We start from the raw sequence: 461,373 nt of genomic DNA, 5'->3' as shown, positions 1-461,373 counted from the left end.
GTACAAAGCTGCGCTCAGAATCCCAAAGGCGAAGATGCCAGCTTTCCCACCATTCAGGTCAGTATCGGCTATGCCTACAAAGGCACCCCCGGACATAAATCTCTGACTGCGGGACGGGCTAACAGCACCATCCGGCTTGACTACAGCTTAAATGAGCCAGTAGCAGAAACTGAATGCTTTGAACTGGAAGCGGGCCAGATTATTCGCACTTATAGTTTAGTGGAAATGGTCGCGGAAAAATTTCGCGCTTTACTGCAACAGGAAGTACGCAATCGAATTAGACGGCAGGATATTTATGATTTGTATTATGTGTTGAACGATTATCCCTTGCGCGATGACCTTAATATTCAGGCGCAGATTTTAAAACGGCTACATGAAAAATCCCGTATACGGGATTTAGCAGTGCATCCTGACGCCATGTCTAATCCAGAAATCCGCCGCCGCTCGGAAACAGAATACCTTAAGCTGGCCCCGGAAATTGAAGGCGATTTGCCGCCATTTGATCGAGTTTACCAAATGGTGGAAGGTTTTTATCGCGGCTTGCCTTGGTGAATAGTGGGTTACAGCCGGCCAAACATCCAGTGCCGCCGAGAAAATATGGGATGGTTTACGCTTAAAGATTGAAAAATAACGGTATAGCCTTTTGGCAGAGGCAAGAATCAAGACCTGACCCTATTGCCATAATGATTGACACAAAAATAAAAAATGATATATTTAATATATCATTTTCCGTTTTATGGAGTGCGCCATGACGACTGGAGCAAAACAAGACCAATTACTATTTCGTTTTCGTCAGACAGACACATTAACCGGTGTTAGTCGATCAACAACAAAAAAAATAGCTGAATCCCTTGGTTTTACTGGGGAGACACAGGTTATTCATTATGCGTTGCAAAAGCTGGCAAAAGAAGTGTTACCCAGTTATGAAGCAGATGATGGTGAATTAACTGAAGCTCAATTAACAGCAATTCGTAAAGCAGTGCCGCAAGACCAAACAAAAATGGTTAAGGCTAGCTTGTTCTGAAGAATGGGTAAGCACTGGTGGCCAGCTCCAGAAGTTGGCGAAATAGTATGGTGCCATTTTCCAGAAAACAAAGGAATTGAGCCTGGCCCAAAACCAAGACCGGCATTGGTTATTACCGTCTATGATGATAAAGACCATCATTTTTCAGTCAGAGTCATTTACGGAACTAGCCAAAAAACCGATCAATTACGTTCAGGCGAATTTCTCATTTCTAAAAGCGATGTCTCTGCTTACAAGGCGGCTGGCTTAAGTTATTCGACAAAGTTTAATTTTAATAGCGCTGTTAATTTGCCGTATTGCAGTGATTGGTTTGGCGTGCCACCAGGTGCGCCAAATGGCCAAACACCAAAACTAGGTGTACTTCACTCAAATCTAATGCGCCGAGTGACAGCGGCCTATGATGCCACGCAAGAACCTGGTGAATAATCAAAATATTTTATCATTTGATAAAATACTCAATAACTCATTAAATAACCTATCTTTGGCGTAGCACCAGTGCTTTTTGCTGCTTCCATTTCGGAACTGATTTTATCCTATCTTTGCCGTCGCAGCCATTTTGCCACCCAAACCAACCAGGTCTACAATCCCCTTCTTTTCCCCTGCCGCCCATTTTGTTTACTTTTTAAAGTAAAAGAAATCTATTGGGTGTCTGAAGGCAAAGCCGAAGACTCATATCATACTGAAAAGCTTTAAATTTTAGATTGGTTTTTTTCTTCAAGCCCCCTTGAAGGGTTCATGAAAGGTACTTGAAGATAAGGTTAAACCAGTTCCTTGTTCGCTACAAAAAAGATAGCTTATAGTCGCTTACAAGGCATTGTCGGTCAAAAATCAAGCCCGACAGTCACAGTAGCTTGCTACATCCAGGATAGGATAAAATAAGTAAGATCAAAGCTTGTGGCCAGATCTTTAATTTTGCCAAATTACCTCACTTATCGCTTCACATTTACTATGCGACTAACCCGTGAATAGTGCAAACCAAAATAATCTCCAATTTCCTTCAGGGTATATGTCCCGCTGGCATAGGCCTGAACAATTGCCGAATCCCGTCCATTGGCTTTACTGATTTCTGCAAGCTGTTTGGCTGGCGGGCGGCGCTGGGCATAAGGAATGTCTGTTAAGGATTGGTGATTGGATTTGCTGAGCAAATCAGCTACAAATTCCTCAGAACCCAAAAATACCTGATTGCGTAAGCTATCCCACAGCTTAGGCTGGTTTTTACCTTCTGCAACAAAACCGGCATATCGCGGTAATGCCGAACTGCGCTGGGGGGAAAATGCAGAAAGCAGCCAATCTGTGTTCAGCCAGTCCGGGACATTACAAAGTCCTGCACTGGCCCGATAACTGCTCCAGGGCCATTCGACAGCGTTGTTGACCATGTGCGCCCTAACCGGATTAAGCACTATATAGCGCGCCACTTCCAATAGGTGAGCATCTTTCTGAATGATGATGGCTTTATAGCGGCCCTGAAAAACATGACCAACCCGTTGGTGAATACGATTGAAGCGTTGAGTATAAACGCCATTTAATTGCCGCATGCCCTTGGCCAGATTAGCATCCGGAGTTTCTATTAATAAATGGTAGTGATTATCCATCAAACAATAAGCATGGACAGCCCAGTTGTGCTTTGCTACCACATTAGCCAATAATTCCAGGAATATTAATCTATCAGATTCGTTCAGATAAATGGTTTCCTGACCATCTCCCCGAGAAGTCACATGATATAAGCCGCCGGCAAATTCTATTCTTAATGGTCTGGACATGGTTTAATGCTATCAGGATTTTAGCAAAAGACAAGACCTGACCCCGCCGGTTCAGACCCCGCCGGTTCAGGGTTTGCCAACGACGTGTTGGTGATTGATACAACATAAGCCAAGATACCGGATCTTTTCTCAAAGGCAAAAGTCAAGACCACTAAGTGCTGTTTACGCTACCAAATCATTTTTTAGAAGTAGAATGATCATTAAAGCGGAACTTACCTCTTGACGACGTACATACAAATGCACATACTAAACCAATGAAAGCATACAATGTCGATGGCTTTGACTTGGATGAAGGCAATTTTCAGAAATGCCAAAAGTATGGTTTGTCTATTGCTGATATAGAATCAGTTTTTCAGGGGCATGTATCGGTTTTCCCTGACCCGGCTCATTCTTATACGGAACAGCGATTTATTGGCATAGGTAAAACCCATCAAAACCGTTTAGCTTTTATCGCATTTACGGTGCGTCACCAAAATAACTCTTCCGTCATACGCCCCATCAGCGCACGATATATGCACCAGAAGGAAATTGACCACTATGAACAAGCCCTTACCAAAATTTGACACCGATGAAGCAGCTGAAGCCTTCATTGAACACGCCGATTTAACAGAGTACGATTTAACTGGCTTGAGCCAAATGCAATTTGAATTCCAGCCTAAAAGCCGTAGCGTCACCATGCGTTTACCCGAACAGCTTTATACTGCAATTAAAGACAAAGCAACTAAATCCGGAATACCTTATCAGCGATTAATCAGGAAAATTTTGGAGGATGCTGTAGTTTCGCACAAATAGACACTGCTATAAAGATGATTACTGATGGGCGGCAAACAATACTGTAATTTCATGAATTTTCAGGCAGAACATAAAACCCAAAATAATAAAGCAACAACATTGTCTGGCTTTGGCCCAAAAAGTACCCAGGCTTTGGTGTCAATCGGCATTTATTCGCTTGATGAACTGAAAACTCATGATGTGTACGATGTTTATCGGCAACTTAAAGAACAAGTACCTGGGACAAGTTTGAATTTCATGTATGCTCTAGTTGCCGCAATCGAAGGGCTTGATTGGCGGGAGATTCAAAAGTTACGCCGAACAGATATATTACTTCGACTTGATGAGTTGGGGCTTGCGCCGAAATGAAGCCATCAGTTTTAATTTTAAAAACTGAAAAATAATGATCTAATCTTTTGGCAAAGGCAAAAATCAAGACCTGACCCTGGAAATTGACCCTGGAAATTCGACCCCGAATTCTGTTAGGGTAATTCGCGGCAAAACAGGCCGTAAAAAAGGCTTGAAAAATAGTTGGCAATTTCCGTAACCGGGTTAATACCCGTTCGGCTTCGACACCGCTGGCCTAGGCACTGGAAAAGGTTAAAGACTCCCAATAGTTGGAGACTAAGCGCCGCTGACTTTTCCGGCATCGGTAGCGATTGTTTTTGTGCCGGCCACCGGCAGTTATGGTTCGGCTATTCCCGGCACCAGTCTGGCACTGGCGACGGCTCAGCTTAAACGGCAATTGCTCAGCAATAGCCAGTATATTAAATCGATTATCGTGGTACCTGAAGAAGACTTGCGCGGTAAGATTTCGCTGGAGCGTATCCGCAGTTTATATAATGGGGATATTGCCTTTCTGCTGAGTTATATGCTGGATCAAAGAACTGCGCGGTGGGTTTCCGAACTTGGCGGCACTGGGTTTAAAAACTGCAGTGAACATGACTTTGGCCTAGTTTTTCAGCTATGCATTTAATAAGCCCACGCCGCTGGCAGAAGTGTTGGCAACCAGCAATTCTTCTCCAGCTCCGGCTAGCAATGACTATTGGCAAAAGGTGGATGCTTATAAAAAAACCGATGGCGGTGCCTGGGGGTTAGGTGGGTCGAAGTCCGCATTGCCAAGCAGGTTACCAACGCTTTGGTTAACAAGGAAAGTGCAAACAGATTTAAGAAGCTGTAATCTTTAAAACTATGCACACCCTATTCTGATCAGGTAAGGCAGCAATTAAGTTTTGGTGGCTTGCCTGGCGGCGAAGCCACCCTACATGGTTGTTGGGGGACATTGACTGGTTTTGTTTGAGGTGAGGGGATTGTTGAATTGGGCTAGCCTTGATTTGATTAAGGCTGTGCTGCGAATTCCTCGATTCCACTACGTTGCATCGAGGCTACGGGTCGCGATGAGGTAGGCTGTGGTTAACCTGTTGCGTAGGGTGTTTTTGCGATGGCTAGACACTTAAACACCCGCGAAGTTTTGGTGGCTTGCCTGGCGGCGAAGCCACCCTACTGTTTTTTGCTATTTTAGCTGGATATTGACGATGGAAATGCAACAAATTCGCTATTTTCTGGCGGTGTGTGATAAGGGTTCGTTTACGCGGGCGGCGCAATCGGCTTATGTGGCGCAACCTTCGTTGACTCAGGCCATCAAGAAGCTGGAAGAGGAGCTGGGCGGGGAGTTGTTTAGCCGCGAACGCAGTGGTTGCCGGCTGACGGCGTTGGGACGGTTGATTGAACCGACGCTGCGGGAAATTTTTCGTGAGGCGCAGTCCATTAAGGCTGAGGCGATACGCTTTAATCGGTTGAATACGGTGCCGTTGCGGATTGGGGTGATGACCACGATAGCTGCTCAGCATTTGAGCCCGTTTTTTGCCGATTTTCAGCAATCACGCCCGCATGTGGAACTGGAAGTGATTGTGGACAGCGAAGTTAATTTGTTAAAACTGCTGGATGACAATCAGTTGGATGTGGTGATCAGTGCGCCGCTCTCTCTGCCTTCCGGCCATTACCAGTCCTTGAAACTATATGAAGAGCGTTATGTGGTGGTGTTTAATGACAAGCATCGCTTTAATCAGTTGGCGGAAGTTGATCTGGCCACCATTCAGGCCGAGCCGTATCTGGATCGTTTGAATTGTGAATTGCGCGAAACGTTGCGCGGCGTTTGCCTGGGCAGACAGATCAATTTGTATGCTGCTTATCGGAGTAATAGCGAGGAATGGATATTAAGCATGGTGCAGGCCGGTATTGGGGTGGCTTTGATTCCGGAGTTTACTGTTCCCAAGCAGGCCGACCGGCTGATGTTTCGTTATTTGTCCGATCCGGACATTCGGCGTACGGTTTATGCCATTTACCCTGCCAGCACGGATAATCCGGAAGTGCTTAAGGTGCTGGAAAGTTTGCGCCTGGGTTTTTAGGCCATGGCTAAATATTTTTTCCGGGACAAGTCTTTCAACACGTTTTTGTAACTTCTGTATAATCGCCGCCTGAGTTGGCCGAACAGCCGCCGTTTTATTTTTTAATAAAAGGGAGGAAAGTCCGGGCTCCATAGGGCAGGGTGCCAGGTAATGCCTGGGAGGCGTGAGCCTACGGAAAGTGCCGCAGAAAATATACCGCCTGGTTTTTCGAAACCCGGTAAGGGTGAAATGGTGCGGTAAGAGCGCACCGCGCGACTGGTAACAGGCGTGGCAGGGAAAACCCCACCCGGAGCAAGATCAAATAGAGGAGCATACGCGTGGCCCGCGCGGCTCCTGGGTAGATTGCTTGAGCGGCAAGGTGACTTGCCGCCTAGATGAATGGCTGTTCTCGACAGAACCCGGCTTACAGGCCAACTCACTTCTTTTTGCCATCCTTAATGCGGCCAGATGATGACAGCAAAGTCCGACGAATTTTACGCTATAGCCGACCAGCTGATTGCAGCCGGACGCTTTATCGACAGTAAAGGCTGGGTGCCGGCCACCAGCGGCAATTTTTCGGCTCGGCTTAGCGATGGCACGATTGCTATAACCGTTTCCGGCCGTCACAAGGGCTGTTTGCAGCGTGAGGACATCATGCTGATCGACAGCAGCGGTCAGTCCCTGGACGGCAAAAAACCTTCAGCAGAAACCTTGCTGCATACAGCACTTTACCAGCGTTTTCCAGACGTGCAGGCGGTATTGCATCCACACTCCATTAATGCCACACTAGCCGCCCGGCTGTTCCCAGACCAGTTAGTGCTGGAAAATTACGAATTGCTGAAAGCGTTGCAGGGTATCACTACCCACGAAACCCGGATTGTGGTGCCCGTTTTTGCTAATGATCAGGATATTGCCCGCTTAAGCCGTCAGGTTGAAGCCTATCTGGATCAGCATAGTGGTGTTTATGCCTATATTATTGCCAGCCACGGTTTTTATACCTGGGGGGCATCGGTGACGGATACCCTGAGACATCTGGAAGCGCTGGAATTTTTATTTGATTGCGAAATACGATTACACGGGAAGGTATAGATATGAGCGCATTAAGCATTTATCCGGCTGATCAGCCACAAGCAGGCATTACGACACGCGAGTTTGCCGACATCAGCGCCCAATTGGCCGAGATAGGCGTGCAGTTTGAACGCTGGCAGGCGGCTTATGAATTTGGCGCTGATGCCGATGGCCAAACTGTGCTGGATGCTTATCAGGATTCGGTTAACCATCTTAAACAAAGTTACGGCTTTCAGTCGGTAGACGTGATTAGCCTGACTGCCGATCACCCCAATAAGGATCAGTTGCGCCAAAAGTTTTTGGCTGAACACACTCACGATGATTTTGAGGTGCGGTTTTTTGTGGACGGCAAAGGCCTGTTTTTTCTGCATGTAGCCGATAAGGTGTATGCGGTGCTGTGTGAACAGGGCGATTTGATCAGCGTGCCGGCCAATACCACCCACTGGTTTGATATGGGCGCAGAACCCAATTTTAAATGTATTCGCCTGTTCACCACCGAAGACGGCTGGGTGGCCAATTTTACCGGCAGCACTATTGCCGCTAGCTTCCCTACCCTGGATGCTTATTTAGCCGATTTATGATTAAAGCGATAGTGACGGATATTGAAGGAACGACTTCTTCATTGTCTTTTGTTAAGGATGTACTGTTTCCTTATGCCCGCCGGCATTTGCCGGATTTTATCCGCCAGTATGGTGCTGAGCCAGCCGTGGCTGAATTACTGGCTGATGCCCGCGGCCTGATTGGCTCTGCGGTGAATGATGAACAATTGATTGATCAGTTTATCGCCTGGATAGACAGCGATCAGAAGATTACCCCGCTTAAATCGCTGCAAGGCCTGATCTGGGCGCACGGTTATAGCCAGGGCGATTTTAAAGGTCATATTTATGCCGATGCGGCTGGGCAATTGCAGGCTTTTCACGCCCAGGGCTACCGGCTTTATGTGTATTCTTCCGGTTCGGTGTATGCCCAAAAATTATTGTTTGGTCATACTGAGTACGGTGATTTAACACCGCTGTTTTCCGGTTATTTTGATACCCACATTGGCGCCAAACAGGAAATCGGCTCTTATCAACGCATTGCCGAGCAGCTGCAATTGGCCCCTGACGAAATTCTGTTTTTATCGGATATCCTGGCCGAGCTGGATGCCGCTGCCCAGGCCGGCTTTCAAACTTATTGGCTGGTGCGTGAGCAAAACGCTAAATTGGCCGGCCCTCACCGCCAAATCGGCAGTTTTGACCAAATTCAGTTGTAAGCACTTGCCGGCATGAAAATCGCCATTCTTTCCCGCGACAGTACGCTGTATTCCAGCATTCGTTTGGTCGAGGCTGCCCAGGCCCGTGGTCATGAAGCCAGAGTGCTGGATCCCACCCATTGTTATATGAATATCACATCCAGAAACCCGTCTATCCATTATCAGGGTGAAAATCTGCTGGGATATGATGCGGTGATTCCCCGGATTGGTGCTTCCATCACTTTTTATGGTACGGCAGTGTTGCGTCAGTTTGAGATGATGAATATTTTTGCGCTGAATAATTCTGCCGCTATCAGCCGTTCACGCGACAAACTGGCTTCCAGTCAGTTGCTGGCCCGCAAGGGTATCGATTTACCGATTACGGCTTTTGCCCACAATCCCGACAATATTGAAGACTTGATCGAGGAAGTGGGCGGCGCACCGCTGGTGATCAAGCTGGTGGAGGGTTCGCAAGGCATAGGCGTCGTGCTGGCTGAGACGCATAATGCTGCACATAGTGTGATTCAGGCGTTTATGGGTTTAAATGCCAATATTATGGTGCAGGAATTTATTCAGGAAGCTGCCGGCAGTGATATCCGCTGTTTTGTGGTGGGTGACAAGGTGGTGGCGGCAATGAAGCGCCAGGGCCGCGAGGGTGAGTTTCGTTCCAATCTGCATCGCGGCGGTACGGCGACCCAGGTGCGGTTAAGCCCGCAAGAACGCGCCACTGCGGTGAGTGCGGCTAAAGTGATGGGCTTGAATGTGTGCGGGGTGGATTTGCTGCGTTCCAAACGCGGGCCGCTGGTGATGGAAGTCAATTCTTCACCTGGCCTGGAAGGCATAGAAAAAGCCTGTGACAAGGATATTGCCGGGCTGATGATTGAATATATCGAAAAAAATCTGAATAAGCAGAAAGGTTCCGGCTAAGCCGTAACCCCAGGATCGCTATTTTTTCTCTACAGTGACAAACGCCAGCTTGGTGATGCCGACATGCTGGACTGTGGCCATGACTTCTGCCACTTTGCCGTAACTGACGGCGTTATCGGCATAGACATGGATGGCGATTTCCGGATTTTGGCTAAATTCGTTTTTTAAGGTGGTTTCCAACTGGGTTAAATCCGGCACCGGATTTTTATTCAGGGTAATTACGCCTTGGGCATCAATGCCAATCTGAAACGGCTGCTTCTGGTTATCCGGGTTGGTCGAGGTGGTTTTGGGTAACGCCACATTGACCGACTGGGTTAATAGCGGAGCGGTTACCAGTAAGATAATCACCAGTACCAGCATTACGTCGACTAGCGGCGTGACATTAATCTCGCTTACCGCCTCATCGTCTTCTGAATTTGTTTTAAATCCCATCCACTTTCTCCTTGTCGTTGCCAAAGGCAATATGTAAAAAGCCGTCTACAAAATTTTCCAGCGCGGCACGCTGTTGTTTGGCGCGGCGCAGGAAAAAGTTATAGGCCAGAACCGCTGGAACCGCTACTGCAATACCGATGGCGGTGGCTATCAGGGCGTCACCTATCGGCCCGGCCACTACGTCCAGACTGGCTGAACCGGTTTCGCTGATATGGTGCATGGCGTGCATGATGCCCACTACGGTGCCGAATAAGCCGACAAACGGTGCGGTGCTGCCGATGCTGGCCAGCATGGTCAAGCCACTTTCCATGCTGCGTTGTTCATCCTGAGTTTGCTTGCGCAGGGTCTGTTCCAGTAAATCTTGCGGTGTGCCTTTAAATTTGAGGCTGCCGGCAGTGTTGGGGTCGCGTAATTCGGTCAGCCAGCGAAATCCGCAGGAGGCAATGCGGGCTTTGGGGCCGCGTACGGTTTCTACCGGTAAGTGGGCGGCAGCGGTTAAATCTTTGGCTTCCCAGAAGGCGGTGCTGTATTGTTTGTTATATATCTTATTTTTTGTAAACTGCCAAATTTTAAAAAATATCAAAGTCCACGTTATCAGCGAAAACGCCAGTAAGGTGTATAAAGTTGCATCTATGACAAGATCATGGGCGGCAAAGGATGGCATTCATCTCTCCTGGTTTTAATCACTCAAGCTAAAAACGATGGGTATCAGTGCCCAGTCATCCACGGCGGTATCACCGTGTTTGGCAGGCACAAATTTCCAAGTTTTAACAGTTTCAACGGCAGCATCATCCAGTATTTCATGACCGCTGCTGCGTTCAATTTCAACCTTGGCGCTGATGCCGGCGGCTGATATTAATACCCGTAACATTACCTTGCCTTGCCAGCCACGGCTTTTGGCCACCATAGGATAAACAGGCTTGGGATTATTAAGATAATCCGCCCGGTAATTTGCTTCGGTATATTGTTCGGTTTTGACGCTGGGAGCGGCACTGGCTTCCGCAGCGGGACTGGTTTGCGCCTGACTCGGCGCAGCTTCTGCGGCTGCCGGTTGCGGCTCTGCCACGTTCTGGGCAGGTGCCGGTGTTGGTTCCGGTGTTTTTTTGACGACAGGGTTTACTTTCTTGACGACAGGTTTAACTTCGGGTTTTTTGGGTTCGGGCTTTTTTTCCGGCGGCGTTACAGCGGCTGGGGCGGAACTGGGCTGGGGTGCGGACACTGATACCATTGATACCTGCATCACTGTCTGAGCTGGGGTTAGTTTTTGGCTTGCCGGTGTCAGCAACCAGCTAATAAAGCCAATATGCAATACCAGTACCAGCACGAATATCAACACCAGCATATTGCCGGGACGCGCTTCGGCAGAGAGTGCCGGCCAGGACAAATTCAAAAACATGGTAAACGTTTTCCGACCTTGGCAGAAACGGCTATTGCGCAGGCTGACAAAAAACGCCTCCATTATCCGCAAGGCCATATTTAACCGATAACATAAACAAGAAATTTTCAAATAATCTGGATGGACTATTGTAATAGATATGTCAGTTCAAGTCAGCTTTGTGATGAAAATTTCTGAATTCTTCATATTTTCGCTTAAGCAATCGGCTTTGTGGCGAACAGGTGACGATAAAATTTTAACAGCTTTTATATATGGCATAATTTGGCTTCTGTCAGCTCTATTGGATCACTATTTACATGTCCCAAAAGCAAAACGGTTACTCCAGAGAACAATTAATGGCTTTGTCATTAGGCGCTATTGGCGTGGTATTCGGCGATATCGGCACCAGTCCGCTCTATGCTGTAAAAGAGGTTTTTCACGATGGCTTGGCTATCAATGCCGAACATGTAATTGGCGTGTTATCACTGATTTTCTGGTCTTTGACCTTGGTGGTGACAACTAAATACGCCATTTTCATCATGCGGGCCGACAATAAGGGTGAAGGCGGCATTATGGCTTTGATGGCTTTGGCCTTACATGGTTCCCACCATGATCCTAAAAAAAAGTTTTTTATTGTCACGCTGGGTTTATTAGGCGCCTCGCTGTTTTACGGTGACAGTATCATTACTCCGGCCATTTCAGTATTAAGTGCCGTGGAAGGTCTGCAAATCATGGCTCCCAGTCTGGATCGCTATATTTTGCCGATCACGATATCGGTATTGAGCATCCTGTTTATTATGCAAGCCAAAGGTACCGGTAAGGTTGGCCGCATTTTTTCGCCGGTCATGCTGTTCTGGTTTGCCACGCTGGCGGTTTTGGGGGTAATTAATATTGTTAAAGCTCCGCAGGTATTGCTGGCGGTGAATCCGCTGTATGGCGTGCAAATGCTCTTCGAGCTGGGCTGGAAAGGCTTTGTGATTATGGGGGCTGTGGTGCTGGCAATTACCGGTGCTGAAGCTTTGTATGCGGATATGGGCCATTTTGGCCTGAAACCAATCCGTTATGCCTGGTTTGGCTTTGTTTTTCCGGCCTTATTATTAAATTATTTTGGGCAGGGCGCTTTATTGATCACTAATCCGGCGGCGATTGAAAATCCTTTTTATCTGTTGGCGCCGGACTGGGCTTTATATCCTTTGCTGATTTTGTCTACTCTGGCTACGGTAATCGCTTCGCAGGCGGTAATTTCCGGGGCGTTTTCCATTACCCGTCAGGCCATTTTGCTGGGTTATTGTCCACGCATGAATATTCGCCACACTTCCGGTGATGAAATGGGCCAAATCTATATCCCGGCAGTAAATTGGCTGCTGATGGTGGTGGTTTTTATTCTGGTATTAAGTTTTAAATCGTCATCGGCACTGGCTTCGGCCTACGGTATAGCGGTAACCGGTACTATGATGACCACCACGATACTGGCGTTTATTGTGATTCAGGAATTATGGCAATGGAACAAGATCACCAGTATCAGCTTTTTATCATTTTTCTTGTTGATTGATTTGTCGTTTCTGGCCCCTAATTGCCTGAAAATCACCAGTGGCGGCTGGCTGCCGCTGGTGGTGGGTGCGGTGCTGTTTACCACCATGAAAATCTGGATCAAGGGCCGGGAGTTGTTAAGCAAATATCTGGATGAAAAACGTGTACTGTTTGAAGAACTTGAGGAAAAGCTGCAAGGCGTGCCGCTGGCTTCGGTTAAAGGTACGGCCATTTATCTGGCCAGAAGCATACACGGGGTACCGCTGGTGTTATTGCAAAATCTGGAACATAACCATGTGCTGCATGAAAAAATCATCGTGCTGACCATCGTCACCAAGGAAGAACCTTATGTGGATGAGGCGCACCGCGTTAAGGTACGATCTTTCGGCAAGAACCGCAATTTCTATCGGGTGAAATTGTATTTCGGCTTTCAGGAAGAACAGGATGTGCGCCGCGCTCTGCAATTGTGCAGCAACGAAGGTTTGATTATTGATCAGAAAACCGTGTCTTTCTTTGTGGGCAGCGAAAGGCTGTCGTTCCGGCGGCTGAGTCCGATGCCGAAATGGGGCCGGCCACTGTTTAAGTTTTTAATTCATAATTCGGCCAGCGCCATTGAATATTTCAAGATTCCGGTGGAACGGGTTTTGGAGCTGGGGATACGTATCGAACTGTAAAACAGCGCTTTTACTCAGCTCCCAGCGGCCGCCGGGAGCTGAGCTCAGGCCGTTTGCCGGGCTTAAGCCCCTAACACAAAATCTGCGGGTTCGGCGATCACCGGATTGCTTAAGCTACCGATGCCGGCGATATCGATACGTACTGTCTGACCGGGTTTTAAATAGCCGCGCGGTTTCATTTTTACCCCTACCCCGCTTGGGGTACCGGTGGTGATCACATCACCCGGCTCTAGGGTCATGGCCTGACTTAGATAGGCGACCATTTCATAGCAATTGAACAACATTTCCCCGGTATTGGCATTCTGACGCAATTCTTCGTCTACCCAGGTTTGCAGTTGCAAATTATGCGGATCGGTAATTTCATCTGCTGTCACCAGCCAGGGGCCTAATGGGCCGTGGCTGTCAAAGGATTTACCTAGCGTCCAGGTCGGCGAACGATGCTGCCAATCACGCACGGTAACGTCATTACAGATGGTATAGCCGGCAATCACCTGATGAGCATTTTCCAGCGCTACATTCCGGCAGCGTTTGCCAATCACAAAGGCCAGTTCGCCTTCATAATCCACTTTATCCGAAACGGCTGGGCAATGGATAGGCGCACCAATACCAATAACACAGCTGCTTTGTTTGGTAAAAAACGTCGGGTATTCGGGTCTATCCCGACCGGTTTCTTCGATATGATCGGCATAATTTAAACCGATGCCCAAAAACTTGCCGGGGCGCAGTATCGGTGCCAGCAAGCTTACTTCGGCCAGGGGAATACGCTGTTCACCAGTATCAATCAGGGCCTGTAAAGCCGTCAAACCGGCCTGTCCACTGCTCAAAAAACTGATCATATCGGTACCGGCCTCGATATTTCCGGTCGCAACGACTACGCTTTCTCCGCTGACAGCGCCTATTTGGGTAATCCGGTTATGAGTAAAGGTAATCAGCTTCATCTTTGGTGGTTTTGGGTGGCAAAAACCGGCTATTTTAGCTTAAGGCTGTACTGCTGCTCAGTTAATTTGCTGGTAAATTTTGCCAAAAAATGGCTTTTTTTAGCGGTTTTCAGGCCTAAAAAACCAGGCAAAAATTAGAAGTTTGTTTGTAATCAGCCCCTTAGCCAAAAAAATTTTTTCGGCGCTTCAAAGCCGACAAACCCCCGAATTCTCTGGCCTGCGGCGGAATTTTTAAGCCTGTTGACTTTATTACAAATCCGTGCTAGCCGGCATTTTTTGCTTGCCATCATAGATTTTGTGGGTTAACCTGAAAACTCATCAGCCATAACATTGACGAAATGAAGGGGGTAAATGATGAGAATTAACAGATGGTTAGCTAAAACAATGCTTTCGGTTACGCTGGCATTGTTTTGCACTACCGGTCTGACAAAAGCCGCTGAATTTAATGCTTTTGATGATCAAATTGGTATTGCTTCTTATTTTAACGATAAATTTCATGGACACCGAACCGCAAGCGGTGAACGCTATGACAAACACGACCTGACAGCAGCACATGCGACCTTACCGTTTGGTACAGTTATACATGTTGTAAACTTGAAAAACAATCAAAGTGTCGATGTCCGTATTAATTCCCGGGCACACCGTTCAAACAGACGCTTACTGGATTTATCCAAACAGGCAGCCAAAGAACTGGGCTTCCTGCAAGCCGGTATTGCCAAGGTCAAAATCACTGTTGTAAGTTTAGGCGAAGCCTAAAATCTCTTGATTTTCAGCATCAAATGGTTTGCTATCCCTGCTTGGGCCGGGAAGTTGGTTATGCTTTGCCGGACAAACCAGTTTATGCCGAAAATCAGGCCAGCTTGGCAGCTTTTGCCAGGCGTTGGCTTTTTGGCAACCGCGTTAACATAGATTAAAGCCACCAACCAGAGTTTATAGCCTGTGATAGACTGGAACACCACTTATGCAGCCATCTGGCGTCAACGCCAGCAGTATTTGCGCCCGGTTAAACAACTGGATGAGCTGAGTCTTGCCCAGCTAATCGGCATAGATCAGCAAAAGCAGCAGTTGATTGACAATACCGAACGCTTTATCAGCGGATTACCGGCCAATAATGCTTTGTTGTGGGGTGCGCGTGGCACCGGCAAGTCATCGTTGATCAAAGGCCTGTTAAACGCCTACAAACATTTGGGCTTACGGGTGGTGCAACTGGACAAGGAGGATTTGATCTTTCTGCCGGAAATTGTTGATGAACTGCGCGAACTGCCGCAACGCTTTATCATCTATTGCGATGATCTGTCATTTGAAACCGGTGAGGTGTTATACAAGCCGCTGAAAAGCATACTGGAGGGTTCTATTGAGCCGCCGCCGCAAAATGTGCTGTTTTATGCCACATCGAATCGCCGCCACTTGCAACCTGAGCATATGCGCGACAATCTGGACACTAAGCTGATTGATGGTGAAGTACATTATGCTGATACCATAGAAGAAAAAATCTCGCTTTCCGACCGGTTTGGCTTACGCCTGGCATTTTATCCGCCCCACAGCGATACTTACCTGAACATTGTTGACCATTATTTCAGTGACTATCAGGGGGACCGGGAGCAACTGCACCGTGCTGCTTTGGCATTTGCCCATCAAAATGCGGCAAAAAATGGTCGTAGCGCTAAACAGTTTTATAATAGCTATACCGAGACACGGCAGTCGGTTTGATTCGGCAAAGCAGCAGTTGAAATGTTGAAGTTACAAAGCTATCAGTAAATCATTTAGTATCAGGCTGCCGACCGACTGACTGTTTGCATTTACCCTGAGTAATAATTTCCCTATGGACACCTCCGAAAAACAAGCATTAACCGAAATTTACGCGCAGCTACTGGGGACCGGTGGCTCAACTGCCACCGATTTTGAAGATGCCACCATAACCGAACTGAAAACCGCCATCCTTGAACACTTTCAACCCAGACACATGGAAGAGCTGTTTAAAGAGGCGTTTAGCCGCGGCATCAATTACGCCCTGTATCAGCAAAAACAGAGTGACAAAGCTCTGGCCGCCGAAGATTTTTTTGGTGAGCACGGTTTTATCACTGAGCAGATAGACTGGGATGAAGTCATGTTGGACTGGTAAGCATAATGCTGCCTATCACTGATTTAGCAGCCTGAGATTGATAATGTCTGATCCGGATTTTTTATTGAGTGCCGCCGGGGTGCAGATGCCTCGCCTGATCTACGGCACTGCCTGGAAAAAACAGCAGACGGCGGCGCTGGTAACACAGGCGCTGAATCTGGGCTTTTGGGGTATAGACACGGCTTGCCAGCCTAAACATTACCATGAAGCCGGTGTGGGAGCCGGTCTGGCTGCGTGTTTAAAGCAAGGCCTGAGCCGCAGCCAGATTTATCTGCAAAGCAAATTTACTCCGCTGGATGGTCAAGACCCTTTACAAGTGCCCTACTCGCCTCAGGCCAGCCTGAGCGAACAGGTATTACAGTCTTTTCAAACCTCGTTGGAAAATCTGGGCACCGATTATCTGGATGGCTTGCTGTTACATTCTCCGCTGGCAGACCCACACCAATTAATGGAAGTCTGGCAGGCCATGGAACAAATTTACGCCAGTGGCGCGGTGAAACAGCTAGGCATCAGTAATTGTTATGCTGTAACCCAATTTAAAACGCTGTATGCAAAAGCCAGGGTTAAACCGGCACTAATTCAGAACCGTTTTTATGCCCGCACCGGTTATGACTGGGAATTGCGCGAATTTTGCCGGGACCGGCAGATTGTTTATCAGAGTTTCTGGACTTTGACCGCCAATCCGCAAGTGCTGGCCCATGCCAGCCTGCAAGCCCTGGCCCTGAATTATCAGCGCAGTCCGGCCCAGCTGTTTTTCCGTTATTTAAGTCAAATTGGCATTCAGCCCTTAACCGGCACCAGCTCGGCAGAGCATATGCGCGCTGATCTGGCTATTTTTGATTTTAGCTTAAGCCGCGCTGAATGTGCGGCAATCAGCAGTGTGCTGCAGGCTATGCCGACGGGGGCTTAACCCATTTGAGCAAGATTTTATACAATTTGTCCGGTAAGATGGGTTTGCTAATAAAATCATTCATACCTGCCGCCAGACAGGACTCACGGTCAGCCGGCATGGCGCTGGCCGTCATGGCAATTACCGGCAATTCTCGGCTACCCGGCATGTTTCTTAATAACCGGGTAGTTTGATAGCCATCCATTACCGGCATTTGTACATCCATTAATACACAGGCATAATTTTGGTGCAGGAGTTTTTCCAGGGCGCGGGCGCCATTTTCTGCCACATCTACTTGTAAACCGGCCTGAGTCAACAGTTCGGTAGCCACCAGGCGATTGATTTCATTATCCTCCACCAATAGTACCCTGGCGTTGCGTATCTTCATTAAACGATCTGAACTTGACTCTACAAGCTGAGCAGGATCGGCTGGGCTCAAAACCAGACTATCGGCCAGATCCAATTTTACGGTAAAGGTAAATACCGAGCCGATGTGCTCCTGACTACTGACACAAATGTTTCCCGCCATCTGTTCAATCAATTGCTTGGAAATTACCAGACCCAGACCGGTACCGCCGTAATTACGGGTAACACTGCTGTCTCCCTGGCTAAAGGGCTGGAATAGTTTAGTTTGCTGGTCCTGAGTCATACCGATTCCGGTATCGAGGATGCTGAACTCCAAGCAGACTTGCGCCAGCTGACGGCTAGACTCACGACAGCAGACTTTTACTTCACCTTGTTCGGTAAATTTGATGGCATTACCGATTAAATTAAGCAGAACTTGCCGTAAACGATACGGATCGCCGATCACGGTATAATTGAAGTTTTGGCATTCCAGAAGCAATTGGATACCTTTACTGACGGCAGATTCGCGCATGGTTGCATACACTGCTTCCATCATCTCCATGATGTCGAAAGGTATGGCCTCCAAAAGCATTTTCCCTGCTTCTATTTTGGAGAAATCCAGGATATCGTCGATGATGGACATCAATGCCCGCGAAGCCGTTTCTACCCGCTGTAAATAGGCGCGCGGCTTATTATCCAGCGGCTGATTCAGGCATAATTCCACCAAGCCGAAAATCGCATTCATGGGCGTGCGTATCTCATGACTCATATTGGCCAAAAACTGGCTTTTGGCCTGATTGGCAGCCTCGGCATTACGCATTGCCAATTCCAGGGCCTGCGTGCGTTGCTGCACCTGATCTTCCAGATAGCTTTCCTTACGCTGTATTTCTGCCAGCATATTATTAAAGGCTTCGGCCAAAACCCTGATTTCATCATTACCCTCATACACTGCGCGCTTGCGGTAATCATGATCTTTTTCAATTTGGCGAGCAGTATCGGCCAACTGCAGAATTGGTTTTAAAAAGCCATACTGTAAACGCAAGACGAATAATCCGGCGAGACAGAGCGCTATCCAAACTATTCCACCATTAATCAAGGCATTATGGAATAAGCTATTATAGGTTTGACTGAGATCGGCTGTCATGCTGATGCGACCAACCAATTGATCACCATTATGGTAAATCATCCGGCTGACTTGTCGGGTTCGAGGCAGATTATCCGGCCAAAACGACTGCCATTGCTGAGCCGGCTTTGAGTAGACGGCAAAGGTCTGTCCGCTTACTGATTCAATAATACCTTCAGTGATCTCGGCATCATGGCCCAGAGCGGCTAACACTTCCTGAGTGGTTTTTTGGTCATCGAACAGCAGCGCCACAGAACTGTTCTGACCTATCATGTCGGCAGTCAAAACCAGTTTATTATCCAGTTTGGCCTGTAAATCCCGGTATTCGCGGACAGCCAATGTGACGGTGGCAACCAATAAAGTCAACACTATCATCAGGCTGAGGATACCGGCCAATTTACCGACAATAGAGGCGCGCGTTTTCAACACTGATTTCATTCCAAAATCTCCGCCATCCGCAATAGTTTGGAGCTGAGTTTTAAACCGGCTTTTTTAACCACTTCCAATGATATGACCAGTTTTAATTTGTTATCACGCAATGCTATTTCTACCATACCGCCAAGCGCGGCAAAACCTTCCATATCACTCACCAGCAAAATATGCTGATTGATGGCTCGTGCACTGAGCTCTGGGGTCAAACCAGCATTATTAGCCAGAAAGATGATATTACATTCTGCGCCTTCCATACCTTGATTAATGCTGATCTGTACCGCACCACCATTAACGGCTTGACCGGCCAAAGCCGGCAGGTATTCGCGGATTGGGCTGTCACCCAGTAAACAGATTTTGATATTGGCCGGTGCCGGCCATTCGGTCAATTCCGCCAAATGAAATAAATAGGCCACTTTTAGCGGATATTCGCGGTTCAGCGTAGCGGCTTGACCTGACGGAACCAGCAGCAACATTAGCATGAACAATCTGTAACATGCTTTGTTTAGGCCGTATTTAACCACCACATCAGGCATTTTACGCCTGAGGCCATGTCTAAATTTATTAATCAAACCAGACAACATACGGTCAAAACTGCCAGCTGATTTGACAAAAATAACTGCGCTGGATTTGGCTGGCTACCGTATAGTACAAAATATCGCTAAATTCCGGATGCTGGTTATATAGCAGATTTTGACCACTTAGCGATAATTCCAGATTTTTAAGCGGATGCCAGCCCAATCTGACATCCAGACCAAAATAACTGGGGATGTTGACGCGATCTTTATGGATTTGATCAACATATCGCCCCCAAACATCAAACTCCACGTCATTGCTGACATCGAATTGCGAACGTATCGACATTAGCTGCTGAGGATCGTAATTTTTTTCCGCCAAGGGATCGCGCAACCAGATCAGACTGTTGTTATAACTGGTATCAAAACCGATAGCGCTATACGATGTCTGCAAGCGCCAGCGATGGTTAATGCGATGATTCAGAGCCAATTCCACGCCATAGCTTTTCACCTGGCGGTAATTGCCGACCTGGGCATACAAAATCTCACCATATATGGGCGAATAGCTGGTGCTGGTAATCACCGTACCTTGCATGCGGTCATAGATGTTGTAAAACAACGCCGTATCGACATCGATATTTTTGGCTGCCTGCCAACGCCAGCCCAATTCAAATGCCAGCAGATTCTCGGTTTTCATCTGCGGATTAGCAATTGCCAGCAGAAATGGGGTTTGCATGCCCGGCACCGGCGTAAACAAGTTGATGCTGTGCTGGGCTCGATTCGGCACTACCACGCTTCTGGAAATGGCTCCCCACAAGCTGTGTATTTTGTTGGCTTTCCAGAGTAAGCGGATATTCGGCTCGGTTTCCCAGCCGGTGTAGGTGAAATGCTCAACCCGGTTTGCCAAAGTCAATTTTAAATCTTTACTCAGATCTATCTGGTCCTGAACAAATATCCCGGAATTGTTCTGGGTAAAATTATCCGGTTTAAATGCCAAAGTCAGGCTATTTTGAAATTGATCCGAGGTGGTTTGAAAATTAGCCCCCCACAGCAGATTATGCCGGCCTATCACTGGTAAACTATCCTGGAAATCCAACACATAGCTGGTACGGCTCATCTGATCCACAATCTGCCGCCAATCGGTATAAGTAAAAGCCATGTTTAGCTTCCAGTCATGACCGGTTTCGGTTTGATGGGTCCAATAACCTTGCAGGCTGCTGTTTATGCCGGTTTTGCCGAAGTCATTTGGTGTCCACAAGGGCGGTGTCGCGGAGCTGACCCCAACAAAATAGCCGTTTTGCTTATAATTGGAAAAATCGCCTTCCAGCATCAGCTTGTCCTGACTATTCAGCTGGCTGTCCAAACGAAAATTCACGGTTTCGGCATTACCAAAATCATTGGTGCTCTTGCCGGTGGCATCGACATTGGCATCGCGGTAAACGGCATTGGTTGAGCCGCGCAGATAGGTGTTATCCGCCAATTTGCTGCCGTAACGTACCCCGCCGGACTGCTCCTTGTTTCCGGCGCCGGCGCTGACTAACCCCCCCTGAGTATCGGCAGCAGAGCGGGTAATTATATTAATGGTGCCATTGACGGCATTTGCCCCCCATAGTGTGCCGCTGGGGCCGCGTATGACTTCTATACGCTGGATGTCTTTCAGAAAGGGATTTTGTTGCCCCCAGGATACGCCACTGGTCAATGGATCGTAGATAGTCCGGCCATCCACCATGACCTGAAGTTTATTGGCATATAAGTCATTGAAGCCTCGGGCGCTAACCCCGGCATTCCAGGCATTGATTTTGCCGACATCCATGCCGGGTACCATACGCAATATATCGGGTAGGTTTGTCGCTCCAGAACGGCGGATATCTTCGCTGGTAATCACAAAAGCAGCAGAAGGGGTCTCTTTGACAGTCTGCTCTTTACGGGCCAAGCTGGTGACATCCTGATCCATCAATTCTTCCAGACTCAACGGCAAAAACTCACTGGTGGTTTCAATGGCATCACCTTCAGTATCTGCGGCCTGTACTGCTAAGCCGGTCAAGACCATTAAGCAGACAAGAATGCGGTATATACTTGGTAAAAAAGTCGAAAACATGTCGAGTTACGTTTAGTTAGCGCTTGGATGATGGTTTGATGCCCAGAAAGACCTTACCCGCTCCGCTTAGATTGATGTTACACGGGCACGATTATCGGCAAATACCCAGATGGTTGCCGATCGTCAGGTTTTAAGACTTTTTACTGTGCATAAACAGATAGCTGATTGTATCCCGAAGCCGGAATACCCGTCATCTGTGCGGAATGATGGTGGCGGGTAAATCCAGGCTGTTATGGCTGGTTTTACCCGCAAATTTAAGGCTGGGTACGTATTGGTTTTGGCAACTGATTAGTGCCTTCGCTCGCTAGTGGTTGACCAACATTACTTAGACGGCAGCGCCAGAGGATGTGCCGACTTCTGCAGGTGCATGGTTCACGATTGATGCGCATCACTGCGTTCAGCGCATCCTACGCCGTATCCGTCAAAATAAGATTGCTACTCTACTAGTTAGTTGGTAAGGCCCCGGCATCAATCTATCTAGGAAGGCAGTTTTTTGATTTCAGCGACTTTCTCAAAATCTGCACCGACACTGATAATAAAGCTGGTAACCTGCTCTATGCTCATTTCCGATTTAATGATTTTACTCTCATGAATAATCACGGCAAAACCGGAAGTTGGATTAGGTGAGGTGGGCACAAACAATACATAACGATCATCAATCTTATTGGTGACATATGCCGGCACCCAAATACCCTCTTTGGGATATTCTACATAAACCACTTCGCGCGGTTCATGCAATTGATGCCCGGCTATCATATTCACCAATTTCTTGGTGACCCGATATATCGTACTTAATAATGGAATACGCTCAATTAAGGCTTCGAAACCGGCAATAATGGAAAATCGCCCTTGACTGACTCTATGCCCCACATAAGTGATCAAGGCAAAACTGGATGCAAATAATAAAAAGGTGACCAGATAATTATCCGAGTATCCATAAACAAACTGAAATAAATCGGCCAACCTATCTTTTACAAATAGCACTATCTGCACTATCACCATAATCGGAATAAAAGCCAGAACCCCGATCAACGTATAGTTAAAAAATTTTTTCATACTGTCCTCCCCCAAGTCTGTTTATTATCTTTTATTGTTTTTGTTGAGAGCCTATAGTGTAGTTGATCTGTTGGATTTGCCGCCAGATATTTAATCGTTTCCCTGAGCAAATGCGATTGATGGAGATGGAATTTTAGTATTCCGCGTGAGCACAAAAACGATGCTCACGCGGGCAGTCGGTCTGTTAAATCCCGGCGGTTGCGGAAACCTTGGCGGGCTGATCAACTTTGAGCACCAGCTTACTCAAAGCAGGTAAAACAATAAAAGTACAGGTCATGATCCAGAATATGCCGATGGTGATCACCAAACCCATACTGGAAATGCCTTGATGTGGAGAAAATGCCAGGCCGATAAAACTGGATATGGTGGTTAACGCGCCGTAAAACATACCTCTGGCGGTACTCGACTGGTAAATATTTTGATCTTCTGCTAATGAATGATGCAGTTTTTCCACCATGTGTATGCCATTATCTACACCTAAACCCATCAGTAAAGGCAAGGCAATAATATTGGCAAAATTAATCGGTGTGCCGGTAAATACCGTGCTCGCCATGGTAAACAGACCGGCCAGCACCAGTGGGGTCATCACCAATACCGTATCCACGATACTGCGACGGGTAATCAGCAATAACAGGGCAATAGTGACCAGCGCAATGATAATGGCCTCCTGAAATGAGTCTATCACTGCTTTCATGGATTCCCAATACATCACCGGCAAATCAGTGGCATCCGGGGCGATAGCCTGCACATCCAGAATAAAGGTCTGCAAATTACTCAGATTATTTAAATCCTGTTTCGGGAAAATCTGGATGCGATACCAGCCGTCTTTGCTTAACCAGCGCTCTTTAATTTCTGCCGGTAAGGTGTCGATCTGTACTTCCTCTGCTTTAAAACTGGTCAGCAATTCATTCATGACACTGGGCAGCGTACCCAACAGTGAAGTCTGAATTTTATCGATAAACATACCGCGATCCGGCGGCAAACGCGCATCCAGCTCTAATAAAACATCCTGCAACTCTTTTTTGAAACTCAATAACGCCTTAATTTCAGCCTGATTGGTTTTTTTAGGCACATTATTATCGATAGCCGTAATCATGCGATTAATGGCTGGAATAGGATCGGTACCGCTTTTCAGAATGGGGAAAGTAGTGCTTTTAAAACCTAAAGTAAGCGCCATTTCATCAATGATGGCCAGTTTATCTTCCTGTTGTTGCGGCACAAAATCAAACAGGCTGACCGTATTGTTAACACTGGGCAACTGATTTAGCTTTTTCTGCATTTCCCGCGCTTCATCAGCATTTTTCGCCAGCACCGTCAGGGTCATCGGCGAAGTTTCCCTGGTTTTCATCAACTCCTTAAAAGCTATTACCGATTCAGTATTCGGGTCGCGCAGGTTGATAGGATTAAAATCAGTCTTAACCTGAAACACAAAATAAACCGCCACCAGCGCCGCGATTGCGGTAATAAAGGTAATGGGCTTGGCATAATGCAGGGTAAGCCGGGCAAAACCATCTGAAATTATTGAGGCACCTGGCTGTTTGCCGTGCAAATCGTGAATAGGCGGCGCCGGTAAAATTTTTAACAGTACCGGTAACACTGTCAAGGTAACGAATAAACAAATAAATAAACTGGTACCGGCCAATAGTCCCAATTCGGATATGCCCTGATACTCGGTAGGAATAAAGGCATACAAACCAATTGAGGTGGTCACTGCACATAACATCAGAGATGGACTGGTGGTCAACAGGGCTTCGCGTATCGCCTTAACCTTGTCACTGCCGTGAGTATCTAAATTGTCCCGATAACGTAAACAAAAATGAATAGCATATTCCACCCCCAAACCAATATTGGATACGGCAAATGCCACTGAAATAAGATTGAGCTGTTTAACCGCTACCGCCGCAAACAGGCCGCAGAAAATCATGCCCAGACCCAGTGTTATCAAAGTAGCAAAGGTCAGCAGCCAGGAGCGGTAAGCCAGTAATAGAATCAGCAATACCAAAACAATGGAAAAGATACTGGCGGTAAAAGTACCCTGACTCATCCCGGCCATTTCGTCGTGTTCCAAACCCACTTCACCGGTAATCCAAACTTTAACTTCCGGCAAATTAGGATCCTGAATTTTAGTAATCGCCTGTCGGATCACCTTGATCGCCGGTTCCACCGGCAGAATCTGGCTATAATCAAATTTTGGCGTGACCATTATAAAGGCCTTATCGGACTGTTCCTTGCTGATATTGTTTTCGGCGATCAGCTTTTGCCAGGACAATAAATCCGTTTCACCATTCAGGGTATGGTGCAAAGAGGTGCTGACTTTATCGATTAAGGAAAATAAATCTATCGGTACTTCCTGGGTTTTGGTTTCCGCATTTAAGGCATCTTCAAAAATTGAGAAAAATCCGTTGAGACTGGGATCTTGGGAAATACGGCCAATAAAAGGCTGAGCCTGGGCCAGGGTGATTGAAAAATCCTGTAATTTATCAGTTCCCAGATACAACAATCCATTGCGATGATAAAACGGATTTTCATCAGGCCGGTAGGTTTTGGTGAAATGCTCAGTATCTGAACGTAACTCACGGGCCAGACGTTGCGCTGCGGCTTTGGTCAACTCCGGACTGGAAGACTCCACCACCAGCAATAAGGTATGCATTTCCTGATTGAAGGATTTTTCAAAATTACGCCGGTTTTTTTGAAACGGGGCATTAGGCGCAATGAGTTCGGCTGTATCGGTATTGACGGTTAAATGATTGCCGGTATAAATAGCTGCCGCGTAGGCCAGACCGAAAATTGCCAACAATAGCAGGCCCGGCGAATACAACAGCCAGTTTGCCCAATGAAAAGCCAGTTTGCTGAAACGATTGACTGCAGACATATCAGCCCCCCACTACTGAATTAATCAGATAAAGGGTATAAGCGCTGTAGACCGCCACCAACGCGCCGCCTTCCAGCCGATTGATCCGGCCATTGGCGCCACGGCCAAACAAAAACAGCGATGCTGTCAGCACTGCCATCAACGGCCAGTCGCGATAAACAATTTCATGAGGAATATTCATGGGATGAATTACCCCGGCCAGACCGACCACCGCCAGAGTGTTAAAAAAATTGGAACCAATGATATTACCCAAAGCCAGATCATCTTCGCCCTTACCGGCGGCAATAAGAGAGGATGCCAGTTCCGGTAAAGAAGTGCCTACCGCCACTATGGTTAAACCAATAACCAAATCACTGACCCCCAGACTTTGTGCAATAGTCACCGCACCCCATACCAGCAGCCGGGAACTCAGCACCAGCAACACCAGACCACTGCCCAGCCAGAACCAGGCCTGCCCGCTTGATATCGGATGTTCATCCAATTCTTCAGTTACCTCCAGGCCTAGCGTATCGGTATTTTGCTTTAATCCCTGGCGTATCATCCAGAACATCAGCCCGGCAAACACCAGCAAAAATGCCACCGCATCCAGACGCGTCAATTCGCCGTCTACAATCAGCAGTAGCACAAATACTGTGACCAGAAACAGCAGCGGCAATTCTTTTTTCAACACTTGGGAATGCACAACAATCGGCTTAATCAATGCTGCCGAACCCAAAATTAAAGCAATATTGGTGATATTGGAACCATAGGCATTACCCAAAGCAAGCCCCGGATTGCCTTGCCAGGCAGAAATAGCCGAAACCGCCAATTCCGGGGCTGAGGTACCAAAACCAATCACCACCATGCCTATCAGCAGCGGTGGAATTCCCAGATAGCGGGAAATGATCGCCGCCCCATCCACAAATAAATCGGCACTCCAGACCAATATGATTAACCCAATAACTATCATCAATAGCGGCAATGCCATAAACTACCCTTAACTCACAAATTATAATTATTTTAACCGACAGCCTTAATCAGGCCAGAGATGTCGGCTAATCAACGCCACTCAACTGTGCCCAACCTGCACAGCGGTAACCGGATAAGCCCTTAATCGACAGTCCAGTGCACCAGACCGCTATAGGCCGTAGCAATCACAGCCAAACCAAACACAATCCGATACCAGGCAAAAATTATAAAATTATGATGGCTTATATAGCGCAGCAAGCCTTTGACCGCCAGCAGAGCGCTGATAAACGCTGCGACCAGACCCACGAGGAAATGCAGAGCATCATTTTCCAGATTCAGCAAATCCCGGTGCTTGTATAAATCGTAGGCACTCGCCATTATCAGGGTCGGAATTGCCAGAAAAAATGAAAATTCGGTAGCAGCCTTGCGCGACAAACCAAATAATAAACCACCGATAATGGTAGCGCCTGAACGCGAAGTGCCCGGAATCAGCGCAAAAGCCTGAGCAAGACCCAGTTTTAACGCATCCAGTGGACTTAAATCATCCACTTCCAGTACCCGAACCTTATGCTCGCGCTTCTCAGCCCAGATAATCACAAAAGCACCAACAATAAAAGCCAGCGCCACCGGCAAGGGTTTAAACAGCAAAGCTTTTATATGCTTGCCAAACAACAGACCCAATATAGCCAACGGCAAAAAAGCAATAAGCAAGTTCAACACAAATTTTTGGGACTGACGTTCAGAAAACAGGCCGGACAATACGCTGCCGATCTTGCGCCGGTATTCCCAACAAATCGCCAATATGGCGCCCACCTGAATCACGATAGTGAACAGCTTGGCTTTTTCATCATTAAATTCCAGTAAATCCCCGGCCAATATCAAATGTCCGGTGCTGGATATGGGCAAAAACTCGGTAAGTCCTTCAACAATACCAAGAATCAAAGCTTTAACAATCAGTGTAATATCCATACTCAATAGGCGTGGTTGTGAAAGAAAGATTTTACAAACAGCCGTCGGCTGCTTGCTGAAAATAAGACGACAGGACAAAAGCAACTAGCCGACCATCATGATCGGCAAAATTCGCACCCCAACCCTGAACAGCCAAAATGCCAATAAAACCCGACCGGCCGGTGTATAAACACCCCAAAACTTGCGGGATTATAGTCCAAATATCAATCACAAGGTGAACTCAACCCCAAGTTTACCGGCTTCAAGCCGATAAAAATGCTTGTCAGCTACACCTCAAGACATAACTAAAATCTAAGCCGCCTATCAGGACAGAAAAAACCAGTCCTTAAAACAAGCCGCTTGACCATAATAATTTTGCTGAGCATCAAAAACATTCCAGACCACAGCCTGCTGAATTTTAAAACGGCGGCCAGACTTACTGATACGAACCCCTGAATAATTATCGATAAAACCCTTTGCTGTCACTTCAGCCAGCAAACGCTCGCGTTCTGCCTGCAACACCGGTTCAGCAGAACATCGGGAAGGCATGCCGATAAACTCGTTCCAGCTAAATTCAAATAAGCTCAGTGCAGTCAAATTGGCATAATTAAACAAGGGATCGGCATCAGAGTTATGTGAAACCAGCACAAAGTCAGCCGCAAATACCTGCTGAGCCAAAGCATCACAGCCAACTGCAGACAATAATGAAGCGTTTAGCGAGCGCTGATAACTATCCAGCAATAAATCTATATGTGCCGAGTAATAATGGTTTGCAGGACAAGGTATAGCGGAAAATTGAGCTGGCAAAGTAGACATAGTTGTTGGTTTAGCTATCCGGATGGGTACAAACAGTGCGCCCATTCCATCAGGTTAATATTAAAAACCATATTCATTTGAAAAATCAAGTAATTGCCAAAAATTTGTTTCGCGGCCAACATAGCAAAACTGACGCAATGCCATGCACCGCTGTCATTAATTTGACGTATTAGGGAACTCTCATTATTTAAAGTTGTCTGCGCTTTTAACCTTGAATTGGCAATGGCTGGTTTTTGGGTTTAAATATCTTAGGGAAACTTTCCTAAGCCCTTTTTTTTAAAGGGGGAACGTCCTTGCTTGGCGCATAGCTCAAGGATATTCTCAACTTAAACATCATAGCCACTTTTAAGCCTAAAACCAGCTGATTAAGTTTTGCTTGAAATTGAACAATGGGCTCAAATTTATTAGTTAAAGTATTTGCACAAATAAAATTCCGTTACTATAATCTCAAATACCCCATTTTTTATCTAAAATTTAAATATAAATATTACAATTTTGTTAAGTGCCTAGCGCGAAATCAACAAGGATTTCTTGAGTCCAGCCATTGTTGGCAACCCATCGAATGTATCGGTGATATGCCCGTCGAACCTAAAATGGAGTGACTCATCTGATCACATTTAACGGAATAACAATGCCTGCGAACTTATTGCAATACACTTAACTATCTATTTTTCATGAAAATTGTTATTTTGCAACCGATGTTAAAGGTATACCGGGTCAGCCTGTATACTTTATTATATCAACAGCTTACTGAGCAAGGACATGAATTAAGAATTGTTTTCGGCACTCCATCGCGCCAAGAGCAATTACGCGGCGACAACATTATCCTCGACAATAATTTTTGCTTTTTTGAAAAAAGCTACTGGTTATTTACCAATAAGCTGCACATACTGCCCAAAGCCGTCGAACATATCTTGTGGGCAGATTTAGTGATTACCGAACAAGCCAATAAACATCTGCATAATTATCTACTACTGGTGTTGCGCTGGATTCTACATAAGCCGTATGCCTTTTGGGGGCATGGCCTTAACCGTCAAGCCACTCCCCACTCCATTAACGAATTTTTTAAAAAGAAATTGGCCAAACAAACCGATTGGTGGTTTGCTTACACTCAAAGCGTTGCTGATTATTTACAGGCTCTTGATTTTAATAAAAATCATATCACTGTATTAAATAACAGCATTGATACCTTAGAGTTTAAACAAGCATTACAAAACACCAGTACTGCTGAAATCCAGGCATTCAAACAACAATATAATATAGCCGAGGATGCCCAAATCGCCTTGTTCTGCGGTAGCTTACATCAATATAAAAAAATCGATTTTTTACTTAACTCTGCCGAATCTATCAAAGAAAAATTGCCAAAATTTGTGTTACTGGTGGGCGGAACCGGTGAAGAAAGCACCACTTTAGCAAACTACGCCAGCCACGATGATTTCATCATTCCTATCGGCTGGCTGAATAATAAAACCAAGAGTCTGGCTTTTAAATGCGCCGAAATGTTATTAAATCCCGGCATGGTAGGCTTAGTCATCCTCGATGCCTTTTGTGCAGGTCTGCCGCTATTGACCACCAAGCAAAACCAGCATAGTCCCGAAATCGATTATTTGCAGCATGACTTTAACGGCTTGATATGTGAGTTTGACCAACAAGCCTATGTCGAATTAGTAGTAAGCACATTTAGCACACCGGAAAAACTGACTTTACTACAGCACAATGCCTTGCTCAGCAGCGAAGCATACAGCATTGAAAAAATGGCCGAAAATTTCGCCAACGGCATAGCCAACTTTAGCGCCCGCCGTCATTCCAAGCAAAATAACATCCATAATACGCCGACTTGACGGCGATTCCAGTAAGGCAATCTACACATTTTCTTCATTACCTGATATTCTTAGCCGTCCAAATTTTGGCATTTCCACCCCCTGACAACATGTAATAAATTAATGTTTACTGTGCTGCGGTGATAGCAGTGTTCTGATTCAAGCGTGGGATTTACAACGAATATCTAGACGTTTTGGGCTGCGGATTGTGATCTATATTGCCCTATTCTTAAGGCAAGCAGGTACGTCTCCTCTGAAATTGAACCCATCAGACATACTAGTGGTTGACCAATATTACTTTGACGGATGCGCCAAAACGGGATGTGCCGACTCTGGAGGCGCATCACTGCGTTCAGCGCATCCTAGGCCCTATTCATCAAAATAAGATTGGTACATACCAGGATTGGCTTTCTGATCGAAGTCACGCCAAGCGCAGCCAAACCCGAATTCGCAATAATATAGTCATTCAAAAGGTTAGCAAACTTGATACTCCTAAAAAATGCTTTTTATCTGGCCTGGACAGACACCCGCGCAAGATATAAAAAGAGCATCCTTGGCCCTTTATGGCTAACTCTTGGCAATCTGGTAGGGGTGCTCGGCCTAAGTATCGTCTGGGCTACTTTACTTAAAGAAGAAATGCGCAGCTTCGTGCCTTCGTTGACCATAGGCATGATCATCTGGCAATTGGTGGCCGGCGCCATAGGCGATGGGCCGACGATCTTCATCCGTCAGGCCGGCATGATACGCAATGTTGCCATACCCGCCTGGTTTTTTGTGATACGAGCATTAGCCAGACAAATTATCAATCTGCTGCACAATCTGGTGATTGTGCTGGGTGTGGTCTGGTATTTCGATTTTCCCGTGCAATCCATTACCTGGTTGGCATTGCCTGGTCTGCTGCTGGTTATCTTTAACCTGTTTTGGATAATGTATTTCCTGGGTATGCTGGGCGCTCGTTTTCGTGATGTGGAATACCTGATCAACGCCCTGCTACCACTACTTTTTTTTATCAGCCCGGTTATTTTCAGACCCGATCGTTTACCGGTTAATATGGAAATTATCTGGCTCAATCCCTTCAGCTATTTTATTGAAGTGGTGCGTTCGCCATTTCTTGGCCATATTCCCGATACCAAAAACTATGTGGTTATGCTCGGCATCTTGCTTGCAGGTACGATTATGACTTTAATCTTCCAGCGTTTGTGCGGCAAGCGCATTGCTTTCTGGGTGTGAATGATGGCAGAAATAAATTTTCAGAATGTAACGCTGCGCTATCCCGTCTACAACAGCCACGGCATGTCCTTGCGCAGACAATTGGTGCGGATTGCCACAGGCGGCACCATTGAAAGTGACGCCGGAAAAACTACGGTCGTCACTGCCTTGAAAAACGTCAGTTTCAACTTAAAAAATGGTGATGCCGTGGGTTTGATCGGTCATAACGGGGCAGGAAAAAGCACCTTGCTGCGCACCATGGCCAATATTTATCAACCGGAAACCGGAAAAGTTACTCGCAACGGCAGTATTGCGACTGTCTTTGAAATTGGTGCCGGTCTGGAACCGGAGCTTTCCGGCTATGACAACATCATCAATTTGGGCATGATGATGGGACTGGACTATGCGCAAGCCAAAGCGCTGACTCCCGATATTGAGGAATTCACTGAATTGGGCGATTTTCTGCAACTTCCGGTACGGACTTACTCATCTGGCATGACCATGCGGCTGATGTTTGCCGTAGCAACATCCATTACGCCCGATATTCTGCTGATTGATGAAATGTTCTCAACCGGTGATGCCGGCTTTCAGGAAAAAAGCCTGGTCAGAATCAAAAAACTGATTTCATCCGCACAAATTTTTGTTTTTGCTTCACATAATCCGCAATTAATAAAAACCTATTGCAATCGTATATTTCGCTTAGCCCACGGTGAACTGGAAGAAATCCCTTATGAAACATTTGCCGAAACTTAGCTAACAGGCAGGCACTCATGTTGAACTCACATTACCAGAAGACTTGATTGGAACCGAAAAATGGTAACCCCCACATCGCATATTTACGTCTGCCATCACCAGCCAGCAGAATCATTTTCCGACACAGTGTTTCGTCCTATTCATGTTGGCAAACAAATATCATCCCACGCTCTTAATTTGCCAGGCGATGATAGCGGGGATAATATTTCCAATCGCAATAAACAGTATTGTGAATTAACCGCACTGTATTGGATATGGAAAAACGACCAGCAGGCTGATTGGCTGGGTTTGATGCACTATCGGCGGTTTCTAAATTTTGGCAAACACCACTACCCTATTGATGCTACCGGCTGTATAAACTTTGATTTGCTGAATAATAGCGCATTGCAGAAACTTGGTCTTAATGCAGAGACAATAAATGATCTATTAAATAAAAACCCCAATTTACAAGCCATTCTACCTAAAAAATGGTCTGTCAAAAATGCCGGATTTCGCTCAATTAAAGACCATTATCTGCGTGCTGATCATCATTACGCTAAAGATCTTGATCTTACCATTCAGGTCGTTAGCGAGTTATATCCCGACGATGTTGATTATTTAAATGATGTTTTGAATGATCATGAAGGATACTTCACCAATATATTTATCCTGAAAAGAGACTTATTCTCAGAGTACTGCGAATGGCTCTTTAATATTCTGTTTGAAGTTGAACGCCGACTGGATATGACCAATTACTCCATACCGGCAAAACGAGTATTGGGTTATTTGTCTGAGCGATTATTCAATGTATTTATTAAAAAAGTTTCGTTACGACCTGAATTCAATTTTCTGGAATTAGACCGTATTTTTATTAAAAATACCGTTACTGAAGAAAACTATATTACTTCCCCAAGCGCTCCACCTGAAAACTCTATTTCCGTCGTTATTGCCAGTGATAATAATTTTGTCCCTCATCTTGCCGCCTTAATAGAATCAATTAAATCATCAATTGACAACACACGTTTTTTAGACTTGAATGTGCTCGATGGCGGTATTACCCCGCTTAATAAATCCTTATTAACACACCAATTTGAGTTAAACCGGCAAACGCCGGGCAAGTTGAATTTTATAGACTGCCGTAACTTGCATAAAGATATAGCCGTCCATATGCATTTTTCAAATGCCACCTTTTACCGCTTAAGTCTAGGCCGGTTATTAAATAACCATAAAAAAGTTATCTATATAGACTGCGATACTATTGTACTTGGCAAACTTGACGAATTATGGGATTATTCCTTGGATGGAAAAATAATTGCCGCCGCTCCCGATTTAATAATGAAGAGTTTTGTTTCATACGGCACCGTAGCCTTAAAAGAAGCTGGCGGACAACCGGCAGGTCTCTATCTTAAACACTATCTAGATCTAGACACTGAGTTTGATAATTATTTCCAGGCAGGTGTTATCGTGTTTGATCTTGATAAGTTAAGATCTTTGGATATTGAAGAAATAGCCTGTCGCAACTTAAGTGAACGCACCTACTGGTTTCTTGATCAGGATATTTTGAATATCCATTTGCAGGGTCAAGTCAAATTTATTGATACAGCCTGGAATTGCGTCAATGTTTCGGCGAGCATCATAGGTGGACTTAATAAGGAATGGGCCTGTAAAGTAAAAGAGGATTTGGCCGAACCTAAAATTATTCATTTTGCCGGCTTTGAAGCCAAGCCCTGGAACAACAGCAATGCCCCATTAGGATTTGCCTACTGGTATTTTTTAAGAAAAACGTTCTGGTATGAAGAAGTTACTAAAAAATTCCAGATCACCAATTCGGTTGATCACGGCTTAAAACGTTCTAGGTTCTACCGGTTATTACGCCATTTATGGCGAAAATGCCCTACGTTTATTCGCCAATTTCTCAATGGCTTAGCTCACAAATATGTTGCGCTATCCTGATAGCATCCCATTTTAAGCATGATATTGACAACTAAACCTATCCGCCGGCAACAATTGGCCATCAAGCAGAATAGCCGCCCCCTGGCAACCGTTTTAATGGCCGATTTATGTTAAAAAATATAGGGGTAGTCGGGGCTGGTTTTTCCGGTGCCGTCATTGCCCACGAATTGGCTAAGGCCGGTTATAAAGTGACCGTGTTAGACAGCCGTAGCCACTTGGCCGGCAATTGCCATTCCCAACGTGATTCGGCATCAAATATCATGACTCATGTTTATGGGCCACACATCTTTCATACCAGTAATGAACGAGTCTGGAATTATATCCAGCAATTCGATGAATTCATGCCGTTTATCAATCGGGTAAAGGCTATTTACAACGGACGGATATACTCCCTGCCGATAAATTTAATGACCATCAACTCGTTCTTCGGTAAAACATTTTCGCCAAAACAGGCTGTTGACTTTATGGAAATGCTGGGCGATAAAAGTATTGATGAACCACAAAGCTTTGAACAACAGGCCTTGCGTTTTATCGGCAAAGATTTGTATGAAGCTTTTTTCAAAGGGTATACCCTGAAGCAATGGGGAATTCACCCAGCCGAATTGCCGGCCAGTATTCTCAAACGTTTACCAGTGCGCTTCAACTACGATGATAACTATTACACCAGCACTTACCAGGGTATACCCAAACATGGTTATACTCATATAGTGGAGAAAATGCTCGATCATCCCAACATTACTGTACATCTTAATACTAAATTCGAGCGCAATATGGCAAAGGAATATCACCATGTGTTTTATAGCGGCTCAATTGACGCCTGGTTTGGTTTTAGTGAAGGACGATTATGCTACCGAACCCTGGATTTTTTAAAGGAATATCATAGCGGAGATTATCAGGGTAATGCCGTTATCAATTATTGTGATCAGGATGTGCCCTGGACACGCATTTCCGAACACAAACATTTCGCTCCCTGGGAATCCCACCCGGATACTTTGATTTACAAAGAATTCAGTCGCGTTTGTGGTGAAACCGATATTCCTTACTATCCAGTGCGTCTGGTGAACGATAAGGCTAAACTGACACATTATGTTGAATTGGCCAAGGCAGAAAAAAATATCACCTTCGTAGGCCGATTAGGCACCTATCGTTATCTGGACATGCACGTGACTATTGCTGAAGCACTGGATGCAGTAGCTCGTTATTTTGAAGTGGGTGCCAGCGGAGCCATAATGCCCAATTTTGTCGTTGATCCACTATCGTGAAACAATCGCCTGCCAATATTACAGCGGTTGTCGTTACGCATAATCGGCCCGAAGAATTACGGCTGGTGGTGCAGGCTTTGCAAAAACAAACCCACAGTCTTACCAACATTCTAATTTTAGACAACGCCAGCACTATCCCGGCTCAGCAAACTTTAGCTGATTTGCCCTTTGTGGAAGTTATCCGTAGTGCTGTAAACTGCGGTGGTGCCGGCGGTTTTGCACTTGGTATTGAAACCGCCTTAAACCATACCCCGGAGTGGCTGTGGTTAATGGATGACGATGCAGTCCCGGAGCCGGATGCTCTGGAAAAGCTGCTTGAAGAACTGCCGGCGTTAACCGAAAAATCAACTCAACTCGGTTCCTTGTGCTGTGCCGTTTATGAATTTAATACGCTGGCACCTATGCATAGGCGTAAATTCTTCATGAGTTTTGCCTGGGAACGAGTGGTCAGTCTAAACCAGTATTCAGCCGGCCCGGTGCAAATTGACACAGGCTCATTTGTCGGCTGTTTACTCAACGCCCAGGCGGTTAAAAACATAGGCTTACCCAATGCTGATTTTTTCCTGGCTTACGACGATACCGAATATTTTTTACGCTTGGGAAATGCCGGATATTCAAGCTGGTTAATACCTAGCAGCAAGATAGATCATCTACGCTCGGCTACTGCCCGGCTGCGCAGCAATCATTTTGGCTGTAAACATTTTTATAATATCCGCAATCGACTAGTCGTTTGCCGGCAATACGCCCGCTGGAAAACCCCGGCAGCCTGTATCGGCTTGGTATCCGGATTCATGATATGGTTGAGTTGCGGCGGTGCAAAACACCCGAAAACTATCTTTTTATTATTCCGCGCTTTTCACGATGGCTTAACAGGTAAATTGAGTTATGTATGGAAAAACTAACCACCATCAATGGGTACGGATTACAAATATCAATATAATGCGGTACTACCAGCCATGATGATCAAACACCAAAAGAGCTATGCTGCCGCAACCATATAAACGCCATTTACTCAGAATAATCATGCCTATTCTGTACATCAGGCATACCAGACTGGCAATATTTATTCGCCACACCCGGCACAGCCTGCCACATCTGCTGCGCACCGCCATGCCGGTAAAACCCAAACTGGGCCGATTGTTTCACCATCCCCCCCGACCGCTGCAAACCCCACCGACTTATCGTCTAAGTAAAGACTGCACCGCCCCCAAAATATCACTAGTCACCCCATCCTATAATCAGGCACATTTTCTAGCCCACACCCTCAACAGCGTTCTTGATCAGGCCTATCCCAATCTGGAATATTTCGTTCAGGATGGCGCTTCCAGCGATGGCAGCATAGAACTATTAAAACAGTATACCCCACGCCTGAGCGGCTGGACCTCCGTTGCCGACTCCGGCCAGACCCAAGCCATTAACCAGGGATTCAGTCGTACCGACGGCGAAATTATGGCCTGGCTTAATTCTGACGATATACTGATGCCAGGTGCATTGGCCCGGGTAGGTGAATATTTTGCCAACCATCCCGAAGTCGATGTCATCTACGGCCACCGGATTCTGATTGATGAACAAGGCCGGGAACTAGGCCGTTGGATATTGCCGGAACACAACAATAAAGTACTGTCCTGGGCAGACTATGTACCACAGGAAACCCTATTCTGGCGGCGGCGCATCTGGGAACGCTGCGGCGGCCAGCTTGATGAAAGTTTTAGTTTTGCTATGGACTGGGACTTGCTGCTGCGCCTACGTAACGCCGGCGCAAACATTGTCCGCCTGCCGTATTTTTTGGGCGGGTTTCGCATCCACCATCAACAAAAAACCAATCTGGCCATCAACACTTGCGGCCTTGAGGAAATGACCCGGTTGCGACAGCGCGAACTTGGCCGCCCGGTAAGCAGCGAAGAAATCTACCGGGCTTTAATACCCTATCTGCTCCAGCACATAGGTGTTGATTTGCTCTGGCAACTCAGCCAATTCAAGCTCCTCCGCTTGGCAAAATCGTAAACATGTACGGTGCAGCCCCTTTAATCACCATTGCTATCCCTTCGCTGAATCAAGGCTGCTACCTGGAACAGGCACTGAGCTCAGTTTTTGCTCAAAATTTAAACGTCGAAGTTTTTGTTCTGGACGGCGGCTCAACCGACAACTCCCTAGCCGTCATTCAACGCTGGCAACACCGGTTGGCCGGCTGGCGCAGCCATACCGATCAAGGCCAGGCCGCGGCCATCAACGAAGGCATCGCACTGGGCAGCGCCCCGTATGTGTGCTGGCTGAACAGCGATGATTGGTTACTGCCTAATAGTCTAAATAAACTGCTCACAGCACTGCAAAACCATCCGCAAGCACCCGCTGCCTATGGCCGGGCCTGGCATGTAAATCAAAATACCGGCACCCGCAAACCTGTTTGGGTGGAACCGTTTAACAGCCGCCGCCTGGCTTGGCGCTGTATTATCTGCCAACCGGCCAGCTTAATCCGACGTAGCGCGTGGCAAAGTCTGCACGGCCTTGATCCAAGCTTAAATTTGGCAATGGACTATGATTTATGGTGGCGGCTGTATAAACAATTTGGTCAATTGCTATTTATCGATCAGTATATTGCGGTAAATCGGGTACACGACCAAACCAAAACTCATAACCAGCGCTTTCGTCACTATCAGGAGGCTATTGCAGTCGTACGAAAACATTATGGCCGGGTACCCTGGAAATGGTGGTTGGCCCAACCATATGCTGTATGGTGGAAATCTTTAAACAAATAAGTGTCAGCGCCAATATGCGGGTATTACATTTTTATAAAACTTCTTTCCCCGACACCATGGGTGGGGTTGAGCAAGTTATTAATCAAATTGCCATGGGCAGCAGCCGTCAAGGCATCGCCACCGATGTACTGGCTTTAAGCGCTGCTGCAATTGACGGTGTCCTGCCGCTCAACGGCTATCATCTGCACCGTACCCGGCTAAACTTTCAACTGGCTTCCACCGGATTTTCATTTACTGCCTTCAGCCGGTTTGCAGAGCTGGCACAACAGGCGGATATTATCCATTATCACTTTCCCTGGCCATTTATGGATCTGGTACATTTTGCCATGCGTCCCAACAAACCCTGCCTGGTGACCTATCACTCCGATATTATCCGTCAGCAACATCTGCTCAAATTATATCGACCTCTGCAATGGCAATTTTTAAAAAGCATGGATCGCATTGTGGCCACCTCGCCCAATTATTTGGCAACCAGTCCGGTATTAGACAAATTCAAAGATAAAGTCTGTGTGATACCCATCGGTATGGACAAAACCGCATATCCGGCCGTCAACCCGGAACGGCTGAGTTATTGGCAGCAACGCTTGGGTACTAAGTTTTTTTTATTCGTCGGTGCCCTGCGTTATTACAAAGGTCTTAACATACTATTGGAAGCTGCCCAGGGTACAGAATTTCCCATTGTCATCGTCGGTGCCGGGCCGATAGAACAGGAACTCAAACAACAGGCCTCGCGCCTTAACTTAAACAATATCCATTTTCTTGGCTATTTGCCGGATGCCGACAAAGTCGCCTTACTTAGCTTGTGTTATGCCGTGGTATTTCCTTCCCATCTGCGTTCGGAGGCTTTTGGCGTAAGTCTGGTGGAAAGCTCGATGTTCGCCAAACCCATGATTTCCAGCGAAATCGGCACCGGCACCACTTATGTCAATATCGCCAACCAAACCGGTCTGGTTATCCCCCCCAGTGACCCGGTAGCGTTAAACCAGGCCATGCATTATCTATGGGAACATCCGCAACTTGCCGCGCAATTAGGACAACAGGCCGAACAACGTTATTGGCAATACTTTAGTGGGGAGCGCATGATAACCGCCTATTTAGCCTTATATCGTAATTTATTTGCCAATGCCGGAACAGCAGATTTATAACAGCCGCGGCGGAAATCGCACTGCCATGGCCTGAAATTAGGTGGCTATTGTTTGTGCGGCAAGCTCAGGCATAGCTAATTTTTAAAAAAATATCCCTGTAATTACTTTGCATCTGCATAGCCGATTTACAAAAACTAGGCCGCATAAAGTAAAAAAAATCAATCATACCCAACAACTCATGTCGCTAAAACCATACAAAATTTATCTGAATAGTCATATTATTTTGGCTTTATTATGGCATTAAGCCAACCAAAAATTAGTTAACAGATAAGCTATGGTTAAACTTAGTTGATTTGCTAAATATAGTTTTCTTAATTAATATCTATATTTTTGATTTAAATATTAATATTATTAAGTTAGCGAGGTTATTGGCTAGCATTAAAATTATGTTGGCGCCGAATATTCCACAAACCAAACCAAGCTCCTGCCAGCTAAACCAAGCCGACATACCAGCGATTAACTTTCCATCACAAATGCTATGCAATCTCTAACCCATTCAGAAAACTGAACAAATGTTCTTTTTTTACCTAACCACTTTATCCCGAAACTCACTTTAAAAAAACTTGACGATATTTTTAAAACATGCTTCAATTAGCCGAAATGGATTTAGCAAGCTAATCTTGAAAATGAAATCTGAGTCGGTAATGTGCGGGTTGATACTCTAAACTAATCACGATTTCAAAAGCTGAACAAGTTAGCTGCTGGTAATTCCGGCCTGATATCGCCGGTATCAATTAACCTGATTTTAAATTAGGTACCTCGAAAAGTTGTTTCAAAAAACTCAGTAAGCAAAACTAATGACTTAACTCATTTTTCAAGCGGCTGAGGTTAATATCAGACAGCCCACTTAGGCTGCATTAATCGTGGTTTTACCCTGTCTAGTATTTATCCTGGTTTATAAAACTTGACAGTCGCTAACCCCGTTGCTGGTTTTGGTAAAATTTAAGACCAATAATTTGCTATTTTCAAGGCTTATTTGTGCACAATAAACCTTGTTCTGATAATACCTACGGGATAACAACCGCCCGCGCCCCACATGTATTTTTTAATAACTATCTGGGCCGGAGGACATCAGCAGACAGCACAGGCTGTTCTGCAATTAAACAAGTATGGATACTATTGTTATAGGAACTAACACTACCAATCAAAATAAAAACTCAAACAAAGAAATCAAATTTTACGCCTTAGCGTATCAAAGTGTTTATCAAAATAAACACATCAGTTTAATTTAAAAAAGACGAGCTGCGCTTGTCAAACATTCAGACTGCTTACCATTGCAGACTATAGGACAACTGTGCCCAAAAATCAGGGATTAGGCAATTTTCAGCACTGTCAGGTATTAATTCAACACATCGTTTTATAAGCAACAAATTATTTTTTCATTCATTTTAAGGGAAATCAAAATGCGCGCCTCACCTATTAAAAATACTGCTTGTAAACTTTTTTCGCTAATTTTAGGCTTATCCGCCAATACAAGCTATGCTGATATCGCCGATTATCTACCGGCTGTACCTGACAATTTCTGGTCTACCCCCATTCCTGCAAATACTCAGCTAGATCCCAATTCCAGCAATTACGTCAACGAATTTATTCGTCAATTTAATACTTATTACGGTACGGTTGCCATAATGACCGAGGCCTTTAGTGCTCCCGTGTTTATTGCCGACTCCAGTACGCCCGTGGTGCCTGTAACGCAATTGGGCTGTCAAAACACTACACCAAATCCAGGCTTAAAAGCGCAATTAGCCAATGTTCCGGTGCCGGCGGGAACAGTCAGTCCAGCAGATAGTGATGGGGAAGTAGTTATCTACGATCCCACCAGTGACACCCTGTGGGAATTTTGGAAAATGCAGAATGTCAATGGCAATTGGCAAGCCTGTTGGGGCGGGCAAATCCCCAATTTTTCCACCTCTAACAGTATTTTTCCCTGGCCTTACGGCGCGACGGCCACTGGCTTACCATTGGCCAGCGGTCAAATTACTGCAGAAGAAATACAAAGCGGTCAAATCAATCATGTCATTGGTATAGCCCTGGTTGATCTGGCTGATAAAAGCATCTTTTCCTGGCCGGCAAATCGTTCGGACGGTAGTAATCCCAATAATATACCCAACCGTATTCCAGCCGGTACCCACTTTAGATTGGACCCCACCATTAATGTCGATGCCTTGAAACTGACCCCGGCGGGCAAAGTTATTGCCAAAGCGGCGCAAACTTACGGCTTTGTGGTTTGGGATAAAAGTGGAGCGCTGACCTTGCGAGCCCAAAACGTGCTGACTTATACCTCACAAGGCTTGGCAAATCCTTATCCAGCCGTGTTTGGCGGCAAAGCTAACTGGGCAGTTTTGCAAAATTTTCCGTGGAACAGACTTCAGTTCCTGCCACAGAATTACGGCCAACAATAAGATTCAATCCATTGAAGTGATTCCAGGTGGGCACAAAAAGTGCCCATTTTTTATTCGATGGCTAAATCCTGTTTTTGGTAAAAAATTTATTGCCGATATTTGTCTATATGGTGGATGAGTGTTTTTCGAATTTACCCGGAATAGCTAATTCCCCAACAATCTGCGTATCCTGTCTACCGTCCATAATCAGCACGATATACACAGACCGCTGTTTAATCGGATAAATCGGGCGATAAGGTTTGAAAAAAATCTGCCAATATTCATAAATTCCCAAGTCTCAATTCTTTTTGTCCAGTACCTATCTCGCATTGACGACACTATCAAATTCGGCAATATAATCGTAAATAGCCTCTAAACCCTGTTCTGAGCCTTGCGTGAGTAAGATTTCGTAGCTGGTTTCCGATAATTATTTGGCGGTGTGTTTGACCTTAAGCGGGCCACAACTTCGGCAACCGGCTTAACCCTGGACTGTTCGATGTCCTGATTACCCAAAGCCAGAATTTCTAACAGTAGTAAAGTTTCCTGAGTTTCTTCATAAGACACCACATCCTGAATAACCGGCTTGGCTTCACCATTTTGAGTGATAATTAAGGGCTGCCGCTGCTCTGGCCAGTTACAACAATACCGCTTGCGGGCTTCATCAACGGTGTGGCCTTCGGCAAAACTTCTGGAATATCAGGGCAACCAACAAAAAGGCCGGTTAGTGTAGGCTCAAGAACAGCCGGGTAACGCATCATAAAAACACATCTGCCCTAACGTGAAAACGCTGTGCAAAGCGTTTAGCCAAGTCTTTGCTTATCGAGCGTTTACCAGTAAGGATGTCGGAAATGCGGCCCTGGGGTGCGCAATCCTGCAAATCATCCTGCCTTAAATCAAGCTGTTCCATTAGGAACCGCAACACTTCTTGAGGCTCGGCTTCAGGTATAACGACATGTTCCTCTTCATACGCTTTAGCTTGGTCTGACAGAAAATCAAGCACGTCGGCCAAGGGGTGTTCTTCGTCATCCCCGATTTCATCGAGTAACACTTCGATGGTCGCCATTGCTTGCACATAATCGTCTTCGCTATGGACACTGGTCACGCCAACCAACTCTTTGAACGGCATCCACGCCATCAAGATAGCTTTAGGTTCAGGAACAGTTCTCATAATCAATTCTTCCAGTTGTTACGGTCATATTCCGCGTGAGTTAAGATATTGCGGATATAAACTTTGCGGCGGTTATAGTGAATTGAAGCAATCAGCCGTAAAACCGAAAATATGCGACATCCTATAGGTTGTACCGAGCCATGCCAGGCGCAACGATCACGAACGGTGCGCCTTACCGCAGCACCCTATAAGTCTGGCGTACCTTATGGCCTTGAAGATCCTGTCTACCGTCTATAACCAGCATAATATACATAGGGCCGTGGCTGGGTAGAACAACGCGAAACCCAGCTTTCTTTACATTCAAACTGTCCTTCAGAATACAAAACTTATCCGCTTCTAAGCCGGGTTTCGCTATCGCGCTTTAGTAAGTCATTATCATTCAACCCAGCCTACAACTGCAAACCCAACATCAGCTAGTTTATCATTAGCGGACATTTGCAAAACTTGAGTAGCTGCGCTTTTGGCTCATCACCGGTCAATCAGCCATGAGTGGCTCCAATCAACCGGCACACCATTTCATAAATTTTGAGATTTTTTCATGAATTATGAAATCTGATAACAAGCCTAGCTATATATCCAAATTAGCCACATCCAGTGCATTCTTCACAATAAAGTCCCGACGCGGTTCCACCACATCGCCCATCAGGGTGGTGAACACTTCGTCTGCAGAAACGGCATCGTTAATAGTTACCTGTAACAAGCGGCGGCTATTGGCATCCAAAGTGGTTTCCCACAGCTGACTGGGGTTCATTTCGCCCAAGCCTTTGTAGCGCTGGATATGCTGACCTTTTTTAACTTCCTTCATCATCCATTCAAAGGCTTGTTTAAAGCTGCTGACCTGCTGCTCACGCTCGCCCATACGCATCACTGAGGTTGGGCCAAACATGCTTAAGGTTTTTTCCACGTAGCGGGCGATTTTTTGATAATCATTACCGCTGAAGAACGGAGCATGGAATATAAAAGTCTTACTGATACCGTGTAAGCGTTTGCTGACACTGATATCAAAATCATCTGCTGCCCGGTAGTTTAAATCGGTACTGAATACGGCTTTATGGCCGCCTTGATTCAGATTTTCCTGCATGGTTAACAACCAGGCTGATAATTTTTCCTGATCAGCTTTCAGTTCGTCACTGAGCACTGGCATATACGTCATTTGCTCTAGATACAAGTCGTCATAGCGTCTGGCCAGACGCCGAATCACGGCGGTGACATCGGCAAACTCGGTCGCCAGTTTTTCCAGGCCCTGGCCCTGAATCACCGGGGTAAGTTCATCAGTTTGCAGTTGGGCTTTATCTAATGCCAATTGAATCAGGTATTGGTTTAAGGCGTTATCGTCTTTGACGTAATGTTCCTGTTTACCTTTTTTAACTTTGTATAAAGGTGGCTGGGCGATATAGATATAGCCGTGTTCGATCAGTTCCGGCAATTGCCGGTAAAAAAAGGTCAACAGCAGGGTGCGGATATGCGAACCGTCCACGTCCGCGTCAGTCATGATGATGATGCGGTGATAACGCAGTTTTTCAATATTGTATTCGTCTTTGCCGATGCCGCAGCCCAACGCGGTGATCAGGGTACCAACCTCTTCGGAAGATATCATCTTATCGAAGCGGGCTTTTTCCACATTAAGAATTTTACCTTTCAAGGGCAGGATAGCCTGAGTACGGCGATCACGGCCCTGTTTGGCGGAGCCGCCCGCTGAGTCCCCTTCCACTATAAACAGTTCAGACAAAGCCGGGTCTTTTTCCTGACAGTCAGCCAGTTTGCCGGGTAATCCGGCGATATCCAGAGTGGTTTTGCGCCGGGTCATTTCTCTGGCCTTACGGGCGGCTTCGCGGGCTCTGGCGGCATCTATGATTTTGTTGACGATGGCTTTGGCAATTTGCGGGTGTTCCAGCAAATATTCCTGAAGTTTTTCGTTCATGGTGGATTCCACCAATGGTTTCACTTCAGAAGACACCAGTTTATCTTTGGTTTGTGAGGAAAACTTGGGATCGGGTACTTTTACCGATAATACTGCTGTCAAACCTTCGCGGGCATCATCGCCAGTAGTAGACACTTTTTCTTTTTTGGCCAAACCACTACTTTCAATGTATTGATTGATGGTGCGGGTTAATGCGCCTCTAAAACCGGCTAAATGGGTGCCGCCGTCACGCTGGGGAATGTTGTTAGTGTAGCAGAATACGTTTTCCTGATAGGAGTCGTTCCACTGCATAGCCACTTCTACGGTTACGCCTTCTTTTTCGGCAATAAAATGAAATACTTTTTCAAACAGCGGTGTTTTGTTTTTGTTCAGATGCTGCACAAAAGCGCTGATGCCGCCTTCAAATTCAAACACGTCTTCTTTACCGCTGCGTTCGTCTCTTAAAGAGATGCGTACCCCGGAATTAAGAAACGACAGTTCGCGTAAGCGCTTGGCCAGAATTTCGTAATGAAACTCGATATTGGTAAAAATGGTCGGGCTGGGGATAAAGTTGATATAGGTGCCGCTGCCTTGACAGTCGCCAATAACCGCCAGCGGCGCTACCGGTTCACCCAGCTTGTACTTCTGCATATGCAGTTTGCCGTTTTTGCGAATTTTCAGCGTCAGCTCTTCGGACAAAGCATTGACCACTGATACCCCAACCCCATGCAAACCACCGGAAACTTTGTAGGCGTTATCATCAAATTTACCACCGGCATGTAGCACGGTCATAATTACTTCGGCAGCTGAGCGGCCTTCTTCTTTGTGGATATCCACTGGTATACCACGACCATCATCGTATACCGAGATTGAGCCGTTTTCATGGATCACCACATCCACACCCTTACAATAACCGGCCAAGGCTTCATCTATGGAGTTATCCACGACTTCGAAAACCATGTGATGCAGGCCAGAACCATCATCGGTGTCGCCGATATACATGCCGGGACGTTTTCTGACAGCATCCAGGCCTTTCAAGACTGTGATATTCGAACTATCGTATTGGTCACTCATAGTTTTATTATTTATTTTAGTGTTGTACTGCAAACCCGATTTAAGCCTGTTTATTCAGTATCAAAATCGGAGCTAGGATGTTTAAGCTCAGTGCAAGGTTATGCATCCGTAAACCAAGCACCTATCCTGGATAACATGGCTATTATTCACCGTATAAAAAACACCAGCGTAGCTTACTGTCTCGATTCCGTATTATCTGATGAGACTACGGAATAGCTACATAGCATGGTTAAACCTTGATTCGCTCACTTCAAGGTTGCCAACTGGCCGGACTTACTCAGCCCCGGGGCATTATGTTCCACGTGAAACATTGATAATCTAGACCTGATTCTGCATTATAGGCTTAACCAGTCAAGCTTGTAGCTTTGTCACTTTGTTAAAACGATTACTAGTGGTTGACCAATATTACTTTGAGGTAAGCGTAGAGGATGCACCGACTGGAAGCCCATCGTTCGTGATTGATGCGCATCACTGCATTCAGCGCATCCTCCACCCCGTCAAAATAAGATTGGTCGACTACTGCAATCCACAGCTGCAACAATTTCTCATAATATTGCATACACTTATAACTCGCTGACCCGACCATGTTCCACGTGGAACACTTTGTATTGCGGCAAACTGCTTAAATCACCAAAACCGTTTAGCTCAGTTGCTGTCAGTAAAACCTGACAGTCAAGTAAAGATAGGTATTTTAACAATTTTAGCCGGTTTAAAGTATCCAATTCGGCACTTAAATCATCAATTAAGATGCAGCAGGCATTTTGGGTGGTAAGATTCAGTAATTTCACCTGAGCCAACAACAAAGCCAATACCAACAGCTTTTGCTGACCGCGTGACAAGTAATCTTTAGCCGGTTTATTGTTTAACAGCAATTGCAAATCAGCTCGGTGCGGGCCACTGTGGGTAAAACCAAACCTTAGGTCTTTGTCCAGTTCAGTTTGCAGAATTTGGCTGTAATCTTTACTGTCATCCCAACCACTGTTAAACCTCAACTGAATATCTGTTTCATCTAGAAAATATGCAGCTATTTCCACAAACACAGCCTGGAGTAATTCCAGATAACAAATTCTGCTTTGATTCAGCAAAGGCCCGTATTCCAGCAGTTCTTTATCCCAGGCTGGAATCTGGCTGGTTTGCCGGGTTTTTAATAAGGCATTACGCTGTTGCAAGGCTTTATTGAATTTGCGCCAATCTGTTAAAAAACGTGGGGACTGGTTAAAAATCCCCCAATCCAGAAATTCTCGGCGCAATTGTGGTGCGCCATCGATTAAGCGATAACTTTTAGGGTGGATCAATTGAATGGGTAAAGCGTAAGCTAAATCAGCTTTGTGTTTGCTTTCCTGATCGATACGAATTTCACAGTTCTTATTATCTATCTGAATGCCGATATGGCTAATGCTGCCGTTGTTGAAACGGTTTTGGGCGGAGACAATCAACTGCGGCTGATCAAAGGCAATTACCTGTTTGATGTGGGTGGTGCGAAAGGATCGAGCTCTGCCCAGGATAAATATCGCCTCCAGCAAAGAACTTTTGCCGCTGGCATTAGCGCCGGTGATTAAATTGATCTGTGGTGAAAGTGTTATGCTTGCAGATTGGATGTTTCTGACCCCAAAAACATCCAATTTTACCAGGGCCATGAATCTGGATTACATGCGCATAGGCATGACGATAAATTTAAACGGGGATTGCTCCGGTTCTTCAATAAAGGCACTGCTGGCATTGCCGGCTATGCTTAACACCAATAATTCAGAATCCAGATTACTGACAGCTTCCAATAGGTATTGAGAATTAAAGGCAATGCTTAAAGGCTCACCGGCATATTGCATAATTAAGGCCTCTTCGGCTTCGTCATGCTCGGGATTATGGGTACTCAATTTTAAAGAGTCGCCGTTAATATCCAGAGTAATGCCTTTGTATTTTTCATTGGACAAAATGGCCACTCGGGTCAGCGCATCTTTTAGCAGTTGTTTCTGGATTAGTAATGGGCTTAAAAAGCTTTGGTTAAACACTTTACTAAAATCCGGAAATTTGGCATCGATCAGTTTTGAAGAAAACACCACATCTTTGTAATAAATTTTGATGTGATTATTGGAAAACTGCACATTCAATTCCGCATCTTCATCATCCAGCAAACGGCTTAATTCCTGTACAGCCTTTCTGGGCAGTATGATGCGCGATTCATAACCGGTGGCCTGACCCAAATCATCTTCATAAATCGATAAACGATGTCCGTCCGAAGCGACCAATTTAAGTTTGGAATTGCTGATGTGCAGCAACAAACCGTTCAGATAAAACCGAATATCCTGACTAGCCATGCAAAACATGGTCTTATCCAAAGCTTTTTTGAATTTGCCGGCGTTGATCAGAAATTGGTAATCGTATTCTGTTTCATTAAATTCCGGAAAATGTGCCGCAGGCAAGGTGCTTAAGGAAAAACGGCTGTTGCCTGATATCAGTTTGATTTTATCTTCATGCGACTCAAAACGAATATCGGCATGATTGGGTAATAAACGACAGATATCCAGAAATTTTTTGGCCGGTACCGTGACACTGCCCGGTGTATCGACAGATTCCATGGCTAATTTACTGATAATTTGAATTTCGGTGTCCGTACCGGTCATCACTAATTGGTGAGCATCAACCTGTATTAACACATTAGACAGGATAGCGATGGTCTGTTTGCGCTCAATAACGCTCACAATTTGCTGTAAGGGTGCCAGAAGCTGGTCGCGATTAATAATAAATTTCATTAAAAATATCTTTTATTTATTGTTACTACTAAGTAGGCTAATAGCTGTGGAAAAGCTATTTTTTATATTTAAAATCAAATAATTAGCTTTATAAAAAACTTGTATATATCCATCATTTAAGCCTGTTGACAGTCAGTTGATAACTATATAGGGCTAATTTTATTGATAGTTATCCACAGTTTTTACAACAGGATACCGGCAAGTTTTTCAACACATTCTGCCGGCTATTATGGTGCAAATTGCTTCGTAAAGATACTTTGGCTACGAATTAATCCATAGCCAAAATTCTTATCAGCCAAGCAGTGTTGGATTACTTGTAAATCAGCATAGTCAAGCTTGGCATGGGAATAGGCCGGTTCTGGATGTTTGCTGTTTGCAAGTTGATCAGGTACCTAAACTCAAACAGCTAATAATAGTAAGTTGTATTTAAGATCTTTAACCTATTATTACTATTAGCATTGCCTAAGCTTGTGGATAAGCCATAAAAATATTGTTTTAACATTAGCTTAACTTAAAATTAAAACTGTCTGTACCACTAGCCTTATGTTGTTGGCAGTTTGTGGATAACTAAGGGGGCTTAACTTAACCACATTTTACCCACAGTTTTTGCCATAGGCTACCGGCAGGCTTTTCAACAGGGTAAAACCATAGAATTGGGGATTAATCAGCCAAAGGTTGCACCATTCCAGGCCCATAATTCAGCTGGGGCATTGCTGAACTCGATATAAATTCTGGCCGGATTCAGCTTTAAGCTGGTGCTTAGATAATGACTTAAAGTCTTAGTCAAAGCTTGAACCTGATTTTTGCTTAAACCAATACTTTTGCATTCCAGATAGGCTAGTGGGTCCTGACTGCCGGCAAATAGCATGGTCTGCTCATCATGCAAATGCACCATGACATAAGATTCGGGTTTACCGGTGTGTTGGGCTATCAATGTGGATACTTCTTTAAGTAGTTGCGGTTTTTCTGCGGCTGAAATTTTTATATTGGTATTTACGTTTAAAAATGGCATGAGATTGCTCCGAAAGGAATGAGTTTTTTAGTTAGTTAAGAATGTGTTATGAGTTTGGTACGGTGGTCAGCTCCCAGCGTTGAATGACTTTGTAGACCACACCATCATTGCCGGAACAGGATTCCACTAGGCAAAAGCCATGATCTATCCAGCTTATGGGGCTAAATTCAATCGCAAGTGCGGCGTGTGCTTTGCGAGCCAGGGTAATATGTGGTCGAAATGGCTGCTGATCGAGTTGAATGCCGTTATCTTGAGCAATAGCGGCTAATTGAGCTGCCAGTATACTGACCTGATTGTCATAGTTGTGGCTGCTTAAACACAGAATACCGGGTTTACGCCAATAATTGAGCTGATCAAACAGCAAAGACATGGGGCTGATGCAGAGGGTTTCGGCAGCGGCCAGTAAGGCCTGTTCCTGATCAGGATTAACCTGACCTAGAAATTGCAGGGTGACATGCAGATTGGCCGGGGTTACCGGCCGCGCCAAGCTGATGGGAATATTTTGCATAATTTGCAAACATTGCTGACGCAAGTCGGCATCCGGCCATAAGGCAAAAAACTGGCGTTTCATGGTGATGGTCCCCCATAGCCTTAATTAAAAACTGGCCGGATTTACATAGGTAAATCTTAATCGCGAAAATTATTAAATTGCAGTGGTTGTTCCAATTCCTCGGTTCTCAGCATCTGGATCACTTCCTGTAAGTCATCACGTTTTTTACCAGTGACCCTAACTTTATCGCCATTGATAGCCGCCTGCACTTTCATTTTTTTGTCTTTAATTAATTTGACAATTTTTTTCGCCAGTTCGCTGCTTATACCTTGTTTTAAGGTTATCGTCTGTTGTGCGGTTTTACCGGTATCCTGGATTTTACCGCTTTCCAGACTGTTGATGTCGATACCACGCTTGCCCATTTTGGCAAATAAAATCGGCAGCATTTGTTGCAGCTGAAAGGTGGATTCAGCTTTTAAAATGACGCTGTCCTCTTGTTGTTCAAACTGGGCATTGGAGCCTTTAAAATCAAAACGGGTGGAAACTTCCTTATTTGCCTGGTCAATGGCGTTGGTAATTTCGTGACCATCAATTTCGGAAACAATATCAAAAGAAGGCATAGCTAAACTCATTGGTGGAAAACAGACTACTCACTATAAAAGTGTTACCGATAATATTCAACTATCCAAGCAGTTGATACTGGGTGGATATAAGCTTTATATAGGACGCTGTGTGATCTAGTCGGTCTGATTCCAGAGCATAATTCAGTTATAATCCAGAGGTTTTTATTAATCGAAGTGGCTCCCAACGTGTCAACTAGCAAAAATGATGTCTCTACTTTTCAGGGCCTGATTTTGGCCCTACAGGAATACTGGTCAAATCAGGGTTGTGTGTTGTTGCAACCACTGGATCAGGAAGTCGGTGCCGGCACTTTTCATCCGGCCACTTTCTTGCGTTCCATAGGCCCGGAACCCTGGAATTCAGCTTATGTACAGCCTTCGCGGCGGCCTACTGATGGCCGGTTTGGCGAAAACCCGATGCGCTTGCAACATTATTATCAGTTTCAGGTAGTGATGAAACCTTCGCCGGAAAACCTGCAGGAACTGTATCTGGGTTCTTTGCAATATCTGGGACTGGATTTGCTGGAACACGATGTACGCTTTGTAGAAGATAACTGGGAGTCACCCACCCTGGGTGCTTGGGGTTTGGGTTGGGAAATCTGGCTGAATGGCATGGAAGTCACCCAGTTTACTTATTTCCAGCAGGTTGGTGGTCTGGAATGTAAACCGGTCACCGGGGAAATTACCTATGGTCTGGAACGGATCGCCATGTATCTGCAAGGTGTGGAAAGTGTGTTCGATCTGGTCTGGACCAGAGGTCCGCAAGGCATCGTCACCTATGGTGATGTATTCCATCAGAATGAAGTGGAAATGTCGGAATTCAATTTTGATCTGGCCAATGTCGACTTTTTGTTTCAATGCTTTGATACTTACGAAGGTGAATGCCTTAGTCTGTTAGAAAAAAACCTGCCTTTGCCGGCTTATGAAATGGTTTTGAAAGCTTCGCATTCTTTTAATCTATTGGATGCCAGAAATGCCATTTCGGTAACCGAACGCCAACGTTATATTCTCAGAGTCAGAAATATGGCCAAGTCCGTTGCCGAAGCCTATTATCAACGCCGGGAAGCTTTGGGGTTCCCGATTCTGAGCAGACAGGGAGTTTAACCATGCCGACTAATCAACATTTGTTATTTGAACTGGGTTGTGAAGAACTGCCGCCAAAATCCCTGAAAAAACTCAGTCAGGCATTATTGGCTAATATTAGCCAGGGTTTGCAGGAGGCCGGTTTAAGTTTTGGTACTGCCCATGCTTATGCCACCCCTCGGCGTCTGGCTGTGCAGATAGATGATTTGAGCAGTTTTCAAGCGGATAAAACCGTGGAAAAGCGCGGTCCGGCTTTACTGGCCGCTTTTGATAAAGATGGAAATCCCAGCAAAGCGGCTGTCGGTTTTGCCGCCAGTTGCGGTACTACCTTTGCCCAGCTGGAACGCTTGAGTACCGATAAGGGTGAGTGGCTGATATTTAAACAGGCGATTGCCGGGCAGGCTACTTCCGCGTTATTGCCGGATATTATTCGCAAGAGTCTGCAAAATCTACCGATAGCCAAACGTATGCGCTGGGGTAATTTCGACACAGAATTTGCCCGGCCTGTGCATTGGGCCGTATTGCTGTATGGTGAGCAGGTTATCGAAACTGAAATTCTGGGTTTGCAAACCGGCCGCTCAAGTCGGGGTCATCGCTTTCATGCGCCACAGACAGTGCTGATCAATTCGCCTCAGGAATATCCACAAGTTTTAAGAAGTTCCGGCCATGTCATTGTTGATTTCGCCGAACGTATGGCGGTCATTCGCGAGCGGGCTCAACAAGCCGCCGCCGAACTGGGCGGTATTGCCCATATAGAGGAAGATTTGCTGGAGGAAGTGGCGGCCTTGAATGAATGGCCAACTCCGGTAGTCGGTAATTTTGATGCCCGTTTTCTGGAATTGCCGATAGAGGTCTTGATTACCACTATGCAATCCAACCAGAAATATTTTCCGGTGAAAAATAGTGCAGGTGGTTTGTTATCGCATTTTATTACCTTTAGTAATATTGAAAGCAGTCGGCCCAGTTCTATTCAGCATGGTAATGAACGAGTGGTATTGCCGCGTCTGGCCGATGCCGAATTTTTCTGGAAGCAGGATAGAAAAAAATCCCTGGCTGATCGGGTGGAAAGTCTGGCTAGTATTGTGTTCCAGAAAGATCTGGGCACCCTGGCCGACAAAACCCAACGCGTCAGTGATCTGGCCCGCTATATAGCCGGTTTGCTGTATCCGGCGGATCAGGCTTTGGCAGATCGGGCAGCTCGTGCTGCCTTATTGGCTAAAACCGATTTGCTGACCAATATGGTGGGTGAGTTTGCCAATTTGCAAGGCATCATGGGCCGTTATTATGCGCTGGCCGATCATGAGCCGGAAGATGTGGCTCTGGCTTTGGAAGAGCATTATTTTCCCAAGCAATCTGGTGGCCCTACCCCAAGCGGCGTTATCGGCCAGATTCTGGCGCTGGCGGAAAAAATCGATACCTTGACCGGTATATTCAGCGCCGGCTTAATTCCGACCGGTGACAAAGATCCTTATGCGCTGCGCCGGGCTACTTTAGGTATTTTGCGGATTCTGATTGAGAATGCCGTCGATCTGGATATAGTCCAACTGGTCGATCAGGCCCTGAGCCAATTTACGCATAGTTTTAATAAAACTGAAACCCGCACTCGGTTGCTGGATTTTATTTTTGATCGACTGAAAGGGTATGTTCTGGATCAGGGTTACAGTGCCGATGAGTTTGAAGCAGTGCTGGCGGTTAATCCCAGCCGGCCGCTGGATTTTATGCTGCGTATCCGCGCGGTACAGACTTTCCGGCAATTGCCGGAAGCGGAAAGTCTGGCGGCTGCCAATAAGCGGATTATCAATCTGCTGAAAAAATCGACACAACCGGTAACCGGCAGCATAGGTACGCTGGTGGAAGTGGCGGAAAAAAATCTGTTGGCGGCAGCCGAACTGGCCGATGCTGATATTGTGCCGCTGCTGGCCGAGCAAAACTATCAGCTGGCCTTGAATCGGCTGGCACAATTGCGTGATGTGGTCGATGCCTTTTTTGATCAAGTTATGGTCAATACTGAGGATGAAGGTTTGCGTAATAGTCGGCTGGCTTTACTGGCCTTGTTGTCCAATCAGTTTTTGAAAATTGCCGATATCTCCAAACTGCAAGCGTGACCGGTTTATAAGCTGTTTTAAACCGTGATGGTGTGATCAAACAAGATTCCGCTGATTTGAAAATCAGCGGATCAATGGCCACTGTTGCGGGAATCAAGCTGTTACTGGTAACGCTCTGCAAATCCTGAAAAATAATTCACAGCTAAATCTCCCCATTTTTGAGAATCTTTATGACGCAGCATGCCACATTATCTAGACCGGCTGATTTCCGGGTCTATTTGGGCTCAACCCTGTTTTTTATCTATATCCTGCTCTCGACACCTGTAGTCGGAATTCTGGTACTGGCCGGTGTGATACTGCCGTTTACAGTACGTTATAAAATTGCCGGTATCTGGATAGATTGGCTAATGAGGGTGCTTAAGCTGTGTTGTGGTTTGAGTCATGAAGTGGAAGGTCTGGAAAATATTCCAGCCGCTGGTGGCGCCATTATTCTCAGCAAACATCAATCAGCTTGGGAAACTATCGCACTACGCCAATTTATTTCGCCACAGACCGCCGTGCTGAAAAAATCGCTATTACAAATACCGTTTGGCGGCTGGGCGCTGGCCACTCTAAAACCGATAGCCATAGACCGGCAAAATCAGAAAGAAGCTTTGCGTATGTTAATCGACCAGGGTACCGCACGATTACAGGAAGGCATGTTTGTATTGGTATTTCCAGAAGGGACGCGAGTTGCGCCGGGGTCAAGCGGAAAATTCAATGCCGGTGGCGCTATGCTGGCGCAAAAATCCGGCTTTCCGGTGATACCGTTGGCGCATAATGCCGGGGAGTTTTGGCCTAGAAACAGCTTTCTAAAATATCCAGGCGTGATAAAAGTTAAAATCGGCGCACCGATAGATACCCACGGTAAAAAATCCAAAGAGATAAATGCTGAAGCGGAGTTATGGATTTTGCAAGCGATGCAGAGAATTGCCGAAGAAAATGCTCGAACAGGGATAACTGAGAGGGGAACTTCATGAAGGCCCGCTCGATGTGGCGGGCCTTCCTGTAAACTTTACAGTCTAATTGAAGTTGAGGATGAACCTGCAACTTTTTGTTTAGAACCATCTGGGTTATCCATGCATCCGCTTAAACCCGCGATCATGAGCGCCATTGCCAACAGGGACAATAATTTTTTCATAACATCCTCCAAATAAAAGTTTTTATATTTATTGTGGGTTCTTTCAAACACACCCGGCTTTTATATCACGCCAAGTGAGGGGAGGCAATGAAATACTTTTTAATCAAAACTAGATTAGGCTATCCACAAAAGCATAAGGCTCGCATTTGCGAGCCTTACACTAGTTGTAATACGGTCAGCCGCAAAGGCGGCCACTACCGAATTAGCCTTTTTGTTGTGCAGCGCCGCTACCGTAGTTAGCTGGCTTTTTGTTGCCGAGATCTGGATCATCCATGCAGGCAGTCAGAGTAACCATCATCATAACCATAGCCAATACAGAAAATACTTTTTTCATTACATCCTCCAGGTAAATTGTTTTTTTAGTTTTAAGTGTACTTAAAAAAAAGCACGCAAAATTTATATCATGACAAAACCCTTGATGCAATACCCTCAGGCATCTTAATTAACTGTTCAGTTAAAATTTTCAATATCGACGGGCAGCTCGATGTTAATTTCCTTACCCCGCCATTGCGCGTAACCTATGGTCTGCCAAGCGCCGGACAAGTTTTGGGCCCGTAGATCCGGCTCCCAAACGAATGGGGCGCGGATTTTTTTACGTTTGAGCAAAAATTTGGTTTTATCCAGTTCCAGACCGGATTTTATCCCCCAAAACGCAGTTACTTTCATGATAAATTTTTTCAATCTGGGTTCCTGAATATTCGGAGTAACGGCGATATTGGCCCACATCGAATGTACCCGGCCCCAGTTGGGAGCCAGCAGGCGACCCTGTTCATTGACGAACGGCAACCAGTGCTCAACACCCTGGCTATCCAGATAGGTGATGGCTAATAAATCTTCGTAGCCGGCAAAATGATCATGCAGATATAATGCATGGGGCGTGATGCCAAGAAAGGTATTGGACAACATCAGTACGGCATTACTCATATCGGTGATCACTGTGCCTATGGGATTTTGCCGGGTGCCGACATGACAGCGGTACAATAAGCCGTAATGAATGCTGCTGTTCAATTGCAGCACGATAATCAGGCACAATAGTTTGTAGATACCGTACACACTTTTTTTCGTCGCAGCGGGCGTTTCTGCGACAAATATGCGCTCATACAGAGTCTTTTCAAACTGGGGAGCGATCGGATTAATACAGCTGATGTCACAATTCAGCCTCAACCGAGAGTCGGCAATTTGCCGGTAACGGCTGCTGGCCAGTTGGTAAATGCCGGGCAGGTTCAGCAACCAGCCTATGGGGGCGGTATAACGCATGGCAATCAGAATTTGGGCGTAGCTGGCTACGCCGGCATATAGCCGGCCCCGGCTGTCCAGTGCATAAATGTCGGTGAGTAACTGCTGTTGATCCAGGCTTTGCAGGGCCGGATATTGCTGAGCATATTGCTGGGCCGATTTGAAGTCCACACCATGCAATACATCAAAATGGTTCAGAATCAGAATGGTGCGGCAGCATAAGGGGCATTGCTGATCGTAAAACACCGTCAATCCAGGCTGTTTGGCCTGTAATAGCTTGCCGATTTGGCGATACCAGGCAAACGGTATTACCAGACTGTAGAAAATCAACATGCCGATGCCGAATGGGTAAATGTTGAACGACAGGGTAATGCCCAAGTGTAAACCAGCACCCACCAAAAAATACCAGGGTCTGAAGCGGGGTCGGTAATACAGCGCCAAAAAGCTGAACTGAAAGACGATAATGGTGTAACCAATAACTTTCTGCAGAATTTCCTGATTCAGTAGCCAGGACATATCCAGGGCCGACATATAGTAGGGTATGGAAGAAGGCAGCCAGGCTCCCAGGCCATTGCGCCAATGTTCGGCAAACATTTTGTGAATGGCGGAATCAAAATACAAAAAGCCCAGACAAATGCTGACCGGCAGATAATAAGTCAAAACTGAAACTTGGACGGCAGGATATTCCCGGTAGTGGACAAAAGGTGTCGCCAGTTTTTTTCGCAGGCTGTCGAGGCTGAAAGCCCGGTCTGTGGGCATAAAAATCAGGAAAAAATTGGCCCCTATCATGAATAGGTCAAAACCGCCGTCAAAATCGCGTTGCATGGGGGTAAAGTTGACGAATATCTGCCAGAACAGATAATTGGCGATGCTGGCTTGCTGACAGCGATAACCCAGGGTTAAGGCCAGTGCTACTAACGCCCATATCCAGAGAAAAAACACAATCATCGGAAATTCCACATCCAGAAACGGGATAGGATCGAATATCAGATGGTTGAAAAAAATCAGGAACAGTATTTCCTGTAAGGTTACCAGTCCGAACAGAATACGGAACAGACCAATACCGGTAGCCGGCACTTGCTTTTGATAAAGTGCAGAGATTTTGGAAATGAGAAATCGGTACATTTTTGAGTTCGGCGGGGTAAAAAATGTACGAATTATAAGGTATTTATGCCGGGCTTCGATTTTTTAGGCAATAAAAAAGGCGGCTAAGGGTAAACCCGAGCCGCCTTCTGAACTGCTATATAAATAGCAATCAGCTTATTCTTCGTCCGTAGGCTCTTTGAACACCCATTTTACGAAAAAATATCCAGCGGCGATAATCACAACCGCACCAATCATACCTGACGGTTCTTTCAGCAATTCTGTTAAATCTAAGATCGCTCCCATGGGTGCCTCCTACCTTTAGTCTAGTTGTTATAAAAAAATTTGCCAATGTGTTGGCGGTCGAAGGCCATATCTTACTTCAGATGCCTCTAAAGTCAAGTAATTGATAGCTAATAAACAAAGATGGCGGCATAAATTGCCATCCGGGTATAATATGAGTAGTATGCTGCATCTGACAATTCTGATAACAATAAAAACAAGTTGAGAGGAAAAACAATATGATTGGTGGTGTAATTATGATTTTAACAGCGATTTGGGTCTACCAAACGCTGATTCAGGTAAAAAACCGCAATCTGCTCTGGTGGGTTGCCGGCACAGCAGTGCTGTTTTTTACCACGGAATTTCTGGTCGAACTGTTCTGTATTGAGATTATCGATGCGTTGAACGGCAAAGATATCGGCGGTGAATATGATCCAAGCCTGACCGATGTAGGTGACCGCAAAACTCAGGAAGGTGCCGGTGGTTTCTTCATGCCGGTGGTTTGTGAGTTGTTTCCATCTGTTGCCAGTGTTTTGGTGGTTGCGCTGGTGCGTACCCAATTCATTACCAAACAATCCCTGACTCCGGTTAATCTGTTTAGCGGTATCAAGGAAGTGTTTGTCAGCATTAAAAACAGTTTTAAAACCAACGACTAAAATTTTGCGGCAAACCCTGATAAATCCTCCGGGTTTGCCGCACTAAATTGTATCGGGCGCAAGATCAACATATCGTCAGGTCTGGGTAGCCGCCTTGTTGAACTGGAGAGATTTTGGGCTCCAGAGAATAAGGGGCTTCAACCAGTCGCCAGCCGCTTTCATGACGGCATTGGCAAACTTCCACCATCCCCGGTTGCCAGCATGAGCTTGAATTCATTGCCCGGTAGCGAGTGATGCAAGTTTCGCGATGGCTAAAATAAACACCAAGGTCGCGATCAAGCCCACGATAATAAACGCAGGTAAAGAGCCGTTCTTGAAATCGTGTTCCCTGTTGCTATTACTTTGTACACCTATGAATGCGGAAATCACGCTTTTTACAACTTGCAGCAGATTGGTTTTAGTCATTTTTTTTCTTGAGTAAACAATACAAAATCATTTTCGCGTCATTTTCATTCCGCTTTTTTATCTTAATGTCAGGCCAGTGAACACTAATCAACCATTAATTCAGCATTTGTCCCAGCGTATTTTACTTCTGGATGGGGCGATGGGCACCATGATACAGCGCTATAAGCTGGCTGAAAAGGATTATCGCGGCAGCCGATTTGCCGATTGGCCAACCGATCTGAAAGGCAATAATGACTTATTGGTACTCACCAGGCCGGATATTATTAGTGCCATTCATCGTGCTTATTTGCATGCCGGTGCCGATATTGTCGAAACCAATACGTTTAACGCCACTCAGGTGGCTATGGCCGACTACCAGATGGAAGCCTTGGCCTATGAAATCAATGTGGCGGCGGCGCGGTTGGCCAAACAGGCAGCCGAGGAATTCACCGCACTGACACCGGATAAACCCCGGTTTGTGGCCGGGGTATTAGGCCCGACCAATCGCACCTCATCCATGTCGCCGGATGTCAACGATCCAGGCTTTCGTAACATCACATTTGATGATTTGGTGGCAACCTACACCGAAGCCACCCTGGGTCTGATCGAAGGCGGCGCAGACATTATTCTGATTGAGACGGTATTTGATACCTTAAATGCCAAAGCTGCCATTTTTGCCGTAGCTGAAACCTTTGACAAATTGGGCTATAAATTGCCGGTGATGATTTCCGGCACTATTACCGATGCTTCAGGTCGCACCCTGTCCGGTCAGACCGTGGCTGCATTTTGGGCCTCATTAAAACACATACAACCGATTTCGATCGGCTTTAACTGTGCGCTGGGCGCCAAAGAGCTGCGCCAGTATATTGAAGAATTGTCGGGGATTTGTGATACCTATATTTCGGCGCATCCCAACGCCGGTTTACCCAACGAATTTGGCGAATACGACGAAACACCGGAAGAAATGGCCGCGGAACTGGCCGACTGGGCAGCCAGCGGTTATCTGAATATTATCGGCGGCTGCTGCGGCACTTCTCCGGATACCATACGTGCGATTGCCGAAGCCGTTAGTGCCTATCCGCCACGCCAGATTCCGGAATTGCCCAAGCGTTGTCTGTTATCGGGCCTGGAGCCTATGACCATAGGCCCGGACAGCTTGTTTGTCAATGTTGGTGAGCGCACCAATGTTACCGGTTCTGCAGCTTTCAAGAAATTGATTATTGAGGAAAATTACGAAGCGGCTTTGGATGTTGCCAAGCAACAGGTGGAAAACGGCGCGCAAATCATCGATATCAATATGGATGAGGGTATGTTGGATTCCAAAGCGGCAATGGTGCGTTTTCTGCATTTGATCGCTGCCGAACCGGATATCGCCAAAGTACCGGTAATGCTGGACTCGTCTAAATGGGACATCCTGGAAGCCGGTCTGAAGTGCATCCAGGGTAAAGGCATCGTCAATTCCATTTCCCTGAAAGAAGGCGAAGCCAGTTTTATCAAACAAGCCCAGCTGGTGCGCCGTTATGGCGCGGCTGTCATTGTCATGGCCTTTGATGAACAAGGTCAGGCTGATACCCAGACCCGGAAAATTGAAATTTGCCAACGTGCTTATCAAATTCTTACTCAGCAAATCGGTTTTCCGGCGGAAGACATTATTTTTGATCCCAATATCTTTGCGGTAGGCACCGGTATTGATGAACATAATAATTATGGTGTGGATTTTATCGAAGCCACCCGGGTCATCAAACAAACCCTGCCGCATGCCCTGATTTCCGGTGGTGTGTCCAATGTCTCGTTTTCGTTCCGGGGTAATAATCCGGTACGGGAAGCCATACACGCCGTGTTTTTGTATCACGCCATCAATGCCGGTATGGATATGGGTATCGTCAATGCCGGTCAGTTGGCCATATACGCCGATATCCCGCTGGAGTTGCGCGATATCGTCGAAAATGTAATTCTGAACCGGCGCAATGATGCTACCGAAAAACTGCTGGAAATTGCTGATAAATATCGCGGCAGCGGTCAGGCCGTGCGCCAGGAAACACTGGAGTGGCGTGACTGGCCGGTGGATAAACGGCTGGAATATGCACTGGTAAAAGGCATTACCGATTTTATCGACGCGGATACCGAAGAAGCTCGCCTAGCGGCGGAAAAACCCCTGCATGTTATCGAAGGCCCGTTGATGGCCGGCATGAATGTGGTGGGCGATTTATTCGGCGAAGGCAAAATGTTCCTGCCGCAAGTGGTCAAATCAGCGCGGGTCATGAAAAAAGCAGTGGCTTATTTGTTGCCGTATATGGATAGTGCTACTGATGGTGAGCGTCAAACCAACGGCAAAATGCTGATTGCCACAGTTAAAGGCGATGTGCATGATATAGGCAAAAATATCGTCGCGGTAGTATTGCAGTGCAATAATTATGAAGTGATAGATTTGGGGGTAATGACACCTGCTGAAACTATCTTGCGCACTGCCAAAGAATTAAATGTGGATATCATCGGCCTGAGCGGTCTGATCACGCCTTCACTGGATGAAATGGTACATGTCGCCAAGGAAATGCAGCGCCAGGGATTTACCATACCCTTGCTGATCGGTGGCGCCACCACCTCCCGTGCCCACACTGCAGTGAAAATTGCCCCCAATTATAGCGGTGCCAGCGTTTATGTTTCCGATGCCTCGCGCTGTGTTGGCGTGGTGGGGGCCTTGCTCAGCCCTGAGATGCAGGCCGATTATATTGAAAAAACCCGCGCTGAATATGCGGTGGTGCGCGAACGTCATCAGGGCCGTCATGCCAAAAATCAGCAGCATGATCTGGTCAAGGCGCGCCAGAACAAATTTGATCACGCCGGTCATCAGCCGCAAAAACCTGAGTTTTTAGGCCATCAGGGTATCGACCAGTTACCGCTGGAAGTCTTGGCCCCCTATATAGACTGGACACCGTTTTTCCAGACCTGGGAATTGTCCGGCCATTATCCGGAAATTCTCACCGACAAAGTGGTGGGCAGCGAAGCGGTAAAACTGTTTGCCGATGCCCAGGCCATGCTCAAACAAATCATCAGCGAAAAATGGCTGACCGCCAAAGCCGTAATCGGCTTTTTCCCGGCTAACAGCTTTGATGATGACATTATTGTCTATACTGACGACAGCCGTACCCAACAGCGCGAGGTGCTGCATCATTTGCGCCAGCAAAACGTCAAGACACCTGGTCGTCCCAATTATTGCCTGGCCGATTTTATCGCCCCGGTGGACAGCGGTATCGCTGATTATATCGGCGGTTTTGCCGTCACTACCGGTATCGGCATTGAAACCAAACTGGCTGAATTTGCCGCCCAGCATGACGATTACAGTGCCATTATGCTCAAAGCCTTGGCCGACAGACTGGCTGAGGCTTTTGCCGAATATCTACATTTACAGGTCAGAAAACAGCACTGGGGTTATGCCGCCGAGGAAAGCCACGACCATACTGCCCTGATTGCCGAAGCTTATCAAGGTATCCGCCCGGCACCGGGTTATCCGGCCTGTCCGGATCACACTGAAAAAGCCAAACTTTTTGACTTGCTGGATGTCAGCCGGCAAACCACCATTGAATTGACCGAAAGCTTTGCCATGAGCCCGGCTTCTTCAGTCAGCGGCTGGTATTTTGCCCACCCTGGTGCCCAGTATTTCAATGTCGGCAAAATTGAACAAGATCAGTTACACGATTACGCCCGACGCAAAGGCCTCAATGTAGAAGTTGCCGAGCGCTGGTTGTCGGCCCATTTACATCATTAGGTACCGTTTATGTCGATATCACAGGGTATAGAACATTTTGTGGAACGCGCCATGTATGCCAGCCGCTGGATCATGGCCCCCTTGTACCTGGGCATGAGTGCGATATTGCTGGCGCTGGGCATCAAATTTTTCCAGGAATTGTGGCATTTTATCCCGCATATTCTGGATATGCCGGATGGCGAAGTCATACTGAAACTGCTGACTTTTATCGATCTGACTCTGGTAGGCAGTTTGACCCTGATTGTCATGTTCAGCGGTTACGAAAACTTTGTATCCCGGATTGATATCGAAACCAGCACGGAAAAACTGGCCTGGCTGGGCACCCATGATTATGGCTCGTTGAAAACCAAAGTGACCTCCTCTATCGTCGCTATTTCTTCGATACATCTGCTTAAAGTATTTATGAATATCGAAGCCATTGCCAGCGACCGATTGCAGTGGTATGTCATCATCCATCTGGCTCTGGTTATCTCCGCTTTTTTTATGGGCTATCTGGATAAAATTACCAAACATTAATGATGGAGTTTATTCTGATCGGCACGCTGGGCTGTCATTTATGCGAAACCGCCGAGCAGATTCTGCAAGAGCTTGGCATAGCCTTTGAGCATGCCGAAATTATGGAGCATCCGCAATGGCAAACAGAATTTGCCTGGCTGATTCCGGTACTTTGGCATCAGCCCAGTGGACTATGGTTGGGCTGGCCGTTTACCGCGGCCAGTGCCGCCGACTTTTATGCAGAGCATAAAACGGCCTGAGTGCTTAACGGCAAACCCCATTAAATTTTTTACTAATATTGTTTAATCAAGAGAACATCGGCATGAACCAGACTAACATCGACACCCCTGATATTTTAAAAACCATATTGGCAAAAAAATCAGAAGAAGTGGCTAGTCGCAAACTCAATCTGCCTGTCGATGCCTTAAAAGATTATGCGCAAACAGTCGGCAGCCCGCGCGGATTTTATCAGTCCTTGCGCAGTAAAGCCGATGCCGGTAAACCGGCTATTATTGCCGAAATTAAAAAAGCTTCGCCCAGCCAAGGCGTGATCCGGGAGAATTTCAAACCTCTGGAAATTGCCCTGGACTATGCCTTTAATGGTGCCAGCTGTCTGTCAGTACTCACCGACAAGCAGTTTTTTCAGGGAGCAGAAGCCCATCTGCAAATGGTCAGAGAAAGGTGTCCGTTACCGGTGATTCGTAAAGACTTCATGATAGACAGCTATCAGATTTATGAATCCCGCGCTCTGGGTGCAGACTGCATATTACTGATAGTCGCGGCCCTGTCCGACGACCAGTTGCAGGAACTGGCGGAAACCGCCAAACTGCTGGGCATGGATGTCCTGGCGGAAGTACATGATGCCGCCGAATTGGAACGGGCATTAAAACTGGATACCAAACTGATAGGCATCAACAACCGCAATCTGCGTACCTTTGAAGTATCATTGCAAACCACCCTGGAATTGAAAAACAGCGTACCGGCGGATCGGCTGGTGGTAACGGAAAGCGGCATCCACACCCAGGCAGATGTCAAGCTGATGACCGAGCATGGTATTTACACCTTCCTGGTTGGCGAAGCCTTTATGCGTGCCGAACATCCTGGCCAAAAAATGCGTGAGTTGTTTGCATAGTCTTAATGGCTGATGGAGTTGTCAGGAAAATGTTTTTCATCAATTTATAGAGGTTTATAACTGATCTCGTCATTTGAGGATTGAATTTTAGGGAAAATTATTCTTGAATGAACAAAGCTGAAGCGTTTGCGGGCAGCGCATGTCCGGTTTGAATCCAGGAATGCCTGTCCAGCTTGTAGCAAATCGCTGTTTTCATCAACTATTGGTCAACGGTGGCCAGTGCAGTATCAAAAAGACGGTGAAACCCGTAGCCTCGATGCAACGTAGTGGAATCGAGGGGTTCGCAGTGTAGTCTTTATCAAAGCTGGGTCAGGGGGATTCCTGTACCGCTTGAACCAAAATCAACTATTAACACAAACATAGCCTTTGTTAATGTATTGGCGTTGGTGTTACTGGAGTTAAAAAACCAGCCGATGAAAACACGGGTATTTGGAAGGCGTTTGACCAGATTCAGATTTACAAACAGTAAATCCGGAATGAGTTCCAGTCGTGGCTACTCGCTAGGTTTTAACGCAGCCGAAATCCGCTTTTACGATGCCTCGGCTGTTCGCGAATTATCGGATGAAATCTTGAAAAATATCGCCCATGAACTGGCTGAAAATCTGCGCCAGAATCTCAGCGTGGATTGGTCGCAACGGGAAAGTGTTCGCTCCAAACTTATGGCTAATGGTTAAACGCATCCTGCGCAACTACAAATACCCGCCGGATCAGCAGGAAGCAGCCATTGAGCTGGTATTGCAGCAGGTGATGGGGGAAAGTATTAATTTCTGATAGGTACTTATAGCAAAGTTTGGTTGTGTGCTGGATCAACTAGGATAATTTAACCCAAATCAACCGCAATTTCCCCACTACTAATCCGCCCGCCTTTCTCGGCATCTATCACATAAACCTTGCCATCGCCATGATGGCCGCTGTGTGCCACTTTCATCAGCGTGTCAAAAATAATATCGACCAGATTATCCGGGGCGAATATTTCGATACGCTTTTTGGATATATAAGGTTTGTAATCCTGATTGTGTTCGGTGCGTTCCCGGCCAAATCCTTCGCAATCGCTGACCGTCATACCGGGAAAGCCGGGAATTTTAATCAGCGCCAGCGTAGTCTGGCTGAGTTTATGGGGCTGAATATAGGCGCGAATTTCTTTCATAACCATCCTTTACAGTTCTTCGGCTTCTGCAAAATAACGATAGAGTGCCGGCAGCAGGGTCAATGTTAATAATGTGGAGGTCATTAAACCGCCGATAATGACCACCGCAAAAGGTTTTGCGGTTTCTGAACCGATGCCGGTCGATAAAGCCGCCGGTAATAAACCCAGCATGGCCATGGAGGCGGTCATTACCACCGGGCGCAAGCGACCGACTGCGCCATTGACTATCGCGTCATGCAAAGATAATCCCTCTCTGCGCAGTTTATTCAATTGTGACACTAAAATCACGCCATTTTGAACAGCAACCCCAAATAAGGCAATAAACCCCACTGCCGCCGATACACTTAAATTAATCCCGGTAACCAACAGGATCAGTAAGCCGCCTATCATGGCAAACGGTACGTTCATAACAATTAGCAAGGCGTTTTTGATGGACATAAATGCCCAGAACAGCAGAATAAAAATCAGGCCCAGACTGATGGGTACAATGACCGACAGGCGTTTCATAGCGCGTTGCTGGTTTTCAAACTGGCCGCTCCAGACAATATGATAACCTTGCGGGATATCCACTTGTTCCGCCACCTTTTGTTGAGCTTCGGCGACAAAGCTGCCCTGATCGCGATCAATCAGATTACATTTGATGGCAATTCTGCGCATATTGTCTTCGCGGCTGATGCGGGATGCTCCCTGATTGACCTTGATAGTGGCCAGTTCCGCCAAAGGGATACGTTGACCACTGGGGGTCAATACCGTTAATGCTTCCAGTCCGGATACCGAATTACGGGCGTTTTCCTGAAAACGCAGGGTAATATCAAAGCGCCGCTCACCTTCCAGAAACTGGGAGGCAGCTTTACCGCCCATGCCGATTTCAATGACTTTTTCCACATCGTCGACATTGATACCGTAACGGGAAACCTTGCTGCGATCAATATCAATAATCACCTGGGCCAAACCGGCCTGCTGTTCGGCAGCAACATCGGTGGCTCCCTGAATGGATTCCAGAATCCGGGTGATCTGATTGGCGCGGTTTTGCAAAATGTCCAGATCGCTGCCGAAAATTTTGATGGCTATTTCGCCTTTTACCCCGGAGATGGCTTCTTCAACATTATCCTGGATTACCTGGGAAAAGTTGGAGCGGATGCCGGGAAATATCGACAACTCCTGGTCAATGGCCTGGATTAACTGATCCTTTTTCTTATAACGCCAGGTTGGTTTAGGATACAGATCCAGCAATATTTCCAGGTTATTAAAGCCCTTGGGATCGGTGCCGTCTTCGGGGCGGCCCAATTGTGTCACCACCATTTTGACCTCGGAGAAACTCTCCAGTTTTTCCCGAACCTGCTGTTCAAACTCTTTGGCGGTAGTTAATGAAACCGGGGTCGGCAGGGTGATGGTCAACCAGATATTACCCTCGTCTAGCTTGGGCATAAATTCGGTGCCGATCACTCGCAAGGATAATAAACTCAATAACAAAGCTACCACCACAGTAATAAAAACAGTGCGTACGTGTTCCAGCACCCATTCCAGCAGGCGACGGTAATGGAACTGCATGGCATGTACCAACTGGTTATGGCGTTCCGCCAGTTTAGGGCCCAATAAATAAGTCAGCATTGCCGGCACAAAGGTCAGGCTGTAGACCATGGAGGCCATAAAGGCAAAGCTGAGCGTGAAAGCCATAGGCGAAAATATTTTTTCTTCCACGCGCTGAAAAGTAAAAATGGGTAAAAAAGCCGTGATGATAATGGCCTGAGAAAATAAGATGGGCCGGCCCATCTCGGTAGCGGTGACCAATAGCGACTGACGCATGTGGCGTAAATCGGCATTACGCTGTAAATCCAGGGTTACCTGCACCATCACCGCCTCCACCATCACCACGGCAGCATCAACAATGATGCCGAAGTCGATAGCGCCCAGTGAAATCAGATTGGCGGAAATTGCACTGAAATCCAGCAAAATAAAGGCTGATAACAAAGATACCGGGATACTCAGGGTCACCAGCAGAGCCGGCAGGAAGCGGCGCAGAAATACCATCAGTATCACCAGCACCAGAGTAGCCCCTTCCAGCATATTATGCTCAACGGTATGCACAGTGTGTTTGACTAGTTCGGTACGATCATAGATCGGCTTAATTTTTACTCCCGGCGGCAGGCCGTAATCATTCAGTTCGGCAATTTTTTGTTTAACACCTTCCAGTACCGTGACCGCATCGCGGCCTTTAATCATCAACACGATGCCTTCGATGACATCATTATGCTGATTCATACCGACGATGCCGGTACGCGGTTGTGGGCCAACGCTGATTTCTGCCACATCCTTGATGCGCACCGGCACGCCGTCATGACTGTCCACCACAATTTCGCCAATATCGTCGGCTGTTTTTAACAGACCCACGCCTCTGACCACCAGGGCTTCGTCGCCGTGTTCAATATAACCGCCTCCGGTATTGGCATTATTGGCGGCAATCGCATCAAAAACCTGAGTCAGACTGATGCGATAATTTTTCAGGCGGTCTGGTTTGGCGTAAACTTTATATTCCTTAATGCCGCCGCCAAAACCAACCACATCAGCCACGCCCTGCACGGAACGAATCTTGGGTTCAATTACCCAGTCTTCCAGCGCTCTTTGTTCGGTCAGCGGCAAATGTTTGGCTTCTACCACATAGCGCAATATTTCGCCGATGCCGGTGGATAGCGGTCCCAACTGAGGCTGCACGGTGCCGGGAATATCTGCACCACGTAAGCGTTCCAACACCTGTTGACGGGAAAAATAATCCTCGGCACTATCGTCAAAGGTCAGGGTAACCACGGACAAACCAAAAATGGATATCGAACGCATATTCATCAAATGCGGTAAACCATTCATCACCCGCTCTATCGGCAGAGAAATCAGTTTTTCAACTTCCTCGGGAGCTTGGCCGGGAAATTCGGTAACCACTTGCACAAACACGTTTTGCACATCAGGAAAAGCCTGAACCGGCAGCTTTTCAAAAGCAATAATCCCGGAAACCACAATGGCCAGCATGGCGCCGATAACCATCAGGCGTTGTTGCAGACAAAAGGCAATAATATGTTCTATCATTTGGTGACTCTGGATACAAAATTATTGAGCAGTTTTGACATCGGTTTCCACTTCTTCTTCGGTACGTAACATCAAAGCCCCTTCAGTTACCAGGCGTTCATTGGGCTGTAAACCTGAGCTGATCACAGCCTTGTCCTTTAAGCGCAAACCGATTTCCACGGCCCGCTGTTTATAATGATTTTCAGCGATTTCCACAAATACATAATCGGCATCGTCCTCAGTAAAAATGGCGGTCAGCGGGATCAGAATCGCCTGATCATCAGGGGCGCTTTTTATAGTAATCGTGGCGTACATGCCCGGCAACAAACGCCCATCCGAATTCGGCAAATCGCAGCGCACCTGTACAGTTCGGGTGTTTTCATCCAGAACTTGGCCTATGTAGCGTACAGTGGCGGCAAATTCTTGGTCAGGATAGGCCGGAACCGTGACCGATAATTTTTGGCCGGGTTTGATTTTTCCTATATTAACTTCGTAAACTTCCATGAGTACCGTGAGTTTTTTAATGTCGGAAATCACGAATAAGGGCGTATCAAGGTCGGGGCGTACTTCCATGCCGGGGTTTACACTACGCTCAACCACGATGCCGGGCAGATTGGCGCGCAGCGCAAACCGGCCATCACTTTGATGCGGATTGATATGCAGGTTTTTTAGCCGGTTTAGAGCGCGTTGCAACTCGCTTTGGGCAGTGTGATAACCGTCCTGAGCAAGTTCCAGGTCTTTTAAGGCGATGGCTTTGCCCTCATAAAGCTGTTGCTGGCGTTGCAGTATATTATTGGCCAGCACCAAATCGGCATCGGCTTTAATATAAGCCGCTTCAGCATCGGCTACATCCGGACTGCTGAGTTCCAGCAAGGTGGTTCCGGGCTGAACCGGGCTACCCAGTGCCAGTGGGGTATTGATAACCCGACCGGCTACTGGGGAGCTGATGCGTGAGGTTAAACTTTCATCATAAACAATCTTACCGGCCAATGGTTGCAGCAGAGGGTGTTGCTCCAATGCCAGCGCAGCAACTTTTACATAAGCCTTTTTGGGGGAATTGGCATCCAGAATCACTTCCCCGGATGTCGGAGCCCTAGGTGGTTTGGCTGGCTGGGCATCAGGTGCCGATGAACAGGCATTGAGCAGGACGACCAGCGCTAAGCCCAGCAGGTATGGTTTTTTAGGTAAGTGCAGGTATTTATTCATATAGCATGTGAATTTTAGCCAAAGATTTAGACTATTAAGCTAGTTGTCCTTATTCAGATTCCGGCCGAGAAAAGGTTTTAGTGCTTGCCGTTTCTGGTTGTGATTCCAACCCCAGGGCTTTAGCAAAGTCATAATAGGCATTGGTACGATTAACCATGGCTTCAAAATAATCGCGCATCACATTTTTATAACTGCGTTGGGCCTCAATAAAATCCAGCACCCCGGTTGCACCTTTACTATACGCCAGTTCCGAACTGTTACGTACAGACAGCGCATCATCCAGTAAACCAGACTGAAAACGCTGTACGATTTTATCCGCGCTTTGCCATGCGGCCAGAGTACTTAATACATCGTTGCGGATGCCAAGCTGGGTTTGCTCTACCGCCAGACGATTCTGGTTCAAATTTACGGCGGCTTTATCAGACTCACCCTGATATTGGTAAAACAGTGGTACCGGCAGATTTAGCCCGACGAAGAAAGAGTTAAGATTATTATTGCTGGGATCATGGGCATAACCGGCATTAACGGTGACATCCGGATATTTCAAACGACGCGCCAATTCCAGTTCCTTTTCAGCCTGGGCAAGCCGGTGTTTGTCGGCTTGTAAATCCGGTCGTAAGTTCATGGCTTTGTCTATCAAATCGTTTTTGGTCAGACTTTGGCCGATGTCCAGCATTAATGGCCAATCTTCCTTGGCTTCAAACAGCAAACTATTATCTGGCCAGCGCAGAATCACAGCCAAACCAGCCTGAGCCTGTTCCACAGCTGTTTGGGCGTTATCCAAATCAGATTGTGCGCGCATGGCTTCCATTTTTACTCGTAAAAAATCAGATTCGGCAATATCGCCTTTCTTGAACCGTAAACTATTGGCAGCAATGATTTGCTGATAATGGTTGACGATTTCCTGGGCCAGCCAACGATTTTTCTGGCTGAGTAATAATTGAAAATAGCTGTCTCTGACCATATTGGAAAAAACCCGCACCGCGTCCTGAAAGTCGCTTTCAGCGGCCTGGGTGGCAAAGCCGCTGCTCTGGATGCGCAAGCCGCGTTTACCGGCCATTTCTATCAATTGGCTGAACGAATAATATTGAGCAATACCGCATGAGGATGTCGGGCTGGGATTACAACCCTGAGCAGAGCTGCCCATATTTGGTCGGCCGGCCAGTTCCAGAAATTGCAAGCCTATGCTGGGATTTGGAATTGCACCAGCAATTAATTGATCGGCGCGAGATTGCTCTATATTATATTGGGCGGCAATCAAATCCAGGTTTTGCTGATAAAAAATCGCCAGTGTCTCATCAATCCCGATTTCTACACTTTTGCCATAAACATCAAAAGCCAAGCTTAAGCCTAACAAGATAACTGCTGTTGTAGACTTTAAAAAATGTTTTAACATGACAGATAACACTTAGGGATAGATTTATTTTTGGTCATGAGCGTAAGGACTGGGTTCATGATGCCTGAAACTTTGGCCAGTCAGCTTATAGTAACCACTCTACACTATTTTTGCTAAACATTATCTGCCGGACTTGGCATTTTTTGTCTGAGTCGTCTTGTTTAGACACTATTAGTGCATTTTCTACAGCAATGGCGATGTCAGGCGCAAAACGCGGAGATGCGCCCTTGGTATCAGCAGCATTTAAGCTGCTTAGCCGGGAAATTTGATTTGACTGAAGTACTTTTGCAGATCGATTCTGATCGGCATGAAATAAATATTTAAACCAGCCGTCGCCGCAGTCTGAAGCACCTGGTTGGCAAAATCGATATTCCAGGCATAATCAGGTCGAAAGCTGCGCGGAAACAGGACTTTGTTTTTGACTTCCCAGTAATTCATTGATGCCGGACTGGTGATGGGACTGATACCAATATAGACATCCTGACCTTGCAGATAATCGGCATAAATTTCAATCAGACGCGGGTCATAAAATGGCTGCGAGAAAAAACCACCGGCGCCGACATCTATTTTACGCTGAATATATTGGCATTCGTCCTGTAAACCCTGGCGATGCGGATCAAAACCGGCGTAAATCTTCAGCTCAGGAAAACGCCGCTTCAGCACCCGAATCAAATCCACCACATTGGTATTATAAAATTCGCGTTTCAGACCCTCCGGCGGATCACCGGACACCAGCAATAATTCACTAAGCTGGTGTTCTTCAACAATTCGGAATAAAGCGCTGCCTTCCAGCTTGAAATCAATGGCGCGCAGATGCGGAATATATTGATATTGCCGGGTATTGATCTGGCTGCCCACTTCCCAGCTACGAATCGAAAAACGTTGAATATCCGGAACATTAATAATATTAATAGCGGAGCCCAGCGACTCTACAAAGCGGTACTGTTCGCTAAATGCCGACCAGCTTCTCGGGACAATTTCAAAAGAAACTTTCATATGCAGCCAGCTTATTCCACTGTTACCGATTTAGCCAGATTGCGCGGCTGATCCACGTCAGTGCCTTTCAGCACCGCCACATGATAGGCCAGTAATTGCAGCGGTATGGTGTATATAATCGGAGAAATGATATGGCTGACACTGGGCATCTTGATGATTTGAATATTTTCTTCATCACTTTCGCCCAGGGCCTCGTCCATAAATACGATTAATTGACCACCGCGGGCGCTGACTTCCTGAATATTGGATTTAAGCTTTTCCAGCAGGTAATCATTGGGTGCTACTGTCACCACCGGCATTTCCGCATCAATTAATGCCAAGGGCCCATGTTTTAGTTCACCGGCCGGATAGGCTTCGGCGTGAATATAAGAAATTTCTTTCAGCTTTAATGCACCTTCCAGGGCAATGGGGTAATGGGTACCACGGCCTAAAAACAGCGCATTGTGTTTATCGGCAAAACGTTGTGACAATAATTCAATACTGGCATCCAGTTTTAAGACTTTTTCAATATTGCCGGGTACGGTAAACAATTCGCTTACCACCTCCTGCTCCAGGGCCGGGCTCATGCCGAAGCGTCTGCCTACCGCCACCACCAGCATTAATAGCGCCACCAGTTGTGAAGTAAATGCTTTGGTGGATGCCACACCTATTTCCGGCCCGGCCCGGGTCAGCAGTACCAGATCGGAAGCTCTGACCAAAGAGCTTTCCGGGACATTACAAATTGCCAGCGCGTGCTTGACACCCAGGCGTTTGGCTTCCAGCAGAGCGGCCAGGGTATCTGCAGTTTCGCCGGATTGGGAGATAGTTACCACCAGAGTGTCCGGAGTAATCACCGGATTCCGATAACGGAATTCACTGGCAACCTCAATATTGCAAGGCACTCTGCCCAGGGTTTCAAACCAGTAACGAGCCACCAGACCCGCATGATAACTGGTGCCGCAGGCCAGGATTTGTACTGATTTTATCTGATCGAATACCAAACCGGCATTGTGTCCGAATGCGCTGTCCAGCAATTGCTTATCAAGAAACCGGCCTTCCAGCGTTTCGGAAATAGCCCAGGACTGTTCATATATTTCCTTGAGCATATAGTGGCGGTATTGGCCCTTTTCCACGGCATCGGCTTTTAATTGGCTCTCGACGATAGGGCGGCTGACAATGGCATCGTTTTTATCATAAATCACCACTGCGTCGATCTTTAATACCGCCAGATCACCTTCTTCCAGAAAGATAAACCGCCGAGTAACCGGTAATAGCGCGGCAATATCGGAAGCAATGAAAAACTCGCCGATACCAACGCCAATCACCAGTGGGCTACCGCGCCGACAGGCTATCAGGCTATCAGGGTCCAAGCTATAAATAACGCCCAGCGCATAAGCGCCGTTAAGTATGGCGACGGTATTTTTAACGGCTTGTACAAAACTCAGGCCGTTTTGCAGAAATTCGGCAATTTTATGCACGATGACTTCGGTATCGGTTTCCGAGGTAAATCGAAAGCCGTACTGCTTCAGTTCGGTGCGCAATTGTTCGTGATTCTCAATGATACCGTTATGCACGACCGCGACATTGTCCTGACTGATGTGCGGATGGGCGTTTTCAGTGCTGGGCTTGCCGTGAGTAGCCCAACGGGTATGGGCAATACCCAGGTGACCTTTGATTGGATCCTGGCTAAGCAGAGTTTCCAGACCTTTTACTTTACCAAGTTCGCGTTTACGAAAAATCTGCTTGTCGTTTACCACCGCCAAACCGGCGGAATCATAGCCCCGGTATTCCAAGCGTTTTAAGCCTTCCAGTAAAATCGGTACTACATTGCGCTGTGCAATTCCCGCTACTATGCCACACATGGTGTTTACCCCTTTTTCGGACGTTGCCAGGTACTGATACTCAGCTGTTGAGCCCGGCTTAAAGTCAGCTGATCATCCGGCGTATCTTTGGTGATGGTCGATCCGGCACCGATAGTCGCGTTTTTGCCTATGGTGACCGGTGCCACCAGTTGACTGTCAGAACCGATAAAAGCACCGTCGCCTATCACGGTTTTGAATTTATTCACACCATCGTAATTGCAGGTAATAGTACCTGCACCTATATTGACCTGGCTACCAACTTCACTGTCGCCGATATAGCTTAAATGATTAACTTTACTGCCGGTAGCAATACTGGATTTTTTGATTTCGACAAAATTACCGATATGTACATGCTCGGCCAATTCAGATTCCGGACGCAGCCGGGCGTAGGGGCCTATCCGGCTATGGCTGCCGACGCTGGCGCCGTCTATGCTGCTAAAAGCCAACACTTCAACATGATCGGCCAGCGTGGCATTATGAATGATGCAGTTTGCGCCTATTTTGACTCCCGATCCGATCCGATTGACACCGCTAAAAATGACATTCACGTCTACGCTGATATCCTGACCAAGTTCGGCAAATTCACCTCTGACATCAATGCGTTGTGGGTCACGTAAACTAACCCCGGCCAGCATCAGACGTTCGGCCTGTGCTGTTTGATAAACCCGTTCCAGATGAGCCAGCTGACTGCGGTTGTTTACGCCTAGCACTTCATCCTGATCGGCTGCGCGGCTAGTTTTTACCTGAATGCCATCAGCAACCGCCATTTCAATAATATCAGTCAGATAATACTCCTGCTGTTGATTATCATTGCTCAAGCGAGCCAACCATTGTTTTAAGGCCAAACCATAGCAAGCCAGAATCCCGGTATTGCCTTCCCTAATAGTCAGTTCGGCGGCATTGGCATCTTTTTGCTCGACAATCTTTTGTACAGCACCTCGTTCATCACGGATGATGCGGCCATAACCGGTAGGGTCGTCCAGCTCAACTGTCAGCAGTGCCAGACTACGTTCATTAACCTGCTCTAAAAGCGCGGCCAGGGTACTGTGTTTCAGCAAGGGTACATCGCCATACAATATCAATACCTTATCAGCATCAGCAATATATTCTATGGCCTGCTGGACAGCGTGGCCAGTACCCAATTGCTGGCGCTGCTCCACCCATTGCACATCAATATCGGCCAACACTTGTTTAACCTGTTCCCCGCCATGGCCGTAGATTACGAAAATCTTGTTGTCGGCAAAGCCGGCTGCGGTGTCATAGACATGCCGCAATAAGGCCTTATCGGCAATTTCATGTAAAACTTTAGCTTGACAGGAACGCATTCTAGTGCCTTGACCAGCTGCGAGAATAATGGTTTTTATAGACATAAATTAAATTAGACTGTTCCAAAACAAAAAAGCCCGAGCACGCGTACGTGATCGGGCTTATGGGCATATTCAGAAAAGCTTCACGAGCCGCGTTTTCTTAATCTATCCAGTGTCTTAAGTTGGATCAATGCCTTGGCCAATTCGGATTTGGCTACAGCGTAGTCATATTTACCGGATTTGTCATTCAGCATTTCTTCAGCGCGCGCTTTAGCCTCCAGAGCGGCAGCTTCATCAAGGTCATGAGCACGAATGGCCGTGTCGGCCAGTACAGTGACCAGATGAGGCTGTACTTCCAGTAAACCGCCAGAGACATAAAATTCCTGACTTTCCTTACCGCTGATTTTGACTCTGACTTCACCTGGCTTCAAAGTGGTAATCAATGGGGCGTGGCGTGGCGCAATACCAACTTCGCCGAGTTCGGCGGGGGCAAATACCATTTCCACTAAACCAGAAAACACTTCTGCTTCAGCGCTGACGATGTCTACATGGATAGTCATAGCCATATTAAAACTCTCCGTAATAAAGTAGGCTTAAACACCTTTGGCTTTTTCGATAGCTTCGTCTATGGTGCCGACCATGTAGAAAGCCTGTTCGGGCAGACTATCGTAATCACCGTTGATGATGCCTTTGAAACCGGCAATGGTATCTTTCAAGGATACATATTTACCAGGTGAGCCGGTGAATACTTCCGCAACGAAGAAAGGCTGCGACAGGAATCTTTGAATTTTCCGGGCTCTGGATACGATTAATTTATCGTTTTCAGACAGCTCGTCCATACCCAAAATAGCGATAATATCGCGCAATTCTTTATAACGTTGCAGCAAGCCCTGTACGGCACGAGCTACATCATAATGTTCTTGGCCGATTACCAGTGGATCCAACTGACGGCTGCTGGAATCCAGCGGATCGATAGCCGGATAAATACCCAGCTCAGCAATCTGCCGTGACAATACCACAGTCGCATCCAAATGGGCAAAAGTGGTGGCCGGCGATGGATCGGTCAAGTCGTCAGCCGGTACATAAACCGCTTGAATCGAGGTAATGGAACCGGTCTTAGTGGAAGTAATCCGCTCTTGCAGTACGCCCATTTCTTCAGCCAAAGTTGGCTGATAACCTACCGCAGATGGCATCCGCCCCAGCAGCGCCGAAACTTCGGTACCAGCCAGAGTGTAACGGTAGATGTTGTCCACAAAGAACAGTACGTCACGGCCTTCGTCACGGAAATATTCAGCCATGGTCAAACCGGTCAGCGCCACGCGCAAACGGTTGCCGGGTGGCTCATTCATCTGACCGTACACCAGAGATACTTTATCGATAACATTAGAATCAGTCATCTCGTGATAGAAATCGTTACCTTCCCGGGTACGTTCACCAACCCCGGCGAATACCGAAAAACCACTATGTTCGATAGCGATGTTACGGATCAATTCCATCATGTTAACAGTTTTGCCTACACCGGCACCGCCGAACAGACCAACTTTACCACCTTTGGCAAACGGGCAGACCAAGTCAATAACCTTGATGCCGGTTTCCAGCAGTTCGTTGGCAAGCGCTTGATCGGCATAAGAGGGAGCGTCACGGTGGATTACCCATTTTTCCTGTTCACCAATCGGGCCTTTTTCGTCTATGGCTTCGCCCAGTACGTTCATGATACGGCCAAGAGTAGCCTGACCTACCGGTACTTTAATAGCTGCACCGGTATTGCTGACGCCTATACCCCGGCTTAAGCCGTCGGTGGTGCCCATCGCAATGGTACGGACTACGCCGTCGCCCAACTGCTGCTGTACTTCCAATACCAGACCGTTATCAACATTCAACGCATCATATACTTTAGGCAGGCTGTCGCGTGGAAATTCCACGTCAACAACTGCACCAATTATCTGAACGATTTTACCCAAACTCATTGTGTCGTCCTCATTAAAATTCTAGCTAAGCCTGTGAAATTGTTATACAGCAGCTGCACCGGCAACAATCTCCGAGATTTCCTGGGTGATAGCTGCCTGTCTGGCTTTGTTGTATATCAGTTGCAATTCTTTAATAATATTACCGGCGTTATCGGAGGCGCTTTTCATGGCAACCATGCGCGCAGCCTGTTCACAGGCGTTGTTTTCAACCAGACCCTGATAAACCATAGACTCTATATAGCGTTTCAGCAATTGATCCAATACCTCTTTTGCCCCCGGCTCGTACAGATAATCCCATTGACCGTTACGGGCAGTCGGATCATTTTCGGCAACAACCGGCAGCAGCTGCTGAATCAGCGGCTTTTGAGTCATGGTATTAACAAACTCATTGTTGATCACATACAAACGATCAATTTCGCCGTTGCTGAAAGCATCCAGCATGATTTTGATAACACCCAGGATGTCCTGCTGATGTGGAGTGTCGCCCAATTTAGAGACTTGCCCCAGCAAATTTGCCCGGATCATGCTGAAAAAAACCGCGGCCTTGCTACCTATGGTACAGACATCAACTTCAATGCCGCTGTTTTTCCATTGCTGAATTTCAATCAAAACCTTTCTGAACAAATTGGCATTCAAGCCGCCACACAAACCCCGGTCGGAGCTGATGACTATAATGCCTATCCGTTTGGTTTCGCGTTCTATCATCAGCGGATGTTTATACTCAGGGTTGGCATGAGCCAGATGATTAATAATCTGGCAAATCCGTTTTGAGTAAGGCCGGGAAGCCTGCATACGGTCTTTGGTTTTACGCATCTTGCTGGCGGCAACCATTTCCATGGCCCGCGTGATTTTCTGAGTATTTTTAATACTCGCTATCTTGGTACGTATCTCTTTGCCAACAGCCATCTGCCGTTCCTTACCAGGTACTGGTTTTAATGAAACGTTCTATGGCATTATGAATGCCATTTTTAATTTCATCGCTGAAGTCACCGGTTGCGTTGATTTTAGCCAACAAAGCGGATTCTTCGGCTTTAAAAAACGCCAGCAACGCCGCTTCAAAATCACGGACTTTGTTGACTTCCAGGTTATCCAGGAAGCCGGTATTGGCGGCATACAAGGAAACAGCCATTTCCGCGACCGATAATGGCGCGTACTGGTTTTGTTTCATCAGTTCAGTAACGCGTTGACCTCTTTCGATCTGTTTACGAGTGCTTTCATCCAAATCGGAAGCAAACTGGGCAAATGCCGCCAATTCGCGGTACTGAGCCAAGTCCAGACGCACGCCGCCGCCGAGTTTTTTAATGATTTTGGTTTGCGCTGCACCACCTACCCGCGATACCGACAGACCGGCGTTTACCGCAGGACGGATACCGGAGTTGAACAGACCGGTTTCCAGAAAGATCTGGCCGTCAGTGATCGAAATAACGTTGGTTGGTACGAAAGCCGATACGTCGCCGCCTTGGGTTTCGATAATAGGCAGAGCGGTCAATGAACCGGTTTTGCCTTTAACCGCACCGTTAGTCAGTTTTTCAACTTCTTCGGCATTGATACGAGCGGCACGTTCCAGCAGACGCGAGTGGATGTAAAACACATCCCCAGGATAAGCTTCACGACCTGGCGGACGGCGCAATAACAGCGAAATTTGCCGATAGGCCCAAGCCTGTTTGGTCAAATCGTCATAAATGATTAAGGCATCTTCGCCGATGTCGCGAAAGTATTCACCCATAGAACAACCGGTATAAGGCGCAATAAATTGCAGCGCAGCTGATTCCGAAGCGGAAGCAACCACCACGATGGTGTGTTCCAGTGCGCCATGCTCTTCAAGCTTGCGCACCACGTTGGCGATGGAGGATCTTTTTTGACCGATAGCGACATAAATACATTTAATGCCGGTGCCTTTTTGATTGATGATGGCATCAACGGCAATAGCGGTTTTACCGGTCTGTCTGTCGCCGATAATCAACTCGCGTTGACCGCGACCTACTGGAATCATCGAATCTATGGCTTTCAAACCGATTTGTACCGGTTGATCTACCGATTGTCTGGCGATAACGCCGGGAGCAATTTTTTCGATTGGAGATTTCAGATTGCTGTCTATCGCGCCTTTACCGTCAATAGGGTTACCCAGAGCATCGACTACCCTGCCCAATAAGGACGGGCCGACCGGAACTTCCAAAATTCTGCCGGTACATTTGACAGTGTCGCCTTCAGTGATGTGCTGATAAGCACCCAGCATGACCACACCGACAGAGTCTCTTTCCAGGTTCAAGGCAATCCCGTAAGAGCCGCCGGGAAATTCCAGCATTTCGCCCTGCATTGCTTCCGACAGACCGTGAACCCGAACAATACCGTCGGTAACGCTGACCACAGTACCTTCGGTGTGCGACTCAAGATTGACGTCGAAATTCTCGATCTTCTTTTTGATTAGATCACTTATTTCTGATGGATTTAATTGCATTGTATATTTCCCGATCTAGCTCTTAGAGCCTTTTGGCTAATTGATGAATCTGGCCTTTGATAGAACCGTCTATCACTTTGTCCCCGGCTTTGGCCAAAATACCGCCAATCAGCGATTTATCGACCGTCACCACCGCATTGACCTTTTTATGCAATTGCTTTTCCAGCATTGCACTATATTTACTCAGTTCGGCTTTGGTTAAAGCATAAGCGCTGAACAGCTCAACATTGACATAACCTTCGTCTTCAGCCAATTTGTCCGCATACATGGACGAAATGGTCGGCAGCAGTTGCAAACGGCCATTCTCGACTAATAGTTTTACCAGATTGCCGGCTTCGGCCTGGATTTGATCCTGGCTGATATCTAACAATAACTCGCTAACTTTTGCCCGGTCTATCCGGGGATTGCCGAAGATTGCCGCAACATCGGCATCTTGCGCCACGGTTGCCAAAAACTGTAATTGTTCAGACCAGGCTTGGGTGGTATTAGTCTGTTTGGCCAGTTTAAAAGCGGCTTCTGCGTAAGGTCTGGCTAATGTGCTTAATTCCGCCATAGCTTAACCTAACTCATCCACAGCTCTGTTCAGAATATTCTGATGCTTGGCTTTATCAATTTCTTCTTTCAAAATTTGTTCAGCTGCACGCAGAGCCAAGGAAGACACTTCTTTACGCAGGTTTTCTCTGGCTTGCAGGATTTCCTGGGCAATTTGGGCATGTGCTGCTTCCAACTGACGCTCACCTTCCAGTCTGGCCTGGTTTTTGGCTTCTTCCACCAGTTCATTGGCGCGTTTTTGCGCGGCACTGATAATTTCGGCAGAGGTCTGTTTGGCTTCGCGCAGCAGGCCTGTGGCTTTCTTTTCAGCCAGTTTGATTTCTTCCTGACCTTTTTGAGCCGCTGCCAGTCCTTCGGCAATTTTTGCCTTACGCTCATCCATAGCGGCGATGATAGGCGGCCAAATATACTTCATGGTCAACCAGACCAGAAGCGAGAAGGTAATCATCTGCCCGATCAGAGTAATATTGATACTCATTGATGCTTTCCTCGGTTTGCTGTTGTCATTATTGTTTGTTCGCTACGAGTGTAAGCCGCGCGGCTTAGTCTGGTAGCGATAAACTTGGATCATTACCTGAACGAATCGTTACAGTTAATTAACCCGCTGCAGATTGAACAGCTGACAGGAATGGGTTGGCAAAGGTAAAGAACAGCGCCATACCAACACCGATCATGGTGGCAGCGTCAAGCAGACCGGCAACGATAAACATTTTTACCTGCAACAAAGGAACCAGTTCAGGTTGGCGCGCTGCACCTTCCAGAAATTTACCGCCCAGCAAGCCGAAACCAATCGCGGTGCCGATAGCGCCGAGACCTAAAATAATACCAACTGCGATGACGGTGAAGCCTTGAACGTTGGCTATTAATGTTGCGAGTTCCATAATGTCTCCTAAATGTGTATCAAAAAATAAATGTAAAACTACCTAAGATTTTAATGATCTTCATGCGCCAAACTTAAATAAACAATGGTTAACACCATGAAAATAAAGGCTTGTAACGTAATCACCAAAATATGAAATATTGCCCATGGGAAACCCAGTAAAGGCTGCAAAGCCGGGGGTAACAGGGCGATCAGAATAAATACCAGCTCACCGGCATACAGGTTGCCGAATAAACGTAAGGCCAGTGAGATGGGTTTAGCCAGCTCTTCGACCAGTTTCAACATTAAGTTAAAAGGCATAAACCAGGGGCCAAAAGGCGTGCAAGTCATTTCCTTGGCAAAGCCCAGCAGGCCTTTAACTTTAATACTATAAAAGAAAATCAGAAAAAACACACTCAGCGACAGGGCAAAAGTGGAGTTTAAATCGGTACTTGGTACTACGCGCAAATACTCTATGCCGATCAGATGGCCTATAAACGGCAACAGATCAACCGGCAGCATATCCATGGCGTTCCACAGGAATACCCAGCAAAAAATAGTTAAAGCCAGTGGTGCGATCAGGTCGCTGTGACCATGAAAGGTATCTTTAACCTGAGTATCGACAAACTCTACCAAGGTTTCCGCTAAATTTTGCGCAAGACCAGGTACTCCAGAAGTAACCCGATCTGCTACCGACTTGAAGAACAAAATAAACAATGCGCCAAGTCCGGCAGAAAAAAACAGGGTATCCAGATGTAATGTCCAGAAGCCCTCACCCACTGACAAAGGTGTCAAGTGGTGGACGATATAAGCTGTAGCTCCACCTTCACTAGCCATTTTTCCTCACAATATACTAATCACGCCAAAAAAATAACGCGAACCAAAAAACCGAAAGTACTGCGACATATGCTGTCAGCAGAGCTAAAAAATCTACAGCAGGAAAGCGCACCACCACAACTGCAAACAGCGCGGCAGTTAGCACTAATTTGATGGTTTCACCTGCATAAAATGCATTGAGGATACCTTGTGCAGGTAAATCTCTGGCAAGATAAATCTTGTAGGCAAAGTATACATTGGGGAGCAGGGCAATGCCGCCGCCCAGCAATGGCGATATAGTCGATTGCCAGCCACCCAGCCAAAAAAAACCCAAAGCGATGACCAGAGTCATCAGGATTTGCCCATACAAGATTTTTCCGACAGTAGAAAACTTATTTTCAACTGCCATAATCATCCCCTAAGCTGTAAAGCCAAGCGATTATATCCAGCCCATCCAGTTAAAGCAAGGCTGAGCGGCTTGATCTTGCTTGGTATTTCGACTTTAACCCGAATCCAGACAAGTTTTGCCAAATTAAGGCATATAGCCGCTGCCGGCGCCGGCAGTCGCCAACAAATAACCACAATTTTTTTACCTTTTCGCAGATAGAGCAGTAATTGTGCCAATAGCTAAGGTCTTGATTTTTAATTCACTACAAATTTTATGGTTTGTGATAAAAGTGACAAACATCAATCAAGCAAGGACGCAAAGCTGACAAAGCTGGGGACGAACGACATGGCGTACACCCCCACAAATGCTTGCCGTGCATATTTCCGCTTGACTCTTCAGTGTTATCGGAAATAATGGTCAGCGCACAGATTAACTCATGCAAATAAATGACTACAGGTAAACTTTACATCATATCTGCACCTTCCGGTGCGGGTAAAACCAGTCTGGTGAAACAGCTGATTGCCGATACCGATAAACTGGTGGTTTCGATTTCACATACCACTCGTGCCAGCCGCAATGCCGAACAGAATGGCGTGGATTATTTTTTTGTAACAGTTGAGGTGTTTCAGGACATGATAGCGCATCAGGCGTTTCTGGAACATGCGCAGGTGTATGATAATTTTTACGGTACTGCCCGGCAGACAGTTGAGGATTATCTGGTTCAGGGCTTGGATGTGATTCTGGAAATTGATTGGCAAGGCGCACGGCAGGTGCGGCAAATGTGGCCGGAATGCGTATCGATTTTTATTCTGCCGCCGTCTATCGCCGTGTTACGCCAGCGTCTGCAAAATCGCGGCCAGGATAATGTAGAGATTATCGACAGGCGGATGCAGGCTGCGGTTGCGGAAATGAGCCATTACCCGGAGTTTGATTATCTTTTGGTAAATGACGATTTCAACACAGCACTTCAGCAATTAAAATGCATTATCAGCGCCAATCGTTTGTTGCAAACTCGGCAACAGCAGGAATTATTGGCTTTGTTGCAGGATTTAGTTAACTAAAATATACAAGTAAAATAACCACAATGAAAACCACTTATCCGCAAAAACTTTTCGGCTTTTTCATCGCTTGCAGTCTGGCTATCATGCTGACTGCTTGTTCCGACAACAGTACCGATGAAAGTGCAAAATCCAAACCGACCAAACCTAATCATGTTGATTACGGCGAAGCCAGCGATTCGGTAAAATCCAAATTTATCAAGGCATTTGCAAAAAACTGTGTGACACGTGAATTGAAAAATTCGGTGAATAAAGATATTGATGAAAAACGTTTTACCGAATCTTGCGGCTGTATCGCTACTCATATCGCAGAAGATTTATCGGATATTGATGCCGAAAAATATTTGCAGGAACATGAAGATACCCAAACCCTGGAGATAAAATTCGATTCAGCCGCCTATTTTTGTCTGCAAGCCAAGCCGGTACCCAAAGGTCCACATTTGTTCGGCAAGCCTTAAGCTTTTGGCTGGGCGGCTGATGTAAGTCTGCTTCAAGCCGTCGAAAATCCCCACCCCCTTTTTTTCAAAGGGGGCTCAGCTTGTTCGGTTGGGGCCGACAAGCCGGCAATTTTTACCATGAACAGGGTTTGTTTAGGCATGCCTGCAGTTCCCAAACCAATTTTGAACAACATGAGCCTATCCAGCGTGTTATTTTCCGAAGCCAAAAAATTTATTCCCGGCGGGGTCAATTCGCCGGTACGCTCTTTTAGTGGCGTCGGGGGCACCCCGGTGTATTTTGACCATGCCCAAGGCGCTTATGTATTTGATAGCGAAAATAAGCGCTATATCGATTATGTGGGGTCCTGGGGGCCGATGATTTTAGGCCATGCCCACCCGGAAGTGATTGCCGCAGTCATCCAGAGTGCGGAAAAAGGCTTGAGTTTTGGTGCGCCCACGGCTATAGAGACGCAAATGGCCGCTAAAATCTGTGCCTTATTGCCGTCTATTGAGCTGGTGCGGATGGTCAATTCCGGTACGGAAGCGACCATGAGTGCGTTACGTCTGGCGCGGGGTTATACAGGTCGCGATAAGATAGTGAAATTTGAAGGCTGTTATCACGGTCATTCCGATTCACTGCTGGTCAAAGCCGGCTCTGGGGCTTTGACGTTAGGTGTGCCCAGTTCACCAGGAGTGCCGGCAGCTTTGGCGGCGGAAACCATTACCCTGAGCTATAACGACATCGATGCCGTGCGCCAGACTTTTGCCGAATTGGGCGAACAAATCGCCTGCATCATCGTGGAGCCGGTGGCCGGCAATATGAATTGCATTCCTCCGGAACCGGGGTTTCTGGTCAGTTTACGTGAGGTTTGCGATCAGTATGGCAGCGTACTGATTTTTGATGAAGTGATGACCGGATTTCGGGTGGATTTGCACGGTGCCCAGGGCCTGTATGGAATTACCCCGGATTTGACCACCTTGGGCAAAGTAATAGGTGGTGGTATGCCGGTCGGTGCTTTTGGCGGCAAACGCGCCATTATGGAATATCTGGCACCATTAGGGCCAGTGTATCAGGCCGGTACCTTGTCCGGTAATCCGGTAGCGATGGCGGCTGGTTTGGCGACCCTGGAGTTAATCAGCGTCCCCGGTTTTTATGTCGAATTAACTGCAAAAACCAGTCGATTACTACACGGCCTGCAACTGGCCGCGGATGCCGCAGGTATTGGTTTTACCAGCAATCAGGTTGGTGGCATGTTTGGCCTGTTTTTTACTGATCAAACGCCTGTCAGCCGGTTTTCCCAGGTACTGGCCTGTGATCAGGAACGCTTCAAACGCTTTTTTCACGCCATGCTGGGGCAAGGCATCTATTTGGCCCCTTCGGCGTTTGAAGCCGGGTTTGTTTCCCAGGCGCATAGTGATGCGGACATTGCCGCCACAATTAGCGCAGCAGCAACCGTTTTTCAGCAAATATGATGGAACCCTTGCTGATTTTATGGTTAGCCTTAGCGGCATTGGCCGGTTTTGGCCTGGGCAGTTTTTTATACCGGCAACGGCTCAACGCTGTGGTTCAGCAATTACAGCAAGCCAGTATCAGTATGGCGGTAACCGAAGAAAAGCTGACTAAATTAACGGCCTATGAACTGGAATGTCACGCCCTGCAACAGCAGGTGATGCATTTGCAGACTTTTAATGTGGAATTGAACACACGTTTGCAGGAGCAGCAAAACAGTGTGGCGGATAAAATCAGGCTGTTGCAGGACAATGAAAACCAGTTGCAACGCCAGTTTGATACCAAACAGGTGGAATTTGGCCAATTACAGCAGCAGTTACAGGTTTTACAGACTGAATACGCCGAATTGAATACCCGTTGGCAAGAGCAGCAAAAAAATCATGCGGAAAAAATCAGTTTATTGCAGGATGCGGAAAATCAGTTAAAGACCCAGTTTGAAAATCTGGCTCACAAGATTTTTGAAGAACGTGGCAAACAGTTTACCGAGCATAATAAAGTCAGTATGGCCGGTTTGATTGCCCCGTTACAACAGCAGTTGGGCGAATTTAAAAGCCGGGTGGAAACTGTTTACGACAATGAAACCAAAGACCGAATTTCTCTGCGCGAAGAAATTGTTTCGCTACGTCGCGACACCGCCAAAATGAACCAGGAAGCCTTAAATCTGACTAAAGCCTTGAAAGGCGATAACAAGATGCAGGGTAACTGGGGCGAGATGATCCTGGAAAAAGTACTGGAACAATCCGGATTACGCAAAGGTATCGAATACGAAACCCAGAGCAGCTTTCGCGATGAGGATAATCGTTTGTTCAAGCCGGATGTGATAGTCCGGCTGCCGGAAAACAAGGATGTAATTATTGATTCCAAGGTTTCGCTGCTGGCCTATGAGCGTTATTGTGCAGCAGAAGACGAATCCTTGCGTGCCGAAGCGCTGAAACAGCATACCGAAGCGGTACGCAATCATATCAAGAGCCTGAGTAATAAGGATTATGCCAGTTTAAAAGGTTTGCGCTCGTTGGATTTTGTGCTGATGTTCATGCCTATTGAAGCCGCGTTTATGGCGGCTTTTCAGGCCGATGAAAAATTATTTAACGATGCCTTCGAGCACAAGATTGTGGTGGTAACGCCCACTACCTTGCTGGCAACTTTACGCACAATTCAAAACATCTGGCGCTACGAACAGCAAAATGAAAATGCCAGACTGATAGCCGAAAAAGCCGGCAGTCTGTATGACAAGATTCGCGGTTTTGCCGAAGACATCGAAAAACTCGGCAACCAGTTGCATACTGTACATCGCACCTATGACGGCATTGTTAACAAGCTTAGTTCCGGCAATGGCAATTTGTTGCGTCAGGCCAGCAGCTTTGAGGAACTAGGTGTCAAGATCAAGAAAAAATTGCCCAAGAGTCTCACCGAACAAAGTGGGGATGACAGCGAGGATAGTAAGTCTCTGGCGGATTGATGGTCAGCAACACGGCGTTGAGGGTCGAGTTTTCAGCCTTAAAAGTAGTTTAACCGGCTGCTGTTAAGTTTTTAAGTTAATTTCAGGTGATTTATGGAAGCTTTTTTTGCATCGTTTGGCATTGTCGGCGTGTTATTTTTTTTCCTGTTGGTGCTGTTATGGACCTTATTGCCGTTTGCAGTGTTTGGCATCAAAGATCGGCTGGATCAACAGATTGCTTTGTTAGAGAAAATTGAACAAAGCTTGGCGCAACAAAATCAGTTACGCCATTCTCCCAGACATCTTGATGGCGAGTAGTGTGGCACTTGGATAAGTCACACTGTTACGCGAAGTAGTCGTTGAGCAATCTTGTTTTGACGGATCGCTTGATTGGGTGTGGGGGTGTTCCGGCAGAGGTTTCTGCAGCAGGGAGGCTTTAGAAAGCGCCTACAAGGATGTATTCACGGCGTCCCGCTGACAGGATACCCCGGCAGCAAATTGGTAAAGTTCATCCGATCATAAACATATCGACCAGTCGGCTTGGATAGCCCAAACGCACAGCGTAGCGATCTTGATGTAGCAGAAGATCGGTAGCTGCTATCTTGTCTTAAGTTTATTAAGCACGAACATTATTTGCGGTCTAATTAGCACAAAGCTCAAAAGTATATAGAGCAGAACCCCGGATATTATTAAAATAATAAACTCCGATAATGGGTTGCCATAGTAACCTTTGAATTCAAAATAACAGTATCTAATAACAAGGCAAACTATCAGTGATACAAAAACCGATCGCCAAATTGCCGAGAATAAACTGAATATACTATAGCCTACTAATTTTGTCGAAATTACCAAGCTTGGCAAGATAGTTATAATGGTTGCTAATAAATAATAAGCAGCGACATCTTTAATATTGCCGCTATTAACAGCCAAGCGAAACTGATCGCTGGCAAACACTAAGAATTCCGTGATTCTCTCACGTCCAGTACCAAGCTCCGCTTGCTTTAGATGTTCATGTAAATACAAATAATCCGTTACTATCCAACCCATACCCCACTTTGACCCTACTATAAATGCAATTACGCAAATTAAGCCACTAATAAAGGTTAACCACATATAAAACCTTATTTTTCCTTGTGCCATAAAAACAACGCCGGCAGTACTTGAAATGGACTGTAAGTATCCTACTGGTGCCAGCCACATCAGCACATCAGCAGCCTCTGCCCATTTATTACCAAAAGCAAAGTTAACAAAAGGCTCTCGAAGTGCAAAAATACCTGCCATCAATGGCGCAGATAAAAATGAAATAAACGCAACGGTCTGTAAATATAGCGTCCCCATTTCCTTTAGTGAATCTTGTTGTCGGCTCATGATCGGGTACAATGATCTTGATACCGCCCAGGTGATATTTTGTACCGGCAGCAGCATTACCTTAAAAGCCATTGAGTAAATCCCTAATGACGATGCACCTAATATTTTGCCTATAATTGCACTATCCGAATTGCGAACGAAATAGGAAATGATCTGCGAACCAGCCATATAACTAGTAAAAGGCAAAATCGATTTCAGGGCTTTCATACTTGGCCTTCCACTTGGTCGCCAAGCGGAAGTTTTCCATATTTGTATGGCAGAGAGCAGAGACATCATAACGGCTTGTATTACCAGGCTGTATACACCAAAACCATAACAGGCCGCTATGATGGATAATATCATAGCAATTAATGACGAAATTATTTCAATGATCGCAAGTTCTTTAAATTGTGAATTTCGCTCTAATAAAGCTTGATGTGAAGAAGCGGAGCTTCCCAAAGGAAACACAATGGCAAGACTACATAAAACAGCTATAAGTTCTGGTTGATTGAAATAAATAGAAATAGCCGGAGACAGTACCATAATTGCAAGTGCTATTGCCAGTCCAGTACTAATGTTAAACCAAAAAACGGTTGTGATTATTTGGTCTGTTAAATTTTCCTTTTGAATTAGAGCGGCAGAAGTTCCTTGGTCTCTAAGTAGAAGGGCTAAATTTGTAACCACTGAAGCCATTGCCATCGTGCCATAATCAGACGGCGCCAAAATTCTTGCCAGAATAAATATATTCGCTAATTGCGATATAATCCGGGCAGCTTGAGCTACTAATGTCCACTTAATATTAGAGATAATAAGCATTTTTATTGTAAATATGTTTTAAACATCAGCCAAGCTATGATTGATGTTTTTTAGGATCATAATTTGAAATCACAGCTGATAAAATAGTTGAAACTTTTTTAGCTGCTACTTCAGTTGTCAGCTTTGTGCAATAATCGTTATATGCATTTTCCACTAAGCTTTGCCTAAGATCTGAATTAACCAGTAACTCATAAATACTTTCCACCCATTCCTCACTCCGATCTGCCAGCATGCCATTTTTTTTATGCTCAAAAAAGCCGCGATGGTCGACTGCGTCCGAGGCGACAATCGCCACATTGGCAACCAAATACGCGAGTACTTTTCCAAACGATTTACCTTGACTATATGCGCTTTGTTCCGGCAGTAAAGGGTTTAAACCGACAGAAACAGCCCCAAGAGAATTAATAAAATTTTGGTAAGGCATAAAATTAAAGTAGCGTAAGGCTATCCCTTTTTCCCGAAGCCTGCCAAATAACAAATCTGCTTGTGGTTCAGAGTCAACCCCATACAGCCAGAACTCAAAATTGATACGCTCTGCAAGTAAAACCAGCGTATTAACCACAAACTCTGCTTCAACTGGGTAACCTAATGACATTGAACAAGCCCATGCCACAATAGGCGCTCTTTTAGCAGACGGAATTGCTTCATTTGCGGCAATTGCAACCGGGGTACCTGTCCAGACCACATCTACAGATGAATTGAATGCTTTGCACCAATTCGCCACAATAGATGAGCCGGCAATTACTGCTTTACTGGCGCTTAAACAATCCACTATTCCGTCAAATTGGAGTGGATCCAAGTAATCAGCGTCATCAATATCAAAAACAATAGGTATATTTTGATACAAACCAGGCCGGTTAAGTGAATGGCGGGCTTTTTGTAAAAAAATTACTTTTGGTTTTTGAAGCTGTAAAATTCGTAGGCGCTGAGAATATTCTAATTGCATAGGTACAACAGATACTCGCCAGCCGAGTTTTGTTAAAGCTTTGCCTATTTCGATAGCTCTTAGGTTTGATGAGCCTTGAGACTTATCACCACTTGGAAAGATAGCTACAGTCAAATCAGACTTTGGCTGAAAAAACCAGGTTAAATGAACAAATATTTCTCTAACACGATGTCCTATCCAAGGCTTTAATTTCATAATATATAATTTCACGCGGTTCGTCTAAAAATATTAATGCCAAGTTAATCTATTTAAAATAAATATAATGAAGGCGGCAAAAAAAGGTTGAATTACGGTTAGTTGCCCGGCCAGTCGCAGCCTTTGAAAAATTAGGCTTTGGATGATGAGGATGGCTGAAATTACAATTCGATCAGCGCTGCCTTAATGTGAGTATCAGGTAAAACATTCAGCTGTTGCCAGGGTTTTCCCTAACTGATCTTTCCCTGATAAGGTGGGTAAATCCGATAATAACCAATCTATTCCTAATTCGGCATCATTCCAGATTATACAGCGCTCATGTTCAGGAGAATAATAGTCTGTGGTCTTGTATAGAAATTCAGCTGTATCGGATAAGGTCACAAAACCGTGGGCAAAGCCCTCTGGTATCCAAAGTTGTTGATTGGTTTGTGCCGATAATTGACATCCAACCCAGCGCCCAAAGGTAGGTGAGCTTTTACGGATATCAACCGCAACATCAAAAACTTCGCCTTGTATGACCCGCACCAGTTTTCCCTGGGCTTTAGGCGGCACCTGATAATGCAAGCCGCGTAACACACCTTTTTGCGATTTGGAATGGTTGTCTTGCACAAAGCTTTTATTCAAACCGGTCAGTTCAGCAAATTTTTGTTGGTTAAAACTCTCATAAAAAAAACCACGCTCATCACCAAAAATTTTGGGTGTAAACAATATGACATCGGGGATAGATAATCGAGTTGCCTGCATAGCGTTCCTGTGGTTTTAGTTTTATTAAGGTTGGTATTTTTAATAACAAATTAAAACACTTGTTTATTGAGTAAGCGCAGCAAGTATTGGCCATAGCCGTTTTTGGCCAATGGTTTTGCCAGGCTGGCAATATTTTCGTCGCTGATCCAGCGGTTACGCCAAGCAATTTCTTCTGGGCAAGCTATTTTCAGGCCTTGGCGATTTTCTATAGTTTCGATAAAGTTGCTGGCTTCGATCAGGCTTTGATGAGTGCCGGTGTCCAGCCATGCGTAGCCACGCCCCAAAATTTCGACATTGAGTTGTCCGAGTTCAAGATAAGCTTTGTTTACATCGGTAATTTCCAGCTCGCCACGTGGCGAAGGCTTAAGCTCGGCTGCAATATCGATGACTTGTTGGTCGTAAAAATATAAGCCGGTGACGGCGTAATTACTCTTGGGTTGATCAGGCTTTTCTTCCAGGGAGATGGCTTTGCCATGTGTATCGAAACTCACCACCCCGTAGCGTTCCGGATCATTTACATGGTAGGCAAATACGGTGGCGCCGTCATTTCTGCTGTGGGCGTTTTTGAGCTGTACATGCAAATCATGACCATAGAATATATTGTCGCCCAGAACTAATGCGCTGGGGTGATTGCCGACAAATTCGCGCCCGATAATAAAAGCTTGGGCAAGTCCGTCTGGACTGGGCTGGATTGCGTATTGCAGGTTTATGCCCCAGTCGCTGCCGTCGCCGAGGAGTTGTTGAAATAAGCTAATATCGTGCGGTGTGGAAATGACCAGAATATCGCGTATGCCGGCCAACATCAGCGTGCTGAGTGGGTAGTAAATCATGGGCTTGTCGTATATAGGCAGCAATTGCTTTGAAATCGCTTTTGTGACCGGATACAGCCTTGTGCCTGAGCCACCAGCTAAGATGATGCCTTTACGTTGTGTCATGGTTACTTCTCCAGATATTCGGTGAGCATACGGATTACGCCAGTTTGCCAATGGGGTAACTTTAAATTGAAGCTGTCCTGCAGTTTTGTAGAATTCAGCCGCGAATTATGGGGACGTTTGGCCGTTGTGGGAAATTGATCGGTCGATACCGGCTTTATATTTTCGGCAGCGACTTTGATATTCACACCGGCCTGGTTAGCAAAGTCAATGACAAATTTGGCATAATCGTACCAAGAGGTGTTGCCTTGTGCCGTTAGGTGATATAGCCCGCTGATTTCCGGGCGTTGCGTTGCAGTGGTAATGGCATGGGCGGTGACATCCGCCAATAGTTCTGCGCCGGTAGGCGCGCCGATTTGGTCGTCTATGACGCTCAGGGCGTCACGTTCTTGCGCCAGACGCAGCATGGTTTTAGCGAAATTGCTGCCGCGTGCAGCGTACACCCAGCTGGTTCGAAAAATTAAATGTTTGCAATATGTCGCGCGAATTGCATCTTCGCCGGCAAGTTTGCTTGCACCATAGACACTTAAAGGCTTGGTGAGATCAGTTTCCTGCCATGCCTGTTCGCCACTACCGTCAAAAACGTAGTCGGTAGAGTAATGAATTAGCCAAGCATCAAGGTTCTTGGCTTCATGTGCCAATATGCCAGGGGTCTGGCTATTGATGATCCGGGCCAGCGCCGGTTCAGTCTCGGCTTTATCAACTGCGGTATAGGCTGCGGCATTGACGATAACATCCGGGGCTATGCTGCGTATGGTTTGAGCAATACCTTCCGGATTAGTAAAATCAGCGCACCATTCCTGGCTGCTGGAGCTTAGCGAGATAAGTTCTCCCAGGGCAGCAAGGCTGCGTTGCAATTCCCAACCGACTTGACCATCTTTACCAAATAACAGGATTTTCATAGGCTACGCTCAGCGTAATTCTTTTCTACCCAATCACGGTAGCCGCCTGATTGTACGTTTTCCACCCAGGCTTGATTGTCCAGATACCATTGTACGGTTTTGCGTATACCGGTTTCGAAGGTTTCATCCGGTTTCCAGTTTAGCTCTTTCTCAATTTTGCCGGCATCTATTGCGTAACGCCTATCATGTCCTGGCCTATCAGTTACATAGCTAATTTGTTCGCGATAGCTTTTGTGATCAGCACGTCCACTGAGTTCATCAAGAAGTGTGCAAACAGTATTGACGATTTCTATATTGGGTTTTTCATTCCAGCCGCCGATATTATAGGTTTCGCCGACTCTGCCAAGCTCCAATACCCGGCGGATGGCGCTACAGTGGTCTTTGACATATAACCAATCCCGGATCTGCATCCCATCGCCATACACCGGCAAAGGTTTGCCGGCCAGAGCGTTAACAATCATCAAAGGTATCAGCTTTTCCGGGAAGTGAAAAGGGCCATAGTTGTTGGAGCAATTAGTGGTCAGTACCGGTAGACCGTAGGTATGATGATAGGCGCGCACCAAGTGGTCACTGGCCGCTTTGCTGGCTGAATAAGGGCTGTTGGGTTCATAGCGGGTGTTTTCGGTAAAAGCCGGGTCGTCTTTGCTCAAAGAACCGTATACTTCATCGGTCGATACGTGCAGGAAACGAAATTTTGCCCGGGTTTCTTCGTCTGGCAGCGTGTTCCAGTAGCCGCGTACCGCTTCCAGTAAGCGGAAAGTGCCTACGATATTAGTCTGGATAAAATCTTCCGGACCATAGATGGAGCGATCGACATGGCTTTCTGCAGCGAAATTGACTATCGCCCGCGGTTGGTGGCGGGCTAGCAAGCTGCTAACAAGTTCTGAATCGCCAATATCTCCTTTAATGAAAATATGCTTTTCATTGCCATTGAGTGCTGCTAGATTTTGAACATTACCTGCATAAGTAAGTGCGTCCAGGTTAATAACGGGCTCATCATTCAGCGCTAACCAGTCCAGTACAAAATTTGAGCCGATAAACCCAGCGCCGCCAGTGACTAAAATACTCATTTTTTGATTCCAAATGACATAATTTGAGTATTTTAATCTAATGATCATGAAGGCACAGCATCTTTCATGTCTTAGTGCGATACTGGGTCTTCATGACCGTTAGCTTGAACGGTTGCGGGGTGGTACTGAGGGAAGGGCGGCTTAAACTTTTTTTACAAACTCGGATTTCAGTTTCATCGGCCCGATGCCATCTATTTTGCAATCGATATTATGATCGCCTTCCACCAAACGGATGTTCTTAACTTTGGTACCTACTTTCACTACTAAAGATGAACCTTTAACTTTAAGGTCTTTAATCACGCTGATGGTATCACCGTCTATCAATTGATTGCCATTGGCATCCACCACGCTGAGTGCGCCATCATGGCTTTCGGCGGCGGCTGTTTGCGGCCATTCATGGCTGCATTCCGGGCAAATATATAATTCACCATCGGCATAGCTGAATTCGGAACCGCACTGCGGACAATTGGGTAAATCACTCATAGCAATATCCTGCTGAAGAAATATTTTTTAACTTAAAAAGGCTGGGCCGCTTAGCGCGGAAAATAGCCGCACCCGTTTCAAATAACGGTTCAAAACGGGTGCGGTTTTTTAGTCGGCCGATCTGGAGGCGCGTTTCCGATCGTTTTCGGACAACAGTTTTTTGCGCAGGCGAATAGATTCCGGAGTGACTTCCACCAGTTCATCTTCATCGATAAATTCCAGCGCCTGTTCCAGAGTCATTTTCTGGATGCGGGTCAACACCAGGTTTTCGTCGGTGCCGGCAGCACGAATATTGGTCAACTGCTTGGCTTTGGTAGGGTTGACCACCAAATCATTAGCGCGTGAATGGATACCCACCAGCATGCCTTCATAGACTTCATCGGCATGAACCAGAAACAGTTCACCACGTTCCTGCAAAGCAAACAAGGCGTAAGCCAACGCTTTGCCTTGTACCATGGAGACCAGTACGCCACGTTTCCGCACGCCGATAGTGCCGGGTTTGATCGGGCCATAATGGTCAAACACATGGTAGAACAGGCCGGAACCAGAGGTCGAGGTCATGAATTCAGTTTGGAAGCCGATCAGGCCGCGTGAAGGCACCATGTATTCCAAACGCACCCGGCCTTTGCCGTCCGGCACCATATTCAACAGATCCCCTTTGCGTTCACCCATTTTTTCCATGATGGCACCCTGATGGATCTCTTCCACTTCTATGGTAACCATTTCGAACGGTTCACTAAGCACGCCGTCAATTTCGCGGATAATGACTTCCGGTCTTGATACGCCCAGCTCGAAGCCTTCACGGCGCATGTTTTCGATCAGGATGGACAAATGCAGTTCGCCACGGCCGGAAACTTTGAATTTGTCCGGATCGGCGGTGTCTTCCACACGCAAGGCCACGTTGTGCTGCAATTCTTTGTGCAAACGTTCGCGAATCTGCCGGGAGGTGACAAATTTACCCTCTTTGCCGGCGAAAGGTGAGTTGTTAACCTGAAAAGTCATGCTCACGGTAGGTTCATCCACTTTCAGCGGCGGCAGGGCTTCTACCGCGTCTTGCTGGCAAAGGGTGTCAGAAATTTCCAGTTTGTCGATACCGGTAAACGCAATGATGTCACCGGCTCGGGCTTGTGGTACTTCCACACGCTCCAGGCCGTGGAAACCAAAGATTTGCAGCATCCGGCCATTACGGGTTGCGCCTTCCCGATTGATCAGGGTCAGCGGCATATTGGATTTGACCGTACCGCGTTGAATCCGGCCTATGCCGATAACGCCGACATAGGAGTTGTAATCCAGGCTGATGACCTGCATCTGGAATGGGCCGTCCAGATCGACAGCCGGTGGCCGGACCTTATCGACGATAGTTTGAAACAGCGGAGTCATGTCGCCTTCGCTGACGCTGCTGTCCAGTCCGGCGTAGCCTTTCAGGGCCGAGGCGTAGACGATGGGGAAATCCAACTGTTCATCGGTTGCACCCAGGCGGTCGAACAAATCGAAGGTTTGGTCAATAACCCAGTCCGGACGAGCGCCGGGGCGGTCAACTTTATTGATGACCACGATGGGTTTCAGGCCCAGGGCAAAAGCTTTCTGGGTGACGAAACGGGTTTGCGGCATGGGGCCGTCTACCGCATCCACCAGCAGTAATACGCAATCCACCATGGACAGTACCCGCTCGACTTCGCCGCCAAAATCGGCATGGCCTGGGGTGTCGACAATATTAATGTGATAGCCGTTCCAGTCAATTGCAGTATTTTTAGCCAGAATGGTAATGCCGCGTTCTTTTTCCAGGGCGTTGGAGTCCATGACCCGCTCATCCATTTTGGCATGAGCTTCAAAGGTGCCGGATTGTTGGAGTAACTGATCGACCAAGGTGGTTTTACCATGATCGACGTGAGCGATAATTGCAATATTTCTGAGTTTTTCTATCACAGGATTTACTAGTTTGATTTAAAAATAAGGAATGCCGGCAGTCAGCATATCAATTACCCGACAGCGGGTAGTGGGTATAAAGCTGCTCGGCTAAAATGAAGACATTAACTTTGCTGCCAGGGCAAATCATGAAAGCGCCAGCCATCAATATTGCCGCGATGTTTATCGGCATCCAATGCGCCTTCAAAGCCTTGCAGGATATTGATCAAATGTTGATAGCCGTTGGCTTCCAAAGCTTTGGCCGCATCCAGGGAGCGCACGCCGCTCCGGCATAACAACAGGATAGGCGCGTTTTTATCGGGTACCCGTTTTTGTACCTGATCGACAAAACCGCTATTTAATTGCATGCCGGGGAATTCTTTCCAGGCTATGTGCACGGCATTAGGTGGATGGCCGATAAAGCTGTGTTCAATAAAAGTTCTGACATCGATCAAAACCGCAGCCGGGTTTTGTTGTAATAAAGACCAGGATTGTTTGGGGTCGAGATTTTCTATCATATCGTTATTTGCTCCGCAGAGGGTTTTTGTCCTATAAAACATGCTTCGTTTCTATCGCCGTACTGCAAGTTGCCGATTCGGGCATGTTCTTGATAAAAAACCAAGCTTAAAGGGGCAAACAAACGTAATAATTCGTTACTTGCCAGTAAATAATCAGGTCGGCTTGGTCCTTGCGGGTCAAGCTTATTACAGGTAAATGTCTGGTAAAACAATAAACCGGCAGCTTTTAAAGCCACCATTATCGCATTACACAGTGTCCGGTCAAGAAAACGGCTGATGACAATGACGTCGTAACAGTCTACCGGCAGTATAGCCGCGCTGATATTGGCCTGATGAACATGAATATCAAGCTCACGAATAGCCGCCTGTTGTTGCAGGAATTGCAGCGCCACAGCGGAAATATCCCAGGCATCCACCTTCAATCCAGCTTCAGCCAGCAGTAGAGCATTAGCCCCTGCTCCGCAGGCCAGATCCAGCGCTCTGCCTTGCTTGGGCAGCAGAAATAAATGCTCGCGGAGCACTTGCGCGGCTATGGGCACGGCAGTTTGGTGACGGTAAATCTCATCCCATTTAGCCTGCAAGTTTACGCTCATGGTGGATCCATGCCTATCCGGTGCGGCAGCCAGTTCTGGATAAAATCCAAAAATGAGCGAACCTTGGCCGACAAATATTTACGATGCGGATAAACAGCATACACTTCCAGTGGCGCTATACCATATTGCTCCATGACAACTTGCAAACGTCCCAGCTCAATGTCGCGCCCCACGATGTAACGCGGCAGCATCACCAGGCCCAGGCCGTTGACGGCAGCATTACGGATAGGGTCGGCCATATTGGCCTGCATTCGCCCGGTAACAGTAACCGTGCGTTCGCCCAGGATACCCTTGAAGCGCCATTTATTACGCGGTGGAATTGCCCAGTTGATCAAACAGCTGTGATCTTCCAAATCTTCCGGGTCCTGAGGTATGCCGTGGGTTTTCAGATATTCCGGTGCCGCACAAACCACCAGTGAGGAATTGGCCAGTTTGCGTGCCACCAGGCTGGTGTCATTCAGCTGACCAAGATAAATGGCGATATCAATCCCTTCATCGACCAAATCCACCTGGCCGCCCTTCAACATCATTTCCACGGACAGATCGGGATAGGATTTTAGATATTCAGTCAGCGCCGGCGAAATATGTGTAGCACCAATGACTGGTGGTGCACATATTTTTAGTATACCCCTGGGTTCGGTTTGCAGTTTGGTCACCGCGGATTCCATTTCCGCGACATCCAGTAATACCTGCTGACAGCGTTCCAGATATTCCTCACCGGCTTCGGTCAGGCTTAAGCTGCGGGTGGTGCGGTTGAATAACCGGGTATTCAACTCACTTTCCAATTGCATTATGTGTTTGGTAGCCATTGCTCTGGAAATATCCAGATCTTTGGCGGCCTTGGCAAAACTGCCGGCTTTGGCAACACGAACAAACACATTCATGCTGGTTAGTTTGTCCACTGGGCCTCCTGAACTTTTTAAAATAAAGCGACTATTTTAATTGTTTCTTATTTGTTTACAAATTATTTAACATTCATCCAATTGTAAACTTTTTTTTCTCCTGTATAGTACAACCCAACTGGCAAACAATATTATCGCTGTCTTGTCAATCGTTTTATTAAATCTTGCCTGCTCTATTTCATGCGTCAAGTATGACATAGCTCGCCGAATTTGCGGCTCAAGTAAGCATGATTTTCCGAATATGTAACTACCTCCTGGTGTTGTAATATCGAGCGGTACCTCCTCTTAAAGTTTCCGCTTGTTTTTGACCTCCCTCTGCGTAAGCATTGGGAGGTTTTTTTTTGTAATCTCGGCAATGTGATATGATTTTTTCCATTATTATCACGAGCAGTCAGTAATGAGTGACGTTTTACAGCAGTTAGCCGAAGTTCTGGAACAGCGTAAACTTCAAAGTCCCGATCAGTCCTATGTCGCCGGTCTGTATGCCAAAGGCCTGGATCATATCTTGAAGAAAATTGGTGAAGAAGCCACCGAAACCGTGATTGCCGCCAAAGACGGTGATAAAGACAAGATCGTCTACGAGACTGCCGATCTATGGTTTCATTGTATGGTGATGCTGGCCGATCAAGGCTTGGGTCCTGAACACGTTATCAATGAATTACAGCGCCGTTTTGGCTTGTCGGGCATTGCAGAAAAAGCCCAGCGTCAGTCAACATAACGGTATTTAGTTTTGGAGTAGACACATGGGTTTTAGTATTCCCCATCTTTTGGTTGTACTGGTCATCGTCATTCTGGTTTTCGGCACCAAACGCCTGAAAAATGTCGGAGCTGATCTTGGTGAAGCTATCAAAGGTTTTCGCAATGCCGTCAAAGACGGTGAAGCTGCCAAAAATCTGCAGGCCAAGGACGACGATGTCCTGGAAGGTGAGGCGGTTGCCAAAGATAAAGATCAAACCTGAGCGCATGAGTATTTGCCATGTTTGATGTCGGATTTTCTGAGTTACTGATGGTCGGCCTGGTGGCTTTGTTGGTATTGGGTCCGGAAAAGCTGCCGAAAGCAGCCAGACTGGCCGGCTTTTGGTTAGGCAAAGCCCGCAGCACGGTGGCCGCCGTGCAAATCGAACTGCAGCAGGAACTTCATGCCGAAGAAATTCGCCAAATGATGAACCGGCAGTTACTGGTCGATGAAATACAGCAAACCATCGCAGACACGGAAACCGAGATCAACAACGCCGTAGAGGCCTGGTCCGACCCTAAAACCGATAAGCCCGATGACCATCCCGCCTGAATCCAGCTCTGAATCTACTTTTTTCAGCCATCTAGTTGAATTACGCAACCGACTGCTACGAGTGGTGTTTTGTGTGCTTCTGGTGTTTATCGGCACAGCCAGCTATGCCAATGAAATCTACACCTATCTGGCTGAACCCTTATTGCAGCACATGCCCAAAAACAGCAGCATGATAGCCATAGACGTGGCCTCGCCGTTTTTCGCACCATTCAAACTGGCTTTTGTGGTGGCTGTGTTTATTTCCGCACCGTTTATTCTTTACCAGTTCTGGGGCTTCGTGGCTCCCGGCCTGTATCGCCATGAAAAGCGTTTATTCCTACCCTTATTACTAGCCAGCATTATTTTGTTTTATTGCGGGGCGGCATTTGCCTATTTTCTGGTGTTTCCGCTGGTATTTGGCTATTTGACCGCCAGCGCCCCACTTGGGGTGACGGTGATGACCGATATTACCACCTATCTGGATTTTGTACTGGCCATGTTCATTGCCTTTGGCGTATCGTTTGAGATTCCTATTATTACCATCGTTCTGGTGTTGCTGGGTATAGTCTCACCGGAAAGTCTGGCCGAAAAAAGACCTTATGTGATCATAGGCGTATTTGTCGTAGCGATGTTTTTAACCCCGCCGGACGCCTTATCCCAAACCCTGCTGGCCATTCCGATGTGGCTGCTGTTTGAATCCGGACTGTTATGTTCGCGTTTATTATCCCGTCAAGATCCGACTCAACCATGATGGACACTATCAGTGAACGTTATCAGCACGTTTTAAGCCAAATTCGCCATGCTACCGGCATAGCCGGGCGACCTAAAAATAGTGTGCAGTTATTGGCCGTCAGTAAAACCAAGCCGGCTGGGGATATTGCCGTGCTATATCGACTGGGGCAGCGCCATTTTGCCGAAAATTACCAACAGGAAGCTTTGCTCAAACAGCAGGCACTGGCCGGATTTAATATCACCTGGCATTTTATCGGGCCGATTCAATCCAATAAAACCAAAGCTATTGCCGGCCAATTCAGTTGGGTGCATAGTGTCGACAGGCTAAAAATTGCCCAACGTCTCAGCGAGCAGCGTCCGGCGCATTTACCGCCGCTGAATATTTGTCTGCAAGTCAATATCAGTGAGGAAAGCAGCAAAGCCGGCGTCAGTCTGGCGGAACTGCCGGAACTGGCGGCAGCTATCACTGTTCTGCCAAATCTGCGCCTGCGTGGCGTAATGGCCATCCCCGAACCCAATAGCCAATATGCCCAGCAACGCCTGCCTTACCGGCACTTGTATCAGGCCGTGCAGGACTTGCATCTGGCCGGGCTGGACAGCTATTCCTTTGGCATGAGCGGCGATTTGAAAGCCGCGATTATGGAGGGTGCCACCATGGTCAGAATCGGCACGGCACTGTTTGGTGAGCGTGATTACAGGGTCTAGGATATATCCGCAAGATCAGCACCATTGCATCGAATTTTGCCTTAAGTCATGCCTGCCTTAGCGCGGGGTAAGTAGCTATTAGGGGCTTTTTGATGGATAATAAAGCCTAATTTCTTACTTAACTTGTCGTTATTGCAACAATGAAACACGAGCTCGAACACCTATTGCAACATGCTGTTGAAGCCTTAAAAACGCAAGGTGTTCTCGACCAGCCCTTATCCGTGCAAATTAGCCTGGAACGCTGCCGCGACCCTCAGCACGGAGATTTTGCCAGCAATCTGGCCTTATTACTGGCCAAACCGGCCAAACTCAACCCCAGACAGTTGGCAGAAAAAATTGTTGCTGAAATTCCGTTTGCCGGTTTGGTCAGCAAAATCGAGATTGCCGGCCCCGGCTTCATCAACTTTTTTATTAATCCCGACAGCCAGTTCGAGATCATTAAACAAATCCACGCCCAGGGCAAAAAATTTGGTTTGAGCAATGTTGGCGCCGGTCAAAAAGTTCAGGTTGAATTTGTTTCCGCCAATCCCACCGGGCCTTTGCATGTCGGTCATGGCCGTGGTGCGGCTTATGGTTCGGCAGTGGCTGATCTGCTGGCCGCCGTCGGCTTTGAAGTAGAACGGGAATATTATGTCAATGATGCCGGTCGGCAGATGGATATTCTGGCCACCAGCGTCTGGTTGCGTTATCTGGAACAGTGCGGAGAGGTGTTTACTTTTCCCAGCAATGGCTATCGCGGCGAATATGTCCGCAAAATAAGCGCAGATTTACATCAGCGCCAGGGCAAGGCCTTGCATAAAAGTGCTGCAGCAGTGCTGGAAGACATACCGGCAGATGAAGCCGCTGGCGGTGATAAGGAAAAACATATTGATGCCCTGATCGATCGTGCTAAAACCCTATTGGGTGCAGCCGGATACCAGCAGGTATTTCAGGCCGGCCTGGATAATATTCTGAGTGATATCAAGGATGATCTGGAAGAATTCGGCGTAAGTTATCAGCACTGGTTTTCCGAACGGCAACTGATGGATGACGGTTCAGTACAACAGGCGCTAGATCGCTTGGATGCTGCCGGTTATCTGTATAAACTGGATGGTGCAACCTGGTTTGCCTCCAGCCGTCTCGGCGATGAAAAAGATCGGGTGGTGGTGCGCGATAACGGCCAGACCACTTATTTTGCTTCCGATATTGCCTATCACATGCATAAGCTCGATCGCGGTTTTGACCGGATAGTCAATATCTGGGGTGCCGATCATCACGGTTATATTCCACGGGTCAAGGCAGCCATGCAGGCGCTGGGTGCAGATGACACCAAATTACAAGTGTTGCTGGTGCAATTTGCCGTACTGTATCGCGGTGAAGAAAAAGTACAAATGTCTACCCGTTCCGGAGAGTTTGTAACTTTAAGACAATTACGCAATGAAGTAGGTACCGATGCCTGCCGGTTTTTTTATGTCATGCGTAAATCCGAACAGCATATGGATTTTGACTTGAAACTGGCGGCGTCAAGAAGTAATGAAAATCCGGTATATTATGTCCAGTACGCTTACGCACGGATTTGCAGTGTTTTGCGCCAGCTTGATGAAAAAAACATCGGATTGGATACCGCGTTAGGCTTGGTTAATCTTAATTTACTGACAGCCGAGCATGAAACCGCGATATTGACTACACTATCCAAATATCCGGAAATTTTGGAACGTGCCGCCCTAAGTTATGAGCCGCATCAATTGATAAGTTATTTACGGGAATTGGCTAATCAGTTTCACAGCTATTACAACGCCCATCAATTTCTGGTTGAAGACAACAAGCTGTGTAATGCCCGTCTCAGTCTGATCGGCGCGGTAAAACAAGTATTGGAAAATACCTTAACGCTGTTAAATATTACCACCCCCGAATCGATGTAATGGCTAAAGATTACAAACACCGAGTTCAAAGTGCCAGTTACCTGAAATATCGCCGTCGCCGTAACAGATCGTCGGTGATGTTTTGGCGCTGGTTGTTGGTACTTGGCTTAATTGGCGCTTTTGGATTTTTTCTAAATCTGATTCGTACCAAAGTGCCGGAATTGTTGGCCGGTAAATCGCAAATTGGTCAAACGGAACCGGCTAATCAAGCCAAACCGGAATTGCCGGTTAAACAATTGCCCCCCGCGCCGGTGGAAGCCACCCAGAAACCCGAAACGGCTCCTGCCGAAGCAGTACAGAAAGCCGAAGCAGAGCCTAAGCCTGAAGTTCCGCCACCACCGCCGGCACCGGAACCCACCCGCTTTGACTTTTACACACTGCTGCCGGAAGCGGAGACCGTGGTACCGGATTATGAAATTAAAACCCGGGTGCGTGAAGAATTGGTCGGCAAAACCAAAACCACAAAATATGTCATGCAAGCTGGTTCATTTCGGGAAGCCGATGAGGCAGATCGGCACAAGGCCAAGTTGGCGCAACTGGGCATAGAAGCACGGGTAGAAAAAGCCAAAGTCGGTACCGTTATTTGGCATAGGGTCAAGATCGGCCCTTATGACAACCCTACCAGCGTTTCCACGCTTAAAGACTTGCTGCAAAAAAACGGTATCGGTGTGGTAGTGACCGAAGTCGGTCAATAAAGCCTTTGGTTTTAGCGGGTGCCGAATACCACTATGGTTTTACCATGGGCGGTAATCAGACCTTTGTCTTCCATCTCTTTGAGTACCCGGCCCACCATTTCCCGGGAACACCCGACTATCCGGCCAATTTCCTGACGGGTGATGTGCAATTGCATGCCGTCCGGGTGGGTAATTGCATCCGGCTGGCGGCTTAAATCCAGCAAAGTATGGGCTATTCGGCCTTCCACATCGACAAAGGCCAGATCCTGATATTTGCGATTGGTCAGCAGCAGCCTTAGCGACAGCTGTTCGCCCAGCACCGATAAAAGTTCTACCGCGTAATCATGTAATTCGCCGCTTAACAAATCCCTGAACCGCTCATAACTGATCTCTGCCATCTGGCAGCGATCACGGGTTCTAACTAAGGCGCTACGTTTCTCAGTACTTCTGAATACACCGATTTCACCAATAAAATCATGTTTATTCAGATACGCTAAAATCAATTCATGGCCATCTTCGTCTTCTACACTGATGGCCACAGAGCCATCCAACACCAGTAGTAACTTATCGCCGATATCGCCGGGGCGGATCAGCGTGACTTTGGCGGGATAGGTGCGGACATGGCAAAAATGCAACAAAGCAGCCAGCGCCTCAGATGAAATTTTATGGTGTTTAGCGACGCGCATAAGTTTAAAATTAATTATCAGATAGTCTTACCCTAGCTAATGTAACAGGAATTTGCAAAAAAAAATCAATGCATTTGATGTTACCGTTGTAAAATCCGCAAAATTTTAATGATTGTGGATTTAAATATGCAAGCAACGATTAAATGGCTTGACGGCAGAAGTTTTGTCGGCGAATCAGGCAGCGGTCACGCTGTGGTGATGGACGGACCTCCCGATCATGGTGGCCGCAATATCGGCGTGCGCCCGATGGAAATGATTCTGTTAGGGCTGGGTGGCTGCTCTTCGTTTGATGTCATCGATATTCTGGAAAAAGGCCGGCATCCAGTAACGGGTTGTACCACTGAACTCAGTGCTGAACGGGTAGATACCGTGCCCAGTGTGTTCAGCAAAATTCATTTACATTTTAAAATTACCGGCAAAAATTTGTCAGTGGGTGCCGTAGAACGCGCAGTTAAACTGTCTGCGGAAAAATACTGCTCTGCCTCCATCATGCTGGGCAAAGCAGGTGTTGAAATAAGTCATGATTTCGAAGTGATCGAGGGTTAACCGATTGAGCAAATTACAATTACACGGGTTTAACAACCTGACTAAATCGCTGAGTTTTAATATTTACGATGTTTGCTATGCTCCCAAAGAGCAGGAAAAAGCCTACATCGAATATATTGATGAAGCCTATAACGCCAAACGCTTAACTCAAATTTTGAAAGATGTGGCCAATATCATCGGTGCCCAAATTCTGAATATTGCCCATCAGGATTACGATCCGCAGGGTGCTAGTGTGACTATGCTGATTTCAGAAGGTGCGGTGATACCGGCGGGAATGAATTCGGAATCGCCAGGTCCGTTGCCGGACACGATACTGGCCCATCTGGATAAAAGTCATATCACCGTGCACACTTATCCCGAAAGCCATCCAGATACCGATATCTGTACCTTTAGAGCCGATATTGACGTTTCCACCTGCGGTCAGATTTCACCGTTAAAAGCCTTGAATTATCTGATACACAGCTTTGAGTCGGATATCGTCATTATGGATTACCGGGTACGTGGCTTCACCCGCGATGTCACTGGGCAAAAAATTTATATCGATCACAAAATCAACTCAATACAGAACTATATTGCGGAAAGCACCAAAGAGCTTTATCAGATGATAGATGTGAACGTCTATCAGGAAAATATTTTCCACACCAAGATGCGGCTGAAAGAAACCGAGCTGGAAAACTACTTATTTGAAAAAGAAAGCAATTTTACTGAAGATGAAAAAGATGAAATTCAGGAACAATTGCACGATGAAATGGCCGAGATTTTTTATGGTCGAAATTTTAGCTAAATTGTTGCTTGGGCAGGTTTTGTTGGTTTGAGCCCGATGCGGGTGAAATAGCATAAATTTACAGAAACCGGCCAATTATTACGCTAAATAACATAGTTTTTTTATTTCCCATCCTGGTTTGGCCGATCAGGCTTAATTTTGCTGGTTTTCATGAGTTGGCATCGCTTTTGCTTTACTAATAGCGGTGTCATGGATGTTGAGTTCCTTCCCCCGTGAACATGGATAACAAAGATGCCAGGGATAATCCGGATAAACAGCTGAGGACAAGGCTTTTATCCGGACAAGGATGAGCCCCAGTCAGTTCAAAAACCGGCTTAGCGGTCAGCCGGCTAGCCCCCTCGTGGCGGACAAATCAAAAATCATCATACCCTCTGCGCCTGCACGCGATAAAATTCACGCTTATCGCGGCTCATGCCGTAGTTCCTGACCGACATCATTTTTAGGCAACATGCTGAATTTTAAAAACATTGCTATCCGTCGCGGCAACCGCTTGCTGTTTAGCAAAGCTTCCTTCATTATCCACAAAGGCCAAAAAATAGGTTTAACCGGCGCAAACGGCGTAGGTAAATCCAGTTTCTTCGCGTTATTACGCGGAGAACTGCATAGTGACGAGGGTGAATTTTCCATGCCGCCCAATCTGGAGATAGCCCATGTTGCTCAGGAAACCCCGGCCCTGGACTGCACAGCCATCGATTATGTGCTGGATGGTGACCGCGAATTAAGACAGTTGCAGCAACAGTTAGCCGCTGCAGAACAGGCTCAGGATGGCTTGAAACAGGCTGAACTACATGGCAACCTGGATCATATCGGCGGCTACACCGCACAAGCACGTGCTTCGCGATTGTTAAATGGACTGGGATTTAGCACTGCACAGGAAATTCATCCGGTCAGTTCATTTTCCGGTGGTTGGCGGATGCGCTTAAATCTGGCTCAAGCCCTGATGTGCCGTTCTGATGTACTATTGCTGGATGAGCCCACCAACCACTTGGATTTGGATGCGGTCATCTGGTTACAGGACTGGCTGGGCAGGTATCCGGGCACATTGCTGCTGATTTCCCATGACCGGGATTTTCTGGACGCTATTACCGATCATATCGTCCATATCGAGCAAAACAATGCCGAAATTTATACCGGCAACTATTCCGATTTTGAACGCATGCGTGCCGAAAAACTGTCCCAGCAGCAATCTGCATTTGAGAAGCAACAGCGGGAAATTGCCCATATTCAAAGTTTTGTCGACCGCTTTAAAGCCAAAGCCTCCAAGGCCAAACAGGCACAAAGCCGTATCAAATCGCTGGAGCGTATGGAAATTATTGCTCAAGCCCATGTCGATTCACCATTTAACTTTCGCTTCCCTGCACCTAAAAAACTGCCTAATCCACTGCTAAAAATTGAGGATGCCGATATTGGTTATGGCGACAAGGTAGTGATTAAAAATGCCTCATTGTCTATTACACCGGGAGACCGAATCGGTTTGCTCGGCCCGAATGGGGCCGGAAAATCCAGTCTGATTAAAGTATTATCCGGACAAATGCGCCAGCTCAACGGCGAATTGCATAGTGCAGAGAGCTTAAATATCGGTTATTTTGCCCAGCATCAGCTGGAACAGCTGCGTCTGGATGAAAGCCCACTCTGGCATTTACAAAAACTGGATAAACAGGCCAGCGAAAAAGATTTGCGTAACTTTCTGGGCGGCTTTGATTTTCGCGGAGATAAAGTCAATGATCCCATCGGACCGTTTTCCGGCGGTGAAAAAGCCCGTCTGGTGCTGGCCTTACTGGTTTATCAAAATCCCAATCTGCTGCTGCTGGATGAGCCGACCAACCATCTTGATCTGGAAATGCGTCATGCCCTAAGTGTCGCGTTGCAGGAGTATGAAGGCGCGCTGGTGGTGGTTTCCCATGATCGGCATTTATTGCGATCGGTTACTGATCAATTGTTATTGGTGGCGAACGGTAAATTGCAGGTTTTTGACGGCGATCTGGATGACTATCGCTTATGGCTGGCAGAAAACAAAAAAACTGGAGACGAACCCGCACCAGCGGCAATTGCCAGTCCCGCAGTACGCAAGGATGAACGCAAACTGGAAGCCAAACGGCGTAATACGCTTAAACCCTTTATGGATGCGGTGAAAAAATCCGAAGCCTTAGTGGATAAACTGCAGCAGCAACAAATTGAACTGGAGAGCAAACTGGCCGATCCCTCGCTATACCAGGAAGAAAACAAAGAATCATTAAAAACCTTGCTGGCTGAAAAAAGCCGGATCGATAATGCCTTGCACCAAGCCGAAGATAACTGGATGGTGGCCGAGGAAAACCTGCAACAAGCGGAGAAGTCATGTATCAATTGATCGTGTTGTTCTTTCAAATAGCCATATTACGTAAAGGCCCCCAACAAGTACCTGCTTCCAAGTGGCTGCTGCGCTTACTATTGCCGGCCTATGTGGTAATTAATGCCCTGTTGTTGTGGCTGAATGATTATGGCTATGAAGCATTCCTGCAAATCGCCATCGATTTTGCATTAATGGCCGGTTTTACCTGGCCCTTACTCTATTTTGCCGGTAAGTTGCCGCGGTTTCAGCAAACCCTGGGTGCTTTACTAGGCACCGATATTATCATCAGCTTTTTTTCGCTGCCGGTTGCGGGCAGCCTTAACGGTCAGGTCACAGAATTTGCCTTTATCGGCATGCTGTTGCTTATGCTTTGGCACTGGCTGGTTTGTGGGCATATTTTTCGACATGCCTTAGACAGGCCACTATTTTTTGGTTTAGCCTTGGCTTTTTTATATATACTTATTTCTTCTCAGGTAATGTCTTTAATATTCCCTGTTGTTTCTACCCCATCTTAACGAGGGCTTTATGGCTTTATACAAACATATTTTACTGGCTGTTGATTTTTCCGATCATAGCCATGCGGTTGCCAATACCGCCAAACAAATAGCCGCCCAAAATCAGGCTAAGTTTAGTATTGTTTATGTAGTAGACAATCTGCCGTTAAATTCCGATCCTTTCGGGCCGATTCAATTTGATGTGGATTTAACCCAAGAACTGCTGGATAACGCCAAAACCCGGTTAAAACAGGTTGCAGCAACGCTGGAAATTCCTGAAAATCAGCAATGGCTGGAGATGGGCAATCCCAAGCTGGAAATTGTGCGGATTGCTGAAGAGCAGCAGGCGGATTTGATCGTCATCGGCTCACATGGCAGACACGGCTTGGCCTTACTGCTGGGTTCCACAGCCAATGGCGTATTACATCACGCCAAAGTTGATGTTCTGGCGGTGCGTCTGAAAGACAGTTAAGCGCTCTGTGCCTAATACCATAATAGCCTAACATCGCTTACTCTTGACTCCAGCCAGCAAACAAGTGATCATGCAGCGCGTTGCTGATTGCTCTGCTTAAGCACAGCACAACCAGGGCTAGTGCTGATAGCAGGCGGCCAAAAATAACAAGATATACCGAGCTATTGCCTCCGCATATGCTCATCTTACTGCCAGCAAAATAATAACAGGAAAATAAATATGCTTGGTCATATAGAAAGTTACGATGAAGCCTACCAGACCGGTATTGTTAAATCCGAGAATGATTACTACGAATTCCATCTCAACCAATGGACTTCAGAAGCACCGCCCAGCGAGGGTGACGATGTCGAATTTACTCATGAAGAAGGCATAATCACCGAAATCAATCTGGTGGGTGCCTATCTGGCCGAAAACCAGCCGGTAAAAAGTCGGGCTTTGGCGGCATTTTTAGGCATCGCCTTTGGTGCAATCGGCTTGCAACGCTTTTATCTGGGCTATTATGTAATCGGGGTGTTACAGATTGTAGTGACCCTGCTGACCGGAGGTTTTGGCGTCATGTGGGGCTTTGTTGAAGGAGTATTGATATATGCCGGACACATGGATAGAGATGCCAAAGGCCGGCATTTAAAATAAGCCTGGTATTCGTGCTGCCTGACTTAACATAGAGTTCAGCCAATCAAACATCAGCCCAACATCACCGCACTCATGGTGCAAGGCACCACTTCGGATGCCGGTAAAAGTACGCTGGTGACGGCCTTATGCCGGTATTATCAGCGCCGGGGAGTGCGGGTCGCACCGTTTAAACCCCAGAACATGGCGCTGAACAGTGCCGTCAGCAGCGACGGTGGCGAAATAGGCCGCGCACAGGCAGTACAAGCTGCCGCCTGCGGTCTGCCGCCGCATAGTGACATGAATCCAGTGTTGCTGAAACCCAGCAGCGACCAAATGGCTCAAGTGATTATCCACGGCAAAGTCCTGGAAAACCAGTCAGCCCAGCAATACCACGATTATAAAAACGTTGCCAAAACCGCCGTACTGACTTCTTGGCAACGGCTGACTGCAGCCTATGAAACCGTAATTGTCGAAGGCGCGGGCAGTCCGGCAGAAATCAATTTGCGTCAGGGCGATATTGCCAATATGGGTTTTGCCGAAGCCGTGGATTGCCCGGTGATCCTGATCGCCGACATAGATAGAGGTGGAGTGTTTGCCCACATCGTCGGTACCCTGGACTTGCTGTCAGCATCAGAACAGCAAAGAATCGTTGGTTTTGTCATCAACCGCTTTCGCGGCGATATCAGCCTGCTACAACCCGGCCTGGACTGGCTGGAAGTCAGAACCGGCAAACCGGTATTGGCAGTGCTGCCGTATTTACGCGAATTGTATCTGGAAGCGGAAGATGCTCTCAGCACCCGTCACGCCAAACAGCATGATGACCCAGTCTTTCAGGTAGTCGTGCCGCACCTGCCCAGCTTCAGCAATCATACCGATTTTGATCCGCTATTATTGCATCCCGAAGTAAATGTCATTTTTGCCGATAGCCCGGCGCAAATCAGCGGTGCAGATTTGCTGATCCTGCCCGGCAGCAAAACCGTGCATCGCGATCTGGCCCGGTTGCGGGAACAGGGTTGGCCGGATTTTATCCAGCGCCATTTGCGCTACGGCGGCAAACTGCTGGGAATCTGTGGCGGCTTTCAGATGCTGGGTCGGGCCATCCACGACCCGCATGGTATGGAAGGCCAACCGGGCAGTGTCCAAGGTCTGGGTCTGTTGGATATGGAAACCACCCTGCAAACCGGCAAAAGTTTACGCCAGATCACTGGCCGCTTTTACCGGCAGCATATCCCGGTAGCCGGTTACGAAATTCACATGGGCCTCAGCACCGGCCAGGCCTTGCAGCAACCAATGTTTATACTGGGTACGGAAACGGATGGCGCAATTTCCACCGACAACCAGATTGCGGGTACCTATCTGCATGGTCTGTTCGACCTGCCGCAAGCCTGCAACGCCTTGCTGGACTGGGCTGGTTATCAGTCCCGGCAAGCCGTCGATCTCAACGCCCAGCGCGAAGTCGGCTTCAATCAACTGGCCGACATGCTGGAACAACATTTTGATTTTGCCTTGCTGGATAAAGTGGTCGCAGAGTTTTTGAGTTTGTGCAAGCAATAAGCCCATCGGCACGGCATGAATATACTGGATTAGTCTTGCTCAGAATCCTGATAAATATGCCCGTTTCGTCTTGCTGGGATTAAAAAACTATTCATCGTGAAATTATTCATTTAAAAACAATTGGTTGTGTAATGTGCTAAACGCAGTGCAGCGCATCACTAGAAGCTAACTATCTATTTAAAAAAGAATCAGAAACGTTACGCTGAATAAGCACTAAATAAATTGTAACTATTCATCCCATTGAAAAGTAGACACCGTAGCCTCGATGAAACGGAGTGAAATCGAGGATTATCGCAGTAGATTGACCCCAAAATGAGATAGGATGCATCGAAGATATTTTGTCAGGTCACTAAATGTTGACACCTAGGTTCCTCTATGCCGCTTTGAGGCTACGCTGAATAATTAAAATTGATTTAACTAATAAATTAGGTAAGAATCAGTCATAGTTGGTCGTTATAAACGATTTGTTTGAAGGTGTTCAAATGTCCACAATTGAAAAAATCAGCATTGCTTTGACGCCAGATTTGGCTTTATTAGTACGAAATACCGTGGAAAGTGGATTTTATACCTCAAATAGCGAAGTTATTTGCGAAGCTTTGCGTGATTGGGGGGGCCAAACAGGTCGAGAACCAACAAAAAATCCAGGCAATTAAAGCCGTATGGCAAGAAGGAGTTGATAGTGGTTCTGCCGGAGTTCTCAATATGGAAGAAATTAAGCGGGAAGCTCGGCAACATTTCGTAAAAGAATATTGAAACCTGGGGCATGACAATAGTCATAAATCCTCAAAAGGTACCATTTGATGTACTAGAAATAATGTAACTATTCGTCACCAAAATATCCCTTTAAAAACAGTCTGTTGTAGGGTTCGCTAAACGTAGTGCAGCGCATTATTCGAAGCTAACTATCTATTTAAAAAAGGATTGGCAACGTTAGGGAACCTCTGATTAATGCAGTTTTTCAAGAAAAACCAATCCGCAAGGCATTGATTTTATTGGTACCGAAATTCGAGATAACGAATTAATCAGAGGTTCCTTAGGCTGAGTAATTACGAAATAATGCATTATTTTCCGGTGAAAAATTATATAACCCTATTTTTACAGTTTGCTCACCCTGGATCAAAATCATGCCAAATTTTCAAGAACTTTACCAACAAGCCAATCAGTTGCCGCCTTTAGAAAAGCTACATCTGGCAGAATTACTGCTGTCTGACCTGGACACGCCCAATCCAGAAATAGATGCCATTTGGCGCGATACAGCCCAACAAAGATGGCAGGCTTATCAGGAAGGGAAGTTAAAAACAGTTAGCTATGCTGAAGTAATGCAAAAATATAAATGAACATCGAATTTATTGATGAGGCGCAGTCTGAGTTGCATGAAGCGTTTTGCTGGTATGAAGCGCAACAAAAACAGTTGGGTGTACAATTTCTCAATGAATTTGACGCTGCAATTCGCCGCCTTGCGGCTTTTCCTGAATCATACCCACTAATCGGCAATAATATTAGGCGCTGTTTGATCAATCGCTTTCCCTACGGGATACTGTATGGCATTGATGCCAATAAAATTATCATCATCGCTGTTGCTCATCTTCACCGGAAACCCAGCTATTGGTTGACTCGGTTATAAGCATACAAAGTTTTCTAATCATGAAACTTGAAAATTAATATAGATTAACTAAAAGACATGATAATAAACACTGCCGATCATATTAACTTAACAATGTTTGAAGTTGAGAGAAAACTAAAGTCATTTACATACCCGGTATTCATCAAAGCAAGTAATGAACGCCCTGATTTAACAGGCTGTCGATTTTATCTACCCCTGCAAGCCGCATAAATTCATTGAGCCAAAGAGTTTATAATATCGCAAGCAATTGTTATATATGATAAAATAGTTCCATTATTATATATTCCAACGGAATGATTTTATGCGCGGCGCTGACATCACCCAAGATGTACTCTTTAGCTATCGGACATTGGAAGAACGGATTCCCAAAGACCATCCCTTACGGAAATTCCGTGCCATCGTCGATATCCTTTTGAAAACCATGGATACTGAATTTAACGCGCTTTATGCCCGCCGGGGCCGGGATTCAATCCCACCAGAGCGCCTATTGCGCGCCAGCTTGCTGCAAGTGATTTTCACCATTCGTTCCGAAAGACAGTTGGTGGAGCAGATTGATTTCAATCTGCTGTATCGCTGGTTTGTGGGGCTGACGCTGGATGATGAGGTCTGGCATCACTCCACCTTCAGCGCCAATCGTGACCGCTTGCTGAATGAACGTATTTGCCGCTTGTTTTTTGATCGCATCTTGTTGCTTGCCGAATGGCAAGAATTGGTCTCCAGCGAGCATTTTTCCGTGGATGGCACCCTGATTAAAGGCTGGGCTTCCATGAAAAGCTTTGTCAAGAAAGACGGTTCAAGCTCACCTCCGGAAGATGATACGCGTAACCCGACTGTCAACTTCAAAGGCGAAAAGCGCAGCAATGATACACACGCCTCGACCACCGACCCGGATGTCCGGCTATACAAAAAAAGTGAAGGCGACAAATCACAGCTCTGTTACCTGGGCCATGCCCTGATGGAGAACCGGAACGGTCTGGTGGTTGATGTTGAAGTCACTCACGCCACCGGCACAGCAGAGCGGGAAGCGGCGAAGACCATGATCAAACGGACTGTGAAGAAACCGGGTACAACAGTGGGCGCAGACAAAGGCTACGATGTTGAAAGCTTCGTGACCGACATTCGCGTTCTCAAAGTCACCCCGCATGTGGCACAGAAGAACAAAGGCTCTGCCATTGACCACCGCACCACCCGCCATCCCGGATACAAGACCAGCCTCAAAATCCGTAAACGGGTTGAAGAAGTGTTTGGCTGGAGCAAGACCATAGGTGGTCTGCATCAAACCAAATTCCGTCGCTTAAAAAAAGTAGCGGCACAAACTGTCTTCACCTTCGCCGCCTATAATCTGACCCGAATGGGCAATATTTTTGGCTGGCGGTGTTCGACCGCCTAGGCAGACGTGCGCCTAACCACCGCCAAAAGGCGGAAATGAAGCCCCGAAAAGGGCCATTTAGAACAGCCAGACCTGAAGTTTTGGGCTAGAAACGGAAATTCAGGTCTGATAAGGCTTCCAGCCGAAAAATTAACCCTGAATCCGTGTTCGTTTTTTTTATAAATAGTCATAAGTCAATGATAAAAAAGGTATAATATAGTTTTTCTATAGTCACCCGTTTTGATTATGGCACGTTTTAAGCTTAAAGAATCCAAAAAGGAACTTACCTCCTATGCCGGACTATCCTTGATCGGCCAGTGCCTGGAAGCGGTCAATGTCGAAGTGATGGTGGACGGTAGAATACCTGTTTCACAGGGTATCAAAACCTCGGATTTAGTCAAAACCACTGTTGGCCTTTTAAGTATAGGCAAAAGCGACTTCGAGGCTGTTGAGCCGTTTCGTGAAGATCGTTTTTTCAAGAAGGCATTGGATGTACGTAAGGTTCCCGGCAGCGTGTGGCTGCGGCAACGTCTTGATCGTGTCAGCGGCAGCCTGCTGGAGCCGGTGGATGATCTATCGATACGACTCATCGAACGAACAGAAGCCCCAATTACGCCGCATAAAGGCTACGTCTGTCTGGACATGGACACCTTCGTCATGGATCAGAGCGGTACCAAGAAGGAAGAGGTGAGTCGAACCTATCAGGGAGTGGATGGCTATACGCCTGTCGCGGCTTATTTGGGCAATGAAGGCTGGTGTATAGGATTGGAACTGCGTCCAGGCCGCTGGCATTCATCGCTGGAGATTGATTATTTTCTAGAAAGGCTGTTTCCTCGAGTTGAGCGCTTGGTTGCACCGGGTTTGCCGTTGTTATTACGCAAAGACTCAGGGTTTGATAGCGCCAAACTGTTATTTACGGTTGCGGCTGAGAAAGAACGCTGGGCAGCCATGAACAGGCGCTTTGAATACTTGATCAAGTGGAATCCAAGACGGCAAGATAAGACATCCTGGTTAGAAAAAGCGGAAGCGGCCGGCGCCTTTGTTGAAAAACGCCCCGGTAAACGGGAAGCGTTAATGACACTGACGGTGGAACGTGCTTGGAAAAAACAGACTCGCCCCTTCAGACTGGTCGTGCGGATCATTGAACGCACGAGCAATAAGCACGGCCAGATGCTATTACTGCCGGACATTCAACTGGAAGGCTGGTGGACGAGTCTGGAGGAACCCGAAGAAACCGTCATTGAACGCTACCGCGACCACGGCACCCATGAACAATTTCATTCGGAATTCAAAACTGACCTGGATATGGAACGCTTACCATCTGGAAAGTTTGAGACCAACGACTGTCTATTGAGAATGGGTATGTTTGCCTATAATTGCTTGCGACTGATTGGTCAACTGGGCTTGACTGGCGACTTGGCGCCAATACGTCATCCGGCAAAACGACGGCGGTTACGAACGGTGCTGCAAGAAGTCATGTATCGAGCAGCCCAGGTGATCCACAAAGCCCGGCAATGGTGGCTGGACTTAGGGTGCGCCTCACCCGTGGCAAAAGTATTCGCTTATTTACAAGAGCGATTGGTGGTGCAGCCTGGCTTTGCATCAGGATAAGCGGCGCGAAAGCTGAGATGCTGGTTACGAGCTGATTCTCCGGGTAGAGAAGAAGATTGCTTGTCTTGGCGTCAGGTTTTTCATCTGGCGATGCCGGCAATACCATGGAAACGATTGATTTTTGCGACTGAGGGCTTGATGAACGGCAGTTAAATTTCGATTGGTGGTAGATTTTTTTAAAAAACGCGTCTGAAACGCGACTGCCCTCACTTAAACCGAAAGGAACACGGATTCAGGATTAACTAAAAGACATGATAATAAACACTGCCGATCATATTAACTTAACAATGTTTGAAGTTGAGAGAAAACTAAAGTCATTTACATACCCGGTATTCATCAAAGCAAGTAATGAACGCCCTGATTTAACAGGCTGTCGATTTTATCTACCCCTGCAAGCCGCATAAATTCATTGAGCCAAAGAGTTTATAATATCGCAAGCAATTGTTATATATGATAAAATAGTTCCATTATTATATATTCCAACGGAATGATTTTATGCGCGGCGCTGACATCACCCAAGATGTACTCTTTAGCTATCGGACATTGGAAGAACGGATTCCCAAAGACCATCCCTTACGGAAATTCCGTGCCATCGTCGATATCCTTTTGAAAACCATGGATACTGAATTTAACGCGCTTTATGCCCGCCGGGGCCGGGATTCAATCCCACCAGAGCGCCTATTGCGCGCCAGCTTGCTGCAAGTGATTTTCACCATTCGTTCCGAAAGACAGTTGGTGGAGCAGATTGATTTCAATCTGCTGTATCGCTGGTTTGTGGGGCTGACGCTGGATGATGAGGTCTGGCATCACTCCACCTTCAGCGCCAATCGTGACCGCTTGCTGAATGAACGTATTTGCCGCTTGTTTTTTGATCGCATCTTGTTGCTTGCCGAATGGCAAGAATTGGTCTCCAGCGAGCATTTTTCCGTGGATGGCACCCTGATTAAAGGCTGGGCTTCCATGAAAAGCTTTGTCAAGAAAGACGGTTCAAGCTCACCTCCGGAAGATGATACGCGTAACCCGACTGTCAACTTCAAAGGCGAAAAGCGCAGCAATGATACACACGCCTCGACCACCGACCCGGATGTCCGGCTATACAAAAAAAGTGAAGGCGACAAATCACAGCTCTGTTACCTGGGCCATGCCCTGATGGAGAACCGGAACGGTCTGGTGGTTGATGTTGAAGTCACTCACGCCACCGGCACAGCAGAGCGGGAAGCGGCGAAGACCATGATCAAACGGACTGTGAAGAAACCGGGTACAACAGTGGGCGCAGACAAAGGCTACGATGTTGAAAGCTTCGTGACCGACATTCGCGTTCTCAAAGTCACCCCGCATGTGGCACAGAAGAACAAAGGCTCTGCCATTGACCACCGCACCACCCGCCATCCCGGATACAAGACCAGCCTCAAAATCCGTAAACGGGTTGAAGAAGTGTTTGGCTGGAGCAAGACCATAGGTGGTCTGCATCAAACCAAATTCCGTCGCTTAAAAAAAGTAGCGGCACAAACTGTCTTCACCTTCGCCGCCTATAATCTGACCCGAATGGGCAATATTTTTGGCTGGCGGTGTTCGACCGCCTAGGCAGACGTGCGCCTAACCACCGCCAAAAGGCGGAAATGAAGCCCCGAAAAGGGCCATTTAGAACAGCCAGACCTGAAGTTTTGGGCTAGAAACGGAAATTCAGGTCTGATAAGGCTTCCAGCCGAAAAATTAACCCTATATTAAGGGTTTAAGCCGAAGGCATGGGAGTAAATTTCAACATCCTGTTAATTGCCTCTTCAGTTGTCATTCAGGTGTTTTCTAGGACATTCCTTATCACAGCCTCTCATGTTATTAATCAAATTAAGATTGCTGTTAGCCCTTTTTATATGGCAATAGATGGTTCATTTGTTAACTTAGTAGGTAACTTTTTTCACTCAATCAGTCAGGGCAAAAAAGATCATTTCGATATAGCATTTATTGAATTAAGCAATGAGTTTGTAGCTAAAAATAATATTAATATATTATGCGAAGATAGATTGATGATAAACAGATATTTTAACTCAGTGCATTTATCACTTATACATGGCTATCCTTGTTCTAAGAATAAACAAGGAAAAGCATTGAAGGGCGGCACGACGTTTAATTTATTTTATTTCACATATGGAGGTAAAGTCGATAAAAACTTCACTAACTGGGATAAATATAAGAAAAATAATGACGTTCATATTTGTATGAATTATGGTCAAGCGATAGATATAAATGGAGAAATTAATAATCCACCGAGTCCAAGGGGAATTAGTGGTGGAGGATTATGGTATGTGCCAAATTCATTTTTTCCTGACAATCTATATCTTGCCGGTATATTTATTGAATATTATCAGAATGACCGTATTTCTTTTTCAACAAAGATTGATAAGGTTGTAGAATTTATTAAAACTAATATTTAGTTTTGGCAGTTTCATTGGATCGAAATGCTCCAATAAACATCTTCCAAATTTCATCTTTTTCTCAAAGAAACAACGGCGCCATCACCAAAGTCACAGTCGCCAATAATTTAATCAACACATGCAAACTCGGTCCGGCGGTGTCCTTGAACGGATCGCCGACAGTATCACCAACCACAGCGGCGCTGTGAGTAGGGTTTTTGATGGTTTTACCATCGGCGGTAGTGATGTATTTGCCGCCGTGGGCGCCGGTTTCCACATATTTTTTGGCATTATCCCAGGCACCGCCGGCATTGTTTAAATACAATGCCATCAGAATACCGACCAAAGTGGCCACCATCAACAGCGCGGCCACACTTTCGGCAGCAATCAGTTTGCCTTCTACATCAATGAATATTTTAAAGCTCAGGCCAACTGCAATTGGCGTCAACACCACCAGTAAACCCGGTGCGATCATATTACGCAAGGCGGCACGGGTAACAATATCCACGCAGGCTCCATAATCAGGCTGAAAATCGGCAGGGAACTGGATGATGTCATTCAGGCGCGGCAGATCGGCGTATTGGCGGCGCACTTCTTCGATAATGCTTTTGGCCGCAGTGCCGACCGCCCGAATGGTCAGGGAACAGAACACAAACACCAGCATCGCGCCCAGCAGTGCGCCGACAAACACCACCGGTTTGCCTAAATTCACGCTGAATTCGGCAGCAGCATCCAGACCGGCATAATTTTTAATTTCATCCATATAGGCCTGAAATAGCAGAAAAGCGGCAAGACCAGCGCTGCCCACTGCATAACCCTTAGTCAGGGCTTTGGTGGTGTTGCCTATGGCATCCAGTTTATCGGTACGGCTGCGGATTTCGGCAGGCTGTTCGCTCATTTCGATAATGCCGCCGGCGTTGTCGGTAATCGGACCAAAGCTGTCCATCGCCAGAATATAAGCCGCAGTGGCCAGCATCCCCATCGTCGCCACTGCTGTGCCAAACAGTCCGGCATGAGGCAAGCCGCTGGATGCGCCCAGATAGTAAGAACTTAACAAGGCAATAGACATTGCCAGAGTCGGCATCCAGGTACATTCAAAACCCACCGCCGTACCCTCGATGATATTGGTCGCGGCACCGGTAGTGCTGGCGGCGGCGATAGCCTGTACCGGCCTGTAGCGATATTCGGTGTAATACTGGGTGATGAACACAAACGCCACCGACGTTAACACCCCAATGACTCCGCACAGCGAAAAATGCCACCAGGCATCCGGTGCCGCCGGATTATCCAGCAACCAGTGGGCGGCAAGTGCGAACAGCGGCATCGCCAGTAATACGCTGATAAAATAGCCGCGATTCAGGGCCTGCATGGGTTCCTGATCTTCGCTGTGCAGGCGCACGCTTAAAATGCCGACCATGCTGGCGATAATGCCAAAAGCCCGCGCCACCAGCGGAAACAGCATCACGCCCAAAATGCCGGCACTGAACGCCAGTCCGGCTTTTTCCGCGCCCAGTGCCAGACTGCCGGCCAGTATCATCGCGCCGATATTCTCAGCCGCAGTCGATTCGAACAAATCCGCACCACGGCCGGCGCAATCGCCGACATTATCGCCCACCAGATCGGCAATCACCGCCGGGTTGCGCGGATCATCCTCCGGGATACCGGCTTCCACCTTACCGACCAGATCGGCCCCCACATCAGCAGCTTTGGTATAAATACCGCCACCCACCTGGGCAAACAGCGCCACAAAAGATGCTCCAAAGCCATAACCAACGATTAATAGTGGAATTTTCACTAGATCAATGTTCGGGCTCAGCAATTTGACCAGTACAAACAAACCGGCCACGCCCAACAAACTCATAGCCACCACCACCATACCGGAGACACCTCCTGCACGCAAAGATACCTGCAAAGCCTCATTAAGACTAAGGCAGGCCGCAGCTGCGGTGCGGATATTGGCGCGAATGCTCACCCACATGCCCACATAACCGGCACACACCGAACACAAAGCCCCCAGCACAAAGGAAAGCGTAGTCCAGCCGGCCAATTCCAGGGAACTGGATACCGGATCAAATTCGCGATGGCTACGCAACAAACCGTAACCGACAAACAGCAGTGCGGCAAAAATGGCGCTGAGCAGTAGGATGGTACGGTTTTGCCGGCGCAAAAAAGCTTCTGCACCCTGTTTAATGGCATCCGATATTTTGCGCATGGCTGGTGTACCGGTATCTTTAGCCAGCACCCAGCGCGCCAGCCAGGCCGCAAAACCCAGACCGGCGAGAGAACTGGCAAATACCAGCGTAATCAAGTTGGCAAAATCTGGATTGGGCATTTTGATCTCCGGCTATCCGCTGGCTAATTATTATGGTTTTTGGGGCGAGATTAACTAAGTCTAAGTTTAGCAGTAATTTTTGACAAGAGTGGCAAGTGCGGGTGGCAGGAAAGATGCTGCGGCCTAATTTTTTCAGCTTAAGCCGAGCAACCGATTGCCTATCTTTGTGACAAAGGGGTAGGTGGGCAAATGACTTTACGGCAAAACCATAGCCCTAATATCCGGCAGACTTAGCCGCCGAACAATTGCTGATCTATCAGATCACACAGGCAGTGGGAAATCAGCAGATGCACTTCCTGGATGCGCGCCGTAGAATTGGAAGGCACCCGGATTTCAATATCGGCTTCGTTCAGCACTTCAGCCAAAGCCCCGCCATCCTTGCCGCTTAGCGCGATAACCGTCATGTCACGGTCGTGGGCCACTTTTATGGCCTGAATAATATTGGCCGAATTACCGCTGGTAGTGTAAACCAGCAGAATATCGCCGGTTTGGCCCAGCGCTCTCAGCTGTTTGGCAAAAATCTGGTCAAAATGGTAATCATTAGCGATGGAAGTAATCGTAGAAGTATCGGTGCTCAAAGCAATTGCCGGCAAAGCCGGGCGTTCCCTTTCAAAACGGTTCAGCATTTCCGAAGAAAAATGTTGGGCATCCCCCGCCGAACCGCCATTACCGCAGGTCAGCACTTTTTTATCGTTGACCAGCGCTTCAACTATCTTTTGCGAGGCGAACTCAATCAGCTCACACAACGAAGCCATAGCATCCTGTTTTGTCTGGATGCTGTCGGAAAATTGGTTAATAATACGGTCTTGTAAACTCATAGTCCTCAGGTTTGAAATGCGTTTTTAATCCAGTTGAGCCGATTGTCGCCGGATATGGCCACCACATCGAAACGTATCACCGCATTGCTCAGTTTGTTGATTATGACATAGTGTTGGGTAGCGGCGATGATCCGCGCCTGTTTTTTCCAGGTAATACTGGCTTCAGCGCCGCCAAACTGAGCCGATTGCCGGTAGCGAACCTCCACAACCACCAGCACCGGACCATCCAGCATCACCAGATCCAGCTCCCCGCTTTTACAGCGGTAATTGCTGCAGCACCACTGTAAACCTTGCTGTTGCAAAAACTTTAAAGCCTGTTGCTCGGCCTGGCTGCCTTTCTGTAAATGCGGCGGTTTTTTACCAAACAACATGGCAATTACTCGACAAAACCGCTGGCTACCGGCAGACCGGCTTTGAATTGAGCGCAGACCAGTTTGCGGGTCAGGCGATTCTCGGCGTTTAAACTCAAATGCCCGGTAGCGCCGTTATACGGCGTGGTTGCCAACTGATTTAACTGCCCCAGCACATTATAAGCATCCATGCCCAGTGCCAATAGCCTGAGCTGGGTATCGGGCAAAGATTGCCAGACCCCTTGTTGGCTTAGCTGACTGAGGGGGCCGCTATACAGATCGCCAAAAAACCAGGGGATATCACAAAAATTGATCTTGCCCAACTCCATATCCTGTACCGGATTGGGCCGGCCACTATAAATACCCGGCATCGCATAAACCGTCAGTTCCGGATGATTTTTCAGTGCCGGCGCCAGCTCTCTGGCCAGTTCCGGACTGGCACTCAAAAACAGAGTTTGTACCGGTTTGGCGGTGTTTTCCGCAGGAGTTGAATTAGCAAAGCCATTCAAGATATTGGCTATATCGTGCTGTTTGGGATCATATGATTGTACGCCCAGGACAATACCGCCCTGACTTTGCCAGGCACTGGTTAAATAATGGCCAATTCGCTGGCCCTGCCCGCTATTGGGCACCAAAATCATAGCAGTTTGCCCACCGTCCTGATGGGCTTTCAAGCTTAATTGCCCCGCCTCATCAATAGGGCTTAAGCCAAACTGGTAGAGATTATTCCGGTTTAAATTTTCCACATGATTTAAAGCCAGTACCGGCACACTTAACTCGATCTGTTCAGCCAGATTTTGAATTTGTTCCTTAACCAGTGGCCCAATAATTTGACTGGCACCGTCGGCCACAGCCTGCCGATAAATTGTGCCGATATCACCTTGTTCACTATCGTAAAAACGCAGCGGGAGCTGAGGCGAATTAACAGCAGCCTGACGCTGAGCCGCCAGAATACCGTCTTTAATCGCTTTACCCGCAGCAGCATAATTACCGCTGGCTGGTAGTAATACCGCTATCATCGCCGCAGCCGGCGTTGGATTGGCGACCAGATTGGTGGATTTATGCAAATAATTACCGATAAACTCAGCATTATTGGCTGCATGTTGCCGGTAGGCTTGCTGCCAATCCAGCAACTGCTGATTAAAATCAAAGCCGGATTGACCACGCTGCTTAACGATTTTAGCCAGCGCCATCCAACCGCCCAGCTCCTCAGCATCTGCCGGCGGCATACTCAGCGTATCCAGGCTTAAGCCAGTGAGTATATCCAGAATCGTGGCGCGATTATCTTGCTGTTGCTGAAGGTTGCTCAACAAATAACCCAGCCGAATTCGGGCATTGATGCTAGGTAAAATATTACCTGCCAGAGCATGGGCAAAAGCCAGAGACTGAAAATAATTAATCTGTTCGGCATTATTCAGCAATTTGGGCCGAATCATCTCCAACTGACTTAAAGCCCGGCTAAAGTCGGCCATACTTAAAGACACTTCAGCGGCCAGCAGATTGAATTTACTGCGCTGCTCAGCAGACAGACTGGCGTAATGCACCAGATCCAGCTGCGTATGAGCGGCACTGTAATCACCGGCCTGCACTTTGGTTTCAGCGGCCAGTAAATGCTGATTATCCTGATTGTCGGTCAAACCGCTGCTTTTCAGAGGCTCAGCCGCCGGCAGCGGGTTTATCAGCGGGCGCGTGGTTTTGGCTGGTGGCGGCAGCGGTTTTTTCACTGGTTCACTACTGCAGCCGGCCAGCAGCAACAGGCCGAAAATCCAGCAGAGTGACCGGTAACGGGGCATAATGAAAAACTGATTTAATCTAAACATAGCGCGGAGGGCATGAGAACAGATGTACGGGAAATTATACGTGGTTGCCACACCAATAGGTAATCTGGCCGATTTCAGCTTTCGGGCTGTGGAAACCCTGAAACAGGTTGGTTTAATTGCCGCCGAAGATACCCGCCACATCAAAATGCTATTACAGCACTATGGCATCAACACACCGGCGCAATCCTTGCACCAGCACAATGAAGCCCACGCCTCCCAACATCTAATCGAAAAAATTCAGCAAGGTCAGTCCATAGCCCTGGTTTCCGATGCCGGCACCCCTTTAATCAGTGATCCCGGCATGCCGCTGGTACGGTTGGCGCAACAGCAGGGAATTGAGGTAGTGCCTATCCCCGGAGCCTGTGCTTTAATCGCCGCCTTATCGGCTTGCGGCTTACCGGTCAGCCGCTTTACCTTTGAAGGTTTTCTGCCGCGCACCTCCAGTGCCAGAAAAAGTTTTTTTCAGAACAAGCTGACCGATGCCTCAACCTGGGTGTTTTATGAATCCAGCCACCGCATTCAGGCCGCCTTGACCGATATGCAGGAAATTTATCCAGCCGATCACCCCATTGCCATTGCCAGAGAAATCACCAAACTGCACGAAACCATCATCCAGGCCGAACTGGCGGAAATCAGCAGCAAAGTCGCTACCGATGAAAATATGCGCAAGGGTGAATTTGTAGTGGTAGTCGGTGGTGTCGAGCCGGACACCGAAGCTAAGCTGTTAAGCGCTGAAGAAAACCGGATACTGCGCGCCTTACTGCAGGAGTGCTCAATCAAAACCGCCGTCGCACTGGCGGTGGAAATTACCGGACAAAGAAAAAAATTACTCTATCAGGCCGCTCTGGAGATACAGGGTAGTGCAAATGATTAAAGTTTGTGAGTCACCGGTGTGATGCCTAACTGCCGATAATAGCGAAAACGCTCCCGCCCCGCCTGTTTACAGATTTCGCTATTGTCCAGCACTTCCAGAATCCGGCCAGTGAGCGGGCCGTGTTCAGGCAACTGACTGGACAGATTGACGATCAGATTCTGGCGGCTTTCCGGAATATCCGCCAGACCAATTAAAATGGTTTGCGGCAGTTCCGGCAAAATGCCGCGATAAATTTGATGCGGAATAAAACTCCCGGCTCTAAACGTCCAGAGCTGCAGGTCTATGCTGGCAGCCTGTTCCAGACTGTCGGTCAGCACATAACAATTTTGGCCGCTGCGATAGATTTTTTCGATTAACTTACAGGCAAAATCCTGACGCTGCTGTTGCAAATGGGTAGCCAGCACATAAAAATCGACAACCGGTAAATTGGAATGGTTTTCTGACATCTACAGCGCCTGTGTGGTCTGGCGTGTGCCGCATTAAGCCAGCTTAATGCGGCAACAAGCGCCGACACCGGTTCAGCCGGCGGCTCTATCCAGCAAGTATTGACTGATAACCGGCACTGGCCGGCCGGTAGCACCTTTGTTTGCCCCACTGCGCCAGGCCGTGCCGGCGATGTCCAGATGCGCCCAGCGGAAATCCTCGGCAAACTTGGACAAAAAGCAGGCCGCCGTAATACTGCCGCCGTCCGGGCCGCCAATATTGGCCAGATCGGCAAAATTGGATTTCAGCTGTTCCAGATATTCTTCCCAGATCGGCATGCGCCACAAACTGTCACAAGCCGTATCGCCGGCGCTCAGCAAATCCGAGCACAGCTTGTCGTCGTTGCCAAACAAACCGCTAGGCACCCGGCCCAAGGCCACAATGCAGGCACCGGTCAGGGTTGCCATGTCGATAACCACATCAGGATTAAATTTTTTGGCATAAGTCATGGTGTCGCACAATATCAAACGGCCTTCGGCATCCGTGTTCAATACTTCAATCGTTTTACCGGCCATACTGTACAAAATATCGCCGGGTTTATTGGCATCACCATCCGGCAGGTTTTCTGAAGAGGGCACCAGGCCGACAATATTCAGTTTCAGATTAAGCAGCGTGGCCATGCGCAGCAGGCCTAGCACACTGGCGCCGCCGCACATATCGTATTTCATTTCATCCATGCCCAGACCGGGCTTTAAAGAAATACCACCGGCGTCAAAGGTTAAACCTTTACCGATCAGCACAATAGGCTTTACACTGGCTTCATCACCCTGATAAAACAGGCTGATCAACTTGGCAGGTTGGCGGCTGCCGCGCGAAACCGACAGAAAAGCCCCCATGCCCAGTGCCTGCATATCGCTCTCTTCCAGAATTTCACAACTGAGTTTGTCGTGTTGGGCGGCCAATTGCAGTGCTTGATCGGCCAGATAAGTAGGTGTGCAGATATTACCCGGCAAATCGGCCAATTGTTTGGCTAGCTCAACACCACTGGCAATGGCAATACCCTGCTGCAGACCGGTTTGGGCCAGAGATGTCTGACTGGCATCGGCATAGATACTCAATTGCTGCAAAGCAACTTTATCGTCAATTTTTTTAGTAGTGGCGTACAAATAAACGCCATCCTGAAAAACTTCCACAATTTGCCGGGCCTGCCACTGCGAGTCGGCATTTTCCACAGTAATATCCAGCAGTGCCGCAGTGGCAGCTTTGACTTTACTGTCTTTAACCGTTTTAATTGCCGCAGCAAGCGCTTTGCGGTACAGCTTGCGGGTCACTTTACCGGCACTGCCGAAACCAACCAGCACAATGCGCTGAATGTTATCCAGACCCACATTATTAATTAACAGCGTTTCCGCGTTTTTACCCTTAATGTCCCCACGGCTGATCAAACGGCTCAGCAAGCCTAAACTCAACTTGTCCAGTTCGGTAGCCAATGGACTTAATTGCTGGTTTTCGTAGAGACCAACCAACAGACAATCGCTTTGTAGTTTGTCTAAGGATAAGCTTTCTATAGAATAGTCCATAATGACAGAGGCCTTTAAAATGTCGCAAAGTTTGATGACGCCGGTTAACAGGCGCTTGAGGCCAATTATACCTTAGAAAATCAGGAGTGAGTTGTTGAGCATAGAACGAAACATACCTGGCCCAGGCCGTCCTTTTCGCTTTATAACAGTACTGGACCGTATGATAATTGTAGATCTGCTCAAGACAGCAAGTGCTGTTTTGGCGGTACTGGTTTTTATCATCGTCAGCCAAAAATTTATCCGGGTACTGGCACAAGCCGTGGATGGCAGCATTTCCAATCAAACCGTCATGCATTTGATCGGCCTGAAAACTATACTGGTCACCACCGCCTTTCTACCCACCGCCTTATTCATGGCCATCCTGATGGTATTGGGACGCATGTACCGTGAACAGGAAATTGCCGCCATAGCTTCAGCAGGCGGCGGCATGCTCACCATTTATCGCGGCGTGTTTTGGGTATTGGTGCCGCTCAGCCTGTTTTCCGGCTGGCTTTCATTATATGCCGGGCCCTGGGCAGAATTACAAGGCCAAAAATTGATGCACTTTGATAACGAAACAGCCGATATTCGCAGTATTTCCGCCGGCCGGTTTAGTGAATACAGTGGTGGTGAACTAATCTTTTATACAGAAAGTGTTGATGACGACGGCAAAATGCATCATGTTTTCTTGCAAAATAAACAGTCCGGCAAAACGGGGGTGGTTAATGCTGAATATGGCCGGCTGGATAACCTGGAAGGTGGTTTATATCTAATTCTGGAACACGGAGAACGCATACTGGGCGCACCCGGCGACAAAGAATTTACCATAGAAACCTTTGCCGAATATGCCGTATTGATAGAAAAAAAATCCAGCGCCCTGGTGGTTGGCAGTCATGCGGTTAAAAGTCAGCAAATCTGGTCATCCTCCAACTTACAGGATATGGCAGAAATGCAGGATAGACTCAGCGGACCGTTCAGCACCATCTTTCTGGGATTCTTGGCCGTACCCTTAGCCAAACTTTCACCGCGCGGCGGTGTTTACGGCAACTTGCTGGTAGCCTTTGCCATATATTTTGCTTATTCAAATCTGCAAAGAGTCAATCACAGCTGGGTAGTTGCCGACAAGATACCCGGCTGGCTGGGCTACTTCTGGGCTGACTTGCTGCTGCTGAGTCTGGGCCTGATACTGCTGTTCCGCACATACGGCTGGCAGTGGCTGCTGCAACATTGGCAAAAAGGATATTAACATGGGAGTATTAACCCGCTACATAATGCTCGAAGTCATCAAAGGGGCCGCCATAGCCTTATTGATACTGCTCACCCTGTTTCATTTATTTACCTTTAGCGACCAACTGGTGTTTTTGGGTAAAGGCACATACGGCCTGAAAGAGCTGTTTTTATATCTGGCCTTAACCACCCCGCGCATGATTTACGAGCTAATGCCGTCTGCCGCTTTATTGGGCAGCCTATTCGTTGTGGGGGCAATGGCCAATCATCGCGAAATAGTGGCCATGCGGGCCACCGGATTATCCACCCTATGGGTCATCCGCACCATCATGCTGGCCGGATTGGTGCTGGTAGTAATATCAGTGTTGATAGGCGAATACATAGCCCCGGACAGTGAACGCGCTGCCCAGGTATTGCGCAATACCACCCAGAACGAAACCGATGGCGTCATCATGCATACCCAATACGGCATGTGGCTGCGCGAGGGCAACCGTTTTATCAACGTACGGAAAATACTGGATGACGGCACCCTGGCCAATGTGCGCATATATGATATTAGTGCCCAGCATAAGCTGCAGAAAATGACTCATGCCGAACATGCCACCTTTTTGGGCAACAATCAATGGCGCCTGGATGGGGTTAAGCACTCAGAGCTGGATGAAGGCTACCAACAAGTTTCCGCGGCGGTGCAGGACAGCCAAATTTGGGAATCCTCTATCGATGCGGATTTGTTGAAAGTCACCGTGGTGGATTCCGATAACCTGTCCCTGTACGATTTATATATGTACATCGACTTTCTAAAAAGCAATAGCCAAAAATCTCAAATCTATGAACTGGCTTTTTGGAGCCGCCTGATTAATCCGCTGGTGACATTTGTAATGCTGATGATTTCAGCGCCGTTTGTGATCGGCATAGGCCGGGGCACCAATACCGGTGGCCGGATCATGCTGGGCGTGGTGATCGGTATGCTGTTTAACATTTTCGACAAAATTGCCGGACACATGGGGCTTGTCTACGGCCTTAATCCCATGCTGGTGGCCATTGCCCCTAGTCTGCTGATGTTTTTAGGCGCCGTAATCGCAATTTTAAAGGTAAGTTGATCGGGCTGTTATAAAGCCATGTTTGCGTTAAAAGTTGATACCCGTTGTAACTATTAAGCGTCCAAATATCTCTTTAAAGCACAAGTGTTAGTAGGATGTGCTGAACGATAGTGAAGCGCATCATTCGAAGCCAAGTACTGGTTTAAAAGACCAGCAACCTTACCCAGACTAACTATCCAGTTCCCCCCCTTTGAAAAAGGGGGGTTAGGTGGTACAAAGTCACAACAACTTGCTGCACCTTGGCAAACAGCATTATTTGCGGGTCAGGAAAAAATAAAGATTAGTACATTTCAAAATCAGGTCAGTATGGCTAAGTTCCACCGCAGTACAAGTTTCATATTTTTCCCGGCCTGGGCTGGTTTGTTTGCGCACCACACCGTTTTCCACAAAATATTTAACGGCGATATCCATTTCACTGGTACGACCCAGCGTATCTTCGCCCTTGGTCATCAGCGTGCCGTCTTTTTGAAAATCCCAGCTCACATTGAGCAGTTTTTTATTCTTTTCCAGTCCCAGCGATTCGGCAGTGACTTTCCATTTGCCCAAAATCTTGCTGTTATCTTCAAGTTTAACATCGGCGTGAGCGGCAAACGCCGACAGGAGTGCAAGCAGGGATATAAGTGTTGTTATTGTTTTCATTGAGTTCTCCCGAACGAGCGAGTAGATTGAGGTGAGCCGCAAATATATCATATCCCCCGGCCTGATCAGGCCTTTTCTCGTTCTACCTTGTGCAGCCGGGTTTTGGACAAATGATCATGCCAGCATAAGCCTTGCGGATCGATAACACACCACATCAGACCCAGACCCAGACAGGCCCAGGACAGGATGGCGGCGCCAAACCGGATCAAAGCCTGCCGCCAGCTCACCGATTCACCGTCAAAGCTCAGCAACTGCATTTTCCAGGCCCGTAAGCCCAGAGTTTGGCCACCGTGAGTCCAGAACCAGCCGTAAAACAAAAAGCCGACCAGCAGCAAATAAACCGGATAAATAAACTGGTCTGGAGCAAACGCCTCACCGCCATTAAAAGGCAAGGCCAAACTGGTGGACAGAAACAACACAGCCAGCAACAACAGCGCGTCGTAACCAATAGCCCCCAGTCGGCGTAAAAAACCCGGCGTACCAACTAGCAGTACGCCGGGTTTTTTGGCATGATTTCGTGCTTTCTGCCGCAATTACTTATTAAATAATTCGAGCTTTTGGCCCAAATACATACTCATGCCCACCAAAGCGCCTTCCATCAGAATAGAAAACAGAAACGGTGGTCTGTGGAATACCAAAACCAAAAAGTCGGCGGCAAACAGACTGGTAAACAAAGGTTGGTCGATTAAAGCATTCAAAACTTTATTAAACATAAATCCCCCCCAAGCATCTTTAATTGATCGCCATTTGCCATGCCTGAGACAATGACGGTTTTGTTCTTATGTACAATGACACACCTTTAGCAATTTATGCTACCGCATAATTTTACTATATCAGCCTAGATTGTGAAAGGTGGGCTTGATTGAGCTGAAAACCGGCTAGATGGTATGATAAGTAAAGTATAGTTGTGTCTGAGCAGTTTGCCTGGTATGGCTTAAAATTCGCAAAATTTGCGCATTCCGTCTAAACTTGGCGGTATTATTAGGCGTATGCCGCCTCAACTCCCTGTAATCCTGGCCTTTACAGATGCAAGCAAACTAAAAACAACCAAAGGAATATCGTCATTTTAAGTTTTTTTAAAAAAATCTTTACCCCTGCCGAGCAGGTAAAACCGGCCGCCCCGCTAGTAAAGATTTATCCGCGCCCCGAACACTGCATTTCCCGTTCGCAAATCAGCGAAAATGCGTTGAAGGTACTGTTGCGACTAAAAAAAGCTAATTTTGAAGCCTATCTGGTTGGCGGTTGCGTCCGCGACTTACTGTTGGGCCGCGAGCCTAAAGATTTTGATGTGGCAACCAATGCCAGCCCGGAGCAGGTTAAACAGATTTTTCGCAATTGCCGGATTATCGGCAGACGCTTCCGCTTGGCTCATGTATTTTTTGGCCGGGAAATTATCGAAGTCGCCACCTTTCGCGGTTCCGAACCGGATGAAGCCGATCAGCACGTCGTGCATGAAGATGGCCGGCTGCTGCGCGACAATGTGTTCGGCACCCTGGAACAGGATGTCTGGCGGCGCGACTTTACCGTCAATGCCCTGTACTACAATATCCGCGACTTTTCCGTGGTGGATTACACCGGCGGCATGCTGGATCATCAGGCCGGCATTTTACGCCTGATCGGCGATCCGGCCATTCGTTACCGGGAAGATCCGGTACGCATGTTACGCGCCATTCGCTTTGCCGTTAAATTGGGTTTTACCCTGCATCCCGATACCGAACAACCCATACATGAATATGCCGAGCTATTAAAAAGTATACCCTCGGCCCGGCTTTACGACGAAGCCCTCAAGCTGTTTCTGGCCGGCTACGGCTTGCAAACCTTCGAAATGCTCAGACATTACGGCCTGTTTGCCATCCTGTTTCCCGCTTCGGATAAATGCCTGGAAACCCTGGAACATGACTTTCCCCGCCTGTTCTTAATCAAAGCCCTGGAAAACTCCGACCGGCGCTTTGCCGATGGCAAAAGCCTCACGCCTTATTTTTTATTGGCCGCCATGCTCTGGGAGCCATTACAGATCGCCGTAAAAAAACAGCTTGATCGCGGCGAAAATGAAACCATAGCCTATCAGAATGCCGCGAATGAGATTTTAAACAACCAGATTAAAATCACCGCCATGCCCCGCCACATTACCCAGGCCATGCGCGATGTCTGGTTTTTGCAAAACAAATTCAGCAAAACCACCGGTTCCAGACCCTACCGGCTACTGGAACAGCCCAAATTCCGGGCGGCTTATGACTTTCTGGCGCTGCGCGCCGAAACCGGCGGTGCCGATCCGCAACTGGTAACGTGGTGGACACGTTTTCAGGACGGTGACGATGAACAACGCCAAAAAATGACCGCCCCGCCCAAAAATGCCTCGGGCAAAACCAGACGTAAATCCAGCCGCTACCGCAGCAAAGCCAAACAGGCCGATGTGGAATGAGCTTGCCGACTTCATACCTGCCTGCGTTTATCGGGCTGGGCAGTAATCTGGAAAACCCCTTGCAGCAAGTCAATCAGGCCCGGCTTGATATCGCCCAACTGCCGGATGTGGTCGAAATCGCCTTCTCACCGCTTTATCAAAGCCAACCGGTAGGCCCGCAAGATCAGCCGGACTATATTAATGCCGTGATGCATATCGGCACCCGCTTGCCGGCCCTGGATTTACTCCGCCAGCTGCAACAGATAGAAAACGCCCACGGCCGCCTGCGTAGTGTGCGCTGGGGAGCCAGAACCCTGGATCTGGATATTTTGCTCTATGCCGACCAGATTATCGATCTGCCCGATTTGCAGGTGCCGCATCCGGAACTGGTGAACCGGGCTTTTGTACTTTACCCGCTGGCCGATATTGCCGGCACGGAATTGCTGGTTCCCGGCAAAGGCAGTCTGCAGCAGTTATTGGCAAGCGGCCCGTCTGCCGAGGGCATGCAGAGGCTGGCAGCATGAATTTGTATGCCGAAAGCGCCAAAACCCTGACCATCCCTGATTTAAAAGCCATGAAACAGCGGGGTGAAAAAATCAGCTGCCTCACCGCTTATGATGCCAGCTTCAGCACAGTGCTGGATCAGGCCGGAATTGATATGATACTGGTCGGCGATTCGCTGGGCATGGTCGTGCAAGGCCATCACAGCACCTTACCGGTAACCGTGGATGATATGGTCTATCACAGCCGTATCGTGGCCGCAGCCAGAAAACGCGCATTTGTGGTCACAGACCTGCCTTTTGCCAGCTATGCCACCCCAGAACAGGCATTACATAACGCGGCGCGCTTAACCCAGGCCGGTGCCGCGCAAATGGTCAAGCTGGAAGGGCCTAAACTGGAAATCATCAGTTTTTTGGTCGCGCAAGGTATTCCGGTCTGCGGTCATCTGGGGTTGTTGCCGCAATCCGTCAACCGGGCCGGAGGTTACAAAGTACAGGGTCGGGATGCCGGGCAAGCCCAACAGCTGCTTGCAGATGCGCTGGCTATACAACAGGCGGGTGCCGATTGTCTGGTTCTGGAATGTATTCCGGCGGCCCTGGCAGCGCAAATCACCCAACAGCTCAGTATTCCAGTAATCGGAATAGGTGCGGGAGCGGCTTGTGATGGTCAAGTGTTGGTGTTATACGATATGCTGAATATCAGCATCGGCAACCGGCCCAGATTTTCCAAAAATTTTATTGAAACCGCTGCTGGCATAGACGCAGCGGTGCGCAGTTATCATCAAGCGGTTAAATCACAACAATTTCCCGGTCCGGAACACTGTTACTGAGCTTATGCAAACCATTTCCACCATTAAAGCCTTGCGAGCCTGTATCCGCCAATGGCGACAAGCCGGACACAGCATCGCGTTTGTACCCACTATGGGTAATCTGCATGCCGGGCATATACAGCTGGTAACCACCGCCAAGCAAAAAGCTGATAAAGTGGTAGTTAGTATTTTTGTTAATCCCACCCAGTTCGGCCCAACTGAAGATTTTAACTGTTATCCGCGTACCGAACAGCAGGATCAGGCCGCCTTGCTGGAAAACGGAGCCGATCTGCTGTTTTTACCGGCAGAAACCGAAATGTATCCGCAACCGGCACAAACCCGGATTAGCGTACAAAATTTGTCAGACATGCATTGTGGCGCCAGCCGCCCCGGTCATTTTGATGGAGTGGCACTGGTGGTGTGCAAACTGCTGAATATGGTACAGCCGGATTTGCTGTTACTGGGAGAAAAGGATTTTCAACAGTTAACCATAATCCGCCGCATGATAGCCGACCTGAACATACCCGTGGAAATACAGGGTGTAGCAACAGTCAGAGAGGCCGATGGTCTGGCCATGAGCTCACGCAACGGCTATCTGGATCAGGCGCAAAGGCAATTGGCACCCAAGCTGTATCAGGCATTATTGGCAGCACGTAGCGAAATTTTGGCCGGCAACCTTGATTTTCAAACTATCGTCGCCATTCAATGGCAAATACTGCAACAAACCGGGTTTAAGGTAGAATATTTCAACGTTTGCCGCAGCAGCGACTTGCTGGCGGCCGGCGCTGAGGACAATAATCTGGTGATATTGTTGGCAGCCAAACTAGGTAACACTCGTTTGATCGATAATATCTGCTTTTCCAGACCATTAGCCTGATAATCAGGCCAATTAGCTGTGTTTTGTCATAAAACCGTAGTTTTTTGGCATTTTGACATGCTTAAATTTGATAGCAACCGCGATTTAAGGCATAATCCCCAACCCTAGTATAGAACGTTGTTTACCATGCACATAAACATGCTTAAAGCCAAGTTGCACCGGGCGCGTGTGACTCATTCCGAACTGGATTACGAAGGTTCCTGTGCGATTGACAGCAAAATTTTAGATTTTTCAGGGATACGGGAATACGAGCAAATCCATATTTACAACATTAACAACGGTCAACGCTTTACCACGTACGCGATTAGAGCCGAAGAAAACTCAGGGATATTTTCCATCAATGGCGCAGCCGCACGTTTAGCTTGCCCTGGCGATCTGATTATTGTTTGCGCATTCGCCAGTCTGGATGAGAAGGAACTAAAAAACTACAAACCGACACTGGTTTATTTTGATGGCAACAACAACATAACCCATTCTCGTCACGCCATCCCTATTCAGGCCGCGTAACCGGCATTTCAACCACCACCCCAAGAGTGGTGGTTGCATTTTCTTTGCTACAAAAACCTACGATGTGCTAAACACAGCCCCGCACCTATAAGTCACACATCAATTAGGCTATGAATCGAGTACATAGGCTTTTCCGCAACAAACAACTTTACCAGCACCAACTACCATAGAAATAGTTAAACAAAGTCCACCGCATCAATCGCGACCACAACCCAGCCCTATAACTCACACATCCATTGGGCTATGAATCGTAGCCTCGATGCAGCAAAGCGGAATCGAGGACGTAGGCTTTTCCGCAACAAACAACTTTACCAGTACCAACTATCATAGAAATAGTTAAACAAAGTCCATCGCATCAATCGCGACCACAACCCAGCCTTATAAGTCACACATCCATTGGGCTATGAATCGTAGCCTCGATGCAGCAAAGCGGAATCGAGGATGTAGGCTTTTCCGCAACAGATATCTTTAAAAGCATCAATCGCAACCCGACCACAACCACAACACCTCTCATCACCCAATTGATTTTAATTGGCTATCTGCATAAGCCTTCGCATAATCCGTCAAAGCTCGCAACTTTTGTTTAGCCAAGCCATTTTCCAATACTTCCAACGCTTTTAACACCCCGGCCTGCAAGCTGTCGGTCAAATCTGCCGCGTATATGGCCGCACCGGCATTCAGCGCCACAATATCTCGAGCCGGGCCGGGCTGATTGTCCAACACCCCATGAATAATCGCCAAACTGGCCTGAGCATTAGCAATCGCCAAACTGGCCAGACTGCTGCGGGTAAAACCAAACTGCTCCGGCGTCAGCGTATAACAGCTGATTTCCCCATTCTTCAATTCGGCAACCTGCGTGGGCGCAGCGATGCTGATTTCATCCAGGCCATCATCGGCATGCACCACCAGCACATGCTGACTGCCCAATTGTTTCAACACCTCAGCCACCGGTCGCAGCCATTGACTGTCAAAAACCCCAATCAGCTGATGTTTGGCTTGAGCTGGATTAGACAGCGGCCCAATCAGATTAAACAGGGTTCTAACCCCCATTTCCTTACGCGGTCCCACCGTATGCCGCACCGCACTGTGATGATTGGCGGCAAACAAAAAACCCACGCCTATGCTGTTAATACAACGCTCCACCTGATCAACCGACATACTCAAGTCCACACCAGCCGCCTCCAGCACATCAGCACTGCCGCAACTGCTGGATACCGAACGGTTACCATGCTTGGCCACCTTACCGCCCGCTGCAGCCACCACAAAGGCCGCTGCAGTGGAAATATTAAAAGTATTGGCACCATCACCGCCAGTGCCGCAGGTATCAATCACATGCTCACCCAGAATATCCACCCGCTGAGCCAGCTCCCGCATCACACTCACCGCAGCTGCAATTTCCGCTACACTTTCACCTTTACAACGCAGCGCAATCAACAGACCGGCAATCTGAGCAGCCGTTAATTCACCGCTCATCATGGCTTGCATAATACCGCGCATTTCCGCAGTATCGAGATCTTGTTTATTAAGCAGTTTTTGCAGCGTAGCCTGAATTTGCATAGTCATCCGGTGTGTATATCACTTAGTACCAACAGGGTGGCGATTATAGCGGAATAGGCCGGGCAGGGGATTAACAAAAAACCAACGTAAAACCAACCTAGCCTCGATGCAGCAAAGCGGAATCGAGGTTGTAGGCCGCCAATACCAGCAACAACACCGTAACACCGCCGTTAACAATCACAGCCATATTTGCTTAAAAAAGCCACCCTGTTAACCCCCTCCATCCCACTACGTTACATCAAGGCCACAATCTGCAAAAAAAGCTACCGTAGCCTCGATGCAGCAACGCGGAATCGAGGTTGTAGGCCGCCAATACCTCAATTACACAAATACCATAATTAATACCAAACAACCATCACCACCGCTTAAACCAAAAACTCACCCAATTGCACCAGCTTAAAACCCGCAGCAACAGCCTCAGCCTGCTCGGCAGCGCCGTTATAACCCCAGGCAGCAAACAATAACTCCACGTTCGCCAATTCCGCCTGCTGCGCCACTTTTAACAAAGTCGGTAACCGGTCTTCGTAAAAATGCAAAGCCTGCTCAGGATGGCGATCTTGTAATATCTTCAACACCTCAATTTTGCTCAAATTGCGGTCAAGGCCAAAAATACGCTCATCAGCCAATTCAATACCGGCACCACTAAGGATCATCCTCACAAACCGCTCCTGCTTGGTCGTCACCACATACCAGTCACTATGCTGATTAAGCCGGGCCAGTTTCTCCACCACCCCCGCATACAGCGGATTCTGCCCAATCCAGCCGGCTTTGTCAGCGGCAATCCACAAATCTCGGGTGTCACCAAATAATTTTTTCAACTGGGCACTGTCAACCTGCGCCTCCTGCATCAACGCTTGAAATTGCTCAGCACAACCCTGATAAAGACTGTCCACCGTAGCACCCAAATAAAGGCTGCGCATGGCAAGAATCGCTTCATAGCCGGTTTCGATAATAGGTCTGGCCTGACGAAACAGCTCGACCATTTCCGTAGGTGCGTCCACCGGCATATCCGGCCAAATTTGGGTAGCGGCTTTCCAGCCGGAAATGCCGGTTTCGATGGCGCTGTCGCAGATCACGCCGTCGAAGTCTAGGGCGTAAATGATTGGGTTTTTCATGATTGGTAATGGGGGGTGCAAACCTACAAACCTATGGAGTCAAGTCTTGTCTTTTGCCAAAGGCAAAAGACAAGACTTGACAGTTTTTTCGCAATAAATTGATCTGTATAACGCATATTCATTCTCTTTGAGCAAACATTGCTATCCAGCAAATGCATAAACCTCTAAATTACGCATTTCCCGTTGAATAAGCAAAGGATAGGCCTTCTGATTAGGGGAGGATTAAGCGCCCAGCAAATTCCAGCCAGTCCGTCATCGAAGTGTAGTTCGTTTAATTTTTTAACTATCCGTCAAGAGCATTGTTATGGCAGAATAATAACAAACCGGATAGCCTTTTTATTGAATCTCCATATACCTGTACCTGACAGCTATTCATCATGAAACGCTGCCGGAATTGCAGCCCAATTCACCACTTGCACAAAAGTAGGCAAATTTCTTTCCGTAAAGGCTTCATAATAGTCGCCATTCCCATGTCTGCCATTAGATGTAGTTCGGCTGATTCCTTTTTCGGTATGTGTGCTCTGGCTCTAATTATTGCAAATCGGCTAAGCTTATGGAAGAATCACTATAAAAACAAGGAGTAATCCATGAACTTAGCGGAAACCATCTATCAGCACAGTTTAAATCTCCCAGATAACGCCGCACGGGAAGTTCTGGATTTCATAGAATTTCTGGAGCAGCGTTATTCGCTGATTAGACCGGTAACAAAAATTGAAAACGATACAGAGGCTTTTCTCACGGCTTTAGCTGGTGGTTTAAGTAAAGATTTTCCGGATGATATCTTTGACGCTGATTTGGGCATAGATACAAGCCGTAACTCGTTAGACTAATGGCTTATTTACTGGATACCAATGCTGCGATAGCTTTATTGAAGGAAAACCCTCAATTGTTACATCATGTTCGTAGGGTAGGTAGAGCTTCATTAAAACGCTGTGCACCTGTCGAAGCAGAATTGTGGTTCGGAGTGGCTATCTGTCATGATCACATAATAGCAAACCGGATAGTTACTATATTGAATTATTTTATCTGTGCAAAATCAGTCAGATAAAGTCAGAGTTTTTACAAATCGTTAGTTGGCTAAGGATCAAGGCAAACCTTGTTTTTACGCAGCCAAATGCAAAATGTCTTTAATCAGTATCAATGCCAATTTTTTACTCCCATAACCATACTCGATCAAGGCTTATGTAGCCGACGACCAACTTGCCCCCTATAGATAGCATGCAATATCCCCTGTGAAAGTCGTTTTTGACTATCGCAGATGTCTGGTATAGTTCAAGTTACTAAACTTTATCAAAAATTGCTTACTGGCATCTTGATTTATAGCAAAAGCATATTCGAGTAAAAAATGATAAGAAGATACAATCAATTCAATCACAAGCGTAAAATCAAAGAATTGACTGATATCGAATTGCAACAATGTGCAAAATTGGCAGATCAGGTACGCTATGGTGGGAATCCGGAGCACAAAAAGAATCCAGGCGATTTTGGACTTATATCACCCAGCGGTGCTAGACCAGGAAAATCACTGTGTGATGCGGTTAATATCTTTTCCAGAAAAATCGCCCTCCAATACCTCCAGTCCGGCTTACGCCGCGGACTGATCAGTGAACGATTTAACGGCGCTTGGCCCCAAAATATTTGGTCTGTTACCAATAACGGAGATGCTTTGGAAGCATAGCTTGAGAACCCGGAAACCGGCACTTATCACGGCTACCCGATGACGGAATCAGACCCTCTGGCTAAGGAAATAATTCGGCTATGGAACACCTAAATGACTATATTTAAGTTTAGCCACGAATGGGCATCTGCCGGGCAGGACATTCCAGAAGTTTTCCACACGATGGCCAATCTGGCGTTGCATGTTGGCGATGTCAACCTGATGCAGAATGAAGACATTTGGGCCAAGACAATTCGTGACTCGGCACTGGTATCGGCTTACCCGCTTGCCATGTGGTTGGCAGTTTCCTGGTGGAGGCTCAATTTTGAGCCTTTACCGGCTCATGGGGTAAACCCTGCTCTAGACTGGCGCATGGCCCATGAAATCGGCGCTGCCAATTATGGTTTTGTCTGGCCCAAGGCTTTATTCGCATCAGATTGCCAATTCATGCAAATTTGGGCGATTCCTTCCAATGCCAATGCCCAGCAATCTCTCCGTTATCTAAATGGATTGGATAGACCCGCGTCCATAAAATTAGCTGATTTTCAACATGGCGTGGAAAATTTTATTATCTCTGTTCTGGATCGCCTTGATGCCGTTGGCAGCCGAAATACCGATTTGTGGAATCTTTGGCAGTTGATAAAGGCAGAGCGCGCCGATCCGCAAAGTTTTAATTACCGTCGACTTGAAGCTGAACTAGGTTACGATCCGGATGAGTGTTCCGAAGAATTGATGATCAAGGCACAAGCGCTGGAACGACAAATTGGCACAGCAGCGCTTTCCGAGTTAGCGCCGGTATATGGCAGAACCAGCACTAATTCATCACTTAATGTCATTGCGGAAATTATTGGTAGCCCCGGCCTGACTGGTACACCGAACACACCGGTGCTAAAAAATGCCAAATCCACAACAGGTGTCCCTTGGCAACGTGCAGTTGAAGTTGCGCGTGAATTACGCCAATCGCTAAGTAATAAGCATGGCGTGATAGACAACCAGCAGCTTTACGGCTTATTGGGGCTATCCTCCGCGCAAGTAGATGCCTGGACGCCTGTTGCACGTAACAACGCTGCTATTGGCATTCCAGGTAGCAATAACCAATTTAAATTCGTACCCCGCAAAGCACACCCGCTAGCCAAGCGTTTTGAATTGGCACGTCTGCTCGGCGACTATATCTTGACCGAAAATAAACGCCAGCAATGGTTAACAAGTACCGATTTATCTACTTCCCGGCAAAAATATCAACGTGCGTTTGCCGCTGAATTTCTTTGCCCTATCGAAGCCCTGCAGGATTTTTTAGGGCATGACTATTCGGAATCAGCAATTGACGACGCGACAGAACATTTTCAGGTAAGCCAGACCATGGTAAACAGCTTATTAAGAAACAATGGACTGATTTTTTCGCCGTTTATAGGCGATTACCCCGAAGCCAGATTACCTTATCAATTGGGCATCTGAAAATAATTCTTGATCGCCGTAATCTTAGCCAATAAATTCGGCCCGGGCTCTGTTTGAATATCGTTTTAGCTTGGCTTATTACCCAACTAACTAATCAGTTGCGGATTGAATCCCACATACCCGACAGCAATTTCATCATTAATAAGTCTTGGATATGCTTTTGATCAATCTTAACATTGGCATAGGGCATCGAGCGTGCAGCATAATAACCAACCGCCCGTTGATTTCACCTGATTATCGGTTCATGGCCTTGTAACCACCCCAACACCTGATTCATGAGTTGCTGAGCGCAATTTGGCACTAAAACTCGACGTGAATTCTGGCGCCAAAAATATCCACCGGGCCGCGGGCGGCGTTATAGGCAGGGTTGGCAATGTGTTGGTAGTCTGCGGTTAGCCAGATGGTATTCCAAACGTTGTAGCTGTAGAAGATATCAACCACTTGCTCAGGACTGTAAGTAATTTTACCGTCGCCGATAAAACCATCAATACCGCCCATACTCAGGTATTGAATATGAGATTTGGACAGCCAGCCCTGGGCGTAGCCTATGCCGACCGTGTCTTTGCGGCGGCCCCAGCGGGTGCCTTTAATCAAAGAACCCAAGGAAATGGATTGATCGGTGGAGGTGTAGGAATAAACCTCGGTTTTGCCGTCCGAATACATGCCTCTGAAGAACAAGCCGACATCGTCAAACAGTTGCTGTTCCAGATTCAAGCCGATACCCATTTTGACATTCATTTTCCGCGCCCAGCATAAATCCGGCGCACTGGCATTGTTGGAGCCGTAATTAAAACCGGTACAAGCGGTGGCGTTATCGGCAGGGTTGGTGTTAAAGGCGGCAATGGCATCGCTGAAGCTGCCCATATTTTCCTGATTACGATAACCCAGTATCCTGATAGCGCCGGGCTGGTCGTCCAGCAGCACATGGCGGTGTTCCACTTCGATTTGCTGGCCAAAGTATTTGAACGGTTCGATATCCAAAGCCAGCTGATTGGGGTTTCTGGGTGCCAGCATGTGGCCAAATTTGTACGACCAGTTGTCATAATCAAATTCAGCTACCACGCCCCAGCTATAGCCTCTGGCATCGGCAGCAAAGTCGTAAGCTGCATAGCTTAAAAATGCCATGTTGTTAAATTGTCTGCGCAAATCGCCGGAATAGCTGTTTTTGTCAAAAAAATCCAGAATACTAAAGTTACCGGCTCTTAACACAAAGCGGCGGCTGTCCTCAGTCGTGCCCAATTGCATGGGGTCCGACACCACGGTTTGCTCGCTGCCGCCAAAGCCCCAGGTATGTTTAAAAAACATTCTGGAGACATAATAAGACGGTTCCTGGGTGCCGGATTTTTGCAGTTCAAAGTTTTGGATCACGCTACCCAAACCTTTGAGTCCAGATAAGGCGCGTTCGGATATAACTTCCGGGGCAAAATAAAACTCGCCGCCATTCCACAGCTTGGCGCCAAAGTATAAGGTGGCGGTGCCGGTAAAGCTGCGTTCCTGGCCCGGTAATAATGAGTTGCCGCTGTCGTTGAAATTGGTGTATTGGGCCGGAAAGGCGCTTTTCCAGCTGTTGATAAAAGTCATTTGCCCATACAGATTCCAGCGTTCGTGATGAATATCATGCAAGCCTTTGTCGGCCAGATATTGCATTAAGTCGTAACCATCGTCCCGTGCGGATGGCTCGGCCGATTCGGCCTGGGCGTTGCCATGACATAACCACAGAAAGATCAGGGTGCAACTCAGGATTAGACCTTTTAATGATGGCGTGATGTCAGGCCGCCATTTGAACAGACTGGATTCAAAAGGCAGGATGCGATAGCTTGAATGGCAGGCAGAAAAAAGCACGGTGACCCAATACAGTTTGAAGATTTATGACAAGAGACAGACAGCTCCGCAATTGATATTCAGGGTAACCATTCTAGATGCCGTTAGCTGGAATCTGGTTTCGAAACCCTCGCACACTGCGTTTCTTGAGGCTACGTTCAGATTTGGCTTAACTTTGCGGCCAGATTTGTAACTACTCAGCGTCCAATTATCTCTTTTAAAATTTAAAAGGTGCTCGTAGGATGTGCTAAACGCAGTACAGCGCATCATTCCATTCCACGCTAAGCACTTGTCTAAAAAGATCAGCGACCTTACAAAGAATAATTACCCGGTTTTTTGCTTAAAAACTGTCCTCATCTTAAGCCAACTATCCAGCTCCAACTTTGAAAAGGCTACTGTTGCTGTTTTGCGTTGTTTATAGCAAGAAAATCGGCTAGTTGGCGGCCCGTAGCCTCGATGCAACGCAGTGGAATCGAGGGATACACCGCGTAGCCTTAAGCAAACAAGGGTTAGGGCTGATTTTACAATGGTCGCAACGGCTTAAGCCCAAATCAACCATTAACACAAACATAGCTTAAGTTTAACCCGTTTACAGAGCTGAACGACAGTTTGACCGATATTATCAAACTATACATAAAAATTTTGTCAAAATTACGACAAGAATTACTTGGTTGTGGCTAAGAGTATGACCACGCCATTATCCCTGATAATGGCGTGGTCAGTGCTGAGTAGTTTCAGGCCAATACTTTTTCAATTTTGGCCAAAATACCGGCGACATCCAGGCCGCTTAAGGCCAATAATTCTTCCCTGCTGCCCTGTTCAATAAAGGCATCCGGCAAACCGATATTCAGCACCGGCATCAAAATTGACTGGGCTTGCAAAAATTCATTGACGGCACTGCCTGCGCCTCCGGCAATCACGTTTTCTTCCACGGTGACAAACGCGTCGTGGCTTTTGGCCAACTCCAGGATCAGGTCTGCATCCAGGGGTTTGACAAAGCGCATATTGACTACAGTTGCTCCCAGTTTTTTACCTACTTCAACTGATGGTGCCACCATGGAACCCCAGGCCAGGATGGCCAGACGACCGCCCTGATGTCTGATTTCCGCCTTGCCGATCGGCAGGGTTGTTAAAGCTTTATCGATGACGGCGCCTGGGCCTTTGCCGCGTGGATAACGCACGGAAGCCGGGCCGGGATGATAAAAGCCGGTGCTTAACATTTGCCGGCATTCGTTTTCATCGGCCGGAGCCATGATCAGCATATTGGGTATGCAACGCAAGTAGCTGTAATCAAAGCTGCCGGCATGAGTTGGGCCATCGGGACCAACCAGACCACCGCGATCCAGGGCAAACAGCACATCCAGATTTTGCAAAGCCACATCGTGAATCAACTGGTCATAGCCGCGTTGTAAAAAAGTGGAATAAATCGCTACGACCGGTTTACCGCCTTGGCAGGCTTGACCAGCCGCTAAGGTAACGGCGTGTTGTTCGGCGATTGCCACGTCAAAATAGCGTTTGGGGTAGCGGCGGGAAAACTCCACCAGGCCGGAACCTTCACGCATGGCCGGGGTAATACCTAACAGGCGTTCATCCTGTTCTGCCATATCGCACAACCAATGGCTGAATACTTCGGTATAGGTTGGATGTGTTGAGCTGCCGGATTTGGGCAGGCTATCCTGGGTGGGGTCAAAAGCCGGTACGCCGTGATAGGCCAATGGGTCTTTTTCTGCCGGGGCATAACCTTTACCTTTTTTGGTGACTACATGCAGAAACACCGGTCCGGTTAAATCTTTAAGGTTTTCCAGGGTGGAGACCAGCACATCGACATCATGGCCGTCTATCGGGCCAAAGTAGTTAAAGCCCAATTCTTCAAACAAAGTACCGGGCACGATCATGCCTTTGACGTGTTCTTCGGTTTTACGCGCCAGTTCCCAGACGCTGGGCATTCTGCTCAGGGCTTTCTTACTTTCTTCGCGTACGGAAGAGTACAGTTTGCTGGACAGCACCTTAGTCAAATAATTATTCATCGCGCCAACCGGCGGTGAAATTGACATGTCGTTATCGTTCAAGATCACCAGCAGATTAGCGTTCACATCACCGGCATGGTTCATGGCTTCAAATGCCATACCGCCGGTAATACTGCCGTCACCGATGATGGCAACCATTTTTTTATCTTCGCCGCGCAACTGGCTGGCGATGGCCATGCCCAACGCCGCACTGATGGATGTGCTGGAATGACCTACGCCAAAGGCATCGTATTCGCTCTCGGCGCGGCTGGGGAATGCCGATACCCCGCCCAGGGTACGAATAGTCGGCATACGATCTTTGCGTCCGGTTAAAATCTTATGCGGATAAGCCTGATGCCCTACATCCCATACCAATTGGTCGGTTGGCGTATCAAATACATAATGCAAAGCCACAGTCAGCTCCACTGTACCTAAACCGGCGGAGAAATGCCCACCGGAAATACTGACTGTATGAGTCAGGTAAGCGCGCACTTCATCGGATAAAGCCTTCAGGCTTTCTTTCGGTAAGCTGCGGACGTCGGCAGGGCTATGAATGTCTTTTAATAAAGGGTAATCGTTAGTCAGGTTCATAATCAGTAGAGGGGTTCACGATAGAACATCAGAATGACGCCTATTTGGAACAAGGCGAACACCGAAATAAAACCGGCAATATTTTTGCCGGGTGAATCAAGCTTGAGTTCCAGCCAGCGGCCACAGGCTAAAATCAGAGAAAACACGCCCATCAAGGTGTGACCCACCTGAATCAGAAACGCGCTTTTAGCCTCAAAGCCGACATGAGAATGGGCCAGCAGCATCATGCCGCCAAATGCCGCCAACAACGGAAAAACATAAGGCAAAACGCCTTTATTGCCGTTAAGCCGGGCCCGAATTTCCATTAGACCCAACACAAATACCAGCAGCGTAGCGATGCGGTGTTGCAGAATTTCGCCGTTGTTAAAAGTGCTTTCCCAAAAACCCAGCGGTCCCAGCGGCCAACTTTCTGCATCGCTGCGGAAGAACAGAAAAATACCCAGCAACATAAAGCCCACCGGCCAAAACCGCGCCCAACGAAACCGGTTGGAGAATGACAGCATGGCAAAAAAACTCATTACCGTTAAGAATATGCCGGCAATATTATGGTTGTAATCAGACCAGGCGGTTGCGGCTTCTGACGGTATCTGGCCCACTATCGCCACCCGGCCTGCCTCACCGGCCAGCAGTGCCTCATGGGTGGGCGATTCCCAGCGCGGCACTCTGGGCGCAAACATGTTCAGCACTTCCTGCCAGGTTGCGGTCAGATGCGGAATATCAACGGCCGGCGGCTGGGAAGCCAGGCTGGCGGCGGTAAATAATATGGTCAGCAAAATCAGGATTTCTACTTCCAGATAATAAGGCACCCGGGTGGTTAGGGCATACATGCTGTGGCTGACGAAATATTGTTTAACCGTGCGATGATTTAACCAGGCAAAAAACAGCGCCAGGCCCATCATTAAGATTTTCACGGTTAACAAATTGCCGTAGCCGGCACCGATAAAGCCCTGGAAAGTCCGAATGTAATACCATGCCAGCGGTGTGCCGGACGCCAGTAAAATGGCTACTGCGGCTATGCCTAAGAAAGTAAAGCGGTTAAGCAGCATGGGCCATAATTCTATGGCTATGGCATTTTGTTTTTTCAAACGCCACAAGGCCAGAATTTGCATGACCCCACCCACCCAAACGGCGGCTGCCGCCTGATGGATGACAGTCAGACTCATCAGAAATTCGCGGTCTTCCAGACGGCTGGCACCATGCACCAGCCAGGCAGCGCATATCATCAAAGGGATGATAATGGCGATAGCCAGTAACCAATGCAATTTGGAGCGGGTATTATGTTTCAGGCTGTGTTTGATGAATAACACCAGACCAAATGCAAAACCGGCGCGCAGGATTCCGGCCTGGAACTGCAAGGTATTAAAAATAGCCGGGAATGGCGATTTACCCAAAGTAGCAACCATCAGCCATATTTTCAGGCCGATTTTAACCAGCTGGGTTAATACCAGGGCCTTGCTGCCGAAATAAATCAAATCCACAGTTTTATCAATCAGCGCATTATTGTAATGAACCTCTGCTTTGCGCCAAGGACGCAGCACAAACAGGCTCCAAAACAACCCGCCGATAGCCATGGAAAAAAAGGCCAGATCAATACCGCCGATCAGGGAATCTAAATAGTTGGCAATACCTTCCATAAAATTCACTTCGTACTGGTACGAACAAAAAAGCGCAGCAGATCCTCACTCAGATGACCGTCCGCGGCAAATATTTTAAGTTTAATCGCGTATTCTCCAGGTGGCAAAGCGGGCAGATCCAATATCACTTTACCGGGATTTGCCCCCGGCTTGGCATTGATTACTTGCATTTTATCGCCCAGACTAACCAGAAAAACTTCGGATAAATCCAGCTCGACTTTGGAGTTGAATGACAATTCAACTTGGCTGGCCTGATTAACGGGTACCGGTTTCAGTTTTAAGGAATTATGGGTCACCACCGCATGACTGTAAGCGGTATTAGCGGCCAGCAATAAGCCGATCAAAGTAAAATATTTTAAAAATTGCATAGGATTAACTTACTTCCTATTTTTGAGAGCATGTCCGGCAAGATTTTTGCCGAGCGTCCAAATGGAACCGGTTACCTGGTGGGTATCGGCGATAGTTTTATCCAAGGCACCAATAACCCAATCGCGGTCTTTTGGTGTTAGATTCAAAGGCGGCAGCAGTTTGACGACATTCATACCGTGCCCGGCCACTTGACTGAGCACCCGGTGTTCTTTGAACAGCGGTATGGTAATCATTTGGCAGAACAGACCTTTATTGGCGGCTTCCAGCATGGCCCAGGCCGCTTTCAGGGACAGGCTTTTCGGTGACTGGAATTCGATGGCTATCATCAAGCCTTTACCACGCGCTTCTTTAAGAAACTCATACTGGCCGGCACTGGCATTAATCGTGCCGATAATGTCTTCACCGACTTTTGCGGCGTTTTGGATCAGGTTTTCGGTGCGCAATACTTCCAGCGTTGCCAAACCAGCCGCCATAGCCATATTGTTTTTGGAAAAAGTGGAGCCATGCACAACAGCCCTATCCATGCGGTTGAAAACGGTGTCCATTATTTTGCTGGTCATCGCCACGCCACCCACCGGCACAAAACCGCCGGATAGGGCTTTGGCCATCAAGATCATGTCGGGCTTGACCTGCCAGTGTTCAACAGCCCAGAATTTACCGGTACGACCGATACCGGTTTGAACTTCGTCAGCCACAAACAGGGTGCCGTATTTTTTACACAGGCGTTCAACTTCCGGAAAATAATTATCGTCTGGCACGTTAACGCCTTTACCCTGGATAGGCTCGACAATAAACGCGGCCACATCTTTACTGCTCAGGGCTTGTTCCAGCGCCACCAGATCGTTAAACGGTATTGCCGCGCAATCCGGTAACATCGGGCCAAAACCTTCACGGAAAATTTCCTCGCCATTCAACGCCAGCGAACCCATGGTCAGGCCATGATAGCCATGTTCGCAATACAAAATTTTGGTGCGTTTGGTGGTGTAACGGGCAAATTTGATCGCCGCTTCCACCGCTTCAGTACCGGAATTACAGAAAAACATTTTATCCAGATTATCCGGAGTGGTCGCCAGGATTTCTTTAGCCAGCAAGCCGCTGAGCAGGGACACATCCATCTGCACCAGATTAGGCAGTTCCAGGGTCAGCGTTTCCTGTAAGGCGCTGATAACGGTGGGATGATTACGCCCAACTGCAAATACGCCAAAACCGCTTAATAAATCCAGATATTCGTTACCTTCCTGATCATAAAGATATTGACCCAAGGCTCGTTTATAATTTCTGTCATAACCGATAGTTCTCAATACCCGCACCATCTGGTTATTGAGATATTGCTCATGCAAATCGAATTTACTATCGAAATGCTGAGAAAAAAGATCGGAAATACTAAAAGACATGAAATACCTCGTATGTGATTTCGAATTGACGAGATGCCACTAAATCAACACTGCAAGTGAGCCGCAGAGGCTATTCACAAGCAGGCAGGGTGAAAACCGTATTAAAAAATTTATGGCCGATAACATCTGATGAGTCCGTTTATGCCTATATATAAGCCTGATGGGCAAAACTGAACAGATTATCCAGTTGTTTAGCGACCGATTTAAGTGTTTTACCGGCAGCGTTAAAATTTAAACCCAGTTTTATCAAAGCCGGAATTTCCCAGGGATGGCTTAACAGGAAATACAACAATTTGCCCAATTCAATCTTACCATCGGCATTTAAGGCCACTACTACTGCTTTGGGTAAATCCAGCGTCACTGGATCAGCAATGGCCCGTATCGCCAGACAGGGAATGCCGGCGCTATGCCCCACTGCAAATACAGCAGCGCTTTCCATATCCAAGGCCACTGCACCGGTTTGTTTATACAGAGTTTGTTTGTCGGTACTGGCCGCCACTATGCGGGTGCTTTCCAGCAAAGTACCTGAAACTACCGGTAAATCTGTGGCCAGCACGCTGTGCAGATGCGCCAGCCAATCGGCATTTACCGGATAAGCCGACGCCTGGGCAGACTGTACCTGAGTGGCTAACAGTAAATCGCCGGGTTTTAAGTTAGGCGCCAAGCCGGCAGCACAACCCCAGCTGATTAATGCCGTTGCGCCTTTACTAAGCAGTGACTGAGCGGTTTGTTGTGCATTAAGCCCTCCGGCACCGGCAAAGCCGAGCAGGATGTTTTCGGCAATCGCCACGCATTCACCTTTGACCAATTTACGTTTGGTCAAAGTTGCCACTTCTTCCGGCAAAGCCACTACGATGCCCAGCAATGGGCGCGTTGCAGCAGCCTGCGCTGCATCAAAACGATTAGGCACCTTTATTTAGCTCATTGCGATATCTAGCTAATGCCCATAACGGGAAAAACTTGTCATAACCATGATATTTTAAATAAAACACCCGCGGAAAACCCGGTGCGGTAAAGCATTTGTCTTCCCAGACGCCATCCACTTGTTGGGTACGCAGTAGAAAATTAATCCCGGCTTTTACTTCAGTACTGTTAACTTCGCCGGCGGCGATCAGGCCCAAAACTGCCCAGGCGGTCTGAAAAGCGGTACTGAAATGATAGCGACCCCGGTAAGCTTGGTCGTCGTGGTAGCTCAAATTATCTTCGCCCCAGCCGCCGTCTTCGCGCTGAACGCTTTTTAACCATTTTGCAGCTTTAGCGTACATCGGATCTGTTTTCGGCACATTGGTTTGCTCCAGTCCCAATAGGGCAGACCAGGTACCATAGATGTAATTGGTACCCCAGCGGCCAAACCAGGAACCATCAGCTTCCTGTTCACTGCGAATATAATCGATGGTGCGTTGTAAGGCCGGCAGATATTCCTGATGATTTTCGGCAACACGCGCCATCAGCATCGCACAACGGGCGCTGACATCAACCGTAGGCGGGTCCAGCAAAGCGCCGTGATCGGCAAACGGGATTTCGTTCAGATAATAATAGGTATTATCGACATCAAATGCGCCATATCCACCGTTTTTGGACTGCATGCCGGCTATCCAGCGGGTTGCTCTATGGATAGACTCGTCAAGATTGCTTAATTCCGAGTCGGCCATGGCAAAACCCACCACGGCGGTATCATCCACATCGGGATAATGCGGGTTGGCAAATTGAAACGCCCAGCCGCCACCAGCCAGCTCAGGCTGGCGTATCCGCCAGTCGCCGGGTTCGTCGGACAGCTGTACACTTTTCAACCAATCATAAGCCAAATTCAAACTGGCCTGATTGGCGGTTTTATCCACTTCCTGGATCGCCAAGGCCGCCAGAGCGGTATCCCATACCGGCGACAGACAAGGTTGGCAATAAGCCTCATCTTCTTTAATAACCAGCAGCTTATCGATGGCCTTACGGGCAGTCACCACCTGCGGGTGATCCGCCGGATAGCCTACCAGCAGCAAAGCTTCATAGGCATTGACCATAGCCGGGAAAATACCTCCCAGGCCATCTTCGCCGTTTAAACGTTCTGAAAACCAGTCCACGGCTTTTTGCACCGCGAGCTTATGCATTTTGTGCGGAATCAGGGGGCGAGTGACGCGACCCAATTTATCCAGACCTAAAAAGACTTTATTCAATAAGGTGCGTTCTGGAAAATAATGCTGCTCCTGATCCGGGTGCACGACAAATAATTCCAGGATACTGACTTTATGCGGATTCTTGGCTTTGGCCTGTAAGGTACACAGAATAAACAAAGGTACCATCACGGTACGAGACCAGTAGGATACTTTATCCAGATGAAACGGAAACCAACTGGGGAACAGCATGATTTCCACAGGGATGTAAGGTACACCACGCCAAGGCAATTGCTCAAAAATTGCCAGGGCAATTCTGGTGAAAACATTAGCGCGTGCCGCACCGCCCTGGCCGAGTATCCAGTTGCGCAGATTAACCATGTGCGGGGCATCAACCGAGTCGCCGGCCATTTTCAGGGCGTAATAAACTTTGACACTACAGCTGATTTCACCGGGGCCGCCGGTAAACAGCGGGTAGCTGCCATCGGCAGACTGGCGTTTGCGCAAATACACGGCAATTTTGGCCTGCAGCTCGACATTAATATCATCCAGATAATGCATCATCATGATGTATTCGGCTGGAATGGTGCAATCGGCTTCCAATTCAAACACCCAATAACCATTAGGGTTCTGCAGGCTGATTAATTTTTCCTGAGCGCGGGCAATTGCCGCGTTGAGCGAAGCCAGAGTGTCTTTTTTCGCGCTGACAGTGTTAGTTGTATTGTGACTAGGGGTCTCTACATGAGCTTCTGTAAACATGGTGATTCCTTAGTGTCCGCTAGGCGATAGAGGTAAATACTGCCAGTCCGGTGTTTTAAGATTTCGGCTAAACAGATTAAAAATAAGTGTCAGCAACCAGTTGTTGCGCACAGTAAATTTGCTGATCAGAATAGTGGTTTTTACACTGCGCCGGCTGATTTTTACCTGACTGGATTCATTGAAGTTCAGGTTTTCCTTGATTTTTTTCAGAGTCAGCACTGCCATACCCAAAGCCCACAGGCAAAAATTACGGATACCGGTTTCATGGCTGGGCAGCAATTGGGTATACAGCAAGGCATTTTCCAAATGGCCGCGGGCGATATTAATCAATCGGCTCAAGCCGCGTCTAAAATTCTGGTCATTGGTTTCAGGCGTCAGGGTGCCAAGATCAAAACCGGCTTCGTTAAAAATGTCTTGCGGCAGCCAGCAAACCCCACGTTGGGCATCGTCCCAGATATCTTTAAGGATATTGGTCATTTGCAAGCCTTGGCCAAAAGACACAGACAATTTAAGCAACTGGTCACGATGCTGGTTAATCTCCTGCGAATAATGGCAAAACAGTTTTGCCAGCATTTCACCGACACAGCCGGCTACGTAATAGCAGTAGTCGTCCATATCTTTCATGGTTTTTAAGCCGGCGTGTAAATCCAGAGCCTGATAAACCGGCATACCGTTGGCCATGGTTTCCACGCAAGCAGCCAAAGCATCAATTTGCACTGGATCCAGGGTATGAGTAATAGCAATAACTCTGGGTGTAAGTTGGATCAGGCTGTGTTCGGCAGGTATGGTCTGTGCAGACAACAAGGCGGCCAGTTCGCGGCTGAAATCTTCTGCAGCGGCACCGGTTTTGACAATTTCAATAAAACGGCTGCAAAACAGCTTTTTTTGTTCAACCGTAAGTGATACTTCATCTTCAATAGTATCAACTATCCTGCAAAGCAAGTAAGCATTGGCGACTGCTTTATACAAGGCAGCGGGCAATTGGGGGATAGTCAGCGCAAACGTACGCGACACACCCTCAAGCAATATGGCCTGAAGTTCATCGTCAGCTAGCCCGGCAAGTGCCGTCGGGTCTTCGATCAATGGTTTCTGTGCGGTCATTGGTGATAAGTCAAAATACTGTTACGGAATTATTGACAATAATAGACTGTTTGTTGGTATTTTGCAAAGCGGTGTTGCGTTATTGCAAAATTCAGCAGGACGGCAGCGATGCATCAGCAACAGCTTTAGATAGGCTTTATAAAAAATAAATTAAAATCAATATATTAAATGCTAAAAATCACTAAGGCCGATTAGGCAAAAGCCTTGTGGTGAACATGTAACACTGGGCGTCAAGCGCTGGAATCCGTTGTTTTTTCATTTAAATGCTGGAGTGTTGCAAAAAAAAGTAGTATTCTTGCCACAAATTATAGCGAGATTAACCGGTAATTTTTCGAATCTATTGAAGATTATAGGGTTTTTCTAAATTAAGACGGTTTTTACGGGCTAGGATTTGTTGTGATAGCACAACAACACCGTAAACTTTGTAGTGTGGATCTTGGAGAATGAATCAGTGAGTGTACCTTTACGTCAACAAATTGCGGTCGGTAGTTATTTAATCAAGCAAAAAATCAAAGGAGTGAAAAAATATCCCCTGGTATTAATGCTGGAACCGTTGTTTAGATGTAATCTTGCCTGTGCAGGTTGCGGCAAAATCGATTATCCGGATGACATCCTGGATAAACGCTTATCCGTTAAGGAATGCCTGGATGCCGTGGATGAATGCGACGCCCCGATGGTGTCTATCCCAGGCGGGGAGCCTTTGATCCACAAAGAAATGCCGCAAATCGTTGAAGGCATTATTGCCAGAAAAAAATTCGTTTACCTGTGCACCAATGCTTTGCTGCTTAGAAAAAGAATCAACGATTACAAACCGTCTCCCTATCTGACTTTTTCCATTCATTTGGATGGCAACCGTGATCGCCACGATACTTCAGTATGTCAGGAAGGTGTGTTTGATATCGCTGTCGAAGCCATCAAACTGGCGCTGGGCAAAGGTTTTCGCGTTACCGTTAACTGCACACTGTTCCAGGGCGAAACCCCTGAAGAGGTTGCCGAGTTTCTTGACTACGCCATGGAACTGGGCGTAGAAGGCGTTACCATTGCCCCTGGCTTCAGCTATGAACACGCACCAAGACAAGATGTATTTATTAAAGGGGCGGATGTAAAAAATCTGTTCCGCAATATTTTCAAAATCGGCAAAACCCGCAAATGGAAATTAAATCACTCCTCACTTTACCTGGATTTTCTGGCCGGCAATCAAAATTACGACTGCACACCTTGGGGTAATCCAACCCGTAATGTGTTCGGCTGGCAAAAACCTTGCTACTTGCTGGCAGACGAAGGCAATGCCGGTTCTTTTAAAGAACTGCTGGAAACCACACCGTGGGAAAAGTACGGTACTGTGAAAAATCCCAAATGCGCAAACTGCATGGCGCATTGTGGTTACGAAGCGACAGCGGTTGAAGATACTATGGCACACCCCATCAAAGCCTTGCTGGCCGTACTGCGTGGCCCGAAAACTGAAGGCGATATGGTTGCTGAAAAGAAACCCCAGTTTGCTATAAACCCTAAAAAAACTACTATTAGCGATATTCCTGTCAAAATAGAGTCTTGATTCATTTCTGGTCGGGATCGACGCTTTGCAAAAGAGGTTTTGATGACAAATATGCTAAAAAAAATATACTTGGGTTTTATCGTTTTGATTATGCTGGCTTTCTCCGGAATAGCCGCCGCTGATGAAATTTCAGCAAAACAGGTTGTGGAGGAATTTCAGAACGATCTGATAGCCGTAATGAAACAGGGTAAAGAGCTGGGCTTTAAAGGTCGTTACGACAAGCTGGATGTTGCGGTTAAAAAAAGCCACGATCTGCCCAAAATAGCCCGGATTATCGTTGGTAAACACTGGGAAGAATTATCCCAGGAGCAACAGGCCAAACTGGAAAAAGCCATCAGCCAGCTGAGCATCTCGGCTTATGCGCATAACTTTAAAGATTTTTCCGGAGAATCCTTTAGCTTTATTTCCGAAGAGGAAACCGGTCGTGGTGGTGTCGTCGTGCATACCAATTTACATATACCGGGCGAGAAAGACGTTAAATTCGATTATATGATGAAGAAAAAAGACGAGGGCTGGCAAATTATTAATATAATAGCCGACGGTGTCAGTGATTTGGCCTTAAAGCGTTCCGAATACACCAGTGTCCTGAGTAAAGACGGCTTTGATGCATTAATCGCTAAAATCACTGAAAAAATTGACAACTACGCAACACAGTAATTTTTTAGGTTTTTTGATGGTTAACCTCAACCAGTTTTTGACTGGCAAGTCGGCTTTTTCTCGTAGTTTATTAGTTTCCAGCTTATTACTGGCCGGCGGATGTGCCTCAACCGGCTCTAATCCGGATCAAGCCAATAAAGCCGCTGAGACAGAAAAAAGCAGTGTTGATCCGTATGAGAGCTTTAATCGTTCAATGTTCAAATTTAATGATCATTTGGATGATTATGTCGCCAAGCCGATATCCGATGCCTATATCTGGGCCACCCCGGTTTTTCTAAAATCCGGGGTTTCCAACTTCTTCAGCAATCTCAAAGATATTAATGTGGTGTTAAACGATCACATGCAGGGTAAATTTGAGCAGGGTGCTGAAGATACCGGACGTTTCCTGACTAATTCCACCGTGGGCTTGCTGGGCTTTTTTGATGTTGCCACTGATCTGGGACTGAAAAAACATGAGGAAGATTTTGGTCAGACTCTAGCCGTTTGGGGGGTACCGCAAGGCGCTTATCTGGTGCTGCCGGTTCTGGGACCCACCACAACCCGTGGCCTGCCGGGCAGTATTGTGGACACTGCCGCCAATCCAAGCACTTATGTGGGCATGCCGGTGCAATTGGTTTCCATGTTAAACGCCAGGGCCAATGCTGAAGGGGCGTTAAAGTTTATTGATGAGGCGTCAATAGATCCTTATGTGTTCACCCGCGAAGCTTATCTGCAAAACCAGCATCATTTAATTACCGATGGTCAAGGCGGTTCCAGTGTCGATATTTTACCGATGGAAGACGATTTTACTCGCGAACTTGAAGCGGATGATACCCCCAAAAAAGCTGGAGGCACTGCTGTAAAAGAGTCTCAAACCGGCGTGGCGCTGGATAATGCGGTTGCGGCTTTGGATAAGGCTTCCACTTCCTTTGAAGAAAGTTCGGAAAAGTTGGATAAGCTGAGTAAGAAGCGTAAGCACCACAGACACCCGGCCAAAAAAGTATTGCCGCCTGCACCAGCGGCTGAATCTAATCCGCAATAACTTATCAGTCTACAGCCTCGATCCGTCCAATTATTACTAATAATGCAGCAAGGAATGGACTTCATAGCCCTGGAGTTTCTCCCGGCCTTGCAGGAAATCCAGCTCAATCACAAATCCGCAAGCCACTACGCTGGCACCCAGCAGTTCGATCAACTCGCAACTGGCTTTTGCCGTGCCGCCGGTCGCTAACAGATCATCTATCAACAATACCCGGTCTGTACTATCCAGGGCATCTATGTGAATTTCCAATTGTGCCGAGCCGTATTCCAGATCATAGCAAATACTCTGCACATCATAAGGCAGTTTACCCGGCTTTCGGAGCGGTATAAATGGAATACCCAGTTCCCAGGCCGCCAGCGCTCCAAAAATAAAACCGCGCGCCTCCATGCCGGCCACGGCGGTTATATCTTTATCCAGAAACGGCTGTATCAATAACTGGATCGCCCGTCGGCAAGCCACCGGGTCTTTAACCAGCGGGGTAATATCCTTAAACACAATCCCCGGTTTGGGGAAGTCAGGTATGTCACGGATTTTTTGTTTTATGCTCTGCATGGCAGCCCCGGTGGCTTGGTTTAATGGCTACGCTGAATAATATAAAGCGACAGATCGCGCAATAAATCGGCCTCGCTGCCGAAATCACTGAGGCTGGCTACGGCTTGCTCATGCAATTCCCGGGCTTTTTGTTTGGCTCCTGCCATACCCAGCAAGGCCGGATAAGTGGGTTTGTCGTTATCGATATCTTTACCCTGAGTTTTGCCCAGCGTGGCGGTATCGCTTTCCACATCCAAAATATCGTCTTGCACCTGAAATGACAAGCCTATGCATTTAGCATAATGATCCAGATGTTTAGCCACATCCGCTTGCAGGCCGGTTTTAGACAGCACAGCCAAATTCACACTGGCCCGAATCAGCGCACCGGTTTTATGGATATGCATATTTTCCAGTTCCGGCAGACTGAGTTTGATCCCCACTGCCGCCAAATCAATAGCCTGACCACCCACCATGCCTTGTGAGCCGCTGGCTTTGCCAAGGGTGCTAATCATTTGCAAACGGGCTTCGGCACCCACTGTAATGCTGGGGTCGTGACTTAACACTTCAAATGCCAGCGCTTGCAGAGCATCGCCGGCCAAAATGGCGGTCGCCTCGTCAAACGCCTTATGGCAGGTAGGTTTACCGCGGCGTAAATCATCATTATCCATGGCGGGTAAATCATCATGAATCAAGGAATAGACATGGATAAATTCCACGGCACAGGCCTGAGCATCCAGCTGATCTTCACTCAAGCCCAGCGCTTGTCCGGTAGCGTAAGTCAATAAGGGCCGGGTGCGTTTGCCGCCGTCCAAAACCGAATAACGCATGGCTTGATGCAGGGTTTGCGGCAAAATATGGGCAGCAGGCAAGCGTGCGTCCAGTGCCAGTTCCACCCGTTGTTGACAGGCGCTAAGATAGGTTTTTAAGTTACTCATCGTGAAATGGCTCCAGTGTTTGTTGACCGTTTTTTTCTAACAGAATCTGAACTTTTTGTTCAGCATCTTGCAAGGCTTGCTGGCAAGTGCGGGTTAATTTAATACCGCGTTCAAAAGCCTTAAGCGATTCTTCCAGCGGAATATCGCCTTGCTCCATTTGCTCGACAAGCTTTTCAAGTTCTTCCATAGCGTCTTCAAACAGGGATGGACTTTTTTTTCTGGACATAGACTGTGGCTTGGGCAGGAATCAACCGCTAATTATAGTATGAAATCAACGACAATCCTAAGTGCTAATATGCGGATTGTCCTGAGCGGGCCTGTCGGCAAGCGGGGGCTTTACCCCCACCCGTTTGCCGGCTTATAGCGTTATCAGCTAAAGATAGGCGAAATACCCACTGCTTCGCGCAGGGTTTTAATAAACGGCACGGTGATGGCGCGGGCTTTCTCTGCGCCGTCTTTTAATTCCTGCTCGATATGACCCGGCGATGCCAGCAAGGCTTCGTAACGATCACGGGCCGGGGCAATTTCGGCATTAATTTTTTCAAACAGAATTTGTTTCATTTCGCCCCAGGCTATGCCTTCGGCATAACGGTTACGGATTTCTTCAATCTCATGGGGATGGGCAAAAGCCTGATAGATGCCAAACAGCGTACAATTCTCGGTTTCTTTGGGTACACCGGGTTCCAGAGAATTGGTTTTGATTTTATTGATCAGTTTGCGCAGTTTTTTTTCTTCTTCGAAAATGGGGATGGTGTTGTTATAACTTTTGCTCATTTTGCGGCCATCCAGCCCCAATAAAGTGGCGGCATTGTCGGCCAATACCGCTTCCGGCAGCACAAAATGCTCACCGTAAATATGATTAAAGCGGCTGGCAATATCTCTGGCCATTTCTATATGTTGAATCTGATCCTTGCCTACCGGCACTTGCTGGGCATTAAACAGCAGGATATCAGCGGCCATCAGAATTGGATAACTGAATAAGCCCATGGTGATGCCGGTATCCGGATCATGACCTTCGGTCTCCTCATTTTCCGCCACCGCCGCCTTATAGGCATGAGCACGGTTCATCAGACCCTTGGCGGTAACACAGGTGAGCATCCAGGTCAGTTCCAAAATCTCAGGTACATCGGACTGCCGGTAAAATACCGCATTTGCAGTATCCAAACCCAGCGCCAGCCAACTGGCAGCAATTTCCAGGCTGGATTGCTTTACCCGTGCCGGTTCCTGACATTTAATCAGCGCATGATAATCGGCCAGAAAGTAAAATGGCCGCACATTGGCATTCTTGCTGGCCTGAATTGCCGGACGGATAGCCCCGGCATAATTTCCCAAATGTGGCGTACCGGTGGTGGTGATACCGGTAAGTACAATAGATTTGCTCATACAAATTCCTGATAAGCAGTACACGACTGCGGAAAAAACCCAGCTATTTTAACGCAGACCAGCGCGCTTATAACAATCTTGTGCGGAAAGTTCCCGCCGGGCGGCTTTATGGGGTATGCTTTTAAGCTATAGATACAAAAAATCTGTATGATTCAAATGCATAGGCTAGTCCTAGCAGCACCCGGCTTAGCGCAGGACTGCCTCTAGTAGTGTACCAATCTTATTTTGACGGAAACGGCGTAAAATACACTGAACGCATTGATGAGCATCAATTGCGAACCATGCGCGTCCAGGGTCGGCACATCAGTCAAAGTAATGTTGGTCAACCACTAGCTGGAAGTTGCCCAGTCATTTAAAAATTGAACCGAGTAAAATTTTATTTAGTCAAGCTTAAATGGCATAATCTCAACCAAGTAGTTTATTTTAATTAGGCTGAAAGCAATGAGTGACGACAATAAAGAGTGCGATCTTTGTGGCTTGGCTGTTGAAGTTGAAGGATTTGAACTAAAGACCACCGAAGGGGATAAATACTTTTGCTGCGAAGGCTGCAAAGGGATTTATCTGATGCTGCATGAAGAGCAAATTATTGCTGATCCGTTTGAACAAGCAAAAGAGTAAGGCGGTTTTTCCGGTTCTACTTTAAGCTAAAACTCTGGTTCCAGCCATCCCATCCCAGTTTGCATGCTGTTTTTTACCCCAATTCCTGTATCGCCTCCTGCCGTTTGTCATCTCCGAAATTATCAAAAGCTTGATAGTATAGTTGGCTAATCGTTATGGTTAAGTCATGCCGTATTAGCCAAAACAAAGACTTTAACAGCAATCCTCTCCACCGCTAAACAGAAAAACCACCTTGAAAAACACTAGCCAATACTCGCTGGGCATTGATTTAGGCACTACCCATACTGCCGTTGCCTATACCGCAGTCAACGATCCTGACCAACAAATTCGCCTGTTCGAAATTCCGCAAATGGTGGCACTGGGAAAAGTGGCGGCCAAAGCCCTGTTGCCCTCAGTGCGTTATCATCCTGCCGCAGAAGAATTGAGTGCCGCCAGCCATTTTCTGCTCAGCAGCGACGGCGCGGTATTGGGTGAAGCCGCCCGTCTATTGGGCGCCAAGACTCAGGGCCGCCTGGTGACCAGCGCCAAAAGCTGGCTGAGTCATAGCGCTGTTGATCCCAGCGCCGCCATCTTGCCTTGGGGTAGCGGCGACCATGTGTTTAAGGTTTCGCCTTTGGCGGCCAGTGCCAGCTATCTGGCCCATGTGCGTACAGTATGGGATCAGCAATTTCCCGATGCCCCCCTGGTTGAGCAGGATGTGGTGGTCACGGTGCCGGCTTCATTTGACGAATCGGCCAGATCCTTAACCCTGGCCGCTGCCAAAATGGCCGGCCTGGGCGCTATTCGGCTGCTGGAAGAGCCGCAGGCGGTCTGCTATGACTGGCTGCAACGTCACGCCGGCAGTCTTAGTCAAAGTCTGGCCAACAGCCGTTTGCTGCTGGTGTGTGATGTCGGTGGCGGCACCACTGATTTAACCCTGATTAAAATCGAACATAGTTATAATCCGCCGCGCTTGACCCGTATCGGTGTCGGCGACCATTTAATGTTGGGTGGCGACAATATCGATCTGGCCCTGGCTCATCTGGCGGAAAGCCGTTTGCGTAGCGACGATAAAAAACTGTCCACGGCGGAACTGGCCCAATTGCTGGAACAATGCCGGCAGGCCAAAGAGCGTTTACTGGCTGCCGATGCTCCGGAACAGGTGGCGGTAACGCTGCTGGGTGGCGGCTCCAAACTGATTGCCGCCAGCAAAACCACTCATTTAAGCCGTGCCGAAGTTAACAGCATCGCCCTGGACGGCTTTCTACCCCTATCCTCATTAAGCCAATTGCCGGATAAAAAACGCAGTGGCGTGGTTGAATTTGGCCTGCCTTATGCTGCGGAACCGGCTATCAGCAAGCATATTGCTGCTTTCCTGAACTTACACGCCCAGGCTGCCCGCGCCGCTCTGGGCGGCGATACCGATATTGTGCCGGATACCCTGCTGCTAAACGGCGGCGTGTTTAAAAGCGCTGCGCTGGTACAGCGCACTACCGATTTACTTGCCAGTTGGCGTGGTTCAGCACCTGTAGTGCTGGATAATTGTCATCCCGAACTGGCGGTCGCTTATGGTGCGGTGAGTTATGCGCTGACCCGCCGCCATAACACCGCTAAAATCGGCGGTGGCGCAGCCCGCAGCTATTTCTTGCTGATCGAAGCCGATCAGACCGCTGCAATTCAGCAGGGTGTGTGTTTATTACCCAAAGGCACTGAGGAAGAAATAGAAATTTTATTGGGCGATCGTCAATTTGCCTTGCGGGTAGGCCAGCCGGTGCGCTTTCACCTATTGTCCACCAGCGGCGACAATGTGTATCAGTCCGGCGATATTGTCGAACTGGACGATCAATATTTTCACAGTCTGCCACCGCTGGCACTGGCACTGGAAGGCGAACAAAACAGCCAGATTCCGGTACAATTGCTGGCCAAATACACTGAGCTGGGTACCCTGCAACTGCAATGCGTGGCGGTCACTGATCCGCAGCAACGTTGGGATGTGGAATTTCCGATTCGGAAAAGAATTTCAACCAGTATTAACAGTCAATTGCCGGCGCAATTACCTCAGGCGCTGGAAAAAATTCAGGCCGTATTCGGCGCCAAGTCCAAACAGGTCAACCCCCAGGCCGTGAAAACCTTACGCGCCGATCTGGAAAAAACCCTGATCTTACCGCGTCAGGACTGGCCGATACCGGTATTGCGCGAACTGTTTCAAGTGTTATGGGAAGGCGGTAAATACCGGCGGCGCAGCGAAGCGCACGAGCGTTTATGGCTGAGCCAGATCGGTTTTGCCATGCGTCCAGGCTTTGGTTGTGCACTGGATGACTGGCGCATCCAGCAACTCTGGAAAATTTACCCGGAAGGCCTGCAGTTTGTTAACGAAAAACAAAACTGGACGGAATGGTGGACACTGTGGCGGCGGGTGGCCGGCGGCCTGGATGCTGCCGCCCAGTTGCGCATTTATCAGGACATTGCCAAATACATCAACCCCGCTGCCGCACGTCAGGCTGGTATCGCCAAACAACTGACTATTCGCGGTTATGAAGACATGGTGAGACTGGCCGCCACGCTGGAACGCTTGCCAGCCACCGAAAAACAGCAACTGGGCGAATGGCTGTTAAAACGCCTGGAAAAACCCGGCGAACCAGAGCAAAGTTATTGGGCGCTGGGCCGGATTGCCGCCCGGATCCCGTTTTACGCCAAAAACCACGAAGTGCTGGCTCCGGCTGTGGTCGAGCCCTGGTTACAGCAGTTACTGAAACTGGACTGGAAAAAAAACCAGCAAGCCGGCTTTGCCGCCACTCTGCTGGCACGCTGCTGCGATGACCGGGTGCGTAATATTGACGAAAATCTGCGTCTGCAGGTGCTGGAAAAACTCAAACAAACCAAAGTCCCGGCCTCCTGGCTGGACATGGTTGCCGAATACAAACAACTGGACGAACAGCAGGAAAAACAGATCTTTGGTGAAGCTTTACCGCCGGGATTGGTGTTGGTGAATTAAAAACTATATCAGTGTCTGACCAGATAGGTGAAAAAGCTTAAGTGCAAGCACTTAATTACAGTAGACTATTCACCTAATCAGGAGGCAGCATGTCAATAATTACATTTGATACACTGAAATACGCCAATACCCTTAAGGCTGCCGGGGTGCCTGCTGCGCAGGCCGAGGCTGTAAGTTCTTGAGATTAATCTCAAAGAGTTTGCCAGCAAACAAGATTTAAAGCACGAAGTCGATCTTTTACGGAGAGACATGAAGGAAATCGAGCAGCGCCTGATTATTCAGCTGGGTTCCCTTATGGCTATTTCTATTGGCATTGTTGCTGCATTGGTCAAGCTGCTTTGAAATTAGCCTAAATTTTTACATAGCAAGCCGCTCCCGGAGCAGATAGGATAGCAGTTCCCCCCAGCCAATAACACCTCAGCCATGTCCAGCCAAACCCGGAAATATACAATCTTGCGGCAAATCCCCAAAAGTATCTGGGCATTGGGCTTTGTCAGTTTATTGATGGATGTGTCATCAGAAATGATCCACAGCCTGCTGCCCTTATTTATGGTCAATGTGTTGGGGGTTAGTACGCTTGGTATTGGCTTGATCGAAGGCGCGGCAGAAGCCACCGCCTTGATCGTCAAAGTATTTTCCGGTGTCGCCAGTGATTATTTCGGTAAGCGCAAAAGTCTGGCCTTATTCGGTTATGCACTGGGTGCCTTTACCAAGCCATTGTTTGCCATTGCCGGTAGCAGCGGCCTGATTTTAAGCGCCCGGCTGTTGGATAGGGTAGGCAAAGGCATCCGCGGTGCACCCCGCGATGCCTTGGTGGCCGATATCGCGCCGCCGGAAATTCGCGGCGCTGCCTTTGGTCTGCGCCAGTCGCTGGACACCATCGGCGCTTTTTTGGGGCCGTTATTGGCGGTGGGCTTGATGCTGCTCTGGCAGGATGATTTTCGCGCGGTGTTCTGGGTCGCGGTGATTCCCGGTATGCTGGCGGTACTGGTATTACTGTTTGGGGTTAAGGAGCCACCTGCCGCGCATACCGGCAAACGCCATAATCCCATTTCCCGCGCCAATCTGAAACGGCTGACTGCCGGCTATTGGCAGGTAGTGCTGATCGGTGCCGTCTTTACCCTGGCCCGGTTCAGCGAGGCGTTCCTGGTGTTGCGCGCCCAGCAGAGCGGCGTACCTATGGCGCTGGTACCCTTGGTGATGGTGGCGATGAATATCGTTTATGCTGCCAGCGCCTATCCGTTCGGCAGTATTTCTGACCGCATCAGTCACCGCGTATTACTGGCCTGGGGTCTGCTGGCGCTGATTTTGGCCGATTTGATTCTGGCCGGCCATGACGACTGGCGCTGGCTGTGCGCCGGGGTCATGCTGTGGGGTGTGCATATGGGTATGACCCAGGGCCTGTTGGCAAAGCTGGTAGCCGACACCACACCCCAGGATTTGCGTGGTACAGCGTACGGCTTTTTTAATCTGGTTAGCGGTATTGCCATGCTGATTGCCAGCGTGGTGGCCGGGGCCTTATGGGAATATCAGGGGGCCGCTGCCACTTTTTATGCCGGTGCCGGATTCTGTGTGCTTACCTTGCTGTTTCTACTGGTGTTTGGCCGCCAAACCAGCCCGACCAAAGCTTAACTTTTGGGGTTAACGCGCTGGCAACCAATAAATAATCACTATATTGGCCGATAAGCATTTGCTACCGCTATAATTTAGGCGTTTCTGGGTTACAATTCCGCGCTTTGCACGATTGAATCCAGACTTTGCCCAGAGAATAAGAATGACACCCGAGCAATTCAATCAATACGCCCAGCAGGGCTATAACCGCATCCCGATTTGCCGCGAAGTGCTGGCCGATCTGGACACGCCACTCAGCGCCTACCTCAAGCTGGCAGACGCGCCTTACTCTTATTTGCTGGAGTCAGTTCATGGCGGCGAACAATGGGGACGTTATTCGATTATCGGTTTGCCCTGCAAAACCCGGATTAAAATTAATGGCCATACCATCATTATCGAAACCGACGGCGCAACCACCGAAACCCTGCAGCACCAGCAGCCGCTGGCCTGGATAGAAGCCTTTCGCGAAAATTTCCGGGTACCGGATGTAGCCGGTCTCCCCCGGTTCAACGGCGGGCTGGTGGGTTATTTTGGTTATGAAACCATCGCCTACATCGAACCGCGCCTGCTTGCCGCCGACAAACCCGATCCCATCGGCGCACCGGATATCTTATTGATGGTGTCTGAAGAACTGCTGATATTTGACAATCTTAACGGCAAATTATTACTAATTACCCACGCCGACCCGGCGCAAACCGATGCCTACCATCTGGCCAAAGCCAGACTGGATGCCCTGGTGGTAAGACTGCGCGAATTTACCGGCAACCCTCGCCCCGCCCCGCCCAGCAAACAGGTGGTAGAAGCCGACTTTGTCTCCGGTTTTACCCAGCAGGGTTTTGAAGACGCGGTATTAAAAGCCAAAGAATATATCTCTGCCGGCGACATCATGCAGGTGGTGTTATCACAGCGCATGTCCATCCCCTTTAGCGCGGCACCACTGGATTTGTACCGGGCCTTGCGCTGCCTGAATCCTTCGCCGTATATGTTTTATCTGAATCTGGATGATTTGCACATCGTCGGTTCCTCGCCGGAAATTCTGGTACGCCTGGAAGATGGCGATGTCACAGTACGCCCAATCGCCGGTACCCGCCCGCGCGGCGCTACCCCGGAACAGGACAAGGCCCTGGAAGAGGACTTGCTGGCCGATCCCAAGGAAATTGCCGAGCATCTGATGCTGATCGACCTGGGCCGTAATGATACAGGCCGGGTAGCCAAAATCGGCAGCGTCAAACTCACCGATAAAATGGTCATCGAACGTTATTCACATGTCATGCATATAGTGTCCAATGTCACCGGCGAATTGCAGGAGCATAAAAACGCTTTTGATGTGTTAGCCGCCACCTTTCCGGCCGGCACCGTCAGCGGTGCGCCGAAAATTCGGGCTATGGAAATCATCAACGAACTGGAACCGGTGAAACGCGGCGTTTATGCCGGTGCCGTGGGTTATATATCTTGGTCCGGTAATCTGGATACCGCCATTGCCATTCGCACCGCAGTTATCAAAGATCAAACCCTGCACATTCAGGCCGGAGCCGGTATTGTTTACGACTCGATACCGCGCAGCGAATGGGAGGAAACCATGAACAAAGGCCGGGCAGTGTTCCGCGCCGTCAGCATGGCCGAAGCCGGCCTGGGAGGCAAGGCATGAGTGCGGTAAAACTGGTCATGATCGACAACTACGACTCGTTTACCTACAACCTAGTGCAGTATTTCGGCGAACTGGGCGCGGCAGTAAACGTGGTGCGCAACGACGAAATCACCGTGGAGCAGATTGCCGAGTTAAAGCCCGACAAACTGGTCATATCCCCTGGTCCCTGCACCCCCAAAGAAGCCGGTATTTCCGTGGATACCATCCTGGAATATGCCGGCAAACTGCCCATCCTGGGCGTGTGTTTGGGTCATCAAAGCATAGGTTATGCCTTTGGCGGCAATATCATCCGTGCCAAAAGCATCATGCACGGCAAAACCTCGCTGGTATATCACCACAACCAGGGCGTGTTTAAAGGCCTTAACAATCCGTTTATCGCCACCCGCTATCACTCATTGGTGATTGAGCAGGACAGCCTGCCGGAGTGCCTGGAAATCACGGCCTGGACTCAGGATGCCGGCGGCAATATCGACGAAATCATGGGCGTGCGGCATAGAAACCTGGATATTGAAGGCGTGCAATTCCACCCGGAATCCATCCTTACCGAGCATGGCCACGATATGTTGCGGAATTTTCTGGAGCGTTAAGCCCAGAATCAACCCGCATTAGCAGCGCCATGCCCAAACCGCCATCCGTCAGCATCATCGGTGCCGGGCCCGCCGGGCTAATGGCTGCCGAAGTGCTGAGTCTGGCCGGCATCCAGGTGGATGTCTACGATGCCATGCCTTCTGCCGGCCGGAAGTTTTTGATGGCCGGCAAGGGCGGTTTGAACATTACTCATTCCGAAGCTTTTCCGCAGTTTTTAAGCCGCTACGGCAAGCGCAGCGCGATACTGACCCCCATGCTGAACCAGTTTTCACCTGAACGCCTGCGCGAGTGGGTACTGGGCTTGGGTGTTACCACCTTTATCGGCAGTTCCGGGCGGGTATTTCCAGCAGAAATGAAAGCCGCGCCCTTATTACGGGCCTGGTTACACCGTCTGCGCAGCCACGGTGTACATTTCCACATGCGCCATGTCTGGCAAGGCTGGACAGTCGATAAGCAATTGCGTTTTAGCGTAAACGGTACCCAACAGCTGGTACAGAGTAGTGCTGTGGTGCTGGCCTTGGGCGGCGGCAGTTGGCCGCAGCTGGGTTCCAATGCCGCCTGGCTACCGGTGCTTGAGCAATATGGCATCAGCATAGCCCCGCTGCAACCAGCCAATTGCGGATTTAGTGTCAGCTGGAGCGAATATCTGCGCCAACACCACGCCGGTCAGCCGCTAAAACCAGTACGCCTGAGTTTTACCAGCCTATCCGGTGCGGCTATCCAGCAACAGGGTGAGCTGATCGTAACAGAATATGGTCTGGAAGGCGGGTTGATTTATGCAGTGTCAGCGGTATTACGTGAAGAAATTACCACCCACGGCACAGCGGCAATCACCCTGGACTTATTACCCGATCTGACTGCCGCTGAGATCAGTACCCGCCTCAATACCAACAGAGGCAAAGCCTCCTGGACCAATCATTTACGTAAACGTTTAGGGGTGGATGCCATAAAATTTGCCCTGCTGCGCGAAACATTAACCGCCGCCGACCTGAACAATATCCCCCTGCTTGCCGCCACCCTAAAAGCCTTGCCGGTAAAACTCCTGGCCTGCCGGCCACTCGCCGAAGCCATCAGCACAGCCGGTGGCGTGTGTTTCAGCAGCCTGAATGACAATTTAATGCTGAAAACCATGCCAGGTGTATTTTGTGCCGGAGAAATGCTGGACTGGGAAGCGCCCACCGGAGGGTATTTACTAACAGCCTGTTTGGCTACTGGGCAGGCGGCGGGGGTAGGGGTTTTAGATTGGTTGCGGGGTCAGGAACCGATAGTTATTCAAAATCAATAGGCTTTGTTAATATGTCGCACTGTAGATAAGTTTTGTCGAAACTATTCAGCGTTCAATGATCACTTTAAAAAACAAGCACTGAATTTAGTTCATCATATAATTACCTGTTTTTAAGGAACGCTTACGTTGAGCAGTTACTCAATATTTTATAGTGCGGAGAAACTGAAAAATGTTATACCTGAATGTTGAGCATTTACGGCGCTGTATGCAAACCCTTGATTCTTCCTTGACGTTCTATCGAAAGGCCGAGCCGGATAGTATTGATCAGGAAGTATTCCGCAACGCTATCATTAAAAGCTATGAATTAACCCAAGAAACAGCATTTAAACTGCTTAAGAAAGCCTTAAAAGCCTATGGTCACGGCGGCAAAAAGTTGGAATCGATACCAATAAAGACATTTTGCGCCTGGCTGCTGATCATGACTTGATGTCATTATCGGAAGTTGAGCGGTGGTTTGGATATCGTGACAACCGCAACAATACCGCACATGATTATGGCGAAAAATTTGCCGAAGAAACGCTGACATTAATTCCCGGTTTTTTAGCAGATATTGCTACCTTGGCCGCTGTTTTAGAACTTAAACTAGGGTTAGAAAGTAAACATGTCGACAATTGAAGCAGTGGAGCTACATCTACCAATAGTTTACTTGCAAATGGTAAAGGATATTTTGCACCGCTATTTGCCGGATGCGGAAGTTTGGGCGTATGGCAGCCGGGTAAATGGCGACTATTATGAGGCTAGCGATCTTGATTTAGTGGTGCGCCAGCCCGATGATTTACTGCGCAGACAAAAAAATCTGGCTGAAGTGCGAGAAGCGTTTACGGAAAGCAATTTGCCGATTTTTGTGCAATTGGTCGATTGGGCGGCAATTCCGGCAGCGTTTCATGATGAAATTGCGGTCAGGTATGTGGTTATTCAATAGGGTACCTCTAACAACTGCCAACGTCTAAAGGCCAAAGGTTTAGTGGCTGATTTTAGAGCCGCTTGAATAACTTCAAATGTTTTGATGTTGCCCTAAACAAGAAGGGTATAAAGCAACTCAATAAGACTCAATCCATAGGGCGCAATAGGCGTATTGCTCCCTATGTCTTATGGTTGCAGCTTATTGCCTTAACAAGCCACTGATTGATATGTACCAAAAATTCCCTCCAGATAATTCCGCACGGGGGCAATACATCCCGGCGGCCATAAGCTGTTAACCTTATAAGTACATAGATAAATTCGTTTAATGCTTTTTGCCAGCCGAACAGCTACAATAACCAAACCTGATATTGATCATATGGCCTCCACTATGTGAAAAGGACTAGCCCGTTATGACTACCGTGACATTCGATACCTTAGACCTAGTCAAGAAGCTGGAGTCTTCTGGAATACCCCACGCGCAGGCTGAGGCTATAGTCAGAACAATAGCTGATGCTCAAGACAAACTAGTCACCCGCGAATATCTGGATTTAAAGTTTCACACCGAACTTGCACCCCTTAAAACCGATCTCGCCGTATTAAAGTGGATGATAGGGCTATTACTCGCCAGCACAATATCGCTGGTTTTAAAGGCATTTTTTTAAAACCAACACCGTAAGCCGCGATCCATAGGGAAATGGAATGGCTTGTACGCCGCTCTACCCCCCAAAATTCAAGCTTCCCCCACCGACCAAAGCTTCTCCAACTGATAATATTCCCGGGCCTTGCCGGTCATGATATGCACGATCACATCACCCAAATCCAGCAACACCCAGTCCGAACCATTCTGGCCTTCCAGGCCTAAAGGCATGACCCCGTTTTCTTTAACTTTTTCGGAAACATAATCGGCCAGGGATTTGGCGTGGCGCGCAGAAGTAGCGCTAACGATCACCATATAATCGGTAATATTGGTTTTATTGTGTACATCCAGCGTGGAAATGTGCAGACCTTTACGCTGGTCGAGTTCGGTTTCCACTAATTTGACTAATTCGTTGCTTTGCATTCAATGTCCTGCGGTTAAGCGGTTTGGTAGAGCTGATGTTGTTTTATAAAAGCCAGTACGGCATCCGGTAATAAAAATTGCGGATTGCCGCCGGCGGCGATAATTTGTCTGATATAGGTCGCGGAAATTTCCAACTGGCTCACCGTTTCAAACATCAGATAGCCGGCCGCTTGTGTTGCCAATTGCGCCTTGTCGGTACAGTGCCGCGCTTGCCAAAATTCTGATAGCGCCGGGTGGCTAAAGCCGGGCCGGGTCATCACCACAATATGGGCCAGCTCAGGCAACTGCTGCCAGCAATGCCAGTTACTCAAACCGGCAAAAGCATCTGCGCCCATAATCAATAATAAACCGGTTTCCGGAAACTCCGCACGTAAGGATTGCAGCGTATCCACCATATAAGACGGCCCCGCTCTGTCCAGTTCGCGCCGGTCAAGCTGTAAACCGGGGGTATCGGCCACAGCCAGCCTTAACATTTGTAATCGGGTTTCTGCCGATACATCCGGCACTTGCCGATGCGGCGGCAAATGGCAAGGTATCATTCGCAGTTGCTCCAGCTGAAAAGCCTGTGTTATTTCCAGAGCCGTGCGCAGATGACCATAATGCACCGGATTAAAGGTGCCGCCGTAGATGCCTATCATTATTGCCTGATCTGGCCATCCCCCAGCACCACAAATTTTTCCGAAGTCAGACCGTGCAAACCCACCGGGCCACGGGCATGCAGCTTATCGGTACTAATGCCGATTTCCGCACCCAGACCATATTCAAAGCCATCGGCAAACCGGGTAGAAGCATTCACCATCACCGAACTGGAATCCACTTCCCGTAAAAACCGCCGGGCCAGCGTATAATCCTCGGTGACGATGCTGTCAGTATGTGCAGAACCGTAATGATTGATATGCTCTATAGCTTCATCCAGACCGGTGACAATTTTGATGGCCAGGATCGGCGCCAGATATTCAGTGTGCCAATCGGCTTCTGTGGCACGTACAGCAGTTTCAATCAGACTACAGGTTTTCAGGCAGCCACGCAGTTCCACCTGTTTTTCTGCATATTTTTGCGCCAGTATCGGCAACACTTGCGGGGCAATACTTTCGGCAACCAGCAAGGTCTCCATGGCATTGCACACCCCGTAGCGGTGGGTTTTGGCATTCAGCGCAATAGCCACGGCTTTGTCCAGATCGGCTTTCGCATCAATGTAAACATGGCAAATGCCGTCCAGATGCTTGATCACCGGTATGCTGGCTTCGTTGCTGATGCGCTCGATCAGGCTTTTGCCGCCGCGCGGCACAATCACATCCACAAATTCTTTCATGGTAATTAACTCACCAACCGCAGCGCGATCGGCGGTTTCCACCACTTGCACAGCCTGCTCGGGCAAACCGGCAGCTTGCAGACCACGGCTGATGCAGGCGGCGATGGCCCGGTTGGAATGGATGGATTCGGAACCGCCGCGCAAAATACAGGCATTACCCGCTTTCAGGCACAGGGCGGCGGCATCAACGGTAACATTGGGTCTGGATTCATAAATAATGCCGATTACGCCCAGCGGGACGCGCATTTTTCCCACCTGAATGCCGCTGGGCCGGTAGCGCAGCTCGGTAATTTCCCCCACCGGGTCAGGCAAAGCCGCCACCTGAGTCAAACCGGCTATCATGGCTTCTACCCGGCTGGGTGTCAGTTCCAGCCTGTCCAGAGAAGCCGCATCCATACCTTTATCCCGGCCGGCTTGTAAATCTTTGTGGTTTTCCAGCGCCAGACTGGCGCTGTCGGCAGCAATGGCTTCGGCAATTTTTAACAAAGCCAGATTCTTCTGGCCGGTATCGGCCTTACTGATAGCCCGGCCTGCCTGTCTGGCCTGCCTGCCCAATTGCTGCATATACTGTTTAATGTCCACTACCCAACCCAATGATGGTTAAAGGCTGACATTATATCAACCACTGTCGTTTCGCCAATATCTAAAGCAGAATAGGGACTTGGCACCGGCCTTTAAGTGGCGGCAGTCAACATTTCCCAGGCCAGATTAGCCATATTTTTGGAGCCGCCGCCGACACCCAGCTTGATTTTTACCTGTTGCAAGTTTGTCTGGCTGCGCATCCGGTAAGCTTGGTCAAACAGCAAATTTTCCATTTCCGCCGCCAGGCTGTCGGCGCTAAGGTCATGTTGGATCAATTCCTTCACAATCAACTGCCCTGCAATGATATTGGGCAAGCCAATAAACGGAATTTTAACTAATTGCCGGCCCAGAACATAACTCAGTGCCGCCAGCCGATAAGCTATCACCATGGGTATGCCCAGCAGCGCGATTTCCAGGGTTGCGGTTCCAGAGGTAGTCATGATGGCATCACAACACTGGATCACATCATAAACCTGCTGTTTAACGATACGTATCGGCACCGTGCTGTTTTGGATATGGCTGAGCAATTCACCATCAGTCACCGAATCCGCCTGTGGTAACACAAATTGCAGATCAGGGTGGCGCTGCTTAAGGGTCTCGGCTGCCTGTATCATTACCGGTAACAGGCGTTTGATTTCATTACTGCGGCTGCCGGGCAAGATGCCGACCACCGGTTGGGCAGGATTTAAACCAAAATCCCGCATATCATCAGCTTTGCTGTGCAGGGGCTGAACCTTGTCCACAGACGGGTGGCCCACATAGCGCACCGGCACGTTTTTCGCCTGATAATAAGCGGTTTCAAACGGAAATATTACCGCCATCATATCAATGGCCTTACCGTAAGTGAGCACCCGGCCCGGTCGCCAGGCCCAGACTTGCGGACTGACATAAAACAGCACCTTAATGCCCTGGCGCTTGGCAAACTGGGCCAGCTTTAAATTAAATTCCTTGTAATCCACACAAACCAGCAAATCCGGTTTTTCCTGGACTATCACCTGTTTCATCAGTTGTAAGGCACTGCGGATTTGCCGGTAATGTTTCAGCACTTCAATCAGGCCTATCACCCCAATACCGGAAGAATCAAAACGGATATCAATACCGGCCTGACGCATTTTATGGGCACCCATACCTATCCCGCAAATGCCGGGACACAGCTTCTGCAGTTCCAAAAACATATTGGCGGCATGTTGGTCGCCGGACGCTTCGCCGGCGCTGAACATCACTTGATAGTGTTGAGCGGGTAGGGACATGAGGCTGGGGTTTATAAGCTCATGCCCCATACCGCCATCAGACTAAGCCGATAACACATTGCGGATCACAGTCGCAATCCGGGTAACGGTTTCGTCACTGATGGATGAGCAGATCGGCAGGGAAAAGCACTGAGCAGCAACCGCTTCAGTTACCGGTAAGGACAGGTTCGCGCAATCGTCCTGAAATACTTTTTGCTGATGTAGTGGTACTGGGTAATAAACCGCACTGGCAATTTGTTGCGCCTGCAAAGCGGCCATGATTTCCTCGCGGCGGTCACTGAGCAATGTGTATTGATGATAAACATGTACACCGGCATCATCCTCATACGGAGTCGTCAGCGGCAGGCCGGCTAGTAATTCCGAATACAGATGAGCGGCATGACGGCGGGCGGCATTATATTGATCGATGCGTTTCAGTTTGGCACGCAACACCACAGCCTGTAATTCGTCCAGCCGGCTGTTGTAACCAATCACATCATGATAATAACGCTCTTTCGAGCCATGATTGCGGTACTGCTTGATTTTGGCAGCCGACTCATCGCTGCTGGTGGTTACCAGACCACCGTCACCATAACAGCCCAGATTTTTACTGGGGAAAAAACTGAATCCCGCCGCATCGCCAAAGCTGCCGGTTTGCTTGCCATTGATGGTCGCGCCGAATGATTGGGCGCAATCCTCTATCAGTTTCAGGCCATGTTGGGCGCAGATGGCGCTCAAGCCCGGTATATCAGCAGGTTGGCCAAACAAATGCACCGGCATGATGGCCTTGGTTTTACTGGTCAGTACTTTTGCCACCGATTCCGGTGTGATATTAAAGCTTTTGGCATCAATATCGGCAAACACCGGGGTCGCACCCACGTATTTTATCGCTTCGGCAGTGGCGATAAAAGTAAAGGCGCTGGTAATTACTTCATCGCCGGGGCCTATGCCTTCAGCCAGCAGGGCCAGATGCAAAGCATCAGTGCCGGAGGCGCAGGCAATGGCGTGATTGACTCCCAGGTAAGCTGCCGCTTCTTTTTCAAAGGCCTGTACATTGGGGCCCAGAATAAAAAAACAGTTATCCAGCGTTTCCGCAAAACCAGCCTCGATTTCTGCTTTAATTTCTGCGTACTGCGCCTTCAGGTTAACCATTGGAATCATACTGCGGGCCTCTTATTGATTTATTAAGAATTTGGAAATTTCAATTGCAGTGGCCAGCGCCTTACGCCCGGCCTCACCGGAAACCAGCGGCTTCTCCCCGGTTTTGATGCAATTAACAAAATGTTTGATTTCTTCCAGCAGGGCATCACCATTTTCAAACACCGATTCTTCGGTGACGATTTCCGGAATGCCGGGAAACATTTCCTTATCGCCGGTTTTATGTTTCACCACAATCCGATTTTGGAAATCGACCGAAATATAAGAGCAGGGTCTAAACATCCGCATCTTACGTTCCATTTTCATACTGATGCGGCTGGCCGTAACATTGGCCACACAACCATTTTCAAAAGTAATCCGAGCGTTGGCAATATCAGTGCCCTTGGTCAATACCGCTGTGCCGCTGGCATCGATACGCGCCACTTCAGAATCCACCAAGGCCAGAATAATGTCTATATCATGTATCATCAAATCCAGCACCACACTCACATCATTGGCGCGTGGATTAAACGGCGACAAACGGTGCGATTCGATAAATAGTGGTTTTTCCTCAAGATTTTCAATGCCGCGCACCGCAGGATTAAAGCGTTCCAGATGGCCTACCTGCAAAATGACATTTTGCTCTCTGGCCACGGCGATCAGCTCATCGGCTTCCTCAACAGTTACCGTAATCGGTTTTTCAACCAGCACATGGCTGCCGGCACGTAAAAAATCCAGAGAAACTTTGTGGTGAAGCGTGGTGGGTACCACAATACTAACCGCATCAACCTGGCCCAGCAGGGATTGATAATCCGTTAAAGCAAGTGCTCCATGTTTTGCCGCTACGGTTTGGGCGGCTTCTGCATTGACATCGACTACTGCAACCAATTCACAATCTTTTAATGAAGCATATTTTTCCGCATGAAATTTTCCTAAATAACCGGCACCGATCACAGCACATTTAAGTTTACTCATAGTCGACCTAATATTGACAGACAAGCTCCCGACCACTGCCGCCGGTCGGGGGTAAAACCCATCATTGTAACACCAGACTTAAGTTTGAACACCAGATTACCTATTGCAAGTATGTTAATTTGCAGGCAGACAAATTAAAAATCAGCCACGAGCGAAACCCGGCTGAAAAATTCAGCAATTACGGCGATTTATAAGTTTTCTGTCCAACTATTTATGGCGATGCTGTGCTGGGCACAGACTTGAATAGTACTTAAGTACCAGTACCTAAGTACAGCTATCGAACCTGATTAATCCATTGTATAACACGTAATAACTTAACTTCCTGAAGCATTAAAGCAGACCGGGTTATTTCTGCCCAAACACCCTGTTTACCAAGGATATCGGCAAACAGCATTGCAAAACCTGACTCTGCTGAAAACAGTTTAGCAGGTTTAAAACCAAAATCCGGAAAAGCGGATATATGACTGGTAGTAGACCAATCTTATTGTGACAGATGCGCTGAACGCAATGATGCGCATCAATTGCGAAGCATGTGCCTGCAGAATCGGCACATGCTCTGGCGCTTCCGTCAAAGTAATGTTGGCAAACCATCAGTAATAACATACCTCAAAATAATAATACAACAAGCCAGCGAGGACCACATGCCAACTTTCCCTAACCTGACTAACATCAAGCCTGACAATCGACCGCAGCCGGTAAACCAGCCGCTCGTCTGCAAAGCAACCCCCAGATAGGTATCACAGGCTATCAATTGTTCAGGAGTAGCTAATATGAATATCCATACTTATGTTCTACCCAAGCCCTTAATACTGTTTACCTTATTGGCTGGCTTGATTCGTGCGATTACGGCATCCGCCACCCCGCAAGTTATCTATCTCGACCAGGGCAAGGCCTGGAACGACAGCAACCGTCACGCATTCTACAGCCAGGATCAAGGCTCTCAAGTGATCCCCTTGAAATGGATACAGGCATTAAAGCAAACCAACGGAGCGGCATTTTTAGCAGATGATCTGAACCGGTACGGCTATCTAAGCAATCCCGCCAGCCCAACTCCGGGTCTACCGGTGGGATTTACCGTAAACGGCGACCACCTTGGCATTACTTGCGCGGCCTGTCATGTCCGCCAAATTCAGGTAGACGGCAAAATTTACCGGGTTGACGGGGGGCCGGCCATTACCGATTTTCAAAGCTTTGCCCGTGATTTGGGTTTAGCGGTTCAAAACATTCTGGGCGATGCCAAACAATTTGCCGCTTTTGCCGACCAGATACTGGGCAAAACCGCGACTGCGCCGCAAACAGCCGAACTGCATAAACAAGTTGAGGACTGGAACCTGCCCTATGCCACCATCATGTCCAGAAGCCTGCCGGTTGACCAGCCCTGGGGGCCTGCCCGGCTTGATGCAGTAGGCATGATTTTTAATCGCTTGACCGGGCTGGATATCGGCACCTCACCAGATCATATCATTGCCGAGAATATTCTAAAAGCCGATGTGCCGGTGCGTTATCCGTTTCTGTGGAATGCCCCTATTCAGGATAAAACCCAATGGTCGGCATTTGCTGATAACGGCAACGCTTTATTAGGCCTCTCCCGAAATCTGGGCGAAGTGATTGGGGTTTTTAATCATTTTTATCCAGAAAAAGATCCGGGCCAATTGGTATTGGGCGTTAACTATTTAAAAACCAATACCGCAAATTTTCACGGCTTGTCCACCTTGGAGGATTTGATTAAAAAAATAGGGCCACCACGCTGGCCGTGGCTCACCGGACCTTATGCGGTAGATCAGAAATTGGCGGCTCAAGGCCAGGCGATTTATCAGAGTGCCACTAAAACAGAAGCAGGCGGCTGCGCCGGCTGCCACGGTATTCGCCAAGGCGCGATGCGTTCTTTCCAGAAAACCTGGGCCACCCCGATCTGCGATGTGCAAACCGACATCCGGCAATTTGAGTTGCTGAACCGTACCGCCAAAACCGGGGTATTGGCCGGTGCCAAAATTCCGTTTTTGGATAAGCCGGCGTTAAAAGCCGAAGACGAACCGGCCATCAATATATTAGGTTTGGCGGTTATCGGCTCAATTTTGCAGCACGATACTAAATTAGGGATGGATCTGGAAGCCTTTACCGAGCATGAACTGGAAAAAATACCAGCGCTAACCGGTATTAAAACCACTCAGGTTCTGCAAAGCCACGCCGAAAAACTGAAATTATTGCAAACCAGATTCATCAAACAGGGTTTTACGGATTTACAAGGTGCATTTAAACAACACACCCGTCATGAGGCAGACAATAACAGTATCTGTAAGGACGACTTTCACACAATTTCACCCAAACTAGGCTATGAATCGCGGGTACTTCAAGGTATATGGGCCACTGCGCCGTATTTACATAACGGTACCATACCGACGCTGGCTGACTTGCTGGAGCCGGTAGCCAAGCGCACGCCCAGCTTTAAAGTTGGAAATGAATATGATCCGGGCAAAATCGGCCTGGCCAAACAACAGCATCAGTTTGACTTTACCTTGCAAACCACCGCTTGCGACCAGCAGGACTCAGGTAACAGTCGCTGTGGTCATGAGTTTGGCACCAAGCTTGATCCTGCCGAAAAACAAGCCTTATTGGAATATTTAAAAACCCTATAAAAACCATTTTGGCGCGTTTGGTTGGTGGCACAGATAGCTGCCAACCATGCGCAACGGAGACCTGATAATGACTACCAATTATTTAGAGATATATGACGCTACCGCCGAAGATGAAAAGTTTGCTTTAGTCTATAAATGGATGTGGCAAGAGCCGCTGAGCTTTTTTAAAGAATTGCGTGAAAAGCGCCCCATACTGGTAACACCTAAGGCAACCATTATTACCCGCTTTGCAGATGTCACCGATGTGCTTAATTTGCCGAAGATATTTACGGTAGCCTTATATTTACCCAAAATGGGTAACGGCATTTACTTGATGGCTCATGATGACGATGCCTTGCATACCCGCGAGAAATCCATGATGCAAAGCCTGTTGAACCGTGACGACTTGCCGGCGGTACGCAGCATGATCGCCAATATCGCTCAGAATATACTGGCCCAGGCAAACGGCAAGCTGGAAATTGTCAATCAATATTGCCGGATGGTGCCGGCCGGTTTGGTTCAGGATTACTTTGGTCTGACTGGCGTGGATAAAGCAGAATTAATCGACTGGTCGTACTGGAATCAATACAACACCTTTCATAACCAGCCCTTTGATTTGATTCCGGCCGAAAAAAAGCAATTTATTGAACAGCAGCAAAACCGGGTCAGCAAATCATTGGGTATATATATTGCCGAATTGATGGCGCGGCGCAAATTGGCCATAGCCCTTGAGCGCGCCGATCTGTGGCAGGCCCTTGTGTGCAAACTGCAAATATTGCTTCGCCAGTTACAGGGCAAAAAACATGAGCCCTTGCGCGACGACATCGTCACCCGCATGTTACGCAATCATTTCGCGGAAGCCATGGATCTGGATTTAAAACGCTTGGGGGTTAATGCCGGCGGTTTGTTGATCGGGGCCATAGAAACCACTTCTCAGGCGGTAGCCCAGGCTATTCAGTTCCTATTGCAACACCCTGATTATTTAGCTCAGGCCCGGACCAAGGCCGCTCTGGCCGATCCCGCTGAATTTGACGGTTTGATCTGGGAAGTATTGCGCTTTGTGCCAATTGCACCCTATTTGTTTCGCCAAACAGCAGAAACTTATGTAGTCGGACAGGGGCAGGATTACGCAACCACGATCCCAGCCCAGAGCTATGTATTAATTGCCACCCAGTCGGCGATGTTCGATCCGGCGGCTTTTGATCATCCCGACGAAATCCGCGCCCAGCGCAATTGGTACCATTATTTTCATTTTGGTTTCGGCAGCCATGAATGTCTGGGCCGCTATATAGGCATGGTGATGATTCCGGAAATGGTCAGACACGTGGTACTGCAAAACAATTTGGCTGCAGTCGCGCCCATCGACTACAAGTCTGGGCCGTTCCCGGAAGAATATCAATTACATTGGCAATAACTAATGCTAACTATTCAGCCAAGTAGGGTGGCTTCGCCGTCAGGCAAGCCACCAAAACTTCGGGGATTACTATAGCCTACATCATTGCGACCAGTAGCCTCGATGCAACGCAGTGGAATCGAGGAGTTCGCAGCGCAGCCTTAAGCAAAGCAGGTTCAGCGGGATTCAATAATGCCCAGTACCGCTTGAACCAAAATCAATAATTTACCCTGAATAATTTCAAATAATGCTAAGCAAATTAACGGCCTGCCTCAACCAGCGAGTTTTCCGTAGGCCGTCCCATACACAGCCGTAAAAATACTCGGGCGGCGGCTATACCGTTGACCACAAAAGCAATGGTAATCGGCAAGGCAAACCAGGGATGGTGCATGCTGGCATGAGAAAGCAACAAATCTTCGCCGATAAAAGCTGGAGTGATAGGAAAGCCTATCAAGCCCAGAAAGCTCAAAAACAGCACTAAGGACAGTTTGGGGCGAGTCTCCGCCATGGCCCGGAACACAAAAGGATTGGCAGCATAGTTTTGGTGTTTCAGCATTTTGGTCAATGCCCATAAGCCTAATAACCAGGCCGGCACAATCCCGCTCAAAAACAACAGGATATTCATGAGGGCCGCTGAATTTAACAGATATACCGAAGCGGCAGCCAATAAACTGCTTAATGCCACAGCATTCCAGACCTTGATGGGGCTGTGTTTGCGACTGAAAGCGCCAAAGGAAACCAGTAACATGACTATGGATACCAGACCGGCATCAATCTGATTAAACTCCGGCATGGTTGAGGTTGACACCACCAAAGCCGTTAAACTCAGAGCCAAGATAATTTGTAAGCGGTAATCAATGCCATTGATTTTAGCACCGATTTTTTTCAAGGGTTCCCAGAGAATTGTGCGTACCAGGCGTTCCAGATTACCTTCCTGTAAGGCAAACACATACAAGGTATTCTGAATAACTTCCGGCAGCGTTGAGCGGATACTCACCGGTAAAAACTGCATTTTTTTGGAGATATCCAAGCCGGTATCAACAGCGCCTTCCTCCCGTAACCTGTGGGCAATAATGGAGGGTGAAACCAATAATTGATAACAGCGTAAGAAAGCATTGCTGACAAAATGCAATAACACCAGAAACTCCAGACCTAAGGCCAGTTCCATGAACATGAAGCCTACCTGAGCAATCGATGAATAAGCAATCTGGCCTTTGATATTGGATTGTGCTCTTACCGAAATACTGGCAATCACCACTGTCAGCAAACCGATGATAAACACGATGATGCGCGGCAATACCCTATAGCTCCAGATCGGCATGGTGCGCAACAACAGAAATACGCCAAGATGGATAGATAGCGCGCCGTAAAATATGGCGCTGGAAGGGGTAGGGCCTTCCATCGCCCGCGGTAACCAGAAACAGAATGGAAATTGGGCGGATTTTCCGGATGCCGCCAGAATGATCAGACCGGACAGTATGGATAACCAAAAATAATCGACATGCGGTAAGGTGCCGGATTGATACATCAAGGCCAGGGCGCTGAAATGCGGACTCTGATGATAAAGAATATGGCTCATCAGTGAACCCAGTAACAAGCCCACATCACACAATCGATAAATGGTATAGGCTCTGAAAGCATTGCGCACCGGTTGTGGCCGATGCCGATAGTAGGCGATCAATAAAAATGAGGAGATACCCACAATCTCCCAGCCGGCAAACAGCATATCGATACTGCCCGACAACACAATCAAATTCAAACCAAATACAAAACCGAAGATAGTCTGAAAAAACCGCTTATAGCCCTGCTCGCGATGCAAATACACCCGGCAATACTTGACTATGATGGCAAATATAGTCCAGATACAAAATAAATAAGCGGCGCCCACTTTATCCAGATAAAACATCACCGGAAAGCTATAACCGGATTGCTCGAACAGGGTAAACCAAGTAAATTCGTACGCAGGAAAACCGGTATAGGCCCATAGTCCCAACAAGGCGAAAATACATATGCCCATGGCATGGCTGAAACCAAAACTGAGGATGGCAATTTTTCTTTCATTGCCATCGCTTAAGAAAATAAACAGTAGAGCCAATAATGGAATAATTTGGCATATCACTAAAAGTTCATTCATGAAACTCTCCCTGACAATACATGGACTGGAATCGCTTTATGGTGACCGAGGATAATTTCTTCGGAGCGGTTGGCGACCTGCGGGATATAATCAGCAGGCAATTCCACATCTTCCCAGCCATTTTTACGGTATAAAAACATATGGCCGGTATCGGGTTCACAGGCCACAAATCTGACCCAGTCATTATCCAGCCACTCTTTCAATCCCCCCAATCTGGCGACAGTCTTGTCGATAACCGCCGTATTTTGGATAACCACTATCAGTAAGCGGGCTGGCTCATGAACTTCAATCGCCTGCTGCGGTAAACCGGTACGCAAATCACCTTCCACCCCATTAGCCACGCCCAACAGACCGATTACGTTATGCGGCAGTTTGCTGCCGGCACCATAGACAGAGTTGTCTATCCGTGAAAACAGGTATTCCAGATTAATACCGCCGCACACCGGAATCACCGCAGACAGGATTCTCAGCAATATATCGCCCTGTACATCAGTTTCCGGCGCATAAGAATGCATAAAAGCCCGGCGATCAATAAACAAATGCCGGGTCACGGCCCTGGGCCCGACTATGGCATAAAGATTATTGGAATGATCCATCTCGGGCCGAGGCTCGAAAATTGAGGAAGCCCGGGAAATAACGTGTTCGTGGGCATCCTTATTGGAGTTGGATTTGGGCGCCAATTCAAACCAGCGGCAGCGTTCACGGGCATTCCGTAATAGCGCATGCTGCATATCCTGTTTAAATTTATGCAAACCGGGAGCGGGGTGCTGGGCAAGTTCGTGTTGGTCAAAATAAGTGATTTCGTCGCGGCTGGTATTGTGCAGAGCCGAAATAAAGCGGGTCGTGTCGGGAATATCAATACTCTGATTTCGCAACAGCACCCGCACTTCTTCGCGGTTAGCCATCCAGGCAAAAGCCCGGGCGTTGGGCGACCCCGGTTTACTGGCGCAAGCCCCGCAATCATAGGCCGCAAATAAAGGATTGTTAACACTGCTGGAGCCATGCGCGATGACGACGACCAAAGGTGCAAAATTTTGGGTCAGGCCGATATTGCGTAATAAACCACCAACCCGGTCAGCCATTTCCTGAAAGGAAAAGCCTAATAAGTGACCATCTTCATTAGTCTCTTCATTTTCCCGCAACAAATGCAGATGGCTATGAGCTTCCACTTCGCCCAGACTTTTAATGCGCGGCAGTTTTGAACTGGGCCGGAATACATTCCAGGCCATTTTTAACGCATAACCAATGCCGATCAACTGAGAATATAACCAGTCCCGCAACATGGTATGCTTGGAAAAATGGATGTTATCAAAACCGGCTTTCTGGGTTTTTTTCTCAGTCGCAGGTTTTGCGCTGGCTTCACGGATCAAATGTTTGGGGGTTATCACAATCGGACACTGGGCAACCGGATAAGCATCATCCATACCCTGATAATAAAAATCGATGCCAAAAAAACCAGCCATACCAAAGGTTTCAATGGCAGGATTAATTTCTTCCAGATAACGACGAATAGAACATTCCCGTTCATCAATACAAAAAAATGCCTGCGCTTCGGGTATGGGTTTGGCTGCTGTTTCCGGCGGCTTTGCGGCGGGTAATTGGGTCTTGATGGCCGCCAGCAATTCAACATACATAGACCATTCCCAAGCCTCATGCCAGACCCTCAAGCGTAACGGAATATTGGGTTGCAACACGTCACCGTGCAGCAGCGGAATGCCGTGGAGATTCGGCAGTTCAGAAACAGTCAAGAAGCCCTCGCCCTTTCTTTTTTGGACGATAGCCAGTTCACAAAGCAGCTCGACAGCCAAGGTTTCTTTCAAAGTCACTTTGCGCCTAAACAGCAAACTCTTTGGATTTCGTTCCACTATTCTGACCATGCCAGACCAGCCGGGATGAGCCAGCATCATTTCCAGCAGATACTGTTCATATAGCGCTTCGCTACCGGTAATTTTTGCCAAGCAAGTCAGAATAATTTCATCCAGGCTTTTATCCAGCAATTCGGTAACAACCGGCTCATTAAACGGATACAAGGGTACCAGGCTGTTTTGAGTCAGGCGTTTGAAAACCTCCCAAAAGCTTTCACCTTCTTTGGGTAATAGCCAATGGCTGATGCCTTGATCCAGAAAACCAGCCAGTAATCGAAATAAAATAGGGTGCGCCAAGGAATTGAGATCCACTTCCACGCGGGTAAGCCAAGTATTACGAATACCATGACTGGCCAAAGCCACCGGCGGATAATGACCAGCCTTATTGACTTCAAACAGCGTTGCCCGGATTTCATGTTGTTGCTCGTGGCTACAGCCGGTTTGGGCCAGAGCCCAATCGATGCCGTGATTTCTGATCCGGCCGTCAGCATACATTTGCTGGTAGTCTTCCAGCGGTAAATAACTAAGTGCCCCGTAAAGCTTGCCGGCTACCGATACAGCTTCATGATAAGAAAGATGCTGAAAAGCCTCTAAGGTATTGTGATAAACAAAATCCTTGATCGGCGCCTGAGTAGGCAGCCAGGGAGCCAAATAGTTTATGCAGGCATCCAGATCGAAAGCATTCGCTTCGGGTTGGTGATTTTGATTCAGTCTCTGACTCGTCATGTGAGTTGTTTTAAACCTCGGTAGTAAAGAAGGCTTTTTCTATAGAAAAACAAGATTTTTACTATATATTGATCAAATTAAGCATAACTCATGCCTAACTATAAAGCATTGATTTTAATGAGAAGGCAAAATAATAGAAGTTGTAATTGGTGGAATTGCTGAACTGCACCGGTTTATTTGCACCAATGTAAGGCTGAGGACGATCAATCCGGTTGTTGTTTTCAGGCTGGTCTATGCTAATTAGCCATATTGTGGATGCCGTTGCGGTCTATAAACCTTGTGTATGGCGTTATAACAGGCCTGGTATTTTGTGTTTGCTAACAAATCAGCGCCCATTAAACACAGCTGGTTTTAGGGTATGCCAAACGCAGTGCAGCGCATCATTCGCAGCTAAACACCTGTTAAAAAAGGGTCATACCAGCTTATCCAGAGCAATACTATATTTTGGCGACAATGAAATTGGTGGTCAATCAATTCGCTGCCTGTTTGATACGCTTGAGTAAAACCGGGTCCGGTTTATATAAACCATTTTGGCGGTGCTTATAAACCAAAATACCTTGTTTTATCTGACTGACATCGGTTCAACCAATACTAGAAAGCAGTCAGAATCCTATATACGTCAGAATTTTAAGAAATGGCACATTTTTCGCAGTGATATAGCTTTCAACAGCGTAACGAGAGAGAATACATGTCCACTATATCTCAAACTGAATTGCCGAAAACCGGCATACCTGGACTCATCGAAAACTGGCGAAGCGATTTACTTTCCGGTTTTCTGGTGTTCCTGATTGCATTGCCGCTTTGTTTGGGTATTTCGATAGCTTCAGGTTTCCCTCCCATATCCGGTATTATTACCGCCATTATCGGTGGCTTGCTGGTATCCAGACTTAGCGGATCTTATGTAACCATTAACGGCCCGGCGGCCGGTTTGATAGTGGTGATACTGGATGCTGTGCAATCTTTGGGTCATGGCGATAATGTTGCCGGTTATCATTTGACATTGGCCGCCATAGTCATTGCCAGTGTCCTGCAAATCCTGCTGGGCGTTTTCAAGGCCGGTAAACTGAGTGCCTTTTTTCCATCATCCGTGGTGCACGGCATGCTGGCGGCTATCGGTATCATCATCATGGCCAAACAGGTGCATGTGTTACTGGGTGTTAAACCCCAGGCCAAAAGCTTATTGGGCGTGATTGGCGAAATTCCGCATTCTTTCTCGGTTTTGAATCCAGAAATAGCCCTGATCGGTTTCAGCGGCTTGTTATTGCTGATCGGCTGGACCTACATCAAAAACACTAAAATCAAAATGATTCCGGCGCCATTGCTGGTGGTGTCATTGGGTTTGATATTGGGTGGATATTTTGATATCGATAATGCCCATGAATACTTGGTGTTTGATAAAAACTTCACTATGGGGCCCAATTTTTTGGTATCAGTTCCTGATAATTTTTTTGCCGGCTTTACCTTTCCGGATTTCTCCAAAATTGCCGAACTGGAATTCTGGATTGCAGTGATTACCATCTGGCTGGTGGGCAGCCTGGAAACTTTGTTAAGCGCCACTGCCGTTGACAAGCTGGACGTTTACAAACGTAATGCTAATTTGAACAAAGACTTGACTGCGGTGGGCATTGGTAATCTGATTGCAGGTTCAATTGGCGGCTTGCCGATGATTGCCGAAATTGTGCGGAGTTCAGCCAACGTTAACAACGGTGCCAAAACCGGTTGGGCCAATTTCTTTCATGGCTTGTTTTTATTGATCTTTGTCGCCTTATTCCCAAAATTGATCCATGAAATCCCATTAACCGCGCTGGCTGCCTTACTGGTATTTACCGGATTCCGACTGGCTTCACCAAAAGAATTTGCCAAAACCCTGTCGATCGGTATTGATAACTTCGCTGTGTTTGTCATTACCATCGTCGGCGTACTGGCCACCGATTTGCTGGTTGGTGTCATCATCGGCATTATTGCCGAATTGCTGATTCATCTGGCGCGTGGTCTGAAGTTTAGTAATGTTTTCAAACTGGCTTATCACGTCAACCAAACTGATGAAAATACCTATCATATCGAAGTCAGTGGCGCGGCAGTATTCTCAAACTACATTGCTATCAAAAGCCTGTTAGCCGAGTTTCCTGAGCATAAAACCGTCTACTTTGATTTGACTGAAGTGGAATTGATAGACCATACCGTAATGGAGTTTATCTACCATTTCGCCGAAGATTACAAACAAAACGGTGGCAAATGTGAAATTCTCGGTCTGAATAATCACGAAGGTTATTCCGCTCACCATCTGGCGGCGCGGCGTAAAATAGCCTGATGCCATACGGCCCAGACTGGTATTAAACAGCTCCGGGCCGTAAGCTGACCAGGTAGAGTGGATTCGCCGCCAGGCAATCCACCAAAACTGCTATCGCGAACAATCGCCAATTAATCGAAGACTTATAGGATGCTGCCGACGCAACGAGGCGCATCAGTCGGGTTTCAAGTCCCAGGCAGCAGTTATTAGCCCTATCCCGTCTCCAACAAACTAAATTTGCCGGTATCCCTTTTTTATTGCCTGTGCCAATTCATGCACCGCCATCACATAATGTGTGCTGTGGTTATAACGGCTAATCACGTAAAAATTGGGATGTCCCAGCAGATATTGATCGTGGCTGCTATGGCGTAGCCACAATAAGTGCAGCGGATAAACACAATCGCACTGATCCACTGGGGCCACACCCGCCTGATTCAGCGTGAGCAAGGGATAACTATGATCTATACCCGGTTCCAGATTATCGATACCGGCATAACTGCCCTGGGTAGGGCTAACCACCGGCTTATCGGTTTGCCAGCCGTGTTGGGCAAAATAATTGGCAATACTGCCGATAGCATCCTCAGGATTCCATAAGTCGCGGTGGCCATCACCGTTAAAATCAACCGCCCATTGCCGGAAACTACTGGGCATAAACTGGCCCAGTCCCATGGCACCGGCAAACGAACCAACGGGTTTGGCAGGATCTATGCCTTCGTTGGCGCTCATCAGCAAAAAGTTTTCCAATTCACTGCGAAAATACTCGCCCCGGCGCTGATAATCAAAAGCCAGCGTGGTCAAAGCATCGATAATCCGGTGATTGCCAACATTGGCGCCATATGATGTTTCTACACCCATAATGCCGAGAATATATTCAGCAGGTACACCATATTGCTGACTGGCGCGTTGCAAAGCGGATTGATGCTTTTGCCAAAAGGCGATGCCGCTGTTGATATGCCGCTCATCCAGAAATTGCGCTCGATACTTGGTCCAGCCGCCTGGTGCCGGCTTGCCCTTCAGAGCATGATCGGATTTACTCAAATAATCCAGCGTCCATTGTTTACGCTTGGCTTGCGAAAACAGGCCTTGCAGATATTCCCGCTTAAGCCCATGTTTTTGGTGCATCTCGTCAATAAACTGGTTCAAGGCGGGATAACCGGCATAATCGCCCGTCAAAGTCGGCGCATAATAGTTGCCCGGCAGCGATTTTTGATTTTGCCCGGCAATTGCACTGGTTTGTTGGGCTGGTTTTAAAGGTACAGGCTGTTGTTCCCGGCTCAGTTTTTGCGGCTGGCCGGCACAGCCTGCCAGCAACTGCCAGAGCAGGCAACAAGCTATTTTGTGCTGGGTCTTGCTAAATAATTTGGCCTGGTCTGGCCGTGCAGACTGCCTGAAAATCATCACACTCAATCTCAAGGTTTAGCAGGTACTTCCGCTGGTTTACTTGCCGGTGCCGGCACTTCTGTGGTTGATTGCAGACTCTGCAAACGGCTTGCCCTGGCTTTTTCCTGTTTTAATTCCTTGTTACCTTCACCAAACATGACCATGCCGACCATAAATATCAGCGCGGCTATCATCGCCACCGGCAAGCGACCAGGCTTATCCATCCACAACAAAATCCATTTCGGTTTGATCATGCCGATAATCAGCACAATACCTGACAAAATCAATACGTTAAAGCTATAGTAAATAAGGGTGTTCATTTGGTTGCGTCTATTAAGCCGAGAGTAAAAAATACAGAGCCGCTATTATTAACATGTGATCGTTGTGAGTAAACAAAAATTACACTCTTTTTTTGTCGAGCCGTTGGGCGGCGGTTGATTTTGCGCTATAGTCGCCCACTTTTAATCATCCGCTGGTTTGCTGAATTATGTCAGAGATATTTGATAACACCGTGCCATCACCGTGTATAGCTTATTGCTGTGTCGACGACCAGCAAATTTGCCAGGGTTGTTTCAGAAGTCTGGCAGAGATAGCCGCGTGGTCGGCTGCAGACCGTCAGACACGCTTAACGATTGTCGAAAATGCAAAGCGCCGGGCAGACGATGCTCAGGCGCTATGACGGCGTTTGAGCAAAGGCCGGATGTCCAGCACCAGAACCACCAGTAAATACAGGGTCAAACCCAGGCTGGCGCACAGCCACACATTCCAGGCCTGCTGCTGTTGCAGGTATTGCTTGCCAAAATACAGCCCTAAAGCCAGCAGCAGATAAAAACTGATTTTGCCTAGCGGGTAGTCGATTGGGTAATAGTGGCGGCCCAGCAGCCAGGATACACACATCATAAAGCCGTAACAGGCCAGCGTGGCCCAGGCCGAACCCAGATAACCCCAGCGCGGGATCAGGATAATGTTCAGGCCTATGGTCAGGCCCGCCCCGGCCAAAGCTACCCAGGCGCCCAAACCGGTTCGATAGCTGAGTTTATACCAGACCGATAAATTGATATAGATGCCCAGGCACAAATTAGCCAACAGCAATATCGGCACCACACCCAGACCGGCGCGAAATTCGGCGCCGATAAAATACTGAAAAAAATCCAGGCATAAACTGACTAATAAGAAAATGAAAATTCCGGCGATCACAAAATACTGCATCACCAGAGCATAAGCATGTTTGGCATCGGCACGCCCGGCATAGCTGAAAAAAAACGGCTCACCGGCATAACGGAAAGCCTGAACAAATAGGCTCATTAAAATAGACAGCTTGTAACAGGCCCCATAAATACCCAGCATTTTCAAATTTGTCGCCAGATCGTAAGGCAGTAATAGTTTAAGGATGGCGCGATCCAACATTTCGTTAACCATACCGGCAAAGCCGATAATCACCATCGGCAGCGAGTATCCCAGCATAGGCCGCAGAATGCCGGGGGCAGGGCGCAAACGAATGCCGCGAAACTCAGGTAGTAACAGCAAAAACTTGATGATGCTGGCCAGCAGATTGGCCAGAAAGATATAGGCTACGCCTTGCTGGGGATGGTAATAGGCAGCAAGCGGAGACTCTGGCCAGGCAGCCAATAATTTTGGGCAAAGCACCAAAAAAAACAGATTCAGAGCAATTGTAATAAAAATTTCCGCCAGTTTAATGCCGGCAAAACGCCAGGCCCGGTGTTCGGCGCGTAGTTTGGCAAACGGCAGGGCGGTACTGGCATCTATAGCCAGGATACCGGCAAAACAGAGCAAATATTCCGGATGTTGCGGATAGTGCAGCCAGTCGGCCAATGCTTGCCGCCAGATCAGCACCGCACAGAAAAATATCACATTGAACAGGCTTAAAAAACCCAGGGCGCTGCCGTAAATGGCCTGAGTGTCAAATTCGGCGTTCTGCCGGAAACGGAAATAGCCGGTTTCCAATCCCAGCACCAGCACTACTGCCAGGAATCCGGCATAGGCATAAAACTCGGATACCACGCCGTATTCACCGGTAGAAAAAGTGTAGGTATACAGCGGTACCAGCAGATAATTAAGAAAGCGGCCGACAATACTGCTCAGGCCGTAAATAGCGGTTTGGGAAACAAGTTTGCGGAGCTGGTTCACGCCTGGGGTTCCTGCCGTGGGTTGCCGGGGATCAGGGGGCCGGTTGCGGAGTACCCTGAGCGAATAATAGCAGCTGTTAAATCTTCCGGAAAATCAAATCCCATACCCCATGGCCCAATTTCAGGCCCCGGTTTTCAAACTTGGTAAGTGGCCGATAATCAGGGCGGGGGCAATAGTCCCGGCTGGGGCTGCTGTTTTGTAAACCCTGGCCGGCAGAGAGTATGCCCAGCATATCTTTGGCATAATGCGCCCAGTCAGTTGCCGCGTGAAAATAACCGCCGACTCGCAGTTTTTGATTGAGCAATTCCACAAAACTGGGCCGGACAATGCGGCGTTTGTGATGGCGGCGTTTTTGCCAGGGGTCGGGGAAAAACAGGTGCACGCCGCTGATGCTGTGATCAGGAATTTTTTGTTCCAGAATTTCAATGGCATCATGATGGTAAATCCTGACATTGCTGATATTGCGCTCCGCCAGTAACATCAGCAGGTGGCCCACCCCAGGTCGGTGCACTTCTATGCCCAGATAATTCAGCTCAGGATTGGCCGCCGCCATATCGGCCAGACTGCTGCCGTTGCCAAAGCCGATTTCTACAATCAGCGGCGCACTGCGACCAAACACCTGTTCGGCATCAAAATCGGCTGAGATCGGCAGGCAATAGCTTTGCCAATGCGTTTCCAGGGCCTGCTTTTGTCCGGCGGTGGCCCGGCCTTGACGACGGATAAAGCTGCGGATTTTGGCCGGGTCGATTTTTAAGGAGTCTGGCATTGCTGGAACTAGGGCTGTTGTCCGGTTAAGACTATAAAAATAAACCGTCTATCGGTGATGAAGCCGAGGCAAAGCGTTTGCGCGGCATCCGGCCGGCCAGATAAGCTTCGCGGCCTGCTTCTATGCCTTTGCGCATGGCTGAAGCCATCAACACCGGGTTTCTGGCGGCAGCAATCGCGGTATTCATCAGAACCCCGTCGCAGCCCAATTCCATGGCAATGGCGGCATCAGAAGCCGTGCCGACGCCGGCATCCACCAGAATCGGCACTTTAGCGTTTTCGACGATAGTCAAAATATTGTACGGGTTACGGATACCCAGCCCGGAACCGATAGGCGCGGCCAGCGGCATCACCGCTACGCAGCCGATATCTTCCAAGCGTTTGGCGGCTATAGGATCATCATTGGTATAAACCATGACATCAAAACCATCTTTAACCAGTAATTCAGCGGCGCCAAAGGTTTCCGCCACATCGGGAAACAGGGTTAACTGATCGGCCAGCACTTCCAGTTTCACCAGATTATGCCCACCCAACAGTTCCCTTGCCAGACGGCAGGTTCTTACCGCTTCATCAGCGGTATAACAGCCGGCGGTATTGGGCAGGATGGTGTATTTATCCGGCGATATTACATCCAGCAGATTGGGTTCACCGGGGTTTTGGCCGATATTGGTACGGCGGATAGCCACGGTGACGATTTCAGCACCGCTGGCTTCAATAGCCAGCCGGGTTTCTTCCAGATCTTTATACTTGCCGGTACCCACCAGTAACCGCGAAGTGTAGTGTTTGCCGGCCAGAGTAAAATAATCAGCTTGACCGCCGCCAATGGCCTGAACAATTTCCAGGCGATCAGCATCATGCAGGTATTGGCTGTTGTGCTGGTTAAAAGGCAGGATTTCTTTATTCAATTCCACGGCAATACGTTTGCCGGTCAAGCCCAAATCTGCTATTACCTGGGCTACAGTTGTGTGTTCCGCGTATTCGCGGCTGTCGCCATTGACCTGTATTTTCATGCTTTAAACCTTGCTGTGTGCGCGGCGCTGCCGAACGGCTGCGGCCATATCGTCTAATAATTTGCTGCTGTCTTGCCAGCCCAGGCAGGCATCGGTAATACTTTGCCCAAAAACCAGCGGCTTGCCTTCTTCAACATCCTGGCGACCGGCCACCAGATGGCTTTCAACCATGGCGCCGATGATGCGGATATCGCCGTTGGCGATTTGTCCGGCCACATCCTGGGCCACATGCATTTGGCGTTCGAATTTTTTCTGGCAATTGGCATGACTGAAATCAATCATGATATTGGCGGGTAAGCCGGCTTTTTGCAGGCCTTCCGCCACCTGGTCTACACTGACCTCATCATAATTAGGCCGGTTGTTGCCGCCTCTGAGGATAATGTGGACATCTTCGTTGCCACGGGTGGAAAAAATCGCCGATTTGCCGTCTTTGGCTACCGAGAGAAAATGGTGTGGACTCATTGCCGCATTAATCGCGTCTATGGCAATCTTAATGCCGCCGTCAGTGGCATTTTTAAAGCCTACCGGACAGGACAGGCCTGAAGCCAATTCCCGGTGCACCTGGCTTTCGGTGGTTCTGGCACCGATGGCACCCCAGGAAATCAGATCGGAAACATATTGCGGCGTGATTAAATCCAGATATTCGGTAGCAGCCGGTACCCCTAGATTGTTGACATCAAGCAATACCTGACGGGCCAGACGCAAGCCTTTGTTAATGTCAAAACTTGAGTTCAGATCGGGATCGTTGATTAAACCTTTCCAGCCCACTGTGGTACGGGGTTTTTCAAAATAAACCCGCATCACAATCAGCAGGTCAGCCTGTAAGCTATCACTGATCTGTTTAATCCGTTTGGCGTATTCCACGGCGGCCTGAGGATCGTGAATCGAACAAGGGCCTATCACCACCAGCAAACGGTCATCTGTACCGTTTAGAATATTGTGTATGGCAGCGCGAGTTTTTAAAATAGTCGCCGCAGCCGTTTCAGTCATGGGAATTTCATCGTGAACCTGAATCGGGGCAACCACTTCTTTGGTTTCGCATATTCTTAAATCATCGGTGTTATAGTTGCTTGGCATGACACAGGGTAATATGTTCTGAAATTAATGGTATAAACGAGCATTTTAACTGTTTTACAGCAGTGGTGTTATCTCTTGCCTATCAAATTTTGTTTTCGGACGGTTTGGTCAGGGTGGCAGAGAGCCATCAGCGCGGTAATAGTGGATTAGCTGTAACTCTCTTAAGAAACACATTGTTTCTTCGGCCCGACTTGCGGCTTTAGCCGATTATTATGCTATTCAGTGTCCAAGTATCCCTTGAAAAACAGGTAGTCGAAGGATGTACTAAACGCAGCGTAGTGCATCATTTTCAGGCTAACCAATTGTTAAAAAAGGCTAATACAATGTTGCACGGAATAATTACGATTAGCTTTTGTTTTTAAGGTCTGGAGTAGATCAATATGTCACAGAATCGAGCAATTAATCACTGTCTGACTGTGTGTTTGGCGCAATCTTTCCGTTTTCCGGAATTGCGGGAAAAATTGCTGGATACCACTCGTGCCCAGGTATTCAGAAATGCTTTGATCCTGGATTATAAGGATGGCTGTTCTATCGTGTTTTCCTATGGTGTCGTGGTGCACTGGAATATCAGCCTGGATGAACGTCGCGCCTTGCAGGCCTTATTGCTGGAATATGCAGTAAAACCTGACAGTAATCCCCAGGAAGATAATTTTAGTTATGAAATCGGCTGTGAGCACGACCGGTTTCAGCATGATCATATCGAGTTACGCTCCGGGGATGTCAAAGTGCTGCTGGCCATGTCTCATGCCATGGCTCAATCCATTAAACTGGCGGCCTTCGAAGGCAATGCCATCGATACCATACACGCCACCAGCCATTTGCCGGAATCCCTGGCGCGGGATGGTAAAATCAAACTTAACCGCAAGGCCATGGCAAAAATTCGCGGTCAGCTGTTTTTGACCAAAAGTGACATCATTCTTAATTATGACCTGCTGGATACCCCAGAGTTTTTTTGGGAACACCCCGAATACCAGGGTATTTATTCTTTGGCGGCCAATTATCTGGAAATTCGTCAGCGTACCGATGTGTTGTCTAAAAAACTGGAAACCATACATGAATTGTTGGAAATGCTGGCAGATGAGCAAAAGCATCTGCATTCATCCATTTTGGAATGGATCATTATCTGGCTGATTGCCGTGGAAATTGGTATGTCGATTTTCGGCAAAATGCTTTAAGCAAGAAAACTTGTAGCTACTCAACGTTGGGCGGGTTAGCGGCGCACACCCCATCAACCCCACTCTAAAAAGGCCATATAACTTTGATAAGTGGCCGGCCATATGCTAATGTTGACTAGCTACCTAAAATAGTGCTAATAAGCCCTAATAGTCCACCAATGTTATATTGACGGATACCGCGGAGGATGTGCTGAACGAAGTGATGCGCATCAATCGCGCACGATACGCTTCCAGAGTTGGCACCTAATAAGATTGGGTGGCCCAATGGGTAATCATCCGTCAATATACATTGGCCTATACTTAACTATAGGCGTACTTCAATCTAGAGACCAGCCTAGCGCTGGAGGTTTCAAATGTCGTACCCAGTCATTAACAAGCTGAAACATAAACGCTAAGGAGTAATACATGCCACACGGAAAAACTCTATTGACCGCCAGCCTGCTGCTCAGTCTCACCGGTCTCAATGCCAACGCCACCTTAACCACCACCGCCGGCGGTTTAGGAATTTACGACAGCGGCCTCAATGCCACCTGGACCCAGGATGCCAATCTGATAGGTACATGGGAAGGCGCATATCAATCCACCAGCTACAATAATATAGTCACCGCCATTATCAATGCCAGCGGCGGCGTGGTTCATGACACTCCCAATGGTTTTGATCCCACCGGAACCTACACCTTAAGTGCTGCGGATTTCGGCAGTGGCGGCCTGGTAGACTGGTGGGCTGGTCTTGCCTTTGTAAATTACCTGGATATCCAGCATTACGGCGGCTCCAGCCATTGGGCCTTGCCCACGACTCCCGAAATTGATGCATCAATTGGTTACAACCAAACCAGCAGTCAGCTAGGTGAACTGTTTTACAACGAACTGGGTGGCACAGCGGGCAGTTCAATTCCTTCAGGCCCGTTCAGCAATGTGCAATCCTATGCGTACTGGTCTGGTACGGAGTATGCGGCTGATCCTCACTACGCATGGGGCTTCGATACCGGCGATGGCAACCAGGGCCTCAACGGTAAGGTCATCCAGTTTTACGCATGGGCAGTCAGCCCCGGCAATGTTGCCGCCGTACCGGAACCCAATATAATCTGGTTGTTTGGCACTGGCTTGTTAGGTTATCTTGGCTTAAAGCGACGCGGCAACATTGGGTAATTAGTCATGTAGGGTGGCTTCGCCGCCAGGCAAGCCGCCAAAACTTCTAGGGTGTTTAGCTATCCCAAAAACACCCAGCGCAACCGGCAACCATAGCCGGCATCATCGCCACCCGTAGCCTCGATGCAACGCAGTGGAATCGAGGAATTCGCAGCGCAGCCTTAATCAAACCAGCGTCAGCGGAATTCACCAATGCCCACCACCGCTTCAACCAAAATCAGCTATCAACACAAACACAGCCTTAATCAAAGCCACCCGTAGCCTCGATGCAACGCAGTGGAATCGAGGAATTCGCAGTGCAGCCTTAATCAAACCAGCGTCAGCAGACTTCACCAATGCCAATCACCGCTTCAACCAAAATCAACTGCAAACACCAACATAACCTTAATCAAAACGACCGCCAGTAGGGTGGCTTAGCCGCCAGGCAAGCCACCAAAATTTCGCAAGTACAGAGTGTTTAGCTATCGGGCAACCATAACCCGCATCATCGCGACCCGTAGCCTCGATGCAACGTAGTGGAATCGAGGGGTTCGCAGCCTAGCCTTAATCAAAGTAAGGTCAGCGGAATTCAACTATGTCCCGTACCGCATGAAGCCAAAGCAACTTGATACCTGCACCCTAGATCCGCGTAGCTACATCGAGGCTATGTTATACGGTCTTGTGCCGTTTTTAGGAAGTGCTGAACGCAGTGATGCGCATCAATCGCGAACCATGCCTTTCAGAGTCGTTACATACTCTAGCGCTGCCGTCAAAGTAATGTTGGTCAACCACTAGGCTACGAATTAGATCGGCAAGGGCATCTGGTGCATTTCTAACCCGCCCTGCAGTCCTGTTAGGGTAGTAAGAGGCAAAACAGGTCATAAAAAAGGATTGATTAATAGCGGGCAATATGCTATTTTTAAAATGCGTACAATTAGCCCCTAGCCCCTAGCCCCTAGCCCCTAGCCCCTAGCCCCTAGCCCCTAGCCCCTAGCCCCTAGCCCCTAGCCCCTAGCTATAACTTAACTTATATAGAAGTGTGCTTAAGTCTAGAGACCAACCTAGCGCTGGAGGTTTCAAATGTCGTGCCTAGTCACTAACAAACTGAAACATAAACGCTAAGGAGTAATACATGCCACACGGAAAAACTTTATTGACTGCCAGCCTGCTGTTCAGTCTCACCAGCCTCAATGCCCAAGCTACATTGACCACCACCGCCGGTGGTTTAGGGATTTACGACAGCGGCCTCAATGCCACCTGGACCCAGGACGCCAATCTATTAGGCACTTGGGAAGGGGCTTATCAATCTACCAGCTACACTAATATTGTGACTGCCATCATCAATGCCAGCGGCGGCGTGATTCATGACACCCCCAATGCTTATGATAATGGCACTTACACCCTGACTGCTGCGGATTTCGGCAATGGCGGCACGGTAGACTGGTGGGCTGGGCAGGCTTTTGTGAATTACCTGGATACCCAGCATTACGCTGGTTCCAGTCATTGGGCTTTACCCACCACTCCAGATAACGATGCATCAATTGGTTACAACCAAACCAGCAGTCAGCTAGGTGAACTGTTTTACAACGAACTGGGTGGCACAGCAGGCAGCTCCATCCCCTCAGGCCCGTTCAGCAATGTTCAAGCCTCTGTGTACTGGTCTGGTACGGAGTATGCGTCCACTCCTTACTACGCATGGAACTTCAATACCTACAGTGGCAACCAGAACTACACCAGTAAGCTCAACCAGTTTTACGCATGGGCAGTCAGCCCCGGCAATGTTGCCGCCGTGCCGGAACCCAATATAATCTGGTTGTTTGGCACTGGCTTGTTAGGTTATCTTGGCTTAAAGCGACGCGGCAACATTGGGTAATTCGATTATTAGGGTGATTCGACCCTTTTGGGGGTCAAGGGGGCGATAGCCCCCTTGAGATTTTTTTTGGGGTAATGGTCAGTCTGCTAGCTTAAGGAAAGGAATGGCGCGTTACGAACACCTGCCGATTTACCGCGATGCCTTAAATCTGGCGGTGCATTTTGAAAAAATCGTCGCCAATTTTAGCCGTTACCACAAATACACCCTGGGTAGTGAGCTACGCAATGCCAGCCGTAAAACCGTAACCCTGATTATCCAGGCCAATAACCAAAGTGATAAACAGCAGGCTTTAGGCACCTTGCGCGATCAACTTGAAGAACTGCTGTTATTAGTCAGGATAGCCAAGGAAGCCCAGGCTTTCAAAAGTTTTAATGCCTACAGCCACGTCGTGGAACTGACGGCAAAAGTTTGCAGACAGAACGAGGGCTGGCTGAAAAGCCAAAGTCAGTCCCCGCAGAAAAAGCCGGACAAAAGCGCCAGAATGCGCTGACCGTAAAATCGTCAGCACAGCGAGCCGAGTTGTATCATTGTGCGCCTGTTTCACCCGGTTTACCGGGTATGACCATACAGTGCGGAATACCGCTGAAGCGGATTTCCAAACAGTGGGTTGTTTTGCAACCATAAAGTAAACAGGCTATGCGTCGGCCTATGCGTACTGGTCTGGTACGGAGTATGCGTCCAATCCTAACAACGCATGGAACTTCAATACCAACAACGGCAACCAGAACAACAACAATAAGAACAACCAGATTTATGCATGGGCAGTCAGCCCCGGAGAATGATCGCTTTTGAGCAACACCTAGAACTGTTCAGCTTCGCCAGTCTGTATCAGCATTATCTATTATGCCGCAGACACAAACGCAATACCTTTAACGCCTTGCGTTTTGAAGCTAGACAGGAACTGAATCTGCTGGAACTGTCGGCGGCGCTGCAAGATCGCAGCTATCGCCCATCCGCGTCTGTCTGTTTTGTTACTGAACGCCCGAAACTACGGGAAATATTCGCCGCCGATTTTCGGGATCGCATCGTCCATCATGTGCTGGTGCACGAACTGGAACGCTACTGGGAGTCGGTATTTATTCATGATTCCTATGCCTGTCGACAAGATAAAGGCATTCACAAAGCGGTAGATCGTCTGACACAGTTTATCCGTAGCGCATCTGGGAACGGCAAGCGGCGGGCCTACTATCTGCAACTGGATGTGCGCAATTATTTCATGCGTATTGATAAGCACTTGTTGTGGTCTTTATTAAAACCGCATATTGACAGTCCGGAAGTGCTCTGGTTATGTAAATTACTGGTGTTTCATGATTGTACCGCCCACTATAGCTATAAAGGCAAACCCGGCTTGTTGCAGCACATGCCGCCACACAAAAGCCTGCTACAAAGTGAAGCCGGTAAAGGTCTGCCCATTGGTAATCTCAACAGCCAGTTTTTTGCCAATGTCTATCTGAATTGTCTGGATCAGTTTGTTAAACATCAACTCAAATGCCGTTATTATCTGCGTTATTGCGACGATTTTGTGCTGCTGGATACCAATCCTGAACAACTGGTGGTCTGGCATGAACAGATTAGGCGGTTTTTAGCGGAAAAGTTATTACTGGCGCTGAACGATAACCGCGATAAGTTAAGACCGGTCGGCAATGGTGTGGATTTTTTAGGCTATATCGTCCGTGCCGATTATAGACTGGTCAGGCGGCGGGTCGTCAATAATCTGCGCAGTAAATTGCTCGATTTTGCACGTTTGATGGTTCAGCAGCAACCAGAATATACCATTTATCGTTTTGATGCAGATCTGCTGGCGCAATGCCGGTCAACGCTGGCCTCCTATCTTGGTCATTTAAGCCATGCCGACAGTTTTGACTTGCGCAAAAGTATCTGGCACGATTTTTCATTTTTACACCAGTATTTTCGGATTGATAGCACCTTTCTGGCCTTACAACCGCTTTATGAACTCCCCAAACAGTTTTCTTCTGCCCGCCGCCAAAACCATTGGCTAAACAAACAATTTTCGGGCGATGTGCTATTGTTTCAAGTAGGCTGTTATTACGAATTTTATCACCCGGCCTATGATGGCCTAGCCGTATCCTTGGGCTTGAAACCACTCAAAAAAAACCGGCGCGGCGCACGCTTTGGGGTACCGCTCTCCTGGGGAACCCATCTGGCTAAGCGGCTGCTGGCAGAGGGGCGGCAGGTACTGTGGGTAACTGAACGGGATGGATTATCGGCTGGCGGCGTAAAATGCAGACGACCGGCGGAGCGCTGGATTGGATTGGCTGGCAAACAATCTGCTGACGCTAAAAGTACCTAACACGCAGATATAGAAAAGCAGTTAGCTATTTTGCTGACTGGAGTCCGAGCAAACCCCATTAATGAACCTTCATGACCAAATCGTGCTGGCCAAATGCAAATAGCCAAGGGTGGCTTCGCCGCCAGGCAAGCCGCCAAAACTTCTAGGGTGTTTAGCTATCCCAAAAACACCCTGCGCAACCGGCAACCATAGCCGGCATCATCGCGACCCGTAGCCTCGATGCAACGTAGTGGAATCGAGGGGTTCGCAGCGTAGCCTTAATCAAAGCAGGGCAGCGGAATTCAACTAGGTTCTGCACCGCCAAAACTTCTAGGCTGTTTGGTGTTTAGCTATCCCCAAAAACACCCTGCGCAACCGGCAACCATAGCCGGCATCATCGCGACCCGTAGCCTCGATGCAACGTAGTGGAATCGAGGGGTTCGCAGCCTAGCCTTAATCAAAGCAGGGTCAGCGGGATTCAACTATGCCCTGTACTGCATGAACCAAAATCAACCATTTACCCAAACATAGCTTTTTTAAAACAGTTGCAGGTTTTTACTTAGAGCATTATTCGGCAATTTTCAGCGGATTAAATCACTCATGCTAAGGCTTTTCAGCGGTTTAATGGTAAAATCCCCTGTTTTTGATTTATCTTTCAAAATCATACGGCTAAACAGCACATTTTATTGTGTCTAGACTCTGGTTTAACCGGGAACGCGGCGCGCACAACATCATGACCATAGATTATAAACAGACATTAAACCTACCAAAGACCGAGTTTGCCATGAAAGCCAATCTGGCCCAGCGCGAACCCGAGATTTTAAACCAGTGGCAAGAGCAACAACTTTACCAAAAAATCAGAGAAATCTGTGCCGGTAGGCCCAAGTTTGTGTTGCATGATGGCCCTCCCTACGCCAATGGTGCGATTCATATCGGCCATGCCGTGAATAAGGTTTTAAAGGATATTATCGTCAAATCCAAAACCCTGAGTGGTTTCGATGCGCCTTATGTGCCGGGTTGGGATTGCCACGGCTTGCCGATTGAGCTGATGGTGGAAAAAACCGTGGGCAAGGCCGGCGTAAAGGTTACCCCTGCACAGTTTCGGCAGGAATGCCGGGCTTATGCCAAAAAACAGGTCAATATCCAGAAGCAAGAGTTCGTGCGGCTGGGGGTATTAGGCGATTGGGATAACCCTTATCTGACCATGGATTTCAGTTTTGAAGCCGACATTGTCCGGTCCTTGGGCAAAATCACCGCTAACGGCCATTTACATAAAGGCGCCAAGCCGGTGCATTGGTGTACCGATTGCGGTTCGGCCCTGGCCGAAGCAGAAGTAGAGTATGAGGACAAACGCTCTCCAGCCATCGATGTGCGTTTTCAGGTAGTGGACGAACATGCCTTTATGGCGGCCTGTCATCATGCCTTGGAGCATGAAGGCAAAGGTCCGTTATCGGTAGTGATCTGGACTACCACGCCGTGGACTTTGCCGGCCAATCAGGCCGTGGCCTTGAACCCGGAACTGGAATATGTGGTAGTGCAGTGTGAAATCGACGGTCATAGCGAACGTCTGGTGGTAGCCGAAGCCTTGCTGAAAAGCGTGGTGCTGCGTTACGGCATAGGTGATCATCATGTGGTGGGTTATTGCACCGGCAATGCCTTGGAACATCTGCTGCTGCAACATCCGTTTTATGACCGGCAAGTGCCGATTATCCTGGGCGATCACGTTACTACCGATGCCGGTACCGGCGCGGTACATACCGCTCCTGGCCATGGTCAGGAAGACTATGTGGTCGGCCTGAAATATAATCTGCTTGTGGATAATCCGGTCGGTAATAACGGTGTGTTTTTACCCAGCACCGAACTGTTTGCCGGTCTGCATGTATTCAGCGCCAACGACAAGGTGCTGGAAGTATTGCGGGAGCACGGCAAACTAGTCCACCATGAAGCCTTGCTGCATAGTTATCCGCATTGCTGGCGGCACAAGACGCCGATTATTTTCCGGGCTACCCCGCAATGGTTTATCGCCATGGAGAAAAACCAGTTGCGGGACACTGCCTTGGCCGAGGTGAAAAATGTTGCCTGGATCCCTGATTGGGGTCAGGCGCGAATTGAAAGCATGATAGCCCATCGTCCAGACTGGTGTATTTCCCGGCAACGCACCTGGGGTGTGCCGATTGCATTTTTTGTGCATAAGGAAACCGGCGAATTGCATCCCCGTAGCGCCGAACTGATAGAACAAGTGGCATTGCGTATTGAGCAGCAGGGCATTGATGCCTGGTTTGAACTTGATGCGGCTGAATTGCTGGGCGGCGAAGCTGAAGACTATGAAAAAATCACCGACACCCTGGATGTCTGGTTCGATTCCGGTGTGACTCATGCGGCGGTACTGGCCCGGCGCCCACAATTGCAGTTTCCGGCAGATTTGTATCTGGAAGGCTCGGATCAGCATCGCGGCTGGTTCCAGTCATCACTAATGACTTCAGTCGCCATGCACGGCGTTGCACCCTATAAAGAAGTACTGACTCACGGATTTACCGTGGACGCGGAAGGCAAAAAAATGTCCAAGTCCAAGGGCAATGTGGTGCTGCCGCAAACCGTGATGAAATCGCTGGGTGCCGATGTGCTGCGTTTATGGGTGGCCGGTACCGATTATCGTGGTGAAATGTCGGTATCCGATGAAATTCTAAAACGGACCGCCGATGGTTATCGGCGTTTGCGTAATACAGCCCGCTTCCTGTTGTCCAATCTGGATGGTTTTGATCCTGCCCAGCATCTGGTGGCTGCCGAGGACTTGTTGGCCCTGGATGCCTGGGTGGTGGATAAAGCTTGGTTATTGCAGATAGAAATTCAGGAAGCTTATCAGACCTACCAGTTTCAAAACATTTATCAAAAAGTGCTGAATTTTTGCAGTATCGATTTGGGTGGTTTTTATCTGGATATCGTTAAAGATCGCCAGTACACCGCCAAGCATGACGGATTGGCTCGGCGTTCTGCGCAAACTGCCATGTATCATGTCATTGAAGCCTTGGTACGGTGGCTGGCGCCTATCATCAGTTTTACTGCCGAAGAGATCTGGCGTGTCATTCCCGGTCAGCGTAGCGCATCAGTATTTTTGGAAACCTGGTATACCGGTTTGGTTCCACTGGCAGCAGATGCCGTGATCAATGTCTCGACCTGGGAGCGGATTATTGCTGTGCGTACCGTAGTCAGTAAAGAACTGGAGCAATTGCGCAGCAAAGGTGAAATTGGCGCATCGCTGAATGCCGAGGTAGACTTGTATTGTGATGAAACCTATACCAGTGAACTGGGCAAATTGGCGGATGAATTGCATTTTGTGTTCATTACTTCCAAAACCAGCTTGTATGATTGGCAGGATAGTCCGGCTGATGCCGTGGTCACTGAACTGGACGGCGTTAAACTTAAAGTACGGGTTTCTGCACAGCCAAAATGTGTGCGCTGCTGGCATCAACGTCCGGATATTGGTCTGAACCCGGACCATCCAGAACTGTGTGGCCGTTGCGTGGAAAATGTGGTGGGGGATGGTGAGGTGCGTCATTATGCTTAAATGGCTATGGTTGTCGGCACTGGTTTTGGTGTTGGATCAGGCCAGCAAGCTGGCGATAGATAGCCATATGCAATTGTTTGAGTCGATTGGGCTATTGCCTTCTTTCAATTTAACTTATGTGCATAATGCCGGCGCTGCTTTCAGCTTTCTGAGTCAGGCCGGCGGTTGGCAACGCTGGCTGTTCGCGGCGCTGGCGATTGTGATCAGCTCTATTATTGCCATCTGGCTGGCTAGACTTAGCCGCCAGCAAACCTGGCTGGCGGCAGCATTGGCGTTGATACTTGGCGGTGCCATCGGTAATCTGATCGATAGATTGCTATACGGTTATGTCATCGACTTTCTGGATGTGTATTATCAAAACTGGCATTGGCCGGCATTCAATATTGCCGATTCAGCCATCTGTGTGGGAGTGGCTCTGATGTTGCTGGATAGTTTTGGTTTTGGGCAAAAACCAGCGCAGCCGCTATAATCACTGTCCATTTTTCCCAGCGAGCCTTGCAATGTCTGCCTTGACGCTTTACAAATCGACTCGATTGCTGCTGTTAGCTGGCTTGCTAAGTGTTTGTGCGGCGTGTTCCGAGCAGGGCGAACCGACTCTGCCGGCCACAGACTTGCAAATTCAGGTGCTCAACCCTCTTCCTGCCCAAGCCCTGCAGCAGCAAAATATCACCGGCTTTGATATATATGCAGAAGGCCCAAAACTGCATGCCATTTTTACCGCTGCCGCCGCTGATCCCAAGCATCCTTTTATTGGCTATCTGCATTCCGAAGATGGAGGTTTACACTGGTCGGTGCCTACGGAGGTTGGCAGTCAGTTTAATTTGGCGGTGGAGTCCCGGCAGGGTAATGACATTCAGTTGGCGGTAGCCGGTTCCACAGTACTGGCTGTCTGGCAAACCACCGGTGAATTGCCGGGTATGGGGCCTTTGGTCGCCATTTATTCCCTGGATGGCGGGATAAGCTGGCAACAGGGCAGTAATCCAGGCAGTAGTGATACCGATCAATCCCATCCTGATCTGATTGCCGATGTCCAGGGCCGGTTTCATCTGGTCTGGCTGGATGACAGGGATGAAAATGGTTATCAGGGGTTACGCTATGCCCGCAGCAGCGATGCCGGCGGGCATTGGGAATTGGCGCAAACCATAGATGCTTCCAGTTGTTCCTGTTGTTGGAACCGGCTGGCAGTATCAGCCACCGGCCAGATCAATGTGTTGTATCGGGATATGCAGCCGCGTGATATGGCTTTGGCCCAATCAAGTGATGGCGGCGCCAGTTGGCAGCGCATCAGTAATGTGGGTGAATTTAACTGGCAGTTTGACGGTTGTCCGCATAACGGTGGCGGCTTGAGTCAGGGGCCTGATGGCATGCTGCATAGTGTGGTGTGGACCGGTGCGGATAATCAGGTGGGTTTGTATTACCTGCAATCGGCGGATAACGGAAAAAGCTGGAGTCGGCCCATGCCGCTGGCAGCCGGAACACCGGCATTCCATAGCGATATTGCCGCAAATGGCCGGAACCGGCTTGCTGGGGTCTGGGATGCCCTGGAACCGACCGGATCAACGGTTTTGCTGGCGGATTCCAAAAATCAAGGTGGTGATTGGTCACCTGCCCGGCAGCTTTCTACGCCGGGTACTGTCGCCAGCCATCCGCGCATAGTCGCAACAGCATCCGGTTGGCTGGCCTTATGGACAGAGCAGTCCCCCCAAGCCGCAAAGCAATGGCGGATAGCTGTCATACAATGATTTAATAACTGAAGAGGTGGTCATGTATCAACTGAATATAACAACAATAATAAAATCGGCTTTACTGATGACTGCGCTGCTGAGCCCTATGCCGGCTCTGGCTCATGCGATTCTGGTGAAATCCCAACCCGCCAAAGATGAAATCGTCACTCAGGCCCCCAAGCAAATCGATTTGTGGTTTAACGATGCCGTACGTAGCGAATATAAAGCGCTGGCGGTTATAGACAGCACTGGCAAGCGTGTTGATAACCATGATGTTGAACAAACCTTGACCGATGGTTCGCATATTCATGCTACGGTGGCCGATTTACCTGCGGGTACTTATACCGTGCGCTATCGGGTAGTCTCGGAAGATACCCATATTGTCACCGGAAAATTTGAATTTACTGTTAAACCCCAGTAATCCACATACCGTTATTTACTGTTATTTCAAGCCATGAACAATTTGCCGTTTCCTGTTTTGCGTATTTGTCTGTTAATCCTGAGCTTGTTGGCGCTGAGTGCTTGCGAAAAGCTGGGCTTTAGCAGCAAACAATCCAATGCCTTGGGCAACCGTCCCGATTTGGATTGTATTATTGCCAACGATTTTTATGCCGTGCATTTCAGTGCTTATGTGCAACCAGTGCCCGGTGAGCATAATGCCGACCCCAAGGCAGCTTTTGTGCCGTATTGCCAAAAAATCCCCCGCCCCGGCAAAATGTTTTTTACTGCGGATTTGATCGATAGAGACATTCGTGCTACTCCCATCGGCATCAAAGTGATAGAAGTGGAGAAAACCGGCCTTAAAGCCCCGGATGACTATAAAGAAATTCGTACGGTCAGTGAAATTCCCGCCAAGCTTTATCCGCGTGGTGCAGTGGAGGCGCAAGCCGAAATCGACAAAAAAGGCGATTATCTGCTGTATTTATTGATAGGCGATGCTATAGAAGAAGACGATAAATTCCGCATACCACTGGAGGTTGGCGTTGACCCGAATGCCATTCCTGTCCATATCATTGCCCTGGCTGCCGTAGGCATATTACTGGTGGTGGTTTTGGTATTTCTGCTGTATTTGTATAAATTCAAAGCCAAAAAAAGCTAATGAATACTGTTGGTATAAGATTTATACGCAATAAATATTATGCGAGAACCTGGTTAATCCAGTTGTTTGCCATTTTTTTGCTGTTGCAATGCCATTGCGCAGTTGCTCATGCACCGGGCTTAAGCTCTTTTGATGTGCAATTGCAGCCAACGGGCGTGGATGTGCGGCTGACTTTTGCCTTACAAAATATCGAAGCTTTCGCGCCTATGGATAGCGATCTGGATGCAGAAGTCAGTGACAGCGAGCGAGAAGCCGCCAAGCCCAGTATTGCCAAATTATTGGCAGCACAACTGCGGGTCAATATCGATGGTCAGGATCGTGAGCCGGTGTCGGCAGGGCAAGTCAGTTTCGATGACCAGAATAACGCTCATGTAGAGTTTCATTATCAGCCGGCCCCGCATCAGATGCTGGTGTTACAGTCTAAGTTTTTAAGCCTGCTGGCCGATGGCCATCAGCAATACCTGACAGTCAATGCGCCGGCAGGCGAAATTTTATTAGAGAAAATGTTAGCTAAATCAGACAATCAGGCCAGTGTTGAATTAGCAGGCGCCAATCAGCTTGGCACTGCTCAGCCGGGTATTTTGGCGGCTTTTCTGGATTTTTTTAAATTGGGCGTTGAACACATCGTTACCGGATATGATCATTTACTGTTTTTGTTTGCCCTATTGGCCGTCACTCACAGCTTTTGGCCGGCGATTAAAATTATCACGTTTTTCACAATAGCCCATTCCATTACTCTGGCTTGCGCCGGGCTGAATATCATCGAGTTGCCCAGCAGCTTTGTGGAGCCTTTTATTGCGGCTACCATAGTCTATGTCGGCATAGAAAATCTGGTTCGGGGTGATCACCCCAAAGGCCGCCACTGGCTGACTTTTGGCTTTGGTTTGATTCACGGTTTTGGTTTTGCCAGTGTTTTGCGGGAAATGGAAATTTCAGCGGGTGATACCGGCATTCTGTTGCCATTGCTGTCTTTCAATTTGGGCATAGAAACTGGGCAAATTGCGGTAGCAGCAGTGGTGCTGCCTTTAATCTGGTGGTTGAACAACAAGCCCGAAATCAGTACCAAATTCCTGAAAGTCTGTTCTCTGCTGGTCAGTTTGATGGGAGCCTACTGGTTTGTGGAGCGGACCTTATTGTCCTGACAGCTGATTAAGCTAAGGCTTAAATCAAAGACCGCAAGCGGTCATAAATTTTATGGATGATGGGGCGGTTGCTGGGTTTTTGAGCGTTACGATCATAAAAACCTCTGCGCGAAAAATCCACGCTGATCGCGTGTTTGGCAAACAGGGGCTCAACGATGCTGCGTTCCCATTGGCCGGACACTACCCCGGTGGCCTGATAAGGGAAAACTTCAGCACCAGGTTTGGAAAACAGATCACGATTCACGCAGAATACTTTTTCCGATTTGCGATGTGCCCGCATCGAGCCGAAAATTTCCAATTGCCAAGGGCTTTCGTGCAAGCGGATGTGGGCGCGTAAGCTGGATTTCCGCCATAAGGCGGCCTGTAGAGCAATCCGGTATTTGGCTTTTTGATCCACTGCCCACAGTAGGCGATTTTCAGTAGCCTGCCAGGGTCCGGCACCGTCACATTCCAGCAAACGGATCACATCCGCGTGGCCGGCTCTTATTTCGGCTAAGAAATCCTCCAGAATATCTTGTTTGACTGGTGCTTCCAGAAAAAAATCTTCCTGTAAATACAGGATATAAGGCGTATCGATCGCATCCAGACTGCGCGCCAGACATTCGCTCCAGCTTAGTCGCCGGGTTTCACCTATCGCTACTTTTGCACAGCGAATATTTAGGCCTGCAAATTTAAAATCTTTGGTTTCAGTATTAAGTACGATGGGGTAAGGACAGTCCGGCCAATATTTTTGGAATAATGTGAAAAACGGCACCCAACAATCATCGAAATTGTCGGAAGTGTTTACGAAAATGGTCAAATCCCTGGTCATGTGTTTTTCCTTTCCGGCATTAATTTCAGCAGTAATGGGCTGAAATTCGGCCTATCCTGGTTATGGGAGTATGTGCTATGTCAATTATTGTTAACTAGTAATCGATCAATCTTATTTTGACGGATACGGCGTAGGCTGCGCTGAACGCAGTGATGCGCATCAATTGCGAACCATGCGCCTCCAGTCGGCATGTTCTATTTAGCGCTTCCGAAAAGTAATGTTGGTCAACCACTAGACAGATACTAAGGTAATTCTACGTCAATACTGTTTGGATTCGAGTGAATATTTTACACGTACCTTATAAATTTTGGAGGCGTAAACGCTAGAGAATGCTGTGTTGGGCTGTTGTGCGGTTTACCGCAACCTCCTGAGATCATAGCAAAATTACGCATAGGATACACAGGGGTGCGGTAATACTGCTCGGGGTATTAGTTAAGCACCCGATGTCCGCGTTGTCTCAAGCAGCTTGAATAAGCGTGTTTGTACTGAGCTTCGGAGCCTAGGCCTTGTTGGGCGCCTCCGCCTATGCCGCCCGCAGCTGCGCCTAATGCTGCGCCCGTGCCGGCGTTACCAAGTGCAGCGCCTAGTGCAGCGCCGCCGGCTGCACCGATCAGACCACCGACACCGGCACCAATGGCGGTTTCTTTGGCTGAGCCACCGGATGCTTGAGAAGCAAGTTGTTGGCATTCAGCCATATCCTGGCTCAGTCTGGCAGCATTTGGATCATTGTAGCTATCTACAGTAGGTGTCCAACCAGTTTGTGAGGCGCATGAAGCAAGCAAAAGGCTGGCTAATGCGGTTGAGCTTAGTGATAATTTTTTCATGATATAAATCTCTTTGAGCGAAAAATATTCTGGTCTTGGGTTCAGCCGGGTTGATAGAGCGCTAAAAATCACTCATTGCAGCGAGTAGATTAGCGGATCTTTGCAGTTAAGAAAAAACATAAACTAAATATTTGCCAACTGATACACAGAAAAGCAGCAAGTTATACTCCAAACCGATCCCTCTCTGCCCGGTTAAGCACGACAATTATATCGCACCCCCAGACAAATTTTAGCAAGCTTACATATTGCCGGTTTCAGCCTCCTTTCAGATATATGGAGGTTAAAATAGTTCAAGATAATTCAGCAAGCTGGTCTGGCGGCTTATCCTAAAAACACAACGCTAGTAGTCGACCCATCTTATCTTGCCGGATACGGCGTAGGATGTGCTGAACGCAGTGAAGCGCATCAATCGCGCTCCAGAGTCGGCACACCCTCTGGCGCTGCCGTCAAAGTATATTGGTCAATACTAGCTGGATAAGCCGTTATCGCGTATTACATTAACCACAGTATCATTGTAGATAGATTGGTGTTGGCTGAGCAGAATATATTGGCTTGATACAGGTAATTCCTTTTCCTGGAAATTCCGGCCCAAAAAAATGCGGCACTAGGCCGCATTGAGGAAGGATATTAAAACTCTTTACCCTTAGGAGAGGGAGCGCATACAAGAGTTGCACATAGTTTAATTGTTTGCTGGGATTTTGAAAATGTGACAAATTGCCGCGCGTCAAACTGTCACTTAGCGCCTTAATCCGCGCAATTCAGCTATAAATTTGCCTAGGTTCGGGCTTTTTCGCCGTATTTGCTCCATAGAGGCAGCGATAAGCTCAGTAAATAGCCCAGCCACACCACTAGTTGCTGATTTTCCAGAGTATAGGTCAAGGCAAACGGCAAACCAGCCGAAACGCCAGGATGGGCCTGAATAAAATCGCTGCCGTCCATAAAGGCTTTGGTTTCGCCTAATATCATGGCGATAATGCCAAAACTCAAAGCATAGGCAATCAGACGATCTCGATGGCCGTGTAAATTCCAGCCTATTAGCACATCTGATCGCAACGTACTCAGTCCGAACCTGCGTTCGTTGAGTGTGCTCAGGCCTATCAGTGTAAACACACCCAGCACCGGTATCGAGAATTGTTCGATGGGGAAGCTCAAGTAGCGCCCATGCATCGCCAGACCGTAGTTTTTATAAAGCGCCAGCACAATAAACAGTAAATACAGGCCGCGCAAGCGTTCCGCCAGCGCCTGGCTGCCCGGAATTTTGGCCAGCAAGGCGTAACTGCGTTGCAACAGCTGCGCTCCCAGCAAGGCATTTGCGCAAGCGATAAACAGCATATAACTGCGTTGCCATTGATTATAACTGGTATACCAGAGAAAATTGGCCAGCGTTACCAAACAAACACTGAATATTTGCGACAAGGCTAAAAATAAAATGCTGCGGAACACCGACAGCTCGCGTAGCTTTTTGGCATAAGCCGCTACTATCAATAGCCAAAGTAAACTCGATTCCAGAAAATGCAGTTGCCAATGCGGATTTTCATTGACTGGTCCGGTTAATGGGAAAACCGGTTCACGATCAGCCGAAAACAGTCCCCAGTTTGCCCCTACCACACCTTCCAGATGACTTTTCCAGGGCTGGTTGAAAGCTTCGACGATGTTGTAATCAAAATGGTGGCGATTGGCAACCTGAATCATATCGCGATTAAATTTTGCTGCATTGACCACGCCAGGTACAGCCAGGCCGCGCTGGCGACCGGCACTGGGCCAGCCGGATTCACCAATCAATATCGGTTTACCGGGAGCGATGCCGCGGGCTTCATCTTCAACCTGCTTGACAACTTTTTCCAGATGTTCGCCCGCGTTCGCCACAGCAACTGGCTCATCCTCCCAGTAGGGCAAAATGTGGATAGTAATAAAGTCTACTTCTTGAATCAGTTTGGGATACTTCATATACATAGACCAAACATCGGCATAAGACACCGGTTGCTTAACGGCGCGCTTGACCTCGCGGATATAGCCTATCAGTTTGTCTACATCCATTTCTCCGCGCAGCAACACTTCATTACCGACTATCACCCGGGTAACGACATCAGGATTGGTGTTGGCGGATTTGATCAGAGCCTCAACTTCTTTATGATTATCTTTAGACACATAACCCAACCAGCAGCCCTGTATCATTTTCAGGCCATATTTGCGAGCCAATGCCGGAGAAGGTTCCAGGCCGCCAAGGCTGGAATAGGTGCGGATGCTCCAGGTTTTATCCGCCAGCAAACGCATATCTTCTTCAATATGCTCAGCCAGAGGAAACACTTCTTCGAGTGGACTGTAGCCCTCCCGAAACGGAGAAAATGACAGGCTGGTCAATTTGCCGGTGGGGACATCAATACCGGCTTGTTGCGGTTGATTGTTAAACCAATCTAAAGACAAGTGAACTAAAATGATCAGAAGCAAACACAGCAGAAGTTTAAAATTACGCATGGCTAAAGGTTGTATTGATGGTGTCATAAGTGGTGGCATGGCTGGGCAATCAGTACCAAAGCCCTGGTTTGTGCGGCATCAGGTTTTGGGAGACAGGCCCGCCGACCGTATGTTTACACCTAGTGTAACTGTCTGGCGATGCAGAATTATACCCGGTGATGGTTAGCGACCACTGCTAAAAATTTTTTTAGGGGTAGACTGTGTGCTGTAGTCGTGACACATGTTTTTTGCGCATGTAATCATTGGACATTAGCCGGAAAAGGTTTTAATATCGGACAGTTTTGCAGAGGTTTTCTATACTTTATTTTTGCGTTCTGGTTACGGTATTGAGGTTTCCTGATATGGGGTTCTGTCTATTTCGCCATCGGATGTACTCATTGACAATTTTTATGAGGCTTTTTTATGCATAAAAAAATTCTTCCCCTTTTGTGCGCTACTCTGTTGCTGAGCCTGCCGCATTGGGTCATGGCGGAAGCCAATAAGCAGCCGGCTAGCCAGAATGTCAAGCTAGGCGTAGCAGAAGACGTTTGTTCAGAATTTACCGATCCAAAATGGCGGGATGCCCAGGTTATCGACGGAGTAGAGATTCAGGAATCGCGGATGTGTAATCCGGATAATCCGGCCGATATTGCGGCATTTGTGAAAGGTACCAATAATATTTCCATGTCCACGCTGATGGATACCCAACTGGCTGCCGATGCCATTACTGCCAGTAATGACATGGATGGTGATGGAGACCCGGATCATTACATAATCAAACTGGAAATTGCCGAATTAAATGGGCATTCTCCTGATATGCGGGAACCAACCACCACGTTTGATATTGCCCCTGGTATCCAGCCGACTTTTTGGGTATATGCACCCAAAACCCGAGATATGTCCACACTGAGTTTGTATGAGCCGGTCGCTAATCCGCTGCTGCGGGTGCCATCGCCGGTGATTCGGGTTGAGCAGGGTGATATTATCTGGATTGTGCTGGAAAACAGCCATTATTTGCCGCATTCCATCCACTTGCATGGTATCGATCACCCTTATATGGATCATAGCGGTGAAGGTAATGACGGAGTCGGCCAGACTGGACAAATGGATGTATTGCCAGGCTCCAGCAAAACCTATGTGATTAAACCGCGCCAACCCGGCACCATGTATTACCATTGCCATGTCCAGCCGCATACTCATATCCCTATGGGTTTACAGGGTATTTTTGTGGTTGAGGAAAACCGCCCCAACAACTGGGTGCAAACGTTCAATGTCGGTGCGGGACAGGTGCGTCATCCTTCCGTGGCTGTGCTGGAAAAATATAGCGCGGAATATGATTTGCATTATCAATCTGCGGACAAGGAATTGCATGAAATGGCGCGTTCCGCCAACGATCCGCGCCTGATTGCCCGGCGGCTCAATAATGAATACGATGTCACGGAAGCCACCGATGACTATTACATGCTGAATGGTCGCTCGTTCCCTTATACCATCAGAGAATCTTTAATTCTGATGGAAGAAAACAAGAAAGTGAAGCTGCGGGTGCTGAATGGTCATACCGATGCCTTTGCCCTGCATATTCATGGTCATAAACCTATGATCACCCATTACGATGGTGTGGATAACGGCCCTTCTTCCTATATCAAGCGTGACGTACATGGCATGGTGCCGGCGCAGCGACTGGATTTGGAATTGAGCGGAGTCGATGATGGTTTAAACAGTTTTGGTCAAGGCATCTGGATGTTTCATGACCATGTGGAAAAATCCTTTACCACAAACGGTGTCGGTGAGGGTGGAGACATCAGCCTGGTGGTATACAAAGGATTTGCCGATGCCAGAGGCATACCAACCTTGCATGGTATGAGCTTGGCGCCGTACTTCACTAAAGAATACTGGCAGGGCAAATATCCTATGTGGCAGGATTATGATGCCTGGAAAAGCCTGGGTTTGCCTGAAATCAAGGCGGTCAAGGAAAAAGCCTTCGTGCTGCCGCCACCTCAAGCAGCTAATACTGCCGGCTCTGCACCTGCCGCACAACAGTCATCAGGGCTAGGCCAGCTGATTTTTGGCCTATTGCTCGGTATCGCTGCTTATGTGCTGTTTGTCAATCGCGCCAAAATACTGGCAAAGTTTAAAAAATAAGCACGTATTCAAAATTTCCTAACCTGGTTCTAGCCTAGCGAAACCCAGGTTAGGCGTACGGAGAGTAAAGTCAGCCCCCATTAATACCCACATTTATCTGATTTATTAGCGACAAAGCCGCTTAATCCGCTACGCTTTTACTCGATCGCTAAAAGCTGAAAAGCTGGATATTGAAATAAAGACCGAGTTGGATTTGGGTTAGAATGGATAATTAAAACTAGACTTAATTCCAAGCTATGCCCAGCGCCACCAAATCAGGACCAAGAGGAATTTATGCGTAACTGGAAACCGTTACCCGTGTTAATCGGCACCATTAGCGTGCTAACCGTTTTATACGTTGCGTTTTACTTTTTGTTTCTCGATTTTTTTGTTGATCTTTGGTGGTTTAGATCGTTGGATTTTGAAGCCTACTTTTGGCTAAAATTTTTGTATCGATTTATATTTTCCGGTGCCGTTACTGTTTTTTTCTTTGCAGTATTTCTATTTCATTTTTGGATAGCCTCCCGCTATCTGGGTTTCAGCGCATCCGATGAGATCCTGATTGACGATCAAAAGCGCCGCCGATTTCAGCGCATAGCTGATATCTTCATGAATGGTTCCACCAAAGTCTATACCCCCATATCCTTGATTTTGGCTATTGTCATTGCCGTGCCCTTTTATCAGCAATGGGAACAGGCCTTGTTGTTCTTTTTTGGCAGTAATTCAGGTATCACTGAGCCGTTATATGGCAATGATGTCAGCTTCTACATGTTTCAGTATCCGATTTACCTGCTGATCCAAAAAGAATTACTGGTAAGTGCGGCAGTAGTGTTGCTTGGCACAAGTGCTTTGTATTGGGCGGAGCATATTGTGATTCCCGATCAAACTCAGAATCTGCCTTTAGGCGCTAAAATTCACCTAAGTATCCTGTTCAGTTTTGTCATATTGTTTGTGGTCTGGGGCTTGCTGCTGGAGAGGTTTGGCTTACTTTATCAGGATAATAATCAACCGGTGTTTTTCGGCCCAGGTTTTGTCGAGCTGCGTTATAACTTGCCGTTAATTTGGCTGGCCATAGCCGCTGCTTTAGCGATTCTGGTGACAGTCATCTTCTATGTGTTTTCGGTCAGACATCGCAGTAAAGCCCCCACTCTGATCGCGCTGATTAGTTTTGTGGCCGCCTTATGGTTACAACACGTACGGCTAGTACCCGATCTTATCGAAAAACTTGTCGTCAAGCCAAACTTTAGCCGCATAGAAGCAAATTCTATGCAGAATAATATTAATGCTACTTTGGCGGCTTATGATTTGACCAAAATTAAAACGATAGACTTCAAGGTAGACATCGATGCCACCAAAGACATAGAAGCATGGTCAACCAAAAAACATTTTGAAAATATTCCGGTTTGGGATCGGGAGTTTTTGATTGACAGTTATATGCAGCTACAAGGCATCCGGCCTTATTACGATTTTCCGGCAGTAGATGAAGATCGCTATTTTATTAATGGCCACCATCAACAGGTAAATCTGGCTGCTCGGGAAATCAATATAGATAAGCTGCCCAAAGAAGCTCAAAACTGGGAAAACACCCATTTGCGCTATACCCACGGCTATGGTGCGGTAATATCACCGGCGGCCCAGGATGCCGGCATCCCCATCGTCTGGTATTTACGAGATCTGGACATGAGTTCTCAGGTTGGTTTTGCAGTCAAATACCCGGATATCTATTATGGCAAAGGCCAATATCAATATGCGCTGGTGCCGAATAAACTCATTACTGAAGGCATTTCCGGAACCCCTGCTAAAGACTCGCTGAATTATCAGGGTAATTCCGGTATCCCGATTAATTCCTATTTTCGTAAACTGTTACTGTCATCCTATTTAAAAGACGAAAAAATATTTTTATCGCCCAATGTAACCAAAGATAGTCGCTTATTGATACGTCGTAATATCAAAGAAAGAGTCACCCGTTTGACGCCATTCCTGCATTTGGATAAAGACCCTTATTTGGTAGTGACTAAAGATAGATTTTTCTGGATACAGGATGCTTATACTACTTCAAGTTTTTATCCCTTGTCATTGCCGGTAAGCAATGACATAACTGCAGATCAACAGCAATTCAACTACATTCGCAATCCGGTCAAAATTGTGGTCGATGCCTACGATGGTCGAGTCGATTACTACATAAGTGATGACAATGATCCGATTATTAATGCCTATCAGCGTGCTTATCCCGGTGTTTTTAAACTGTTGACGGATCTGCCTGAAGAATTATTACAACATCTGCGCTATCCTCGGGATTTTTACCACACCCAAATGGATGTTTATGCCAAATATCATCAAAACAGTCCGCAACTGTTTTATGAGCAGGCTGAAACCTGGCAAGCCCCGGTTGTGCAGAACGAAGCCGTGTTGCCCTATTTCATCACTATGGATTTTAATCATTGTAATGATGAAGAAGAATTCGTGCTGATTAACCCCATGACCCCGGTAAATCGCAATAATTTAAGTATGGTAGGTTTGGCCGGAACCATGGATGAAAGCAAATGTGATCACAGTTATAAGCCCGGCATTACCGTATTTCAATTTCCCAAAGCCGTTCAGGTCAATGGGCCGTCGCAAGTGAACGCATTAATCGATCAAAACCCGGAAATTGCCGCTCAATTCACCTTATGGAATCAACAGGGTTCGGAAATTAAAAAAGGCCGCATGGTAATTTTACCTATGGATAATTCCATATTGTATGTTCAGCCAATTTATATGCTGGCTACCCAGACCAAAATGCCGGAATTGGCCAGAGTAATTGTCTCAATCGGCAATCAGGTTGTAATGGAAAAAACCTTACAAACCGCTTTCGATAGATTAAAAGATTTATTTGTAAAACGGGCTAATGCCCCAAGCTCAGGCGTTTCCTCTGCTGAGGGTAAGTAATGAGCAGGTGCTGGATCGTAGGGTTTAGACGTTTCAAATTAGTTGGCTTTGCTTAATGGCGCCATCGCTATTCATCTTTGTAGCCTTACAAGCTGAAGCAAAGCCGCTCATTCAACACTTGGGCTTAAAGAAATCTGTAGAAACTCACCCGTTTACTATATACACCAGTCACGATACGGTTCTGGTGTTGACTGGGATGGGCAAAATTGCGATGGCGGGTGCCGTTGGTTATGCCATGGCCAAATTTGCTCAAGGTTTTTCACCTATTATGCTTAATATCGGTATCGCCGGCCATCGTCAACATGATCTTGGTGCTTGTTATTTAGCCGACAAAATTCTCAATACCGCCACTGGCCGGACCTTTTATCCACAATTTCCTTTCCGGCACAACATCACAACGACTAAAGTTTTGAGTTTTGCCAAGCCCCAGGCCGATTATAGTGATGATGGTCTGTATGATATGGAAGCGGCGGGTTTTTATGAAATAGCGGCAAGATTTAGCACTAGCGAATTGATTCATTGTATTAAAATAGTTTCCGATAACAGGGAAACGCCGTTGGCTGATTTTAATTTAGACAGGGTCAATGCCTGGATAGATGCGCATTTGCCGGGCATTAGTTTGCTGATCGATCAGCTCAGACGTTGCAGGCCACATATCGCTGAAATTGATGACGAAGACTATCGGCACTTAGTTGAGCAATATCATTTCACTGCAGCGAACGCGATAAAATTGAAAAACTTATGGCAGAGACGTTTGTTGCTTTGTCCTGATATACCATTGGAACTAGAGGGTTTACAGAATGCCAGGCAAGTACTGCTTAGGCTTGAAGCCCAATTGCAGCAAGCATTTTATTTATGAATGGATGTGAAATCCCCATTGACTGGGTATAAGTAAACGGGGTGCGAAGACACACCCCGTCAGATCTGCTTAGAGCAGTTTTTTCAAACCTTCAATAACTTCTTTTGCTTTAGCCAAATGTTCTTTGGATTCTTGCAAATTTGCTGCTTTAGCAGAAGCGATAGCGGCTTTCAAATGTTTCAGCGCTTTAGAGTTTTCTCTGGACACTTTGTCGTTGGCATTGATTTCTTCAGCGAAGTCAGATGCTTTTTTGATCAGGCCAGCTACTTCAGTGCCGTCAGCGCCATTATTGATAGCTGCTTCCGCTGTAGCAATGCGCTCTTGTACACCTTTAATTGCGTCAATAGGTTTGTAGCTGGTTCTGCCGGCTTCAGCAACGGCAGCAGTTGAAAATGAACCCATAGCAGCAGCTAAAGAAAATGCAATTACAGCGCTTTTTAAAATTTTCATGTATGAACCTCACAGTTATTTTTATTAAGAACACATAGCTGCTAACCGGACGACATTTAAACGGCTACATGCCTGCGCGATAATATCATAATTTAAAGGGTTTGATAGTAAGTTTGTTGCACGATTATGACGTTCCAGATGAACCCAAAAAGCATTCTGTTCAATCGACACTCGCTAAAATTTTATCCAACCAAGCGCTGGGTAGTAGTCGTTTCAAAATCGCGAATAAATAAGTAGGAAATGTGACCGGATAACGGCATTTTGGGTGTTTAGATTCCAGAGCAGCCAATACTTTTGCCGCCACAGCAGTTGCCGGTAAGGTAAACGGTGCCGCTGGGCCTGGCTTTTGCAGACGGTTTTCTAAAGCCTGATAAGTGGCTTGATGATAACTATGCTGGGGGTCTATGTATTGTTGATACATAATCATGGCATTACGTCTAAACTGACTTTCAATAGGGCCAGGTTCCACCAGAATAATATGGATGCCCGAGCCGCGTAATTCCAGGCGTAAGGTATCGGCCAAACCTTCCAGCGCAAATTTGCTGGCATTATAGGCACCACGATATTTCATTGCCACGAAGCCCAGTATAGAGCTATTGTAAATAATTCGGCCATGGCCTTGTTTTCTCATGACCGGAATCAGCAGATTGCTCAGTTCATGTGTGCCGAACAAATTTGTTTCAAACTGATTGCGCAAAGCGGCTCGGCTCAAATCTTCCACTGCGCCGGGCTGACCAAAAGCAGCATTGTTAAACAAAGCATCGAGTTTACCATCGGTCAGAGCAAGTAATTCCAGAACCGCTTGCTCAATACTGGCAGAATCGGCCAGGTCCAGTTGCAAGCAGGTAAAGCCTTCCTGCTGTAAGCGCAGAACATCACTAGGTTTCCGAGCAGAACAAATTACCCGATGACCTCGGTCTCTTAAAGCGACTGCCGTGGTGTAACCAATTCCAGAAGAGCAGCCGGTAATAAAAACAGTTTTGCTGGCAGTCATATACAGTCGTGTTCAGGTTTATAAAACAAGTTTACTATTATACTGCTCCTAGCTGCTAGGGCTGCAGTTCTATGCGCATGGATAAATCAATCGCATGGACATGTTTGGTCAAGGCCCCAATCGAAATGTAATCAACTCCGGTTTCGGCAACCGTACGGATATTGTCCAGAGTAATATTACCCGAGGCTTCCAATTCGAGTTGTCCGGCATTTTGCCGGACAGCGTGACGCATATCGGCAAGTGCAAAGTTATCGAGCATAATGCGTTCAGGTTTAGCGGCCAGGGCTTGCTGGAATTCATTCAGATTTTCCACCTCAACCTCAATCGTGGCATGGCTGGTTAGTCTGGCAGCGGCCACGGCACTGGCGATAGAACCGGCTGCAATAATATGATTCTCCTTGATAAGAATAGCGTCGAACAAACCAATGCGATGATTAAAGCAGCCCCCGCAGCGCACGGCGTATTTTTGCGCCAGTCGTAATCCCGGCAGGGTTTTTCGGGTATCCAATACCTTGCAACCGGTTCCTGATACCGCATCAGCATAATTGCGGGCAATGGTGGCCGTAGCCGATAAAGTTTGCAGCAAATTCAGCGCGGTACGTTCGCCACTCAACAAGGGCCGAGCTGGGCCGGAAAGCCGGCACAGCAAAGTATCGGCAGGAACAGTCGCACCTTCCGCACAAAACCAATCGATGCTAATAGTCGGGTGTAACTGTTGGAATACCGCATTGAACCAGGCCTGACCACAAATTACACAGGCTTCGCGACTTATGACAGTAGCTGTCGCCAAACTGGCCTCTGGAATTATTTGCGCGGTTAAATCACCGCTGCCGATGTCTTCCGCTAAAAATGCGGCTATCTCTGCGCTATTGGGTTGCATGGAATAAACCTGATTGGGTAAAGCTTGCTATTATACTGTCAGCAATAAATCTGGCCGGTTTTGCCCGCTCCAAGCCAGCTGGTCTTGCTTTGATCTTCGCTAGATACATCTAAGGAAAAGTAGGTCGATGATAATCCATGAGCATTATCTTAGTATAGCCAATAAGCTGATATCACCCAATTTTGATCAGCGTCCAGATCCCAATGATATATCTTTAGTGGTGATCCATTGCATTAGCTTGCCCCCGGAACAATTTGGTGGGGACTATATCAATCAGTTGTTTACCAATCGCTTAAATCCTCTGGACCATCCCAGTTTTGCCGAAATTTATCAGCTTAAGGTTTCGGCTCATTTATTAATCTGCCGCGACGGTAGTATTAATCAATATGTGCCATTCCATCAGCGTGCTTGGCATGCCGGTGTCTCAGAATATCAAGGCCGTCAGCGCTGTAATGATTTTTCGATAGGCATCGAATTGGAAGGCTCGGTAAAGCAGAGTTACACCGAGTTTCAATATCAGCAACTCACTGCCGTGATCAGGATATTGCTCAACCACTATCCTGGCCTGTCCCGGCAGCGTATAGTCGCTCATAGTGATATCGCTCCTGGCCGTAAAACCGACCCCGGCCCTTTATTTGATTGGCAATACTTATACAGTTTATTGGCTTAGTTGTCGGCTAAACTTGAGCCCAGCCTGGCAATCCAGTATAGTTAGTGCCATGAACGCATCCCTAGTCAAAATCAAGCCTATTGGTTCAGCCCTGCTGCTGGCCAGTGCTTGCTTGTTCGCCCTGCTGTTGATGCTGCTGCCCTGAGGGGCACCCAGACATCTCATTCGCACCACCCAACTCATTTTTTAGTATTCCCGGCGGTTAAACCGCAATTTTCATGAACGGAGTGATCATGAAAGACAAATTAATTATTTTTGATACCACTTTGCGCGATGGTGAGCAAAGTCCCGGCGCGTCGATGACGCGCGATGAAAAAGTCCGCATTGCCCGAGCGCTGGAACGCCTGAAAGTCGATGTGATTGAAGCCGGTTTTCCGGCTGCCAGTCAGGGTGATTTTGAGTCGGTGCAGGCGGTGGCCGGTGTGGTGAAAGACAGCACGGTATGCGGTCTGGCTCGGGCTCTGAATAAAGACATAGACCGAGCCGGTGAGGCTTTGCGTGGCGCCAACAGCGCCCGGATTCATACCTTTATCGCTACTTCACCGATCCATATGCAGATGAAGCTGCAGATGAGTCCGGAACAGGTAATTGAACATGCGGTGCGGGCGGTGAAACGGGCCCGGCAGTATACCGATAATGTGGAATTTTCCCCGGAGGATGCCGGACGTTCGGAAGAGGATTTCTTGTGCCGGATTCTGGAAGCGGTAATCGATGCCGGCGCCACCACGCTGAATATCCCCGATACCGTGGGTTACAGCATGCCCCAGCAGTTTGGCGCCACCATCGCTAACTTGCGGCAACGTATCCCCAATGCTGATAAAGCCATTTTCTCGGTGCATTGCCATAATGACTTAGGCTTAGCGGTTGCCAACTCGCTGGCGGCGGTGATGAACGGCGCCCGTCAGGTGGAATGTACCATCAACGGCCTGGGCGAACGGGCCGGTAATGCCTCTTTGGAAGAAGTGGTGATGGCCGTACGCACCCGTCAGGACTTCTTTGGCTGTGACAGCCGGCTGGATACCCGGGAAATCGTCACCTGTTCAAAACTGGTGTCTTCCATTACCGGTTTCCCGGTACAGCCCAACAAAGCCATTGTCGGCGCCAATGCCTTTGCCCATGAATCCGGCATTCATCAGGACGGTGTCCTGAAAAGCCGCGAAACCTATGAAATCATGCGTGCCGAAGATGTGGGCTGGTCTACCAACCGCATGGTGTTAGGCAAACACTCCGGGCGTAATGCCTTCAAAACCCGGATGATCGAACTGGGGATGCCGTTCAGCAGCGAAACAGCCTTGAACGAAGCCTTCTTCCGCTTCAAACAACTGGCCGACAAAAAGCACGACATCTTTGATGAAGACTTGCAAGCCTTGATCTCCGAACAAAGCGGCGCTGCCGAAGAAGAACAGATCAAACTGCTCAGCCTGAAAGTCTGCTCCGAAACCGGCGAAGTACCCAATGCCAGCGTCACCATCCGCAGCGGCGGCCAGGAACTCACCGGCAGCGCCCAGGGCGGCGGTGCTGTGGATGCCAGCCTCAAAGCCTTGGAAAGCCTGTTACATACCCAAGCCACATTGGCCCTGTACTCGGTGAACAACATCACCACCGGCACCGATGCCCAGGGAGAAGTCACCGTCAGGCTGGAAAAAGCCGGCCGTATCGTCAACGGCTCCGGTGCTGATACTGATATCGTCATCGCTTCGGCCAAGGCTTATATCAATGCAGTCAATAAGCTCAACTACCTGGAGTTAAGACAGCATCCGCAAATGGTGGAGGTTTAAATAATTACATGTTTGGCTGGTAGTGACTGGAATGGAACATTTATTGTTGATCGCCTGCCTATTTTTAAGCACTGGTTTCTGGTTTAAAAAATCCGGTGGTGACACCATGAATGCTTTAATTAGTGGGGAATTGATTGGATTTGCCATTCTTACCCGTTCTGAAGCGGTGGTTTTTCTGCCGATATTTGGAGTTTCAGGTAAATTATTGGGTAAGTCACGCTCTACCTTGTTTATTTGCAATTTTTTTGGTGGGATTAAATAACTTTATTACCTCGCACTCAATATTGCCAGTGACTTTTAGTGGACGGAAATGGTTGTTGTTTGGGGATGTCAGACCTAATCCATTAATTATAATTGGCAGTCTGTTAAAAAAAATTGCACTGCAAATAGTAGACTTTTTATTTGGAGTGAAGTATTTCGGTTTGAAAATAATTGCTTTGATTGTGTCTATTCCGCTGCTTATTTTCGGTTGTTTACGTTTGACTAAGTATCAGGCATGGCGTATATTGTTTTTATTGCTGTTAGTGTTTGTAAATCTGTCAGTATATTGCATTATGTTACCTACCACTGGTCATGGAATGCGCTATTTGGCAATGTTATTGATTTTTTGCTTTCCTTTACTAGCCTTGGGGGGGATAGAATCGATAGAAAGATTGAGTCAATATATAAAACTCCGCTCAACTGTAAAGATTGCCGCGAATAGCGCTTTCATAATCAGTATTATTGGAATGGCCTTTTTATCGCTATTGCGATGGTCACAAATTACAGCTGCCGGCATACAGCATATAAATGCTACACATTTACGCATGGCAAATTGGTTGGCTGAAAATCTGCCCGGAGAGAAGGTAGCTAGTTTTGATATAGGCGGTATCGGTTATGCAGGAAAAATAAATCTGATTGATTTGAGAGGCTTGACTGATCCTGACTTCGTGCCTTTTGTATGCTCATAAAGCGGCTAAATATCTCAAAGATCATAATGTACATTGGCTGGTTCTACCTACAAACATATCAGAGTCGGCTGAGAATGGCAGTAATTGTAAAGGAATTATGGATATATTAAGTTTATGCGATGACGCTGAACTAACGAAGCGCCAAGTTATAGCGTTTGTAGCCAAAGTGATGTTTGGGAAATAGGGTTTGCTACAACGAGTCATGCATTGCAAGGCCAGATACACTATGAAATTATTTGGCATTGATTGCTACCTCTTTTTCGGATTAATTAGGCACTTAAATCATAGATCAGGCTTTAAAAATACTTGGCTTAATATTTAATTATAGGCTTCATGATGGCGTATACCAACAGTTATATTGGTTTGCTGAAAATAAAAACAGGCGACAAAAAAAATTTTTTAAAATTTTTTGCTATTGCTTGTTGTCTATTTAGTTTCTCGCTTGTTTTAAAGGGAATTTCTAAAAACTATTCCTATTGGGTTGATGAGATTTTTTCAGTTTCGTGGGGTAGTGTGGAAATGCAAGAGATGTTCCGCACAATGATACTAAATGATGTCCATCCGCCTTTGTATCAATTTTTGCTAAATATATGGATACACGTTTTTAATAATGAAGAATGGGTGACCAGATCTTTAAGTACGATTTTTGCCTTTTTCTCGATTTTCTTTATTTGGCAGAAAGGAAAGAAGATATTTGATGAAACAGTAATTTATATAGTAATAATTTTCTTTGTTACCCACATTTTTTTTGCAATCTATGCACAAGAAGCTCGATCTTATGCGATGCTTTTGTGTTTTTCAAGCGTTTTGACTATCAGTTTTATTTGTACGCCGGTTTTAAATTTACATAACAAAGTGTCTGATGTTTTATTGTTGTGCTTTTTAGCGCTTTGTTTGTCGTTGACGCATTATTTCGGGCTTATTTATTCTGGATTAATATTGGTTGCATCGATATATTTGAGTCGTAAGGACGTCAAAAAATCCATACCATATTTTATTGCCGGATGTATTTTACTGATTTGGCCAATAATACATATAGGGATTGGAACATTAACTAATAGAGCAGGTGGCAATTTTTGGATTATTTCCAATGGACCGCAAACCACGGTATCGATCTTTGTCGAGGCCATGTTGCCAGTGATCAATCGTGTGTTGCAAAAAATGGCAAATACACTGTTGGTAGAAGACATTGTCGCTGTGGTTTTTGTTGGTGTCTGCTTTTTTTATCTGCAATTGCTGTTTAGAAACAAGGTTAAATTCAATACCCTGAAAAATTCTGACCGAAAAATATTTAATGCTTTGGCATTGGTAGGGATGGCTTTTATTTTTAGCTTGATGTTGATTGATTCGGTCAGTCCGATTTCAACACCAAGAAACTTTATCGTGCTTTTGCCGCTTTTTTCGATATTGATAGCGCTTCTTGTTAGAGAATTTATAAAGTCCCCGGTTATAATATTTGCATTCTGTTCTGTTTTTGCTGCAGCTAATGGCTATCTATATTATCAACTTTGTATTGCCGGAGTCGATTCTGCCCAGAACAATATAGCAGCTTCAAAAACCTTTTTAAAATTAAAGAAAGAATGTCAAAATTGTGCGACTTATTTTGTTATAGAGCCAAATACCACTGAACAAGATACTATGTTTAGATTTCATGAGGCAACATTTTATCTTTTTAAATTTGGCCTATCTTATGCAGATTCTCCCAAACCGTTACGCTGTGACAATTTGAATAATATTAAACCGCCATTTATTATTTTAATGCAATACTGCGGCAAAGACATCGAAAAAAATGTTATTGATGAGTTTAAAAGTAAACTGGGGAATAACGTTTTAGGTTTTACCCATTCGGTGAAAGTATTGTATTCATTAGGGCATTAAACAGTTTGTCGATTTTCCCTACTAACTGCTAGCATTATTTAATCCGGTTTGCCTACTATTGGAAAGCCATGTGCGCGCCATATTAATTTTGTGGCGTAGATATAAAGCTTGGCAATAAAGTTCAATGTTTGATTTTGATACAGCCTTTTCTCAAAACCACTTAACTGATCCAGGCTTTCCTGGGAAAGATTGTCGAACAAATAATTAACAAGGGCATAATCTTTTTCCTTTAGTGCGCAGATGATTCTTTGTCTAAGATCATAGCGAAAGAAAATTTCGAATAACTCTGCTTTGTCCGTTTTAGCCTGCTGGCTTAAGGAAAAAGCCTGGGTAAGATTATAAAAATTCACGATATGTTCGATCAGATTTGTCCGTTCTGCATTTGACAGCCCGGTTATCTGTCCCTGTACGCCATTATTTTTTATTGCCAAGGCAAATCCCACATAGACAAAATCTCCTAAAAACGCCAGGCGGTTGAAACAGCTCCAGTCTTCGCAACATTTCATACCGGGCGGGAAAGCATCGCCGCCGTCAATTTGCATCAGAGCGATTTTGGCAACCACTGTGGCGCTGATATGTGGCATGGCTTGCGGGTTTTCAAAGTAACGGGCTATTTGGATTTTATTCCGGTAGCGATTCAATGAAGCATTACCTGCTTCGCCGTCCATAATGTTACGGTGCCAACTTGGACAACCCCAAATTACCGCATCCGGAAACTGTTGAATGGCTTCGCGCATTTTTTGCAGATAACCTGGCAACCATTCGTCATCGGCATCCAGAAAGGCTATGTAGTCATAATTGGCCGATTTAACTCCGGTATTACGGGCGACACTGACGCCCTGATTAACTTGATTGATAATACGGATACGCGCATCGCCAGAGGCAATCTTGCTGATAATCTCCAGGCTGTTATCAGTCGAACCGTCATTGACTATCACTACCTCGAATTCGCTAAAGGTTTGGGTCAATACCGCAGTCAGGGTGCGGATAATAATATGTGCCTTGTTATAAAGCGGGATGACTACGCTGAACATTTTTTGATTCTCAATTTGATAAGAATGGTAGACAGTAATGCTGTGATTTGCTGTTTTTCACCGGGTGAAAATCCGAACAGGTATACTATCAGCAAGTAGCTTAAACTACTGGTAAGCGCTGTGTAAATACATCGCCAAAGGCTGGGCTCTAAATAAATATATGGCAGACAAGATAACCCAAAAACAAAACTAAAGCTGAGCCAGCAGCGAAATAACACATTAAACAGGAATGTGGAGACCGGCAATCCGCAGTTTTTAACGGTGTAATAAAAAATAATGACTGAAGCAAATATGGCGTAAACCAGAAATACCACATAGATGTAATAGGCAGGAAAGCCTAACTGGAATAAATAGTAGGTTACTGGTAACGGCAATAGCGTCAATAGCGAGCTGGCGAGCTGGTAAGGTCTGATATTGCCCACTGCGGCAATCGCAGACACTAACGGAAAAAACAGATGCTCAACTAGGCTGCGCACTAACAGCAGACGGCAAAACATCACCGTAGAATCCGGGATGTTTTTCAACCATAGCTCCAGAATGTACGGCATTTCAATCAATACCGGAATGTGCAGGGCCATGATCAAAAAAAACGACAGTTTACTGCCCATCATGGTGGCCTTCAGCATCAGGGCCTGATTGCCGGCACCAGCGCTTTTGTCTATCAATGGATTTAAGGCCTTCAACATATTGGTGGACAATACGATTAACTGGCCGTTAAGTTGGTTGGCTACACCTTGGGCAGCATTGATGGCTGTGCCGAAAAACATGTTCAGAATGATACCCTGGCCGTAATTGGTAATCATTGTGCTGGCGGCCCCCAGAAACGACCAGGCCCCGAAGCTGGTCATCTGCCTTAGTAAGATAGTGTCGAAGTGTCGCACCGGCCGCAACGTACATTCCTGATAACGCCAGTGGCAGTATCCGACCCGGATTATCAGCAAAAATACCGGCAAAGCCGCCATCAAAGCGCCATAGCTTAGCAAATGATCGAAACTGCTATAGCCGATGGCGAACACAATCAGCAGCTTTAATACAGATTCGATAATGGCCATGAACGCAATGAATGTCATGTTTTCATGAGAGGTGATGATGGCATCATAAGGTACCGATATAATGGTGAACACCATGCTGGCGACCATAAACTGGTAGATATAACTGGCAACTTCCATACGATTTGCCGGTATGTTTAAAATGCCGTTAAAGTAAATATGACCGCCAATTTCTAGTAATACCAGCACCAATATTGCAGTAGCCATGTGCAGAATGATGCTCATGTTGAAAATGCGTTTGAGTTTACCGATTTCCCCCGCGCCCTGAGCAAAAGACATGAATCGCTGGGTGGCACTGGCCAAGGATGCGTTCAAAAAACCCAGCAAGGAAATAGCCCCGCCTATTAGCCCGAAAAGCCCATAGTTCTCAGCACCGAGTACAGCCAGAGTCAAGCGCGTGGTGTAAAGAGCAATCAGTACTGTGATTGCCATTCTGGCGTAAAGTATGCCTGTATTTTTGACCACACGTTTTGAATTGTCCATGGTTGGTATTTTGGTTTTAAGAAATTTATCTGTTAGTGCAAATTGGCTGGGTATAAGCTACGTTATGCCTGTCTGAATGTGATCAAGCTAATGATTTTATTTTATTTGGGCAGTATTACCAACAGTGTATGCCTGGCTAAGCATTTTTTGATATAAGCTTCCGAGATAATCAAAAAGCTTGGTTTTGGCTTTTAACGGCATCACTCGGCGGTACTTGCCGATGAAATTAGTACAGGCCGTTTTATTTTTGAACAGTCAGCTTAGAATATACATATTCTTATGTTGGTTATTGACGCATAAAGCCAATAAATATTGTTCAAGAGTCGGTTATAAATAGGGTTTGATAAAAATTTTAAAGTATCCACCCGAAATACGCATTAAATCAATCATAAAATATACCGGAAAATACCATTTTGGGCAGTTATGCCAACCAAACCACCAACGCGCTGGTAAATAAGCCGGTGAGCGGATGCTGGTGAAATAATTGACGAAACTGCTAAGCGAAAACCGGTTGAGTACCTTAACTATGCCGGTGGCCTGAATATAAGAAAAAACCTGACAATCCCGGCAGATATAAATTGGGTAACCCGCTCTGGCGGCTTTAAAAGTGAAATCATAATCAGCGGCATAATGCGGTAAATGGATTTCATCAAACAATCCCAATTGTCTAAATACCTGAACTGGAAATAAGGTACCACGTCCGGAGGCGTGGGTCACCGCTATCACATCTGGATAACCAACTACATGTTGTTTAGCATGGTCTACAGGATATGCGGTGCCATGAAACCAATTTTGCCGATAGCCGGGTTCTATCAGTTTGCCGCTGCTGATATCGTGTATTACTGAAGTAATTATCGAGTTTGGAAATTGGCTAAAATGGATGGCCAAATTTTGTAGATAATTTTCTGGCACTTCATTATCGTTGTTCATGGTCAGCAAACCATCATCAGCCGCTGCATGTTCGAGTGCATAAGCGAGGCAGCGATTGATGGCACCGGTCCACCAGAGGTTACTGTCGGCGTTAAGGACTACCATATCGGGGAATTGTGCCTGGATAGTAGCAGTAGTGCCATCGCTGGAACCATGATCACAGACCACGACCTGAAAATTTCTAAAACTTTGCACCTGTAAGGATGCCAGGCATTTTAAAGTGTATTCAATGCGATTAAATACGGGTATGCAAATCCAGATTTTCATATTGGCTATGCTGATACAATAAATTTGTAAAGACGATTATAAAAATAAAAAACACACCTATAGTCATCGTGCCTCTAAGAATAGATGATTCGGCAAAGTTATGCAAAATAATCATAATTAAACCGGAGTTCAAAAAAATACAGTCGTACCTGTATTTCTTACGTAATTTAAATTGATAGTAAATGGTTCTAAAAATTGTAGCAGCCAGTAAAAATATGCCGATAATTCCGCCTTTTAGTAGTATCTCTATAAAGCCATTGTGTAAGTGAGACATCTGATACCTTTGTTTATATTGTCGTTCCGTAACCTGGCGTAAATCGTCGAATCCGTAGCCAAAAAATAAATGATCCTGAATAGACAAAAAAGCAATGCGCCATAATTTAGTGCGACCGGTTAAGGTGGCATTTCTGCCGCCGGTTTCCAGTATGGAACTAATCAAATCCGGTAAGCTTTTATAAAAACCTAGGATAGTGATGAATATTAAAATAATAGATATAATAGTAAACATCTTGACTAGAAAATTGAGATTAGCCAGTTTGTAAGAATAAAAAACATAACAGGATATGGCTAAAGAAGAAAATAGACTGGTGATGCTGTCGGCTTTTAAAATAACATAATAGCCCATTGCTAGGGCTATTAAGGTTGTTACTCTTTTTAAAAAACTCGTTGCGCTAAAATAAAGATTTGAGGCTAACCAAATCAACACTAACGCTGTTACTCCCAATACATTAGGGTGGGTGGTTATGCCTATCCAACGAGGGTAGCCAAAATTAACGGTATCGATACAGACTTGTGGAAACAATAGTGTTGTGACAATATTGGCAAAAATGAATATAAAAAACAGCTGAAACAATCTTCTAATTAACAGTCTTCTATCATTAAAATAAACCATAATAACTGTTACAGAAATGGTCATTATGGCTAATAGTGCGGTAAAGTTTTTTACCGTATTGATGGGACTCGAAGACCACGCGGAAGAAACTAATACATATAGAATCAGCGTTACAAACAGTTTATTGTTCAGAAATGCCGTAATTACTTGCTGCATATTAAATAAAAAAATAAAGGCAGTAAGAAATAAATAAATTCTGTGAAAAGGAAGCCGCTGATCAGCACGTACATGGCCTAAAGTAATATCAATGCCTATATTATCCAAAACCAGATACAAGGCAAAAGTAAATATTACCAGGTTTTTAAAGGTAATAGTGTTAGCCATATGGGCAAAGATAAGAAAATATTTTCATTTTAAGGTTGTAAAATAACCGGTAAAGGATTCATGAATCTGGCTGTTTTGGATAGATTCTCAAAAAACTGGTTGAAACAATAATCAAGATTAATATTATGCTTAATGCGCTCAAGCCTTTTAAAATTGAAGATTCGGTAATGTTATGAATTAATACCATAATGAACCCGGTGTTTAAAAAAATAAAATTTTCGCGGCGTTTCACTCGGATAAACATCTGTTCAAACAGTGTTTGCAAAAATATATATAACAGTAATATACTAGCAATAATGCCGCCTTTAACCAATATTTCTATATAGCCATTATGCAGGTGCGACATCAGCAGGTGATATCTTTTAGTTAAACCATCAAGTTCGTCAAAGCCATAGCCGATAAGAGGACTATCTGAAAAAGCGCTTAAGGATTTATCCCATAAAACGGTACGTCCAGAAAAGTTAGAGCTGCGCCCGGCAGACTTAAAAGCAGTAGAGGTGATATCTACATCATCCAAATAAATAAAATAACCAAATAACACCACGATTACCCCCAATGTAATCAGTATTATTTTGATTGGCAAGCTAAATCGATTGAATAAATAATAGTAACAAACAACTTCAATTACAATGAATGAGTCAACCAGGCTGGTCATGCTGTCTGCTTTAATAATTACAAATAATGAAATACAAGTCGCGGTTATAATGGCAATTTTTTCCAGAAAGCTTTTAGTCAAAAAGAATAGATTTGACGACAGCCAGATTAAAATTAAACCTGTGGCACCCAGAGCATTAGGGTGAGTGGTAATGCCCACCCATCTGGGTTTGCCAAAATCTTTGGTATTAATGGCAATTTCTGGATGAGTATAAGCAAAATAAATACTGCCTATATTCATGAAAATAAATAACCAAAACAGCCAGCGGATTAAGGAGGTGTTTTTGTCGGCAAATGCGATAGCTGTCAGTATGGAAATAAAAAACGCTGAGATCAGAAATATAAATGATTTGATGACGGTTGGTGAGTTTTCAGCCCAGAGTGCGGAAAGTAATGTATATGAAATTAATGCAATAAGGGTCTTGTTTTGTCGGCAGACCATCAACACCTGTTGACCATTAAAAAATACGATCAGAGCAGTAATAACAATTAATATTCTGTGGAATGGATAGCGTTCCACATCTGGATTTAACATAATGTCAACGCCAAATGTGCCCCAAAATATATATAGACATAAAGTAATAATAGTAAGGGTTTTAAATCTTACGGATATATGCATAAAGTTACCTGTTGCTCATCTTTATATAGTAGCTATATTTAAATTCAAACCAATCATTGGTTTGAAGGGCGTGTTTGTCCATTATTAACATCATGGTTAGTGCTTATTAAGCTAAGTGAGCAATGATTCGTGCTGCGTTGTCGGCTGCCGATTTGCTCAATACTATTATCGTGATGACTATTTGCCGAAGTCAGTTTATGAATATCATGGTCAAATATATATTTGCACCGATCAGGCATTGCGTATTCTAATCAACAACTGGTAGAAAAACTTCAAGATATTCATCTTATCCTGTTGGTATAAGTGTTAACTAACCGAGGTAGCCGATTGCAACAAAATTTGTCGGCACAAAGCCAAATAAGCATCAGCTACCTGGATTGAGCCAAACAGTTGTCGGGCACGGTGAAATCCGGCGGCGGAGCGGATCGCATAATCCTGATCCATAGCAGCCTCGATCGCTGTCAGTATGGCATGGGCATCATTGATATCCGTCAAAACTGCACAAGACACAGTATCATTATTATCCGCTCCTACAACCCAGGGCACAGCGCCACTGAACTTGCCCGCCACGATAGGCAGACCTAGCGCCATCGCTTCGGCCAACACCACGCCAAACGATTCTTCCCGCGCCGGATGCAATAATAAATCCAGCTTGTCTAACTGGCTAATCAGTTGTCGATGCGGGGTAGCGCCATGAAACACTATGCCGGAGCTGATGTTCTGCTCTCTGCACCAGATTTCCGCCTCTTGACCCGAACCAAACCCATGGCCATAAACATGCAGTTTCGCCAGCGGTTGGTTGGCATGGAGCATGGCAAAAGCCTGCAAAGCCGGTTTAGGGTTTTTACGCGCATCCCAGCCATTGCAGATTAGGCCGATTTGCCAACTGTCAGGTGTCTGGCGGATATGACCACTGCTAAGCACATAATCAGCAAGTGGATTCGGAACGACAGCAATTTTCGACCGAACATAGTGCTGCAATTGCTCTACCATGTATTCAGATACCGTAGAGAAATGACTGCCGCGCCTAAATACTTGGCGAGCCATCAGATAACGTATGGCTCGATAAGGATACGGGCTAAAACGCAACACCACTGCCGGTGCGTCGTGGCAGCTGATTAAATGCGGCAGCCCTGTCTTAATGGCCGCCAGAGCAAACTCATAGCTCCAGTGGGCATGAATGATATCGGGTTGGGCTGCGCTGATGGCCTTAGCCAGCAGCCGTCTTTCATAGCCAAACGCATCCAGCGCCCGGCCCGGACGCCAACTGTTGGGGCGCCAGGCATGACGGCGTTGGGCGCAAATGTACAAGTCAAAATTGGTACCCTGCGCTTTAACGATTTGCTTATCCGGGTACATGCCGGTATCAGTGGTAAACGCCGATACTTTATGGCCCTGCCTTAACAATTCGGCAATCAGCACACTGGTAAATGGTGCGTCACTGTTACCTTTGGGCAAGTCATCCGTAGTGCCTGACAAAAGATGGGCGACATGTTCGGTAGCAATCGGGGCGGCAATGGCAATATGTAGAGTCATGATAAACTGAGTGTGCTTAGTTAGTTATCGCCAGTTGTTCCTGAATAACCGTCACTATATCCCGGTATACCACGCTGGCCTCTAAGTGTTCACGAGCATATTCTGCGGCCTGAAACCCCAATTCGTTGCGGTGTTCTATAGGCAGGCTTAACAGGTAATGCGCTACATCAAGGGCTTCGGATGGGCTTTTGATGATGAATAAACCGGGGATATTGGCAAAAATATGCTCATAACCGGCCTGGTAATTTGTGATATGCGGCACTCCGCATGCCAGACTGATAGGCAGGCGATCTGAGGCATACATGGCAATATCGTCGTAGTGTCCCCAGTTAACACTCATCCAGGCATCGCGTATGACTTCCCCTTGTTTATCAAAGGCGATGCCGCCTTGACAATAAGGTACGCCAGACCAGCCCTGATGGCCGCCATATACCCTGAAGCGGTTGCCCAAGTGCTTATAGAGTATTTCCGCAGTGCGCTTTCGTTTACGTCCGCCCGGTACGTAAAGCCAGGGTATGCGTTTTAGACAGGGTAAATTGGCGATCATGATGGCATCATAAGTTCGACTTAGGGTAGGTTGCCAAGGTGTGCCAAAGCGTTGACTATCATAAGAATGAGGGGCAAACCTGATTTTTCTGGCGCCTGCGGCATAAGCCATATCCGTTAAAATTCCGGCTCCGACCAAATAGCAAATGTCAGTCTCGGCAATTACCGCGCGTAGTGTTGAGTCCATACGTTTGATGATGCGGCCATAAGGATCAGCTTCATAAAGTATCAATTTTGGTTGACTGGGAATGGCTTTAAGTTTTTGTAAAAAAACTCTATCCATTGGGTAATTATTATCAGGATGCTGGATAAAAATCACATCCGGTGCAAAGGCGCGGGCTGTTGCCACGAAATCGTCCAAGGCATCTTGATGGCTGGACAGATTTTTTTGTCTGACCAGATAAGAATAAGTAGTATAAGCAGAAAAAACCCCCTGCTGATGTAGTTTTTCGAACGCCATACGCGGCCCGATCTGATCGCCTTCTTTGTTTTCGTTTGGTACATAAAGCCAGCGCATGAAAGACCTCTTAATATCGGATTAACTAAATTTAGGAAATAGTTTGGTAACAATGGGAGCGTGATCGACCAAAGTGTCTCGCCGGTAACGGCACAGCAACATAATAATTACAGAAAAAACCAGCATCAAAACTGTTAAAACCGTTGAGAAACAGCCGATCAAAAAATTGAGCCCCAGAGCTACAATAAATAGGGTAAATTCGGCCAAGCCATAAAAGCATGCAAAGAAGGGTGCAGCACGCAGGGTCAGGCAAAAGAATAGTAAAGAGATACCAATCGATGCACTTAGCGCAGCAGCTATGTTGCCGAATGATTGCTGTAGCTTTTGAATAAGAGTTGGTGCTGAACCCATTTGCGCGAAAAAATCGAAAAAAAACGGGCCGATGTGGGCGCCAAAGCTGGCCTTATCAAGTAGGCGAACCATAACAGCTAAGAAAGCCAGCTGGGAATTCGTCATAAATATGGTCGAAAAAGCCCCCCAGCTCACGCTCAAAGCTAGCTTTTTTATCCTGAACATAAAGTGTGCGGCACAATCTTTAAGGGTAGGCTATGACAAAGGGTGTCATGCGTAAATATTGGCAAGCGGCTAAGCTCGCGCTGTCGAACAGCTCGAAAAATAGTGCCTGTACTGACAATACAGATTTCTGGTGGGCGGATGTCCATTTCTACCAAATTCCCAAAAGTTATAAGCTGTTAACGGCTAGCGCAATTAAGTGAACCCGATGATGGTTTAGGAAAAACATACCGGTATCTTATATTCTAAAGGATATCACATACTGACATAGTCCGGGAAAACTCGTCTGAGCAGATGCAACTCGGCATTGTGGCAAAATTAGGCAATTCTATCTGGTGGAATCATCTATCGCTGCATTGAGCAAGACAGCAATTAAACTCAGCTGACTGCCATTTTAATGCCAAAATGAACGAGGGCTATTCGGCGCTGGCTGTCGAATACACCTCATTCTGCAAACTCAGTTGGTTGTCCGATGCGGAGTCTGTGATTGCTACAGATCGACTGTTTACAGCAACTTGGCAGTTGTTATGATATTTTAAGCGCCGGTTAACCGGTTTTTACACCCGAATTTGGATATTGTTTGATTATGCAGCGAGTCTATTACCACTATGTGGCCAGCGCCGGATTTTTCGGCTTGTTTCTATTGCAAATGGCTTGGCATACTGTTTTATTTCCCAGTCAAGGTTTTCCGACCGCTATATTATTACTGATAAGTGTGGGTCCTTTGCTGTTACCGTTCAGAGGGTTTCTAAGAGCGAATTTGAAAAGCTGCACATGGATGACTTATTTGAGCTTACCCTATTTTGCTCATGGCGTAGCGGAAGCTTATGTTAGCGTCCCAGAGCGTCCTTACGCCCTACTGGAACTATTGTTCAGTTTATTGTTGTGTTTTGGTGCTGGCATGTATGTTTACAAAGCTGAAAAAATCTGAAATCGATGGGCAAACAAGTAGCTTTACAGTTTGAGTTTCAAGCTAACCAGACGTTTGATAGTTTTTTTTTCGGTAATAATGCGGAAATAATAAGTCAATTACAGCGCTTGGCTGAGGGTGGTTCGGAACAACAAATTTATGTTTGGGGCGAGACCGGCAGCGGTAAAAGTCATTTATTGCAAGCCTGTTGCCAGCAGGCAAAATTATTGGGCAAACAACCATTTTATTTGCAATTCCCCAAGGATAAACTGCCTGAGCCTGAAATATTGGATGGATTGGATATGCTGGAACTGGTTTGTCTGGATGATATCCAGAATATTGCCGGACATCCGCTCTGGCAGCAGAGTCTCTTCAATTTCTATAATCGCCACCGGCAAAATAATCATCAGCTATTGCTGGCGGCAGATTGTCCACCCAAATATTTAGCTTTTGAGTTGACGGATTTAAAAACCCGAATGGCCTGGGGCTTGACTATGAAAATCCAGGCTCTGCGTGACGATGAATTGATAGCAGCCTTGACCCATAAGGCCCATTATTTGGGTTTTGATATACCTGCTTCGGTTGGACGGTTTTTATTGCACCATTATGTGCATGAATTACCTGCCCTGTGGCTGCTTTTGGAAAAAATAGATCGTGCCACACTGGCAGCCCAGCGTAAGTTGACCATCCCATTCTTAAAGAAAATTCTGGCTGAAGAGCAGGGGTTTTAATCGCTTGGCAGAGTCACTCATTCAGCAAAGAAAATCCCGCCTCAACCGCTAAATATCAGGATGATGCAAACTGCAAATCTGAATACTCTACCGCAAAACTGGTCGAAATAAAATTGACATTCTGTTTTTTTTAATTTTTCGGGTAGAATGGGGGGATTTTCATTGACAGTGTCCATGAAGACGCCGTGGCATGGTGCCCGGTGAGTAAAGTTTTCATCTATTTTAGAGTGTAACCATGACTGATCTATCGCTTTACAGAAACATCGGTATCTTCGCCCACGTCGATGCCGGTAAAACAACCACCACCGAACGGATTTTAAAGCTGACCGGAAAAATCCATAAAATCGGAGAAGTACATGATGGTGCGGCGACCACAGACTTCATGGAACAAGAACAGGAACGGGGTATTACCATTCAGTCAGCGGCGACTTCGTGTGAGTGGGACGGGCATCGCCTTAATATCATCGACACCCCGGGTCACGTTGACTTCACTATCGAAGTTTATCGTTCCTTAAAAGTTTTGGATGGTGGTATTGGTGTGTTTTGCGGCTCCGGTGGCGTTGAACCCCAATCCGAAACCAATTGGCGTTATGCTAATGATTCGGAAGTAGCCCGAGTTATTTACATCAACAAACTGGATCGTCTGGGCGCCGATTTCTATCGCGTCGTAAAACAGGTGGAAGACGTATTAGGTGCGCGGCCTTTAGTCATGAATCTGCCGATTGGTACCGAGGAAAATTTCGTCGGTGTGGTGGATTTGTTGACTCGTAAGGCTTGGATTTGGGATGACTCTGGAGATCCATTGAAATACACCATTCAAGAGCCACCAGCAGAATTGGTGGATCTGGTCGAAGAATGGCGTGAAAAACTGATCGAAACAGCAGTAGAACAAGATGACGATGCCATGGAAAAATATCTGGATGGTGTTGAGCCAGATCTGGCTACCATCAAAAACTGCATTCGTAAGGGCACTATTAATCTGGCATTCTTCCCTACATACGGCGGCTCATCTTTCAAAAACAAAGGTGTACAGCTGGTGCTGAACGGCGTGGTGGATTATTTGCCTAATCCAACTGAAGTCAAGCCTCAGCCAGAAGTTGATTTGGAAGGTAAAGAAACCGGTACCTTCGCAATCGTTGACCCTGCTAAACCATTACGTGCTCTAGCGTTCAAAATTATGGACGATAGATTCGGTGCACTGACCTTCCTGCGAATTTATTCCGGTCGTCTGGAAAAAGGCACCACGGTATTGAACACCTTTACCGGTAAAACCGAGCGTATAGGCCGGATTGTGGAAATGCATGCCAACTCCCGTGAAGAGCGTGATTCTGCCCAAGCTGGTGATATTGTTGCAGTTATCGGCATGAAAAACGTACAAACCGGCCATACTCTGTGCGATCCGGATAAACCGGCGACTCTGGAGCCTATGGTGTTCCCGGATCCGGTTATCTCTATTGCCATATCCCCAAAAGATAAAGGCAGCAACGAGAAAATGGGTATCGCCTTGGGCAAAATGATCCAGGAAGACCCTTCTTTCCGAGTTGAAACCGATCAAGAAAGTGGTGAAGTCATTATCAAAGGTATGGGCGAACTGCATCTGGATATCAAAGTTGATATTCTGAAGCGTACCCACGGTGTGGAAGTTAATGTCGGCAAGCCGCAAGTTGCTTATCGTGAAACCATTACCCAGCGTATTGAAGACAGTTACACCCACAAAAAACAATCTGGTGGTTCCGGTCAGTACGCGAAAATCGATTACATCATCGAGCCAGGTGAGCCAGGCAGCGGTTTTGTCTTCGAATCCAGCGTTACCGGTGGTAACGTGCCAAGAGAATACTGGCCTGCGGTAGAAAAAGGCTTTAAAGCCAGTGTGGACAAAGGTGTATTGGCGGGTTTCCCCTGTCTGGATTTCAAAGTTAATCTGACCGATGGTTCATTCCACGCCGTTGACTCGTCTTCCATCGCCTTCGAAATCGCAGCGCGCGCCGCCTATCGGCAAACTCTGCCTAAAGCCGGCCCCCAATTGCTGGAACCGATTATGAAAGTCGATGTATTTACGCCTGATAATCATGTTGGGGATGTAATCGGCGACCTTAACCGTCGTCGTGGCATGATTAAATCGCAGGATCCAGGTGTAACCGGTGTGCGTATTAAAGCCGATGTGCCACTGAGCGATATGTTTGGTTACATTGGTGATTTGCGTACCATGACCTCAGGACGCGGCCAGTTCTCAATGGAGTTCTCGCACTACACCCCTTGCCCGCGCAACGTCGCGGAAGAGGTTATCAAGGAAGTTAAAGAACGTAATAAAGATAAATAAGCGGTTATTCAAACTGCAGATCAAACCCGTCTGCAGTTTTACCCCGAATTTATAAAACTAACTCTTTACCTACTGTGTTTACAGTAGGAAACCATAATGTTTCCGCCATGCCCGGAAACGAGTTCATTTATCAGACCCTGGAAGAACACTATGGCTTTTGTAATCACCGAAAACTGTATCAAATGCAAATTTACCGATTGCGTTGACGTTTGCCCTGTCGACTGCTTTCATGAAGGCCCCAATTTTTTGGTTATCGATCCTGAAGAATGTATCGATTGCACCTTATGCGAACCCGAGTGTCCGGCAAATGCTATCCATGCCGAAGATGAAGTGCCGGAAGGACAAGAACACTTTATTGCACTGAATGCAGAATTGTCCAAGGTTTGGCCAATTATCACTGAAGTGAAAGATGCTTTGCCGGGTGCCGATGAATGGAACGGTAAAGCAGGCAAATTTGAATTATTGGAAAAATAAATCAAACTGCCATTACAGTGTGCCAGAAAAATAGCTTTACTTACTTCACTAAGTGAAGCTAGGTAGCAATAGTTACCTTGAAACAGTTCAATACTCACCCCCCCTCTGTTTAAAGGCTATGTTTGCGTTAATAGTTGATATGCTGTTTTGTGTCGTTTAGAGCAAGAAAACCGGCTATTTAAAGATGCCCGTAGCCTCAATGCAACGTAGCGAAATCGAGGGATTTGTAGCGTGGCTTTTATCAAGAGACCTTTATGTAGGGTGGCTTTGCCGCTAGGCAAGCCACCAAAACTTCGCGGGTATTTGTTGGGCTACTATAGCCTGCATCATCGTGAACCCCTCGATGCAACGCAGTGGAATCGAGGGGTTCGCAGCGTAGCCTTAATCAAATCAAGTTGACAGCGTAAATCTTTTCCAGCACCGCTGTTTAATCTTTCTGGACAAGTTGGTCTTCGTATTTTGTTCTATAACGCTGGAAGCTAATACTTTATAGTTTGCCGTGGACAATGATGGGAATTACCCAGTAATGTAAGCCAGAACCGCTAAATTCGGTTTTTAACCTATTGATTAATTCAGCCACACCCGATTTGTCTACATGGATTTGGAAGCTTATTTTGCGCTGACGGCCAGTGACTTGTTCGACCAGACTTAAATCTTGCAATAGGTGGTCATGGGCATTGCTAGAGAAGCTGGAAAACTTCAGCACATTGTCCAGGCCAAGTAGACAATCCACTAGTGTTTCTTCGAGACTGGGCGGTACATCAATAGTCAGTAAATAATCTTCATGTGTCATGACTCAAACCTCTCCAGCCTGACCAAAGCGTTTGTATAAAATGGGTAATAAAATTAAGGTCAAAAAGGTCGACGACACTAAGCCGCCGGTGACCACGATAGCTAAGGGGCGCTGAATTTCCGAGCCGGGGCCGGTTGCAAATAATAACGGAATCAAACCAAAGGCAGCAATACTGGCAGTCATTAATACTGGTCGTAACCGCCGAGCCGAGCCGGTAATGATGATGCGTGGCATTTCCATGCCGATAGCGTATAACTGATTAAAATAGCTGACCATTACTACGCCATTTAACACCGCTATTCCCAGTAGGGCAATAAAGCCTACCGAAGCCGGTACGGAAAGATATTCGCCGGACAATGCCAGGGCAAACACGCCACCTATCATGGCCAAAGGTATATTGGAAAGTACCAATATCGCTTGGCGTACCGAACCGAAGGTGGAAAATAACAGCAGAAAAATAATACCTAAGGCCATTGGAATCACCAAGGCTAAGCGTGCAGCGGCTCGTTGCTGATTTTCAAACTGACCGCCAAATTCTACCCGGAATCCGGTGGGCAGTTGGATATGGTCAGCGACTGCTTGGCGCGCTTCAGCGACAAAACTGACCAAATCCCGGTCAATGACATTGCTGCGGACTACTGCAAAACGTTGGCCTTTTTCGCGGCTGATAGAAACCACACCTTCCACAGGCTCAATTTTGGTAATAGCCGTTATAGGTAAATGGTTACCGTTGACCAAGGAAATTTGCAGGTTGTCAAAATTCGCCGTATTGCTGTTACCACGCAATAATAGCGGTGTACGTTTTATGCCTTCCTGAACAATACCAATTTGCAGGCCTTCGATTTGGGCTCTAAGCATGGTTTCGATACGGTTGCTGTCTAGGCCGAAACGACCGGCCATTTGTTGATCAATTTTAACGCGCAGAAATTGCATACCTTCATTTTTACGCAAAAACACATCGCTGGCCCCGGGGAGGGTTTTGAGCAATGCGGCAATTTCTTCGGCTTTCTTATTCAACATCTCCAGATCATTACCAAATAATTTGATAGCCACATCCCCTCTGGTGCCAGTCAACATTTCAGCAACGCGCATTTCAATAGGTTGGGTAAAACCATGCACTATCCCCGGCGTGTCTGCCATAACCTGCCGGATTTCGGCAATCAGCGCAGCCTTATCGGCAACATGCCACTGATCTTTGGGTTTGAGAACTAGAAAGGTGTCTGTTTCATTCAGTCCCATCGGATCTAGGCCAAGTTCGTCAGTGCCGACTCTGGACACCACTTTTTCGATTTCAGGAATGTGGGCCAAAATGTTTTTTTGAACTTGCCCATCCAGATGTATCGAATCCAGCAAGCTGATGGAAGGTAGTTTCTCCAATTGGACGATAATGTCGCCCTCATCCATAGTTGGCATAAAGGTGCTGCCTAACTGGCCGAATACCAGTAAAGCGGCAACTAATAAAAGTCCGGCCACGCTGAATACTTTTTTACTATTGGTCAGACACCAGTTTAACAAAGGTAAATATAGCTTGAGCAGTTGCCGGGGTAACCAAGGTTCTTGATGATCAACCTGTTTGAGTAGAAAAGAAGCCAGCACCGGTATGGCGGTCAGTGATAGCAGTAGTGAACCGGCCAGCGCGAAGACGATGGTGATGGCGACTGGGCTGAATAGCTTCCCCTCCAGGCCCTGCAGACTTAACAGCGGTAGAAATACGATGATAATGATTAAAATGCCGGAGGTGACAGGCACCGCCACTTCCCGTACGGCCCGGTAAATCAGGTGTAATCTGGGTAGACGGGCGGATTTAACTGGATCGGTCAATTGCGTCATTATGTTTTCAACCACCACCACGGCACCGTCAACCAGCATACCAATAGCAATCGCCAATCCCCCCAAGCTCATCAGATTAGCCGACATATTAAACAAATGCATCAAAATAAAAGTCAGCAATGCCGCCAAGGGTAAGGCGCAGGCAACCGTCAGCGCGGCCCGCAAGTCACCCAAAAACAGCACAAGCAATATCACCACCAGTACTGTGGCTTCAAATAAGGCTTTAATAACGGTATTTACCGCCTGGCCGACCAATACGCCGCGATTGTAAAACACTTTAAGCTTTACCCCAGGAGGGAGAGAGGCCTGTAGTTCCTGAATTTTTTGTTCCAGTTGAGTGATGGTTTGTCTGGCGTTGGCACCACGCAAACCCAATACTACCGCAGTAACACTTTCGCCGTGGCCATCCATACTCACGGCACCATAGCGGGTCAGTGCGCCAATTCTGATGTCGGCAATATCTTCGACTTTAACAGGTAAGCCATTCTGTTCGGCAACCACGATGTTCTTCAGATCCTGTTCGTTTTTGATTCTCCCTTCAACCCGCACAATGAGGGTTTCTTCACCTTCTGTAAGGCGGCCGGCGCCGTCATTTTTGTTATTGTTTTCCAGAGCAGCGACTAGTTGGGTAGTATTGATATTGCGTGCCGCCATACGGATATTGTCGGGTATCACTTCAAAGCTGCGCACCAATCCACCCAGAGCATTGACATCGGCTACACCTTTTACGGTGCGTAAGGCAGGTCGTATCACCCAGTCCAATAGTTCACGATGTTGCATCAGGTTTAAATCACCGCCTTCAACGGCAAACATCAGGATTTCGCCTAGTGGTGTTGTCATGGGAGCAATACCGCCGGTGACATCGCTGGGTAAATTGCCCCAGATGGCGTTTAAACGTTCCGCAACTTGCTGACGTGCCCAATAAATGTCAGTACCTTCTTCAAAATCCAGAGTAATATCGGTAATGGCATATTTAGCCAGAGAGCGTAGCATGGTTTGATGGGGGATGCCCAGCAGCTCAATTTCGATGGGGGCGGTAATACGGGATTCCACCTCTTCCGGAGTCATGCCATTGGCTTTAACAATGATTTTTACCTGTGTGGGTGATACTTCCGGAAAGGCATCAATAGGTAATTGAATAAAAGCGTAAATGCCGCCTCCAGACAAAAGCACAACGCTCAGCATGATCAGCAGGCGTTGGCTCAAGGCAAAACGAATCAAGCTGGCCATTAGTCGCTGCTCCCTAAGCCTAACCAGGCAGCTTTCAGGGCTACCGAGCCTTTGACGGCAATCAGTTCATGACCGGAAAATGGCCCGCTGATCAAGGAGTCACTATCCTGCTTGCCGGTCACGTCTATTTCTGTGACATAAAAGCCGTTGGTATTACGGACAAAAATATAATTATGCCCGGCATATTGGGCAATGGCGGAATTAGGCACTTTAAAATTATTCTCAGTGCTGTTCTCCATGATTTGAACATTGATGTTCTGGCCGGCTCTGAGGATATCGGTATGGCCTTCAATGACTGCTCGAGCCAGAACGGTTTGATTATTGTTGATGACACTTTGGCCCAATAAGCTGATTTTAGCGCTAATATCAGTATTTTCAATATGAACGCGATCACCAATAGCAATATTGCGCACACGCTCCTGAGGAATATTGATTTCCAGCCATAATTGGGTTAGATCGGCTATCCGATAGATAGCTTCCTGTATATTCAGACGCGAACCCACTGTTGCGAAACGTTCCAGTACCACGCCGCTGATAGGAGAGCGAAGTAGCAGCAAGCTGTTGAGTTTTCCAGTGTGAACCAAGTTCTGAATTTCAACCGATGACATACCGGCCATTTCCAGAAGCTGGCGGGCAGAGTCCGAGTGCGCAGTTTTGTTAAGATGCAGAGTTTCGGTTTCATGCCAGCGCCGGTCGGCAATCACCCCTTCTTCAAGCAATTTCTGATCACGGGAATATTCCAAATCGGATAATTTCAGATCACTTTGTGCTGTTAAATAATCCCGTTGCAGCGTAACCAATTCCGGACTATTGATAACGGCTAACACCTGATCTTTCTGAATAGAATCGCCGATATTGGCCAGCAGTTGTACAATCAGGCCGGGTTGGGTGCTGCTCAGCAAACGCTCATGGTTAGCCGGCACAACCACTTTGGCGGGAGCCGATAAGATAGGAACCTGATGGCTGACTGATAAAGGGCCGACCACAATGTCCAACTTATCAATTTGATTTTGGTTAATCAGAATTTGTTGATCAGCGGCGTTCAGCGTAACTGGACTCAGTAACAGTAATGTCAGGAGTATTTTTTTCATGGCAGTACGCCCACGGCCTGATTATAAAAGGCGATGTTGCGTTGTAACTTGACTTCCTGTTCTTTAGCATTACGGATGGCCTGCAAGCTGCGAGCTTGGATTCTTAGCAAATCCATTAAATTGATTTCACCAGCAGCAAAACTGGTTTCCATCATTTTTAAATGAGTTTCGGCAATGGCTTTCAGCTCATTATTGATGGTTAATTCTTTGTGAGAAAGCTCTAGTGCTCGTTCGGCTTCATGCAGGGTTTTTTCCAGGCTGCGCTGAATATGTTCGCGTTGCGCCAAAACCCGGTTTAACTCCAGGTGAGCGGCAGCAATTTCCGGAGCATCATAAGTGCTGTGGCCAAAGGGAATGACCACCCCGACGCCGGCAATCTGGTTAGTTCCGCCGCCTAGCGGATCATGTGTGCTGGTAGTGGATACATTAAATTTAGGCTGATTGATGGTATCTGTGGTTTTTGCCCATTCTATGGTCGCCTGCTTACGGGCAACGATGGCGTTAATGGCTTCTAATTGCGGATGATTAGGCAGAATTGTGTCTACCGTGCTGAGCTGTTCGCGGTAATTGCCGGGTATCTGGGTGATACGGGTCAAACTGGCATAGTTTTTCTGGGTGCGGATCAATTCCGCTTGTGCCTGAGTAAACAATGAGCGGTTTTGCAAATGTTCACTTTCGGCCAATAATAAATCAGCGCGGGCCAAATCACCCAATTCCACACGTCGCCGGACTTTATCCAGTAATTGCTGGGAAATATCCACAGTAAATTTTGACTGTTGTAAGCGGCTTTCCGCCAATGCAATATCCCATAGCGTTTCTCTGACCAGGCGAGCCACTTCCAATTTTAAAGCGCTGGATTGTTTGGCGGCAGAGGTATGAGCTGTTTCGGCAACATTTTGTGCGGCTGATTTTTGTCCCCAAAACCATGGCGTAAATTCAACCTGGGCTGTTGACTCACTATAGCCGCGATCTTTAGTAACTTGATCATTACTATAATCCAGTACAAGCTGGGTCGATCCTGCCAACCAACTGTCGCCTCTGACCTGTAAGGCATCCGCTTCCAGAGTCAGCGCTTCGGAAATTTTCAGGTCGGGATATTTTTCCAGAGTACCATCGACTAACTGGCTCAAGTTTAAATTGGCATCAACACTCAGTACATCGTGCTCTCGAAAACCGGGCTGTATATCGCTATAGGCTGGTGGGGCGGGGTTTTGCACCAAATCATCCGCATAGCATGCCCGGGCTGCCAATAGTAAAAGCACCGGCAGGCTGTAATTAATATGACGGCATCCGTACATATTACACTCCAAAACAATTAAAAACTTCAGGTACAGCAAGTGTTTATCCAAACAGACAAAGCGGAAAAAACAATGTGTATTTGCTGGTCGGTGGGCCGAAAAAGTGTGTAAACAACTCCGGCTGGCATCTAAACGCGACGTTGGGGTGGGCCGCGCGCGATGTTTTGGTACAGGAAAGGCTGGGCGATGGAATGGTTTAGCGCCGGGAGGCGACTCGGCACATGCCGATGGTATATTGCCGGAAAAACCGATTTTCCACTGAATAAGCCAATATCAGGGCTTAAAGTATCATGCAATATCGGCTGCTGGCGGATAGCCGAGCCTATATTGAAGACGCAATGGCCTAGATTCTGGTCATATCCTGATTTTTCTAGTGTGGCATGTGCCGGGCTAAAGTGTAGCGACTCAAACTCATAAAGATGCAGACCGTGTTGTTGGCTAATGCCGCCGCTATGGGCATGAACTAGTGGCGCGGCATATTGCAGCAACACCAAAAGTATAGTCAGAAATTGACGAAAAATTGCAACCATTTATTGTGCCGATTGTCGGAAGGATAGTCTTTATGTAAAGGCAGCAGTTGTACAGCGGACAATGAAGCGCTATTCTAATATATAAATGCTGACAGTAGTCCGAATAAAAGATGGCATTTATCCTTAAATCACAGGCAAATATAAAACATGAACAAAAAACTCGGAATTCTTGCAAGTTTTTTTATCGCCTTGAGCTTAATGCTCGGCAGTGTTAACGAGGCCCAAGCCAAACGCCTTGGTGGTGGTTCTTCTTTTGGCAGTCGGCCAAGTTACAGCCAGCCTTTTCAACGCGAAGCCAGTCCTGGTGGAATCAGTCAACCGCAGCGTTCCCCAAGTCAGCAACAGGCGGCCAGTCAAAATCAGACAGCCCGGCAAGGTATGGCTAGTCGTGGTGGCTTGATGGGTATGTTGGGCGGATTGGCCTTGGGGGGCTTATTGGGTTCGCTGTTTTTCGGCGGCGCCTTTGAAAACTTTAATATTATGGATTTTTTACTGTTTGCCGGGATTGCCTATTTGGCCTATCGGCTTTTTGCCGCAAAAGCTACCCGTCCGGCAGCGGATTTGGGTAATGCCTATAGTCGTCAGGCCTATCAGGAAACCAGTGTTCAACAGGCAGCGACGGCCGGCGGTGGATTTGATACCGATGTGATGTTTAGAAAAAGTCAGCATGTTGCCGCCAGTATTCCAGCTAATTTCGATCAGCGCGCATTTTTAGCTGGTGCGGAAAAAGCCTTTAGATATTTGCAAGTCTGTTGGGATAATCGTGATTTGGCGGGTTTGCGCGGATTGACCACAGATAAAGTATTTGTGGAAATTCAAGGGCAATTGACTGCTGCGGGGAATGTGCAGAACAAAACCGAAGTCTTGAAAATCGATGCTGAGTTGTTGAGTGTCCGTGAAAGCGGTGCCATTTTGGAGGCAGCTGTATTGTTCGATACTTTAATTCGTGAAGACGAAGGACAGGCAGAGCGAGTTCAGGAAGTCTGGCACTTTATTAAGCCGATCAGTTCCCAACAAAGTAAATGGTTTCTGGATGGTATTCAACAAGTAGCAGAATAATGCATAGCGACGGTGAAAACATTCGCCGCCGCTTTGACCGGTTGGCGCCCTGGTTTGATGTATTGGCCGCCGGTATGGAGGGCCTGTTTTTTCGTCGCTTGCGTAAAATCCTTTGGTCACAGGTACAGGGGACGGATATTGTCGAAATTGGGGTGGGTACTGGTAAAAACTTTGAGTTTTATCCGCAAAATGTGCGGATCACGGCGATTGACTTCAGTCCGAACATGCTGGCCCTGGCCAAAAAAAAGCGCGATAGAACCCAGCTAGCGGTCGAACTAACCTTAATGGATGCCCAGTCAATTTGTTATGCGGATAACAGTTTCGATACCGTAATTGCCTGCTTTGTGTTTTGTTCAGTGCCGAGGCCGCGCAAGGCCTTGAAAGAATTGCACCGGATTTTAAAGCCGGGTGGACAATTATTGTTACTGGAACATGTATTAAGCTCCAATAAAGTTCTGGCAAGCTTGATGAATCGGATTAATCCAGCTATCGTTAAATTATTTGGAGTTAACATCAATCGGCAAACCGTGAAAAATGTTCAGGCCTGTCCGTTTCAGAAAATTTATATAGATCCAGTCAGTACCGATATGATTAAGCTGATTAGGGCCGTTAAATAACTGCTCCGTTTCCTTTTAAATACCAAAAAGTCATGATAATCCTTCGCTTGGTTTGCTTAAGCCTGTTGTTATGCCCTGCAATCAGCTTGGCTCAAGTTAAAGGTTTGGATAAACTTGAGCACATTATTGTTATCTACCTGGAAAACCGTAGTTTCGACAGTTTGTTTGGCCTGTTTCCCGGTGCAAATGGTCTGACCAAGGCCCGTCATGCTCCACCTCAGGTGGATGCCAATGGTTGGCCGTATCAAAATCTGCCTCCAGTGCTGGACGGCAAAAACCGGGATTTACGTTTCCCCAATGAATTAGCCAATCAACCTTTTGATATTGGTCAGTATGTAGCGCCAGATGCCAAGCATGTCGATTTGACGCATCGTTTTTTTATCCACCAAATGCAAATCAATGCTGGTCGTAATGACCGTTTTGCCCAATTGTCTTCAGCTGGCGGTTTAACTCTGGGTTATTTTGATTTGTCAGGTAGCGCACTGTGGAATTACGCCAAAGAGTATACTCTGGCCGATAATTTCTTTCAGGCTGCTTTTGGTGGTTCCTTCCTCAATCATCAATGGTTGATTTGTGCCTGTACGCCGGAGTTTAAAGAAGCTCCTCCAGAAATGCGCCAATGGAAAATCGATGCCGTCACAGGTAGGCAGGTAAGCGACCCCAGTGTTACCAGCGATGGCTACGCAGTAGGTACCATACAGCCTTTTTATCCACCTTTTGCTGCCGATCACGCCGATAACCGCTTGCCGCCGCAATATCACGCTACCATCGGTGATCGACTTTCTGAAAAAAATATAACTTGGGCATGGTATTCAGGGGGATGGGATAATGCAGTGGCTGGCCTCGAAACTAAGGATGAATTCCAGTATCATCATCAGCCTTTCGGATTTTATGCCAATTATGCCCCGGGTACTGCGGCGCGTAATGAACACATAAGAGACGGCAGCAGGTTTTTTAACGATTTGCAACATGGTTTTCCACAAGTAGCATTTTTTAAACCAGTCGGTAGAAAAAATCAGCATCCTGGTTATTCGACAATTTTAGCCGCCGATCAGGAGGTCAAAGAACTTGTCGAAGCCGTGCGCCATAGTCCAATCTGGTCGAATAGCGCCATTATTATCACCTATGATGAATACGGCGGATTCTGGGATCATGTGGCACCACCCCGCATAGACCGTTGGGGGCCGGGAACACGAATTCCAGCCATTATCATTTCGCCCTACGCCAAGCGGGCTCATGTCGACCATACCCAGTATGACACCACCTCAATTCTAAAATTGATCGAAACACGTTTCGGTTTGGAACCGCTTTCAGATCGGGATGCCGGTGCCCAACCTTTGCTGGGCGCATTCGAATTTAAACGCCGTTAGGTTGATGCCGTTGCCGATAGTATATGGGCAGAGATGCTGTCAATAATAGAGAGCTCTGCCCACCTCAGATTTGAATAGCGAACGGTTAATTACGCCTACCTTTAGCCTAAGCCATAGCCTTTATGTCTGCCTATGATCGGTAGCCAAATAAAACCAGCTTAATGGCGAACCTAGATTTAGCCTTCAGCCTTGGCCTCCTCCTCATCGTGATGAGAGAAACGCTTACGTTCCTCGGCACTCTTACCCAGAATTTTTGCCATCCAGGGTGGTGGTGCGTCAAATACCGTTTGAAATTCACGTAATTGAGCCGTAGCCTCAATGACATCCGGTACTTTAATAGGATAGATATCAGCACGGATAACTTTTGCCGCCGCCGGACCACCGATAGATTGGACGAATAATACCTGACAGTCTTTGATCAAATTGGTACGGAACAGATTTCTGTCGTCAGCACTATCAGCTTCCACCGTGGAGCGGATGTCGATCAGTTTTATTTCCTGCCGACTTAATTGATAAACCAGAAAGCGAATACAGGAACCAAAATGCCCATTCAGCAAAGCGCCGCTGTTGGAAGCAATCGCTACGCGGATCGATTCGGGAATATCGCCTTCTTTGTAGGGTTGGGCTTCCGGTAAGTCAATATCGCCTTCTTCTTCACCCCACAGATAACGAACTGCCAGTTTGATATTTTCCAGGCCTATGCCTATGTCTTCGCCATCCTCTTCGCCGTCCAGACTGCCTATACCGGTTTTGAGATTGGTGACGGTGATGGATTTGAGTTTTTCGTCGTCCAGTGGAGAGCCGACTTTACCGTGAATGATACCAATCAAGCGCGGTACATCGACCCCGGGTAATACTCTTGAGGCCAAGGCAATGCGTAAAGCCAGTTCTCTTGATAATTGATGCATAAGCTCACCTTTAAGCTGTGTGATGTTGCTTCCAATCGGCGTAACCGCCGGCCAAGCTATAAACCTGTTGAAAACCGAAATCGCCGAACATCTCAGCCAAATGTTCACTTGAGTGACCATAATAGCAATAAATAAGTAACGGCCTGTCTTTATCGCCCTTCCGGATCAGGCTGTCACGTAATTGCTCATGGACATGCATGGCATTCTCTATATGCCCGGCTTTATAGTCTTTAAGCTCCCGGCAATCCAGAATCAGCGGCTGTTGCTCGACTATCAGTTGTTCAGAATCAGGAACCGAGATAGTTTTAAATTTTTTCATACACTCCTCTTGGGCTGATCGGCGTCGCCAGTTCTAGACTGGTCCAACGCTGGCGTCTTTTTTAACTTCGATAGTCTGACTTAAGGCTTCTTCAAAGCTTACCGGTGCAGATTTAATCTTAAAGCCTTTGGCGGCCTCAAACATGGTAATAACTTTGTCTTCAGCTGTCTGACCTTTCAAATCGGATTTTTCGATATAAAGAGCTTCCAGAGTTTCATTCCAAACCATGCCTTCCTTGTAAGGCAAAAGTCTGAAATTAATGCCCTCATAGTTAATTTGCAGCGGGCTGGCAATGTTTTCAACATAAAACAGAGTGACCGTTTCCGGACTTAGTGCCGCCTGATATTTTTCAACAAAAATTGGTATATGCTCCAATTTAAAAAATAAGCCGTTGATAAATAATATCTTGTCGCTATCTGCCAATACGGCTGACTGATTGATGACCATCTCTGGTGTTTTGCGATCACGGATATTGGTCGAGCCTTCCCGTAATGCGCCTTCGATTAACACCAGGTCGCCGCGAAAAGCCGACAGTCCAGGTTTCGTTGTTTTGCCGACCAAGGTGGTAATCCATAACAACCCTTGGCTATCATATGTTTCAAGTAACATCGGCTTTAATCCCCTATAAAAAATGTTGAAAGTGTTTATATGCAGATAAGCAAAACACTTGCCAGTATGGGTTGTTTTTAATTAAAGCTATATATAGTAATGGCTTATCGAATTTCCAGGTGATGCAGGTATGATGGTAAATTCAATTTTCCAGGATTTTTACCAGCAAATGTCGTAAATCCGACAATTTTCGGAAGACAGAAAATTGAATTTTGTCGGCTTTGATACCGGCAAAGATTTTCGGCCTGTTTTAGTCTGAAACTCGCTATCAATCTGCAGGATTTTCTGCTTTGAAAAGGGCCAACCAATCAGCTATCCAAGCGGATGTGTTAGTCAAGATATGCGATCAACTTCTCAAGCAACATTTTAATCAGGTAAATTGCCAAACTATGGTGTCCAGAGTCATGGTTGCCCTTGCAGATTTCTTGGTATACTTAAGCTACGGTGCTGGAGTTTGTCAGTGGCTGGGGCTAAGCGCCTGCAAATTGGAGCCCAGGCGCCAAATTGCCGTATCAATACCAATATAAGGCATTCAGGTCTGGGTCGTGAAACTCCCTTCAAATATTAGCAATGACAATAATTAATATCAAAAATATGATGACCGAAAGCGGCGTGGCTTTTGGTACCAGTGGCGCGCGCGGTTTGGTCAGCAATATGACCGATCAGGTTTGTGCCGCCTACACCCTGGCTTTTTTGCAAGGACTTAATCTGGCTAAACCGGGGCAAAAAATTGCCTTGGGCATGGATTTGCGGCCATCCAGTCCGGCTATAGTGCGGGCCTGTGCTGTTGCTATCGGTCTTGCTGGATGCGAAGTCGATTTTTGCGGAGTATTACCCACGCCGGCCTTGGCCTTGTACGCCCTATCTGCCGGTATACCGGCTATTATGATAACCGGTAGTCATATTCCTTTTGATCGTAACGGCATCAAGTTTTATCGGGCAGAAGGCGAAATCAGTAAAGCTGATGAATTGGCTATCAGCGCAGCTGTAGTCGATGTACCGGAAATTTCTGCAGTAACCACGCCTGAGATTAATCCGGTTGCGTTACAGCAATTTATCCGACGATATATCGATTTATTTCCTGCTGATTTACTGACTGGTCAGCGCATCGGTATTTACGAGCATTCCAGTGCAGCCAGAGATTGTTTGCGTGAAATATTAACCGATTTGGGCGCCACAGTTGTCAGTCTGGAACGCACTGACACTTTTGTGCCAATCGATACCGAAGCGGTCAGTGCCGAAGATCGTCAGCGTGGCTTGGTATGGGCTACCCAATATCAATTGGATGCCATTATCTCCACAGATGGCGATGGCGACCGGCCCTTGTTGGCCGATGAGCACGGCAATTGGTTGCGTGGTGACATTGTCGGCTTACTGTGTGCGAAATTTTTGCAGGCCGATACTGTCGTCACCCCGGTTAGCTGCAATACCGCCATAGAAGCTTCCGGCTGGTTTGCAAAAGTGCTGCGCACCCGTATTGGTTCCCCTTACGTGATTGCCGGTATGGAACAGGCGGTTGCTGACGGCAGCTTGAGTGTGGCCGGTTTTGAAGCAAACGGTGGTTTTTTGGCGGGTAACGGATTGCGAGTTGGCTCTCACACCTTGGCTGCCTTACCTACCCGTGATTCGGTATTGCCGGCCCTGGCCTTGTTAGCTTTGGCTAGACAAACTGGCGTAAAAATTTCCGGCTTACTGAGCGATTTACCGCAACGTTACACCGCCAGTGACCGCATACAGAATTTTCCGGTGGCGAATAGTCAGGCTTTGCTGGCGCGATTAAGCAGTGAAGAAGCAGCTTGTCGCAGTCTGTGGGGTGAGCAGCTGGGTGCAGTTGTGCGCTACGATAGCACAGATGGCTTGCGGTTAAGCTTTGCCAATGGCGAAATTATTCATCTACGGCCTTCCGGTAATGCGCCGGAATTACGTTGTTATGCGGAAGCAGATAGCATGGCGCGGGCTGAAGAATTGGTGAATTCCAGTCTGCAAAGCATTGCCGGTTCTTAAAGTCACATGCAGCAATATCTGGATCTGCTCAACAAAATTCTCGATCAAGGTTATCAGAAGGGTGACCGGACCGGTAGTGGAACGCTGTCCATTTTTGGACATCAGATGCGGTTCGATTTAAGTGCAGGTTTCCCTTTGGTGACTACCAAAAAAGTTCATGTAAAATCAATCATTCATGAATTGCTGTGGTTCCTGAAAGGCGATACCAATATCGCTTATCTGCGCGAAAACGGGGTAAGCATTTGGGATGAGTGGGCTGATGCGACCGGCGAATTGGGGCCGGTTTACGGGCGGCAGTGGCGAAGCTGGCCAAGCGGCGCAGGCGGCAGCATAGACCAGATTGCCCAGATCATCCGGCAAATCCGGCAAACTCCAAATAGCCGGCGCATGCTGGTTTCAGCCTGGAATGTTGCGGATTTGCCGGATGAGTCCGTATCGCCACAGGCCAATGTTGCCAACGGTAAAATGGCCTTGGCATCCTGTCATGCCTTATTTCAATTCTATGTGGCTGACGGCAAATTATCCTGTCAGCTTTATCAGCGCAGTTGCGATACCTTTTTAGGCTTGCCCTTCAATATAGCCAGCTATGCCTTGCTGACACAAATGGTGGCGCAACAATGTGATTTGCTTCCGGGAGATTTTATCTGGACCGGTGGTGATGTGCATTTATATCTAAATCATCTGGAACAAGCGCAATTGCAATTAAGCCGGGCGCCTTTCCCACTCCCGGTTTTGCAGCTGAAGCGTAGGCCCGCCTCGATTTTTGACTATGACTACGCCGATTTTGAAGTGCAGAATTATCAAGCCCATCCAGCCATAAAAGCGCTGATCTCGGTGTAATACTGTGAATGCACAGAAACGTCTGGAGATTTTTCAGCGCTTAGCGCTTGCCATACCTAATCCTGTCACAGAGCTTAATTATAGTAGTGTTTTCGAGCTTCTAATTGCGGTGGTATTGTCGGCTCAGGCCACAGATAAGAGTGTCAACAAAGCCACGCTTAGATTGTTTGCTGTTGCCAATACCCCCCAAACTATCCTGGCACTGGGTGAGGACGGACTCAAGGAATATATTAAAACTATTGGCTTGTTTAACAGCAAGGCCGCCAATATCATCAAACTCTGTGAGCAGTTAATCCAGCATCACCAAGGTGTTGTGCCGCAACAGCGAGCCGAATTGGAAGCATTAGCGGGAGTGGGGCGTAAAACTGCCAACGTGATTTTAAACACGGCCTTTGATCAGCCCACGATTGCTGTGGATACGCATATTTTTCGCCTGGCCAACCGCACCGGTTTGGCACCGGGTAAAAATGTGCTGGAAGTGGAAAAAAAATTGGAAAAATTTGTGCCGAAACCCTATCTGCAAACGGCGCATCACTTGCTTATTTTACATGGCCGGTATACTTGTATGGCCAGAAAGCCCTTGTGTCAGGGTTGCTGCATAGTCGACTTGTGTGAATTTAAAGAGAAGAATTTAAGCTGAATATGCCATAATCTGACATCTAAATCTAAGCAGGGAAAGCTTATCAAATACTGGCAGCTTAACGCAGTTTTGCATAACTATAATTATTTCAGAGGAAAAAATCATGAAAAAATTCACCAAATCCCCGCTTGCCGCCGCTATGGGCACCCTGGTTCTGACCGGTTTTATTGCTGATGTCAGTGCGGATGTCAATCCTTTTGCCGTTACCGAACTCTCCAGCGGCTATATGCAGATGGCTGATCTTAACAATAAAGTCAGTGAAGGCGGTTGCGGTTCCAACAACGGCAATAGCGGCCAAACCAAAGCGACTCAAGGTTCATGCGGTGAGGGTAAATGCGGTGCCATGATGAGCGGCGGCAAAATGAAGCCCGGCATGGAACACAGTTGTGGCGCCATGATGAAAAATCATGACGGTGCCTGCGGCATGGCGGTAAGCGCTACCCCCGCTGGCGAACACGCCGATCATAAACCGGCCCAGGAAAAAGCCAGCCAGGGCAGTTGCGGAGCCGCGCATGACAAAAGCGGAGACGGATCATGTGGCGCCATGATGAAAGGCCATTAAGCATAATGCTGAAAACGCAGCCGATCATTAATTTCCATTAAAATAATAATACTTCCTGAATATGGATTTACAGCAATACGTTATTGATTACGGCTATTGGGCTCTGTTTATAGGCACCTTTCTAGAAGGCGAGACTATTCTGGTCATCGCCGGCTTTCTGGCCAGTCGCGGCTATCTGGAGCTGCCTTGGGTGGTGGTGACAGCTTTCCTGGGTACTTTTGCCGGCGACCAGACCTTTTTCTATCTGGGACGGCTCAAAGGCATTGCCTTTCTGGAAAAGCGGCCATTGTGGCATAGTAAAACAGATAAAGTGTTTGATATGCTGCGTCGGCATCAGATCAAGGTGGTGCTGGGTTTTCGCTTTCTGTACGGGATACGTAATGTCACCCCGTTTGTCATTGGCGCTAGTCGGATGCATCCAGGCAAATTTTTTGTGCTGAATTTTTTGGGTGCATTGGTCTGGGCGATTGCCGTTGGTTTCCTGGGTTATCAATTTGGTCATTTGGCGGAATCCATGTTGGGTCAAGCCAAAAAATACGAAATTTATTTTCTGGGTGTGCTGATAGCTGTCGGTCTTTTTCTGTTCTGGCGCTCGACCCGTAAATCGGCAAAGTGAGATATACCAATGGCTACCCTAAAACATCTGGTTCATGGCGCAGGTCTGGGCTTAAGGCGTAGCTTTATCGATGAAGTTTTGGCAAATCCGCCTCAGCTCATTGATTTTTATGAAGTAGCACCAGAGAACTGGATGACTATCGGCGGACGTGCCGGAAAACAGTTTCGGGCTTTAACCGAACGTTTCGCATTTGTTTGTCATGGATTGTCCTTATCAATAGGCAGCACTGATGAGCTGGATGAAGTCTTCGTTCACGACCTGAAGCGTTTTATCCAGAAACATGGCATCAAATTTTACAGTGAGCATCTCAGCTATTGCAGTCAGCAAGGCCATTTATATGATCTGATGCCGATCCCGTTCACAGCCGAAGCGGTTAGTCACACTGCCGCCCGGATTCGGCGGGTGCAGGATATTCTTGAACAAAGAATCGCCATAGAAAATGTCTCCTATTACGCCGCGCCCGGTCAGGAAATGAGCGAGCTGGAGTTTTTCCAGGCCGTACTAACCGAAGCTGATTGCGACGTGTTGCTGGATATTAACAATATCTATGTCAACAGCATCAATCATGGCTATGATGCGCAAAGCTTTTTACAGGCCATCCCCACCGATCGTATCGCCTATGCCCATATCGCCGGGCATTTCGTCCAGGCCGACGACTTTTTGATAGATACCCATGGTGCGCCCGTAGTTGATCCGGTGTGGAATTTACTGGATCAGGCCTATCAGCGTCACGGTGTGTTTCCAACCCTGTTGGAGCGGGACTTTAACATCCCGGCTTTACCTGAATTATTGCACGAAGTGGAAACCATAGCCGCCACTCAGCAAGCCCAACAGCAGCAACAGGTGGCCTGATGGCCGTTGATTTTAAAGTCAAACAAGCTGAGTTTGCCGCCTATATCCGCGACCCGCTTGCCAGTCCCGCCCCCGCCGATGTCGATCCAGAGCGTATGGCGGTTTATCGGGAGCTGTTTTTCAATAATATAGACGGATTCTTAAGCAGCAATTTTCCGGTACTGCGCAAAATTTGTGATGACCAGCAATGGCAAACCCTAAGCCAGGCGTTTTTTAAAAACCATCGCTGTCAAACCCCATATTTTTCCGAGATTGCTGAAGAATTTCTAACCTATTTGCAGCAGCATGATCATGGCGACATCTTCCCGTTTCTGCTGGAACTAGCCCATTACGAATGGGTGGAAATGGCTCTGGCTATTGCCCAGGCCGAACCCCGTTACGCCGATGCCGCATTGATTGCCGGTCTGCCGCATCAGCAATTATCATTGTCGCCAGTGGCATGGCCGCTGGTCTATCGCTATCCGGTACAGCGGATTGGCCCGGACTACCTGCCGCAACAGCCGCCTGCCGAACCCACCTGTCTGATCGTCTACCGTGATCAGGACTATCAAGTGCATTTTTTGCTATCCAGTCCCGTCACCTACCGGCTATTACAAATAATTGCCGAACACGGCGCACTCAATGGCGCACAATCCCTGCAACTACTAGCAGCGGAATTTCCCCAGTTTGATAGCGTCATGTTGACCGAGCAAGGCAGTAAAACCCTGATCGACATGGCGGAAAAAGGCATTATCGTGCCAGCTGCTAAGCTCTAAAACTGCGCTACACCTCCTGTAGCCCGGATGCAGCGCAGCGGAATCCGGGAATCGAAGCTGATTAGCTTCAGGTTTTTGGAAACAGGTATTAACGCCCGGTTGTTTCGCAGCCTAAGGGATATGGGGTCAGGTCCCACATTCAAACAGAAACGTCCTCAATTCAATACCCTCATACTGACAAAGCAAGTCAGAAAATCCTCGTCAACATGGCCGCTAAAGACCTCATCCTTCCAACAGACAACGCCTAAAACTATGCACCCACACCAACCCTTGCTCCTGCCATTCCATATTCGGATGCATTTGCAAAATGATAGCCTTGTATACGGCTAAATCCGGATAGCCTTCAGCCTGAGCGTCAGCATCCGTCATGGTATGCAGAGCCTGGCGTTCCACATTAGTTACTTCAAACTCCACCCCCTCCAGACTAAAACGCTCGCCAGGATAGGCATACAAACCATCGCGGCGTTGCTGAGTCTTTTGCCCCGCAATTGCGGCTGCGACCAGTTTGGATTGGCGAATCAGCCGGTCAATCTGGCAGGTTTTTTCAGGGTAGGTAACAGTCATTATTTTTGTTGATTAGTAAACAAACAGGGGTTCCAGCAGATTATACAAAACTTGTCCGCAACATTAATGATAACAAGTCCCGCTATCCAGTAAAATATTCTGCATCTTCATCGCCATTGTTCAGGACCAGCCCTATGCGTTACTTACACACCATGATCAGAGTTAAAAATCTCGACGAATCTCTGGCATTTTATCAGCGCATCCTCGGGCTGGCAGAAGTCAAACGCATAGACAACAGCACCGGGCGTTACACCCTGGTTTATCTGGCCGCACCCGCCGATTTGGCCCAGGCCGGCCAAAATCAGGCACCCCTGCTGGAATTAACCTATAACTGGGATACTGAAGACTACACCGGCGGGCGCAATTTTGGCCATTTGGCTTATGAAGTTGAGAATATCTACAGCTTTTGCCAAAACTTGCTCGATCAGGGTGTCACCTTATTACGGCCACCGCGGGATGGCTGGATGGCGTTTATTCGCTCCCCCGATCAAATTTCCATAGAACTGTTACAAAAAGGTCAGGCTCTGCCTGTTCAGGAACCCTGGGCATCAATGGCAAATGTCGGAACCTGGTAAAAGCGCTGCATTGTCCCCACTTAGCCTGTATATTCATTTTCCCTGGTGTATCAGGAAATGTCCGTATTGCGATTTTAATTCCCATGAAGCAAAATCCGGCATACCTGAACAACGCTATATTGATGCTTTATTAACCGATTTGCGCCAGCAATTGAGTTTGCTGGTCGCGCCGCGCCCTATCCAGAGTATTTTCATGGGTGGCGGTACTCCAAGCCTGTTTGCAGCGGAGAGCCTGGACAGACTGTTACGGGAAATCAGGCAATTACTAGTGCTTGCCGATGATTGTGAAATTACCCTGGAAGCTAATCCCGGCAGCTTCGAAAGTGAAAAGTTTCGAGAGTTTCGGGCGCTGGGAATTAATCGGCTGTCTATTGGTATTCAGAGCTTCAATGATGCCCATTTAAAAAAACTAGGTCGGGTACATAACTCGCACGAAGCCATCTCAGCAGTGGCAATAGCCCGTGCCGCCGGTTTTACCAATATCAATCTGGATTTGATGTTTGGCTTACCTGAGCAAACCGAAATTGAGGCCTTGCAAGACGTGCAAGCCGCAATAGACTTACAGCCCCAGCATATCTCCTTTTACCAATTGACGCTGGAACCGAATACCTATTTTCATAAATACCCGCCCAGACTGCCGGAAGACGATTTAATTTATAGTCTGCAGAAGGCCGGCCAACAACTGTTGGCTGCGTATGGCTATCAGCAATATGAAATTTCTGCCTACGCCCAGACTGATTTTCAATGTCGGCACAACCGTCATTATTGGCAGTTCGGGGATTATCTGGGTATAGGTGCCGGAGCGCACGGCAAAATCAGCTTGGCAATTCCGGATAATATTATCCGCACCATCAAGCCAAAACATCCTGATTTATATATGCAACAACCGGATCACACCCAACTGCAGGCCATCGCCTTGGCGCAATTGCCGCTTGAGTTCATGATGAATCATTTGCGCTTGGTTAAGGGTTTTTCCGTCCCAGCTTATCAACAGCTCACGGGCCTGCAAAAAACCAGCCTGGAACCTGGCTTGTCTGAGTGTTTGCAACAAAATTTACTCTATGAATACCAACAAACCATCGCCTGTTCCGCCCAGGGCTGGGATTTTCTGGATTTAATTCTGGAAAAATTTGTCGATTGATAGCCGATGCGGAAAATCCGGCAAAAATTCCGCAAATTAATCGACACAAGCAACCTGCTTACGGCTAATAATCCGGGTATAATACAAGCCTAAATTTTCGGGAAAATCCGTAATGTTTGAGTATCAACACCAGTTTATACAATATGCCCTAGAAAATGGTGTGCTGAAATTCGGCCAATTCAAATTGAAATCCGGCCGGATCAGCCCCTATTTTTTTAACACCGGTTTGTTTAGCACCGGAGCCCAGCTTGATAAACTGGGACAGTTTTATGCCCAAGCCTTGATTGCTTCAGGACTGGAAGTCGATGTCCTCTACGGTCCGGCTTACAAAGGCATCCCTCTGGCGGCAGGTACCGCTATTGCTTATTCCCAGCTTAAAGCCGATATTCCTTTTGCCTTTAACCGCAAAGAGGCCAAAGATCATGGTGAAGGCGGAGTACTGGTCGGCGCACCATTACAAGGCAAGGTGCTGATAATTGACGATGTCATTACTGCCGGCACCTCAGTACGCGAGTCTATTCAAATCATCTCGGCGGCCGGGGCCAGCGTAGCAGGTGTCTTAATTGCGCTTGACCGCCAGGAAAAAGGCGAAACCGAATTGTCAGCAGTACAGGAAGTAACCCGCCAATACAATATTCCGGTCATCGCCATTATTTCTCTGGCTGAAATCATAAGCTATATCCAGCTCAATGAACCCGACAGTGAAAAGCTGCCCATCATTCATGCCTATCGGCAGCAATATGGGATTTAACTTGAGTCTGACCCAGAGCCTTTAGTTGCTTATTTATGCGTAGAGCTAAAAGTATAAGAGCGCACAATGCCTTGGCTATCAAAACGGATTAATAAATCCTGAGTGTCATTAGTGCCAAACACCGAATATTTATAAATTCCGTATGTCCAGGTTGGACGACCATCTTCAAGTCCGGTGCGCCAGGGGGTGCCGAACAAATCCGAGATGTCTTGTTTACGGGTTTGACCGATTTTAATATCCGGCACCCGGCTGGCCGCAAACTCCTGACCGACAGTAAAACAGCCGTTTAACTGCGTTAAGGCTATGCTGCCAAGCAATAAAATAGAACTTAGTTTTGCCGCTTTAAAACGATGATTTAAGAAACGCTTGCTCATGATTTTGCCTGCTTGCCAGATAAAATAGGTATTATAAACACAATAAACCCGGATTAGTTTTTGCCCGATCGCTTATTGTCATGAATCTTGCATAGTTTTTATACTGTATACAACTTTTTTGGTAAAAATTCCATGACAGTTCAGGCTGATAATTTGCCGCTGGACGCTTTGCATTTTGATAACCGTTTTGTGCGTGAGCTGCCGGGTGACCCTGAACCGGATAATTATCGCCGTCAAGTCTATCAAGCCTGTTATTCATGGGTAAGCCCAACCCAGGTTCGGCGCCCGCATTTAGTCGCTTTTTCTGCGGAAATGGCCGAAAAACTGGATTTAACCCCGGAAATTTGCACATCTGCCGATTTTGCCGCCGTGTTTGCCGGCAATCGCTTGACCACAGGTATGCAGCCCTACGCCAGTTGTTATGGCGGACACCAATTCGGACACTGGGCCGGACAACTGGGTGATGGTCGCGCCATCAATCTGGGTGAGGTAGTCAATCGCCAAGGCGAATATCTGACTTTGCAACTAAAAGGTGCAGGGTTAACACCATATTCGCGCAGTGCAGATGGTTTAGCGGTGTTAAGGTCTTCCATTCGTGAGTTTTTATGTAGCGAAGCCATGCACCATTTAGGTGTGCCAACCACCCGAGCGTTAAGCATCGTGCTCAGCGGCGAACAAGTGCGGCGCGATATGTTTTATGATGGCAACCCGCAGCTCGAACCCGGTGCCATAGTCTGTCGGGTGGCACCATCCTTTACCCGCTTCGGCAGTTTCCAAATATTTACCGCCCGGGATGATTTGCAATCCCTGAAACAACTGGCTGACTACACCATCCGCACCGATTTCCCCCATATTCAGGCATCAGGAAGTGCCGCTTATCTAGAGTGGTTTGCTGATGTTTGTCAAAAAACAGCCGATATGATCGTCCATTGGCAGCGAGTGGGATTTGTTCATGGCGTCATGAATACCGACAATATGTCCATACTCGGCTTAACCATCGATTACGGTCCCTATGGTTGGCTGGAAAATTATGATCCGGAATGGACTCCCAATACCACCGATGCTCAGGGTCGACGTTATCGGTTTGGCAATCAGCCCAAAATTGCCTACTGGAATCTGGTTCAGCTTGCTAACGCCATTTACCCTTTAGTCAAACGTGCGGAACCATTACAACAGGCCTTAAGCGTTTATACCGCCCGATTTGAGCAGGGTTGGCAAAATATGATGGCTGCCAAACTGGGGTTACAGGCATTTAATATCGAAACTGACCCAGTCTTGATCGACGATTTGGCTAAGCTGCTACAACTTGCTGAGGTTGATATGACCCTGTTTTATCGGGGATTGGCAAATTTCAATGCCGACAGTGACGATAGCCGATTTTTTAATTGGCTAGAAGAATGCAGTTATCAGACCCTCACTGATGAAAACCAGGCCTTGGCAGGTCTATGGTTACGCAGCTATCAGGCGCGATTACGCCAGGATGCCTGGCCGGATCACCAGCGCCGCACCGCCATGAATGCCGTCAATCCCTTATATGTACTGCGTAACTATCTGGCCCAGCAAGCTATCGATCAGGCCGAGCAGGGCGATTATGGTTTGGTGGCGGAGTTACTGGAAATATTGCGACATCCATACCAGGAACAGATAGGCAAACATCACTTTACCGGCAAGCGCCCCGACTGGGCAAAACATCGTGCCGGCTGTTCAATGTTGTCTTGTAGCTCATGAAAACCAGCCCAGTGGATACAGCAAAATAGACCTAAGGCTTCAGCATCATTTTAAACCGGGTATATCTGAAAAAAACATGCTCAATGCCACTATTTCAGGTATCCTTTTTATAGTTTGTCCAACGATTTTTATCAGGCACCGTAATGAACAATAGCTTAAATACAGAGGTTAACGGAACTCACGACATTGATCCAGACGAAACCAGAGAATGGATAGAATCCCTTGAGGCAGTCATTCAAAAAGAAGGTAGTGTTCGTGCCGGATTTTTAATCGAAAAATTAGTCAGTACCGCCCGGCAATCAGGCTCAGATATTCCCTTCTCAGCGTCCACCCCGTATATAAATAGCATCCCAGTCGATAAACAGCCCAATTTCCCCGGCAATTCCGATCTGGAACGGACCATACGCTCCTATGTGCGCTGGAATGCCATGATGATGGTGTTAAGAGCCAACAAATACACCAATGTTGGTGGGCATATTGCCAGTTTTGCCTCAGCGGTCACTTTGTATGATGTCGGGCAAAATCACTTCTGGCATGCCGCTACCGACACTCATGGTGGCGACATGATTTTTTCACAAGGACATTCCGCGCCCGGAACCTATGCCCAGGCCTTTTTGCAAGGCCGTCTGACTGCCGATCAATTAGACAATTTTCGTCAGGAAGTCGGCGGTAACGGCCTATCATCCTATCCGCATCCTTGGTTGATGCCGGATTTCTGGCAATTCCCAACAGTATCAATGGGCTTAGGGCCAATTATGGCTATCTATCAGGCCAGATTCATGCGTTACATGCATGGGCGTGGTCTGGCCAATATCGAAGGCCGTAAAGTCTGGGCATTTCTGGGTGACGGCGAAACCGACGAGCCGGAAACCTTGGGTGCCATTGGTATGGCCGGCCGGGAAAAACTGGATAACCTGATATTTGTGGTTAACTGCAATTTACAACGTCTGGATGGTCCGGTAAGGGGTAACGGCAAAATCATTCAAGAACTGGAAAGCAATTTCCGTGGCGCCAACTGGAATGTTATCAAAGTTATTTGGGGCCGGCGTTGGGATCCGATTTTAGCCAGGGATAAAAAAGGTTTGGTGGTGAAACGCATGATGGAATGCGTGGATGGCGATTATCAGACCTTTAAGTCCAAAGACGGTGCCTATGTGCGTGAACGCTTCTTCAATACCCCGGAACTGCAGGAACTGGTTAAAGATTATACCGATCATGACATCTGGGAATTAAACCGCGGTGGTCATGACACCATAAAAGTTTTTGCCGCCTATCAAGCCGCCGTTAATCATCGTGGTCAGCCCACCGTAATTCTGGCTAAAACCATTAAAGGTTATGGCATGGGAGATTCCGGTCAAGCTCAGAATACCAGCCATCAGCAGAAAAAGATGAGCTCGGAATCCATCAAACATATCCGTGATCGTTATCAACTGCCGGTCAGCGATGATGAATTGGCAAATCTGCCCTATTTGCGCTTTAGCGAAGAATCTGAAGAACTCAAATATATGCAACAGCGCCGGGCCGATCTGGGTGGATATCTGCCTGCACGTCGCGCCAAATCCTACGCCTTGGAAGTGCCGGGCCTGAGCGCCTTCAAAGCCTTGCTGGAAGGCACTGGCGAAGGCCACGAAATTTCCACTACCATGGCTTTTGTGCGTATCCTCAACATCCTGGTCAAGGATAAACAGATAGGCAATCGCATTGTGCCCATCGTGCCCGATGAATCGCGTACCTTTGGTATGGAAGGCATGTTCAGACAACTGGGTATCTGGTCGCAGGTCGGTCAGTTATATACTCCCCAGGATGCCGAACAACTGATGTTTTACAAGGAAGACAAGCACGGCCAGGTGCTGCAGGAAGGCATTAACGAAGCAGGCGGTCTATGCGACTGGATTGCTGCAGGTACCGCCTATTCCACGCACGGCGTACCGATGATCCCGTTTTTTATCTATTATTCGATGTTTGGTTTTCAGCGGGTCGGCGATCTGATCTGGGCCGCTGCCGACCAACGCACCAGAGGCTTTTTGCTGGGCGGTACTGCCGGCAGAACCACCTTGAACGGCGAAGGCTTGCAGCATGAAGATGGCCATAGTCATTTAATGTCGGCTACCGTACCCAATTGTTATTCCTACGACCCCACCTTCGGCTGCGAACTGGCGGTGATTATCCAGGATGGTTTGCGGCGCATGTATGTTGAGCAGGAAGATATTTTTTATTACATCACCCTGATGAATGAAAATTATGAACAGCCTGCCATGCCTGCCGGTATAGAAGCGGATATTCTCAAAGGCATGTATTCGTTTAAAGCGGCACCCAACAGCAAAAAACCGCGCGTACAACTATTGGGTTCCGGTACCATCTTTATCGAAGTGATTGCCGCCGCCAAGTTGTTACAGGAAGATTGGGGTGTAGAAGCCGATTTGTGGAGCTGTCCAAGTTTCACCGAACTGGGGCGCGATGGCCAAAGCTGTGAACGTTGGAATCGTCTGCATCCTAGCGAAAAACCACGCATCCCCCATGTTGAACATTGTCTGGCTGCCAGCAAAGGTCCAGTGATTGCGGCAACAGATTACAATCGCGCCTTTGCCGAGCAAATCCGGCCTTATTTCAACAAACCTTATTTGGTCTTGGGCACCGACGGTTTTGGCCGTTCCGACACCCGCGCCAATCTACGCAAGTTTTTTGAGGTTGACCGTTACCATGTCACGGTGGCCGCCTTGTACAGCTTGGTCAAAAATGGTGAATTCCAGGCCGCCAAACTTGAGGCTGCCATAGCAAAATATAATATAAACCCAGAAGCAACCTCCCCTTGGTTGATTTAACGGAAAGTACCCTATGAGTGTTTTAATCGAAGTAAAAGTACCTGATCTGGGTAATGTCGCCGATATTGATATCATTGATGTTCTCATCAAGCCTGGTGACGATGTAGTCGCAGAGCAAACCCTGGCAGTAATGGAAACCGACAAGGCCACTATGGACTTGCCGTCCAGTGCTGCCGGTAAAGTCAAACAGGTACACATCAAGGTTGGTGACAAAGTAGCGGAAGGCACCCTAATCGTTACCTTGGAAGTCAATGATGCCGCCCCCGCTGCTCCTGCGCCAGCGGCTGTCGCCCCTGAGCCGGCAGCGGTGGTTGAAACCAAGATTGCAGCCGAACCGGCCAAAGTCGAAGTTGCGCCGGCACTACCTGCCGTAGCGCTTGGCCCCGTATCTGCAGAAGTGACGGGTGATAACGAGCATAAACCTCATGCTACCCCCAGTGTACGGCTGTTTGCCAGAGAACTGGGCGTTGACCTAAGTAAAATTGTCAAAGGCAGTGGCCGTAAAGGCCGAATTTTGCAGGACGATGTTAAAAATTTCGTCAAGCAAATTGTCACAGCGGCCAGCAGTGGTGTTAGTAATGGCGGTAGTGCCGGCATACCAGCCATACCCGCTGTCGATTTCTCACAATTCGGCGAGATAGAAGAAAAGCCCTTAAGCAAAATCAAGCGGCTGACCGGCCAAAATCTGACCAGAGTCTGGTTGAATTTGCCGCTGGTGACTTACCACGACGAAGTGGATATTGGCGGCATGGAAGAGTTTCGTAAAAGTGTCAATGCCGGATTAGGCAAAGAGGCCGTTAAACTCACCGGCTTGGTATTCATTATCAAAGCGCTGGTGGCGGCCTTGCAAAAATACCCGGCCTTCAACAGCTCTTTGTCTGCAGATGGTGAGAAACAAATTTTTAAACATTACTATCATATCGGTATCGCTGTAGACACACCAAATGGTCTGGTGGTGCCGGTGATACGCGATGTCGATAAAAAAGGGATTTTTCAGTTGTCCAGCGAACTGGCAGAAAAAAGTGAACTGGCCAGACTGGGCAAATTGAAGCCGGCCGACATGCAGGGCGGTTGTATGACCATTTCCAGTCTGGGCGGTATCGGCGGCACAGCCTTTACCCCTATCGTCAATGCGCCGGAAGTGGCGATACTGGGCGTCACCCGCTCCAAAATTCAGCCGGTCTGGAATGGCACCAGCTTTGAACCCAAACTGATGTTACCTCTGGATATTACCTATGATCATCGTGTTATCGACGGTGCCGAAGGTGCCCGTTTTATGGAAGCACTAAAAAATAATCTCAGCGATATTCGTCGCCTGTTACTTTAGGAGAAGGCGCATGTCAAGTAACTCTACAATTCAAACTGAAGTGTTAGTGCTGGGCGGTGGTCCTGGTGGTTATACCGCCGCTTTTCGTGCGGCTGATCTGGGTCTGAAAGTCACTCTGGTCGAGCGCTATCCGGTTTTGGGCGGGGTGTGTCTGAATGTGGGCTGTATTCCCTCCAAAGCCTTGCTGCATGTGGCGCTGGTGATTCATGAAGCCGAAGATTTTTCAGCGCACGGCGTCAGCTTTGCCAAGCCGGCTATCGATCTGGATAAGATCAGAGCCTGGAAACAAAGCGTTTCCCAAGGCCTGAATCAGGGACTGGCCAGATTGGTAAAACAACGCAATATTACCCTGGTCAATGGGGTCGGCAAATTTGTCTCGGCCAACAGCCTGCAAGTTACTAGCGCCGATGGCGAGCAAACCATCAATTTTGATAAAGCCATTATTGCCGCCGGTTCCCATCCGACCAAAATCCCGGTATTTCCCAATGACGATCCGCGCTTATGGGACTCCACCGATGCACTGGAACTGCAAACCATACCCGAGAAGCTGCTAATTGTCGGTGGCGGCATTATCGGCCTGGAAATGGCCACGGTCTATCATGCCCTGGGCTCCAAAATCAGCGTAGTAGAGCTGCAGGATCAAATCATACCCGGCTGTGACAAAGACATTGTCACCCCGCTCCAGCGTCGCATCAAAAAACAATACGACAACCTGTGGCTGGAGACCAAAGTACAGGCTATCGAAGCTACTGATGCCGGTCTGAAAGTCAGTTTTGAAGGCAAATCGGCACCGGAATCCGAAGTATTTGATGCGGTACTGGTGGCTGTTGGCCGCCGACCAAATGGCAAGCTGATCAATGCCGAAGCTGCCGGGGTGTTTGTTGATGAAGCTGGTTTTATCCCGGTGGACAAGCAACTGCGCACCAATATCAGCCATATACACGCCATTGGCGATATCGTCGGCAACCCGATGCTGGCGCATAAAGCCGCCCACGAAGGTAAAATTGCCGCAGAAGCCATCAGCGGCCTGAAAGTCGGATTTGACGCTTTGACCATCCCGGGCGTCGCCTACACCGACCCGGAAGTGGCCTGGATGGGCTTGACCGAAACACAGGCCAAACAGCAAGGCATCGCCTACGAAAAAGCCACCTTCCCGTGGGCCGCCAGCGGTCGCTCATTGAGTATGGGGCGTAGCGAAGGTCTGACCAAACTGATTACCGACAAAGAAACCGGTCGTATCCTGGGGGCAGGCATCGTCGGCCCCAGTGCCGGGGAACTGATAGCCGAAGCGGTGCTGGCCCTGGAAATGGGTGCCGATGCCGAAGATCTGAGCCTGACCATCCATCCGCACCCCAGTCTGTCTGAAACGCTGGCCTTTGCTGCCGAGATGATAGAAGGCACCATTACCGACCTGTACATCAAGAAATAATCTAAGTACTCCGTGTACTCCGTAGCCTCGATGAAGCATAGCGGAATCGAGGTGTTGGCTGATAAGTGATTTGACCAAACGGCTTTCGCAGCATCATATCGCGTTTTTTGGCCAATCTGCTGAGATACGCCTAGAGCCCAATGCGTTTAAAAAACAGGCCCCGATAGCAGTCCGGGCCTGTCGTCGGCCCAACCAAAATCGGCACTAACGCCAGAACAGCCAGCCCGTCAAACCAAATCCCACCACCACCACAAAGCCGCGCATAATTTTTTCCGGCAGACGATGCACCAGCCAACTTCCGGTTAAACCACCAGCTATGCCGCCTATCGCTAAAGCCACTGCCGCCAACCAGTCAATCTGGCTGGAAAAAGCAAACAGACCCACCGCAGACGTATTCATAGCCATAGCCAACACATTCTTGGTGGCCGTAGCGGTGCGCACCTGTTGACCGGCTATGGTCAACGCCGCCAGCATCAAAATACCGATACCGCCGCCGAAATAGCCGCCATAAATACCGATCACAAACTGAATCAAAGCTAATACCGGCGTGGGAACCCGGCTGGAATGCAGCGATTTACGCCGAAAACTACCCCAGCAGAAAATCAAAGTGGCGACCAGCACCAGCCAGGGCACCAATTTGGCAAAAATACTCACCGGCGTATTCAGCAATAGCAACGCACCTGTGATGCCTCCGGCTATACTGAGGCTGAATAACTGGCCCAGGCTGAGTTTATTCACACCTCCGGCCAGTTTACGCCCCGCTAAAGCCGAGGTAATCTGATTCGGATACAGCGCAATCGTCGAGGTAATATTGGCCGCCAGCGGATTCAGACCGGCTAGTAACAAGGTGGGAAAAGTAATGAAAGACCCTCCACCCGCCAGAGTGTTCTGGGTGCCGGCATAAAGTCCAGCCAGTGCGATCAGCAATAACTCACTGAGGGGATGATGCGCAAAGTTGAGGGGCAACTCAAAACCGAGTATAGACATGGCAGCAGTATTTCAGACACTCAGGCAAACATTAATCAAAATAAATCAGCCCACATCGCATCGACTTTTTTAATCACATCGTCGCGCATCACAATAGGCCGCCCCCATTCCCGGTTGGTTTCTCCCGGCCATTTATTGGTGGCATCAAAACCAACTTTAGACCCCAGGCCGGATACCGGCGAAGCAAAATCCAGATAATCGATAGGCGTGTTTTCCAGGATAGTCAAATCCCGGGCTGGATCCATCCGGGTGGTGATGGCCCAGATCACATCCTGCCAGTTACGCACATTAATATCATCATCCACCACGATCACAAACTTGGTGTACATGAACTGGCGCAAATAAGACCAAGTGCCCAACATTACCCGTTTGGCATGGCCGGCATATTGTTTTTTCATACTGATCACTGCCATTCGGTAAGAACAGCCTTCCGGCGGCAAATAAAAATCAATAATTTCCGGAAACTGTTTTTGTAAAATCGGTACAAACACTTCATTCAGGGCTACCCCCAAAATTGCCGGTTCATCCGGTGGCCGGCCTGTATACGTGCTGTGATAAATCGGGGCCTGGCGCTGGGTGATACGCTCGATGGTAAACACCGGAAACTCATCCACCTCATTATAGTAACCGGTATGATCGCCATAAGGCCCTTCCGGTGCCGTTTCGCCTGGATAAATAAATCCTTCCAGCACAATTTCCGCACTGGCCGGCACTTGCAGATCATTGGTCTGGCATTTTACCACTTCGGTTTTTGAACCGCGCAGCAAACCGGCAAAGCCATATTCTGACAAAGTGTCCGGCACCGGCGTCACCGCAGCCAATATCGTCGCCGGATCAGCGCCCAGCGCCACGGCTACTGGAAACGGCTTGCCGGGATGAGCAATCTGCCATTCCCGAAAATCCAGCGCACCGCCGCGATGGGTCAGCCAGCGCATGATCAGCTTATTTTTGCCGATCACCTGTTGACGGTAAATACCCAGATTTTGGCGTTCCTTGTGCGGGCCTTTGGTAATCACCAGCGGCCAGGTGATCAGCGGTGCCGCATCTTCCGGCCAGCAGGTCTGAATCGGATAATCGCCCAGATCAATTTCACTGCCTATGCGGGTCAGTTCCTGACAGGGCGCAGAACCCACCAGCTTGGGCGTCATGTTTAACACCTGCTTGAACACCGGCAATTTTTCAAACGCATCTCTCATGCCGCGCGGTGGTTCCGGTTCTTTCAGGTAAGCCAGCAATTCGCCGATACCGCGCAATTCAGATACATCCTGCGCCCCCATTCCCATCGCCACCCGTTTCGGCGTGCCGAACAAATTGGCCAACACCGGAATATTGGCATTTTTCGGATTTTCAAACAACAGCGCCGGCCCGGCCTGCTTTAACACCCGGTCACAAATTTCCGTCATTTCCAGATAAGGATCAACTTCGGCCGTAATGCGTTTCAATTCACCCTGTTTTTCCAGTTGGGCGATAAAATCTCTTAAATCTTTATATTTCATGATATTTCATGGTGTGCTTGGCGTACCGGAGCAGAATTGGGCAAAAATCGTGGCAAAAGGCCGTATCGTTACAAGACCGTGACTATCAGGGCAAACACAAACGCAAAAATTGTCCATAAACTGATTTTGGTTTGCCAGGGCGTATTTTTCCAGATAGAGCTTAATTCGCTACGTAAGGCCTGACTCCGGTCTGGCGCCGCCAGTACTTTCTTGATCAGGCCTTTAACGGTATGTTTTTCCAGCAATAACTGCTCTTCATAAAGGATTTCATCAATTTGTGAATAAAATACATCACAGCTTGGGCATTTGAACAGCTCGCCTTGCCGGGCTTGGCCACATTTTGGGCAGTTTTTCATGCAAACTCCTTTATGCTTGGGTTTAACTGATTTCCTCAGGCGGCTATGCCATTGTGTCTTAACAAGGCATCGATATTCGGTTCGCGGCCACGGAAATTTTTAAACAAGGTCATAGCCTCGCTGCTGCCGCCCTGCTCAAGAATATTGTGCAGAAAAGATTCGCCGGTAGCGCGGTCAAAAATACCATTCTCTTCAAATAAGGAAAAAGCATCACTGGACAACACTTCCGCCCATTTGTAACTGTAATAGCCGGCTGCATAACCCCCGGCAAATATATGCGAAAAACTGTGGGCAAACCGGTTGAAATCCGGTACTTTCACTACCGCCACCTGCTCGCGGATTTGGTGTAAGGTCGGGTAAATCCGGCCGCCTCTGGTGGGGTCGTAGTCTTGATGGATTTTAAAATCAAACAGGCTGAACTCAATCTGTCTGACCATCTGCATCCCGGCCTGGAAGTTTTTGGCCGCCAGCATTTTTTCGAACAGGGTATCCGGCAACGGTTCCCCGGTTTGATAATGCGCCGAGAGTAAGGCCAGGGCTGGTTTTTCCCAGCACCAGTTTTCCATGAACTGGCTGGGCAGTTCCACGGCATCCCATTCCACCCCATTAATACCAGAAACCCCGCTGTAATCAATTTGGGTCAGCATGTGGTGCAGACCATGACCAAATTCATGAAACAGCGTTTGCACTTCATCATGGCTCAACAAGGCCGGAACATCGCCGGTAGGTGGAGTAAAATTGCAGACCAGATAGGCCACCGGGGTTTGAATACCTTTGGCAGTCTTGCGCCGGCTCGCGCAATCATCCATCCAGGCGCCGCCGCGTTTTTTGCTGCGCGCGAACAAATCCAGATAAAAATGGCCGCGTAACTGGCCGTGCTGATCAGTAATCTGATAAAAGCCCACGTCAGGATGCCAGGTATCGAAATCGCTGATCGCGGTGATTTCCAGGCCAAACAACTGCTTGACGATACTGAACAAACCGGCGATGACTTTAGGGCTGGGAAAATAGGCGCGAACTTCCTCCTGAGAAAGCTGGTAAAAATGTTGACGCATTTTTTCCGAATAATAGCCAATATCCCAGGCTTGAACATCGTGATTGCCGTATTCGGCAGCAGCAAAATCTTTCAATTCCGCCAGATCACGGCGTGCCTGCCGCCAAGAGCGATCAGCCAGATCTTCCAGAAAACTCACCACGCTGGTGGTGCTGTCCGCCATTTTGGTGGCCAGAGAATATTCGGCAAAATTGTTAAAACCCAGCAATTGGGCTTTTTCGTGGCGTAGCGCCAGAATATTCTCCATCAGTGCCGAATTATCCCAGGTACCGGCATTTGGTCCTTGGTCTGAGGCGCGGGTGCTAAAAGCCCGATACAGTTCATGACGCAGCTCGCGGTTATCGGCGTAAGTCATCACGGCCAGATAGGACGGAAACTGCAAACTCAATAACCAGCCGGTTTTGCCCTCTGCTTCAGCGCTCTGTTTGGCCTGGGCCAGTGCCGATTCCGGCAAGCCGGCCAGCTCATCGCTATCGATAATATGTTTATGCCAGGCATTGGTGGCATCCAGCAGATTATTTTCGTACTGACTACCCAGCGCAGAAAGTTGTTGACTGATTTCTTTGTAACGCGCCTGTTGCTCGGCAGGCAAATCCACACCGGATAAATGAAAATCACGTAAGGCATTGCTAATGATTTTTTGCTGGGCGCGTTCCAGGCCGGCAAACTCGGCACTGTCATGGATAGCTTGATAGGCCAGATACAAATCCCGATTTTGACCGACTTCGGTGCCGTACTCACTGAGCTTTTCCAGGCAGGCAGTATAGGCAGAGCGTAACCCCTCACTATTTAATACGGCATTCAGATGACTGACCGGCGACCAGGCCCGGTTCAGCCTATCTTCAGCATCATCCAGCGGTGCTACCAGATTATCCCAGCTGTAAGGGCCGCCAGTGGCGGTCAGTTCGGCGATGGTCTGTCTGGCCGCAGTTAACAGCTGATCAATAGCCGGTTCAACATGTTCCGGGCGAATTTTGGAAAATTGCGGTAATTGGGTATCTTCCAGTAATGGGTTGGTCATGGCGATTAATGCTTAGAGTTCGGAATACATTGAGTCCAGTGCTAGCCTGGGGTTTATAAAATAGTGGTAGTCGGCTCAACCGCTACCCTGGTTTTGAGTTTACCATCTTCAGCTCAGTTTGCATGAATCTGCCGCTCATTGTTTAACAGCGCAATAATATCGGCCGTTTGCGGACGAATACCGCGCCAGATAAAAAACGCTTCCGCCGCCTGTTCCACCAACATGCCTAAGCCATCCAGACTATGAACAGCCTGTTGGGTGTGGCCCCATTTTACAAATGCAGTAGGCTGGTTAGCATAAGCCAAGTCATAACAACTGCCGTGTTCAGCCAGCAATCCGTCGGGTAGCGGTGGTAACTCAGCGCTGAGGCTGGCCGAAGTAGCGTTGATGACCAGATCAAATTGCTGATTCGGTAGCTCATCATAAACGCAACTGCTGATGTTGCCGATCCCGGCAAATTCGCCGGCAATAGTTTCAGCCTTGCCGGCGGTGCGATTGACGATAATCAGACTGGCGGGATGGCATGCCAGCAAAGGGCCAATAATGCCGCGACTGGCGCCGCCGGCCCCCAAAATCAGCAAGCGTTTGCTGTTTAAGCTGATCTGATGATTGCCGGTCAAGTCGTTGACCAGACCAATACCGTCTGTGTTCTCACCCAAAATACTGCCGTCTGCCTGCACAGCCAGGGTATTGACGGCCTTGGCCAGTTTGGCCCGTTCGCTCAACTGATCCGCAAATTGCCAGGCCAGTTCTTTTAACGGTACCGTACAGTTCAAACCTTTGCCGCCGTCGCCAAAAAAAGCCTTAACCCGCTCGCTAAATTGCTCAGGACTGACATCCTGGGCAGTATATTCCAGGTTTTGTCCGGTTTGAATGGCAAATAATTGTTGGATGCGCGGTGATTTACTGTGGCTGATAGGGTGGCCAAACACGGCATATTGATCAGTGAATGTCATGTTCAGGCCAGGTTAGCGAGATTCTTGCAGCCATTGCGCAGCCGCTTTGGCGTAATAAGTTAAAACGGCATCGCTGCCGGCTCGTTTAAAAGCCAATAAAGACTCCAGAACCACCTGCTTCTCATCCAGCCAGCCATTCAGTGCTGCCGCCTTGAGCATGGCATATTCGCCGCTGACCTGATACGCAAAAGTGGGTACCCCAAACCGGTCTTTGGCGCGGCGGATAATGTCCAGATAAGGCATGCCGGGTTTAACCATAATCATATCCGCACCTTCCTGTAAATCCAGGGCAATTTCCGTCAAAGCCTCATCCGAATTGGCCGGGTCCATCTGATAGCTGTATTTATTGCCTGAACCCAGATTGGCAGCCGAGCCGACCGCATCACGGAATGGCCCGTAAAAACTGGAAGCATATTTGGCCGAATAAGCCAGAATGCGGGTATTGATAAAACCATGAGTTTCCAGTGTACTTCTAATCGCGCCGATGCGACCATCCATCATGTCGGAGGGGGCAACAATATCCGCGCCTGCTTCGGCATGAGACAAGGCCTGTTGGCACAAAACGGCCACAGTCTCGTCGTTAAGCACATAACCGTTGCTATCGATTAAGCCATCCTGACCGTGAGAAGTATAAGGATCCAGAGCAATGTCGGTAATAATGCCCAGTTCCGGAAATTCTGTTTTCAGCTTTCTGACGCAACGCTGAGCCAGACCGTTCGGGTCGAAAGCCGCTGCCGCTGTATCCGATTTTTGACTGGGGTCTATCACCGGAAATAGGGCAATTGCCGGAACGCCGAGTTTGAGCAGGGCTTCAGCTTCTTTCAGCAGTAAATCAATACTCAGTCGGCTCACACCTGGCATGGAAGCGATATTTTCCTGCTGCCCTTGGCCTTCTATCACAAATACAGGACAAATCAAATCATCGCTGGACAGACGGTTTTCACGCATCAGCCGCCGGGAAAAATCCTGGTAGCGCATTCTGCGGGGGCGGTTGGCCGGAAAACCGGGGGCTAATGGGGTTTTATCCATAGAGTACCTATGAGTGGGTTGGGCAGATATTCGGTGTAGAACCGCAGATTGGCCTAAACTAGCAGGCTGCAATGGTCTCATCGGCTGGCTATTCTATACCAATCGCTTTGTAACTCGACAATTCCGATTAAGCTGGTAGCCTAATTTTGAATTTTGCCGTACCTGAGCAGGTTTTAAATGGACACAAAACACAAAGGAATGAATGACTAGGGCATGAAAAACGGATTGCCGATATAACAAAAAATTTGCAGTCAGTGCAGGCTATGGGGCGGATTTGATTTATCATACGCTTGTTCTGGCCGCAGACCAAAAAGCCGTTTGGCGGAACTTAATTAGCTATCAAAGACTTATTCCGTTTTCGAGTATTCTGATCTATGCTAAATACCTATTGTCAACTTTCATTATTATAAAAAACGACACTATCTTTTATGAACAAAAAAACCATTATTCTATTTGTCATTTGTTTGGCGGCATTGCTGGCCTTGCAAATCAAATTTTTCCTGCCGTTTATGTATGAAATCGCAGCATCCGACTTATTTCTGGTTGACAGCAAAGATGCCGCTAACCCGATGGCGATCAGCAATGATATGACGGCAACAGCATTTTCTCATTGCAATACCTATCTCAAGAATGATCTGGATGAAGATCAGTCGGTGGTATTTGCCGGCCAGCCTACCAATGTCTGGAGTCTGGGCAATTATGAATATATCGTTAATGCCGATGTCGAAATTACCCCCAAAGATGCCCCCGCTGCCACGCATCATTATGTGTGCCGGATTCAGTACGCCAATGGCGACGATTTAGCCGGTGCCGCAAACTTTGAAAATTGGAATATCGAAGGCTTGACTGGCTTAACACCGGAATAAGCCTCCAATCTGCGCCGACTCAGTATTAGCTGTGGTCGGCTAGCCGGAAATCAAGGCCTGCCGGGCAATCCTAGAAGGCCTTGGAATTTTTGCTGTTGCGGAAAATCAGCGGTTGCTCTGTTTGAGCGGCGTTTTTTTCTGCAGAAGCAATCGCCGCATCTATCCGGCTGCGTTGTGGGGACTTACTGCAAACCGGGTCAGTACTGTATATATCGTTATTAAACAAATAAGCCTGACAGCGGCAGCCGCCAAAGTCTTTAAGCTTTTCGTCACAACTCCGGCAAGGCTCCTGCATCCAATCCGTACCGCGAAAGAAATTAAAGGTTTTGGATTCATGCCAGATTTGCTCAATACTGAAATCCTTAACATTCGGGCAATCCAGTCCAGGTAATTCCCGCGCCGAGTGGCAGGGTAAGGCGGTGCCATCCGGGGCTATGGTTAGAAAGGTAGTGCCCCAACCATTCATACAGGCTTTAGGTCGGTCTTCGTAATAATCCGGCACCACATAATAAATCTTCATTTTGCCGGCAACTTTATCCTTGTAGTCCTGGGCAATTTTTTCAGCTTTGCTGAATTGCTCCCGGCTAGGCAGTAATGCGTCACGATTCAGGTGAGCCCAGCCGTAATACTGGGTATTGGCCAGTTCCAGATAATCGGCACCCAGGTTTTCCGCCATTGCCAGAATTTCCGGCATTTGGTGAATGTTTTGCCGGTGTATCACCACACATAACACCATCGGATAACCGTGTTTTTTTACCAGCCTGGCGACTTCCTGTTTGTGTTGGTAACTGGTAGTGCCGGCCAGATGGTCATTCAACTCCTGGCTACTGGCCTGGATGCTGACTTGAATATGATCCAGGCCGGCCTGTTTCAATTCCACAATTTTGGCTTCGTTCAGACCGTAACCGGAGGTAATCAAATTCGAGTAATAACCCAATTCCCGGGCATAAGCCACCAGCTCGACCAAATCCGGACGCGTCAGAGGTTCGCCACCGGAAAAACCCAGCTGTACTGCGCCCATTTTTCGGGCTTGGGCCAGAACCCGTTTCCAGTCTTCAGTGCTAAGCTCTGTCGAATATTTGGCGTAATCCAGCGGATTCGAGCAATACGGGCACTGTAAAGGGCATTTATAGCTAAGTTCAGCCAGTAACCAGCGCGGCGAAGTGATGTTAGGATTGTTTGATCCAGCCATTTTGGAATGCTATGTTCAGAAAATGAGTAATGTCATTGGTCAGGCCAGTGGTAGCAAACTTTTCTTCCAGTTTACTGACAATTTCCGCTAACACCAGGCTGCCGTCGCAGAGTTTGAGTATCTCGGCAGAGCTTTGGTTCAACTCCACCATACCTTCCGGGTAGAGAATCACGTGTTTTTGCTGAGCTTCTTCCCATTGCAGGCGGTGGAGCGGAGAAAAGCCGATGGGCAGGTGCGGGTCTATAGCCATTTAATGATCCTGAATATTAAAATAGGGCGGCATCTCGGCCACATAGGCCAGGTAAATGGCGTCGGCCATGCTCCACAACACGTTCAGCTTGAATTTCAATATATCCAGCATGCGCTCCTGTTGGGCGCGGGTTTGATACCAGTCCAGGGTCAGTGCCAAGCCATGCTCCACATCCCGGCGTGCTTCCGTGAGGCGTTTGCGAAAATAAGTATAGCCCTCCTGATCTACCCATGGGTAAACATCAGGCCAGTTATCCAGGCGTTGCTGGTGTATCTTGGGGGCAAACAATTCAGTCAGCGACGAGCTGGCCGCTTCGTGCCATTCAGCGCGGCGGGCAAAATTGACATAAGCATCTACGGCAAAGCGTACTCCGGGCAGCACATGCTGCAAAGAAGTAATTTCTTCCCGGCTGAGGCCCACAGCTATGCCTAACTGTATCCAAGCTTCAATGCCGCCGGAATCGCCGGGATGGCCGTCATGATCCAGAATACGCTGCACCCATTTCGCCCGAGTTTCCCGATCCGGGCAATTGGCCATGATATTGGCGTCCTTGATCGGAATCATTACCTGATAATAAAACCGGTTGGCCACCCAGCCTTGTAATTGTTGCTTATTCAGCTTGCCTTCATTCATCAAGACATGCATAGGGTGATGGATATGGTAATACTTTTCCATCCCCCGCAGTTTGGCTTCAAATTCGTCACGAGACCAGGGTTGATTATCACAGCAGCTCATTTCACACCTTTTTATAAGTCAATTTCCAAACCATCATAAGCCACTTCAATGCCGGCGGCATCCAGGGTCTTACGCTCCGGGGAATCTTCGTCCAGAATCGGATTGGTGTTGTTGATGTGAATCAAAATCTTGCGAGCATTTTGCACACCATTTAACACTTCTATCATGCCACCAGGGCCGGACTGCGGCAAGTGGCCGATTTCCCTGGCTTTTTTATGGCTGATATTTTGCCGGCACATTTCATCGTCAGTCCAGAAAGTACCATCAACCATCAGGCAGTCAACACTCAGCATGGCGGCCAGTACATGAGGTTCTATTTCGCCCAGACCTGGAGAATAATAAAGTTTTTTACCGGTGGATATCTGCTCGACGATGACTCCGATATTATCGCCGTCATGCGGGTCATGGCGGTGCGGTGAATAGGGAGGCGCTTTACTTTTCAATGCATGGGCATAGATGCGGATATCTGCTATCTCAGGAATAGTGAAGCTGCTGCCGTCAGGGGCTATGGCATGATGATCGACAGTGCAGTAATCCTTGAGCATCGTGAACAGCGGAAAACCGCTGGTCAGATCCTGTTTCACCATTTCGGTACAATAAACCTGTAAAGGTTTGCCCTCGCGCAGCATCAGCATGCCGGTAGTATGGTCAATTTGGCTATCAATCAGAATAATCGCTTTAATACCCGTATCGCGAATGCCTTCCCGGGGTTGTATATCCGGAAAAGCTTCCAGTTGACTACGGATATCCGGCGAAGTATTGAACAACAGCCAGTTACGGTTATCGGTACTAATGGCGATGGATGACTGGGTACGGGCTTTGCCGTTAAGCTCGCCACTACGCAAGCGTCGGCAGTTATTGCAATTGCAGTTCCACTGAGGAAAGCCGCCGCCGGCGCCGGCGCCGAGAACTCTAATTTTCATATTGGTTGGGGTGCAGATAAATGAGCGGCGAATGATACGGGATTAAAAACCTTCAGGCAAAAAAAAGGGGCAGGAATATGCCCCTTTTTTACGTTAATCACCAGGGATTAACGATTGTAGATGTACATGGTGACTTCGAAGCCAAAACGCATGTCGTTGTAAGCAGGTGTTTCCCATTTCATTGTCATACCCTCCAAAAGGTTTATTGTAATGTGCTAGCTTGATAAAGAAAGCTGCACTCAAGTATACGATGAAGTTTTTTTTTGTGCAAGGTAACGATTTGATAAAAACATTGCAATAGGGATTACCGGCTATTTTTCAGGGGTAGGCTTTGAATTTATTGTTGATTGAGCGCAAGCTTTGCACAATTTGATTATACTAAGCACCTTATTTTGTATCATAAAAATTGTACTTTCATGAAAACTTATCTGGTTGGCGGTGCTGTTCGTGATCGTTTGCTGGATTATCCAGTGAAAGAACATGACTGGCTGGTCGTTGGCGAAACCACAGAGTCCATGCTGGCGCAAGGATTCCGGTCGGTTGGCAAGGATTTTCCGGTATTTTTACATCCGGATAGCCATGATGAGTATGCACTGGCGCGCACTGAACGTAAAACGGCGCCGGGTTACAAAGGTTTTGTGGTTTATGCCAGTCCTGAAGTCACATTGGAAGAGGATCTGCTGCGCCGGGATTTGACCATAAATGCTATGGCGATAGATGACCAGGGCAAGCTGATTGATCCGTTTCATGGCCGGCAGGACTTGGATAAGCGGATATTGCGCCATGTTTCTCCAGCATTTGGAGAAGATCCGGTGCGCATCTTGCGGGTGGCCAGGTTTGCCGCCCGTTATGCCCACTTGGGATTCAAAGTGGCGGCGGAAACCCAAATCTTGATGCAGCAGATGGTTGACGACAGAGAGGCCGATTATTTGGTTCCGGAACGGGTTTGGGCGGAATTATATAAAGCCCTGCAGGAAATGAATCCAGCCGTGTTTTTTCAAGTGCTCCGCGCTTGTGGGGCACTGGCCGTGATTTTTCCGGAAATTGAGGCTTTATTCGGTGTACCGCAACCGGAAAAGCATCATCCGGAAATCGATACCGGCATCCACGTATTGCTGGTATTGGCGCAGGCCGCCAAATTATCCGTCAAGCCGGAAGTCAGATTGGCGGCTTTATTACATGATTTAGGCAAAGCCTTATCACCCAGTGAGCATTGGCCCAGCCATCATGGACATGAGCAAAAAGGCTTGCCGGTTTTAGAAAAATTTTGCCAACGCCTGCGCGTCCCGACATCGTTTAAAACTCTGGCTATCCAAGTCATGCAATATCATACCCATTGTCATCGGGCTATGGCACTGCGCGCCGATACCCTGATTGATTTGTTTCAGGAATTGGGTGTATTTAAAACCAGTTCGCGGCTGGATGATTTTATTCTGGCCTGCGAGGCTGATGCCCGTGGCCGTACCGGTTTAGAAACGCGCCCATACCCGCAGGCCGAATATCTGCGCGGCGCCGCAGCCGCGGCTAAGGCCGTTGACACCACAGATATTTTACAAAGTGACTTGCAGGGGGCAAAAATAGGCGCAGCGATACGTGGGCGCAGAGTGGCGGCCATAGCCGACTTTAAGCAACAATACCTTACTCAGCATCCGGCGCTCTGACTATGCAGGCAATTTTAATCTCAATCAGCTTATTGGTGTGCAGCAATGTATTTATGACCTTTGCCTGGTATGCACATCTCAAAGAGCTAAATACCAAGCCTTGGCTGGTGGCGGCTTTAGTCAGTTGGGGTATCGCCTTATTTGAATATTTGCTGCAGGTTCCCGCCAATCGTATCGCTTATACTGAGCTTAATTTAGGCCAGATGAAAATCATGCAGGAAGTGATTACCTTACTGGTGTTTGTGCCGTTTTCAGTGTTTTACATGAAAGAACCGCTCAAGCTTGATTATTTGTGGGCGGGGCTTTGTCTGTTGGGCGCGGTATTTTTTATTTTTCGGGCCAAATTACACTAAGGAATTTTATGGATTTAATGATAAAAACAGCGGGTTGTCATGCTTAGTTATCGCCACGGATTTCATGCCGGCAATCATGCTGATGTTTTAAAACACAGCCTAATTGCTTTGGTTGTTCAGGCCTTAAAGCAAAAGGATAAGCCTTTTGTCTATATTGACACTCACGCCGGTGCCGGAAAGTATGCCTTGAAATCCCAATTCTCTCAAAAAACCGGCGAATATCAGCAAGGTATCGGCCGATTATGGACCAATAGCCAAGCTTTACCTGAGCTCAAGGACTATCTAGGCGCAATCCGTGCGGAAAATACCGGCGGCGAATTGCTGCGTTACCCAGGATCACCCCAACTGGTTCGGCGCCTGATTAGAAATCAGGATCGCATGTTGCTGTCGGAATTACACGGCACCGATTACGATACCTTATATCAATTGTTTGTCCAGGATAAACAGGTTAGTGTGGCAAAAGAAGATGGCTTGCTGATGCTGGAAAAGAAATTGCCGCCTATCCAAAAACGTGGCTTGATATTAATAGACCCCAGCTATGAAATAAAATCCGATTACACTAAGGTGGTGCAAACTTTGGAAAATGCCTATCGCCGCTTTGCCACCGGCATATACGCACTTTGGTATCCGGTCATTGATCGCGGTGTTACCGAAAAAATGCACCAGCGTTTTATTGCCAGTGCTATTCCCAGGCAATTGCGCATAGAACAGAGTATTTGCGCTGATGGCGCAGTGCGCGGCATGACCGGTTCTGGTATGCTGTTTATTAATCCGCCTTGGCAATTGCATGACCAGGCGCTAACACTATTGCCCTGGTTAAATCAGGTATTGACTGATGGACAAGGTCAATGGCAGGTAAAATGGCAAGTTCCAGAGCTGATTGCATAGAGGGTTGCAAGGAATAAACAATGATAAAAAAAAATCTCGACCTTATCATCGTGTTTTTTATAATGCTGACCATCATCATGTATGATGTGACCATTGATCTTTTTGGTGAAACATTACACTTATTGTTTGAAGTGTTTCACAACCTGTTCGAATGGGTGGAATTAGGGGTTGAAGAGCTGGTAGACAAAGCCTTCCACACTTTGCACATTGGTGAAGTCGTGGCATATTTGTTCATTACCGAGCGTCACGGCAGTCAGGTTGTCACTTTTTATATCTTGATGAGCTTTCTAGCTTGGGGTGGCTATAGGCTAGCCAAGTTTCTGCCGCGAGTTTATGAACTTGTTAAGCGTCTGACCTTAATTGCCTGGGTACGCCGCAAAACGCAGGTACAGCTTTTTTGGTATTCAATTAATCAATGGCAAAAAGTGGCTGCAGTGATTTCTGCGGTGATATTTCTCTACCTGGCATCATTTTTTGTCATCTGATTTCGCAAGTCCAAATTTAACTTTAACTTAGCCATGCCATTATTAGATCAAGTCACAAATACCATACTCAGTCAGCATGGCCTGCAATTGCACGATATCGACACCGTGATGTCGGCATTGCTCAATACCCCGGTAGATGCTGCGGATATCTATTTTCAATCCAGTCATTTTGAGTCTTGGTCATTAGAAGGCGGCATCATCAAGGAAGGCAGCCATTCCATAGAGCAAGGTGCCGGCGTCAGGGTGGTTAGTGGTGAAAAAACCGGCTTCGCCTATAGTGATCGTATCGAATTACCTATACTCATGGAAGCCGCTGCCAATGTCAAAGCCATCGTCAGGCAGGGCCAGCATGCCCAAACCCGCATTGCCGGGAATCCAGGCTGGAAGCAGCTTTATCAGCCTTTAAACCCGTTGAAATCCCTGGGTGACCAGGACAAAATTGATTTATTAAAACGCATAGACCAGGAAACCCGCAAACTCGACCCGCGTATTGAAGAAGTAATGGTGAGTCTGGTTGCCGCCTATGACAATATTCTGGTTGCCAATCAGGACGGCAGCTTGCTGGCCGATATCAGACCCTTGGTTCGCTTGAATGTCAGCGTCATTCTGGTGGAAAACGGTCGTCGCGAACAAGGCAGTATGGGGGGCGGGGCTCGCAGTGATTATAGTTATTTCCTGGAAAATGATCGGGCATTTAGTTATGCTGAAGAAGCAGTGCGCCAGGCGCAAATTAATCTCCAAGCTGAAGATGCGCCGGCCGGTAATATGACTGTGGTATTAGGGCCAGGCTGGCCGGGTATTTTATTACATGAAGCCATTGGTCACGGCCTGGAAGGTGACTTTAATCGCAAAGGCACTTCAGCCTTCAGTGGCCGCGTTGGTGAACGGGTTGCCTCCGATTTATGTACCGTTGTGGATGATGGTACTCTGCCGGGTCGGCGCGGTTCCTTGAGCATTGATGATGAAGGTACACCCACCGAAAATACCGTGCTGATCGAAAACGGTATTCTCAAAGGTTATATGCAGGATAAGCTGAATGCGCGTTTGATGGGGGTGCGACCAACCGGCAATGGTCGCCGCGAATCTTATGCTCATCTGCCCATGCCCAGAATGACCAACACCTATATGTTGCCGGGTTCCAGTGATCCGGAAGAGATTGTCAAATCAGTCAAAAACGGTCTGTACGCCCGCAACTTTGGCGGAGGACAGGTAGATATTACTTCCGGCAAATTTGTGTTTTCGGCCAGCGAAGCCTATTTGATCGAAAACGGTAAAATTACCCGGCCGGTCAAAGGCGCCACCCTGGTGGGTAATGGTCCGGATGTGCTGACTAAGGTGTCTATGGTGGGTAATGACATGCAATTGGACAGTGGTGTTGGCACTTGCGGCAAGGACGGTCAAAGTGTGCCGGTGGGTGTCGGTCAACCTACCTTGAAAATAGATGGATTAACCGTAGGTGGAACTAACGTTTGAATATTGGTTAATGCCTAAATTTATTTAAAAACAGTCGGTTATGGGGTGTGCTAAACGCAGTGCAGCGCATCATTCCAAGCAAAGGACTCGTTTAAACAGGATCATCTAAGGTTACGCTGAGCAATGACATGATACATTGAATTTTAGGGTAGTACGATGAACAAAAACCAGAAAAATTCCGCGCTATGGATAGTCAAAACAGCGAACTACGCGCTTAAGCCAAAGAGATTTTACCTTGCAAAACCAAACAGAAATTAACCGCTTAAAACAGGTCGTCCAGCAATTACTCGATGACGCCAAACAGCAGGGTGCCACTGCTGCCGAAGCGGCATTTACCATCGATAACGGCCTCTCGGTCTCGGCGCGGCTGGGTGAAGTGGAAACCGTTGAATATCATTGCGATCAAGGCATTGGTATCACCGTGTATTTTGGTCAGAAAAAAGGCTCGGCCAGTACCAATGATATTTCCCCGGACTCACTGACCGAAACCGTTAAAGCCGCTTGCAGCATTGCCAGCTACGCCAGTGCCGATGATTATGCCGGTTTACCCGATCCGGAACTGCTGGCCACCGAGTTCCCCGATCTTGATCTGTTTCATCCCTGGGATTTAAATGCCGAACAAGCTATTGAGCTGGCGATAGCCTGTGAAAATGCCGCCCGTAGTTATCACCCAGCCATTAGCAATTCCGAAGGCGCATCAGTAAACAGTCATCACGGCATAAGAGTATTCGGCAATTCCCAGGGATTTCTGCAAGGCAGTCAATCCAGTCGGCATTCTTTAAGCTGTTCAGTACTTGCCGGAGTTGGTGAAAATATGCAACGCGATTATTGGTATAGCGTTGCGCGTAATCCGGCCATGCTGGAGTCGGTACAACAGGTCGGTGAAAAAGCTGCCCAGCGTACCGTGGCGCGGCTGAATGCACGCAGCCTCAGCACTCGGCAGTGTCCGGTATTATTTGCCCCGGAAATGGCTTCCGGCTTGATAGGTGCTTTGATCGGTGCGATCAGCGGCGGCAGCTTGTACCGTAAGGCTTCATTTTTATTGGATAGTCTGGATACTCAGGTCATGCCGGAATTTGTCCGTATCCATGAGCAGCCTGCGTTAAAAGGCGCGCTGGGCAGCGCCAATTATGATGGCGAAGGGGTGGCCACTCAAACCCATGATATTGTCAGTAACGGCATATTAAAATCCTATGTGTTGAGTACCTATTCGGCGCGCAAACTGGGTTTACGCAGCACCGGTAATGCCGGCGGCGTGCACAATCTGACCGTCGAGCCCGGTGATAATGATTTCGCCGCCATGTTAAAGCTTTTGGACACCGGACTATTGGTCACCGAATTGATGGGGCAGGGCATCAATCGGGTTACCGGCGACTATTCGCGCGGTGCCGCCGGTTTTTGGGTGGAAAATGGCGTGATCCAATACCCAGTCCAGGAAATCACCATCGCCGGCAACTTGAAAACCATGCTGCGTAATCTGGTTGCCATCGGCAACGATATGGATTTGCGCGGCAATACCAGAGTCGGTTCCATTCTGCTTGAAAAAATGGCGATAGCCGGCGAATGATAGACCTTGGTAGTTTCGGACGCAGCAACGCGCAATCCAGGCTGTAGCCTGCCAATAGGGGTAGGCTCGATTAATTAAAAGTAACCACGCTGCGGAGCCCCGATTCCTCTCGGTTTGATCAAGGCTACGGCTGCACTTCTCGGACAGGCTCCTGGCTTTGCATCCTGCTGTGTGATCAAAATCCGTTCAGAATGTCGCTAATCAATTGCGGCCCTTTATAAATCAGACCGCTATAAATTTGCACCAGACTGGCACCAGCCCTGATTTTTTCCTGGGCAGCTTCAGCACTGTCTACCCCGCCCGCTGCGATGATCGGCAGTCTACCCTGTAATTCGTCAGCCAAGCCGCTAACTACTCGGGTGGCGCCGGCTTTTAAAGGGGCGCCGCTCAGACCGCCGGTTTCCTTAGCCAATGGATGACCTTGAATGGCTGTGCGGGAGATAGTGGTATTGGTGGCGATCACGCCATCAATTTCAAATTCCGCCAGCAAACCGGCAATGTGGACAATTTCTTCATCGGTTAAATCCGGCGCAATCTTGACTGCCAAGGGTGTGTATTTGCCATGCTCTATTTGTAATTTAAGCTGTTCTTCTTTCAGGGCACTCAGTAATTGCTTTATTTCATCCCCCTGTTGTAATTGGCGCAGATTTTTAGTGTTGGGAGAAGAAATATTGATCGTAATATAACTGGCTGCCGTGTAACTTTTACGTAAACCCAGTACATAATCGGCTGTCGCGTTTTCAATGGCGACATCGGCGTTTTTACCGATGTTAATGCCTAAAATGCCCTGATAGCGGCGCTGCTGCACATTGTTTAACAAATGCTCAATACCCAGATTATTAAAGCCCATCCGATTGATAATGGCCTGATGTTCCGGCAGGCGGAACAGGCGGGGTTTAGGGTTGCCTGGTTGGGGTCTGGGCGTGACCGTACCGATTTCAATAAAACCAAAGCCCAGTCCACCCAGAGCATCCAGATAGTCACCGTTTTTATCCAGGCCGGCAGCCAAGCCCAGCGGATTTTTAAATTCCAAGCCCATCACCTGTACCGGCTTATAGACTGATGGTGGTTTGCTCAAAGCCGACAAACCGGTCTGATCAGCCAGTTTCAATAGATTAAGCGTCAAATAGTGCGCGGTTTCTGCATCCAGCGCAAAAAATAAGGGACGGAGCAGTGGGTATAAATTCATGGGCTGGCCTCAGGTTAGGGCATAGGGGCTGGGATCAATGGCTAGTGGCCGCTCCAGAATTAAGTCGGCCAGTAATTGTGCCGAAGCTGGACTCATTACCAGGCCATTGCGAAAATGACCGGCATTGATGCTCAGATTGTCAAAATCCGGATGAAAGCCAATATAGGGAATACCCTCTGGAGTGCCGGGACGTAAGCCGGCCCAATGATGGATTAGCTCAGATTCCTTTAATACCGGTAATAACTGCGTGGCAAACTCATATAGCGCCTGCTTGGCTGAATTTGTCGTGCTTTTATCAAAGCCGCTGACTTCTACCGTGCTGCCGGCCAGAATTTTACCGTCACGGCGCGGAATCAGATAATGATCGCCATCTAATACCATACAGGGCAGCGTATCTGGTTGGGCAGCAAATACCAGCATTTGACCTTTAACCGGCTGAATCGGTAATTCCACAGTTCCTGGCAGCAGGGTTTGCAACACATTATTTGTCCAGGCGCCGCTACAAATCACTAATTGCTGCAGACTAAAGCTTGCTGTAGAGGTAAGCAGCTGGGTAATGCGGCGTTGCCGGGTGTCAATGCGCTGAATGGCGGTGTTTTCCAGGAAAGTCACGCCCAAGTTCAGTAGATTGGCCTTTAGCGCCTGCAACAAACGCGGGTTACGAATCTGGGCAATACCCGGCAACCAGAGGGGTTGTTGAAGCTGGGTGTGTAAATCGGCTAACACCTGCTGTTCGGGGGGGTGCCAGTCTATATGGTAGTCATGGCACCAGGCGACCGCTTTGGCAAAGTCAGGATTTTTACAGATTAACATGCCGCAGTCGCGCCATTCGGGATCAATTCCAGTGGCTAGGCGTAATTCCTGGCTTAATCCGGGAAATTTTTTCAGGCTAAGGCTTACCAATTTGGAAATAGCCGGTGCCTGTCGCCATGGATAGATAGGCAATAGAATGCCGCCGCCAGCCCAGGATGATTCTTGACCGGTAGCTGATTTGTCAATAATGGTGACATTTCGGCCTGCCAGGCGTAACTCTCGCGCAGTCAGCATACCGCTTATGCCGCCGCCGATGATGAGTATGTCACTCGTTGTAGTCATTTAAAAATAGAGGCAAGGTGGCTGTTCAGATAGCTGGAAGGCTAGCTTTTGGAATGGCAATACACTGTACCAATTTTAAACTAGTTGTTGTTTTTTTTTGACAAATAAATGTCTGGCTTGGTCAGTATTGCGCAGATTATTGATATAAATCAAATTTTTTGCTTAAAAAAATATGTCACAAAACTTGTATGGCACCATGTTTACTGCTAGTATTTCAAGCGCGAAGAAATGCTGTACTGCTGCTATGCAAAAACAGATTAACAATAACAACCCTTGGGGGGTATAACAATGACATTTAACAAAACCCAATTGGCGCTCAGCATTGCTGCTGCGACTTTTTCTCTGGCTATCGTCGTGCCGCAAGCACAAGCTGATTCAAGCAATGCCAAACGTGTTGCTGAAGAAGCGGCTCAAAAAGCTCAGGCTCTGGAAGCACAAATGCAACAAATGTCCAGCATGATGCAATCCATGCAAGCCGAACTGAATCGTGTTAAAGCCGCTTCAGAAAAAGCTAATACCGAAACAGCCAAAGTTCAAGAGCTGGATCAATGGATGGCTTCTGTAAAAAGTACGCCAGAAGTCACTGCTGCTAAAGACAATCTGGTTGCTGTGCGTGGTGGCTGGGAAGTACTTGATCATGCCCGTGCCAATTATACCAGTTCTCTAAATCCAGGCGGTGTACTGTCAAGCAATGCTAATGCCCAAGGTTATTACTTTGGCGGTGCTTTCGATTACAATGTCAACAATGACTTGTTCGGTTTGGTTGATGATACTTCCTTCCAGGTTGAACTTGGTTTTGAATACTCACAATTCGGCAGAGGTGCAAATGCCTTGTCAGCGACCTATTTAGGCGGTGGCGTGGTTAATCCAAGCACATCAACTGATGCTCGCCTGCGTTTGAATGCTTCGCCAAAAATCAAATTCAACCATGGCGGCAAGCTGCGTCCTTGGTTGATTCCGGTCGGTCTGGAAATTAACATCCTGGGTGTGCCTTCAAACGCGGTTTCCGTGTTGAACTCCGGTATGCAATTCGGCGGTGGTGCTGAATACGACATCTTTAGAGGTATCGTATTAGGTGGTGATGTGCGTTATCACTATGCTACCAGTAATATCGATGGCGTTAATACCAATGGCGTCAGCACCGGCGGTTATGTTGGTTTCAAATTCTAATTTGTAAACTGTTAAATGCCGGAAAGGAGAAAGCCGCAAGGCTTTCTCCTTTTTTTATGTCTGCGTGTTGGAGCAGGTGGCTTACTGTTTTCGCGATCCTCTGCTTACTGGTCAGTTTAGAGCTTGTCTGGTTGGGCTCAAATTTACATTCATGGCCTGTTAGGGTATAATTGATATCGAATCGAAACTAATTTTTGATTGACTTCAAGATAAGCTAATGTTAAATCATCAGTATAAGCATTCCACTGTACAGGAACCACAAATGGCGGCAGAATGCCTGTTTTAATATCAGCCTACCCTCTTTTCACTAAAAACACGTTTTTATGCTAAAACCTGCCAAATTATTGTTAGAAAACAGAGCCTGGTGTGAAGATATAACGGCAAGAGATCCAGACTTTTTTGCTAATTTGTCCAGAGAACAAAATCCGGAATTTTTATGGATAGGCTGCTCAGACAGTCGGGTTCCTGCCGAAACCATCGTTAATGCCAGGCCCGGTGAAATTTTTGTGCATCGTAATATTGCCAATCAGGTCATCACCACAGACTTTAATTGTCTGAGCGTTTTGCAATATGCCATTTCTGTATTAAAGGTCAAACATGTCATTGTGTGCGGCCATTATGGTTGCGGTGGTGTCAGAGCAGCCTTGCAGGCGCAGAGATCCGATCTGCTGATTGCCAACCAATGGTTGCTGCATATCAAAGACGTTTATCGTTTGCACGAAGATGAGCTGGAAGCCATTGCTCCAGAGCTCAAGGTGGATAGACTGATAGAATTGAATATTATTGAACAGGTTTATCGGTTGGCTCATACTTCCATTATGCAATCGGCCTGGAAAAGTGGGCACAAACCCAGTTTGCATGGTTGGGTATACGGTCTGAAAGATGGCTTGATTAATGAATTGATTACCCTGGATCATAATACCTGGATAAATTCGATTTACCGATATGCCGAGTGATAAAGACTACTGCTTGCCTGGATAAAAGAAATAAACATGAAAAGGTCTGTTGAATATTATCTGTCACATTTACGTCAGGATTTGTCGGCTGGAATCGTAGTGTTTCTGGTGGCCCTGCCTTTATGCCTGGGGGTAGCCTTGGCATCAGGTGCGCCACTCTATTCTGGCGTCATCGCCGGCCTGGTGGGTGGTCTGATAGTCTCCTGGGCCAGCGGCTCACAGTTAAGCGTATCGGGGCCGGCAGCCGGTCTAACCGTGCTTGTATTTAATGCCATTGAGAGTCTGGGCAGTTTCAGCGGATTTTTATTCAGCTTGATGATAGCCGGGGGAATACAGATACTATTTGGTTTTCTCAAAGCTGGCGTGATAGCCGCGTTTTTCCCCGCATCCGTGATTAACGGCATGCTGGCAGCAATTGGCCTGATCCTGATTATCAAACAAATTCCGCATGCCACGGGTTACGACACCAGTATTGAGGGAGATGAAAGCTATATGCTGGAAACAGCCGAATCGAGTTTTTTTGAGCTATCTGAAGCATTGCAAGGCATTACCCCAGGTGTCACATTAGTGAGTGTGGTTGCATTACTGATTCTGATCATTTGGGATAGTGGGCTGGTAAAAAGAATCAAAGGCTTAAAGATGATTCCGGGGCCTTTGATCGCTGTGCTGTGGGGTATAGCCTATAACTATTGGGCCTTACGTTATCTGCCGGCTTGGGCGATAGGCGAAAAACACATGGTCTCGCTGCCGGAATATAGCAATGCCGCTGCTTTTCTGGATCAATTCAGTTTGCCGGATTTCAGTCATTTAAACAACCCTAAACTGTATAATGTGGCGGTCACACTGGCCATAATTGCCAGTCTGGAAACGCTGTTAAGCATAGAAGCGGTAGACAAACTCGATCCGCATAAACGCATCACACCGACCAATCGGGAGCTCAAAGCCCAGGGTTTAGGTAATGTCTTGAGTGGTCTGCTCGGCGGCTTGCCGATCACCGCTGTCATTGTGCGCAGTTCAGCCAATATAAATGCCGGTGGCCAAACCAGATTCGCCTGCTTTTTTCACGGACTGTTATTACTGATTAGTGTGCTGTTTTTTACCCACTTTCTTAAGACCATACCGCTGGCCTGTTTGGCTACCATTTTGCTGTACACTGGTTTCAAGTTGACCAAACCCCAATTGTATATACAGTTTTACCGGAAAGGCTGGAATCAGTTTCTCCCGTTTGTGATTACCGTGCTGGCGATTTTGCTGACAGATTTGCTGCAAGGGATCACCATCGGTATGGTGAGTGGCTTCTTTTTTGTGTTGAGAGCCAATTTCAAGACCTCGATAACCCTTACCCAGCATGGCTCGCATTATCTGCTTAGATTTCACAAAGACGCCTCGTTTCTCAACAAGGCGCTGTTACGCAAATATTTGCAGGATATACCGGATGACAGCGAAATACTAATCGATGGCTACAAGGCACATTTTATCGATGACGATATACTGGAAACCTTAAGTAATTTTTTGCTGGCTGCCCCGGATCGGAACATCAATGTCGAATTACAGGATATTAATGGGCTATTACCGTCCGAAGCCGCTGATGTTTAGGTTAAAGCAAGCCATGCTCGGCAAATGAATATGGGTTGCCGTCCCCGACAATAAAATGATCCAGCACCCTGATATCAAACAAGCCTAAGGCTTGTTTGAGTTTCTCGGTAATCTGTTTATCAGCCTGGCTGGGTTCATTGATCCCGGAAGGGTGGTTATGGGCAAAAATCACCGCTGCGGCATGATGAAATAAGGCGCGTTTCGCCACTTCGCGGGGATAGACACTGGCACCATCAATAGTGCCGCGAAACAATTCTTCCCAGACAATGACTCTATGCTGGTTATCCAGAAACAGGCAGGCGAAGACTTCATAACTTAAGCCGCGTAATTGGGCGCTTAAATAGGCCCGGGTAATTTCCGGGCTGGTCAAGGCATTGCCGCGTTGCAGAATTTCGCAAAAATGCCGGCGCGCCATTTCCAATACCGCCTGTAATTGCACATATTTGGCCTGCCCCAATCCGTGGCATTGGCAAAAGCGGGTCTGATCAGCATTCAGTAAGGCTTGCAAGGAGCCGAATTCGCTTAATAAATCCCTGGACATATCCACAGCCGATTTACCTATGGTGCCGGTACGCAGAAAAATGGCCAGCAATTCTGCATCCGTTAAGGCATTGGCGCCTCGTTGTAATAATTTTTCGCGTGGCCGTTCGTCAGCCGGCCAATCCTTGATGCTCATTCGGCAGCTCCCTATCAACAAAAAATATAAAGACATAGCACATGGCGGGAGAGTTTGCCATAATTAAGCCTAAAAAACAGCAGGTAACTCTCATTAATAAACGCATACTTCTAGTGGTTAGTGGCGGCATCGCTGCATATAAAGCAGCCGAGTTGGTGCGTCTGCTCCGTAAACAAGGCAGCGAAGTTCGAGTAGTAATGACTCATGCCGCTCAACAATTTGTCACGCCGTTAACTTTTCAGGCGCTGAGTGGGCATCAGGTCTACACCGAATTGGTGGCTGCCGGGCAGGAGCAAGCCATGGACCATATCCATCTGGCTCGCTGGGCCGATAATCTGGTAGTGGCACCGGCTACTGCGAATCTGTTGGCCAAGTTTGGACATGGTCTGGCCGATGATTTGGCCTCCACCTTATATTTAGCGGCAGCATGTCCGGTCATCGTTGCGCCGGCTATGAATCAGGCCATGTGGCATAAACCGGTAACCCAGGAAAATATAGCCAAACTTAAACAACATGGTGTGCAGTTCATTGGCCCAGTGGCCGGTGAGCAGGCTTGTGGTGAACAAGGCCTGGGGCGGATGGCGGAGCCGGAAGCCATTTGCCGCTATTTGTTCGGCAATGACCGGCGGCAATTGTTGCAAGGCCTCAATGTCAGTATTTCAGCCGGCCCCACCCGTGAACCTATCGATCCGGTACGTTTTATCAGTAATCGCAGTTCCGGCAAAATGGGCTATGCTCTGGCTCAGGTCGCCCGGCAAATGGGGGCAAATGTAACATTGATTAGTGGCCCGGTAAGTTTGTCTGCGCCGCCGGGCGTCAAGCTGTTACAAGTTGAAACCACCCAGCAAATGTATGAAGCGATCATGGCGGGTATCGCAGCGGCGGATATTTATATCGGTACAGCGGCTGTGGTCGATTATCGGGCGGCATTACCGGAAAGTCATAAAATCAAAAAACAGGCTGATCAGGCGATTATCAGTTTACAGAAAAATATCGATATTATTGCTGCAGTAGCCAGTTTGCCGAATAAGCCATTTACAGTGGGTTTTGCCGCCGAGACCCAGGGGTTGGAGGAATATGCGCTGGATAAGCTTAACCGGAAAAACCTGGATATGATTGCCGCTAATTGGGTAGGGAATGAAACTGAAGGCGGCTTTGACAGCGACCAAAATGCCCTGCAAGTGTTTTGGCACGGTGGCCGCCAAACGTTGGATATGACTTCCAAGTTACAACTGGCCGAGCAATTATTGGTACTGGTGGCGCAACGCTTTGCCGATAAATCGGCCACCAACTGATATAAGCGCCTATGCCCTTATATCATGCTGTGTTTTACTGTGATTTACTGTGATTGCCACGGCATCACCGGTACTGTTGAAATGCTGTTGGCTGGCGCACCGTCTATCAGTTTGCGGCTAATGGCCACATAGACCAGCGTTTTATGAGCATCGTCCCACATTCTCACTACCCGGGTTTCCTTAAACAAAATCGAAGTGTCTTCAGAAAACACAGTTTCATCTTTGGCTAACCCGGCCGGCACGCTGATCGGTCCGGTTTGACGGCAGGCCAGGGAAAACTGGGCCGGGTCCTGAGCCAGGCCTAAGGAGCCGGAAATGCCGCCGGTTCTGGCCTGACTTACATGACAGGTTACACCATTGATCTTGGGGTCGGAAAATGCATCTACACAAACCTGATGATTAGCGCCCAGTAATTTCCAGGCGGTAGTCACACAGCCTATGGTTTCGGCGCGGATATTGGTTGATAGCACAGTTAACAACACGAGTTGTAGCAGTATTTTCATGAGATTTGGCCAAACGGCAAGGAGTGAGCGTTACAGATAGCCACTATAAGCTATTTGGTCTTTCAAGCAAGATACTTTGATAAGAGTCGCCCTTGCACCTGCCATATGAGCAGATCAGGTCGCCCGCCGCCGCTCTACCTGTTGCGGGTCGGCAGTGATTTTCCGGTAAATCTCCACGCGATCACCATCCTTGACTACAGTATCGAGTTTGGAAATTTTACCAAAAATACCGACTTTTTGAGTTTCCAGATCAATTTCCGGATACTGATCCAGAATGCCCGATATATGTACCACTTCCACAATAGTGCTGTTTTCCGGCACATCAATTTTTAGCCAGATTTGCCGGTCAGCCTGTGCATAACACACACCAACATTCATAATTCGCCACCCTCCAATATACTATCGTTTAAATTGGCAAGGGGAGCCTGGGTTTTTTTCTTGAACTTTAGTTCCAGCAAGCGTTTGGCTGCCACCATGAAGCCCAGCATAATAAAACCACCCGGTGGTAAGGCCGTGAGTAGGAAGCCTTTGTAATCGTGGATGATAATAGTTTCCAAAAATTGAAAGCCTTCTCCCAGCAAAACTGAGGCATTGGCAAATAATGTGCCTTGGGAAGTAATTTCTCTGGCGGCACCCAAAATCACCATAGTAAGGGTAAAGCCGGCACCCATCATCAATCCATCCCACATGGAAGGCATAACTGCTTGTTTGGAGGCAAAGGCTTCAGCTCGGCCCAGAATCACACAATTGGTCACAATTAAGGGAATAAACAGACCTAAAACCTTATGTAATTCATGCATCCAGGCATTTAGAAAAATATCCACCAGCGTAACCAGCGCCGCAATCAACAGCACAAAAATGGGAATGCGAATTTCGGCAGGAATCAAGTGTCGGCTCACAGAGACGGCAGCACTGGCCGCCACCATCACCACCATAGTGGCCAGTCCCATGCCCAAGCCGTTGGTAGCGGTACCGGTGACAGCCAGCAAAGGGCACAAAGCCAAGTTTTGGGTAAGTACCACATTATTGTCCCATAAACCATCACGGGCAATTTTGCGGTAAGGAGCTGAAAATAAAATGGATGGATTCATATTTATATCTCGATAAATCTCGTCATCAAGCCCATAGGTTAAGGAGAGTCGGCCAAAATTTCTGCCTGATGCTGCTGGTAAAAATCCAGGCCGCGCTTAATCGCCTGAACTACTTTACGCGGGGTAATGGTCGCACCGCTAAATTGGTCGAAAACACCACCGTCTTTTTTCACTGACCACTGCTCCAAAGTCAGATTATCCAGCGACTTACCATTAAAGCTCAATATCCATTTGGATTTGCTAATTTCTATCTTGTCACCCAAACCAGGTGTTTCTACATGGGAGATGACCCGCACGCCTAAAATTTCCCCGTTTTTAGCAATACCCATCACCAGACTGATAGGTCCGGCATAGCCGTCCGGTGCCACAAATTTAAAACAAACCGCACTGATTTCACCCTGTTTTTTGGCTAAATACACTTCAGTTTGTTCGGTGCCCAGTTTAGCATCGGCAGAATTGATCAACACACTATCAGTCAACAAATTATTGTCGTGCAATGAGGGCGGCACCACTTGTTCCAGATTGGCTTGCAAATCTTCCTGCAGGCGTAGCTCAATCACCCCACGAGTGGCTAAATCCGCCAAACCCAGTAGAATCGCAGCCAGTAAAGCAAAACCAGCCAGTACCCCGGTCTGAAACTCAAGTTTAGGTCGTAACTGTTCCAGATGTGTGGGTTCCAACCAGATGACTAATTGTTGTTTGGTCCGCTCCAGCCATAATCTGGCCTTGTTAGCCATTTGTTTACTGTCAGAAGTTGAATTCATCACCGGCCTCAAGTATTGGAAATGTCGAGCGGCTTGCCGTTACGGTAGCGGCCATAGATGCGCGGTTTGATATAGTGATCGATAAGCGGTGTGACCGAGTTCATCAGCAATATCGCAAAGCCGGTGCCTTCTGGATAGCCTCCCCAGGAGCGAATCACAAAAATCAGTAAGCCGCAGCCTAAGCCAAACAGCAATTGTCCCAGCGGAGTATTCGGGCAGGTCACATAATCTGTGGCAATAAAAAATGCGACCAGCATAACTGCACCGGAATTCAGATGTGCCCAAGGGCTGAGGTAATGAGTACTGTCCAATAAATGGAAGACACTGGCCAGTACAAACAGCGTTGCCAATAAGGACGCAGGTATATGCCAGTTAATAATGCCTTGGCGCAGTAAGCCGATGCCACCGATCAGGATTAACAACGTTGATGTTTCGCCCAGACTGCCGCGCTCCCAGCCAATAAAAGCCAGAAATCCGGAGTAATCCGACAAAATTCTTGGTAAGGTCTGATTCTGTGAAAAGCCGGTTTTTACTAAACCCAGGGTTGTCGCACCAGTGACAGCGTCAGCATTTTCCAGGCCGGAAAAAGTCAGGCTAAAACTGTCGATCAGGCCGGGCCCGGTAAACAGCGGCGTAACATTGGCCCAACTGGTCATTTCTATGGGAAATGAGATCAGTAAAGCCACCCTGGCCAGCATGGCCGGATTAAACAAATTTTGTCCCAGACCGCCATAAACCTGTTTACCTAATACGATGGCAATGCCGGCACCGCAAACACCTATCCACCACGGCGCCCAGGGAGGTAAACTCATGGCGATCAGTAAGCCGGTCAATATTGCCGAACCATCGCGTAAATAAAACCCGGTTTTCACACCTTTTAATTTCAGGCAAGCAGCTTCAAAACCAATGGTCGATATCACGGTAACCAGCAGCAGAAATAAAGCCGGCCAGCCAAATAAAAAAATACCCCAGGCAACTGCCGGTAATAAAGCGATGATTACCTGCCGCATGATCTGATCAACCCGGCGGCTGGCCACCACATGAGGGCCGCTAATTAATTTATTGCTCATACTGATTCCTCCTTAGCTTGTTGCGCGGCTTTTTGGGCAGCCAAGCGGGCGGCACGTGCCTCCTGGGCGCGTAGGGCTTCAGCTTCATTTTCCAGTCGAATCCGCTCCATACGCTGGCTGCGCTCATTGATCAGGCGCTTGGTCTGTTCGCTTTTATGCTCGGCTTGCTGGCGCTTTACCAATTCCCCGGAGGCAAATTTAAAATAATGCACCAGAGGAATATTAGATGGACAGATATAAGAGCAACTGCCGCAGCTGATACAATCTTTCAATCCCAGATCTACTGCTGCTTCCAGTTGATTAGCACGAATCCGGCTGGCCATTTCCAATGGTAGCAAGCCAACCGGACATACCGATACGCAACTGGAACAGCGAATACAGGCCTGAGTCGGCGCTTCCTCAATCTCGGCTTGAGACAGGGCCAAAATCCCGTTACAAGCTTTAACTACCGGGACTTCGGCATGAGGTAATGCATCGCCCATCATCGGTCCGCCCATCACCAAACGGGCTACTTTGGTTTTATCTACCCCGCAAAATGCCAATACTTCCGACATTAAGGTACCGATAGGTACTTCCACATTACTAGGATTAGTAACAGCTGCACCGGAAACAGTGACTACCCGGCTAATCAAAGGCTGACCCAGGCATACGGCCTGATACACAGCATAGGCAGTCGAAACATTGTGTACCACCACGCCAATATCGGTGGCTCTGCCATCTGCCGGGATTTCCAGGCCAGTCAGATAACGTAGCATTTGCCGGTCCCAACCCATCGGATAACGGGTAGGAACCTGTTCTACACTAATCTCGGCATATTCACGGCAGGCTGTTTGCATGGCTTGAAATGCGGCAGATTTATTGTCTTCGATACCGATGATGGCTTTAAGTGCCTGCATCCCGCGCAGCATCAGGCGGATACCGGTAACAATTTCTGCGGCACGCTCCTGCATCATGCGGTCATCGCAAGTCAGATAAGGCTCACATTCGCCGGCATTAATCAACAGCGTGTGAATTTGATTTTTTCGGCCCAGATTCAGCTTGACGGCAGAAGGGAATACCGCACCGCCCAAACCAACCACTCCTGCACCACCAACCCGCATACAGATTTCTTCTGGATCAAGTCGAAAAGGGTCCTCTGCCACAAACGCAGTTTGCCATTCCTCCAGGCCATCACTTTCCAATACCACAGTACGCACCGGCAAAGCCGATGGGTGAGGAGCCGGAAAGTCTTTGACATCGATAATTGTGCCCGATGTTGGTGCGTGTACTGGTGCTGAAATGGTGCCTTGGCTATAAGCCAGCAACTGCCCCTTCAGAACTTTTTCGCCGACTTTGACCACCGGTTCGGCCGGTTTTCCTACATGCTGCTGTACCGGAATATACAGCTTTTTCGGTAGTGGAAAATGGGTGGCTATCGGTTTGTCGGTAGTGGGCTGTTTATGTTCTTCAACATGAATGCCTCCCCGCAATCTTGGATTTTCTAAAAATGCCAGCATCAATAAACTCCCTTAGGCCGCCATAGGTTTGGGCCAGCGCCAGTTACGTAAAGTCACTTCAATCGGATGCATCTGCAAGCATTCAGTTGGACAGACCTCCACGCATTTTTGACAACCGATACAAGCATCAGCAACCACAGCATGTATCTGTTTGGGAGCACCGACGATAGCATCGGTAGGGCATACCTTGAAGCAGCGGGTACAGCCGGTACAGGTTTCTTCACTAACTCTGGCCACCATAGGCTCTTGGTCTTGGGCATTGCTTAAATCAACCTCAACACCCAATAGTTTAGCCAATTGTTCGATCAGCGCAGTACCGCCCGGAGGACACAGTGTCACTGCGGCGCTGCCGGATACAAGGGCTTCTGCTGCCGGGCGGCAGCCGGGAAAACCGCATTGACCGCATTGCGAACCCGGCATCAAAGCTTCAATCTGCTCTACCAGTGGATCGGATTCCACTTTCAGGTATTTGGCGGCGATTCCCAGACTAAGGCCCAATAACAAGCCCAATGCAGTTAAAATCACGATGGCAGATAGAACGTACATAATGTGCCTCTTATTTGCTGTAAAGCCCTGCGAATCCCATAAACGCCAGCGACAAAATACCGGCAGTGATAAAGGCTATCGGCGTTCCCGAAAAAAGTGCCGGTACTGCCATGAGCGCCAATCGTTCACGCAGTCCGGCAAAGAGCACCATCACCAGAGTAAAGCCCAAAGCTGATCCAAAGCCGAACAACAAGCTTTGGATGAAATTATATTTTTCCTGAATGTTGAGTAAGGCTACTCCTAATACGGCACAATTCGTGGTAATCAGCGGCAAAAAAATCCCCAGTACCTGATAGAGTACCGGGCTGGTTTTATGGATAACCATTTCGGTAAATTGCACAACGGCAGCAATTACCAGAATAAACCCCAAAACTCGCAAAAAACCAATGTCAAAAGGTATCAGCAAATGATGCTCCAATACCCAGCTTGCCGCCGAGGCCAGAGTCAAAACAAAAGTGGTTGCCAAACCCATGCCTAGCGCGGTGTCCAGTTTATTTGACACCCCCATGAACGGGCATAGGCCCAAAAACTTGACCAGAACCACATTGTTGACCAGTGCCGTACCCAAAATTAATAGTAAATATTCGCTCATAGCCATAAATCCGGTAATTTGCTAACAGAACAGCATCATTTATGCCAATGCCTTACAGGCGGGAGTAAATGCCGATTTAGTGCATAAAAGTCTACAAATGGTGCGGTTTATCCTGTGCTAAAAAACACAGATCCATACCTGTAGCTAAAAAAATGTCGCAAATCTTACAATGTGTGTCGATTAACCGGTCCGGGTCATAAAAATACGCAGATTAGCTGGTGCGTTTTGAGAAATATGTGCCAAACTATTCCGACACGAGTCTAAAACGACCCGTTAGTGTTGCTCTAAAACCGGGAAATGAATGGGTTAATAATAGTAGTTGTACTGCTCTTGTCGCTGTTATCTATGTCAAAGGGAACAATTTCTAAAATTGTGTATCCCATCCGCAGGAGGTCAAGGTTTTGGCGTTATTTAAATAGTATCCGGCAAAATACAATAAGAATTATGGCGTTTAAATTGCATGTAAGATAACAACACGATTCTTACCGAAATAAAGGCCATGACTAAATCGACCCCTGAATATCTGCATAGCCAAATCACTCTGGAAACGGCCAAGCAGTTAACTTCGGCTAATACCGCAGAAAGCATGGTGGCAGTCGCTTCAACCCAAAAACATACAAAACTGATGAGCAATTTGCCTTTTTCTTTATTTGTTGAAGCCGTAGAGCAAGCACCTGTTGCCATTTCCATTACCGATAAAAAGGCCAATATACTTTATATCAACGATGCGTTTACCAGTGTTACCGGCTATAAAGCCTCGGAAATTCTGGGAGCCAACGAGTCAAAATTATCTGATAAATCCACGCCGCGTCAGGTTTACTATGATTTGTGGCATACCATTTCTAGAAAGCAAGTTTGGCATGGTCAACTGGTCAACCGCAAAAAAATGGGGCAACGCTATCTGGCCGATCTGACTATCGCCCCTATGTTGGATGATCGCGGTGCCATCAGCCACTATATCGGTATGCATCGTGATGTTACCCAGGCGCATTATGCTGAACAGCAGGTCGGTAATCAGAAGCAATTGATAGAGTCGGTGATCAATGCTTCGCCGGTGGCCATGGCGGTACTGGATGAAAACAAAAAAGTCGTGCTGGATAATCAGATGTATAAAATGCTGATTAGCGAGTTGGATAAAAGTGAACCCGCCCTGTTTTTTCTGGATGCGCTGGCGCAGGATTTAGGCAATTTTTGGGATATTCCGGATCGAAAACCCGGCTTTACCAACCATGAAATCAGGGTAGAAGGCGTAGGCCGACGTGGTACTCGCTGGTTTTCCTGTTCAGGTAACTGGTTTATCGAAAGCGATACCTGTGCCGATAATTTCTTTGTCAAACAATCTAATAACTATCTGCTGCTCAGTATCAATGACATCAGCCAGCAACGCCGTCAGCAAGAAAATCTGCATTTGCAGACCTTGCGAACCATATTGGCGGAAGAGGAACATATTCGCAGTATTCGTGAAACCTTATTGGGTGCCATGCACCAAATCCGTCAGCCTTTAAATCAGATTAATGCCGCTATTCAGATCATGGCGCAACGCAACGACACCCAGAATAAACCCCTCAAGGATTTGCTCGGGCAAGTTCAACTGATGGGTGCAGAGACCCTGGAGACCTTGCAGCGTTGTGTCCCGGAAATCCCCGAATCGGCAGTGGTCCCCGTTAATCTTAATCAGCTTTTGCACGAAGTGATGCTATTGAACAGTACAAAATTTCTGGCCAATGGTGTGGTGGTCGACTGGTTGCCAAATCCGGTATTACCTTCAATTTTGGGTTCAGCTAACAAGTTAAGAATGATGTTCAAACAATTAATCGATAATGCTGTCAATGCCCTTAATCGCCCCGGCGGCAATCGAGAGCGTTTGATCAAAATTACCACCTCGTCCGAAAACGGCTGGGTGCGGGTTTCAATTGCCGATACCGGGCCAGGAATCCCGCTCAATCAACACAGCAAAGTATTTGAACCGTTTTTTACTACTCATAGTATGGGTGGGGTAAAAGCCGGCATGGGCTTGGTCATGGTCAAGGAAATTGCCAATCAGCATAACGCGATGATAGCCATTAATCCGGATTACAAAAATGGTTGCTGTTTCGAGCTGAGTTTTCCGGTTTGCCCTAAAAAGATCAGCACGGTGAACGGGCATGAGTGAACGCTTGCTGATGGTGGAGTCCGAACTGGATACCCTGTTTCTGGTCAGTCAACTGCTAAACAGCACGCACGATTTACGCAGCAAGCTCAAGGGTATTCTGGAAATTTTGCATAAACGTTCGGGTTTGCATTTTGGCATGATTACCCTGCGAGATGTGGATGATGACAGCATGAGCATTTGCGAAATATACGGGGATGGTATTGATCGCAGTATTCGCTACCAACCGGGAGAGGGTTTGGTGGGGGCGATACTGGATGAAGGCAGTACCATTGTCGTGGAACGGATTGCTGACGAACCGCGTTTTCTGAGTAGATTAGGGGTTTACAATCCCGACTTGCCTTTTATAGGTTCACCTTTGGCTATAGAACAAGGTGAAGTCGTCGGCATTTTGGCGGCGCAACCCTGCAATGCCAAATTTCTGGGTGAGCGGGCCCGATTTATGGAGATGGTGGCCAATTTAATTGCCCACAGCGTCAATATGCTCCGCGTCATGGAGCGTAAACAACACGAATTGGCCAGTGAGCGCGATTATCTCAAGCAGACACTGGTGAAAAACTATCGGTTTGAAAACATCATTGGTCATTCCGAACCTATGTTAAAAGTTTTTGATATCATCCGCCAGGTGGCCAAATGGCATACCACTGTTTTGATACGCGGCGAATCCGGTACTGGTAAAGAAGTTGTAGCCAGTTCTATTCATTTCAATTCTGCATGTGCCAATGGTCCGTTTCTGAAATTGAATTGTGCCGCATTACCCGATACCTTGCTGGAATCCGAATTATTTGGTCATGAAAAAGGTGCGTTCAGTGGCGCCATCGGTCAGCGTAAAGGCCGTTTCGAACTGGCTGATAATGGCACCCTGTTTTTGGACGAAATCGGCGAAATTTCTGCATCATTTCAGGCCAAACTGCTGCGGGTTTTACAGGAAGGCGAATTTGAGCGGGTCGGTGGTGTCAGAACACTGAAAGTTAATGTGCGAATTATCGCTGCTACCAATCGCAATTTGGAGCAGGAAGTGGCCGAAGGCAATTTTCGTGAAGATTTATATTATCGCCTGAATGTCATGCCCATCAATATGCCGCCACTGCGCGAGCGTATAGAAGATATCCCGGAATTAGCCGCTTTCCTGTTAAACCGCATTTCCAAACAGCAGGGTGGTCGGGCGCTGGAAATCAAGGAAAGTGCGATTCGTATTCTAATGAAACACGACTGGCCGGGTAATGTTCGCGAATTGGAAAACCGCCTGGAACGTGCTGCCATCATGAGCGCAGAAGGTATTATCGATCGTGAAGTCATTGCCAGCACCGGTTTGGAAAGCGAGATCGGTATTAGTCGCAATACCTACGCAGTCAAACATGTCGATTTGCACGATGAAAATATGGATGAACGCGAACGGGTAATCGCTGCTCTGGAGCAAAGCGGCTGGGTGCAAGCCAAGGCCGCGCGCCTGCTGGATATGACGCCCAGGCAAATTGCCTATCGCATCCAAACCTTAAATATCAATGTCAAACAGATTTAAACCCAAGGTAATGCATGCCGCTGGTAGCTGGCTAGTAGCACGCCAACTATGTGTTGACGAATAGGACATAGGATAAGCTGAACACAGTGAAGCGCATCAATTACGAACCACGCATCTGCTGAAATCGGTACATCCTTAATCTCATCGGTCAACCACTAGTCTTAGCCATCAGCAAAATCCAGTACGGTCAGTTCGCCATCCACATCGGTAATTTCCGCCTGCTGCAAGACACCGCTTGGGTAATAGCGATAGCGATGTTCCAGTTCAACCTCGCCGTATACCAATTTCTGGCATAACTGTAAGCGCTGTTCGGTATCAAAATAGGCGCGGAAAAAGGTATTACGGTTTTGTCGATCTTCGGCCGACAAAGGGTTGACCAGTTTCAAAGGCAATTTCACGCCACTATAGGTGACAAAATAACGGCAATCACAATTTTCAATATTTAGAGACATAGATAATTCATAGGCTATAATTTGGATATTAACCATATATATATTATGCCATTTATGAACATCATGATTTATTTGGGCTTTTTTAACGCTGCAACCAACTGATCAAGCTTTTGTGGCAATAATTAGCAGTATTGCGACACAAATCCGCCAATCGGGAGGCGCCTTCATCTTGGTCTAGCGAATTTAACCATATTTCGCGCCTATTCCTTGGCCGCTTGTAAAGCCTGGGCAATGTTTGCCAGTCTGACACCCAAAACCCAGCACAGTCTTTTTTCGTGCTCACTTAACTCAGCACTGTCTGTTTCGGCGCGATGGCTGGGTCCATAAGGCGTGCCGCCGCTGGAGGTTTCCCGCAAAGCAATCTCATTACTTGGTAAGCTGGTAATTAACATACCGTGATGCATCAACGGCAACATCATCGACAGCAGGGTGGTCTCCTGTCCACCGTGCATACTGCCGGTAGACGTAAACACACCGGCCGGTTTGCCGGACAAGCTGCCGGCAAACCACATGCTGCCGGTGCTATCGATAAAGTGCTTTAAGGGTGCGGCCATATTGCCGAAATGAGTAGGGCTACCCAGCGCCAAACCATCACAGCTTTCCAGATCGGCTAAACTGACATAAGTTGCGCCCGATTCCGGGATAGTGTCGGCCACTTTTTCGCACACTGTGGAAACTTCGGGGACTGTGCGTAAAATCGCTTCTGCCCCGGCAACCGACGCAACGCCCCGGCCTATCTGTTGGGCCATTTTCAGGGTACTGCCGTTCCGGCTGTAATAAACAATCAGAATCTTGACGCTCATATAATTTTCAGCACATTTTCAGGGGGGCGGCCAACAACCGCTTTGTCACCAAGTACCACAATCGGTCTTTCAATCAGTTTTGGCATCCGTATCATCGCCGCGATTAATTCATCGTCGCTCAAAGATTCGTCGTCCAAAATGTTTTCGCGGTATTCGGGTTCTTTAGTGCGCATCAGCTCACGCGGTTTCATCCCCAGTTTGTGCAAAATTTCCTGTAATTCTGCTGCCGTGAACGGTATTTTCAAATATTCGATAATTTCCGGCTTAATGCCGTGTGCCTCTAGCAGCTTTAAGGTGTCACGAGATTTACTGCAACGCGGGTTATGATAGATTTTTTGACTCATGGTTTCCTCACCTGACGGGCTTAACAAGCCGGTATAATAGCATCTGACATCAATAAACGGCAGCTAAGCTATGCACTTACCCAATTACTCACCCGCTCCCGTACAAATAATAGGAAATCTGACGCAGTATCGTTATTGGCACAGTTTCGCCTCAGTTTCCGATAAAAAAGTGGTTGAGATTCATTATGGAGAAGTAAAAATTCCGGCTTTTGTGGCAGCTCATCCCACCACCGGGGCATCCAGACCATTCAAATACAACGCAGGCCGCTATGATGCATAGAATTATTGACAGATTGCAGCAATATTGGCTGTTGGCGCGTTTCGATAAGCCCATCGGTATTTTTATTTTGCTTTGGCCCACTCTCTGGGCCTTATGGATAGCCAGTGCCGGCAAGCCGGATTTGCTGGTGTTAGGCGTGTTCTGTGCAGGTGTGGTTTTAATGCGTGCCGCAGGTTGCGTGATTAACGATTACGCTGACAAGGATTTTGATCCGCATGTGGCTCGTACCCAACAGCGGCCAATTGCCGCCGGTCGGGTAAAGCCCAAAGAAGCGTTGCTGGTGTTTGCAGTATTATGTTTAACTGCTTTCGCCCTTGTGTTACTGCTGAATTGGTACACCATTGCCCTGTCTTTTATCGGCGCATTTCTGGCGGCCAGTTATCCATTTATGAAACGCTATACTCATCTACCTCAGGCTTATTTGGGCATGGCCTTTGGTTTTGCCGTGCCCATGGCTTTTGCGGCCCAAACCAATCAAATTCCCTTGCCGGGCTGGCTGCTGTATCTGGCGGTATTGTTGTGGGCCTTGGTCTACGACACCATGTATGCCATGGTGGATATCGAGGATGATTTGAAAATTGGTGTTAAATCCACCGCCATCCTGTTCGGTAAACGGGTTAGAGAAATCACCGCCATCCTGCAGCTCATTATCCTGGGCTTATTAATCAGCATAGGTGATATGCTGAATTTGGCTTGGCCTTACTATATTGGTTTAACTGTTGCTGCCGGCCTGGCAATATATCAGCAGAAACTGATTTTTCATTATCAAAAACCGGATTGTTTTAAAGCCTTTTTAAATAATAACTGGTTTGGGTTGGCGGTATATCTAGGTCTGGTGGTAGCTTACTGGTTTGAAACAGCTTAGTTGTGAACCGTTCAATGTGGTGAACGAGCTTTCTAACTCGCGCAAGATGGATTGGACTTTTACCTTTGATAAATCCAATCACTTGCGACACGCTATATTTCGGCGGAATTGAAATCAATAAATGTCAAACTTTGGCTGTCTCCCCGGCAGAGCTGGGGGCAAATTCCGTTTTACATGGGCCTTCCAGCCAACATCTAAAATATCCCCTTATCTCGTTCAGCCCAAAACTGCTCCGCCAAAGCCTGTGCATCAAACTGATCGTTCGCCCGTCCAAGTAGCTTCAAGGCAATCGCTGCGGTACCGGTGACTGAGGCCACGGCATATTCGTCATTTAGTTCACCGCGCCACAGCTGTCTCAGCAGTTCCGGCTCTAGCTCTTCCTTCATATGCCTCCGCTCAAAAAACGCCGGCCACACCTCATCGCTCAGTTCGCCATTACTCACACTTTGCACCAGACATTCCACATCAGGGTTTCGTTCGGTTTCGCCGCCTTCGCCTTTCAATACTGCCATATTGGGCTGATTTAACAACAGTGCGGCTTTTTGATGCACCTGCCGGTAACTGGGATGAAAAATTCCCTGAATACTGCAGGCAGCATCCAGCGGATTCAGTAATCTGACCAGGGTATGCACTGGTGAGCGCAAACCCATCACCGGCCGCAGATTAATCATGTCGTACAGCATCGGGCAAATGTATTCCAGCGACAAATAACTGAAATTCCGTTCCTGTAATTGCTGTTCAGCTTCTGTCAGCGATCTGACCGGACTGATGCCCAACGCCTGTAGCACATTTTCCGTATACAGCCGGCCCTGGGTATGGCCACCCGCACCGTGCATGAACACTTTGATACCGTGATTAGCCAGCAGCAAGGTGGTTAGGATAAACCAAGGCGGATGACGGCGTTTGCCGGCATAAGACGACCAGTCCAGGTCGGCGCTCAGCGGAGGTGCGCTATAGGCCAGACTTTCCTTGGCGGCTTGGACAAAGCCGGCCAATTCCTCGCAGGTTTCTTCTTTAATCCGCATCAGCATCAAAAATGCGCCTAATTGGATAGGCAGCACCTGATTGGCCAATATCATCTGCATGGCCCGATAGGCCTCGTCCTGGCTTAGTGGTCGTGAGCCTTTCTTGCCTTTGCCCAGGATTTTGATAAATTCGGCAAATGGATGTTCAGGGGTGAGCAAGCTCATGATAAATAAACGGGAAAATAATGATCAATCAATAATGCAGCAAAAATCAGCATCAAATAAATAATGGAGTAAGCAAAAGTGCGCATCGCGGTCTTATTGTCTTTTTTACGCATCATTTGCACGGCGTAATAGATAAAACCCAGCCCTAATAACACCGCCGACACCAGATAAATCAAATTGCTCATCCCGGTCAGATAAGGTAGCAAAGTGCTGATCAACAATAAAATAGTGTACAGCAGGATTTGCAGTCGGGTAAATGCCACGCCATGAGTCACCGGCAGCATGGGAATATCCACCTTGGCATATTCCTCACGTTTGGCAATGGCCAACGCCCAGAAATGTGGCGGTGTCCAGACAAAAATGATCAAAAACAGCAGCAAAGCATGGGGATGAACGCTACCGGTAATCGCAGTCCAACCCAACAGTGGTGGGGCTGCTCCAGCCGCGCCACCTATCACGATGTTTTGCGGGGTCATTTTTTTCAGATAAACCGTATAAACAATAGCGTAGCCGATCAAAGACAAAAAGGTCAAAAACGCTGTTAAGGTATTGACCAGAAAAATCAAGATCAGCATGGCGATCAAACCTATACTGCCGGCAAATGTCAGTACATGCCAAGCACTGAGTTCGCCCATCGGCAAAGGCCGGTATTTGGTGCGCGCCATCTCAGCGTCAGCCTTGCGATCAATAAAATGATTGATGGCTGCCGCCGAAGCTGCGGCCAGGCCGATGCCCAACGTGGCATAAATCAGCAGGTCTGGCGGTGGCATGCCGGGTACGGCCAGAAACATGCCTACCATCGCGGTGAAGATGATCAGGGCTACCACTCTGGGTTTGCAGAGTGCTAAATAATTTTTCCAGGAATGTGGGTCCGGTTTATTTGTCATTCGCTTCCGAATAGGTTGAAAGGCTTTAATCGTATTAGAATAACAGTGAACCTTTGATAATTGAAATCGTCTCAGGCTTTCATTTTTGCTAATAACGAGGGATGTATGAAATTTAGGCTCGCAGCACTGCTGCTATTTTGCCCTTTTATCAGTGTTCAGGCTAATCCTGTCCAGGTATATGAACATGTATTCGGCAACGGCTTGAAAATTCTGGTCAAGGAAGATCACCGCGCACCCGTGGTGGTTTCTCAGGTCTGGTACAAGGTTGGTGCCAGTTATGAACCCGGCGGTATCACCGGTATTTCTCATATGCTGGAACATATGATGTTCAAAGGCACCAAACAATATCCGGCCGGAGAATTTTCCCGCATCATCGCCGAAAACGGTGGTCAGGAAAATGCTTTTACCGGAAATGACTATACCGCTTATTTTCAGACGATGGAAAAATCCCGTCTGGAAATCAGTTTCAAGCTGGAAGCTGATCGCATGCGTAATCTGGATCTAAAAGCTGAAGAACTGGTTAAGGAATTACAAGTTGTTACCGAAGAACGGCGCATGCGCACCGATGACCAGCCGCGCGCTAAAACTCAGGAACAGTTCAATGCTGTTGCTTTTGCCAATAGCCCCTATAAAAATCCGATTATCGGATGGCCTACTGATATTGCCAACTACCAGATAGAAGATTTACAAGCCTGGTATCAGCAATGGTATGCGCCCAATAACGCCACACTGGTGGTAGTCGGTGATGTTGATGCCGCTCAGGTGATCAGTCTGGCCGAACACTATTTTGCCGGTTTGCAGCCCAGTGTTATCAAACCGATAAAACCGCAGGAAGAAATTCCACAGCAGGGCGTCAAGAAACTCAGCGTTAAAGCACCAGCCAAGTTGCCCTATATTGTCCTGGGATACAAAGTGCCTGTCCTGAAAACCGCTCAGCCCGAAGCGGAAGCCTACGCTCTGGAAGTGCTGGCCGGTATTCTGGATGGCGGTAATAGTGCACGATTACCAACTCGCCTGGTTAGAGGCAAGGAAATCGCCGTTTCAGCCGGGGCTGGTTATCAACTGACTAGCCGCCTGCCGGAATTGTTTAGTTTGGAAGCCACGCCGGCCGAAGGACATAACGTCTATGAACTGGAATATGCGTTAAAAGAAGAAGTACTACAATTACAAACTGAACTGGTTAGTGCCGAGGAGCTACAACGCATCAAAGCCCAGGTTTTGGCTAAAGACGTGTATCAAAAAGACTCCAATTTCTATCAGGCCATGGAGCTGGGTTTGTTGGAAACCGTGGGATTAGGTTGGCAAAAAGCCGATGAATATGTCGATAAAATTCATCAGGTCACTGCCGAACAGGTGCGGGAAGTGGCACGCAAATATCTGCAGGACGATAACCTGACGGTAGCCTATCTTGATCCACAACCCATAGTCGAGTCCAAAAAACCAGCCAGATTGTCAGGAGTTCATCATGCGTTTTAATTTAATTGGGCTATTGCTGCTCGTTCTCAGTCAGACTGGTTTCGCGACGGTAAAAATTGAACACTGGCAAACCACTCAAGGGGCGAGAGTTTATTATGTCAACACCAGCACCTTGCCGATGGTCGATATTCGGGTCAGTTTTGATGCCGGCAGCGCTCGTGATGAGAGTCAGTTTGGTGTGGCGGCGTTGACCAGCGCCATGCTCGGTAACAGCTCTGGCACCTGGAGTGCCGATGATATTGCCAATCGATTTGAATCGGTTGGCGCCACATTCTCTACCGGTGTTTCCGAAGATATGGCCTGGCTGTCTTTACGTAGTCTAACTGAAACAGCCTTGTTCGATAAAGCCCTGGCCACTTTTCAGCAGGTGCTGACTAAGCCTGCTTTCAACGATAGCGATTTTCAGCGCGAAAAAAATCTGACTTTGGCCGGGTTGAAGCAACGCGAAGAATCGCCGGGGGCTATTGCCAGCATCGCCTACCATAAAGCGCTGTATCAGGATCACCCCTATGCGCATCCGGAGGAAGGAACACTGCAAACGGTTACAGGATTTAGCGCCGATACCCTGAAAGCTTTTTATTCCCAATATTATGTAGCGGCCAATGCTATTGTGGTGATCGTCGGGGATTTGAATCATCAGCAAGCCGAGCAACTTGCCCAGCACTTGATGGATGGTTTACCGACAGGGGCAAAGCCAGTGGAAATTCCGCAAGTAAAACTACCGGAGCAGGCCAGCCAGCAACACATCGACTTTCCTTCTACCCAAACCCATGTGCTGTCCGGGATGCCTGGCACCTACCGTAAAGATCCGGATTATTTCTCTTTATATGTGGGTAATCACATTTTGGGCGGTGGCAACCTGGTATCCAAATTGTTTGATGAAGTGCGAGAAAAGCGCGGTTTGGCATATACTGCTTCCAGTCAATTTATACCTTTATATCGACCCGGCCCGTTCACTATGGGCTTGCAAACCCGTAATGACCAAACCGAACAAGCCATACAGGTTATGAATGCCACATTGGCCGATTTTATTGCCAAAGGCCCCAGTGATAAGGAATTGCAGTCTGCCAAGCAAAATATTACCGGCGGTTTTGCCATGCGTATCGATACCAACAGTAAGCTCACTGATTATGTCACCATGATTGGTTTTTATCAGCAGCCGTTGGATTATCTGGAAGTATTTCAAAATAAAGTCGATGCGGTCAGCGCCGCTGATGTTAAAGATGCTTTCCAGCGTCGAGTGCGTCCGGAGTTGTTTCAAACTGTCAGCGTTGGTGGTAAGTAATTTGGCTAATAAAGTACGTATCATCGGTGGTGAATGGCGCAGCCGGCAGATCGGTTTCACCGATGCTCCCGGTCTTAGACCCACTCCAGATCGGGTCAGGGAAACCTTATTTAATTGGTTGCAAACCGATGTGCCGGGGAGTCGCTGCCTGGATTTATACGCCGGCAGCGGCGCACTTGGTTTTGAAGCGGCCTCGCGCGGGGCTGCTTGGGTGGCGCTGGTCGAAACCAATCCGGAAATCTGCCGTAAATTACGGGAAAACACAGCATTACTTGCCGCTAAAAAAATTGAGGTCGTTCAGGATGATGCCGGGCGATTTTTAAAAAAATCACCGCCAGAAAAGTTTGATTTGGTGTTTCTCGATCCACCCTTCGGCCAAAGTTTGGTGGCGCCAGGTTGTCAACTGCTGGAAAATCAGGGCTGGTTAACTGACTATGCCAAAATTTATATCGAGGCCGAACGCCAGTTAGAGTTGCCGGATTTACCGGACAACTGGCGTTTACTTAAGCACAAAGTGGCTGGACAGGTTAGCTATGCTCTTTACCAGCGCCGCCCAACGCCATAAAACTCAATTTAGGCGTTAGTCGGCAGAATCCTGAAACTGCATTTTATGCAGTCGGGCATAAGCACTATTTTTTGCCAGCAGCTCCTGATGAGTACCTTGTTCGATAATTCGGCCTTTGTCTATCACCAGAATCACATCGGCATTTTCGATGGTGGATAGCCGATGTGCTACCACCAGTGTGGTTCTACCCTGCATAACCCGGTTCAGGGCTGCCTGAATATAGCGTTCGGATTCGGTATCCAGCGCGGAAGTGGCTTCATCCAGAATCAAAATCGGCGCGTCTTTTAATAAAGCCCTGGCCAGCGCCAGTCTTTGCCGCTGACCGCCGGACAATTTGATGCCGTTTTCACCGATGTCGGTGTCCAGTCCTTGCGGCAATTGCTCGATAAAGTCCATGGCGTAAGCAGCGGTTGCCGCCTCGATAATCTGTTCGCGAGTGGCGTTTTCCAGCGTACCGTAAGCAATATTGTTGGCCACCGAAGTATTGAATAAGGTTACGTGCTGAGTCACCAGTGCAATCTGTTTCCGCAACTCGGCCAGCTTGTAATGTTTCAATTCCACGCCGTCCAGCAGTATTTCGCCGTCCTGATAATCGTAAAAACGCGGCAGCAGATTAGTCAGTGTGCTTTTGCCGCCGCCTGAAGCGCCGACCAGCGCTACGGTTTGTCCGGGCTCTATGGTTAGGTTGATATTGTCCAGAGCGGGTCTGTCACTGCTGGCATAACTAAAGCTCAGATTGCGAAACTCGAGTTTACCCAGACTGCGGCCAGGGGTGAAGTCACCGGTATCAACTTCTAGCGGTTCGTCCAATACCTCAAACAAAGATTCTGCGGCAGCAATGCCGCGCAGAATTTCCGAATTGGCATCACTTAGCTGCCGGATAGGCTTAGGCAGCAGAAACGCCGCCGTAAAAAAGCCGATAAACTCACCGGCCGTAGAAGATTTCATAATGACCAGAGCCAGATACATCATGCCGGCCAAAGCAAAAGCAATCACCATCTGCATCAACGGATTATTCAGCGATACCGTCATAATCAGTTTGCGATATTGTTTGCGGTTTTCCAGGCTGCTTTCCTTAAAACGCTCCCGTTCGTATTGTTCGCCGCCAAAGCTTTTTACAATTCGGTTGCCGGCCACCATCTCCGAAGTTATGTGGGTTAAGCTGCCCACGGTATTTTGCATATTCCGGCTCAGACGTTTCAAGCGCTTACCGACATAGCGCACCATCAAAATCACTACTGGCGCCACCAGCAGAAAAACCAGCGATAATTGCCAGTTGGTATAAGCCAGATACCAGAGCAAACCGACAGCGGTCAAGCCTTCCCGGACGAAGGCACGAATAGAATCGGAGGTTGCCCGCGTTACCTCGCCGATATTGTTGGTTATGCGTGAAATCATATAACCACTATTCTGGTTATCGAAATATTGCACAGACAGGCGGGTGTAATGATTAAAGATTTCACAGCGTAATTTATGAATCACATTGCCGGAAATTCGCGCCAGGTAATAGTTGCCCAGAAAAGAACCTAAACCGCGCACTAAAAACAAGCCGATAAATAATAAAGGCAGCAACTCAATGCCGGCCCGGTTGGCATTATTGAAGCTGTCGATGATGCGTTGAATAATCATCACCACCGCCGGTTCCGTTGCTGCATAAATCCCAAAACCGCAAGTACTGATGATAAACATCCGCCAATAAGGCATTACAAAACCCATCAGGCGCTTATAGACTTCTCCATCTGTCATGGTTTTAGCGGAATTTTCTAGCTTGTTCAACACGGAATACCCTTAAAATAGCAATTTTTCATAATGTTCAGACCACCGTATGCCGGCAAGCCAATTTAGCAATATACAGCCTAAACGCATTTTGGTGATAACCATGCGCTATTTGGGCGACACCTTATTAGTCACGCCATTGATAGGGGCATTGCGGCAGGCTTATCCGGAGGCCGAGATAGATGTACTGTTACCAGCGGCCAATTGTGGCATGTTGATGGGGAATCGGCACGTCAACCGGCTGATTCCGCTGGTCAGCAAAGATATTTTAAGCTTTGCCGGCTTATTGTTCAGCCTATTTCGTCAATATGACCTGGCGATTTCCACCCAGGCCGGTGACAGACCCCTGTTATCTGCGCTTATAGCCGGCAAGTACAGCATGGGATTTATCGCCGCCAATACTGCTAAATACAGCTGGAAGCGATTATTGCTGGATAGTGCCCTGGCGTTTAATGTTCAGCAAAACCATGCTGTTTTGGAAAATTTAAGATTTTGTCAGCCGCTCAATATTGCGCCTAGTTATGTCTTAATGCCCCCCAGACAGGCAGATGAACAAAGTATTGAGCTGCCGGAGGGCAAATATGCCGTTTTGCATATCATGCCGCAGTGGCGCTATAAACAATGGCATGATGCTGGTTGGTTAGCCGTAACAGAATATTTACAGAGTCGGGGCATACGGGTGGTGTTGACCGGCAGCAATCAAGCCCAGGAGCAAGCCATGCTCACAGCGTTGCAGCAACAGCTGCCCGCTAATGTGCTCAATTTGGCCGGCAGTCTGAGCCTGGCGCAATTAACTGGGCTGATAGAAAAGGCTACGGTATTTATTGGTCCCGATACCGGCATTACCCATTTGGCGGCAGCAACCGGCATACCGGTCGTCGCCATATTCGGCCCTACCGATCCAAAAGTCTGGGCGCCCTGGCCGGTCGGCTATGCTGATGACAAGTCGCCGTTTGTGTCTCAGGGTAGTCAGCACAGCGCTAATATATATATAGTCCAGGGTCAAAGTGAGCAAGGCTGCGTACCCTGTCAACTGGAAGGTTGTCAGCGATCACGGCAAAGTCAGAGCGACTGCCTGGATAATTTGAGCGCGGCTAACGTACTGGATGTCCTTAATATTATCCTGTCGCAGACGCCGGGTTTTTAATAACCTTTGTTGGATGGAGGGTATTGGTCCGGGTAACTCCATAAGAATGCAGTGATGAGTGGCGTGACCGGCTGAGCAAAGCGGGTAAATATTGCTCGGCAGCAGGTAGAAAATTGCCTAAAAAAATGCAAATCAGCTCGGTAAAATCGGGCTGAAAAAGAGGGCAATATCTCAGTATGCAAATACCGTCAAGGCCTTGTAAAACAAGGGCTGCAAGATAAACAACCGCGTCGTCCAAAAAAAATAGCTAATTAATCTTGACAAGGATTCCCGAACTGGTAGACTGCCTCACGCCTTCAAGGAAGTGGGTGTCCATATTACGTTACATTAGTGATAAGGATTTAATCATGGGAAATATAAAGAACTCCCGATTAAACGGGATTTTTAGACAATCTTTTAGGAGGTAGAAATGGCTGCTACAACTGAATCAGTTAAGGCTGATGCTGCAGAAGCACCGCTTTTAAACAAAAGAAACCTGACTCTGGGCATTTTGCTCTATCTGGTATTCTATTCATTCATTCGTTGGTACGAAGGCGTCTACGGCTGGTCAGCTGGTCTGGACTCATTCGCACCTGAGTTTGAAACTTACTGGATGAACATGCTGTACATCGAACTGGTAGTTGAAGTTCTGTTGTTCGCAGGTATCAATGGTTACATCTGGAAAACTCGTGATCGTAAAGTTCTGTCTATCACTCCACGTGAAGAACTGAGAAGACATTTTACCCACTGGACTTGGCTGGTTTGCTACGGCTGGGCTATCTACTGGGGTGCTTCTTACTTCACCGAACAAGATGGTACATGGCACCAAACTATCGTTCGCGATACTGACTTTACTCCAAGTCACATCATCGAGTTCTATTTGTCATACCCAATCTATATCATCACTGGTTCAGCTTCATTCCTGTATGCAAAAACAAGATTGCCTACATACCATGAAGGTCTACACTTGATGTATCTGATCGCTGTTATCGGCCCATTCATGATCCTGCCTAACGTAGGTCTGAACGAGTGGGGTCACACCTTCTGGTTTATGGAAGAGTTGTTCGTTGCTCCACTGCACTACGGTTTCGTATTCTTTGGTTGGGCTGCTCTGGCTGTAATGGGTGTTGTTAACACCGAAGTAATTGCAATTACCAAATTGCTGAAAAAAGATTTAGCTTAATCGCAAATCTGTAAAAGTAAAAAACTATCTCCTTTCCTGCTCTACCTTAGCGTAGAGCAGGATAAGGGTAAGTTTAAAAAAATATAATTTTAATTCTTTAGGAGGTAAGCTAATGAGCGCATCTCAATCAGCTGTACGTTCTCGTGCGGAAGCGGTACAAGTTTCCCGTACGTTTGACTGGATGATTCTTTTTACACTGTTCACAGCGGTTCTGGGCGGTTATCACATTCACTATATGTTGACTGGTGGTGACTGGGACTTCTGGACCGACTGGAAAGATAGACGTCTGTGGGTAACCGTAGCACCTATCGTTTCTATTACTTTCCCAGCGGCTGTTCAAGCCTGCCTGTGGTGGAGATATAGACTGCCTTTGGGCGCAACCCTTTCTGTATTGGCTCTGCTGTTAGGCGAGTGGATCAACAGATATTTGAACTTCTGGGGCTGGACATACTTCCCAGTTAATATCTGCTTCCCATCTAACCTGATCCCAGGCGCAATCGTACTTGACGTTGTTCTGTTGTTGGGCAATAGCATGACTCTGACCGCTGTTGTTGGTGGTTTGGCTTATGGTCTGTTGTTCTACCCAGGCAACTGGCCAGTAATTGCTCCATTGCATGTACCCGTTGAATACAACGGCATGATGATGACTCTGGCTGACTTGCAAGGTTATCACTATGTACGTACCGGTACTCCCGAGTACATCCGTATGGTAGAGAAAGGTACATTAAGAACTTTCGGTAAAGACGTTGCTCCAGTATCAGCGTTCTTCTCTGGATTCGTTTCTATCATTATTTACTTCTTGTGGCACTTCTTCGGCAGATGGTTTGCAAAAACAGACTTCATCTCTGATGATGCAACCTAATTGAAGTTGATTTGATTAAAAATGACAACTGACGATGGCTTTAAGCCTCACGTCAGGGAATCTTAATAACAAATTTCTCTATTCAAATAGAGGAGGAAATATGAAAATGATTAAAGACAAAGTTGCAAAACTGTCTTTTGTCGCATTGCTGGTTGCAATGACTGCCGCCATGTTCTATGCGCCAACAGCATCTGCTCATGGTGAAAAGTCACAGGCTGCGTTCATGCGTATGCGTACTATTCACTGGTTCGATTTGAACTGGTCAAAAGAAGAAGTTCCTGTCAATGAAACTATGACAATTTCTGGTAAATTCCTGGTATTCGCAGGATGGCCTGAAACTGTTGATAAACCAGAAGTTTCATTCTTGAACATTGGTATCCCTGGTCCAGTATTTATTCGTGCTGGTTCTTGGATCGGTGGTCAACTGGTTCCACGTTCTGTAAGTTTGGAACTGGGCGAAACCTATGAATTTAAAGTTCTGTTGAAAGCACGTCGTCCAGGTGACTGGCACGTTCACTCAATGATGAACGTTCAAGGTGGTGGTCCTATCATCGGCCCTGGTAAATGGGTAACTATTACTGGCTCTATGAGCGAGTTCGTTAACCCTGTTACCACTCTGACCGGTCAAACTGTTAACCTGGAGAACTACTCTCTGGATAACGTTTACTTCTGGCACGCTCTGTGGTATGCAATCGGTTTGGCTTGGTTGTTGTACTGGATCAAAGGTCCAATCTTCGTTCCACGTCACATCGCAGTTAGCAGCGGCAAAGCAAACAGCTTGATTTCTGCAACTGATAAAAAAGTTGGTCTGTTGTTCGGTCTCGGTACTATCGTTATCGTTGCTGGCTCAATGGCTACTACCAATGAAAAATATCCTGTAACCACCCCGCTGCAAGCTGGTTTGTTACGTGGTATGAAAACTTATCAAATGCCTGAAGCTACTGTTACCGTTAAAGTTGATGATGCAACTTACCGCGTACCAGGTCGTGCAATGCAAATGACCTTAACCATCACCAACAATGGCGATTCACCAGTACGTCTGGGCGAATTCAACACTGCTGGCGTTCGCTTCCTGGACCCAGCGGTTCATGTTGACGAAACTGGTTATCCAGATGACCTGTTAGCCGAAGAAGGTTTAACTGTTAGCGACAACAGCCCACTGGCTCCAGGTGAGTCACGCACTGTTGAAGTAACAGCTTCTGACGCTGCATGGGAAGTATACCGTCTTGCTGACTTGATCTACGATCCAGACAGCCGTTTCGCCGGTCTGCTGTTCTTCTGGGATGCTAATGGCAACCGTCAATTGGTAACAATTGATGCTCCATTAATCCCAACTTTCATCTAATGAAAGAATTCTAGGTTCTCGAACTTAGAATTAGGACTAAAAACCCCTGCTATCGTAAGGTAGCGGGGGTTTTTTTATTAAAGCAGGTCAAAGTTAAAAAGATAAGAAGAGCAAAAATGAAGAAAAGTTTATTATGTGTGCTGATGCTATTGAGCTTAACAGCTTGTTCAGAAAAAAAAGAATATGAACAAGCCGTACTCGAACAAATGCAGCAGGATAAAGATATCAACGATTACAAAATTGATACGGCAACCATGACGGATTGCGTGGTAAGTACTTCATCCGCAAAAATGCCAGGTGTGATATTAATTGACCCAACCAGACTACAAGCTTATAAAAACTATACCAAAATGCTGAAATTAAACAGCAGTCCGGATCCGAAAAAAATATTAGAAGAATTGCGCACTGATTTTGGTTCTGCAAAAGATTTAGCAGAAGCACATGCCAATTACACAGAAAGTGTGGTTAATTGTGTTTCAGGCTTGGTAACCGGTACCGAAGAGAAAAAATAAGGTAACTACAGCACCCAAGTATCCCTTTAAAAGACAGACATTTGTAGGATGTGCTTAATGCCGTGCAGCGTTAAGTAATTGTTAAAAAGATTATGCCGTTACTGAGTGAGCACTAGTAGTCGATCAATCGGATACTTCGTAGGATGGGCTGAACTCAGTGATGCGCCTTCAGAGTCGGCACATCCTCAGGTGCTGCCGTCAAAGTAATGTTGGTCAACCACTATTAGCATAAGTCCGTAAGCATTACTGGGCAGGAAGTCGGATTTGGTGAAGAGTTGCCACACATAGCAGATGGATTAAACCGGGTATAGGCACCCGGTTTAACAGGAAGAATAATTATCACACCAAATGGACAGAATAATCCGGCGCTAGCGTTAAGAATTAAAGCTTATTGATTTTTTGGTATTGCTCAGTCAAATTACGCAGATTGAGTTCCAGTTCAGCCAGTTTTTCACGTTCTTTTACGATCACTTCAGGCGGGGCTTTTTCAACAAAAGCAGCGTTATTTAATTTGCCTTCAATGCGTGGCAAATCCTTCTCAATACGTTGTATTTCTTTTTCCAGGCGGGCTAATTCAGCGGTTTTATCAATCAGGCCGGCCATAGGGATCAAAATTTTCAAATCACCTACCAGAGCAATAGCAGATTCAGGTGGTGATTGGTCACTAGACAGCCAGACTATACTTTCCAGACGAGCCAGTTTAATTAGGAATAATTCTGTGCCGGCTACATTAATTCGGTCACTGTCAGAGCCGTCTTGCAAAAATACCGGCAAGGGTTTGCCGGGAGCAATATTCATTTCACCCCGAATCCGGCGTATGCCTAATATAAACTCCATTACCCAGTTGATAGAGGTGATGGAGGACTGATTAATATTGGCTTCTTTGGCAACAGGATAAGGCTGCAGCATAATGGTTGCAGCCGCAACTCCAGTAAGCGGTGCTACCCGTTGCCAAATTTCTTCGGTAATAAAAGGAATAATAGGGTGGGCAAGCCGTAACAAAGTTTCCAGCACCGTCAGCAAAGTTTGGCGTGTGCCCCGGTTTAAGGCGGGATCATCACTTTGCAAACTAACTTTGGATAATTCCAGGTACCAATCGCAGTATTCATTCCAGGTAAAGTCGTAAATAGCTTGGGCTGCCAGATCAAAGCGATAATGATCTATTGCTTGACTGGTAGTGGCAATTACCTGATGCAGACGGGAGATAATCCAGATATCAGCGGTGCTGTAATTAAGCTCAGCGCAACCTAGTCCATTATCTTGATCTTCAGTATTCATCAATACAAAGCGGGCCGCATTCCATAATTTGTTACAAAAATTGCGGTAACCTTCAGTACGGGCCAAATCAAAACGAATATCACGGCCAGTAGAGGCCAGAGAGGCAAAAGTGAAGCGTAAAGCATCAGTACCATAGGAAGGTATGCCGTCTGGAAATTGTTTGCGGGTGGATTGATCAATCTTTTTGGCCAAATGCGGCTGCATCATGCCGGATACCCGTTTGGCAACCAGTGTTTCCAGTTCGATACCATCAATAATATCAATCGGATCCAGTACATTACCTTTGGATTTAGACATTTTCTGGCCTTCGGCATCACGCACCAGACCATGAATATAAACTTCCCGAAACGGCACATCGCCCTGGAATTTCAGGCCCATCATAATCATCCGGGCTACCCAGAAAAAGATAATGTCAAAACCGGTTACCAATACGCTGCCGGGATAATGTCTGGCCAGTTCAGGCGTTTGTTCAGGCCAACCCAGGGTCGAGAATGGCCATAAAGCCGATGAAAACCAAGTATCAAGCACATCCTCATCCTGAAAAAGCGGATAAGACAGCTCAAGGCCATGTTGCAGGCGAATTTCCGCTTCATTGCGGCCAACATAAATATTACCAAGCTCATCATACCAGGCAGGAATTCGATGACCCCACCAAATCTGTCTGGAGATACACCAGTCTTGGATATTGCGCATCCATTCAAAATAAGTATTTTTCCAGTTATCCGGCACAAATTTAATCGCCCCGCTTTCCACAGCAGCAATAGCAGGCTTAGCCAAGGGCTCTACTTTGACATACCACTGATTGGTTAAAAACGGTTCGATGACGCTGCCGGTACGATCCCCGCGCGGCACCATTAATTTGTGATCGGCTATTTTTTCCAGTAAACCCTGGCTTTCCAGATCAGCGACTATCTGTTTACGTGCCACAAAACGATCCAGGCCAATATAGGCAGCCGGTATTAAACTAAAGTCATCATCATTGTCACGAATGGTGGCGTCAACGGTAAAAATATTAATTAAACCGCCATGGGGTAACTCAGTAAGGGCATTGACATGACGATGTCGAGACCAGACTTCGTAATCATTAAAATCGTGTGCCGGGGTAATCTTTACACAACCAGTACCAAACTCAGGATCGACATATTCGTCTGCAATAATTGGAATGCGGCGATTACATAAAGGCAAATCCAAATATTCGCCTAATAAATGCTTATAGCGTTCATCGTTGGGGTGTATGGCTACTGCAGCATCACCCAGCAGCGTTTCAGGGCGGGTGGTGGCAACCAGCAAGTGACCGCTGCCATTGCTCAGTGGGTAACGCAAATACCACATCGAACCGTTTTCTTCTTCGGATAAAACTTCCAGATCAGAAACCGCCGTATGTAATACCGGATCCCAATTGACCAGACGCTTACCGCGATAAATCAAACCTTCCTCATAAAGTTTGATAAATACTTCCTGAACAGCGGCAGACATACCATCGTCCATAGTGAAGCGTTCCTTATCCCAATCCAGAGAGGAACCCATACGCCGCAGTTGCCGGGTAATGGTACCGCCGGATTGTTCCTTCCACTCCCAGATTTTATCTACAAACGCTTCACGACCAAAATCATGGCGGGATTTACCCTCAGCATTTACCAGACGTTCAACTACCATCTGAGTTGCAATACCGGCATGATCAGTACCGGGTTGCCATAAAGTGTTATAGCCCTTCATGCGATGATAACGCGTCAAGGCATCCATAATTGTGTCCTGAAATGCATGACCCATATGTAAGCTGCCAGTGACATTGGGCGGCGGAATCATGATGCAATAAGACTCACCTTCCTGTTTGGCGGCAAAATAACCGCGTTCTTCCCAAATTTGGTACCAGCGTTGTTCTATGGCATGAGGGGAATAGGTTTTGTCCATGGCGATAATCAGATTTACAAAAGTGACGAAAAGCCCATCATTTTAACGTGAAATCAGCAAAACAGGCTGTTCAAAACGGGGTAATAGGCAAGGTGGTTGATTTTAAAGCAATATTTTAGAAAAGAGTTCGGTTTTATATAATCTGGCCGGCAGTAAAGAAACCAGAATCTACCTAACGCCAATAGCGGACTGTTCTTTCCAGGCTTTGTAATAGAGGGGTTGCGCCGGCAATTGCAACAGCATCAACCAGACAATACCAGGCAGCCACCCCGCTGGGTGGATTACCCTGCGGTAATTTGGAAGCCGGATCAATGACCGCCCAGGCCCAGGTGCCAGCGCTGGTACCGACAATTTCCAGCCAGGAAGTAATAAAAAAAGCCCCCAGATAGACCATAGGCGAACGGCCTTTAAATAGATAGAGTAAAAATATCCCAAACAACAGCGCCCCAATCAAATCTTGGCGTTGAGTAAAACTGCTCACGCCCCACAAGGCCCATAAACCGCAGACACTGACTACAAATACCGCAATATGGCGGGAATACCGCTGAAAAAAGCCGGAACGGCCCAAAGCGACCGCAGTCAGATAAACCAAGCCGTGTCCTGGTGGCACATAAGCCGGCAAATTGCCGAAGCGATAAATATAACCCTGCATAAAAATTGAGGCAAAATATTCACCTATCACCGCAAAAGTCACTGCCACAGCAACCTGAGTTCGCACATACTTGCATTCGCCGCGTAAAAAGCCCAATAAAAACAGCCAGCCGAAACCTGCCAGCACATATTGCATGGCGCGCGGCGCGTAACCATCCGTAGTCAGACAGATAGTCACCGTAATAAAAGTAAAGGCAGCGATCAGATAGTCCCTGGGGTGATGATGGACATCACAATCAGGGGCTGGAAAATGCGGAAGCGAGAAAAAACGATTCATGAAGCTGGATACAAAACCACTAACAGACAGCGACTAAATAAAAATATAAGCAACAGCAATATAGCGTAAGGCTTTGCCGATAAAGATTGCCAGTAGCGAAGCATAAAACGACAGCCTGAGCCAGCCACCTGCAAAACACAGACCATCACCCACCACCGGCAGCCAGGAAAACAACAAAGCCCAAGCCCCCCAAGTGCGTACTGTCGGAAGCGCATTTTGCTGACTTTTGCTAAGGATGGCATCTGCCGAATATTTTTTCGAGGACCAGATGCCTAAGCCCCAGGTGGTTAACGCACCCAAAGTATTGCCTATGCTGGCAATTAAAACCAGCAAATTCACTTTGGCATCCGGTTGGCCGACCAAATAAGCCAGCACAGCTTCCGAGCCACCGGGGGCAATGGTAGAAGAAATAAACGCACTGATAAACAGGCCGCTAATGCCCAGGGTTTCAAACTGCATATTAAGACCGATATGCCTGGGCAGTGCGGGTTATTTATCTGGTAACGGAATAGATTTTTTCGCGGTTAACTGCTTAACCAACTTGGTAATTGCACCGATAACGACGCCAATAACATGCGTAACAGTTTCCACGATATCAGCAATAATCTCACCCGCAGCCATACCTTGATATTTTTTGACCAGAAATGGCGCAACTATCAAGCCCAGGGCTAAACCAATTACCAGCGTACCAGACAAAAAGCTTTCGTCAGCATTGGCCGCAGCAGTGTTTGCTGCCGGCGTAACCGCAGGCGCAGGAGCGACAGGTGCCGGTGTGCTGACCGGGAAAATCTCAGGTTTATAAGGTTTGCCGCTATAATCGTCAGGAAAAACACTAGCCGTTACACCAGGAATACTGGGTAAATCTTCGCCGCCTTTTCCTACTTTCAGCTGACCTTTCATGCCTTTTTCCATATGCTGAGCAATATCACAGTGCACCAGATAGGTTTTATCGCCAGGCGGTAAAATCAAAGTCCCGGATACCTGACCAGGGCCGCTGACTTCCAGATGAAACATGCCCTTGGGGTACAAATACTTGGGTAAACCGTGCATCATCCACTGGTGACGAATTTCATCGTCGTTAATAAAATGAACAGTCAACTTGGTGCAGGGCTCAAACTGATATTCCTGCTGATCGAAGGCAAACATGGTACCCGGAAATTTCTCCGCATACTTATGACCGGCATGAACCGTAATTTCCTTGGTTGCGGTAATACTATCGCAGCCGCCCGGCAAAGTATCCGTATTTTGGCCCATTACCATGCCGCCATCCATGTCCATCAAATGGCCTTCGCCATGCGACATCATTTGGGTATGGTCTTGAAACTCTTTAGCAGAAACTTGAGTAACAGACAGTGTAGAGATTAAAACCGCAATTGCTACTATTTTGTCCATTATGATATGTACTTAGTCACTTTAATAAAAAAAGCAGATAAACAAAGCCGGGTCTGTTCACACCTACACATAGTAAGCAAGGCCAGCCCGGCACTTGTTTAAAGCGATACTATAATTCTTTAGCTTTGCCTAACAGCTCGTCAACTTTACGTTTGAAACCAGCATTAGACAAATAAAACACGTACAAACCGCCAAAAAACACTAATGCATACAGGCCCAAAGTGCCTTTACTGGTTGGTTGACCTGCGCCTGCTTTAAAAGACATATGCGCATCCAGTCTCTCGCCGCTGTCTTGCAGCAAAGTTACATGGATCAGGTACTTACCTTCTTCGGCAACCCCTTCAGGCAAATTAAGCACCACGGTGCCGGATTTGTGTTTTTTAGCTTCGGAAAAGAATACCCGTTTACCTTCCGGCTCTTTAGTCACCTCAAACTCAATCGCCATATTACGATAGCGTTGGTCTTGATAATCAAAAACCAATTGAATGGTACTGTTCAAATCAGGCAAATTACCGCAAAATTCTTCAGCCGGATAAGCCTTAGGTTGATAAGCTGTGTAGTGTATCCAATGATCTTTTTCCAATTCAAACTTACATTGGTCAGTGTCGGTGCCTGCTGCGCCGCCATGAGCCCACAAAACTGAAGAAAAAACCATCCCTAACAATGCCAGAAAACTATTTCTAAAAGCATGTGTATTTTTCATAAAACCTTCCCCCGTGACAGATACATGATTTTTATTATAATCATACAGTTAAGCATGAAATTTATTGGTGCACTTGTTTTAATTAAGGCTATACCCAGCCTAAAACAGCACATAACTCTAGCACAACGACGAAGCCAAATAAAGACAATCCATATAATGCCGTAAAACAGGCCAATTGATAAATTTTTTGGCTTGAAACGAATACAATAATTATAATGGTGGTTTTGCAATGATGTGCAGCATAATTCTTATGTTTCATAACTTCTGAAGACATCTTCCAGTTATAACTTAAATATGTCCAAACTAATCAACTCACCCGAATGGATTGCCGTTAAGCAGCATCATCAAGATATCGCGCAGAATTTTTCAATAAAAGCAGCGTTTGATCAGGATAAGCAACGTTTCGACAAGTTTTCATTACAATATGATGACCTGTTGTTTGATTACTCTAAAAATCTGATCGATGAAACCACTCTGCCGTTGTTAATCAACTTGGCAGAGCGAGCCCAGCTAAGACAAAAAACCGAAGCCATGTTCTCGGGGTCGATTATCAATACCACTGAAAAGCGGGCTGTATTGCACACTGCGTTGCGCAATCGCAGCAATACCCCGGTGTATTTCGGCGGTCAGGATGTTATGCCGCAAATCAATAAAGTGCTGGACAAAATGCGGGTATTTACCGAACAGGTACGTTCGGGGAAATGGAAGGGTTACACCGGTAAGGCTATCACCGACATCGTCAATATCGGGATAGGCGGCTCAGATTTGGGACCAAAAATGGTCGATACCGCCTTGAAACCCTATGGTATCGAAACATTAAGAGCCCATTTTGTATCCAATGTCGATCAAGTCGACATCGTCGAAACCTTAAAACCCTTAAATCCTGAAACTACACTGTTTTTGATATCCTCAAAAACTTTCGTCACGCAGGAAACCATGACCAACGCCCACTCCGCGCGTAAATGGTTTTTAAATACCGCCATTGATCCTGCTCATATCAGCAAGCATTTTGTGGCAATTTCCACCAATGTCAAAAGAGTTGAAGCATTCGGTATCGATCCGGAAAATATGTTCGAATTCTGGGACTGGGTTGGCGGACGTTACTCATTATGGTCGGTCATAGGCATGTCCATTGCCCTCTACATCGGTATGGATAATTTCGAAGAATTATTGATGGGTGCGCATATAGCCGATCAGCACTTCCGTCATACGCCGTTTGAAAAAAATATCCCTGTCATCATGGGCTTGCTGGGGATTTGGTACAACAACTTTTTCGAGGCCGAAACCTACGCCATTTTGCCGTACGCCCAATCCCTGAAATATTTTGCAGATTATTTTCAGCAAGGCGATATGGAAAGTAACGGCAAAAGCGCCACCATCACCGGCGAAAAAGTCGATTACAACACCGGGCCGATAATTTGGGGACAGCCGGGTACTAACGGCCAACACGCATTTTTTCAATTGATCCATCAGGGTACCAAACTGATACCCAGCGACTTCCTGGCTGCTGCGCAAAGTAATTACGACCTGCCCGAACACCACGACATACTCATCTCCAACTTTTTGGCACAGGCCGAAGCCCTGATGCGTGGTAAAACCGAAGCGGAAGTGCGGCGTGATTTGAGCCATCAGCCCGACCTGGATGATGCTTACATCGTTTCAAAAATATTTGAAGGCAATAAGCCTTCCAACTCATTCCTATTCAAAAAACTCACGCCCAGAATGCTGGGTACGCTGATTGCGTTTTATGAACACAAAATCTTTGTGCAGGGGGTTATCTGGAACATCAATTCCTTTGATCAAATGGGCGTAGAATTGGGTAAAGTGCTGGCCAGAGCTATTTTGCCGGAACTCAAATCCGATGAGTTGATCACCAGTCATGACAGTTCCACTAATGGTTTGATCAATACCTACAAAAAATTGCGTAAATAGCTTATATTGGTTAACTTTGATTCTGCGCTGTGAATTCCTCGATTCCACTGCGTTGCATCGAGGCTACGAGGGGTGTTACCTGGCGGTTTTTTTGGTTTAAGCAAAAAACAGGGTGTTATGTTGGCTTCGAATGAGGCGTTGCACTGCGGTTAGCACATCCTACGAGTGTTGCGTCAATAGCTTATATTGGTTAACTTTGATTCTGCGCTGTGAATTCCTCGATTCCACTGCGTTGCATCGAGGCTACGGGGTTTGTTACCTGGCTGGTTTTTTTGGTTTAAGCAAAAAAACAGGGTGTTATGTTAGCTTCGAATGAGGCGGTGCACTGCGGTTAGGACATCCTACAAGTGTTGTGTCAATAGCTTATATTGGTTAACTTTGATTTTGCGCTGTGAATTCCTCGATTCCACTGCGTTGCATCGAGGCTACGGGGTTTGTTACCGGGCTGGTTTTTTTGGTTTAAGCAAAAAAACAGGGTGTTATGTTGGCTTCGAATGAGGCGCTGCACTGCGGTTAGCACATCCTACAAGTGTTGCGTCAATAGCTTATATTGGTTAACTCTGATTCTGCGCTGTGAATTCCTCGATTCCACTGCGTTGCATCGCGGCTACGGGTGTTCACTTGGTTGACTACTAGCGCCGGGCTCTAAAAAAGTCTGTTAAAACTTCAGAACAGTCTGCCGCCAGCACCCCACCCAGCCAGTCGACATGATGGTTCAAAAAAGCCGCATCACTCAATTGCAGGGCATGGCATACTGCGCCGCGTTTGGGGTCATCTGCCCCAAACACCAGGCGCTTAATGCGGGCATGGGCAATAGCCCCCATACACATTACACAAGGCTCCAGCGTTACATACAAACAGCTTTCCGGCAAACGATAATTCTGTAAGGCCAGACCAGCTTGTCTAATCGCCACAATTTCGGCATGAGCGCTGGGATCGTGGCTTTGAATCGGCTGATTCCAGCCTTCGCCAATACAACGCCCCTGATAAACCAGTACCGCCCCAACCGGCACTTCGCCCTGTTGCTCGGCCTTATGCGCCATCCGTAAAGCGTGGCGCATCCAGTCTTCATTCGTCACGGCTTCAGACCGTGGCTTTACCAAGCCGGTCAGTAACCGCCGCCCACGCTTCATTATCAGGCGGCTGTTCAATTAAAATCATATCCAATTCTAAATTATCCAGTTCTCGCAAAGCGCTATACAGCGCCGGCTCATAAAGCTCTGCTTGTTCCGGCAGATGAATCAAATGCTGGCAGGGAATAAAATTCAGCGCTGCACTGTAGGCCAGCACCCCAATTTGTTTGCCCAGCGCACACTGCTCATCTATCATGGCAATCAGGGTTTCTGTTGCGCATAACAAAGCCATGGTATTGGGTGCATAATGCACTGCCATCATACCGGGCGCACGAATTTTGGTTTGTGAAGACAGTCGTACATCGGTTTGCAAAACGGCTTTTAACTGACTGCGGGTAATGCGTCCCGGCCTCAGAATCGCCGGATGCTCATCGGTCAAATCAATAATCGTCGATTCCACGCCCACCGTACACGGGCCGCCATCCAGAATCATACCCACCTCATCACCCAGCTCTTCAGCAACATGACAGGCCTGAGTGGGGCTGATTCGGCCAAAACGATTCGCAGAAGGAGCCGCCACCCCGCCGCCAAAAGCCTGTAATAATTGCAGCGCGACTGGATTGGCCGGAATGCGTAAAGCCACAGTATTTTGACCGCCGGTTACCGCAGCCGGCACCCCGGCATGTTTGTTTAAAATAATCGTCAACGGCCCCGGCCAAAATGCCGCCGCCAAACGTCTGGCAGCTTCCGGCACATCTGCTGCCCAAGCATCAAGTTGATCGATATTGCCAAGATGCACGATGACCGGATGATCAACCGGCCTGCCCTTGGCCGCAAAAATCTTGCTTACTGCATCAGGATTAGCTGCATCGGCACCTAAACCATAAACAGTCTCAGTTGGAAAAGCCACAAGCCCCCCGGCCCGCAAAAGTGCTGCCGCTTGGTCTATGGATTGTTGATTTACAGAGGAAAGAATCAAAGTAGTAACTTAAAAAGTTAAATTATACAGACATTGTACTGCAAAACTTGGCAACACCAAGCCATGCTGCAAATCATCCGCCGACATTGTCTGAAACAGGCAATAGGCGTAAGCAAATCGTATTTACCCACGCCCATAACAAATATTATTAATGCCTAAAATGCCGCATTCCAGTCAATACCATAGCAATATTATGCTCATCGGCAGCCGCAATCACCTCCGCATCACGTATTGATCCGCCAGGGTGGATTACTGCCGTTATACCGGCCGCTGCCGCCGCATCAATCCCATCACGAAACGGAAAAAACGCATCGGAAGCCATCACCGAACCTGCTACCTGCAAACCCTCATCAGCCGCCTTGATGCCGGCGATTTTAGCCGAATAAACTCGGCTCATCTGACCTGCACCAATGCCTATGGTTTGGCCGTTCTTGCTATAAACAATCGCATTGGACTTAACAAACTTGGCAATTTTCCAGGCAAACAGCAAATCTGCCGTTTCCTGAGGCGTTGGGATGCGTTGGCTGACCACTTTAATATCTGCCGCGGTAATGGTACCGATATCCTTATCCTGTACCAGCAAACCGCCGCCGACCCGTTTGAAATCCAGCGCAGCATGATAAACCTCGCTCCAGGTTCCTGTTACCAATACCCGGACATTCTGCTTTTTGGCCAATACCGCTTGAGCGGCATCGTCAATGGCCGGTGCGATAATCACTTCCACAAACTGGCGTTTGGCAATCTCAGCTGCAGTCCGCTGATCCAGCGGCCGGTTAAAAGCAATAATACCGCCAAAAGCTGAAGTCGGATCAGTTGCATAAGCCAGATCATAAGCCGTAAAAATATCCGCAGCGATAGCCACGCCGCAGGGATTGGCGTGTTTAACAATCACACAAGCCGGTTCCACAAATGTTTTCACACACTCCAGCGCCGCATCTGCATCCGCAATATTGTTATAAGACAGCTCCTTACCTTGTAATTGGCGAGCGGCAGCAATACTACCCAGCGGTGGATTTTTTTCCTGATAAAACGCCGCCGACTGATGCGGGTTTTCCCCATAACGCATGGTTTGCAAACGATAAAACTGCAAATTAAGCGTATCAGGAAAGCCCTGGGCATTAATAGTAGCCAAATAAGTCGCAATTGCCGTGTCATAACGGCCAGTATGCTCAAAGCTTTTCAAAGCCAGTTTAAACCTTGTTCCCGCACTCAGGCTGCCATGCTGATCGCGTAATTCTGCCAGAATGGCCGAATAATCCAGCGGATCAACCACCACCGCCACATCGGCATGATTTTTCGCAGCGGCTCGGATCATGGTGGGGCCACCTATATCAATATTTTCAATAGCCGTATCAAAGTCACAATCCGGATTGGCAATAGTCTGTTCAAATGGATACAGATTAACCACCACCATATCAATAGCCTCAATACCGTTTTGCTGCATCACTGCATCATCAATACCGCGTCTGCCCAAAATACCGCCATGCACCTTAGGATGCAGCGTTTTTACCCGGCCATCCATCATCTCCGGAAAACCGGTGTAATCAGACACCTCCGTAACCGCAATATTATGGGCAGCCAGCAATTTGGCGGTGCCGCCGGTTGAAAACAAGGCAATGCCCAATCCAGTCAGTTCCTGGCAGAACTCTACAACACCAGTTTTATCCGAAACGCTGACCAGCGCGCGGGCCACTTTTTTATTCATGCAAACCTCAAAAGGGGGGAGAAAAAAGAAATAAAATAGCTAACTATTCAGTTAAATTTGGATCATGCAATTTACGCAGAATAATGGCGGAAATAACCGGCCAGAGCGGCCAAAAATCATTAACTGATGCCGTAAAGCTCAAGCTTTTTGCGTAGGGTACTGCGGCTTAAGCCCAGTATTTTAGCAGCCTTGCTCTGATTAAAATCCGAGTGTTTTAGCGCGGTTTCCAGCAGCGGTTTTTCAACCTCAGTTAACACTAATTGATACAAGCCGGAAGAGTCGTGACCATTCAGATGATGAAAGTAATCTTCCACACAATGTCGGACATGATCAGAAAGCGTATGGTCGCTATTGTTTAATTTGATGACGGGTTTATTTTCCATTTACACAACTCGCGGAGTAATATGATGAAGCGCCATGTTGACCAGTGCAAGTTGCTGGACTGGTTGCTGGGCCTGATTGATAGCTGATTTTAGATTGGCCGGTAAAGCGCCTAATTGATCAAAATACCAAGCAATATGTTTGCGGGAAATCCTAACGCCGCAGTTGTTGCCATAAAAGCCGTATAGATTATCCAGATGCCGATTGATAACGCCGGCAATTTCACTCAAACCAGGCGCTGTATAAGGCAAGCCATGCAGCTTGCTGTTAAGCTCGCTAAAAATCCACGGCTTTCCCTGTGCCGCACGGCCTATCATCACCGCATCAGCTCCAGTGTAATCCAGCACGTGCCGGGCTTTCTCTGCACAAGCAATGTCACCGTTAGCGATAATCGGAATCCTTACCGCCTGCTTCACCTGCTTAATCGTGTCATATTCCGCATCTCCATTAAACCGGCAGGCCCGGCTGCGGCCATGCACCGTCAAAGCTTTGATCCCGCTGTCTTCGGCAATGCGGGCAATTGTCACGGCATTACGATTTTCCAAATCCCAGCCGGTACGGATTTTTAGTGTTACCGGCACCTCAACAGCATTTACCACTGCCGTTAAAATTTTGCCCACCAACACCTCATCCCTAAGCAGAGCAGACCCTGCCGCCAAGGCACAAACTTTTTTGGCCGGGCAGCCCATATTGATATCAATAATCTGTGCGCCGCGCTGCTGATTTATTTTGGCTGCCGCAGCCATATCGGCAGGGACAGCACCCAAAATTTGAATGGAAAGTAAACCTTCGCCGCCAAAATCAGCTTTTTTTAGAGTACGCTCATGTCCTTGTAAATCGGTATTAGAGCTTACCATTTCAGATGTGGTCAAACCCGCTCCGTAATGGCTGCATAATTGCCGAAATGGCTTATCAGTAATGCCGGCCATAGGAGCCAGCAGCAGATTATTGGGGAGTTGATAGGGGCCGATTTGCATCTCAAAAACCGTCAAAAAGGGCAAGTTATAATAACAGAAAAACCTTTATCAATATAAGTCTAAAGTCAGTAAAATGACAGATTTAGTCATTAAGCTCGGCCCGGACTCTAGTCCGAAACAGCCCTGTATCCCAACGCCGCAAAGCTGTCATGATCAGCAACAGCCGCCGCTGCTCGGCGGATCAATTCCCGATTACTGCCATCCTCCATCATATTTCCGATTGCCAGGGTTACCACCATCGCCTCAAACGGATAACTCAAATGGGCGCGATAACGCTGATAAAGTTTAACCTCATCCAGATCGCCAATGCCTAGTTGGGTTAAGGTTTGTAAATACAATGCCAGCAAAGCCTGTTCATTGTCGCGGCGTAATTCCGGTTTCAGCGCAGTGGCCAAAAAATAAGCAATATCACTAATGCCTTCACCCATGCGTACCAATTGCCAATCCAGAAACCCCGGTCCACTATCCGTCCAGAACAAATTGCCGGGATGGCAATCATGATGCACCAGCGTCAACGGCGCTGCCGCCAGTTCGTGCATAATGCGGCGCCGATTTGCCGCATAAAACAAAGCCGGTTTATGCAATGCCGCCGGAATATCCGCCCCAGCCAGCTTTAAACCGCGTTGCATTAGCGGCACCGCCAGCAGACTGCCCAAATGATTTTCCGCACTGGCATTAAAGCCGCTTAACCAGCTATGCTGGTCAAGCAAGCCGGTGTTATGCCAATAATGAGCATGAAACTGAGCCAAATGCTCAACCACCTGACTGGCTTGCAGCAGAGTCAAGGCATCAGATGTTTGCCCCGGTCGGTACCCGGCAGCGGTCAGATTGGCCATTACCAGCGTTGATCCGCGCCCAAACCGGGTTTGCGCGGCCAGCACCTCAGGTACACGCACCGGGCTTGAATCGGCCAGGGCCTTATAGAACTGCACTTCCTTATGCAACAAACGCGGCAGAGCGGTAATCAAACGCGACTTCAATAATAGCGACGGTGTCTTCACAAACCATTCGCGCGGCAAAATATCCGTGGCATCATGCTCCACATAAACCTGCAAGCGGGTGGTTGTGCCCAGGTTTACCGACTGAATATCCACCGCGCTGACTTTAGCCGAGGGTGAAAATTGCCCAATAATCGTTTGCGCCCATTCCGGCGTTAACTGCTTAGGGTGGCGCACCACAATATTTTTATTTACAGACATTTATCGGATCAACTGATAGGTGTTAATGGCAGGGTTAGCTATTCTATACCAAAACTAAACCGGCTCATTCCATCAGACCCATCCACTGCAATTTGACCAACCCTGGTTTTATAGAACTGATAGTTGTAGGTGCTAAGCTTGTGCTGCGCATCAATTTTTGCTCAAATCAACCGTCAACACGGCGCTAAGCCAAAGCTTATAATCCAGAAAGCGCAAACCGTCTGTTAAAATTGCCGGCATAACCGACAACCGACAACCGCCAAAACCAATGCCCGATACGCTTGCCAAACAAATTGATGCCATCTTGCCGCAAACCCAATGCCGGAAATGCGGCTATCAAGGCTGCTGGCCTTATGCGCAAGCCATCAGCCAGGGTAGGGCCGACATCAACCGCTGCCCACCCGGCGGCGCAAGCGGTATCAGCAGGCTGGCCGATTTACTCGGCGTTTCGGTTATACCATTAGACCCAAGCTGTGGCGAGGAACGGCCCCGCCAAATTGCTGTCATCGACGAAGCTGTTTGCATAGGCTGCACCAAATGCATCCCGCCCTGTCCGGTGGATGCTATTCTTGGCGCGGCCAAACAAATGCATAGCATCATTAGCCAATTATGCACTGGTTGCGAACTTTGTATCGATCCTTGTCCGGTAAACTGTATTAGCCTGCAACCCGCCGTAAATCCCGATTGGCAACCGGCAGATGCCGACTGGGCCAGAACCCGCTACTATGCCCGCAACCAGCGCTTAAGCAGGCTGGAAGATGAAAAAAAACAACGTCTGGCCAAACAAAAACTGCAATTGACCACTTTAAAACCGCTAAAAGCCGGGCAATAACCTGTAATGGCAATGACTTTCCCGGCATTTCCTTATATAATAGACTGCTGAATCAAATCCACTCTTCATGCGCCCGTAGCTCAGCTGGATAGAGCGCAGCCCTCCGGAGGCTGAGGCCAGAGGTTCAAATCCTCTCGGGCGCGCCATAATATTAAAGCAGCCGCAATGCAGCATGCGCGGAATTGAGCTAAATCAAAGCCGGCAAGCCTAGTCGTATATCAACACTTTGACGGAAGCGCCAGAGGATGTGCCGACTCTGGAGGCGCATCGTGCGCGATTGATGCGCATCACTGCGTTCAGCGCATCCTACGAGGTATCCGTCAAAATAAGATTGGTCGACTACTAGGTGCAGTGTCATGCAAGCCTACTCCGAAATAGAAACTCAAATTCCACCTAATCATCGCTTGAACCTGCAATTACCTGATTCCATTCCAACTGGGGCTGCAAAAATTGCAATTGCCCGGAAAAACGGAAGTTAAAGCCACAAAACTGGCGCTATTTTTACAAAATTTGCCGGATGTTGTAGAAGGTGCAGGCTGAAGCCGGGCTGTTATTGATGCCCGCTTGCAACAAGAGCGCCAAGACTGGGATTAAAGACGGCTGCTAACCAAAATCAACATAAGCCACAATTTCTTCACGATTAAGCAACACAATCTGCTGAGTTAAAGCATCCCGCTTAACATCATCACGCCCAATTCTCATTCCTAATAAAAAATAAGGCACCAAAGCCGCACGTACCTGGGTACAAAGCCGTCCGGCAGCCATGCCAAAGTCGCGCTCAATAACCTGTTGTTGGGTAAGGCTCAAGCCAGGGTGCGGCCCAATCGCCACCGTGACCCACTTATTCCATAACTCGTCCACAGGGCAGGGTCGATCTAACTTACCCAAAGCCTTGACACTGTGAATACGCGCCAGTACAAAATCGCGAAACTGATCGTGTGTTTGGCTAAAAGCCCGTACATGCCAGCGTAAACCATCAAAAACCAAAGCCTGGGGCAGAATAATTAGTGCCTTAGGCACTGGTGTGGTCATGGATTGATAAACAATTTCTAGCGCCAAACCAAACCGTGCTGCCTGTAATACCGGGCGCAAAACATCAATGTCTAACAGCCGGGCAGGCGGTGCAATTACTTCCACAGTCGGTAAATTACTGATCAATGTCACCACGGAGGGCGAGACAGATTGAGTCGTTTGCAAAACCTGTAAGCATTCCTGAGCGCTGCCGGAAATTAATAAGGGCTTAAATTGCTCGGTAATCAAATAACGCTTGCGCGAACGGTCATAACGTAAATTATCCGGACGCAAAGCCAAATACAGGCCAATGTCTTTGGTCGCCTGTATCCTGCTAATGTTAAAAGTGCTGGTCAAAAACCCGGTTACCAGCTCACCCGTCCAAAAAACTGTGGCCTCCAGCAGCGTTAAACGCTGGTGCACTTCCCACTTTAATAATTTATCCGCCCCATCACTCGTCATAATATATGAAACAAAACTTTGCATTTAAAAACATAATCAGATAAAGTCTACACCACTCACAATGGGCTGAAGATGATTTTGCCGGGTTTCTGCATATTTATTTCGGTCAACTGAGTTTGCATGTCATCAATTAAAACAAGCTTAAACTTAACAGATTATGACGCACACACCACAGTATTACCGTTATTGGGGCAAAGCCAAAGCTGAGCCGGAGGCAGGGCAGCCGGCTTACCATTTGTTGCCGTATCATTGTTTGGATGTGGCGGCGGTGGGGTGGGTGTTGTTGGAAAGAAACCCTTATCTATTGAATCACTTTGCCAATCTTTGTGGAATTGAAAAACAAGTACTAAAACCCGTTTTAATATTTTTTCTAGCTTTGCATGATTTAGGGAAGTTTTCTGAAAGTTTTCAAAACATCATTCCTGAGCTACTGGAAAAATTACAGGGTATCAAAAATAGTAAAAAACAAGCGTATTCGAAAAAAGTCTTTGCTCATGATTCAATGGGTTTCCTTATTTGGAAAGAAAGTGTTTTTAAACAAGTTATAGAGCATTACCATGTTGATAATGCGCAAGATTGGCGTGATTTATTGAATTGGATAATGGAGGCATCAAATGGTCATCATGGCTTGCCTATTAAGCAAGGTAATGAATATCTAGGTAACTTTTATAACGAAAACAACAAACAAGCTGTTGCCCAATATACCAAGGAATGCCTCGAAATTTTTTCAATAACAGACTTGTTTGACAACACAGACTTAAATGTTAATTACGATATTTTATACCAACAGTTACCGAAATTATCTTGGGTATTGACTGGTTTCTTTGTACTTTGTGATTGGATTGGTTCAGGTAAAAAATTTAAATATAACAATGACCCAAACATAAAATTAAAAGCATATTGGGATGACATCGCTTTAAAAACAGCGGAAGAGGCTATTTCAGAGGCAGGTATTTTACCTTGCCAAATAAATGTTGAACTTGAGCCATTGTCTCAGTTATTGGATTTACCAGATTTTGCGGAATTAACCCCTTTACAAAACTTGGCAAAAGAAATCGACATACAACAAGCACCTCAACTTTTTATCATCGAAGATGAAACAGGGGCAGGTAAAACCGAAGCCAGTCTGATTTTACTAAACCGTTTAATGGCAAAGGGGTTGGCTCAAGGTTTCTATATTGCTTTGCCGACGATGGCAACCGCTGACGGGATCTATCCTCGTGTTCAAAAAACCTACGACAAACTTTATAAAGAAGGTGAAAAGCCGTCATTAGTTTTATCGCATAGCTCAGCCAAATTGAGCGATAAATTTACCGACACCATTTTGTATTTTGACAAGAATGCGACCGGACAAAAATATTCGGATGATGCCCAATCCCGTTGTCTGGCATGGTTAGCCGATAACCGTAAAAAATCCTTATTAGCTCATGTTGGTGTTGGCACGATTGACCAGACATTTTTGGCTGTTTTAAAAGTCAAATATCAATCACTGCGACTCATCGGTTTGTTGGGTAAGGTGTTAGTGATTGATGAGGCGCATGCCTACGATGCCTACATGGGTAAAGAATTGGAAGTTTTGTTAGAAGTCCATGCTGCATTAGGCGGAAGCGCCATTGTTATGTCGGCAACTTTACCGCTGAAGATCAGGGAGAAATTAGCCAATGCCTTTTTAAAAGGTTTAGAACGTAATGGATGCAGATTGGAGGAACAAAACGCTTATCCGCTCCTGACGCATATTGCGGCAGACTACAAAAATGAAATTCCTTGTCAGAATAATCCCAAGAGGCGTCAGAAACCGACCAACTACCAATTTATACATGACGAACAGCAGATTAACCAACTAATAAAAGTAAGTCTTGAACGAGGTCAGTGTGTTTGCTGGATAAGAAATTCGATTAAAGATGCCAGAAACACTTTTCTGTATTGGCAAGCGCGACATGACAAAACTGACTTATTTCATGCCCGTTTTGTTTTGTCTGACCGATTAGCTATTCAAGAAAAAATACTGCTTGCTTTTGATAAGAAAAGCACGGGTGAGCAACGCAAAGGCCGATTGCTGATCGCTACCCAGGTAGTTGAACAATCTTTGGATTTAGATTTTGATGTCATGATCACCGATCTTGCGTCTATTGATCTCATGTTACAGCGGGCTGGACGATTACACCGGCATATCCGTGATCAATATGGAAATTTCAAATCAACAGGTGAAGATGAGCGCCCCGACGCCATGTTAACCATTTTCTGTCCGGAAAATACCGATACCCCCTCTGCCGATTGGTATTCAGCAAAATTCCCCAATTCCAAAAAAGTTTACCAAAACCATGCCCGGCTTTGGTTAGGACAGAAAGAGTTGGCAAAATTAAAACTCCACCAAATTCCGAAAAATATCAGGCCGCTTATTGAAGCTGTTTATGGTGATAAATTTCCGATGCCAAAAGGACTGGAAACCACGGATACCAAAGCCATTGGCGACGCCAATGCCGAACGTTCACATGCCGGCTTTAATACCATTAATTTTGATATGGGGTATACCATGGCCGGGCAAGTTTGGGCTGAAGATTTGGATATGCCGACAAGGTTGGGGGACGAAACGATCATGTTGACATTGGCAAAATGGGAAGATGGACAATTGCACCCATTTGGGAAACCAGACAAACACGCTTGGCAAAAATCAGAAATTCGGGTGCTGGCGAAAAATATTTCCGAATTACTGCCACTCTCAGAAGCACAGCAACAAGCATTTGATGTCGTAAAGAATCAATTACCCAGCCAAGGTAAATGGCTAAATTTATTGCCCATGCTATGGAATGCCGAAAAAGGGCTATGGCAAGGTGTGGTTATCAATCACAAAAAACAAGAAACGCCTATTTTTTACCACCCGCAATTAGGGTTGATCTATGCCTACGAAATCGAGCAAGTACAGCAAGATGAACAATTGGAAACGGAAGAAATACTATGAGTCGGTTTAATTTACTGGAACAGGCGTGGATACCCGTAAAAGGACGCCGCGAACTAATAAAAGTTTGTGAAATTGTCCATCCTGATATTTTGGGGGTGGATGCTCCGAGAGCTGATTTTAATGCTGCTTTGATGCAGTTTTTGATTGGCTTGTTACAAACCGTTTTTGCTCCAGAAACACCGAGAGCCTGGCGGATTTTTTATAGCAACCCGCCTACTGAAGCTGAATTGCAAACCAGACTGGATACCATTAAAGAAGCGTTTTATCTGGATGGTGATGGATATAGGTTTATGCAGGACAATTTGGCAAAAGAAGTTGGTAAGTGCTTACCTATTGAAGAAATGATATTTGGTGCACCAGGCGATAGTGGCAAAGAAGGCAATAAAGATCACTTTACGAAGCGAAATGATATTTCAGGACTTTGTTTTTCATGTAGTTCAATTGGGTTGTTGGCCGCTAACCTGTTCGCAGAAGATGGTGGTCAAAGCTATTATCCAGCAATGCGAGGCAACGGGTTTATTTCAAATCTCGTATGCTTAGACGAAGCGACTAGCGTGCCTTCATTATGGAAGAATGTTTGGTTGAATGTTTTAGAAAATAGCAAACAAAAATACCAAGAACAAACCGTAACCAAAAACTTTTTATGGTTGACAGATTTACCGGATAAGCCTCAAGTTGAAAAGCTGATCAAAATAAAAACTGATTTAAACAATTTGAAGAAAGCAAAAAAAGTTACAAAATATAAACAAATCAACGCTGAGATAGATGAAAAAATTAAGCCTCTTGAAAAAGAACAAAAATCTCTAAAAGAAGAATTGGATGATCTAGGGGAAGGAAAAATAATTTTTCCTGATGATAAAAATGTCCTACAAGTTTATTGGGCGTGGATGAGGCGATTTTTATTAGATACTGAAAATTCTGAAAAAAAACAATGTAGTATTTGTCATGCTAATACCCGAATAATTACAAAATTTTATAAAAAAAATAAGGGCTACAAATATTCTAAAGAGCATTGGCAAGATTCCCATCCTTTTTCACCGACTGAAAAATACGAGAGGACTCATTACAATTCAAATAATGAAAAATACAAAGACAAAATGCTTGCGCTGAATATGCCTACCAATGGCCTGCCATATAATTACTGGCAAGACTTTTTGCGGCACACGACTAAAAATTCCCCTGCAAAAGTTGTTATTAATCATTTGAAAAATAAGAATTCTGACAGCCAGCTAGTGATTTTTGCTTTTGGTTATGCGATGGATAGCAATACCCCGCTTGGTTGGTATGAATCTAAAACACCTTTGTATTTCATCGATGATGAATCAAACCGAAGCCAATTTGAAGCTGAAGTTGAAAAATTAATCAGTGCATCCAACAAGATTGCTAATGCTGAAAAAGGATATTTAGTAAATGCAATCAAACTCGCTTGGTTTAATTACAACGATATGGATGAAATTAATAAGAAGCCAAAAGATCGAAAAAGGGATCCTTTCATAAAAGATCCCCGCAAGAGCAAGCTTTATGACCAGCCCATCAATATATCGCGATCATTTATGAACAGCAGTGAAAGCAAATTTTATCTGTTGTTAAAAGCACTTTATAGTCTTGCAAATGAGGATAAATTGACCGAGGAGAGCTTGCTTCAATTGAAAAAAGAATGGTATTTTCACCTTAAGTATTTAGCTGAAGTTATTTTTGAGCAATGGGCGTTTAAGTCCAGCATCCAAACTAATCCAAGGCGAATTTCAATAGCACATAAACAATTAATGCGGAACTTAACCAGTAAATCGCTAAAACAAGATACGTTAGGTTTGACCAAGGAGAACAGCAATGACTGAAAAAAAGCCGCCGATACTTTTTCAAGAAGAGCATCCAGCCAGCGTGGCATTGCTGGAGTGTTGGGGAAATTTGTTGCAATACAAAGGAGATAGGGCTGAACTGAGACGATGTAAAAATCTTCATGAGTTACAAAAAACATCTGCATATCAACGAAATTATTGGAAATTAATCAATGAATTCAAAAATGCCAAGGAAATTCCTAATGGGGAGCAAATAGCTATCATCATTGCTTTATCGGCATATATCAATGACAACAAAACTGTTTACGAAGAAGACGGCGAAAAAAAAACTGATTTTTTCGGTTACCAAATTAGCCGTGGAGAAAAACCTAAACTTAGCGAGATACGCTTTCGCCGTTTGTTGAAAATCAATGATAGGGAAAAACTATTCCGCTACTTAATTCAAGTAATCCGATTGCTAGAGAAAAAAGTCAACCTACTAGATTTACTAAGGATAGCCTTTTTTTGGGGCGATAAAATAAAGATAGAACTTGCTTACAAATACTACGAAAAAGCTAACTTATAAAATTAAAAGGACAATAACCATGACTGAAATTAATAATCGTTTTATCCAACTCCATTTATTGGTATCTTATCCGCCATCAAACCCTAATCGTGATGAATTAGGCCAACCAAAAGTAGCCGTCGTGGGCGGAACTCAGCGTTCTCGTATTTCTTCGCAAAGCCTGAAACGGGCATGGCGAACTTCAGAAATTTGGGAGAAGCAAGGTTTACGAATAGGCAAAAGAACACGCGAGCTGTTTTTTGACAAGGAATTAAATTTATATGGCCAATTACTAGCAAAGCATGGCGAAGAAAAAGCATCTAAGTTTGCAAAAACGATATTAGAAGTCTTTGTTAATCTTCCTAAAGGAAAAAAAGATGCTGTCACAGAGCAACCTATTCATTTTTCTACAACTGAAATCGAGAGAATTCAAGCATTAGTAGTTAATTTAGAGTTAGAGAAAGAGCCAACGAAAGAACAACTAGAAGCGTTGTTAGATGAAACACCAAGAAATATTGATCTTGCAATGTTTGGCAGAATGATTGCCAAGCGCCCTGATGCAAATTCAGAAGCAGCAGTGCAAGTCGCCCATGCTATTTCCATCAACGAAGTGGAGATCGAACCCGATTTTTTCACCGCTGTAGATGATTTGAATAAACACGGTTCGGCGCACATGGGCGAACAAGAATTTGTCTCGGCTATTTATTACTTGTATCTGTGTATTGACACCAAACTATTGTTAGAAAACCTTAAAGATAAAGCATTGGCGCAACAAGCGGTTAAGGCGTTGACCGAAACCGCCGCTGTGGTTGCTCCTACTGGCAAACAAAACAGCTACGCCAATCGTGCCCAAGCGTTTTATATTTTGGCAGAAAAAGGCGATGCCCAGCCGCGCAACTTATCGCTAGCTTTTTTAAAAGCCATGTCCACTGCCGAGCCGGAAAAAGCGATTGAGAAACTGCAAGACATCAAAAACAAATTCAATACGGTTTACTCCAAACCGCAAGAAAAAGAGATGAACCTGTTTGGTGAGGGTACGTTGCAAGACATTTTGGATTTTGTTGGTACGCTCTGATGAAAAGCTATCTAATTTTTAGATTGCATGGTGCATTGGCTTCTTGGGGGGATATTGCAGTAGGCAATATTCGCCCCAGTTATCGCTATCCATCAAAATCTGCGGTGATTGGTCTGTTGGCGGCAGCCTTGGGTATTAAACGAGATGATACAGATCAATTGAGAGAACTATTCAAATTGCAGTTTTCTGTCAGAGTGGATACTTTTGGTGTACCCATTGAAGATTATCATACGATACAAACTCCGAGCGAACAGGCCATCAAGAACGACAGAGGCAAAGATTATTGGACGCGGCTTGATGAAATAGCGGCAATCAATTGGCGGGTAATTCAATCTCAGAGTAATGCGGAAGCAGGGGCAATCCAGTCAAGCCGAACTTATTATTGCGATGCGCTTTATACCATTGCTTTGTCAGAAAATGCTAATAATTCAATCTCCTGGGATAAATTGAGGCCTGAAATTACGCAGATAAATGGTTTAATCCAGTTTCTGGAAAAGCCAATATTCAATTTGTATCTGGGTCGAAAATCCTGTCCATTAAGTTTACCTTTGGAAGCTCAAATTAAAAAAGGCGACAATTGTCAGCAAGCTATTAATGCCGCCGAATTTAACTTTCAAGAGGAATTGGCTTTGTTGACCAAATCTGTTGAAACAATTGCGTATTACAGCGAAGAAAGCCTGCCCTATAGCCAAATGAAATTAAGTCGCCGTGATCAGCCTGTCAATAAAAGCACTTGGCAATTTACCGATAGGGACGAATATTATGTGAGTATCAAGCGAGGTCATGATGTATCTGCATAAAATTATTCTCGATAAAGATCATGCGCGAAAACATAAGCGGCAATATGAAAAAGACGCTTACTTTTTGCATCAGCAAATTTGGGGTTTAGTGAGTCGTAATGAAAACCAAAAACGGGATTTTTTATACCGGGTGGAATATGATCAATATAAGAATGTGCAAAGCATTTTATTGTTGGCGGCAAATAAAGTTGAATCCACAAAGTGCATGACTGTTTATGTTTCGCCACTATACGATCCGAAAATTACAGAAGGCGAAAGTTTTCGTTTTAAATTACGCGCCAATCCGATAGTTAAACGTTGGGAAAATGGCAAAATGAAAGAATTTGGGCTTATTGTGGATGCCAAGCATAAACTTAAAAGAGAAGGTACTTGTTGCGTTGATGATTATTCTTTGGATGAACTCATTCAAGAAAAAGGGATGAAGTGGCTAGTAAATAAAGGCTTACTACATGGCTTTGCTGTCAAAAATTGGGATGTAGCAATTGGTAACGATTGGGAGTATGAGGTTAAAGTCAATGCAGAAGACAGACATCCTTTTCTAATTAGAACCTTGGATTTTGAAGGAATACTTGAGGTGGTAAATGCTGAAGATTTTAAGGCCGTGATGTTTAAAGGCATTGGCTCGGCCAAATCGTTTGGTTGTGGTTTACTTTCTGTAGCAAGGGTTTAAAAAAGGAAGGAATTAGTGCGATTTTTCTTAAAAACCAAACAAGAAGGCGACAAATCCGGTTTTAGCAGAGTTGATTTTAGTGGGAATTGCAAATCACCGATGTGCAAAAATTCGAGCAAGCCATATACCAAGGCATAGGTCGCGCCAAGGCTTTTGGTTGTGGTTTATTGATGATTAGGTGCACACAATAGTCTATGCTATTGGGGGCAATATTAACTGTTAAGGTCGATACCATAATTCTGTTGCCACATGGATAAACTTTGTAAATCAATACTAAAAAAGCTAACCCGACAATGATAATATGCCCAAACTTGTTCAAAAAACTAGGTAAGCCAATATGCAAGTCATCTTAAGTAATACCGGGCAAATCACTATTCCCGAGTTGATACTCAAGCAGTTGCATTTGCAACCAGGTGATGCGGTTGAATTGGTGCTGAGTGATGCAGGCGAAATAAGGCTGTTGCCGGTTACAGCTTTAATCACCAAGCTCAAAGGCATGTTATCGGCCACAAGAAAAATATTGACGCTGGAAGCCATGCAAGAAGTGATTGCCAGCGGTGCAGCCGAATCATGATTGGCTTACATACCAATGTATTAGTGCGTTATATCGTGCAGGCATAACCAGATGCTTCCACCCCTCAAACCCATCGCCATGAAAGAACGCGTCTCGCTGGTATTTATCCAGAAAGGCCAGATTGATGTCAAAGACGGCGCATTTGTGGTGATCGACGAAACCGGCATTCGTACCCACATACCGGTGGGCAGTATCGCTTGTATTATGTTGGAGCCGGGTACCCGAGTTTCTCATCATGCCGCCGCACTGGCTGCCAGAGCCGGAACTTTGCTAGTCTGGGTGGGCGAGGCTGGTGTCAGATTATATGCCGCAGGTCAACCTGGTGGTGCTCGGTCTGATCGTCTATTGTATCAAGCCAAATTAGCGCTGGATGATGCCGCACGTTTAAAGGTAGTCCGCAAAATGTACGAATTCCGTTTTGGCGAAAAACCGCCAGAGCGGCGTAGCGTTGAGCAATTGCGCGGTATCGAAGGTGCCAGAGTCAGAAAGCTATACCAATTATTGGCTAAACAGGCTGGTGTGGAATGGAGAGGCCGTAATTATGATTATAGTGAATGGGATAATAGCGACATGCCCAATCGCTGTCTTAGCTCTGCAACCTCGTGTTTATACGGTATTTGTGAGGCGGCTGTATTGGCAGCAGGTTATGCGCCTGCCATTGGCTTTATCCATACCGGTAAGCCGTTATCATTTGTTTATGACATAGCTGATTTGTTTAAATTTGACGATATTGTTCCGCAAGCTTTTAAAATTGCCGCGAAGAACTATCCCAATCCCGAGCGAGAAGTGCGGCTGATGTGCCGAGATGTGTTTCGCCAGAGTAAAATCCTTAAAAAAATTATTCCCACCATCGAAGAGGTGCTGGCGGCTGGTGAGCTTGAACTTCCCAAACCCACAGAAGAATCCATAGCGCCGGCTATTCCCAATCCCGAGAGCATAGGCGATGTTGGTCATCGTAGTTGAAAACGTCCCACCCAGGTTGCGCGGTAGATTAGCCGTGTGGTTAATTGAAATTCGTGCCGGCGTTTATGTTGGTGATTTGTCTGCCAAAGTGCGAGATATGATTTGGTCGCAAATAGAGCAGGGAATAGAAGATGGTAATGCGGTAATGGTATGGTCTACCAACACCGAATCGGGCTTTGATTTTGTCACCCTGGGTAAAAATCGCCGCCTGCCGGTAGAGTTGGATGGGCTTAAATTAGTTTCGTTTTTTCCTCCCTCCGAAGATGAAAATCAGGCTCTTTAACAATTTGGAAAATACCGAGAAAATCGGTAGAAATTTAGCAGAGTCATTTCTGTTTAGCTAACAATAAGTTAGAATTAGTGCGTTCCCCGCATATGCGGGGATGAACCGGCAAAGTTAAAATCGCCGGTCTTCCGATTTCCGCGTTCCCCGCATATGCGGGGATGAACCGCTTATGCCTGTTCTTACCCGGCTGATGGATGCGCGTTCCCCGCATATGCGGGGATGAACCGGCATCTGGAAATTTATTAGACAACAAACCAGCGCGTTCCCCGCATATGCGGGGATGAACCGTATACGCCATTAACATCAGGCACGGCTCCGCTGCGTTCCCCGCATATGCGGGGATGAACCGTTTATATGCATCTGGGTTAGGATTAGGTGATTGCGTTCCCCGCATATGCGGGGATGAACCGTATTTTCCGAGTTGAGATAAATTTAATGTCATGCGTTCCCCGCATATGCGGGGATGAACCGTTATGTACGAATTTCTGCGGATGATTTTCACAGCGTTCCCCGCATATGCGGGGATGAACCGAATTCATTGGCTATTTAGCCTAAGTGGTCATCGCGTTCCCCGCATATGCGGGGATGAACCGGCCAAGAGTGCATGATTAGGCTGCCTGGCGTTGCGTTCCCCGCATATGCGGGGATGAACCGTTGATCCGATCATGCTTAACGGTAAACCGGTAGCGTTCCCCGCATATGCGGGGATGAACCGATTATGACGCCGGTACCGAAATTAATGTTACCGCGTTCCCCGCATATGCGGGGATGAACCGCCGGCAGATCGAGAAAATACCATGGCGTTGCGGCGTTCCCCGCATATGCGGGGATGAACCGCGATAGAGCCTAGTTTACATCCCGATTATGTAGCGTTCCCCGCATATGCGGGGATGAACCGCAAAAAGCCGGGCAGCGTCATTGATAATGTCAGCGTTCCCCGCATATGCGGGGATGAACCGTCGTACAACGGTTTATCGGCTCTTGGCGTGGGGCGTTCCCCGCATATGCGGGGATGAACCGGCTAATGGTTACGGCGATATTTGGGAATTTATGCGTTCCCCGCATATGCGGGGATGAACCGCGCGGCCACGTCTTGAACCCTTCATACACCAAGCGTTCCCCGCATATGCGGGGATGAACCCACCGGATTCGACGGCCGTTATCTCATTGATGTGCGTTCCCCGCATATGCGGGGATGAACCGGAACAATTAAAGCGTTTTTTATTGGCGCTGGAGCGTTCCCCGCATATGCGGGGATGAACCGAGGTTTTGGACGCGGAAGCGTTGGTGCTTTGCGCGTTCCCCGCATATGCGGGGATGAACCGATCGTAGAATTCATTGGTCAGATAATGTGGGGAGCGTTCCCCGCATATGCGGGGATGAACCGTCAATTTATGATACTACCGCAACACAAGCGCTGCGTTCCCCGCATATGCGGGGATGAACCGATGGGTTAAATGCTTGCCATTGTTGCTGTGTCGCGTTCCCCGCATATGCGGGGATGAACCGGCGTTTCGGCGATAGGAGTGGTAGCAAATACCGCGTTCCCCGCATATGCGGGGATGAACCGGCTTTTTCAGACCGCCATACAAAGAGCCATCGGCGTTCCCCGCATATGCGGGGATGAACCGCAGTAGGATTAACCGGGCCGCAATATGTTCAGGCGTTCCCCGCATATGCGGGGATGAACCGTTGCTGCAACTCAGAATTGGTCATGCCAGAAAGCGTTCCCCGCATATGCGGGGATGAACCGGCCGTTAATCTGCAAACAGGTGAGGAATTTTTGCGTTCCCCGCATATGCGGGGATGAACCGTCCAATATGTTACTAGCCACGCTGACATGCGGGCGTTCCCCGCATATGCGGGGATGAACCGACTTAGTGATCATATTTCTATCCCATCTTCAAGCGTTCCCCGCATATGCGGGGATGAACCATATTGACGTTTTATAATGAAACAAATTCCGGCGCGTTCCCCGCATATGCGGGGATGAACCGGCCCGTACTGCTAATGCCGGCGCAACAGCCGTGGCGTTCCCCGCATATGCGGGGATGAACCGCAGTTTGTCCCCAATATCCATTTGAATCTTTCGCGTTCCCCGCATATGCGGGGATGAACCGGTTGGCAAAAATGAAAAAAATTCTCTCGCATTGCGTTCCCCGCATATGCGGGGATGAACCGACTCGCGCGCTTAAATCCGTCTGGAATTGTTTGCGTTCCCCGCATATGCGGGGATGAACCGGCAGGGAAAATAGTTTCACCGAAACGCTGTACGCGTTCCCCGCATATGCGGGGATGAACCGTCCCAGTCTAGCATCAGCCTCGGCGATGGCTCGCGTTCCCCGCATATGCGGGGATGAACCGGCTTAATCCAATATCGGCCAGTGGCTTAATTGGCGTTCCCCGCATATGCGGGGATGAACCGAAACCCGCAGGCATTGGCAAGCGCGGCATTAAGCGTTCCCCGCATATGCGGGGATGAACCGATGACATGGCCGAGCCATCACGAATTATTGTTGCGTTCCCCGCATATGCGGGGATGAACCGATGCCGCAATGGTTCGTAATGTCATGGGTGACGCGTTCCCCGCATATGCGGGGATGAACCGCTTGCACCATCCAAGCTTGCCGCAATTGGTCTGCGTTCCCCGCATATGCGGGGATGATTCGTTTTAGGGGGCCTGTAAACGGCCTTCCTTATGATGAGTAGATACAAATCCACTAACTATTCTTTGATGAAGGTTACGCTGCGAATCCCTCGATTCCACTGCGTTGCATCGAGGCTACGGGCTTTCAAGTAGCCGATTTTTTTGCTGTAAACGACACAAAACAGCAAACGTTCTTGATACAGTGATGCGGAATCGATTTACGCTACGCCAAGTGCTAAAGTTTGTTGGTATACCTTAACTCCACATTCTCAGCGGCCAAGAACCGCCGTAGTTTAATCAGCAATTCGTCGCAGGGCCGCACCCGCCATTCGTCACCCAGCTGCAGTATGGCTTTGGCGGTGGGGGTGGTGTAATCTATACTCACTGGACACATGCCGCCGGCAAACGGCTGCAAAATGGCCAGCAGCTCATCGCTAAATGGGCGCTCTGCCGGCCATTCCGCGTGATGCCAGCGCAATACCAGGCCTCTGGCAAATACTTCTCTGGCCTGATCGATGCTGTACAGCTTGTCGGCGGTTAGGCGCAGGCTGTTGGTAAAGTCGTCAAATCCCAGGCTGCCTTCGGCAACCAGTAACATATCTTTGTTCAGCAAATCCCGGTATTTATTATAAACTTCGCTATAAGCCGCCACTTCCAAGCGGCCACTGCGGTCATCCAGGGTGGCAAAGCCCATCATTTTGCCTTGCTTGGTTTGCCGGGTGCGCATGTCCACTATCATGCCGGCATAACGGCCTTCCATTTTGCCTCTGGAGCGTTCGGCATCGGCTTGCAGGCTGCCCAGGCTGCCGTAGGTGATGTGTTTTAATTCCGGCAGATATTCATTAATGGGATGGCCGGTTAAAAATAGCCCTAGGGTCTGTTTTTCGCCATCCAGTTTCTCTTTTTCTGTCCAGGGTTCTACAAAGCTGGAATAGGCTTCGTTTTCGCCATCGCTTACTTCCACTTGTACTGCCAGGCCAAATAAATCATTCTGGCCGGCTTCGGCCATTTTGCCGTGTTGTTCGGCTACCCGCAGTGCGGTGGTTAATTCTGCCAGATGCGCGGCCCGGTTGGGGTTAATGCCATCCAGTGCCCCAGCTCTTATTAGTGCTTCCAAAACTCGCCGGTTAACTTTGCGCAGGTCTACCCGTTTGCATAAATCATATAAGCCGGAAAAAAGCCCATTGTGTTTGCGTTCTTCCAGCAAATCTTCAATTGCGGCTTCACCCACGCCTTTGATGGCGCCCATGCCGTAGACGATTTGGTTTTTGGTATTAACTGTAAACCGGTAAGCGGATACGTTCAGATCGGGCGGACAAATTTCCAGCTTCATTTCCCGGCATTCTTCGATTAGTACCACTACCTTGTCAGTATTATCCATGTCCGATGACATTACCGCTGCCATAAAGGCTGCCGGATAATGGGCTTTTAACCAGGCGGTTTGGTAGGCTACCAGTGCATAAGCTGCGGAATGGGATTTATTAAAACCATAACCGGCAAATTTTTCCATCAAGTCGAAAATGTAGCTGGCAATTGATTCGGCTATGTCATTTTTAACTGCGCCTTGGGTAAAGATTTCCCGTTGTTTGGCCATTTCTTCGGGTTTTTTCTTACCCATAGCTCGGCGCAGCATGTCTGCTCCGCCCAGGGTATAGCCGGCCATTTCCCTGGCGATTTGCATTACTTGTTCCTGATACAGAATAACGCCATTGGTAGGGCTTAAAATCGGTATCAGGAGGGGATGGGCGTATTCGGCTTTGGCGCCGTGTTTAACGTTGATGTAATCGTCCACCATGCCCGATTCCAGTGGGCCGGGACGGAATAATGCCACTAGGGCAATAATGTCATCAAAACAGTCCGGCTTTAGTTTTTTGATCAGTTCTTTCATGCCGCGCGACTCTAGCTGGAAAACGGCGGTGGTCTGGGCTTTTTTTAATAACTCATAACTGGCGGCATCGTCACGGGGAATTTGGCTGATGTCGACCGGGGCTTCGTTGCGCTGGGCGCGTTGTTGGTTGATGGTTTGCAGCGCCCAATCGATTATGGTTAGGGTGCGTAAGCCTAGAAAGTCAAACTTGACCAGGCCCACTGCTTCCACGTCATCTTTGTCAAATTGGGTAACTAGGTTGCCGCCGCCTTGTTCACAGTACAAGGGGCTAAAGTCTGTTAGTTTGGTGGGGGAGATAACCACGCCGCCGGCATGTTTGCCGGCATTTCGGGAGATGCCTTCCAGTGAGCGGGCCATATCAATCAGCGATTTAACATCCTCTTCGCTGTCATACAGGGCTTTTAGTTCGGGGCTGTCCCGCAAAGCTTTTTCCAGGGTCATGCCGATTTCGAATGGTATCAATTTGGCTAGTCTGTCCACGAAACCGTAGGACATTGACATTACCCGGCCCACGTCGCGGATTACCGCTTTTGCCGCCATTGAACCATAGGTAATAATCTGGGAAACATGGTCGCGGCCATAATGCTCGGCCACATAATCAATGACTTCATCCCGGCGTTCCATGCAAAAGTCGATATCAAAATCCGGCATGGATACCCGTTCGGGGTTAAGAAAGCGCTCAAATAGCAGGTCGAATTCTATCGGATCAAGATCGGTGATTTTTAGCGCATAAGCCACTAGCGACCCGGCGCCGGAACCCCGGCCCGGCCCCACTGGGATGGCATTTTTTTTTGCCCATTGGATAAAGTCTGCTACGATCATAAAATAGCCGGAAAACCCCATCTGGGTGATCACGGTTAATTCGGTTTCCAGGCGTTCGTCATACACTAGGCGGTTTTCGGTAAAACTGCCTTTGCCTATCGGTGCGTATTGCTGCAGGCGTTCTTCCAGGCCCTGCCGGGAAGCTTCTTTAAAGTAACTGTCCAGCGTCATTCCCTCAGGCACTGGAAAGTCGGGTAGATAATTTTCGCCCAGGGTTAATTCTACATTACAGCGTTTGGCAATCTCCACGCTGTTTGCCAATGCTTCGGGGATATCGGTAAATAACTCGGCCATTTCTTGGGCTGTGCGTAAATATTGCTGATCGGTATAATTGCGGGGGCGACGGCTGTCGTCCATGACGCGGCCCTGGTTGATACATACCCGCACTTCATGGGCGTCAAAATCGGTTTTATTGATAAAGCGTACATCATTGGTTGCCACGACCGGCAGTGTCAATTCTGTTGCCAGCGCTATGACTTGTTTTAGATAACGTTCTTCATCTGCTTTACCTACTCGCTGTAATTCAATATAAAAACTGTCTGGAAATAAGTTTTGCCAAAATTCGGCGCAAAGTTTGGCCTGAGCAAGGTTGTCGGCCAGTAAGGCTACGCCCACATCGCCCTCCATGGCTCCGGATAAAGCAATCAGTCCTTGATGGTTGGCGGCCAGCCAGCTTTTTTGCAGCATAGGGATGCCCTGATGTTGGCCATGCTGATAGCCTTGAGAAATCAGTTCGGTCAGGGTGATATAACCTTTTTGATTGCGTGCCAGTAAAGTCAGCCGGAAAGGGGCGCTGGGTTCTTCTTCATTGAAAATCAGTACATCCGCGCCAATCAGGGGTTTGATGCCGGCACCTTGCGCTGCCTTGTAAAACTTTACCAGCGAAAACATATTGCTTTGCTCGGTAACTGCGGCGGCGGGCATGCCAAACTGAGCTAGTTTGGCAACCAGCGGCTTAATTCTGACGATGCCGTCAAGCAGGGAAAATTCGGTATGAATTCTGAGATGGATAAAGTTTGGCTGCATCTCGGTATTGGGCAAAAGAATTTAAAAGTAGGGTGATGATGTTAAGCTTACGGGCATCCTGCGTAGTCTTGATGCAGCAGCGCGGAATCGAGAGTGTAGGCCGCCACTACTGCGATAGCATAAGTTATATTTGCGTTAATTCTGCAGCCATTTTTTCACCGGCCCAAATGACTTTCGATGTTGTGCCGTCACACCCAGGGTTTGCAGTTTCTGCAAATGCACTGCGGTTGGATAGCCCTTATGTACCACAAAATCATAGCCCGGATAGAGTTTGTCCAGGGTTTGCATTTCGGTATCGCGTGCTACTTTTGCTAAAATTGAGGCGGCCGAAATTTCCGCTATCAACAAATCGCCTTGAACAACCGCTTCCCCCGGTCTATCCAGTTTAGGCAGGCGGTTGCCGTCCACCATTACGTAATCCGGTTTGATCGCCAACTGCGCATAAGCACGCTGCATTGCTATCATGGTGGCCTGTAAAATATTATGCCGGTCTATCTCGCTGGCTTCTGCGCGGCCAACTGCCCAGGCCAAGGCATTAGCTTTGATCTGTTCTGCCAGTAACTGGCGTTTTTTTGCGGTGAGCTTTTTCGAATCGGTAAGTCCGGCTATCGGTCTGGCAGGGTCAAGAATTACCGCCGCAGCCATAACCGGGCCGACAATACAGCCCCGGCCTACTTCATCAATGCCGGCAATGCGTTGCAAGCTTATCGGAGTATGCCTCGGGTGACGTTACGCAGAAAACTCACCATATTGGAAAGCTCATTGCTTTCACCGGCCATGTCTTCCATTTCTTCTATGGCATCTTCCAGGCGTAGATTGCTTTTGTACAGAATTTTGTAAGCCTTGCGGATTTGTCTGATGACTTCCGGCGGCACTCCGTTGCGTTCCATGCCTACCGAGTTTATGCCGTGTGGCCGGGTAGGTCTGCCGCCTACCATCACAAACGGCGGAATATCTTGGGTAATGGCGCTGCCCATCGCCGAAAAACTATACTCACCGATTTGAGTAAACTGATGCACCAGGGTAAACCCACCCAGGATAGCAAAATTACCAATATGCACATGACCGGCAATTGATGCGCCATTGGCCATAATCACACGATTGCCAATCAGGCAGTCATGTGCCACATGGGTATAAGCCATAAACAGATTGTCGCTGCCGATAGTGGTGACGCCTTTGTCTTGCTGAGTGCCGCGATGCATGGTGCAAAACTCACGGATCACATTGCGGTCGCCAATTTCCAGGCTGGTGATTTCGTCGTCGTATTTCTTATCCTGAGGGTCTTCGCCAATTGAGGTAAATTGATAAATCACATTATCTTTACCTATTGAGGTTGGGCCTTTAATTACTGCATGAGGACCAATCTCGGTGCCGGAATCTATCTGCACATCAGCGCCGATGATTGAAAACGGCCCGACTTTAACATCACTGGCCAGTTCGGCATTTTTATGGATAACCGCTCTAGGATCAATCATTTAACTTACCGCTGCCGCACACATGATTTGCGCACTGGCCGCTAATTCACCGTTGACTTCTGCCCGGCAATCAAATGACCAGATATTGCGTTTGCTTTTCAGAAATTTAATCTCCAGCATTAGCTGATCTCCAGGTACCACCTGCCGTTTAAATCGGGCGTTATCAACTGCCGCCAGATAATAAGTAACCCCTTTACCCAAAGATTCATCACTTTGTGAGGCCAGTAAACCTGTGGCCTGAGCCAGGGCTTCTATAATCAAAACACCCGGAAATATCGGCGCATGCGGGAAATGGCCCTGGAAAAACGGTTCGTTATAAGTCACGTTTTTCAGACCCAGCAGGCGAACTCCGGGTTCACATTCAAGCACTCTGTCAACCAATAAAAACGGGTAACGATGTGGTAAAAATTCCTGGATTTGTAAAATATCAAGTGTGCCGGTCATTGTGGCTTAATCATATCCTAGAGACGGAGAGAAACACCACGCCATTAACCGGCACGGCCATTTTCCCCTGGCTTAAACAACGGAGCTTATTGGGATAAGGTTTCCAGTTTTTGTTGGACGCGGCTAGTCACATCAATCTGATCATTAGCGTAAATTACGCCATCGGTCAGCAACAGATCAAAGGATTCTTCTTTAGCCAGTGCCCGCACCGCTTCTACGATACGTTTTTGCAAATTGCCCAGTTCTTCGTTTCTGCGCATATTAAAATCTTCGCTAAATTCTTGCTGAGATCTGGCCGCATCACGTTTTTTATCGACAATATCTTTTTCCAGTTTGCGACGTTCCTCATCACCCATCACAGCAGAGTCGCGGCCCAATTTGTCTTCCAGGCTTTTAATTTCTTTTTGTTGAGAAACCAGCGCTTTGTCACGCGGCGAAAACTCAGTTTCCAGCCGGGATTTGGCTTTGGCTGCTTGCGGCGCTTTTTCCAATACTTTGGCGACATTAACAAAACCGATTTTCAGTTCTGCTTGGCTGACACCGGCAACCAACATCAGCATTAAAAACATGGTAATTCTATTTTTCATGGTTACAACCATCTCCAGCTTAGTTTTTCGGGGGGAATTAGGACAAAATACAGTATTCAATTATAAGGTAAAAAACATTTAAACCAAACTAAAATCCAGAGCCAAAGGTAAACTGGAAGGCTTGGGTCAAGTCATTAGGCTGCGGATTGAGGGGATGGGCAATACTGACCGCCAATGCGCCGAAAGGCGACAGCCATTCGCCGGATAGACCTGCTGAATAGCGGAAGAAATGATCCAGGCTGTTTGAACCGGACAGGTTAAAGTTGTTAGCCAAAGAGCCGCCATCCAGAAAAGCGCCCACCCGGACTGACTTAAGATCGCTTAACAACGGTACCGGAAAAAACAGTTCAGCTTTACCAACTGCTTTGGTTGAGCCACCAAATGGCCGGTTATAGGAGTCACGCGGGCCCATGGTATTCTGCATAAAGCCCCTGACATCGCCGGTACCACCCGCATAATAGTTTTCAAAAAACGGATAAACCGATGTCTTGCCATAGTTGCCGCCATGCGAAACCTCGCCTAGCAGTCTAAAAGTAAAATCATTGGAGATGGGGAAGAAATGCTGGTGTTTATAGCTGATTTTAAATAAATCCAGATCACTGCCCGGTACGGTAATCAAGCCGGAAATTCTTTGCTGTCCGCCTTTATGTGAAAAAGTTGGTCTGTCCAACGTGTCATGAGTCCAGCCTGCAGATGTGGAAAAGGTATTGAAAGTGCTGCCGTTTTCCTTAATATAATTGATAATCTGTGTGGATGATAACGAAGTCGAAGAAATCTGGGTGTGTTTGGCTTCAAGGTCAAAACCCAAGCGATTAAATTCATTTAAAGGGATGCCAAAGTTCATGCTGCCATTGGCAATAGTGGTATTGTAGCTGGCCAAGTTGGCGGCATAGGCGTTACGGGTGGCGTAACCAAGATTGTAGCCGAGTGAAATCCCATCCAAAGTATAGTAGGGGTCATTAAAACCCAAATTATACCGGGTCATAATGCTACTGTTATTGAAGCCCAGATCAACCCGCTTACCGGTACCAAAAATGTTATCCTGAGAAATATTGGCGTTAAAAATTATACCTTGTACCTGAGAATAACCGACACCGGCCTGCAAGTTACCGGACGCTTTTTCCTTAACCGTATAATTAACATCAATCTGATCGGCTGCACCCACCACTTGCGGTGTTTCCAGGCCAACTTCCTCAAAAAAGCCTAACCGATCCAGGCGGGATTTCGAGCGCTCAATTTTGTTTCCTGCGGCCCAACTGGACTCCATTTGCCGCATTTCCCGGCGAATTACCTCGTCACGGGTTTTGGTATTGCCTTTCACATTAATACGCCGCACATAAACGCGTTTGCCCGGATCAACAAAAAAAGTCATGGCTACGGATTTTTGTGATTCATTGATTTCCGGCACCATATTCACGTTGGCAAAAGTATAGCCCTCGTTACCCAAGCGGTCTGAAATAGCCTTGGAGGTTTCCGTGGCATTTTTCCGAGAGAAAATTTCCCCCGGTCCCACTTTGACCAACTTCACCAGTTCTTCCGGCGGCACGATCAGTTCACCGGTCAGCTTCACTTTTTCCAGTTTATAAATATCGCCTTCCTTAACATTGATGGTGATATAAATTTCTTTTTTGTCGGCAGTAATATCCACTTGGGTGGACTCAATCGAAAAATTAATGTAGCCCCGGTCCAGATAATAGGAGCGGAGTTTTTCCAGATCGGCAGAGAGTTTTTGTTTGGAGTACTGGTCGTCTTTGGAATAAAAAGACAAAAAGTTGGTGGTGCTCAGTTCAAATTCTTTGCGTAGCACGCTATTGGGGAATGCCTGATTGCCGACAATATTGATTTGCTTGATTTTGGCAACTTTGCCTTCGGAAATTTCGATACGGATGCCGACTCGATTGCGGCTCAGTTCTGATACTTCGGTCTTGATTTTCATGCCGTACTTGCCGTGGCTGAAATATTGGCGACGCATCTCCTGCTCGACTTTATCCAGAATCTGTTTGTTGTAAACTTTGCCTTCGGTCAGGCCGATCTTTTTCAAAGCTTCATTCAGATCATCTTTTTTAATATCTTTATTGCCTTCAATCGAAATCTTGGCTACCGATGGCCGTTCTTCCACGATCACCACCAGAGTATTGCCTTGTTTTTCCAGGCTTATGTCCTTGAAAAAACCGGTGTTAAACAAGGCTCTGATCGCAGCAGCCTGTTTTTCTTCGGTAAAATTTTCGCCGATAGACACAGGTAAGTAGTTGTATACCGTACCAGCGGAAATTCTTTGCAGGCCTCGTACCTGAATATCGTCAACAATAAAGCTGTCGGCTGCCCATACAGATTTAACTGCAAGGAAACTCCACACTAACACTCGAAAAACCGGATTTATTTTCACGCGGTCAACCAACTAAAACAATAAATTGCAAAATTGTACCATGAGGGCGAACTTATAGAACCGGGCAGATGCAAAATGCCGGGTATTTGTTGTCATTTAAACAGTACTGGTCAATCTGTTCGGCTTTGTCGTTGCCCAAACTGTGCCAGCGTTAAAATCCTTCCAAGCCCCATCAACAATAGTTACACTATGGACTTGAGTAGCGGAGCCGGATATGGCTGAATTAAACGAAGAACGAATAGATAAATGGTTGTGGGCGGCGCGTTTTTACAAAACTCGCCAGTTAGCAGCAGATGCTGTTAGTGGCGGTAAAGTTCATATCAATGGTCAACGCTGTAAGCCGGGTAAAGATGTAAAATTAACCGATGTGCTTACCATTAGCAAGGATGGCTATACTTGGCAAATCAGTGTCACCGCTCTGACCAAACAGCGCCGGGCCGCCAAAGATGCGGTTTTAATGTATCTGGAAGATCCCGCCAGCGTCAACAAACGTCTGCAACAGCAAGAACTGCATAAGCAGCAACAGGCTTTAATCCATCCTTCCGAACGTGAACATAAACCCAATAAAAAACAACGCCGGCAGATACATCGTTTCAAACAGGATTTCTGAGCAAACTACAATCGATTGACTTGCACTTAGGTAACTTTAGGATTAGATAATGGTGTTACGCCAAGATACAGTAATAAAAATCAGTTTATTGGCTCTCGTGTTGTTGCAAGCTTGCGGCAGCACCCGTCAATTGGCCGTGGATTATCCAAAAACCGAAATCACGCCGCTAAAACCCTTAAAAGGTCAGGCTGGGGTGGCGGCTGATGATTACTATGTGCAACTTATTTCCGAATTTGAATTTAAAGGTGGCAATGCCTTAAAAAACGGCTGCAGTGACATGGGATCTCACTACGAAAACGCGGACATTTCTGCCGCTTTATTGTTCAATGTGCGTAATGATGCCATCAAGCTTAAACAGGAAGTCAGCGGATTTTTATATCAGGCTGCCATCGGCACCTGTCATTTCAAACTGGAAACCAAAAAAGCTAATTTAACTCCCTGGTTGCGACTGGATGCCGCTAAAGATACCCAGCTTGATTACAGTTTTCTCACCAGTAACAGCCACGACAGCAATCTCAGTCAAGTTGTCAATGATGTCAATGCCGCCGGTAATTTGTTGGCATTAACCGGTGTCGGCACCGGTGTTGCGGTGATGGGTAAACTGGCCGGTACCTGGGTGGACGGCAGCCAGCAGGCGGCAGTTAAAGCTCCGCCGGCTACCAAAGTCAGCTCCGAGACCCATACCCTGCCGGCCTATGTGCAATTAAGCGGCGATAGCGGTAGTCTGGTTGGAGACCGCTTGCCGGTTTATCAAGTCATAGATGGCGGCGCCAAATTTTGGACTTCTGAAGCCAGCTTGCTTGGGGAATTGCGAATTTATCCGGAAATTACCCCCGCACTGTTACTCAAAACCGGTAGCGACGGGCTGCCGGATGCTCACGACTTATCTTTGCCGGAACTTTGGCATGTTCCCATTCAGAGTGCCGGCGGCCAGATGCCGCTTCGGCAAGTGTTGGATCAGCTTAATCAGGCCGACAAACCCAATCTCCAGCCGGACTGGCAAAATTACAGCCAGGTGGAAAGTCAGTGTCGCCAACTCAAACTGGTCATGAAAGATCTGGGCTTTAATAAATACGATCGCGATGCTGTGTTGTATTATTTTCTTAATCAGTCACCTGATTGGAAAAATTTCAATATTTCCCAGCAATTGGCCATGACCGACCAACTCAGGCCCAAGCTGCTTGAGCAATATCATAGTAATGGCTTTGCCGGTTGTTTGGCAGATGAAGATTATATTGCTATGAAAAACATGAAATTGTCTGTCAATACTCCACAGGACTGGGAGCAAATCACCAGTTCGCGCTTGAAAAAAGAAGGGGTTATCAATACCATACAAGCACTGGCCCGGCAATTGTTGGCCGCGGTCAAAAATCCTGATAAAGACGAAATGACCCACCAGCTTTATCCGTTGTTAAATACTGATAAAAGTGGCAACGGTAGTGTCCTGGTACAAAATCATTTAAGCAATTTCGGGCTGGAAGCTATGCTGCAAGTGCCGGTGATTCCAGACGAGGGCGTGGTGATTAACGCCGGCCAATTAGCCGCTATGTTTTTGGGTTTGAATGTGGAGAGTTATAGTTGTGCCCGTCCGGCTCAGGAACAGGGGCAGCCTTTGGCAAATATCGGGATTATTCTATTTGCCACCAAGCCCGGCAGTCCGCGTGAAAAAGGTGGAGCGTTGGAGTTTGAATTGGTGCAGGGCAAAATAGTCCGTATCACTCTACAGCACCCGGCTTTTCGGGATTTTGAACAGAATATTGCTGATTATCCCGATTTAGGTGGGTGCCGAATAGAAGCGGACTTGTTAAACAGCTTGCATTAAGTCAGGAGCAACGCACAGATGGCGATTACCAAAAACCAAAAGATTATCGCCGCTGTATTTTGTTTTGCTCTGGCGTTTTATACCTTACTGGGTTTTTATATATTACCGACTTTATTGCGGACTAAATTGCCGGCGATAATTTTGGAAAACACCGGCTGGCAAGCTCAGCTAAGCCAAGTAAGTTTCAATCCGTACAGTATGGAATTGGCTATAACCGGGTTTTCACTGGCGGAAGCTGAGGGGCAGCCCTTATCCGGTTTTGAGAAACTGGCGGTTAATGTTGGTGTTTTGGCATCCATCCGTCATCTGGCGCTGGTGGTTGAGGATATTACCTTGCTTAAGCCCAGTGCGTATGTGCATCGCCACGCCAACGGCAGCTTTAATTTCACCAGTATGCCGGTCAAACACAGCCCACAGCCGGAGTCGCAGGGCGGCACCAAACTGCCGGCTTTTCTGGTTGGTCGCTTAAGCATAGAAAACGGTGAAGCCCACTGGCAGGATAGTCAGTCTGGAACATCACGCCGTGAATCCATTTTGCCGATTAATCTTAGTGTCAGCCATTTGTCTACGCTTGATGAAACAAAAGCTGGGGTCGATTTTAGTTTGCAAATAGCCTCTGGCGGACGTTTGCAATGGCAAGGCGAATTAAGTCTGATACCTCTGGAGTCCAAGGGGCATTTGCAGTTGGAAAGCCTGGATTTAGCTAAAATCTGGCAACTGCTGGGTCAGGAAAGCCTGCCCTTGGAAATATCGGATGGTCATGTGAATGTCCAAGCCGATTATCAGGCTGCGGTGCTGGAAAACATATTAAATGCTAAGGTTGAACATGGCGAAATTGCCATTAAGCAACTCAAAATTGTCGAAAAAAGTCGGGGTGAAGCCTTAATTGATCTGCCTGTTACTGTGTTGACCGGTATCAGCGCCGATCTCAAGCAAAAACAACTCACTATCGCCCAGCTTAGCAGTAACGATGCCGCCATTAAAGCTTGGCGGCAGGCAGATGGCCTTATCAATTATCAAGCCTTGTTTCCAAGCCCAGATGCCACAACTGAACCTGCCGCTACTCCGGCAGCGCCGGTTAAATCCCAGCCAGACTGGCATATCTGCCTTGACGAATTGCTGCTCAAAAACTATCAAATCCAATTCAGCGATCAAAGCCAGAAAATCCCACCGGTTTTACAGCTAAGCGCCATTAATTTTAATTTGCGCAAATTCGGCAATGCCCAGGCCGAGCCTTTGCCGATGCAGTTCAGCGCCGTTTTTAATCAACAGGGTAATCTAAAAGTTAACGGCAATATCAGCCTTAAGCCCATGACCGCAGATTTGACGCTGGACATCAATGGCATACACTTAAAAGACTTTCAAAGCTATCTGGATAACTATCTGAATCTGGAATTGGTCAATGGCAGCTTTAACAGTCACGGCAATCTGCAGGTAAAGCAGGCTGATAATCTGCAACTGGTGTTTCACGGCGATGCCGATATCGCTGATCTGCTCACCCGCGATAAAGTGGTAAACAAAGATTTTCTGAAATGGGCCGATTTGCAGCTCCAACAAATCGATATTGATTTGGCCCAGCAAAGTTTTAATTTAGCCAAGGTATTATTCGACCGGCCATATCTGCGCTTTATTATTCAAAAAGACCATCGTACTAATCTGGCAGATATTATCCCCACAAAAACCACATCGAAAACCGCGCCGGCAGAAGTACCAGCCCCGGCGCCCGTTACGCCAGAAAAAAATCCGCTGTTCAGTATCGGCAGTGTTGAAGTCAAGGATGGTCGATCCGACTTTGCCGATTATTCCCTGATTTTGCCGTTTATTGCCGAAATGAATGCGCTGAATGGTGCTGTCGATGGATTTACCTCGCAGCAAAACGCCAAGCTTAAATTACTGCTGCGCGGCAAGGTTTATGACATCGCTCAGGTCAACATCAAAGGTTTTTATCAGCTCAATACCGCCAATTCCGATATTACCCTGAATTTTTCCCACATGCCCTTGCCTTTGATTACGCCGTATATGGCCGATTTTGCCGGTTATAAAATTGAAAAAGGCCAGATGGCGCTGGATTTGAGTTACAAGGTCGATCATGGCAATCTCACCGCGCAGAATAAAATTTTTATCGATCAGCTCACCCTGGGTGAGCAAGTGGAAAACCCCCATGCCAGTTCTTTACCCTTGCGATTGGCCATAGCCTTGCTGAAAGATGCCGACGGCAAAATTAATCTGGATTTTCCGGTAACTGGAAGCCTGGACGACCCTCAGTTTAGTGTTGGGGCCTTGATAGTAGATGTAGTCGGCAATCTCATTACTAAACTGGTCTCGTCACCGTTTCAGGCTTTTGGGGATTTATTAAGTGATGAACACGATTACAGCGCAGTTAAATTTACTGCCGGAAGTGCTGAGTTGGACAGTCAGGAAACGGCAAAGCTTGATCAACTGGGCAAAGCCTTACAAAGCAAGCCAGGCCTGACTTTGGAAGTAAAAGGCAAAGCTTATCAGGTTCTGGACTGGCCGCAGATGCGGTTTGATGCTTTAACCGATATCCTCAAAAAAATGAAATCCGGCGAGTTAAGAGATGCCGGCAAAAAAATTCGGTCCGAATATATCGAATTGTCCGAAGATGAATATAAACGCTTGCTGGAAAAGTTTTTCAAAGAAGTGTTTCCGGCCGACATCGATTACTCGCTGTTGGGTAGGCCACGCATCAAGTCCCAGCCGGATGCGGAATTTTACACAGTCGCGCGGCAGAAATTGGAAGCTGTGATGCTGCCCGATGCCCAAAAGCTGAATGATTTGGCAATTGCCAGAGCCAATGCTATTTCTAAGTACATGATAGAAAAAAGTCAGGTTGATATCAATCGCATCTATATACTGTCACCTGAGTTGGAGCAAGCTAATGCTGCAGATATTACTTCGGTTTTGTCCTTAAATGCGGCACAGTGAATGCAGTGATATTATAATCAGCGCAATTAATGCGATTTCTTCCCAGGATCATGGAGACAAAAATGCACAACAAGTTTTCTAAAATTTTTGCAATGCTCAGTGTTATTGGTATTTGCCTGGTCGGCAGTCGTCCGGCGTTAGCTGAAAGCACTACCTCATGCACAATGACCTATAAATTGAGTGGATTTTCGCTGGTTTACAAACAATACGACGGCATTGGTAATATTAGTTGCAGTAACGGCCAGCGAGCCCAGGTTAATTTGGCATCCAAGAGCATAGGTTTCACCATCGGTAAATCGGAAATCGAAGGCACCGGGGTGTTTTCCTCCGTGACTAGTTTAAATGAAATTTACGGCACCTTCGTGTCTCTTGAAGGTCATGCCGGAGCAACCAAATCTGTTGATGCTCAAGTGCTGACCAGAGGTGAAATCTCTCTAGCCTTATCCGGCAAGGGCAGGGGTATAGATATTGGCGTTACCTTGGGCGCATTGACTATCTCGCCCCGTTAGGTAGTTGGCAAAATCAGAATTAATCGGCTGACTCTGGTGTTGGGCGATGTTCCCTCAACATCAGCTTTAGTCTCAGGCAGATAGCGGCGATTGTGCTGGAATTTAAGCTGGGAAAACATATAAATGCCTGGTTTTGATTATTCAGTCCAATAAGTCAAAAGATAGTGGTATATTGGCTATATTTATAAAATGGAAAAACCAAACTGAGTGATGACTTTATCTAACGTCTGCCGAAGTCGGCCGCCACTATCTAAAAAAATGCCATGACATCAAATCAAAGTCAGGACATTGACTTCAAAACTGTAGAAGATCCCTTTGCGCAACGCGAAGCCGAAAAATATCAAAACCCCATCCCCAGCCGCGAATTGATCTTGCAGCTTATCCAGCAAAGTGGCAAACCCCTCAGACGTCAACAAATAGCCGAACGCTTTGCCCTGGAATCAGCCGACGAACTGGAAGCCCTGCGCCGGCGCTTAAGAGCCATGGAACGCGATGGCCAACTGCTGTTTAACAGCAAACAAAAATATTGCCTGGGTGATGGTCAAAACATCATTGTTGGCCGAGTACTTGGTCATCCGGAAGGCTTTGGTTTTTTAAAGCCGGAAGACGGTTCCGACGACTTATTTCTCTCTCCCAAAGAAATGAAGCCACTGATGCACTACGACAAAATCAGTGTCAGAGTTTCTGGTTTGGATCGGCGCGGTCGCCGCGAAGCTAGTGTGGTGGAGATTTTAGAGCGTAACACCCATCAGGTAGTCGGCCGGTTTTTTGTTGAAGGACGGGTGGCTTTAGTCATGCCCGATAACAAAAAAATCAATCACGAAGTTCTGATAGCCAAAGAAGATACCGGCGGCGCCAAAAATGGTCAAATTGTGGTGGCGGAGATTATCCAGCAGCCCACTGCCCATTGTCAGCCTATTGGTCGGGTTGTTGAAGTACTGGGGTCGCATATGGCTCCCGGTATGGAAATTGAAATGGCCATCCGCTCTTACGAATTACCTAATACCTGGCCCGATGCGCTACTGGTAGAAACCCAAAGTTTGACCCCCGAAGTCCCGGAAGCTGCCAAAGAAAATCGCGTTGATATTCGCGCTTTGCCACTGGTAACCATAGACGGTGAAGATGCCCGCGATTTTGATGATGCGGTCTATGCCAAAAAAACCGAAAAAGGCTGGAAACTGCTGGTTGCCATAGCCGACGTATCTCACTATGTTCATATCGGTACCGCTTTGGATGCTGAAGCCAAAAATCGCAGCACCTCCGTGTATTTTCCGGAAAAAGTTATTCCGATGCTGCCGGAAATCTTGTCCAATGGTCTATGTTCGCTGAATCCAGCGGTAGATCGTTTATGTATGGTCTGCGAAATATTAATCGACGCCGGCGGTCAGGTGTCCAGGTCCCGCTTTTATGAGGCCGTCATGCGTTCCCACGCCCGGCTTACCTATACCGAAGTTGCCAAAATGCTGGTAGATGGCGATCAACCATTGATCAAAAAGCACGCCCGGTTATTGCCGCATCTGGAAAGTCTGTACAGCTTGTACAAACTGATGCGTCGTCAGCGCGAATTACGCGGCGCAATGGATTTTGATACCCAGGAAACCCGCATTGTTTTCGGGGCAAACCGTAAAATTGAAGAAATTGTCCCGGTAGTCCGTAATGACGCGCATAAACTCATCGAAGAGTTCATGATCACCGCCAATACCGCCGCCGCACATTTTCTCAAGAAAAAGAAAATGCCGCACCTGTTGCGCATCCATGACGGCCCAGGCAGCGAAAAACTATTAAGCTTAAAAACCTTTCTTTCCGAATTAGGTTTGCACCTGGGCGGTGGCGTCAATCCCCGGCCACTGGATTATATGCATCTGCTGGATTCAGTAAAAACCCGCAAAGATGCTCATCTCATTCAAACCGTATTACTCCGCTCCATGTCCCAGGCCGTTTACAGCCCGGAAGACAAAGGCCATTTTGGTCTGGCGCTGGATGCCTATGCTCATTTCACCTCGCCTATCCGTCGTTATCCGGATTTGCTGGTGCATCGCGCTATTCGCCATACCCTGGCCGGCAAATCCCCCGCCAGCTTTAGCTACGACTATGCCGCCATGCAGCAACTGGGTGAGCATTGTTCCATGCATGAGCGCCGTGCCGATGAGGCCACCCGCGATGTGGTCAATTGGCTGAAATGCGAATACATGCTGGACAAGATCGGCCAGGAATTTCCAGGCATTATCTCAGCAGTTACCGGATTTGGTTTCTTTGTGGAATTACAGGCCATCTATGTGGAAGGTCTGGTTCATATTGCCTCCTTGCAAGGTGATTATTTCAATTTTGATGCCACCAGCCATCACTTATACGGTGAACGTACCGGTGTTCGTTATCGCCTGGGCGATGCAGTGCGGGTAAAAGTAGTACGGGTCAATCTCGACGACAAGAAAATTGATTTCGAATTGCTCACTGTTGGCAAAAAGCCGGCTAAAACCGGACAAGCCGAGAAAAAACCCAATAAAAATCCGGGTTCCAGACCACCGGCCAAAAAAGCCGCTACTGCAGAAAAACCCAACAAAGCCAAAGCCAAGAAACGCCGCTCATCATGACCACACAGCTTTTCGGTATCCACGCTGTTCAGGCAGCGTTGGAGTATTCCCCACAAAAAATTCAACGGGTACTGGTAGACGAAAATCGTCTGGATGCCCGCTTAAAACAAGTGCTGGACGAACTGGCCGCGTTAGGACTCAAACCCGAAAAAGCCGACCGCAAAAAACTGGATCGTCTGGCTGACGGCAAAAACCATCAGGGTATAGTCATCAGCGTTGAACTGCCGGCCATGCGCAGTGAAGACCAGTTAAAACAAGACGTCGCCGCTCTCACCGCCACGCCCTTCTATCTGGTGTTGGATCAGGTGCAAGATCCGCATAATCTTGGTGCCTGCCTGCGCACCGCCGATGCCGTTGGCGCACACGGTGTCATTATCACCAAGGATAATTCCGCCAGCATCACTCCCACGGTCTGCAAAGTCGCCAGCGGCGCCGCAGAAACTGTACCTGTTTATCAAGTGACTAATCTGGCCAGAGTTTTGCGCTGGCTAAAAGAACAGAATATCTGGATCATCGGCGCCGCCGGCGAAGCCGAGCAAACCCTGTACCAATTAAAACTTGATATGCCGATAGCTATTGTCATGGGTACAGAAGGCACCGGTATGCGGCATTTAACCCGCCAGCACTGCGATTTTCTGGTCAAAATTCCGATGGTAGGCCAGGTGGAAAGCTTAAATGTATCGGTAGCCGCCGGCATTCTGTTATACGAAACCTTCCGTCAAAAACAACTCGCGGCTAAGCCGGTAGTTTGAATCTGGTCTAACATGCATTAGCGATCAATGCATCATGTGCGATAACCTAAAATACTCAGCTTAGCCACATGAAACGCCTAATCCTATTCTGTATCGTCAGCAGCCTGAGCCGGTTCAGTCAGGCGGAACTTAGCAGCGCCGGTATAGCCAACAACTGTCGCAATTGCCATAACAGTGCCGCGACCGAACCGGTGCTGAGCAGTCTGCCTAGCTTGACAGCCGCCCAACTTAGCAGCAAATTACTGGATTTTAAATACGACCGCATTCCGGCCACCTTGATGCCTCGCATCGCCAAGGGCTATAGTGATGCCCAATTAAACGCAGTAGCAGAATACCTTGGTCGGCACTAAACCATGATTTCGCAATCCCGCCGCCAATTTTTAAAATGGGCTGCTGCTTCCGGCTTGATCAGCCTGAGTGCCTGCAGTGGGCTTAGCAAAACTGCTGCCCCGGCACAGGTGGTAGTGATCGGCGGCGGATTTGGCGGCGCAACCGTAGCCAAATACATCCGCTTGCTGGATAACAGCATCAAAGTCATTTTGATCGAACCCAAAGCCAAATACATCACTTGTCCAGCCAGTAACTGGCTGTTTGCCGGTATGGTGGGACTGCAGGACTTAAGCGTCGATTATCAGGCGCTCACCAGCCAATATGGTGTGCAAGTCGTCAGCAGTAGTGTAACCAGCGTCGACACCACGCGCCGCCGGGTGCTGTTGGCCGATCAGCAAAGCATCACTTACGACCGGTTGATCATGGCCCCTGGTATCGATTTTCATTGGGATAGGTTGCCCGGTTATAACCAGGAATTAGCCGATAAATTTCCACATGCCTGGCAGGCCGGCCGGCAAACCCGGTTATTGCAACAACAACTGCAGGCCATGCCTGCCGGTGGGCTGGTGGTCATCACCGTTCCTGCCGACCCTTATCGTTGCCCACCCGGACCGTACGAACGGGCCAGCATGATAGCGTGTTGGTTAAAACAGCATAACCCACGTGCCAAGCTCATCATCCTGGATGCCAAAACCAGTTTTTCCAAACAAAAACTGTTTGAAGCCGGTTGGGCTAAGTATTTTGGTTACGGCAGCGCTAATAGCCTGATCGAATGGCACGCCCTCACTGATAACCCCATTATCGGGCTGGATGCCAAAACCGCTACCCTGGAGACCTATTTTGGCGATAAATTTCAGGCTCAGGTGCTTAACATCATCCCGCCGCAACAGGCCGGCCTGATTGCACGCCAGACCGAGCTTACCGATGCCGGCGGCTGGTGTCCGGTAGCGCCGCAAAGCGGACTATCGACATTTCAGGACAATATCCACATCATTGGCGATGCGGCCAATTACGCACCCATTCCCAAATCCGCATTTGCGGCAAATTCAGAAGCCAAAGTGTGTGCCTTGGCGGTAGTCAGTCTGCTTAACCAGCAGCCGTTGCCGGAAGCCCAATGGCTGAACACCTGCTATAGTCTGGTCACGCCAGAACACGGAATCTCTGTGGCTGGTGTTTACCAACTGTCAACAGAGCGCAAAATTGCCGCTGTGCCGAGTGCTGGCGGTGTTAGTGCCCTTAATGGCATCAGCAACCAGCCGCAACTGGAAGCCAATTATGCCAAAAGCGTCTATCGCAGTTTGGTGGCTGATAGTTTTGCCTGATCTGCAAATAGCGCATGTACCACTGAAAACCGATTTAACCGTACTTTGGGTGATAGCTTTACTACGGGGTTAGTCATGGTGGCTGGCTTCGCCGGCCACCAAAACTCCCCTTTGCTCAACCGCCGCCGGCCAGGGTAGTCTCAATTTTTGCCGCCAATGCTGTAATCGCCCGCTGGGAAACCTTGTCGTGATTGCCCTTCAATTCAATATGATAACTGGTCAGAGTCTTGCCGGTTTTTACTTCAACCAGATACACCCAAAGTTCGCTGTACAGAAAACTCGGTTTACTGTGTTGGGCCACGATAACCCAGTCAGCCTGATTCATCTGGCCTAATGGCGCGGCTTGCTCAGGATAGCGGAACAAATAGCCAAAACCGGCATTGGCCTGCTGTTGACTGGCAGCAGCCACACTCAGCGCCGTGAAATGCGAGCCGGCATTTAAAGTACTAATCAACAAGGGTGCAAAACCGGCAGTACGTTGTCGTTCGGCAGGCGTATTGGGTAAGGATGTAATATCATTCAATTCAAAATCCAGCACCGCAATACGCGGTTTGGCATCTGCATAAACCGGTAACAGATAAGTGCATAACATTAGTAAAAAAATCTTCATAGCCACATCTCCTGTTCAAATAACCCAGACAGGCCAATCCGGTAGTTCAGTCGGATTGCTGTTTACAGTAGCTTAATCTTTGCGGAGCCCTCGGTAAGCCGATAATTGCCCGATGGACACGGGCAATTTGCCTGGCTATGCAAAAGGGGCTATGCAGTTAAGGTATGGGTTTTTACAATGGTTACACCCAACACTCAGGCCGGCCATGAATCTACAAGTCCATCTGTTATCGCGCATCACCGTTGCCGCATTAATTTGTTTACTGGCAACCAGCGGCTGGGTATTGCTGCGTCATCAGCAACAAATCAGCCAAAATGCCCAAGTCAGCAGTGATGCACTGGTTAAGCAGTTGGAGTTTCAGTTATTACGTATCAATACCGGTTACCAGGCAGATAAGCAGTTTCCTGATTTTGATTTATGGAAACAAACCTCACACACTCAGGGCATCTGTTTGCATTATTTGCCCGATGCCTTTGGCGTAGAACGTAGCCTCTGCTCCGGCATACCGGTGCAGACCACCAATCCACCAGATTGGTTTGATCAAGGATGCCGGCGATTTTTTCATCCCGGCCTGATCTTGCAGCGCAATATCCGTTTTAACGGCAAAAATGCCGGCACATTAACAATCAGCACCGACCCTGAATTGGCTATTGCCCAGGCCTGGGATGCCGTCAGCAACTTGCTGGGTTTAAGCCTAGTGACCATACTCACCGTGTCTGTGCTGCTGTACTGGTTAATTAGCCGGGCATTGCGTCCGGCCCAACAAATAGTCAACGGCCTGGAACGCATCCGCCACGGCGATCTGGCTCACCGGATTCCCGAGTTCAGCCTGCAGGAATGGGCGCAAACCGCCACGGCCATCAATCAATTAGCCGCTACCCAGCAGCAATTACTTAACGAGCGCCAGCAATTGCTGAGTAAGCTCATCAATTCCCAGGAAGAAGAACGGCATTATCTGGCGCGTGAACTGCACGACGAATTTGGCCAATACCTAACCGGCATTCAAGCCCTGGCCGCCTCGATTTCCCACAGTGCCGGGCAAACCTGTCCAGCCTTACAGGCAGAAGCACAACAAATTGGCAGCTACACCCAGACTCTGCATGATAGTCTGAAAAACCTGTTACAGCGTTTGCGGCCAGCCGAACTGGAAGAACTGGGTTTGGCCACCGCCTTACACAGTATGTTGGCTGTCTGGCATCGCATCAATCCAGACACGCTTTACCACTTGCAAATCAGCGGTGATTGTCGGCAATTGAGTGCTGCACTCAGCCTCAGTCTGTACCGCTTAATTCAGGAGGGTATAACCAATATCGCCAAACATGCAGGTGCCGGCAATGTTGAGATTGATTTGGCAATCAATAGTGTAAATGTTTGCTTACGCATTGCTGATAACGGTATCCTTGGTGTTTTACCGCTGCCTGGCGGTTCAGGCTTGGGGGTGCTGGGCATGCGTGAAAGAGTCTCGGCCTTAAGCGGTCAGTTCAGTTTGGCCGTGGCACAGCCGCATGGTTTGATTATTCAAATTAGTTTGCCGTTAAATTCTGGCAAGGCAGATATATGACTCAATTCGGCATCATCCGTATTTTATTCGTTGATGATCACGCCATAGTCCGGGCCGGTTATCGTGCCTTGTTTGCTAAACAGCAGGATTTGCAGGTAGTGGCGGAAGCCGCCAATGGTAATGAAGGCTATCGCCTGTATAAGGAATACAGCCCGGATGTAGTGGTTACCGATTTATCTTTACCAGAGCAAAGCGGGTTGGAACTGATCAGCCGTATCAGGCAACGCCAGAGCGATGCCAAGATTCTGGTGTTCAGTATGCACCAAAATCCGGCTTTTGCCATGCAGGCCTGCCGGGCTGGCGCTTTGGGCTACATCAGCAAAAGCAGCCCGCCGGAAGTGTTGTTGGATGCCATTCGCAGCGTTAATGCCGGTCGGCATATTTTGTCGACCGACATTGCTCAGGCGTTGGCTATGGAAAAACTGGGTGGAGCTGGTATGGCACTGGACAGTCTCACCAGTCGGGAATTTGAAATTCTGCGTTTGCTGGTAATCGGCAACAGTAATGAAGCCATTGCTCAAATGCTCAACATCAGCACTAAAACGGTCTGTAACAGCCACTACCTGATCAAGAAAAAACTCGGTGTCAGCAGCGATATAGAATTGACCAGACTGGCGCTAAAGCTGGAAGTGGTCAATTTGCTGGATTGAGGAATTGATCTATCTTGTTTTGATGGAGGAAGTGCATCGTTAGCAATTTGTGCACTTCCTCAACAAATCATGCATTCTATTCGGGTATACCTGATTGGTGCACTAACAGGCATTTAATGAATCAAACCACGCTGTTTCAAAGCCGCATAAATCTCATCAACACTGTAGACATCACTATCAAAACTCACATCAAAGCCGCTGCTTTGCGCATCCACACTCAGACACAACAACCCGGCATGTTTAATAGCCGCCACTATCACTGCATCGCCCTGTTCCAGCACTGTGGCGGCATGGCCGGTATCAAACAGCTTACGTTCCAGCTGATAAGCCGTTTGTTTGGCGTTGCTGCCGCTTAAAGCAATGCTGCCGGCGGTTTGGCCAAACCGGGTGGCGCGGTCTTGTGCGCTAACCACTGTCCAGTCCTCAGCGCTGGCTGCGCCGGTAATCATGCCTGCGCCTACTGTCACATTGGTCAGCCGGTCAATAATAATAAAAGCACCGCTGGTTTTATTACGTTTATACGGATCAAACACCACGGGTGCATTTACCGCTACCGTGCAGTTGCCAATCTCGTTCAGCTTCAGCTCATTTGCGTCATGGTGTTCCAGGGTATTTACATCTATCCGATGATGGATAAAGGAAACCGAGCCTGACACGCTGCGGGTAGCCAGCTTGATAATATACTGACGACCCGGTGTCATGGCCTGTTCCGTCATCCAGACTATCGTGGCTTTAAATTTGTCGGCTATCGTCGGCGCAACTTGCTGCTGGCCGATAATCACATCACCCCGGCTGATATCAATTTCATCGGTCAGCGTCAGCGTAACCGCCATTGCCGCAAACGCCTGTTCCAGATCGCCGTCAAAAGTCACAATCGATTTGATCTGGCTGGTTTTGCCGGAGGGCAGGGCAGTAATCACATCGCCTTTCTTGAATACCCCGGAAGCCACCGTACCACAGAAGCCGCGAAAATCCAGATTGGGGCGATTGACATACTGCACCGGAAACCGCGCATCGGCAAAATTATGATCGCTGGCAATTTCAATCGTGTTCAGCAATTCCATCATCGGCTTGCCGGTATACCAGGACATATTCTCACTGGCGTTCACCACATTGTCGCCGTCCAGCGCCGACATCGGAATAAAATGAATATCCTGCAAATCCAGGGTACGGATAAAATCCAGATAATCCGCTTTAATCGCCTCAAAAGTTGATTCAGCATAACTTACCAAATCCATTTTATTAATCGCCACAATAATGTGCTTGAGGCCCAATAATGATGCGATAAAACTATGGCGTTTAGTCTGAGTTTGCACCCCATAGCGGGCATCGATCAAAATCACCGCCAAATCACAGGTAGAAGCGCCGGTCGCCATATTACGGGTATATTGTTCATGCCCCGGCGTGTCGGCAATAATGAATTTGCGGGTAGATGTGGAAAAATACCGGTAAGCCACATCTATGGTAATCCCTTGCTCGCGTTCCGCCTGCAAACCATCCACCAGCAAAGCCAAATCAATCTTGCCTGCCCCAGTCGTGCCGGATTTCACGCTATCGGCCTGTACCGCGGCCAGCTGATCTTCGTAAATCATCTTGGAATCGTGCAGCAAGCGCCCAATCAGGGTACTTTTGCCGTCATCAACATTGCCGCAGGTTAAAAATCGCAGCAACTCTTTACGTTCGTGTTGCGCCAGATAGGCATTAATATCGGAGCTGATTAAATCGGATTGGTGGGACATAATGTTCTCTGAAATCGGTTAAAAAGTGAGTTTTCCTAAATGCCATGCAACAACACTGGTCACAATTGGGCGAAAATTTTTTATAAAACAAGCCCATCAATTAAAGTCGGTAACTTGTGTAATGGTTATTATTTAAAGTTTGTAACTACTCAGCGCTAAGTATCCTTTGAAAAATAAGTAGTTGTGGTGCTAAACGATGTACTGCGCATCATTCGAGGCCAAGCTAACATTTTCTATATTTATTCAGATTGAGTATTGATTAAACCGTGCTTCCTAAGATCTTCAGTATCCATAACTTGCAAAGCTAAGTCTGTAATATTCCAGATTTTTACAATTGGCTTGAGCTCCTTTTTAAATAAATCCCTAAATCCAGGCATCAGCTTTTGATCAGGCCTCTGCACAGCTAAAACCAATTTGAATTGTATGCTGGCAAAATCAACTGAATGAAATTTTTGAGGTAATTGTGTGGAGCTATTGTTATGTCTTTTTAAATAATAAGCCGCAAATAAAGCTAGACTATTCCTAAATTTTTGCTTAATGGCATCAATTTCGTCATATGGAGGAATACTGGTTTTTGCTTCAATAATAGCAATATTTATATGATTATCTTTAATGTTAAGGTATAAAAACTCGGCAATTTTTATACCTTGGGCGTTTTTTACAACATCGCAGTTTTCAAGATCAAAGCAATGTCCAGGCTCATAAGGGCCGAACATTCTTTCAAATTCATTTTTTGGTTGGCTTATCATTTGAATGCTAATTCGACTTCTTCTTTATAAAGCCTTATAGATTCATCAATGATGGAATTGTCAGGCATTCCTGTCAATAAATCCGATTGCTGCCAGCTATCGCCTTCCTTGGATAGCACTGGAATAGACATCTTTTGTTCTTGAGCAATTAAAAATAGCTTTTTAATCACAAAATACGAATGACTGGCTAAAAAAAATTGAATGCCGTGCAAGGCTAAAACGGCAATAATATCTAGTAGTTTGGCAATGGCCGTGGGGTGTAGATTGGCTTCCGGTTCGTCGATAAACACGATAGAGTTTTCAGAAAGATAGCCGTTGCCCAACAACGTATCAAGTATGGCAATTTTTTTTATGCCTTCCGCAGTTGTACCGATAGCAAATCGTCGTTGACCTTGTTTAAAAAACCAGCGGTTGGTTTCGCTATCCATTTCTATAACGCCACCTATCATGCTTGCTAATTGGTTACGGGCGTCCAGAAAATCGCTTGAAAACTGGCCTTTTACATGTGAAGAAAAGAATGCGCCTTTGCCTAATCCAGCGTCTTTTTTACCCAATTCAAAAGGTTGAACAGCCGGGAAACGTATGGCTTTAGCTAAATCGTAATAAGTATCGTCGAATCCAAAAACCTTATCCAATTCTCTAGATTTTAAAATGATATCGTGTACCGATAAAATTTCTTTAGCAGGCAAAAAAATGGAATTGTAGGTTATGGGATCAACTTCATTGTTCAATATTGTAATAGCTTTATTGTCGGCTATTTTTTGGGTTATGTAATTGATTTTTTTTAGATCCAATCGCAAACTAAAGTCCAAGGTTTTAGCTTCAGACTTTGAGATAAGGTCGTTGCCTTTTACTGGTTGAAACGTCCAATAAAGTTTCGCTCTTAGTATTTCTGTAAGCTCCCTGTCTTCATCGCCTCGCTTATATTCTTCAAGTGCCCGTACAGCGCTATACATCGCCTTCAGCAAAAATGTCTTGCCGCAGCCATTACTACCAATCACCAGATTGATTTTGCCTAAGCTTTGCCAATCCAGGTCGGCTATTGGTCCAAAGTTTTTTAGCTGAACATCATTAATCATAATGGGGGCGGCTATGAAATTTAAAAATAACCCTCACGTTTCTTCTGTTCCATCGAACCGGCCTGATCATGGTCAATCAAACGGCCCTGGCGTTCAGAAGTCGTGGTCAGCAACATTTCCTGAATAATTTCCGGCAAAGTCGTAGCGGTGGATTCCACCGCGCCGGTTAGCGGATAACAACCCAGGGTGCGGAACCGCACCATTTTCATCTCCACTTTTTCGTCCGGGCCGATCGGCATCCGGTCATCGTCCACCATAATCAGCATCCCGTCTCTTTCCACCACTGGCCGCTCCTTGGCAAAATACAAAGGTACAATCGGAATATTTTCCAGATGAATATATTGCCAGATGTCCAGCTCAGTCCAGTTGGACAATGGGAACACCCGGATGCTTTCACCCTTATCAATTTTGCCGTTATAAATATTCCACAGTTCCGGGCGCTGGTTTTTCGGGTCCCAGCGATGGTTCTTGTCACGGAACGAATACACCCGTTCCTTGGCGCGGGATTTTTCCTCATCCCGTCTGGCCCCGCCAAAAGCCGCATCAAACTGATACTTGTTTAAGGCCTGTTTCAAGCCATCGGTTTTCATCACATCGGTATGTTTTTTACTGCCGTGAGTGAACGGCCCGATATTTTGCGCCACCCCGTCCTGATTAATATGCACCAGCAAATCCCAGCCCAGCTCGCTAACCAGTTGGTCACGAAAAGCAATCATCTCCTTAAATTTCCAGGTAGTATCCACATGTAATAACGGAAACGGCGGCTTGCCCGGAAAAAACGCCTTACGGGTAAGATGCAGCATCACCGCAGAATCCTTGCCTATGGAATAAAGCATCACCGGTTTTTCAAATTCTGCCGCGACTTCACGAATGATATGGATGCTTTCAGCTTCAAGCTGTTTGAGATGAGTTAATTTATAATCGGTCATGAACGGGTTCCGGGGCGGTTTAACCGCATTGGGCAATGAAGTGCAAATGCATTATTTTATAGGCAAATTTCCAGCAAAGCCATTAACTAAAGCAAATGAGACAAATAAACGGATTAGAAAACATTCGCCAACAACATCCTGACAGGCTAAATGCAGCAAGATTTGCGGAGCTCCTTCTCCAGGATTTACAGAATTGTCATTGCACTATATATGGTTGCATAGGTCAAGATCAAAAAATTTTATTGGCTCAGCTCAAGCTGTTGCCGGATAGCCTGAATTACGATAGCTTTGACCAGCGCATCGACCTTATCGTCGCCGGCCCCATCCTCAGAGCCGACTGCGTACCCTTAACCTATATACTCCAGGGCGGTCAGTTCAGCCTCAGTGGCCGCTGCTCCATGATCGCCAAAGTCTGCGGTGTGGACTTATACCTGCAACGCAGCTACACCGGTCAGGTGGGCGATGTGGCCAGACAAAGCTTCGCTCTCCCGGTTAATGCCCTGCTGAAATTTATGCAATAAACCCGCACTGGATAAACCATACAACATCCCGGCAAACAAAGCCAAAACATGCTATTATTTAATCTCTTGGGGGCGACCTGGCTTCGACGTGGGTAGCAAAACTTCAGGTGCATGCCGAGGACAGTACACCTCGTAAATCCTACTGAAACAAGTATTCGCAAACGACGAAAACTACTCAGTGGCCTTAGCAGCTTAAACCCTGCACCACTTCTCTGACTGTGTGTGCTTATGCGCGCAGGTTCTTCGGAACACTCAGGGATCATATTACATAAGATCGTGCCAGGGCTTCGTTCGGAGCTTAAAGCACTAAATCCAATCGAAATCGCTGTTGAAGCTCTTGGCCCGACGGGTAGTCAACAGTTAAATCAAAAGCGCGGGATAAGCATGTAGAGCTTGTAGCGGAGTGCTTGCGGACGCGGGTTCAATTCCCGCCGCCTCCACCAAAATACCATCCAAGAAAGTCCAAAGAAATACGATAAACCCGCAGGCTGCAAGGTCTAGCGGGTTTTTTGTTGTCCAGTGATGTTCAGTGGAATACAATACAATCTACCGGCAATTGCTGGTAAAAATGCTGGTAGACGGTTTACCAGCAAAGCAATTACCAGCAATGGGGCTGCACATGGCGAAAACACTGAACAAACTATCGCCGCTGACCATTAAAAGTATGGCGGCAACTGCAAAGAAAGAAGGCAAGGCAAATAAAGCGCCGGATGGCGGCGGATTGTATTTTGTCGCAGAACCGGAACGTTCATCCTGGTGGCGTTTTGACTATCGCGTCGACGGCAAGCAAAAAACCTTGTCGCTTGGCCTTTACCCCGAAATAACTTTGCCCGGCGCCAGAGAAAGGCGAGCAGAACTCAGGGCGAAGGTCGCCAATGGCATTGACCCTAGCCAGCAACGAAAAGCCGAACGCATCAGCCAAAGCGGAGCCGATAGCTTTGAACCCATAGCGCGTGAATGGTGGGAATACAAAAAAGACACCTGGACAGATGGCCATGCCCAGCGGACACTGACCAGGCTAGTTAATGACGTGTTTCCTTATTTGGGAGCCACTCCCATTAATACCATCACGGCCATTACTTTGCTTGAAACCATTCGGCGAATCGAGTCACGGGGCGCAATTGAAACGGCACACCGCACCAATCAGGCTTGTGAAGCGGTTTTTGCCTATGCCATTGGTACTGGCCGTTGCGAAAATAATCCAGCTACAGCAATTAGAACAGTTTTGAAACCGGTTCCGCCGCAAAAAAACTTTGCCAGGCTAAAAAATGTCGATGATATTTCAACACTGTTGAATGACATTACCGACTACAAAGGATCGTCCATTGTTCGATCTGCGCTGCAATTGCTGCCGCTAACCTTCGTTAGGCCGGGTGAGTTGGCGACGCTGGAATGGAAAGATATTGATTTTGATAAGGCCTTATGGACGGTACCGGCACACATCAAGAAACAACGGGCTGTTCTTAAAAACGATCCTGATCGAGTTCACTATGTCCCGCTATCCCGTCAGGCAATCGCAATTCTGCGAGACATTCAGCCCTTAACCGGTAATGGGCGCTATGTCTTTACCGGACTAAGAACGGCCGCAGGCAGCAAGCACGAACGCCACATGGCTGCAGAGGCCCTATTAAGCGCATTACGCCGAATGGGCTACAGCAAAGAGGAAATGACCGCTCACGGCTTTCGGGGCATTGCCTCAACCCGGATAAGGGAAGATGGAAAAGGAAAATTTAGCGGGGAAATGATTGAAGCGCAATTATCACATATCGTCAAAGGCAAGACAGAAGCGGCTTATAATCATGCACAATATTTGAATGACCGGGCGGAGTTAATGCAGTGGTGGGCGGATTATCTCGATGGATTAAAATCTGGGACAGCGGTAGTTCCGTTCCGGAAAAACGGTTAACCCATTATCTTTGATAAAATTGTATTTTATTTGAAAGGTAAACAGTGAGCATTTACTAATTTAAATTATATGAGAACAAAATGACAACGGATTACAACGAAGGGCTCGAAGTTATTGAGAGTGAAAATATTGACTTAGAATCAACTCCTGCAACATATGAAGTTATTACATATCCAGCTGATTTTACTTTAGAAGGCCTTGTTTCCAAATATAAGAAGGGATCAATGACTGTTCCAGGATTTCAAAGAAACTATGTCTGGAATATAAAGCAAGCCAGTCGTTTAATTGAGTCTTTTTTACTCGGCTTGCCTGTGCCAGCTATTTTTTTATTTACTGATGAAATTAACAATGAGCAACTTGTTATTGATGGACAGCAACGATTAATGTCGGTTGTTTATTATTTTGATGGTTACTTTGGGGAAGCTGATAAGGCTGGTCGCCGTAAAGTTTTTAGATTAACTGGATTAAATGAGAGAAGTGCTTATCACAATAAAACGTATGCTGAGCTTGAAGATTCAGATCAAGCCGCTTTTAATAAATTAAATGATAGTGTACTTCGAGCATTTGTTGTTAAGCAGCTAACCCCAAATGGTAATACAAGTGTTTATCATATTTTCGAACGCCTAAATACTGGAGGAACCCAGTTAGTGGGGCAAGAAATACGAAATTGCGTATATCATGGCGAGTTTAATAACTTACTCTGCGAACTAAATAACTATGATAATTGGCGAAAAATATTTGGAAGTATTCCAACACACAAACGCCAGAAAGATGTTGAATTGATTCTTAGGTTTTTTTCATTTTATGAAAATGGAGATAACTATGAAAGGCCGATAAAAGATTTTATGTCAAATTTTATGAGAAAAAATCAACATATAGATATTGAGAAACGGCAGAATTTCGAGAAGTTATTCAAAGAAACCTGTGACAAAGTTATAGAGTTTCTTGGTGAAAGACCATTTCATATCTGGTCAGGTCTTAACGTTGCTGTTTTTGATTCAACCTTTACAACATTAGCTAAATTTGGATTTAATTCAGATTTGAAAGATAGGTTTAATAGGCTGAAAGGTGATGATGATTTTATCAAAGGTGTTCGTGGAGCAACTGCAGATGATTCAATTGTCGAACTCAGAATGGGTCTTGCAAAACAATATTTATCAAAATGATGCACTTTCAAAGAATTGAGAATGCTTTAGAAATATGCTCCGAGCATGTTCGTAGCTTAGATCCAACAAATATAAAAGATAAAGAGCTCGAAACCTATTTAGTGGCTGGGCTAATTGTATTGATAGTATCTGAGTACGAAGATTACTTGGAGTCGTTATTCATAAGAAGAGCAGAAATGTGTGGGGATACCCATGCTGCAAATTATATAAAGAAAACTTTATCCCAAAAGTTTAGAAGTCCAGATTTAAAGAAGATAAACGAGACTCTTAATCGATTTGACGGCACATATAAAGTTTCATTTATGGAAAACATTGAGAATTCACCAGAGCATTCAGCCTGGGACTCGCTAATGAAAGCTAGGCATGCAGTTGTACATAAACAAGGAAATCTTAATCTTACACTGAGAGAACTTAATCAAAAGTATCCTCTGACAAAAACAGTTATATCAAATGTCGAGACTGTCTTGGGGTTAACTGCTAGAGTACAAAGCATTATATAGAATATAGTTGGCAACAATTATAAGATTGAATATATACCCTTTCACTTCAGCTTTTTTTAAATTGAAAATCAGCACATCGTCTAGGAATATTATCCACTGGCCAAAAGCCATGTCGTTGGCATCTACGGTTTTTCATAAAAGCGCACTCCCGACAGTAATGCCTGTCATCCAATAAATCGATTTTTGGAACTGGCAAAATCTTGGCAGCCCATTGCAGCAACCAAAGCCTTTTGCTGTTATCACTGGTGCAGATATCCAAAATCTCTTGAATAATTTCCTGATCAGTTTCGCTGATGGCAGCCAAATAATCGAGTATTTTTTGCCTGTCCTGTTCAGATAATGGTTGTGTATTTTGGGTTTTGTATCTTTCTGAGCGAACTGGGGGAACCCAGGGAATAGGCTTATACAATCTGGGCTGCAGCGGTTCCCTGGTTGATTTTTCTGAAGAAGCCGAGGGAACTTTGGGTGGGATTTGATTAGCTATTTGCTGAAACAAGCCTTCAAGCATGATCAGTATGCTCCATCGGTAGTATCCAATAAAGTGCTGGCTTGCCAACTCCGACGATAACGGTTTTCTTGGCTCGTTTGCCAGGGTTGTGGTCGGCGATCCATTTGGCCTCTTCCAGTGCATCCAATACCCGGTTGAAATCAAAATTGCCACCGGCTTCCCGAAGCGCATCATTAGTAAACAGAAATATGCGGGCATCGCTTTTGTCCAGATACCACCCAGCGCGTTCAGCACGTGGCTTGTCGTTGGGATTGTTCTTGTCAGTAAAACGGGTGTCGCCGTATTTGAGAATATAGTCGCCGACATTCTGTAGAATTTGCTGATGCTCGGTGAGACCTTTGCCACGATCACGCTGCCACTGTGCAAACATCGCTTGGCAGGCATGTAATGCGGTACCTTGATCCCAGTGAACTATACCGGCTTCGATTGCCAGCTCTCCGGCCATCGCGTATAGGGCAAATTTCGATGCAGCCCTAGCCGACTGATTATCATGATGAGTAAATTGCATTTCAATTTTGGCCAGCACCACACCGAAATCGGCATCGCCTTGCTGGATCAAATATTCGACAAACTGGACGCCGGCATGACCGTAATGCCTTGCACATTGGCTTTTGAAATAATCCGAAAGCATTCTGCCATCCTTAAAATGATGTAGATGGTCGAATAAGCCAAATTTCCGTTTTGCCGGAATATTCAGCAAACGCATCAACTGACCAGCTTTGGTCTGTTTACCGCTTTCTTTCATGGCTGCAGTGATGGAGCGTTCGCCAGTAGACAGAATAGTCAATCGCCAGCGTTGAACATGCCGGGCAGAACCGACTTTATTAGCTCTGGTTTTGCCAGTTCCGTTGCCTAAACAGTAAACGATACTGCCCACTTCCTGCGGATCAGCTTCGTTGATTTCATCCAGACACAAACAAGTATCAGATAACATGGCCGCAACACTTTCCAAACCATTTGAAGTGGCCCGCCAGCTGCGCTTGAAATCCTCGCCGCCCCATACTGATACTGCCAACAACAAAGCTGTGGTCTTACCTGTACTGGAGTCGCCTACCCAATGTATGCCTCCAGAATCATGATGGACTTTTGCCAGCAAAGGCCCAGCGAATGAGACGCATAGTGATAAAATCAATACCGGATTTCCGGCACAGAGTGCTGCCAGTTGTTGCCATTCCCAGTAATCGCCGCCTGGGTGAATAGCCCCATACTGACCGATGCTGTCGCTTTGCAGATAGACATTATCGGCACCGACAATCCGGTCCGGCATCACAAAGGCATTGCCACTGGTTGTCCAACCAGTATGGGTCGCAGCAGTGATGATTTTGTCCGGAATATGCGATTGCAGATAATCGGCAAGCTTATTCCGATTTTTCTGTTCAATCTCCACGCCTGCCGCTAACAGTTCGCCCCGCAACTCTTCGCCGGAACCGCGCAGCAATTCCATCGGCATGGCCCATTGTCGCCACCGGCCAAAGGTATTGCGAAAACGTAACAAGCGGCCAAAAAATTGACCATCTTCGGTATTGGTGACGGCTTCTATATATAATGGCGAACAGATCCGTATGGCATGTTGTGCCGATGGCGTTTTCTGGTTACCTTCGGTCTGATAGCAATACCAGACGCCAGGCTGACGTTTGCCGCCTAGCTCAAACCAGTTTTCCTCAACGATATAACAAGGTAATTCCAAATCAGCGAACGATAATTGCCTGACCTCGGATTTATTGGAAACGACGTTTTTTTCCAGGCATGACAATTCGGCTTCGTCAATCTCAATCACTTCAGGCAGAAACATCGCCATTCCTCTGCTTGAGCCCCGGATAAATCATGATTTGTTCCCTGACCTGAACCCAGCGATCACCCGCAGGCCTAGAAGCATCATATTCAACTGCAGGTTGACTGGTATCAACCCAGCAAGGTCGAACCGTCACCTGCTCAGCACCGGCTACCAGCAGGACTTTCACCAAATGAATAATTTGCTTATGGGTCGGCCCTAAATCCCAATCTATCAGGATATAGAGTGCCGCTACCTGCCAGATGAAGCCAAGTGGCGATTCAGAAGCAGGCATCACCAGCGCCCAAACAGACGGGTTTTTCTGCCAATGTCTGGCTCGTCGCCAACAATCTCGTCCTATGCAGACAATCACCAGCCACGGCGGATTATCCGATTGCAATTTTTCCGTCAACACTCTGCCGAACGGTGGCAGTTTCTTTCTAAACGCTGACTGCATTTTGAAAGAGTTTTATGATCAATTCCCGAATATCCTCCGCACGCCAAACGGTCGTGCGTGGACCAATTTTGACTGGTGCAGGAAAACGTCCAGTTTTAACCCCATACCACCAAGTGGATTTACTGACTGGGATAAGACCCGGAATGGGAGGGTTTGCTTTGGGATTGCCAATAATTTGGCTTAAACGTAAAAAACCTGTTTCTGGCAGGATGGGCATCGCTATTTTCCTCGAATTAAAGAGTTAAGTTTTCACTTGGCAATAGCTGATTAACCCGAGATAAAATCTAAACTGTAGACATAGCCTTAAAAAGGCTAAAAACTAAAGCCAAATTCAAATTCGGGTCAACTAAAGACCAAAATGTAAGCTCGTTGCCGAGCAACTCTCCATTCCAAGAAAGGATTGGGTGGTGTAACGGAGATTATTATCCAACAAATTTATTACTTTGTGTACTGCAGCAAATTGCATTTTTGGCATTTAGCTGCAAAACATTTACCAATTAGATTGGTAGCAGCAAAGTATCTATCGTTTGTTATTCAATTCCTTACAATTTCTGGTTGTCTGATTTATAACATCTGTTATATTTTTACTGTTAATCCCTTATGCCTTGCCCAAATACCTTAGCGATGACGATTTAAAAAATGCGCCAGCAACCCAATGATTTTGCAGCCCAGGTAAAGACCATTCGACATCATTTAAAATTGAGTCAGGAAGAATTGGCTCAGGCTTTGGGTGTTAGCTTTGCCACGGTCAATCGTTGGGAAAACGGCAAAACGGCGCCATCCAAGCTGGCTCAGCGACAATTTGAACTGTTTTGTCACGACAAAAATCAACAAGGAGCGTTGCCAGATGAATAAAAAACAGTTGTCCGAGCGCGATATCTGCAGCAAATTCATCACTCCAGCTTTAGTATATGCCGGTTGGGACTTGGTGACTCAAATCCGGGAGGAATTTTCGCTGACCAAAGGCCGCATCATCGTGCGCGGTAAGTTACACACTCGCGCTAAAAACAAGCGGGCAGATTATGTGCTGTTCTATAAACCCAACTTGCCGATAGCGGTTATCGAAGCCAAGGATAATAACCACACCGTCGGCGATGGCATGCAGCAGGCTTTAGGTTATGCTGAAATGTTGCAAATCCCTTTTGTGTTCAGCAGCAATGGTGACGGTTTTCTGTTTCATAACAAAATCACCACTGACGGCATCATAGAACGTGAGTTAGCCCTGGACGAATTTCCAACAGCCGAAACCCTTTGGGAATGTTGGACCAAGCACCGGGGACTGACTGAACAACAAACTACGCTTGTTACCCAGGATTACTATAGCGACGGCAGCAACAAAACGCCGCGTTATTACCAGTTGCTGGCAATTAATAAAACCATTGAAGCCATTGCCCAAGGACAGAACCGCATTCTTTTGGTCATGGCCACGGGAACCGGCAAAACCTTTACCGCTTTCCAAATCATCTGGCGTTTATGGAAATCCAAAACTAAGCGCCGCATCCTGTTTCTGGCCGACCGTAACATTTTGGTCGATCAGACTATGACCAACGATTTCAAGCCGTTCGGCTCGGCAATGACCAAAATCCAGAAACGCCAAGCCAACAAATCCTATGAAATCTATTTGTCGCTGTATCAAGCTGTGACTGGTAACGAAGAAGAACGCAACATCTACAAGCAGTTCAGCCAGGACTTTTTCGACTTGATCGTCATTGACGAATGCCATCGCGGCAGCGCCGCAATCGATTCCGCCTGGCGGGAAATTCTGGAATATTTCTCTTCAGCCACCCAGATTGGCCTGACGGCGACGCCGAAAGAAACCAAGGACGTTTCCAATATCGATTACTTTGGCGAGCCGATTTATACTTACTCGCTCAGGCAAGGCATAGATGACGGTTTCCTTGCCCCCTACAAAGTCGTGCGTATCGATCTGGACAAGGATCTGGCCGGTTGGCGTCCAGATAAAGGCATGCTGGACAAATACGGCAATGAAATTGAAGACCGTATCTACAACCAGAAAGATTTTGATAAAACTTTGGTGTTGGAAAAACGCACCCAACTAGTTGCCAAAAAAATCAGCGAATTTCTCAAGCAAACCAACCGTTTTGATAAGACCATCGTCTTTTGCGAAAACATTGACCATGCCGAGCGCATGCGCCAGGCATTGGCCAACGAAAATGCCGATCTAGTCGCGCAAAATTCAAAATATGTCATGCGTATTACGGGTGACAATGAAGAAGGCAAAGCCGAGCTGGATAACTTCATTTTCCCGGAAAGTAAATATCCGGTGATTGCAGTTACGTCCAAATTAATGACCACCGGCGTCGATGCGCAAACCTGCAAATTGATTGTTCTGGATCAGCGTATTCTTTCCATGACTGAATTCAAGCAAATCATCGGTCGCGGTACCCGCATCAACGAAGATTACGATAAATACTACTTCACGATTATCGATTTCCGCAAAGCGACTGAATTATTTGCCGACCCGGATTTCGACGGTGATCCAGTGCAGATATACACACCTCAAAGTCCTGATGACTCGCCGGTTCCGCCCGATTTTCCGGAAAACCAGCCTTCGGGCAGCGATTATCCAGGCCTAGGTGGCGAACAAAACTGGCCCGACATTGCTGAACCCAATCCGGAAGATGACGATACCACCGTGCGCCGCTATGTGGTTGCCAATGTGGAAGTAAAGGTTGTTGCCGAGCGGGTGCAATATTTCGATAGTAATGGCAAGCTGATTACCGAGTCCTTAAAAGACTATACACGCAAAACCCTGACCAAGGAGTTTGCCTCTCTGGATGATTTTTTACGCCGCTGGAGCAGCAGCGACAAAAAACAGGTCATCATTGAAGAATTAGCCAACCAGGGTGTTTTTTTCGACGCCCTAGCCGACGAAATTGGCCGCGATTGCGACCCTTTCGATCTGGTCTGCCATGTCGCCTGGGACAAACCGCCGCTGACCCGCAAGCAGCGTGCTGATCAGCTCAAACAAAATAATTATTTTACCCGCTACGGCGAGCAAGCCCGTAAAGTGCTGGAAGCCTTATTGGACAAGTACGCCGACGAAGGCATCCAGCATATCGAAGAAACCCAGGTTTTAACCATTGCACCGTTTAACCAGTTCGGCACCCCACTGGAAATCATCCGCACCTTTGGCGGTTTGGATCAATACCAGCAAGCCGTTTGCGATCTGGAACAAGCCTTGTATGCCTCATAACAATGACACATTGGAGTTAAATCCGTAATGCCCATAGGAACACTCATCAAAAGCATTCAAGACATCATGCGCAAAGATGTTGGCGTCGACGGCGATGCCCAGCGCATTAGTCAGATAGTCTGGTTGCTGTTTTTGAAAATTTTCGACGACAAGGAACAGGAATGGCAACTGACCATTCCCGGTTATCAATCTCCGCTACAAAGCCGCTTTCGCTGGTCGAACTGGGCCAAAAATCCGGAAGGCGTGACCGGTGAGGAATTAATCGACTTCGTCAACAACGACCTGTTTCCCTCGTTAAAGCGTTTAGCCACGGCCGCCGGTGTCTCGCCGCACGGCAAGGTCATTGGCTCGGTATTTGAGGACGCTTACAACTATATGAAATCCGGCACTCTGTTGCGTCAGGTTATCAACACCATTCAGGCCGATGTCGATTTCAATTCGTCCACTGACCGCCACTTGTTCAACGACATCTACGAAAAAATTCTTGCCGATCTGCAATCGGCTGGTAACGCCGGCGAATACTATACGCCGCGCGCCGTTACTCAGTTCATGGTCGACATTCTGGATCCCAAACTTGGTGAGATCATCCTTGATCCGGCCTGTGGCACCGGCGGCTTTTTGACTTGCAGCGTCGAGCATTTAAAGCAGCAAGTCAAAACCCATGACGATTCAAAAACTTTGCAGGCTAGCATCCACGGCGTCGAGAAAAAGCCGCTGCCGCACATGTTGGCAATGACCAATATGATGCTGCACGGCATCGACGTGCCGACCAACATCCGGCATGACAATACGCTTAGCCGACCATTGAAGGACTACGGCCCCAAAGATCGGGTAGATATCATTATTACCAATCCACCGTTCGGCGGCATGGAAGAAGATGGCATCGAGAACAATTTTCCGCGCAAATACCAAACCCGCGAAACCGCCGACCTGTTCATGGCGCTAATCATGTATTTGCTCAAGCATGACACTGGCCGTGCTGCAGTAGTGTTGCCGGATGGCTTTCTGTTTGGCGAAGGCACAAAAACCAACCTCAAACGCGAGTTATTGGAAGAGTTTAACCTGCATACCATCGTCCGTCTGCCCAAAGGTGTATTCGCACCCTACACCAGCATTGCCACCAACATCCTGTTCTTTGAAAAGGGCGAACCGACACAGGATGTCTGGTTCTTTGAGCATCCCTATCCGCAAGGCTATAAGAGCTATTCACGCGGCAAACCGCTGACCATCGAAGAGTTCGATCTTGAAAAGGCCTGGTGGGGTGGCGCACAACGCAAAGGCCGCAAGATCACTGAAAACGCCTGGAAGGTATCAGCCCAAGAAATCGCCGATAAAAACTACAATCTCGATTCTGTCGGTAAGAACCCTCACCAAGTTGTAGTCAAACATGATAAGCCGGAGGACTTGCAAAAGGAGTATGAAACCATCGTTCAAGAGTTGCTTAAGGCGCAGAACGAGCTCAAAACCGAACTACTGGCTGCCCTGAAGGCCAGCAATGGGGAACAGGCATGAGTGATCGGCCCGTTTCCCTGCTGCCAACGCCTGAAGGTTATGCCGACTGGCTGAGCGAGCTGAAAACCCGTATCCATAACGCCCAGCAGCGAGCCACACTCTCCATCAACCGCGAATTGGTGCTGCTTTATTGGCAGATCGGACGCGATATTCTGGCGCGGCAGGCCGATCAAGGCTGGGGCGCCAAGGTGATTGAACGCTTGGCGCAGGATTTACGCATCGCCTTTCCCGACATGAAGGGATTTTCGCCGCGCAATCTCAAGTACATGCGTGCTTTTGCCGAGGCGTGGCCGGATGCCGAATTTGTGCAGCAGGCTGCTGCACAATTGCCGTGGTTCCACCTTTGCACCTTGATGGACAAACTCAAGAACCGCGAAGAGCGAGATTGGTATCTGGCGTGCGCGGTAGAACACAACTGGTCGCGCAACATTCTGGTTATGCAGATCGAAACCCGTCAGCGGGAGCGCAGCGGCAAGGCGGTAACCAATTTTGCAGCCAGCCTGCCCCAGCCGCAGTCCGACTTGGCGCGCGAGTCGCTAAAAGATCCCTACCGCTTCGACTTTCTGGGCCTGACCGATGAAGCACGGGAACGCGAGATCGAAAAGGCGCTGGTAAAACACGTCACAGAATTTCTACTGGAACTGGGCGCGGGCTTTGCGTTCGTCGGGCGGCAGGTGCTGCTGAACGTGGGCGGTGACGAGTTTTTCATCGACCTGCTGTTCTACCACCTGAAATTGCGCTGCTATGTGGTGATTGAACTCAAGGGCGGAAAATTCAAACCCGAGCACTTGGGTCAGCTGGGGTTTTATCTCACCGCCGTCGATCGGCAAGTCAAACACGAACACGACAATCCCACCATCGGCCTGCTCTTGTGCAAGAGCAAAAACAAGATCGTGGCTGAATACGCCTTGGGCGACAAAACCCAGCCCATGGGCATTGCTGAATACAAGCTACTCCAATCGCTGCCCGAAGAGCTGCAAACCAGCTTGCCCAGCATCGAACAGATCGAGCGCGAACTGGCGGGGTACGATGAATAAGCACACCATCGCTTTGCTGGAACAACACTTCGACACGGCGTTCTCTGCGCCGGATGGTATTAAAAAACTACGCGAGTTGATTTTGACGTTGGCTATGCAGGGCAAGCTGGTGCCGCATGATCCAAACGACCCGCCAGTCAGCCAACTGCTGAAAGAAATCGAAGCAGAAAAAAAAAGGCTGGTGAAGGAGAGTAAGATCAAGGCTCCCAAGCCGTTGCCCGAGATCACTACCAGTGATGAGCCTTATGCATTACCGCAGGGATGGCAGTGGGTTCGACTGGGTACTATTGGCAATATTTTCAATGGTAACAGCATCAACGCCTCCGAAAAGGAGTCGAAATACACTGGCGTAAAAGGGCTACCATACGTCGCCACCAAGGATGTTGGCTATGGTTTTGAACCGCTGGACTACGAAAATGGAATTTGTATTCCACTTGATGAGACAAAGTTCAGGATCGCCCACAAAGACGCAGTGTTAATCTGCGCCGAAGGCGGCAGTGCTGGAAAAAAGTGCGGATTGACTGACCGTGACATCTGCTTCGGTAACAAACTTTTTGCCAATGAGCTGTATGGCCAAATCTCATCCAAGTTCATTCTCTATGTTTATCTGTCATCGGTTTTTCGAGCATCATTTACAATAGCAATGACGGGGATCATCGGCGGTGTCTCCATTGCCAAATTTGTCGAGATACCGATCCCTCTTCCCCCACTTGAAGAGCAGCTTCGCATCGTCGACAAAATAGATCAATTGATGGAGCGTTGCGATGCGTTGGAAGTTCTGCGAAATGCCCGCGAAAGAAAGCGCTTGGCGGTACACGCCGCCGCGCTCACGCAACTGCTCGATATTACAAGCAATGGTAACTCTGACGACGCTTGTGCCTTCATCACCAGGCACTTCGAAGATATTTACTCTGTTAAAGAAAACGTCGCGGAACTGCGTAAGGCTATACTGAATCTTGCAATTATGGGAAAACTTACCGAGCGTCGCAAAGACGACCGTCCGGTAAAGGAGCTTCTCGAAAAAATCAAATCCGAAAGATCTCGCTTACTTATTCGTAGAGCAACCAACGATCAAATTGACCCAAAAAAATTAACATACTCAATCCCAGATAGTTGGGTGCTTTTGCCTCTTAATGCCATCTTGATTTTTGGCCCTACCAATGGATATTCTCCCAAGGCTGTGGATTACGAAACCAAGGTTAAATCGTTGACATTGAGCGCAACTACCTCTGGTGTGTTCAAAGGCGAGCACTCAAAGTTCATTGCTGACGATATACCAGCGAGCTCCGATCTTTGGCTAGAAGATGGTGACATTCTAGTGCAGCGTGGCAATTCCATTGAATACGTTGGAGTTCCTGCAATTTATAAGGGCGGGAGAAATATTTACATTTATCCAGACTTGATGATGAAACTGCGGGTATCGAGAGAGCTCGATAATGATTATGTTTGCTTTGCTATGAGCGCAGCGCCGAGTCGTGATTTTCTTCGAGAGCGTGCTTCCGGTACGTCCGGAACGATGCCCAAAATTAATCAAAAGATATTAATGAGCCTTCCGATTCCGGTGCCGCCATTGGAGGAGCAGCGTCGAATAGTGGAAAAAATAAACAAGCTAATGAAGCAGTGCAATCAGCTTGAGATGCAGATCGAAGTCGCAAATCGGAAGAGGTCTGAACTATTGAACGCCGTAATGGCGCAAGTATAACTGGATTGCAATGCGTCTGAGATCAGTTTTCATCAGTCAGTACAAGAACCTTAAGGATTTCAAGCTCAGATTCGATGGTGCGAGTTTTATTGATGTATTCGTTGGTAAGAATGGCAGCGGCAAATCCAACCTGTTCGAGGCTTTGATCGAAATCTTCCGTCATCTTGATCAACTCGGACGTGCAGACAACAACATTGACTTCGACTACAAACTGAATTACGAAATTGGCGGGCAAGAGACCGAGATCGAATGGAAAAGCAGCAAGCTACGCATCAATCAAGACGAAGACCGTAAGACGCTGGGCCAGACACCATTTCCAGACAACGTGCTTATCTACTACTCTGGTCATAATACGACAGTCACTGGTTTGGTGGCAGGTTATGAGGAAGCCTTTCGCCGACGCATCAAGGGTGCCAACCTTGATGACACTCGCCGCTTCATCGGCATCGGCCCGGAATACAAGTCGCTACTGCTGGCAGTTTTACTGGCACAGCCGGAGGATGTCCGGGCTCACCTATTCATTCGTCAAAAGCTGGGGATTGATAAGCTAGGCATCACAAAACCAGGAACTGACAATCTTACCGAACCTGTTCTTCGCATTGAGTTCCAGCGCCCGGAGTATGCGCGGGGAAAGAAGGTGTTCGACATTGAACTCAATGATGAGACTGACAGGTACTGGAAGGCCGATGGCATCACTAAGACTTTTCTCGATACATTGAGTAATTGCAGATGGGGTAATACAGAAGGATTGCCGGTCACCGAAGGCTATTTCCAGAACGGTGATCGTTATGTGTTAATTCTGTCTATCAGCAAGCTGCAACAGGAATTTCATGGAAAATGGCAGGATTTGTTCCGTCAGTTCGACAATTTGAAAACCCTGGGAATGCTGGACAGCATCTCTGTGCCGCTTCGCCTTGCTTCTGGTGGGGAAGGAAATATCACCCATTTCAGCGATGGCCAGTTCCAGTCGGTTTACATCTACTCCATCGTCGAACTCTTCAAGGATCGCAATTGCCTTATCCTGCTTGATGAGCCTGATGCTTTTCTGCACCCGGAATGGCAGTTTGATTTCTTGCGGCAAGTATTCGACATCACCGATACAGCAGCAAAATCCAGCCATGTTTTGATGAGTAGTCACAGCGCGTCGACCATCACCTGTGCCAAAGAGAGTGTCATCAATCTGTTTGCATTCGATGGCGACAAAGTGACGCTGACCAAGGTGAATAAGGCCGATGTCATCAAATCGTTATCAGCTGGTTTAATTACTTTTACCGAGAGCGAAGCCCGTCTGAACATTCAACATGTCCTGAAAAACACATCAGGCCCTGTGCTGTTTACAGAAGGCATTACGGACGAAATGATACTGGAAACGGCATGGACAAAGCTCTACCCGACAGAGAAGATATGCTTTGAGATACAAAATGCTTTTAGCTGTGGATTTCAGCGTAATTTGATCAAAGACAACACGCTGTATCAGAACCACCCAGGTAGAACGTTTTTTTCACTTTTCGACTTTGATGAAGCCTATAACGATTGGAACCAGCTTGGCCAAGATGTGCAAACGGATCCAGGTCTGTGTTTGGTAAAGAAACGCAGCGGCTGTGAAAGTTACGCGCTGCTCCTGCCTGTTCCTACCAATGGTCAAATTCGTAAACAGGTAATCAACCCTCACACTGGCGGCAATTATGGCAATAGATCACTGTTGACAATAGAGCTTCTATTTCATGGTATTGCTGGTCTTGATGCATATTTCACTGTTGATACTGAGCGCACAGATGGATTCATAAAGTTCGTCAGCGACAGCCAAAAAGTGACATTTGCCAGAGATGTTGTTCCGACGATTGATGTGGTGCATTTCGCAGTATTCCGTCCGTTGTTTGACTTCATCAAGTCAAAGTGCGTCGGAGGAGTCACGCCATGACCGACCACAGCAAGAAGCTGAACCGCAACAGTACCGCTGAGCTTCTGGTCTTCACCGGCTGGTTGGTGAACAAATCATCGACACGCTTACCATTCCCATACACAGGTAATAGACAGGGGCTTGAATGAGCAAGAATAAGCAACCGCAATTTACTAAAAAAAATGAGGGCTCTATTGTCCGTTCATCGGCGGCTGAATATCTGATCTTTGTCGCGGCTAGCGGCAGTGGTGGCGTTGAAGCTATTTATGCCGATGAAAACGTCTGGCTTACGCAGAAAATGATGGGACTGTTGTATGGCGTTGAAACCCAAACCATCAACTACCACCTTAAGAAAGTGTTTGCCGACAGCGAACTGGAAGAAAATTCAGTTATTCGAAATTTTCGAATAACTGCCGCAGACGGTAAAAATTACGAAACCAAGCACTACAGCCTTGCTGCGACTATCGCCGTTGGCTACAAGGTTAACTCCGAACGCGCGGTTCAGTTCCGCAAATGGGCGAACACTATCATTGAGACGTTCACCATCAAAGGCTTTGTGATGGATGATGAGCGTCTGAAGAATGACGGCTCAATACTCAACAAGCGCTATTTTGAAGAACAGTTACAGCGCATTCGGGAAATCCGCCTGTCCGAGCGCAAATTCTACCAAAAAATCACCGACATTTACGCCACCTCAATTGACTACGATGTCACGGCGCAGGCCACCAAGCGTTTTTTTGCTACCGTACAAAACAAACTGCATTGGGCTATTCATGGACAGACGGCGACAGAGGTCATCTACCAGCGCGCCGATGCCGAAAAAGACAATATGGGTCTGGCAACCTGGAAGGATGCACCCGGTGGTAAAATTCAGAAATTCGACGTAGTAGTCGCCAAAAACTATTTGACCGAAAATGAAATGGCACAATTGCAGCGGCTAGTTTCAGCTTATCTGGACGTGGCCGAGGACATGGCACTGCGGCAGATTCCGATGACGATGCAGGATTGGGAAACCCGCCTAAACCGATTCATCGAAGCAACAGACCGGGAGGTTTTACAAGACGCCGGAAAAGTCACGGCAGAAATCGCCAAGGCGCATGCGGAAAGTGAATTTGAGAAATACCGCATCGTGCAGGATCGGCTGTTTGAGAGTGATTTCGACAGAATCATCAAGCAGGTCGAGTCTGAACACAAATCAGAAAATGATGAAGAGTGAGCACCAAGAAAAACTCTGTCTTGTGGAGTGTTGTCAAAGCCAAACTGGCTAATCTTGATGGTGCTGGCTTGCTAAGCCTGAATAAGTAAGAATTCAATCTGATGGTTGCCTCGATTCTTACCCTGTAATCTTTTGTTTAATCTTGCATTAACTTTTGAAATGCAACTTCCCCGATCATTTTTTCAATCGTCGTAACAAATTCGCGATCAATTGACATCATGAAGGCAAGCCAGCCACGCAACCTGCCGTGTTCTTCTTGTGACAATATCCCTTGTTTGTAATGATGTGCCATGGCACGAATTGTACGTTTTTTTTCCCTCCCAATAGATGCTGTTCCTGCATTTGAAAGCACAAGACCAGTAAGTTGTCGATGATGTTTTTTCGATGTAAAAACAGTCTTGTCCGCGTTAAGAGTAAGCTTGGGGGTTTTTAAGCTGCGACAAAGCATTTCGACAAAAATATACGCATCATTAAGAATATTCGGTTGATTAGTCGATAGGGCTAAGTCGTCAGCATATCGGGTGTAAGTAATTTCATTTTTTATGCAATGCTCAATGACAGCAGAATCAAAGTCAAACAATATTGTGTTAGATATTGCAGGTGAGCTAGGCGCACCAATAGAAAGTATCAAGTCCCTTTGGCCTTTAGGCCGCCAAAAAAAGACACGCGATAAGGTTTTCATATCTTCTCTACTGAGTGCCGAATATTTTCGGAGATGCTTAATAAAATCGACCGCTCGAATTGAAGGGAAAAAATCCTTAAAATCCAATTTCAGTAGATACTGATTCTTCGCATGCGGAGAGGCATGGTCAAGAATGTTGTGATTCAAGCGATAGGCTTTTGCGGCGTCATTAACCGGAAGATTTGAAATATAGCGATCGACCAAGTACCTTTGCAGCAGTTTAATTTCCGCTGTGGGCTGGGCAATGGTCCTTTTTCCTCGACCATTTCGTTTTTCAATTTCATGCACTTTGTATCTAGATGGTGCAGTTCTGATCAGGCGCTCAACTTCCTGCCGTCCAAGCGGGAATTCGTGAAGGATGATTTCGATAACGTTCATATCATGCCTTCGGATGAATTTCTTGATATGCCTTTAGCCGCGACTTATCAGCATTGAGCCAAGGAGTAACTTTCAGTAATTTGAAGCGCCCCCTGTCGAAAACAGGCGCTCCAGGATGTCCTGAATAGTTCAAATACGCAATTCGATCCGGTGGAGCCACAAAAAACCTCTTTGTTGTACCAGGGACAAACCTGATAAGCTCAAACCGTAAAAGCTGGCTTGTTATTCGACTTAGATGTTCATAGTCTATTTTCACCCCCATCACTTGAATAAGCTCATATAGCTCCTTTTGAGTGAGTGCTCCAAATAAATCTATTAGGTCGGCAATTAATAAAAACTGATCTCTATGCCTATCAGGTTGAAACCCAAGTGTCTTTGGCAAAGTCGCTAACTTTTCCTCCAGAGCGCTAGTTAGGTCGGGAAGTTGAGGACAAACTTTTGTTGGATCTAATGTGTCGAGAACACAAACGGAATGGTCATGGTGCAGTTCAATCTTTTTGATCGGCCCATTTGCTATGAAAGAAGGCGCTTCGTAATATTTCTTCTCAATTGCTACAAATAGTCGTTCCGAGAGAATGGGATCTGTGCAAAATGATCCCAATTCGGCATATGCCCCCTCACTCTCAGAAAAGAGGATAATTGCTTTTGTCAGGTGACCAGCATCAATTTCAAAATCGACTAGATTGCTATACCCAGCAAAGTTGTTCCAGTCTTCGAACTGCTCAGGTGTTCTAATTTGATCTGAGATGGTTGGTTTATTTATCGATATCCAATTGATGAATATTTGACGAGCTGACTTGTTTGATCCTCCTAGTTGTCCACCAAAAACCAAAATTATCGGGGGCAACTGATCAATGCGCGCGTTTAGAGGGCTTACAGCTGCCTTGAAAATTTCGACGACATTGGTAGACAAAGATCAATTACCTTAAATAGTCATGAATTCGGCCTCGCCGAAATTGAGCCACCGCACGAGTTCGGCGAGGCCGAATTCATGACGTAGATGGTGTCCCACTTAAGTACGGTCTGGCGAATCGCCCGACACAGATAGTCTTATTTGGAAGAACTATCAACGCGTAATTGAAGGTAAATTATTTCATAGAAACAAGAATTTGGCAATATGGCTCATCCTCATAGCCTCAACAAATGACCCGGTTATGGCTGCTATAGATAGCGATCCCTGCCGTTATAGCAGTTTAGTTCGGGGCGTTAGTTCTCTGTGGCCGGACAAAATAGTACTGTCGAACATTCTAGACAATCCCACTATTCTATTGCATGCTGACGATCTAGTCTTAACCTGTAGCTAATTATCAGAGGATCGGATGGCATGCAGTAGGGGAAAATCCTTATAGATTAATATTTTATTGAGGATAAGCTAGTTTCGTGGTACATATACGATTAACTATTTAAATACATGCCAACTTAAATATACTCGATGGAGGAATTATGCAGTTGCGCGAGTTCATCAAGGAAACGCTGACGCAGATCGTCGACGGGGTTCGAGACGCCCAAGAGCCGAATGGTGGGGCGTTTATCGTTCCAGCCGGAGATGGTGGTCACAAGTATGCGGATCATCCTCGGTTCTCTGCGAGCGCAAGACTAAAGTCGACCATAGTTGACTTTGATGTCGCCATCACCGCAGAGGATTCAGACAAAGTCGAAGGCAGTGGGGGCATACGAGTTTTGTCCATTCAGTTTGGCGCGAAAGGCGAGGCGGCATCCAAGGACACTACGGTCAGCCGCATTCAATTTGCCGTACCGCTGCTGCTTCCAGAAAGCCAGCGCGAGTGGCATAAGGAAGGTCGTGGCAATGAATAGGGAGTTGCAAAACATATTTTCTACCGGATGCGGTGTTACGGTGCACTGTTTAATGTAGTCTATTGGCCCATGTCTATTAAAACAGCGTTAGCTACATGGTTTTAGTGTATGACAGAGCTTCAGACAATCTACCTCGCAAAAATAAGCGAAGCACTGGCTAGGCTTACGGCAAGCGAGGGTTTCGTGAGTTCCTACGGCGAGTCCAAGGATGTGTTTATTCTGGAGTCAGGGATACTGCAAATGCGAAAAGCTTTAGAAGCTGTAGCCTACGCTGCTATTGCTCCAAACAAAGTTCAGTATGCTGAATATCGTGCACAAGCGGAAAAGAATACAGACTACACAAAAGATTTTAATGCTAGATCGATCCTGCAATTTCTAGCTAAGATAAATCCCGATTTCTACCCTCAACCGGCTTCCGCTCCTATTAACGTATCTCCAGGCCATTGGCATTTTGATCGACGAGAAGATAAATCCCTCACAAAAGATAAATTCGAAAAATTCTATGATCGTTTGGGAAAGTATTTACACTCTGACAATCCATGGGGTGACGACAAAGGACTAAACAATCTTGCTAAAGACCTCCCAGAAGTAATTGCGGCAACTCGTTCCTTGTTATCTTGGCATTTCACAACGATTCGCGCACCAGAGTTCTCAGGGGTTTGGGTTGTCGAAGCCCCTTGCAACGGCACACCTCCACGAGTTATTGTTGGTAAAGCAGATGGTGAGTTTGTTGTGCAATGAATAATGCAGTTTACAACACCATCAACACAGACGTTTAGCTTCATCTTATGTGGCTGCAGCGGATATACGCTAAAATCTTTGAATTACGCAAAGTGTCCGACCATTTCCTGTCAGTGTCTGGTCAAATCTCAATCAGTTTCCAGAGTTTTCAGATTGAATCTAGATTTTCACACCTGATGCAAGTCCTATATGCCGCCAGTAACCAATCGTCTTCTATTCATTAGATGGAAATGAAGGAATACCTCTGTCAGATTCCGGCGACCATCGCCAGCATTGCATGTGTTTGTCATGGTAATACTGGATTTTTTCCAGTTTGCGTATATGGTATTTCTCATCGCCAGTTACACCAAATACCTCCAGCACCCATTTTCCCCGGCAATCATTTAGCACAAAGTCCGGCAAGTAAGGATCATCGCCCAGCTTTAGCGGTTTGGTGAATGCCCGGCATTCATCAATCAATTTGTCGGCTACCTGCAGTTCATAGCTGGAATCGACAGGGATAAACTGCTTGTTAGTGCGCATCAGGGCAATTTCGCCTATGGCATAATAATCCTTTGATCGGAAAACCGTACAAATGGCGATGATGTGCCTGTCCGGTTTGCCGATTTCGGAAAGCAGTTGGCCGAAACTGTATTCCGCTTTTTTAGCAATTTCCGCCGGCATCCATAGCAGTTTGTCCAGTAGCTGAATGGATACGCCAATGTTGCCATTGTCCATTCTGGATTTGACCAGGCGGTTGACGACGCCTATGACTATAGCCGCTTTACCAGAATAGGAAGTATTATCGTAGAGAGTCTGCTGGTTTTCGGCAATGCTTTTTTCCCTGGTTTTATCCCAGTATTCTTTATCTCTGATTTGATTGTCATCTTCACGGAAGACCCAGTGCGGAATGACCAATTTATTGGAAAGTTCCTGTTTGCTAACGGAAATGGTATTGGCGATTTTGTTAATATTGGATGCTACCGAATTAATACCGCGATTGGATCTGCAGTTAGCATTCCAGTTGTTCAAGTAGGCTTTTTGCCAGCATAAGTGTAAAAAACCAAGTAGCGTTATGCTGGCACGGGTCTTGGTTTTATTCGCTGTAGCCTCGCTGCCATAGATTTTAGATACTTTTGGCTTTGGATCGGTGATGATGGTTAAATTCGTTTTGATTTTGACATCCAGCCTATCGCCATTTTCAATAATAGCCGGTTGGTTGTCTTTACTGTATTTGGTCAATGCAGGATTGAGGTATAGCGTACACCAGGGAGCATGGTTGCCGCTGGTGTTGCCTTTTCTTGATGGGAAGTAGTAAGAGCGTTTTCTAATAACAATTTCCCGGCATTCCTTATCGTCTAGGCAATTGCAGTAAGGATGCACCAGGCCTCTGTGATATCTGGCCATCAGTTGTTGGGCAAAATGGTTTTCCGAATCGGCCAATAGCCCAAATTCGATTAGCGTACCGCCGATATTGATTTCACTCATAGCTGGAATCCTTTTCTGTTAGATTTGCCGGAAATTTGTTTTGCCGATTTGCGTAAAATTGGCTTAGGCAAGCTAAATCGACGTAATGGACTTGGGCTTTGCCGGACTCGATGTCTGCAATGGTTTTTATGCTGATGCCTGTTACTTTGTTTACTGCTTCCAGTGTTAATTTTTGGTTATGCCTTTGCTGTTCTAGGTAAATACTGATTTCTTCAAGGCTGGGCAATACGGACGTATTGTTTAAATATGTGATTACCTGGCTAATTTCCGTTTTGTGCTCCTGTACGGTTTCTGCTGTTTTATCCTGGGTAAGCTGGACAAATAGATTCGGTTTTGGCGGCGTTCCGGGTTTATTGCTCCATTGCCAGATCACGCATATGGCTAACCAATAGGCGTTAGCAGTTTTTTGCGCCATGTCGCGGTGGGCTTTCCAGAATTGGATAACATGACGTTTGCCGACTTCGTGCAGATTGTGCAGTTGTTCGGATTGCTCGATGAATTCGACGAACTTGATCATTCTGCCAACCTGCAACCGGCGATTTTCCTTGGAACCGCTACGCACGTATTGGTGCGCGAGGGTGTGGATTTGATTAACCAATGTAGACACTAACCACCTCCAGCCGGTTGTGACCTAATTCGGTCGATAGTTGTAATCGGGCTTTATGGTCTATGGCTTCGGCAGTTGCTGAACCTACATTTAAAAAGCTGGCCAGATAATTTAGCCAGTCCTTTCTGGGAATGCCGGTGTTAATCGGTGCCGGTGCGCCGGTTAACTCATGATAGCGTTGCTGGGCGTAATGATGACGCTGCGCATGGAAATTGAATTGAAGCTGTTGGGCTTTGGCGTAACAGGCTTCCCGGAATTTCACATAACTCATGTCGGTTGGGATCATGGAGCGTCCGTCCTGGATATTGGCCGCTTGTTTCAGTGCTAACTTTGCTTCACTACTGACCGGAACATCTCGGCGTTTGCCGCCCTTGGTGCCGGTGAGAATGCTAACGGTTCCGGTTTTACCGGCTTGTAGTAAAGCCTGCCTCGCATCCAGTAATGCTGACTCCTTAAAGCGCAGTCCCAGCGTTCGCTGTAAATTCAGCAGGACGATTACACGCTGGTCTAGCGGTTCCTCTGTCTGTTCAGCCAATTCGGCAATAACTTGATCGTGTTGTGACTGTGGAAGAGCTTTGCTTGATTCCGGCAGGTATTTCCGTTTCGGAATGCCGCAGTCCTTGGTTGGACTGACTGTCTTCCAATTGCCTGCCGTGGCGGTTATCAGAACACTGTTTACCGCCGAAACATAAAGCTGAGCAGTTGACGGCTTCAGTTCGCCTTGCTCGATGCGGCTATTTAAATGCCGGCCATAGGCAATCAGGTGATCCGGCGTGATGTTTTCCATCTTGCCGATTCTATATTCGGCCCCCAGCCATTTCGCGAATACCGTCCAGCGATCAGCCAAAGTGCCACGGGTGGAAAATGACTTTTCCGATTGCTGCGAGCATATTTTTCCAGCGCGCAAAAGATTGCGGCTGCCGATGCCGAAATTCCGGATGGATTTAGAATGGTTACCCCGGTGTAACCTGGTTTGTTTTTCATCGGTCATTTTTTGTTTCCTGTCAAAAAGCGATGGCACTGGGCTCCATCATTCCAAACAGACTTTTAGGTATAAATCCGCTTGGAAAGAGGGAGCCGGGTCGGCCTTAAAAAATGGTTTAACGTCATGAGCAGGGACCCCGGCTCCTCACCCTCTTTGTACACAAGGCCATTCTCATGACGATGAGTGTTGACGCACGAGTTGCAAACTCGGCAGTTGTGCGTACAAAGTGTGTGGTGTGCGCGGCTTATGACTCGCTGCGCTAGCGAGATACTGGTGGTCTGTCGGAAACGAACTAGGGGTGCTGGCCAAACGCATTGCTTGTCCTACCGCGACAATCAACTCTGCCCCATCATCGTCCGTTATCGACAAAACCCGGAAAAACCCGCGAATACTTCGCAGTTATCCGTTTGATTTACTTAATGGAAATACTTAAATACCTTTCTGTTTCTGTTTTTCAGAAAAATTAAAACAGCAGGTCTTACTTGAATGATCGACGCCCTACCAGCGCCAGAGCATTAGTGTGATGACAGAACCCGAACCGACAAGCCATACCGGCGTTGGTTTTGCATAGGCAAAAGCCGAACGCAGCATGAAGCATGGCATTCAGTCCAGGTGTCGTGGGGATCTCAATAGATTGTCAACCGGTTTCAGATCAAGGTGGATGGCATAGGCCAGCCTAATCCTCAGACACAAAACGATTGATCATGTAGGCCGATAGCCACAGCTTGCCACCCTGCATTGATAGTCATCAATACAGTATCCATCCTACGGAACCGGGGTTCCGAAAAAGATTTCTGCACCCTAGAAAAGGCGCAACAGCAACACCGCCGTTCGGAAAACCTACTAACGCGGTTTATCGGTTATCTAAGGCGTACGAGTACGCAGATAGAATTCTGATCGAGACGATCAGAACACAAACCGGGAAGGTCGACAAACGTTAACCAACCAGGTAATTCTTACCAGGCGCATTTATCTGTGCCCTCTGTTTTATCGGATTTCGTGAGAAAATCATCAATCTATATAGCTTCAGCATCTTTCAATACTGGGCAAGTCATTTTTGTACAAGTATTTTTTCGGCATCTAGCCTTAATCATTTCCAGCGGCATCCTCTGCCATCCCCTCAGGGATTACATCCAAGCTGGCACTACTCTTTGTTTTAACTGCCGAGTTAGCAGTCTATGAAAGTTTCGTCCTGAAAAGTTCTTTGAGCCGCGGTAATTTTCTTACAATCGTGAGTAAGCTGTCAAGCGGAAAACTTAGATTATTTTAATTATTTCAATTGGTTATGTTGTTTATTGTCGTCCATTAAAAGCCAGCAGCATCCAGCTACGTCCGAGTTTTTAATTCATTTTGTATTAAAATTTTCTGAAACAAATTCATTTACGTCACTTGTTTCGTACTCACAAATGGAGCACAATTGTAAGCTAATGACTCACAGGAGTAACTTATGGAAAATTCGACTACTAAAGACAGTCGCCTAAATATACGTTGCGATATGCGTGCTCGTGCATTGCTTGACAAAGCAGCAACCTATTCACATGTCAGTATTTCCGAGTTTGTGTTGTCTCATGCATTGGAATCTGCTGAAAAAGTTGTTCAGGCGAATGAGAGCATCACGTTACAGCCGGAAGATTTCCATGCATTCTTAGCGGCTCTTGATGCACCGAGCCAACCGAATTCCGCTTTACAAAAAGCATTTAAACGACATGCGGAGCAAGTTTTGAAGTGACGCGCTTCCATATCCGCCAGCTCAATAAATCGGTTGATAAAACATCATTTGATTGTGGACAACCGGAATTGAATGATTATATTCGCCACTATGCTTCGCAAGACGTAAAACGTAATGTTGCCAGAGTGTTTATTGCAACCCCGGAATCCGCAGAAACTCAACTGGCCGGTTTTTTTACTTTAAGTGCAGGCAGTATTCATTGTTCTGAGTTACCGGAAGCCTTTGCAAAAACATTGCCCAGATATCCGGTGCCGGTTGCAATACTCGGCAGACTGGCTGTTGATGTTCACTTTCAGGGTAAAGGTTTAGGTTCTATATTGCTAACAGAGGCCTGTCAGCGTGTTGCCCATGCCAGCAGTACTTTAGCGGTAATTGGCATTATTGTGGACGCAAAAGATGCCGCTGCAGAATTTTACCGGCATTTTGGTTTTACGCCTTTGCCAGGCAAACCAAACAAGTTATTGTTGCCGACAACCACATTTGCTCCCAAAACCTTAATAAGATAGAGACTCCTTAATAATTTTGATTGAATACTAAAGTTCCCCCATATTTTTAGATGAGAGAACTAAAAAACCTTTAATTTCAATATGGTTCCCTTGGTTCGCTGGTTCCCTCTATAAAAACTCATACCCTAATTTGTTTTAACTGGAAAAAAATTTTGCAGAATTGCTTAGCCCAGCCGCTGTTGGAATTAAGCTATTATTTCTTTTATTGGATTTTTTGTAATCGACCGATTACAATAAGCTATGTACATTATTCGCACCCTTCCTCAGTTCGATAAATGGCTATCCGGCATTAAGGACGGCATGACCAAGCGTCGCCTGGTAGCCAGAATTAAAAAAGCCCAGCTGGGCAATCTGGGCGACATCAAATCGGTTGGAGAAGGAGTTTTCGAAATGCGTGAACATTTTGGTGCAGGTTACCGGATGTATTATCTACAGCATGGCGCAGTAATGATAATCATGTTGGGTGGTGGGGACAAATCATCACAAGCAGATGATATTGCAAAAGCCAAACAACTAGCCAATCTTTTGGAGGATTAAGTGATGACTGAAAAAATTAGTGTTGCCAGTTTACCTGAGTTTGATGCATCACATTATTTGGATAGCGAACATGCAATTGCGGAATATTTAACAGTCATTATTGAAGACGGCGATTCAGCTTTGCTTGCCGCAGCGCTAGGGGATATTGCGCGTGCCCGAGGCATGGCGGATATTGCTAAAGCATCCGGCCTAACCCGTGAGGCGCTTTATAAAGCGCTAAGACCTAATGCTCATCCTCGTTTCGATACAATCGCTAAAGTATGTAAGGCATTAGGCGTAAAATTGCAGGTTGAGCCTATTTGATTTTTCTGTTTTGAGATCGGCTAACCTGGATTTAGGGTTTCAAGTGAATTCAGAGGCATTTAATGTACGATAAGGCATCGAACCAAGAACCATTTTTAAGTCGAAAATAGTCGTGCCTGATAGGGTTGCTGGTAAATTTGCTGGTAGTTGAAAATTCTAAAACAAATAAATATGTTGTTTATCAATTAGTAAGTCATGTGATTCTTTAGACGCCGCCCCACCAAGAATGTCGAATTAAAACAGCCGCCAACGAGCGGCTGTTTTTTTTGGTACATTTATTCGAATTTGACTCAACTTAGTGAGTGCTTGACTTAAAATCCACTTATTAGTCATATCTTCAATTAAAATTAATACGGATACACAATGAATATCCAATTGCAGCCGGAATTTGATGATATATTGCAATCCCTTGGTAGTAGCGCGGCTGAGTTTTTTTTGGCGGCAAGTCTATACCACGCTAAAAAAATTAGCTTTGCTAGCGCCGCTCACATGGCCGGTCTGGATTTTGAAGGATTTAAAACTCGCTTAATAGAGCATTTTGGTCAAGGCAATATCCTGGACGATCAATGTGTTTTTGAAGGTATTCAAACGATAGCGCAGCCTTAAATTCGTGAAAGTGTAATGGATAGATTAAATTGGTCGCAAGCAGGGAAGAAAGTTGCAAAGCGGGCGTACGATGCCGCACTTGATAAAGAATATGTAGCGCTTTTGCAGAAGCTAAAAGACATGAGCCAAAAAGCCAAAAATCCTGGAGACATTTGGACCATTCACGATTTTCTTAGCCAGCAACGGAAAACGATGGATCAAAAATACGATTACCGTTATTCTCAGCTTATATTCGTCTTTGGAAGGCTGATCAGAGAAAAATGGATTGACGAAAATGATCTTGAAGGGCTGAATGAAGAAAAACTTAATGCTATTCGCTATATTGCCTCATTGTAGCGATGGCTTTTTGACAGGAAAGGCGCCAGAACAATGGGGCCACACATAGCGAAAACAAAGATGGGAATGAAGCATGGCCAGCAGATGGCCAATTGATCATCTGCCGTTTCGGCGTGTAGCTGCCTTCGCCTAACCTCTACCCAGGAATTTAGCCCTTGCTCGCCCAGCCCAGCCACCACGATAAGCCATTCCCATTTTTTTCTGTCGATTCGGCATTCTCAGCGCAGCAATGTGCTGCGCTGGAGGGGTTATTTTGGCAAGATGCTGACTGGCAGCATCGGGATGGTGCGTTTTATCGCTGTTCGCTTCGTGATGTGACTGAGGATATTCCTGCAAGTTTTCTGACGGAAGTGCTGGCTAGAATGCGCGAGATTACCGAATTGCCCCTCGTAGATCGAGTTGTGGTCACGGCCCAACGTATGTTGCCTGGACAAGTTATTGGTATACACAGCGACCGGCCATTATTGGGTTATGAGATTGCTCGACTGGTGGTACAGCTTAACCAGCAATGGCAGGCTGAACATGGCGGTGTTCTGGAGTTATTCTCATCGCCGCAGAGTGAGGTGGTGTTCAGGGTTAATCCTGAGTACAACAAAGCCTTTGGCTTTAGGTTGCATGTCGATTCATATCATGGTGTTACCGAGGTCACCCAGCCGCGCCAAACAGTGGTCTTTAATTTCTGGCATGCAGCCAATACACCAGAGCTTGCCGCGCACATTCAAGCTTTGTTTACCAAGGTGAGATTCTCCGATCTGCCGGCAGCACTTGATTCGGTGGCCTTGGCGGCAGAATTGACTTTGCCTGAGGAAACTACGTTTCATGCCGGCACAGCGGCGATAGCACTACAACGCTGGGGTTATGATGATGCTACTATTATTAGTGGCTATCAGCACAGCGCAGGTCTGGTTATCTGCGACTCTAACGATGCTGAGACCTATGCCGCAGTGCGACTGGCTGATTGGGTGGCGTATTTGTATCGGGATTCGTTTGATTTGGCACGATGGCAGATCTTGCAGCGCGAACTTGATGGAATAGCAAGGTTTGCTCGTCTGATGCCCACCTGGCAGCTTTGTCTGCCGGAATAGAGAGCCTGGGATTTCTATTTCAGCTGATACATGCAGAAATGGTTATATCAAACCGGTGCTCTGTAAAAATCAAAGCTGTTCTAAAAGCTATGTTTGCGTCAATAGTTAATTTGGGCAGATTGGTAGAGGACTCGTCAAAAATCCCTCTAACCCTGCTTTGATAACGGCTACGCTGCGAATCCCTCGATTCCACTGCGTTGCATCGAGGCTACGGGTCATCTAAATAGAGCGCTAAACCACACAAAACAGCAAACCTTGCCGGAGATTCAATTTAGTTATAAATGAAGATCCGGCAATTTATTCGTAAGATTAGAAATGATAGGTATTTAAGCTATATACGCCTATAAGGACCGTAATTTCAATTGATTCGGCTTTTAATGTGTGAATAACGCTGTTTTAACACCAGTGCCAATAATCCGTTACCTAGCAGAAACAGGATGTTGGGTTCAGGCACTACCGATACGCCGCCGGAAACATAATCAAATGCCGTTAAAGTGTTGGCAACCGCAACCCCATAATCTGCAGCAGAGCCGCCGGAGATGCCGTTACTCCAAAAGTTAACTACCTTACCGCCGCCGATGTCGAACATCAGGCCATAAATATCAAGAAATCCGCCCGAAGCAGGGTAATCCGAGGCAGTTTGTGGTGAGCCAGCAGGATAATATAAATTGTCGTAAGTCAAAAAGCCGCCGTTATCAACGGGTAAGTTTGCGGCTACCGCAAACCGGCTAAAATCATTTGGAGCCAATAAATTGGTGACTTCCGGCGTATCGTGCGTGATAGCCACGAGTGAGCCTATCGCCGCATTGACAATATTCAGTCCATTATTCGTGTCAGTGAAACTGCCGCTGATACCGGTCACCTCATAAGCCTGGGAATATTTTGCGTCAGTCGCCGCACCGTAAGTCAGCACAACCGAACCGCTTACGCCTGGACCTGTGAAGGAAAAATCAAACACGCCGGCCTCAACCTGGCTAGTTAAAGAGACAGCAAATAGCGCCATTGTTAGGGTAAATTTTCTTATTATCATTAATACACCTGCTTGGATTTATAGTTAAAATTATTAATTCGCTAAACGTGCAATTAAAGCCTAACACAAGGCTTTGCGTATTAATAGGATTTGTTTTAGCCGTTATCCGCGGCAGGGTTAGTACTGGCTCACTGACAAAGAACGACCTGTTTTACCTGATTGCTCATGAGGTTATGTAATGTGGCTATTCATTTTGGTTGTAATTAACCAATTGATTTTTATTGATAAATCGCTTTGTGCAACAGTCAAGTCCAGCTTTAAAAGGTTATGTTTGGATTAATAATTACAAATTATGCGACGATATGCACTCAGCTATTAATTGCAAAAAATACCCAACAGCGGCACCGGGTTTGCAAATTGAATTAGATTGACAAAGCTAATCCAAGCAAGTGTGATTTATGGGCTATTTAGCCGGATTAAAGCCTAACAAAGAATATTATGCTCAATCAAACCGGTTTGGCTAACGCAGGTTCAATTGTGACAACCATGCGCGCTGCTTTTCCAACAAGCCTGGCAATTTATGCCTTTGGCAGCCGTATCAAGGGCACGGCAAATGCGGATAGCGATCTGGATTTGGCGGTATTGGTAGCCGGTTACGTGGAGCCTTTGCAATTATGGGAGCTGTCAGGCACATTGGCTGACATAGCGGCTTGTCCGGTAGACTTGTTGGATATGCGCGCCGCTTCAACTGTCATGCAATTTCAAATATTAGAATACGGTCAGCGTTTATGGGGGCAAGAACCTCAAGCCGGATTATTCGAGTGCTTTATTCTCAGTGAAAAAACGTCGCTGGATAGCGCCCGCGCCAGTTTGCTCACAGATATTCAAGCTCAAGGCAGTGTCTATGGTCGATGATGTGTTAATCAATAAAGCCGCCACCATCGAACGCTGTGTGGCTCGTGCTCGAGAAGAATATCAGGTTGATCCGGATGGTTTTGCTGATAACCTTACCCGGCAAGATGCAGCGGTATTGAATATTCAACGTGCCTGCGAAGCCGCTCTGGACATGGGGCAACACCTGATTCGCCGTGAAAAGCTGGGGGTACCGCAAAGCGCCAGAGATGTGTTTAACCTGCTCGCGCAAGCTGACTGGATCGATGTCGTATTGGCAGATGGTCTAAAACGGATGGTGGGGTTTCGTAATATTGCTGTGCATGACGATCAAAGCCTGCAATTACCGATTACCGTTAATATTATTACCCGGGATTTGGATGAATTCTTGCGTTATTCTGTTGCCATTCTTACTAAAGATGCACTTCACTCCTAAGGCTAAAGCCGCACTGAAAAACGCTGGTCAATGTCTAATCCAACACTCGATTTGTCAGTTAACCGACATAATCAGCTCAGCCGCAATTTGCCAATTCTCCGTGATCTGCCGCTCCCAGGCTTATTAATCAAGATTTTGGGCTATGGTCTGCTTTTTGCTGCAATATAGTTTTTACTCCACAGCAAACAGACTATGCGCTACGAGCCTTATGCCGATGAATATGCCGCCGTCCCCAACATGACGGATGAAGAATTGCTGGAATATTTTCTGTTCCGGATTGCCGAAACTGATGAGGTCTGGAGTTTGAAAGATGGCCCGCGTTGGCTCACCCGTGAAATCAATGGTCAGGAAACTCAGCCGGTCTGGCCATTCAAGCGTTTTGCCCAGGAGGCAGCAGTAGGCGATTGGCAAAATTTGCGGCCGGTGCCTGAGTCACTGGAGTTTTTTATTTACCAAATCCTCAATCAACTTGCCATACGCAATGTCACGATAGAAATCATGCCGCGTGCATCCGGACCAGGTTGTCTGATTAATCCGCGCCAACTCGCCAGTTATCTGGAAGGAATGCGCGATTCCAGTGAATGTATGTTGGGGGATTAGTCGCTGGTCTCAGGCCAGTCAGATTGCACGTACAAAGCTTCAACTTTTTGTCGAGCCCAGGGCGTTTTACGCAAAAATTTAAGACTGGAAGCTATGCTGGGCTCGTTGGAAAAACATTTGATGTCTATCTGTTCTGCCAAACCCGGCCAACCATACTTTGCTACGAGGCGCTGCAACAATGTTTCCAGCGTCAAGCCGTGCAGCGGGTCGGGGTTTGTGGCTTTAGTCATCAGTCTGGCTGTCCGGTTTGGACTCAGCCTTTTTTACCCGAATCTTGCTGCCGTTCACATCCAGGCTGTTCAACAATTTGATGGCGGCTTTGGCTTCGCCTGGCTTCGGCATTTCTACAAAGCCAAAGCCTTTGGATAAGCCGGTATCCTTGTCGATCACCAGCGTACAGGATTGCACAGTGCCGTGCGCGGCAAATAAGGCCCGCAATTCAGGCTCTGTGGTATTACGGTCAAGATTTCGTATCAAAAGTTTCATGTAGGCCTTGCTCATTATCAATGGGGCAAACTATACAGCGTTTTTCACAAACATTCACACCTCAGCTTACGCCATATTGTTTATACTTAAACCTCAACCAGCCCTATTACCTAACAGCCTATGCTAAGCCAAGCGGATTTCGATACGCTGCAACTCACTTTTCAGGTCGCCAGTTTGGCCACCATTTTTATGCTGCTGCTGGGCTGTCCTCTGGCCTGGTGGTTGGCCAGAACTAATTCATCATGGAAAGGTATCATTAACGCAGTGGTAGCATTGCCGCTGGTGTTACCGCCTTCTGTGCTGGGTTTTTATTTATTGGTGCTGATGGGGCCGGTCGGGCCGGTCGGCAAATTCACCGCCTGGCTGGGTATCGGGACTTTACCGTTCAGTTTTAGTGGTTTGGTAGTGGCCTCGGTGCTGTATTCCTTGCCGTTTGTTGTGCAACCCTTGCAGTCTGCATTTACCTCGATTGGCCGGCAACCGCTGGAAGCGGCTGCCACCTTGCGTGCCAGCCCCTTGGATACTTTCTTTAGTGTGGTGCTGCCGCTGGCCAAACCCGGTTTTCTCACCGCCACTATCCTGGGTTTTGCCCATACCGTCGGTGAATTTGGGGTTGTGTTAATGGTGGGCGGTAATATACCCGGTAAAACCCGGGTCGTGTCGGTGCAAATCTATAATCATGTCGAAGCCCTGGAATACACTGCCGCCCATTGGTTGGCTGGGGGCTTACTGGTGTTTTCTTTCTGCGTACTGCTAATACTGTATACCGTGCTCAAAACTCAGCCTGTTGCCCACCCATTACGATGACTACAGCCATTATCGCCCGTTTTCAACTCGATTATGGCGGCTTTGCGCTGGATGTTGATCTCAATTTACCGGCCACCGGCATCAGCGTGCTGTTTGGTCACTCCGGTTCCGGTAAAACGACTCTGTTGCGCTGTATGGCTGGGCTGCAAACGCCCCAGCACGGTTTTTTGCAAGTCAATGCAAAAATCTGGCAAGACAGCGCCCAAGCATTATTTTTGCCCACCTATCAGCGCCCTTTGGGTTATGTGTTCCAGGAGGCTAACCTGTTTCCGCATCTCAACGTCAGGCAAAATCTGCAATTTGGGCTGAAACGCATTGCCAAAACGGCTACACCCGTCGATTTGGATTTGGCGCATATTTGTGAATTGCTTGGTATTCAGGCACTCATGCAACGCATGCCGGACAGACTGTCCGGCGGCGAACGCCAGCGGGTGGCTATTGCCCGAGCCCTGGCTCTAAAACCGGAAATATTGCTGATGGACGAGCCTTTGGCATCGCTGGATTTTAAGCGTAAGCAGGAAATTTTGCCTTACCTCAGCCAATTGCAGCAAGAATTGCAGATTCCTATTATCTACGTCACCCATGCCCAGCAGGAAGTCGCGCAATTGGCCGATTATCTGGTGTTGATGGCCGAAGGCAAGGTGCAGGCCGCTGGGACGTTAGCGGAAACGCTCAGTCGCCTGGATGTGCCGCTGGCTCAGGACAGGGAAGCCGCTACGGTCTGGCAAGCCAGGGTTTTGCAACACGATCATCATTATCATCTAACCAGGGTTAGTTTTGCCGGCGGCAGTTTGGATTTGCCGCTGCTCAATGCCGCAATCGGCAGTCCGCTGCGTATTCAGATCTACGCCCGGGATGTCAGTATCGCTCTGCAAGCCCCGGTTGCCACCAGTATACTGAATGTCTTGCCGGCTACCATTACTAATATTGCGGAAGCCCAGCCCGGCCAAACCATTGTCCGCCTGGAAGTTGGTGGCCAAGCCATCCTCTCCCATATCACCCGTAAATCAGCCGTAGAACTGGATTTAAAGCCCGGTCTGCCAGTTTATGTGCAGATTAAGGGCACATCGATACTCAATTAAACCTTATTATAACAACCCGGCAAACGGTTGCACTGTCACTATTTGCCCAGGTTCAATGCGGGTTTGTTCGATACTCAATACAATAAAACAGTTGGCTTTGGACATAGAGGACAAGATTCCAGAGCCCTGTTCTCCGGTTTTGCTTACCAGTAAATTGCCTGCCGAGTCATAACTTAAAATACCGCGTTGATATTCGGTACGGCCAGGACGCTTTTTTAACACCGAAGTGCTGGTTGCTTTAACCGTCAACGGCGGTGTAGTGGCGGTACCGGCCAGTTGTTGCAAAGCCGGCAACACAAATTGGCAAAAACTCACCATTACGGCCACCGGATTACCCGGCAAACCAAAAAACCAGGCTTGTTGCAAACGGCCAAAAGTTAATGGTCGGCCTGGTTTCATCGCCACTTTCCAGAAATTCAGCTCACCCAGTTCGGCAAACACCCGGCGCACATGGTCGGCATCGCCCACCGAAACCCCGCCGGTGGCAATAATCAGGTCGTGATGTGGAGCGGCTGCCAGTAAGGTACTCCGTAGCGCTGCTGGATCATCCGGCACAGAACCCAAGTCGCTGATCTGGCAATGCTGACGCATTAACATGCCGTACAAGGTATAACGATTGCTGTCATAAATCTGGCCGGGGGCCAGGCTCTCACCCACACCGCGTAATTCATCACCGGTAGAAAAAAACGCCACCCGCAATCGCCGCTGTACGCGCACTTCCGTCATACCCACAGATGCCAGTAATCCCAGATCGGCTGTGCCTATTCTATGCCCGGCAGCCAATAGGGTTTGACCTTGGCTGATGTCTTCGCCGGCGCGGCGGACGTTATCCCCTGTCTTGCTGCGGCCATCAATACAAATCCGTTCTGCTTCCAGCAATTGGACGTGTTCTTGAGCAACTACAGTATCTACACCAGCCGGTATTACTGCTCCGGTCATAATCCGTACACATTCGCCTGCAGTTACCCGGCCTGGAAACGGGTGCCCGGCATAACTGCTGCCTATCACCCGTAATTCCCGGCTGCCCTGTACCGGCAAATCCGTGCCCAGCAAACCATAACCATCCATCGCCGAGTTAGGGGAGGGCGGCACATCCATACTTGCTACCACAGTATCTGCCAGTACCCGGTCCAGGCTTTCCCGTAAGGGTAGATATTCTGCCTCAGTATCCGACAGTGGTGTAATGGCGGCGATAATCCGTTGCTGGGCCGTTTCTACATGTAAGGCTTCCGGGTCATGATCATCGCTACAAGAGGGCGCGGTTAAGGGCAGGCGGTTAGTCATTGATCAGTCTATTGGGTGATTGCAAAACAGCCGTACAGGATAACAGTGTTACCCCGCTGGTCAAGTACCCGACTAAAGAACTCAGCGTAGCCAGAATAAAACGTCATCACTTCCGCAGCCGTCGGCTTTCCATTAAGCGAAATGCTGCCGGAATCACCAGCATGGATAACAAGGGCGCTGTCACCATCCCGCCCAGCATTGGCGCAGCAATGCGGCTCATTACTTCGCTGCCGGTACCGTTGCCCCAAAAAATGGGCAATAAACCGGCAATAATCACCGCTACGGTCATTGCTTTGGGTCTTACCCGCAACACCGCGCCCTCGCGGATCGCCGCCAGCAAATCCGCTGGGCTATCCTGATCATGGGCCAAGCGCTCTGTCCAGGCCTGTTTCAGATAAAGCAGCATGATCACCCCAAATTCAGTGGAAATACCGGCCAGCGCAATAAAGCCCACCCCAGTGGCGGCAGACAGATTAAAATTAAGCAAATATAAAAACCATACCCCGCCGGTCAAGGCAAACGGCAGAGTCAGCATAATCAGCAACGCTTCGTCCATCCGCTGGAAAGTCTGATACAGCAAGACAAAAATAATCAGCAGGGTGGCCGGTACCACCAGTTTCATGCGGGCATTGGCCCGTTCCAAAAACTCAAACTGACCGGAATAACTTAAAGTCATACCCGGCTCCAGCTTAATTTCCTGGTTAACTTTGGCTTTCAATTCTGTTACCACTGAGGCCAAATCCCGGCCCCGCACATCAATATAAACCCAGCCGCTGGGTCGGGCGTTTTCGCTTTTCAGCATCGGAGGACCGTCACTGATATGAATATGCGCTACGCTGCCCAGCGTAATCTGACTGCCTAACTCGGTAGTAATGGGCAATTGTTGCAAGCGCTCCACAGAATTGCGCCATTCGCGCGGATAGCGCAAATTAATCGGATAACGGGCGCGTCCCTCTACGGTCTCGCCGATATTGTCACCACCAATCAAACCGGCGACTACCGCCTGCAATTCGGCTATGCTCAGTCCATAGCGGGCAGCAGCGGCCCTATCGATATCTATGTCTACATAGCGGCCACCGCTCAAACGTTCTGCCAGCGCCGAGGATACCCCATCCAGCTGCTTGGCCAGATGTTCCACTTCCTGAGCCACTTTATCAATATCGGTTAGATGGCTGCCGCTGATCTTTACACCTATCGGGCTTTTAATCCCGGTGGCCAGCATATCGATACGATTGCGTATTGGTGGAATCCAGATATTCGCCATTCCGGGCACTTTCACGGCTGCATCCAGTTCGGCAATCAGCTTTTCCTGAGTCATACCGGCCCGCCATTCATTGCGGGGTTTAAACTGAATGGTGGTTTCAAACATTTCCAGCGGCGCCGGGTCGGTTGCCGTTTCGGCGCGGCCGGCTTTGCCGAATACCCGTGCCACCTCCGGCACCGTCTTGATCATCCGGTCAGTCTGCTGCAATACTTCCGCGACTTTTTGCGCCGACAAGCCCGGCAAGGCGCTGGGCATATACAGCAAATCGCCCTCATCCAGCGGCGGTAAAAATTCACCGCCCAAACGGCTCAGCGGCCAGAATAAAGTCAAAAACAGTAATCCTGCTGCCAACAGTGTGGTTTTTGGCCGCTGCAAGGCACTATCCAGTATCGGTTTATAGAATTTGATCAAGGTTCTGTTTACCGGGTTGGCGGTTTCGCTGGGCAGCTTGCCGCGTATCCAGTAACCCATCAGAATGGGAATCAAGGTCACCGACAAGCCCGCCGATGCGGCCATCGCATAGGTCTTGGTAAATGCCAGCGGGCTAAATAGCCGGCCTTCCTGTGCTTCCAGGGTAAAAATAGGCAAAAAGGATAAGGTGATTATCAATAAAGAAAAAAACAGTGCCGGTCCCACTTCGACAGCGGCATCGGTCATTACCTGCCAATGAGTTTCGCCCTGTAAAATCTGATCAGGATGTTGTTGCTGCCAGTGCTCTACTTTTTTATGGGCGTTCTCTATCATCACCACCGCCGCGTCCACCATAGCCCCTACCGCAATGGCAATGCCGCCCAGTGACATGATATTGGCATTAATCCCCTGATAACGCATGATGGCAAATGCGGTTAATACCCCCAGCGGTAAGGCAATAATAGCTACCAGCGAAGAGCGTAAATGCCATAAAAACACCACGCAGACCACCGCCACCACCACAAACTCCTCAATCAGCTTGTCGGTCAGGTTGGCCACAGCCCGATCTATCAACTGACTGCGGTCATAAGTGGTGACTATTTCCACTCCGGCAGGCAAGCTGGCTTGCAGACTGTCCAGTTTGGTTTTTACCGCACTGATCGTTTCGCGGGCGTTTTTACCGGAACGTAAAATAATCACGCCCCCCACGCTTTCGCCTTCGCCATCCAGTTCCACAATGCCGCGCCGCATCTGCGGGCCGATCTGGATTTGCGCCACATCGCCCAGCAACACCGGTACGCCGTCCGCCAGTTTCAGCACTATGGCTCTAAAATCATCCAGAGACTGTAAATAAGCGCTGGCCCGCACCATTAGTTCGGTTTCACCCAGTTCCAGAACCCCGCCGCCGGTTTCGGCATTGGCGTTGGTAATTGCCGTGCTGACCTGTTGCTGGCTGATGCCCAGATTGGCCAGTTTTACCGGGTCCAGCACCACTTGATATTGTTTGACCATACCGCCCACCGTAGCAACTTCGGCGACATTGGGTAAGCTTTTCAGCTCATACTTTAAAAACCAGTCCTGCAAAGAACGTAATTGGGCTAAATCATGCTGACCGCTACGGTCTATCAGCGCGTATTGAAAAATCCAGCCCACCCCAGTCGCATCCGGGCCCAAACTGGCTTTAGCCGTAGCCGGGAGCCGGCCTTGCACCTGATTCAGATACTCCAGCACCCTGGAGCGCGCCCAGTACAAATCGGTGCCGTCCTCAAACAGTACATAGACAAAGCTGTCGCCGAAAAAAGAAAACCCGCGTACTGTTTTTGCCCCAGGTACGGACAGCATGGTAGTTGCCAGTGGATAAGTCACCTGATTTTCCACGACTTGTGGAGCCTGACCTGGATAGCTGGTACGGATAATCACCTGCACATCGGATAAATCCGGTAATGCATCGATGGCGGTGGTTTTAATAGACCAGATACCCCAGCCGGCTAAACACAGGGTCAATAACAGCACCATGAACCGGTTGCGCACCGACCAGCGGATTAAACCGGCTATCATGGGTTTTCCTCCATCTGATGCTGGTGTTGCTGGTGAGCCGGCTCGGCGGTAATGCCACTCAGGCTGGCTTCCGAATCCAGCAAAAACTGGCCGCTGGCCACCACCTGCTGGCCTTCCTCCAGCCCGGCACTGATCACCGTAAAATTGCCGACTTCATGGCCGATATGGACTTCCTGGGGAGTATAACGGCCTGCGTCATCAGCCAGCATCACCAATGTGCGTTTGCCGGTGCGTATTAATGCCTCACTGGGCACCGCCAATCCGGTATCTGCGCCATGACTGCTTAAGCGTATTTGTGCCGACATGCCGGGTCGTAGTTTATGCTGCTGATTATCCAGTTCTATCCTGACTCGCACGCTGCGGCTGTTTTCATGCAACATCGGTAAAATAGTGCTGATTTTGCCGGTCATGCCTTGTTCTGGATAAGCCGTCAGATGTACTTCCGCCAAGTCACCTATGCTGAGTGTTTCCGCTTGGGCTTCCGCAACAGCGGCTTCCAGCCAGACCTTGTTCAGGCCGTTGATCCGCACTAAAGTCTGGGCGTTCATCACACTCATACCATTGCGAACGTCCAGGTTCTGGATAACGCCGCTGATAGGCGCAGTAATGGTATAGCGGTTTTCCACCACACCGCTAAGTTCCAGATGTTGGATCAGATTGTCCGGCATCCCCAGCAGGCGCAAGCGCTGGCGGGCTGCTGTCAGCAAATCGGGTTCACCCAGTTCCCGTACTGCCAGCAGTTCCTGTTGCGCGCTGGCCCATTCCGGTAACAGCAGTTCCACCAACGGCTGACCGGCATTGACCAGATCCCCCGCCGCCAACGGCCAAACCCGCTCGACAAAACCAGGGCTGCGGGTTTGCACGACTGCGACATCCCTGTCATTAAAACCGATCAGGCCACTGACTTCCAGTTGTCTGGCCACGGCCAGCCGGGATACTGTCGCCAGCCGCATGCCGATATTTTCGGTACGTAGCGGATCTATGCTGATGCCGTTAGTATGGGTGGTTTCAGCATATTTGGGGATTAAGGCCATATCCATAAACGGTGACTTGCCGGGTTTATCAAAATGTTGTTGCGGCATCATCGGATCGTACCAGTACAAGACCTTTTGAGCTGGTTTAACAGGTTCCGGGCTGGCCGGCATCTGCTCCGGCGAGGCCGGCGGTATTTGCTGCAAGGCCAGTTGCCAGCCTATGCCTATGCCCGAGGCCACTAATGCAGTAGCGCCCAGCAGAACGGCAAGAGAATTGAATGGCTTCATGGCTGCGGCTCCGTTTGACTCAGGGTCTGTTCACTATAGGTATAATGCAAGCGAGCCGCCAGTTGCCGGCGCTGATTTTCCAGGCTGATCGCTTTCAATTGCGCTTCAATATTTTCGCGTCGAGCAGCGGCTAATGTGGCTAAATCAGCGCGATTGCCGCGCCAGTCAGCTAGCGTTAATGTCACCTTTTCTGCCGCCAGCGGTACTATCACCTCCCGGCTGCGTTGTACCGCCCGGGCCAAACGCTGGTGTTCGGCCAGCGCCGATTCCAGCATGGCGCCATGTTCCAGTAAAGCGGCTTTACGTTCATCGGCCAGTGCTGCCCGTTCCGCTAATTTGGCTGCCAGTTTGGGGTCTTGCCGGGAGCCGGCAAAAATCGGTAAATCCACGCTTACTTGCAAAGACACCATATCGCTGTAAGCCGGCCCCCGGCGTTGATAAGCCAGTTGCAAAGCCCAATCCGGAATTTTTTCCGCCTTGGCTTCTGCCACTTCCGCATCCAGAATTCGGGTTTTGGGGTCAAATAAATCAAGTTCCGGGTGACGGTGTAAACCATGCGCCAGACTTTCCGGGGTAATCGGCCAGTTGGGAATATCACCGTCCAAAGGCTGGTTTGCGGCAGAGCCGATCCAGCGTTTCAATTGGGCCAAAGCCATTGCCAACTGGCTGTTCAGCTCATCGCGGCGTTCTGCAATCAAAGCCGCTTCCTGGCGGGGAGTCAGTAATTCGCTGGCCATGCCGGCGCCGCCACTGTATTTAGCCAGTACCGCCCGTTCAAACAGGTGGTTCTCCTGTTCCAGTCCATTCAGTACCGCTAATTGCTGCTCAAGCGCCTGGCGATTAATCCAGGCCACTGCGGTTTCTTGCAGCACCTGTAAACGGCTGAGCCGGGTTTGCGCTTCAGCCAGGGCCACCCGATTTTCAGCGGCAGCGACTCTGGCATCCAGTTTAGCGCCGTTTGGGAAAGCCTGCATCAGCCCGACTCTTTGCATAGTCATAAAATCACGGGACAGGCTGAAACTGTCGCCGCCCTGTATCGGCAAATTATCCACGCCCACTGCCAATTGCGGATCGGGCAATTCACCTGCAGGGGTGGTTAATTGGCGGGCGGCTTCGGTTTGCGCCTGATTCGCGCTTAACTGCGGGGTTTCCTGTAAAGCCAGATTAAGCGCATCATCAAAACTTAGACCAAGGCTCCAGCCCAGTTCCGGCAGGCTGGCCAGCAGCCACAGTGCGCTAAAACGCAGTCGCTTTTTAGAGAGATAAAAATACATAGCTAATTCCTGTATCGTCAGGCCGCGCTATCCGTTTAGCTAGACTAAAGCGGATTGCAATGGCGGATGCCATCATTTATACAATGATGATTTTAACTGCGGGAATTAGGCCAAGGTAGGCGGACGCCAGGTGGTAAAGGCGTCGAAGGACAGATAGGTTTTGTCGGTAAACGGCTTGGTGATAGCCGGGTAAAAGGTCGCTAGCGGCTTTTCCAGTTGATTCAGCAGCATTGGACCGCCGGTCTGGCAATCCTGTTCGGCTTTGCAGGCTTTACCGGTTTTGGCCTGAGTGGCTTTATCGGTACAGCAGTCATGAGCGGGCTTATCGGCTGAGTGGCTGAGCTGCGCCGATTCGCTAGGACAATTGTCTTCACCCACCAGCCAGCCTGCGCTACCCTGTAATGGGATCGCAAAACACAGCAAAGTGATTAAAAACAGATTAAGAATGCGCATGAAGCTAGTATAGAACCAATCTCAAGCACTTAGCAAGTAGTGACACCAATCAGTCCGATTAATTGGTTTGCATCAAGCCATCCAGGGTCAGGCCGCAGCTGGGCACAAAAGCCTGCATGAACAATACCACTTCCGGTTGATTTAACTCATGGATATTGCTGACCAATTGCTGGGCAGCCAATTCAAACTCGCCGTTACCTGCTTTCAGCTCTGCCTGACATTTCAGATAAGCCGAGATTTTATCGGCAGCTTTAATAAGCTGTTGATGTGCTGCCGGCAAGTGCTGATGTTGTATCAGCGGTCTAAAATCCGCTTGCAAGGCATCGGGTAACAAATTCAGCAATTCCAGTTCGGCCTGTTGTTCAATCTGTTTATAAGCCTCAAAAATGGCCGGTGAATGATATTTGATTGGTGTCGGCAAATCACCAGTGATCACCTCGGTAATATCATGATACAGCGCTGCCGTGGCAATCGCGTTGGCATCCAAGTCACCGTCAAAATATCGATTTTTAATCAGGGCCAGGGTATGGGCAATTACTGCCACCTCCCAGCTATGTTCCATGACATTTTCTTCATGGGCGTTACGCTTTAGTCCCCAACGTTTTATCCAGCGCAAGCGGGCCAGATAGGCATAAAAGCTGCTGGAAATGGTGGTTTTTGACATGGGTGGGTGCTGCCTGGGATAGATTAAAAACTGGGTCGTGCTGGCGTGTTAATCATACCTCAAGACCGCCACAAAAATCCGCTGGCCTGCTTGCCCAGTATTGATCCGGCAAATACCAATTCCGCCGGAGTAGCGCCGCCGGCACCCAAACAGACATGCAAAGGCAGTAAATGTTCGGCTCTGGGATGGCAAAACCCGGCAAAAGGCGCTAATGGCCAGTTCAGCAACCTGGCTTTGCGTTCTGCTGCAGTCAACTCGTCAGCGCAGCAAGTTTCGATCAGCCAATCCTCAAACGCCTGATTTTTGGCATTATCGGCCGCCGAGTGACTAAAAAATGCCCGCATATTGTGAAAAGAAAACCCTGACCCTAAAATCAGAATATTTTGTTTGCGCAAAACGGCTAATGCCTGGCCAATTTTAAGGTGTAGCTCGGGATCAAGGTGATTGACCAGCGATAATTGCAAACAAGGAATATCGGCTTGCGGATACATAAGCTTCAAGGGTACAAACAAACCGTGATCAAAGCCGCGTTGATTGTCCAGGCTGGCCGGAATATCATGTTCAGTTAATAGCCTGAATACCTGCTTTGCCAAATCAGGATTGCCCACTGCAGGATAAGTAATCTGATAAGAGGCTTCCGGAAATCCGGCATAATCATAAATCAGTGCCGGTTTATCGGCATGGGTAATGGTGGCCTGGGTAGCCTCCCAATGGGCACTGATGACTAAAATAGCAGCCGGTTGCTTAGCCAGACTGGCCGGTAAGGCGCGGAGAAATTCCACCAATTCCACGTGACCGGCATCACCCAGTAAAGGCAGCGGCCCGCCGCCGTGCGGAATGAAAAGCACTGGAGCAAGATATTGATTCATAATTAAATATTTCTCTTTACTTTAACAAACTGAATAAATTGGAAAAATCATCCGTCCATACTACTCGTTTGCCGCCGCTTTGTCTGGGTTCTGCCGCCGCTGTAATGGCAGGGCTTTGCAAAAATGCCCGATTTCGTGTCAGTAAAGCCCAATCGGCCCGATATAAATTCGGTTGGTCAGCCGGCGGCTGGGCGTGGACAACCACATAGTCATAACCCGCTTGTTCCGCCCAGCCGGCCAGTAAAGGCCGAAAATTCAGGTAGTGATTAGTAATATGTACCGCCAATACGCCGTCCGGTTGCAAATGCCTGAAATACAGTTGCATGGCTTCGTCACTCAGCAAATGCATGGGTACGGCATCACCGCTGAAGGCATCCAGAGCCAACACATCAAAATGTTGTGGGCTTTCCTGGGCCAGCGCCAGTCTAGCATCGGCACTGATAATATCCAGATTGACCGGTGCATCCTGGATAAAACTAAAATACTGTTGGGCAAACTCGATTACCTGCGGGTTGATTTCATAAATCCGAAAATAATCACCGGTTTTGGCGTAGGCCAGCAGCGTACCCACGCCTAAACCCACCAAACCGATCCGGCGCTGCTGTTGGCGCGGAAAATTGGTTAAGGTTAAACCCACGCCTGTGCCCGGCCAATAATAAGCGGTAGCCAAGCGGCGTTTAGTCTCGGCCAGATATTGAAAACCATGATCTATCGCACCGTGGCGCAGGACCCGACGTGCCTGATCAACTTGCTCATGGTCGCGCTCTTCCACCCGTAATACACCGTAAAAATTGCGCTCCAGAGCAATTTGGGCGCTGCCGGCATAATAAACATGCGCCAGCAGATATTTACCCAACACTCCCAGTAATATTAGCGCCAGACCGTGCATCAGGTAGTTGTGGCGCTTATCCGGTAACAGTTGTTTATCAAGGGCAATGCTCAACCACAACAAGGCAAAGCAGGCAAATAAACCAATATGAAATTCCAGATACAGTTTAAACAGCAGTGGTGCGGCCAAGGCAGCAAACAAGCCACCTAAGGCTCCGCCGCCGGCAATTCCCAGATAATAAGCGGTGAGCTGAGCGGGATGTGGTCGCCAGCGATATAACTCGCCGTGACAAATCATGCAGCAGAAAAACAGGCCGAAACTATAAATAGCAATCTGTCCAGGCAGATTGATATGCGAACTTTGATACAAGGCATAAACCATTGCTGCTGCTGCGGAGATGGCAGCTGGAATAAAAATGCGCCGCCGATACCAGTTGAACCGGGCAAAACAGAAAATAAACGATATCAGATAAAAGCTTAGCGGTACTATCCACAAAAACGGTACGCTGGCTACATCCTGACATAATTCATTAGTCACTGCCAATAATAAAACCGAAGTGGCAGCCGGCAAAGCCAGCCACAAAAACCATTTTAGCCAGTGTGGCAAGTTATCGGCAGGCAGGGGGGTATTATCCGGATTTAGCGGTGTGGCGCAGATCAAGCCGGCTTTGGCCTGTTTATGAAAATCAAAGGCCAGACCGGCGCAGGCAAGGATAAACAAAGCATAAGCCCAGGACCAGCTGAGCGTTTGTTCGCCCAGCCGAAAATACTGTTCAACCAGAAACGGATAGCTCAACAAAGCCAGCAAAGAGCCTATATTGGATAAGGCATACAGCGGGTAAGGCGAACTTCCGGCGCAGACCCTGACAAACCAGGCCTGTAATAACGGGCTGGTGGTTGCCAGCACCAAAAACGGCAAACCGATACTACGCAGCAATAACCAAGGAATCGACAGCATAGGCTCAGCCGCGGCAGCGGGTTCCAGACTGGCTGCAGGCGCAATCGGCAGTACCAACAGACTCAGCAATAACAGGCCAATATGGACTAAGCCCTGTTTGCTGGCCGCAAAATTATCCAGAATCAGATGTGCGTATGCATAGCCGCCGAGCATCAAAACCTGAAAAAACAGCATACAACTGGTCCAAACCGCAGGGCTGCCGCCGAACCAGGGTAAAATAAACTTGCCTATCAAGGGCTCAATCTGAAATAACAGATAAGCCCCCCAAAATATAGTAAATGCATACCAAGCCCAGCGCAATTTACCGCCGTCAATTTTCCTCGGCAGTCGCAGCGCAAAATCTCTGACCACAAAGTCCCCCTCAAGCCCTTAACAGGCCAGTAGATCTTAGTTATTATTTTTATTAGCCGGTCACAGTTTTGCCGGTGGGCAAATTTTATTACATCCTTAATTTGAAAAAAAGGCTACGGAATCTGCTTGATTTTTGGGTTCAACGGGCGATTGTCAGTGTTCAAAACAGCCATGCCCCAGCTATCCAGTGCCCAAGCCCGGCTAGTCCGCAACCTAAAATAACCTTTATGACCCCGGCTTGAAAGCGTATTAGTGCCAGTAAAGCGCCGGCGCCGAGGGTTAGTGCAAACACATCAATATGTCCCGGCCAAAATACCGGTACGGCAAAAAATACCGCCAAATTCACTATCACTCCGCATACAGCGGCACTGATGCCGGTTAAAGCGGCGCCGAATTTCAGATTTCCCTGACTGGATTCCACCAGCGGCCCGCCGGCCAGAATAAACACAAAACTGGGTAAAAACGTAAAATAAGTGACTAATATAGCCGCTGCCGCGCTGGCCAGAAACAAATGCTCAGGGCCAAACACAGCTTGACTCCAGCCCGCCACACAGCCGACAAAAGTTAGTACCATCACCAGCGGGCCCGGTGTGGTTTCGCCTAACGCCAGGGCATCCATCATCTGATTTGCGGTCAGCCACTGATAATGCTCTACCACTCCCTGATACACATAAGGCAGTACCGCATAAGCGCCGCCAAACGTCAGCAATGCTGCTTTGGTAAAAAACCAGGCCATTTGCGTCAAGGCTCCATCCCAGCCGTATAGCCCGTACAGACCAGCCATACTTGCTAGCCACAAGGCTAAACCTACGGCAATAGTGCCTAAAAAAGATCGCCAGCGAAATATTGCATGAGCCGGTACCTGCCGTTGTCCGGTAATGATAGGTAATACTTTCTGCTGATGGGTAGCGCCGCCATTAAGTTTACCTGGATAAAAATGCCCGGCGCCGGCTCCCAGCAGAGCTGCGCTCAATACAATTAACGGAAACGGGGTATGCCAAACAAAAATAGCCAGAAAAGCTGCAATTGCCATTCCCCATAACCCTATATTGCTCAAGATTTTGCGGCTTAGTCGCCAGGCCGCAGCCAGCACTATCGCCGTTACTGCCGGTTTAATGCCATACAGAATACCGCTCATGATGCCGAGCTGGCCAAAGCTCAAATAAATCCAGCCCAGGCTCAGCAAGATTAAAAACGAGGGCAGCACAAATAAACTTCCGGCTACCAGTCCACCCAGTTTGCCGTGCATCAGCCAGCCTATATAAGTTGCCAGTTGTTGAGCTTCCGGGCCGGGCAGCAACATGCAGTAATTCAGGGCGTGAAGAAAACTTTGTTGGGTCAGCCAGCGACGCTTTTCCACCAATTCCAGATGCATCATGGCTATCTGTCCTGCCGGTCCGCCAAAACTGACCCAACCCAGCTTAAACCAATACCGGCAAGCTTCCTGAAAACTGATAAACTCCGGCGCTACGGCTTTATCATCTGTGGTTTCAAGCTCAGTCATTAAATTCGCACGCTTAATTTTCAGCCTCCATAAATACTCTGAAACTGCGGTTAATCATAGCCAAAATGAATTAGTTTCACTGCAATCTGTCCTATTGCTGCATTATTAACAACCGGAAAACCCCTATGTCTATCAGTCTATACCAAGTTTCTATCCCCGTTTTTGTCAGAGCACTGGAAAATCTCGCAGCTATCCTTGACAAAGCAGAGCAGCATGCCCAGGCCAAAAAAATTGACGCAAGCATATTTGTTAATGCCCGTCTGGCACCTGATATGTATCCCTTAAGCCGTCAGGTGCAAATAGCCACTGATATTGCCAAAGGCGGAGCCGCGCGCTTGGCGGGTATCGAATTGCCCAGTTATGAAGACAAGGAGGCCAGTTTTGCCGAATTACAGGCGCGGATTGCTAAAACCATTGCTTTCATCCAAACCGTCAGTGCGGAACAAATTGAAGGTAGTGAACAAAAGCCAATTACGGTACGCACACCCAGTCGTGAACTTAACTTTTTAGGCCAGCCTTATTTGCTGAATTACGTGCTGCCCAATCTTTATTTCCATGTCACTACTGCCTACGCCATCTTGCGTCATAATGGTGTGGAAATCGGCAAAGCCGATTTCTTGGGCAGTTACTAAAACAATCTGCCCAGCTGAGGCAAACGTCTAAGGTGTCTGGACGGGTATATCCTTATTGCCGTAAAAGTTGTAAACGATCTACAGCGGTTTTTAAGGTTGCATCATCCTTGGCAAAGCAAAAACGCAGATAATTTTCCCCGGCAGCACTGTGAAAAAATGCACTGCCGGGAATGCTGGCTACCCCGGTTTTTTCCAGTACGGCCAGTGCGGCTGCTTTGGCGCTGGTATAGCCCAGATTCGATATATCGGCCAGTACGTAATAAGCGCCTTGCGGCAACAAAGGCTGGAGTCCGGCGCGTTCCAGGCCTTCGCAAATAATATCGCGCTTGCGCTGGTACTCATGTTTCAGGCTGTGAAAAAATTCACGATCCCCTGTCAAACCAGCAGCGGTGCCGAATTGCAAAGGGGCAGGCGCACAGACATAGAGTAAGTCGTTGACCAGGTTGATGGCTTTAGCCAGTGGCGCGTCTGCAACTGCATAACCCAGACGCCAGCCGGTAATGCTAAAGGTTTTGGAAAATCCCATAATACTCACCGTGCGTTTTTTCAGATTGCCGATGCTGGCCGGTGACACATGCCGGCGATCATCATAAGTAATATGTTCGTAAATCTCGTCGGTGATCACCAGTAAATCAAATTCCTCGGCAATTCGGTCAATAATCAGCAATTCTTCGACGCTGAACATTTTTCCACTTGGGTTTGACGGTGTGCAGACTATGATGGCTTTGGTATTGGCGCGTATGGCATTACGCAGATCAGCTTCCACCAGATTGAATTCCGGAGCCGCCAGTGTCAAAAATTGCGGCTCCAGACTATTCAATAAAATCGTATTGAGATGGTAGCCGTAATAGGGTTCCAGAATCAGAATGCCGTCACCGGGATTCAGAAAGGCCGCCAGCGTTGCGGCAAATGCACCAGTGGTGCCGTTGGTGACCACAATCTCAGTGGCAAAATCCACCTCCAGATTATTATCCTGGCGTACTTTGTCGGCAATTGCTTTTCTTAGTGGGACGATGCCCTCAGATTGGGTGTAAGTGTTATCGCCATTCTGTATGGCCTGTATCGCAGTTTCTCTCACCAGTGCCGGAGCTGCCAGATCGCCTAAACCCTGGCCTAAATTGATCCCGCCCAGTCTTTCGCATTCACGGGTCATGTGTCTGATATCAGAAGGCTGTAAACCTGCCAGACGATTTGCTAATTTAAAAGTCATTTTGCTGTTCCTTTTTTAAAGTGACTTGTTCTATGTGGTATGCCGGCGTGATTGTATTCAACGCTAGCCGGTATTTGACATTGGTGGCGGTATGAGCTGCTAGATTAAGTCAAGATGGTGTCGATGACAACCGGTCGCCCTTACAATTTTGACCCAAACAGATTAGACCGGGGTTTTTCTGATCAAGCGGACACAAAAAAGCCGCTTTGCAGCGGCTTTTTTGTGTCCAGCATGAAACGATTAACGTTTTGAGTACTGAGGACGTTTTCTGGCTTTGTGTAAACCGACTTTTTTACGCTCAACTTCACGAGCGTCACGGGTTACATAACCGGCTTTTCTTAACGGTGATCTTAATACTTCGTCAAACTCAATCAATGCGCGGGTTAAGCCGTGACGGATTGCGCCAGCTTGGCCTGAAGGGCCGCCACCGGTAACGATAATATTGATGTCAAAATCACCAGTTTTGCCCAATAATTCCAGCGGTTGTCTGGCAATCATTTCGTCGGTTTTTCGGCCGAAGTATTGATCAACAGGCAGTTTGTTGATGATAAATTGTCCTGAACCGAAAGTGGCGTAAACGCGTGCGATGGCGCTTTTGCGACGACCTGTTCCATAGTATTGAGTTGCCATAAACTAATCTACCTGCTTATAAATCTAAAACTTTAGGTTGCTGAGACTGGTGATTGTGCTCAGGGCCTCTGTAAACTTTCAATTTTTTGAACATCGCTCTGCCTAAAGGATTTTTAGGCAACATACCTTGTACTGCAGTAGTGATGATGCGATCTGGAAAAGTTTGTCTGAGTTTGCCCAAAGAAGCAGACTTCATATTGCCGACATAACCAGTATGATGGTAATAGATTTTATCTTTTTCTTTGTTGCCGGTAACGCCAATTTTTTCCGCGTTCACAACGATAATATAATCGCCGGTATCAACGTGAGGAGTGTATTCTGGTTTATGTTTACCGCGAAGACGTCGTGCAATTTCAGTAGCAAGGCGACCTAGCGTCTTTCCTTCTGCATCAATCACGTACCAATCGCGCTTAACTTCTGCGGGCTTTGCACTAAATGTTTTCATCTTTGCTTCTTAAATCTGTTGAGGCCATATAAAGAAGGGGAATTCTACTCAAATAAGCCGTTGACTTCAAGTTTATTTATAGTTTAATTTTCAGGGAGTGCAGTTTACGGTATAAATGGGTGCGTTCCATGCCGATTGCCGAGGCCAGTTTAGCTACGCTGCCACCGGTTTTTTCAAAGTGATATTCCAGATAAGACTTCTCAAAATGATCTCTGGCTTCTTTTAACGGCAGGTTAAAAAACTCCGGTACATTCAAGCCCAGCTTGGGCTGTTCGGCTATCGACCCCAAAGCGGTTTTGACTTCATCCAGCTCTATATCATCACCTGCACCCAATATCATCAGGCGCTGCACCAGATTACGCAATTCGCGGATATTACCCGGCCAATTGTAGTTACGCAAATAATTTTGTGCTGCCATAGAAAAACGCCGGAACGGTAATTTTTCATGAATCACAAAATGATCAACATAATAATTCAGTAGTGCCGGTACATCTTCACTGTGTTCGCGCAGCGCCTGAATGTCCAGTGTCACCACATTTAGCAGATAGTACAAATCCTGACGGAATCGGCCACTGTTTACTTCCTCATCCAGCGCCATGCGCGTTGAAGCCACCACCCGCACATCAACCCGCACGGTCTGACTGCCGCCCACCCGCAAAAATGAGCTGGATTCCAGGGCGCTGAGCAGCCGAGTTTGAGTTTCCGGGTCCATACCCCCGATTTCACCCAAAAACAGCGTGCCGCGATGCGCTTGTTCCAGCAGGCCGCGATAAATTCTACCGCTATCCTCTCTACCGAAAAATTCAACGGCAGAGTTTTCCGGGGAAATACTGCCCACCGAAACATCAACAAACGGGCCGTCGCGGCGTGGGCTGTTATTGTGTAAATAACGCGCGAATAATTCTTTACCAACTCCGGCCTCGCCGACAAATAACACTCTGGCATCATGTTGGGCCAGGCGTTTCACTTTGTCCTTGGTGCGTTCAATTACCGCGCTTTTGCCGATGGGATCAACATTAATCATTAATTGCTGTTTTAAACCGGCATTCTCACGTTGCAGAGAACTGGTTTCCAAGGCTCGTTCGACAATCAGTAATAATTTAGCCAGCGATAAAGGCTTTTCCAGAAAATCATAAGCGCCGAGTCGGGTTGCTTCGACCGCCGACTCTACCGAGCCATGTCCAGACATCATAATGACAGGACATAAGGCATCATCTTCTGCTACCCATTCCCGAAGCAGGGTGATACCGTCGCTGTCCGGCATCCAGATGTCCAGTAAAATCAGATGCGGCATTCGTTGGGTTTTCAAGCGACGGGCCTCACTGGCATTTTCTGCCATCGCCACTTCGTATCCCTCATCTTCCAGAATTTCCGAGACTAATTGACGAATGTCTTGTTCATCGTCAACTACCAGAATATAAGGTGCTTGCTTATTCATGCATTGTTCCCAAATTCAAAGACCGGCAACTGGATAACAAAGCCAGCCCCGTGATTATATGATTTATCCACCCAAATCGCTCCGCCGTGTTCCTCAATAATTTTCTTAACAATAGCCAGACCCAGGCCGGTACCTTTGGTTTTACTGGTTACATAAGGCTCAAAAATGGTTTCGATTTGTTCGGCATTCAGGCCGCTGCCATTATCGTAAAGCGCTAATTCCGCCACGTCTACATTATTACGCTTGGTTTTGCTGATTTTAATATCAATCTGGCATTGCGGCCCGGTGGCCTCCTGAGCGTTTTTGATCAAATTATGCAAAACCTGGCGGATACTGACCGGATCTACTTCCACAATTACCCGACTCACCGGATAGACAGTACGAAAAACGATACCTGATGGAGTATATAAGGCTAACACTTCCTGTATCAGTTCAATCAGATTGATTTTTTCCACCAGTTTTTTGGATGGTCGGGCATATTCAGAAAAATCATCAACCATACGCTTCATGGCTTCTACTTGTTGCACAATAGTGCGAGTGCCGCGTTGCAAAAATTCTGCAGAATTTTCATTCAATTCCTTAGCCAGCTTATGCTGTAAACGTTCAGCGGACAATTGTATCGGTGTCAGTGGATTTTTGATTTCATGCGCCAAGCGCCGTGCCACTTCGCCCCACGCTGCGTTTTTTTGGGCTTGGATCAAATCCGTGACATCATCGAATACTACCACAGCCCCGGTACGACTGCCGTCCTGCGCGAATAAGGGGGTACCCCGGCATAACAACTCCTGACGGCCGTTTGCGCCCAGAAATACTACACGCTGTTCCCAGATGTCATCGGCTTTTTGCAGTAGATGCTGGATATTAACCAGCATATCGGCCAGTTCGTCATGATTGGCTGCCAGTGTCAGCAAGGTTTGACCAACAAAATGGCTGACCGGGATATGCAAAATTCGGTACGCCGCCTGATTAGCTGTGCGGATACAAAAATCGGCATCAAAACTGATGACTCCGGCCGTTAAATTGGCCAGAATGGTTTCCAGATAAGCGCGCTGATTTTCTACCTCAACACCGGCTGAACGGGTCTCATCACGGGAGCGGGCAATGCGCCGGGTCATCTGGTTAAAGGATTCCACCAGAAAGCCCAGGTCGTCCTGACTCATGACTGGTAATTGTTGTTGATAATCGCCGCTGGCGACTGCCTGGGTACCTTTAACCAGCTCTTTGACGGGCGCGACAATATTGCGAATACTGATAAAGGCAACCCAAATTGCCGCCAACATGCTTAATAACAGCACCAATAACAGTATCAGTGAAAAGCTGGTCTTTAGCGAATCGCGTAAAAACGTCATTTCCTGATAGCGAATAAAAGCAAATTCAATTGAATCCGCCAGATCGGTTACCCGAATAGGTACCGGATACAGCACCTGGAGGAATTGGTTCTGGTTGCGCTGAATCGGCAATATGATGCGCACCAGCATTTCTTCGTTATCAGTTGGCGCATAGGCAAAATATTCTTTGTTCTGACGTAATTGCAGCCAGATTTGTTCATCCGGCATGTGCGGTAAAATTTCGCTGGGGTTGGCGCTGCTGGAAGCCAGAATATGACCCTGATTGGAAAACACTGCCACTTCCATTGCGCCTGATTCGGCACGTAAATCAGCAATTTCCAGCGCAATTAACGCTTCGGGCTTATCCTGTAGTTTTGTGGCCAGTTGTCGGGTTTGTTTGATATGCCAGTTCATGCGTTGGGCGAGTGAAGATTGACTGAGCTCCAGCGCATCATCCATGGCCCGGTCTATCTCCACATTAAACCAGCTGTCTATGCCCTGATGCAGAAACTGTACGGAAAAATAAAATACGATAGCCGCCGGGGCCAGCGCCAACAACACAAACAGCGATACCATGCGTGTTGTCAGTTTGGAGCCGGCTTCCTTTTTTTTCAGTTCACGGATTAGCGAATAGGCATTAACTACCACCAAGCCCAACAGAATGATGGAGCCGAGCGTATTAATCACTAATAGCCAGGAGTACATTTCCCCCAATTGGGAAGACTCCTGTGTGGCGCTACTCATTAGTTGTAGCGACAACAGCACAAAACCAAACAATATGATGATGGAAACGCTGGCGGGTAATTTTATCTTGGAATAGGCCATATAAACCAATCACTGGAGAGAAACCATTGGCTGTTCAGATAAGCTACCGGGCGTAACGGAACAGGGAGAAATTCGCGGTTGAATTCGGTTTTTACCGACAATTGGTATCGATTGCCGGGGGGCATTAACTCAGGATCGATAAGCAGTTGATCATGCACGATTGCCATATAGTTTAGTGCGGCATTCAGGCTCAAAAACATTTCCACCTGACTGATCGGGCTTTTCACTTCATATTGATTGAGTAAGGCGTGAAATTGCAGTACGTAAGGTAGCCGTTTTTCATAAACGGCAGTATTAAATAACCAGCCGATTTTGCTGATTTTAATCAAGACATCCCAAGCCAAAGGTACGCCTTTATGCAAGGCTTCTTTGGTGTTGGGGCTAAGCTGATAGCCAATTTCAGCCTGGACATTGTAGCCTTCGGGAGTGGATTGTAGTTCTGCCGAAATAATCTGGGCGGCAAAGCTGTCGGTCAGGCCGGGTTTGGGGTGAAACAGCGTAAAACACAATAGGCCATAACTTAGCCCGCGGCAAATCAAATTTAGGGTTATCGGTATCTTCGCTGCGCCAGACAAACTATGCCGAAAGTGTTTCATGATACCTAAGTGCCTAATCTATTTGCTTGGTTTGCAGTGTAGCCTAATCCTGGAATAGCAGCCAAGCCCCTCCCGCTAAATTCTAAGCAGTTTTGCCGAGTCTGGCATAATAAAAACCATCCATTTGCGCGGTACCGGTCAAAATTTGCCGGCCAAAAGGTCGGGCTTCGCCCCATGCTGCGTCAATCGGGATTTCAAAGGCATCTGTATGGTTTTGTAGGAAAGCGGCGATTTGTAGTTCATTTTCCTGTTTCAGCACCGAACAAGTGGCATACAAAAGTATACCGCCTGGTTTCAACAGATCCCAGGCAGCCAGTAAGATTCTAGCTTGCAAGTCTTGTAAGCTGGCTATATCGGATTCACGGCGGAGTAATTTAATATCTGGATGTCGACGTACTACCCCCAAACCTGAACAAGGCGCATCCAGCAGGATGCGTTCGAATTGGCGGCCTGCTGCCCAGTTTTCGGGGTGACAGGCATCACCAGCCAGCATTTCTGCCGATAGGTTCAGCCTGGAAAGTGTCTGATTTACCCGGCTCAGACGTTGCGCATCTATATCCACAGCCAGTACTGATTTTACTCGTGGTTGGCGTTCCAGAATGGCAGCCGTTTTGCCGCCAGGTGCGGCACATAAGTCCAGAACTTGCTGATCAGCTTGGGTGTCCAGTAGTTCGGCAGCCAGTTGTGCAGCTATATCCTGCACTGATACCCGGCCTTCCAAAAATCCGGGCAGCTGTTCAACAGCCAACGGTTGATCCAATACTAAGGCGGTATCACAAAAATCCACAGTTTGTGCGGCAATGCCCTGACTGTTCAGCAAATCCAGATATTCATCACGACTGCCCTGTAAGGTATTCACTCTTAGGGTCAAAGGCGGGGCTTGGTCGTTGGCGATCAGAATTTGCAGATATTGTTCAGGCCAGCATAGTTGCAGGGCATTAACCAGCCAGTCCGGATGGTTCAGGCTGGCTTGACGATCAGTATGGCAAGATTGTTGGAGGTTCTCTGTATCCCTTAAATATTGCCTGAGCACAGCATTCACCAAAGACCTGGCCCAGGGTTTATGCTTGCTTGCCGCCACCGTTTCTGAAACAGCGGCATGCGATTTCACTCGCATGGCTTGCAATTGATAGATGCCAATCAGTAATAATGCCTTGATATCGCTGTCTTTAGCTTTTAATGGTTTGCTGAGCAATTGTGCCAGAATAAAATCCAGCGCAAAATAATGCCGAATCACACCATAGCAAATGGCTTGAACAAAAGCCCTGTCCTTGTTTTCTTTGAGTTTAGGTAGGCTTGTGGCAAGAGCCGCTGTCAATGAATGACCATGACCAATAACCTGAGCCAGAATTTCCGCTGCAATGCCTCTTGAATTCATATGCCCAGCCTGACGCCGTTGGCCGGATGAGCATTCAGAAAATCCTTGCCGGCGATGCGTTTGCCGCCCGGTAACTGTATTTCCAGTAAACGTAATACGCCGGCTCCAGTGCCAACATCCAGAGCCTGGGCTTGGTTGCCGATCTGGCCTGGTGCCAGTGGAACTGCATTCTCAACAATTTCGGCGCGCCAGATGCGTAACACCTCACCATTGAACAGGGTTTGGGCTACTGGCCAGGCATTTAGTCCGCGAATTTTTCTATCCAAAACCTCGGCCGATTCCTGCCAGTCCAGTACAGCTTCGGCTTTATCAAGTTTATGTGCATAAGTGACCTGAGCTTCGTCCTGTACAATTGCAATACTTTTGCCATGGTCGATTTGCTTAATCACCTGCAGTAATCCCTGGGCTCCCATATCTGCCAATTGGTCATGCAAGCTGCTTGAAGTCGAGTCGACAGTGATAGGACAGGTTATTTTCAGCAGCATATCGCCGGCATCCAGTTTTTTCACCAGTTTCATGATAGTTACTCCGGTTTCTTTGTCGCCTGCCATTACAGCTCGGTGAATCGGGGCCGCGCCGCGCCAGCGCGGTAATAAAGAACCATGCACATTAATACAACCATAGCGCGGAATATCCAGTACCTTCTGCGGCAAAATTACTCCGTAAGCAACCACTACCATTAAATCGGCCTGGAATGCAGCCAAGTTGGCTATATCAGTGGTTTGCTTAAAGTTTTCCGGTTGGTAAACCGGGATATTCGCACTCAAAGCCAGGGTCTTCACCGGGCTGGCAGTCAGCTTGCGGCCACGCCCAGCCGGGCGATCCGGCTGGGTGTAAACGGCACACAGTTGATGCTCGGAATCAAGCAGCGCCTGTAAGCTGGGTACGGCAAATTCCGGTGTGCCGGCAAAAACAATTTTCATGACTAATGTCCTTCGGCTTTGTGGATTTTTTCCAGCTTGGCCTTGATGCGGTTACGCTTGAACGTGGACAAATAGTCGACAAACAGTTTGCCTTGCAAATGATCCATTTCATGTTGAATGCAGACGGCCAATAAATCGTCGGCCTCCAGCTCAAACTCCTCACCATTACGGTTTAAGGCTCTGACTCTGATATGTTCAGCTCGGCTGACTGTTTCAAAAAAGCCGGGTACTGACAAACAACCTTCTTCACCCTCTTCAACACCGTCTTGCGCGATAATTTTGGGGTTGATCAGACACAGCGGCTCATTTTTAGATTCACTGACATCCAGCACAATGACGCGCTTATGCACGTTAACCTGAGTTGCCGCCAAGCCTATCCCTTTGGCGACATACATGGTTTCCAGCATATCATCCACCAAGGCCTGAATTTCGCTGTCAACCACACTGACTTCGGCGGCCACTGTCCGTAACCGTTTGTCGGGAAATTCCAGGATGTTTAAAATACTCACCCAACACTCCACTCACTAAAATTTAATTGATAGATTTTAGCTGAAATTACCCTGGGTTTGTTGGTTGGACTGTCGGGAGTGCTTAGTTTTATGGGGTCACCGTATAAGTTTCTGCGTAATTTCGCCCTTTACTACAGGCATCTCGACTCACCGGCGATTCACAGGAAATATCGCTGAATTCAGCCTTCAATATGCCGGTTTTGTCGGGGACGAAATAAAACCGGAAGTTAGGGTCGGCACTAATAGCGATATCGATTTTGGCATTCAGCACCGGTTTTTCGTTAAAACTGACTTTTAACTGATCGACGAAATGTGATTTTTTGACAAAACGCGTCATTTGATCAATTTGCATCCCGGTTAAATTAGGGTGACTGATCATCAATTGTGTCAAAGCTGGTTGCCCGGATTTGATGTCATCATCAACCCGGAATTTCACTTTTCCCAAACGTTGCATAGCGGCGTCCAGATCAGCACCTATCGGTGCAGAACAGCCGCCGCTGGCTTTGACAAATTTTTTGGTCATGCTGAATTTGCCGTCATTGGTTTCGGCAATCGCCCGGATATTGCTGTATGTATTTACTCTGATCCGTAACGCCAGATCGGCTTTACCGCTTTCGGGGAAAAATTCGAACTCGCCGACAAACGGAAACGGATTTTTATCCACTAACAGCCAAATTTTTTTGATGTAACGGTCTTTGGATTGGGCGAACTGGCTATTGACCCTGATCGGCACAATAGCCGGGTCTTCGGCGCGGTAAGGCGCTTCCAAGGTAATGACCGAGTCCGACTCTGCTATGGTTTTGCCAGCAAAAAATTGGGTTTTTAATACATTGTTCCAGGTCTCGTCATCGCCTTCCGCAGTTGCCAGCATCGGTAAAACCAATAACAATAACAAGCAGGTAATTTTGGTTCGTGGGTGCATGATTATCTCTTATTCTTATAGTGGATTAGTCTTCCCATTCCAGTTCGGCATAGGCAATGGTGACATTTTTGCGATGAAATTCATCATATAGCTGCCAGTCACCTTTGGCGTTTAAGCCAGCCTGGTCGACCGCCTGTTCCAGGGTTTTGCCCTGTTTAAGCATATTTCTGATTTCATTCCTCAGGCTGGTTAAATAGGTTTTTTGAGCTTGCATGGCCGCAGGCCAGTTTTGTACCGGTTTCCCGTGCCCTGGAATCACCAGCTGATAATGGTTTTTTTCCAGCTTTTCTAGTTCGGCGATCCAGCCCTTGATGCTGCCGTCTATTACTGGAATATGCTCCAGAAATAATAAATCTGCCAACCATAGGGTATTGGTGGTTTTGTCGTAAATACTCAAATCATTATCGGTATGGGCGCTGGCGTGAGCCGTCAACAATAGCTCTCGATTGCCCAGATTTACGCGCATCTGGTCTTTTACCTGCAGATCCGGCGGAATGATATTGTCCTGATTAACATGAATATCCAGCAGTTCAGCGGCTCTGCCCAAATAATGATTGCCGCGACTGGCCATTGCTCGCGCCAGTTTGTAATGGCCGATGAATTGCACGCCGGGTTGCTTAAAAGCCAGATTGCCATAGATGTGATCGGGATGTACATGGGTATTGATGACATAGCAGATGGGTTTGTCGGTAGCCTGTTTAACGGCATTACGTAAAGCTATGCCTTGTTGCGGACTGCCGCCGCTATCGATAACCGCAACACATTTATCGCCAACAATAAATCCAAGATTGGCTATCTCGCCGTGATTATGTTGATCTGGCCAGTGATGTGCGGATTGATGAAAATAAATCCCGGGTGCAATTTGGCTGACTGGTAAGGCCGAGACAGCCAAGCTGGCTTGGCTTAAGACCAAGCCCCCAATGAATATTAAAAATTTCATGTATTGTTCCTAAGCAGCGATACGTTTGAAAAATTCGCTCTCAGCAATAATGTCACGATTATTTTCGACCCGGTCCAAATACACCATACCCAGTAAATGATCGAACTCGTGTTGAAAAACTCGCGCCGGAAAATCGGCCAGACCAATTTTGCGTACTTCACCCAGCGGGGTTTGATAACTGACCTCAATAGCCTTAAATCGGGGCACAAGTGCCCGAATTCCTGGTACGCTCAAACAACCTTCCCAATCTTTATGGGTAGTGTCATCCACTATGGTAAAGCTGGGATTTATCATGACGATAGGTTCAATCAATGGGGCGTTGGGATAACGCGGGGTAGGCCGCGATGCAATAATCACGATTTGTTGCGATATGCCTAATTGTGGCGCAGCAATGCCTACACCATTGGCCTCTTGCATCTTATTTTGCAAATTGCTCAGTAATAGTTTGAACTCAGCGCAACTGAAATCGTCAATAGGTTTGGCAATTTCGCGTAACACCGCGTCGCCTAATTGGGCTATCTTCAGGTTAGTTGGCATAGGGTTGCAACGGGTTAGGATTTAAAAAAGCGACAGTATACTATGGCTTATTAGAAGTTGCTAATGTTTGCGGTATCTGCCAATATTTGTGGTATAAGGACTTTCATCGCGAAGCGTATCAGCTTTTTAAGCCAGGGCTTAAGCTATTCCCCCAAATCCGCTGAAATGTCGGTTAGCGATATTTGCAATAATTATAATTAATTTTTTAATCAGGAGGCATAATGAAAAAAATGCATAAAACCCCTTTTGCGATAGCTGTGGGCGCAAGCTTGTTACCGTTGGCTGTCAATATTGCTCAAGCCGAGACTAATCCGTTTGCCTTGTCGGATCTGGGTTCAGGTTATATGGTAACAGCAGAAGCTAAAGCCGATGCCGATGCTCACGATAAAATGAAAGACGGCAGCTGTGGTGAAGGTAAATGCGGCGCGGCAATGGCCAAAAAAAGCGCAGCAAGCGACAAAAAAGCCATTGAAGGAAAATGTGCAGTCAGTAAGCCTGCCGCACCTGCTCCAGAGAAACCTGCCGGCAAATAATCGGTTCAATTAATACATTGTTCGGGCTGACATCAGGTTTGATTTAAAATCAGACTGATGTCAGTTGCAGAAGCTTAAACGGAAAAACTCTTTCCGCAACCACAAGCGCCGGTCACATTCGGGTTATTGAATTTAAAGGCTTCGTTAAAGCCTTCTTTGGCGTAGTCAAGCTCAATACCGGCTAATTTATCCAGATCTTCGGCTTTGACCAATACCTTGACGTTATGCTGGTTAAATACAATATCATCGCCAGCAATTTCATTGGCATAATCTAAAACATAAGCATAGCCGGAGCAGCCGGAAGTCTTAACGCCCAGTCTTAGTCCCACACTGCTTGTGTGGTTACTGAGCTGTTTTTGGATTTGCTTGGCAGCACTCTCTGTTACAGTAATACTCATTATTAATCTCCATTTTTATCGATGTTCAGCTGAGACTTCAGCGCTTCGACAAATTCATTAACTTCTTGTTCATTATTATCTTTGCCCAGGCTTACCCTAATCGCTGCCTTGGCTAATTCTGCCGGTACGCCCATTGCTGCCAGTACCGGACTGATCTCCCCGGAGCCGGCTGCGCAGGCCGAACCGCTGGAAACGGCAATATTCAACTTATCCATCTGCATCAATAACATTTCGCCCTGGCTGCCATTAATGCCAAATTGCACTGTATTTGCCAGTCTATGGGCATGCTCAGCAAAAATGACTAAGCCGGGTATGGTTTTTAATTGCTGTTCCAGGCTGAGTCTGAGTGCTGTCAGTTTGGTGATGCGTGCGGTCAATTGATTAGCGGCTATTTCGGCCGCTTTGCCAAAGCCGACTATCGCTGCGACATTTTCAGTGCCGCCCCGAAAGCCGAACTCCTGGCCGCCGCCGTGTTGGACTGCCTGAATTGGCAAGTCCTTGGCAACCACCAGAGCGCCGCAACCTTTAGGGCCGTAGATTTTATGGCTGGATAAACTCATTAAATGAATGCCTAGTTTCTTAAACGATAAAGGCATCTTGGCTAGAGCCTGCACAGCATCGCTATGCACAATCACACCGGCTGCAACAAGTTCGGCCGCTATCTCGGCAATGTCCTGAATCACACCGGTTTCATTGTTTGCCAGCATAATCGAGACAAAGTCACCGGCTTGCAGATTGGCTTGGGTCAGGGCAGATTGTTTGATCAGACCACAGTCATCCACTTCCAGTATACCGATGCGTTGCTGAGCACGCCGGGTATTTTCAACAACCGAAGGGTGCTCTATGCTGGAAATGAATCCTGAATTACCGACATTAGCCAGAGCCAGTAGATTGGCTTCACTGCCGCCGCTGGTAAAAATAATCTGACCGGGCTCACAGTCCACCAAGGCGGCCAGCTGTTCACGAGCCGTGTCTATCGCACTACGGGCTATGCGGCCTAAACGATAAAGACTGGACGGGTTGCCGAACATGCTGTGCAAATACGGCTGCATGGCTTCCACCACCTGTTCGTCAACAGGTGTAGTGGCATTGTGATCAAAATAGATCATTTATGCCAATTTGCGTTCCGGCCGGTGTTGAATTTCAATAACTTGTTCAACATGTTCAGCTTGTCTTTTCGCAACTTCATTGACCATATCTCTTTCCAGAAGTTGGCCCAGGCTGATTTCTTTCAGGTAAGCCCTAATCTGTTCACTCAAGCCCATCCATAAATCATGGGTCAGGCAGGGTTGATCATTATGACAATTGGATTTACCGCCGCATTTGGTTGAGTCCACTGGTTCGTCTACCGCTTCAATTATGTCAGCAATATTGATGTCATGGGCATCACGGCTTAAGGTATAGCCGCCGCCAGGGCCTCTCACGCCTTTTACCATGCCGGCTTTGCGCATTCGCGCAAACAGTTGTTCAAGATAGGATAAAGAAATGGTTTGCCGGGTGGCGATATCGGTTAAGGTGACAGGTCTGGTTTGGCTGTGAAATGCCAAATCCAGCATTGCTGTAACCGCGTAACGCCCTTTAGTTGTAAGCCGCATAGAGATAGCCCCTTTAATAAACCTGAAAGATATAGGGGGAACTATAAATAAACCTAGTAATTTGGTCAAGTATTATTCGGGCTAAACCTTTATTTTGTAACCGGCTTAGCATTAAATAGTTTTTTTTACCTATTTAAGTTCTGATCGCGGTCTGCTTTTTTGAATACAGCGGTATTAGTGTGGATGGCTTAGACAACCCGTTATCTCTGGTGCCGATCGTGTCGCTTATTTAGTATTATGATTTTGGGAAAAGCGCAGTATGCCCCGTAAAATATCCAGTTCCTTTGTATCTAACTGGGTGCGGTTAAAAATCCGTCTTAACCGCCGCATAATTGATTTAGACCGCTCTGGATGCAGAAAGCCTATATCAGCCATGGTTTGCTGTAAATGCAGATAAAATGCTTCCATTTGTTCAGTTGTGGCAATGGGTACTTCGCCTTGATCACCGACATTAGTGGTTTGCTCCTGGCCGGATGCAACAAACAATTCATAACAAACCACCTGTACGGCGGCGGCTAGGTTGAGAGAGCTGTAGGCTTTATTGCAAGGGATGCGCAGCAGATAGTGACATAAATCCAGTTCATGATTCTTCAAGCCGGAGTTTTCGCGACCAAATACCAAGCCGATATTTGGGGAGTTGTGCGGATTGCCGCCCCATTTTTCTGCACATTGTCTGGCTGTTAAGGCCGGCCAGCTTATAGTTCGGTCCCGGGCGCTAGCGCCGAGCACTATCCGGCAATCGGCAATAGCGGCAGGCAGGTCTGGATAAACGCAGGCAGACTTTAATACATCGTCAGCGCCAGAGGCGCGGGCAGTTGCATCGGCGTGCGGGAAAAACTTGGGTGTTACCAAGCGCAGTTCATGCATTTGCATGTTCTTCATGGCTCGGGCAACCGCACCAATATTACCAGGGTGCGAGGTTTCCACCAGGACAACTTTAAAATTTGACAGCAAGGCTATTTAGCTCTATATCTAAAAAGTAACCGATTCTAGCAAAAGATTTGTTATCCTATCGGAGTTTTCTAACTGCTCATTATCAATTCTATCTATGCATCCCATGCTAAACATCGCCGTCCGCGCTGCGCGGAGTGCTGGCGACTTGATCCAACGTTCTTCCCAGAATATCGGGAAAATTACTATCGATCAAAAAGGTCGTAACGATTATGCTTCTGAAGTTGATCGAATGGCTGAACAGGAGATCATTAAACAAATTCGCAGTTCGTTTCCGGATCATGCCATTTTGGCGGAAGAAAGCGGCAGCCATGCCGGTAACGACTATGTTTGGGTCATTGATCCGCTGGATGGTACGACCAATTTTTTGCATGGTTTTCCGCAATATGCTGTTTCGATTGCCTTAAAATATAAGAACCGGCTGGAATTGGGTGTTATTTATGATCCTGGTCGTGATGAATTGTTTACAGCTGAGCGCGGCGGCGGTGCTATGCTGAATAGTCGGCGCATTCGGGTCAGTAAACAGAATAGTATGCGCGGTGCCTTAATAGGCACTGGGTTTCCGTTCAAAACCATGGTCAATTTGGAGCCTTATCTTGCCATGTTTCGGAGCATCTCAGCCGATTCAGCCGGAATACGTCGCGCCGGTGCTGCGGCATTGGATGTGGCCTATGTGGCTTGTGGTCGTTTGGATGCCTATTGGGAAATCGGGGTCAAGGAATGGGATATTGCCGCAGGTGTTTTATTGGTACAGGAAGCTGGTGGGGTTGCCACTGATTTTTCTTTTAATGATAAATATTTACAGTCGGGCAATATTATCGTCGGCAATCCGCGGATGCATCAGCTCATGTATCATGCCATTGAACCGCACGTGCCTGATAACCTGAAGTAAAGGCATGTCGATATTTGAAAATTAGCGCCCCATATCATTTTATTTTATACTAAACGGCTAACCAAAATTACAAGAGGCCAACATGGATAAACCCTTTATTCTTCACATGCTGACTACAGCCAAAAATCTCAGTCCTTTTGATGTCAATATGGCTCTGGATGCAGGTTGGATCTCGGCAGTACCCTATATCAATGTTGAGCCTAGCGAAGTGAGAGGACTGGTACAGGATGCTATATTTTCGCGTAGCCCTAAAGGTTTGCAGCGTACCGCTATTTTTATAGGTGGGCGGGAAACCAAACAAGCGATAGACATGCTGAAAATGGCCAAAAACTCCATGGTGCCGCCTTTTGAAGTTTCGGTCTTTGCTGATCCCAGCGGTGCTTTCACCACGGCTGCCGGTATGGTTGCTGCTGTTGAGAAAGAGTTAAATACAAAATTCAATACCACGCTGACTGGTAAAAACGTATTAGCTTTGGGTGGTACTGGTCCAGTCGGACAAGCTGCCAGTGTTATCGCTGCTCAAGCGGGTGCTAATGTCAGAATTATAGGCCGACAGTTGGATAAGGCTCAGCATATAGCAGATGTATGCAGCCAAGAACTGGGTGATGGCAAAATTACTATTACTGCCGGTTTGGATGCAGATAAAGCCGAATACTTGAAAACGGCCGACATCGTGTTTGCTACCGGTGCCGCCGGTATCGAATTGTTAAGTGCGGAATTAATCGCAGCTGCGCCACAGTTAAAAGTGGCGGCTGATGTCAATGCTGTTCCACCTTCCGGTATAGCCGGTCTGGACGCTTTTGATAACGGCAAGCCACTGGCAGGCTCCAAAAGTGGTGCAGTGGGCATAGGTGCATTGGCTATTGGTAATATTAAATATCAAGCGCAAAGTCGATTGTTGAAAAGAATGTTGGAAAGCGACAAGCCGATTTTTCTACATTTTGAACATGCTTTCGAAGTAGCTCGTGAATTTATTAATTCAACGAATAAATAGTCTTTTTAAACCTCAGGGAGTACCTGCGGCCGAGGGTAAGGTGAAAATGTCTAAACGTAGCATATTGCATATGTTCGACCCCATGCCGAACAATAGCCCGTTTGATGTCAATATGGCGCTTGATGCCGATTTTGATGTGTTGATGCCCTATTCCAATGTCAAATTGGAAAGTATTCATAATCTGACCCAGGATGCAATTTTTTCCCGGAGTCCGGCAGGTATTAAAAGAACGGCTATTTTTATAGGTGGTAGGGATATCGGCATGGCTGTTGATATGCTGGAAGCCTGCAAATCTGCTATGGTGCCGCCGTTTCATGTATCGGTATTTGCCGACCCCAGCGGGGCTTACACCACGGCAGCTGCGCTGGTTGCCTGTGTCGAAAAAGCGCTCAAAACTCAGCACGGCAAAGAGTTGGCCGGTAGTCGGGCTCTGGTGTTCGGCGGTACCGGTCCGGTAGGGCTGGCTACCGGTGTGATTGCCTCACTGCAAGGTGCGGATACGGTATTGGTTGACCACTTGTCTCTGGATGGTGCCAACGATGCTGCCAAGCAGTATAACCGGCGTTTTGGTTCTACGCTGAGCGGAGCTTTGGCTAGAAATGACGCTGAGAAAGCAGCTTTAATTGCTGAGGCCGATATCATTTTTTGTACAGCCAAGGCCGGTATTAGAGTTGTCAATGCTGCTGTGTTGTCACAGGCAGCTCAGCTTAAGGTTGCCGGCGATGTCAATGCAGTACCCCCGGCGGGTATAGAGGGGGTAGGCTTGAAAGACTTTGCCGTTCCTTTGCTGCATGCAGTTCAGGCGCCAGGTGCCGTCGGTGTAGGTCCGTTGGCCGTCGGTAATGTTAAATACCAGCTTCAGCAGGCTATGCTGCAGGCCCTGTTAAAGGCTGAAAGCCCGGTTTACCTGGATTTTCGCGAGGCATTTAATCAGGCCCGCACTCTGGTCTAATTCATCGTTAACTCAAACAGTATCAAGATAGTTGAATTTTACTGCCAGTCGGGTTAACTCCACATCGTTTTTGATCTGCAGTTTTTCGTAGATCCGATACCGATAAGTATTGACCGTTTTGGCATTCAACTGCAAAATTTGGGAAATTTCCTGAATAGTGCTGCCTTGCAAAGTCAGATTGGTGACTTGTGATTCACGTTGGGAAAGTGCATCAAACGGTGTTATGGATGTCGGCGCTCTGCCGACATCCCGATATTCGATTTCCGATTCTGGAAACAGGTAAAAGTTGCCGGACATCACCGTTCTGATCGCTTTTACCATTTCATCAGCAGCACAAGTTTTAGAAATAAAACCGGTCACGCCAAGTTTGAGCAATTGTTTGGTTAGGGTTGGACTGGTTTGTACCGACAAGCCGATGACTTTGATTTCCGGTAAGGTTTTCAGTAAGCGTCGGCAGGCTTCTATGCCGCCCATGCCCGGCATATTGATATCCATCAGAATCACATCTGGGGTCTGCTGGTTGATGATTTCCAAAGCCTCTTCACCGCAACCACAGGCAGCAATTACCCTTATATCGTTTTCGGCATTCAATAATGCTTCAATTCCGCTGCGCACCAAGATGTGATCATCAACCAGTATCACTTTTATCATGTTGGTATAACTGTCAGGCATGTTTCTGTGAATGTTCAGAATTTGCCAAAAGTTTCCCAGATTTTTAGGTTAAGGACAATCATAATTAAAAAATTTAGCTAAATCAGTGCGATTGTGTCGGCAATAATGGCAGAAATGCCTGGGAATTAATTAATCGGCATGCAGATTCTGGCAATGCAGCGAATCCAAAGTTCACCTATTTAGCTGGGCATGAAATAATGCACAGCTATTTTGATTACCTCGGTGGAGAAAGTATTATGCGCAAAATATTATGGTTAATTTTTTTGCTGTTGCACGTAGTGGGGGTGTTCGCCCAGGGTGCCGATAATATTAAACAAGCAGCCGAACAGGGCGATGCGTTGTCTCAGGCCAAGTTGGCCTCTTTATATATTCTGGGTAGAGATGGCCTGGAAAAAGATGAAAAATCCGCGGCTATCTGGATGGAAAAAGCTGCCAATCAAGGCTTGGTTGATGCCCAAGTAGTGATGGCTGCCATGTATGATCGGGGCTTGGGTGTGGTCAGCGACAGAGACAAAGCAACTCACTGGTATGAAAAAGCCGCCGCCAAGGGCCATGCTACCTCGCTGGCGATTCTGGGCAAGAATGAAGTGCCCCAGGGCTCGGTACAGTTTAATTATCAAGCCATGCGCCTGAGTGCCGCCAAAACCATACCTAGTGAATATGCCAAGAAATTTTTAACAACCAAATAATTATAATGAGTATCAGAACCCGTTTTGCCCCAAGTCCTACCGGTTATTTGCATGTTGGTGGTGCCAGAACTGCCTTGTTTTCCTGGCTGTATGCCCGTAAACACGGTGGCCGCTTTATTCTAAGAATAGAGGATACTGATCTTGAGCGCTCCAGTCAGGAGTCGGTAAACGCCATCCTTGAGGGCATGACCTGGTTAGGGCTGGAATATGACGAAGGCCCGTTTTATCAAACCCAGCGCTTTGATCGCTATAAGGAAGTCATAGAACAATTGCTGGCGCAGGGTGATGCCTATTACTGCTATTGCAGTCGCGAGGAGTTGGATTCCTTGCGGGAACAGCAAATGGCCAACAAGGAAAAGCCGCGTTATAACGGCAAATGCCGGCATGGGGTCAGTGGCGAAGGTGAGAGGGTGGTGAGATTCAAAAACCCGGAGCATGGTCAGGTGATAATCGACGACCTGGTAAAAGGCCGTATCATTGTCGCCAACCAGGAGTTGGATGATCTTATTATCGCTCGTACCGATGGCACTCCCACCTATAACCTGACTGTGGTGGTGGATGATATGGATATGGGGGTCACTCATGTGATTCGCGGTGATGATCATGTCAACAACACGCCGCGCCAGATCAATATCCTCAATGCCTTAGGTGCGCAATTACCTGTCTATGCCCATGTGCCGATGATTTTGGGTGCGGATGGGGCGCGGTTGTCCAAGCGCCATGGTGCGGTCAGCGTTATGCAATATCGTAACGACGGCTTTCTCCCGGAAGCCTTATTAAACTATCTGGTTCGCTTGGGTTGGTCGCATGGTGACCAGGAATTGTTTAGTCTGGATGAAATGATCCAGTTATTTGAATTGGAAAAAGTCAATGTCTCGGCTTCCACCTTCAACACCGAAAAACTACTCTGGCTGAATCATCAGTATTTGATGAATAGTGATCCCGCGCATGTTGGTCATCATCTCAGTTGGCATTTGGGTGAGCTGGGTATTGATCCCGCAACTGGTCCAGTCGTGGCCGAAGTTGTCAAAATTCAGCGTGAGCGTTGTAAAACGCTGGTGGAAATGGCCGCGCAAAGTGTGTATTTTTATCAGGACTTTCAGGGCTACGATGAGGCTGCCGTGAAAAAGAATTTCAAGGCCGGCAGTGCTGAAGTTCTGCAGCATTTATGGCAACAGTTTGAGGCGCTGACAGACTGGGAAGCTGAAGTTTTACATCAGGTTGTGCTGGACAGTGCGGAACAATTGCAATTGGGTTTGGGTAAAATTGCCCAGCCCTTGCGGGTAGCCATCTCGGGTGGCGGCGTTTCGCCGGCCATTGATAAAACCTTGGCTTTACTGGGTAGGGATAAGACATTGTCCAGGATTAATCGGGCTATAGCTTTCATTAAGGAGAATAATTTCTAGACAAGCTTAGAAAAGTCTGTATAATGTACGGACTTAACCAAGGGGCCATAGCTCAGCTGGGAGAGCGCTTGCATGGCATGCAAGAGGTCAGCGGTTCGATCCCGCTTGGCTCCACCAATTCGGTTAATTGTTAAGGTCTTAGTCCCCATCGTCTAGCGGCCTAGGACACCGCCCTTTCACGGCGGTAACGGGGGTTCGAACCCCCCTGGGGACGCCAAGAACTTAGTTCTGGTTATAAATTCACTGCTTCAAAATTAGCGCGGCTTACTGCGCATAGTCTTAGTCCCCATCGTCTAGTGGCCTAGGACACCGCCCTTTCACGGCGGTAACGGGGGTTCGAACCCCCCTGGGGACGCCAATATTTCATCCAGTTAATACCGTTAACCTTGCTTAAGGCAGTTTAGGGTTAGGGTTTTTTGTGTCTCGTTTAATTCCGGTTGGCGGAATTTATTTGAGCAAATATCCTTGGTTTCGTGTCAGTTTTGGTCTGCTTGCCGGAATGTGGCGACGGTTTAAACTTTTTTCAGGATTAGTTCCAACACCAGTTTGCTGCCGAAATAGGCTAGCAGCAATAATAAAAATCCAGTTAATGTCCAGCGAATGGCGGTGCTGCCGCGCCAGCCGTAACGCAGTCTGCCGATCAGCAGGCCAGAAAAAATTATCCAGGCGAAGATGGATAGCACTGTTTTATGCACCAGGTGTTGGGCAAACAAATCGTCGATGAACATAAATCCGCTGGTCAGTGAGAGTGTTAAAAACAGCAGGCCGGCGGCTATAGTCTGAAATAAAAGGGTTTCCATGGCCTGTAATGGCGGCAAAGCCAGCATCAGGCGGCGCGGATGATGGCTTCTCAATTGTTTGTTTTGAATCGCTAGTAAAATTGCTTGCAGGGCGGCAATATTCAGCAGGCTGAAGGCAATAATGGAAGTCAGGATATGGGTGTTCATTTGCCAGTTATGGGCTGACAGTGGATGGATTTTTTCTGGAAAAATCATATCCAATCCCAAAAGTATGGCGGCCAGCGGAAAAATGGCAATGCCCAGTTTTTCCAGTGGTTTATCCAGTATGGCAAACAGTAAAATCAGTACAATAAATAAAACTACCAGGGCGGCGGCATTAAAAAAACTGAAATTAAAATCGTGGTGCTGCTGAAAAATCAGAATTAGATATAGGCTATGCAAGGCTGCTCCCAGCCAGGCTAGAAAGATAGGCGCACGTTGCTGGCTCAAGCCTTGAAAAAGTTCCTTGGCCAGTAGCACAGCAGCGCATACGTAGCTTAATAATGAGATTATGCCGACAATAGTGGTATACATAGCGGTCGTTTATGGATAAACAAAATGCGAAATGAATGGCTTATGTTAAACTAAGCGCCCAATTTGATCTAACCAGTTTGTTTTAACCGTTGCCGGTTAGCCATAGTCAGCCCGAATTATAGAAAAATAAAAAAGATATGTTCGATAATTTAACCGACCGCCTGAGCGGTACCTTAAAAAAACTCAAAGGCCAGGGCCGTTTGACCGAGGCCAACATCAGCGAAGCCTTGCGCGAAGTCAGAATGGCTTTGCTGGAAGCGGACGTGGCTTTGCCGGTTGTGACCGACTTTATCGATCAGGTTAGCCAGCGTGCTTTGGGTCAGGAAGTGCAAACCAGTTTGACTCCCGGTCAGGCCTTGATCAAAATCGTTCAGTCCGAGTTGGTCAAGATTATGGGTTCGGCCAATGAAGAGCTGAATCTGCGTACTCAGCCGCCTGCAATTATTCTGATGGCCGGCTTGCAAGGGGCGGGTAAAACCACCACCGTAGCAAAATTAGGCCGACATCTCAAAGAAAAGAAAAAGAAAAAAGTGGGTGTGGTCAGTGTTGACGTATATCGTCCTGCGGCTATCAAGCAGTTGCAAACTCTGGCTGAAGATGTTGGGCTGAAGTTTTTTGACAGCGACATTTCTGAAAAGCCGGTAGATATTGTCAATCGGGTCATTGATGCCGCCAAACGCCAGTTTCTGGATGTGGTGATCGTCGATACTGCCGGTCGTTTACATGTTGATGATGAAATGATGGCGGAAATAAAAGCCCTGCATCAGGCTATCAATCCGATAGAAACCCTGTTCGTAGTGGACAGCATGACCGGCCAGGATGCTGCCAATACTGCCAAGGCTTTTCATGATGCATTGCCATTAACGGGCGTAGTGCTGACCAAGGCAGATGGCGATGCCCGGGGCGGAGCGGCTTTGTCGATTAGACATATTACCGGTAAGCCCATTAAATTTATCGGTGTTGGCGAAAAAACCGATGCGCTGGAGCCGTTTCATCCGGATCGGCTGGCTTCGCGGATTTTGGGTATGGGCGATGTGCTGTCGCTGATTGAAGATATTGAGCAAAAAGTTGATAGAACTAAAGCCGAACAACTGGCTAAAAAAATCCAAAAAGGTAAGAGCTTCAATCTGGAGGATTTAAAAGAGCAGTTGTTGCAAATGCAAAACATGGGTGGTATTGGCGCCATGATCGACAAAATGCCGGGTATGGGTGCTATGTCGAAAGGTATTAAAGAAAAAGTTAATGACAACGATCTGGCTCGGCAGATTGCAGTGATCAATTCCATGACTAAGCAGGAAAGACGTTTTCCGGATCTGATCAAAGGCAGTCGCAAGGAGCGGATAGCAAAAGGTTGTGGGCAGGATGTCCAGGCGGTAAACCGGGTGTTGAAGCAGCATCAGATGATGGAAAAAATGATGAAAAAATTTAGTAAAGGCAATCTGGCTAACATGATGCGCGGCTTACAAAGCAATATGCGCGGCATGAGATTGTAAAAAATATAATTAGCACTTCACTTATGCGGAAAATCGCGTAAAATAGGAAAATTAAACTCCGATTTGTGTTTCAAAGGTATTCATAATGGTAAGCATTCGTTTGTCCAGAGGCGGCTCTAAAAATCGCCCTTTTTATCACGTAGTTGTTACTGACAGCAGAAACAGCCGCGATGGTCGTTACATTGAGCGTGTTGGTTTCTTCAATCCATTGGCGCGTGGTGCCGAGCAAAGACTGGTACTGGATAGCGAACGCGTTCAGTATTGGAAGTCTAATGGCGCTCAACCAACTGATCGCGTCGCCAAATTGATTAAAGACGCTGTCAAAGCAGCAGCTTAAGTCGCCGTTTTGCCTAATCAGGACTTTCTGAACGCTGGTCAAATTTCCGGCGTTTTCGGCGTAAAAGGATGGGTAAAAATATATTCATTTACCGAGCCGCGCGAGAATATCCTCAGTTATACACCTTGGGTATTGCAAAAAAATCAGCAAACCAGGGAAGTTAAAGTGCTTGCCGGGCAACGCCACGGTAATACTGTGGTCGCCGAGTTGGAAGGTGTTTCCGATCGCGATGCGGCTTTTGCCTTGCTGGGTTCAGATATTCTGATTCGCCGGGCACAATTGCCGGCAGCCAGGGCGGGTGAATACTATTGGACAGATCTTGTGGGTCTGGCGGTGGAAACCGCTGTTGGTATAAAACTGGGTAAAGTCGATCATTTGCTGGAAACCGGTGCCAATGACGTGTTGGTAGTTAAAGACGGTGAAATTGAACGCTTGATACCCTTTTTGCAGCCGCAGACAGTATTAAGTATAGATTTGGCAGCCGAACTAATGATTGTGGACTGGGATCCGGATTTCTGAATATAGTAATGCGTTTTGATGTTGTCAGTCTGTTTCCGGAAATGGTTTGTAGCGCAGCCAGTTACGGGGTAACCGGCAGAGCTATAGAGCAGGGCATTGTGGCGCTGAATCTCTGGAATCCGCGTGATTATACTCAGGATAAACATCGTACTGTCGATGATCGTCCTTATGGCGGCGGCCCGGGTATGGTAATGAAGTTTCAACCTTTGCTTGATGCGGTAAATGCGGCAAAACAGCAACAGGCTGGTGGCCTGAGTAAAGTAGTTTATCTGAGTCCACAAGGTAAGCCCATTACCCAGCAATTGATGCAGGAAGCCAGCCAACACCGGCAGTTAATTCTGGTGGCAGGACGCTACGAAGGTATAGACGAACGCTTTATCGGCCAGATATGCGATGAAGAATGGTCGTTGGGAGATTATGTCATCAGCGGCGGTGAATTGGCGGCCCTGATTGTTATTGATGCAGTAAGCCGTTTGCTGCCTGGTGTGCTGGGTGATGAAGACTCAGCCAAACAGGATTCCCATGTCAACGGATTGCTGGATTGTCCGCACTATACGCGGCCTGAGCAAAGTGATCTGGGTGATGTGCCCGATGTTTTATTAAGCGGCAATCACGCCGAGATTAAACGTTGGAGAATGAAACAGTCCTTGGGCAGAACCTGGTTGAAACGGCCGGACTTGCTGGAAAAACAGGAATTAAGTGCAGAGCAGCAAGCTTTGCTGAATGAATTTAGAACTGAAGTTGATACATTAGGGTAGGGTAATGAGTAACATAATTAATGAATTAGAAAATGCACAGTTAAAAACAGATGTGCCTGAATTTAACCCAGGCGATACCGTTGTTGTGCAGGTAAGAGTAGTGGAAGGCACCCGGGAAAGATTACAGGCGTTTGAAGGTGTAGTCATTGCCAAACGTAATCGCGGCTTGAATTCAGCTTTTACCGTCAGAAAAATTTCACATGGTGTCGGCGTAGAGCGGGTTTTCCAAACTCACAGCCCGGCGGTTGGCGGTATCGAAGTTAAACGCCGTGGTGATGTGCGCCGCGCCAAACTGTATTATCTGCGTGATCTGACAGGTAAAGCTGCCCGTATCAAAGAAAAACTGTCTTAAGCAACAACTGCAAACATGGCTGGGGCTGTAACCGGCACCATTTTGCTACCCTGATGCAAATCAAATCCAGTGTCGGTGTTGCCGATACTGCCCGATTGATGGACGGGATGGCTAACAGCCATTGTGCATAGCAGTATTTGCTGAGTTAAAGTTTTTATCACGCCAAAAGGCAGCCTTGAGCTGCCTTTTTTTGTATCTGCAAACTGGGTAATTAAAGTCATGAAGTCAACTCAGAGCATAGAGGCCTTTCTGAATGCATTGTGGCTGGAACATGGTTTAAGTAATAACACTCTGGCAGCATACGGCACTGACCTTAAACAATTCGATGACTGGCTAAAACTCAAAACGCTGGCGGAAGTTGTTACTGAGGATATTTCGGCCTATCTGCACTACCGGCAAACTCAGGGTAGTGCCAATCGCTCGGCAGCGCGTGGGCTGTCCAGTTTGCGGCGTTTTTACGGCTATTTGCTTCGGGAAAAACAAATACAGGTCAACCCCACCAGTCTTATTGACGCACCGCGCCTGGGCCGATCTTTGCCGGCCTCCTTATCCGAAGCGGATGTCGAGGCCTTATTACAAGCCCCCAACACCATAGTACCATTGGGATTTAGAGACAGAACCATGTTGGAACTGCTCTATGCCACCGGTTTGCGGGTATCTGAATTGGTCGAATTAACTTTTCAGCAACTGCACATGCGCCAGGGCTGTGTAAGGATTATCGGCAAAGGCGACAAAGAACGACTGGTACCGTTTGGCGAAGAGGCTATGGACTGGCTGGAGCATTATATTAATAGTGTCAGACCGCAAATTTTGGGTAAACGCCAAAGCGATTATCTGTTTATTACTCAGCGCGGCACGAATATGACAAGACAGGCGTTTTGGCATATCATCAAAAATCAGGCCAAGCAGGCCGGTATAGATAAACATTTATCGCCGCATACCTTGCGTCATGCGTTTGCCACCCATTTGCTGAATCATGGCGCCGACTTGCGCGTGGTGCAAATGCTGCTGGGTCATGCGGATTTATCGACTACTCAGATTTATACCCATATCGCTCAGCAACGCCTGAAACAAATTCATACCCAACATCATCCCAGAGGATAACATGCCAATAACCATACATCCCACTGCCTATGTCGAAGCTAATGCCGTATTAGGCGATGGTGTCAGCGTTGGGCCGTTTGCCGTAATCGAAGCCGGTGCAGTGATCGGTGCCGGCAGCCAAATTGGTGCTCATGCCGTAGTTCATGGCCGGGTTCGCATGGGAGAAGCTAATATTCTCCATCCTCACGCTGTGCTGGGTGGCTTGCCGCAAGATACCGGTTTCAATCCGGAAACTGTCAGTTGGCTGGAAATTGGCGACGGTAATGTTTTCAGGGAAGGTTTTACCGCACATCGTGCTACCGTGGTGGATGGTAGTACCCGTATTGGCTCTAATTGCTATTTCATGAACAACAGCCATGTCGCTCACGATTGCAGTGTCGGTAACAAAACTATTTTCGCCAACAATGTCGCCATCGGCGGCTTTGTTCAAGTCGGTAACAATGTCTTTATGGGGGGAGCTGTGGTGGTACATCAGTTTTGCCGTATCGGTTCTTACGCCATTGTTCAGGGTACTACCGGCATTAATATGGATGTGTTGCCCTATATGCTGATCGGCGGACGACCTGCCCGTCATTACCGTTTAAATCTGGTGGGCTTAAGACGCGCCGGCATCAGTGGTGACAAACTCAAAGTATTGTCGGCGGCATTCAGATTATTAAAAAAGAAACAGCCCTTGGATCAATTAAGCCCCACTGAAGAACTATTGTTCCTGCAAAATTGGCTGGCTGCTGAATCAAAGCGGGGCTTGCATGGCTTTGTGGATTTGGCGGATTAATAGTGAGCTGATAGGTTGAAAGTGGCCACTTGAAGTGGATTTCCAGGGCTTTGATAACTCGGGCATTGGAAATTCAAGTGGCTGAATGAATCAGACTGGCTGCATAAAGTGGTTGTCAAGGCTAGTGCTATTCCACCTCAAAGAAGGTAAAAATTAAATTCTGATTAGATTTGTAATATTTAGGTTTCTACAATAATTTCCCCTGCCATTTGTTCATGGCCCGAACCGCAAAAAATGTCGCAGTAGAACACAAATCTGCCATTTTTGGTTGGCGTTATCTTGATGGTTTTCTTCTCTCCAGGGATGGCATCGACACGCACGCCGAGATCAGGAATGGAAAATCCATGCTGGGTATCAGTTGCTTGGATTTCCAGCAAAACAGTTTGGCCTTTTTTGATAGTAATTTGATTGGGGCTATACACAAATCGACTTGCTGTAATAACGATAACGGGAATATCCGCTTCGGCTGCATTATTTGTGTCGGCGTGGGTATCTGCCACTAGTGTAGCCAACGCCAGTAAGTAGATAATCATTAATTTATGGTTCATATCAATTCTCCTGCGCTGATAGCTATCTCGTCAATTGAGTAGGTTTTCTGTTTTGAATAAGACTCAATATTTCTATAGCCTAAACCAGCATAAGGTTGGTCTACTTTCCAGGGAATTGGTGCACGCTTAGGCGCCAAGCCAGGTGCAGGTAAAGGAAATATCAACGATTTTGCGCCGTAATGGATGATATGTTCAGTGGTATGAATATGTTCCTGATGGATATGTCCATAAAAAATTGCCACATTAGTGAAAGGCAGCAATAAATCCAGTGCCGACTGACCATCTCGGGTATTCCAGTCCCATTGTGGGTACAAATCAAAAAGTGGACGATGAGTTAACACAACGATAGGTGCATCGGTATGTTGTTGAGCAAGATCGGCTTTTAGCCAATCTAATTGGGCTGGTCCTAGTAGCGCTTTCGGATCGGAGACATTATCCAGTGCGATGAAATGAATGCCTTTGTGGTCGAAGCTATAATGTAAATCGCCGAAAAACTCTTGATAGGCGGCACCTTTATCCAGGGATGCGTCATGTTCGCCCGGTAAAAATTTGATATTTTTGACGTGCAGATTACTTATAATTTTTCGAAACGCCTGCATTCGTAGCCGTCTTTCTTGCGGATCGTCGGTAGTGTGGGTTAAATCGCCGGTGAAAACAATAAAATCCGGCTGATGCTTTAAACGATTAATACTTTCAATTGCTTTGAGTAAGGTCTGATCGGCATTGGGATTGATGAGCGGGCCATTGAATCCAATGGGTATCGGAAAGTTGGACAAAGAAGAAGTCCTGATATCCGGGGGGGGGAGAGCTTGCCATGTTGTGCTTTGGCGATGGCATCAAATCCCAGGCCGGAAGCAAAAACCACCCCACCGATACCAGCCAGTTTTATAAAATCTCTTCGATTTATCTTGTCTCGCATAACAAAAGCTCCAGATTGTTGTAAAGTTAACTGAATTCATTACTTCTCTACCGTTTAGGTTGCCAATTTATTCCCGACGTTTACAAATAAATGCGTTATTGGGAATAAATAAACACTTAAGCAAGTCAATATCAGGTATGGAACTTTGGCGGGTGGCTCCTTGATTAAGCAAAACAAGATAAAAAGATTCAATCAAATTGCTATTCCACACCTGGATGCGGCCTACAATTTGGCAAAATGGTTAACCCGAAATCATCAGGACGCCGAAGATATCGTTCAAGAGAGTTATATGAAGGCGTTTCGACATTTTGATGGATTTAGAGGTGCGGACGCTAAAGCATGGCTTTTGGCGATAGTCAGAAATACTTGCTACACCTGGCTAAAGTCCAAGAACAATCTGCAAATGGAAGAGTTTGATGAAGAGAGTGGTCATGGTGAGCTGTTAAATCAATTGTCTGAGTCAGTTGTTAACAATTCGACGCCTGAACAAATCATGTTTCAAACTGTGGATCGGGATTTGATCAACCAAGCCATGCAGGAACTGTCCATTGAATTCAGAGAGGTGTTGGTATTAAGAGAGCAGGAGGGGTTTTCTTATCATGAGATCGCCGGAATTGCAGGAATACCTGTCGGTACTGTTATGTCTAGATTGGCCCGTGCTCGTGGTTTGATGCGCAGCTTACTTGCTCCGCATTTTAGAGGGGAGGTATCGCAATGAATTGCAAAATAGTGGCTTCTTTAATTTCGGCTTATCTGGATAATGAATTAGATTTGCAGCGGATTCTGGATGTGGAAGCACATTTGGAAATTTGCAAGCACTGCCAAAATGAAGTATTGCAGCTGACAAATCTGAGCAATAGCATCCGTCAAAGCATGAATTACCATCGGGTGCCCGATAGCCTTAGCCTTGCTCTGCAAAAAATTGACGGAAATACTGAAAAACCCAAAAGTCGATTTATCAACCTGTGGCCCTCACAGAGCTTACTGAAGCCATTGGCAGCATTTTCAATCGTATTGTTATCGGTTAGCCTGGGGTATCAATTACAACCTGCATCAAGGTTTGATCTTTTGGTTGATGAAATTGTTTCCGACCATATTCGCTCTTTGATGGCGGCGCATTTAACCGATGTGGCATCTTCCGATCAACATACTGTGAAGCCCTGGTTTAACGGCAAACTGGATTTTTCTCCGCTGGTGATAGATCTGAGCGAACAGGGATACCCGCTGGTTGGCGGTCGTTTGGATTATTTGGCAGCCAGACCAGTCACCGCTTTAGTGTATCGGCGCAGACAGCATTTGATCAATGTTTTCATCTGGCCTGAAAACCAAAATGGCTTACAGCAGGAGTACGCCACTACTCGTAACGGATTTAATGTACTCGCCTTCAATTTCCAGAATATGAATTATTGGTTGGTTTCCGATCTGAATAAAAATGAATTGATGGAACTCAGAAATAAGCTGAGCTTTACCAAGTAGCTTGCTGGATGGTTCTCGTCTCCGTGCCTTAACAGGCGTCTTTACAATGTTCTGGACGGCCGGTGCTTGCTATGAAAGTACTTGGCATCAGTCCTGTTAGTCAAATCCAGCGCTGCTCAATTGTTCTTAAATATGAAACAGTGAGTTTTTTATTTGTTTACAGATCTTTACAAAATCTTTATACCTAAATCTTTAGTATTTGAAGGTTGTTCAACCAAATTGAAGCTGTAAGTGATGTGCAAGGCTTTTGCCCGTCATACCATAGTTATCAATCAGATGCTTATATTTTAAGGTTAATAAGTGAGATCAAGTGAAAAACACACATAAGCTTTTCAGGATTAGGGAATTCTTTATTTTAATATTAATGTGTCTTTTGCCGTCTTTTGTTTTTGCAGAAGAAATCGGCGCGGTAACACAATTAGATTTGAAGCATCATTTCGTGGGCTATTTTGCGGTGGCAGTCACTTTTATTGTTTATGCTATTGCAATGACTGAAGACTTGCATCAATTGAGCAAAGCAAAGCCTATGGTTTTGGGTTCGGCATTAATTTGGGGATCAATATTTGTTTACTATAGTATGGAATATGGTTCAGCCAAAAATGTTGCCGTGGTTTTTCAAAATAATTTAACAGCTTATGCAGAGTTGTTTTTATTTATTACCGTATCGATGACTTTTTTGAATTCTATGACCGAGCGGGGGATATTCGACGCTTTGCGCATTGTTTTAGTCAATAGGCAATATAGTTATCGGCAATTATTTTGGATTACCGGCGTGTTGGCCTTTGTGCTGTCGCTAGTGATTAGTAGTTTGACTGTCGGTTTGTTGATGGGCTATATCATTTTGGTCATAGGTAAGGATCAACCTAAGTTCGTTGGTCTGGCAGGATTGAATGCAGTGGTTGCCGCTAATGCCGGAGGGACAATAAGTCCGTTGGGGGGGATTTCCACCTTTTTTGTTTGGCAACAAAATATGTTGCATTTTACTGAGTTTTTTAATTTAACGATTCCGTGTATGGTGAATTTTTTAGTCCCGGCATCAATAATGCATTTTGCAGTGACTAAAGAAAATCCGGTCTTTACTAAAGAAACACCTGCGTTAAAGCGTGGCAGCAAGAGGATTGTCTTTATATTTATATTTACTTTTAGTCTGACCATTTTATCAAATGTTTTTTTTGATATGCCGGCCATAGCCGGCATGATGTTTGGCTTAGCGATATTACAATTCTTTGCGTATTATTTAACTAAATCCGAAAAATTGAGTCATTTTTTAATTCCCGAAACACGCCAAACAATTGATTCTAAAAAGGGCTTTGATGTTTTTAAGTGTATTGCCGGAGTTGATTGGGATACTCTGTTATTTTTCTATGGCGCCATGATGATAGTGGGAGCATTGAGCTTTTTAGGTTATTTGGATGCTATGGCTCATTATCTGTTTACAGAAATTAGCCCAACTTTAGCCAATATCATGATTGGTTTATCATCGTCGTCTATTGATAACGGTACCTTAATGTTTGCTGTGTTAAACATGCATCCGCCTTTTTCGATGCAACAATGGCTGTTATTGACTTTAACCTTGGGCGTGGGCGGCAGTTTATTGGCGATTGGTTCTGCGCCAGCCTTGCATGTATTGGGTTTAATGAAAGGACATATGAAAGAAGGCGAGGGGTATACCTTTACGCTGCATTTACGCTGGATGCCGGCCATACTCTTAGGTTTTTTTGCCAGTATAGGCACATTGTTTTTACTCAATGGCGGTGTTTTTTAATGTTGCCAATCCAGCAGTATCGCTAAATTTAATTGGTGGTTTTGATTTAAAAGCCGGGTTAAACCGGCTTTTTTAATGCCTGAACCTTGAGTCTGTTTTTGATAATTGTTTAATAATTCGATGCAGATTGTTTCTTTTTAGTTGACAAGTCTTTACGAGAACTTTACTTCAAAGTCTTTAATATTTATCCATTGTCTTTACTTTTTAAGGAGTTATGCAATGGATATCTTTTATCTTGCTTTATACCTGCTGTTTCTGGTTTTGGCCCTATTCCTCATCAAAGGTTGTGATGTCTTGGAGAATCGCAAATGACAGCTGAATACACGATTAGCCTGTTGGTTGTTATGTGTTTGGTGGTGTATTTGATAGTTGCACTGATCAATCCAGAGGATTTCACATGAGTTCCCATGCTATTAGCTTATTAGTGGTATTTCTACTGATATTACTGCTTGCAGTAAAACCACTTGGAGCCTTTATTACTGCGGCAATGGAACCATCTGGTTTCTTGACTGTGCTGGCACCTTTCGAACAGTATTTGTTCAGACTCTTGCGCATTGATGCGCGTAAGGAAATGCACTGGCAGGAATATGCTTATGTATTGGTATTATTTAATGCTCTCGCTGCCTTATGGGTCTATGCCTTGCAGCGCTGGCAAGCCGATTTACCGTTAAATCCACAGGATTTAAGCGCAGTCAGCCCCGACTCCTCATTAAATACAGCGATTTCCTTCCTCACTGCAGCCTGTTGGCAGGGTTATGCCGGCGAAATTACGATGAGTTATTTGACGCAAATGCTGGGACTGGGTTTTTTGAACTTTGTTGCACCGGCTACCGGGCTTTGTGTGGCTTTTGTGTTGTTCCGTGGTTTTGCTCGCCATGAGACAGCCTTTATCGGCAATTTTTGGGTAGATATGGTGCGCGCCTGTACCTACGTGTTACTCCCTTTGTCAGTAATACTGGCAATTTTTCTTGTGCAACAGGGGGCTATTCAGAATTTTAAACCCTTTGTCGCAATACAAACTATGGATGTTACGCAATATCAGACACCTAAATTGGATGCAACCGGGCAGCCGATTAAGGATGCTAACGGGCAAGCCGTGACTGAGTCGGTTTCTATAAGAAAGCAGATTTTGCCTATGGGGCCTGCGGCTTCTTTAGATGCCACCAAAGTGATGGGTAATAATGGGGGTGGCTTTTTTAACGTCAATGCGGCTCATCCTTTCGAGAACCCCACCCCGCTGACAAATTTCGCCGGTATGTTGGCAATGTTTCTAATCCCGGCGGTTTTGTGTTTCAGTTTTGGACGTATCGTCGGTGATACACGTCAGGGGTGGGCTATTTTATTTACTATGGTCTTTATGTTTGCCGGCTCTGCCTTGGTGGCGATGTATGCCGAACAGGCAGGGAATCCCTTGCTTAGTCACTTGGGTCTGGATCAAAGTGGCGGCAATCTGGAGGGCAAGGAAATGCGTTTTGGCAGCGATGGTTCTGCTTTGTGGGCAGTCATCACTACTGCATCGGGTACCGGAGGCTCTAATGCCATGCATGACTCTTTTACTCCAATTGGCGGATTCGTCTGTATGTGGTTGATGCAGGTGGGTGAAGTGGTTTTCGGTGGTGTCGGAGTGGGTTTGGTCGGGATGCTGATTTTTGCCATCATTGCTGTGTTTATTTCTGGTTTGATGATAGGACGCACCCCAGAATATTTAGGTAAGAAAATCGAAAGCTATGAAATGAAAATGATTTCAATTTCTATTTTGATAACCCCGTTGCTGGTTTTGGTCGGTACGGCTATATCGATATTGCTGCCGGATGGCAAGTTGGGGATTCTGAATCCGGGGTCGCATGGTTTCAGTGAAGTGCTTTATGCATTTTCTTCGGCAGCCAATAATAACGGCAGCGCTTTCGCCGGACTTTCCGCCAATACGCCCTATTACAACACCATGCTCGCTGTGGCTTTGTGGTTTGGGCGCTTTTTTTCCATAGTCCCATATTTGGCAATTGCCGGCGCGCTGGCCAAGAAGCATAGACTGTTACCGGGAGAGGGTACATTACCCACTCACGGTGCTTTGTTTATTGTATTGCTGATAGCCACGGTGTTGATTGTCGGCGCATTAACCTATTTTCCTGCGTTGGTACTGGGTCCATTCGCGGAACATTTTGCTTTGTGGCCGCATGGTCAATGGAGCCAACCATGAGCCGTACTAAATTCGACTTATTTGATGCCAAGCTGATTCAGCCGGCGCTGGTGGAGTCATTTCGTAAACTGTCGCCGCGCGTTCAATTGCGCAACCCGGTAATGTTTATTTGTTTGGTCGGTAGTCTCGGCACGACAGTTTTATTGGTTAAGACCATGGTGGGTGGTGGTGAATCAATAATGTTTATTTTATCGATAGCCCTGTGGTTGTGGTTCACTCTGCTATTTGCCAATTTTGCAGAAGCACTTGCCGAAGGTCGTAGTAAAGCGCAAGCAGCATCGCTACGTTCCTTACGTAAAACCGTAGCGGCTAAAAAATTGGCTGAAGCAAACAATGACGCGGCATGGACTCTAATCTCGGCAGATAAATTGCGGCAGGGTGATCTTTATCTAGTCGAAGCCGGTGACTTGATTCCTGCGGATGGTGAAGTGATTTTAGGTGAAGCTTCGATTGATGAAAGCGCGATTACCGGCGAATCGGCTCCTGTTATCCGCGAATCCGGCGGTGACTTCTGTTCAGTTACTGGTGGTACACAGGTATTGTCCGATTGGTTGGTGGTACGTGTTTCCAGCAATCCAGGTGACAGTTTTCTTGAACGGATGATCGCGATGGTGGAAACCGCCAAACGCGGCAAGACACCCAACGAAATCGCCTTGACCATCTTGCTGGTGGCTTTGACATTCGTATTTTTAACGGCTACGGCCACCATTTTGCCGTTTTCCGTATTTAGCACCGAAACCAGTGTCCAGGGTTTACCGGTCACTATTACCGTACTCACTGCGCTGTTGGTGTGCCTGATTCCTACTACCATTGGGGGTCTGCTATCAGCTATTGGGGTAGCGGGTATGAGTCGCATGCTACAAGCCAATGTCATTGCCACCTCAGGCCGCGCTGTAGAAGCTGCGGGCGATGTCGATATTTTGCTGCTGGATAAAACCGGTACTATTACCTTTGGTCATCGTCATGCCTCAGCTTTTTATCCCGCCTCCGGCGTTTCCGAAAAGTTTTTGGCGGATGCGGCTTGTCTGGCTTCCTTAGCGGATGAGACCCCGGAGGGTCGCAGCATCGTGGCTTTGGCTCAGCAGCGATTTCATAGTCAGGAGCAAATGCGTGGGGAGTTTTATCCGTTTACTGCCAAGACTCGGATGAGCGGTGTTGATGTGGCTGGTCGACAAATCCGTAAAGGTGCTGTTGATGCCATGCGTAGACACGTGGAATTCTTGAATCATCCCTTTCCTGAACAGGTGTTTCGTAAGGTCGAGGAAGTGGCGCAAAGTGGCAGTACACCCCTGGTTGTTGCGGATGGCGGCACTATATTAGGTGTGATAGAACTGAAGGATGTGGTCAAACCCGGCATACGGGAGCGGTTTGCCGAACTACGGCGCATGGGTATCAAGACCATTATGATTACTGGCGACAATCCCTTAACTGCCGCTGCAATTGCCGCTGAAGCAGGGGTAGACGAGTTTTTGGCGGAAGCTACCCCTGAAGCCAAGCTGGCCTTGATTCGTCAGCATAAGAGCAAGGGCCAGATTGTTGCCATGACCGGTGACGGCACTAATGATGCCCCGGCATTGGCACAAGCCGATGTCGCGGTGGCTATGAATTCAGGTACTCAGGCAGCCAAAGAGGCGGGCAATATGGTGGATTTGGATTCTAATCCGACCAAGCTTATCGAGATTGTAGAAATCGGCAAGCAAATGCTGATGACGCGTGGCGCTCTGACTACCTTCAGTATCGCCAATGATATTGCTAAATATTTCGCTATTATTCCCGCCGCTTTTGTAGGGACTTATCCGCAATTAGGTGCCATGAACATTATGCACTTAAGTAGCCCGCATTCAGCTATTCAGTCTGCTGTAATCTTCAACGCATTGATTATCGTCTGCTTGATTCCGCTGGCACTGCAGGGGGTGGAATATCGTCCCTTGGGTGCTGCCAAATTATTACAGCGGAATTTATTTGTATACGGCTTGGGTGGAGTGATTACCCCTTTCCTTTGTATCAAGGCCATTGACCTTATCTTGGGTTTTCTTAATCTGGTCTGATCAGGAGTATTAATAATGAATAATAATCTGCGTCCCTTATGCTCCACCTTTATATTTTTCTTAATATTAACCGGCTTAGGCTACCCATTGTTAATAACAGGGATCGCCCAGCTGTTTTTTCCGGTTCAAGCAAACGGCAGTTTGATTGAGAAGGACGGTAAGCTGATTGGTTCTCGGTTGATAGGCCAGAACTTTAGTAGTGATTATTACTTTTGGGGAAGGTTGTCCGCCACGGGTAGCTTTCCATACAACGCCGGTTTATCGGGTGGCTCCAATCTTGGACCCTTAAATCCGGCACTAGTCCAGGAAGTTAGTGCTCGGGTGCTGGCTTTGCAATCCGCCGATCCGGATAAGCACAAGCCGATTCCTGCCGATCTGGCTACTTCGTCCGCCAGTGGGCTAGATCCGGAGATAAGCCTAGCCAGCGCCCACTATCAAATAAACCGTGTGGCTAAAGCACGGCATTTATCGGTTCTACAAGTAAGAGAATTAATACAAGCTCATATCCGGCCAGTCTTATTTGGCTTTTTAGGAGAATCCAGGGTTAATGTTTTGGAACTTAATCTGGCTCTGGACGAGTTATCAAATTCAAATAATAACAATTAAGGTTTTTGCCCATGACAAAGTTAGGCTTTCATATCACTCTTGGCATTTGTGGAGTGCTGGTGTTTGCTTGTTCGGCCAGCGCCGACGAGGCCGACCCAACCGCAACCGGACTTATTTCCCAATACGCTGGTAAAGATGCAAGCAGTTGGCTTGGACTGAAAAATAGTGGTTGGACTTTGGGTGGCTGGGGAACAGCTGGTATTAATTACAACACTGATGATCCGCACGATAGTAGTAATGGCCCCATGAATATGACTGATCGCAACGGTGAGTTGAATTTATATCAACTGAATCTTTTCGTCGAAAAAGCCGTTAGCAAAGGCGAGCATTGGGATATCGGCGGTCGATTGGACTATATGTTCGGTACAGACACGCGTTATACCCAGGCAGCCGGAACCTGGGATACCAAAATTATGAATCCGGATAGTTATTACAATATGGCGGTGCCGCAAGCCTATGTGGAAGTGTTTGCGCCGGTCGGTAATGGCTTGAGTGGAAAATTAGGCCATTTTTATACCATTATCGGTTATGAATCGGTGCCATCGGCCTTGAATTTCTTTTCATCTCATACCTATAGCTTTAAATCATCACCTTTTACCACCACCGGTGCATTGTTCAATTACACCATCAATGATCAATGGAATGTCAATCTTAGCGCAGCTAAGGGGATGGACAATTTCGACTTGAATCCGGGGGCTTGGGGGCAGATGAGCGGTATTAATTGGGCTAACGCCGATACAGGCACGGCGTTGTCGTTTTCAATTATGCAGGGCAACGCTTACCAGAATATGCCGAACAATGATTTGGAGTATTACTCGGTGATTTTTCAGCAACAATTTGGAAAATGGCATTATGTGATACAGCACGACAGAGGCACCGTGAATCATGCCGTCAATAATAATCAGACGACAGCTGTCTGGTATTCCGTTGTTAATTATCTTACTTATCAGCTCAACGATGTTTGGGGGCTGGGGGTGCGCGGCGAATGGTTTCGCGACCAGAGTGGTTTTCGTTATAACAGTGGCGAGGCCAGTTATTACGATGTGACAGCAGGTCTAAACTGGAAACCCAAAGTCTGGTTGCTGGTTCGCCCTGAAGTGCGTTACGACTGGGCGCAGGCACAAACTGCACCTTTTGATGCAGGGCGGCAGTTTAATCAGGTGGTAATGGGAATAGACGCAGTTGTGCAGTTTTAATGTCATGCCCATGAATTTTGCTTACTCAAGATTAAATATTAGCGAGAAGACGATGAAAACCGCTTGTTTATCAACAATTATATTGATTTGTCTGATGTTATCCGGATGCCAAGATAACCGTAGTGAAACTGAAGTGGAAGGTGCAGCTCAGGGCACTACTTATCATATCAAAATGGTACTTGATGATAAGTCGTCGCCTTTGGAAGAGATTAGGCGGCAAATATCGACGACACTGGCTGAAATTGATGCGCAATTGTCAAATTATCGAGAAGATTCGGAAATATCGCGTATCAATCGCCAGGAAACTGGTCATTGGCTGCCGATTTCACGGGAAATTACCGATTTACTGCTTATTGCCAACGCTGTCTATCAATATTCGGAGGGTTGTTATGATTTGACCGTAAAACCCCTGTTCGATTTATGGGGGTTTTCTAGCCATGACACACGGGTGCCAACGGATCAAGAAATTGCGGCGCTCTTACCTCACATCGGCATGTCGCTGCTTGAAATTGATGGAACTAAGCAGCGGATTAGAAAGAAAGATCCCAAACTCAAGATTGATTTATCTTCCATTGCCCAAGGCTATAGTGTCGGTGTGGTGGCGCATCGTTTGGAAGCATTGGGGATTCAGAATTATCTGGTCGAAATCGGTGGGGAAATGATGGTTAAAGGCCGTAAGGCCAATGGTGATAACTGGCGAATTGGTGTCGAAACACCTGTCCCTGTATCAAGAAGCGTACAAAGGGTGATAGACATTAGAGAAGAGGCCGGCTCGGCTGTCATGACCGCCGGCACTTATCGAAATTTTTTTGAAGACAAGGGCATCACCTATTCGCATATTTTGAATCCTAAAACAGGCCGGCCTGTCAGCCATCATCTGCGTTCTGTTACTGTCATGCATGATGATCCGGCCTGGGCGGATGCCTGGGACACCGCACTGCTGTGCGTTGGCGAGAAGGCAGCCGAGCGCATCGCAGAAGAAAAAGATGTTAAAGCGCTGCTTATTTATGATGAAGACAAAAAGCTGAAAGAGTACATGACCAAGGCTTTTTTAGCAGTACAGTAGGCAATTAAGGAACAGTTCAGTTGTTAGAAAGTCATTCCACTTATTTCTGCGAGTAAGAAGCCATGCATAGGCCTGATCCTGATCGACTCTTAGAGCGAGCAAAACGCTATGAGGCGCGCAATGGCCGTGGGCACCTGAAAATTTTTTTTGGGGCGGCGGCGGGTGTAGGTAAAACCTATGCCATGTTACAGGCGGCCCGTTTGTTGGCACAGGATGGCCGAGATGTAGTGGTGGGTTTTGTAGAAACCCATGGCAGAACGGAAACTCAGGCGCAATTGGCAGATTTGGTGCAGCTTCCAGTATTGATGAAGAACCGTCGTGGTAGTTGCCGCAAGGAGTTTGATCTGGATGCGGCGCTAAAACGAAATCCGGATTTAATTCTGGTCGATGAATTAGCGCATACCAATTTTTCCGGCATGCGCCATCCCAAACGTTGGCAGGATGTCCAAGAATTGTTGGAAAGCGGTATCGATGTTTACACGACGCTGAATGTACAGCATCTGGAAAGCCTACATGAGGATGTCGGTCGTTTTGTCGGTATCCGCGTTTGGGAAACCGTGCCCGACACGGTATTTGAAGCGGCAGATGAAGTAGAGCTGGTGGATTTACCGCCCGACGAATTGTTGATGCGATTGCGCGAAGGAAAAGTTTATTTACCTGAAAAAGCAGAGCGTGCGCTGAGTCATTTTTTTCGCAAAGGTAATCTGATAGCGCTAAGGGAACTGGCGCTGCGCCGTACCGCTGAAAGAGTGGATGCGCAAATGCAGGATTATCGCCAGGAAAATGCAATCCGTGAAGTTTGGAATGTGGGAGAGCGAATATTGGTATGTATTGGCCCTAATCACCAAGCGGTAAAACTGGTGCGGGCGGCAAAACGTCTGGCTACCAGTCTGCACGCTAGTTGGATTGCTGTTTATGTCGAAACACCGGCTTTACAGCGGCTTTCCTCCTCCCGTCGGGATGAGGTGTTAAAGGCTTTGCGCCTGGCCGAGCGTCTGGGTGCCAACACGGTTACTTTGTCTGGGCAAAACATGGGAAACACCATACTCCAGTATGCCCACGAACATAATATCAACAAACTGGTTTTAGGCCGGCCCAGTCGAAAAGGTTGGCGCAGATGGTTTTTGGGTTCAGTGGTAGACACTATTATCAGTCAGGCCCACGGCATCAATTTTTATCTGTTAGGTGACGAAAGTCTGCCCATCTTAAAGTCATCGCCTGAATTGGCTGAAGATCATGTCGACCGGTTAAGTTCTGATAAGAATTATGGAAATCCGCTGTGGGGTGTTGTGACAGCTCTGGTCTTGACCTTAATCGACTGGCCGTTTCGTGAAGTGTTGAGCCCGAGTAATATTCTTTTGGTATATCTGCTGGGCGTGTTCTTCGTGGCTATGCGTTTTGGCTTATGGCCTTCAATTTTGGCGTCATTAGCAAGTGCCGCTTTATTTGCATTCTTTTTTGCACCACCTATTTTTTCTTTCGCAATAGCCGATCCAGAGGATCTGATAGGCCTGGCCGTCATGTTGGTGGTGGGTGCAGTTACCAGCAATCTAGCCGATAACGTACGTTCCCAGACCCAGGTAGCCCGATACAGAGAGCGACGCGCATCCACGCTTTATCATTTGAGCAAGGAGTTGGCGGAAGCTCGTTTGGAAGATGAGATTATAGAAATTGGTGTACGGCATATCCATGCTGAATTTGGTGGTCGCAATACATTTTTATTCCCCGATCGGAACGGTAAGTTGTGTTATCCCCCCCATATACCTTTGCCAATTTCATTACTGGGTGCCGACTTGGGGGTGGCTCGTTGGGTATTTAATCATGGTCAGATAGCTGGTAACGGCACCGATACCTTGCCTAGTGAGAAAGCTGTATACATCCCACTTATCGGATCGACAGGTGCTATTGGTGTGCTGGTTCTCGAGCCGATTAATTTGCGGCGCATATTCTTGCCGGAACAGCGGCGTTTGCTGGACACTTTTGTGAATCAGATAGTTCATACTTTGGAGCGGGCTAATTTGGCTGAACAAGCCAAAGATGCCACCTTGAAAATGCAGTCCGAAACATTAAGAAACTCTCTGCTTAGCAGTATTTCCCACGATCTGCGTACGCCATTAGCAACTATTGTTAGTGCATCCAGTGCCTTGGAGTCGGATGGCGAACATCTGGATGAAAACAGCCGCCGTAAACTGGTACGAGCCATCAATGAAGAAGTTCAGCGGATGTCGGAGTTGACCATCAAAATTCTGGATATGGCGCAACTGGAGGCCGGTGAAGTTGTACTGAATCGGCAATGGTACGAAGCTGAGGAAATTGTTGGTTGCGCTTTGCGCCGACTAGATAAAAAGTTAAATAACCGACCAGTAAATGTACAAATTGCCGATAGCCAGGCCTTAATACTGGTTGATGCTGTATTGCTTCAACAAGTGATGGTAAATCTGCTGGATAACGCAGACAAGTATTCTTCGGAAGGGCTGCCGATAGACATTTCCGTTGAAACAACCCCTTTTGGTCTGACTATTACCATTGCTGACCGTGGTCCTGGGATTGCTGAGGAATTTCAACACAAAATTTTTGATAAATTTTTTCGAATTCATGCTGAAAGTGCTCAAAGCGGTGTGGGTTTGGGGCTTTCAATTTGCCGAGCCATCGTCGAAGCACATGGCGGTGAGGTTTCAGTTAGCAACCGCAACGGCGGTGGGGCAATATTTCAGTTGCACCTGCCTATTCTGCAATCTCCTCCATCAATCGAGCCAGAATAAATAGGATGTACCCTTGAAAATGCAGACAGCATTACTTTTGTTAGTTGAAGACGATCCACAGTTTCGGTCGTTGTTAACGACTACACTGGAAAATCAGCAATATACAGTTCTGGCCGTGGAAACCGGCAAAGAAGGGCTTGATACTGCCCGCAGTAAACACCCCAAGCTGATGATACTTGATTTGGGACTACCGGATATTGATGGCCAGGAAGTCATTTGCCGCCTGCGTAAATGGACGGATTTACCGATCATCGTACTTTCGGCCAGGAATAAGGAAGGCGATATCACTCAGGCACTCGATAACGGCGCGGATGATTATCTAACTAAACCATTCAGCAACGCAGAGTTGTTATCCCGCATCAAGGTTTTACTAAGACGTATCGGTAAATTGCCCAATAGTAATCAGGAGGTTTTCCAGACCGGGGAGTTGAAAGTTGAGCTGACAAAACGGCGTGTATTTATGGGGGCGCGGGAAATTCATCTAACCCAAATTGAATTTCGCTTGTTATGCGCATTGATTCATAACGCAGGATTTGTGGTTACTCACCGGCAATTGCTGGAAAAAGTTTGGGGGGCTTCATTTATTGAGCATAATCATTATCTGAGAATTTATATGGGCCAATTACGCCATAAAATTGAAGCAGACCCAGCGCGGCCTCGTTATTTACTCACTGAAACTGGTGTGGGTTATCGGTTAAACGAGGATTGAAAAGATGTATCGTTATAGTTTTTATGCTTGTTCTCACTGTGGAAGAAAACATGATTCAATCGGACGTTTAGGGACAGCTAAACAATGTGATTGCGGAAACTGGTTACCACAAGCCGAATTGGATAGAGTCAGATATTATTGGATCGCCCAAATTTCGCTATGTTTTGCAGTGGCGGCATTTTTCATTTCATTTGCGCTGTCTTATAGTCAACTGCCTAGCGATCCTTGGCAACGTTTCTGTAGTCCTGTGTTGCAAGTGCCTGCTGTTGCTGCTTTTTTGGTCAGTTATCGAATATTGCTGAGATATAAAAATCAGTACGATACAGATGATTTAATGTTTCGGTATTAC

General features: G+C 47.4%; 440 protein-coding genes, 4 tRNA genes, 2 other RNA genes, 2 pseudogenes and 1 CRISPR repeat array (2 of these 449 cut by a window edge). Of the genes and pseudogenes, 237 read left to right on the top strand and 211 right to left on the bottom strand.

The annotated features are described in order from the left end of the window. From KEF85_RS16565 to KEF85_RS16555, 3 genes are all read left to right on the top strand, one after another. Nucleotides 1-552 carry the 3' portion of a nucleotidyl transferase AbiEii/AbiGii toxin family protein gene (locus tag KEF85_RS16565; RefSeq protein ID WP_215582390.1) on the top strand. The gene continues 174 nt to the left of window position 1, outside the view, so the window shows 552 of its 726 coding nt (coding positions 175-726); the start codon falls outside the window, past its left edge; it ends in the stop codon at nucleotides 550-552. 196 nt (nucleotides 553-748) lie between these two features. After that, a complete protein-coding gene (locus KEF85_RS16560; protein WP_215582388.1) occupies nucleotides 749-1,024 on the top strand; it encodes a hypothetical protein in 276 nt (91 codons plus the stop codon). A gap of 3 nt (nucleotides 1,025-1,027) precedes the next feature. Continuing rightward, complete coding sequence (locus KEF85_RS16555; RefSeq protein ID WP_215582385.1) at nucleotides 1,028-1,450, top strand: type II toxin-antitoxin system PemK/MazF family toxin; 423 nt, start codon at nucleotides 1,028-1,030, stop codon at nucleotides 1,448-1,450. Nucleotides 1,451-1,953: 503 nt separating this feature from the next. Here the strand turns inward: KEF85_RS16555 and KEF85_RS16550 are convergent. Then, nucleotides 1,954-2,784 carry an REP-associated tyrosine transposase gene (locus tag KEF85_RS16550; RefSeq protein ID WP_215582384.1) on the bottom strand — a complete coding sequence of 277 codons (831 nt, stop codon included), beginning with the start codon at nucleotides 2,782-2,784 and terminating at the stop codon, nucleotides 1,954-1,956. 254 nt (nucleotides 2,785-3,038) lie between these two features. Here KEF85_RS16550 and KEF85_RS16545 point away from each other — a divergent pair, with 254 nt between their 5' ends. From KEF85_RS16545 to rimK, 10 genes are all read left to right on the top strand, one after another. Further along, the gene (locus tag KEF85_RS16545) at nucleotides 3,039-3,347 is read left to right on the top strand and encodes a BrnT family toxin (protein WP_215582383.1); all 309 of its coding nucleotides are present in this window, start codon (nucleotides 3,039-3,041) and stop codon (nucleotides 3,345-3,347) included. Further along, nucleotides 3,322-3,576: a CopG family antitoxin gene (locus tag KEF85_RS16540; RefSeq protein WP_215582382.1), complete on the top strand. Its 255-nt coding sequence runs from the start codon at nucleotides 3,322-3,324 to the stop codon at nucleotides 3,574-3,576. Before KEF85_RS16545 ends, KEF85_RS16540 begins: the two co-directional genes overlap by 26 nt. Nucleotides 3,577-3,600: 24 nt before the next feature. Next, the gene (locus KEF85_RS16535) at nucleotides 3,601-3,924 is read left to right on the top strand and encodes a TfoX/Sxy family DNA transformation protein (protein WP_215582381.1); all 324 of its coding nucleotides are present in this window, start codon (nucleotides 3,601-3,603) and stop codon (nucleotides 3,922-3,924) included. Between the two features lie 298 nt (nucleotides 3,925-4,222). After that, nucleotides 4,223-4,531 (top strand): hypothetical protein, encoded by a 309-nt coding sequence (locus KEF85_RS16530; RefSeq protein WP_215582380.1) that lies wholly within the window; start codon nucleotides 4,223-4,225, stop codon nucleotides 4,529-4,531. A gap of 559 nt (nucleotides 4,532-5,090) precedes the next feature. Then, nucleotides 5,091-5,963: a LysR family transcriptional regulator gene (locus KEF85_RS16525; RefSeq protein ID WP_215582378.1), complete on the top strand. Its 873-nt coding sequence runs from the start codon at nucleotides 5,091-5,093 to the stop codon at nucleotides 5,961-5,963. Nucleotides 5,964-6,033: 70 nt separating this feature from the next. Next, nucleotides 6,034-6,385: RNase P RNA component class A (rnpB, locus tag KEF85_RS16520), an RNA gene on the top strand. Between the two features lie 28 nt (nucleotides 6,386-6,413). Further along, complete coding sequence (locus KEF85_RS16515) at nucleotides 6,414-7,031, top strand: methylthioribulose 1-phosphate dehydratase (RefSeq protein WP_215585232.1); 618 nt, start codon at nucleotides 6,414-6,416, stop codon at nucleotides 7,029-7,031. A gap of 2 nt (nucleotides 7,032-7,033) precedes the next feature. Beyond that, nucleotides 7,034-7,591 (top strand): 1,2-dihydroxy-3-keto-5-methylthiopentene dioxygenase, encoded by a 558-nt coding sequence (locus tag KEF85_RS16510; RefSeq protein WP_215582375.1) that lies wholly within the window; start codon nucleotides 7,034-7,036, stop codon nucleotides 7,589-7,591. Then, on the top strand, nucleotides 7,588-8,262 hold the full coding sequence (gene mtnC, locus KEF85_RS16505) for an acireductone synthase (RefSeq protein ID WP_215582373.1): 675 nt from the start codon (nucleotides 7,588-7,590) through the stop codon (nucleotides 8,260-8,262). Before KEF85_RS16510 ends, mtnC begins: the two co-directional genes overlap by 4 nt. A 12-nt stretch (nucleotides 8,263-8,274) precedes the next feature. Then, the gene (gene rimK, locus KEF85_RS16500) at nucleotides 8,275-9,168 is read left to right on the top strand and encodes a 30S ribosomal protein S6--L-glutamate ligase (protein WP_215582371.1); all 894 of its coding nucleotides are present in this window, start codon (nucleotides 8,275-8,277) and stop codon (nucleotides 9,166-9,168) included. Nucleotides 9,169-9,186: 18 nt separating this feature from the next. Here the strand turns inward: rimK and KEF85_RS16495 are convergent, their stop codons facing one another. The 3 genes from KEF85_RS16495 to KEF85_RS16485 are packed head-to-tail and all read right to left on the bottom strand — an operon-like array spanning nucleotide 9,187 to nucleotide 11,074. Continuing rightward, on the bottom strand, nucleotides 9,187-9,600 hold the full coding sequence (locus KEF85_RS16495; protein ID WP_215582369.1) for an ExbD/TolR family protein: 414 nt from the start codon (nucleotides 9,598-9,600) through the stop codon (nucleotides 9,187-9,189). Next, a complete protein-coding gene (locus KEF85_RS16490) occupies nucleotides 9,590-10,264 on the bottom strand; it encodes a MotA/TolQ/ExbB proton channel family protein (protein ID WP_215582367.1) in 675 nt (224 codons plus the stop codon). Before KEF85_RS16490 ends, KEF85_RS16495 begins: the two co-directional genes overlap by 11 nt. A gap of 15 nt (nucleotides 10,265-10,279) precedes the next feature. Then, on the bottom strand, nucleotides 10,280-11,074 hold the full coding sequence (locus KEF85_RS16485; RefSeq protein WP_246534994.1) for an energy transducer TonB: 795 nt from the start codon (nucleotides 11,072-11,074) through the stop codon (nucleotides 10,280-10,282). 218 nt (nucleotides 11,075-11,292) lie between these two features. Between KEF85_RS16485 and KEF85_RS16480 the strand changes: the two genes are divergently transcribed. Then, nucleotides 11,293-13,179 carry a potassium transporter Kup gene (locus tag KEF85_RS16480; RefSeq protein WP_215582366.1) on the top strand — a complete coding sequence of 629 codons (1,887 nt, stop codon included), beginning with the start codon at nucleotides 11,293-11,295 and terminating at the stop codon, nucleotides 13,177-13,179. A 62-nt stretch (nucleotides 13,180-13,241) separates the two neighbouring features. On the opposite strand, the gene KEF85_RS16475 is transcribed toward KEF85_RS16480, so the two are convergent. Beyond that, the gene (locus KEF85_RS16475) at nucleotides 13,242-14,117 is read right to left on the bottom strand and encodes a fumarylacetoacetate hydrolase family protein (protein ID WP_215582365.1); all 876 of its coding nucleotides are present in this window, start codon (nucleotides 14,115-14,117) and stop codon (nucleotides 13,242-13,244) included. 384 nt (nucleotides 14,118-14,501) lie between these two features. Between KEF85_RS16475 and KEF85_RS16470 the strand changes: the two genes are divergently transcribed. The 4 genes from KEF85_RS16470 to KEF85_RS16455 all read left to right on the top strand — a co-directional run bounded on the left by KEF85_RS16470 (nucleotide 14,502) and on the right by KEF85_RS16455 (nucleotide 17,149). After that, nucleotides 14,502-14,873: a septal ring lytic transglycosylase RlpA family protein gene (locus KEF85_RS16470; protein ID WP_246534993.1), complete on the top strand. Its 372-nt coding sequence runs from the start codon at nucleotides 14,502-14,504 to the stop codon at nucleotides 14,871-14,873. 183 nt (nucleotides 14,874-15,056) lie between these two features. After that, a complete protein-coding gene (locus KEF85_RS16465) occupies nucleotides 15,057-15,827 on the top strand; it encodes an ATP-binding protein (RefSeq protein ID WP_215582364.1) in 771 nt (256 codons plus the stop codon). A gap of 112 nt (nucleotides 15,828-15,939) precedes the next feature. Continuing rightward, a complete protein-coding gene (locus KEF85_RS16460; RefSeq protein WP_215582363.1) occupies nucleotides 15,940-16,239 on the top strand; it encodes a hypothetical protein in 300 nt (99 codons plus the stop codon). Nucleotides 16,240-16,282: 43 nt separating this feature from the next. After that, on the top strand, nucleotides 16,283-17,149 hold the full coding sequence (locus tag KEF85_RS16455; RefSeq protein WP_215582362.1) for an aldo/keto reductase family protein: 867 nt from the start codon (nucleotides 16,283-16,285) through the stop codon (nucleotides 17,147-17,149). Here KEF85_RS16455 and KEF85_RS16450 read toward each other — a convergent pair. The 8 genes from KEF85_RS16450 to KEF85_RS16415 all read right to left on the bottom strand — a co-directional run bounded on the left by KEF85_RS16450 (nucleotide 17,130) and on the right by KEF85_RS16415 (nucleotide 28,278). After that, the gene (locus KEF85_RS16450) at nucleotides 17,130-19,034 is read right to left on the bottom strand and encodes a response regulator (protein ID WP_215582361.1); all 1,905 of its coding nucleotides are present in this window, start codon (nucleotides 19,032-19,034) and stop codon (nucleotides 17,130-17,132) included. The genes KEF85_RS16455 and KEF85_RS16450 overlap by 20 nt on opposite strands. Further along, the gene (locus KEF85_RS16445) at nucleotides 19,031-19,501 is read right to left on the bottom strand and encodes a YfiR family protein (protein ID WP_246534992.1); all 471 of its coding nucleotides are present in this window, start codon (nucleotides 19,499-19,501) and stop codon (nucleotides 19,031-19,033) included. Before KEF85_RS16445 ends, KEF85_RS16450 begins: the two co-directional genes overlap by 4 nt. A gap of 112 nt (nucleotides 19,502-19,613) precedes the next feature. Next, nucleotides 19,614-21,638, bottom strand: a complete 2,025-nt coding sequence (locus KEF85_RS16440) for a TonB-dependent receptor plug domain-containing protein (protein WP_246534991.1) — start codon at nucleotides 21,636-21,638, stop codon at nucleotides 19,614-19,616. Between the two features lie 477 nt (nucleotides 21,639-22,115). Then, entirely contained in the window at nucleotides 22,116-22,694 is a 579-nt protein-coding gene (locus KEF85_RS16435; protein WP_215582357.1) for a DUF502 domain-containing protein, read from the bottom strand. Between the two features lie 184 nt (nucleotides 22,695-22,878). Continuing rightward, nucleotides 22,879-25,566, bottom strand: a complete 2,688-nt coding sequence (locus KEF85_RS16430) for an MMPL family transporter (protein ID WP_215582355.1) — start codon at nucleotides 25,564-25,566, stop codon at nucleotides 22,879-22,881. Nucleotide 25,567: 1 nt separating this feature from the next. Next, a complete protein-coding gene (locus KEF85_RS16425; protein ID WP_215582353.1) occupies nucleotides 25,568-26,533 on the bottom strand; it encodes a calcium/sodium antiporter in 966 nt (321 codons plus the stop codon). A 122-nt stretch (nucleotides 26,534-26,655) separates the two neighbouring features. Beyond that, nucleotides 26,656-27,483: an undecaprenyl-diphosphate phosphatase gene (locus KEF85_RS16420; RefSeq protein ID WP_215582351.1), complete on the bottom strand. Its 828-nt coding sequence runs from the start codon at nucleotides 27,481-27,483 to the stop codon at nucleotides 26,656-26,658. Between the two features lie 303 nt (nucleotides 27,484-27,786). Next, nucleotides 27,787-28,278 (bottom strand): MEKHLA domain-containing protein, encoded by a 492-nt coding sequence (locus KEF85_RS16415; protein WP_215582350.1) that lies wholly within the window; start codon nucleotides 28,276-28,278, stop codon nucleotides 27,787-27,789. Between the two features lie 674 nt (nucleotides 28,279-28,952). Between KEF85_RS16415 and KEF85_RS16410 the strand changes: the two genes are divergently transcribed. From KEF85_RS16410 to KEF85_RS16365, 10 genes are all read left to right on the top strand, one after another. Then, nucleotides 28,953-30,119: a glycosyltransferase family 4 protein gene (locus KEF85_RS16410; RefSeq protein ID WP_215582349.1), complete on the top strand. Its 1,167-nt coding sequence runs from the start codon at nucleotides 28,953-28,955 to the stop codon at nucleotides 30,117-30,119. A gap of 462 nt (nucleotides 30,120-30,581) precedes the next feature. Beyond that, nucleotides 30,582-31,328, top strand: coding sequence for an ABC transporter permease (locus tag KEF85_RS16405; RefSeq protein WP_215582348.1), 747 nt, complete (start codon nucleotides 30,582-30,584; stop codon nucleotides 31,326-31,328). Beyond that, the gene (locus KEF85_RS16400) at nucleotides 31,329-32,060 is read left to right on the top strand and encodes an ABC transporter ATP-binding protein (RefSeq protein WP_281413661.1); all 732 of its coding nucleotides are present in this window, start codon (nucleotides 31,329-31,331) and stop codon (nucleotides 32,058-32,060) included. Between the two features lie 60 nt (nucleotides 32,061-32,120). Beyond that, nucleotides 32,121-33,992, top strand: coding sequence for a DUF4422 domain-containing protein (locus KEF85_RS16395; protein ID WP_215582347.1), 1,872 nt, complete (start codon nucleotides 32,121-32,123; stop codon nucleotides 33,990-33,992). A gap of 107 nt (nucleotides 33,993-34,099) precedes the next feature. After that, on the top strand, nucleotides 34,100-35,254 hold the full coding sequence (gene glf, locus KEF85_RS16390) for a UDP-galactopyranose mutase (protein WP_215582345.1): 1,155 nt from the start codon (nucleotides 34,100-34,102) through the stop codon (nucleotides 35,252-35,254). Continuing rightward, on the top strand, nucleotides 35,251-36,156 hold the full coding sequence (locus KEF85_RS16385) for a glycosyltransferase (protein WP_215582343.1): 906 nt from the start codon (nucleotides 35,251-35,253) through the stop codon (nucleotides 36,154-36,156). Before glf ends, KEF85_RS16385 begins: the two co-directional genes overlap by 4 nt. A gap of 121 nt (nucleotides 36,157-36,277) precedes the next feature. Next, nucleotides 36,278-37,258 (top strand): glycosyltransferase family 2 protein, encoded by a 981-nt coding sequence (locus KEF85_RS16380; RefSeq protein ID WP_215582341.1) that lies wholly within the window; start codon nucleotides 36,278-36,280, stop codon nucleotides 37,256-37,258. A gap of 2 nt (nucleotides 37,259-37,260) precedes the next feature. Then, entirely contained in the window at nucleotides 37,261-38,010 is a 750-nt protein-coding gene (locus KEF85_RS16375) for a glycosyltransferase family 2 protein (protein WP_215582339.1), read from the top strand. Beyond that, entirely contained in the window at nucleotides 37,986-39,155 is a 1,170-nt protein-coding gene (locus tag KEF85_RS16370; protein ID WP_281413659.1) for a glycosyltransferase family 4 protein, read from the top strand. Before KEF85_RS16375 ends, KEF85_RS16370 begins: the two co-directional genes overlap by 25 nt. Nucleotides 39,156-40,558: 1,403 nt before the next feature. Next, nucleotides 40,559-41,557, top strand: coding sequence for a DUF4124 domain-containing protein (locus KEF85_RS16365; RefSeq protein ID WP_215582338.1), 999 nt, complete (start codon nucleotides 40,559-40,561; stop codon nucleotides 41,555-41,557). Between the two features lie 351 nt (nucleotides 41,558-41,908). Here the strand turns inward: KEF85_RS16365 and KEF85_RS16360 are convergent. The 9 genes and pseudogenes from KEF85_RS16360 to KEF85_RS16320 form a co-directional block, all read right to left on the bottom strand. After that, nucleotides 41,909-42,148 (bottom strand): annotated as a pseudogene (locus KEF85_RS16360) (hypothetical protein); the annotation flags it as partial. A gap of 142 nt (nucleotides 42,149-42,290) precedes the next feature. Beyond that, nucleotides 42,291-42,704, bottom strand: a complete 414-nt coding sequence (locus KEF85_RS16355) for a helix-turn-helix domain-containing protein (protein WP_215582337.1) — start codon at nucleotides 42,702-42,704, stop codon at nucleotides 42,291-42,293. Nucleotides 42,705-42,706: 2 nt separating this feature from the next. Beyond that, nucleotides 42,707-42,796, bottom strand: a complete 90-nt coding sequence (locus tag KEF85_RS17145; RefSeq protein ID WP_425515604.1) for a type II toxin-antitoxin system HigB family toxin — start codon at nucleotides 42,794-42,796, stop codon at nucleotides 42,707-42,709. 476 nt (nucleotides 42,797-43,272) lie between these two features. Continuing rightward, complete coding sequence (gene gyrB, locus KEF85_RS16345) at nucleotides 43,273-45,678, bottom strand: DNA topoisomerase (ATP-hydrolyzing) subunit B (RefSeq protein ID WP_215582336.1); 2,406 nt, start codon at nucleotides 45,676-45,678, stop codon at nucleotides 43,273-43,275. Between the two features lie 563 nt (nucleotides 45,679-46,241). After that, entirely contained in the window at nucleotides 46,242-47,315 is a 1,074-nt protein-coding gene (gene recF / locus KEF85_RS16340; RefSeq protein WP_215582335.1) for a DNA replication/repair protein RecF, read from the bottom strand. 9 nt (nucleotides 47,316-47,324) lie between these two features. After that, the gene (gene dnaN, locus KEF85_RS16335) at nucleotides 47,325-48,428 is read right to left on the bottom strand and encodes a DNA polymerase III subunit beta (protein ID WP_215582333.1); all 1,104 of its coding nucleotides are present in this window, start codon (nucleotides 48,426-48,428) and stop codon (nucleotides 47,325-47,327) included. Between the two features lie 664 nt (nucleotides 48,429-49,092). Then, nucleotides 49,093-49,440, bottom strand: a complete 348-nt coding sequence (locus KEF85_RS16330; RefSeq protein WP_215582331.1) for a phenylpyruvate tautomerase MIF-related protein — start codon at nucleotides 49,438-49,440, stop codon at nucleotides 49,093-49,095. A gap of 46 nt (nucleotides 49,441-49,486) precedes the next feature. Next, nucleotides 49,487-50,011, bottom strand: a complete 525-nt coding sequence (thpR, locus tag KEF85_RS16325; protein ID WP_215582329.1) for an RNA 2',3'-cyclic phosphodiesterase — start codon at nucleotides 50,009-50,011, stop codon at nucleotides 49,487-49,489. 56 nt (nucleotides 50,012-50,067) lie between these two features. Further along, entirely contained in the window at nucleotides 50,068-50,550 is a 483-nt protein-coding gene (locus KEF85_RS16320) for a YajQ family cyclic di-GMP-binding protein (protein WP_215582328.1), read from the bottom strand. 189 nt (nucleotides 50,551-50,739) lie between these two features. On the opposite strand from KEF85_RS16320, the gene glyQ reads away from it, so the two are divergent. The 3 genes from glyQ (at nucleotide 50,740) to KEF85_RS16305 (ending at nucleotide 54,697) form a co-directional block, all read left to right on the top strand. After that, entirely contained in the window at nucleotides 50,740-51,654 is a 915-nt protein-coding gene (gene glyQ, locus KEF85_RS16315; protein WP_215582327.1) for a glycine--tRNA ligase subunit alpha, read from the top strand. 2 nt (nucleotides 51,655-51,656) lie between these two features. Then, on the top strand, nucleotides 51,657-53,738 hold the full coding sequence (gene glyS, locus KEF85_RS16310; protein WP_215582326.1) for a glycine--tRNA ligase subunit beta: 2,082 nt from the start codon (nucleotides 51,657-51,659) through the stop codon (nucleotides 53,736-53,738). Nucleotides 53,739-53,908: 170 nt separating this feature from the next. Next, the gene (locus KEF85_RS16305) at nucleotides 53,909-54,697 is read left to right on the top strand and encodes a lysophospholipid acyltransferase family protein (protein ID WP_215582325.1); all 789 of its coding nucleotides are present in this window, start codon (nucleotides 53,909-53,911) and stop codon (nucleotides 54,695-54,697) included. Between the two features lie 35 nt (nucleotides 54,698-54,732). Here the strand turns inward: KEF85_RS16305 and KEF85_RS16980 are convergent, their stop codons facing one another. The 4 genes from KEF85_RS16980 to KEF85_RS16970 all read right to left on the bottom strand — a co-directional run bounded on the left by KEF85_RS16980 (nucleotide 54,733) and on the right by KEF85_RS16970 (nucleotide 57,483). After that, on the bottom strand, nucleotides 54,733-54,858 hold the full coding sequence (locus KEF85_RS16980; protein ID WP_281413656.1) for a hypothetical protein: 126 nt from the start codon (nucleotides 54,856-54,858) through the stop codon (nucleotides 54,733-54,735). A gap of 202 nt (nucleotides 54,859-55,060) precedes the next feature. Then, nucleotides 55,061-55,192 carry a hypothetical protein gene (locus KEF85_RS16975; RefSeq protein ID WP_281413655.1) on the bottom strand — a complete coding sequence of 44 codons (132 nt, stop codon included), beginning with the start codon at nucleotides 55,190-55,192 and terminating at the stop codon, nucleotides 55,061-55,063. A 116-nt stretch (nucleotides 55,193-55,308) separates the two neighbouring features. Then, nucleotides 55,309-57,219 carry a DCC1-like thiol-disulfide oxidoreductase family protein gene (locus KEF85_RS16300; RefSeq protein WP_215582323.1) on the bottom strand — a complete coding sequence of 637 codons (1,911 nt, stop codon included), beginning with the start codon at nucleotides 57,217-57,219 and terminating at the stop codon, nucleotides 55,309-55,311. A gap of 135 nt (nucleotides 57,220-57,354) precedes the next feature. Further along, nucleotides 57,355-57,483, bottom strand: a complete 129-nt coding sequence (locus KEF85_RS16970) for a hypothetical protein (RefSeq protein WP_281413654.1) — start codon at nucleotides 57,481-57,483, stop codon at nucleotides 57,355-57,357. A 215-nt stretch (nucleotides 57,484-57,698) separates the two neighbouring features. Here KEF85_RS16970 and KEF85_RS16295 point away from each other — a divergent pair, with 215 nt between their 5' ends. Next, on the top strand, nucleotides 57,699-58,115 hold the full coding sequence (locus tag KEF85_RS16295; RefSeq protein ID WP_215582321.1) for a hypothetical protein: 417 nt from the start codon (nucleotides 57,699-57,701) through the stop codon (nucleotides 58,113-58,115). 213 nt (nucleotides 58,116-58,328) lie between these two features. Here the strand turns inward: KEF85_RS16295 and KEF85_RS16290 are convergent, their stop codons facing one another. Then, nucleotides 58,329-58,520, bottom strand: coding sequence for a DUF2970 domain-containing protein (locus tag KEF85_RS16290; RefSeq protein WP_215582319.1), 192 nt, complete (start codon nucleotides 58,518-58,520; stop codon nucleotides 58,329-58,331). A 76-nt stretch (nucleotides 58,521-58,596) separates the two neighbouring features. Between KEF85_RS16290 and metH the strand changes: the two genes are divergently transcribed. The 6 genes from metH to KEF85_RS16850 all read left to right on the top strand — a co-directional run bounded on the left by metH (nucleotide 58,597) and on the right by KEF85_RS16850 (nucleotide 64,663). After that, nucleotides 58,597-62,265: a methionine synthase gene (gene metH, locus KEF85_RS16285; RefSeq protein WP_215582317.1), complete on the top strand. Its 3,669-nt coding sequence runs from the start codon at nucleotides 58,597-58,599 to the stop codon at nucleotides 62,263-62,265. A 9-nt stretch (nucleotides 62,266-62,274) separates the two neighbouring features. Continuing rightward, complete coding sequence (locus tag KEF85_RS16280; protein ID WP_215582315.1) at nucleotides 62,275-62,781, top strand: TIGR00645 family protein; 507 nt, start codon at nucleotides 62,275-62,277, stop codon at nucleotides 62,779-62,781. Beyond that, nucleotides 62,781-63,020 carry a glutaredoxin family protein gene (locus KEF85_RS16275; RefSeq protein WP_215582313.1) on the top strand — a complete coding sequence of 80 codons (240 nt, stop codon included), beginning with the start codon at nucleotides 62,781-62,783 and terminating at the stop codon, nucleotides 63,018-63,020. Before KEF85_RS16280 ends, KEF85_RS16275 begins: the two co-directional genes overlap by 1 nt. 62 nt (nucleotides 63,021-63,082) lie before the next feature. After that, on the top strand, nucleotides 63,083-63,892 hold the full coding sequence (gene trpC / locus KEF85_RS16270) for an indole-3-glycerol phosphate synthase TrpC (RefSeq protein ID WP_215582311.1): 810 nt from the start codon (nucleotides 63,083-63,085) through the stop codon (nucleotides 63,890-63,892). Nucleotides 63,893-64,368: 476 nt separating this feature from the next. Continuing rightward, complete coding sequence (locus KEF85_RS16855; RefSeq protein ID WP_246534990.1) at nucleotides 64,369-64,566, top strand: type I restriction enzyme endonuclease domain-containing protein; 198 nt, start codon at nucleotides 64,369-64,371, stop codon at nucleotides 64,564-64,566. After that, entirely contained in the window at nucleotides 64,559-64,663 is a 105-nt protein-coding gene (locus KEF85_RS16850) for a type I restriction enzyme endonuclease domain-containing protein (protein WP_246534989.1), read from the top strand. The genes KEF85_RS16855 and KEF85_RS16850 overlap by 8 nt, the downstream gene beginning before the upstream one ends. 49 nt (nucleotides 64,664-64,712) lie before the next feature. Here the strand turns inward: KEF85_RS16850 and KEF85_RS16260 are convergent, their stop codons facing one another. The 16 genes from KEF85_RS16260 to KEF85_RS16185 all read right to left on the bottom strand — a co-directional run bounded on the left by KEF85_RS16260 (nucleotide 64,713) and on the right by KEF85_RS16185 (nucleotide 81,903). After that, nucleotides 64,713-65,039: a P-II family nitrogen regulator gene (locus KEF85_RS16260; protein ID WP_215582310.1), complete on the bottom strand. Its 327-nt coding sequence runs from the start codon at nucleotides 65,037-65,039 to the stop codon at nucleotides 64,713-64,715. 9 nt (nucleotides 65,040-65,048) lie between these two features. Then, entirely contained in the window at nucleotides 65,049-68,117 is a 3,069-nt protein-coding gene (locus tag KEF85_RS16255; protein WP_215582308.1) for an efflux RND transporter permease subunit, read from the bottom strand. A 21-nt stretch (nucleotides 68,118-68,138) separates the two neighbouring features. Continuing rightward, the gene (locus tag KEF85_RS16250) at nucleotides 68,139-69,302 is read right to left on the bottom strand and encodes an efflux RND transporter periplasmic adaptor subunit (RefSeq protein ID WP_215582305.1); all 1,164 of its coding nucleotides are present in this window, start codon (nucleotides 69,300-69,302) and stop codon (nucleotides 68,139-68,141) included. A 49-nt stretch (nucleotides 69,303-69,351) separates the two neighbouring features. Continuing rightward, complete coding sequence (locus KEF85_RS16245) at nucleotides 69,352-70,698, bottom strand: TolC family protein (protein ID WP_215582303.1); 1,347 nt, start codon at nucleotides 70,696-70,698, stop codon at nucleotides 69,352-69,354. Nucleotides 70,699-70,950: 252 nt separating this feature from the next. Then, nucleotides 70,951-71,694 (bottom strand): methylenetetrahydrofolate reductase, encoded by a 744-nt coding sequence (locus KEF85_RS16240; protein ID WP_215582301.1) that lies wholly within the window; start codon nucleotides 71,692-71,694, stop codon nucleotides 70,951-70,953. Between the two features lie 11 nt (nucleotides 71,695-71,705). Continuing rightward, nucleotides 71,706-73,535 carry a glutamine--fructose-6-phosphate transaminase (isomerizing) gene (gene glmS / locus KEF85_RS16235; protein WP_215582299.1) on the bottom strand — a complete coding sequence of 610 codons (1,830 nt, stop codon included), beginning with the start codon at nucleotides 73,533-73,535 and terminating at the stop codon, nucleotides 71,706-71,708. Nucleotides 73,536-73,540: 5 nt separating this feature from the next. Further along, complete coding sequence (gene glmU / locus KEF85_RS16230; RefSeq protein WP_215582297.1) at nucleotides 73,541-74,905, bottom strand: bifunctional UDP-N-acetylglucosamine diphosphorylase/glucosamine-1-phosphate N-acetyltransferase GlmU; 1,365 nt, start codon at nucleotides 74,903-74,905, stop codon at nucleotides 73,541-73,543. 80 nt (nucleotides 74,906-74,985) lie between these two features. After that, the gene (locus tag KEF85_RS16225; protein WP_215582294.1) at nucleotides 74,986-75,408 is read right to left on the bottom strand and encodes a F0F1 ATP synthase subunit epsilon; all 423 of its coding nucleotides are present in this window, start codon (nucleotides 75,406-75,408) and stop codon (nucleotides 74,986-74,988) included. A 27-nt stretch (nucleotides 75,409-75,435) separates the two neighbouring features. After that, on the bottom strand, nucleotides 75,436-76,809 hold the full coding sequence (gene atpD, locus KEF85_RS16220; protein ID WP_215582292.1) for a F0F1 ATP synthase subunit beta: 1,374 nt from the start codon (nucleotides 76,807-76,809) through the stop codon (nucleotides 75,436-75,438). A gap of 42 nt (nucleotides 76,810-76,851) precedes the next feature. Continuing rightward, nucleotides 76,852-77,715, bottom strand: coding sequence for a F0F1 ATP synthase subunit gamma (gene atpG / locus KEF85_RS16215; protein WP_215582290.1), 864 nt, complete (start codon nucleotides 77,713-77,715; stop codon nucleotides 76,852-76,854). Nucleotides 77,716-77,725: 10 nt separating this feature from the next. Beyond that, on the bottom strand, nucleotides 77,726-79,267 hold the full coding sequence (atpA, locus tag KEF85_RS16210) for a F0F1 ATP synthase subunit alpha (protein WP_215582288.1): 1,542 nt from the start codon (nucleotides 79,265-79,267) through the stop codon (nucleotides 77,726-77,728). A gap of 22 nt (nucleotides 79,268-79,289) precedes the next feature. Then, the gene (locus KEF85_RS16205) at nucleotides 79,290-79,820 is read right to left on the bottom strand and encodes a F0F1 ATP synthase subunit delta (protein ID WP_215582287.1); all 531 of its coding nucleotides are present in this window, start codon (nucleotides 79,818-79,820) and stop codon (nucleotides 79,290-79,292) included. Nucleotides 79,821-79,823: 3 nt separating this feature from the next. Continuing rightward, nucleotides 79,824-80,297, bottom strand: a complete 474-nt coding sequence (locus KEF85_RS16200; RefSeq protein WP_215582285.1) for a F0F1 ATP synthase subunit B — start codon at nucleotides 80,295-80,297, stop codon at nucleotides 79,824-79,826. A gap of 118 nt (nucleotides 80,298-80,415) precedes the next feature. Next, entirely contained in the window at nucleotides 80,416-80,700 is a 285-nt protein-coding gene (gene atpE / locus KEF85_RS16195) for a F0F1 ATP synthase subunit C (protein WP_215582283.1), read from the bottom strand. A gap of 50 nt (nucleotides 80,701-80,750) precedes the next feature. Next, nucleotides 80,751-81,515 (bottom strand): F0F1 ATP synthase subunit A, encoded by a 765-nt coding sequence (atpB, locus tag KEF85_RS16190; protein WP_215582281.1) that lies wholly within the window; start codon nucleotides 81,513-81,515, stop codon nucleotides 80,751-80,753. Nucleotides 81,516-81,531: 16 nt separating this feature from the next. Further along, on the bottom strand, nucleotides 81,532-81,903 hold the full coding sequence (locus KEF85_RS16185; protein ID WP_215582279.1) for an ATP synthase subunit I: 372 nt from the start codon (nucleotides 81,901-81,903) through the stop codon (nucleotides 81,532-81,534). 425 nt (nucleotides 81,904-82,328) lie between these two features. Here KEF85_RS16185 and gmk point away from each other — a divergent pair, with 425 nt between their 5' ends. The 5 genes from gmk (at nucleotide 82,329) to KEF85_RS16160 (ending at nucleotide 86,643) form a co-directional block, all read left to right on the top strand. Beyond that, nucleotides 82,329-82,943, top strand: coding sequence for a guanylate kinase (gene gmk, locus KEF85_RS16180; RefSeq protein WP_215582277.1), 615 nt, complete (start codon nucleotides 82,329-82,331; stop codon nucleotides 82,941-82,943). 23 nt (nucleotides 82,944-82,966) lie between these two features. Further along, nucleotides 82,967-83,398, top strand: a complete 432-nt coding sequence (locus tag KEF85_RS16175) for a hypothetical protein (RefSeq protein ID WP_246534988.1) — start codon at nucleotides 82,967-82,969, stop codon at nucleotides 83,396-83,398. 171 nt (nucleotides 83,399-83,569) lie between these two features. After that, nucleotides 83,570-84,850, top strand: a complete 1,281-nt coding sequence (gene hemL / locus KEF85_RS16170; RefSeq protein WP_215582275.1) for a glutamate-1-semialdehyde 2,1-aminomutase — start codon at nucleotides 83,570-83,572, stop codon at nucleotides 84,848-84,850. Next, nucleotides 84,847-86,346, top strand: a complete 1,500-nt coding sequence (locus KEF85_RS16165; protein ID WP_246534987.1) for a DNA recombination protein RmuC — start codon at nucleotides 84,847-84,849, stop codon at nucleotides 86,344-86,346. Before hemL ends, KEF85_RS16165 begins: the two co-directional genes overlap by 4 nt. A gap of 93 nt (nucleotides 86,347-86,439) precedes the next feature. Beyond that, on the top strand, nucleotides 86,440-86,643 hold the full coding sequence (locus tag KEF85_RS16160; protein ID WP_215582274.1) for a hypothetical protein: 204 nt from the start codon (nucleotides 86,440-86,442) through the stop codon (nucleotides 86,641-86,643). A 279-nt stretch (nucleotides 86,644-86,922) separates the two neighbouring features. Here the strand turns inward: KEF85_RS16160 and KEF85_RS16155 are convergent, their stop codons facing one another. The 11 genes from KEF85_RS16155 to KEF85_RS16105 all read right to left on the bottom strand — a co-directional run bounded on the left by KEF85_RS16155 (nucleotide 86,923) and on the right by KEF85_RS16105 (nucleotide 97,678). Continuing rightward, on the bottom strand, nucleotides 86,923-88,488 hold the full coding sequence (locus tag KEF85_RS16155) for a lipopolysaccharide biosynthesis protein (protein ID WP_215582273.1): 1,566 nt from the start codon (nucleotides 88,486-88,488) through the stop codon (nucleotides 86,923-86,925). A gap of 34 nt (nucleotides 88,489-88,522) precedes the next feature. Further along, nucleotides 88,523-89,629: a glycosyltransferase family protein gene (locus tag KEF85_RS16150; RefSeq protein ID WP_215582272.1), complete on the bottom strand. Its 1,107-nt coding sequence runs from the start codon at nucleotides 89,627-89,629 to the stop codon at nucleotides 88,523-88,525. Nucleotides 89,630-89,824: 195 nt separating this feature from the next. After that, a complete protein-coding gene (gene rfbC, locus KEF85_RS16145; RefSeq protein ID WP_215582271.1) occupies nucleotides 89,825-90,373 on the bottom strand; it encodes a dTDP-4-dehydrorhamnose 3,5-epimerase in 549 nt (182 codons plus the stop codon). Nucleotides 90,374-90,423: 50 nt separating this feature from the next. Continuing rightward, the gene (gene rfbA / locus KEF85_RS16140; RefSeq protein WP_215582270.1) at nucleotides 90,424-91,308 is read right to left on the bottom strand and encodes a glucose-1-phosphate thymidylyltransferase RfbA; all 885 of its coding nucleotides are present in this window, start codon (nucleotides 91,306-91,308) and stop codon (nucleotides 90,424-90,426) included. 2 nt (nucleotides 91,309-91,310) lie between these two features. Then, nucleotides 91,311-92,207, bottom strand: a complete 897-nt coding sequence (rfbD, locus tag KEF85_RS16135) for a dTDP-4-dehydrorhamnose reductase (RefSeq protein WP_215582268.1) — start codon at nucleotides 92,205-92,207, stop codon at nucleotides 91,311-91,313. Then, nucleotides 92,204-93,277, bottom strand: coding sequence for a dTDP-glucose 4,6-dehydratase (rfbB, locus tag KEF85_RS16130; protein WP_215582266.1), 1,074 nt, complete (start codon nucleotides 93,275-93,277; stop codon nucleotides 92,204-92,206). The genes rfbD and rfbB overlap by 4 nt, the downstream gene beginning before the upstream one ends. Before the next feature lie 141 nt (nucleotides 93,278-93,418). Continuing rightward, entirely contained in the window at nucleotides 93,419-93,760 is a 342-nt protein-coding gene (locus KEF85_RS16125; protein ID WP_215582264.1) for a zinc ribbon domain-containing protein YjdM, read from the bottom strand. Nucleotides 93,761-93,868: 108 nt separating this feature from the next. Beyond that, on the bottom strand, nucleotides 93,869-95,686 hold the full coding sequence (gene typA / locus KEF85_RS16120; RefSeq protein WP_215582262.1) for a translational GTPase TypA: 1,818 nt from the start codon (nucleotides 95,684-95,686) through the stop codon (nucleotides 93,869-93,871). A gap of 104 nt (nucleotides 95,687-95,790) precedes the next feature. Beyond that, the gene (locus KEF85_RS16115; protein ID WP_215582260.1) at nucleotides 95,791-96,183 is read right to left on the bottom strand and encodes a rhodanese-like domain-containing protein; all 393 of its coding nucleotides are present in this window, start codon (nucleotides 96,181-96,183) and stop codon (nucleotides 95,791-95,793) included. Then, on the bottom strand, nucleotides 96,180-96,776 hold the full coding sequence (locus tag KEF85_RS16110; protein WP_215582258.1) for a class I SAM-dependent methyltransferase: 597 nt from the start codon (nucleotides 96,774-96,776) through the stop codon (nucleotides 96,180-96,182). Before KEF85_RS16110 ends, KEF85_RS16115 begins: the two co-directional genes overlap by 4 nt. Next, entirely contained in the window at nucleotides 96,773-97,678 is a 906-nt protein-coding gene (locus KEF85_RS16105; protein WP_215582256.1) for a LysR family transcriptional regulator, read from the bottom strand. The genes KEF85_RS16110 and KEF85_RS16105 overlap by 4 nt, the downstream gene beginning before the upstream one ends. Before the next feature lie 397 nt (nucleotides 97,679-98,075). On the opposite strand from KEF85_RS16105, the gene KEF85_RS16100 reads away from it, so the two are divergent. The 7 genes from KEF85_RS16100 (at nucleotide 98,076) to KEF85_RS16070 (ending at nucleotide 102,978) form a co-directional block, all read left to right on the top strand. Continuing rightward, a complete protein-coding gene (locus KEF85_RS16100; protein ID WP_215582254.1) occupies nucleotides 98,076-98,396 on the top strand; it encodes a phosphoribosyl-ATP diphosphatase in 321 nt (106 codons plus the stop codon). A 25-nt stretch (nucleotides 98,397-98,421) separates the two neighbouring features. Further along, on the top strand, nucleotides 98,422-98,637 hold the full coding sequence (tatA, locus tag KEF85_RS16095) for a Sec-independent protein translocase subunit TatA (protein WP_215582252.1): 216 nt from the start codon (nucleotides 98,422-98,424) through the stop codon (nucleotides 98,635-98,637). Nucleotides 98,638-98,654: 17 nt separating this feature from the next. Beyond that, complete coding sequence (tatB, locus tag KEF85_RS16090; protein WP_215582250.1) at nucleotides 98,655-98,966, top strand: Sec-independent protein translocase protein TatB; 312 nt, start codon at nucleotides 98,655-98,657, stop codon at nucleotides 98,964-98,966. After that, nucleotides 98,950-99,696, top strand: a complete 747-nt coding sequence (gene tatC, locus KEF85_RS16085) for a twin-arginine translocase subunit TatC (RefSeq protein WP_215582248.1) — start codon at nucleotides 98,950-98,952, stop codon at nucleotides 99,694-99,696. The genes tatB and tatC overlap by 17 nt, the downstream gene beginning before the upstream one ends. After that, nucleotides 99,696-100,382 carry a YggS family pyridoxal phosphate-dependent enzyme gene (locus KEF85_RS16080; protein ID WP_215585212.1) on the top strand — a complete coding sequence of 229 codons (687 nt, stop codon included), beginning with the start codon at nucleotides 99,696-99,698 and terminating at the stop codon, nucleotides 100,380-100,382. The genes tatC and KEF85_RS16080 overlap by 1 nt, the downstream gene beginning before the upstream one ends. Nucleotides 100,383-100,522: 140 nt before the next feature. Then, nucleotides 100,523-102,283, top strand: a complete 1,761-nt coding sequence (argS, locus tag KEF85_RS16075) for an arginine--tRNA ligase (RefSeq protein WP_215582247.1) — start codon at nucleotides 100,523-100,525, stop codon at nucleotides 102,281-102,283. Continuing rightward, complete coding sequence (locus KEF85_RS16070) at nucleotides 102,283-102,978, top strand: SPOR domain-containing protein (RefSeq protein ID WP_215582246.1); 696 nt, start codon at nucleotides 102,283-102,285, stop codon at nucleotides 102,976-102,978. The genes argS and KEF85_RS16070 overlap by 1 nt, the downstream gene beginning before the upstream one ends. Nucleotides 102,979-102,989: 11 nt before the next feature. Here the strand turns inward: KEF85_RS16070 and crp are convergent, their stop codons facing one another. Beyond that, complete coding sequence (gene crp / locus KEF85_RS16065; protein WP_215582245.1) at nucleotides 102,990-103,643, bottom strand: cAMP-activated global transcriptional regulator CRP; 654 nt, start codon at nucleotides 103,641-103,643, stop codon at nucleotides 102,990-102,992. 126 nt (nucleotides 103,644-103,769) lie between these two features. Between crp and KEF85_RS16060 the strand changes: the two genes are divergently transcribed. The 14 genes from KEF85_RS16060 (at nucleotide 103,770) to KEF85_RS15995 (ending at nucleotide 117,473) form a co-directional block, all read left to right on the top strand. After that, nucleotides 103,770-104,189: an OsmC family protein gene (locus KEF85_RS16060; RefSeq protein WP_215582244.1), complete on the top strand. Its 420-nt coding sequence runs from the start codon at nucleotides 103,770-103,772 to the stop codon at nucleotides 104,187-104,189. Between the two features lie 4 nt (nucleotides 104,190-104,193). Then, nucleotides 104,194-104,973, top strand: coding sequence for an adenosylmethionine decarboxylase (gene speD / locus KEF85_RS16055; RefSeq protein WP_215582243.1), 780 nt, complete (start codon nucleotides 104,194-104,196; stop codon nucleotides 104,971-104,973). 448 nt (nucleotides 104,974-105,421) lie between these two features. Beyond that, the gene (locus KEF85_RS16050) at nucleotides 105,422-107,323 is read left to right on the top strand and encodes an ATP-binding cassette domain-containing protein (RefSeq protein ID WP_215582242.1); all 1,902 of its coding nucleotides are present in this window, start codon (nucleotides 105,422-105,424) and stop codon (nucleotides 107,321-107,323) included. Further along, the gene (locus KEF85_RS16045; protein ID WP_215582241.1) at nucleotides 107,311-107,820 is read left to right on the top strand and encodes a hypothetical protein; all 510 of its coding nucleotides are present in this window, start codon (nucleotides 107,311-107,313) and stop codon (nucleotides 107,818-107,820) included. Before KEF85_RS16050 ends, KEF85_RS16045 begins: the two co-directional genes overlap by 13 nt. 10 nt (nucleotides 107,821-107,830) lie before the next feature. Beyond that, nucleotides 107,831-108,271: a universal stress protein gene (locus KEF85_RS16040; protein ID WP_215582240.1), complete on the top strand. Its 441-nt coding sequence runs from the start codon at nucleotides 107,831-107,833 to the stop codon at nucleotides 108,269-108,271. 219 nt (nucleotides 108,272-108,490) lie between these two features. Next, complete coding sequence (locus KEF85_RS16035; protein WP_215582239.1) at nucleotides 108,491-108,904, top strand: TM2 domain-containing protein; 414 nt, start codon at nucleotides 108,491-108,493, stop codon at nucleotides 108,902-108,904. 72 nt (nucleotides 108,905-108,976) lie between these two features. Then, nucleotides 108,977-110,437, top strand: coding sequence for a cobyric acid synthase (locus KEF85_RS16030; protein WP_215582238.1), 1,461 nt, complete (start codon nucleotides 108,977-108,979; stop codon nucleotides 110,435-110,437). 482 nt (nucleotides 110,438-110,919) lie between these two features. Next, complete coding sequence (locus KEF85_RS16025) at nucleotides 110,920-111,090, top strand: ribbon-helix-helix domain-containing protein (protein ID WP_215582237.1); 171 nt, start codon at nucleotides 110,920-110,922, stop codon at nucleotides 111,088-111,090. Nucleotides 111,091-111,561: 471 nt separating this feature from the next. Beyond that, nucleotides 111,562-111,774, top strand: a complete 213-nt coding sequence (locus tag KEF85_RS16020; protein ID WP_215582236.1) for an addiction module protein — start codon at nucleotides 111,562-111,564, stop codon at nucleotides 111,772-111,774. Next, the gene (locus KEF85_RS16015; RefSeq protein ID WP_215582235.1) at nucleotides 111,771-112,061 is read left to right on the top strand and encodes a type II toxin-antitoxin system RelE/ParE family toxin; all 291 of its coding nucleotides are present in this window, start codon (nucleotides 111,771-111,773) and stop codon (nucleotides 112,059-112,061) included. Before KEF85_RS16020 ends, KEF85_RS16015 begins: the two co-directional genes overlap by 4 nt. A 301-nt stretch (nucleotides 112,062-112,362) precedes the next feature. After that, entirely contained in the window at nucleotides 112,363-113,451 is a 1,089-nt protein-coding gene (locus tag KEF85_RS16010; RefSeq protein WP_215581187.1) for an IS5 family transposase, read from the top strand. A 225-nt stretch (nucleotides 113,452-113,676) separates the two neighbouring features. After that, nucleotides 113,677-115,041 (top strand): IS1380 family transposase, encoded by a 1,365-nt coding sequence (locus tag KEF85_RS16005; RefSeq protein WP_215580104.1) that lies wholly within the window; start codon nucleotides 113,677-113,679, stop codon nucleotides 115,039-115,041. Between the two features lie 495 nt (nucleotides 115,042-115,536). Beyond that, complete coding sequence (locus KEF85_RS16000) at nucleotides 115,537-116,625, top strand: IS5 family transposase (protein WP_215581187.1); 1,089 nt, start codon at nucleotides 115,537-115,539, stop codon at nucleotides 116,623-116,625. 161 nt (nucleotides 116,626-116,786) lie between these two features. Then, the gene (locus KEF85_RS15995) at nucleotides 116,787-117,473 is read left to right on the top strand and encodes a hypothetical protein (protein ID WP_215582234.1); all 687 of its coding nucleotides are present in this window, start codon (nucleotides 116,787-116,789) and stop codon (nucleotides 117,471-117,473) included. A 61-nt stretch (nucleotides 117,474-117,534) separates the two neighbouring features. On the opposite strand, the gene KEF85_RS15990 is transcribed toward KEF85_RS15995, so the two are convergent. The 4 genes from KEF85_RS15990 to KEF85_RS15975 all read right to left on the bottom strand — a co-directional run bounded on the left by KEF85_RS15990 (nucleotide 117,535) and on the right by KEF85_RS15975 (nucleotide 122,745). Then, nucleotides 117,535-119,784: a sodium-translocating pyrophosphatase gene (locus tag KEF85_RS15990; protein ID WP_215582233.1), complete on the bottom strand. Its 2,250-nt coding sequence runs from the start codon at nucleotides 119,782-119,784 to the stop codon at nucleotides 117,535-117,537. Between the two features lie 230 nt (nucleotides 119,785-120,014). After that, nucleotides 120,015-120,602, bottom strand: coding sequence for a phosphoheptose isomerase (locus KEF85_RS15985; RefSeq protein WP_215582232.1), 588 nt, complete (start codon nucleotides 120,600-120,602; stop codon nucleotides 120,015-120,017). Nucleotides 120,603-120,607: 5 nt separating this feature from the next. Further along, complete coding sequence (locus tag KEF85_RS15980) at nucleotides 120,608-120,973, bottom strand: YraN family protein (protein WP_215582231.1); 366 nt, start codon at nucleotides 120,971-120,973, stop codon at nucleotides 120,608-120,610. Between the two features lie 5 nt (nucleotides 120,974-120,978). Further along, nucleotides 120,979-122,745 carry a penicillin-binding protein activator gene (locus KEF85_RS15975; RefSeq protein WP_246534986.1) on the bottom strand — a complete coding sequence of 589 codons (1,767 nt, stop codon included), beginning with the start codon at nucleotides 122,743-122,745 and terminating at the stop codon, nucleotides 120,979-120,981. A 49-nt stretch (nucleotides 122,746-122,794) separates the two neighbouring features. On the opposite strand from KEF85_RS15975, the gene rsmI reads away from it, so the two are divergent. Continuing rightward, nucleotides 122,795-123,646, top strand: coding sequence for a 16S rRNA (cytidine(1402)-2'-O)-methyltransferase (gene rsmI, locus KEF85_RS15970; RefSeq protein WP_215582229.1), 852 nt, complete (start codon nucleotides 122,795-122,797; stop codon nucleotides 123,644-123,646). Here rsmI and KEF85_RS15965 read toward each other — a convergent pair. Together KEF85_RS15965 and KEF85_RS15960 are read right to left on the bottom strand one after the other, a co-directional pair. Continuing rightward, entirely contained in the window at nucleotides 123,643-124,092 is a 450-nt protein-coding gene (locus KEF85_RS15965) for a DNA polymerase III subunit chi (RefSeq protein WP_215582228.1), read from the bottom strand. The genes rsmI and KEF85_RS15965 overlap by 4 nt on opposite strands. Nucleotides 124,093-124,164: 72 nt before the next feature. Continuing rightward, complete coding sequence (locus KEF85_RS15960; protein WP_215582227.1) at nucleotides 124,165-125,649, bottom strand: leucyl aminopeptidase; 1,485 nt, start codon at nucleotides 125,647-125,649, stop codon at nucleotides 124,165-124,167. Between the two features lie 160 nt (nucleotides 125,650-125,809). Between KEF85_RS15960 and lptF the strand changes: the two genes are divergently transcribed. Next, nucleotides 125,810-126,874, top strand: coding sequence for an LPS export ABC transporter permease LptF (gene lptF / locus KEF85_RS15955; RefSeq protein ID WP_215582226.1), 1,065 nt, complete (start codon nucleotides 125,810-125,812; stop codon nucleotides 126,872-126,874). Between the two features lies 1 nt (nucleotide 126,875). After that, entirely contained in the window at nucleotides 126,876-127,955 is a 1,080-nt protein-coding gene (lptG, locus tag KEF85_RS15950; RefSeq protein ID WP_215582225.1) for an LPS export ABC transporter permease LptG, read from the top strand. Nucleotides 127,956-128,207: 252 nt separating this feature from the next. On the opposite strand, the gene KEF85_RS15945 is transcribed toward lptG, so the two are convergent. From KEF85_RS15945 to KEF85_RS15935, 3 genes are all read right to left on the bottom strand, one after another. Continuing rightward, the gene (locus tag KEF85_RS15945; protein WP_215582224.1) at nucleotides 128,208-128,594 is read right to left on the bottom strand and encodes a hypothetical protein; all 387 of its coding nucleotides are present in this window, start codon (nucleotides 128,592-128,594) and stop codon (nucleotides 128,208-128,210) included. A 65-nt stretch (nucleotides 128,595-128,659) separates the two neighbouring features. After that, on the bottom strand, nucleotides 128,660-129,127 hold the full coding sequence (locus tag KEF85_RS15940) for an RDD family protein (protein ID WP_215582223.1): 468 nt from the start codon (nucleotides 129,125-129,127) through the stop codon (nucleotides 128,660-128,662). Then, nucleotides 129,128-129,307 carry a hypothetical protein gene (locus tag KEF85_RS15935; RefSeq protein ID WP_215582222.1) on the bottom strand — a complete coding sequence of 60 codons (180 nt, stop codon included), beginning with the start codon at nucleotides 129,305-129,307 and terminating at the stop codon, nucleotides 129,128-129,130. A gap of 473 nt (nucleotides 129,308-129,780) precedes the next feature. Between KEF85_RS15935 and pcnB the strand changes: the two genes are divergently transcribed. From pcnB to panD, 5 genes are all read left to right on the top strand, one after another. Then, a complete protein-coding gene (pcnB, locus tag KEF85_RS15930) occupies nucleotides 129,781-131,016 on the top strand; it encodes a polynucleotide adenylyltransferase PcnB (RefSeq protein ID WP_425515580.1) in 1,236 nt (411 codons plus the stop codon). Further along, entirely contained in the window at nucleotides 131,013-131,519 is a 507-nt protein-coding gene (folK, locus tag KEF85_RS15925; protein ID WP_215582221.1) for a 2-amino-4-hydroxy-6-hydroxymethyldihydropteridine diphosphokinase, read from the top strand. The genes pcnB and folK overlap by 4 nt, the downstream gene beginning before the upstream one ends. Beyond that, on the top strand, nucleotides 131,516-132,325 hold the full coding sequence (panB, locus tag KEF85_RS15920; RefSeq protein ID WP_215582220.1) for a 3-methyl-2-oxobutanoate hydroxymethyltransferase: 810 nt from the start codon (nucleotides 131,516-131,518) through the stop codon (nucleotides 132,323-132,325). Before folK ends, panB begins: the two co-directional genes overlap by 4 nt. 4 nt (nucleotides 132,326-132,329) lie before the next feature. After that, nucleotides 132,330-133,181, top strand: a complete 852-nt coding sequence (gene panC / locus KEF85_RS15915) for a pantoate--beta-alanine ligase (protein WP_215582219.1) — start codon at nucleotides 132,330-132,332, stop codon at nucleotides 133,179-133,181. A gap of 126 nt (nucleotides 133,182-133,307) precedes the next feature. Beyond that, complete coding sequence (panD, locus tag KEF85_RS15910; RefSeq protein ID WP_215582218.1) at nucleotides 133,308-133,688, top strand: aspartate 1-decarboxylase; 381 nt, start codon at nucleotides 133,308-133,310, stop codon at nucleotides 133,686-133,688. Between the two features lie 513 nt (nucleotides 133,689-134,201). On the opposite strand, the gene trpD is transcribed toward panD, so the two are convergent. Together trpD and KEF85_RS15900 are read right to left on the bottom strand one after the other, a co-directional pair. Continuing rightward, a complete protein-coding gene (gene trpD / locus KEF85_RS15905; protein ID WP_215585208.1) occupies nucleotides 134,202-135,245 on the bottom strand; it encodes an anthranilate phosphoribosyltransferase in 1,044 nt (347 codons plus the stop codon). Nucleotides 135,246-135,610: 365 nt separating this feature from the next. Then, entirely contained in the window at nucleotides 135,611-136,360 is a 750-nt protein-coding gene (locus KEF85_RS15900) for an HAD family hydrolase (protein WP_215582217.1), read from the bottom strand. 587 nt (nucleotides 136,361-136,947) lie between these two features. Between KEF85_RS15900 and KEF85_RS15895 the strand changes: the two genes are divergently transcribed. The 3 genes from KEF85_RS15895 to KEF85_RS15885 all read left to right on the top strand — a co-directional run bounded on the left by KEF85_RS15895 (nucleotide 136,948) and on the right by KEF85_RS15885 (nucleotide 139,472). Continuing rightward, on the top strand, nucleotides 136,948-137,190 hold the full coding sequence (locus tag KEF85_RS15895; protein ID WP_215582216.1) for a DUF2281 domain-containing protein: 243 nt from the start codon (nucleotides 136,948-136,950) through the stop codon (nucleotides 137,188-137,190). A gap of 563 nt (nucleotides 137,191-137,753) precedes the next feature. Further along, entirely contained in the window at nucleotides 137,754-138,038 is a 285-nt protein-coding gene (locus KEF85_RS15890) for a hypothetical protein (RefSeq protein WP_215582215.1), read from the top strand. A gap of 93 nt (nucleotides 138,039-138,131) precedes the next feature. Further along, nucleotides 138,132-139,472: an ImmA/IrrE family metallo-endopeptidase gene (locus KEF85_RS15885; RefSeq protein WP_215582214.1), complete on the top strand. Its 1,341-nt coding sequence runs from the start codon at nucleotides 138,132-138,134 to the stop codon at nucleotides 139,470-139,472. A gap of 300 nt (nucleotides 139,473-139,772) precedes the next feature. Here KEF85_RS15885 and KEF85_RS15880 read toward each other — a convergent pair whose 3' ends face one another. The 8 genes from KEF85_RS15880 to KEF85_RS15845 all read right to left on the bottom strand — a co-directional run bounded on the left by KEF85_RS15880 (nucleotide 139,773) and on the right by KEF85_RS15845 (nucleotide 151,252). After that, nucleotides 139,773-141,314: a carbohydrate porin gene (locus tag KEF85_RS15880; protein ID WP_246534985.1), complete on the bottom strand. Its 1,542-nt coding sequence runs from the start codon at nucleotides 141,312-141,314 to the stop codon at nucleotides 139,773-139,775. A 713-nt stretch (nucleotides 141,315-142,027) separates the two neighbouring features. Beyond that, nucleotides 142,028-143,890 carry a 1-deoxy-D-xylulose-5-phosphate synthase gene (gene dxs / locus KEF85_RS15875; protein ID WP_215582213.1) on the bottom strand — a complete coding sequence of 621 codons (1,863 nt, stop codon included), beginning with the start codon at nucleotides 143,888-143,890 and terminating at the stop codon, nucleotides 142,028-142,030. Nucleotides 143,891-143,892: 2 nt separating this feature from the next. After that, a complete protein-coding gene (locus KEF85_RS15870; protein WP_215585205.1) occupies nucleotides 143,893-145,524 on the bottom strand; it encodes a copper resistance D family protein in 1,632 nt (543 codons plus the stop codon). A gap of 5 nt (nucleotides 145,525-145,529) precedes the next feature. Next, nucleotides 145,530-145,892 carry a copper resistance CopC family protein gene (locus KEF85_RS15865; RefSeq protein ID WP_215582212.1) on the bottom strand — a complete coding sequence of 121 codons (363 nt, stop codon included), beginning with the start codon at nucleotides 145,890-145,892 and terminating at the stop codon, nucleotides 145,530-145,532. 9 nt (nucleotides 145,893-145,901) lie between these two features. Next, nucleotides 145,902-147,287, bottom strand: coding sequence for an aspartate aminotransferase family protein (locus KEF85_RS15860; protein WP_215582211.1), 1,386 nt, complete (start codon nucleotides 147,285-147,287; stop codon nucleotides 145,902-145,904). 145 nt (nucleotides 147,288-147,432) lie between these two features. Further along, the gene (locus KEF85_RS15855; RefSeq protein WP_246534984.1) at nucleotides 147,433-148,197 is read right to left on the bottom strand and encodes a phosphorylase family protein; all 765 of its coding nucleotides are present in this window, start codon (nucleotides 148,195-148,197) and stop codon (nucleotides 147,433-147,435) included. Next, nucleotides 148,190-150,151, bottom strand: coding sequence for a squalene--hopene cyclase (shc, locus tag KEF85_RS15850; RefSeq protein ID WP_215582208.1), 1,962 nt, complete (start codon nucleotides 150,149-150,151; stop codon nucleotides 148,190-148,192). Before shc ends, KEF85_RS15855 begins: the two co-directional genes overlap by 8 nt. 9 nt (nucleotides 150,152-150,160) lie before the next feature. Beyond that, a complete protein-coding gene (locus KEF85_RS15845; RefSeq protein ID WP_215582206.1) occupies nucleotides 150,161-151,252 on the bottom strand; it encodes a phytoene/squalene synthase family protein in 1,092 nt (363 codons plus the stop codon). Nucleotides 151,253-151,703: 451 nt separating this feature from the next. On the opposite strand from KEF85_RS15845, the gene hpnH reads away from it, so the two are divergent. From hpnH to KEF85_RS15830, 3 genes are read left to right on the top strand one after another with little or no spacing between them, the layout of a single operon-like run. Further along, nucleotides 151,704-152,807 carry an adenosyl-hopene transferase HpnH gene (hpnH, locus tag KEF85_RS15840; protein WP_215582204.1) on the top strand — a complete coding sequence of 368 codons (1,104 nt, stop codon included), beginning with the start codon at nucleotides 151,704-151,706 and terminating at the stop codon, nucleotides 152,805-152,807. Between the two features lie 51 nt (nucleotides 152,808-152,858). Continuing rightward, nucleotides 152,859-153,464 (top strand): ABC transporter substrate-binding protein, encoded by a 606-nt coding sequence (locus tag KEF85_RS15835; RefSeq protein ID WP_215585202.1) that lies wholly within the window; start codon nucleotides 152,859-152,861, stop codon nucleotides 153,462-153,464. A 16-nt stretch (nucleotides 153,465-153,480) separates the two neighbouring features. Then, nucleotides 153,481-154,485, top strand: coding sequence for an MlaA family lipoprotein (locus KEF85_RS15830; protein ID WP_215582202.1), 1,005 nt, complete (start codon nucleotides 153,481-153,483; stop codon nucleotides 154,483-154,485). A 36-nt stretch (nucleotides 154,486-154,521) separates the two neighbouring features. On the opposite strand, the gene KEF85_RS15825 is transcribed toward KEF85_RS15830, so the two are convergent. From KEF85_RS15825 to KEF85_RS15810, 4 genes are all read right to left on the bottom strand, one after another. Then, complete coding sequence (locus tag KEF85_RS15825) at nucleotides 154,522-155,037, bottom strand: adenine phosphoribosyltransferase (protein ID WP_215582201.1); 516 nt, start codon at nucleotides 155,035-155,037, stop codon at nucleotides 154,522-154,524. 20 nt (nucleotides 155,038-155,057) lie between these two features. Beyond that, nucleotides 155,058-155,951 (bottom strand): (2E,6E)-farnesyl diphosphate synthase, encoded by an 894-nt coding sequence (gene ispA, locus KEF85_RS15820; protein WP_215582200.1) that lies wholly within the window; start codon nucleotides 155,949-155,951, stop codon nucleotides 155,058-155,060. Continuing rightward, entirely contained in the window at nucleotides 155,944-156,177 is a 234-nt protein-coding gene (locus KEF85_RS15815) for an exodeoxyribonuclease VII small subunit (protein ID WP_215582199.1), read from the bottom strand. Before KEF85_RS15815 ends, ispA begins: the two co-directional genes overlap by 8 nt. Nucleotides 156,178-156,320: 143 nt before the next feature. After that, entirely contained in the window at nucleotides 156,321-157,334 is a 1,014-nt protein-coding gene (locus tag KEF85_RS15810; RefSeq protein ID WP_215582198.1) for a tryptophan--tRNA ligase, read from the bottom strand. Nucleotides 157,335-157,775: 441 nt separating this feature from the next. Between KEF85_RS15810 and KEF85_RS15805 the strand changes: the two genes are divergently transcribed. From KEF85_RS15805 to KEF85_RS15755, 11 genes are all read left to right on the top strand, one after another. Further along, nucleotides 157,776-157,952 (top strand): heavy metal translocating P-type ATPase metal-binding domain-containing protein, encoded by a 177-nt coding sequence (locus KEF85_RS15805; protein WP_215582197.1) that lies wholly within the window; start codon nucleotides 157,776-157,778, stop codon nucleotides 157,950-157,952. A 232-nt stretch (nucleotides 157,953-158,184) separates the two neighbouring features. Then, nucleotides 158,185-160,926, top strand: coding sequence for an Hsp70 family protein (locus tag KEF85_RS15800; protein WP_215582195.1), 2,742 nt, complete (start codon nucleotides 158,185-158,187; stop codon nucleotides 160,924-160,926). A gap of 89 nt (nucleotides 160,927-161,015) precedes the next feature. Further along, the gene (locus tag KEF85_RS15795; RefSeq protein ID WP_215582193.1) at nucleotides 161,016-161,108 is read left to right on the top strand and encodes a CCDC90 family protein; all 93 of its coding nucleotides are present in this window, start codon (nucleotides 161,016-161,018) and stop codon (nucleotides 161,106-161,108) included. A gap of 241 nt (nucleotides 161,109-161,349) precedes the next feature. Beyond that, entirely contained in the window at nucleotides 161,350-162,558 is a 1,209-nt protein-coding gene (locus KEF85_RS15790) for an MFS transporter (RefSeq protein ID WP_246534983.1), read from the top strand. Between the two features lie 142 nt (nucleotides 162,559-162,700). Further along, entirely contained in the window at nucleotides 162,701-164,185 is a 1,485-nt protein-coding gene (gene trpE, locus KEF85_RS15785; RefSeq protein WP_215582190.1) for an anthranilate synthase component I, read from the top strand. Then, nucleotides 164,182-164,772: an anthranilate synthase component II gene (locus KEF85_RS15780; RefSeq protein ID WP_215582187.1), complete on the top strand. Its 591-nt coding sequence runs from the start codon at nucleotides 164,182-164,184 to the stop codon at nucleotides 164,770-164,772. The genes trpE and KEF85_RS15780 overlap by 4 nt, the downstream gene beginning before the upstream one ends. Before the next feature lie 29 nt (nucleotides 164,773-164,801). Further along, nucleotides 164,802-166,058: a TIGR03862 family flavoprotein gene (locus KEF85_RS15775; protein ID WP_215582185.1), complete on the top strand. Its 1,257-nt coding sequence runs from the start codon at nucleotides 164,802-164,804 to the stop codon at nucleotides 166,056-166,058. 169 nt (nucleotides 166,059-166,227) lie between these two features. Continuing rightward, nucleotides 166,228-166,485 (top strand): nucleotidyltransferase substrate binding protein, encoded by a 258-nt coding sequence (locus KEF85_RS15770; RefSeq protein WP_215582183.1) that lies wholly within the window; start codon nucleotides 166,228-166,230, stop codon nucleotides 166,483-166,485. Then, a complete protein-coding gene (locus KEF85_RS15765) occupies nucleotides 166,485-166,673 on the top strand; it encodes a nucleotidyltransferase substrate binding protein (RefSeq protein ID WP_246534982.1) in 189 nt (62 codons plus the stop codon). Before KEF85_RS15770 ends, KEF85_RS15765 begins: the two co-directional genes overlap by 1 nt. Then, on the top strand, nucleotides 166,660-166,980 hold the full coding sequence (locus KEF85_RS15760; RefSeq protein WP_215582179.1) for a nucleotidyltransferase family protein: 321 nt from the start codon (nucleotides 166,660-166,662) through the stop codon (nucleotides 166,978-166,980). The genes KEF85_RS15765 and KEF85_RS15760 overlap by 14 nt, the downstream gene beginning before the upstream one ends. 391 nt (nucleotides 166,981-167,371) lie before the next feature. Then, nucleotides 167,372-167,623: a CCDC90 family protein gene (locus tag KEF85_RS15755; RefSeq protein WP_215582177.1), complete on the top strand. Its 252-nt coding sequence runs from the start codon at nucleotides 167,372-167,374 to the stop codon at nucleotides 167,621-167,623. Between the two features lie 68 nt (nucleotides 167,624-167,691). On the opposite strand, the gene rsfS is transcribed toward KEF85_RS15755, so the two are convergent. From rsfS to KEF85_RS15725, 6 genes are all read right to left on the bottom strand, one after another. Beyond that, a complete protein-coding gene (gene rsfS / locus KEF85_RS15750) occupies nucleotides 167,692-168,021 on the bottom strand; it encodes a ribosome silencing factor (RefSeq protein ID WP_215582175.1) in 330 nt (109 codons plus the stop codon). Nucleotides 168,022-168,035: 14 nt separating this feature from the next. After that, entirely contained in the window at nucleotides 168,036-168,659 is a 624-nt protein-coding gene (gene nadD, locus KEF85_RS15745) for a nicotinate-nucleotide adenylyltransferase (protein ID WP_215582173.1), read from the bottom strand. After that, nucleotides 168,659-169,897 (bottom strand): glutamate-5-semialdehyde dehydrogenase, encoded by a 1,239-nt coding sequence (locus KEF85_RS15740; RefSeq protein WP_215585198.1) that lies wholly within the window; start codon nucleotides 169,895-169,897, stop codon nucleotides 168,659-168,661. Before KEF85_RS15740 ends, nadD begins: the two co-directional genes overlap by 1 nt. A gap of 110 nt (nucleotides 169,898-170,007) precedes the next feature. Next, nucleotides 170,008-171,165 carry a lipid-A-disaccharide synthase gene (lpxB, locus tag KEF85_RS15735; protein WP_246534981.1) on the bottom strand — a complete coding sequence of 386 codons (1,158 nt, stop codon included), beginning with the start codon at nucleotides 171,163-171,165 and terminating at the stop codon, nucleotides 170,008-170,010. Between the two features lie 42 nt (nucleotides 171,166-171,207). Further along, nucleotides 171,208-172,305: a DegT/DnrJ/EryC1/StrS family aminotransferase gene (locus KEF85_RS15730; protein WP_215582171.1), complete on the bottom strand. Its 1,098-nt coding sequence runs from the start codon at nucleotides 172,303-172,305 to the stop codon at nucleotides 171,208-171,210. Nucleotides 172,306-172,317: 12 nt separating this feature from the next. Next, nucleotides 172,318-173,256 (bottom strand): Gfo/Idh/MocA family protein, encoded by a 939-nt coding sequence (locus KEF85_RS15725; RefSeq protein WP_215582169.1) that lies wholly within the window; start codon nucleotides 173,254-173,256, stop codon nucleotides 172,318-172,320. Nucleotides 173,257-174,026: 770 nt separating this feature from the next. Here KEF85_RS15725 and KEF85_RS15720 point away from each other — a divergent pair. After that, the gene (locus KEF85_RS15720) at nucleotides 174,027-175,892 is read left to right on the top strand and encodes a di-heme-cytochrome C peroxidase (protein ID WP_215582166.1); all 1,866 of its coding nucleotides are present in this window, start codon (nucleotides 174,027-174,029) and stop codon (nucleotides 175,890-175,892) included. Between the two features lie 67 nt (nucleotides 175,893-175,959). Further along, nucleotides 175,960-177,285 carry a cytochrome P450 gene (locus KEF85_RS15715; protein ID WP_246534980.1) on the top strand — a complete coding sequence of 442 codons (1,326 nt, stop codon included), beginning with the start codon at nucleotides 175,960-175,962 and terminating at the stop codon, nucleotides 177,283-177,285. A gap of 238 nt (nucleotides 177,286-177,523) precedes the next feature. Here the strand turns inward: KEF85_RS15715 and KEF85_RS15710 are convergent, their stop codons facing one another. Next, nucleotides 177,524-179,398, bottom strand: a complete 1,875-nt coding sequence (locus KEF85_RS15710) for a proton-conducting transporter transmembrane domain-containing protein (RefSeq protein WP_215582163.1) — start codon at nucleotides 179,396-179,398, stop codon at nucleotides 177,524-177,526. Continuing rightward, nucleotides 179,395-181,989, bottom strand: coding sequence for a YbcC family protein (locus KEF85_RS15705; RefSeq protein ID WP_215582162.1), 2,595 nt, complete (start codon nucleotides 181,987-181,989; stop codon nucleotides 179,395-179,397). The genes KEF85_RS15710 and KEF85_RS15705 overlap by 4 nt, the downstream gene beginning before the upstream one ends. Before the next feature lie 688 nt (nucleotides 181,990-182,677). Here KEF85_RS15705 and KEF85_RS15700 point away from each other — a divergent pair. Beyond that, nucleotides 182,678-184,300: a SulP family inorganic anion transporter gene (locus tag KEF85_RS15700; RefSeq protein ID WP_215582161.1), complete on the top strand. Its 1,623-nt coding sequence runs from the start codon at nucleotides 182,678-182,680 to the stop codon at nucleotides 184,298-184,300. 210 nt (nucleotides 184,301-184,510) lie between these two features. On the opposite strand, the gene mltB is transcribed toward KEF85_RS15700, so the two are convergent. Together mltB and KEF85_RS15690 are read right to left on the bottom strand one after the other, a co-directional pair. Beyond that, entirely contained in the window at nucleotides 184,511-185,677 is a 1,167-nt protein-coding gene (gene mltB, locus KEF85_RS15695) for a lytic murein transglycosylase B (RefSeq protein ID WP_215585195.1), read from the bottom strand. Between the two features lie 11 nt (nucleotides 185,678-185,688). Then, the gene (locus tag KEF85_RS15690) at nucleotides 185,689-185,979 is read right to left on the bottom strand and encodes a hypothetical protein (protein WP_215582160.1); all 291 of its coding nucleotides are present in this window, start codon (nucleotides 185,977-185,979) and stop codon (nucleotides 185,689-185,691) included. A gap of 167 nt (nucleotides 185,980-186,146) precedes the next feature. Between KEF85_RS15690 and KEF85_RS15685 the strand changes: the two genes are divergently transcribed. Then, nucleotides 186,147-186,338 (top strand): DUF1289 domain-containing protein, encoded by a 192-nt coding sequence (locus tag KEF85_RS15685; protein ID WP_215582159.1) that lies wholly within the window; start codon nucleotides 186,147-186,149, stop codon nucleotides 186,336-186,338. Here the strand turns inward: KEF85_RS15685 and KEF85_RS15680 are convergent. From KEF85_RS15680 to aroG, 4 genes are all read right to left on the bottom strand, one after another. Beyond that, entirely contained in the window at nucleotides 186,326-187,807 is a 1,482-nt protein-coding gene (locus KEF85_RS15680; protein ID WP_215582157.1) for a lipopolysaccharide biosynthesis protein, read from the bottom strand. The two genes, KEF85_RS15685 and KEF85_RS15680, sit on opposite strands and share 13 nt — an antisense overlap. Before the next feature lie 76 nt (nucleotides 187,808-187,883). Then, nucleotides 187,884-188,573, bottom strand: coding sequence for a tRNA (guanosine(46)-N7)-methyltransferase TrmB (gene trmB, locus KEF85_RS15675; protein WP_215582156.1), 690 nt, complete (start codon nucleotides 188,571-188,573; stop codon nucleotides 187,884-187,886). A gap of 31 nt (nucleotides 188,574-188,604) precedes the next feature. Then, complete coding sequence (gene thiS / locus KEF85_RS15670) at nucleotides 188,605-189,582, bottom strand: sulfur carrier protein ThiS (protein WP_215582155.1); 978 nt, start codon at nucleotides 189,580-189,582, stop codon at nucleotides 188,605-188,607. 3 nt (nucleotides 189,583-189,585) lie between these two features. Next, the gene (gene aroG, locus KEF85_RS15665; RefSeq protein WP_215582154.1) at nucleotides 189,586-190,659 is read right to left on the bottom strand and encodes a 3-deoxy-7-phosphoheptulonate synthase AroG; all 1,074 of its coding nucleotides are present in this window, start codon (nucleotides 190,657-190,659) and stop codon (nucleotides 189,586-189,588) included. 380 nt (nucleotides 190,660-191,039) lie between these two features. Between aroG and KEF85_RS15660 the strand changes: the two genes are divergently transcribed. The 11 genes from KEF85_RS15660 (at nucleotide 191,040) to KEF85_RS15610 (ending at nucleotide 204,655) form a co-directional block, all read left to right on the top strand. Further along, a complete protein-coding gene (locus KEF85_RS15660) occupies nucleotides 191,040-191,834 on the top strand; it encodes an RMD1 family protein (protein WP_215582153.1) in 795 nt (264 codons plus the stop codon). A gap of 405 nt (nucleotides 191,835-192,239) precedes the next feature. Beyond that, nucleotides 192,240-192,983, top strand: a complete 744-nt coding sequence (locus tag KEF85_RS15655) for an Lcl C-terminal domain-containing protein (protein WP_215582152.1) — start codon at nucleotides 192,240-192,242, stop codon at nucleotides 192,981-192,983. A 1,111-nt stretch (nucleotides 192,984-194,094) separates the two neighbouring features. Continuing rightward, complete coding sequence (locus KEF85_RS15650; protein ID WP_215582151.1) at nucleotides 194,095-194,835, top strand: Lcl C-terminal domain-containing protein; 741 nt, start codon at nucleotides 194,095-194,097, stop codon at nucleotides 194,833-194,835. Between the two features lie 103 nt (nucleotides 194,836-194,938). Next, a complete protein-coding gene (locus KEF85_RS15645) occupies nucleotides 194,939-195,325 on the top strand; it encodes a four helix bundle protein (protein ID WP_215582150.1) in 387 nt (128 codons plus the stop codon). Between the two features lie 288 nt (nucleotides 195,326-195,613). Further along, nucleotides 195,614-197,146, top strand: coding sequence for an RNA-directed DNA polymerase (locus tag KEF85_RS15640; RefSeq protein ID WP_215582149.1), 1,533 nt, complete (start codon nucleotides 195,614-195,616; stop codon nucleotides 197,144-197,146). Between the two features lie 712 nt (nucleotides 197,147-197,858). Beyond that, nucleotides 197,859-200,690 (top strand): isoleucine--tRNA ligase, encoded by a 2,832-nt coding sequence (ileS, locus tag KEF85_RS15635; RefSeq protein WP_215582148.1) that lies wholly within the window; start codon nucleotides 197,859-197,861, stop codon nucleotides 200,688-200,690. Further along, nucleotides 200,683-201,159: a signal peptidase II gene (gene lspA, locus KEF85_RS15630; RefSeq protein ID WP_215582147.1), complete on the top strand. Its 477-nt coding sequence runs from the start codon at nucleotides 200,683-200,685 to the stop codon at nucleotides 201,157-201,159. Before ileS ends, lspA begins: the two co-directional genes overlap by 8 nt. A 31-nt stretch (nucleotides 201,160-201,190) precedes the next feature. Next, nucleotides 201,191-202,432, top strand: a complete 1,242-nt coding sequence (locus tag KEF85_RS15625; RefSeq protein ID WP_215582146.1) for an exo-alpha-sialidase — start codon at nucleotides 201,191-201,193, stop codon at nucleotides 202,430-202,432. 67 nt (nucleotides 202,433-202,499) lie between these two features. Further along, a complete protein-coding gene (locus tag KEF85_RS15620) occupies nucleotides 202,500-202,835 on the top strand; it encodes a copper resistance CopC family protein (protein ID WP_246534979.1) in 336 nt (111 codons plus the stop codon). Nucleotides 202,836-202,868: 33 nt separating this feature from the next. Then, nucleotides 202,869-203,513, top strand: a complete 645-nt coding sequence (locus tag KEF85_RS15615; protein ID WP_215582144.1) for a hypothetical protein — start codon at nucleotides 202,869-202,871, stop codon at nucleotides 203,511-203,513. A gap of 62 nt (nucleotides 203,514-203,575) precedes the next feature. Further along, nucleotides 203,576-204,655, top strand: a complete 1,080-nt coding sequence (locus tag KEF85_RS15610; protein WP_246534978.1) for a HupE/UreJ family protein — start codon at nucleotides 203,576-203,578, stop codon at nucleotides 204,653-204,655. A 19-nt stretch (nucleotides 204,656-204,674) separates the two neighbouring features. Here the strand turns inward: KEF85_RS15610 and KEF85_RS15605 are convergent, their stop codons facing one another. The 3 genes from KEF85_RS15605 to KEF85_RS15595 form a co-directional block, all read right to left on the bottom strand. Further along, nucleotides 204,675-205,466, bottom strand: a complete 792-nt coding sequence (locus KEF85_RS15605; RefSeq protein ID WP_215582141.1) for a hypothetical protein — start codon at nucleotides 205,464-205,466, stop codon at nucleotides 204,675-204,677. 428 nt (nucleotides 205,467-205,894) lie between these two features. Next, nucleotides 205,895-206,290 (bottom strand): hypothetical protein, encoded by a 396-nt coding sequence (locus KEF85_RS15600; RefSeq protein WP_215582140.1) that lies wholly within the window; start codon nucleotides 206,288-206,290, stop codon nucleotides 205,895-205,897. Between the two features lie 774 nt (nucleotides 206,291-207,064). Continuing rightward, the gene (locus KEF85_RS15595; RefSeq protein ID WP_343222116.1) at nucleotides 207,065-208,714 is read right to left on the bottom strand and encodes a glycoside hydrolase family 17 protein; all 1,650 of its coding nucleotides are present in this window, start codon (nucleotides 208,712-208,714) and stop codon (nucleotides 207,065-207,067) included. A 453-nt stretch (nucleotides 208,715-209,167) separates the two neighbouring features. Between KEF85_RS15595 and KEF85_RS15590 the strand changes: the two genes are divergently transcribed. The 3 genes from KEF85_RS15590 to KEF85_RS15580 all read left to right on the top strand — a co-directional run bounded on the left by KEF85_RS15590 (nucleotide 209,168) and on the right by KEF85_RS15580 (nucleotide 214,652). Next, on the top strand, nucleotides 209,168-210,886 hold the full coding sequence (locus tag KEF85_RS15590) for a multicopper oxidase domain-containing protein (RefSeq protein WP_215582138.1): 1,719 nt from the start codon (nucleotides 209,168-209,170) through the stop codon (nucleotides 210,884-210,886). A 273-nt stretch (nucleotides 210,887-211,159) separates the two neighbouring features. Then, complete coding sequence (locus KEF85_RS15585) at nucleotides 211,160-213,793, top strand: UPF0182 family protein (RefSeq protein ID WP_215582137.1); 2,634 nt, start codon at nucleotides 211,160-211,162, stop codon at nucleotides 213,791-213,793. A gap of 55 nt (nucleotides 213,794-213,848) precedes the next feature. Next, complete coding sequence (locus KEF85_RS15580; protein WP_215582135.1) at nucleotides 213,849-214,652, top strand: 5'-methylthioadenosine/S-adenosylhomocysteine nucleosidase family protein; 804 nt, start codon at nucleotides 213,849-213,851, stop codon at nucleotides 214,650-214,652. A gap of 69 nt (nucleotides 214,653-214,721) precedes the next feature. On the opposite strand, the gene KEF85_RS15575 is transcribed toward KEF85_RS15580, so the two are convergent. From KEF85_RS15575 to nadC, 3 genes are all read right to left on the bottom strand, one after another. Continuing rightward, nucleotides 214,722-215,102, bottom strand: a complete 381-nt coding sequence (locus KEF85_RS15575) for a hypothetical protein (protein WP_215582134.1) — start codon at nucleotides 215,100-215,102, stop codon at nucleotides 214,722-214,724. Between the two features lie 160 nt (nucleotides 215,103-215,262). Then, the gene (locus KEF85_RS15570; protein ID WP_215582132.1) at nucleotides 215,263-216,096 is read right to left on the bottom strand and encodes an SDR family oxidoreductase; all 834 of its coding nucleotides are present in this window, start codon (nucleotides 216,094-216,096) and stop codon (nucleotides 215,263-215,265) included. Between the two features lie 55 nt (nucleotides 216,097-216,151). Beyond that, on the bottom strand, nucleotides 216,152-216,976 hold the full coding sequence (nadC, locus tag KEF85_RS15565) for a carboxylating nicotinate-nucleotide diphosphorylase (protein ID WP_215582131.1): 825 nt from the start codon (nucleotides 216,974-216,976) through the stop codon (nucleotides 216,152-216,154). A gap of 127 nt (nucleotides 216,977-217,103) precedes the next feature. Between nadC and ampD the strand changes: the two genes are divergently transcribed. From ampD to KEF85_RS15540, 5 genes are all read left to right on the top strand, one after another. After that, complete coding sequence (ampD, locus tag KEF85_RS15560; RefSeq protein WP_215582130.1) at nucleotides 217,104-217,646, top strand: 1,6-anhydro-N-acetylmuramyl-L-alanine amidase AmpD; 543 nt, start codon at nucleotides 217,104-217,106, stop codon at nucleotides 217,644-217,646. Nucleotides 217,647-217,879: 233 nt separating this feature from the next. After that, on the top strand, nucleotides 217,880-219,424 hold the full coding sequence (locus tag KEF85_RS15555; protein WP_215582129.1) for a 2-isopropylmalate synthase: 1,545 nt from the start codon (nucleotides 217,880-217,882) through the stop codon (nucleotides 219,422-219,424). A 31-nt stretch (nucleotides 219,425-219,455) separates the two neighbouring features. Beyond that, complete coding sequence (locus KEF85_RS15550; protein WP_215582128.1) at nucleotides 219,456-219,686, top strand: hypothetical protein; 231 nt, start codon at nucleotides 219,456-219,458, stop codon at nucleotides 219,684-219,686. A gap of 22 nt (nucleotides 219,687-219,708) precedes the next feature. Beyond that, nucleotides 219,709-220,374 carry a hypothetical protein gene (locus tag KEF85_RS15545; RefSeq protein ID WP_215582127.1) on the top strand — a complete coding sequence of 222 codons (666 nt, stop codon included), beginning with the start codon at nucleotides 219,709-219,711 and terminating at the stop codon, nucleotides 220,372-220,374. Nucleotides 220,375-220,707: 333 nt separating this feature from the next. Beyond that, the gene (locus tag KEF85_RS15540; RefSeq protein WP_215582126.1) at nucleotides 220,708-222,252 is read left to right on the top strand and encodes a glycosyltransferase family 39 protein; all 1,545 of its coding nucleotides are present in this window, start codon (nucleotides 220,708-220,710) and stop codon (nucleotides 222,250-222,252) included. 38 nt (nucleotides 222,253-222,290) lie between these two features. Here the strand turns inward: KEF85_RS15540 and KEF85_RS15535 are convergent, their stop codons facing one another. From KEF85_RS15535 to KEF85_RS15500, 8 genes are all read right to left on the bottom strand, one after another. Beyond that, on the bottom strand, nucleotides 222,291-223,286 hold the full coding sequence (locus KEF85_RS15535; protein WP_215582125.1) for a glycosyltransferase family 2 protein: 996 nt from the start codon (nucleotides 223,284-223,286) through the stop codon (nucleotides 222,291-222,293). Beyond that, nucleotides 223,274-224,818: an MATE family efflux transporter gene (locus KEF85_RS15530; protein ID WP_215582124.1), complete on the bottom strand. Its 1,545-nt coding sequence runs from the start codon at nucleotides 224,816-224,818 to the stop codon at nucleotides 223,274-223,276. Before KEF85_RS15530 ends, KEF85_RS15535 begins: the two co-directional genes overlap by 13 nt. A gap of 327 nt (nucleotides 224,819-225,145) precedes the next feature. Beyond that, entirely contained in the window at nucleotides 225,146-226,015 is an 870-nt protein-coding gene (locus KEF85_RS15525; protein ID WP_215582123.1) for a glycosyltransferase family 2 protein, read from the bottom strand. Continuing rightward, complete coding sequence (locus KEF85_RS15520; RefSeq protein WP_215582122.1) at nucleotides 225,984-227,231, bottom strand: O-antigen ligase family protein; 1,248 nt, start codon at nucleotides 227,229-227,231, stop codon at nucleotides 225,984-225,986. Before KEF85_RS15520 ends, KEF85_RS15525 begins: the two co-directional genes overlap by 32 nt. A 58-nt stretch (nucleotides 227,232-227,289) precedes the next feature. Further along, the gene (locus KEF85_RS15515) at nucleotides 227,290-228,420 is read right to left on the bottom strand and encodes an O-antigen ligase family protein (protein WP_215582121.1); all 1,131 of its coding nucleotides are present in this window, start codon (nucleotides 228,418-228,420) and stop codon (nucleotides 227,290-227,292) included. A 390-nt stretch (nucleotides 228,421-228,810) separates the two neighbouring features. Next, nucleotides 228,811-230,040: a glycosyltransferase family 4 protein gene (locus KEF85_RS15510; protein ID WP_215582120.1), complete on the bottom strand. Its 1,230-nt coding sequence runs from the start codon at nucleotides 230,038-230,040 to the stop codon at nucleotides 228,811-228,813. A gap of 16 nt (nucleotides 230,041-230,056) precedes the next feature. Continuing rightward, entirely contained in the window at nucleotides 230,057-231,103 is a 1,047-nt protein-coding gene (locus tag KEF85_RS15505) for a glycosyltransferase (RefSeq protein ID WP_215582119.1), read from the bottom strand. Between the two features lie 21 nt (nucleotides 231,104-231,124). Beyond that, nucleotides 231,125-231,559, bottom strand: coding sequence for an oligosaccharide flippase family protein (locus KEF85_RS15500; protein WP_215582118.1), 435 nt, complete (start codon nucleotides 231,557-231,559; stop codon nucleotides 231,125-231,127). A gap of 462 nt (nucleotides 231,560-232,021) precedes the next feature. Here KEF85_RS15500 and KEF85_RS16965 point away from each other — a divergent pair, with 462 nt between their 5' ends. The 5 genes from KEF85_RS16965 to fdxA all read left to right on the top strand — a co-directional run bounded on the left by KEF85_RS16965 (nucleotide 232,022) and on the right by fdxA (nucleotide 236,051). After that, on the top strand, nucleotides 232,022-232,147 hold the full coding sequence (locus KEF85_RS16965) for a hypothetical protein (RefSeq protein WP_281413651.1): 126 nt from the start codon (nucleotides 232,022-232,024) through the stop codon (nucleotides 232,145-232,147). Nucleotides 232,148-232,202: 55 nt separating this feature from the next. After that, nucleotides 232,203-232,547: a DUF2069 domain-containing protein gene (locus KEF85_RS15495; RefSeq protein WP_215582117.1), complete on the top strand. Its 345-nt coding sequence runs from the start codon at nucleotides 232,203-232,205 to the stop codon at nucleotides 232,545-232,547. Between the two features lie 5 nt (nucleotides 232,548-232,552). Continuing rightward, on the top strand, nucleotides 232,553-233,257 hold the full coding sequence (hda, locus tag KEF85_RS15490; RefSeq protein ID WP_215582116.1) for a DnaA regulatory inactivator Hda: 705 nt from the start codon (nucleotides 232,553-232,555) through the stop codon (nucleotides 233,255-233,257). 235 nt (nucleotides 233,258-233,492) lie between these two features. Further along, nucleotides 233,493-235,577 carry an elongation factor G gene (fusA, locus tag KEF85_RS15485; RefSeq protein ID WP_215582115.1) on the top strand — a complete coding sequence of 695 codons (2,085 nt, stop codon included), beginning with the start codon at nucleotides 233,493-233,495 and terminating at the stop codon, nucleotides 235,575-235,577. Nucleotides 235,578-235,727: 150 nt separating this feature from the next. Then, nucleotides 235,728-236,051, top strand: coding sequence for a ferredoxin FdxA (fdxA, locus tag KEF85_RS15480; protein WP_215582114.1), 324 nt, complete (start codon nucleotides 235,728-235,730; stop codon nucleotides 236,049-236,051). A gap of 487 nt (nucleotides 236,052-236,538) precedes the next feature. Here fdxA and KEF85_RS15475 read toward each other — a convergent pair whose 3' ends face one another. The 5 genes from KEF85_RS15475 to KEF85_RS15455 all read right to left on the bottom strand — a co-directional run bounded on the left by KEF85_RS15475 (nucleotide 236,539) and on the right by KEF85_RS15455 (nucleotide 242,823). Continuing rightward, entirely contained in the window at nucleotides 236,539-236,844 is a 306-nt protein-coding gene (locus KEF85_RS15475) for a DUF3240 family protein (protein ID WP_215582113.1), read from the bottom strand. Between the two features lie 3 nt (nucleotides 236,845-236,847). Next, nucleotides 236,848-239,904: an efflux RND transporter permease subunit gene (locus KEF85_RS15470; RefSeq protein WP_215582112.1), complete on the bottom strand. Its 3,057-nt coding sequence runs from the start codon at nucleotides 239,902-239,904 to the stop codon at nucleotides 236,848-236,850. Beyond that, nucleotides 239,904-240,995, bottom strand: coding sequence for an efflux RND transporter periplasmic adaptor subunit (locus tag KEF85_RS15465; protein WP_215582111.1), 1,092 nt, complete (start codon nucleotides 240,993-240,995; stop codon nucleotides 239,904-239,906). The genes KEF85_RS15470 and KEF85_RS15465 overlap by 1 nt, the downstream gene beginning before the upstream one ends. Continuing rightward, nucleotides 240,992-242,293, bottom strand: a complete 1,302-nt coding sequence (locus KEF85_RS15460; protein WP_215582110.1) for a TolC family protein — start codon at nucleotides 242,291-242,293, stop codon at nucleotides 240,992-240,994. The genes KEF85_RS15465 and KEF85_RS15460 overlap by 4 nt, the downstream gene beginning before the upstream one ends. 128 nt (nucleotides 242,294-242,421) lie before the next feature. Next, the gene (locus KEF85_RS15455; protein ID WP_215582109.1) at nucleotides 242,422-242,823 is read right to left on the bottom strand and encodes a hypothetical protein; all 402 of its coding nucleotides are present in this window, start codon (nucleotides 242,821-242,823) and stop codon (nucleotides 242,422-242,424) included. Between the two features lie 147 nt (nucleotides 242,824-242,970). Here KEF85_RS15455 and KEF85_RS15450 point away from each other — a divergent pair, with 147 nt between their 5' ends. Genes KEF85_RS15450 through KEF85_RS15440 form a run of 3 tightly spaced genes read left to right on the top strand, consistent with a single transcriptional unit; the run spans nucleotide 242,971 to nucleotide 245,869 of the window. Beyond that, nucleotides 242,971-243,882: a Tim44 domain-containing protein gene (locus KEF85_RS15450; protein ID WP_215582108.1), complete on the top strand. Its 912-nt coding sequence runs from the start codon at nucleotides 242,971-242,973 to the stop codon at nucleotides 243,880-243,882. Next, a complete protein-coding gene (locus KEF85_RS15445; RefSeq protein ID WP_215582107.1) occupies nucleotides 243,882-244,499 on the top strand; it encodes a class I SAM-dependent methyltransferase in 618 nt (205 codons plus the stop codon). Before KEF85_RS15450 ends, KEF85_RS15445 begins: the two co-directional genes overlap by 1 nt. 32 nt (nucleotides 244,500-244,531) lie before the next feature. Next, nucleotides 244,532-245,869 carry an alkaline phosphatase family protein gene (locus KEF85_RS15440; protein ID WP_215582106.1) on the top strand — a complete coding sequence of 446 codons (1,338 nt, stop codon included), beginning with the start codon at nucleotides 244,532-244,534 and terminating at the stop codon, nucleotides 245,867-245,869. 176 nt (nucleotides 245,870-246,045) lie between these two features. Here KEF85_RS15440 and KEF85_RS15435 read toward each other — a convergent pair whose 3' ends face one another. The 3 genes from KEF85_RS15435 to KEF85_RS15425 are packed head-to-tail and all read right to left on the bottom strand — an operon-like array spanning nucleotide 246,046 to nucleotide 247,705. Further along, complete coding sequence (locus KEF85_RS15435; RefSeq protein ID WP_215582105.1) at nucleotides 246,046-246,777, bottom strand: dinitrogenase iron-molybdenum cofactor biosynthesis protein; 732 nt, start codon at nucleotides 246,775-246,777, stop codon at nucleotides 246,046-246,048. Between the two features lie 10 nt (nucleotides 246,778-246,787). Continuing rightward, nucleotides 246,788-247,096 carry a rhodanese-like domain-containing protein gene (locus KEF85_RS15430; RefSeq protein WP_215582104.1) on the bottom strand — a complete coding sequence of 103 codons (309 nt, stop codon included), beginning with the start codon at nucleotides 247,094-247,096 and terminating at the stop codon, nucleotides 246,788-246,790. Nucleotides 247,097-247,129: 33 nt separating this feature from the next. Beyond that, nucleotides 247,130-247,705 (bottom strand): hypothetical protein, encoded by a 576-nt coding sequence (locus tag KEF85_RS15425; protein ID WP_215582103.1) that lies wholly within the window; start codon nucleotides 247,703-247,705, stop codon nucleotides 247,130-247,132. 570 nt (nucleotides 247,706-248,275) lie between these two features. On the opposite strand from KEF85_RS15425, the gene KEF85_RS15420 reads away from it, so the two are divergent. The 7 genes from KEF85_RS15420 to KEF85_RS15390 all read left to right on the top strand — a co-directional run bounded on the left by KEF85_RS15420 (nucleotide 248,276) and on the right by KEF85_RS15390 (nucleotide 253,974). After that, nucleotides 248,276-249,709 carry a phosphomannomutase gene (locus KEF85_RS15420; RefSeq protein WP_215582101.1) on the top strand — a complete coding sequence of 478 codons (1,434 nt, stop codon included), beginning with the start codon at nucleotides 248,276-248,278 and terminating at the stop codon, nucleotides 249,707-249,709. A 6-nt stretch (nucleotides 249,710-249,715) separates the two neighbouring features. Continuing rightward, nucleotides 249,716-250,549, top strand: coding sequence for a thymidylate synthase (gene thyA / locus KEF85_RS15415; RefSeq protein WP_215582099.1), 834 nt, complete (start codon nucleotides 249,716-249,718; stop codon nucleotides 250,547-250,549). Nucleotides 250,550-250,553: 4 nt separating this feature from the next. Further along, entirely contained in the window at nucleotides 250,554-251,189 is a 636-nt protein-coding gene (nth, locus tag KEF85_RS15410; RefSeq protein ID WP_215582097.1) for an endonuclease III, read from the top strand. A gap of 103 nt (nucleotides 251,190-251,292) precedes the next feature. After that, entirely contained in the window at nucleotides 251,293-251,751 is a 459-nt protein-coding gene (locus KEF85_RS15405; RefSeq protein ID WP_215582094.1) for a hypothetical protein, read from the top strand. Between the two features lie 61 nt (nucleotides 251,752-251,812). Continuing rightward, the gene (locus KEF85_RS15400) at nucleotides 251,813-252,367 is read left to right on the top strand and encodes a DedA family protein (RefSeq protein ID WP_246534977.1); all 555 of its coding nucleotides are present in this window, start codon (nucleotides 251,813-251,815) and stop codon (nucleotides 252,365-252,367) included. A gap of 9 nt (nucleotides 252,368-252,376) precedes the next feature. Continuing rightward, entirely contained in the window at nucleotides 252,377-253,219 is an 843-nt protein-coding gene (locus KEF85_RS15395; RefSeq protein ID WP_215582092.1) for an HvfB family MNIO-type RiPP peptide maturase, read from the top strand. After that, nucleotides 253,219-253,974 carry an HvfC family RiPP maturation protein gene (locus KEF85_RS15390; protein WP_215582090.1) on the top strand — a complete coding sequence of 252 codons (756 nt, stop codon included), beginning with the start codon at nucleotides 253,219-253,221 and terminating at the stop codon, nucleotides 253,972-253,974. The genes KEF85_RS15395 and KEF85_RS15390 overlap by 1 nt, the downstream gene beginning before the upstream one ends. A gap of 222 nt (nucleotides 253,975-254,196) precedes the next feature. Here KEF85_RS15390 and KEF85_RS15385 read toward each other — a convergent pair whose 3' ends face one another. After that, nucleotides 254,197-254,538 (bottom strand): ASCH domain-containing protein, encoded by a 342-nt coding sequence (locus tag KEF85_RS15385; protein WP_215582088.1) that lies wholly within the window; start codon nucleotides 254,536-254,538, stop codon nucleotides 254,197-254,199. A 134-nt stretch (nucleotides 254,539-254,672) separates the two neighbouring features. Between KEF85_RS15385 and KEF85_RS15380 the strand changes: the two genes are divergently transcribed. The 3 genes from KEF85_RS15380 (at nucleotide 254,673) to pyrE (ending at nucleotide 257,005) form a co-directional block, all read left to right on the top strand. Next, nucleotides 254,673-255,113 carry a VOC family protein gene (locus KEF85_RS15380; RefSeq protein ID WP_215582085.1) on the top strand — a complete coding sequence of 147 codons (441 nt, stop codon included), beginning with the start codon at nucleotides 254,673-254,675 and terminating at the stop codon, nucleotides 255,111-255,113. Continuing rightward, complete coding sequence (gene hemW / locus KEF85_RS15375) at nucleotides 255,097-256,254, top strand: radical SAM family heme chaperone HemW (protein WP_215582083.1); 1,158 nt, start codon at nucleotides 255,097-255,099, stop codon at nucleotides 256,252-256,254. Before KEF85_RS15380 ends, hemW begins: the two co-directional genes overlap by 17 nt. Nucleotides 256,255-256,366: 112 nt before the next feature. Further along, nucleotides 256,367-257,005 (top strand): orotate phosphoribosyltransferase, encoded by a 639-nt coding sequence (gene pyrE / locus KEF85_RS15370; RefSeq protein ID WP_215582080.1) that lies wholly within the window; start codon nucleotides 256,367-256,369, stop codon nucleotides 257,003-257,005. A 29-nt stretch (nucleotides 257,006-257,034) separates the two neighbouring features. On the opposite strand, the gene bamE is transcribed toward pyrE, so the two are convergent. After that, nucleotides 257,035-257,379: an outer membrane protein assembly factor BamE domain-containing protein gene (bamE, locus tag KEF85_RS15365; RefSeq protein ID WP_215582078.1), complete on the bottom strand. Its 345-nt coding sequence runs from the start codon at nucleotides 257,377-257,379 to the stop codon at nucleotides 257,035-257,037. Between the two features lie 132 nt (nucleotides 257,380-257,511). Here bamE and KEF85_RS15360 point away from each other — a divergent pair, with 132 nt between their 5' ends. From KEF85_RS15360 to lpdA, 4 genes are all read left to right on the top strand, one after another. Continuing rightward, complete coding sequence (locus KEF85_RS15360; RefSeq protein WP_215582076.1) at nucleotides 257,512-259,107, top strand: protein adenylyltransferase SelO; 1,596 nt, start codon at nucleotides 257,512-257,514, stop codon at nucleotides 259,105-259,107. Between the two features lie 143 nt (nucleotides 259,108-259,250). Next, nucleotides 259,251-261,929, top strand: coding sequence for a pyruvate dehydrogenase (acetyl-transferring), homodimeric type (gene aceE / locus KEF85_RS15355; RefSeq protein WP_215582074.1), 2,679 nt, complete (start codon nucleotides 259,251-259,253; stop codon nucleotides 261,927-261,929). 13 nt (nucleotides 261,930-261,942) lie between these two features. Further along, nucleotides 261,943-263,256 (top strand): dihydrolipoyllysine-residue acetyltransferase, encoded by a 1,314-nt coding sequence (gene aceF, locus KEF85_RS15350; protein WP_215582073.1) that lies wholly within the window; start codon nucleotides 261,943-261,945, stop codon nucleotides 263,254-263,256. Between the two features lie 10 nt (nucleotides 263,257-263,266). Further along, entirely contained in the window at nucleotides 263,267-264,685 is a 1,419-nt protein-coding gene (gene lpdA / locus KEF85_RS15345; RefSeq protein WP_215582072.1) for a dihydrolipoyl dehydrogenase, read from the top strand. Between the two features lie 204 nt (nucleotides 264,686-264,889). On the opposite strand, the gene KEF85_RS15340 is transcribed toward lpdA, so the two are convergent. The 6 genes from KEF85_RS15340 to hemB form a co-directional block, all read right to left on the bottom strand. Next, the gene (locus KEF85_RS15340) at nucleotides 264,890-265,672 is read right to left on the bottom strand and encodes a sulfite exporter TauE/SafE family protein (RefSeq protein ID WP_215582071.1); all 783 of its coding nucleotides are present in this window, start codon (nucleotides 265,670-265,672) and stop codon (nucleotides 264,890-264,892) included. Between the two features lie 35 nt (nucleotides 265,673-265,707). Next, the gene (gene ubiD, locus KEF85_RS15335; protein WP_215582070.1) at nucleotides 265,708-267,168 is read right to left on the bottom strand and encodes a 4-hydroxy-3-polyprenylbenzoate decarboxylase; all 1,461 of its coding nucleotides are present in this window, start codon (nucleotides 267,166-267,168) and stop codon (nucleotides 265,708-265,710) included. Nucleotides 267,169-267,236: 68 nt separating this feature from the next. Beyond that, a complete protein-coding gene (locus KEF85_RS15330; protein WP_215582069.1) occupies nucleotides 267,237-267,524 on the bottom strand; it encodes a hypothetical protein in 288 nt (95 codons plus the stop codon). A gap of 35 nt (nucleotides 267,525-267,559) precedes the next feature. Further along, entirely contained in the window at nucleotides 267,560-269,599 is a 2,040-nt protein-coding gene (gene prlC / locus KEF85_RS15325; RefSeq protein WP_215582068.1) for an oligopeptidase A, read from the bottom strand. A 113-nt stretch (nucleotides 269,600-269,712) separates the two neighbouring features. Next, on the bottom strand, nucleotides 269,713-270,555 hold the full coding sequence (aroE, locus tag KEF85_RS15320; protein ID WP_215582065.1) for a shikimate dehydrogenase: 843 nt from the start codon (nucleotides 270,553-270,555) through the stop codon (nucleotides 269,713-269,715). Nucleotides 270,556-270,567: 12 nt separating this feature from the next. Further along, complete coding sequence (gene hemB / locus KEF85_RS15315) at nucleotides 270,568-271,584, bottom strand: porphobilinogen synthase (RefSeq protein ID WP_215582063.1); 1,017 nt, start codon at nucleotides 271,582-271,584, stop codon at nucleotides 270,568-270,570. 428 nt (nucleotides 271,585-272,012) lie between these two features. Between hemB and KEF85_RS15310 the strand changes: the two genes are divergently transcribed. Beyond that, complete coding sequence (locus KEF85_RS15310) at nucleotides 272,013-272,450, top strand: hypothetical protein (protein ID WP_215582061.1); 438 nt, start codon at nucleotides 272,013-272,015, stop codon at nucleotides 272,448-272,450. A 70-nt stretch (nucleotides 272,451-272,520) separates the two neighbouring features. On the opposite strand, the gene pqqE is transcribed toward KEF85_RS15310, so the two are convergent. The 5 genes from pqqE to pqqA form a co-directional block, all read right to left on the bottom strand. Further along, nucleotides 272,521-273,642, bottom strand: coding sequence for a pyrroloquinoline quinone biosynthesis protein PqqE (pqqE, locus tag KEF85_RS15305; RefSeq protein WP_215582060.1), 1,122 nt, complete (start codon nucleotides 273,640-273,642; stop codon nucleotides 272,521-272,523). Continuing rightward, nucleotides 273,620-273,892: a pyrroloquinoline quinone biosynthesis peptide chaperone PqqD gene (pqqD, locus tag KEF85_RS15300; RefSeq protein WP_215582058.1), complete on the bottom strand. Its 273-nt coding sequence runs from the start codon at nucleotides 273,890-273,892 to the stop codon at nucleotides 273,620-273,622. Before pqqD ends, pqqE begins: the two co-directional genes overlap by 23 nt. Beyond that, nucleotides 273,893-274,627 carry a pyrroloquinoline-quinone synthase PqqC gene (gene pqqC, locus KEF85_RS15295; RefSeq protein ID WP_215582056.1) on the bottom strand — a complete coding sequence of 245 codons (735 nt, stop codon included), beginning with the start codon at nucleotides 274,625-274,627 and terminating at the stop codon, nucleotides 273,893-273,895. A gap of 11 nt (nucleotides 274,628-274,638) precedes the next feature. Further along, entirely contained in the window at nucleotides 274,639-275,550 is a 912-nt protein-coding gene (pqqB, locus tag KEF85_RS15290) for a pyrroloquinoline quinone biosynthesis protein PqqB (RefSeq protein ID WP_215582054.1), read from the bottom strand. Nucleotides 275,551-275,657: 107 nt separating this feature from the next. Then, nucleotides 275,658-275,732: a pyrroloquinoline quinone precursor peptide PqqA gene (gene pqqA / locus KEF85_RS15285; protein WP_054760176.1), complete on the bottom strand. Its 75-nt coding sequence runs from the start codon at nucleotides 275,730-275,732 to the stop codon at nucleotides 275,658-275,660. A gap of 234 nt (nucleotides 275,733-275,966) precedes the next feature. Here pqqA and KEF85_RS15280 point away from each other — a divergent pair, with 234 nt between their 5' ends. The 6 genes from KEF85_RS15280 (at nucleotide 275,967) to pmbA (ending at nucleotide 281,977) form a co-directional block, all read left to right on the top strand. Continuing rightward, a complete protein-coding gene (locus KEF85_RS15280) occupies nucleotides 275,967-277,211 on the top strand; it encodes a multifunctional CCA addition/repair protein (protein WP_215582052.1) in 1,245 nt (414 codons plus the stop codon). 2 nt (nucleotides 277,212-277,213) lie between these two features. Next, complete coding sequence (locus KEF85_RS15275; protein WP_215582050.1) at nucleotides 277,214-277,564, top strand: DMT family protein; 351 nt, start codon at nucleotides 277,214-277,216, stop codon at nucleotides 277,562-277,564. Nucleotides 277,565-277,603: 39 nt separating this feature from the next. Next, nucleotides 277,604-278,452, top strand: coding sequence for a 23S rRNA (adenine(2030)-N(6))-methyltransferase RlmJ (locus tag KEF85_RS15270; RefSeq protein WP_215582048.1), 849 nt, complete (start codon nucleotides 277,604-277,606; stop codon nucleotides 278,450-278,452). A 20-nt stretch (nucleotides 278,453-278,472) separates the two neighbouring features. Continuing rightward, nucleotides 278,473-278,937 carry a hypothetical protein gene (locus tag KEF85_RS15265; protein ID WP_215582046.1) on the top strand — a complete coding sequence of 155 codons (465 nt, stop codon included), beginning with the start codon at nucleotides 278,473-278,475 and terminating at the stop codon, nucleotides 278,935-278,937. A gap of 33 nt (nucleotides 278,938-278,970) precedes the next feature. Continuing rightward, nucleotides 278,971-280,410, top strand: coding sequence for a metalloprotease TldD (gene tldD, locus KEF85_RS15260; protein ID WP_215582044.1), 1,440 nt, complete (start codon nucleotides 278,971-278,973; stop codon nucleotides 280,408-280,410). Between the two features lie 235 nt (nucleotides 280,411-280,645). Further along, nucleotides 280,646-281,977 carry a metalloprotease PmbA gene (gene pmbA / locus KEF85_RS15255; protein ID WP_215582042.1) on the top strand — a complete coding sequence of 444 codons (1,332 nt, stop codon included), beginning with the start codon at nucleotides 280,646-280,648 and terminating at the stop codon, nucleotides 281,975-281,977. A gap of 175 nt (nucleotides 281,978-282,152) precedes the next feature. On the opposite strand, the gene KEF85_RS15250 is transcribed toward pmbA, so the two are convergent. Continuing rightward, nucleotides 282,153-283,166, bottom strand: coding sequence for a quinone-dependent dihydroorotate dehydrogenase (locus KEF85_RS15250; protein ID WP_215582040.1), 1,014 nt, complete (start codon nucleotides 283,164-283,166; stop codon nucleotides 282,153-282,155). 9 nt (nucleotides 283,167-283,175) lie between these two features. Then, entirely contained in the window at nucleotides 283,176-284,261 is a 1,086-nt protein-coding gene (thiO, locus tag KEF85_RS15245; RefSeq protein WP_215582039.1) for a glycine oxidase ThiO, read from the bottom strand. A 288-nt stretch (nucleotides 284,262-284,549) separates the two neighbouring features. Here thiO and KEF85_RS15240 point away from each other — a divergent pair, with 288 nt between their 5' ends. The 3 genes from KEF85_RS15240 to KEF85_RS15230 all read left to right on the top strand — a co-directional run bounded on the left by KEF85_RS15240 (nucleotide 284,550) and on the right by KEF85_RS15230 (nucleotide 287,983). Then, a complete protein-coding gene (locus KEF85_RS15240) occupies nucleotides 284,550-285,431 on the top strand; it encodes a porin family protein (protein ID WP_215582038.1) in 882 nt (293 codons plus the stop codon). 323 nt (nucleotides 285,432-285,754) lie between these two features. Continuing rightward, on the top strand, nucleotides 285,755-286,387 hold the full coding sequence (gene can, locus KEF85_RS15235) for a carbonate dehydratase (protein ID WP_215582037.1): 633 nt from the start codon (nucleotides 285,755-285,757) through the stop codon (nucleotides 286,385-286,387). 36 nt (nucleotides 286,388-286,423) lie between these two features. Then, on the top strand, nucleotides 286,424-287,983 hold the full coding sequence (locus tag KEF85_RS15230; protein ID WP_215582036.1) for a SulP family inorganic anion transporter: 1,560 nt from the start codon (nucleotides 286,424-286,426) through the stop codon (nucleotides 287,981-287,983). 1 nt (nucleotide 287,984) lies between these two features. Here the strand turns inward: KEF85_RS15230 and radC are convergent, their stop codons facing one another. After that, entirely contained in the window at nucleotides 287,985-288,659 is a 675-nt protein-coding gene (gene radC / locus KEF85_RS15225; RefSeq protein ID WP_215582035.1) for a RadC family protein, read from the bottom strand. 41 nt (nucleotides 288,660-288,700) lie between these two features. Here radC and coaBC point away from each other — a divergent pair, with 41 nt between their 5' ends. Further along, nucleotides 288,701-289,954, top strand: a complete 1,254-nt coding sequence (coaBC, locus tag KEF85_RS15220; protein WP_215582034.1) for a bifunctional phosphopantothenoylcysteine decarboxylase/phosphopantothenate--cysteine ligase CoaBC — start codon at nucleotides 288,701-288,703, stop codon at nucleotides 289,952-289,954. 44 nt (nucleotides 289,955-289,998) lie between these two features. Here coaBC and KEF85_RS15215 read toward each other — a convergent pair whose 3' ends face one another. From KEF85_RS15215 to rsxA, 8 genes are all read right to left on the bottom strand, one after another. Next, nucleotides 289,999-290,457, bottom strand: coding sequence for a CreA family protein (locus KEF85_RS15215; RefSeq protein ID WP_215582032.1), 459 nt, complete (start codon nucleotides 290,455-290,457; stop codon nucleotides 289,999-290,001). 114 nt (nucleotides 290,458-290,571) lie between these two features. After that, entirely contained in the window at nucleotides 290,572-290,835 is a 264-nt protein-coding gene (locus KEF85_RS15210) for an RnfH family protein (protein ID WP_215582030.1), read from the bottom strand. Next, entirely contained in the window at nucleotides 290,832-291,548 is a 717-nt protein-coding gene (locus tag KEF85_RS15205; RefSeq protein WP_215582028.1) for an electron transport complex subunit E, read from the bottom strand. Before KEF85_RS15205 ends, KEF85_RS15210 begins: the two co-directional genes overlap by 4 nt. Nucleotides 291,549-291,586: 38 nt before the next feature. Continuing rightward, complete coding sequence (rsxG, locus tag KEF85_RS15200; RefSeq protein WP_343222113.1) at nucleotides 291,587-292,312, bottom strand: electron transport complex subunit RsxG; 726 nt, start codon at nucleotides 292,310-292,312, stop codon at nucleotides 291,587-291,589. A gap of 8 nt (nucleotides 292,313-292,320) precedes the next feature. Next, complete coding sequence (locus tag KEF85_RS15195; RefSeq protein ID WP_215582026.1) at nucleotides 292,321-293,382, bottom strand: RnfABCDGE type electron transport complex subunit D; 1,062 nt, start codon at nucleotides 293,380-293,382, stop codon at nucleotides 292,321-292,323. Next, nucleotides 293,379-294,878, bottom strand: coding sequence for an electron transport complex subunit RsxC (rsxC, locus tag KEF85_RS15190; RefSeq protein ID WP_215582024.1), 1,500 nt, complete (start codon nucleotides 294,876-294,878; stop codon nucleotides 293,379-293,381). The genes KEF85_RS15195 and rsxC overlap by 4 nt, the downstream gene beginning before the upstream one ends. Nucleotides 294,879-294,890: 12 nt before the next feature. Then, nucleotides 294,891-295,424, bottom strand: a complete 534-nt coding sequence (rsxB, locus tag KEF85_RS15185; RefSeq protein WP_215582022.1) for an electron transport complex subunit RsxB — start codon at nucleotides 295,422-295,424, stop codon at nucleotides 294,891-294,893. 10 nt (nucleotides 295,425-295,434) lie between these two features. Next, nucleotides 295,435-296,016, bottom strand: a complete 582-nt coding sequence (gene rsxA / locus KEF85_RS15180; RefSeq protein WP_215582020.1) for an electron transport complex subunit RsxA — start codon at nucleotides 296,014-296,016, stop codon at nucleotides 295,435-295,437. 499 nt (nucleotides 296,017-296,515) lie between these two features. On the opposite strand from rsxA, the gene nifL reads away from it, so the two are divergent. Further along, complete coding sequence (nifL, locus tag KEF85_RS15175) at nucleotides 296,516-298,168, top strand: nitrogen fixation negative regulator NifL (RefSeq protein ID WP_215582019.1); 1,653 nt, start codon at nucleotides 296,516-296,518, stop codon at nucleotides 298,166-298,168. Further along, nucleotides 298,161-299,687, top strand: coding sequence for a nif-specific transcriptional activator NifA (gene nifA, locus KEF85_RS15170; protein ID WP_215582018.1), 1,527 nt, complete (start codon nucleotides 298,161-298,163; stop codon nucleotides 299,685-299,687). The genes nifL and nifA overlap by 8 nt, the downstream gene beginning before the upstream one ends. A gap of 161 nt (nucleotides 299,688-299,848) precedes the next feature. On the opposite strand, the gene KEF85_RS15165 is transcribed toward nifA, so the two are convergent. The 3 genes from KEF85_RS15165 to arsC all read right to left on the bottom strand — a co-directional run bounded on the left by KEF85_RS15165 (nucleotide 299,849) and on the right by arsC (nucleotide 301,286). Continuing rightward, nucleotides 299,849-300,139, bottom strand: a complete 291-nt coding sequence (locus KEF85_RS15165; protein ID WP_215582017.1) for a DUF6156 family protein — start codon at nucleotides 300,137-300,139, stop codon at nucleotides 299,849-299,851. 200 nt (nucleotides 300,140-300,339) lie between these two features. Next, nucleotides 300,340-300,942: an NAD(P)H:quinone oxidoreductase gene (gene wrbA, locus KEF85_RS15160; protein ID WP_215582016.1), complete on the bottom strand. Its 603-nt coding sequence runs from the start codon at nucleotides 300,940-300,942 to the stop codon at nucleotides 300,340-300,342. Then, nucleotides 300,939-301,286, bottom strand: a complete 348-nt coding sequence (gene arsC, locus KEF85_RS15155) for an arsenate reductase (glutaredoxin) (RefSeq protein ID WP_215582015.1) — start codon at nucleotides 301,284-301,286, stop codon at nucleotides 300,939-300,941. The genes wrbA and arsC overlap by 4 nt, the downstream gene beginning before the upstream one ends. Nucleotides 301,287-301,356: 70 nt before the next feature. On the opposite strand from arsC, the gene KEF85_RS15150 reads away from it, so the two are divergent. Further along, nucleotides 301,357-301,566 carry a hypothetical protein gene (locus tag KEF85_RS15150; RefSeq protein ID WP_215582013.1) on the top strand — a complete coding sequence of 70 codons (210 nt, stop codon included), beginning with the start codon at nucleotides 301,357-301,359 and terminating at the stop codon, nucleotides 301,564-301,566. Further along, on the top strand, nucleotides 301,559-302,431 hold the full coding sequence (gene ubiA, locus KEF85_RS15145; RefSeq protein WP_215585192.1) for a 4-hydroxybenzoate octaprenyltransferase: 873 nt from the start codon (nucleotides 301,559-301,561) through the stop codon (nucleotides 302,429-302,431). The genes KEF85_RS15150 and ubiA overlap by 8 nt, the downstream gene beginning before the upstream one ends. A 34-nt stretch (nucleotides 302,432-302,465) precedes the next feature. On the opposite strand, the pseudogene KEF85_RS15140 reads toward ubiA, so the two are convergent. The 3 genes and pseudogenes from KEF85_RS15140 to cyoE form a co-directional block, all read right to left on the bottom strand. Continuing rightward, nucleotides 302,466-302,555: pseudogene (locus KEF85_RS15140) on the bottom strand (IS200/IS605 family transposase); the annotation flags it as partial. Nucleotides 302,556-302,625: 70 nt separating this feature from the next. After that, nucleotides 302,626-303,621, bottom strand: a complete 996-nt coding sequence (locus tag KEF85_RS15135) for a glycosyl transferase family protein (RefSeq protein ID WP_215582011.1) — start codon at nucleotides 303,619-303,621, stop codon at nucleotides 302,626-302,628. After that, on the bottom strand, nucleotides 303,618-304,508 hold the full coding sequence (cyoE, locus tag KEF85_RS15130) for a heme o synthase (protein ID WP_215582009.1): 891 nt from the start codon (nucleotides 304,506-304,508) through the stop codon (nucleotides 303,618-303,620). The genes KEF85_RS15135 and cyoE overlap by 4 nt, the downstream gene beginning before the upstream one ends. Nucleotides 304,509-304,613: 105 nt before the next feature. Between cyoE and KEF85_RS15125 the strand changes: the two genes are divergently transcribed. The 3 genes from KEF85_RS15125 to rsmD are packed head-to-tail and all read left to right on the top strand — an operon-like array spanning nucleotide 304,614 to nucleotide 307,834. After that, a complete protein-coding gene (locus KEF85_RS15125; RefSeq protein ID WP_215582007.1) occupies nucleotides 304,614-305,984 on the top strand; it encodes a M16 family metallopeptidase in 1,371 nt (456 codons plus the stop codon). After that, nucleotides 305,974-307,269 (top strand): M16 family metallopeptidase, encoded by a 1,296-nt coding sequence (locus KEF85_RS15120; protein WP_215582005.1) that lies wholly within the window; start codon nucleotides 305,974-305,976, stop codon nucleotides 307,267-307,269. The genes KEF85_RS15125 and KEF85_RS15120 overlap by 11 nt, the downstream gene beginning before the upstream one ends. A gap of 1 nt (nucleotide 307,270) precedes the next feature. Further along, nucleotides 307,271-307,834: a 16S rRNA (guanine(966)-N(2))-methyltransferase RsmD gene (gene rsmD / locus KEF85_RS15115; protein WP_215582003.1), complete on the top strand. Its 564-nt coding sequence runs from the start codon at nucleotides 307,271-307,273 to the stop codon at nucleotides 307,832-307,834. Between the two features lie 15 nt (nucleotides 307,835-307,849). On the opposite strand, the gene msbA is transcribed toward rsmD, so the two are convergent. Further along, nucleotides 307,850-309,580, bottom strand: a complete 1,731-nt coding sequence (gene msbA / locus KEF85_RS15110) for a lipid A export permease/ATP-binding protein MsbA (protein ID WP_215585191.1) — start codon at nucleotides 309,578-309,580, stop codon at nucleotides 307,850-307,852. A gap of 133 nt (nucleotides 309,581-309,713) precedes the next feature. Here msbA and KEF85_RS15105 point away from each other — a divergent pair, with 133 nt between their 5' ends. The 5 genes from KEF85_RS15105 (at nucleotide 309,714) to KEF85_RS15085 (ending at nucleotide 314,638) form a co-directional block, all read left to right on the top strand. Beyond that, nucleotides 309,714-310,757 (top strand): glycosyltransferase family 9 protein, encoded by a 1,044-nt coding sequence (locus KEF85_RS15105; protein WP_246534975.1) that lies wholly within the window; start codon nucleotides 309,714-309,716, stop codon nucleotides 310,755-310,757. A 409-nt stretch (nucleotides 310,758-311,166) separates the two neighbouring features. Next, the gene (gene amoC, locus KEF85_RS15100) at nucleotides 311,167-311,919 is read left to right on the top strand and encodes a bacterial ammonia monooxygenase, subunit AmoC (protein WP_215581999.1); all 753 of its coding nucleotides are present in this window, start codon (nucleotides 311,167-311,169) and stop codon (nucleotides 311,917-311,919) included. 112 nt (nucleotides 311,920-312,031) lie between these two features. Further along, nucleotides 312,032-312,781 (top strand): bacterial ammonia monooxygenase, subunit AmoA, encoded by a 750-nt coding sequence (gene amoA / locus KEF85_RS15095; protein ID WP_215581997.1) that lies wholly within the window; start codon nucleotides 312,032-312,034, stop codon nucleotides 312,779-312,781. A gap of 100 nt (nucleotides 312,782-312,881) precedes the next feature. Further along, a complete protein-coding gene (amoB, locus tag KEF85_RS15090) occupies nucleotides 312,882-314,126 on the top strand; it encodes a bacterial ammonia monooxygenase, subunit AmoB (RefSeq protein ID WP_215581994.1) in 1,245 nt (414 codons plus the stop codon). Between the two features lie 116 nt (nucleotides 314,127-314,242). Then, complete coding sequence (locus tag KEF85_RS15085; protein ID WP_215581992.1) at nucleotides 314,243-314,638, top strand: hypothetical protein; 396 nt, start codon at nucleotides 314,243-314,245, stop codon at nucleotides 314,636-314,638. Between the two features lie 381 nt (nucleotides 314,639-315,019). Here KEF85_RS15085 and KEF85_RS15080 read toward each other — a convergent pair whose 3' ends face one another. The 5 genes from KEF85_RS15080 to KEF85_RS15060 form a co-directional block, all read right to left on the bottom strand. Beyond that, on the bottom strand, nucleotides 315,020-317,827 hold the full coding sequence (locus KEF85_RS15080; RefSeq protein ID WP_215581990.1) for a valine--tRNA ligase: 2,808 nt from the start codon (nucleotides 317,825-317,827) through the stop codon (nucleotides 315,020-315,022). A gap of 172 nt (nucleotides 317,828-317,999) precedes the next feature. Further along, a complete protein-coding gene (locus KEF85_RS15075; RefSeq protein ID WP_215581988.1) occupies nucleotides 318,000-318,755 on the bottom strand; it encodes a hypothetical protein in 756 nt (251 codons plus the stop codon). 33 nt (nucleotides 318,756-318,788) lie between these two features. Next, complete coding sequence (locus KEF85_RS15070) at nucleotides 318,789-319,214, bottom strand: YqaA family protein (RefSeq protein WP_215581986.1); 426 nt, start codon at nucleotides 319,212-319,214, stop codon at nucleotides 318,789-318,791. A gap of 30 nt (nucleotides 319,215-319,244) precedes the next feature. Then, nucleotides 319,245-320,147 carry a cupredoxin domain-containing protein gene (locus KEF85_RS15065; RefSeq protein WP_215581984.1) on the bottom strand — a complete coding sequence of 301 codons (903 nt, stop codon included), beginning with the start codon at nucleotides 320,145-320,147 and terminating at the stop codon, nucleotides 319,245-319,247. A gap of 109 nt (nucleotides 320,148-320,256) precedes the next feature. Continuing rightward, complete coding sequence (locus KEF85_RS15060; protein ID WP_246534974.1) at nucleotides 320,257-320,850, bottom strand: hypothetical protein; 594 nt, start codon at nucleotides 320,848-320,850, stop codon at nucleotides 320,257-320,259. Between the two features lie 294 nt (nucleotides 320,851-321,144). Between KEF85_RS15060 and pgi the strand changes: the two genes are divergently transcribed. Further along, nucleotides 321,145-322,782 carry a glucose-6-phosphate isomerase gene (gene pgi, locus KEF85_RS15055; protein WP_215581982.1) on the top strand — a complete coding sequence of 546 codons (1,638 nt, stop codon included), beginning with the start codon at nucleotides 321,145-321,147 and terminating at the stop codon, nucleotides 322,780-322,782. Nucleotides 322,783-323,414: 632 nt separating this feature from the next. Here the strand turns inward: pgi and tadA are convergent. The 6 genes from tadA to KEF85_RS15025 all read right to left on the bottom strand — a co-directional run bounded on the left by tadA (nucleotide 323,415) and on the right by KEF85_RS15025 (nucleotide 329,096). Further along, nucleotides 323,415-323,861 (bottom strand): tRNA adenosine(34) deaminase TadA, encoded by a 447-nt coding sequence (gene tadA, locus KEF85_RS15050; RefSeq protein WP_281413649.1) that lies wholly within the window; start codon nucleotides 323,859-323,861, stop codon nucleotides 323,415-323,417. Nucleotides 323,862-323,865: 4 nt separating this feature from the next. Next, the gene (locus KEF85_RS15045) at nucleotides 323,866-324,834 is read right to left on the bottom strand and encodes an L-threonylcarbamoyladenylate synthase (protein WP_215581978.1); all 969 of its coding nucleotides are present in this window, start codon (nucleotides 324,832-324,834) and stop codon (nucleotides 323,866-323,868) included. Between the two features lie 148 nt (nucleotides 324,835-324,982). Then, nucleotides 324,983-326,539: a bifunctional phosphoribosylaminoimidazolecarboxamide formyltransferase/IMP cyclohydrolase gene (gene purH, locus KEF85_RS15040; protein WP_215581975.1), complete on the bottom strand. Its 1,557-nt coding sequence runs from the start codon at nucleotides 326,537-326,539 to the stop codon at nucleotides 324,983-324,985. Nucleotides 326,540-326,658: 119 nt separating this feature from the next. Further along, complete coding sequence (locus KEF85_RS15035; RefSeq protein ID WP_215581973.1) at nucleotides 326,659-326,922, bottom strand: helix-turn-helix domain-containing protein; 264 nt, start codon at nucleotides 326,920-326,922, stop codon at nucleotides 326,659-326,661. Then, nucleotides 326,923-327,897: a tRNA dihydrouridine synthase DusB gene (gene dusB, locus KEF85_RS15030; RefSeq protein ID WP_215581971.1), complete on the bottom strand. Its 975-nt coding sequence runs from the start codon at nucleotides 327,895-327,897 to the stop codon at nucleotides 326,923-326,925. Nucleotides 327,898-328,004: 107 nt separating this feature from the next. Next, entirely contained in the window at nucleotides 328,005-329,096 is a 1,092-nt protein-coding gene (locus KEF85_RS15025; RefSeq protein WP_215581969.1) for a phosphotransferase family protein, read from the bottom strand. 268 nt (nucleotides 329,097-329,364) lie between these two features. Between KEF85_RS15025 and KEF85_RS15020 the strand changes: the two genes are divergently transcribed. From KEF85_RS15020 to KEF85_RS16960, 3 genes are all read left to right on the top strand, one after another. Further along, the gene (locus tag KEF85_RS15020; protein ID WP_215581967.1) at nucleotides 329,365-329,928 is read left to right on the top strand and encodes an RnfABCDGE type electron transport complex subunit B; all 564 of its coding nucleotides are present in this window, start codon (nucleotides 329,365-329,367) and stop codon (nucleotides 329,926-329,928) included. 69 nt (nucleotides 329,929-329,997) lie between these two features. Continuing rightward, a tRNA-Arg gene (locus KEF85_RS15015) sits at nucleotides 329,998-330,074 on the top strand. A gap of 210 nt (nucleotides 330,075-330,284) precedes the next feature. Then, nucleotides 330,285-330,407, top strand: coding sequence for a hypothetical protein (locus KEF85_RS16960; protein ID WP_281413648.1), 123 nt, complete (start codon nucleotides 330,285-330,287; stop codon nucleotides 330,405-330,407). A gap of 124 nt (nucleotides 330,408-330,531) precedes the next feature. Here the strand turns inward: KEF85_RS16960 and KEF85_RS15010 are convergent, their stop codons facing one another. Continuing rightward, nucleotides 330,532-331,425: a BrxR family helix-turn-helix transcriptional regulator gene (locus KEF85_RS15010; protein WP_215581965.1), complete on the bottom strand. Its 894-nt coding sequence runs from the start codon at nucleotides 331,423-331,425 to the stop codon at nucleotides 330,532-330,534. 133 nt (nucleotides 331,426-331,558) lie between these two features. Between KEF85_RS15010 and cas3 the strand changes: the two genes are divergently transcribed. From cas3 to cas2e, 10 genes are all read left to right on the top strand, one after another. Beyond that, nucleotides 331,559-334,360 (top strand): CRISPR-associated helicase Cas3', encoded by a 2,802-nt coding sequence (cas3, locus tag KEF85_RS15005; RefSeq protein WP_215581963.1) that lies wholly within the window; start codon nucleotides 331,559-331,561, stop codon nucleotides 334,358-334,360. Beyond that, a complete protein-coding gene (gene casA, locus KEF85_RS15000; protein ID WP_215581961.1) occupies nucleotides 334,357-336,198 on the top strand; it encodes a type I-E CRISPR-associated protein Cse1/CasA in 1,842 nt (613 codons plus the stop codon). Before cas3 ends, casA begins: the two co-directional genes overlap by 4 nt. After that, the gene (casB, locus tag KEF85_RS14995) at nucleotides 336,191-336,724 is read left to right on the top strand and encodes a type I-E CRISPR-associated protein Cse2/CasB (protein WP_215581959.1); all 534 of its coding nucleotides are present in this window, start codon (nucleotides 336,191-336,193) and stop codon (nucleotides 336,722-336,724) included. The genes casA and casB overlap by 8 nt, the downstream gene beginning before the upstream one ends. 19 nt (nucleotides 336,725-336,743) lie before the next feature. Next, the gene (gene cas7e, locus KEF85_RS14990; RefSeq protein WP_215581957.1) at nucleotides 336,744-337,778 is read left to right on the top strand and encodes a type I-E CRISPR-associated protein Cas7/Cse4/CasC; all 1,035 of its coding nucleotides are present in this window, start codon (nucleotides 336,744-336,746) and stop codon (nucleotides 337,776-337,778) included. Beyond that, nucleotides 337,778-338,578 (top strand): type I-E CRISPR-associated protein Cas5/CasD, encoded by an 801-nt coding sequence (cas5e, locus tag KEF85_RS14985; RefSeq protein WP_215581955.1) that lies wholly within the window; start codon nucleotides 337,778-337,780, stop codon nucleotides 338,576-338,578. Before cas7e ends, cas5e begins: the two co-directional genes overlap by 1 nt. After that, nucleotides 338,562-339,248 (top strand): type I-E CRISPR-associated protein Cas6/Cse3/CasE, encoded by a 687-nt coding sequence (cas6e, locus tag KEF85_RS14980; protein WP_215581953.1) that lies wholly within the window; start codon nucleotides 338,562-338,564, stop codon nucleotides 339,246-339,248. Before cas5e ends, cas6e begins: the two co-directional genes overlap by 17 nt. Before the next feature lie 101 nt (nucleotides 339,249-339,349). After that, nucleotides 339,350-339,439: a type I-E CRISPR-associated protein Cas6/Cse3/CasE gene (locus KEF85_RS17140; protein WP_425515603.1), complete on the top strand. Its 90-nt coding sequence runs from the start codon at nucleotides 339,350-339,352 to the stop codon at nucleotides 339,437-339,439. Nucleotides 339,440-339,585: 146 nt separating this feature from the next. After that, on the top strand, nucleotides 339,586-339,822 hold the full coding sequence (locus KEF85_RS14970; protein ID WP_215581951.1) for an AbrB/MazE/SpoVT family DNA-binding domain-containing protein: 237 nt from the start codon (nucleotides 339,586-339,588) through the stop codon (nucleotides 339,820-339,822). A 51-nt stretch (nucleotides 339,823-339,873) separates the two neighbouring features. Continuing rightward, a complete protein-coding gene (gene cas1e, locus KEF85_RS14965; protein ID WP_215581949.1) occupies nucleotides 339,874-340,785 on the top strand; it encodes a type I-E CRISPR-associated endonuclease Cas1e in 912 nt (303 codons plus the stop codon). Further along, nucleotides 340,766-341,068 (top strand): type I-E CRISPR-associated endoribonuclease Cas2e, encoded by a 303-nt coding sequence (cas2e, locus tag KEF85_RS14960; RefSeq protein ID WP_215581947.1) that lies wholly within the window; start codon nucleotides 340,766-340,768, stop codon nucleotides 341,066-341,068. Before cas1e ends, cas2e begins: the two co-directional genes overlap by 20 nt. A gap of 79 nt (nucleotides 341,069-341,147) precedes the next feature. Continuing rightward, nucleotides 341,148-343,740: a CRISPR direct-repeat array (repeat unit 29 nt; unit sequence GCGTTCCCCGCATATGCGGGGATGAACCG). Nucleotides 343,741-343,953: 213 nt separating this feature from the next. Here the strand turns inward: cas2e and dnaE are convergent. The 6 genes from dnaE to bamA form a co-directional block, all read right to left on the bottom strand. Further along, nucleotides 343,954-347,454: a DNA polymerase III subunit alpha gene (dnaE, locus tag KEF85_RS14955; protein WP_215581945.1), complete on the bottom strand. Its 3,501-nt coding sequence runs from the start codon at nucleotides 347,452-347,454 to the stop codon at nucleotides 343,954-343,956. A gap of 135 nt (nucleotides 347,455-347,589) precedes the next feature. After that, entirely contained in the window at nucleotides 347,590-348,156 is a 567-nt protein-coding gene (gene rnhB, locus KEF85_RS14950) for a ribonuclease HII (protein ID WP_215581943.1), read from the bottom strand. Nucleotides 348,157-348,158: 2 nt separating this feature from the next. Then, nucleotides 348,159-348,929, bottom strand: coding sequence for an acyl-ACP--UDP-N-acetylglucosamine O-acyltransferase (gene lpxA / locus KEF85_RS14945; protein ID WP_215581941.1), 771 nt, complete (start codon nucleotides 348,927-348,929; stop codon nucleotides 348,159-348,161). After that, on the bottom strand, nucleotides 348,930-349,373 hold the full coding sequence (gene fabZ / locus KEF85_RS14940) for a 3-hydroxyacyl-ACP dehydratase FabZ (protein WP_215581939.1): 444 nt from the start codon (nucleotides 349,371-349,373) through the stop codon (nucleotides 348,930-348,932). An 86-nt stretch (nucleotides 349,374-349,459) separates the two neighbouring features. Then, nucleotides 349,460-349,960, bottom strand: a complete 501-nt coding sequence (locus KEF85_RS14935; protein ID WP_215581937.1) for an OmpH/Skp family outer membrane protein — start codon at nucleotides 349,958-349,960, stop codon at nucleotides 349,460-349,462. 88 nt (nucleotides 349,961-350,048) lie between these two features. Further along, the gene (bamA, locus tag KEF85_RS14930) at nucleotides 350,049-352,346 is read right to left on the bottom strand and encodes an outer membrane protein assembly factor BamA (RefSeq protein WP_215581935.1); all 2,298 of its coding nucleotides are present in this window, start codon (nucleotides 352,344-352,346) and stop codon (nucleotides 350,049-350,051) included. Between the two features lie 214 nt (nucleotides 352,347-352,560). Between bamA and KEF85_RS14925 the strand changes: the two genes are divergently transcribed. The 8 genes from KEF85_RS14925 to KEF85_RS14890 all read left to right on the top strand — a co-directional run bounded on the left by KEF85_RS14925 (nucleotide 352,561) and on the right by KEF85_RS14890 (nucleotide 363,228). After that, nucleotides 352,561-352,956: an RNA-binding S4 domain-containing protein gene (locus KEF85_RS14925; protein ID WP_215581934.1), complete on the top strand. Its 396-nt coding sequence runs from the start codon at nucleotides 352,561-352,563 to the stop codon at nucleotides 352,954-352,956. A 49-nt stretch (nucleotides 352,957-353,005) separates the two neighbouring features. Next, nucleotides 353,006-354,778 carry a hypothetical protein gene (locus KEF85_RS14920; RefSeq protein WP_215581933.1) on the top strand — a complete coding sequence of 591 codons (1,773 nt, stop codon included), beginning with the start codon at nucleotides 353,006-353,008 and terminating at the stop codon, nucleotides 354,776-354,778. Between the two features lie 18 nt (nucleotides 354,779-354,796). After that, on the top strand, nucleotides 354,797-357,724 hold the full coding sequence (locus KEF85_RS14915) for a DUF748 domain-containing protein (protein ID WP_215581932.1): 2,928 nt from the start codon (nucleotides 354,797-354,799) through the stop codon (nucleotides 357,722-357,724). 50 nt (nucleotides 357,725-357,774) lie between these two features. Further along, the gene (locus KEF85_RS14910; RefSeq protein WP_246534971.1) at nucleotides 357,775-358,233 is read left to right on the top strand and encodes a hypothetical protein; all 459 of its coding nucleotides are present in this window, start codon (nucleotides 357,775-357,777) and stop codon (nucleotides 358,231-358,233) included. Between the two features lie 263 nt (nucleotides 358,234-358,496). Further along, nucleotides 358,497-360,824 (top strand): ribonuclease R, encoded by a 2,328-nt coding sequence (gene rnr / locus KEF85_RS14905; protein WP_215581931.1) that lies wholly within the window; start codon nucleotides 358,497-358,499, stop codon nucleotides 360,822-360,824. After that, a complete protein-coding gene (gene rlmB / locus KEF85_RS14900; protein ID WP_215585188.1) occupies nucleotides 360,818-361,576 on the top strand; it encodes a 23S rRNA (guanosine(2251)-2'-O)-methyltransferase RlmB in 759 nt (252 codons plus the stop codon). The genes rnr and rlmB overlap by 7 nt, the downstream gene beginning before the upstream one ends. A gap of 68 nt (nucleotides 361,577-361,644) precedes the next feature. After that, a complete protein-coding gene (locus KEF85_RS14895) occupies nucleotides 361,645-361,926 on the top strand; it encodes a c-type cytochrome (protein ID WP_215581930.1) in 282 nt (93 codons plus the stop codon). Between the two features lie 3 nt (nucleotides 361,927-361,929). Continuing rightward, a complete protein-coding gene (locus KEF85_RS14890) occupies nucleotides 361,930-363,228 on the top strand; it encodes an NAD(P)/FAD-dependent oxidoreductase (RefSeq protein WP_215581928.1) in 1,299 nt (432 codons plus the stop codon). 115 nt (nucleotides 363,229-363,343) lie between these two features. Here the strand turns inward: KEF85_RS14890 and KEF85_RS14885 are convergent, their stop codons facing one another. After that, nucleotides 363,344-363,838: a DUF2380 domain-containing protein gene (locus tag KEF85_RS14885; protein WP_215581926.1), complete on the bottom strand. Its 495-nt coding sequence runs from the start codon at nucleotides 363,836-363,838 to the stop codon at nucleotides 363,344-363,346. A 205-nt stretch (nucleotides 363,839-364,043) separates the two neighbouring features. Between KEF85_RS14885 and KEF85_RS14880 the strand changes: the two genes are divergently transcribed. Continuing rightward, nucleotides 364,044-365,399, top strand: a complete 1,356-nt coding sequence (locus KEF85_RS14880) for a sensor histidine kinase (RefSeq protein WP_215581924.1) — start codon at nucleotides 364,044-364,046, stop codon at nucleotides 365,397-365,399. After that, a complete protein-coding gene (locus KEF85_RS14875; RefSeq protein WP_215581922.1) occupies nucleotides 365,396-366,049 on the top strand; it encodes a response regulator transcription factor in 654 nt (217 codons plus the stop codon). The genes KEF85_RS14880 and KEF85_RS14875 overlap by 4 nt, the downstream gene beginning before the upstream one ends. 113 nt (nucleotides 366,050-366,162) lie before the next feature. Here KEF85_RS14875 and cysN read toward each other — a convergent pair whose 3' ends face one another. The 4 genes from cysN to cysD all read right to left on the bottom strand — a co-directional run bounded on the left by cysN (nucleotide 366,163) and on the right by cysD (nucleotide 370,545). Then, the gene (cysN, locus tag KEF85_RS14870) at nucleotides 366,163-367,788 is read right to left on the bottom strand and encodes a sulfate adenylyltransferase subunit CysN (RefSeq protein ID WP_215581920.1); all 1,626 of its coding nucleotides are present in this window, start codon (nucleotides 367,786-367,788) and stop codon (nucleotides 366,163-366,165) included. A gap of 239 nt (nucleotides 367,789-368,027) precedes the next feature. Continuing rightward, nucleotides 368,028-368,537 carry a hypothetical protein gene (locus KEF85_RS14865; RefSeq protein ID WP_215581918.1) on the bottom strand — a complete coding sequence of 170 codons (510 nt, stop codon included), beginning with the start codon at nucleotides 368,535-368,537 and terminating at the stop codon, nucleotides 368,028-368,030. Next, nucleotides 368,534-369,616, bottom strand: a complete 1,083-nt coding sequence (locus KEF85_RS14860) for an ATP-binding protein (RefSeq protein WP_215581916.1) — start codon at nucleotides 369,614-369,616, stop codon at nucleotides 368,534-368,536. Before KEF85_RS14860 ends, KEF85_RS14865 begins: the two co-directional genes overlap by 4 nt. 20 nt (nucleotides 369,617-369,636) lie before the next feature. Continuing rightward, complete coding sequence (gene cysD, locus KEF85_RS14855; protein WP_215581914.1) at nucleotides 369,637-370,545, bottom strand: sulfate adenylyltransferase subunit CysD; 909 nt, start codon at nucleotides 370,543-370,545, stop codon at nucleotides 369,637-369,639. A 242-nt stretch (nucleotides 370,546-370,787) separates the two neighbouring features. Here cysD and KEF85_RS14850 point away from each other — a divergent pair, with 242 nt between their 5' ends. From KEF85_RS14850 to KEF85_RS14830, 5 genes are all read left to right on the top strand, one after another. After that, on the top strand, nucleotides 370,788-371,066 hold the full coding sequence (locus KEF85_RS14850) for a hypothetical protein (RefSeq protein WP_246534970.1): 279 nt from the start codon (nucleotides 370,788-370,790) through the stop codon (nucleotides 371,064-371,066). A 68-nt stretch (nucleotides 371,067-371,134) separates the two neighbouring features. Next, nucleotides 371,135-371,509, top strand: a transfer-messenger RNA (tmRNA) gene (gene ssrA, locus KEF85_RS14845). 86 nt (nucleotides 371,510-371,595) lie between these two features. After that, nucleotides 371,596-372,972: a tyrosine-type recombinase/integrase gene (locus KEF85_RS14840; protein ID WP_215581910.1), complete on the top strand. Its 1,377-nt coding sequence runs from the start codon at nucleotides 371,596-371,598 to the stop codon at nucleotides 372,970-372,972. 80 nt (nucleotides 372,973-373,052) lie between these two features. Continuing rightward, nucleotides 373,053-374,138 carry a DUF262 domain-containing protein gene (locus KEF85_RS14835; RefSeq protein WP_215581908.1) on the top strand — a complete coding sequence of 362 codons (1,086 nt, stop codon included), beginning with the start codon at nucleotides 373,053-373,055 and terminating at the stop codon, nucleotides 374,136-374,138. Then, nucleotides 374,135-374,638: a HEPN domain-containing protein gene (locus KEF85_RS14830; RefSeq protein WP_215581906.1), complete on the top strand. Its 504-nt coding sequence runs from the start codon at nucleotides 374,135-374,137 to the stop codon at nucleotides 374,636-374,638. The genes KEF85_RS14835 and KEF85_RS14830 overlap by 4 nt, the downstream gene beginning before the upstream one ends. 46 nt (nucleotides 374,639-374,684) lie before the next feature. Here KEF85_RS14830 and KEF85_RS14825 read toward each other — a convergent pair whose 3' ends face one another. From KEF85_RS14825 to KEF85_RS14810, 4 genes are read right to left on the bottom strand one after another with little or no spacing between them, the layout of a single operon-like run. After that, nucleotides 374,685-375,146: a hypothetical protein gene (locus KEF85_RS14825; RefSeq protein WP_215581904.1), complete on the bottom strand. Its 462-nt coding sequence runs from the start codon at nucleotides 375,144-375,146 to the stop codon at nucleotides 374,685-374,687. Continuing rightward, nucleotides 375,139-376,938 (bottom strand): DUF927 domain-containing protein, encoded by a 1,800-nt coding sequence (locus KEF85_RS14820; protein ID WP_215581902.1) that lies wholly within the window; start codon nucleotides 376,936-376,938, stop codon nucleotides 375,139-375,141. The genes KEF85_RS14825 and KEF85_RS14820 overlap by 8 nt, the downstream gene beginning before the upstream one ends. Then, entirely contained in the window at nucleotides 376,925-377,374 is a 450-nt protein-coding gene (locus tag KEF85_RS14815) for a hypothetical protein (RefSeq protein ID WP_215581900.1), read from the bottom strand. The genes KEF85_RS14820 and KEF85_RS14815 overlap by 14 nt, the downstream gene beginning before the upstream one ends. Beyond that, entirely contained in the window at nucleotides 377,358-377,591 is a 234-nt protein-coding gene (locus KEF85_RS14810; protein WP_215581898.1) for a helix-turn-helix transcriptional regulator, read from the bottom strand. The genes KEF85_RS14815 and KEF85_RS14810 overlap by 17 nt, the downstream gene beginning before the upstream one ends. 422 nt (nucleotides 377,592-378,013) lie before the next feature. Between KEF85_RS14810 and KEF85_RS14805 the strand changes: the two genes are divergently transcribed. Genes KEF85_RS14805 through KEF85_RS14775 form a run of 8 tightly spaced genes read left to right on the top strand, consistent with a single transcriptional unit; the run spans nucleotide 378,014 to nucleotide 387,958 of the window. Beyond that, nucleotides 378,014-378,229, top strand: a complete 216-nt coding sequence (locus KEF85_RS14805; RefSeq protein ID WP_215581896.1) for a helix-turn-helix domain-containing protein — start codon at nucleotides 378,014-378,016, stop codon at nucleotides 378,227-378,229. Beyond that, entirely contained in the window at nucleotides 378,222-380,591 is a 2,370-nt protein-coding gene (gene hsdR / locus KEF85_RS14800; protein ID WP_215581894.1) for an EcoAI/FtnUII family type I restriction enzme subunit R, read from the top strand. The genes KEF85_RS14805 and hsdR overlap by 8 nt, the downstream gene beginning before the upstream one ends. A 27-nt stretch (nucleotides 380,592-380,618) precedes the next feature. Further along, a complete protein-coding gene (locus KEF85_RS14795) occupies nucleotides 380,619-382,103 on the top strand; it encodes a type I restriction-modification system subunit M (RefSeq protein ID WP_215581892.1) in 1,485 nt (494 codons plus the stop codon). Beyond that, nucleotides 382,100-383,140, top strand: a complete 1,041-nt coding sequence (locus tag KEF85_RS14790) for a PDDEXK nuclease domain-containing protein (protein WP_215581890.1) — start codon at nucleotides 382,100-382,102, stop codon at nucleotides 383,138-383,140. Before KEF85_RS14795 ends, KEF85_RS14790 begins: the two co-directional genes overlap by 4 nt. Beyond that, a complete protein-coding gene (locus tag KEF85_RS14785; RefSeq protein WP_215581888.1) occupies nucleotides 383,133-384,842 on the top strand; it encodes a restriction endonuclease subunit S in 1,710 nt (569 codons plus the stop codon). The genes KEF85_RS14790 and KEF85_RS14785 overlap by 8 nt, the downstream gene beginning before the upstream one ends. A 10-nt stretch (nucleotides 384,843-384,852) precedes the next feature. After that, the gene (locus KEF85_RS14780) at nucleotides 384,853-386,763 is read left to right on the top strand and encodes an AAA family ATPase (protein WP_215581886.1); all 1,911 of its coding nucleotides are present in this window, start codon (nucleotides 384,853-384,855) and stop codon (nucleotides 386,761-386,763) included. After that, nucleotides 386,760-386,891, top strand: coding sequence for a hypothetical protein (locus KEF85_RS16955; RefSeq protein WP_281413647.1), 132 nt, complete (start codon nucleotides 386,760-386,762; stop codon nucleotides 386,889-386,891). The genes KEF85_RS14780 and KEF85_RS16955 overlap by 4 nt, the downstream gene beginning before the upstream one ends. Next, a complete protein-coding gene (locus tag KEF85_RS14775) occupies nucleotides 386,888-387,958 on the top strand; it encodes a virulence RhuM family protein (protein WP_215581884.1) in 1,071 nt (356 codons plus the stop codon). Before KEF85_RS16955 ends, KEF85_RS14775 begins: the two co-directional genes overlap by 4 nt. A gap of 136 nt (nucleotides 387,959-388,094) precedes the next feature. On the opposite strand, the gene KEF85_RS14770 is transcribed toward KEF85_RS14775, so the two are convergent. After that, nucleotides 388,095-389,018 carry a retron St85 family RNA-directed DNA polymerase gene (locus KEF85_RS14770; RefSeq protein WP_215581882.1) on the bottom strand — a complete coding sequence of 308 codons (924 nt, stop codon included), beginning with the start codon at nucleotides 389,016-389,018 and terminating at the stop codon, nucleotides 388,095-388,097. A 1-nt stretch (nucleotide 389,019) separates the two neighbouring features. Next, nucleotides 389,020-389,931, bottom strand: a complete 912-nt coding sequence (locus KEF85_RS14765; RefSeq protein WP_215581880.1) for a retron St85 family effector protein — start codon at nucleotides 389,929-389,931, stop codon at nucleotides 389,020-389,022. A gap of 530 nt (nucleotides 389,932-390,461) precedes the next feature. On the opposite strand from KEF85_RS14765, the gene KEF85_RS14760 reads away from it, so the two are divergent. Together KEF85_RS14760 and KEF85_RS14755 are read left to right on the top strand one after the other, a co-directional pair. Next, a complete protein-coding gene (locus KEF85_RS14760; RefSeq protein ID WP_215581878.1) occupies nucleotides 390,462-390,833 on the top strand; it encodes a hypothetical protein in 372 nt (123 codons plus the stop codon). Nucleotides 390,834-390,941: 108 nt separating this feature from the next. After that, nucleotides 390,942-391,574 (top strand): hypothetical protein, encoded by a 633-nt coding sequence (locus KEF85_RS14755; protein WP_215581876.1) that lies wholly within the window; start codon nucleotides 390,942-390,944, stop codon nucleotides 391,572-391,574. A 213-nt stretch (nucleotides 391,575-391,787) separates the two neighbouring features. Here KEF85_RS14755 and KEF85_RS14750 read toward each other — a convergent pair whose 3' ends face one another. The 3 genes from KEF85_RS14750 to KEF85_RS14740 are packed head-to-tail and all read right to left on the bottom strand — an operon-like array spanning nucleotide 391,788 to nucleotide 394,639. Beyond that, nucleotides 391,788-393,041: a DUF1173 family protein gene (locus tag KEF85_RS14750; protein ID WP_215581874.1), complete on the bottom strand. Its 1,254-nt coding sequence runs from the start codon at nucleotides 393,039-393,041 to the stop codon at nucleotides 391,788-391,790. Then, nucleotides 393,034-393,648, bottom strand: a complete 615-nt coding sequence (locus tag KEF85_RS14745; protein WP_215581872.1) for a helix-turn-helix domain-containing protein — start codon at nucleotides 393,646-393,648, stop codon at nucleotides 393,034-393,036. Before KEF85_RS14745 ends, KEF85_RS14750 begins: the two co-directional genes overlap by 8 nt. Further along, nucleotides 393,632-394,639: an integrase domain-containing protein gene (locus KEF85_RS14740; RefSeq protein ID WP_215581870.1), complete on the bottom strand. Its 1,008-nt coding sequence runs from the start codon at nucleotides 394,637-394,639 to the stop codon at nucleotides 393,632-393,634. Before KEF85_RS14740 ends, KEF85_RS14745 begins: the two co-directional genes overlap by 17 nt. Before the next feature lie 1,441 nt (nucleotides 394,640-396,080). Here KEF85_RS14740 and KEF85_RS14735 point away from each other — a divergent pair. From KEF85_RS14735 to KEF85_RS14705, 7 genes are all read left to right on the top strand, one after another. Beyond that, nucleotides 396,081-396,362, top strand: a complete 282-nt coding sequence (locus tag KEF85_RS14735) for a type II toxin-antitoxin system TacA family antitoxin (RefSeq protein WP_215581869.1) — start codon at nucleotides 396,081-396,083, stop codon at nucleotides 396,360-396,362. A gap of 68 nt (nucleotides 396,363-396,430) precedes the next feature. Further along, nucleotides 396,431-396,868 carry a GNAT family N-acetyltransferase gene (locus KEF85_RS14730; RefSeq protein ID WP_246534969.1) on the top strand — a complete coding sequence of 146 codons (438 nt, stop codon included), beginning with the start codon at nucleotides 396,431-396,433 and terminating at the stop codon, nucleotides 396,866-396,868. Between the two features lie 240 nt (nucleotides 396,869-397,108). Continuing rightward, on the top strand, nucleotides 397,109-397,405 hold the full coding sequence (locus KEF85_RS14725; protein ID WP_215581866.1) for a type II toxin-antitoxin system RelE/ParE family toxin: 297 nt from the start codon (nucleotides 397,109-397,111) through the stop codon (nucleotides 397,403-397,405). A gap of 3 nt (nucleotides 397,406-397,408) precedes the next feature. Beyond that, complete coding sequence (locus KEF85_RS14720; protein ID WP_215581864.1) at nucleotides 397,409-397,708, top strand: addiction module antidote protein; 300 nt, start codon at nucleotides 397,409-397,411, stop codon at nucleotides 397,706-397,708. A 363-nt stretch (nucleotides 397,709-398,071) separates the two neighbouring features. After that, nucleotides 398,072-398,314: a UPF0175 family protein gene (locus KEF85_RS14715; protein WP_215581860.1), complete on the top strand. Its 243-nt coding sequence runs from the start codon at nucleotides 398,072-398,074 to the stop codon at nucleotides 398,312-398,314. Between the two features lie 15 nt (nucleotides 398,315-398,329). Beyond that, nucleotides 398,330-398,650 carry a hypothetical protein gene (locus tag KEF85_RS14710; protein ID WP_215581858.1) on the top strand — a complete coding sequence of 107 codons (321 nt, stop codon included), beginning with the start codon at nucleotides 398,330-398,332 and terminating at the stop codon, nucleotides 398,648-398,650. A 155-nt stretch (nucleotides 398,651-398,805) separates the two neighbouring features. Further along, nucleotides 398,806-399,735 (top strand): 2OG-Fe(II) oxygenase, encoded by a 930-nt coding sequence (locus tag KEF85_RS14705; protein WP_246534968.1) that lies wholly within the window; start codon nucleotides 398,806-398,808, stop codon nucleotides 399,733-399,735. A gap of 358 nt (nucleotides 399,736-400,093) precedes the next feature. Here the strand turns inward: KEF85_RS14705 and KEF85_RS14700 are convergent, their stop codons facing one another. Continuing rightward, nucleotides 400,094-400,765 (bottom strand): hypothetical protein, encoded by a 672-nt coding sequence (locus KEF85_RS14700; protein WP_215581856.1) that lies wholly within the window; start codon nucleotides 400,763-400,765, stop codon nucleotides 400,094-400,096. Nucleotides 400,766-401,203: 438 nt separating this feature from the next. Between KEF85_RS14700 and mntA the strand changes: the two genes are divergently transcribed. The 3 genes from mntA (at nucleotide 401,204) to KEF85_RS14685 (ending at nucleotide 402,632) form a co-directional block, all read left to right on the top strand. Next, nucleotides 401,204-401,620: a type VII toxin-antitoxin system MntA family adenylyltransferase antitoxin gene (mntA, locus tag KEF85_RS14695; RefSeq protein ID WP_246534967.1), complete on the top strand. Its 417-nt coding sequence runs from the start codon at nucleotides 401,204-401,206 to the stop codon at nucleotides 401,618-401,620. Continuing rightward, on the top strand, nucleotides 401,610-402,032 hold the full coding sequence (gene hepT, locus KEF85_RS14690; protein WP_215585186.1) for a type VII toxin-antitoxin system HepT family RNase toxin: 423 nt from the start codon (nucleotides 401,610-401,612) through the stop codon (nucleotides 402,030-402,032). The genes mntA and hepT overlap by 11 nt, the downstream gene beginning before the upstream one ends. Nucleotides 402,033-402,224: 192 nt before the next feature. Then, nucleotides 402,225-402,632: a DUF2750 domain-containing protein gene (locus KEF85_RS14685; protein WP_215581854.1), complete on the top strand. Its 408-nt coding sequence runs from the start codon at nucleotides 402,225-402,227 to the stop codon at nucleotides 402,630-402,632. Here the strand turns inward: KEF85_RS14685 and KEF85_RS14680 are convergent. After that, entirely contained in the window at nucleotides 402,629-402,862 is a 234-nt protein-coding gene (locus KEF85_RS14680; protein ID WP_215581853.1) for a VF530 family protein, read from the bottom strand. The genes KEF85_RS14685 and KEF85_RS14680 overlap by 4 nt on opposite strands. Continuing rightward, nucleotides 402,855-403,118, bottom strand: a complete 264-nt coding sequence (locus tag KEF85_RS14675) for an RNA recognition motif domain-containing protein (protein WP_215581850.1) — start codon at nucleotides 403,116-403,118, stop codon at nucleotides 402,855-402,857. Before KEF85_RS14675 ends, KEF85_RS14680 begins: the two co-directional genes overlap by 8 nt. Nucleotides 403,119-403,238: 120 nt before the next feature. Between KEF85_RS14675 and modB the strand changes: the two genes are divergently transcribed. Then, the gene (gene modB, locus KEF85_RS14670) at nucleotides 403,239-403,925 is read left to right on the top strand and encodes a molybdate ABC transporter permease subunit (RefSeq protein WP_215581848.1); all 687 of its coding nucleotides are present in this window, start codon (nucleotides 403,239-403,241) and stop codon (nucleotides 403,923-403,925) included. After that, nucleotides 403,922-405,007, top strand: a complete 1,086-nt coding sequence (modC, locus tag KEF85_RS14665) for a molybdenum ABC transporter ATP-binding protein (RefSeq protein ID WP_215581846.1) — start codon at nucleotides 403,922-403,924, stop codon at nucleotides 405,005-405,007. Before modB ends, modC begins: the two co-directional genes overlap by 4 nt. A 6-nt stretch (nucleotides 405,008-405,013) precedes the next feature. Here the strand turns inward: modC and moeA are convergent, their stop codons facing one another. The 9 genes from moeA to chrA all read right to left on the bottom strand — a co-directional run bounded on the left by moeA (nucleotide 405,014) and on the right by chrA (nucleotide 417,686). Next, nucleotides 405,014-406,291, bottom strand: coding sequence for a molybdopterin molybdotransferase MoeA (gene moeA / locus KEF85_RS14660; protein ID WP_215581844.1), 1,278 nt, complete (start codon nucleotides 406,289-406,291; stop codon nucleotides 405,014-405,016). Nucleotides 406,292-406,397: 106 nt separating this feature from the next. Beyond that, a complete protein-coding gene (locus tag KEF85_RS14655; protein WP_215581842.1) occupies nucleotides 406,398-409,523 on the bottom strand; it encodes an efflux RND transporter permease subunit in 3,126 nt (1,041 codons plus the stop codon). Continuing rightward, nucleotides 409,520-410,785: an efflux RND transporter periplasmic adaptor subunit gene (locus tag KEF85_RS14650; RefSeq protein WP_215581841.1), complete on the bottom strand. Its 1,266-nt coding sequence runs from the start codon at nucleotides 410,783-410,785 to the stop codon at nucleotides 409,520-409,522. The genes KEF85_RS14655 and KEF85_RS14650 overlap by 4 nt, the downstream gene beginning before the upstream one ends. Then, nucleotides 410,782-412,059: a TolC family protein gene (locus KEF85_RS14645; RefSeq protein ID WP_215581839.1), complete on the bottom strand. Its 1,278-nt coding sequence runs from the start codon at nucleotides 412,057-412,059 to the stop codon at nucleotides 410,782-410,784. Before KEF85_RS14645 ends, KEF85_RS14650 begins: the two co-directional genes overlap by 4 nt. 105 nt (nucleotides 412,060-412,164) lie before the next feature. Continuing rightward, the gene (locus tag KEF85_RS14640; protein ID WP_215581837.1) at nucleotides 412,165-412,512 is read right to left on the bottom strand and encodes a hypothetical protein; all 348 of its coding nucleotides are present in this window, start codon (nucleotides 412,510-412,512) and stop codon (nucleotides 412,165-412,167) included. Nucleotides 412,513-412,570: 58 nt separating this feature from the next. After that, a complete protein-coding gene (yfbR, locus tag KEF85_RS14635; protein WP_215581835.1) occupies nucleotides 412,571-413,176 on the bottom strand; it encodes a 5'-deoxynucleotidase in 606 nt (201 codons plus the stop codon). A 59-nt stretch (nucleotides 413,177-413,235) separates the two neighbouring features. Beyond that, entirely contained in the window at nucleotides 413,236-414,045 is an 810-nt protein-coding gene (locus KEF85_RS14630) for a DODA-type extradiol aromatic ring-opening family dioxygenase (protein WP_215581833.1), read from the bottom strand. 16 nt (nucleotides 414,046-414,061) lie between these two features. After that, nucleotides 414,062-416,182, bottom strand: coding sequence for a spermidine synthase (locus KEF85_RS14625; protein WP_215581830.1), 2,121 nt, complete (start codon nucleotides 416,180-416,182; stop codon nucleotides 414,062-414,064). Between the two features lie 160 nt (nucleotides 416,183-416,342). Beyond that, the gene (gene chrA, locus KEF85_RS14620) at nucleotides 416,343-417,686 is read right to left on the bottom strand and encodes a chromate efflux transporter (protein ID WP_215581828.1); all 1,344 of its coding nucleotides are present in this window, start codon (nucleotides 417,684-417,686) and stop codon (nucleotides 416,343-416,345) included. Between the two features lie 125 nt (nucleotides 417,687-417,811). On the opposite strand from chrA, the gene KEF85_RS14615 reads away from it, so the two are divergent. After that, on the top strand, nucleotides 417,812-418,318 hold the full coding sequence (locus KEF85_RS14615) for a DUF1993 domain-containing protein (RefSeq protein WP_215581826.1): 507 nt from the start codon (nucleotides 417,812-417,814) through the stop codon (nucleotides 418,316-418,318). Between the two features lie 52 nt (nucleotides 418,319-418,370). On the opposite strand, the gene KEF85_RS14610 is transcribed toward KEF85_RS14615, so the two are convergent. From KEF85_RS14610 to def (KEF85_RS14555), 12 genes are all read right to left on the bottom strand, one after another. Beyond that, entirely contained in the window at nucleotides 418,371-419,528 is a 1,158-nt protein-coding gene (locus KEF85_RS14610; RefSeq protein ID WP_215581824.1) for a pyridoxal phosphate-dependent aminotransferase, read from the bottom strand. A gap of 240 nt (nucleotides 419,529-419,768) precedes the next feature. Beyond that, nucleotides 419,769-420,158, bottom strand: coding sequence for a 30S ribosomal protein S9 (rpsI, locus tag KEF85_RS14605; RefSeq protein WP_215581822.1), 390 nt, complete (start codon nucleotides 420,156-420,158; stop codon nucleotides 419,769-419,771). Nucleotides 420,159-420,174: 16 nt separating this feature from the next. Next, entirely contained in the window at nucleotides 420,175-420,603 is a 429-nt protein-coding gene (gene rplM / locus KEF85_RS14600; RefSeq protein WP_215581820.1) for a 50S ribosomal protein L13, read from the bottom strand. Between the two features lie 76 nt (nucleotides 420,604-420,679). Further along, nucleotides 420,680-422,041 carry a sigma-54-dependent transcriptional regulator gene (locus KEF85_RS14595; RefSeq protein ID WP_215581818.1) on the bottom strand — a complete coding sequence of 454 codons (1,362 nt, stop codon included), beginning with the start codon at nucleotides 422,039-422,041 and terminating at the stop codon, nucleotides 420,680-420,682. Beyond that, a complete protein-coding gene (locus KEF85_RS14590) occupies nucleotides 422,038-424,194 on the bottom strand; it encodes a sensor histidine kinase (RefSeq protein WP_215581816.1) in 2,157 nt (718 codons plus the stop codon). Before KEF85_RS14590 ends, KEF85_RS14595 begins: the two co-directional genes overlap by 4 nt. After that, nucleotides 424,176-424,703 (bottom strand): DUF4390 domain-containing protein, encoded by a 528-nt coding sequence (locus KEF85_RS14585; RefSeq protein WP_246534966.1) that lies wholly within the window; start codon nucleotides 424,701-424,703, stop codon nucleotides 424,176-424,178. The genes KEF85_RS14590 and KEF85_RS14585 overlap by 19 nt, the downstream gene beginning before the upstream one ends. Before the next feature lie 169 nt (nucleotides 424,704-424,872). Next, a complete protein-coding gene (rsmB, locus tag KEF85_RS14580) occupies nucleotides 424,873-426,168 on the bottom strand; it encodes a 16S rRNA (cytosine(967)-C(5))-methyltransferase RsmB (RefSeq protein WP_215581812.1) in 1,296 nt (431 codons plus the stop codon). Continuing rightward, complete coding sequence (gene fmt / locus KEF85_RS14575; RefSeq protein ID WP_215581810.1) at nucleotides 426,165-427,091, bottom strand: methionyl-tRNA formyltransferase; 927 nt, start codon at nucleotides 427,089-427,091, stop codon at nucleotides 426,165-426,167. Before fmt ends, rsmB begins: the two co-directional genes overlap by 4 nt. A 2-nt stretch (nucleotides 427,092-427,093) precedes the next feature. Continuing rightward, a complete protein-coding gene (gene def, locus KEF85_RS14570; RefSeq protein WP_215581808.1) occupies nucleotides 427,094-427,600 on the bottom strand; it encodes a peptide deformylase in 507 nt (168 codons plus the stop codon). Between the two features lie 88 nt (nucleotides 427,601-427,688). Beyond that, nucleotides 427,689-428,522 carry a quinoprotein dehydrogenase-associated SoxYZ-like carrier gene (locus KEF85_RS14565; protein ID WP_215581806.1) on the bottom strand — a complete coding sequence of 278 codons (834 nt, stop codon included), beginning with the start codon at nucleotides 428,520-428,522 and terminating at the stop codon, nucleotides 427,689-427,691. A gap of 25 nt (nucleotides 428,523-428,547) precedes the next feature. Beyond that, nucleotides 428,548-429,462 (bottom strand): quinoprotein relay system zinc metallohydrolase 2, encoded by a 915-nt coding sequence (locus tag KEF85_RS14560; protein WP_215581804.1) that lies wholly within the window; start codon nucleotides 429,460-429,462, stop codon nucleotides 428,548-428,550. A 9-nt stretch (nucleotides 429,463-429,471) separates the two neighbouring features. Beyond that, nucleotides 429,472-429,999, bottom strand: coding sequence for a peptide deformylase (gene def / locus KEF85_RS14555; RefSeq protein ID WP_215581802.1), 528 nt, complete (start codon nucleotides 429,997-429,999; stop codon nucleotides 429,472-429,474). 221 nt (nucleotides 430,000-430,220) lie between these two features. On the opposite strand from def (KEF85_RS14555), the gene KEF85_RS14550 reads away from it, so the two are divergent. Continuing rightward, the gene (locus KEF85_RS14550) at nucleotides 430,221-430,532 is read left to right on the top strand and encodes an HvfA family oxazolone/thioamide-modified RiPP metallophore (RefSeq protein WP_215581800.1); all 312 of its coding nucleotides are present in this window, start codon (nucleotides 430,221-430,223) and stop codon (nucleotides 430,530-430,532) included. 74 nt (nucleotides 430,533-430,606) lie between these two features. Here KEF85_RS14550 and KEF85_RS14545 read toward each other — a convergent pair whose 3' ends face one another. From KEF85_RS14545 to KEF85_RS14530, 4 genes are all read right to left on the bottom strand, one after another. Then, entirely contained in the window at nucleotides 430,607-430,930 is a 324-nt protein-coding gene (locus KEF85_RS14545; RefSeq protein WP_215581798.1) for a HesB/IscA family protein, read from the bottom strand. Between the two features lie 2 nt (nucleotides 430,931-430,932). Further along, nucleotides 430,933-432,039: a cysteine desulfurase family protein gene (locus KEF85_RS14540; protein ID WP_215581795.1), complete on the bottom strand. Its 1,107-nt coding sequence runs from the start codon at nucleotides 432,037-432,039 to the stop codon at nucleotides 430,933-430,935. Continuing rightward, nucleotides 432,040-432,525: a Fe-S cluster assembly transcriptional regulator IscR gene (gene iscR, locus KEF85_RS14535; protein ID WP_215581793.1), complete on the bottom strand. Its 486-nt coding sequence runs from the start codon at nucleotides 432,523-432,525 to the stop codon at nucleotides 432,040-432,042. It lies immediately after the preceding gene. Between the two features lie 225 nt (nucleotides 432,526-432,750). Continuing rightward, on the bottom strand, nucleotides 432,751-433,479 hold the full coding sequence (locus KEF85_RS14530; RefSeq protein WP_215581791.1) for an RNA methyltransferase: 729 nt from the start codon (nucleotides 433,477-433,479) through the stop codon (nucleotides 432,751-432,753). Between the two features lie 94 nt (nucleotides 433,480-433,573). Between KEF85_RS14530 and KEF85_RS14525 the strand changes: the two genes are divergently transcribed. The 3 genes from KEF85_RS14525 to KEF85_RS14515 all read left to right on the top strand — a co-directional run bounded on the left by KEF85_RS14525 (nucleotide 433,574) and on the right by KEF85_RS14515 (nucleotide 436,314). Then, on the top strand, nucleotides 433,574-434,368 hold the full coding sequence (locus tag KEF85_RS14525) for an inositol monophosphatase family protein (protein ID WP_215581789.1): 795 nt from the start codon (nucleotides 433,574-433,576) through the stop codon (nucleotides 434,366-434,368). Between the two features lie 82 nt (nucleotides 434,369-434,450). Then, a complete protein-coding gene (locus KEF85_RS14520; RefSeq protein ID WP_215581787.1) occupies nucleotides 434,451-435,362 on the top strand; it encodes an NADP-dependent methylenetetrahydromethanopterin/methylenetetrahydrofolate dehydrogenase in 912 nt (303 codons plus the stop codon). A 46-nt stretch (nucleotides 435,363-435,408) separates the two neighbouring features. Further along, nucleotides 435,409-436,314, top strand: a complete 906-nt coding sequence (locus tag KEF85_RS14515; protein ID WP_215581785.1) for an NAD(P)-dependent methylenetetrahydromethanopterin dehydrogenase — start codon at nucleotides 435,409-435,411, stop codon at nucleotides 436,312-436,314. Between the two features lie 12 nt (nucleotides 436,315-436,326). On the opposite strand, the gene KEF85_RS14510 is transcribed toward KEF85_RS14515, so the two are convergent. Next, nucleotides 436,327-436,986, bottom strand: a complete 660-nt coding sequence (locus tag KEF85_RS14510; RefSeq protein ID WP_246534965.1) for a response regulator — start codon at nucleotides 436,984-436,986, stop codon at nucleotides 436,327-436,329. Nucleotides 436,987-437,222: 236 nt separating this feature from the next. Here KEF85_RS14510 and KEF85_RS14505 point away from each other — a divergent pair, with 236 nt between their 5' ends. The 5 genes from KEF85_RS14505 to KEF85_RS14485 all read left to right on the top strand — a co-directional run bounded on the left by KEF85_RS14505 (nucleotide 437,223) and on the right by KEF85_RS14485 (nucleotide 439,439). Further along, complete coding sequence (locus KEF85_RS14505) at nucleotides 437,223-437,675, top strand: tetratricopeptide repeat protein (RefSeq protein WP_215581783.1); 453 nt, start codon at nucleotides 437,223-437,225, stop codon at nucleotides 437,673-437,675. A 5-nt stretch (nucleotides 437,676-437,680) separates the two neighbouring features. Further along, nucleotides 437,681-439,081 carry a glutamate--tRNA ligase gene (gltX, locus tag KEF85_RS14500; RefSeq protein ID WP_215581781.1) on the top strand — a complete coding sequence of 467 codons (1,401 nt, stop codon included), beginning with the start codon at nucleotides 437,681-437,683 and terminating at the stop codon, nucleotides 439,079-439,081. Nucleotides 439,082-439,122: 41 nt separating this feature from the next. Continuing rightward, nucleotides 439,123-439,198: transfer RNA gene (locus KEF85_RS14495), tRNA-Ala, on the top strand. A gap of 24 nt (nucleotides 439,199-439,222) precedes the next feature. Further along, a tRNA-Glu gene (locus tag KEF85_RS14490) sits at nucleotides 439,223-439,298 on the top strand. Nucleotides 439,299-439,363: 65 nt separating this feature from the next. Next, nucleotides 439,364-439,439, top strand: a tRNA-Glu gene (locus KEF85_RS14485). A 154-nt stretch (nucleotides 439,440-439,593) separates the two neighbouring features. Here the strand turns inward: KEF85_RS14485 and KEF85_RS14480 are convergent. After that, nucleotides 439,594-440,394 carry a cytochrome C assembly family protein gene (locus KEF85_RS14480; protein ID WP_215581779.1) on the bottom strand — a complete coding sequence of 267 codons (801 nt, stop codon included), beginning with the start codon at nucleotides 440,392-440,394 and terminating at the stop codon, nucleotides 439,594-439,596. 137 nt (nucleotides 440,395-440,531) lie between these two features. Here KEF85_RS14480 and ffh point away from each other — a divergent pair, with 137 nt between their 5' ends. The 5 genes from ffh (at nucleotide 440,532) to rplS (ending at nucleotide 443,853) form a co-directional block, all read left to right on the top strand. Next, nucleotides 440,532-441,887: a signal recognition particle protein gene (ffh, locus tag KEF85_RS14475; protein ID WP_215581776.1), complete on the top strand. Its 1,356-nt coding sequence runs from the start codon at nucleotides 440,532-440,534 to the stop codon at nucleotides 441,885-441,887. 85 nt (nucleotides 441,888-441,972) lie between these two features. Next, a complete protein-coding gene (rpsP, locus tag KEF85_RS14470; RefSeq protein ID WP_215581774.1) occupies nucleotides 441,973-442,224 on the top strand; it encodes a 30S ribosomal protein S16 in 252 nt (83 codons plus the stop codon). Between the two features lie 9 nt (nucleotides 442,225-442,233). Further along, nucleotides 442,234-442,743, top strand: a complete 510-nt coding sequence (rimM, locus tag KEF85_RS14465; RefSeq protein WP_215581772.1) for a ribosome maturation factor RimM — start codon at nucleotides 442,234-442,236, stop codon at nucleotides 442,741-442,743. Nucleotides 442,744-442,751: 8 nt separating this feature from the next. After that, complete coding sequence (gene trmD, locus KEF85_RS14460) at nucleotides 442,752-443,501, top strand: tRNA (guanosine(37)-N1)-methyltransferase TrmD (RefSeq protein WP_215581770.1); 750 nt, start codon at nucleotides 442,752-442,754, stop codon at nucleotides 443,499-443,501. Between the two features lie 4 nt (nucleotides 443,502-443,505). Then, nucleotides 443,506-443,853: a 50S ribosomal protein L19 gene (gene rplS / locus KEF85_RS14455; RefSeq protein WP_215581768.1), complete on the top strand. Its 348-nt coding sequence runs from the start codon at nucleotides 443,506-443,508 to the stop codon at nucleotides 443,851-443,853. Here the strand turns inward: rplS and KEF85_RS14450 are convergent. Continuing rightward, entirely contained in the window at nucleotides 443,850-444,074 is a 225-nt protein-coding gene (locus KEF85_RS14450) for a hypothetical protein (protein WP_215581766.1), read from the bottom strand. The genes rplS and KEF85_RS14450 overlap by 4 nt on opposite strands. Between KEF85_RS14450 and xerD the strand changes: the two genes are divergently transcribed. Both xerD and lpxA (KEF85_RS14440) read left to right on the top strand, forming a co-directional pair. Further along, a complete protein-coding gene (gene xerD, locus KEF85_RS14445; protein WP_215581764.1) occupies nucleotides 444,073-444,957 on the top strand; it encodes a site-specific tyrosine recombinase XerD in 885 nt (294 codons plus the stop codon). The two genes, KEF85_RS14450 and xerD, sit on opposite strands and share 2 nt — an antisense overlap. 1 nt (nucleotide 444,958) lies before the next feature. After that, nucleotides 444,959-445,732, top strand: coding sequence for an acyl-ACP--UDP-N-acetylglucosamine O-acyltransferase (lpxA, locus tag KEF85_RS14440; protein WP_215581762.1), 774 nt, complete (start codon nucleotides 444,959-444,961; stop codon nucleotides 445,730-445,732). Between the two features lie 179 nt (nucleotides 445,733-445,911). On the opposite strand, the gene KEF85_RS14435 is transcribed toward lpxA (KEF85_RS14440), so the two are convergent. Genes KEF85_RS14435 through KEF85_RS17135 form a run of 3 tightly spaced genes read right to left on the bottom strand, consistent with a single transcriptional unit; the run spans nucleotide 445,912 to nucleotide 447,199 of the window. Next, entirely contained in the window at nucleotides 445,912-446,280 is a 369-nt protein-coding gene (locus tag KEF85_RS14435) for a cupredoxin domain-containing protein (RefSeq protein WP_215581760.1), read from the bottom strand. Further along, nucleotides 446,277-447,056 (bottom strand): metallophosphoesterase family protein, encoded by a 780-nt coding sequence (locus KEF85_RS14430; RefSeq protein ID WP_215581758.1) that lies wholly within the window; start codon nucleotides 447,054-447,056, stop codon nucleotides 446,277-446,279. Before KEF85_RS14430 ends, KEF85_RS14435 begins: the two co-directional genes overlap by 4 nt. After that, complete coding sequence (locus tag KEF85_RS17135; protein WP_215581756.1) at nucleotides 446,957-447,199, bottom strand: twin-arginine translocation signal domain-containing protein; 243 nt, start codon at nucleotides 447,197-447,199, stop codon at nucleotides 446,957-446,959. The genes KEF85_RS14430 and KEF85_RS17135 overlap by 100 nt, the downstream gene beginning before the upstream one ends. 145 nt (nucleotides 447,200-447,344) lie before the next feature. On the opposite strand from KEF85_RS17135, the gene KEF85_RS14420 reads away from it, so the two are divergent. The 12 genes from KEF85_RS14420 to KEF85_RS14365 all read left to right on the top strand — a co-directional run. Then, complete coding sequence (locus KEF85_RS14420) at nucleotides 447,345-447,917, top strand: sigma-70 family RNA polymerase sigma factor (protein ID WP_215581754.1); 573 nt, start codon at nucleotides 447,345-447,347, stop codon at nucleotides 447,915-447,917. Then, a complete protein-coding gene (locus KEF85_RS14415; RefSeq protein WP_215581752.1) occupies nucleotides 447,914-448,675 on the top strand; it encodes an anti-sigma factor family protein in 762 nt (253 codons plus the stop codon). The genes KEF85_RS14420 and KEF85_RS14415 overlap by 4 nt, the downstream gene beginning before the upstream one ends. Before the next feature lie 310 nt (nucleotides 448,676-448,985). Beyond that, the gene (gene nhaD, locus KEF85_RS14410) at nucleotides 448,986-450,440 is read left to right on the top strand and encodes a sodium:proton antiporter NhaD (RefSeq protein ID WP_246534964.1); all 1,455 of its coding nucleotides are present in this window, start codon (nucleotides 448,986-448,988) and stop codon (nucleotides 450,438-450,440) included. A 308-nt stretch (nucleotides 450,441-450,748) separates the two neighbouring features. Further along, a complete protein-coding gene (gene kdpF / locus KEF85_RS17130; protein ID WP_215581750.1) occupies nucleotides 450,749-450,841 on the top strand; it encodes a K(+)-transporting ATPase subunit F in 93 nt (30 codons plus the stop codon). Beyond that, complete coding sequence (gene kdpA / locus KEF85_RS14400) at nucleotides 450,838-452,637, top strand: potassium-transporting ATPase subunit KdpA (protein WP_215581747.1); 1,800 nt, start codon at nucleotides 450,838-450,840, stop codon at nucleotides 452,635-452,637. The genes kdpF and kdpA overlap by 4 nt, the downstream gene beginning before the upstream one ends. After that, complete coding sequence (gene kdpB / locus KEF85_RS14395; protein WP_215581745.1) at nucleotides 452,634-454,685, top strand: potassium-transporting ATPase subunit KdpB; 2,052 nt, start codon at nucleotides 452,634-452,636, stop codon at nucleotides 454,683-454,685. Before kdpA ends, kdpB begins: the two co-directional genes overlap by 4 nt. 15 nt (nucleotides 454,686-454,700) lie before the next feature. Further along, the gene (gene kdpC, locus KEF85_RS14390) at nucleotides 454,701-455,291 is read left to right on the top strand and encodes a potassium-transporting ATPase subunit KdpC (protein WP_215581743.1); all 591 of its coding nucleotides are present in this window, start codon (nucleotides 454,701-454,703) and stop codon (nucleotides 455,289-455,291) included. An 11-nt stretch (nucleotides 455,292-455,302) separates the two neighbouring features. Continuing rightward, nucleotides 455,303-456,487 (top strand): porin, encoded by a 1,185-nt coding sequence (locus KEF85_RS14385; protein WP_215581742.1) that lies wholly within the window; start codon nucleotides 455,303-455,305, stop codon nucleotides 456,485-456,487. 10 nt (nucleotides 456,488-456,497) lie between these two features. Continuing rightward, nucleotides 456,498-457,553, top strand: coding sequence for an FAD:protein FMN transferase (locus KEF85_RS14380; RefSeq protein WP_246534963.1), 1,056 nt, complete (start codon nucleotides 456,498-456,500; stop codon nucleotides 457,551-457,553). A gap of 62 nt (nucleotides 457,554-457,615) precedes the next feature. After that, entirely contained in the window at nucleotides 457,616-460,315 is a 2,700-nt protein-coding gene (locus tag KEF85_RS14375) for a sensor histidine kinase (RefSeq protein ID WP_215581740.1), read from the top strand. Nucleotides 460,316-460,334: 19 nt separating this feature from the next. Next, on the top strand, nucleotides 460,335-461,024 hold the full coding sequence (locus KEF85_RS14370) for a response regulator (RefSeq protein WP_215585181.1): 690 nt from the start codon (nucleotides 460,335-460,337) through the stop codon (nucleotides 461,022-461,024). A gap of 4 nt (nucleotides 461,025-461,028) precedes the next feature. Beyond that, nucleotides 461,029-461,373 carry the 5' portion of a hypothetical protein gene (locus tag KEF85_RS14365; RefSeq protein ID WP_215581737.1) on the top strand. It continues 63 nt past the right edge of the window, so 345 of the gene's 408 nt are visible here — the first part of the coding sequence; its start codon is at nucleotides 461,029-461,031; the stop codon falls past the right edge of the window.

This window comes from Methylomonas paludis, assembly GCF_018734325.1.
GTDB classification, from domain to species: domain Bacteria; phylum Pseudomonadota; class Gammaproteobacteria; order Methylococcales; family Methylomonadaceae; genus Methylomonas; species Methylomonas paludis.
The sequence above is the reverse complement of the archived record's forward strand: the minus strand, read 5'-3'. Positions and strand labels throughout refer to the sequence as shown.

What these genes read in the sequence shown, in the direction of transcription:
- KEF85_RS16560 (WP_215582388.1), top strand. Translation starts at nt 749, where the DNA reads ATGACGACTGGAGCAAAACAAGACCAATTACTATTTCGTTTTCGTCAG.
- KEF85_RS16555 (WP_215582385.1), top strand. Translation starts at nt 1,028, where the DNA reads ATGGGTAAGCACTGGTGGCCAGCTCCAGAAGTTGGCGAAATAGTATGG.
- KEF85_RS16550 (WP_215582384.1), bottom strand. Translation starts at nt 2,784, where the DNA reads ATGTCCAGACCATTAAGAATAGAATTTGCCGGCGGCTTATATCATGTG.
- KEF85_RS16545 (WP_215582383.1), top strand. Translation starts at nt 3,039, where the DNA reads ATGAAAGCATACAATGTCGATGGCTTTGACTTGGATGAAGGCAATTTT.
- KEF85_RS16540 (WP_215582382.1), top strand. Translation starts at nt 3,322, where the DNA reads ATGAACAAGCCCTTACCAAAATTTGACACCGATGAAGCAGCTGAAGCC.
- KEF85_RS16535 (WP_215582381.1), top strand. Translation starts at nt 3,601, where the DNA reads ATGGGCGGCAAACAATACTGTAATTTCATGAATTTTCAGGCAGAACAT.
- KEF85_RS16525 (WP_215582378.1), top strand. Translation starts at nt 5,091, where the DNA reads ATGGAAATGCAACAAATTCGCTATTTTCTGGCGGTGTGTGATAAGGGT.
- KEF85_RS16515 (WP_215585232.1), top strand. Translation starts at nt 6,414, where the DNA reads ATGACAGCAAAGTCCGACGAATTTTACGCTATAGCCGACCAGCTGATT.
- KEF85_RS16510 (WP_215582375.1), top strand. Translation starts at nt 7,034, where the DNA reads ATGAGCGCATTAAGCATTTATCCGGCTGATCAGCCACAAGCAGGCATT.
- mtnC (WP_215582373.1), top strand. Translation starts at nt 7,588, where the DNA reads ATGATTAAAGCGATAGTGACGGATATTGAAGGAACGACTTCTTCATTG.
- rimK (WP_215582371.1), top strand. Translation starts at nt 8,275, where the DNA reads ATGAAAATCGCCATTCTTTCCCGCGACAGTACGCTGTATTCCAGCATT.
- KEF85_RS16495 (WP_215582369.1), bottom strand. Translation starts at nt 9,600, where the DNA reads ATGGGATTTAAAACAAATTCAGAAGACGATGAGGCGGTAAGCGAGATT.
- KEF85_RS16490 (WP_215582367.1), bottom strand. Translation starts at nt 10,264, where the DNA reads ATGCCATCCTTTGCCGCCCATGATCTTGTCATAGATGCAACTTTATAC.
- KEF85_RS16485 (WP_246534994.1), bottom strand. Translation starts at nt 11,074, where the DNA reads ATGGCCTTGCGGATAATGGAGGCGTTTTTTGTCAGCCTGCGCAATAGC.
- KEF85_RS16480 (WP_215582366.1), top strand. Translation starts at nt 11,293, where the DNA reads ATGTCCCAAAAGCAAAACGGTTACTCCAGAGAACAATTAATGGCTTTG.
- KEF85_RS16475 (WP_215582365.1), bottom strand. Translation starts at nt 14,117, where the DNA reads ATGAAGCTGATTACCTTTACTCATAACCGGATTACCCAAATAGGCGCT.
- KEF85_RS16470 (WP_246534993.1), top strand. Translation starts at nt 14,502, where the DNA reads ATGCTTTCGGTTACGCTGGCATTGTTTTGCACTACCGGTCTGACAAAA.
- KEF85_RS16460 (WP_215582363.1), top strand. Translation starts at nt 15,940, where the DNA reads ATGGACACCTCCGAAAAACAAGCATTAACCGAAATTTACGCGCAGCTA.
- KEF85_RS16455 (WP_215582362.1), top strand. Translation starts at nt 16,283, where the DNA reads ATGTCTGATCCGGATTTTTTATTGAGTGCCGCCGGGGTGCAGATGCCT.
- KEF85_RS16450 (WP_215582361.1), bottom strand. Translation starts at nt 19,034, where the DNA reads ATGAAATCAGTGTTGAAAACGCGCGCCTCTATTGTCGGTAAATTGGCC.
- KEF85_RS16445 (WP_246534992.1), bottom strand. Translation starts at nt 19,501, where the DNA reads ATGTTGCTGCTGGTTCCGTCAGGTCAAGCCGCTACGCTGAACCGCGAA.
- KEF85_RS16440 (WP_246534991.1), bottom strand. Translation starts at nt 21,638, where the DNA reads ATGTTTTCGACTTTTTTACCAAGTATATACCGCATTCTTGTCTGCTTA.
- KEF85_RS16435 (WP_215582357.1), bottom strand. Translation starts at nt 22,694, where the DNA reads ATGAAAAAATTTTTTAACTATACGTTGATCGGGGTTCTGGCTTTTATT.
- KEF85_RS16430 (WP_215582355.1), bottom strand. Translation starts at nt 25,566, where the DNA reads ATGTCTGCAGTCAATCGTTTCAGCAAACTGGCTTTTCATTGGGCAAAC.
- KEF85_RS16425 (WP_215582353.1), bottom strand. Translation starts at nt 26,533, where the DNA reads ATGGCATTGCCGCTATTGATGATAGTTATTGGGTTAATCATATTGGTC.
- KEF85_RS16420 (WP_215582351.1), bottom strand. Translation starts at nt 27,483, where the DNA reads ATGGATATTACACTGATTGTTAAAGCTTTGATTCTTGGTATTGTTGAA.
- KEF85_RS16415 (WP_215582350.1), bottom strand. Translation starts at nt 28,278, where the DNA reads ATGTCTACTTTGCCAGCTCAATTTTCCGCTATACCTTGTCCTGCAAAC.
- KEF85_RS16410 (WP_215582349.1), top strand. Translation starts at nt 28,953, where the DNA reads ATGAAAATTGTTATTTTGCAACCGATGTTAAAGGTATACCGGGTCAGC.
- KEF85_RS16400 (WP_281413661.1), top strand. Translation starts at nt 31,329, where the DNA reads ATGATGGCAGAAATAAATTTTCAGAATGTAACGCTGCGCTATCCCGTC.
- KEF85_RS16395 (WP_215582347.1), top strand. Translation starts at nt 32,121, where the DNA reads ATGGTAACCCCCACATCGCATATTTACGTCTGCCATCACCAGCCAGCA.
- glf (WP_215582345.1), top strand. Translation starts at nt 34,100, where the DNA reads ATGTTAAAAAATATAGGGGTAGTCGGGGCTGGTTTTTCCGGTGCCGTC.
- KEF85_RS16380 (WP_215582341.1), top strand. Translation starts at nt 36,278, where the DNA reads ATGCCTATTCTGTACATCAGGCATACCAGACTGGCAATATTTATTCGC.
- KEF85_RS16375 (WP_215582339.1), top strand. Translation starts at nt 37,261, where the DNA reads ATGTACGGTGCAGCCCCTTTAATCACCATTGCTATCCCTTCGCTGAAT.
- KEF85_RS16370 (WP_281413659.1), top strand. Translation starts at nt 37,986, where the DNA reads ATGGTGGAAATCTTTAAACAAATAAGTGTCAGCGCCAATATGCGGGTA.
- KEF85_RS16365 (WP_215582338.1), top strand. Translation starts at nt 40,559, where the DNA reads ATGCGCGCCTCACCTATTAAAAATACTGCTTGTAAACTTTTTTCGCTA.
- KEF85_RS16355 (WP_215582337.1), bottom strand. Translation starts at nt 42,704, where the DNA reads ATGAGAACTGTTCCTGAACCTAAAGCTATCTTGATGGCGTGGATGCCG.
- gyrB (WP_215582336.1), bottom strand. Translation starts at nt 45,678, where the DNA reads ATGAGTGACCAATACGATAGTTCGAATATCACAGTCTTGAAAGGCCTG.
- recF (WP_215582335.1), bottom strand. Translation starts at nt 47,315, where the DNA reads ATGGCCCTGGTAAAATTGGATGTTTTTGGGGTCAGAAACATCCAATCT.
- dnaN (WP_215582333.1), bottom strand. Translation starts at nt 48,428, where the DNA reads ATGAAATTTATTATTAATCGCGACCAGCTTCTGGCACCCTTACAGCAA.
- KEF85_RS16330 (WP_215582331.1), bottom strand. Translation starts at nt 49,440, where the DNA reads ATGCCATTTTTAAACGTAAATACCAATATAAAAATTTCAGCCGCAGAA.
- thpR (WP_215582329.1), bottom strand. Translation starts at nt 50,011, where the DNA reads ATGAAACGCCAGTTTTTTGCCTTATGGCCGGATGCCGACTTGCGTCAG.
- KEF85_RS16320 (WP_215582328.1), bottom strand. Translation starts at nt 50,550, where the DNA reads ATGCCTTCTTTTGATATTGTTTCCGAAATTGATGGTCACGAAATTACC.
- glyS (WP_215582326.1), top strand. Translation starts at nt 51,657, where the DNA reads ATGCCGACTAATCAACATTTGTTATTTGAACTGGGTTGTGAAGAACTG.
- KEF85_RS16305 (WP_215582325.1), top strand. Translation starts at nt 53,909, where the DNA reads ATGACGCAGCATGCCACATTATCTAGACCGGCTGATTTCCGGGTCTAT.
- KEF85_RS16980 (WP_281413656.1), bottom strand. Translation starts at nt 54,858, where the DNA reads ATGAAAAAATTATTGTCCCTGTTGGCAATGGCGCTCATGATCGCGGGT.
- KEF85_RS16975 (WP_281413655.1), bottom strand. Translation starts at nt 55,192, where the DNA reads ATGAAAAAAGTATTTTCTGTATTGGCTATGGTTATGATGATGGTTACT.
- KEF85_RS16300 (WP_215582323.1), bottom strand. Translation starts at nt 57,219, where the DNA reads ATGTACCGATTTCTCATTTCCAAAATCTCTGCACTTTATCAAAAGCAA.
- KEF85_RS16970 (WP_281413654.1), bottom strand. Translation starts at nt 57,483, where the DNA reads ATGGGAGCGATCTTAGATTTAACAGAATTGCTGAAAGAACCGTCAGGT.
- KEF85_RS16295 (WP_215582321.1), top strand. Translation starts at nt 57,699, where the DNA reads ATGATTGGTGGTGTAATTATGATTTTAACAGCGATTTGGGTCTACCAA.
- KEF85_RS16290 (WP_215582319.1), bottom strand. Translation starts at nt 58,520, where the DNA reads ATGACTAAAACCAATCTGCTGCAAGTTGTAAAAAGCGTGATTTCCGCA.
- KEF85_RS16280 (WP_215582315.1), top strand. Translation starts at nt 62,275, where the DNA reads ATGTCGATATCACAGGGTATAGAACATTTTGTGGAACGCGCCATGTAT.
- KEF85_RS16275 (WP_215582313.1), top strand. Translation starts at nt 62,781, where the DNA reads ATGATGGAGTTTATTCTGATCGGCACGCTGGGCTGTCATTTATGCGAA.
- trpC (WP_215582311.1), top strand. Translation starts at nt 63,083, where the DNA reads ATGAACCAGACTAACATCGACACCCCTGATATTTTAAAAACCATATTG.
- KEF85_RS16855 (WP_246534990.1), top strand. Translation starts at nt 64,369, where the DNA reads ATGAGTTCCAGTCGTGGCTACTCGCTAGGTTTTAACGCAGCCGAAATC.
- KEF85_RS16850 (WP_246534989.1), top strand. Translation starts at nt 64,559, where the DNA reads ATGGTTAAACGCATCCTGCGCAACTACAAATACCCGCCGGATCAGCAG.
- KEF85_RS16260 (WP_215582310.1), bottom strand. Translation starts at nt 65,039, where the DNA reads ATGAAAGAAATTCGCGCCTATATTCAGCCCCATAAACTCAGCCAGACT.
- KEF85_RS16255 (WP_215582308.1), bottom strand. Translation starts at nt 68,117, where the DNA reads ATGATAGAACATATTATTGCCTTTTGTCTGCAACAACGCCTGATGGTT.
- KEF85_RS16250 (WP_215582305.1), bottom strand. Translation starts at nt 69,302, where the DNA reads ATGAATAAATACCTGCACTTACCTAAAAAACCATACCTGCTGGGCTTA.
- KEF85_RS16245 (WP_215582303.1), bottom strand. Translation starts at nt 70,698, where the DNA reads ATGTTAAAACATTTTTTAAAGTCTACAACAGCAGTTATCTTGTTAGGC.
- KEF85_RS16240 (WP_215582301.1), bottom strand. Translation starts at nt 71,694, where the DNA reads ATGAAAGTTTCTTTTGAAATTGTCCCGAGAAGCTGGTCGGCATTTAGC.
- glmS (WP_215582299.1), bottom strand. Translation starts at nt 73,535, where the DNA reads ATGTGTGGCATAGTAGCGGGAATTGCACAGCGCAATGTAGTACCGATT.
- glmU (WP_215582297.1), bottom strand. Translation starts at nt 74,905, where the DNA reads ATGTCTATAAAAACCATTATTCTCGCAGCTGGTCAAGGCACTAGAATG.
- KEF85_RS16225 (WP_215582294.1), bottom strand. Translation starts at nt 75,408, where the DNA reads ATGGCTATGACTATCCATGTAGACATCGTCAGCGCTGAAGCAGAAGTG.
- atpD (WP_215582292.1), bottom strand. Translation starts at nt 76,809, where the DNA reads ATGAGTTTGGGTAAAATCGTTCAGATAATTGGTGCAGTTGTTGACGTG.
- atpG (WP_215582290.1), bottom strand. Translation starts at nt 77,715, where the DNA reads ATGGCTGTTGGCAAAGAGATACGTACCAAGATAGCGAGTATTAAAAAT.
- atpA (WP_215582288.1), bottom strand. Translation starts at nt 79,267, where the DNA reads ATGCAATTAAATCCATCAGAAATAAGTGATCTAATCAAAAAGAAGATC.
- KEF85_RS16205 (WP_215582287.1), bottom strand. Translation starts at nt 79,820, where the DNA reads ATGGCGGAATTAAGCACATTAGCCAGACCTTACGCAGAAGCCGCTTTT.
- KEF85_RS16200 (WP_215582285.1), bottom strand. Translation starts at nt 80,297, where the DNA reads ATGAGTATCAATATTACTCTGATCGGGCAGATGATTACCTTCTCGCTT.
- atpE (WP_215582283.1), bottom strand. Translation starts at nt 80,700, where the DNA reads ATGGAACTCGCAACATTAATAGCCAACGTTCAAGGCTTCACCGTCATC.
- atpB (WP_215582281.1), bottom strand. Translation starts at nt 81,515, where the DNA reads ATGGCTAGTGAAGGTGGAGCTACAGCTTATATCGTCCACCACTTGACA.
- KEF85_RS16185 (WP_215582279.1), bottom strand. Translation starts at nt 81,903, where the DNA reads ATGGCAGTTGAAAATAAGTTTTCTACTGTCGGAAAAATCTTGTATGGG.
- gmk (WP_215582277.1), top strand. Translation starts at nt 82,329, where the DNA reads ATGACTACAGGTAAACTTTACATCATATCTGCACCTTCCGGTGCGGGT.
- KEF85_RS16175 (WP_246534988.1), top strand. Translation starts at nt 82,967, where the DNA reads ATGAAAACCACTTATCCGCAAAAACTTTTCGGCTTTTTCATCGCTTGC.
- hemL (WP_215582275.1), top strand. Translation starts at nt 83,570, where the DNA reads ATGAGCCTATCCAGCGTGTTATTTTCCGAAGCCAAAAAATTTATTCCC.
- KEF85_RS16165 (WP_246534987.1), top strand. Translation starts at nt 84,847, where the DNA reads ATGATGGAACCCTTGCTGATTTTATGGTTAGCCTTAGCGGCATTGGCC.
- KEF85_RS16160 (WP_215582274.1), top strand. Translation starts at nt 86,440, where the DNA reads ATGGAAGCTTTTTTTGCATCGTTTGGCATTGTCGGCGTGTTATTTTTT.
- KEF85_RS16155 (WP_215582273.1), bottom strand. Translation starts at nt 88,488, where the DNA reads ATGCTTATTATCTCTAATATTAAGTGGACATTAGTAGCTCAAGCTGCC.
- KEF85_RS16150 (WP_215582272.1), bottom strand. Translation starts at nt 89,629, where the DNA reads ATGAAATTAAAGCCTTGGATAGGACATCGTGTTAGAGAAATATTTGTT.
- rfbC (WP_215582271.1), bottom strand. Translation starts at nt 90,373, where the DNA reads ATGCAGGCAACTCGATTATCTATCCCCGATGTCATATTGTTTACACCC.
- rfbA (WP_215582270.1), bottom strand. Translation starts at nt 91,308, where the DNA reads ATGACACAACGTAAAGGCATCATCTTAGCTGGTGGCTCAGGCACAAGG.
- rfbD (WP_215582268.1), bottom strand. Translation starts at nt 92,207, where the DNA reads ATGAAAATCCTGTTATTTGGTAAAGATGGTCAAGTCGGTTGGGAATTG.
- rfbB (WP_215582266.1), bottom strand. Translation starts at nt 93,277, where the DNA reads ATGAGTATTTTAGTCACTGGCGGCGCTGGGTTTATCGGCTCAAATTTT.
- KEF85_RS16125 (WP_215582264.1), bottom strand. Translation starts at nt 93,760, where the DNA reads ATGAGTGATTTACCCAATTGTCCGCAGTGCGGTTCCGAATTCAGCTAT.
- KEF85_RS16115 (WP_215582260.1), bottom strand. Translation starts at nt 96,183, where the DNA reads ATGATAGAAAATCTCGACCCCAAACAATCCTGGTCTTTATTACAACAA.
- KEF85_RS16110 (WP_215582258.1), bottom strand. Translation starts at nt 96,776, where the DNA reads ATGAGCGTAAACTTGCAGGCTAAATGGGATGAGATTTACCGTCACCAA.
- KEF85_RS16100 (WP_215582254.1), top strand. Translation starts at nt 98,076, where the DNA reads ATGAGTGACGTTTTACAGCAGTTAGCCGAAGTTCTGGAACAGCGTAAA.
- tatA (WP_215582252.1), top strand. Translation starts at nt 98,422, where the DNA reads ATGGGTTTTAGTATTCCCCATCTTTTGGTTGTACTGGTCATCGTCATT.
- tatB (WP_215582250.1), top strand. Translation starts at nt 98,655, where the DNA reads ATGTTTGATGTCGGATTTTCTGAGTTACTGATGGTCGGCCTGGTGGCT.
- tatC (WP_215582248.1), top strand. Translation starts at nt 98,950, where the DNA reads ATGACCATCCCGCCTGAATCCAGCTCTGAATCTACTTTTTTCAGCCAT.
- KEF85_RS16080 (WP_215585212.1), top strand. Translation starts at nt 99,696, where the DNA reads ATGGACACTATCAGTGAACGTTATCAGCACGTTTTAAGCCAAATTCGC.
- argS (WP_215582247.1), top strand. Translation starts at nt 100,523, where the DNA reads ATGAAACACGAGCTCGAACACCTATTGCAACATGCTGTTGAAGCCTTA.
- KEF85_RS16070 (WP_215582246.1), top strand. Translation starts at nt 102,283, where the DNA reads ATGGCTAAAGATTACAAACACCGAGTTCAAAGTGCCAGTTACCTGAAA.
- crp (WP_215582245.1), bottom strand. Translation starts at nt 103,643, where the DNA reads ATGCGCGTCGCTAAACACCATAAAATTTCATCTGAGGCGCTGGCTGCT.
- KEF85_RS16060 (WP_215582244.1), top strand. Translation starts at nt 103,770, where the DNA reads ATGCAAGCAACGATTAAATGGCTTGACGGCAGAAGTTTTGTCGGCGAA.
- KEF85_RS16050 (WP_215582242.1), top strand. Translation starts at nt 105,422, where the DNA reads ATGCTGAATTTTAAAAACATTGCTATCCGTCGCGGCAACCGCTTGCTG.
- KEF85_RS16045 (WP_215582241.1), top strand. Translation starts at nt 107,311, where the DNA reads ATGTATCAATTGATCGTGTTGTTCTTTCAAATAGCCATATTACGTAAA.
- KEF85_RS16040 (WP_215582240.1), top strand. Translation starts at nt 107,831, where the DNA reads ATGGCTTTATACAAACATATTTTACTGGCTGTTGATTTTTCCGATCAT.
- KEF85_RS16035 (WP_215582239.1), top strand. Translation starts at nt 108,491, where the DNA reads ATGCTTGGTCATATAGAAAGTTACGATGAAGCCTACCAGACCGGTATT.
- KEF85_RS16030 (WP_215582238.1), top strand. Translation starts at nt 108,977, where the DNA reads ATGGTGCAAGGCACCACTTCGGATGCCGGTAAAAGTACGCTGGTGACG.
- KEF85_RS16025 (WP_215582237.1), top strand. Translation starts at nt 110,920, where the DNA reads ATGTCCACAATTGAAAAAATCAGCATTGCTTTGACGCCAGATTTGGCT.
- KEF85_RS16020 (WP_215582236.1), top strand. Translation starts at nt 111,562, where the DNA reads ATGCCAAATTTTCAAGAACTTTACCAACAAGCCAATCAGTTGCCGCCT.
- KEF85_RS16015 (WP_215582235.1), top strand. Translation starts at nt 111,771, where the DNA reads ATGAACATCGAATTTATTGATGAGGCGCAGTCTGAGTTGCATGAAGCG.
- KEF85_RS16010 (WP_215581187.1), top strand. Translation starts at nt 112,363, where the DNA reads ATGCGCGGCGCTGACATCACCCAAGATGTACTCTTTAGCTATCGGACA.
- KEF85_RS16005 (WP_215580104.1), top strand. Translation starts at nt 113,677, where the DNA reads ATGGCACGTTTTAAGCTTAAAGAATCCAAAAAGGAACTTACCTCCTAT.
- KEF85_RS16000 (WP_215581187.1), top strand. Translation starts at nt 115,537, where the DNA reads ATGCGCGGCGCTGACATCACCCAAGATGTACTCTTTAGCTATCGGACA.
- KEF85_RS15995 (WP_215582234.1), top strand. Translation starts at nt 116,787, where the DNA reads ATGGGAGTAAATTTCAACATCCTGTTAATTGCCTCTTCAGTTGTCATT.
- KEF85_RS15990 (WP_215582233.1), bottom strand. Translation starts at nt 119,784, where the DNA reads ATGCCCAATCCAGATTTTGCCAACTTGATTACGCTGGTATTTGCCAGT.
- KEF85_RS15985 (WP_215582232.1), bottom strand. Translation starts at nt 120,602, where the DNA reads ATGAGTTTACAAGACCGTATTATTAACCAATTTTCCGACAGCATCCAG.
- KEF85_RS15980 (WP_215582231.1), bottom strand. Translation starts at nt 120,973, where the DNA reads ATGTTGTTTGGTAAAAAACCGCCGCATTTACAGAAAGGCAGCCAGGCC.
- KEF85_RS15975 (WP_246534986.1), bottom strand. Translation starts at nt 122,745, where the DNA reads ATGCCCCGTTACCGGTCACTCTGCTGGATTTTCGGCCTGTTGCTGCTG.
- rsmI (WP_215582229.1), top strand. Translation starts at nt 122,795, where the DNA reads ATGTACGGGAAATTATACGTGGTTGCCACACCAATAGGTAATCTGGCC.
- KEF85_RS15965 (WP_215582228.1), bottom strand. Translation starts at nt 124,092, where the DNA reads ATGTCAGAAAACCATTCCAATTTACCGGTTGTCGATTTTTATGTGCTG.
- KEF85_RS15960 (WP_215582227.1), bottom strand. Translation starts at nt 125,649, where the DNA reads ATGGACTATTCTATAGAAAGCTTATCCTTAGACAAACTACAAAGCGAT.
- lptF (WP_215582226.1), top strand. Translation starts at nt 125,810, where the DNA reads ATGATAATTGTAGATCTGCTCAAGACAGCAAGTGCTGTTTTGGCGGTA.
- lptG (WP_215582225.1), top strand. Translation starts at nt 126,876, where the DNA reads ATGGGAGTATTAACCCGCTACATAATGCTCGAAGTCATCAAAGGGGCC.
- KEF85_RS15945 (WP_215582224.1), bottom strand. Translation starts at nt 128,594, where the DNA reads ATGAAAACAATAACAACACTTATATCCCTGCTTGCACTCCTGTCGGCG.
- KEF85_RS15935 (WP_215582222.1), bottom strand. Translation starts at nt 129,307, where the DNA reads ATGTTTAATAAAGTTTTGAATGCTTTAATCGACCAACCTTTGTTTACC.
- folK (WP_215582221.1), top strand. Translation starts at nt 131,013, where the DNA reads ATGAGCTTGCCGACTTCATACCTGCCTGCGTTTATCGGGCTGGGCAGT.
- panB (WP_215582220.1), top strand. Translation starts at nt 131,516, where the DNA reads ATGAATTTGTATGCCGAAAGCGCCAAAACCCTGACCATCCCTGATTTA.
- panC (WP_215582219.1), top strand. Translation starts at nt 132,330, where the DNA reads ATGCAAACCATTTCCACCATTAAAGCCTTGCGAGCCTGTATCCGCCAA.
- panD (WP_215582218.1), top strand. Translation starts at nt 133,308, where the DNA reads ATGCACATAAACATGCTTAAAGCCAAGTTGCACCGGGCGCGTGTGACT.
- trpD (WP_215585208.1), bottom strand. Translation starts at nt 135,245, where the DNA reads ATGCAAATTCAGGCTACGCTGCAAAAACTGCTTAATAAACAAGATCTC.
- KEF85_RS15900 (WP_215582217.1), bottom strand. Translation starts at nt 136,360, where the DNA reads ATGAAAAACCCAATCATTTACGCCCTAGACTTCGACGGCGTGATCTGC.
- KEF85_RS15895 (WP_215582216.1), top strand. Translation starts at nt 136,948, where the DNA reads ATGAACTTAGCGGAAACCATCTATCAGCACAGTTTAAATCTCCCAGAT.
- KEF85_RS15885 (WP_215582214.1), top strand. Translation starts at nt 138,132, where the DNA reads ATGACTATATTTAAGTTTAGCCACGAATGGGCATCTGCCGGGCAGGAC.
- dxs (WP_215582213.1), bottom strand. Translation starts at nt 143,890, where the DNA reads ATGAACCTGACTAACGATTACCCTTTATTAAAAGACATTCATAGCCCT.
- KEF85_RS15870 (WP_215585205.1), bottom strand. Translation starts at nt 145,524, where the DNA reads ATGGAAGGTATTGCCAACTATTTAGATTCCCTGATCGGCGGTATTGAT.
- KEF85_RS15865 (WP_215582212.1), bottom strand. Translation starts at nt 145,892, where the DNA reads ATGCAATTTTTAAAATATTTTACTTTGATCGGCTTATTGCTGGCCGCT.
- KEF85_RS15860 (WP_215582211.1), bottom strand. Translation starts at nt 147,287, where the DNA reads ATGTCTTTTAGTATTTCCGATCTTTTTTCTCAGCATTTCGATAGTAAA.
- shc (WP_215582208.1), bottom strand. Translation starts at nt 150,151, where the DNA reads ATGTTTACAGAAGCTCATGTAGAGACCCCTAGTCACAATACAACTAAC.
- KEF85_RS15845 (WP_215582206.1), bottom strand. Translation starts at nt 151,252, where the DNA reads ATGACCGCACAGAAACCATTGATCGAAGACCCGACGGCACTTGCCGGG.
- KEF85_RS15835 (WP_215585202.1), top strand. Translation starts at nt 152,859, where the DNA reads ATGCTAAAAAAAATATACTTGGGTTTTATCGTTTTGATTATGCTGGCT.
- KEF85_RS15830 (WP_215582202.1), top strand. Translation starts at nt 153,481, where the DNA reads ATGGTTAACCTCAACCAGTTTTTGACTGGCAAGTCGGCTTTTTCTCGT.
- KEF85_RS15825 (WP_215582201.1), bottom strand. Translation starts at nt 155,037, where the DNA reads ATGCAGAGCATAAAACAAAAAATCCGTGACATACCTGACTTCCCCAAA.
- ispA (WP_215582200.1), bottom strand. Translation starts at nt 155,951, where the DNA reads ATGAGTAACTTAAAAACCTATCTTAGCGCCTGTCAACAACGGGTGGAA.
- KEF85_RS15815 (WP_215582199.1), bottom strand. Translation starts at nt 156,177, where the DNA reads ATGTCCAGAAAAAAAAGTCCATCCCTGTTTGAAGACGCTATGGAAGAA.
- KEF85_RS15810 (WP_215582198.1), bottom strand. Translation starts at nt 157,334, where the DNA reads ATGAGCAAATCTATTGTACTTACCGGTATCACCACCACCGGTACGCCA.
- KEF85_RS15805 (WP_215582197.1), top strand. Translation starts at nt 157,776, where the DNA reads ATGAGTGACGACAATAAAGAGTGCGATCTTTGTGGCTTGGCTGTTGAA.
- KEF85_RS15795 (WP_215582193.1), top strand. Translation starts at nt 161,016, where the DNA reads ATGTCAATAATTACATTTGATACACTGAAATACGCCAATACCCTTAAG.
- KEF85_RS15790 (WP_246534983.1), top strand. Translation starts at nt 161,350, where the DNA reads ATGTCCAGCCAAACCCGGAAATATACAATCTTGCGGCAAATCCCCAAA.
- trpE (WP_215582190.1), top strand. Translation starts at nt 162,701, where the DNA reads ATGACACCCGAGCAATTCAATCAATACGCCCAGCAGGGCTATAACCGC.
- KEF85_RS15780 (WP_215582187.1), top strand. Translation starts at nt 164,182, where the DNA reads ATGAGTGCGGTAAAACTGGTCATGATCGACAACTACGACTCGTTTACC.
- KEF85_RS15775 (WP_215582185.1), top strand. Translation starts at nt 164,802, where the DNA reads ATGCCCAAACCGCCATCCGTCAGCATCATCGGTGCCGGGCCCGCCGGG.
- KEF85_RS15770 (WP_215582183.1), top strand. Translation starts at nt 166,228, where the DNA reads ATGTTATACCTGAATGTTGAGCATTTACGGCGCTGTATGCAAACCCTT.
- KEF85_RS15765 (WP_246534982.1), top strand. Translation starts at nt 166,485, where the DNA reads ATGTCATTATCGGAAGTTGAGCGGTGGTTTGGATATCGTGACAACCGC.
- KEF85_RS15760 (WP_215582179.1), top strand. Translation starts at nt 166,660, where the DNA reads ATGTCGACAATTGAAGCAGTGGAGCTACATCTACCAATAGTTTACTTG.
- KEF85_RS15755 (WP_215582177.1), top strand. Translation starts at nt 167,372, where the DNA reads ATGACTACCGTGACATTCGATACCTTAGACCTAGTCAAGAAGCTGGAG.
- rsfS (WP_215582175.1), bottom strand. Translation starts at nt 168,021, where the DNA reads ATGCAAAGCAACGAATTAGTCAAATTAGTGGAAACCGAACTCGACCAG.
- nadD (WP_215582173.1), bottom strand. Translation starts at nt 168,659, where the DNA reads ATGATAGGCATCTACGGCGGCACCTTTAATCCGGTGCATTATGGTCAT.
- KEF85_RS15740 (WP_215585198.1), bottom strand. Translation starts at nt 169,897, where the DNA reads ATGCAGCAATTGGGCAGGCAGGCCAGACAGGCAGGCCGGGCTATCAGT.
- lpxB (WP_246534981.1), bottom strand. Translation starts at nt 171,165, where the DNA reads ATGTCCCTACCCGCTCAACACTATCAAGTGATGTTCAGCGCCGGCGAA.
- KEF85_RS15730 (WP_215582171.1), bottom strand. Translation starts at nt 172,305, where the DNA reads ATGATTCCAATGGTTAACCTGAAGGCGCAGTACGCAGAAATTAAAGCA.
- KEF85_RS15725 (WP_215582169.1), bottom strand. Translation starts at nt 173,256, where the DNA reads ATGAGTAAACTTAAATGTGCTGTGATCGGTGCCGGTTATTTAGGAAAA.
- KEF85_RS15720 (WP_215582166.1), top strand. Translation starts at nt 174,027, where the DNA reads ATGAATATCCATACTTATGTTCTACCCAAGCCCTTAATACTGTTTACC.
- KEF85_RS15715 (WP_246534980.1), top strand. Translation starts at nt 175,960, where the DNA reads ATGACTACCAATTATTTAGAGATATATGACGCTACCGCCGAAGATGAA.
- KEF85_RS15710 (WP_215582163.1), bottom strand. Translation starts at nt 179,398, where the DNA reads ATGAATGAACTTTTAGTGATATGCCAAATTATTCCATTATTGGCTCTA.
- KEF85_RS15705 (WP_215582162.1), bottom strand. Translation starts at nt 181,989, where the DNA reads ATGACGAGTCAGAGACTGAATCAAAATCACCAACCCGAAGCGAATGCT.
- KEF85_RS15700 (WP_215582161.1), top strand. Translation starts at nt 182,678, where the DNA reads ATGTCCACTATATCTCAAACTGAATTGCCGAAAACCGGCATACCTGGA.
- mltB (WP_215585195.1), bottom strand. Translation starts at nt 185,677, where the DNA reads ATGATTTTCAGGCAGTCTGCACGGCCAGACCAGGCCAAATTATTTAGC.
- KEF85_RS15690 (WP_215582160.1), bottom strand. Translation starts at nt 185,979, where the DNA reads ATGAACACCCTTATTTACTATAGCTTTAACGTATTGATTTTGTCAGGT.
- KEF85_RS15685 (WP_215582159.1), top strand. Translation starts at nt 186,147, where the DNA reads ATGTCAGAGATATTTGATAACACCGTGCCATCACCGTGTATAGCTTAT.
- trmB (WP_215582156.1), bottom strand. Translation starts at nt 188,573, where the DNA reads ATGCCAGACTCCTTAAAAATCGACCCGGCCAAAATCCGCAGCTTTATC.
- thiS (WP_215582155.1), bottom strand. Translation starts at nt 189,582, where the DNA reads ATGAAAATACAGGTCAATGGCGACAGCCGCGAATACGCGGAACACACA.
- aroG (WP_215582154.1), bottom strand. Translation starts at nt 190,659, where the DNA reads ATGCCAAGCAACTATAACACCGATGATTTAAGAATATGCGAAACCAAA.
- KEF85_RS15660 (WP_215582153.1), top strand. Translation starts at nt 191,040, where the DNA reads ATGTCACAGAATCGAGCAATTAATCACTGTCTGACTGTGTGTTTGGCG.
- KEF85_RS15655 (WP_215582152.1), top strand. Translation starts at nt 192,240, where the DNA reads ATGCCACACGGAAAAACTCTATTGACCGCCAGCCTGCTGCTCAGTCTC.
- KEF85_RS15650 (WP_215582151.1), top strand. Translation starts at nt 194,095, where the DNA reads ATGCCACACGGAAAAACTTTATTGACTGCCAGCCTGCTGTTCAGTCTC.
- KEF85_RS15645 (WP_215582150.1), top strand. Translation starts at nt 194,939, where the DNA reads ATGGCGCGTTACGAACACCTGCCGATTTACCGCGATGCCTTAAATCTG.
- KEF85_RS15640 (WP_215582149.1), top strand. Translation starts at nt 195,614, where the DNA reads ATGATCGCTTTTGAGCAACACCTAGAACTGTTCAGCTTCGCCAGTCTG.
- ileS (WP_215582148.1), top strand. Translation starts at nt 197,859, where the DNA reads ATGACCATAGATTATAAACAGACATTAAACCTACCAAAGACCGAGTTT.
- lspA (WP_215582147.1), top strand. Translation starts at nt 200,683, where the DNA reads ATGCTTAAATGGCTATGGTTGTCGGCACTGGTTTTGGTGTTGGATCAG.
- KEF85_RS15625 (WP_215582146.1), top strand. Translation starts at nt 201,191, where the DNA reads ATGTCTGCCTTGACGCTTTACAAATCGACTCGATTGCTGCTGTTAGCT.
- KEF85_RS15620 (WP_246534979.1), top strand. Translation starts at nt 202,500, where the DNA reads ATGACTGCGCTGCTGAGCCCTATGCCGGCTCTGGCTCATGCGATTCTG.
- KEF85_RS15615 (WP_215582144.1), top strand. Translation starts at nt 202,869, where the DNA reads ATGAACAATTTGCCGTTTCCTGTTTTGCGTATTTGTCTGTTAATCCTG.
- KEF85_RS15605 (WP_215582141.1), bottom strand. Translation starts at nt 205,466, where the DNA reads ATGACCAGGGATTTGACCATTTTCGTAAACACTTCCGACAATTTCGAT.
- KEF85_RS15600 (WP_215582140.1), bottom strand. Translation starts at nt 206,290, where the DNA reads ATGAAAAAATTATCACTAAGCTCAACCGCATTAGCCAGCCTTTTGCTT.
- KEF85_RS15590 (WP_215582138.1), top strand. Translation starts at nt 209,168, where the DNA reads ATGCATAAAAAAATTCTTCCCCTTTTGTGCGCTACTCTGTTGCTGAGC.
- KEF85_RS15585 (WP_215582137.1), top strand. Translation starts at nt 211,160, where the DNA reads ATGCGTAACTGGAAACCGTTACCCGTGTTAATCGGCACCATTAGCGTG.
- KEF85_RS15580 (WP_215582135.1), top strand. Translation starts at nt 213,849, where the DNA reads ATGGCGCCATCGCTATTCATCTTTGTAGCCTTACAAGCTGAAGCAAAG.
- KEF85_RS15575 (WP_215582134.1), bottom strand. Translation starts at nt 215,102, where the DNA reads ATGAAAATTTTAAAAAGCGCTGTAATTGCATTTTCTTTAGCTGCTGCT.
- KEF85_RS15570 (WP_215582132.1), bottom strand. Translation starts at nt 216,096, where the DNA reads ATGACTGCCAGCAAAACTGTTTTTATTACCGGCTGCTCTTCTGGAATT.
- nadC (WP_215582131.1), bottom strand. Translation starts at nt 216,976, where the DNA reads ATGCAACCCAATAGCGCAGAGATAGCCGCATTTTTAGCGGAAGACATC.
- ampD (WP_215582130.1), top strand. Translation starts at nt 217,104, where the DNA reads ATGATAATCCATGAGCATTATCTTAGTATAGCCAATAAGCTGATATCA.
- KEF85_RS15555 (WP_215582129.1), top strand. Translation starts at nt 217,880, where the DNA reads ATGAAAGACAAATTAATTATTTTTGATACCACTTTGCGCGATGGTGAG.
- KEF85_RS15550 (WP_215582128.1), top strand. Translation starts at nt 219,456, where the DNA reads ATGGAACATTTATTGTTGATCGCCTGCCTATTTTTAAGCACTGGTTTC.
- KEF85_RS15540 (WP_215582126.1), top strand. Translation starts at nt 220,708, where the DNA reads ATGATGGCGTATACCAACAGTTATATTGGTTTGCTGAAAATAAAAACA.
- KEF85_RS15535 (WP_215582125.1), bottom strand. Translation starts at nt 223,286, where the DNA reads ATGTTCAGCGTAGTCATCCCGCTTTATAACAAGGCACATATTATTATC.
- KEF85_RS15530 (WP_215582124.1), bottom strand. Translation starts at nt 224,818, where the DNA reads ATGGACAATTCAAAACGTGTGGTCAAAAATACAGGCATACTTTACGCC.
- KEF85_RS15525 (WP_215582123.1), bottom strand. Translation starts at nt 226,015, where the DNA reads ATGAAAATCTGGATTTGCATACCCGTATTTAATCGCATTGAATACACT.
- KEF85_RS15520 (WP_215582122.1), bottom strand. Translation starts at nt 227,231, where the DNA reads ATGGCTAACACTATTACCTTTAAAAACCTGGTAATATTTACTTTTGCC.
- KEF85_RS15515 (WP_215582121.1), bottom strand. Translation starts at nt 228,420, where the DNA reads ATGTTAAATCCAGATGTGGAACGCTATCCATTCCACAGAATATTAATT.
- KEF85_RS15510 (WP_215582120.1), bottom strand. Translation starts at nt 230,040, where the DNA reads ATGACTCTACATATTGCCATTGCCGCCCCGATTGCTACCGAACATGTC.
- KEF85_RS15505 (WP_215582119.1), bottom strand. Translation starts at nt 231,103, where the DNA reads ATGCGCTGGCTTTATGTACCAAACGAAAACAAAGAAGGCGATCAGATC.
- KEF85_RS15500 (WP_215582118.1), bottom strand. Translation starts at nt 231,559, where the DNA reads ATGACGAATTCCCAGCTGGCTTTCTTAGCTGTTATGGTTCGCCTACTT.
- KEF85_RS16965 (WP_281413651.1), top strand. Translation starts at nt 232,022, where the DNA reads ATGAACGAGGGCTATTCGGCGCTGGCTGTCGAATACACCTCATTCTGC.
- KEF85_RS15495 (WP_215582117.1), top strand. Translation starts at nt 232,203, where the DNA reads ATGCAGCGAGTCTATTACCACTATGTGGCCAGCGCCGGATTTTTCGGC.
- hda (WP_215582116.1), top strand. Translation starts at nt 232,553, where the DNA reads ATGGGCAAACAAGTAGCTTTACAGTTTGAGTTTCAAGCTAACCAGACG.
- fusA (WP_215582115.1), top strand. Translation starts at nt 233,493, where the DNA reads ATGACTGATCTATCGCTTTACAGAAACATCGGTATCTTCGCCCACGTC.
- fdxA (WP_215582114.1), top strand. Translation starts at nt 235,728, where the DNA reads ATGGCTTTTGTAATCACCGAAAACTGTATCAAATGCAAATTTACCGAT.
- KEF85_RS15475 (WP_215582113.1), bottom strand. Translation starts at nt 236,844, where the DNA reads ATGACACATGAAGATTATTTACTGACTATTGATGTACCGCCCAGTCTC.
- KEF85_RS15470 (WP_215582112.1), bottom strand. Translation starts at nt 239,904, where the DNA reads ATGGCCAGCTTGATTCGTTTTGCCTTGAGCCAACGCCTGCTGATCATG.
- KEF85_RS15465 (WP_215582111.1), bottom strand. Translation starts at nt 240,995, where the DNA reads ATGAAAAAAATACTCCTGACATTACTGTTACTGAGTCCAGTTACGCTG.
- KEF85_RS15460 (WP_215582110.1), bottom strand. Translation starts at nt 242,293, where the DNA reads ATGTACGGATGCCGTCATATTAATTACAGCCTGCCGGTGCTTTTACTA.
- KEF85_RS15455 (WP_215582109.1), bottom strand. Translation starts at nt 242,823, where the DNA reads ATGGTTGCAATTTTTCGTCAATTTCTGACTATACTTTTGGTGTTGCTG.
- KEF85_RS15450 (WP_215582108.1), top strand. Translation starts at nt 242,971, where the DNA reads ATGAACAAAAAACTCGGAATTCTTGCAAGTTTTTTTATCGCCTTGAGC.
- KEF85_RS15445 (WP_215582107.1), top strand. Translation starts at nt 243,882, where the DNA reads ATGCATAGCGACGGTGAAAACATTCGCCGCCGCTTTGACCGGTTGGCG.
- KEF85_RS15440 (WP_215582106.1), top strand. Translation starts at nt 244,532, where the DNA reads ATGATAATCCTTCGCTTGGTTTGCTTAAGCCTGTTGTTATGCCCTGCA.
- KEF85_RS15435 (WP_215582105.1), bottom strand. Translation starts at nt 246,777, where the DNA reads ATGCATCAATTATCAAGAGAACTGGCTTTACGCATTGCCTTGGCCTCA.
- KEF85_RS15430 (WP_215582104.1), bottom strand. Translation starts at nt 247,096, where the DNA reads ATGAAAAAATTTAAAACTATCTCGGTTCCTGATTCTGAACAACTGATA.
- KEF85_RS15425 (WP_215582103.1), bottom strand. Translation starts at nt 247,705, where the DNA reads ATGTTACTTGAAACATATGATAGCCAAGGGTTGTTATGGATTACCACC.
- KEF85_RS15420 (WP_215582101.1), top strand. Translation starts at nt 248,276, where the DNA reads ATGACAATAATTAATATCAAAAATATGATGACCGAAAGCGGCGTGGCT.
- thyA (WP_215582099.1), top strand. Translation starts at nt 249,716, where the DNA reads ATGCAGCAATATCTGGATCTGCTCAACAAAATTCTCGATCAAGGTTAT.
- KEF85_RS15405 (WP_215582094.1), top strand. Translation starts at nt 251,293, where the DNA reads ATGAAAAAATTCACCAAATCCCCGCTTGCCGCCGCTATGGGCACCCTG.
- KEF85_RS15400 (WP_246534977.1), top strand. Translation starts at nt 251,813, where the DNA reads ATGGATTTACAGCAATACGTTATTGATTACGGCTATTGGGCTCTGTTT.
- KEF85_RS15395 (WP_215582092.1), top strand. Translation starts at nt 252,377, where the DNA reads ATGGCTACCCTAAAACATCTGGTTCATGGCGCAGGTCTGGGCTTAAGG.
- KEF85_RS15390 (WP_215582090.1), top strand. Translation starts at nt 253,219, where the DNA reads ATGGCCGTTGATTTTAAAGTCAAACAAGCTGAGTTTGCCGCCTATATC.
- KEF85_RS15385 (WP_215582088.1), bottom strand. Translation starts at nt 254,538, where the DNA reads ATGACTGTTACCTACCCTGAAAAAACCTGCCAGATTGACCGGCTGATT.
- KEF85_RS15380 (WP_215582085.1), top strand. Translation starts at nt 254,673, where the DNA reads ATGCGTTACTTACACACCATGATCAGAGTTAAAAATCTCGACGAATCT.
- hemW (WP_215582083.1), top strand. Translation starts at nt 255,097, where the DNA reads ATGTCGGAACCTGGTAAAAGCGCTGCATTGTCCCCACTTAGCCTGTAT.
- pyrE (WP_215582080.1), top strand. Translation starts at nt 256,367, where the DNA reads ATGTTTGAGTATCAACACCAGTTTATACAATATGCCCTAGAAAATGGT.
- bamE (WP_215582078.1), bottom strand. Translation starts at nt 257,379, where the DNA reads ATGAGCAAGCGTTTCTTAAATCATCGTTTTAAAGCGGCAAAACTAAGT.
- KEF85_RS15360 (WP_215582076.1), top strand. Translation starts at nt 257,512, where the DNA reads ATGACAGTTCAGGCTGATAATTTGCCGCTGGACGCTTTGCATTTTGAT.
- aceE (WP_215582074.1), top strand. Translation starts at nt 259,251, where the DNA reads ATGAACAATAGCTTAAATACAGAGGTTAACGGAACTCACGACATTGAT.
- aceF (WP_215582073.1), top strand. Translation starts at nt 261,943, where the DNA reads ATGAGTGTTTTAATCGAAGTAAAAGTACCTGATCTGGGTAATGTCGCC.
- lpdA (WP_215582072.1), top strand. Translation starts at nt 263,267, where the DNA reads ATGTCAAGTAACTCTACAATTCAAACTGAAGTGTTAGTGCTGGGCGGT.
- KEF85_RS15340 (WP_215582071.1), bottom strand. Translation starts at nt 265,672, where the DNA reads ATGTCTATACTCGGTTTTGAGTTGCCCCTCAACTTTGCGCATCATCCC.
- ubiD (WP_215582070.1), bottom strand. Translation starts at nt 267,168, where the DNA reads ATGAAATATAAAGATTTAAGAGATTTTATCGCCCAACTGGAAAAACAG.
- KEF85_RS15330 (WP_215582069.1), bottom strand. Translation starts at nt 267,524, where the DNA reads ATGAAAAACTGCCCAAAATGTGGCCAAGCCCGGCAAGGCGAGCTGTTC.
- prlC (WP_215582068.1), bottom strand. Translation starts at nt 269,599, where the DNA reads ATGACCAACCCATTACTGGAAGATACCCAATTACCGCAATTTTCCAAA.
- aroE (WP_215582065.1), bottom strand. Translation starts at nt 270,555, where the DNA reads ATGACATTCACTGATCAATATGCCGTGTTTGGCCACCCTATCAGCCAC.
- hemB (WP_215582063.1), bottom strand. Translation starts at nt 271,584, where the DNA reads ATGGATAAAACCCCATTAGCCCCCGGTTTTCCGGCCAACCGCCCCCGC.
- KEF85_RS15310 (WP_215582061.1), top strand. Translation starts at nt 272,013, where the DNA reads ATGAACAAAAAAACCATTATTCTATTTGTCATTTGTTTGGCGGCATTG.
- pqqE (WP_215582060.1), bottom strand. Translation starts at nt 273,642, where the DNA reads ATGGCTGGATCAAACAATCCTAACATCACTTCGCCGCGCTGGTTACTG.
- pqqD (WP_215582058.1), bottom strand. Translation starts at nt 273,892, where the DNA reads ATGGCTATAGACCCGCACCTGCCCATCGGCTTTTCTCCGCTCCACCGC.
- pqqC (WP_215582056.1), bottom strand. Translation starts at nt 274,627, where the DNA reads ATGAGCTGCTGTGATAATCAACCCTGGTCTCGTGACGAATTTGAAGCC.
- pqqB (WP_215582054.1), bottom strand. Translation starts at nt 275,550, where the DNA reads ATGAAAATTAGAGTTCTCGGCGCCGGCGCCGGCGGCGGCTTTCCTCAG.
- KEF85_RS15280 (WP_215582052.1), top strand. Translation starts at nt 275,967, where the DNA reads ATGAAAACTTATCTGGTTGGCGGTGCTGTTCGTGATCGTTTGCTGGAT.
- KEF85_RS15275 (WP_215582050.1), top strand. Translation starts at nt 277,214, where the DNA reads ATGCAGGCAATTTTAATCTCAATCAGCTTATTGGTGTGCAGCAATGTA.
- KEF85_RS15270 (WP_215582048.1), top strand. Translation starts at nt 277,604, where the DNA reads ATGCTTAGTTATCGCCACGGATTTCATGCCGGCAATCATGCTGATGTT.
- KEF85_RS15265 (WP_215582046.1), top strand. Translation starts at nt 278,473, where the DNA reads ATGATAAAAAAAAATCTCGACCTTATCATCGTGTTTTTTATAATGCTG.
- tldD (WP_215582044.1), top strand. Translation starts at nt 278,971, where the DNA reads ATGCCATTATTAGATCAAGTCACAAATACCATACTCAGTCAGCATGGC.
- KEF85_RS15250 (WP_215582040.1), bottom strand. Translation starts at nt 283,166, where the DNA reads ATGAATTTATACCCACTGCTCCGTCCCTTATTTTTTGCGCTGGATGCA.
- thiO (WP_215582039.1), bottom strand. Translation starts at nt 284,261, where the DNA reads ATGACTACAACGAGTGACATACTCATCATCGGCGGCGGCATAAGCGGT.
- KEF85_RS15240 (WP_215582038.1), top strand. Translation starts at nt 284,550, where the DNA reads ATGACATTTAACAAAACCCAATTGGCGCTCAGCATTGCTGCTGCGACT.
- can (WP_215582037.1), top strand. Translation starts at nt 285,755, where the DNA reads ATGCTAAAACCTGCCAAATTATTGTTAGAAAACAGAGCCTGGTGTGAA.
- KEF85_RS15230 (WP_215582036.1), top strand. Translation starts at nt 286,424, where the DNA reads ATGAAAAGGTCTGTTGAATATTATCTGTCACATTTACGTCAGGATTTG.
- radC (WP_215582035.1), bottom strand. Translation starts at nt 288,659, where the DNA reads ATGAGCATCAAGGATTGGCCGGCTGACGAACGGCCACGCGAAAAATTA.
- coaBC (WP_215582034.1), top strand. Translation starts at nt 288,701, where the DNA reads ATGGCGGGAGAGTTTGCCATAATTAAGCCTAAAAAACAGCAGGTAACT.
- KEF85_RS15215 (WP_215582032.1), bottom strand. Translation starts at nt 290,457, where the DNA reads ATGAAAATACTGCTACAACTCGTGTTGTTAACTGTGCTATCAACCAAT.
- KEF85_RS15210 (WP_215582030.1), bottom strand. Translation starts at nt 290,835, where the DNA reads ATGAATGTTGGTGTGTGTTATGCACAGGCTGACCGGCAAATCTGGCTA.
- KEF85_RS15205 (WP_215582028.1), bottom strand. Translation starts at nt 291,548, where the DNA reads ATGAATCCATCCATTTTATTTTCAGCTCCTTACCGCAAAATTGCCCGT.
- rsxG (WP_343222113.1), bottom strand. Translation starts at nt 292,312, where the DNA reads ATGAATTCAACTTCTGACAGTAAACAAATGGCTAACAAGGCCAGATTA.
- KEF85_RS15195 (WP_215582026.1), bottom strand. Translation starts at nt 293,382, where the DNA reads ATGAGCAATAAATTAATTAGCGGCCCTCATGTGGTGGCCAGCCGCCGG.
- rsxC (WP_215582024.1), bottom strand. Translation starts at nt 294,878, where the DNA reads ATGCTGGCATTTTTAGAAAATCCAAGATTGCGGGGAGGCATTCATGTT.
- rsxB (WP_215582022.1), bottom strand. Translation starts at nt 295,424, where the DNA reads ATGTACGTTCTATCTGCCATCGTGATTTTAACTGCATTGGGCTTGTTA.
- rsxA (WP_215582020.1), bottom strand. Translation starts at nt 296,016, where the DNA reads ATGAGCGAATATTTACTATTAATTTTGGGTACGGCACTGGTCAACAAT.
- nifL (WP_215582019.1), top strand. Translation starts at nt 296,516, where the DNA reads ATGACTAAATCGACCCCTGAATATCTGCATAGCCAAATCACTCTGGAA.
- nifA (WP_215582018.1), top strand. Translation starts at nt 298,161, where the DNA reads ATGAGTGAACGCTTGCTGATGGTGGAGTCCGAACTGGATACCCTGTTT.
- KEF85_RS15165 (WP_215582017.1), bottom strand. Translation starts at nt 300,139, where the DNA reads ATGTCTCTAAATATTGAAAATTGTGATTGCCGTTATTTTGTCACCTAT.
- wrbA (WP_215582016.1), bottom strand. Translation starts at nt 300,942, where the DNA reads ATGAGCGTCAAGATTCTGATTGTTTATTACAGCCGGAACGGCAGTACC.
- arsC (WP_215582015.1), bottom strand. Translation starts at nt 301,286, where the DNA reads ATGAGTCAAAAAATCTATCATAACCCGCGTTGCAGTAAATCTCGTGAC.
- KEF85_RS15150 (WP_215582013.1), top strand. Translation starts at nt 301,357, where the DNA reads ATGCACTTACCCAATTACTCACCCGCTCCCGTACAAATAATAGGAAAT.
- ubiA (WP_215585192.1), top strand. Translation starts at nt 301,559, where the DNA reads ATGCATAGAATTATTGACAGATTGCAGCAATATTGGCTGTTGGCGCGT.
- KEF85_RS15135 (WP_215582011.1), bottom strand. Translation starts at nt 303,621, where the DNA reads ATGAGCTTGCTCACCCCTGAACATCCATTTGCCGAATTTATCAAAATC.
- cyoE (WP_215582009.1), bottom strand. Translation starts at nt 304,508, where the DNA reads ATGACAAATAAACCGGACCCACATTCCTGGAAAAATTATTTAGCACTC.
- KEF85_RS15125 (WP_215582007.1), top strand. Translation starts at nt 304,614, where the DNA reads ATGAAATTTAGGCTCGCAGCACTGCTGCTATTTTGCCCTTTTATCAGT.
- KEF85_RS15120 (WP_215582005.1), top strand. Translation starts at nt 305,974, where the DNA reads ATGCGTTTTAATTTAATTGGGCTATTGCTGCTCGTTCTCAGTCAGACT.
- msbA (WP_215585191.1), bottom strand. Translation starts at nt 309,580, where the DNA reads ATGACAGATGGAGAAGTCTATAAGCGCCTGATGGGTTTTGTAATGCCT.
- KEF85_RS15105 (WP_246534975.1), top strand. Translation starts at nt 309,714, where the DNA reads ATGCGCTATTTGGGCGACACCTTATTAGTCACGCCATTGATAGGGGCA.
- amoC (WP_215581999.1), top strand. Translation starts at nt 311,167, where the DNA reads ATGGCTGCTACAACTGAATCAGTTAAGGCTGATGCTGCAGAAGCACCG.
- amoA (WP_215581997.1), top strand. Translation starts at nt 312,032, where the DNA reads ATGAGCGCATCTCAATCAGCTGTACGTTCTCGTGCGGAAGCGGTACAA.
- amoB (WP_215581994.1), top strand. Translation starts at nt 312,882, where the DNA reads ATGAAAATGATTAAAGACAAAGTTGCAAAACTGTCTTTTGTCGCATTG.
- KEF85_RS15085 (WP_215581992.1), top strand. Translation starts at nt 314,243, where the DNA reads ATGAAGAAAAGTTTATTATGTGTGCTGATGCTATTGAGCTTAACAGCT.
- KEF85_RS15080 (WP_215581990.1), bottom strand. Translation starts at nt 317,827, where the DNA reads ATGGACAAAACCTATTCCCCTCATGCCATAGAACAACGCTGGTACCAA.
- KEF85_RS15075 (WP_215581988.1), bottom strand. Translation starts at nt 318,755, where the DNA reads ATGAATCGTTTTTTCTCGCTTCCGCATTTTCCAGCCCCTGATTGTGAT.
- KEF85_RS15070 (WP_215581986.1), bottom strand. Translation starts at nt 319,214, where the DNA reads ATGCAGTTTGAAACCCTGGGCATTAGCGGCCTGTTTATCAGTGCGTTT.
- KEF85_RS15065 (WP_215581984.1), bottom strand. Translation starts at nt 320,147, where the DNA reads ATGGACAAAATAGTAGCAATTGCGGTTTTAATCTCTACACTGTCTGTT.
- KEF85_RS15060 (WP_246534974.1), bottom strand. Translation starts at nt 320,850, where the DNA reads ATGAAAAATACACATGCTTTTAGAAATAGTTTTCTGGCATTGTTAGGG.
- pgi (WP_215581982.1), top strand. Translation starts at nt 321,145, where the DNA reads ATGTCCAAACTAATCAACTCACCCGAATGGATTGCCGTTAAGCAGCAT.
- purH (WP_215581975.1), bottom strand. Translation starts at nt 326,539, where the DNA reads ATGAATAAAAAAGTGGCCCGCGCGCTGGTCAGCGTTTCGGATAAAACT.
- KEF85_RS15035 (WP_215581973.1), bottom strand. Translation starts at nt 326,922, where the DNA reads ATGGAAAATAAACCCGTCATCAAATTAAACAATAGCGACCATACGCTT.
- dusB (WP_215581971.1), bottom strand. Translation starts at nt 327,897, where the DNA reads ATGCAAATCGGCCCCTATCAACTCCCCAATAATCTGCTGCTGGCTCCT.
- KEF85_RS15025 (WP_215581969.1), bottom strand. Translation starts at nt 329,096, where the DNA reads ATGTCTGTAAATAAAAATATTGTGGTGCGCCACCCTAAGCAGTTAACG.
- KEF85_RS15020 (WP_215581967.1), top strand. Translation starts at nt 329,365, where the DNA reads ATGCCCGATACGCTTGCCAAACAAATTGATGCCATCTTGCCGCAAACC.
- KEF85_RS16960 (WP_281413648.1), top strand. Translation starts at nt 330,285, where the DNA reads ATGCAAGCCTACTCCGAAATAGAAACTCAAATTCCACCTAATCATCGC.
- KEF85_RS15010 (WP_215581965.1), bottom strand. Translation starts at nt 331,425, where the DNA reads ATGCAAAGTTTTGTTTCATATATTATGACGAGTGATGGGGCGGATAAA.
- cas3 (WP_215581963.1), top strand. Translation starts at nt 331,559, where the DNA reads ATGACGCACACACCACAGTATTACCGTTATTGGGGCAAAGCCAAAGCT.
- casA (WP_215581961.1), top strand. Translation starts at nt 334,357, where the DNA reads ATGAGTCGGTTTAATTTACTGGAACAGGCGTGGATACCCGTAAAAGGA.
- casB (WP_215581959.1), top strand. Translation starts at nt 336,191, where the DNA reads ATGACTGAAAAAAAGCCGCCGATACTTTTTCAAGAAGAGCATCCAGCC.
- cas7e (WP_215581957.1), top strand. Translation starts at nt 336,744, where the DNA reads ATGACTGAAATTAATAATCGTTTTATCCAACTCCATTTATTGGTATCT.
- cas5e (WP_215581955.1), top strand. Translation starts at nt 337,778, where the DNA reads ATGAAAAGCTATCTAATTTTTAGATTGCATGGTGCATTGGCTTCTTGG.
- cas6e (WP_215581953.1), top strand. Translation starts at nt 338,562, where the DNA reads ATGATGTATCTGCATAAAATTATTCTCGATAAAGATCATGCGCGAAAA.
- KEF85_RS14970 (WP_215581951.1), top strand. Translation starts at nt 339,586, where the DNA reads ATGCAAGTCATCTTAAGTAATACCGGGCAAATCACTATTCCCGAGTTG.
- cas1e (WP_215581949.1), top strand. Translation starts at nt 339,874, where the DNA reads ATGCTTCCACCCCTCAAACCCATCGCCATGAAAGAACGCGTCTCGCTG.
- cas2e (WP_215581947.1), top strand. Translation starts at nt 340,766, where the DNA reads ATGTTGGTCATCGTAGTTGAAAACGTCCCACCCAGGTTGCGCGGTAGA.
- dnaE (WP_215581945.1), bottom strand. Translation starts at nt 347,454, where the DNA reads ATGCAGCCAAACTTTATCCATCTCAGAATTCATACCGAATTTTCCCTG.
- lpxA (WP_215581941.1), bottom strand. Translation starts at nt 348,929, where the DNA reads ATGATTGATCCTAGAGCGGTTATCCATAAAAATGCCGAACTGGCCAGT.
- fabZ (WP_215581939.1), bottom strand. Translation starts at nt 349,373, where the DNA reads ATGACCGGCACACTTGATATTTTACAAATCCAGGAATTTTTACCACAT.
- KEF85_RS14935 (WP_215581937.1), bottom strand. Translation starts at nt 349,960, where the DNA reads ATGAAAAATAGAATTACCATGTTTTTAATGCTGATGTTGGTTGCCGGT.
- KEF85_RS14925 (WP_215581934.1), top strand. Translation starts at nt 352,561, where the DNA reads ATGGCTGAATTAAACGAAGAACGAATAGATAAATGGTTGTGGGCGGCG.
- KEF85_RS14920 (WP_215581933.1), top strand. Translation starts at nt 353,006, where the DNA reads ATGGTGTTACGCCAAGATACAGTAATAAAAATCAGTTTATTGGCTCTC.
- KEF85_RS14915 (WP_215581932.1), top strand. Translation starts at nt 354,797, where the DNA reads ATGGCGATTACCAAAAACCAAAAGATTATCGCCGCTGTATTTTGTTTT.
- KEF85_RS14910 (WP_246534971.1), top strand. Translation starts at nt 357,775, where the DNA reads ATGGAGACAAAAATGCACAACAAGTTTTCTAAAATTTTTGCAATGCTC.
- rnr (WP_215581931.1), top strand. Translation starts at nt 358,497, where the DNA reads ATGACATCAAATCAAAGTCAGGACATTGACTTCAAAACTGTAGAAGAT.
- KEF85_RS14895 (WP_215581930.1), top strand. Translation starts at nt 361,645, where the DNA reads ATGAAACGCCTAATCCTATTCTGTATCGTCAGCAGCCTGAGCCGGTTC.
- KEF85_RS14890 (WP_215581928.1), top strand. Translation starts at nt 361,930, where the DNA reads ATGATTTCGCAATCCCGCCGCCAATTTTTAAAATGGGCTGCTGCTTCC.
- KEF85_RS14885 (WP_215581926.1), bottom strand. Translation starts at nt 363,838, where the DNA reads ATGAAGATTTTTTTACTAATGTTATGCACTTATCTGTTACCGGTTTAT.
- KEF85_RS14880 (WP_215581924.1), top strand. Translation starts at nt 364,044, where the DNA reads ATGAATCTACAAGTCCATCTGTTATCGCGCATCACCGTTGCCGCATTA.
- KEF85_RS14875 (WP_215581922.1), top strand. Translation starts at nt 365,396, where the DNA reads ATGACTCAATTCGGCATCATCCGTATTTTATTCGTTGATGATCACGCC.
- cysN (WP_215581920.1), bottom strand. Translation starts at nt 367,788, where the DNA reads ATGTCCCACCAATCCGATTTAATCAGCTCCGATATTAATGCCTATCTG.
- KEF85_RS14865 (WP_215581918.1), bottom strand. Translation starts at nt 368,537, where the DNA reads ATGATAAGCCAACCAAAAAATGAATTTGAAAGAATGTTCGGCCCTTAT.
- KEF85_RS14860 (WP_215581916.1), bottom strand. Translation starts at nt 369,616, where the DNA reads ATGATTAATGATGTTCAGCTAAAAAACTTTGGACCAATAGCCGACCTG.
- cysD (WP_215581914.1), bottom strand. Translation starts at nt 370,545, where the DNA reads ATGACCGATTATAAATTAACTCATCTCAAACAGCTTGAAGCTGAAAGC.
- KEF85_RS14835 (WP_215581908.1), top strand. Translation starts at nt 373,053, where the DNA reads ATGACAACGGATTACAACGAAGGGCTCGAAGTTATTGAGAGTGAAAAT.
- KEF85_RS14830 (WP_215581906.1), top strand. Translation starts at nt 374,135, where the DNA reads ATGATGCACTTTCAAAGAATTGAGAATGCTTTAGAAATATGCTCCGAG.
- KEF85_RS14825 (WP_215581904.1), bottom strand. Translation starts at nt 375,146, where the DNA reads ATGCTTGAAGGCTTGTTTCAGCAAATAGCTAATCAAATCCCACCCAAA.
- KEF85_RS14820 (WP_215581902.1), bottom strand. Translation starts at nt 376,938, where the DNA reads ATGTTTCTGCCTGAAGTGATTGAGATTGACGAAGCCGAATTGTCATGC.
- KEF85_RS14815 (WP_215581900.1), bottom strand. Translation starts at nt 377,374, where the DNA reads ATGCAGTCAGCGTTTAGAAAGAAACTGCCACCGTTCGGCAGAGTGTTG.
- KEF85_RS14810 (WP_215581898.1), bottom strand. Translation starts at nt 377,591, where the DNA reads ATGCCCATCCTGCCAGAAACAGGTTTTTTACGTTTAAGCCAAATTATT.
- KEF85_RS14805 (WP_215581896.1), top strand. Translation starts at nt 378,014, where the DNA reads ATGCGCCAGCAACCCAATGATTTTGCAGCCCAGGTAAAGACCATTCGA.
- hsdR (WP_215581894.1), top strand. Translation starts at nt 378,222, where the DNA reads ATGAATAAAAAACAGTTGTCCGAGCGCGATATCTGCAGCAAATTCATC.
- KEF85_RS14795 (WP_215581892.1), top strand. Translation starts at nt 380,619, where the DNA reads ATGCCCATAGGAACACTCATCAAAAGCATTCAAGACATCATGCGCAAA.
- KEF85_RS14790 (WP_215581890.1), top strand. Translation starts at nt 382,100, where the DNA reads ATGAGTGATCGGCCCGTTTCCCTGCTGCCAACGCCTGAAGGTTATGCC.
- KEF85_RS14785 (WP_215581888.1), top strand. Translation starts at nt 383,133, where the DNA reads ATGAATAAGCACACCATCGCTTTGCTGGAACAACACTTCGACACGGCG.
- KEF85_RS14780 (WP_215581886.1), top strand. Translation starts at nt 384,853, where the DNA reads ATGCGTCTGAGATCAGTTTTCATCAGTCAGTACAAGAACCTTAAGGAT.
- KEF85_RS16955 (WP_281413647.1), top strand. Translation starts at nt 386,760, where the DNA reads ATGACCGACCACAGCAAGAAGCTGAACCGCAACAGTACCGCTGAGCTT.
- KEF85_RS14775 (WP_215581884.1), top strand. Translation starts at nt 386,888, where the DNA reads ATGAGCAAGAATAAGCAACCGCAATTTACTAAAAAAAATGAGGGCTCT.
- KEF85_RS14770 (WP_215581882.1), bottom strand. Translation starts at nt 389,018, where the DNA reads ATGAACGTTATCGAAATCATCCTTCACGAATTCCCGCTTGGACGGCAG.
- KEF85_RS14760 (WP_215581878.1), top strand. Translation starts at nt 390,462, where the DNA reads ATGCAGTTGCGCGAGTTCATCAAGGAAACGCTGACGCAGATCGTCGAC.
- KEF85_RS14755 (WP_215581876.1), top strand. Translation starts at nt 390,942, where the DNA reads ATGACAGAGCTTCAGACAATCTACCTCGCAAAAATAAGCGAAGCACTG.
- KEF85_RS14750 (WP_215581874.1), bottom strand. Translation starts at nt 393,041, where the DNA reads ATGAGTGAAATCAATATCGGCGGTACGCTAATCGAATTTGGGCTATTG.
- KEF85_RS14740 (WP_215581870.1), bottom strand. Translation starts at nt 394,639, where the DNA reads ATGACCGATGAAAAACAAACCAGGTTACACCGGGGTAACCATTCTAAA.
- KEF85_RS14735 (WP_215581869.1), top strand. Translation starts at nt 396,081, where the DNA reads ATGGAAAATTCGACTACTAAAGACAGTCGCCTAAATATACGTTGCGAT.
- KEF85_RS14725 (WP_215581866.1), top strand. Translation starts at nt 397,109, where the DNA reads ATGTACATTATTCGCACCCTTCCTCAGTTCGATAAATGGCTATCCGGC.
- KEF85_RS14720 (WP_215581864.1), top strand. Translation starts at nt 397,409, where the DNA reads ATGACTGAAAAAATTAGTGTTGCCAGTTTACCTGAGTTTGATGCATCA.
- KEF85_RS14715 (WP_215581860.1), top strand. Translation starts at nt 398,072, where the DNA reads ATGAATATCCAATTGCAGCCGGAATTTGATGATATATTGCAATCCCTT.
- KEF85_RS14710 (WP_215581858.1), top strand. Translation starts at nt 398,330, where the DNA reads ATGGATAGATTAAATTGGTCGCAAGCAGGGAAGAAAGTTGCAAAGCGG.
- KEF85_RS14700 (WP_215581856.1), bottom strand. Translation starts at nt 400,765, where the DNA reads ATGATAATAAGAAAATTTACCCTAACAATGGCGCTATTTGCTGTCTCT.
- mntA (WP_246534967.1), top strand. Translation starts at nt 401,204, where the DNA reads ATGCTCAATCAAACCGGTTTGGCTAACGCAGGTTCAATTGTGACAACC.
- hepT (WP_215585186.1), top strand. Translation starts at nt 401,610, where the DNA reads ATGGTCGATGATGTGTTAATCAATAAAGCCGCCACCATCGAACGCTGT.
- KEF85_RS14685 (WP_215581854.1), top strand. Translation starts at nt 402,225, where the DNA reads ATGCGCTACGAGCCTTATGCCGATGAATATGCCGCCGTCCCCAACATG.
- KEF85_RS14680 (WP_215581853.1), bottom strand. Translation starts at nt 402,862, where the DNA reads ATGACTAAAGCCACAAACCCCGACCCGCTGCACGGCTTGACGCTGGAA.
- KEF85_RS14675 (WP_215581850.1), bottom strand. Translation starts at nt 403,118, where the DNA reads ATGAAACTTTTGATACGAAATCTTGACCGTAATACCACAGAGCCTGAA.
- modB (WP_215581848.1), top strand. Translation starts at nt 403,239, where the DNA reads ATGCTAAGCCAAGCGGATTTCGATACGCTGCAACTCACTTTTCAGGTC.
- modC (WP_215581846.1), top strand. Translation starts at nt 403,922, where the DNA reads ATGACTACAGCCATTATCGCCCGTTTTCAACTCGATTATGGCGGCTTT.
- moeA (WP_215581844.1), bottom strand. Translation starts at nt 406,291, where the DNA reads ATGACTAACCGCCTGCCCTTAACCGCGCCCTCTTGTAGCGATGATCAT.
- KEF85_RS14655 (WP_215581842.1), bottom strand. Translation starts at nt 409,523, where the DNA reads ATGATAGCCGGTTTAATCCGCTGGTCGGTGCGCAACCGGTTCATGGTG.
- KEF85_RS14650 (WP_215581841.1), bottom strand. Translation starts at nt 410,785, where the DNA reads ATGAAGCCATTCAATTCTCTTGCCGTTCTGCTGGGCGCTACTGCATTA.
- KEF85_RS14645 (WP_215581839.1), bottom strand. Translation starts at nt 412,059, where the DNA reads ATGTATTTTTATCTCTCTAAAAAGCGACTGCGTTTTAGCGCACTGTGG.
- KEF85_RS14640 (WP_215581837.1), bottom strand. Translation starts at nt 412,512, where the DNA reads ATGCGCATTCTTAATCTGTTTTTAATCACTTTGCTGTGTTTTGCGATC.
- yfbR (WP_215581835.1), bottom strand. Translation starts at nt 413,176, where the DNA reads ATGTCAAAAACCACCATTTCCAGCAGCTTTTATGCCTATCTGGCCCGC.
- KEF85_RS14630 (WP_215581833.1), bottom strand. Translation starts at nt 414,045, where the DNA reads ATGAATCAATATCTTGCTCCAGTGCTTTTCATTCCGCACGGCGGCGGG.
- chrA (WP_215581828.1), bottom strand. Translation starts at nt 417,686, where the DNA reads ATGACTGAGCTTGAAACCACAGATGATAAAGCCGTAGCGCCGGAGTTT.
- KEF85_RS14615 (WP_215581826.1), top strand. Translation starts at nt 417,812, where the DNA reads ATGTCTATCAGTCTATACCAAGTTTCTATCCCCGTTTTTGTCAGAGCA.
- KEF85_RS14610 (WP_215581824.1), bottom strand. Translation starts at nt 419,528, where the DNA reads ATGACTTTTAAATTAGCAAATCGTCTGGCAGGTTTACAGCCTTCTGAT.
- rpsI (WP_215581822.1), bottom strand. Translation starts at nt 420,158, where the DNA reads ATGGCAACTCAATACTATGGAACAGGTCGTCGCAAAAGCGCCATCGCA.
- rplM (WP_215581820.1), bottom strand. Translation starts at nt 420,603, where the DNA reads ATGAAAACATTTAGTGCAAAGCCCGCAGAAGTTAAGCGCGATTGGTAC.
- KEF85_RS14595 (WP_215581818.1), bottom strand. Translation starts at nt 422,041, where the DNA reads ATGAATAAGCAAGCACCTTATATTCTGGTAGTTGACGATGAACAAGAC.
- KEF85_RS14590 (WP_215581816.1), bottom strand. Translation starts at nt 424,194, where the DNA reads ATGGCCTATTCCAAGATAAAATTACCCGCCAGCGTTTCCATCATCATA.
- rsmB (WP_215581812.1), bottom strand. Translation starts at nt 426,168, where the DNA reads ATGAATTCAAGAGGCATTGCAGCGGAAATTCTGGCTCAGGTTATTGGT.
- fmt (WP_215581810.1), bottom strand. Translation starts at nt 427,091, where the DNA reads ATGAAAATTGTTTTTGCCGGCACACCGGAATTTGCCGTACCCAGCTTA.
- KEF85_RS14565 (WP_215581806.1), bottom strand. Translation starts at nt 428,522, where the DNA reads ATGCACCCACGAACCAAAATTACCTGCTTGTTATTGTTATTGGTTTTA.
- KEF85_RS14560 (WP_215581804.1), bottom strand. Translation starts at nt 429,462, where the DNA reads ATGAAATTTTTAATATTCATTGGGGGCTTGGTCTTAAGCCAAGCCAGC.
- def (WP_215581802.1), bottom strand. Translation starts at nt 429,999, where the DNA reads ATGCCAACTAACCTGAAGATAGCCCAATTAGGCGACGCGGTGTTACGC.
- KEF85_RS14550 (WP_215581800.1), top strand. Translation starts at nt 430,221, where the DNA reads ATGAAAAAAATGCATAAAACCCCTTTTGCGATAGCTGTGGGCGCAAGC.
- KEF85_RS14545 (WP_215581798.1), bottom strand. Translation starts at nt 430,930, where the DNA reads ATGAGTATTACTGTAACAGAGAGTGCTGCCAAGCAAATCCAAAAACAG.
- KEF85_RS14540 (WP_215581795.1), bottom strand. Translation starts at nt 432,039, where the DNA reads ATGATCTATTTTGATCACAATGCCACTACACCTGTTGACGAACAGGTG.
- iscR (WP_215581793.1), bottom strand. Translation starts at nt 432,525, where the DNA reads ATGCGGCTTACAACTAAAGGGCGTTACGCGGTTACAGCAATGCTGGAT.
- KEF85_RS14525 (WP_215581789.1), top strand. Translation starts at nt 433,574, where the DNA reads ATGCATCCCATGCTAAACATCGCCGTCCGCGCTGCGCGGAGTGCTGGC.
- KEF85_RS14520 (WP_215581787.1), top strand. Translation starts at nt 434,451, where the DNA reads ATGGATAAACCCTTTATTCTTCACATGCTGACTACAGCCAAAAATCTC.
- KEF85_RS14515 (WP_215581785.1), top strand. Translation starts at nt 435,409, where the DNA reads ATGTCTAAACGTAGCATATTGCATATGTTCGACCCCATGCCGAACAAT.
- KEF85_RS14510 (WP_246534965.1), bottom strand. Translation starts at nt 436,986, where the DNA reads ATGCCTGACAGTTATACCAACATGATAAAAGTGATACTGGTTGATGAT.
- KEF85_RS14505 (WP_215581783.1), top strand. Translation starts at nt 437,223, where the DNA reads ATGCGCAAAATATTATGGTTAATTTTTTTGCTGTTGCACGTAGTGGGG.
- gltX (WP_215581781.1), top strand. Translation starts at nt 437,681, where the DNA reads ATGAGTATCAGAACCCGTTTTGCCCCAAGTCCTACCGGTTATTTGCAT.
- KEF85_RS14480 (WP_215581779.1), bottom strand. Translation starts at nt 440,394, where the DNA reads ATGTATACCACTATTGTCGGCATAATCTCATTATTAAGCTACGTATGC.
- ffh (WP_215581776.1), top strand. Translation starts at nt 440,532, where the DNA reads ATGTTCGATAATTTAACCGACCGCCTGAGCGGTACCTTAAAAAAACTC.
- rpsP (WP_215581774.1), top strand. Translation starts at nt 441,973, where the DNA reads ATGGTAAGCATTCGTTTGTCCAGAGGCGGCTCTAAAAATCGCCCTTTT.
- trmD (WP_215581770.1), top strand. Translation starts at nt 442,752, where the DNA reads ATGCGTTTTGATGTTGTCAGTCTGTTTCCGGAAATGGTTTGTAGCGCA.
- rplS (WP_215581768.1), top strand. Translation starts at nt 443,506, where the DNA reads ATGAGTAACATAATTAATGAATTAGAAAATGCACAGTTAAAAACAGAT.
- xerD (WP_215581764.1), top strand. Translation starts at nt 444,073, where the DNA reads ATGAAGTCAACTCAGAGCATAGAGGCCTTTCTGAATGCATTGTGGCTG.
- KEF85_RS14450 (WP_215581766.1), bottom strand. Translation starts at nt 444,074, where the DNA reads ATGACTTTAATTACCCAGTTTGCAGATACAAAAAAAGGCAGCTCAAGG.
- lpxA (WP_215581762.1), top strand. Translation starts at nt 444,959, where the DNA reads ATGCCAATAACCATACATCCCACTGCCTATGTCGAAGCTAATGCCGTA.
- KEF85_RS14435 (WP_215581760.1), bottom strand. Translation starts at nt 446,280, where the DNA reads ATGAACCATAAATTAATGATTATCTACTTACTGGCGTTGGCTACACTA.
- KEF85_RS17135 (WP_215581756.1), bottom strand. Translation starts at nt 447,199, where the DNA reads ATGCGAGACAAGATAAATCGAAGAGATTTTATAAAACTGGCTGGTATC.
- KEF85_RS14415 (WP_215581752.1), top strand. Translation starts at nt 447,914, where the DNA reads ATGAATTGCAAAATAGTGGCTTCTTTAATTTCGGCTTATCTGGATAAT.
- kdpF (WP_215581750.1), top strand. Translation starts at nt 450,749, where the DNA reads ATGACAGCTGAATACACGATTAGCCTGTTGGTTGTTATGTGTTTGGTG.
- kdpA (WP_215581747.1), top strand. Translation starts at nt 450,838, where the DNA reads ATGAGTTCCCATGCTATTAGCTTATTAGTGGTATTTCTACTGATATTA.
- kdpB (WP_215581745.1), top strand. Translation starts at nt 452,634, where the DNA reads ATGAGCCGTACTAAATTCGACTTATTTGATGCCAAGCTGATTCAGCCG.
- kdpC (WP_215581743.1), top strand. Translation starts at nt 454,701, where the DNA reads ATGAATAATAATCTGCGTCCCTTATGCTCCACCTTTATATTTTTCTTA.
- KEF85_RS14385 (WP_215581742.1), top strand. Translation starts at nt 455,303, where the DNA reads ATGACAAAGTTAGGCTTTCATATCACTCTTGGCATTTGTGGAGTGCTG.
- KEF85_RS14380 (WP_246534963.1), top strand. Translation starts at nt 456,498, where the DNA reads ATGAATTTTGCTTACTCAAGATTAAATATTAGCGAGAAGACGATGAAA.
- KEF85_RS14375 (WP_215581740.1), top strand. Translation starts at nt 457,616, where the DNA reads ATGCATAGGCCTGATCCTGATCGACTCTTAGAGCGAGCAAAACGCTAT.
- KEF85_RS14370 (WP_215585181.1), top strand. Translation starts at nt 460,335, where the DNA reads ATGCAGACAGCATTACTTTTGTTAGTTGAAGACGATCCACAGTTTCGG.